The organism is Ruegeria sp. BE9, from assembly GCF_056538765.1.
This window is the reverse complement of record NZ_JBQFTS010000001.1, coordinates 394804-851206: the sequence shown is the minus strand read 5'-3', so window position 1 is coordinate 851206 and position 456403 is coordinate 394804. Positions and strand designations below refer to the sequence as shown.

Sequence of the window (456403 nt, the reverse complement as noted above, 5' to 3'; positions counted from 1 at the left end):
TTGGATTGGTGAGGAGCCATTCTCAACGACGAAACACGTATTCCAAAACCTGGGTGACGGCACGTACAACCATTCGGGCGTTCAGGCGATCCGCGCTGCGCTGTCGGCTGATACAAATATCACCTTCAAAATCTTGTTTAACGACGCTGTCGCTATGACCGGCGGCCAAGACAATGAAGGTGACCTCACAGCCGAACGGATCGTGGCCGAGATCAAGGCAATGGGTGTCCGGCATGTGGCCTTGGTTTACGATGAAAAAGAAGACGTGAACTTCAAAGCATTGCCGTCGAGCGTCGAAACCTTCGAACGTGCCGAGCTTATGCGGGTTCAGGAGCGTTTCCGTGAAATAGAAGGCGTTTCGGCCATCGTTTACGTTCAAACCTGTGCCGCCGAAAAACGGCGTCGTCGCAAACGGGGCGCATTCCCGGATCCGGACAAGCGGGTATTCATCAACACCGACATTTGCGAGGGATGCGGAGACTGCGGGGTCCAGTCGAACTGTGTTTCAATTGTTCCCAAGGAAACCGAGCTTGGGCGCAAGAGAGCCATCGATCAATCGAGCTGCAACAAGGACTTCTCTTGCCTAAACGGTTTTTGCCCGTCGTTCGTCACTTTGGAGGGCGCTAAAATCCGCAAGGAAGCGACAACCGAGATTGAGTTGCCGGATTTGCCGCAGCCAATTCTCCCTGAGATCAAAGGAACTCATAACGTCGTAATCACCGGTGTTGGAGGAACCGGGGTCGTAACTTTGGGCGCTGTTCTTGCGCAGGCAGCGCAAATTGACGGCAAAGGCGCCGGCATGATGGAGATGGCGGGCCTAGCCCAAAAAGGCGGTGCAGTGCATATCAATTGTCGACTGGCCAACCGTCCTGAGGATATTAGTGCTATTCGCGTTGCAACCGGCGAAGCGCATGCATTAATCGGCGGTGATTTGGTCGTATCTGCAGGCGCTAAAACGCTGGGCCTGACGCGAACAGGTCTAACTGGCGCCGTCGTTAACAGTCATGAGACAGTCACCGGTGATTTTACGCGCGACACCGAATTCCGCATTCCCGGTGACCGGTTGGAGCTTGCTCTTCAAGCGCGATTGAAAGAGGGGCTGTCACTTTTCGACGCCACTGAACTGGCGCGGGCCGTAATGGGCGACTCAATTTACTCGAACATGATGATCTTTGGTGCTGCATGGCAACGTGGATTGCTACCGGTAAGCCACGAAGCTCTTCTTAAGGCAATTGAGCTGAATGGAACCGCCGTCGAACGCAACAAGCGGGCTTTCGACATTGGCCGTTGGGCAGTTTTGCATCCGCAGGAAATCTCAGAGATTCTTGCACCCAACGTAGCCGAATTGCCGAAAACACTGGATCAAATGATCGATTTCCGCGCTCAACATCTTACGGCTTATCAAAACGGGCGACTCGCCAAAAGTTACCGGAAATTGGTCGATTCATTTGAAGATGAACACATCCGAGAGGCTGTGGCGAAAGGCTATCACAAGTTGCTGTCGTATAAGGATGAGTACGAAGTAGCCCGATTGATGCTGGAAAGTCGTGATAAGGCCGCGGCAGAGTTCGATGGTGACTTCAAAATGAAGTTTCATTTAGCACCTCCGATCTTAGGAGGCACCGGACCAAACGGACGACCTAAAAAACGCGAATTCGGCGAGTGGATGCTTGGGCCCCTGAAGGTCATGAGCAAGTTCAAGGTCCTCCGCGGTACTCCATTCGATATATTCAGCTATAGCGCCGAGCGTCGCATGGAGCGTGCACTGATCAAGCAATATGAGCGTGATATCAAAGAGGTAGCGCCCCTTGTTACGGCGCAAACGCACGATGCGGTTGTTGCTTTGGCCAGATTACCGTTGGATATTCGCGGATTTGGCCCTGTACTGCTGGCCAACGAGGCCAAGGCCGCGAAACGGCGAGAAGAGCTATTGGCGACCATTCGAAACGGGGGGCCTGAGCTGAGGGCAGCTGCCGAGTAAAGCCGTCATAGGAATGTCACGACATCTAGGCAAAACTGTCACCAAACCTATCTTGAAGGCAGTAAACCTCGGAGATTCGAATGCCCTCGCGTCGCCATGTAGCTCGTGACATTTCCTATTCTTACTCCGCCGAAACTAAAGGCGGGCGCATGATGATAAGGCTTATGGAGAATACCACTGGCCGCATACGCCTCATCAAACGCGCGGACGGTTATGAGAATGACGTCGCCAACGGGCGAGACTTTTGGTCCGTGATGGTTGAACGGTATGGGCTTTCGCTGGATGTGGTCGGCGGCGCGCTTACCAACATACCAAAGACCGGTCCCCTGATCCTCATTGCTAATCACCCGTACGGTATTCTTGACGGGATGATGATGGGGCACATCCTAGCGGAAACCCGAGGAGACTTCCGAATTCTCGCCCATCGCGTCTTCAGAAAGGCCGAAGACCTTAATCGGATCATCCTGCCGATTTCGTTTGATGAAACAAAAGACGCTATCAAGCAGAACCTTGAGACGCGGAAAACCGCATTGAACTATTTGGGAGATGGCGGAGCTATTGGCATTTTCCCAGGTGGTACCGTTAGCACGGGCGCAAAACCTTTTTCACATCCGATGGACCCGGGATGGAGAGGGTTTACGGCCAGAATGGTCGCGAAGTCTGACGCAACAGTTGTTCCAGTCTTTTTTGACGGTCACACCTCTCGTTTGTTTCAGATCGCCAGTCATTTGCACAGTACCTTGCGCATGGGTTTGCTGATCAAAGAGTTTAAGAAACGCGTCGACACTCCGGTCAAAGTAGTGATCGGAGAGCCAATAGGGCGCGATGTTTTGGACCCATTGGCAAAGGATACACGCAAGATGATGGATTTCTTGCGCAAAGCCACGTATGAGCTGTCCCCGAAGCCGTTAAAGTCGTATGACTACGGTTATGAATTCGAGGAACGGCATCGCGCCTAAAGGGGCAAATGGCAGTAGGCATATTTGATTCTGGATTGGGCGGTTTGACCGTCCTGGACGCCGCGCAGAAACGTCTGCCGGACGTGGATTTCCTGTATTTTGCAGACAGTGCGCACGCTCCGTATGGCGTGCGTGATGCGGAAAATATTTACGATCTGACACGTCGGGCCGTTTATGACCTGTGGAGCCGCGGCTGTGATCTGGTGATTCTGGCCTGTAATACCGCCAGCGCTGCAGCACTGCGTCGGATGCAGGAAGAGGGTGTTCCCGAAGGCAAGCGTGTTTTGGGCGTTTTTGTACCTTTGATCGAAGCCCTGACTGAGCGCCAATGGGGCGATAACAGTCCTCCACGCGAAGTATCCGTAAAACACGTTGCTTTATTTGCTACTCCGGCGACAGTCTCGAGCCGGGCGTTTCAGCGCGAGTTGGCTTTCCGAGCTATTGGCGTAGACGTAGAAGCACAGGCCTGCGGCGGTGTGGTTGATGCAATTGAAGACGGCGATCTCATTTTGGCCGAAGCGCTCGTGCGAAGCCATGTTGACGCGTTGAAGCGAAAGATGCCGGAACCACAGGCCGCAATTTTGGGCTGCACCCATTATCCCTTAATGGCAGAGACTTTTCAGGCTGCCCTAGGCACTGAAGTTCAGGTGTTTAGTCAGGGCACGCTGGTGGCTGAAAGCCTTGCGGACTACTTGCAGCGTCATCCGAATATGCAAGGCGAGGGTAAAGGCGGCTTCCTGACAACAGGCAAACCGAATTTCGTGAGTGACCGGGCGACACAATTCCTCCGACGACAAATCACGTTCGAGGCTGCCTGACTTAGGTCAAGGACGGCTTACCGCATCCTCCTTTATTCGAAGACCGTCACTTTGGCGGTCGTGATATGTGACACTATGGAACAAGAGGTCTGACATGACCCATAAAATCGCAATTCTAGGTGCTTCAGGCTATACTGGCGCAGAGTTGGTGCGGCTGATCGCCGAGCACCCGAACATGGAAATCGCCGCACTGGCTGCCGAGCGGAAAGCCGGAATGTCGATGGCGCAGGTTTTCCCGCATCTGCGCCACATGGATCTTCCTGACCTGTGCAAGATTACCGAGATTGATTTCTCACAGATCGACCTCTGTTTTTGTGCCTTGCCGCATAAAACAAGCCAAGAGGTTATTCGCGAGTTACCAAAAGACCTTAAAATCATAGACTTGTCCGCAGATTTTCGTCTGCGCGATGCAGAAGAATACGAAAAATGGTACGGTAACCCGCACGTCGCGTTAGAGCAGCAAGCAGAAGCTGTTTATGGTCTGACTGAGTTCTATCGCGATGAAATCCGTAACGCACGTCTGGTGGCCGGTACGGGCTGCAATGCGGCTACAGGTCAATATGTGCTTCGGCCACTAATTACTGCTGGTGTCATCGACTTGGATGACATTGTTTTGGATCTCAAATGTGCCGTTTCTGGGGCTGGCAGGTCGTTGAAGGAGAATCTGCTCCACGCAGAGCTCAGCGAAGGGTACAACGCCTACGCTGTAGGCGGAACCCATCGCCATCTCGGTGAGTTTGATCAGGAGTTTTCAGAACTCGCCGGTCGAACCGTCCATGTGCAGTTCACGCCGCATTTGATACCCGCTAACAGAGGTATCCTTGCTACTACCTACGTGAAGGGTGATCCGGCCAGCGTTTATGATGCGCTTGCAAAAGCCTATGAAAGCGAGCCGTTTATTCGGATGCTGCCATTCGGAGAAACGCCCTCAACCCACCATGTGAGGGGTTCGAATTTCTGCCATATCGGCGTGGTTGGCGATCGGATCGAGCGTCGGGCGATCGTGGTCGGGGCGCTGGATAACTTGACAAAAGGTAGCAGTGGCCAAGCCTTGCAGAACGCCAACCTGATGTTAGGTGAGGATGAAACCCGGGGCCTTATGATGGCTCCTCTATTTCCGTGAGGACGGTATGAAAACGCTCAAGAAACGTCGTAGAGTTCAAGTCATTCTGCTGGCTGTTGTGGCCTTGATCGTGGCTACGGGGTTGATTGGGTATGCGATGCGCGATGGCATCAACTTCTTCCGCTCTCCCAGCCAGGTGATCGCAGAGCCGCCATTGCCAACCGAGGTATTCCGTATTGGTGGCTTGGTCGAGGAAGGCTCGATCATACGCGGGCAGGGTGAGACGGTACATTTTGTCGTGACTGATGGGGGCGAGAGCGTGCCAGTGGCATTCACTGGCGTGCTGCCTGATCTTTTCGCCGAAAATCAGGGCATGGTGGGTACTGGATCTTACGTGAACGGCGTTTTCGAAGCCACTGAAATTCTTGCGAAACACGACGAGACCTACATGCCAAAAGAAGTTGTGGATGCGCTGAAAGAACAGGGTGTCTACAAAGAAGCAGGCGAAAGCTAATTTATCGCCAACCTTCCGATGAAACCAAAGGGCGTTGCGAAAACGGCGCCCTTTTTCCTTGTCAGGAATTAACCGATTTCCACCAACGTGTGTCCCACCAAATGCGGAGGGTGTCATGCAAACGGTACGAGAAATTGCGGCTAATATCGTGGAACGCGAGGGCGGCTACGTCAACGATCCGGACGATCCCGGCGGTGCGACCAAGTACGGCGTGACCATTCACACGATGCGTCGTCTAGGATTGGACCTTTCTGATGATGGCGTGATCACCAGCGCGGATGTCAAAATTCTCAGTAAAGCGCAGGCAGTCGACATCTTTGTCCAAAACTATTTTGAGTTACCTCGGTTATACACCTTGCCTCAGATCCTGCATGAAACTGTCTTTGATATGTACGTCAACGCCGGGGTGCAGGCGATAAAGATCCTTCAGCACTTGCTGTGTGACATGGGGTATGAGGTCGCCATCGATGGGATCGTTGGCCCCAAAACTGCTACGGCGTGCCGAAGCGCGTTAAAACCAGAGCCAATAGCACTCAAAGACGCCTACGGAATCGCCCGGCGCAATTATTACTTTCGTCTAGCTGATCGAAGGCCTTCTTCGCGGAAATTCGCGCGAACTCGGGCGGGCGGAAAAGGTGGGTGGATTCGACGGGCAGAGGAGTTTGTATCTCCGATCTATCATCTAAGCGAAACAGAGTTTCAAAGGAGAGTTGCAGGATGGGTTTGATCTCTGAGTTTTTTGGATTCCTTTTTGGCGGAGGGCGGAATGTCGTCCGTGAAACCGCGGAAATATTTAGGGAAAATGCTGAGAACAGTGGTCAGCGGGACCTCGTGCAAAGGCAGCAGGCAATTGCCCAATTCGGGTCTGAATTTCAGATTGCCAACAAGGGTGCATTTGATCGTTTTATAGACGGCTTGAATAGGTTGCCGCGCCCTGCAATGGCACTTGGTACTTTGGGACTGTTTGCAGCTGCCATGATAGACCCCTTGTGGTTTGCAGAGCGTATGCAGGGAATAGCTTTGGTTCCGGAGCCCCTTTGGTGGTTGTTGGGCGTAATCGTTTCCTTCTATTTTGGTGCTCGTCACCAAGCCAAAGTGCAAGATCTTCAGCGTGAAATATCTGCCTCGATGCAGCGTGTGCCTAAGGTTTTAGAGAACCTCAATCTCTTAAACGAAATCCGCAGCAATACCGTCCAATCTGCGGATCCGGGAACAGACGTCGGACTTGCTGAGGATGCCCGCACACCAGAGCACAATCCGGCCTTGGATGACTGGAGGCGCAATCGAACGAAGTAAACCGCGACACTATGCTCGCCCCAGAGGGGCGAATGTGATTGGTGCTTAGCTGACAACCGGATTATACCCGGCGCTATGATTACCGAACTTGGCCACTTTGCCCTGATACTCGCCTTTCTGGTTGCCATTGTGCAATCAGTTGTTCCCTTGATCGGCGCCGCCAAACGCTGGACCGGTTGGATGTCGTTTGCTGAACCTGCGGCCATTATCCAATTCGCTTTGGTCGGGTTTTCCTTTTGGGCGTTGTTGTGGGCATTTGTAACGTCGGACTTTTCGCTGAGGATCGTGGTTGAGAACAGCCACTCAGCCAAACCGATGCTCTATAAAATCAGCGGCACATGGGGGAACCACGAGGGCTCTATGCTCCTGTGGGTCCTGATCGTGTCGCTGTTCGGCGCAATGGCGGCTGTGTTCGGCGGGGGGCTTCCTCCGACTCTGAAAGCACGTGTACTTGCGGTGCAGGCTGCCATTGCAGTGGCCTTCTTCGCGTTCATTCTGTTCACTTCGAACCCGTTTGATCGGTTGATCGTCGCACCATTTGACGGCCGCGATTTAAACCCCTTGCTACAGGACCCGGGTTTGGCCTTCCATCCGCCTTTCCTTTACTTGGGGTATGTCGGCCTAAGCATGGCTTTCAGCTTTGCAGTCGCAGCCTTAATCGAAGGGCGCGTTGACGCAGCTTGGGGGCGGTGGGTTCGCCCCTGGACGCTGGCTGCTTGGGTGTTTCTGACCATCGGTATCGCTTTGGGGTCCTGGTGGGCTTACTACGAGTTGGGTTGGGGCGGCTTCTGGTTTTGGGATCCGGTTGAAAACGCCTCCTTTATGCCTTGGCTTTTGGCCGCAGCTCTTTTGCACTCGGCCATCGTGGTTGAAAAACGCGAAGCTTTGAAAAGTTGGACAATCCTGCTGGCGATTATCGCGTTCGGGTTCTCTTTGATCGGGACTTTCATCGTTCGCTCAGGGCTACTGACATCCGTGCACGCGTTTGCAAATGACCCAGAACGGGGCGTGTTTATTCTATTCATTCTGGTCATTTTTATCGGCGGCGCTCTCACACTGTTTGCCGCTCGGGCGCAGGTGATGGAGGCGAAAGGCGTGTTCGGCATGGTCAGCCGCGAAAGTGCGCTGGTGCTGAACAATATCCTGTTGGCCGTTAGCTGCTTTGTGGTTTTCGTCGGGACACTCTGGCCGATGGTCGCTGAGATGGCGTTTGATCGAAAACTCTCGGTTGGCGCACCGTTCTTCAATGCAGCCTTCACGCCCTTTATGGTAGCTTTAGGGATCGCCCTACCAGTAGGCGCGATGCTACCTTGGAAACGAGGAAAGCTGGGCAAGGCTGCTTACTCCCTCCGTTATGCATTCATATTGGCAGTTGCTCTCGCCTTGCTGGTCTGGGTGATGCAAACAGGTCGCAGCGCCTTGGGCCCGGTCGGACTATTCTTGGGCGCTTGGGTCACTTTTGGTGCAGCCATAGATCTGTGGAGCCGGACAGGACGAAAAGGAAGCCTTAAACGTTTGTTCCGTCTTCCTGGTGCGGATTGGGGAAAGGCCGTGGCTCATACTGGTCTGGGCGTCACCATGTTTGCCATTGCCGGGCTGACAGCCTGGGAAGTGGAAGATATTCGTGTCGCTCAACCCGGACAGCCTTTCGAAGTGGGCCAGTTCACTCTTACCCTGGAGGATGTTCGCCAAGTTGACGGGCCAAACTACTACTCCACAACAGCTGACGTTCTTGTTGAAAAGAACGGGCGGACGATAGGTACCCTCCACCCAGAGAAACGTAACTACCCAGTGGCGCGTATGCCCACGACGGAGGCGGCGATTGACTACCGATTCCTTCGTGACCTGTACGTCGTAATTGGCGATCAGCAGGCCGACGGCGGATGGGTTATGCGAACTTATATTAAACCTCTCGCAAACTGGATCTGGGGCGGTTGTATCCTGATGGCTCTGGGCGGTTTCCTGAGCTTGTCTGATCGCAGGTTCCGTGTTGCGGCCGGAGCGCGCAAAACTCCAACTGGTGGAGTGCCTGCAGAATGAAACATCTGGTTCTGATCTTCGCTTTGATTGCCTCCCCGCTTTTCGCCGTACAGCCGGACGAAATTTTGGATGACCCGGTGCTAGAGCAACGTGCACGCGACCTCAGCACTGGGTTGCGCTGCTTGGTGTGTAGGAACGAAAGTATTGATGAGAGCAATGCCGAACTGGCCCGCGACCTTCGTCTTTTGTTGCGTGAACGCCTGGTGGCTGGAGATACAGATGAAGAAGCGATTGATTTTATCGTGGATCGCTACGGCGAGTACGTCCTTCTGAAGCCCACCGTGACGGGTTCCAACCTGATGCTCTGGCTAGCCGGACCGATCATGCTGTTGATAGCCGCAGCAATGGGCTGGAGCTTTTTACGTAAACGATCGCAAGTTCAGGCCGTTGGTGAAAAAGATACACTCAGCGAGGCCGAAAAAGAGCGCCTTCGTCAAATTCTTGAAGACTGACCCAGGGTTCATCTTTCCCTTCCTCCCCTTATGGTTCAGGGTTCCAACAAGCTAAGACCCCGGGAGGAGTTCATGGAATACGAAACGGTCCTTTTAGACATCACGGACGACTTGGCGGTTGTCACGCTGAACCGGCCCGAAAAGATGAATGCGATGACGGTGCAAATGCGCGCCGAAGTCACGCATGCTATGAAGCACGCGGCCCGTCATGCACGCGCCATCGTTCTCACGGGTGCGGGCCAGTCATTCTGTTCTGGACAAGATCTTGGGGACGCTTCGAGCACGGGGAAGATCGATTTGGAGCGCACCTTGCGTGACGAATACGAGCCAATGTTGGAAACGATCCACGACTGTCCAGTTCCAACGATCGCTGCAGTCAACGGACCCGCTGCCGGGGCAGGGGCCAATCTTGCGCTTTGCGCCGATGTAGTGATTGCGACCGAGAGCGCCTATTTCTTACAGGCCTTCGCTCGAATTGGCCTGTTGCCTGATGCAGGAGGCACTTGGTTCATGCCGCGCCAGATGGGCTTCGCAAAAGCGATGGGCGCAGCCTTGTTTGCGGACAAAATTAGCGCGCGACAGGCTGATGAATGGGGCTTGATCTGGGAAGCCATTCCTGACGATCAATTTGAATCTCACTGGCGCAAGCGCGCCGATTACCTTGCCAAGGGCCCGACAGCGGGGTTCGGAGCAATCAAACAGGCAATTCGTGGAACTTACGAAAATACATTGCCCCAGCAGTTAGCCAAAGAGGCGCATTTGCAGGGGGATTGTGGACGCACCCGCGATTTTTCCGAAGGTGTTGTCGCCTTCATGCAAAAACGCCCCCCGAAATTCGAGGGGCGCTGAGCGTCTTAAGCACGGCGGCGCCGACGAGTGCGCCGCTCTGGTAACGCGTCATCACCGGTGCCGTCTGATGCCGAGGAAAACGGCCCCAAAGCATCGGTGATTTGATCTAAAGTAGGGCGCGAACTCCGCGGGCGGGTATCCAGTGCCTCGCGCATTTTACGCAAGTGAGCTGGCATGGTTCCGCAGCAGCCACCAACAATGCTGGCACCAGCATCACGCGCCATCGCCGCATAATCTCCCATCAACTCAGGAGTTCCATCGTAGTGAATGTGGCCATCCACGTATTTTGGAATACCCGCGTTGCCTTTTGAAATCACTGGTCGTTCGGTGCCTTGCGCGGCGAAACCCAGAACTGTGCGCAGAATATCGGACGCGCCGGTCCCGCAATTCGCTCCGAACGCGACCGGCGGGTTCGGTAAGGTCTCAACCATCTGAGCCAAGTCTGCTGAGGTGACACCCATCATGGTTCGCCCCGCAGTATCAAAGCTCATTGTTCCGCACCAAGGCATATCAGCCAGAGCAAATGCTTCTGCGGCCGCACGAAACTCTTCGGGGGCACTGATGGTTTCCAGCCAAAGAACATCCGCTCCACCTGCCTTGAGCGCGTCCGCCTGTTCATGAAACATTTCGACGGCTTCTGCATGGGACAGGCTGCCCACAGGCTCCATGATTTCGCCCGTTGGCCCCACGGAACCAGCAACAACAACTGGACGTCCGGCCTGATCTGCAACTTCGCGTCCAAGTTCGGCGCCAATACGGTTTAACTCGGCAACACGACCCTGAGCGTCGTGCAGCTTTAGACGCGCCGAGGTTCCTCCAAAGGTATTTGTAAGGAACAAATCGCTGCCTGCATCAACTGAACCTTTGTACAACGCTCGAATTTTGTCGGGCGCGTCCACATTCCAAAGCTCAGGCGCGTCACCGGATTGAAGCCCCATATTGAACAAATTGGTGCCAGTGGCCCCATCAGCAAGGATGGTTTCGTTGGTTTCCAACAGTTTGCTCAGTGCATTTGTCATTTGGATATTCCAGCAATAGGCCTATTGGGCCTGTAACGATAAGAGACGCCCCGTGTCTCATGACCGGGGCGTCAATTCAAATTCATAAATCTCATGAAGATCATGAGGAGGGCAGCTAAACCCTTAGTCGGTTTCGCTTAACACTTGCGCTTTGGCTTCGGGCAGAAGCTCGGCCATCTTGGCGCGAATTTCGTCTTCGGACGATTTAGAACCCAAATCACCGGCAACCTTACGCACGACGTCTTCGTGGCCGACTTCTTCCATGTCGGCGATCACAACGGTCTTGGCATATTCTTCTGCCTCAGAGCCGGACTTGCCCAGCTTTTCCGCGGCCCAAAGGCCCAAGAGTTTGTTGCAGCGGGCTTGAGCCTTGAACTGCATTTCTTCGTCGTGCGCAAACTTTGCTTCAAAGGCGTTTTCGCGTTCGTCAAAAGTGGTCATTGGTTGGGGACCTCATATCTTGAATCTTGTTAAACAGATAAAAAAACAACACTGGAATGTATAGCGAAAACAGTCATTGCGCGACCAAATGTACTGTGCAGCCAAATGTTGAGAGCAGGCCACTTGCTCACCGTTTAAGTAAAGTGTTTTGGAGAATTTGATGGCTCTTTTTTCGCGTTTGCGTGGGGGCAAGTCCCCTGAAACTTCGGTTGCCCGTGCAGTTTTGGCCCCAGCAGTGCTGACAATGGCTGCAGATGGTCGAATTGATGAAGCCGAGATTATTCAGCTAAACAATATGTTAGCCTTCAGTCCGATTTTCCTGCCGTTGGGCGGCAAGGCCACTGCAGAGTTGATTAAGACGGTTCTTAAAGACCTACAGAAAAGTGGCCCTGACAAGGTGATAACCGAAAGCTCTCAGGTACTGTCGCCGGCGTTGCGGGAAACTGCGTTTTGTTTCGCTATGCGAGTAGCAATGGCGGACGGAGTCCTCGAAGAGGCTGAAAAGAATGTTTTGGCAGGCACTGCCTCGCGCTTGCAACTGAGCTAGGAAGCATTCGAAAACATCATTCAGGTGGTCACGATGATGCAAAGATCGGCGGCTGCGTAAATGGCAGAGGACGCTAATCAAGAGGACCGCGCCAGCTTTAGTGCTTACATACTTCTGTCTGAACCTATCCAGTTCAATTCGTCAGAGATCGAACAAGCACTGCTGGATGATTACCCGTCGTTGGACTTGCAAGCAGACTCGGCAATTAGTTTAGCGCAGGACTGTAATACGGATGAGTTTATCACAACTCCCATTCTTTTCGGCGCAAAGGGGCGTGACAGCGCTATCGCGACGCTTATCCGCTTGCCGGGATATGGAACGTGGGATCCTGAGCTGTTAACACCTTGGCAGCGCTTATCCTTTCCCGAGGTTTCGCAGGCCTTGGCCTACAACAAGTCCTACATCTGCGTGACAGCCGGTGTAGAAGCGGGTGATGATACACAAGCATTTCGCGCCGCGCGGTTATGCACATGCCTTGCAGCTATTTTTGCGAAACTACCCATCGCCCTGGCGGTCTATTGGGAAAGCGCAGACCACTTTCTGCGTCCCTCCGATGTGGTTGCCATGGCGGACAAGGCGATTTCCGATGAGTTCCCGGTAGAACACTGGGTCGGACTCAGCCTTGGTGGGGTCAAAGAAAAGGACAAGCAGTACGTTTCCGGCGTGACGCGTGGGCTAAAGCCCTTGAAGGGGTTTGAAATTAGCCTTGCTGCCGCGCCGATGGACTTGGAAAGCGCGGCCGCAACACTCAGCACTACCTCTGCCATGGTGGCGTCTTACGGGCATACGTTCAAGGACGGCGACACTCTGGGTCACGAGGGTCAAACTCCCGAAGAGTCTCTGCGTATCAGGTTTGCCCCCCAAGGGACCAACGGTTCGTCTTGCGATGCGTGGGTGTTGATTCACCCGCAAAGCCCGTTTGATCACGAGGGTACGCTGGGGGAAATGACCAGCTCACCTCCGCCACCGGGACAAGGGGTTCAGGTCAGATCGCGTATGGGTTTCTTCAAAAGGCTGATGCGGGGCGGTCGGAGCGCCTGATAACTTGCGGGTTACTGCGCGCTGCACTATGAGAGCGGCAGCAGCGCGGTAATCGCGTTTTGCCGATATGGAAGGGGCCCCGATGGCGCGTCGCAAGAAAATCTATGAAGGTAAGGCCAAGATTCTGTATGAAGGCCCCGAACCGGGCACTATCGTTCAGTATTTCAAGGATGACGCCACCGCGTTCAACGCCGAAAAAAAGGACGTGATCGACGGAAAGGGCGTTTTGAACAACCGCCTGAGCGAGTTCTTCATGAACGGCCTGACACAGATTGGCGTGCCGACGCACTTTATTCGTCGTCTGAATATGCGCGAGCAGCTGGTCCGCAGCTGTGAGATCGTGCCTCTGGAAGTGATCGTGCGTAACTATGCCGCTGGCTCGATGTCTAAACGTCTGGGTATCGCGGAAGGTACACAGTTGCCGCGTCCGATCGTTGAATACTGCTATAAAGACGACGCACTGGGCGACCCTCTGGTCACAGAAGAGCATATTGCCGCGTTTGGCTGGGCAAGCCAACAAGACATGGACGATATTCTAAGCCTCGCGCTGCGCGTAAACGATTTTATGAGCGGCGTGATGTTGGCCGTTGGCATTCGACTGGTTGATTTCAAAATTGAAATCGGTCGGGTCTATGACGGTGACTATCAGCGACTGATCATTGCCGATGAGATTAGCCCCGACAGCTGCCGCCTGTGGGATATTGAAACAGGTCAAAAACTGGACAAAGACGTTTTCCGCCGCGACTTGGGCAACCTGACGGACGCCTATTCCGAAGTCGCGCGTCGTCTTGGTGTTCTGCCGAAAAGCAATGTGTCCAAGCCAACTTTGATCAACTGACCATTTGGTAACAGTTGAAAGAACGCAAAGCACAGCTTCTCTTGAGGCTGTGCTTTTTTCTTTGTATTTTAGCCGCTTGAATAGCGTTCCGGCCATCTAAGTCACGGCAAGCGCGATACATTGAAGGTGGCATTCGACATGGCCGAATTGTTCAATCACGAAGTGTTTCTGAAATTCCTCGCGGCATTGCTGGCGATCTTCAATCCGCTTTACGGAATCCCAATCTTCCTCGGTATGACCGAAGGTTACAGCGCGCCTGAGCGAAAGCGCGTGGCGCTGGTAGTCACCGGAACAATTGTTGTTGTCGCACTTTTGTCTGTCGTGCTGGGTGAAAAGATCTTGGCCGTATTCGGTATCGACATCCCATCCTTCCGAATAGCAGGCGGACTGATCATCCTTGGCGTAGGAATGTCGATGATGAACGCGTCGGACCGTCCGCAGGGCGATCAACAAGCTGCTGAACATGGGCACAAAAAGAAGGGTGACATTGCTGTTGTGCCGTTGGCGATCCCCTTGACCATCGGGCCGGGAACGATTGCAACGACCATTGTATTTGCCCACACACTTTCGGATGGCGCTGCGATTGTAACGCTCGGCTCGGCTGTTTTGATCGCCTGCACGGTTGTCGGACTTGGTCTTTTGTTCGCCGATCCAATTTCTCGTTTTTTGGGGCCGACGATGATCAACGTCATCACCCGCGTCATGGCGATCATTCTTGTGGCGGTCGCGGTCGAGATGGTGGTGACCGGCGTGTTTAACGCCATTGATGCTCATTATCCGGGGCTGTTATCCGGCAACGCCAGCTAAACACGCAAACAGGGTTGTCGAATGCCCTTTGGCACGCTATCCCCCGCGCAACGGAACGGGCCGGAAAGCTTGGCCCTCAGCTGGAGTTGCAGGAATGAAAGCACGGGTGCATGTGATGCTGAAGAACGGGGTCCTCGACCCGCAGGGTGAGGCCGTGCGTCACGCATTGGGCGCCATGGGCTTTGATCAGGTCGAAGGCGTGCGTCAGGGCAAAGTGATTGACCTTGAACTGGCTGAAGGCGCGACCGAAGCTGACATCACCGAGATGTGTGAAAAGCTGTTGGCCAACACCGTCATCGAGCGTTACGAGATCGAATTGGTCTGACCAGATGCGGGCTGCGCGTCTGATCACGTATCGTCAGCCCTTAGAGCTGATGACTGTTCCCGACCCTGAACCGGCCGAGGACGGCGTTGTCGTCCGGGTATTGGCTTGTGGTGTTTGCCGATCAGATTGGCATGCGTGGTCGGGCTCTGATCCCGATGTCGTTTTGCCCATAACACCCGGGCACGAATACTGTGGAGAGGTGGTCGCCGTCGGCGCACGGGTTTCCCGTTGGAAAGTTGGTGATCAGGTTATCGCTCCCTTTATCCTCGCTTGCGGTCATTGCCCGGACTGCTCTCAGGGCCATCAGACCATCTGCTCCGATCAAGTTGTACCCGGCTTCACATGCGATGGCGCGTTTGCGGAATACATCGCAGTAGCCCACGCTGATGCCAATTTGACTGCTTTGCCAGACACGCTTGCCCCTGAGATCGCTGCTGCTTTGGGTTGTCGGGTGACAACCGCGTGGCAGGCATTGGTCGGGAGAGCTCAGCTTCAGGGTGGTGAGTGGCTTGCCGTTTTTGGTGGTGGTGGAGTTGGAATTTCCACCTTGTTGCTGGGCAAGGCGCTGGGTGCGCGTGTCGTGGTGGTCGATATAGCCGACGACAAGTTGGCATATGCAAAAAGCCTTGGCGCCGACGCGGTCGTGAATGCCTCCACATGCAACGCACCGGAAGCTGTCAAAGAAGTCACCAGTGGCGGCGCGCATGTCGCTATCGAGGCCCTGGGAATTGAAGTCACAACCGTGGCTTCGTTGAGATCTCTGCGCAAATTGGGTCGAATGGTGCAGATTGGTATGCCTGCCGGTCAACACTCGAACATGTCTCTGCCGATGGATGTTCTGTACTCTGGCCAACTGGCTGTTTTCGGAACCCGCGGCATGCCAAGCTGGCGCTACCCGTCGCTTTTGTCACTGATTTCAGGCGGGAATGTCGATCTAAGCCCGCTTGTCACACGAAAAATAACACTGAACCAGGTAAGTGATGAGCTTGCCGCCTTTGATCACCCGACGCCTCCTGGTGTTGCTGTGGTCACTGATTTTGTCTCGTAGGAGGGTCCGCAATGCGCGCAGCCGTCATCGTTTTCCCAGGTTCCAACTGTGATCGGGATCTTGCAGTCGCCTTTGAACAGGCAGGATTTCAGGTCGATATGGTCTGGCACAAGGATGCCGCACTGCCTGAAGGCATTGATATTGTGGGCGTACCCGGTGGGTTTTCCTACGGTGACTATTTGCGCTGTGGCGCGATTGCAGCCCAATCTCCGATCTGCAAAGCAGTTGTCGATCATACCGAACGCGGCGGATATGCTGTTGGTATCTGCAACGGCTTCCAAATTCTGACGGAAACCGGGATTTTGCCAGGGGCCTTGTTGCGAAATGCTGGCCTGAAATACATCTGCAGAACGGTCGGTCTGAAAGTGGAAACGAGCGAAAGCGCGTTTACCCAAGGCTACAATGCGGGCGACGTTATCGGCATTCCGATTGCACACCATGACGGGAACTACTTTGCCGACGATGCAACACTGTCCGTTTTGCGGGATCAGGACCGGGTCGCATTCACCTATACCGAGAATCCGAATGGTTCGGTTGGGGACATTGCCGGAATTCTGTCGGAAAACCGCAGGGTTCTTGGAATGATGCCGCACCCAGAGCGCGCAGCTGATGATGGGCATGGGGGCACCGACGGAACGGCATTGTTTCGCGCATTGTCTGGCGTTCTCGCGCCTGCGTGACTTGAGGTTGCGCCAAAGCCCGCGTAATTTTCTCGGATGAATTCCGAAACTCGCTCAAGCTGGTCCAATTTAACAAAACCCTTTCGCGGTGCGCCACTCGGGTGGCGCCTGCGAATGGCTGTTCTGTTGTTGCTTGTCGCAACCGTAGCCACGGTTTGGATAACCAACCGCTTGTTAACGGATCGCTTTACAGAGTCCACACGCAACAGGGCAGAGGTGCGTCTTGCTCTGTATTCAGGGAATTTGCTCAGCGAGCTGCGTAGAAATGCCATCGTACCGCAGCTATTAGCACGTGATCCCACATTGATCTCGGCTCTTCAGTCTCGGGATTATTCCTTGTCGAGTCAGCGCCTTATCTCTTTCGTAGAGGAGATCGGCGCCGCATCCTTGGTGTTGCTGGATGGCGATGGCCTGACAAGGGCAGCAACAGACAGAAACCGTCTCGGAGAAGCACACCGAAACTCGCCGTATTACGTTGATGCCGTCCGCTCGAACGCGACGATCTTTACGGTCAACAAGAAGGATACAGGCGGATACAGCTTCGTTTATTCCCGTAGGATTGAGGCAAATGCCGAAATTCTGGGTGTTATTGTAGTCGAGGTTGACCTGCACAAATTTGAACGTACTTGGGCCGGGATTTCCGATGCTGTTATGGTAACGGACAGCACAGGAACGATCATTCTATCGACAGAGCCACAGTGGCGCGGTCTTGATGAGGGATCCGCAATGCTGCGTCAGCCACCTCAAGGCGCCATTCAACGAGCGATCCGAGCGACAACCGATTGGACGGCCCTGCCTCCAGACGCCTACCTTCAGGGTGAGGCTGTGATGCGTATGGAGACGCGTATCCCGTTCCGAGGTTGGCAAATGACGTCGTTCACAACCTACGCGTCGATCCGTGAAAAGGTGAACAGCGTTCTTGCCCTAGAAATCATGGGTTTTGCGATTCTGCTTGCCTTGGCCTTTTACGCACTCAGCCGCAGAGCCACGGTGCGAATGGCGTTGTTCCAGCGTGAGTCGGCAGAGCTTCGCGCATTGAACGCAAGGCTGCAGCGAGAAATCGCTGAGCGTGAAAGGGTTGAAAAAACACTGGAAGTTGCGGAGCAAACGCTGGCCCAAAGCTCGAAACTGGCGGCGCTCGGCGAGATGTCCGCAGCTGTTAGCCATGAACTAAATCAACCGCTGGCTGCAATGAAGACTTACCTTGCAGGAGCCCGTTTGCTGTTGCGCCGAAATTGCCCCGAAGAAGCCTTGGCAAGCTTTGGTCGCATCGACGGTTTGATCGAGCGTATGGGCGCGATTACCCGACAATTGAAGTCGTACGCACGTAAGGGCGCAGACGCGTTTTCCCCAGTAAACCTTGGTGAAGCGCTGGCATCGAGCCTCTCAATGATGGAGCCTCAGTTGAGGCAGCGCCATGTCAAGATTACTCAGATTTTGCCTGAGGAACCTGTCATGGTGATGGGGGACAGGATGCGGATTGAACAAGTGATGGTTAACCTCTTGCGTAATGCCTTGGACGCCACCAAGTCTGTATCAGAGCCGGATGTTGAAATCATTCTGGCTGCGGGCGACACGGCGGTGCTGACCGTGCGTGACAATGGTCATGGTATCGAAGACATCGAGAACCTGTTCGAGCCCTTTTACACTACCAAGCAGCCCGGGGATGGGGTCGGTTTGGGGCTTGCCATCTCTTCGGGTATCGTAAACGACCATGGTGGACGGCTAACTGCCCGCAACAGCCAGCACGGCGGTGCGGTGTTCGAAATGCAGCTACCAATACTGGGAAGCGACGGCCTTGAGGCCGCTGAATAACAAAGGAAGTACTATGGCACAGGCCATGAAAATCGCCATTGTGGATGACGAACAGGACATGCGCCAGTCGATCAGCCAATGGCTGGCGCTGTCGGGATATGACACTGAAACCTTCTCGAGCGCCGAAGACGCGCTAAAGGTTCTTGGGCCGGACTATCCAGGGATCGTCATTTCAGACATCAAAATGCCAGGGATGGACGGCATTCAGTTGCTGAAAAAGCTGATGGGGGCGGATAGCACTCTTCCTGTCATCATGATCACCGGCCACGGCGATGTTCCTATGGCGGTTGAGGCGATGCGTGTTGGTGCGTTCGACTTCCTAGAAAAACCGTTCAATCCAGATCGCATGTCCGAACTTGCAAAACGCGCAAGCAATGCACGGCGTTTGACACTGGACAACCGGGCGCTGCGGCGTGAGCTTTCCGGTGGCACTCAGATCATGAACAAGTTGATCGGTGCCAGCCCCGTTATGGAGCGTCTGCGCGAAGACATTCTGGACTTGGGGCAGGCGGACGGCCACGTCTTGATCGACGGCGAAACGGGAACCGGCAAAACTCTGGTGGCCCACGCATTGCATGCGGTTGGCAGCCGTGCCGGTAAGAAATTCGTCCTAGTGTCCTGCGCAGCACTTGAGGAAGAGGTGCTGTCCAAACGCTTGTTCGGCCCGATGATGCCAGAAGACGCCCAGTTGCCTGCAATCGAAGAAGCGCGCGGTGGGACGCTGGTTCTTGAGGACGTAGAAGCGCTGAGTGACACGCTTCAGGCACGCCTGCTGAGCGTTATGAATGATCAGGGCACGCCAGCCGAAACCCGGATCGTAGCGATTTCGAACTTGCAAGAAGCCGGCAAAACCAGTGAGGACGTGCTTCGGCCAGACCTATTCTATCGTTTGGCGGCACTTCGCATCACGATGCCACCGCTTCGTCAGCGCGGAGAGGATATTCTGACGCTGTTCACTCGTCTCAGTGAGCAATTCGCTGAAGAATACGGTTGTGACGCACCTCAAGTCAGCGCGCAGGAAGCCGCACAACTGCTGCAAGCCCCTTGGCCGGGCAACGTGCGTCAGCTGATCAATATTGCTGAACGCGCCGTACTGCAGTCGCGCCGTGGCTCGGGAACAATTGCATCTCTGCTTATGTCAGATCACGAGGAGATGCAGCCCGTGATGACGACGGAAGGCAAGCCGCTCAAGGAATACGTCGAAGCCTTTGAGCGGATGCTGATCGATAACACAATGCGTCGCCACAAAGGCTCGATTGCGTCTGTTATGGAAGAGCTTTGCCTGCCGCGGCGTACCTTGAACGAGAAAATGGCTAAATACGGCCTACAAAGATCTGACTATTTGTAAGCGTTGGCGAGGGGGGTAACCCCCTCGTTCGCTTTTGTTTCATTTATTCCAGAGAGTTTTTGGGCAAGATGAATGGCTCTTGAGCATTGTTCAGGAGCGCTGGTGCAGTTTGCCCATTGTCTTTTCCACAGGACTGCTTTTATTGTGTCCGAACGGGCTAGGCAGTTTTTCAGCCTATAAGTCCCGGATCTTTGAGTTTCGCTGCTCTGCCGCGGATGGTGATAATCCCACGAGGCAAAGCAGACCGATTGTGCCCCTAATTGGGGCAGATGAACGCCTGAACCCGTATACGGGTGAAAGGAATAAATGGGCAGACAGCGGCGAGCCGCGTCTGTCGGAGAAGAACCGCGATGACGCGCGCGCAACGATTGAGTGAACGGGCAGGGGGCCAAAGCGCCAGACCCTGCCGCGCGCCGTCCGATATCGCCCTGACAAGACACCACCCCAAAAGCGCCTGTCCCCCCGGACGGGCAAGGACTACGCGTTTGGCGCGGTGCACCAAGGACACATGGCTAAGAAAATGCTTATCGATGCCACCCACGCGGAGGAAACCCGCATTGTGGTGGTCGACGGAAACAAGGTCGAGGAGTTTGACTTTGAATCCGAAAACAAACGCCAGCTTGCTGGCAACATCTATCTCGCAAAAGTAACACGGGTCGAACCGTCGCTTCAGGCGGCTTTTGTAGATTATGGTGGGAACCGCCACGGCTTCCTCGCGTTCTCGGAAATCCATCCGGACTACTATCAAATCCCGGTCGCAGACCGCGAAGCGCTTATGGAAGAAGAGCGCGCCTATGCCGAGGCCATGAAGGCGCGGGATGAAGCCGAAGAGGCCAAGCCCAAAAAACGCCGGTCGCGGTCGCGGACCAAGGCAGCCGATGTGAAGTCCGACGATCCAGTCGAAACGATCGAAGTTTCGTCTGAGCCTACTGGTATGGAAACAATCGATCTGGATGAGAGTGAAGAGGGCGATGACGTTTCCATCCCCGAAGGCACTTCTCCTATGGATCATGTGGCTGAAACCCCGGTCGAAGAGCCTGAGGATGAAGTCGAAGCTTCTGAAGAGGTAGAAGCCGCTGCTTCAGAGACTGAGGAAACCTCAGAAGTCGATGAGGTTGCCGTTGAAGCATCAGAAGAAGAAACTTCTGATTTAGAAGAGACAGCAGAAGAAGCTGTTGAAGCGGAAGAAGTTTCTGCTGACGCAGAGGCCGAAGACGTAGACGCTGAAGCACCTGAAGGCGAACAAGCCGAAGAGGTCGCGTCGGCCGAGAGTGAATCTGAAGCTGACGACGAAGGCGAAGGCGAAGGCGAAGGCCAGCCCCGTTCCGATGCGACCTCAAAAGATGACAGCATCGAGTCGGTTGCTGACGAAGATGACAGCGAAGACATTCGCCCACCACGCAAGCCACGGCCGCGTCGTTACAAAATTCAGGAAGTAATTAAGGTCCGTCAGGTTCTGCTGGTTCAGGTTGTTAAGGAAGAGCGCGGCAACAAAGGCGCCGCTCTGACGACTTACCTGTCATTGGCCGGGCGCTATTGCGTTTTGATGCCGAACACCGCGCGTGGTGGTGGTATCAGCCGCAAAATCACAAACGCACCAGATCGCAAGAAACTGAAGGAAATCGCCGCGGAGATTGATGTTCCGACGGGTGCAGGCCTTATTATCCGAACTGCAGGTGCCAAGCGTACAAAGTCAGAGATAAAACGCGATTATGAATACCTCCAGCGTATGTGGGAGCAAATCCGCGAGCTGACGTTGAAGTCGATCGCACCCGCCAAGATCTACGAAGAAGGCGATCTGATCAAACGATCGATCCGCGATCTTTATAATCGTGACATCGACGAAGTTCTGGTCGAGGGCGAAGGCGGCTACCGTATCGCCAAGGACTTCATGAAGATGATCATGCCGTCCCATGCCAAGAACGTAAAACGTTATGAGGACGCGCTGCCGCTGTTTGCGCGCTACCAGGTCGAAAGTTACCTGACAGGGATGTTCAATCCGACGGTGCAGCTGAAATCTGGCGGTTACATTGTGATCGGCGTGACAGAAGCATTGGTTGCGATTGATGTGAACTCTGGCCGGGCTACTAAGGAAGGCTCTATCGAAGAAACCGCGCTCAAGACCAACCTTGAGGCAGCCGAAGAGGTTGCGCGTCAGCTGCGTTTGCGAGACCTGGCTGGCCTGATCGTTATCGACTTTATCGATATGGACGAGCGTAAAAACAACGCCGCCGTCGAAAAACGTCTGAAGGAACGGCTAAAGACAGATCGCGCACGCATTCAAGTCGGCCGGATTTCAGGCTTTGGCTTGATGGAGATGAGCCGTCAGCGTCTGCGCCCCGGCATGCTGGAAGCTACGACACAGCCGTGCCCGTCTTGTCACGGCACAGGTCTTATCCGCTCGGACGACAACATGGCGTTGACGATCCTGCGTCAGATCGAAGAGGAGGGCACCCGCCGCCGCTCGCGCGAGGTTCTGGTGCGCTGCCCGGTTAGCATCGCCAACTTCCTGATGAACCAGAAGCGCGAGCACATCGCCCAGATCGAAGCGCGCTATGGGTTGTCGGTTCGAATTGAAGGTGACGTTCATCTCGTCAGCCCAGATTTCTCGATGGAGAAATTCAAGACGGCCAGCCGGATTGTACCCGAAGCGAGCGCACCTGTTGTGTCAGTTGATGCCTCGCTGATGGATCTGGTGGACGCCGACGAAGAAGAAGCGGCATCGGAAGATACGGTTCAGGCCGATGAAGAAAACAAGCCCAAGCGCAAGCGTCGCCGCCGTCGTCGTAAGAAGAGCAATACTTCGAATGACACACCAGAGTCGGAAAGCGACGAGGCCGAAACAGCTACTGAAACCGGTGAGGAACCGGCTGGGGAGCCTGAAAGTGAAGAGGTGGCCGTCGTTGAGGCAAAAGAAGAAAAGCCAAAGCGTCGTCGCGCTCCTCGTCGGAAGAAGAAGGAAGCAGAGCCTTCAGAAGCTGTAGAAGAAGTTGCGGCTGCTGAAACCGTTTCGGAACCTACTGAAGAAGCGAGTGAAGAGGCAGAGGCCCCAGCTGAACCTCAGGACGCGGCCAGCGGAACCGTTGAAGAAGTCGCCGTTTCAGAACCCGCAGCAGAAGAAACTGTTGAGCCTGTTGCGGAAGAAGAAACTGTTGAGCCTGTTGCGGAAGAAGAGGCTGTGGAAGAAGCGACCGAAGCTGTAAGCGAAGTCGTTTCCGAGACCGTAACGGAAGTTGTCGAGGAAGTTGTAGAAGTGACAGCCGAAGAAACGGCTGAGCCCGTTCTCGAGGTTGTAGCCGAAGAGCCAGAACAACCCTCTGAACCACCAAAGCCCAAACGGCGTGGTTGGTGGTCTTTGGGCCAGTAAAGCAAAAAGGCGGGCCTCAAAGCCCGCCTTTTTCATTCGGCTGACCAAAGTTTCAGTCCGATTTTTGAATCACGTATATCTGATGCCCGTCCGCTTCCTCCTGAGACAAAAGCAAGTGACCGCTTTCGGTGCAGAAGTGAGGTACGTCGACGATAGCTGCTGGATCATCAGCTAGCACTTTTAGAACCGCGCCAGCCGGCATGGATTTCAAGCGCTTTCTGGCTTTTAGTACTGGCAAGGGACATAGCAGCCCAAGTGCATCAAGCGTTTCGACAGAATTTGACATGACGCTCAGATATTTCCACTTTTGTGTGGTGTCCAGTGTGCAACCACGAGGATGTGACCGTATGGCCCCGTGACGATGTGGGTTTGATACCATATGTGCTGATCTATGTTCGGAATAGATATCATAGACGCGGGCCTGCTGCCTGCCATGTTCATCGCAATGCTCGGCGGGTTGATTAGCTTTCTGTCTCCCTGCGTGTTGCCCATCGTACCGCCGTACCTTGCTTATATGAGCGGCGTAACGATCAATGAAATGCAGGACGAAGCGCAGGCACGCCGTAAAGCGACTCTATCGGCGTTGTTCTTTGTTTTAGGCTTGTCGACGGTATTCTTGCTGCTTGGGTTCACGGCTTCTGCTTTTGGGGCGTTTGTTCTTAAAAACCAGGTTCTTTTTGCAAAGCTGTCCGGTGCTGTTGTGATCGTCTTTGGCCTGCATTTTCTGAATGTGTTTCGGATACCGTTCCTTGACCGAGAAGCCCGAATTGACGCCGGCGAGTCCGGTGGGTCTGTGTTTGGCGCCTACATCCTTGGTCTTGCGTTCGCGTTTGGTTGGACGCCGTGTATTGGTCCACAATTGGGCGCGATTTTGTCTCTGGCTGCTTCGGAAGCTTCAGTTGCCCGCGGTACGTTGCTCTTGGGGGTTTACGCAGCAGGCTTAGGTATTCCGTTCCTGCTGGCAGCCATGTTCTTGAACCGGTCTATGTCTGTGATGAACCGTATCAAACCCCACATGGGAACAATTGAGAAAGTCATGGGCGGTCTGCTGTTGTTTGTCGGCATCATGCTGATCACCGGCTTGTTCACAGAGTTCAGCTGGTGGCTGCTTGAAACCTTCCCCGCGCTGGCCAATTTTGGTTGATACATCAATCTGACTTACCTTGACGTTCATGCTGCGCTAACCTGCGCTGCAGAAGGTAAGGCTATGAGCAGTCAAACAAATCAGCCTCAGGTTCGCAGGCGTCGGGTGTTCTACATTCCCGGCTATGACCCGATTCATCCTAGGCGCTATCGAGAGCTTTATCGCAAAGAAAGCCAGGAGCAGGCGTCGATTTCGGGATATGAGATTTCTATTTCGCCAAAGTCCAGCAAGGGCCCATATGGCTGGCACATTTTATCAAAGCAAGACGGTGTAAAAGTAGACGCGGATGTCGACGTTTTGGTCTGGTCCGACATTGTACGAGACAGCATGTCCAATTCGATCCTGGCGACCTACCTGCAACTGGTGCGAACTGCATGGGTTTACATCAGCACTGGAACGCTCTGGCGGTTGATGCGTTTACGTAAGGGGCCTGTGATCGCCGCTTTGTATCCGGTTGGCATGCTGTTGGCGCAGCTCTTAGCGGCCGTAGTAGCTGCTTGGGGTGTCTACGCGCTTTTGGCCCCATTGTTTGAAGCATTCGGGCTTATACCAGCTGGGGCAGCCGCATATGCGCTATTGCGCTGGTTTCGTAAGATCGACAACCGACTGTTCGCTTATTACTTAATGCATGACTACGCGTACTCATCAGCGCTTAAGGGCGCCGTGTCAGCAAGAATGCAAGCGCGTCTCGCCGAATTCCGAAACCAAATTGAAGGTGCGCTTGAAACTGAAGTCGATGAAGTTCTTGTCGTCGGCCACTCTTCAGGAGCCCATCTGGGCGTAACAGTATTGGCTGAATTGACGCGAACAGGCAAAGTCTCAGATTGTCAGCCGACGTTGTCGTTCCTGACACTAGGGCAGGTAGTTCCTATGGTTTCCTTTCTCCCCGAAGCAATTGATCTTCGAACGAACCTTCAATTTCTGTCTGAGCAGACCGAGCTAACATGGATAGACGTATCTGCCCCCGGGGATGGTTGCGCTTTTGCCTTGTGTGATCCTGTCTCCGTCTCCGGAGTTGCGACAGAAGACAAACGCGGGCCATTGGTTCTATCCGCGGCGTTCACAAAAACCCTTTCTCCAAGCCGATGGAAGGAACTTCGCTGGCGGTTCTTTCGCCTGCATTTCCAATATCTCTGCGCGTTTGATAACCCGGGTGCCTACGACTACTTCCGCATCACGGCAGGACCACAAACACTTGGTCAGCGTTTTGCAGGACGGGCACCGTCAAAGTCCCGCATCGAACGTCCTGTTTCCAAGTTTCAATCGGTGCGCGTGTGACACCTCCAAAGCCGAAATCACGTCCAGATAAGGTTTCGCTTTGGCGATACTTAAAGCTGTTTCGCCGGGATCTTCTTTCGGCACAGCCGCAACGGCTGTATCGCGCATGGATGGCGGAGTTCCAAACGCCATTCTTTAAGTCGTTTATGATAAATCAGCCCGAACTTATAGATTTAGTTCTGAAAAAACGTCCTGATGACTTCCCAAAGTCCGGCCGGATCAGTGAAGGTTTGCGCCCACTTCTAGGAAACTCTGTTTTTCTGACTAATGGAGATACATGGAAAAGACAGCGGCGGATTATTGATCCGGCGTTTGAAGGCGGTCGTTTGAAAGATGCCTTTCCAGCCATGGTCGATGCTGCAGAAGCATGTGTTGAACGCTTGCGAAGCAAATCCAATGCAGTGATCGAATGCGAAGAGCTTATAAGTCACGCTGCTGCAGATGTAATTTTCAGGACGTTGTTTTCGGTTCCGATAGAGCATGAGGTTGCCGCTCAGGTCTTTAACAAGTTCCGCGCTTATCAGCGCCAACAGCCTTTGCTGAACTTGGCAGCGTTTGTTCCTATTCCGCGTTGGGTACCGCGTTTTCACAGACGCCAAACCCGAAGAAATGCCCGGGAGATCAGAGATCTGATAATGCGCCTTACTACCGAGCGCGCGGCTCTGATTGAAAAAGGGCAAGCACCCGATGATTTAGCCACCAAGATCATGACCACGACCGACCCACAAACGGGCGAGCGGTTCGATACGCACGAAATGGTCGATCAAGTGGCGATTTTCTTTCTCGCGGGGCATGAAACCAGCGCGTCAGCGTTGGCTTGGACGCTTTACCTGATGGCTTTATATCCCGAATGGCAAGAAAGGTTGCACTCTGAGGCGCAAGTTCTAGGGCGCCCTGAGTTCGGCAAGGTGTCCAAGCTAAAGCTAAGCCGGGATGTCTTTCGAGAGGCGCTGCGCCTATATCCTCCGGTCCCAATGATGGTGCGCGAAGCGACATGCCCAGAGAGTTTTCGGGGCAGGGATGTCCCGAAGGGAGCGCAGGTCGTTATCAGCCCGTGGCATTTACACCGACAGGAGCGGCTTTGGGACCGCCCTGACGAGTTTGATCCAAATCGCTGGAACACAGAGAATGGCAAGGCGTGTCAACGCGAGGCCTTCATCCCTTTCTCTGCAGGGCCGCGTGTCTGTACTGGCGCTGGGTTTGCTATGATCGAAGGACCACTGCTGTTGTCCATGTTGTTGCGAAGCTTTCGTTTTGAGCTCGTTGAGGGGCACACGCCTGTACCGGTGGCGCATCTGACAGTCAGATCAAAGGACGGAATTTGGTTGAGGGTAGTTGAGCGCTAACAAACTACCATCACCGCGCGCCTTGCTGTATGCGATTGAAAAACGCGGAATCATTATTGAACGGGAAAGTCTTATGTCCAAAGCAGAACAGCGCGAGCAGATGTCCACCGGTGCAGGCTTCATTGCAGCACTGGATCAAAGCGGTGGCTCGACACCTAAGGCGCTGGCTCTCTACGGAGTTGATGCGGGTGAATACAGCTCGGACGAGGAGATGTTCGGCGAAATCCAGAAAATGCGTGCCCGGATCATTCTGGCAGACGATTTCACCAAGGACAAAGTGATCGGTGCTATCCTGTTCGAACGCACACTCGGCGAAGAAATCGACGGTCGTAAGGTCGCTGACTATCTTTGGTCGGTCAAAGGCATCGTACCGTTTCTTAAAATTGACAAAGGCCTGGAGGAACAGGCCAACGGCGTCCAAATCATGAAGCCTATCCCCGGTCTTGCGGACACTCTGGCAAAAGCCGAAGGCGTCTTTGGCACCAAAGAACGCTCAGTCATCCACGAAGCGAATGCAGAAGGCATCGCAGCCGTCGTCGCCCAGCAGTTTGACGTGGCGCGAGAAGTATGCGCCGCTGGCATGGTCCCAATTGTAGAGCCTGAGGTGAACATTAACTCGGCCACAAAAGCCGAAGCAGAGGATATTCTGAAGGCCGAAATCCTTAAAAACCTCGACCAATTGGCCGAAGGTCAGGACATCATGCTGAAGCTGACCATTCCCAACGCGGCTAACCTATATGATGAATTGGCAGACCACCCCCGCGTGGTTCGCGTTGTGGCGTTGTCGGGCGGCTATTCGACCGAGCAGGCCTGCGACCTGTTGAACCAGAACGGCAAGATGATTGCCTCTTTCTCACGCGCTCTGACTGAGGGCTTGTCAAAGAAGCAGTCAGATGCCGAATTCAATGCTGCTCTTGGTGGCAATATCGACAAAATCTTCCGCGCCTCGGTCTAATTCGGCGCTAAACTGGCTTTTTGAAATCGCGGCGCAACTGCGCCGCTTTTTCGCGCATAACGCACCCTTCAGCGTGATCGTTAACCAACCCCATGGCCTGCATAAAAGCAAATACCGTGGTTGGGCCTACGAACTTCCACCCACGTTTTTTCAGATCTTTTGACAACGCGACAGACTCCGGCGACGTAGACGCGGTTTGCGGCTCAGGCGGATTGTCTGCCTCGTAGCGCCAAACGTAAGCGGCCAATGAGCCCTCGGCTGCAATAAGCTCTTGCGCGCGTTTAGCATTGTTAATGACGGCCTCTATCTTTCCGCGGTGTCGAACGATGCCTTCGTCCTGCAGAAGACGTTCAATATCTGAATAATCAAACGCGGCTACTGCATTGAAATCGAATTGATTAAAAGCTTTGCGAAAGTTTTCTCGTTTAGCCAAAATGGTTCGCCAACTTAGGCCAGACTGAAAGCTTTCGAGGCACAATTTTTCAAACAGCCGCTGGTCATCCGCAACAGGGTATCCCCACTCTTGGTCGTGGTACTCAAAGAACTCAGGAGCAGCCTGGCACCAGTTACAACGTGGTTGGCCGTCAGGGCCCGGACTTGTGTTTCCCATAACATGTACCCCTTTTGTTCTCAGAAAACTTTAACGGGAAAGAGATGTGTAGGACAAGGAGTTAAATTTGGTCCTGATACCATTGTAGAATAAACACTCTGATAGCCGAGGCGAGGCCAACATCTGGATCTCGCTCGACATCAATCTCTGCAGCCAAGGCATTGATTGGCATATCTTTAGCTTGCGCAATTTCACGAAACGCGCGCCAAAACTCATCTTCCAGAGAGACCGAAGTACGGTGACCTTTAAGTGTAAGAGAGCGTTTGACCGGGCGACCGCTCATTCGTCCAACTCTCGATCGTCCAAATCACGATGAAACTTTTCCCGATCGAATGTTTCCTCAACCTTTTTGGCCTTGGATCGCCCGAATTTGATAGCGTTTTGATCCGCGCGGGCCTTTTTTTCGGCCCGCGCTTTCTCTTTTCTGTACCGGTTAAGGTTAACCGGCTTACCCATTAGTCTTTTGGACCGATCATGTGTTCCGGGCGGACAACGGCGTCAAAAGTCTCTTCGTCTACAAACCCGAGTGCGATGGCTTCTTCTTTGAGAGTCGTACCGTTCTTGTGCGCAGTTTTTGCTACGGTTGTAGCGTTGTCGTAACCGATGGTTGGCGCCAGCGCTGTAACCAGCATCAAGGATTCCTTCATCAGCTTATCGATGCGCGGCTCATTGGCCTTGATGCCCAACAACATACGCTCAGTGAAGCTGTCGGTGGCGTCGCCCAACAGCTGAATCGACTGCAGAAGATTGTAGGACATCATCGGATTGTAAACGTTGAGCTGGAAGTGGCCTTGCGAGCCGGCAAACTTCATCGCCGCATCGTTACCCATGACATGCGCAGCTACCTGTGTCAGCGCCTCAGCCTGCGTCGGGTTAACTTTGCCAGGCATAATTGAAGAACCCGGCTCATTCTCAGGGAGGATAAGCTCACCCAAACCTGAACGCGGACCGGAACCCAACAAACGGATATCATTGGCGATTTTGTAGCAAGAGCCCGCGATGGTCGCCAATGCGCCCGATAGGAACACCATGGCGTCATGGGCGGCAAGAGCCTCGAACTTATTGGGCGCGGTGACGAAGGGCAGGCCAGTGATGTCAGCCATGTTTTTCGCTACAGCTTCGTCCCAACCGTTGTGCGTATTCAGGCCGGTGCCGACAGCTGTGCCGCCTTGCGCCAGTTCATAGATGCCAGGCATCGACGCGTGGACACGGGCGATCCCTTGACGGATCTGGTGAGCATAGCCGCCAAACTCCTGTTCCAGGGTCAACGGAGTTGCATCTTGGGTGTGGGTACGACCGATCTTGATGATGCCTGCGAACTCTTTCGCTTTGGCTTCCAGTGCGGAGGCAAATTTCTCCAAACCCGGAAGAAGCACATCGCGAACGCTCATCGCGGTGGCAATATGCATGGCAGTAGGGAACGTATCGTTCGAAGACTGACCCATGTTGCAATGATCGTTCGGGTGAACCGGATCCTTAGAACCAATGACACCGCCCATAATCTCGATCGCACGGTTCGCGATGACTTCGTTCGAGTTCATGTTCGATTGAGTGCCAGATCCTGTCTGCCAAACAACCAGCGGGAAGTTGTCGTCGAATTTGCCTTCGACAACCTCACCTGCGGCCTGAATGATAGCATCCGCAATCTTCGCATCCAGTTTACCGATCGCCTTGTTTTCCATCGCGCAGGCTTTTTTGATCACGCCCAATGCGCGTACGATGGCGACAGGCTGCTTTTCCCAGCCGATCGGGAAGTTCATAATAGAACGCTGTGTCTGCGCGCCCCAATATTTGTCGGCAGGAACCTCGAGCGGGCCAAAGCTGTCGGATTCGGTGCGGGTCTGAGACATCTGTCACTCCGTCATGTATACAGTCGCATGCCGTTTACCCGTGACAGCGTCATCGCGCAATCGGCCAGTTGCGCGCACCTTAAACACTAGCCATTGAAAGGTATAGATTCGCGAGTGCGTCATTTTTCTTATGTCCGGCGGTAACAGTGTCATTGTGCCTGAGAAACGCTAGGTTACTATGTAAGTACAAATACGTTGGAGGTTGCGGTGGGTGCTATCAATCAGACCCGTTCCCTGAAAATTGTCATTTTCTCTCTGGGGATTCTGCTCTGGACTGCAATGGTGACTGCCCCGGTTCGCGCTGCAGAAATCGATCCGTTTGTAGGTGACTATGTGGGTTCCGCCAATATGGTTGACCAAGATGGAAGCGAGACGCCTCGTGATATGAGCGTGTCCATCCAAGAAACCAAAGAGGGTTTCAATGTCAGTTGGACAACGACAACATACAAGCTGGATGGCCGCGTAAAGGCTCAGCGGTTTTCGGTTGATTTCAAGGCTACAGAACGGCCCGACGTGTTTTCCGCTGCGATGAAGCGCAATGTTTTTGGACACGAAGTTCCGTTGGATCCTATGCAAGGTGAGCCGTTCGTTTGGGGCCGAATTGAGGGCGACACGCTTACAGTCTTTTCGTTGTTCATTGGACCAACTGGCGACTACGAGCTTCAGCAGTATGACCGCACTCTGGCCGAGGGCGGTCTAGATCTGTCGTTCTCCCGATTTCGAAACGGTATCAAGTCTCGCTCGGTCGAAACCTTCCTTAAGATGAAATAAGTCCCCAGGGCCTATTATTTCCGGAAGCTGTCCAGCGAAACCACTTCGGCGTCTTGCTGGGTCGGGTCTTCTTCAACCTCGATCGACTCTTCGACATAGGACTCCATCTCATCTTCGTCTTCAGGGCTTTCGAAGCGAAGACCAAATTCAACCGAAGGATCAACAAAAGTTTTGATCGAGGAGTAGGGGATATACAGCGGTTCAGGCGCGTCGCCGAAGTTCAGGGTAATACCGAAACCGTCATCGCCGACGTCCAGATTCTCGAACCAGTGCTGCATAACAATTGTCATTTCTTCCGGGTACCGCTCGCGCAGCCAATCCGCGATTTCGACACCGTCCTGACGGGTGTCGAAAGTGATAAAGAAATGATGCGTACCAGGTAGGCCGTTTTCAGAAACGCTGGTTAGAACGGTCTTGATGAGTCCCCGCATAGCGGTATGCATCAAGTTTCCATAATCGATGTCTTGCGACATGTGTAATCCTCAAAAGTGGTCACTATCAGCATAAGGGATTTCAGAGGAAACGAAAGACCACGGATGCAAGGATTGTTCAAACGTAGTGAAGACCAACTCCGATAGCAGCCACAATCGACAAGGTTGTCACCATTCCCAGTTTAAATCGGAAAATCAACGCACTAGCCGCCAAAGTCAACGCAAGCGCAGCAAAATCCAAAGTCGTCAGCTTTGGCCAAGGCAAAGTCATTGCCCCCCAGGATTTCTCAGGAACTTCTGCAAAAAGAACGTTAAGCCCGAACCAAACGGAAAGGTTAAGAATCACGCCCACAACGGCGGCTGTAATTCCGTGCAGCGCAGCGGACAGCCTTGGACGGGCCGCAAGTTGATCCAGATAGGGGGCCGCGAGGAAAATCCACAGAAAACACGGGACAAAAGTGGCCCAGAGTGCAACTGCGCCGGCTGCGATGGCCAATGAAGGACCGCCAGAAATTTGCCCCGTCAGCATGGCCACAAATTGCGTAACAAGAATCAAAGGGCCAGGGGTCGTTTCGGCCAATCCGAGCGCGTCGATCATTTGATCTGTGCTGATCCAGTTGTTTTTTTCCACGACGGTTTGTGTCATGTACGCAAGCACAGCATATGCGCCCCCAAACGTGACGACTGCGAGGCGTGCAAAGAACCAACCCAAATCACTCAATAGTTTTTGGCCGCTCAAACTGAGTGCGAACAGTGGTCCAAGCCATAACACAAGCCAAAATGCGGCAGTTTGCAAAGCTCCGGTGGCTTTGGGGGCAGGGGGCGTAGCGGCGGGCTGCACCTCTTCATCGAAACGCACATAACCCCAAACAGCAGCTGCAAGGATTATAAGTGGAAAAGGGAGGTTGAACGCGAAAATCGCAAGGAACGCCAGCCCGGCGACCATTCGGTGTTCGATATCTGTAAGAGCCTTACGCGACAAATTTCTAAGCGCTTGCAGCACGAAAACGATGACCGTCGCCTTAACCCCCAGAAACCCGGCTTGAACCAAAGGAAGATTACCGAATGCTGCATACAAGCCAACCAGTAGAGCGATTATGAAAGCACCTGGCAAAACAAAAAGGGCTCCGGCAACTAAGCCGCCTGCAACACCTCGCAATCGCCAACCCGCGTAGGTGGCCAGCTGCATCGCTTCGGGCCCGGGCAGAAGCATACAAAGCGACAGAGCGCGTAAATAGGTTTGCTCATCCAGCCATGGCCGTCTTTCTACCAATTCCTGATGCATCAATGAGATTTGGGCGGCAGGCCCGCCAAATGACAAAAGTCCAATGCGACCGAAAACTCGCACCATCTCGGCTATTGAGGGAGTCATTTTTTGCGGTCCGTTGGCCAGTCGTGTCGTTCATCGAAACCGTCTCGCGCCCAACGGTACAAGGCGTCGTAGAGGTTTAGGCCGGCTTCTAGATTCTGGTGGTCGTCTCGATATTGGCGCGACAACCCGACCGACACTGCCAATAGTCCCGCAGCTTCTGGTGCTAGCTCATGCTGATTGGTGTCGGCCGCGCGTATAACTGTCGCCAAACGGTAGAGAGCGGGTGTGTGTAAGTTGAATTCATCCAGCATCGTATCGAATGTGCAGCGGTCGTTTCGATGCGACCAGTAAGCTCCCTCGAGATCAAATGGCGTAGCTCCAAAGACTTGCGCAGCGCTTTCAACCTCAGACGGAGAAACAAAAAGAAAACGGGCATTGGGGTCCACAAATCGAAGGATCAGCCACGGGCAAGCGATCCGATCGATCTTGGGTCTGTGGCGTGTAACCCAAATGGAAGATCCATTATCAGAGTTTGGTATAGCCGCGGCAGGAACTCGAGGGGCGTCAGACATTTCCCGCCAGCCAAACATTCCGCCCTCAAGGAATTCAGCCTGACAACCCTCGCTTCTTAGCCATGAGACGATCCCCTGACTTAGCTTTTTACCTTTCTGACAGACGATAATAGCTTGGCGGCTCCCAATCAGATCAATCAAACCCGGAATATCGCGCGCGCTGTGGCGAACAGATGCTGGGATCAGGAAAGGGTCAGATTCGAAGTCAGCATCTAAACAAACGTCTATCACTAACGGGGCCTGAGGCGTTCCGATCAGTCGCAAGAGTTGTTTGGGTGTTATCGAGTTTGGCGCAGGCATAGCATGTCTCCTGATTTCAGCGGATACATGCGAAACTTGGGCTGACGCCTCACGGGGCGTTCGCAATCTTACCCCATACCCCCTGATTAGGGCCAGTTTCTTAAAGGGTCAAGATTGCGAGCTGCAGGTTACGCCCAGTCGAGCCTTTGACCGGTCATACATACGGGTAGGGTATCCTGCGGGAATTGGCCAAGCTGTTCGAACAAGGAGATAAAATCAAACTGATTATACGCTTCGACCATTCGCCCATCTTTAACCCGCGCAAATACGCTTCCTGTAGCTTGTAAAGGAGCTCCGTTGTCGGCACGCGAGGTCGTCAGGTGTATAATTGCGGAAACCCAATCACCGCCCTCCACAACTTTGGGAAGCTCAACCTTGATATCCCCGAGGATGTGCCGAAAGGCCGAGACAAGATCACGGAAATCATCTGCACCAACCTGCATCTCTGGGATTACACCCTCAGCCATAGTATCCGCAGCAAAGTACTGGTCGATTGCATCTGTGTTTCCGTTTTCCCAAACCTCCGAATACCACTCTCTGAGTACATCTGCGTGCGCCATCTCAGTTCTCCTTTTCCTGTTGGGGACAGCATCGAGGAAAAGGGTGAAAAAACTCTGAACGTTAACAAACTCAGAGCTAAACATCAGACATTTGAAGTGAAATGCAGGTTTCTGTTGCCAGGTACCTGCGAACCCCGCCTTACGCGGCTAGGCGCAAGGGCTTAAGTTTCGGTCTAGTTACTGCTTACGCAGCAACTGCAACCGGAGCACGATTGTCGTTTGCAATTGTACTAGTTTCGCCGATAACGGTGGCAGACAGCCGAGACAAAGCTAACCCCTTTAGACGTTCGTCGATCCTATTTCGGCCCCATGATCCTCAAACGAAGGATGTTGGTGGAGCCGCCGGGTACCGCCCCCTTATGACTCCCGAAAAGTTTACTGTTTGATTGATTGCCTTTAAAAATATGACAAAGAACTGCGGTAAAGAAGATGTTTTTTACCTAAAACTGGGAAAATTTCTTACCGAGAACACTTTAGGTAAATCTTGTTGCGAAGTTACTGATTTAGTCAACGCCGTCGATGAAGGTTTCCACGAACGCCTTGATCTTCTCGATCACGCGATCTGCCACGCTGCGACGTTCTCTTAGGCCAGGGCGCTTTTCCATAATCCCGATAACGTCGTCCCGCATTGGGGTCTTCTCGGTGAAGAGGTAGGTTCCAATAACCTTCTCAAGGCCTTCTTGCTTGAGGCCTTCGTCCTCGCTCAGGTTCGCGATAGCTTCCTGTTTTCTTGCCTGCCAGTAGCTATCGAATTCCTCCCCCACATCGGCGCTTGCCGGTATGTCAGGGAAATGCTGCGAGATGAAGCGTTCGATTAGCTCTTTCTTGCTGCGGAGTTGAGCCTCGGTGTCGAGCACATCCATGATGCTCTTGCGAGCCTTGGCCTGCTCTTCAGGCTTTTTGTTCTGCATATCGCGTAGCAGATTGATGATGTAGCTGACGTTGATTTTGTCGCGACTGATGAGCTCAACCTCGAAGTCCAGGTCATCAAGGATCGAAACCTTCTCTTTTTCTTTTTCACTCCGCACCTTGTCGTAGAGGTCAAGGTACTTGCTGCGGAAGTCAGCGAAAGTCTGTTCATCAAGGGGCAGGGTGGAGAAGTCGAACTGCGTAAAGCAATCCAGCACGTTCTTCACCCGGATCAACTCACGGAAGGCTTGCACGAAGGCAGCTTCATCCTCTTCGGTGAGGAGCTCATCCACACTCTCGACGGTCGGCGTGATGGCAAAGAGCATCGCGGTCGCTTCCTCGAACTTCTTCACATAGTCCTCGTAGGGAGCGAGGATGATTTCCTCCTGCGCGTTTTTGTTCGCGAAGAGCTCGATTGCCTTGTCAGTAGCGGGCTTGAGATTGCGAAAGACCACCACATTCCCCTGGGACTTCTTCGCACCCATTGTCCGGTTGGTGCGAGAATAGGCCTGCAAAAGCCCGTGGTACTTGAGGTTCTTATCGACGTAGATCGTGTTGAGCGGCTTGCTATCAAAGCCGGTGAGGAACATGTTCACAACGAGCAAGATATCAACCTGCCGCGCTTTCACGCGCTTTCCGACATCCTTGTAGTAGTTGTAGAAAAGCTTGCTGTCCTTGGTTGAATAGTTGGTCCCGTACATCGCATTGTAGTCGGCAATGTACTCGTCCAGCTTCTCCCGGCTGTGCTTGTTCACCGGGCGACTTTCGTCCGGCAGGTCATCTGCATCACCAAGGCCATCGGCGTCGGCATCTTCCTCGTTCGCTTGGTAAGAGAAGATGGTCGCAATCTTGAGGTTGTGCTCTCCAGCTTCCTTCTTGGTTTTGAAGAGCTCATAGTAGGCAATCAGGCTCTTCACGTTGGAGACGCACATGATGGCTGTAAAGCCGCGGCTATGTGTCTTCCTGTCGTGGTTAGCGATGATGTAGTCCACGATCTTCTCGAGACGGGCAGGGGCCTCCATGACCTCGGCTGTGTCGATGGCTTCGACCTCGATGTCTTCCACCTGGTCCTTGCGTTTAACGGTTCGGATGTACTCGACTGAGAACTTCAGGACGTTCTCATCTCGGATGGCATCGGTGATGACATAGCGATGCAGGCATTCTCCGAAGAGGTCTTTGGTCGTGCGTTTCCCAAGGGCATTCTTCGCGGCGTTGTCTGCGAAGATCGGCGTTCCGGTGAAACCGAACATCTGCACGTTATCGAAATAGTCTGTGATGCGCTTGTGGGTCTCTCCGAACTGGCTGCGGTGGCATTCATCGAAGATGAAGACCATGCGCTTGTCCTTAAGCTTCTCCATCACCTTCAGGTGCCGCTCTTTGCTGATGGCTGTATTGAGCTTCTGAAGCGTGGTCACGATGAGGGGAGTATCGTTCGAGAACTGGTCCACCAGCTTCTTGGTATTATTGGTCGCATCGACGCTTCCTTCTTGGAAGCTGTTGAACTCTTTGATGGTCTGGAAATCGAGGTCTTTGCGGTCTACGACAAAGACCACTTTATGCACCTTCGAGCTCTGCGTAAGTATCTGAGCGGCCTTGAAGGATGTCAGGGTCTTTCCTGAGCCGGTTGTGTGCCAGATGTAGCCGTTCTTCTGCGTGTTCGCGACACGCTCGACAATCGCTTCAACCGCATAGAATTGGTAGGGACGCAGCGCCATGAGCAGCTGGTCACTTTCATGCAGAACGATGTACTTCGTGATCATCTTTGAGAGCTGGCACTTTTCGAGGAAGGCCTCTGCAAACTCGCTGAGCTGCGAGATTTTCTTGTTCTCTTCGTCGGCCCAGAAGAAGGTCTGCTTGAAGTCCCGCCGGTTCACCGGGTTGTTTGCGTAATACTTGGTGTTGACCCCGTTGCTGATGACGAAGAGCTGAATGTAGCCAAAGAGCCCGTAGCCCGCAGAAAAGCTATGGCGGTGGTAGCGATTGGTCTGGTTGAAGGCCTCTTTCATCTCAAGGCCTCGGCGCTTGAGTTCGATTTGCACGAGGGGCAGGCCATTCACAAGCAAGGTCACGTCATAGCGGTTCGTGTACTTGCCGGTCATAGTGACCTGATGCGTCACCTGATACTGGTTCTTGCACCACTGAATCTGGTTGATGAGCTCGATATAGCCGGTCGTTCCATCGTCGCGGGTGTAGTCCACCTTGTCGCGGAGAATCTTGGCCTTCTCAAAGATGTTTCCGCGAGCGAGCTTATTGAGAACTTGCCGGAACTCGAGGTCAGAGAGGAGCAGCTTGTTATGCTTTTCCAGCTGACGCTTGAGGTTGACCAGAAGGTCATTCTCATCGGCAATCGTCACTTTATCCCAGCCCAGGTCTTCAAGCTGCGCGATAAGGGCGTTCTCTAGCTGTTGCTCTGTCTGTGTCATTCTTCTTCGGGGTCAAATTCTAATAGGAAATCGCCAAGCTCGATCTCATAGGTTTCAAATTCTTGGTCGAAGAGGGCTCGACTGTACCGGATTTTCCCAGGGAGCGGGTTTTGTTCGTCAAGGAAGTCGTTGAACTCCGGGTGGTCCTCATACTCCGTGACCTTGTCTGCCAACTGGTCCAAGCGGCGCAGCATGTAAGTGCATATATTGTCCGTGATCCCGACAATTAGGTCGGCAAACTCTGCGTCGTTGACTTGCTCTTTGAGCGAAGCGCGACCATGCCCGATATCGCAGTGCTCATTGCGGACCTCACCGATGTAGTGGACCACGCCAGAGAGGCGTTTGCACAAATCCGCATCTGAGAAGCCACGACCTTTTTGAAGCTCAGAAAGCGCTCGCTTCACCAGCGCCTGAAACTTTTCATCGTTGTGGCTATCGAGCGGCTCTTGGTTGAGAAGATGCAGCGAAAGCTTTGAGATACCCTCTATGAGAGCTTTGCAGGTCTCAATCGAGATATCAGGCTTTTCGTCAATGTATCCATCTACCAGGTCCAGATGGCTGTGGTAGTAGTCTAATCGGTGGCGCTTAATCCGTTGGATTTCGTGTTTGAGCTTTTCCATAGGGCAGGGCGCTTACACAAACATCTGTTGAAGCAGGCCCTGCTTGAAATTGCGGGCGTGGGCCAACTCTTGGCTGATGAGGTGGATCTTGCGGTCGAGAGCAGAGAGGAAGTCTGCGATTTTGCGCTGCTCGTCGGGGTGGGGGAGAAAAAACGTGAGCTTCTCAAGATTGCCTTTAGAAATTCCAAGAACGGAAATGCCTTGCGCAATACGCACGATCTGTCGGCGCATTGGCGCACTGCGCAAAAGATAGCCTGGAAAGCCAGTTTGAACCATCCCAGGTTTAGGTCTGGCGATATAGGTGTGTAGTCCTGCGACCAAGGGCGTCTCGCTCAGAGAGACGATTTCGATGGCTTTCCCAATATCTGCGTAATCTTCCGATGCGTCTGCGATCACGATATCACCGACCTTGCAAAACTGCTCCGGCTTGAAGTCAGCTGACGTCGCGTCTTTGACATATGGAACAGGTTCAGCTTCCTGATGGAAGTTTGCAGCGAACTTTGTGTGGATATCTCCGTAGTGAATGTTTTGGACGTTACCGCCATCGTAGGTCAGGCGCTCACGCGATAAGCTATTTGTGTTGATCCATGAAAATACTTCAACCAACCGCTTCTCCTCCCAGTCAGGGAAGCTGTTGCCAGCGTCGTCCGTAAACCGAGTTTTTTGGGAAAAGAACTGCTGCGTGCAGCCTTTCTTATAGTCCTCAAGGAGACGCTTTTTCTCGGCTAGCTGCGCGATCTTCGTATCCACTGCCCCAAGAAATCCCGCGATTTTCCGTTGTTCCGGGATGGAGGGAAGATAAAGCTTAATCGTCGCTAGGTCAGAGCCGTTATAGGATGGGAGCGCGCCGACCTGTGCAAACCTAGACAGGCGCAGAACCGAGAAGAGATGACTTAGATAGTCCTGTGCAACATCGTCACCAGGAATGAATGCCATCATGTTGTTGTCGAGTAGGAAGTCTTTGGCCTGACGTTTCCGCTCTAGGAAGATTGCGGCCCCTACCTTCGCAAAAATGACTGCGTGTGCTTCTATTGGTTTGAATCTCAGCCGTAACACTTGTTCGTCAGTGACGTAGTTGTTGGCGGTCGTCATCACGGCTTCATTGCCAGGCAGGTTCATGTCCGAAACCTTGTAGAACGGTACGCCACTCGTTCCGCCTTGCTCCGCTTCTGGGAAGCCCACACCTGACTTGAATGATCCCAATTCACCAAGCTTTCGTTTCTTCCAAGTATCCTTAAACCCTGAAAATCTTAGCGCTGGCATGTTCTGTTGTTCTGTTTGTGTCATGGGTATGGGCTTAGGAGGCAAACGGACTTGGAATACCAAGCTCTTGGGTAAATCCCGCAATGGTGGCATCAGTCTCAGCCATAGCTTCGTCCAATCCCTTAAGAGCAGCAGTTACTGCCAGTAGGTCGATTGGTTGGTCTTCTTCGAACGTATCTACGTAACGAGGGATATTCAGGTTGTAGTCGTTCTCGACGATTTCGGACATTGGCGCGACATACGCGTACTTCTCGATGGTTTCGCGTTTTTCGTACGTCTGAACGATTTTGTTTACGTGTTCGTCGGTAAGATAGTTTTGATTTCCGCGTTTCTCGTAGTGAGCGCTCGCATCGATAAATAGGATGTCTTCATCATGCACACGGCATTTTTTGAGAACTAAGATGCAAGCGGGGATGGATGTCCCGTAGAAAAGGTTCGGTGGAAGGCCGATAACCGCATCTAGGTAGTTGAGGTCTTTGATGATGTACTCGCGGATGATGCCTTCAGCCGCGCCGCGAAAAAGCACCCCGTGTGGCAGCACTACGGCTGCGGTTCCGTTGTCCGCAAGCTGGTGGATCATGTGCTGTACAAAAGCGTAGTCAGCCTTTGAGCTCGGCGCTAGGCGGCCGTACTGACTGTAGCGGTCATCCGTTTCATGAAGGGGATTGTCAGAGCTCTTCCATTTCGCTGAGAAGGGTGGGTTTGCCACTACCGCCTCAAAGCGCTCTTCTAGGTGTTGCGGCTCCTCAAGAGTGTCTTCTTGCCGGATGTCGAAGCGCGAGAAATGCACATCGTGAAGGATCATGTTCATCCGCGCTAGGTTGTAGGTTGTTCGGTTGAGTTCTTGTCCTGCGAATTCGCCAACGTCCGCTTCTTTCGCGATGCGAAGAAGCAAGGAACCTGAACCACATGCCGGATCATAGGCATTTTTGATCTGGGTCTTTCCAAGAGTCACGATCTTCGCGAGGACCCGTGAAACCTGTTGCGGAGTATAGAACTCCCCGGCTTTCTTCCCGGCTCCGGATGCGAATTGCCCGATAAGGTATTCATAGGCATCGCCAAGAACGTCTGAATCCACTTGTCCAAGCTGGAAGTCGATGGCGTCTAGGTGTGCCAGTACTTTCGCAATAAGCTTGTTGCGAGCGTTCGGAGTGCGTCCAAGCTTCGTGCTTGCCAGGTCGATATCTTCGAAGAGCTTGTTGAAGTCGTCTTCGCTCTCGTTGCCCATCGTGCTTTGCTCGATGGCATTGAGGATGCTTTGAAGGTCTTCAAGGATGAAGTTTCCGACTTCTTCCTCGTCATCCTCATCAACCTTGATGTTCCCCTTCTTCGTGATGGCACTGAAGAGCTCTTCGGGTTTAAGGAAGTACCCAAGCTTCTCGAGCGACTCCTCCTTGATGGCTTCAAGATCCTCCTCGTCGGTCAAATCGACGTAGTCAGTGACTTCCTCGGTCTCAAGAAGCTTGTTTGCAAAGAGGTGCTGCTTCTCTGAGAGGTACTTGTAGAAGATGAAACCCAGGATGTAGTCGCGGAACTCGTCGGCATCCATCTTGCCGCGCAGCTCGTTGGCGATGTTCCAGAGCTGGCGCTCAAGGCGTTGTTTTTGTGCTTCGGTCATTGTTGTTCTTGTTACATCTTAAAGGGGCGTCTCCGTTAAGGTATTGCTCAGCAAAGGAATTCAAAAAAGATGTTCTGAATCTGCCTCTCGAAGCTGCCCGGTTGGTCGTTGAGCTCGACACTAAACAAGAGCATTAACTATGGCCACATCATTCGAACAAATTCCGTTGGTCGGCCAATACAAAAAAAGGACCAGCTAGCGACGGTCAACACGAATTGCAGATGGAAGTGTAGGCTTCTGTTGCCAGGTGCCTACGAACCCCGCCAGGTCATGCTAGTGAACTGGACTTAGATTTCGGTGTTAGGCACTGCTTACGCAGCGACTGCTACCGGAGCACGATTGTCATTTGCAATTGTACTTTTTGGGCCGATACGGTGGCACCCCGCCGAAACAAAGCTAACTTCTTTAGACGTCCGTCGACCCTAATTCAGCCCCTCACGCCCTCCAAATGAAAGGGTTTTTGGTGGAGCTGGGGGGAATCGCACCCCCGTCCGGCCCGCTTATTACAAGCGCCTTTATGTCCATAGTCCCGAAGGACGCTACAGATATAGGCCGTACATACTGCCAGTTTCAAGTGCCTATCAGTCTTCGAGCACATTCTTGATCGCGGCAACGAAACCGGTGGCCTGAAGCGGGCGGCGTCCCTTGAAGATCTCCCCATCCCGAAGGTCGTAGCCTTCGTTGAAAAGTGTAAATTCTAGAAATTCTTGGATGGACGCTTTTTCCTCCTGTGTCAGACTAGGCTTCGTCTGATCTGCAATCTGAGTGCTGGCGACTTGAGGTTTACCCGTTGCAAAATCGGCCGCATTTAACTCCTTTAAGAAAGCGTCAAGTATGCGAATGTCTTCCTTCAGCTGCTGGTTCTCCAAGAACATATCTCGAATTATGGAGCGATGCTTAGGACTAGCGACGGCATCAAGCACTGTGTTCATTGATTGGCCAACCGTTGGTTTGCCTGACTTGTTTTTGTGCTTACCAGGCGACGCCTTGTGAGCTGCTCTCAGTTTTTTAACGAGCGGGTTTAGCCCTGAATTATTATTGTAGATTGTCTGTACTTTTGGCTCACCAAACTGGTCTTCGCATCGACTAGCTATTGCTGTAGCGGTGATCTTATTTCCTTGCTCAAGCATTTTGTTACCCACTGTCCAGACGTTCTCTAAGCATCTTTGACTTCGTGGGTCGGTAGTTTCTTTTTTTAGAGTCTGGTAATAAGCAAGTGCCGCTCTGTACTCATTTGTTTCAGTATTGAATTTGTCAGGCATTGAGACACCTCTCGATGTGGTAGTCCATTGCTGTTGCTCGCCTGTTTGCTGCTGTTTGACCTTCAACAGAAGATTTCAGTGCGCCGAAGTCGCCAACCAGAACAACCTGCTCAGATGCACGAGTTATTCCGGTGTAAACCATTGACCTGTCTACAAATTTACTGTTTCCGCGACCGAAAATGGGCATAATCACACGTCGCCACTGAGAGCCTTGAGATTTGTGGACTGTCAGGCAATAGGCGAGGTCTATATTATCTGAATCTGACCAAGTCAGCTCAACTTCGTTACCATCAAATTCGGCCAAATCAGGCTCCAATAGTCGGCCAAGAGAGCCATTGCGCAGTCCTCTTTCGAGGTCTGTTTTTAGGTAAACGACTGGATCTCCAACTCTGATATCCGATCTACCAAGCATAGTCCGGCGGTTGGGTTTCAGTCTTGAAAAATAGTTATTTAGCGCAATAACGCCGCCTGCATGCCTTTTGACCGGACAGATGATCTGAATATCGTCCCGCTCAGTTCCTGCCTGAACAAATTGACGCCCGATGCTCTTGATGATTTCTGCGGCTTTTTCTGGTGCTGCATCAAAAAAGCTGACGCCTTCACCCGCACCAGAAAAACCAAACAGGTTTGGGGTGATGCCTTCCCGCACACTTGCTGCAATAGATGGAATACCAGAATTTTCTGACTGTCTGTGAACACGATCCAGTGTTATTGAGCGGGTGTCGTCGTCTCGCATTAAGTCATTGAAAGGGGTGCCAAAACCGATAGGCGGCAATTGTGCGGGATCTCCTGTGAGGACTATCTGCGCATCTCCTGAAACTCGGATAACACGATACAAGTCCGGCAGGCTGACCATGCTGGCTTCATCTATGACAATCATATGCGAGGAACTCAGTTCGCTTCCCTGATGGTCTTTGATGAACTTATAGATGGTGGATGCTGGAAAACCTGTGGCTTCTGTAATCCTTTTTGCTGCTCTCCCTGCTAAAGCCATTAGGTGAACCGTTCGGCCATTCGCGACTGCCACGGTGCAGACACCTTTCAATACGCTTGTCTTGCCACTGCCGGCATATCCACCCAACTGGCAGAATGGATGGTTGATTGCGGTTTCGATTGCTCTTCGTTGCTGATGAGTGAAGGGGAAGCCCTGTTTTCGCTCTATTGGCTTGAGAATGCTGTCAATAGCGCTGGTATCAATCACGGTCCTAAAAAGGTCCCCCTGCGCTTGAGAATGCCTCAGAGCTCGTTCAGCGAGCATTCTTTCCATGACGCCAGCACCGATTGGCTGGTATCCCCCCGCAACCAGGATTGCCCCCATGTGTCTGACCGACGCATCTAGCGCCTCTGCGATAAGCTCATCAGAGCCAAGGAGCGCCCTCACACGCGCCTTCAGGGTGTTTTCTGGGGTCCAAGTGTGCCCGCGTTCTAGCCGGGTGTACAACACGGCTTCTACGGCCGCTACGAGCCTTCTAGCGTCATTGACATTGGCGCCCATTGCTAAGCCGAGTTCATCAACTTTTGACCAGCTAAGCCAGGAAACAAGTAGATATGGGTTTTTACTAAGTGCTTCAACGCCACGAGATCCCCAGGCGCGAACAATTAATCGACCAACCCATTTGTTAATGCCGAGTTGGTCTAGGAATAGTGCTAAACGGGCTTGTTCTATCTTCTGTGGGTAAATCGAACAGAGGGTGGCGGCAACTTCAAGCGGCAGTACTTCATTGATTCGCTTGTCTTTTCTGATAATCGCAGCGTGAAGGTCCTTTCCGAAAGCTTTGACCAGATTTCCAGCGCGAGCGTTACCAATTCCGACAAAATCCGGATCTTCACGAAGAAAGGTTACATAGTTCAGGTTCCTAATTTGCTCAGATGACGACCCTCCAAAACCAAAGCCACGCTTTTTTGCCGTTTCCGCATCCACACTCTCGCATTTAGACGTATCAGACACCGTTTTCGTATCAACAGGGCCGTGTCCTCGCTCCTTCGTCACTGCGGGCCGCACCAACCCTGTTGACACTCCCCCGGTGCCAGATAAGTCACTTGCTGCGAGGGTGGCGCGGCTCCGAAACCAAAGCTCGCGGGCTCTTCTCATAGCTGATCTCCAAGGGTGACTCGGCGACCACTCGGAATGATTTCATCCAGAATTGTGTTTCGAGACTTCAACTGCGCTTTGAGTTCAGCGTTTTCTGCGGCAAGCAAGGACACACGTTCTCTCAGCCGCTTGATTTCCTGATCTCTAGGGTCTGGACCAACAGACGCTTGTTTTTCTTGTTGATCACTAAACTCGTTCGAAACGGGTGCTGGTGAAAGAATGCCTTCCATGATCAAATTCTTCTCTGCTTCAGCTAAAGCAGATTTCAGTAGATCGTTGGTTGAGAAAGCCGACCTGGCAAACCCACATTCAGTTGAGATTTCACTTCGATTCAGCTGGCCTCTTCGGATGTATTCGTCCCAGTCCTTCTTGGCTTTTCGTTGTGCAACCCACCCATTGAATCGATCAACGCTTTCGTGTTTCATCCGCGCTGTACTCTTAGTCACTGCTAGCTGCCTCCAATAGACTCCTGGTTTTGTTCATGAGTAATGGCGTAGAGATCGCGTCACCGATTGCGACTTCAAAATCACCGACTAGTCCCAGTTCGAGGAGGGATTGCTCACCAGACATCAGGCTGTTTAAAGCTTCTCGTCCGACAGATTTGGTCAAAAGGTCGGTGAGCTTGTTGGCTGCTGCCTGGGCCTCGTCATCTGAGAGATGCAGGAAGAGAGGTTTCAACCCGTTCCGTTGAGCCATTTGTTCCAAAAGCAATTGTTTCCTGAAGCGAGCTGAAGACACTGGAATGTGTGGAAAGAACTCGAAGGACTGAGCCGCGAACTCTACCAACTCCCAAGACTTTGTTTCTTCAAGCACAATGTGTAGTTCGTCAGCACTCATTGAAGTCAGCATTGCGTGAGGAGTTTGTTCAGAACTAGCTCTGTTTTTGTTATCACTTTCAAGTTGTTTGGATGCGTAAAACCTTTCAAGGCGAATTCCGAGAGAAGTCACCTTGTCGGTCAGCTCATCTTCGATCTTCTTTAACTGTTCACCAAGAATTCTAGCTTTTCTTGTATTTCCTGAGTTGCGCTGTTTCTCGATCTTCTCGAATATTCTTTCGCGTTCAGCAGATCGTTCTCGAACTACATACAAAAGGTTGTTGAACATGGTCGCCTGGCCAACCAAAAAGTCTGGCCCCGTCAGCCAAAACCTACATTGAGAGCAGTTGAAACCATCAGGAATAATAGATCCGAAGATCGGCTTTCCATTTTCGGAATGCCCATTCAAACGACCCGAACTACAATTGGAGCGACCAACGGGACACACCCCATCAATATCAAAGCTCCAAAAACCAGGCTCTGACTCGAGTAGAGTTTTCTTTCCAGGCGAGCCCTCAGATTGGTTTTCGAGGAAACGATCTGACATCTCTTCGAGTTTATCGAAGAAGTCTTCCTCGGAAACAGCTTTCATATTTTCGTAGGCTAAGTCTAACTTGTCGCGAATGGCGGCTGGATTCAGCTTAGTGTAGTATAGCGTCATGATAAGCTGTGCGTGGCCAGAAACAAACTCCGAGACAACATGAATTGGGACACCATGCTCAATGAAGTTTGTGATTCCGGAGACTCTCAAGCTGTGTAGTGTATACAAAGGGTGGGGTTCCGCTGTGCTACCCTTTTCTATCCAGCGAACCAAGTGGACCGACTGACCCAGCTTTTTGAGGCGCTTTTGCACTTCTAGACTAACATGTCCCCAGAATGATGTTATTTTTGCGTTGGTTATAGGGAATAGCTTGTTCTTCGCACTTGTCGCATCACGGAACAAGAAGGTGTACTTGGGCTGGTTGGGAAGTGTTGAGTTAACCCTCTGGCTTTTGTCCTTGAGCTCAGATCTAGAGAGCATCATTGGCACGGGGTTATACCTAATTTGCCATTCACGAAGTCGATGAAGTTGCTTTATCAGGCGTTCTTCGTGCCAAGGAATTTCATATCCGGTTTCCAGCTCTGTAGACGAACTTACAGCTGTTTTGTTTGTGTTGATAAAGAACCCCACAAAGCTATCAGAACCCAGACGGCCTGGGAATGTTCGAAGGCAACCCACGTCACGACCCTTTTGGGTCAGTGGATGGTCATTTTTTGCGAGTTTGCCATTGCCATCAACAAGATATTCGTCGGCCTCACCGGAGTCGAGTAAGCATGCTTGCAGTGTTCGAATTGGAAGGGTCAATAACGTGAGAAGTGCAGTTGCAACCACCGGGCACCAGACTTCTTCTTGTTCGCCGCTACTTGTAAATCTGTTTTTTAGATACTGGTTCCTAAATGTCTTCGGAAAAGCGAAGTCTTCTTCGGTGATGACCTCGATTGCCATTTGGATGATTTCTGAGGGCAGGGGGTTTTTGTCACTCTTGCCACGGTTGGTGGAACTCGAAAAGAAACGCCGTGAGTCGGTCTCATGGACTGGGTTCAGAAAGGCAGCATCTGGTTCTTCGTATCTGTATTCCTTTTCCACGTAGGCAAAGAACTGGTACAGGGCGGTCATCGTTTTGTACGAGGGCTCTTTCGCGATATTTTCTTCTAGCCAGCTAATAAAATATGGCTCTTCCGAGAAATTAACTTCCGCGATATCTTCCCGCCGAACCTGGCGAGGGTTCAGTATCTCCTTGGAGTTTTCGCGGAGAAATCTGACAAAATGAGTGATCGCGTTGACTTTGCCATCGAGCTTTTTGTCAGTCGCATTGGTAAGCCATTGCGTTGCCATTTCCTGCCATGTCGCCCACTCTGAAGAACCACCTTTGGACGTGTCCGTCAGCCACCAAAAATCTGCGTCAGTCAGCTTCCTTACGGCAACATAACTTTCTCGGTTGAGAGGGGGGGCAAAGTAGTTTGGATCTTGCTCTCGAGCAACGCTGGCAATCGCTTCTAACGTTCTGTTGTACAATGACGTTCTATTTGACGGTAAGGCCTTCACAAACGAGGTGCGATAGTATGAATTGCAGAACTCTTCAGTCAGTTGAGACGCATGCTTCATTTCTGTGTAGTTAAAAAATGCAGCTGCAACGGATTGCGTCTTTCCATCAGTCCAACCTGACAGAATTTGTTCGACACTGTTTGCGAGTTCAGTATCCCGCTTTACTGTTGGATTATATGGATGCCAGCTCAGCTGTCCTCTGCGCGTCATTGGCAGTAATACCAGTGAATTATTTAGTGCGACTTCCAAAAACTTCCGAATGGATCGCTGCGCCCTATACCTAGCCGGCTTATTCGAAGCTTTTTCCTGTTCATCAACAAGTCCTTCGAAAAAAGCTTGAATCTCCAGGACTGACGATGCGTCACGCAGCTCCGAGATACGCTCCCGCTTCCAGCCTCCATGTAGATCATGATGCCTGGACTTAGCTTTAGAAGTGCCTTTGCGAATTTCTTTTCCCGCCCTAAGGTTGCTCGAGTATATCGACGCCTCTGCTCTTTCTTTTTCACCTTCCTTGAGCAATTTGCGGAATAGCGACCTCCAGCCACAGAGATCGTCCTTGACCCAAATTTGAGTTTCGGATGTGTTTATTTTCACTCCGCCGTAGTTTTCAATCTTCAGGGTAGAATACCGGAATTGTTCAGTCATTAAGGTGATCTTTCCCAAACCCTAACCGTTGCTCAGTGAATACACCGGATGGATCACTTTTATACTGGGCCATCAGCAGTTTACTTTCCATGCCACCCGCCTGATCGCCGTCTTCGAGGTTGGTTTTGGACATCATTGCGGCATGGGCTTGCCGCAACGCATCATTTATCTTTAGAGGGGTCGGGCGTGTATAGACCAATTGGGAGGTGATGCTGACGTGATGCATGCATTCCTGAATGACTACGGGTGATAGCTTCATGTCTACGAGGCTCTGGCCGTAGTAGTGGCGGCAACCGTGGGGGGTAGTTCCAAAGTCCAATCTGGGTTCTAAGCCTATGGTCTTCACAGATTCTGTGAATTGTTTTGACAGAGCTGCCGGTGTCCATGGTTGCCCGTAATTGTCACGATCAAGAGATATGAACAAGTAAGGGTGGTCGAGATCGTCTGGTAGAACGAAGCTTCGATACTCATTGAACAGCCTAAAAAACAGATCCTCCCACTTTGGAAGAAAGTAGCACTGGCTTCTTTCATTAGAAGCGTCGGTGATCAGTAAGTTCTTCCAGCCCACTTTTTGGTTGCCCTGCATCCTTCGGCGCGAAACTCGACCGAATTCCTTCATCAGATATTCCTGGCGCGTCAGATTAGGGCCTGAGTGCTGTCTGTGAACTCCCTCTTCAGGGTGGTATAAGTAAACCGTCTTTTTAGTCGGCCAAATATCCTCGACAAAAAGATGAAACAACTCTGACTTTCTGAGGCCTGCTCCCGCCATCAGTGCAATCGCCATCATAAGGTTGATGTTGTACTCGCTGGCCAGTGTTTGCCGACCGTCATGGCCATAAAACTCTGGCACTGACCTTTTCCTTTTGCAGCCGGTCCATATTAGCTCATTGAGCTGATCCTCGGGAAACTCAACTGCACGTTGTGACTTTCGTAGGATGCGCGAAGACCTTGACCGAGTCTTCTCAGAGGGCGCCACAACGTGATAGAGCAGCGAATGGCTTTGCCGCTGTTCAGTATTACGTGCTTGCCTTGCCGCGCTGTAAAAAGATGTCGCCTTAAGAGCGCTATCTGAGTGGAAATCTTCAAGCTTATCGACAAAGCATTTCAAGTATGTTCGTGACTGACTGTACACTTGCTTCGATACCGGTTTCCAATACAAGCCAAGAGGATCAGAGCCATCCTGTTGTATCGTTCCGTTGCTAAGTGAAGTTAAAAAGCCATTGATAAGCCGATTGGCTTGGGTTGAATCTGTGGGCGTCAGGTTTTGCTGAGCTTTGTAATAGTCAAAGAATTTTCCAATGGTTCGTGCAGCAGCACTCTTCCAAGACGAACTCTTTTCATCATACGGATACTCTGTGAGGAAGCGCCACGCATCTGCTAGCACCAACCCGTCCTCCGGAGGAATTAGGATTACCGGTGTCGGCCTTCCAGCCAGTCGTCGAGAAGGTATGTTCCTAATGACATGTAACCTGATCCCACCCAAAAAAACCGCACCTCCCACCTCTTAGGTAAAAAGTAAGTGGGTAGTAAATACGTGTCAAGAGCTTATGGCGAGCAACAGCGTTGCCCTGCTTTTTGCAAGAGAAAGCGATTATTTAGCCATTTTGGGTAAATTTTCCCGGGTAGTTATAAGCCCCCGGGTCCGATCCGCTTATTACGAGCGCGTTTATGTCCATAGCCCCGAAGGACAGTACTTATATAGGTGACCAAGGGACGGGATGCAAACCCGGAATTCCATGCGTCAATGATATTTAAAACAAACAGTTAAGCGGCCCTGTTGAAGTTCGCCAATACCAACCAAAGGGCAAGGGCCAATTCGATTCCTCCAAAGGTCAGCGCTTTGACAAGGGGTGGGTTGTCTATTGCCAAGGACACAAACCTTCCGAGCGCTGCCCCAGCATAAACCACGCCCAACATCACGTAAGCCATCGGATTGTTTAGCCATAACGCGACTGCACCGGTGATAACAAACAGTCCACCGACAGAAGCACGCATCTCACTTAGGCCCATGTTACTTGTCGTTGGAGCAAGGTCTAAAGAGTTCGCGGTCCAGGCGGGCGCAAGAAACCCGAACAAGCCAAAACCAATGGTCAAAAGGGCGGCAATCGCATTGATCACAGTGATCATCTAGTCCTCGCTAAGCTGGCTTTTGGCGTCGCTGCGCCACATCTTGTGCCAGTTTACGCGTGTAATTTTCAAGCTCAACCAAAGTCTTATCAACCCTTTGAGCGTTCTGAGCCTCTAGCGCATCGGCGATTTGGTTGTGAAGAGCAATGATCTCCTCTCGGGACCGGGCCGTAAAGGTGATCATATTCATAAGAGGCTGCATTGCTTCGACCGCGCCCGCAAGTTGGTACGACAATACTGGGTTGCCCGCGCCATCGACTAGTGCCCGATGAAAGGCCACGTCCGAGGCGCAAAATGCTTCGTCTGTCAGGCCGGGCTGCGACTGTCTGAATATCTCGGCCCGCATGGTGGCCAGGTGGTCTGCTGTCCTACGTTGCGCCGAAAGGGGGGCACACGCGCGTTCCAATGCATAGCGCGCCTCGCATGCCGTATCGAAACTGACCGCGTTCATAGAGAGCAACAGCGTTGATGTTGTGATTTGTTGAGAATACGCGTCTTCAAATCCCAATCGGTTCACAAAAGCCCCGCCAGTGGCACCACGTTGCGTACGGATCAACGATTGTGCAGCCAGGCGCTTTAACGCCTCGCGCACAGTGGGGCGAGATACCTTAAACTGCTCGGACAACTCGGTCTCAGATGGTAGTCTTTCGTCTACAATCAATTCGCCGGACACAATTGCATCTCGAATTGCCTGAGCGATTTGTGCTGACAAATCCGCAGGTTTAAGGGGGTCAATTTTCATATTCTGCGCGCCGTGAATGAAATTTGATTTGTCTGACATTTAAAAGTCTGACATTTGAAATGCAAGAACTGAGTCGGGAGGAATAAGTGAGTCGCACGATTCTCCGTAATGGATTGTGGCTGGGATTCTACGCCCTGATACTGTGGTCGTGGTGGCTGATGTATTCCATGAGCCGCAGCATGGATCTGGATTGGATTGGACGTCCCGGACCGATGGGTGAGGCCATGCGCGCCATGGATCCTCGCATGGACATGTACATGCCGATGGCCGAGTTTGGCCCTCTGTTCTGGATGTGGGCCATCATGATGGCGGCTATGATGCTGCCGACACTCGTCCCAACGCTTCGGAGCTATGAAGACCTGATCCGTAGTGCGAACGGCACGCGTATTGGATGGCTGGGGGTTCTGACTGGCTACTTTGTGGTCTGGGTGGGGTTCGCGGCATTAATCACCGGCGTACAGCTTGTTTTGCTGTTTGGTGGCGTCGTGGACATGTTGGGCATCGCTAAGTCCACTTACTTGTCCGGAGCCCTGCTGATCGCTGTAGGAGCGTTTCAGTTCACCCGCGTGAAAGAGGTTTGCCACGGCGTTTGTCATGCACCGATGACATACTTTCTAGGGCATTGGAAAACCGGGTTTTCTGGCGGGTTGCGCATGGGCTTGGGTCTAGGTGCATTCTGTGTCGGATGCTGTTGGGGTTTCATGGCGCTGGGATTTGTTGGCGGGGTCATGAGCCTCCTTTGGATGGGCTTGGCCACCTTCTTTATGGTTCTCGAAAAACTCCCTCAGATCGGACACGCGATTACGCGACCGCTGGGGTTTGCGTTAATTGCCGGCGGTTTGTTCTTGCTGGTCTACCCTTTAGCTTTCGGAGGATAAGCTTATGGCAAATATGGAAATTACGCCCAGAGACTGGGCCATCAAAGGCGAACTGATCCTGAACTGTTCGTGTGACGTGTTCTGCCCATGTGTTGTTTCGCTTGGCGCACACCCTCCGACCGAAGGTCACTGCCATGCTTGGATGGGCATCATCATCGATGAAGGCCACTACGAAGGCGAAGATATCTCTGGCATGAATGTGGGCCTGCTGGTCGACATCCCAGGACGAATGGGCGAAGGGCAATGGAAAGTTGCAGCCTATGTCGACGAGCGTGCAACGGATGCAGCCTATGACGGGTTGCTGCAGATCTTCAGTGGCCAAGCAGGGGGAACAACCAGCCTGTTCACTATGCTCGTCGGTGAAATCATCGGCGCGGAGCGTGCTCCTGTTCAAATTGAACGAGACGGCAGCAAGCGCCGCATCACAATCGGCCGAAAAATTCAGGGCGAAGTTGAAATGCTGGCTGGTGCCGACCCCGAGAACCCGGTCATGGTTTCGAACTCAAAATACTGGATGGGACCGGACATTATCGTAGCACGCGGCACGAAATCCAAGGTGCGCGATTATGGTCGAGTTTGGGACTTTGGCGGCAAGTCCGCTGAGATCTGCCCGATCGAATGGTCCGGACAAAAGTGATGATCACGGCCGCTTACGCGCAGGAAATGGCTCGATATAATCTCTGGCAAAACAGTCAGTTGAAAGAGTTTCTTTCCGCGCTGTCTTCGGAAGAGTTGACGAGTGAGCGCGGAGCGTTCTTCGGTTCAATCATGGGTACAGCCAATCATTTGCTTTGGGGTGATTGGATTTGGATGTCGCGCTTTGACAAAGGCCAAGGGCCGGGTGGCGGCATTCCGGAAAGCAAGACCTTGTGTGCGAACCTGTCAGAATGGTTGCCACTTCGTGACACGGTGGATCAGAGGATAATCGATTGGGCAACTAATCTGCCTGATGGACCTCTGACCGGACCCTTTACGTGGTTCTCAGCGGCCAAAAATGACAATTTCACAAAGCCTTACGCGCAATGTGTCATCCACTTCTTCAACCACCAGACCCATCACCGGGGGCAGTTGCATCAAATGTTGACCGAAACAGGGTCAGCCGCTCCTGTCAGTGACTTGGTCTTTTTGCCTGAGGAGGCCTAATTGGCTCAGATCTCTCTATCCCGTCGCTTGCGCCGCACACCTTTCTCAGAGGGTGTCGAAGCTGCTGGAGTGAAAGCATACACGGTTTACAACCGCATGTTGTTGCCAACTGTTTTTGAAAGCGTCGAGGCAGACTACCGGCACCTTAAATCGCATGTTCAGGTCTGGGATGTGTCTTGTGAACGGCAGGTTGAACTGCGCGGACCAGATGCAACGCGGTTGATGCAGATGCTCACACCGCGTGATTTGAGGGGCATGTTACCGGGTCAGTGCTTCTACGTACCCATCGTCGATGAAACGGGCGGGATGTTGAATGATCCTGTGGCCGTAAAGCTTTCAGATGACCGTTGGTGGATTTCGATTGCCGACAGTGACCTTTTGCTTTGGGTGAAAGGTATCGCCAACGGATACCGACTGGACGTTCTGGTTGACGAACCTGACGTGTCACCTCTGGCCGTGCAGGGACCAAAAGCAGACGAACTGATGTCGCGAATCTTTGGCGATCGCGTTCGCGATATCCGGTTCTTCAAGTTCGACATGTTTGAATTCGAGGGCCGCGATCTGGCCGTCGCTCGTTCGGGGTACTCAAAACAGGGTGGGTTTGAGATTTACGTCGAGGGTTCCGAAGTTGGTATGCCACTGTGGAACGCTTTGTTTGCGGCAGGTGAGGATCTGCAAGTGCGCGCGGGTTGTCCAAATCTGATCGAACGGATCGAAGGCGGGCTTCTGTCATATGGCAACGATATGACCGACGACAACACGCCTCATGAATGTGGGTTGGGCAAATTCTGCAACACTCATACCGCGATTGGTTGCATCGGGCGCGATGCGTTGTTGCGTGTGGCTAAAGAAGGCCCAGTTCAGCAGATCCGACCAGTGGACATTCAGGGCGATAAAGTACCCCCCTGCGACCGCCCTTGGGCTGTATATGCCGGCGGTAAACGCGTTGGGCAGGTGACTTCGGCGGCCTGGTCCCCGGATTTCCAAACAAACGTAGCGATCGGAATGCTGCGCCTGAGCCATTGGGACGCAGGAACAGAAGTCGAGGTTGAAACACCTGACGGGATGCGTCGCGCGACAGTCAGGGACAAATTCTGGATTTGAGGGCGAATGGGAGACAAACTCCATCGCTCTACTCCCCGATAGGACAACTCAAGCCGAGTTAAAAGCTCTGCTTGCATCATTGAAAACGAAAGGAAAATCATATGTTCAATGCATTGGTAATGGACAAAAACGAAGAAAGCGGTCTGGCCAGCGCTTCGGTCAAACAGCTGTCTCTGGATGACCTGCCTAAGGGCGAAGTTACCGTTGCTGTCGAGTATTCGACGGTGAACTACAAAGATGGCCTTTGCATGTCGCCTAAAGGTGGTGGACTTGTCCGTAATTACCCCCACGTACCTGGCATCGATTATGCCGGAACGGTCGAAGCATCCTCGGATGACAGGTATAAGCCCGGAGACAAGGTTGTTCTGACTGGCTGGCGCGTCGGAGAGGCACACTGGGGCGGTTACACACAGAAATCTAACGCCCGCGCTGATTGGCTGGTTCCTCTGCCAGAGGGACTGAGCACTCGTCAGGCCATGGCCGTGGGAACTGCTGGTTTCACCGCGATGCTGGCCGTTATGGCACTTGAAGATCACGGTTTGGAACCAGGCCATGGCCCGGTTTTGGTGACGGGCGCAGCTGGTGGTGTGGGATCCGTCGCTACTGCGATTCTTGCCAATCTTGGCTATGAAGTTGCTGCCGTTACTGGCCGTCCAGAGACTGCAGACTATCTGAAATCACTTGGTGCAACGACAATTGTTCCCCGTGATGAGTTAAATGAAACCACAAAGCGCCCATTGGAAAGCGAAACATGGTCCGGTTGTGTGGATGCGGTCGGTGGTGAGATGCTGGCGCGGGTCTTGGGACAGATGAAATACGGCGCCTCTGTTTCCGCCGTTGGTCTCGCAGGAGGCGCGGGCTTGCCAGCAACGGTCATTCCGTTCCTGCTGCGTGGTGTCAATTTGCTGGGTATCGACAGTGTGATGCAGCCCTATGACAATCGCGTTCGCGCCTGGCAGCGAGTGGCCACAGACTTGCCGATGGACAAGCTTGAAGCCATGGTCCACCCCGCGACGCTGAGCGATCTGCCACAATTGGGTGCCGATATTCTTAATGGTCAGGTCAAAGGACGTGTCGTAGTCGACGTAAACGCCTGATACGCAAGAACTCCGTCAGACTGGCCAGACCAAACGCTGGCCGGTCTTTTTGTGCGGCAAAGAACCAGAAAATGCCGGAAACACCTCTGGTCATTGCCGCAATTCCGCATCATCATTGCTATACATCCCATTTGTGATGGCTTATGAGCCATTCCAACAGCACCTGAAGACGGGGAGTGAGCAGAATGTCTGACGATTTCGAACTGGACACCGATGATCTGAAACGGCGCATGGAAGGCGCTATGGGCAACCTCAGGACCGAATTCGCCTCGCTGCGGACAGGGCGTGCCTCGGCCTCGATGCTAGAGCCTGTCATGGTGGACGCATACGGTTCGATGACGCCGATCAACCAGGTCGGCACCGTTAATGTGCCAGAGCCGCGCATGGTTACAGTCAACGTCTGGGACAAAGGTCTGGTTGGCAAAGTTGAGAAAGCGATCCGTGAAAGCGGACTGGGCATCAACCCGCAGCTGAACGGTACAATCATCATGCTGCCGATTCCCGAGCTGAACGAAGAGCGCCGCCGTGAACTGGGCAAAGTTGCTGGCCAATACGCCGAAAGCGCTCGGGTCTCGATCCGTAATGTGCGCCGTGACGGGATGGACCAGATCAAGAAGGCAAAATCTGACGGAATGTCAGAAGATGACCAGAAATTCTGGGAAAGTGAAGTTCAGGATCTCACCGACGAGATGATCAAATCCGTTGACGCCGCGCTTGAAACCAAGCAGGCCGAGATCATGCAGGTCTAAAACCGGACCATGCTCAAATCCTCAGATAACACGCCTGCGAATGGGCCGCGTCACATCGCCATTATCATGGATGGCAACGGACGCTGGGCGCAGGCGCGTGGCAGGCCAAGGCTTTTTGGACACCACGCAGGGGCGCGTCGCGTTCGTGAGGTGGTTGAGGCCTGTCCGGGGTTGGGCGTAAAGTATCTAACAGTTTTCGCGTTTTCCACAGAGAATTGGAAACGCACTCAGGCTGAAGTCGCTGGACTAATGAGCCTTTTTCGCAGGTATATCATCAAGGAAACCCGGACTCTTAAGGAAAACGGGATCCGAGTGCGCTTTATCGGAGACCGCGTAAGGCTGGATTCCAAGCTCACTGGTTTGATGGATACCTTGGAGGAAGAGACCAAGAATAACGATCTGGTGCACCTAACTATCGCGCTGAATTACGGTGGCCGGGACGAGGTTGCTCGCGCAACGAAACGGCTGGCGCGAGATGTGGCGGACGGGCATTTGCGCCCTGAAGATGTGGATGAGGAAACTCTCCCCAAGTATCTGGATACACACGTTCTTCCTGATCCCGATCTTGTTATTCGGACGAGTGGCGAGGCTCGCATATCCAACTTCCTTCTTTGGCAGTCAGCTTATTCGGAATACGAATTCATCGATACGCTTTGGCCCGACTTCACGGCAGCTGAACTTGAACGTTTGTGTCGAAACTTCGGCACTCGTGACCGCCGTTTCGGAGCCGTTCCGGCATGAGTGATGGCCGATGGTCTGATCTAACCGCAAGGGTTCTGTCGGCATTGGTGCTGATCGCCATCGGCTCAGTCGAGGTCTGGCTCGGCGGCTTGTGGTTTGAAACCTTCATTGCCATTGCGTGCGGATTGATGACCTGGGAACTGGTCCGTATGATCGACCCTGACAAAAAGGGCATGGCCGTTCAGCTTGGTATTCTGACCGGGGTGGCCGTCATACTTAGCTACCATCTGCCGCCGCTCTATAAACTGCCATTTCTTCTGGCACCTGCTTTGGTCGGAGCAGGGCAGATCAGCAAGTCCAAAGGCACATACGCGATGTTTGCCTTCTGGATTGCGGCGGCCGGGCTTGGGTTCATCTCAATCCGCGAAAACATGGGCTTTGGCTGGATGGTCTGGTTAATCATGGTGGTCGTCGCAACTGACGTTGCCGGGTATTTCGTGGGAAAGACCTTTGGAGGACCGAAATTTTGGCCAAAGATCAGCCCAAAGAAGACTTGGTCCGGAACCGCCGGAGGCTGGGCGGCTGCCGCGATAGTAGGAGCGATCTTCGCGTTCCACGCCGGGTTTGGTATTTTGTTTGTCATCATCTCAGTGCTTGCGTCCATGGCCAGCCAGGCCGGCGACATCGTTGAAAGCGCCACGAAACGGAAATTTGGCGTTAAGGACAGCTCGAACCTCATACCAGGACATGGCGGTTTTCTTGACCGGTTCGACGGAATGATGGGGGCGGCTTTGTTTGTTCTGATCGCGGGGCTTATCTACTCACCCGGAGCCATGTAATGCGTAGAGTCTCTATTTTTGGCTCAACCGGATCCATTGGGCAGAATACGATTGATCTGATCGACCGCGATCCGTCTGCTTATGATGTTGTGGCTCTGACCGGCGGAGCTAACATTGAAAAACTGGCCGAAGACGCTCGGCGCCTGAACGCGGATCTGGCCGTCACAGCCCACGAAGATAGGCTTGAAGATCTGCGAAACGCGCTGTCTGGCAGCGGTGTCGAAGTCGCTGCGGGGCAGGCGGCTCTGACCGAAGCGGCAGCACGACCCGCAGAATGGGTCATGTCCGCGATCGTAGGCGCCGCTGGCCTACAACCTGGCCTCGAAGCGCTAAAACAGGGCGCAACATTGGCTTTGGCGAACAAAGAGACATTGGTTTGCGCAGGTGCTTTAGTGTTGGAGACAGCCAAAGCACACAACGCGCGACTTCTGCCAGTGGACAGTGAGCACTCAGCAGTGTTTCAAGCACTTGTTGGTGAGGACATGGATGCGGTTGAGCGTATCATCATCACCGCCAGCGGTGGTGCCTTCCGCGATTGGCCAATAAGTGATCTAGCCAGCGCAACAGTTGAACAGGCATCTAGTCATCCTAACTGGAATATGGGACAACGGATCACGATAGACAGCGCCTCGATGTTCAACAAAGCTCTAGAGCTGATTGAAACAAAAGAGTTCTTTGGCATCTCGCCGGAGCGCATCGAGGTTCTTGTACACCCTGAGTCAATCGTTCACTCGCTAGTTGGGTTCAACGACGGCGCGGTTATGGCCCACATGGGAGCACCAGACATGCGTCATGCAATCGGGTATGCTTTACACTGGCCAGAACGCCGGGATCTGCCCGTCGAACGCCTCAATCTCGCAAAGCTGGGCCAGTTGCGTTTTCAAGAACCCGATGAGGCACGGTACCCGGCGCTTCGACTGGCACGACAGGTGATGGAGCGCGGAGGACTGTCTGGAGCGATTTTCAACGCCGCCAAAGAACGCGCCCTTGACCACTTTATCGCTCGACAAGTTGGCTTTCTCGAAATGGCCGAAATCGTTGAGCATGTTTTGGAAAGGTTCGAGGCTGCAGACGGATTAATTGATGCACCTTTGAACCTTGATAACGTACTGCAAACGGACCAATTGGCACGTAAGTGGGCCGACGACGCCGTGACGCAAAGAGCAGGATAGAAACTTGGACGTACTCTCTCTGATCCCTCAATTCGGCAACCTGCTTTACACGATTATCGCGTTTGTCATCGCGTTGTCCGTCATTGTCGCAGTGCATGAGTATGGTCACTACATTGTCGGTCGATGGTCTGGTATTCATGCCGAAGTATTTTCGATCGGATTTGGGCCCGTCCTTTGGAGCCGCGTAGACAAGCGTGGAACACGTTGGCAAATCGCTGCATTACCCTTTGGAGGATACGTAAAGTTTCTGGGCGACGCCAACGCGGTGTCCGGCAAAGACGACGAAGCCATGACCGAGATTGTCGAGCAGTCTCCAGAAGAATTGCGTCGAACAATGCACGGAGCACCGCTTTGGGCGCGAGCGGCGACCGTGGCGGCTGGTCCGGTCTTTAACTTCGTCATGTCTATTCTTGTTTTTGGACTGATCTTCTTTTCTCAGGGCGTTACAAAAGAGCCTCTGACGGTCGGAAAACTGTTCTCACTGCCTGGTACAGTTCAAGGTCTTCAAGACGGTGACGAAATCGTTGCTATTGCGGGGCAAGAGGTTCCTGACTTCGATCAAGAGGGGGCCTGGAGTGGCTTCACAGATTCTCTACCGTTGGTACCCGAGTTGAATTACACCGTCATCCGGGACGGTCAGACAATGGATGTATCCGGCCCGTGGCTCTATCCGCCGCTCATCCAACAAGTCGCCCCGCGAAGTGCTGCGATGGATATCGATCTAAAGCGTGGTGACGTCATCACGGCAATCAACGGCGATCCGGTGTTCGCCTTTGAACAACTTAAAGAGCACGTCGAAAGCTCAAACGGTAAGGTTCTGCTTCTGAATGTTTGGCGGGACGGGGCGGACCTGGAGTTTGCGTTAGCTCCTCGTCGAACAGACGAACCGCAACCCGACGGCGGATTTGTTACCCATTGGCGCATTGGCATCGTTGGAGGCATGGCGCTAGAGCCCGCGACCGAACCTGCCGGCGTATTGGACTCTCTGTCTGGGGGCGTTCAGCAAACCTTGCGTGTTGTTGAGGGATCGCTTTCCGGTATCTGGCATATGGTGACCGGCGCAATCAGCACCTGCAACATGTCTGGGCCGATCGGGATCGCGGAAACCTCGGGAGCGATGGCAAGTCAGGGCGCTCAGAACTTCATTTTCTTCATTGCAGTTCTGTCCACTGCCGTGGGTTTACTTAACCTGTTCCCCATCCCAGCGTTGGACGGTGGGCATCTGGTATTTTACGCCTATGAAGCAGTGGCTGGTAAACCGCCAAGTGATGGTGTTTTGCGTGTACTGATGGGGTTGGGCGTTTCGATCATACTTGGACTTATGATCTTTTCAGTATCGAACGATCTCTTCTGCTAATTGTGGCAACCTCAACTCAACAATGCCGCATTTCTGCCAGATTCGACGCCTAGCTTATTTTGCGAAATTTAAATCGTGTCAGAGGTTGTGATGACCAAAGTTCTGCAGAAATCCGTTCGAAGCTTTAGCTTCCTTTTCATGTTGAACTGGGACTCGATCTTGTTCTTCGGCGCCACTGCGCTGGCGATGGTAGGGTGGGCGTATCTGATCCTCCTGTGATTCTCAGTTTGATGAGAAAACAACAATAAGCGGCCCTCTGGGCCGTTTTGTATTTTGGTCTTTTGACAAGAATACTTAATCTCGCTACTCAGCATTAAAGTCCAAAAATATTGGGTAGTGAAAAATATGACATATAGGCGAGGCGCGGGCACATCCTGCGGGGGACAAAAGCCGCAAGACAAGATTTTGTGGCGTACACTAGCTTTATTTTTCCTTGTTGCTGTAGTGAGTTTAATGCCCGTTCCAAGGGCAGCATGGGCACAATCTTTCACAATCAATTCGTTTGAAGTTGAAGGAAACCGCCGCATCGAAACCTCTACGATTATCGCTAGAACAGGGATCGAGCCGGGCCAAACAGTTAGCGCCGGACAGCTAAATGACGCCTTTCAGCGTTTGCTTGACAGTGGTGTTTTTGAGACAGTCGAATTGACGCCGCGCGGAAGCACATTGGTGATCGAGGTCGAGGAATACCCAACGATCAACCAGATCAACGTGGAAGGTAACCGCCGAGTAAAGGACGATGTTCTTCTCGAGGCAATCTCTTCCCAACCGCGTCGTGTGTTTACCCCTGAGGTTGCAGAGGCTGATGCCGATCTGATCGCTGAGATCTATTCATCTCAGGGACGTGTTTCGGCGACCGTAATACCTCGCATCATCCGCCGCAGCGATAACCGCGTAGACTTGGTGTTCGAAGTCGCCGAAGGAACAACGATCGAAGTTGAACGTGTGAGCTTTGTCGGCAACCGTGCTTATTCTGACCGTCGTTTGCGTCGGGTTCTGGAAACCAAGCAAGCCAACGTTTTGCGGACATTCCTGCGCGGCGATACTTTCATCGCTGACCGCATTGAGTTCGACAAACAAGTCATCCGGGACTTCTATCTATCCCGCGGCTACGTCGACTTCCGCGTGAACAGCGCAAATGTGGAATTCACCCAAGAGCGCGATGCCTTTTTCCTGGTGATGAACATCACCGAAGGGCAAAAGTTCTCTTTCGGGAATATCACAACTGTCAGTGAGATCCCGGGGGTGAATCCTGCTGATTACCAGAACGCTCTGAAAATCAAGCCAGGCGTAATCTATTCGCCTTCGCTGGTCGAAAACTCGATCGCTCGGATGGAGCGTCTGGGCATCAAGCAAGGTGTTGATTTTCTTCGGGTCGAACCACGTGTTACTCGTAATCCGAGGGACCTGACTCTGGACGTTCAATTCGTACTGACCCGCGGACCACGCATTTTTGTTGAGCGGATCGACATCGAGGGCAACACAACAACCCTTGACCGCGTTATCCGTCGTCAGTTCGACACTGTCGAAGGTGACCCGTTCAACCCACGCGAAATCCGGCAGGCAGCAGAGCGTATCCGTGCCCTCGGTTTCTTTGCGGTGGCAGATGTAGAGCCTCGCGAAGGATCAACGCCCAGCCAAGTAATTGTCGACGTTGACGTCGAAGAGCAGCCAACTGGCTCACTTAGCCTTGGTGGTAGCTACTCGGTCTCTGATGGCTTTGGTATCGCGATCGGTCTTAGCGAATCCAACTTCCTTGGACGCGGTCAAACCGTTGGCCTGACTTTGTCGACTGCTCAAGACTCCGAGCAATACACGTTGAGCTTTTCAGAGCCGTACCTTTTGGGACGTAAACTGCGTTTCGATCTTGGCCTCGGTCTGTCTTCGACAAACTCAAGCTTCGCAAGCTACGACACTGAGACCCTGTTCTTCCGGCCACAACTGAGCTACGCGATCGGCGAATTGTCATCGCTCCGCTTGCGCTATGGCTGGGAACGCAGCGAAATGACTCAGCAAGACGACGAGATAAACGGTGCTGTTATCGCGTCGGAAATTGCTCAAGGCGAACGCACAACAAGTTCGCTGGGCCTGTCCTACGTGTATGACAGCCGACTTGGCGGACTGAATCCAAACGCGGGTGTGTTGTTTGAGGTTGGTGTCGACGCAGCCGGTTTGGGCGGTGACAACGAGTTCTACAAGTCCACAGCTCGCGGTATCGCCCAGACACGTGTTTGGAACGAAGAAGTGGTTCTTCGTGCGACCTTGGAGTTGGGCGCGCTGCATTGGCGTGGAAATGACTTCAGCCGTACTCTTGACCGTTTCGTTCTGGGCCCCAGCACTTTCCGCGGTTTCGAGCCAGCAGGTATCGGCCCTCGTGACTTGTCAAATGGTCAAGACGATGCGATCGGCGGTAACTACTACTGGGTTGCCCGTTTCGAGTCAGATTTCCCATTGGGCTTGCCTGAAGAGCTGGGACTGCGGGGCGGCGTGTTCTATGATGTCGGTAACCTCTACAACATCGATGATGTGAACACAGCTGGCGCTGATATCGTCGGTGCTGACGGTTCAATTCGTCACGTGATTGGGGTGTCGGTTCTTTGGGAAACTCCGTTTGGCCCACTGCGGTTCAACTTCTCACAAGCTTTGAAGAAAGAAGACTTCGACAAAGAGCAGAACTTTGACCTGACTGTTCAGGCACGGTTCTGATCCTGAATGTCTGGAAAAGCAAAAGCGAAACGACAGGGCCCCTTGAGGGCCCTGTGCGTTTTTTTATTCTTGCTGGGGGTGGTTCCAGCAGCTGCGCAACAACTCGGTGTCCCGCAAAGCGGTGTTTTGACGATTTCAAGTGAACGACTGTTTGCGGACTCTGAGTTTGGCCAACGTGTCCTCAGGGAAATTGAAACTGAAGGTACTCTCCTAGCCGAAGAAAACGAGCGGATCGTGGCTGATCTGAGTCAGGAAGAAAAAGACCTGACCGAAAAACGCGCAAGCATGAAAGCCGAGGAATTTCGACCTCTTGCAGAAGCGTTTGACCTAAAGGTTCAAACTCATCGCGAAAGCCAACGTGCAAAGCTTGACGCGTTGGCTCGCCGCAGCGAAGAAGCTCAACAATTGTTTTTTGAGCTCGCGCAACCGGTTCTCATTGACCTTCTCCGGGAGACAGGGGCTTCGGTTGTAATCGAACGTTCCAGCGTTTTCCTAAGTTCTGACAGAACCGATGTGACGGACACTGCGATAAGCCGTATCAACGCGGAAATTGGTGACGGTAAACAGCTGGAAGACGAGAGCAGCGAATAGGGTCGCTTGCCCTTGGGCCGCGGTATTGCTAACCACGCGGAAATCAGAAATCCAGAACGGGACGACTAAATCATGAGCACGGAAACCAAGAGCGCCGACATTCAGCTGATCCAGCGGATATTGCCGCATCGTTACCCGTTTCTGCTGGTGGATAAAGTGGTGGATATCTCTGGCTATCAGTCGGCGGTTGGCGTCAAAAACGTCACAATGAACGAGCCGCATTTCCAAGGCCATTTCCCTGGAACGCCCATTATGCCTGGCGTGACCATCGTCGAAGCGATGGCCCAAACTGCCGGTGTGATGTTGGGCGTTGGTATGGACGTGATCGACAGCGAGTTGCTGATCTATTTCATGAACATCGACAAATGTAAGTTCCGCCGCAAGGTGATCCCCGGTGATGTGCTTGAGATGCACGTTGAAACCGTGCGCGGCAAAAAGGGCGGTAAGATCTTTAAGTTCAGCGGTCGTGCGACCGTTGACGGTGAAGTCGCGGCCGAAGCAGAGTTCTCGGCCTATGTCGATTGGGACATGGAAAAAACAACATGAGCGGCATCCACCCAAGTGCAATAATCGAAGACGGTGCGCAGATCGGCGAGGGCTGTATCATCGGCCCGTTTTGCTATGTTGGTGAACAAGTAAAGCTCGGCGATCGTGTTGAACTTAAGTCGCATGTGGTTGTGACCGGTGATACGTCAGTTGGCGACGAAACTGTGATCTTCAACTTCTCGGTAATTGGTGAAATTCCACAGGATTTGAAATTCGGTGGAGAGAACACTCGGCTCGAGATCGGAAAACGCAATCGCATCCGCGAACATGTCACGATAAATACGGGCACCGAAGGTGGCGGTGGAGTCACACGCATCGGAGATGATTGTCTCTTTATGGCCGGGGTCCATGTGGCTCATGATGTCCAGATCGGCAATCGGGTGATCATGGTGAACCACGCCGGCGCCGCAGGTCACTGTATCATCGAAGATGACGTCATCGTGGGCGGGATCTCCGGATTGCATCAATGGGTTCGGGTTGGCCGTGGCGCCATTATCGGTGCGCTGACAATGGTACCGAATGACGTGATTCCATACGGATTGGTTCAGGCTCCGCGCGGCGAACTGGATGGCCTCAACCTGGTAGGTCTGAAACGCAAAGGCGTTTCCCGCGAAGACATCTCGGCCCTTCGCGCGGCGTTTCGCGAACTGTCCAGAGGTGACGGTACCTTTATGGAGCGTGCGCACCGCGTTGGCACCGACAACGAAAGCGAATACGTGCAGCGGATTGTCGATTTCGTAACCGGACATTCGGACCGTTCGTTCCTGACACCGGGGAAGTAACCCAATGCTGGCGCTTATTGCTGGAACCGGAGCCCTACCGGATGAAGTCGTGAACTGCCTCGCAGATCGCCCCTTGGTTTGCGCAATGGAGGGCTTTTCTCCGGACACCTTGACGCCCGACATCACCTTCCCATTGGAACAGCTTGGCAGTTTCATTGCTGACTTGAAAACTCGGGGTGTGACGGAAATCTGTATGGCAGGGGCGGTTCGACGCCCCGTAGTCGATCCATCTCGGATTGATGCGGCCACCATGCCCTTGGTTCCTGTGCTTCAAAAAGCTCTCACGTCGGGCGATGATTCTGCACTGCGGGCTGTAATTGGAATATTTGAAGAGGCCGGATTTTCAGTACGCGCTGCGCACGAAATTGCTCCGAATTTGTTGCCCAAAATTGGATGCCTAACTGAAACACGTCCCTCTGATAACGATATGGCAGATGCAGATCGGGCTTCTGGGATTCTGCGCGCTATGGGCGCAGCGGATATCGGGCAAGCTTGCGCAGTCTTGAAGCAACAAGTCCTGGCAGTCGAGAGCATCTTTGGCACCGACTGGATGTTGCAGTCCCTCACTCAAAGGCCGGATGCCGGTGGCGGGGTGCTTTTCAAGGCACCAAAACCGAACCAGGATCGCCGTGCTGATTTGCCAACGATCGGCCCGGGAACTGTTGCTGCCTCCGTGGCCGCCGGTTTGACCGGTATAGTCATTGAAAAAGGCGGAGTGATCGTGTTGGAGCAGGAGCGTGTTGTAGAAGAGTGCAACCGCTTGGGCTTGTTCCTTTACGTACGCGAGCGGGCCAGCTGATGCGCGTGTTTGTGGTCGCCGGAGAACCATCGGGCGACCGCTTAGGCGGGGCGCTGATGGAAGGCCTGAAAAGCCTTGTACCCGACATTCAGTTTGACGGGGTAGGTGGCCCATTAATGCAGGCCCAAGGCCTGCAAAGCCAATTTCCAATGGCAGAGCTTTCGGTCATGGGGTTGGTTGAGGTGCTCCCCAAGTTCTTCCATTTGAAACGTCGGATTTCCGAAACGGCACAAGCCGTTCTGGATAAACAACCAGACGTTTTGATTACTATCGACAGCCCGGACTTCTCATTGCGGGTGGCAAAGCTGGTTAAGGCGCAAAGCGAGATCAGAACCGTTCACTATGTGGCCCCTAGTGTTTGGGCATGGCGACCGGGCCGTGCCGATAAGATGGCTAAGGTGATTGACCACGTTCTAGCACTTCTTCCATTCGAGCCGCCGTATATGGAGCGCGCAGGTATGGAGTGCGATTTTGTCGGGCATCCTGTTGCCAGCGAGCCGGTCGCAACGGATCGGGATATCGCGGCGTTCCGTGAGAAACACGGTTTGGGGGACGCTCCGGCTATTCTGGCTCTTCCGGGATCGCGCGGCGGTGAAATCAATCGGCTTGCACCGGTTTTTGGCGACGCGTTGCGTCAGCACCTCCATGATCAGCCAGATACGCGCGTGGTAGTGCCTGCGGTGGCTCATATGGTGGATACTGTCACTGAGCACCTCCAAGCATGGCCGGGAAATCCCGTTGTTGTCGATCCTAGGAACATTCCTTCTGACGAGGCTGTTCGGCAAAAACGCGCAGCCTTTGGTGCAGCTGACTTGGCACTTGCGGCTTCTGGAACAGTTTCTTTGGAATTGGCAGCTCAGGCCACGCCAATGGTCATTGCCTATAAGCTAAGCTGGCTGACACAGCAAATGGCTGAGCGAATGGTTAAGTTGGACACCGTCACTCTGGTTAACTTGGTGTCTGAGACACGGACGGTACCAGAATGTCTGCTAGATGACTGCAAACCAGATCGAATTGCTGAAGCATTGAGAAGGGTAGCCGAAGAACCAAACGCTCAGCGTGATGCAATGGCGATCACGATGAAGAGGTTAGGGCGCGGAGGCGAGGCCCCTGGATTGCGCGCGGCCAAGGCCGTTTTGGCGCGGATGGATCGCTGATGTTAGACCTCATGATTTTTGGTCTGTCGGCCTTCATGGCTCAGATCATGACCAACCTGGACAATCTGGCAGCATTGCTGGCCCTAATGCTCGTCTCAGGTGCAAAGCGTTCCGTATTCGGTTTTCTGTTGGCCCAAACGATCATAATCAGCGCCGCTTTGTTCGTCGCGATGGGGGTGGACGATGTTGTGCCCCATTGGGCCGGATATCTTGGCGTTATACCTCTTGGACTGGGTACACTAGCGCTCATCCGGCGATACAGAGGAACTGACAAAAGTGCGGATCCACATTTGGAGACCGGCGCGTCCGTTGTTGTGGTCACGCTTTTGTTTATCAGCCTGTCGATGGATACGTTTGCTGTCCTTGCGCCTCTTTTAGCTGACTCTGCACCGGGCTTCCGCGCCGCAGGCGTTACTGGTGCAACTCTTGCAGCGCTTGGCCTGGCGGCACTGGCTATGTTCGGAAGCAAAGCTCCTTTTATGAGCGGAGCATTTGCTAGAAGGCTAGAGGCCCTTGTTCCTTATGTGATGATTTGTGCCGGGCTCTATATCCTCAGCAACTCTTGGACGGACGCCGTTTAATACCCGCGCCAAATCCAACCGCCGCCAAAGATCCGACTGCCTTCAGATGCATAGAACACACAGGCCTGGCCTGGTGACACGCCTTCCTCAGGAGTTAGCAACTCTACCTCGGCAGTCGTATCTGACAACGGACGTATAATCGCTTCGCGTGGGGGTCGGGTCGAACGAACTTTGACCAACACGTGCCATTCATCCCGAGACGTAAAGTCTTCATCACCCAGCCAGTTGATTTCACGAACAGGTATGGTTCGCGTAGCCAACAGCTCTTTGGGTCCAACAACAACCTGCTTTTTGTCAACGTCCAGTTTCACGACATACAATGGTTCGCTAAGGCCACCGATCCCCAGACCACGGCGTTGACCGATAGTGTAGTGAATGACACCGTTATGCTGCGCCAGTACCCGGCCATCTGCGTGCACGATCTCACCCGGTTCGGCTGCGCCAGGACGCAGTTTCTCAATGACGCTCGCGTAGTTGCCATTGGGCACGAAACAGATGTCCTGACTATCAGGCTTGTCGGCAACCGCAAGACCATACTGCGCCGCCATTTCGCGGGTAGCGTCCTTCGAGGGCAAGTGGCCCAGCGGAAAACGCAGGAAATCCAGTTGCTCAGGTGTGGTCGAGAACAGGAAGTAGGACTGGTCTCGGTTCGCATCCTCAGCACTGTGAAGTTCCGGACCGTTTGGACCCATTTTGCGCTGAATGTAATGACCGGTCGCCATACAATCGGCCTCAAGGTCTTTGGCGGTTTCCAATAGATCCTTGAACTTCACACGTTCGTTGCAGCGGATACAGGGGACAGGAGTCGCTCCCGCCAGATAGCTATCGGCGAACTCGTCGATGACCGCATCCTTGAAGATGTTTTCGTAGTCCAGAACGTAATGCGGGAAGCCGCGTTCCTCGGCCACGCGACGCGCATCGTGGATGTCGATCCCAGCACAGCAAGCACCTTTTTTAGCGAGCGCTGCGCCATGATCATATAACTGCAAGGTTACGCCAACGACGTCGTATCCTTGGTCGGCAAGATGTGCCGCTACAACGGAACTATCCACGCCACCGGACATGGCTACCACGACCCGTGTCTCAGACGGGGGTTTGGCAAAGCCAAGCGAGTTCAGCGGTGTCTCGGTATCGAGGGCCATAACGATTCCAGTGCGGGTTAAGAAAGACCGGCAGAATATAGGAAAATTCTACACACTCTCAAGAGGCGGTTTCACCCTGCATTAAGTACGTTGGTGTCAGCTTTGTCGCAGCACGAAGAGGACCGAAAGATGTATTTGCACAAAGTAGAGGGACCGAGGTCCGTAACCCTTCCAGATGGAACGGTTTTATCGAGAGCCGATTTGCCGCCCGAGGATACAACCAGGTGGGTTGCCTCAAGGAAAATAACCGTTGTTCGCGGCGTTTTGTACGGCCTGATTTCACTTTCAGACGCCAAGAAACGTTATGGGCTGAGTGACGAAGAGTTCAATTCCTGGGTTTCCGCTGTTGCAGAGCACGGAACTGACGCCTTGAAAGTCACCGCGCTAAAAAGATATCGACAACCTAAAGATGAAAGTGAATAAAAGATTCAACGGTAACGTCAGATTAACCATTTTTGATCAGGCTCAGATTCAATTGGTAAATTGACCCGAATTGGAGCATTTCATGCGTATACTTCTTGTCGAGGATGATCCGACAACGTCTAAAAGCATCGAGTTGATGCTGACGCACGCTAACCTCAATGTTTATGCGACAGACCTTGGTGAGGAAGGCATCGATCTTGCAAAGCTCTATGACTACGACTTGATTCTTCTGGATTTGAACCTGCCAGACATGAACGGGCATGAGGTTTTGCGTCAACTGCGTATAGCGCGTGTAGAAACGCCGATTCTGATCCTTTCCGGTGCGGATGATACAGAAAGTAAGATTAAGGGCTTCGGCTTTGGGGCCGATGATTACATGACCAAACCCTTCCATCGCGAAGAGTTGGTTGCCCGCATCCACGCAATTATTCGGCGTTCCAAAGGGCATTCGCAGTCCATTATTCACACAGGGCGTGTGGCTGTGAATCTGGATGCCAAAACTGTCGAAGTAGACGAAAAAACCGTCCACCTAACCGGCAAAGAGTACCAAATGCTCGAGCTTTTGAGCTTACGAAAAGGCACAACCCTGACAAAGGAAATGTTCCTGAACCACCTATATGGCGGCATGGACGAGCCCGAACTGAAAATCATCGACGTTTTTATCTGCAAGCTAAGGAAAAAGCTCAGCAATGCTACTGGCGGTGAAAACTACATTGAGACCGTCTGGGGCAGGGGTTACGTGCTGCGCGATCCCCAAAGCAACAGGATGGACGAAACCCGAATGGCTGTAGGTGCCTGAGAAGATAACAAACGGTCGCTGCTGGTCCGGGGCGACCCCCTCACTCACTGAACAGCACATCTGGACCTAGCCATGACCTCGCCCTATCACTGAGGTCCAAGAATACGTGACAGGGCGAGGCCATGAGCAAATTGATTCCGGTATCTGAGCTGACTGAAGAGGCCTCGAAAGCCGAGTTGGAACGCCTGGCGGAGCAAATTTCCCGCGCCAATACTCTGTACCACGGTCAGGACGCCCCTGAGATTTCTGACGCGGACTACGACGCACTCAAGCGTCGCAACGCCGAAATCGAAACCCGGTTCCCTCACCTCAAACGCAAAGACAGCCCATCAGAACAGGTGGGTGCACGTCCTGCAGACGGTTTTTCGAAAGTCGTCCATGCGGTTCGAATGATGTCGCTGGGAAATGCGTTTGAGAACGAAGACGTCCAGGATTTTGACCGCTCGATTCGAAAGTACCTCGGTCTGGAGGCTACAGCACCCTTAGCATTTACAGCAGAACCAAAGATTGACGGTCTGTCTTTGTCACTGCGATATGAAAGGGGCAAACTTATTCAGGCAGCAACCCGCGGGGATGGTGAGGTTGGCGAGAACGTCACCGCCAATGCGCTTACTATTTCAGACATACCCCAAATTCTCGAAGGTGCACCGGATGTTCTCGAGGTTCGCGGCGAAGTCTACATGTCACATGATGACTTTGAAAACCTGAATGCGCGACAGGCCGAAGCTGGTGACAAGCCCTTTGCGAACCCTCGCAATGCAGCGGCTGGTTCACTCAGACAGTTAGACTCTTCAATCACACGCGCGCGGCCACTCAGGTTTTTTGCATATGCTTGGGGTGAGCTTTCCGAACCTTTGGCCGATACGCAAATTGGTGCCATTAAGCGTCTGGCTAAGCTAGGTTTTTCAACCAACCCACTAACGCAGCTTTGCCAAACGACCGAGCAGTTGTTGGAACATTACCGTGACATCGAAGAACAACGCTCAACGCTGGGCTACGATATTGATGGGGTCGTGTACAAAGTCAACGACCTGTCCCTTCAATCACGTTTGGGTTTTCGTTCCACAACGCCTCGATGGGCAATAGCTCACAAGTTCCCAGCCGAGCTAGCTTGGACGCGATTAGAAGCAATCGACATTCAGGTGGGGCGGACAGGGGCGCTTAGCCCCGTCGCGCGCCTACACCCTGTAACCGTCGGAGGCGTCGTGGTTTCCAATGCAACTTTGCACAATGAGGACTATATCGCCGGCAAGGACGCAAAGGGAGGAACGATCCGCGATGGAAAGGACATTCGCGTCGGTGATTGGGTTCAAGTCTATCGTGCGGGTGACGTGATCCCAAAGATCGCCGATGTAGACATTTCAAAGCGTCCGGACGGTGCCGGACCGTTTTTGTACCCTACATCGTGCCCAGAATGCGGCAGCGACGCGGTACGAGAAGAGGGCGACGCCGTGCGTCGCTGCACGGGCGGCGTAATTTGCCCCGCACAGGCCATGGAAAAATTGAAACATTTTGTGTCTCGAAAAGCCTTTGATATCGAGGGGCTTGGAGCGAAGCAGATCGAAATGTTCTATGATGACCAAGACCTTCCCGTCAGAACGCCCGTGGACATTTTTACCCTTCAAGAGCGGGACGCAGCGAACTTAAGCAAGTTGGCCAAACGCAAAGGCTGGGGTCAGCAAAGCGCTAATAACCTTTGGGCTGCAATTGACGAAAAGCGCAGCATTCCATTTGGTCGCCTCCTGTTCGCGCTAGGTATCCGTCACATGGGCGAGGCTGCCTCGAACCTGATCGCCACTCACTACGGATCATGGCCGGAGTTTGAGAGATCCGTAACTGCAGCCGCTGGATTTGATGGGCCAGAATGGGAAGACCTTTTGAGCGTAGACGGTATCGGTGAAGTCATGGCCCGCGCGTTGGTGTCAGCTTTTGCGCAGGATGCAGAGCGCGACAGTATTGACGCACTTGTACAGCAGTTGAATGTCCAAGAAGCTAAGAGACCCGATACTTCGGGCAGTCCAGTTGCTGGCAAGACTGTGGTATTTACCGGCACTTTGGAAAAAATGACACGCGCCGAGGCCAAAGCCCGGGCCGAGGCTTTGGGTGCAAAAGTCTCTGGTTCAGTTAGTAAGAAAACAGACATTTTGGTGGCCGGTCCGGGCGCTGGATCAAAGGCTAAGAAAGCCGCAGAACTGGGAATTGAAACTCTGGACGAAGACGGTTGGATTCAGCTGATCGGAAACGCATGAGCGGCCGACCGGAAATTCTGTTCCCCCTTTTTGCCAGCCTCGAAACGTTGGATGGTATTGGGCCGAAGACTGCTCAGACCCTGATGCAGGCTGGGACGGACTCTCCGCGCGATGTTCTGTTCAGCTTGCCATATGCGGTCATAGACAGAAGGCGACGCGATACGATTCACGGTGTCGATTTGCCCGCGACCCTAACGGTTGAAGTAACCGTCGGCGCGCATCGGCCTGCGCGAAACAAAGGTGGCGCTTATCGTGTGCATGTCGAAGACAGCCAGGCAGACTTCCAGTTAGTTTTCTTTCACGCACGCGGCGACTATCTGAAGCGCGTGCTGCCTGAAGGTGGGCGAAGAGTAATATCGGGTAAACTGGAGTTGTTTGATGGGGTCGCACAGATGGTGCACCCGGATTACATTCTTCCGATTGAAGAGGCGCAGGGTATCCCGGAATTCGAACCGGTTTACCATCTGACACAAGGGATCACCCAAAAGACGGCCTATAAGGCAGCCCGAAGCGTTCTAGCCCGAACCCCGGATCTAGCCGAGTGGATAGACCCAGCTTTGGTGTCGCAAAAGAACTGGCCGAGTTGGGAATCTGCAACTTCAAAAGCCCATAATCCTCATGGCGCGGATGACGTGGCAACGTTCGCTCCACCACGGGAACGCTTGGCGTATGATGAACTGTTCGCGCATCAGATGACTTTGGCCCTTGCTCGACAAAGGGAGCGTAAAGCCAAAGGTGTTGTCAGCATTGGGACTGGTAAACTGCAATCAAGGGTCCTGAAAAGCCTGCCATATAAACCGACCGGAGCTCAGATGCGCGCGATCGGTGATATCTCCGGCGATATGGCGTCGGACGCGCGCATGAATCGACTGCTTCAAGGTGATGTGGGGGCCGGTAAAACGCTGGTTGCCTTTATGGCTTTGCTCATTGCCGTCGAAGCTGGGGGCCAGGGCGTGATGATGGCTCCAACCGAAATCTTGGCGAGGCAACATCTTGAAGGACTGCGCCCGCTTGCAGAAGAGGCCGGTGTGGTACTGGAGATCCTGACAGGACGGGACAAAAGCACAGAACGACGGGCAAAATTAGCGGCATTAGAAAACGGTGATATTCATATCCTTGTAGGTACCCATGCCGTTTTCCAAAGTGACGTCGTATTCAAGGCGCTGCGGCTGGCAATCGTAGATGAGCAACACCGTTTTGGCGTCCGTCAACGTATGGAATTGTCGGAAAAAGGGCAGGGGGCGGATGTCTTGGTTATGACCGCGACACCAATTCCTCGCAGCCTTGCTCTGGCACAATACGGCGACATGGACGTTTCCGTTCTGGACGAAAAACCGCCGGGCCGAAAACCTATTAAAACCGCAGTCGTTAGCACCGAAAGGATGGAGGAAGTCGTTGACCATCTACGTCGTGCAATCGATGAAGGCCGTCAGTGCTATTGGGTCTGCCCTCTGGTCGATGAATCCGAGGTATCTGACCTGACTGCGGCCGAGGAACGATTCAAACGTTTACGCGCGATCCTAGGCGATGGCACAGTGGGTCTGGTCCATGGTCAGATGCCATCTGCCGACAAAGACGCTGCCATGAAGGCTTTTCAAGAAGGACGAACCAAGGTTCTGGTTGCCACAACGGTAATCGAGGTCGGTGTCAATGTTCCCAACGCATCGATTATGGTTATCGAAAGGGCGGAAATTTTCGGGTTGGCACAGTTGCACCAACTTCGAGGACGTGTAGGCCGCGGTGAAGCGGAATCCACTTGCTTGCTGATGTACCAGCCACCGTTGAGTGAAGGCGGTCGCAAGCGCTTGGAAGTTCTCAGAGAAACCGAAGACGGGTTCAAGATTTCGGAAACGGATCTTCAGATGCGCGGAGCCGGTGATCTCATTGGGACAGCACAATCCGGGCTACCCAAATTCCGGATTGCAGACTTGGAACGGCAAGCCGGCTTGATGGCCATAGCCCAGACCGATGCCCGTGCGCTGCTGTCCGCGGACCCGAAACTGAGTACCCCCCGTGGGCAGGCGGCGCGTGTTCTCTTGTGGTTGATGAAACAGGATCAAGCAATCCGTTTGATTTCAGTGGGTTAACCAAAGTGTTCCCGTTAGTTCACAAATGTTCTCAAAAAGTTCTTTACCGACTCAGCAAAATATGAGAACAAAAGGTCAACAAAGGATTAAAACCCTGACCGGAGGTGAGACTATGCTGACGCAGATCAAAACCACGCTGAGCCGTTCGCAATCGACAATTTTGCAGGATGCAGTGGGCGCCGTTTCTTTGGTCGTCATGCTCATGGTCGCACTTCACCTTCCAGGAGCGTTCTAACCCTTTCTGCCTGCGATCTCGTGCCGTTAATGCCGCGCTGTCATCCCCATTTCAGTCAAGGGTGACCTGCCTGTCCCAATTCCCTTGAGGGGCCTGCCTCGGCCCCGTGCGACTATCCGGACCCCACACGAGAAACGCATTGCCTGCCGCCGCCCTTTCCGCCCGGAAGGAGCGGCGGTTTTTTTACAACTGACCAGTTTTCATAATTTCCAGAATTGCAGATAACACTGAGTTCACTGCAACTGAGGCAAGGATCATCCCCATGACACGGCTAATGATGGCCGCGCCGGAGTGGCCGATCAACCGGATAATTGGCTCAGCAAGCAGCATCAGGACAAAAGCAATCGCGACCACTGACAGCATAACAAGGGCTGTAATCACCTGATCAGCGGCACTGAACCTGTTGTTATCCGTAAGGATAACGATCGCCAGCATAGCCCCGGGCGACGCCAGTGAAGGAACAGCCAAAGGAAAAATCGCAGGGTTATGCTTGTGAAATTTGTCGTCCTGATCATCTTCGGCTTCGCGCTGTTCAATTTCCTGCTTACTTTCACCAAAAATCATCGTCAGGGCGAAGAGAAACAGGATGATGCCTCCAGCGACCTGGAACGAGTTGAGACCGATATCCAGAGCCTCAATAAGCAACTGGCCAAAAACGAGAAAGAACAGCAGAATTCCTGCGCTGATCATAGAAGCTAACAGAGCCAACTTTCGCCGCGCGGCGACTTCAATCCCAGCCGTAACTGCAATAAAAACAGGGATGGTCCCGATTGGGTCAATGACCACCCAAAGGGTTACAAAGTGCTCAAGTAAATTGTTCAAACCAATCACTCCCCCCAATTTTCGCTGAGGTTAGACGGGTTTGACTAAGAAAGCCATGTTTAGGCGCAGTTGGCCTGCTCGGCTTGCTCCATAGCTTCGGCGGACGCGTCCAACGCCAAAAGGATAGACGCATGACGGTTTTTGTAGTCCCGAGCTGGCATGAGAACCTCTAGGCCATCAAACGGGGCATCCGGAGCGGGGCCGTCTTTCTTGAGCATTGCCGCCAACTGATCTCGCGCGGTTTCAATCTCGGCTCGAGTGGCACCGACAATCGCGTTGCCGACAACTGAGGCTGAAGCTTGTCCCAAGGCGCAAGCTTTTACGTCCTGACCAAAATCCGAGACTTTACCGTCTTTGACTTTGACATCCACCGTCACAGTGGAGCCGCAAAGAGGGGAACGTTTTTTAACAGTGGCATCCGGATTCTCAAGCCGGTCCAGGTGCGGGATATCTGCGGCCAGCGCAAGAATGCGGCCGGAATAGAGCTTTATCAGATCGTTCTCGCCGGACATGGCTTTCCCTCGTTGTCTGTTCCCCATACATAGTGGGCATCCACTGGGATGCAAAAGGTTTTTCTCATGTCCGCCACTGTCACGTTTGATCCGTTGTCACTCAAGTTTAACGAAGCAGGCCTGATCCCAGCCATTGCGCAGGATGAGGCTTCTGGAGAGGTTCTTATGATGGCGTGGATGAATGTCCAGGCCATTGAAAAAACGATTGAAACTGGTCGGGTCACCTATTGGTCCCGGTCGCGTCAGTCCTTTTGGATCAAGGGTGAAACCTCAGGTCACGTGCAGGAACTCGTGGACTTTCGTTTCGACTGCGACCGCGACTGCTTGTTGGTGATGGTTCGTCAGACGGGTGCCGCGTGCCACACAAATCGCCGTACTTGTTTTTACACTGCCGTTCGTGACGGGGAAGAAGTCGAACTGATGGCGCCGATGGATTAAGCTAGTCACAGGCCAACCATTGCTCGAATATCTGCCGGCGACGCACCTTCGGCCCGATACTTCGATATCGCCCGTGCGTCATCGCGCTTTGCAAGACGCTTTCCCTTATCGTCTCGGATAAGTTTGTGATGTAGGTATTGCGGGGTCGGCAGGCCAAGCAGTGCCTGCAGCAACACGTGGATGCGCGTGGCTTCAAACAGATCCTGACCTCGCACAACGTGGGTGATACCTTGTGCGGCGTCATCTAATACTACGGATAGATGATAGGACGTCCCCATATCTCTCCGAGACAAAACGACATCACCGATGGTCGTTACAAGCTCCTCTGGCGTGAATCCTATAAGGCCCGTTTCACCGTTTGGACCATGACCAAGCTCTTGGAAACTAGCGACGTTGTTGTTTCTAACATTGGGCTGAAACAAATTATGTGCATGTCGGGACGCCTGTGCGATGTCGAGCCTTAGCGGTAGATCCTTAGGCCTTGGACCATCAACAGAAAAACCATTGCTCGGCATTCCACGGCAGGTGCCAGGGTAAATAATCCCATCCGGTCCATGTAATGGTACGCCTTCCTGGGGCGCACTTGCCGCGGCTGCGATGTCCCTTCGGTTACACGTGCAAGGGTATAGCAAACCCAGCGCCCAAAGATTATCCAGCGCCACCTCGTATGATTTCAGTCGCTCCGATTGCCGCATTACCGGTTCGGGCCACTTAAGGCCCATCCACTTCAGGTCATCGAAAATCTGCTCTTCCCATTGCGCTCTAGATCGAGAGCGGTCGATGTCCTCAATCCGCAACAGGAATTCTCCGCCTTTTTCAGCGGCAAGATCATGAGCAAAAATTGCCGAATAAGCATGCCCTAGATGCAACGGGCCAGTGGGCGACGGCGCAAATCGAGTTCTAAATATCACGCTTTTTCAACAATATATACGTCAGACTTCATATCCACCCCGGGCAGATGGGGGCCATATTCCCGAAACAACAACCTTGCGGCGCCCATATCAAGCCAATCATTCAGTCTCATGGTGTAGGACTTGTCGGCAAGGGTATGATCATTAAAGGAAAACGCCAAAAGACCGTCACGCGGCAAAGCCCACATCAATAGGTCAAAAACCTTGGGGGGCGCGGCACCGACACCAATGACTCCGATCGCAGCTATGGCCTTGTACGCTCCTTCTTCCAAAGGGGCCGGGTCTGTGATCTCAAAAGTTGAGAGCTTGCGATAAACGCCTTTGGCCTCGGCCTCCTTTAACATTTGGGGCGTTGGATCAATCCCATCAATCACCTCGAAACCAACTGAGTTAAGCGCTCTGCCTGACAGACCGGTACCACATCCATAGTCCAAAATAGGCGTTTGTGGTTCCGGCATTTTTGACCAAAGTGCCTCAGCCACACGACTTGGTGTTGCATAACCATGGGATCCGACCTCGGCATCATACGACGATGCCCACTTCTGGTAATGCGCGCGCGTGGCTTCGGGAGTGTCTAAAGCGTAGGTATCTTTTAGGTATTTGTCGCCCATACCCTGATGTTAAGCCGCCAGAGCGGGATGCGTCCAGTCAGCAATGCTCCAACCAATTTGACCACTCGGTTTTGGCCCGATCCGTATAGGCCTTATATCGATCCTTTCGACCGCGCCGCCCTCCCTTTAAGCCGTCAACGGGCCGGAACAGCCCAAAGTTAACATTCATCGGTTGAAACGTCTTAGCCTCAGCGCCCCCGGTAATGTGGTGGATCAACGCGCCCATAGCACTGTCCTGCGGCACCTCGGGCAAAGAGCGGCCGAGTATCTCAGCGGCCGCCAGACGGCCAGCCAAGAGCCCCATTGCTGCACTTTCGACATATCCTTCGACGCCTGTAATCTGGCCGGCAAAGCGGATATTGGTTTTTGATTTCAGACGCATTTGCGAATCCAGCAAAGTCGGCGAGTTGATAAACGTATTACGATGAATGCCACCCAGTCTGGCGAAGCTTGCGTTTTCCAAACCCGGGATCATACGAAACACGTCTGTCTGCGCACCGTATTTCATCTTGGTTTGAAACCCGACGATGTTGAACAGAGTGCCCAGGGCGTTGTCCCGGCGCAATTGCACAACCGCATGCGGCTTCACGTCCGGTTGATGCGGGTTGGTCAGACCAACCGGTTTCATCGGACCATGACGCAGAGTTTCCCGTCCGCGTTCCGACATGACCTCAATCGGCAAGCAGCCGTCAAAGTATCCCGCGGTTTCACCTTCGTGGAATTCAGTTTTATCTGCGGCCAGCAGGGCATCAATGAATGCCTCGTACTGCTCGCGGTCCATTGGACAGTTCAGGTACGCGGTGCGCTCTTCCTCAGTCTCACCTTTATCATAGCGCGACTGCATCCAAGCTTTGCTCATATCGATGCTGTCAGCATAGACGATCGGGGCAATCGCATCGAAGAACGCGAGCGACTGCGCGCCTGTTTCATTTCGGATAGCTTCGCCCAAAGTGGCAGAGGTCAACGGACCGGTAGCAAAAATCCAATTTCCATCATCGGGCAGGTTGGTTACTTCTTCACCAGTCACCTCAATGCGCGGATGGGCGTGCAGTTTCGCAGTGACTGTTTCCGCAAAAGGGTCTCGGTCAACAGCCAGCGCACCACCTGCAGGAAGACGGTGCTCATCAGCGGTCGACATGATTAACCCGTTAGCCGCGCGCATTTCCCAATGCAGCAGACCCACTGCGTTCTGTTCATCGTCGTCGGACCGAAACGAGTTTGAGCAAACCATCTCGGCCAAATTGCCGGTCTGATGCGCAAAGGTTTCAACTTTTGGGCGCATTTCATGAATCACAACGTCCACGCCCATTTCCGCCGCCTGCCAGGCGGCCTCGGACCCGGCCATGCCGCCGCCCACGATATGCAATTTCTGTGTCATGCGATGCCACATAGGGCAGAGCACCATGCAACGCAACACGACTAGGCGACTTCTGTTTTTAAGGAGATCTTGGGGTCGCCGCTGCGGGAATGTCTATGCTGGTGAGAGAAACCGGCTTGGAGGGACCTTCCGCCCACGGCGACCCAAAAGTGTATCTAAGGCCGTGGCCTTGTCTCAGCTTTGCCACAGTGTTGCCCTTTTGAAAAGTGCTAAAATGAAAACAGTTGCTAAAAATGTAAGTTACAATCGCCCTATTGATGCCAATTTGGCGGTCTTTTTTCGATAAATGCAGATATCCCTTCTTCGGTATCTCGGTGCAGCATATTCTGTGCCATTACCTCACCGGTATAGGCATACGCTTGCTCAATCGGCATCTCCAACTGGTTGTAAAAGGCCTGCTTTCCGATTTTCACAGCCGAACCCAGCTTTGATGAAAGCTGCTCAGCCAACGCTGTGGTTTCGTGTTCCAAAAGCATTTCCGGGGCAACGCGATTGATCAACCCAAGCTCTTCGGCCTTTTCCGCAGTGATGAAATCGCCCGTCGTCAGCATCTCAAAAGCCCGCTTGCGCGGAATATTCCTGCTCAGTGCCACCATTGGGGTTGAGCAAAACAGCCCGATATTCACGCCATTCACGCCAAATCGCGTACCCTCGGCTGCAATCGCCAGATCACATGTCGCGACGAGCTGACACCCAGCGGCAGTTGCGATCCCGTGGACCTGAGCGATCACGGGTTGGGGCAGGGACCGGATCGACAACATCATATTCGCACATCTGCTGAATAGATCCTCAAAGTACGCCTTACCGCCGTCTTCAGATTGTCGCCCAGCTGTCATTTGCTTGAGGTCATGACCTGCGCAAAAAGCTTTCCCTTCCCCAGAAAGGACAACAGCCCGGATAGATGAGTCGTCTTTTAACGCATCAAATTCAGATTGAAGGGCGGCCAGCATCTCATCACTCAACGCGTTAAGACGCTCGGGTGCGTTCATTTTGAGCCGCGCGATGGCGCCAGTGTCGTTACGTTCCAGAATTGCCATCTTGCCCTCCGAAGTGATGTCGGGCCAACTCTAGGTCGGTAAACCGAGGAGGGAAAGTATGTCGTTGGTCATGAACCGGGAAGAGTTGATGGATTATATGAAACATATCTTTCCCCAAGTGCACCGGGACTTTTCCGTCGAAGAGTTGAACGAAGAATCAATCGTTATGCGCTTGATCGTTGAAGACAGGCACCTTCGCCCCGGTGGAACAGTGTCAGGCCCGTCAATGTTTGGATTGGCCGATGTATGCGTCTACGCCTTGATCCTCGCCCGTAAAGGTCGCCAGTCCCTTGCCGTTACAACGGGCTGCTCAATGGATTTCATGCGAAAGCCCGACGGTGCCAAGGACATGATTGCCCACTGCAAGCTCTTGAAGCTGGGCAAAACTCTTGCGGTCGGGGATGTCCTGATTTTTTCCGAAGGCTCTGAAAAGCCTGTCGCGCGCGCGACTATGACCTATTCACTGCCCCCCGAGGGGTCTGCCGCCGCAGCTTTTGGATAAAAAGAGGCCGGGTAAAAACCCGGCCAAGGAAGAGGTCCCGAAATGGGACTGGGGATTAACTAGTCATGCCAAAACGGGCGATTGACTTCGCGGCTGGCCTGATACCGTGTCAGCCCAACATCCTTGAGCAATCTGTCATCCAATCTCGACAAATTAATGCGGCTGCGTCGTTGGCGTTCCCACTTTGTGACCGTCGCCGCAAACCGCACGGCCAGCGCGGCGATCAGCGGCAGTCGGGGACTGTCGTTAAGCAGCATGAGGGCGGGGTTGTGCATTGCGCGTGTCATGTGGGATATCCTTTCAAATTGTATTGACACAAAGCTAATATGTTCGGTACATGTGTTTGATACATTCGAGATTGTGTCAAAATCAAAGGAAGAATTGTAATGGATACAATTTGGCCGGAAGCCCTTCCAAAATCCAAGGGACCCAAATACACCCTGGTGGCGGACACGATCCGAAAAGCGATAGATAACAAACTTCTAGAGGTCGGAACAAAACTGCCCCCGGTTCGCGAACTTGCGTATAGGTTACAAATCACTCCAGGCACAGTCGCGCGCGCATACACAATCCTCACGGATGAAGGTTTGCTACAAGCCGAGGTCGGACGTGGTACATTTGTCGCCCCGCCAAAGTCGCCAATTTTGGATGACGTGTGGGCTCGGCAGCTCCACCTTAGGGATGACAAATACGACGCTAATGTCAGCTTGTTCAGCCCTCGCTTGGCTGATGTAGGGCAGGTGGCCCTGATCCGAGAATGCCTACAGAAAGTGGCGCAGTCCGATCCCGGATTGTTTCTGAATTACCCCACGCGTGATGCGTACAAACCGATGCGTCAGTCGGTCGTGGAATGGCTGTCCGACTTGCCGCTTGGTCCGCTGTCGCATGATGACATTGTATTGACACATGGCGGTCAGAACGGACTCTGCCTCGTGTTTCAAACCATCCTGAAGGGGCCAAAACCAGTAGTGCTGGTCGAAGATCTGTCTTACGCGGGATTTCGGCGTGCTGGCGAATTGATGAGGGCCGAAGTCGTCGGTGTCAAAATGGACAAGTGGGGAGTGGACCCAAAGGCTATGGAGCATGTGTTACGCCAAACACCCGCTCAGGCCGTTTGTGTTTCTCCCGAGGTGCAAAATCCAACGGGATCCCATACCCCGCTGGAAAGACGCAAAGAGATTGTCGCCGTCGCGCGTCGATTTGATGTCCAGATCATCGAGGACGATTGCTATCGAATGGGCGACGCTCGTGAACCAAGCTATCGCGCACTGGCCCCCGAAAGAGGATGGCACGTTTCATCCATCTCAAAAGTTCTTACACCGGCGTTGCGCGTGGGTTTTGCCATAGCCCCCAGGGAACGAAGTGTAGATTTGCGGCGATCTGCAGAATACGGCTATTTCGGTCTGGCACAGCCTCTGGCGGAACTAACACGCTTACTCTTGTCCGATCCGCGCACCCGTCAAATTGCTCATGATGTGCGCGTACGGATGGGGGAATACGTTCGCGTTGCCGTCAACGCACTAGGGGGGTTTGACCTGAACTGGGCACCGGATGTTCCCTTTGTTTGGCTCAGCCTGCCGTCCGGTTGGCGCGCCGGGTCCTTTAGCCGAGCGGCCGAACGAGAGGGAATACAGTTACGTTCTGCCGATGAATTTGCACTCCGCGATGGTCGCGCACCCAATGCGGTGCGGATTGCGATGAACGGACACGTATCTCTAGAGAGGTTCGAAGATGCGATGCACAAGCTTCGGAAGCTTCTGGATAATCCCCCTGAGCAGATCAGCGTCTAAAGCTTTAACCTAACGGCTCGGGGTCCCCAAAAAACCCTGCCAGATGTGCAATTTTTCCTGCTCCATCCAGGCGGACAAAGTCGTGACCGGACACAACGATACTGCCATCCGGCAGGGCCATGTGCCAGGTAAAGTGAACGACGTCATGGTGGTACGTGGGCTTGCTGGTCAGCGAAACGCGACCTCCTGAGCTTTGCAAAACCTCGCCGATGTGGTTGCTGAGGTTAGTTCGACCAGTCACATCGGCTGTTGGATCCACATAACGACCGCCCTCTGCGAAACACATCTTAAGTAGTTCCAGGCGCTTATCTGAATTGGTTTCCTGCCAAGCCGCCCCGTATGCCTCGATCGTTTGGCGCCAATCATCCATGTCATTCCTCATATATCTAAAATGAAAAAGTTTGCTGATATTGTAGCGTACAGACGGAAACACAGATATCGAACCAAAAATACATGGGGTAAATTAATACCTATTTGCTAAGCTGTTGTTTTACTTTCATTTAAAAGCGTCAATCGGTGTTGACCTGTGCATCACACACCTCTAAATACGCTCCATCGAATTCGGGCCGCTCTGTCTTGGGGCGGTCTTTCACATCAAACAGGACTATCCTGCCATGAAAACCTTTTCTGCAACACCTGCAGACATCGACAAGAAATGGATCCTGATCGACGCCGAGGGCGTTGTTCTGGGCCGTCTTGCCTCGATCGTCGCCATGCGCCTGCGTGGCAAGCACAAAGCGTCGTTCACCCCGAACATGGACATGGGCGACAACGTCATCGTTATCAACGCTGACAAAATCCAGATGACCGGCAAGAAGCGCGAAGAGAACTTCTACTGGCACACTGGCCACCCGGGCGGCATCAAGTCGCGCACCAAGCAGCAGATTCTCGAGGGTGCACACCCTGAGCGCGTTGTGACTCAAGCGGTCAAGCGCATGCTGCCGGGCAACCGCCTGTCGCGTCAGCAAATGACCAACCTGCGCGTTTATGCTGGTGCCGAGCACCCGCACGAAGCCCAGGCCCCCGAAGTTCTGGACGTTAAGTCCATGAACAAGAAAAACACCCGGAGCTAATGACCGATGGCTGATCAGATCAATACTCTCGAAGAGCTGAGCGCCGTCGCAGGCGTTGAAACCGTGGCCGAAGAAGTCATCGTGCGTGAACCCGTACGTGACGAGCTGGGCCGCTCCTATGCCACCGGCAAGCGTAAAGACGCTGTTGCACGCGTTTGGATCAAGCCGGGCTCCGGCAAGGTCACCGTGAACGGCAAAGACCAGGACAAGTACTTTGCTCGTCCCGTTCTGCAGCTGATCCTGCGCCAGCCGTTCCAGGTTGCTGGTGTTGAAGGCGAGTTTGACGTTGTTGCAACCGTCAAAGGCGGTGGCCTGACCGGTCAAGCCGGTGCGGTTAAGCACGGTATCTCGAAAGCCCTGCAGCTGTACGATCCCAGCCTGCGTGGCGCCCTGAAAGCCGCTGGCTTCCTGACCCGCGACAGCCGCGTTGTGGAACGTAAGAAATACGGTAAGCGCAAAGCGCGTCGTTCGTTCCAGTTCTCGAAGCGTTAATTTGCCTCGAAAAACGAATTACAAAGGGCTCGCTTTTGCGAGCCCTTTTTTGTCGCGTTGATTATTCCTCGTAGACTAATTTCCAGGCGCCGTTTTCAACCAAACTGACGAATACAGTATCCGCGCCTTGGTGATCATCCGGACCATAGGTAATGTGATTGCCGACTAGGTCGTCCATGTAATCCAGTGACTCCATCGCAGCGATAAAGCTCTCATGAGTTAAGGCTGGACCTGCGGCCTCAAGCGCTTTGACCATCATCTCAGCCGCCGAGTACCCCAACATCGAAAAGCCAACAGGATCTTCACCAGTTGCGGCCTTGTACTCCGCGATAAAGGCCGCCGGTGCTGGTTCTTCTGCACGTGCCCAGAGATCCTGCCAAGACGCTGCAGCATAGAATCCGTCGGTAACACCACCGGGGACCTGCGCAACAACCGTCAGAAAACTCGCGGAAGTACCGAGGAATTTAACATCCGTCAGGCCCATCTTTTTTGCCGTTCCAACCACGGTGATCACCTGACGTACACCCAACGCCATTGAGACGATGTCGCAGCCTTCTTCCTTGAGCTTACTAAGAGATCCGACGAAATCCGTTTCATCAGGTTTGTGGGTCGTTTCAGCGCCGAATTCGATGCCAGCTTCTTCCGCACCGGCCTTGCTCCCTTCAAGGATTTCTTCCCCGAAATCCGTCGGAAGGTACATCGTGCAGACTTTTTGCGAACCGAACTGTTCGGCCAGATATTTCACACCAACCCGACTTTGATCGAAGTAGGTAGAGAAGGATGTGAACTTATTCTTTATGGGTTCTTGCAGCATCTGGCTGGAGGCCGTCAATGGCGCGACGTTCGGAATTCCCTTTGGGTCCAACAACTTGAAGCCCGCAAGATTCATCGGAGTTCCCAGCGATTGCAGCATGGCAAACGCCTTGTCACGGTTCAGAAGCTTGTTGTAGCCCTGCATAGCACGAGGCATCTGATAACCGTTGTCCTCCACCACATAGCGGATCATACGCCCATGCACGCCGCCATTAGCATTTACGCGGTCGAACACAACATTGGCGCCTTTGGTGGCCGGAACACCGACGGCTGCAAAGATACCGCTTAGGTCGTTGACTGAACCTATAACAATCTCATCATCCGTGACGCCTTGCGTTTCTGCCACAGCCAGCGTTGCAGACGCCGTAACAGCGGAAGCCGTCGCCAGCCTTTTCAACACGTTCCTCATGAGTTCTCCTCCCTTTGGGGTATTACCCCGATTATTTGTACATCTCTTCGATGAGATGCCCGTGTTTCTTCTGAACAAAACTCCGTTTCAGTTTCATTGTTGCCGTCAGTTCGTCGTCATCTGCTGTCAGCAAGACGTCGATCAAGCGGAAATCCTTAATCTGTTCAACCCTGGCAAATTCATCGTTCACAGCGGCGACTTCGGCCCGGATCTGGTCATTGACCTCGGGCGCAGCGCAGAGTGAAGCAAAATTCGAAAAGGGGATTTTCTTGTGCTGCGCGAATTTCTCGACGTTCTCCTGATCGATCATGATCAACGCAGTCAGGTATTTACGTTGATCGCCGATTATAACCGCATCGGATATGAGGGGGCTGAACTTCAATCGGCTTTCGATCACTGCAGGAGCGATGTTCTTACCGCCCGCGGTGATGATAATGTCCTTCAGCCGTCCGGTAATTCTCACAAAACCCTCGGCATCAATTTCCCCCATATCTCCGGTTTTGAGCCAACCATCAGCGGTAAAGGTTTCGGCGGTTTTATTATTGTTGCGCCAATATCCCTGAAAGACGTTCAAGCCCTTCAGTTGGATCTCGCCGTCCTCAGAGATGCGGATATCGTTACTGGGAACAACTCTGCCAATCGTACCGATTTTGTTGGCATCCGTTGTATTCAATGTGGCAAGACCTGACGTTTCGGTCATCCCAAACCCTTCGATAAGGGGAACGCCGATGGCCCAATACCACTTTAGCAAGTCGGTCGAAATCGGTGCCGCGCCGCTTCCACCGCGACGCATTTTGTCCAGCCCCAGCATGCGCCGAACGTTGCGGAGTACCAAACGATCCCACATCCAAAACCTGGCGGCCACAGTTGCTGGGACTGATTTACCGGCCAGTATGTACTCGGCACGAGCCAAGCCAGCCTTCAAAGCCAGACCAAAAGCCGCCCGACCAACGGGGGTCGCGTCCTGCGTCATGATCTGAACATGCGAGTAAATCTTCTCCCAAACCCTCGGAACGGCGGTGAAGGTGGATGGAGAAACTTCCTGCAGATTGGCAAAAACCGTTTCGGGGCTTTCTGCGAAGTTCACCGTGCATTTTCCGGCCAAGGGGAAATAGATGGACACATCGCGCTCGAGTATGTGGCACAGCGGTAGGAAGCAAAGTTGCTCGTCTGTTTCCAGCGTAGGTAGAGCATGTGCGCCAGCTTCGATTGCGGCCAGAATATTCTCGTGACTCAACATTGCCCCTTTGGGCATGCCGGTTGTTCCGGAAGTATATACAAGCAGCGCCGTGTCCTGAGGCGAGGCCAATGCGACTTCGGCCTCAAATCGTGCAGGATCATGATCATCAGCTTGCCTTCCAAGATCATACAATTCATCGATCAACATGCAGCGCGGGTGCTTTAGGTCGTGTAGGCCTTCGTCTTCTAAAACGATAACATTGAGCAGACCCGGAACCTCTCTCTCAATCTCGAGGTATTTGTCCAAATGCTCTTCGTCTTCGACGACCAGAAATCTACTGTCACTATCGTTGATCATGTACTTTAATTGACTAGCGGAATCAGTGGTATAGACGCCCGAAGCAATCCCTCCGACGCACTGAATTCCCATGTCAAACCAAGCCCATTCCTTTCGATCTTCGGATAGGATCGACACAACGTCGCCGCGTTTCAAACCGAGTTCACGAAGTGCCAGACCGATCCATTTGGCGCGTTGCCAATACTCAGTCCAAGAATAGGGCTTCCAGATTCCCAAGTCTTTTTCACGGTGTGCGGTGCGACCGCCAAGCTCGGCACACCGTTTCTGAAAAAGCTGGCAAATGGTCATACACTCATCAACAAGAACAGGTCGTTGACCGGGGGTCGCGTTAAACTGAATGCCGTTGATCTTGGTTTGTGGGGGCAGGGTGCTGATATTCATGCTGTCACCGCCACGTCTTTTTGCGTTTCCAACGGCGGTTTTCCCGAACACCTTCCTCTTGCACTCCCAGATAGAAATTCTGGATGTCTTCGGACTGCATCAACTCTTCAGCCGCACCATCCATAACGATGCGCCCGACCTCCATCACATAGCCATGATCGGCTAATTCTAAGGCGGCATTGGCGTTCTGTTCGACTAACATCATGGTCATGTTCTGCTCGTCGTTCAGGCGCTTTAGAATGCCAAAGATTTCCTGAACGAGTATCGGCGACAGGCCAAGTGACGGTTCATCCAGTAACATGATCTTGGGGTTCGCCATCAAACCGCGCCCGATCGCCAGCATCTGCTGTTGACCGCCAGAGAGCGTACCTGCCTCCTGGTTTCGCCGCTCTTTGAGGATCGGAAAATATGAAAACACCAGTTCTCGGTCGTGATCGACCTGCGCGCGGTCCGACGATGTATAAGCCCCTAAGCTAAGATTTTCATCGACAGTCAACAAAGGAAACACCTCGCGTCCTTCGGGGACATGGACTATGCCTCTTTGGACAACCTTGTGCGGCTCTGATCCTTGGATCTCATTGCCATCAAAGGTGATCTTTCCTTTTTCCGGATCCATCACCCCTGAGACGGTTTTCATCAACGTTGTTTTTCCCGCGCCGTTAGCTCCTAGGATTGAGACGATTTGACCGTGATACACGTCGAGTGATACGCCGCGAATGGCCATGATGGGGCCATAAAAGCTCTCGACATTGCGGATGGTAAGAATTGGCTCAGTCATGAGGCCTTCCCCAGATAAGCCTCAACTACAGCAGGATGAGATTGTACTTGAGCCGGTGTACCCAGAGCCAACTTAGTACCGTCTGCCATCGCCAAAACCCGGTCGGAAACGCCCGAGACCAGCCCCATATCGTGCTCGACCATCAGGACCGTTATTCCCATCTGACGCCGGATATCGTCTATCCACCAACGCATATCAGAAGTCTCTTCGACAGAAAGGCCAGAGGCGGGTTCATCCAACAACAACAGCTTGGGGTCCGTAGCCAAAGCACGCGCGACCTCAACAACTTTGCGAATGCCATATGGCAGGCCTGATATAGTCTTGTCGCGATATGCCTGAAGGTCGAGGAAGTCGATGATTTCTTCGACTTTTTCCCGGTTTTCGATCTCTTGCCGACGAACTGAAGGCAGAAAAAGGATCTCCGAAAGCAAGCTAGTCTTACGATGGCGATGCCGCCCAACCAGCAGATTCTGCAAAACGGATGCGTGTTCAAACAGTTCAATGTTCTGAAATGTGCGGGCTACGCCGTAGGTGGCAACTCCTGATGGCTTTACCTGCAGCAGATCATGCCCATCAAACTGGATCGATCCAGCGTAAGGGTCATAAAACCGCGAAATCAAATTGAATACGGTGGATTTGCCAGCACCGTTAGGACCAACGATAGCGAATACTTCGCCTTCGTTAACTGAAAAGCTCAGGTCCTTAACAGCCGTCAGCCCACCAAACTTCAGAGTAACGTTCTCAAATTCAAGAAAGCTCATCTCAGACGCTCCGTCTTGAGATAGGACTTCTGTCGCTTGAACATGTCCTTTCGGTAGAAGGGGAACAGATCGAACCACGTACGAATTTTCAACCATCGTCCGTACATGCCCATCGGCTCGTACAGAATGAATACGATCAGGATCATCCCGAAGATACCAAATTCCAAACCTGGTATTGCGACTGTACTGCCACCAAAAAACGCACCTACATATTCTTTTGAAATCGATAGAAACTGCGGAAGAAACCCGATCACAATGGCGCCCAGAAACGCCCCATGGATCGACCCCAGTCCCCCGATGACGATCATCATCAGCAATTGGATCGAGATAAGAACACTAAAGGTCTCGTTGTTGAATGCGCCCGCATACATGCCCATCAGCGCTCCGGCCCAGCCCGTTACTGCGCAAGAGAGCGCAAAGGAGACCATCTTAGTTCGGGCAATGTCGACGCCCATAGCCTGCGCTGACACCTCGGAATCGCGAACGGCTATGAAACTGCGTCCAAGTGGGGAACGCAGCAAGTTGATGTAGCCCAGTGTGACAAGAACCGCGACGACAAGGACCAACCAAAAGAACTGAACTGGTGTACTCCAGCGATCAACCAGAAAGCCGAAAACCTCGACACCAGCTATGTATTTGCCGGCCACGCCACCGGTTAAAGGCTCGGCCAGAACAATGACGTCGTCCATCAGTATCGACAGAGCCATTGTGAAAATTGCCAAATAGATACCGTGCAGGCGCAGGGCAGGTATGGCAACGGTTACTCCGGCCAATCCAGTCAAAATACCTGCAAGAGGAAAGGCGACCAGAAACGGGACACCTGCCTCAATCAAAATGACGTTAGCATAGCATCCAAATGCCAGAAAAGCTGCGTGTCCGAGGCTGACTTGACCAGTGTGACCAGTCAATATCATCAGTCCCAACCCAGCGATCGCCCAGATCAGAACATTCGTAAGCTCACCCAAGTAAAAGTCATCCAACCACCATGGTGCGACTGCTACGATTGCTAATAAAATCAGGTAGAGGATGAGTTGGTAGGTATCCTTCCAAGGTCGGATGTCTTGCATGTAATCGGTTTTAAATACGACCCTCATGCACCTACACCTTCTTTAGCCGGACCTGACTGAACAACCCGTTTGGGCGAAAAATCAAAACCGCCAGTAAGAGAGCGTATGGAGCGATCTGACTGTATCCAGCAGCAATGTAACGGCTGGCAAATGGTTCGATGATACCGACGATCAGCCCTCCAGCCAAAGCACCGGGAAGGCTGCCAAAACCTCCGATTACGGCCGCGGCAAAGGCTTTGATCCCAAGCAGCCCGCTGGTCGGGTCAACGGACCCTTTGGCGGCAAACAGAATACCTGCAATCCCGGCCACCACGCCCGCTAAAGCCCAAATGAAACCCTGAACGCGTTTCACCGGAATACCCATGTAATAGGCGGCTAGCTGGTTCTGCGATGCGCCCTGCATTGCCAGTCCCAATTTCGTGCGACTAAAGAAGATATAAAGACCCCAGGTCAGCAGGATCGTGACGACAATTACGGCCACGTCCTCCATGCCAAGCACCAATCCGCCAAAGCGAACCTCTTTTCCAGCTAACGGATTTTGCAGCGTCTGGGGTTCATGCCCCCAAATCAAACCGGCAACGAACCGGATCACAAACCCCAGAGCAATTGTCAGGATCACCACCGCTGTCTGGCTTTCACCGAACAGACGCCGGATGATCAAACGATCGAGTAAATATCCTAACGCCGCCATAATCCCCAGAGAGATCGGCAATGCGATCCAGAACGGTAGGCCCATGTATTCTGTATTGGTCAGGCCAATTGTGACAAAGGCCCCCAGCATCATGAAATCGCCCTGAGCGAAGTTCACCGCTTCGGTCGCTTTGTAAATCAGCACAAATCCAAGAGCGATGAGGCCGTAGACACAGCCATTAGCCAGCCCGCTGATCAGCAGCTGCGCGTTGTCCAAATTCACCCTCCCATACCGGTTGGCCCGGGGCTTTGCTCTACTATGGCGTGATAATCACCTTTCCGTCATTCTTTTTCAGAGCGTCCGCCAAGTTTGACACCACATCTTTCAGTGCAAGTTTGGCAGAAACATCGGTTTTCCAACGACCGTCGGCAAAACGAGCCTGAACCTCAGCTATCACTCGCATCTGGTCTGCCGGCGGCGTCGAAGTCATCCACTGCGTAAGCCAAAAGCCTTCGATCCGCTTGCCCATAAATATGAGTTGCCCCATTTGGGTCAGCTCAGGCAGTTGCGGACTTAGCTTTCCATAGCACACCCAGCGCGCACCATTCGGCATAGCGCAAAAGACCTGCTCGGACATTTGGTCTGCGACAGCATCTAGGAATACACGAGGCTTGAGCTCTTTGCTCAGCGCTTCGAACTTGGCGACCACATCCGCTTCGCTTGTCACCAAAACTTCGTGAGCCCCCAAATCCTTGAGGCTATCGACCGCATCGGATCGACGCACAAGTGCTATGGGTTTGAGGCCTAGATCACGGCCCAGACTGCACATCAGTTTGCCTAGTTGGCTGGTCGCGGCAGAAACGACAAAGGCCTCACCGTCACTACGAGCGATATCCACCATAGCCATAGCGGTCATCGGATTCACAATTTGCGCAGCGCCATCCTCATCCGAAATATCAGGCCGCAGGGGAATGCACATCTGCGCTTGGGTAACGACATACTCGGCCCACGCACCTGCCGCCGCCCCAACAAAGGCTACCCTTGCACCCATCAGCGCATCGGCGCCGGAGCCGACCGCAACGACATCTCCGCAGCCTTCGAACCCAGCAGGGCTACCCTTAATCCGAGGTTGGCCGTATTCGCCCTTTATAAAATGGATATCAGATGGGTTAACGGATGATGCGCGCACGCGGATTAAAACCTGACCCGCTCCGGGTTCCGGCACTGGCAGCTGCGCCTCAGCCAGCCAATCGCCAGCGCTTTCCAGGACCGGACCGGTAGCAGTTCCGGAATAGCCTTCATGTGTTTGAACAACGGCGAACATAGTCGAGGGCAGGGCGGTCATATTGGAGTCCTTTTGCTGAACACGCTGATCGAAATAGAGACAAAACATACACTGCAGGTGCATAGACCTCAGCAGTGTGCGGGTCGCCTTAGTGATCCACAACCCAAACAAATGCCCTGCAGCGCGTCAATCGGACGGCGTCATGACGTTGCAGGAGGTTCTTAATACCCCTGCGTTCGGGGGCACCTGACTGCAGATACCCCCAAATGTTTTATTGGCCCGACAACAAGTTACGGAGCTCTTCCATTTTGGCGACAATGGTTTCCGGAGACGCCTTGATATCATCCAAGATTTTAATTGCCTGTGTTTTAATATCTTGGGCCAAAGTGCTTTCCTGAATCGAGGCGACCATTGTGTCGTAATCGAAGTTCTGCACCGTCAATGAACCATCTTCGATCCATGAGTTGATCAAGTCCTGTCCTTGGTTTGCCAAGGCGGCTACTTCGTCACCGGCCTGATTAGCCAGATCAGTTGCCGCATCACCGGCTTGCTCAGCGGCGTCTGCCGCTTGCTCACTGATCGAGGAAGCGGCTTGGTTTGCCTGTTCCGTCACAGCATCAGCAGCATCGTTGACCGCCTCTGCCGCATCTTGCGCCGCTGACTGTAATTTCTCGGCAGGTGTTGGTTCGGGCTGGTTCAAGAAATAATAAGCTCCAGCGCCCAAACCGGCTATGATTACTCCTAATAGAATAGTACGCGACATTGGTATCTCCTTTAGAATTTGTGTCGCTGAGATGTAGTCAGGGTAGCTGGATTCAAAGGGGAATTCCTGAAATTTCCCTTCAAAACCGGGGTTTGAGCCAGTCCACGCCCATCTGAATGCTAAGCTAAGGCAATAATATGCCGCATCGAGAAAACTGATAGCACTCTGGGGGCGCGCGAAAAGCCAGCACCGCCTGTTCCATTATTGCTCTGCTTGTGCCTTTTTGGTTTGTCGGCCAGATTTCGAGTACACTCTGTTTTCGCACTTCGCTTTTTCTTTAGTACGGGCCCAAAAGTCAGTTCACCATGAACAACACCACTCTTGAACACCAAAGCATAAGGGCAAAACTCTATTGGTGGTTGGAACGTCCTGACCGAAGCGCTACCGGACCGTGGCTACTCGAGATCGCCTTGATCCTTTTGATCTCGCTCAACGTCACAGCCGTTATTCTTGAGACCGTCCAGTCCATTTACACGCAATGGCATTTCGCACTCGACTTCTTTGAAAGCATCTCGTTGACTGTGTTTGTCGCAGAGTATGCCGCGAGGCTATGGGTGGCACCGGAAAGCCCAGACTATAAGTCCCGCTTGGCTTGGATGAGATCACCGTTGGCTGTGATTGACCTGTTGGCGATACTTCCAGCTTTGCTCTACCTGTTCTTCCCAATGGACCTCCGCATCCTGCGAACATTTCGAATGCTGCGGTTACTCAAACTCACCCGGTATTCTCCGGCATTGGGTATGCTGTTTGCCGTGTTCGAAGAAGAGGCCGGGTCGTTTTTTGCCGGGTTCTTCATTCTGATGGTCATGCTGATATTCGCAGCCAGCGGTGCGTGGATTGCCGAGCATGATGCTCAGCCCGAAGCCTTTGGCTCGATACCCGCTGCCATGTGGTGGGCCATGGCAACACTAACGACTGTTGGCTATGGAGATGTGACCCCAGTTACAGTGGCTGGCAAGGTTTTCGGCGCAGCAATAACCGTGATTGGCATTGGCATGGCCGCATTGCCCGCAGGGATCATTGCCAGCGGCCTAAACGATCAGCTTCACCGCCGAAGATCGCGACTGGAACGCCAGTTCCGCACAGCCCTGGAAGATGGCGACCTTTGTGAAGCCGATGAAAAAGACATTGAAAACCTTAGAAAGAATCTTGGCCTGTCGCACCGGGCAGCTAGCCACATCCGAGACCAAATTCACTCGGAAATGCGTACGGAATTCGGCCATTGCCAAGCATGCGGTCAGCCCTTGCCAGAACCAGAAAAGTCCAAGGGCTGACGAACATCGAAGCCGTTGCGTGAGAATGCTAAGGCAAACGGCAGAAATCAGTTCCCTTGAGGAAGTACCTGCTCATGGCTCTCATCTGCTGAGGACAACTTGGTTTGGATGACAAACCGCGTTACCGGATCAACGTCATCCATATCTAATATCGCGCTGAGTTGTTGATCCAGCCGCGTCTCATCCCAATCGCGCGCCGCAATCGCGATACTCAGAGCCAATGCTTTGTCATCATCTAGAATTCTGGAAAAAACATCGACAATCTGATCCCTAAGTTCCGACGAAGCTGAGCCGCCTTCAGCCAAGGCCCGGACGAGATCTTGCCTGTAATCCTGCCTTCGATCTTTCCTTCGAAGCGCGTGGTCGATGGCGCTTACGGCGGTTGGCCCGTCAACCTCTATCCCGGCCAGCGCCCATTCGTAAGGGTAGCCGCCACTGGCACCTAGGGCACGTGGATAACGGTCCCGAACAATCGCAAGGGCTTTGGCATCGTCTGTTTGCAAACCCATCAGACGAATAGAGACAGGAACAAAGCTGATGCGGTTTACGGATCGAAATTCTTGCAACAATGCGTCCGCAGGTATCCTTGGACGCAGGGACTTTACGATCAGGTAAGGTGCGCGATCCAATTCAATCAACGCGGTGTCACGCAATATGGGATCATCGTCGGTGACGTAGGTTAAAAAGAACGCAACACGCTCTTTAGAGCTCGTGCTACCGGGTGGCCAGTGTTCGGCTTCATTTCTTAGCTTTGTCAGAAACTGCGATCTTTCCGGTGTCAGAGTGAATATTCTCTTCCAGCTCCTTGAAAAGGTGCGCCCTGCAGCGTCTTTGTCTGTAGCACCGTAAGTGAACAAAATGCTCACTTCGGGATCATTACGAAACGACGCCCGGGTCGTGCTATCTACGAGAAATGGTATTGGAGGCAATCTTTCTAGGTTTTGATCAGTTCCCTTGATCAATTCATGGGGCACAAAGCGAAAAGGGTTATCCTGATCTGGTCGCGCAAGAACAATGACGTCCGCTTCATTCAAATGATCTGCCAGCGAAGCCTCTGGAAGAGTGACACAAACCGGGCAGGCATTGGCCGGCACAGATAGTGAAATGGTCGAGATCAGAGCGACCACTACCATCAGGGTTACTCTCAAGCCTTGAGAAAGGAGGCGTCGGAGGGCAGGGCGAAGACAGCGAGGCCGAGAATTCGCATGTTTGCAGTTAGACAATGAAACGACCTCCCTGGACAAATCGGTAATCGTGGTGGGCTCTTATTCGTATATCACACGCTGTAGGCCCTCTGGATCAACTAAAACGATGCGCCCGTATTCCAAACGTATTAGCCCCAGTTCCTCCATCGCCCGAAGATGGAGTGATGCATTGGAAAGTGCGATGTTTGACAGTTCCGCGATCTCTTGTTGGCTAGCACACACGACATCCGCTTGATGTGATCCCTGAAGAACGCCGCGCCGACCACTTAACCTCAACAGCGCAGCTGAAATCCTTTTTTGACTTGTCCGAAGAACAAGGTCGTTGGCCGCTGACATAGCCAACAACTGGTTCATAGAAGTGAGGCGTGCGAACGCTTCCCACAAGTCAGGTTGCCCGTATGCGAGTGTGCGGAAGCGTGAGTAGGGCACCTTTACAACAACAGTTTGCCCAACGGCTTTCATTTCGACCAACCCATCTACGCCCTGAAGTAATTCTGACTCCCCAAACCAAGCTCCCGGTTGGTGGATATGACCGAGCACTGGCTCCAATTCAGTTAGCGCGACACGAACCTGAACCTGCCCGGTGACCACCCCCCAAAGCGAGTTTTGAGGCCCACCAAGCGCATAGATTGTCTGTTTATCCTCGTATTTTGCCACCACTGAAAGCTGTTGTAGGCCCTTAAGACTTTGTTCTGAAACGCCTCCAAGCCAAGCAGAAGAGAAAACGTCGAAAGAGATTTGCTTGGGTTTCTTCATTTCAATTACCCTGTTCAGGAAAGTCTTGCAGCGGCAGCTCTGCTATTTTGACCAAATAGCGTTAGCAGAACAACGGCGCAAGCTTATGTTTTTAAACAATAAAAAATTACCCTCGACATCAAATCTGCGTTCTTCGAACCCGTTCAGACTGTTTGCTTCGAAAGCCGTCATGGCTGGATTTGTGGGCATCATAGCACATCCGACTTTGGCGCAGGACGCTCCTAATATTGCTCCAGATCGTTCGGAGTATTCACCTTACCCGGATCAGAGTTTTCCCAATCAGGTCTTCTTTGGAGATACGCATCTTCACACGTCTTATTCGTGGGATGCCGGCTTGGTATTCAACACACTGACACCCACCGATGCCTACAAATTCGCCAAAGGGGAAACGGTTGTCGCGTCCACAGGCATCCCCGCCAGATTGCAAAGACCGCTCGATTGGCTTGTGGTTTCCGATCATTCAGATGGCTTGGGCATAGCACCCTTGCTGACCCGCGCTGATCCGGCTTTGCTGGAGGATCCCCTAGGGGCAGAACTCTATGAACTGGTCAGCCAAAAGACGATAGAAAGCACGCAGGCGGCTTACAACCTCTGGCTCGGGCGCGCTTATGAAGGCACGAACCACTTGGCCGCAGATCAAAACGTTCCCAAAGTGCCGTGGGAAGAAATCATAGACGCCGCCGAGGAAGCCAACGTACCCGGCAGTTTTACTGCATTCATCGGATATGAATGGAGCTCTGCCCCAAACGGCAACAATCTGCATCGCGTCGTGGTTTACCGAGATGGCAAGGAACGGGCCAACACTCGCATTCCATTGTCCAACGAACTCAGCAATGACCCAGAAGCGCTGTGGGATTGGATGGATGAGTACCAAGAAGAAACCGGTGGGCAGCTACTAGCCATTCCTCACAACGGAAACTTGTCCAACGGATTAATGTTTGATGACAAAGAGTTCTCAGGAGAACCGCTTTCCGCCGAATACGCCGAACGGCGGCAGCGTTTGGAACCCCTATATGAGGTGACCCAAATGAAAGGGGATGGTGAGACGCATCCCGCACTTTCTCCTGAGGACGCGTTTGCTGATTTCGAAACTTGGGATAAGGGCAGTTTCGGAACCGAAATCAAAACCCCCGAAATGTTACCTCGGGAATATGCGCGGTCTGCTTACCGCCTGGGACTTCAGCATCAGAGCAATCTGGGTGCGAACCCATTTAAATTCGGAATGATCGGTTCGACCGACGCACACACATCTCTATCAACGTCTCGGGAAGAGAACTTTTTTGGCAAAATAACAGCTCTAGAACCATCGTCCCATGAAATGCGGTTCAATGAGGCAATTACCGGCCGGCTGGGCGAAGAAGCCAACCAGATCAAGGCATGGGAGACCTCAGCCTCTGGGTTGGCAGCTGTTTGGGCCCGCGAAAACACGCGTGAGGCAATTTTTGACGCGATGATGCGGCGCGAGGTGTTTGCAACAACCGGAACGCGTCTGCGGGTCAGGTTTTTTGCCGGCTACGACTTTCAGGAATCCGATCTTCCGCGTTCCGACTTTGACACATACGGGTATCAAAACGGGGTCCCGATGGGCGCCGATCTGAGTGCTGCAGATGATGGTCGCGCACCGCGTTTCATGGTTCGGGCTTTGCGTGATCCCGACGGGGCAAATCTGGACCGCATCCAGATTATCAAAGGTTGGATGAACGCAGACGGCTCTACTACTGAACGAGTTGTCGACATCGCTTGTGGCGGACGCGCGCTCGTCAACGGCGCCTGTGACGGCCCGGTAGGCGATACTGTGGATCAAGAGACAGCGACCTGGACCAACGACATCGGGCAGGCCATTCTCGCCGGTTTTTGGGAGGACCCGGAATTCAACCCATCTCAAGCCGCGTTCTACTACGTTCGAGTACTCGAGATTCCGTCACCGCGCTGGACGACCTTTGACGCCAAATTCTTCGGCACTGAATTGCCCGAGGGCGCACCGATTTCAATACAGGAGCGCGCCTACACATCCCCAATCTGGTACACGCCGTCCTGAGGATTTTGCCATGCATTTGAAAGCACTTACAGCATCAGCCATCGCAATTTGTTCCGCCGCAGTAGCTCAGGACGCTCCACCTTGGAATCCAAGCGACCGAGAGTATTCACCGTACCCTGAGCAAGACTTCCCTAATCAGGCTCTGTTCGGCGACACGCACCTTCACACGTCTTACTCAGTTGATGCCGGAATGATTGGTAATACGCTAGGCCCTGACCAAGCCTATCGCTATGCCAAGGGCGAGACAGTTACCTCATCGATGGGTGTGAAAACTCAGCTTATTCGACCGCTTGATTGGCTTGTCATTTCCGACCATGCCGAAGCATTGGGCGTAGCCCCGATGATCGCCCGATCCGATCCGTTGATCCTTGAAGATCCGTTGGGTCAAGAGTTGCACGCTTTGGTAATGCAAGGCACGGCAGACGCCGCTGGTGAGGCCTTTAACCTTTTCACCAAGACAAAGGCTGATGGTACAAACAGCCTCGCGTCGGACCCAGGTGTTCCAGTCGCACCTTGGGAGGAAATCATCGACGCAGCTGAGAACGCTAACGAGCCGGGCAGGTTCACGGCCTTGATCGGCTTCGAATGGACTTCGGCTCCTAACGGGAACAACCTTCATCGCGTGGTCGTCTACAAAGATGGCAAAGACGTAGCAAATAGTCGGATACCTTTGTCTTCTGACCTCAATTCAGACCCCGAAGCACTGTGGGATTGGATGGAAGAGGTTGAGACGAAAACAGGTGGTAGCCTGCTGGCCATCCCGCATAACGGAAACTTGTCGAATGGCCTGATGTTCAATGACAACCGATATGGAGCGGCCGAACCGATCAATGCTGAGTACGCCGAACGGCGCGCGCGTTGGGAGCCGATTTACGAAGTCACCCAGATGAAGGGGGACGGGGAGGCGCATCCAATGCTTTCGCCCGATGATCCGTTCGCTGACTTTGAAACCTGGGATACAACTTCACTGGGTGGGTTTGAGCCAAAGGAACCCGAAATGGTTTCGGGCGAATATGCACGCGAGGCTCTAAAGCGCGGGCTTGTCCATGAGGCCGAACTGGGTACCAACCCGTGGAAATTCGGAATGATCGGCTCAACCGATGCTCATACATCACTGGCATCGACGCGTGAGAACAACTTCTTTGGCAAGGTTGCACAGCTTGAACCAACGGCTGACCCGATCCGCTTTGAAGAGCCGGTCGCTGGACGTCTTGGACCGCAAGACACATGGCTGCGGGCTTGGCAAACAAGTGCCTCTGGCCTTGCGGCCGTTTGGGCCCGCGACAACACGCGGGAAGAGATCTTTGACGCGATGATGCGAAAAGAGGTGTTTGCCACTACCGGCACACGCATCCGAGTTCGCGTCTTTGCGGGCTATGAGTTTAAAGAATCTGACCTCCCTCGGTCAGATTTCGCGGCGCACGGATACGCCAATGGCGTGCCTATGGGGGGTGATTTGGGAAAGAGTGAAAACCGTGCGCCGCGATTCCTGGTTCGAGCACTGCGTGACCCTGATGGAGCTAATCTAGACCGCATTCAGATCATTAAAGGTTGGCTGAACGCAGATGGTACTACCAGCGAACGGGTTTATGACATTTCTTGCGGAGGCCGCGAGGTCGCCGATGGGCAATGCAGTGCGCCGGTCGGCAATACAGTGAATGCCGAAACTGCCACTTATACCAATGACATCGGACGGGCCATATTAGGAGGCTTTTGGGAAGACCGGGATTTCGACCCAGATCAAAGCGCGTTTTACTACGTGCGGGTTCTGGAAATTCCCACTCCGCGTTGGACCACTTACGACCGCACTTTCTTTGGCGTCGAACTGCCGGAAGGTGCTCCTGTCTCTATTCAGGACCGCGCCTACACATCGCCCATTTGGTACACGCCATGACCCTCAAATTTGACCAAAAACTCCCCGAACGAAAGGACAGCGCGGCAAACGCGTAACTTCATCTGAACGAGGTGACGAATGTATTTGTTTTCACGCGGCACGCGCCTTGCATTGGGCGGTGCGGCCCTAGCATCTTTGACTGTTTTACCAATCCAACCAGCCAATGCAGTGGAGGGTGGCATAGGGGCTTACTTCCTAGGAACACGAGACACCTTTGCTGGATTTGTTCCGGAACCCGGAACTTATACCGCGCTGACGTTTGACCATTTGGACGGCAGCGTCGATGGACTGTCGCTTGGCGGGTTACCGATCGCGGCAGATGCAGATCTTCAGCTCAACATTTGGCGTTTGAATGTCACGCAGGTTTTCGATGCCCAAATCTTTGGCGGTACGCCAGCCATCGACATTACGCTGCCATATGTCGACGGTGACTTGTCCTTCACGGCAATTCGGCCGCCGCTACAAGGTGCAAGCATATCCGATACCGCATCCGGACTTGCGGACATCACCGTTACGGGCCTTGTCGGCTGGCACCGGGGCAACCTTCATTACAGCAGCGGCTTGTCAGTGTTTGTTCCTACCGGAGACTATCAAACAGCGTCGATCAACATTGCGAACCGCTCGATCAGCGCCTTGTCGGTTGGAAAAAACGTCTGGTCCTTCCAACCGTATTTCGCGGCAACTTGGTTCATCCCTGAAGGAGGCTTTGAAGCGTCAGGCGCGGTCAGCTTTCTATTCAGCGAAAGGAATGACGACACGGATTACCAAACTGCACCAGCGATCCAATTGGAGGGTGCGGTGATACAGCGGTTTCGCACGGGATGGGGTGTCGGACTGGCCGGGTATACTTATCAACAACTGGACGACGATAGCGGTCGCGGCGCTGATGCATTGAAGATCGCAACTGGTGCGAGCAGCCTCAAAGCTCAGGTCAGCGGCATTGGTCCGATTGTAACCTATTCAGGCGGAACACTGCTTGGGGGGAAGGCATTTCTTAAGCTGAAGTACACGCACGAATTCTCGGCAAAGCGGCGATTGGAAAGCGATATCCTGACCGCTCAGCTTTCACTAGCATTCTGAATTGCGAAACGTGCTCATGTTGAAAAAGACAGTATTTTCGTTGGCGGTGAGCGCAGTCCTTTTGCCGTCTATCGCGCATGCTCAGGAGAAGTCTGAATCCCTTCAAACCGCAGCAAACGACCCAACGGCGTCGATCATGTCGTTTCAGGTCACGGGCTTCCATTCGTTCAATCTGCACAACTCGCCCGAAGACAGCAGCTTGTTACAGTTCCGCGCCGCAATTCCATTTACCCTCGGACAAACGAACCATATTGCCCGATTTACGCTGCCATATGTGGCAGATAGTGCGACCGGTCAGTCCGGGCTGAGCGATATCACTCTGTTTGACCTGATGACATTAGATCGGTCTTGGGGCCGGTTCGGTGTCGGCGCTGTAGCTTTGTTTCCGACCGGCGAAGATGGGCTTAGTGCGGAAAAATGGGCCGTGGGGCCAGCTGCTGGCTTTGCAAAACAGCAAAAATGGGGGCTTTGGGGTGTTTTCAACCAAAACCTGTTTACTTTCGCAGGTGACGATGAGCGGCCCGACGTCAACCTATCGACCCTGCAACCAGTATTTAATTACAATCTAGATAAGGGCTGGTCGATCGGCACATCCGAGATGGTTTTCATCTACGATTGGGAAGCCGGTGAATTCAACAGCCTGCCGTTGGGGATGAAAGTCTCCAAACTCAACCGAAGCGGAGGAGTGCCCTGGCAGTGGACGCTTTCTTATGAACACAACTTTTTCGATGACGCGGTTTCAGCGGCTGACACCGTTAGTTTCACATTGAAAGTGTTGGTGCCCAAAGGTGGTTAAGGTCAGGGATCGAGATTTGATGCAAGTGAACTGAGAAACAACAAATCCGCCTCGCGCGGGAGGGCGGCTTCAGGCTCAGAAAAACTTGATACGACAAGTCCTGACAGAGCCCTTTGTAGTCATTTCACTTCTGAGCACCCCATTTTTTGTATGGCTCAGGATGGTGAAACTCGAAGAATAAAGCACTGCCTCTGATCCGCGCGTTATCGTTTTGAAACAACGTTGTGTCGGTATGCTTGTAAGCCAGTTCCAGAACACTTGGCGTGGCCCTCCAAACACAGAAGAGTTAGGCAAACTCAAAGAGGACTGGTTAAAGAGAGAGCTGCTAGTTCTCAAGGCATTGGCGCTGGGGTTGGATGCCAAAGACGAGATCATCAGAAACCGTTTGGTGCAGAAGATGGGTTATCTATTGGCGTCGAAGGCGAGTGCGCAGCGCCCGAATAACCAAACACATCAAGCTACACTACTTGCCCCCGAATTTGGTTTGAGTTCATGGCAATCAATAGATGGAAATTTTGGGGCAGGTCTCTTCGATCAGCTAGAGCCTCTGCCGCTGGACCGGTGGGCCCGACCTATTCGATCTTCGTTCGGATTGCAGTTTATCCGTTTGGACAAAACGAGGGGTTCCGCACTGCCACCGTTGGACGATATTCGTGAAAGTGTTTTTTCTGCTTAGCAACAAGAGCAAGCGCAGCGCGTTACCCAAGCATATTTTGAGAACCTTCTATACACCTATTAGATACTGGAAACCAAAGAGTTAGAACCGCCTGCAGTTCAGTCATGACGGGTGTACATGCGGCTTTCTCATTTCTGTTGATGTTTCTCGCACTTGTTTTTGCTAGCGCACACACCTTGGAACCCGGCTACCTAGAAATCTCTCAGGAAACCGAAACTGACTTGTAAGTCTTGTGGCGAAGTTCAGACGGTCAGGGCACCGCAATGGACATCAAGTTTCTCTTCCTAACAACCGTACGACCACATTGTTCGAAGCACCGTCTTTTGTCGGTGGCGCGTGGACGAAAATCTGGCGGATATCATGCTCGGAAGTTCTGAGAGGCGGTACTATTCTGGTCGATGCCCTAGCGCCCCCAAGAACGGATGCAGTGCTACGTCTAGACTTTCTAGACACAGCGAAAATGGCGGGGATGCGCCAGCCATAGCCCTACCCAAACAGAAAGGGCGGCGTTAGACGCTTTGGCAAATGGCACCTTGGGCTACAAGCCCATTCAGGAAGGCTGTATCTTCTATTCGCCTGTGCTGTATTCGTCTTTATCCGCGATTTGCCAAAGTTGATCGGCGCGGTTACGGCCTTCACCTTTCGCGTTCCATAACACTGGGGTCGGCAACCGTTGGCTTATTCAACGTATTGGGGCCTCCGGTCGAAGGGATCAGTCCAGTACATCTGCATTCGAATTTCTCAGCGCGAACCTATACGGAATCAATGAACCTCACACTGTTGACTAAGCGAGATTCCTGATTTTGCAGTTCATATTGGCCATTGGCGCGAAACCGAAATCTGAACCAACCAAAATGAACGCGAATGCGCTCCAATAAGGAAAGAAAAAGATCGCCGTCAACGCAGCCGCAAACTCAACCAGCGCGAACAGCAAATATTCTGTCTGCTATTTGGGCTGAGGGCTCAATTACTCTTTTAGGGTTGAGCACTTCTTTCCAATTGAGGCTGGGTTCAATATTCTCGAGTGCCTCAGGCAGAGGTTCAGGTTGTGACATGGCGTGCGCAACTATGTTGGACGCTTCCTGACGTCCGACGTGTTTTGACAACGCAAAAACCGCTGCCTCGGCCATCACTTCAGGCGTGCTTTCGATCCGACGCTCCATAGCATTGGCATTCACCGTTAAGTTTTGCACCAACTCCAAACAACGAGAAAGGGCGCTGCCGCAAACAACAAAGAGATCAGGAAGCAGATGCCATTCAGCAGTCCAATTCGCGCCGTCTCGTTCTTCGGAGTGGATTCCATTTGTGACCAAACTGCCTCCATAAGCCACCGCGAGGTGCGAAAGGGACATTATGGCTTCCGCGGTTACTGGATTTGATTTGTGTGGCATGGTGGAAGAACCACCTTCAGCGCCTCCGAAAGCTTCTGAGATTTCGCTACGTGACAGGATCGCAGTGTCGTTTGCGATTTTGCCCAAAGCGTTGGTTACAGCAACCAGCCAGGCTGAGAGCTTATGAAGGCCAGATCTGTCCGTATGCCAAGGTTGGCTCGCCTTTAGGCCGAGCTCATCCGCTAGTTTATCGGCAATCCTGGGTCCATCTGGCGCTATGGCCGTCTGATTGCCGGATGCTCCGCCAAACTGGACACGCAGCGCATGTTTACGAACTTGGACAAGGTCTACTTCACAGGCTATCAGCGGCTGGGCCCACTGTGCGATCCTCAAACCGAAAGTCGTAGGCGTTGCCAACTGACCGCGTGTGCGTGCGGCCATTATAGTGCTGGAATAGGTTTGGCTCTGCAGGGCGAGGACGTCGATCAACGCTGCTAGTCGGGCCTCTATGTCTCCTAGTGCAGCGCGAAAGCATAGGGACATTGCGTTGTCGACAATATCCTGACTTGTTGCCCCCCAATGAACCCAATCCGCGTGTGGTTGCCCAACTTCTGCACGCAACGCCTTTACAAGCGCGGGAACGGGCACTCCACTGTTCGCAACACCTTCGGACAAGATTTTTGGAGGAATAACCAGGCTGTCCGCGGCCACCGATATAGTCTGTGCAGAGGTGGTGGGGATGATGTTCAAATTGGCCTGTGCACGGGCCAGCGCAGCCTCGACCTGCAGCATAGAACGGGACAAAGCCCGGCTATCGAACAAAGCCTCAATGGCGGGGTCGCCGAAAATAGGCTGAGTGAGAAAATTTCTGACCATATACTTGCCTTTAGTGGGCCATAAGGACCGGGACTTTCGAGTTGTGTATCACATCCGTTGTCACACCGCCGAACAAGTCGTGCGTGAACTTACTGTGCTCGAAAGCGCCCATAACCACCAGCCTTGCATCGTTTTTTTCCGCTTCGCGTAGGATAGTGTCCGCTATGCTGCCCATTTTACTGACGGTTCGGGCCGAGACATCTATTCCATGCCGATGCATGTTCTGTACTAATTGTTCGGTGTTTCGGGGCGTCGTGTTTACGCTCAGCAGCGTAACGCTGACTTTTCCCATCAAGGCTGTCAGCGCATCCCCTATTGCCCGCGCGGCTGAACGTTTTCCGTCCCAAGCGACCAGCGCGTGTGAAGCCAAACCTTCAGCGTCATAACCATCAGGAACAACTACCACGGGACGGCCGCTTTGCAGCGCCAGCATATCTGGGTTCGCAGAAAGATGCGCATCATCATCGGTTGAAATCGAGTGCGCCCCCGTCACGATCAGATCGAACGAGCGAGCGAACTCAGACATCGGTCCATGAATACTAGGGGACAGATCGACAAACTCAGACTGCTGAGATAGCCCCGCTTCGTCCGTTCTTTCTTTGAACCGCCGCGCCACTTCCTTGGTTCTAGCGTTGTCCGCGTCGTGCAGGGTTTGCAACAGGTGTTCAGGAATTTGCGCCGCAAATCTGCGCTCCAGCAGAGGGCGACCGTGCTTCATGACACCTGTGAGGTGTGCGTCATACAGTTTGGTCAATTTGATCGCATGTCTCAGCCCGCTGCCACGCGAGGCTTCGCCGCTGTAGGGGCACAGGATGGATTTGCAGGTCATTATAGTCTCCGAAACATCAGCCTGATCGCACGGCTCAGGCCGCAGTCGGCATCCCTAACTCGAGTATTTCTCGTGCCTGCTGCCAGGTTGCAACGGGGCGTTCATACTGTTCGCATAGAGCCGTAACACGCTTCACCAAAGCTGCGTTTGATGGGGCTAGCGTGTCCCGGTCCAAACGGACGTTGTCTTCCAACCCGGTGCGGCAATGGCCACCGGAAGAAACACACCATTCATTGAGCGTTAGTTGATGTTGTCCGATACCCGCCGCACACCATTCGGCCTCTGGCGCTAAACGCTTTACAGTTTTGATGTAGTAATCAAATACATCCCGATCGACTGGCATGGCATTTTTCACACCCATCACGAATTGGACGTACAACTTGCCCGGAATGCGACCATCTGCATTCATTTTGGCGGCCTGATGGATATGGCTCAGGTCAAAGGCTTCGATCTCGGGCTTTACACCATAGCTGCGCATCTCTGAGGCAAGCCAGTCCACCAAATCTGGAGCGTTTTCATAGACCCGCGTTGGAAAATTGTTTGACCCAACTGAGAGGGAGGCCATGTCTGGCGCCAGCCGCAACATACCGCCGCGTTCCCGACCTGCACCGGATCGACCACCGGTGGACAGCTGAACTATCATACCGGGGCAGTGTTTCCGCAGACCCTCCAATAGACGCGCGAATTTCTCAGGGTCAGACGAAGGCGTCTCGTCGTCGTTACGAACATGGCAATGAGCAATAGATGCTCCGGCCTCGAACGCTTCTTGCGTGCTTTCAATTTGCTCAGCGACCGTGATTGGAACCGCTGGGTTGTTGGCCTTGGTAGGCAACGATCCGGTGATCGCAACACAGATAATACAAGGTTTGGTCATTTGCCTTTCCCTGAAAGGGTGCCCAACCATCAGAGGTCGTCGGGTGAGTGTCAGATGTCGAAGAAAACGGTCTCGCTATCGCCCTGCAGCTTGATGTCGAACCGATAGACCGGAACACCATCACGCTCAGTGCGTTTAGCAATCAGCGTTTCGCGCCGGCGCTCCCACTCAATCAGATTGATCACGGGATCGGACGCATTGGCGTCAGCTTCGTCATCAAAGTACAGCCGCGTATTCAGACCAACGTTTATTCCACGCGCGACAATCCAAAGATTGATGTGGGGTGCCATCAATTGACCGTTACGCCCCATTACCGGGCCGGGTTTGACTGTTTCGAACGCCCACTCTCCGGTTTCGAAATCCGTGATAACGCGGCCCCATCCTCGAAAGCCGTCTTCGACGTCCCCGGGATGTTCGGGATGCGCGTAGATACCTGCAGAGTTGGCCTGCCATGCTTCCAGCAACACGTCTTTGACCGGGCTACCGATACCGTCAATGACAAGTCCTTCAATTCGAATACGCTCTCCAGCGGCATTTGGGCCCGCGATGTCGTTGCCAAGTTCCTGGCGGTATATGTCGAAACCAGCTGCGCCCGGAGCCAGTCCTATATGAACGTATGGCCCTGCAGTTTGAGAGGGTGACTCTTTCAGGTAGTTAAGATCCTGTGCCATCAGTTCCCCTCCAGTCTGTTTTCAAACAAAGTCGAACGCCGCCCTCGCAGCACGATGTCAAACTTGTAGGCGATAGTGTCGAGCGGAATGGACGCGTTCATATCCAGACGCGCTGTCAGTTGCTCGGCCGCAGCCTGATCAGGGATCGTGTTTACGATCGGACATTTCGCAATCAGCGGATCGCCTTCGAAATACAGCTGAGTGATCAGACGCTGAGCGAATGCGCTGCCAAAGACGGACATGTGAATATGTGCAGGCCGCCAGCTGTTTACCCAGTTACGCCACGGGTAAGCCCCCGGCTTCACAGTCCGAAAATAGTAATACCCGTTTTCATCTGTCAGCGTGCGACCGCAGCCACCGAAGTTTGGATCAATCGGAGCCAGATAGGTGTCCTTCTTGTGTCGGTACCGACCACCTGCGTTAGCCTGCCAAATCTCGACCAACGTATTTGGAACGGGTTGTCCATTTTCATCTAATACACGACCGTGAATGATAATCCGTTCGCCGATCGGCATTTCACCGGGTTTTGCGTAATTCAGGACAAGGTCGTTATCGATTGGGTCAATATCGTTTTGACCGAAAACTGGACCGGTGATTTCCGACGCCGTGTTTTCCAGACTGATCAACGAGTATTGCGGTGAACGAGCGACGGACGTTTTGTAGTCGCGCGACAGGGCAGGGGGATGCCATTCGCGGTCTCGTTGATAATATTCACCTGGCTTTGGCATAGTAGGCTCCTCTCGGGCATCGGTAACGAACGGGCGTTTCCGGCTCTCAGTCTTGGTCTTCCATTTCGGCATAAGTTTCTTTAGCCAGCTTTAGTGCGTGATTGGCGCGCGGAACACCTGCATAGATTGCCACATGCTGAAACGCTTCCAGTACATCCTGTTTGCTGGCCCCGGTGCGAGCCGTAGCTCGGATATGCATCGGTATTTCCTCGAAGTTCCCAGTCGCCGCTAACAACGCCAAAGTCAGCATCGAGCGTTCACGTAAACTGATGCCCTCACCAGCCCAGACCGTGCCCCAAGCACCCTCGGTAATTAAGGTTTGAAACTGCGCATCGAAGTCCGACTTTTGTGCTTCAGCGCGGTCAACATGTTCGTCCCCCAGAACGGTGCGACGAATACTCATGCCCTTTTCGTAACGGTCAGACATAATTCAGGTCCTCAAAAAACGCGGTCAGCAGGTTTGCAAATATTCGGGGATTTTCAACGCAAGGCAAATGCCCCACGCCGTCGATGACTTCGTAACGAGCCCCAGCGACCAAATCCGCAGTTGAACGTACAAGGTCTGGTGGGCTGGCCTGGTCCTCGGACCCTGCAATCACAAGGACAGGCTGGGTTAACCGAGCCGTGGTTTCACTCAGATCGGTTCCAGAAATGGCATGGCAGCAGCCAAGGTACCCTTCGACCGGAGTGCGGATAAGCATGTTTCTCCAAGCACTGAGGTTGGGGGATTTCCGGTACGCGTCACTGAACCAACGCTCCAAAATCGGGTCGGCGATGGCTTCTATACCGTTTGCTCGGATGGTGGCGATCCGATCAAGCCACATCTCTGCGACACCCATCTTCGCGGCCGTGTTCGACAACACAAGCCCGCGGATCAGTTTCGGTTGCCGCGCCGCCAATACTTGTCCAATCATCCCGCCGATCGACAACCCGACAAAGATACATTCTCGGATGCCCAGATCGCCCAACAGATCAGAGACATCGTCCGCCAGATCGTTCATGTCGTAAGGCCCCGACGCGGAGTCAGACAAACCATGACCACGCTTGTCGTAGCGAACATAACGCAGACCCGGAGGTAGCAAAGGGATCACTTCATCCCAAAGCCGAAGATCTGTGCCCAGCGAATTGGCAAAAACCACAGCCCGTCCCGAGGCGTCTCCGTCCTCGCGCCAATGCAATCCGATATGATTTGCGCGGGCGAACTGCATTAGTAAGGCAGCCCAACATAGTTTTGCGCCATCACCGCCTGAGCATCGCGGTTAGAACGCAGAAACTCGATTTCGGCGCGTTGCATCTTTAAGTCGAACTCAGTCTGATCCGGGAAACGGTGCAGCAGATTGGTCATCCACCAGCTGAAATGCTCGGCCTTCCAAATACGCGCCAGTGCTTTTTCACTATACCGATCAATGCCTTCGCTATCACCGGTTTCAAAAACCTGAACCAACGCGTTGTACAGATAGTGGATATCGCTTGCCGCCGTATTCAAACCCTTTGCGCCAGTCGGCGGAACGATGTGAGCCGCATCGCCACACAGAAACAGACGCCCCCAGCGCATCGGCTCTGTCACGAACGAGCGAAGTGGCGCGATGGATTTCTCAATCGAAGGGCCCGTGATGAGCTTCTCTGCCTCAGCTTCCGGAATGCGCCTTTTTAGTTCGGTCCAGAACGCTGCATCGGTCCAGTCCTCCGGGCTGTCAGAAAGTGAACACTGAATGTAGTACCGGCTGAGGTTTGCGTTTCGCATGGAACACAGGGCAAAGCCCCGGTCGGAACTGGCATAGATCAATTCATCGTTCACCGGGGGCGTTTCCGACAAGATTCCCAGCCAGCCAAACGGATAAACCTTTTCGTATTCGCGGCGAACGCTCAACGGAATGGTCTGGCGACTAACACCGTGGAACCCGTCACAGCCCGCAACATAGTCGCAGTCGATGCGGTGCTCGGTCTCCCCAATTGTGTAGGTCACGTACGGAGCCTCGGAATCCACATCGTGTATTACCACGTTCTCAGTGTTGAAGACGATCTTTCCACCCATTGCCTCGCGCGCATCGTACAAATCCCGAGTTACTTCGGTTTGCCCATAAACGATCACGCTGGTGCCGGTATGTTCTTTGAAATTAATGCCGAACTGTTCATCCCCATAGGAAATAATCGTTCCATCGTGGACGTAACTCTCTGCGTCCATTCGTTCTGAAACCCCAGCCTCGCGCATCAGCTCCACCATACCGGTTTCGAGAATGCCCGCGCGGATACGGCCAAGAACATAGTCGCGGGTTTTCCGTTCGAGCACGACTGTGTCGATACCTTTGCGGTGCAAGAGCTGGCTCAACAACAATCCCGATGGGCCACCACCGACAATAACGACTTGCGTGCGCATGGGTTTCCTCCGATTCAAGGTTAAATCCATACTGAATTTTATTTTGAGCTATGTAAAATGAGGTTTTTTGCGATATGGTTTCCGAAAAAGGAAACTAAATGATCGATCGCCGTATCAAGTTCCGGCACATCCAGTGTCTGGTGGAAATTTGTCGTCAAAAAAGCCTAAAACAGGCGGCCGAAAAGCTGTTTTTGACACAGCCAGCCATTTCCAAAACGCTCAAGGAATTGGAAGACATACTTGGAGCCGAGCTGTTGGTGCGCAACAGGGCAGGGGTTTCCTTAACGCGTGAGGGTGAGGTGTTTTTGCACTTTGCAGAAATGTCTTTGGCATCGCTGCAACAGGGTATGGCGGGGGTCGAAGAAATCGGCGCGCGAGGCAAGACCAAGCTCAAAGTCGGAGCGTTGCCCTCAGTTGCCGCCAGCATCATGCCCGAGGTCGCGCGCGAATTCGGCGACATCGCCCCAAATTCACAGCTCGAGATCGTGGCCGGTTCACACGGTAATCTAATCGACCAGTTGCGCGTCGGGTCATTGGATTTGGTAATCGGCCGTTTGGGGAGGCCGGACAGCATGCAGGGAATTTCTTTTACGCAGCTGTATGAGGAAAAGGTTGTGTTTGTGGTGCGCCCTGGCCATCCGCTTTTGGAAGAACCGGATCTAGCCCGTATCGGGGAATGGCAGGTGATTTATCCTCCGAAGGACGCGGCCATTCGACCGTTGGTCGAACGGTTCCTGATCGCTCATGGCGTCGGAGATTTGCCAAACCGTCTCGACACGGTGTCCGGAGCGTTTGCCCGTGTTTACGTGCGCAAATCCGATGCCGTTTGGATAATTTCGGCCGGTGTCGTCGCCAACGAACTTCAAGAAGGGCAATTGGTTGAGTTGCCATTCGACACCCATGTCACGCGCGGTCCAGTTGGATTGATGCGGCGACCACAAGACATTGCCAGTTCACAAGAGCAGTACTTTCAAATCGCTGTGGATCGTGTGACCAGGGCGCTAGAGCTAGCACCCGCCGCTCTTTGAAACAGCATTTCGGCGGCACCACACGAAAAGAGTGCACGCCGCCGAGCGCTATCAAGCGGCCTTCAAAGCCCCGATTTCGGCTAATTCCTTTTCAAGGTCCCGAATTGACTTGGCAAAAAGCGTCAGTAGTTCATCGGCTTCAGCCTGCGTGAGCGTAAGAGGCGGTGTGACCATAACCCATTCACCAAATTTCCCACCTGCGGTTTTTCTGGTGTAAAGCAGCAGTCCATTGTCGATACCAATTTCCAGTAAGCGATACACAGCGCGGTGTTCTGCCGGGATCATTTCTTTGGTTGTCTGATTGGCCACCAGTTCGACGGCCATCAGCATTCCTTTTCCTCGGACGTCACCAATAATGGTCGAGCTTTCGGCGATCTTCCGTAGACCGTCCATCAGATAGGCACCAACCTCTGTCGCGTTTTTCATAAGATCTTGGCGCAACATTTCGTCGACGACCGCGACTGCAACTGCGCAGGACAACGGGTTAGCCGAATAAGTGTGCCCATGCAGGAAGCCACCAGACGTAACGATTGGCTCCACGATGAAATTGGGTGCCAACACCGCGGCGAGCGGCGTGTAACCAGCAGCAACGCCCTTCGCCAAAGTGACCATGTCAGGCCGCGCGTCAGGCCAGTGTTCTGCGGACAGGAACGTTCCTGTTCGACCAGCCCCGCTCATGACTTCATCAAAGATCAGCAGGACACCGTGTTTGGTGCAAATTTCGCGGATAGCCTTGTAGTAGCTGTCCGGCGCAACCAACCCGCCAGTCGCAAGGCCTCCGACCGGTTCCATGATAAAGGCCAGCACATTTTGCGCTCCTGCATCAACGATCAATTCGTCCAAGCGGTTCGCGCACGAAAGTGCGTGATCCTCGACGCTTACGCCCTCGGGTAGGCGATAGGAAAACGGAGCGGGGACTTTCGGCATGATGCGCATGACCGGTTCGAACACAGCATCAGACTGAGGGTCTCCGGTTACGGCCGCAGCGCCCAGGGTAGCCCCGTGGTAACTTGGGTTTCGGGCCAGCACGATGGTGCGTTTTTCGTCGCCCTTAGCGACTGCGTATTGCCGTGCGAGCTTTATCGCTGACTCGGTGGCTTCGGAGCCGCTCCCCACAAGAAAAGCCTGATCAAAACCGGGCCCGGCTAGGCCGACCAACTTTTCTGCCAACTCGCGGTTTGGTTGGTTTTCGAACACAGCGCGACTTGCATAGCAGACCTTTGCGGCCTGCTCGGTCATTGTTTGCAGAACACGTTCGTTGCCATGACCGATATTCGTGATGACGGGTCCCGAAGATGCGTCGAGGTATTTCTTGCCTTCAGTGTCCCATAAGTACGCGCCCATAGCGTGATCAATCGTCGGCAAATGCCCCCGATTGCCCGAGTAAAACACCTGAATGGGAGAACCCGGCTTCAGATCGATCTCAGAATTGCTGCTCATGCGGCTTGTCCTTCCAATTCGCGCCACAGCGACGCATGCTTTAACAAAATACTTCGGAATTTCTCTGCGAACCGATCCAGTTCGGATTGGGTATGGCAGAGGTTTAACGCCACCAGCCCGCGTTTGGCGTAGTAGATTTCGTGGATCAGGAACTCGAAGAACAATAGATCTTTAAGGTCTCTATTTTCTTTTGAAACTTGCTCGGGCCGGGTGATCGGACCAGCTTGGGTGTGGATGTTCATTATGCTGCCGATACCTGTCACATGAACGGGCGCTTGGAACTCTGATGCGATTTCATTCAGGCGCCGTCGAAACGCATCACCCATTGCAGTCAAAAGCTCAGCAGCCTCGGGGGTGTACACTTCGGTCAGGCCAACAAGACCTGCACGCATAGTCATCACGTTGTTGTTGAACGTGCCAGCATGCGCCAACGCATTGGGATGGCGCGGGTCAAATCGCTCCATAATTTCAGAACGTCCGCCAAAAACGCCGATCGGCATACAGCCACCGATGAATTTGCCCATAGTTGTCAGGTCGGCATTGAGGCCCAAAACGGGTTGCACGCCGCCTGCATAGTGACGTGCAGTCTGGACCTCATCGACAATGAAAAGTGCGCCGTACTTTTTGCACCATGCCTGTAAGCCTTTCAAAAACTCCGGGTCACCTGGAATACACCCGCCAGCACCAAGAACCGGCTCGACCACGATGGCGGCGACGTTATTGGAGTACGGATCGATTTCAGCCAGCGTGGCATCCAGATCGTTGTAGCGCCCATACAGATAATCGAACGGAACGTTTGAGGTGCTTGGTCCACCAACAAAGGTCAGTGGACCACCGTGATAGCCCCCGTTGAACACAACGATCTTGTCGCGCCCAGTCACCGCGCGCGCGGTCACCATAGCCATGATGTTGGCCTCTGTGCCCGAGTTCGTGAGGCGTACCTTTTCGAAACACGCAAATCGATCGCAGATGGCCGCTGCGAGTTTGGCTTCGCCAGTAGTGTGAGAAGACAGGTTCAATCCGCCCGCCATCGCAGCCTGCATTTCCCGCACAATCCGAGGGTGTGAATGCCCAAAAATGCCCGAGGTGAATTCGCTCAAGAAGTTTAGGTACCGATGCCCATCGAGATCCCAAAGATACGTGCCTTCACCTCGAGCCATCGTCAGGGGGAAAGGGCCGTAGAACAGGCTAGTCCGTGTATTTCCGGCCGGAAGCGCCTGCTGTGCCGCAAGGAATTGAGCCTCACTTTTAGGGTTTGCACGACGGTACTGCTCTTCGGCTGTGCCGACAGCATCTAGCAGCTTTTCCGATGCGCGAGGTGGATTCGCGGACATTTCCTTCTCCGATGTCTACTGGACAGATTTAATTGTACAGTGTACATGAGGAGTGCATTTTGTCCAGCCGCATCTTGGTGCTGCGCGGATTCGGAGGAGTTAAGTTACACCATGAGCGAGATATTTTTGCCTCAGCGAACGATCATGCAAACCCATGCGAATGGGGTGGTTGAACTATCGTCACCTTATCCATTGCGGCCTGGCGTGGCGCGTTCGGGTGACTGGCTGGATCATTGGTCCGCACAGACACCAAATGCTGTTTTCCTTGGCGAACGCTCGGGCGCGGGGTGGAAGGAAACGACGTATGGCGAAGCGCACGCTCAGGTGCGCCAACTTGCGGCAGCTTTGTTGGGAATGGGTTTGAGGCCGAACAAACCCTTGATTCTGCTTTCCGGGAAAAGCACGGCACACGCGTTACTTGCTTTGGCAGCACAATACGTGGGCATCCCATCGGTCGCTGTGGCTGAGCAGTACTCTTTGATCCCAGCAGCACATGATAAACTGAGACACGCGCTCGACACCATCGATCCCGGCGCCGCTTTTGTAGAAGACAGCCAGAAATTCTCGGCTGCATTGAACTCGGGGGCGTTGGATGGGCTGCACGTGATTTCAGCTGACGGCAAACACGGGATACCTTTTAACCAACTTCTAAAAGGGGACCATGCCGACGTTGATGCTGCGAAAGCACTAGTCACACCAGATTCAGTCGCAAAACTGGTGTTCACTTCGGGTTCGACATCTTTGCCCAAGGCCGTTCGAACAACTCATCGTATGATGACCGCCAATCAAACCCAGATTGGTCAAGTCTGGCCGTTTTTGTCTCGCAGCCCTCAGCGCATAGTCGATTGGCTGCCGTGGAACCATACTTTCGGCGGCAGCCACAACTTTAACCTGATGTTGTCGAATGGCGGAGCGCTTTATCTGGATGATGGCAGCCCGACAGAAAAGGGAATTGCGCGGAGTATCGAAAACATCTCGATGATTGGTCAAACCGTCTCGTTCAATGTGCCGATGGGGTATTCCATGATGGCGCAGGCAATGCGCACCGATATGGATTTTCGCAAGTCGTTCTTTGGCGATCTGAACCTAGTTTTTTACGCGGCGGCTTCGATGCCTCAGGCCATCTGGGATGAACTGAAAGAACAGGCTATTGCCGAGACTGGCAGCGCTCCGGAAATGTCGGCAAGTTGGGGCATGACAGAAACCGCACCTGCGGCCATTATGGTACATGGGCCGATGAAGCGGGCAGGGGTTATCGGTGTGCCGTTGCCGGGGGTGAAAGCCAAACTTCTACCGCTTGCGGAAGGAGCATATGAGCTTCGTGTCAATGGTCCGAACGTGACAGATGGTTATCACAACGAACCTGAAAAAACGGCCGAAACCTTCGACGACGATGGATACCTAATCACTGGCGATGTTGTGCGGTTCGTTGACGAAGAACATCCTGAGGAAGGGTTGTTCTTTGATGGGCGGATTTCTGAAGACTTTAAACTGTCTACAGGCACCTGGGTGCAGGCTTCAAAAGTCAGAACCCGAGCCGCCAGTGTAATGAATGATCTTGTTTCAGACTTTGTCATTTGTGGTCATGGGCAAAACGAAATCGGGGCTTTGGCATTTGTGAAACCTTCCTACCTTGCTGGTTTGAATGAAGGTGAACAAACGGACGGCGACGGGGCATTGTCTCACCCCGAACTACTCGCGGCGTTGGCTGACGGGATGAAAGCTTTTGCGGCAGAAGGCGGCAGTTCATCCATGCGCATCGCACGCATCCTTGCTCTTGAAGAAGAGCCCTCGTTAGCCGCGGGAGAGATTACGCACAAAGGAAACCTGAACCAGAAACTCTTGCTAAAAACCCGTGAAAAGTGGGTTGAACGCCTATTTGATGACGCCGATCCGGCGGTCATCAGGCTGAGATAAGATTGAAGCACGCAGATCTCTCAACCGCATCTGTGCACAAAGCAAACACCATGACAGGGAAAACGTGAGCATGAAGAACAAAGCCTTTATTGTCGGCGCTTACGAACATCCGACCCGCGACGCGACCGGAATCCCTCTGGCGCAACTGCATGCCGAAGTTGCAGCGGGCGCGCTGGCAGATGCCGGCTTGTCGGTTTCTGATGTAGACGGCTTCTTCTGCGCGGGGGACGTAGCTGGGTGGGAGGCACCGGGTGTCGGCCCGTTTTCCATCGTCGAATATCTGGGCTTAAACCTACGTCATCTCGACACCACGGAAAGCTGGGGTTCGTCGTACATCAATCATGTTGCCCATGCTGTGCAGGCGATAGCCGACGGAAAGTGCCGCGTTGCTCTAATTACTCAGGCGGGTCGGCCGCGTGCAGAACGAAAAACGCCGGAAAGCGATCACCGAGAGCAACGTCAGACGGCTTTTGAAGCCCCCTTCGAGCTGCCTTACGGCGCGGTCGTTACCAACATGTACGGCATGGTTGCACAGCGACATATGTATGAACACGGCACAACGTCGGAACAGTTAGCCTGGATCAAAGTGGCAGCGTCACACCACGCGCAACATAATACGAACGCGAAATTGCGCGATGTTGTTACGGTCGAAGATGTTGTGAACTCACCAATTGTGTCGTCACCCCTGCATCGACTTGATTGTTGTATCATTAGTGATGGTGGCGGTGCATTGGTCGTCGTGCATCCAGATGTTGCGCGGTCGTTGAACCGCCCGATGATTACGCCGACAGGAGCAGGCTTCAACGTCAAACACCTGAACGGTGGGTACTTCGACATTCTTGCCTCGGGCGGCGTTAAGTCTGGTGCCGACGCTTTTGCTGAGGCAGGGATTACACCGCAGGACATTCAGTACGCGTCGATCTATGACAGCTTCACAATTACCGTTCTTGTCCAACTTGAGAACCTAGGGTTTTGTGAGCCCGGGCAGGGCGGGCGCTTTGTTGAAGACGGCAATCTAATTTCAGGCGTTGGCCGGCTGCCAGTCAACACAGACGGTGGTGGGCTTTGCAGCAATCATCCAGGCAACCGCGGCGGAATGACAAAAATGATTGAAGCGGTTCGGCAGCTGCGCGGTGAGGCCCACCCGGCTGTTCAGGTGCCAGATTGCAATCTGGCGCTGGCACATGGCACAGGCGGGCAGCTTGGAGCGCGCCATGGCAGTGCCACGCTAATTATGGAAAGGGTTTGATATGACTGAGCAATCACTCCCCACGTCACCCGAAATCACACCTGAAACTGAGGTGTATTGGGATGCCGCCAATAATGGACAGCTGCTGCTGAAACGTTGCATTGGAACCGACAAAGCATTTCACCCACCACGTACCTTTAGTCCATTTACTGGGACGGCAGAGACCGAGTGGTTCCAAGCCAGCGGCGCCGGGCAGGTTTATTCCTTTAGCGTCACAAAGCGGCACGGGGCAGAGCACTGCATCGCTTATATTGAGCTTGCTGAGGGACCGATCGTTCTAAGTGCTCTGACTGACTGCGACTTTGACAAAGTCAAGATTGGACAGACCGTCCGCGTCGTTTTTGCCCCCAGCACAAACGGCCAGCTGGTTCCCATGTTCGCACCCGACACAGGCAACTGATCAGACCGCTGAACTTGACCTCAGCCTAAACAGAAGGGAGGGCGGCACCTAACTTTTCAAGCCGGCCGCCAGCCCCAAAACTACGGAACGGATAAACATCTCGAAACCGTCATCAAGGGGCGAGAGCGTGCCGTTCTCCCATCGCATAATGAAGGATTGGTTTTCCAGGGAAGGCAGGTTGCGGGCTGTGGTTGGAAAGCGTTCCGAATCCACATCCCGAATTGCGGCTTTCATCGCATGGGACCAGCTGTCACTGGATTCAGAAGGTACAAGCGCAAATTCCTGCGTCGTAAAGCCGACCATCGCAGAGATCACTGTGTTGTAGGCAGCTCGTAGTGAATCTCCTTCAAAGCCAGCTTTTTCCAGAACGGTTAGAATGCGTTCAATCATTTGAAAATCGAGACTGGAGTTCGAAACCAGTTGAATTCCGATCAACGGCGCAATGTTCGGGTGCTTCTTAATCCGGCCTCTGTAGTTTCGGCACAGTTGCAGAATGCCTTCCTGCCAATCCTGTTCGAAATCGTCTGGCAGCAGATCGGATAGGACCCGCGCGATAACTTCTCCGATCAGGGCATTGCGGTTTTCAACATGCCAGTAGATTGCGGTCGGATAGACCTTTAGTTCGCTGGCGAGGTTGCGCATAGAAAAGGCTTCGGTTCCATCTCGATCAAGAATGCGGATCGCGGCGTCGATGATTTCCCCTTTGCTGAGGTTCGGTTCGCTCTTGCGTCGCCTGCCGGGTCTTCTGCGTGCTTCTGAAGTCAATACTGGCCTCAATTTTTTTAACTTTGTGAGCTGACCGCTTCTTGTGGTCCTGTACAAAGATCGCACGGCCAATGTGCTGTCGGCAAGCCTCTCGGTCATTAGAATTCGGATGGGCGAGCCAGTGCTATATAACAGCTCTTAACGCATCTTTGTCTTTCATTTAAGGTTATGTTCTGGTAGGGAAAATTCGCACTACCCAGGCTGGTCTACCAGTCGCTTTAAGGCCTAAGCCGCCAGTCAAAAGTGATCGATCTAAATGACGAAAGATCCGTCTATTTCCGAAGAAGTGAATCCAAGCCTTTCCTTTGGAATTCTTGGCTATGGGCAGTTTGGTCGTTTTCTTCACGCGTTGCTGAAACAGTACCTTCCTGACAATCCGGTTCATGTATTTGAACCGGAACCCACAGCTGAAGATATCCGTCTGTCGTCGCTGAAAGACGTCGCTGCATGCGATGTTGTGTTTCTGGCCGTACCAATTAGCACCTATTCAGAAGTACTAAAGTCACTGTTGCCACACGTAGCAACGGAAACAGTTTTGGTGGATGTCGCAACGGTCAAGGTTCACACCGGCCGTGTCTTGCGAGAATTAGACCTTCCGTGTCGATACATTTCAACCCACCCCATGTTCGGGCCGGAGAGCTTTAAGAAAGTTGGCAAAAAACTGGGCGGGTTTCGAATTGTCATCACTGAGCACAATTTAAAGCCTGAGACTTATGCGGCAGCTTGCAAAATCCTTGGCAACTTGGGGATCAGGATTGTCGAAACTACAGCCGATCAACATGATCGGGATCTAGCTGAAACTCTTTTTCTGACCCATTACGTGGGACAGGTCGTAGCGAATGCGGGATTCCTCAGAACCGAAATTGACACCGTTTCCTTCGGCTTTCTAATGGATGCCGTGGATGCGGTCAGAAATGACGGCGCTCTGTTCGAGCAGGTTGTGCGCTACAACCCATACTGCGCCAAGGTCATCGAACGCTTTGATCAAAGCGATCGGGAAATTCGACGAAAAATGTTGGAGCACTCCTCGGCGAACCGTAGCGATGGAATGTGGTATTCCTACTGATCCGCGCATTTAGTTTCTAAAACTAATAACTAACACATAGAAGTTTTCACTTTCGCTCGAAAAAAGCGAACTTAAGGTAGTGTCAGTTTCTGAGTCTCAGGAGAGCGGTGGGTTTGGTGTGTCGCGATGCAACACCAGTCACAACCTATACGCTGACGAAGCGAAACAAAAACGGGGAGGAAATTATGAAGGCAATTATTGCAAATCTCGCAGGCAGAACCTGTCGCTTAGCCACCACGGCCTTGGTTGGAAGCGTGTTAGCCACCGGTGCCTTTGCCGCCGATGTCACCTTGCGAATGCACCATTTCCTTCCAGCGCAGGCGAATGTGCCAAAGAATATTCTAGACGTCTGGGCCGACAAAGTTGAGGCTGACTCGGACGGGCGGATAGAAGTTCAAAGGTTCCCGGCCATGCAACTGGGCGGCAAACCGCCAGAGTTGGTCGATCAGGCGATGGACGGTGTCGCGGACATAATCTGGACGGTCTCTGGGTATACACCCGGGCGCTTCCCGCGCACCGAGGTTTTCGAATTACCGTTTACAATGACCAATGCCGAAGCAACCTCGCGCGCGTTTTGGCAATTGGCAGAAGAAACGATGTTGGATCAGGACTTTGGCCAACTCAAAGTGCTGGGTCTTTGGGTTCACGGTCCCGGTGTGATCCACTCCAGTGATCCTGTTGAGTCCATTGAAGACCTCAACGGCGTGAAACTACGTGCACCGACCCGTGTTACGAACATGATGTTCAGCTCGCTGGGCGCAACACCTGTCGGAATGCCGGTACCTGCGGTGCCAGAAGCGCTGTCAAAGGGTGTGATCGACGCGACTGTTATCCCTTGGGAAGTAACCGGGGCACTTAAAGTGCCGGAACTGGTCGGAAACCACACCATGTTCGGAGATGACACGCTTTATACGACGACCTTCATCTTTGCGATGAACAAAGAGAAGTACGATGCCTTGCCTGACGACTTGAAGGCTGTCATCGATGCGAATTCCGGGCTAGAGTTCTCGGCATTTGCCGGTGGTCAAATGCAAAAGGATGATGGACCCGCACTGGCGGCAGCCCAAGAGCGTGGAAACAACATCATAGAGCTTTCGCCTGACCAGGTCGCCGCGTGGAAAGATGCTGCGGCCCCGATTGTGGATGAATGGGTCGCTGAAATGGATGGTAAAGGTGTCGACGGCACCGGATTGCGTGCGCGTGCGTTGGAACTGATTGAGCAGAACACCCAGTGACTTCACCGCAAATCACCTGCACCGTAAACTCGGGAGGTTTCCTTGACGAGACTTGTTAAGGCGGCCTCCCAAGCCCTTGCTGTGCTTGGTGGACTGGTTCTTTTGGCTTTGATCGTTTTGACCTGCATCAGCGTCGCTGGCCGTGGTTTGAACAGCTTGGGCCACTCTGGTTTCGTGTCAGAAAACCTGACAGCTTTGTCCGGCTTGTTGACACGTCTGGGACCTATACAGGGTGACTTTGAACTGGTCGAAGCAGGTGTGGCATTTGCTATCTTTGCTTTTCTGCCCCTTTGCCAGTTGAACGGCGGGCACGCCGTTGTTGATGTATTCACCTCGCAGCTCCCTCCTAAGTTAAACGAAATACTGGCGACTTTTTGGGAAATCGTTTTGTCTGCGATCATCGTTTTGATCGCGTGGCGGTTGTTTGTCGGAATGCAATCCAAACTGGCGTATGGTGAAACGACGTTCCTTCTGCAATTCCCGGTTTGGTGGTCTTATGCAGCAAGCTTCTTTGCCGCTTTTGTAGCGGCGCTTGTTGCTGTCTACTGCGCCTGCGCTCGCGTTGCCCAGCTTCTGACAGGGCGGCAATATCTACCTTATTCCACAGGTGAATAGTAATGAGCGCGCTTGAAATCGGCTACGTTTCTTTTCCAGTCTTGCTGCTGCTCATCTTCCTGAGGGCTCCGATTGGTTTAGCCATGATGATATGCGGGTTGGGCGGCTTGTATCTGGTGACCGGCGGAACAAACGTCTTTTTGGCCAAACTGAAAAGCGAGACCTATTCGACCTTCTCAAGCTATTCGCTCACGATTATTCCAATGTTCCTGTTGATGGGGCAGTTCGCAACGCTTTCAGGAATGTCCGCGGCCCTATTCAAAGCATCGGAAAGTTGGCTTGGCCACCGTAAAGGCGGCGTTGCAATGGCTGCGGTCGGAGCGTGTGCCGGTTTCGGCGCGATTTGCGGGTCCTCTTTGGCGACTGCCGCCACAATGAGCCGAGTGGCGCTGCCTGAACTTCGGCGATACGGGTATTCGGGCGGTTTTTCGACTGCAACGCTAGCGGCCGGAGGCACGCTGGGAATTCTGATCCCTCCATCAGTTATACTGGTCATCTACGCCATCCTGACCGAACAGAATATCGCAAAGCTGTTTCTTGCTGCTTTCGTTCCCGGCATTTTAGCAGCAATAGGCTACATGCTGACGATCTCGATTTATGTCAGGGTCAATGAAGAAGCCGCAACTGAACGCGATCCCGTTCCATATGCAGATCGGCTAAAAGCGTTGTTAGAAGTATGGCCTGTGCTTCTGGTTTTTGGTGTTGTTGTTGGCGGCATCTATTTGGGCTGGTTTACCCCAACTGAGGGGGCAGCCGTTGGCGCCGCCGGTACCGGGTTGGTGGCCTGGGTTTCAGGCAATCTCAACTGGGCCGTCCTAAGAGACAGCATTCTTGCAACCGCTATGAGCACAGCGATGATCTTTTTCATCATTCTGGGCGCGGGGTTCTACAACGGGTTTCTAGCACTTAGCCAAGTGCCTCAGGAATTATCCGGTTGGGTGGTTGGGCAGGGGTTCAGCCCGTGGACCATCCTGACCGTCATCTTGATCTTTTATTTGGTCTTCGGCTGCCTGATGGACAGCCTGAGCATGATCCTGTTGACCATACCCATCTTCTTTCCAGTCATCAGCCAATTGGATTTTGGGATGAGCCCCGAACATCTTGCGATTTGGTTCGGTATCGTCGTCCTGATCGTGGTTGAGGTCGGCTTGATAACTCCGCCGGTCGGAATGAACCTCTTCATCATCAATGCGATGGACCCAAGTGTTCCGATGAAAGACACCTACAAGGCCGTTCTATGGTTCGTGGGCTCTGACATTGTCCGGGTTGTAATTCTGGTTCTATTTCCGGCCATTAGTCTGTTTTTGTTGCCGGGTTGAGGCGATGAATTCGAGGTTCCAATCAAGGTAGAAAGCAACAAAAATGTCCGAAGAGATTCTGAGCATTGAAACCGATGGGCCAGTTGTCATTCTCACCTTGAACCGGCCTGAGAAACGTAACGCGATGAGCGATGGGCTGTTGGCGGCCATCAATGCGTTTTTTTTAAACCCTCCGAAGGGAGCTAAAGCCGTTGTTCTGCGCGGTGAAGGTGGGCACTTTTGCGCCGGGCTGGATTTGAGCGAGCATGTTTTGCGGGATGCCGAAGGAACCGTTCACCACTCACGGGGCTGGCATCAGGTGATGGATCAAATTCAGTTTGGAGGTCTGCCAGTCGTGTCGGCTCTAACCGGTGCCGTCATCGGCGGCGGGCTGGAACTGGCCGCTGCCACCCACGTGCGCATCGCGGATTCGACCACAGTTTTTCAGTTACCAGAAGGCCGCCGTGGAATATTTGTCGGGGGTGGTGCAAGCGTCCGGGTCGGCCGTATTCTGGGTTCGGACAGAATGACTGAGATGATGCTGACTGGTCGAAAATATGGCGCTGAGGATGCGGTGCACCTCGGCCTTGCCCACTATCTTGTTGATAAAGGCGAGGCCACCAACAAGGCGATTGAGATTGCGCACGAGGTTGCCTCGAACGCACCTATGTCAAATTACTTCATGATTCAGGCTATTAGCCGGATCAACGACATGTCACGCAACGACGGGTTATTTACAGAAAGTCTGTGTGCGGCGCTGTCACAAACCTCTGAGGCTGCACAAGAAGGGCTGAACGCGTTTCTAGAAAAACGCGATCCGAAGTTCGACTAAGCGCAAAGACACCAGCACCTACTTCAAGCTTCATTCCATTGGTAATGGCCTCAATCCTCAATGCTGACCGGGCCTTCATCTCCTGTCCGGAGGTTAGCCTTCTTGGTGAAGAACCAGATCAAAAATGCAGCCGCCATGACAAGAAGGGCAACAGCGATGGGATAGCGATAGATTTGCGTCAAATCTCCGTTCAACAGGGACAGTGTTTGCGACAACGAAATCTCGAACCGAGGACCTAGGAAGAAAGCGATGATGAAGATGACGATGGAATAACCAAATGATGTCATCAGATAGCCCAGGACTGCAAAGACCAGCATAACCCCGACACCGAACAGACCGCTTGTAGACAGCGACACGCCGACAAAGCACAACAGGATCGCGGAGGCAAAGATGATCGATTCCGGCGCCGAGATCACTTTGACCCAAAGGCGCAGGCCGACCTGGCCAAGCCAAAGGTTTGTGAAATTGGCCATCAGCATTGCTCCGAACAATCCATAGATCAGCCGCCCCTGGTCTTGAAACAACAGCGGACCGGGTTGAATGCCATGGATCATGAAAGCGCTGATGATCAACGATGCCGCGACACTACCAGGGATGCCCAAGGTCAACAGCGGAATCAGGTTTGCACCAGCCACTGCAGAATTCGCCGACTCAGCTGCTGCAATCCCGTGTATGTTGCCTTTGCCAAAGCTGTCAGGGTCTTTTGAAGTAGTTTTTGTGGCCGCATAAGACATAAACGCCGCAGCCGTAGAGCCAATGCCGGGCAGGGCGCCCAGTATCGTTCCTATGACCGCGCCACGCAGGATGATGAACCTGCTCCCCCAATACTCTGTCCAAGTGACACGCTTGTCGTCAGGATTGCCAGTATCAATCAGTTCTACTGCCGGACGCATCTGACCACCAATTTCGGACAGCCTTCGAATGATCTCAGAAATCGCAAGCGTACCGATGGCCACTGAAACAAGAGGTAGTCCGTCGTAAAGATCGAACATCCCGAAAATCAGGCGAGGGGTGTAGTGCTCTGGATCACTTCCAACAGTCGCACACAAGAATCCGAGACCGGCAGCGATCAGCCCCTTGGCCACTGAGTTACCAATCAGCGCGGACAGCACGGCGAAGGCCATGATCATCAGGGCAAAGACTTCAACCGGTCCCATGCGCAGCGCCAAGATCGCCAAAGGAGCGGACACAGTTATCAGGACGATGTCACTAAACGTGTCGCCGGTCACCGATGAAAACAGTGCCATCTTGGCGGCCTTCAACGGTTTGCCTTGTTTAGCCAGAGGATAACCATCCAACGCAGTGGCCGCCGCATCGGGTGTACCGGGCGTATTTATCAGAACCGCAGGCAACGCGCCGCCGACCAGACCACCTTTGCTGACACCGACCAAAAACGAGATGCCAACAAGTGGAGACATGCTGAATGTGAAAGGAATTGCGATTGCCATTGCCATCACTGGACCGATACCCGGAACAGCACCCACGAATTGCCCTAGGGCCACGCCAAATATCACGAAGGCTAGGTTGATTAGAGTAAACGCGTCTCCGAACCCTGCCAGAATAGTTGCGAAATCGACCATCATGATCTCCTAAGGCAAGCCGCGCTCAAGCAGCACTTCGACGATTACCCAGATAATCGTCGGCATTACCGCCACGCCCGCGAACAGCCAGAGCGGTCGGCACTCTCCGATCAACAACATCAGGACCAACGCCAAAAACGGGGAAACGATGACATAGCCAAAAAAGGTCATCGCGTAGAGCGCTACACAAATCAGCCCAAAATATACGGACGACATCAACATATCGCGCGGATTGTGCAGCCTGTGTTTCGTGGGTTTTACGACAACGATGAGACCGCAAACTGCGATTAGAATGCTTAGCGCGTTTGGAAATGCATCAGGATGCAAAGAGCCGGAGCCGGCGCTCTCAACAAAAGTCGGGATCACGTAGAAATAGCTCAGAACTCCAGCAAAAAAGAAAAAAAGCCCCGAGGCTCTGTCTGCGGAAAATGCCATTAGGTTGATCCTGACAAGATAAGCTGGGTTGGCGGCCCCACCGCGTATGCGGCAGGACCAGCGGGGAGGAGGTATTAGCTCCCGGACAGGTTCTTGGCGTTAGCCAAACCGTCGACCATCATTTGCTTTGTGCCTTCAGGACCAAAGTTCACGGGATCGATCTTGGTTGTGTTTTTGACGATCTCGATCACGCGCGGGTCTTTCAGAGCCTCGTCCAGTGCGCCTTGCAGAGCTTCCAGCGCGGCCGGGTCCGTGCCTGCGGTCGTGGCGATGTACCAGACTGGTTCAACAAATGCGTTGTAGCCTGCCTCAATAAAAGTCGACGCGTCAGGCGAGTGGGACAGGCGGCCTTGACCGCCACTGGCCAGCACCTTCATGTCGCCCGAGTCCAGATAGCGCAGTTCTTCGCCAGTACCGAAGGCGACCTGCACCTGACCTCCAAGGATCATTTTGAGGGATTCAGCGGCACCACTGCTGGTGACATAGTTGAACTCAACACCTTCCTGGTTCGCAACAGTATCCATCAAGGACTTCATGCCTTCAGTTTCGATGGCAACCGCGACAGGTCCGTTGTCTTTGACATGCTGCACCAAGCTGGCAAGATCGCTGTAAGGCGCATCCGTGGCAGCAACAGCAGCCATCTGACCTTTTGCGACAGTTCCGATGTAGTCGAAGCTATCCAGATCAAACGCCATCTGATCACTGCGCTGAGCCAGGTTGATCAAAACTGGTTCGTTCACACCCAAACCGATGACCAAGCCCTTGGGCGGCATTTTCGAGATGCCGGTGAACATGGCAACACCGCCACCACCGGTCTTGTTCTCTGCGATGATATTCCAACCAGTGTTTTCTTTCATGGTCTGCGCCAGAACGCGGCCCATCGTATCGGTGCTACCACCTGCACCAAAGGCAATTTGAAGGCGGACGGTGCCAGCGGGCTCCCAGTCTGCGGCCATCGCAGATCCAACGGACATCACGGTTCCGATGAGCATTCCCACTGCATTGCGCATGAAGTTCATTGCGTTTCTCCCTGTTCTCGAAGCACCCAACCATTTGGGCAGAGCAACTTTCCTGTACGCCGTACAATAACAGGGGCAAAAAATGCGGCAAATCGATTTATTCTATCGAGATCAGTTTTAGTTATGTCGCGAGGAGTGGCAAAAGCTGGTGGCTATTCAGCAGCTTCCTTCAGAACCATTTCCTTAAAGGCAACGACAGCTGAAGTAGGTGGGTGAGCACTGGACGTGATTATCGCTATATCAACGGGATCAAGATCCAGAGAGAGAGGAATTTGAACAAGGTTCCAGTTCTCTTTTAGCTTTTCGAACAGGCTCTTTGGACAAGTGCAAACCATGTCGGAATTGGTCAATAAACCCATGACGCTCAAAACTGAATCAGAGCAGGTCATAGGAGTTTCCAGTTCTATACCAATTTTCCCAAGATAGCCTTGGATGATGGGTTCACGCTCTCTCGGCCCGAACATAAGCCACGGCGCTGAATTCAGATCAGTAACCGAAGTGACTTCAGCAAATTTTGACTCTCCGCCTGTTACGAACAGCAACGGATCAGAAAACAGGGGATCTACGGTCAGACCGCTTTCTTCGATCTGCGTTTTAGGGGCCGGAGCGATAACGATATCTGCATCTCCACGCTTCAGGGGCGCAAAGGCTGTGGGCGTCTGCCCGCTGTCGATATGGATGCTGACTTTGGGGTATTTACGCTTGAACGCTGTAACGGCCTGCGGAACTACCTTTACTGCAGCAAGGGGTGACACGATGAGGCGTACTGAACCAACCATCTCTCCCTGTATTTGGCGAACTTGCTCTTCGAGGCGCCTAAATTCATTAAGAATAGTGCGGGACCGAGCGATAATCTCATGGCCAATTTCCGTCGGAACCATTCCTGTTGGCTCGCGCAGAAAGATACGCGCGCCAAGACCTTCCTCAGCATTCTTCAAAATGCTCGAAATGGCAGGCTGAGATTTATGCAGGACGCGCGCTGCTCCACGTATCGTCCCCGCGTCGGCGATCGCCACAATGGTTTCAACTTGGCTTGGCTTCATCTGCTTTTTGCTTTGTTCAAAGCAACTTTCGGGGGTGTTTCGGTATTTTTCAACCCAACAAGCACTGACATGCCGCGAGAAGGGTGTTGTATCCATAGTTCCTAACGGCAGCATCACCAATAGGGGCAAAAAGGTTTGACCCGCTCTATATTCTCCAGACTCAAAAACGCGGTCGCAAATAATCATCGGGCGACTTTCCTTATCGCCCAATGATCTTGGTCGAAAGATCAGTCAGAACTTCCCATTTTCATGTGCCATTTCATCGGGAATTGGAGAAACAACATCCCAATGCTCGACGATTTTGCCATTCTCGACCCTCCAGAGATCAAAGAATGCCCAAGAGTCTCCTCCCATGATCGCGTCAGTTGCTACGAAGACGAAGTTCCCTTCGGCAACAGCAAACGCAGGCTCGAACTTGGTTATCACTTGGCCTTGCTCAGCAAACCTTTCGACAGCGGCCATTAATCCGTCCAGACCATCATCGATCATTGGATTGTGCTGCATATATACTTCAGGGTCCATGTACCGCGCGACGTTTTCCGGGGCTTCGCCAGCAAGTACGTCTCGGACAAACCCCAGTACGATCTCTTTATTGGTCTGGGTCTGATCAAGATCGGTAATTTCAGTAGCTCCGTCCGTCATCCCGCGACCAGATAGAGATGTCTCGGGAACTGGCTGCAAGTTGTCCCAGTGTTCGGCGACTTTACCTTCCTCAACGCGAAAAACGTCGAAGGCCGCTAGGGATGAGGCACCAAAGGCATCTGCATTGTTGTAGATGTTGTGCAGCACAACAAAGTCACCTTCGGAAATTACCCGATGTGTTGTAGCGGTCATGCCAGACTGCTCAACTAAAGGTATCAGCCCCATAAGCCCTTCAGCCCCGGTTGGGACTTGCGGGTTATGCTGTATGTAGCCGGGTGTCACCAGTTGTTGAGCGGCTTCTGGATCATGCTCAACAAAGGCAGCCGAGAACAATGCCAATACAAGTTCTTTAGGGGTCATAAGGTGCGTCCTTGTGATTCTTTCTATGGCGATATCTAGTATTGGAAATGCACCACATATCAATTACGCACCTTTTCGGCAATTGGTTGTGTCTAGGATACTGCGTGAGCGCAAGTTGCTTGAATTTGGCCACCTAAGTTCTAAAATCACTACTGGTATTCAAATTGCACCAGAGGTTGTCATGCTACCCGTAGGCGTTAACAACAAGGCCGAGGCATCAAACTGCTCCATTCGGTCTGTCTTATCCAACGTGACCGGCAAGTGGCGGATGATCATAATTCTGGCGTTAGAGGACGATCCCAAACGTTTTGGAGAGCTCAAGCGTTGCATCGGGGACATCACGCAAAGGGTACTGACCGAAAATCTCCGCGGTTTGCAACGTGATGGATATCTGACCAGGACAGTCGATCCAGGCCCACCTGTTGCGGTTTCATACGAATTGACGCCTTTGGGCCGAAGCTTACTCGCTCTTTTAAAACCCCTTGTGTTCTGGTCCCATGAGCAAATGGATGAGGTCAGGACAGCCCGAATGGAGTTTGATCGACAGTAGGCAAACTGAAAACCAAGGCAATCTGGTCACAACTAACCAGTTTTTGGCTGCTTTCGTATTAATAGACGCCGCCAAGGCGTTGTAACTTAACGCGTTTTTTTAGAGATCGACCTGACTCACAATGAACTTGGGATTACATGCCAGAGCAGCCACCTGCAAAACTGGTGTCAGCCTTCAATGCAAAGATCCGGAGTAAGCGCCACAAAGTTAAATAGGCGGCTCAGTCACAACTATTGGAAGTCAATAGCGGAGAGACAGGGATTCGAACCCTAGGTGGGCTTGCACCCACAACGGTTCTCGAGACCATTTTCGATTTCCAAACAGAAGTCTTCAGATCAATAAAACAAGGGCTTTTTGGCAGCAAAATAGACAGTTTCGATCCAGAAAGCGGGCAGGGGTGTCATAGGAAAGTGTCATAGTGGTTTGAGGTGAGTGAACTTCTTCAGCGGCTACCGAAAGCGCATTTTGAGGCTCCAAACGGGTGGGAAGCTGACTTTCTGTGCGGGAACAAATTGGAGGGTCTTTCTTTGCGGAGCCGTCAGTTGACTTCCCAGCAGTTCACAAAGTGAAACGTCTCTCAACCAATTGCTACGGATCACACCCATCGTAGGCAAATGGGGCGGATCGACCTGAGTCGGCCAAATACTCATTGCGTGGTATAGAATTGGTGAAAGAGTTCACCGACCACTGAAGTTTGCACGTGTCGGTGGCAGAGAACGGCCTTTAAACATAAGTTTCGATACTTCTTGAGCCATTCGGTTTTCATAGTATGCGGAGGCGCAAGGGGGAAGTTTTGACTAAAGTCTTGTTGGTGGAAGACAATGAAATGAACAGCGATATGCTGTCGCGACGGTTGGAACGCAAAGGGTTTCAAGTTGTCGTTGCGAGGGACGGGCTGGAAGGTGTGTCCATGGCTGGAGAGGAACGTCCTGACATCATTTTGATGGATATGAGCCTTCCTGAGATTGATGGATGGGAAGCTACACGGCGTATCAAGACAGCGCCCGAGACGGCCTCGATCCCGGTGGTGGCCCTGACCGCGCATGCGATGGCCAGTGATCGGGAAAAGGCGCTGGAAGCAGGTTGCGACGACTTCGATACCAAACCGGTTGAGCTGAGCCGTTTGCTGGAAAAGATGGGGAAACTTCTGCCTGCGACCTGAGGAAGAACCGCTCAATCCGCAGCTGTTTTGCGTTGGGTGACATAGTAGGTTCTAACCTGACCCTTGCCTTTCACCCTTGTTTCGACAGGTTCAGAGATATCAAAGCGATGTCCGACCTGTCTGGCGGTGACCTCGGAAACCTGCACCCGGCCCGGTGCACCCGTCGTTTCAAGGCGGCTTGCAAAGTTAACAGTGTCCCCCCAGACATCGTAAAGGAAACGGTGCGATCCGATGATTCCAGCAACCACCGGCCCGGTATGCACACCGACCCTGATATGCATCGGATGGTCTGTTTCAAGGTTCAGCGCCTCGACCTGATCGAGCATCCGAAGCGCCATCTCGACGATCACCTCGGCATGGTCTTCACGACCATCCGGCACTCCGGCAGCCACCATATACGCATCACCAATCGTCTTTATTTTTTCAACGCCGAGTTCCGTCGCCGTTTTGTCGAACCCCGAGAAAATCCTGTTCAGATAGGAAACCACCTGTGCCGGAGCCAGCCTGGCCGACATCTCGGTAAAGCCGACGATATCGGAAAATAGCACGGTGACGTCATTGTGGCGGTCGGCGATAGTAGCCTCTCCGTCGTTAAGGCGCGTCACGATCTGTCGCGGCAGAATACTGAGCAGAAGGTCTTTGTACTTTTGCTTTTCCGCTTCCATCATCTCGAGGTACTGGCGTTCGCGCTTTCGCCAGCGGTTTTTCTCCAGCGCGGCGCTGATCCGGGCTTGTAACAGGATCGGGTTGAACGGTTTGGGCAGGTAATCCTCGGCACCGGCTTCGATGCAGCGCGCAACGCTTTCGATCTCATCCAGGGCTGAAATCATAATGACGGGGATGTTATGAAAGGCGTCATCCTGCTTTAACCGGGCCAGAACGTCGAAGCCGTTGATATCCGGCATCATCAGATCGAGCAGGACCAGATCGAACGGCTGTCGGGACATTTTCTCCAGAGCGGAATAGCCGCCGTCGGCAGTCCAGACGCGATGCCCGTCCCGCTTTAACCGGCGGGCCAACAAGTCCCGGTTGGCTTCGGCGTCATCGACGACAAGGATGTCGCAGGTTGATCCGGATGTATCGGCAACTGCAGGCAGGGGCTGCATGCTCTGGACCAGATTGGCAAACATCGCGGCCGTCTCGCGCGGTGTGTCAGAGAGTTTGTGACCATCACCGGACAAACCCGTAAGCGTATCGATACGTTGCAGCAAGGTCTCGGCGTGGTCCAAAAGCCCCAGCAAGTCCGGCTCCAGATTTTCTGCGTTCAGGTCCTCCAGATCCTCCAGCATCATCTCGCTGTAGCCTTTGATCGCATTCATCGGGGTTCGCAGGTCGTGACGCAGCCGCTTCACGCCTTCATCCCCGCTGACCGTCAGCTTCATCGCCATCTCGGGATGCAGAAGCTGTTCTATCAAGGCACTAAGTTCAGTCGTTGCTTGGGAAATTCGGTCCAGATCCGAAGAGACTTCATCCAGTTTCAGTCGCTTGGATTCGCTTTGAAGTAACTCGCAAAAACCGGCGATGGCGCTGACCGGAGAGATGAGGTTCTGACGCAAATTGGCCAACCACACGGCCTGTTCGTTTTGTGCTTCATTTTCTGGGCCCCCATTCAAAACTTATGTTTCCTCTGTAGAGGCAGACCGGTGTTTGATCAGAATGTCGTTCAACTGGTTGAGGATGGTTTCAATTTCATCCCCGTCCTTGCCGATCAGCGTCTCGACCGAGCCGCTCAGTCGCGTGCGGTCATCGTTTGACAGAGTCTTCGCGGTAACAACGATGACGGGTATGTCTTTCCAATCCGGGTTCTTCCTCATCCGCGCCAGAAATTCAAACCCGTCCATCTCAGGCATCATGAGATCGAGCAAAATGACGTCGGGTACGATTGCAGAAAGACGCTGAAGAGCGTCCAGCCCGTTGACGGCCTGTTCGATCTGCCAGCCCTCCTTACCCAGTACGCGGCAGATCATTTCGCGGGTTGCAGCCTCGTCTTCCACAACAAGGGCGAGGGGTGCTGGACGGGGCGAACAATGCTCTTTCAGCGCGTTCAGCAGTGCGACGGTGTCGATGGGTTTGCCCAAGTATTCACTGGCACCCAGCGACAGCCCGCGCGTGCGGTCCTCTGCGAATGTCAGCATGATCACCGGGATGTCTGCCATGTTCGGATCGTCTTTCAGCTTTGACAACACCGCCCAACCGTCAATCTCGGGCATGAACACGTCCAGCGTAATGGCGTCAGGCCTGAATTTGCGCGCCAGTTCCAGTGCTTCGTCACCCTTGGTCGAGGCCAGAACACGGTATCCTTCCTTGCGCAGCCGCCTCCCCAAAAGGTCATGCACCGTCGGGTCGTCATCGACCAACAGAACCAGCGGCGCATTTGAATCGCTATGCAGATCATCCCCGGAATCCCCTTTTTCCCGCAGCGGGTCTGTAGACGAATCTTTGCACACGCTCGGAAGACGAATTGTGAAGGTTGACCCTTCGCCGGGAGTGCTGGTGCAGTGAATGGCGCCGCCCAGCTGTTCGCAGAAGACCTTGGTGATCGACAGCCCCAGGCCGGTACCCCCATAGTTGCGGGTAGTGGAGGAGTCCGCCTGAGTGAACGCCTCGAACACTTTGTCGACTTGTTCGGGCGACATGCCGATGCCTTGGTCGGCGACTGAAAATTCCAGCTGATCCTGTTCCTTCGATCGCAGGACGGATAGCGTGATTGTCGCGTTCTCGGTGAACTTGCAGGCGTTGGACAAAAGGTTGAGCAATGCTTGCCTCACCTTGGTCAGATCGCAAACCATTTCCCCAATGTTCTCGGCGCACACAATCTTAAGAGTATTGTTGTTTTTTTCGGCCAGCGGTCGCACCGTTGTTGCGGCATCTTTAATCATGAGAAAGACATCGAAGGCTTCCAGATTGAACTCCATCTTTCCGGCTTCGATTTTGGACAAATCCAGTATGTCGTTAATCAGGGCAAGCAGATGCTTCCCGGCAGATTGGATTTTCTGAAGATCGCTCAGGTTCGTCTCATCATTCTGGTCGATAGCTTCCTCAAGCATCAACTCACTGTATCCGATGATCGCGTTTAATGGCGTGCGGAGTTCGTGGCTCATATTGGCAAGGAAAGTGCTCTTTGTCTTATTGGCAGTTTCCGCATTGTCCTTTGCCACGCGCAGTTCGCTTTCGACCTGTTTCTGGGTGGTAATGTCCCGACCGTAGATATTCGCATAGCCCCCCTCCGGAACCGGCCATAGTAGCAGGGCATAGATCAGACCACCTGCTTCGTATTCGAAATCTTGCCGTTGATCGTCGTGCAAACCTTTGGTGACTCGTTTGCGCCAACCCGTTCCCACTCGGTCACCAACCTTTAACTGTAGCGCTTCAATCAGCGGGGTGCTTGCCTTGTTGGCGTAAATCAATTTGCCCTTATCAGTTATGCGCAAGACCGGGTTAGGGTTCTCTTCAGGAATGCGCGCCAGTTCTCGCATCCGCTTTTCTGCTTGCTTGAGCTGCGTAACGTCCCGCCCGTACAAATTGACATGTTTGGCATCCGGCACTGGCCAGAGAAGTAACGAATAGACCATGCCGCCAGCATGGCATTCAAAATCCTGCCGTTCGTTCTCTTCAAGCCCTTTCCTGACGCGTGCCAGCCATTCTTTTGTAACGGCTGCACCGACTTTCAGGTTCAACGCTTTCAACATCGAGGCGCTGGCTTTATTCGCAAAGAGCAGCTTTCCGTCGCTGCTGATGCACATAACCGGATTGGGATTTTCCTCAGGGATCTGAGCAAGCTCGGCATTGCGGGCTTCGACCTTCTTCAGTTCGGTCACATCGCTGTAGATCGCAACGGTTCCGCTATCACGGGTCTTCCGCTCGCTGATCTTGATCCAGCCCCCGGACATCCGGCTTTGCATCTGGGTGCCCTCCGGATGGTCGTGACGTTTCAGCCGTTGCGCCAACCATTCTTCTTCTCGTCCGATCGCATCTGCAATCACGTTGAGCGACAGTGCTTTGCGAACGACTTGTTCGAATGTCATCCCCGGTTTCACCAGATCTTCGTGCCCCGGATACAGCATCTTGCGATACGTCTCGTTTGCCAGAACCAAACGATCGTCGGAATCGTAGAGGGCAAAGCCTTCCGGGATTGTGTTTATGGCATCGACGATCCGGTCCAGCGCCTGGTCCGTTCCAACCGGTTTCGACACATGGTGATCGTCGGACTGGTTCATTTCGCGCTCTCCATCTGGTGAGACCGACACGTCGGTAAGTCACTGTTTTTAGTTGAAATGAAATACGGGATCAAAACAAGGCTGTTTCGACCCGTCTGTGTGTGCCTTTGGATTGATGTTGACAGAGCCGCTATTCTGCCTGGTCTCGTGGGACCAATGGTGCAGCTCTATGGCGCTGGGTGACCTGATCCGAAGCACCTTAACGTCTAAAAGAACACCCCACCGGTGAGGTCTCCGGTTCGGCTTTTTGTGCAATGATGTTTGGGCAGGCACGACCCAAAGCGGCCGTTTGCGTCAGACGCATCGGATGCTTGGTTCCGGCTCAGGAAGGGTTTTAACGTGCTCGCAAGCTATCATGCGCAGCGCTAAAGGCGTCCTTTGGCGGTCTAACCCATAACTAAATGCATTCCCCGCCATCGATAACCAAGGCTTGCCCTGTCATAAACGCGGATTCATCTGAAGCTAAATAGACGATCCCATGGCCTATTTCTTCAACCGTCGCCCATCGGCTCATAGGTATCGCCGTGCTGATGTAGCTTTCCAGTTTGGCGCGGCCACCCATCTGCTTCTCGAAGCCAGCATTGAAAGGGGTATCTACAAATCCCGGACAAAGGGCATTGAAACGGATTGCATGGACAGCGTAGTCGGCTGCCATCTGCCGAACCATCGCAACAGCTGCGTGTTTTGTGGTCGCATAGGCAATCATACCCCGGTCGTATTGAACCCCAGAATTGGAAGCAGTGACGATCACGCTGCCTCCACCTTTTGTTTTCATATGGGGGACAGCTGCACGCGCGGCAATGAAGTGAGCGCGGACGTTCAAAGCCCAGGAAGCATCCATTCCATCTGGTTCCACTTCCTCCAGAGTTCCTTCGATCTGCAACCCAGCATGAGAGTGCAACACGTCCAGCTGACCGAAGTTTTTAACTACTTCGTCTATGGTTTTGGTAAGGGCATCGTCATCGGTTACGTCAAGTTGTAAAGCTGATGCTTGATTTCCCTGCGCAACGATCTCGGCCATAGTGGCTTCTGCAAGTGTTGCATCGCGATCGGTTACCACAACATGCGCACCTTCCAGTGCCATTGCCATTGAACCTGCCCGACCAATTCCTGATCCCGCGCCCGTTACGAGCGCGACTTTACCTGCAAGCCGCATGTCACTTGGCTCCTTTATTTAACTATTCGGTTTTGAGGCGCCTCGGCGCAGAAGAAGTTGCGCTGTCACGAGCAACAAGAGCGACGCAGCCATAACCATAGTGCCTATGGCATTGATCTCGGGCGTCACGCCGCGCCGGATGGATGAGAAGATGTAGATCGGCAGTGTTGTTTCGGAGCCAGCTACGAAGAACGCGATGATGAAATCATCAAAGGAGAAAGTGAAGCTGAGCAGGAAGCCCGCCAAAATTGCCGGTGCTATCAACGGCAGTGTCACCTGTCGAAAGGTGCCCCAGGGCGTCGCAAAGAGGTCCGCCGAAGCTTCCATGAGCGCGCGGTCCATACCCGACAGCCTTGCACGTACTATGATTATGACCAGGGCCATTGTGAACATGGTGTGCGCAGCGACAAGCGTGGGCATCCCCATGGAAAGTTGCGGGGGATTTGCTCCATCGGGCCATAAGCTCGCAAGAAGCGGGTTTAGCCAGCCGAATACGGTGACCAGGGCAATGAGTGTCGCGATACCGATGACGATACCGGGTATCATAATCGCTACATAAATCATCGCGTCAAACACAGTTCGAAGCCATCCCTTAACCCCTTGTAGAGCGATGGCTGCCATGGTTCCGAGTGTGGATGCGAGGCAAGCTGTTATGAATGCTGCAAGCAGACTGGTCTCGAGCGCGTCCATAACAAATGGGTTGTTGAGCGCTTTGCCATACCATTGGGTCGAGAAACCCATGAACTGGCTTGCGTGTCGCCCGGCATTAAAGCTGAAAATCGCGATGATGCCGATCGGAATATAAAGAAAAAGGTAGACGCAAATCGCGTATAAGCGCATCGGACCCTCACATCAGCGAGACATCTTCGCGCTGGCCACCCAGGCGCGAGATGAATTTCATGTAAATTGAGACAGTAACAAGCATTACGACAACCAGAGTCATTGCGACCGCCGATCCGTACGCCCAGTTTCGAGACTGTAAGAACAGGTCCACCAGCGCATTTCCGACGAAAAAGACTTTTCCGCCACCCAAGATCGCTGGGATCAGAAATTCGCCCATGAGCAAGATGAAGACCAGCATGCAGCCAGTTGCGATACCCGGTACCGACAGAGGAAGAGTCACCTGACGGAACGTACGCCATGGGGTAGAGCCAAGGTCAGCCGAGGCTTCCAGAAGGCGTTTATCCAGTTTGTCCAAGCTTACAAAAATTGGGAAAACCATCAAAGGTAGATACCCATAGACAATCCCTACAAGCACAGCGAACGGCGTATTTATCAGGCGGACATCATCGATGCCGATCGACTCCAGTAGAGCGGGCAAGCCACGCCCCCCAAGGATGAAAATCCATGCGTATGATCGGATCAGAATCGATGTCCAGAACGGCACGATCACCAGGATCAACAGCGAAGTTCTCCACTTTGGTGAACAACGCACCGCAAGAAAGTAGGCGAGCGGGTAGGCTATTACCAACGCAGCGATCGTCCCCAAAGGTGCAAGGATCAGTGTGTTTCTGAATGCCGTCCATCGCGCAGGAAGGTTGGCATATTGCTCCAACGTGAGCGCTGGAACATAGCCTCCGGCAGCGCCCCGTTCGCCAAAGGAAAAGACGAAGACGACCAGCAGTGGAAGGGCAAGCATTACCAAAAGCCATATTCCTGCCGGTGCCAGCAACAGTGCTTTTCTGCCTCGTTCGGTCATATTGTCCTCGTCTTTTCTGATATTAGCAGCCTTGCCGCTTAGGCCGACTTGAAGCGGGCCAGCAACTCGGCGCGGTTTGGATCGGTTAACGTAGCCGCCGCGCCAAACTCGAGCGCATTCAGAAGTTCAGCTGCCGGATAGAGGATTGGATCTTCCAGCAATTCCTTCGGCAGCAACGCATTGGTGCGAGCATCAGCCGATGGATAGCCATGAGCGAGGACTTCTTTTGCATTAACTTCCGGGTTCAGCAGGAAGTCGATCAAGGCATAAGCGGCATCCATATGGGGTGCGCCCTTAGGAATAGCGTAGTAGTCGGACCAGAGTTCGCCGCCCTCGGCGCCCAGAACGTAGGCGATTTCAGGCATGTCGACATTCATCTGCTTGCCGTCACCCGTCCAGCACATGGTCATCCAGGCGTCACCGTTACGCATCGGTGGCTGATAATCCGACGAGATTGCAAACAGATGCGGTTTAGCATCCAGCAACAATTTCTCTGCATCCGCAAGTTCCTTCTCATCGACCGAGTTGAAGGAATAGCCAAAATACTTCAGGGCATTACCTATGGTGGTGAGTTGGTAATCATGCACCATTGTCCGGCCTGAGTAACCCGCCATAGTGAGGTCCCAGAACTCTTTCCATGTGGTTGGAGTCGGAGCGCCGTCAAGCTTGCTGGTATTGACCGCAAAGCCGGTCGTGCCCCAGTTTTTCGGCACCGCATAAAGCTGGCCATCGACAGAACCGGCATCGGAAAAGCGCTGTTCGAATGAACCTGCGTCGTAGTTTGGCAGTTTGGACGTATCGAGCGGGATGATCAGATCTTCGCCCACATACGTAGTGATCGTGTAATTGGTCGGTACGAAAACGTCCCAGCCAGAGCCTCCCGCCTGCAGCTTTGCCAACATCTCTTCGTTCGAGCCAAAAACATTGACCTGAACATGAGCGCCGGTGGCTTCCGTGAAGGCTTCGAAGTTCATCTCGTCATGGTAGTTCGGCCATGTGGCGAGAATCACTCGGTCACCAATGTCTCCGGCGGCAAATGCTGGGCGAGGGCGCAACCCAGGCATGGCTGTGCCCATAACGGCCGTTGCCATCCCAAGACCTGTCACGCCCAGAAAATGTCGCCGTGTGACCGAACCCTTTTGGTACCGGCGAAACTCTTCCATGAACTTTTGCTTGGAAATAGTCCCATTATCCTTGGTCATCGTGAACCTCTCTGTTGTTGGATTGCGGGATTTGTTATTTTTCCAGGATCAGCAGTGCGCCTTCGCCCCACGAGACAAAGGCTTGCTCTCCTGCATTGAACGTCCCCTCGTTCAATTCCGCTTGCCTTGGCACAAGTACGTGGAAATCACCCAGTGCTTCGTTGCGCGCAAGGTATTCTGTGTGCTCCCCAAGGAAGATCCGATTTTGAATTGTAACTGGCATACCAACTTCGGTTGCGGGGAGCGCGCGGGTCAGCGCGATCTGTTCAGGACGGATACTGACGCACACTTCCTGCCCTGCATCTATTGGAATCTCAGTGGTTCCGTGCACCTTTTGGCCACTTGCTAAACGCACAGTGATTTGGTCAGCTACTGCGTCAGTTACAGTTGCATCAAAGAAATTCGAGGTGCCTACAAATCCAGCCACATAGCGGCTGCGGGGCATGTCATACAGTTCGCGCGGGCTGCCTACCTGCACAATACGGCCACCTTCCATCACACAAATTCGGTCGGACATTGAAAGCGCCTCTTCCTGATCGTGCGTGACGAGGACAAAAGTAATTCCCAGTTGTCGCTGAAGATTCTGCAGTTCAAACTGCATTTCTTTTCGAAGCTTTCGATCCAGAGCAGCCATTGGTTCATCAAGCAGCAAAAGCTTGGGCTCGTTTACGATCGCACGCGCCAAAGCCACGCGCTGCTGCTGACCACCAGACATCTCCCAGATGCGACGTGGACCAAACCCGCCAAGACGGACTGTTTCCAGTGCCTGCTCAACCTTAGCTGCGATTGTTTTTTTGTCTACGCGTGGTCGTTGTTGGCGAAGGCCGTACGCGATGTTGTCGAACACGCTCAGGTGAGGGAAAAGAGCGTAGTGCTGAAACACCATGTTGACGGGGCGACGGTGCGCATCCAAGTCGTTGACAACTTCTCCATCGAGCAACACCTGACCTTCGGTCGGTTTCTCGAAACCTGCCAGCATTCTAAGTGCAGTGGTTTTACCGCAACCAGATGGGCCTAAGAACGACAGGAACTCTCCTTTGCCAATGGAAAGATTCAGGCCTTTGGCAGCGACCACATTCCCGAAGGTCTTGGTCACTCCCCGGAGTTCCGCAATCGTCTGCATGGTGACGCTCATGTCAAAGCTCATATACTGCCGCTTTCCTTTTGCTTGATTTTTTGGCATTTATTGGCATACCACTCAAACAGGGAAAAAATAACAATAACTCGGATTGGCTGTATATACCACAATTGAGGTATAGAGATGCTTTTCGAAAAATTGGAGCAACGTGTGTACGATTGGATGGAAGAGGCCGGCAGGGTCGTGGAGAAGATCGGAACCTCAGAATTTCCATGTGCTTTGGCAGATGGTTTGCGGCAGGTCGCACCATTCGATTTTACCGTGGTATTTGGCCATGTGGGAACCGAAGCACCAATAGACCTCTATGACGATTTCCCCAAAAGCAAACGACGCATTTTTGTTGAGGATTACCAAGCCGGGCCCTACGTGCTTGATCCATTTTTTTTGGCCGCGACGGAACCAATAACCCCGGGTTTGTACCGTATGCGCGAAATTGCACCGGATAGGTTCTATCAGGGAGAGTATTTTCGTAGCTACTACAAACGTACCGGGCTAGCTGAAGAGATCGGCTACTTCATTGACATTCAAAACACGGGTATGGTGGTTGTATCGCTCATGCGCGCAGAAAAGCCTTTTACAGTCAAAGAAATACGCCATCTACGCGCTCTATGGCCTCTCGTTCGAGCAGCCTGTCGCAAACACTGGGCCGATTTTCCAAAAACAACCCGTGGAACCACCGCGAACGGCGTTCGAGGGCGCGTCGATCTCGCATTTCAAGCCTTTGGCGAGGGTGTTCTGACACCGCGAGAACGCGAAGTCGTGGAGTTCACTTTGAAGGGTCATTCCGCGGAAGCAGTAGGCACAATTCTCGGCATCTCTCCAGGCACAGTCCGCATTCACAGACGCAACATTTACGCGAAGCTGAGGATCAATTCACAGGGAGAGCTTTTTTCAAAGTTCATTGAGAAAGCCCTTTAGAAGGTTCTTTGAGACCCCGCCTTGTCCCGCAATGGGGTCATTGGCACTAAGCGCAGCGAATGTCTGCTTTCCGCCGATAGGTACGGTGCGATTGACTGTTGTCGTCTCGAACCAACGTGTTGCTGGAGGATCAAACAGTTTCCAGAAAATCGTCCAGAAACACCTCCTTGCTACGAAAACCCATACCCAAGCCGGAGCGCAGACTTAATCCCTAACACCAATCAAACCAGAACTTTGGTTTCTGATGAAATGGCCAATTTCCTCGAAACGATGAAACCGAGGCTCAGGACGTCGGTGGTGCAAGGCTCAGCGGTTTATCTCGAAGAACAATCACCAAGCACGCGGCCAACGACAACATTCCCGGTGCCGCCGAACATGGCGGCACTTGGACGTTCGATCAGGACCTGGCCCTAAATGGATCGAAGAGGGCAATAAATGTCACCTAGAAGGTCCAAACCGAAAAACACCTTCAAACAACCAGGTAGCAAGTACCGGAGGCTCCAAGTCAATGGCGCAATCGGAATCTCAAATCTCGGCATAGTGGACCTAGTTTTAGGGATTTCAGGCAATTTGGCAGCTCCCACAAATGGCTGCGCAATCGCGAATATTATCTTCTTTTAGGGGATAGTGGCGGAGAGACAGGGATTCGAACCCTGGGTGGGCTTGCACCCACAACGGTTTTCGAGACCGCCCCGTTCGACCACTCCGGCACCTCTCCGCGGGGGTCTGTGAGGGGGGGATTTAGTGAGGAACGCGCGGGGGTGCAAGCAGAAAATTCCAGAAATTCACTACAACGGTATTTTCCATTGCCACACGGCTCAAAACGCCTAGGCTTCTATACATGACTTATCATCTTCGACGCTTAATTCTGCCTGCTAGCCTGGCGCTAGTGGCACTCTTCATGCAGGCGACATCATCTTACGCAGCAAACCGAGACCGGATCGAAGCTTTCCTTACAACGACGGGCTTCGACGTTGCGCTTGAGAGTATTGCGCTTGCTTCTGCTTCAGCACCGCAGATGCTGGGAATCGATCCGGGTGGCTTCGGTTCCGACTGGGCGCGCCTAACCGAAGAGGTCTTCGACACAGAGGACATGCACGAAACTGCTGTGTCCATTCTCGAACAGACACTTAGCGATGAAGCATTGTCTCATGCAGTTGAATTCTATGCTTCGGAGCTGGGACAACGCCTGGTCGAAGCCGAGAATGAATCTCATATGATAGAGAATGACGAGGCCAAACAGCTTGAGGGGCAAGAGATAGTATCCGACCTCATCAAAGAGGGTTCGTTACGGGTTGAACACCTAAAGCGTATGAACACCGCCATCGACGCAAGCGGAACTGCATTACGAGCCTTACAGGAAATTCAGGTGCGGTTTTTATTGGCAGCAAGTGCGTCTGGCGTCATCGACTTGCAACTGAGCGGGGACGAGCTGCGCGAGATGATGCGTTTAAACGAAACAAGTATGCGCCAATCCCTGCAACTTTCGGCTCTGGCCGGTGCTGCCTACACGTATCAAGATTTTACAGACGAAGATGTTGTGGCTTACGCCGAAGCTCTGGAGCAACCTCTGATGCAGGAAGTTTATGAGCTTTTGAATGCTATCCAATATGAGATCATGGCGATGAAATTCGAAGTGCTCGCAACCCGGATGGCCGACTTACACCCGGCCCAGGATATCTGATGCGGTTGTATTCTGCGTTTGCCGCGCTCGCTTTGTGGGCACTACCCGTTCAGGCGGACGAAAAAATAGATCGCCTGCTGCAGGCCATGCAGATGGAAGACGTTATCGAGATACTTCGAAATGAAGGCAAAACCGGCGGGCAGGAAATTCAAGAAACGTTTTTGAACAACACCGGCGGCCCAGTCTTTAACGATCAGATTGACCGAATTTACGACGGCACATGGATGCGCGCTCAAATCGCGGACGTGTTCCGACAAGAGCTGACCGATGGTCACATAGAGCACGCTATAGTGTTTTTCGAGAGCGACTTGGGGCAAACGATCGTGCGGCTCGAAAATACGGCCCGAGTTGCCTTTGCTGATGAAACGATCCAAGACATGGCGACCGAAGCCTATGAATCTGGCGATCAAAGTTCGGATATGTTTCGCCTGATAGGTGAATTCATCGAAGTAAACGATTTGATCGATTTGAACGTTCAGAATGCCATCAGCGCAGATTACAATTTTTTCCTAGGTATAAATAAAGGTCTTGGAATAGAAGACGCCGAAGTGCTGCCAGAACTACTGGCGCAGCGCGACAGCATAACCCGCGAAACTGAAACTTGGCTGTATTCCTTCCTTCTGATGGCTTATGCTCCGTTAAAAGAAGCGCAGATGCGGGAACACATTGCTTTTTCTCGAACCGAGGCCGGTCGGGCTGTAAACAGTGCTTTGTTCATTAGTTTTGATCAAATGTATGATCAGATCTACTTCAAAGTCGGGCAGGCGGTTTCACAGGTTCTAACTGGGTCGGATCTTTAAGTCTGCTTTTCGTGTTGACTTTCGCCAGCAATCTATGGATAAGCGCGCATCCCGGCCGGTTTTCCGCGCCGGGTCTCGTTATTATTGACCCATAGGGCACGCCCCAAGGGTCGTCACACAGCCCGAAAAGGGCGCGCTGTTCGAGGTGGCGAAAGCCAAAACACCCTGACGGGGACCACAGAACGCGGGTTAGAAAAGGAAAGACGCATGTTTGCGGTCCTCAAGACTGGCGGCAAGCAGTACAAGGTTCAGGCGGGCGATGTGCTCCGTGTTGAAAAACTGGCTGCCGACGCAGGTGAAAAAGTTCAATTCAACGATGTTCTGATGCTGGGCGGTGACGCTCCGGTTGTTGGCGCACCTTTCGTTGAAGGCGCAGGCGTACAGGCCGAAGTGATCGAACAAGTTAAAGGTGACAAGGTCATCAAGTTCGTCAAGCGTCGTCGTAAGCACAGCTCGAAGCGTACCGTTGGCCACCGTCAGAAACTGACTCTGGTCAAAATCACCGACATCCTGGCGTCGGGCGCTGACAAGTCGGGCATCAAAGCTGCAACCGGTTCGGCACCGGCTGGCGAAGCGGCACCTGCTGCAAAGCCTGCCAAGAAAGCTGAAGCCAAGGCAGAGGCACCCGTCGCTGCTGCCGCTGACGATCTGACCAAGCTGAACGGTGTTGGCCCCGCCGCTGCCAAAAAGCTGGTTGACGCCGGCATCGAGAGCTTTGCCGCTCTGGCTGCCTTGTCGGACGAGCAGATTGCTGCTATCGACACCATCAAAGTGAAGCCCGAATGGGTTGAGCAAGCCAAAGAGCTGGCTCAAGGCTAAGGAGAGAGAGAATGGCACATAAAAAAGCTGGCGGTTCCTCCCGTAACGGTCGCGACTCAGCTGGTCGCCGCCTTGGCGTGAAACTGTATGGTGGCCAAGCAGCCATCGCAGGCAACATCATCGTACGTCAGCGCGGCACCAAGTTCTGGCCGGGCGAAGGCGTAGGCATGGGCAAAGATCACACAATCTTTGCAACTGTTGATGGCGCTGTGAAGTTCCACAAGGGACTCAAAAACCGCACCTTTATTTCGGTCCTGCCAGTGGCGGAGGCCGCAGAGTAAGCCGAAACCCATAAGGTTTGAAAATTCATGGGGGACCGGCAGAAAATGCCGGTCCCCTTTCTCGTTTTAACGCAGTTTTGATGTATGGCCCTGATGACAAACGCAGCAAGCATAATCCCGCCCCTGATCCAGGGTCGAATTGCTCATACGGTTGAAGATCGCACGGGCCGAAAATATCTGATGGGGACGTTAATTGGTTTCACTGTAGCGTCCGTAATTTACGTGTTGTTCGGAGGAGGAACGACCTCATGAAACTTGAGACAATTATAAACCAGCCGGTCATAGAAACCGAGCGGTTCGACCTACGCCCGTTGCGTCGGTCGGATATGGGTCTCATTGAACACTATGCGGGTGATGAGCGTGTAGCGCGCATGACCACGACAATTCCGCACCCTTTGCCACCGGGCTCGATCGAGGCGTTTGTTACACGCGCGATGTCTGAAGAGCGTGACGAGGATGTCTGGGCAATGGATGCGACAAAGGACGGCGGCCCCGAGCTGATTGGCCTGATCTCGTTAACGCGATTGGATCGGAACCAATCCGAGGTTGGTTACTGGGTTGCGCCTGTTTATTGGAATACGGGTATAGCGTCTTTGGCCGTAGAGGCTCTGGTGGGTTCGAATCCACTGGAAAACGCGACGATGTTCGCCAGTGTATTCCAAGATAATCCGGCCTCGGCCCGGGTACTGACTCATTGCGGATTTGAATACCTCGGCGACGCCGAAAGCTATTCCGTGGCGCGCGATGCGAATGTGCCCACTTGGACATATACAAAGAAACTCTGACTTGTGGCCGATGGGGCCTTTGCAGTAGGGGACACACATGAAATTTCTCGATCTAGCAAAGGTCTACATCCGGTCCGGGGCCGGTGGTAGCGGCTGCGTCAGCTTCCGACGCGAAAAGTACATTGAATACGGCGGTCCCGATGGCGGCGACGGCGGTAAGGGCGGGTCCGTCTGGGCTGAGGTCGTTGATGGGCTGAACACCCTGATCGATTTCCGCTATCAGCAGCACTTCTTTGCCAAGAACGGCCAACCCGGCCGCGGCCAACAGCGGACTGGCAAGGATGGTGATGACATCATCCTACGCGTACCGGTTGGCACCGAGATTCTGGATGAAGACGAAGAAACGGTCATCTGCGACCTGACCGAGGTCGGCCAGCGCGTCTTGCTGGCTAAAGGCGGCAATGGCGGCTTTGGGAACCTTCACTTCAAATCTGCAACCAACCAAGCACCGCGACGCGCCAACCCGGGGCAGGCGGGGATCGACAGAACCATCTGGCTGAGGCTGAAGCTGATCGCCGATGTGGGCTTGTTAGGCATGCCTAATGCGGGCAAGTCTACCTTTCTGGCTGCGACGTCGAACGCGCGACCGAAAATCGCGGATTATCCCTTTACCACGCTGCATCCAAATTTGGGCGTTGTCGGCGTAGATAACGTTGAATTCGTGGTGGCCGACATCCCCGGCCTGATCGAAGGCGCGCATGAGGGGCGTGGAATCGGAGACCGTTTCCTAGGACACGTGGAGCGCTGTGCTGTTCTGCTGCACTTGGTCGATGGTACGTCTGAGACCGTAGCAGACGATTACCGTACGATTATCCATGAGCTTGAAGCGTATGGCGGCGAGTTGGCCGAAAAACCTCGGATTACCGTTCTGAACAAGGTCGATGCTTTGGACGACGAAGAACGAGAACTGGCGAAAGCAGAACTGGAAGAGGCTGTAGGTGGCCCTGTCATGACGATGTCTGGCGTTGCCCACCTTGGCGTGACCGAAGTGTTGCGTGCTCTGCGTGCTCAGATCGACGACAACCGGGTCCGTCAAAAGCCGACCGAGGAGGCTCAGCCTTGGCAACCCTGAGCGAGGCAAAGCGGCTTGTAGTCAAAATCGGGTCTGCCCTACTGGTAGATCGGGATACAGGCTTGTTGCGTTCAGACTGGTTGCATTCCCTCGCGCAAGACGTGGCCTGGTTAAAGGGGCAGGGGACGGATGTCATTTTGGTCTCCTCTGGCTCAATCGCGCTTGGGCGCGGCGTGTTAGACCTCCCGATGGAGGCTTTACCCCTTGAGCAATCCCAAGCAGCGGCTGCCGTCGGCCAAATCCGACTGGCTCGCGCGTATGAAGAGGCACTGACACCGCACAAGATTAAAACGGCGCAGGTTCTAGTAACCCTTGAAGACAGTGCTGACCGACGTCGCTATTTGAACTCGCGCGCAACACTGGAAACTCTACTAGGGTTGGGCGTTGTGCCGATTGTGAATGAAAACGATACCGTCGCCACTGATGAAATCCGCTATGGTGACAATGACCGATTGGCGGCTCAGATCGCAGTGACGGTAGGCGCCGACCAATTAATTCTGCTTTCGGATGTCGATGGGTTTTACACCGGCAACCCAAATGAAGACCCCAAAGCGGTTCGCTATGACGTCATCGAAGACATTACCCCTCAGATCGAGGAAATGGCAGGCGATGCTGGATCAGGTCTGTCCAAAGGCGGAATGAAGACCAAGCTGATGGCAGCCAAGATGGCGACAGCTGCAGGGTGTGACATGGCGATCACGGAAGGTTCCCCGCTGAACCCGTTGAAAACGCTTGAAAACGGGTCGAATTGCACCTGGTTCACCGCCGCTCTCGACCCCCATGCGGCCCGCAAGCGTTGGATTTCGGCTATGAAGCCACGCGGTGAGATTGTCGTAGACGACGGCGCTGTGAAGGCGCTTGGCAATGGGAAGAGCCTGCTTCCGGCTGGCATCGTCGAAGTGACCGGGGACTTTGGCCGTGGAGACCCTGTTGCCATTCTCGATCCGTCTTCTCGCCGGTTGGCTCAAGGATTAAGCCGCTATACCGCGCAAGAAGCTGATGCGATCAAGGGGCGAAAGTCATCAGAGATCGAAGCGACGCTAGGCTATCCGGGTCGCGCCGTTTTGATTCACCGGGACGATTTGGCGCTGTAAGCGCGCGATGTTAAAACACCAGAATACCGACCGAAAGGCACATGAGATGAAGGATTTCGACAGCATTCCCACCCTGATGGCCGATCTTGGAAAACGCGCCAAGGCAGCGGCGGCTGATCTGGCCTATGCCAGTGCGGAACGTAAGCACGCTGCTTTGATCGCCGCTGCTGACGCAGTATGGGCGAACCGAGCAGACATTATCGAAGCCAACAAAAAGGACCTTGAATTCGGACGAGAAAAGGGTCTCAGCCCGGCCATGATGGACCGCCTGATGCTGGATGAAACCCGCGTTCAAGGCATGGTCGATGGATTGCGGACTGTCGCTGATCAAGCCGACCCCGTCGGAGAAGTTCTGACAGAATGGGAAATGGCCTCTGGTTTGAACATCCAACGCGTGCGGACTCCTTTGGGGGTTATCGGCGTAATTTATGAAAGCCGCCCAAACGTGACTGCGGATGCGGGTGCGCTGTGTTTGAAATCAGGCAACGCCGTAATCCTGCGCGGTGGTTCAGAAAGTTTTCATTCCTCCAGCGCCATTCACGCCTGTTTGGTCGAAGGCCTAAAGGCTGCGAATTTACCTGAAGATGCCATTCAGTTGATCCCAACCCGGGACCGTGCAGCGGTGCAGGAACTGCTGACTATGACTGACTATGTGGATGTTATTGTTCCACGTGGTGGCAAAGGGCTAGTGGGTCTGGTGCAGCGTGAGGCCAGAGTGCCTGTATTTGCCCATCTCGAAGGCATCGTGCACATTTATATCGATAAGTCGGCCGACCCTCAAAAGACGCTGGATGTCGTGCTGAATGCCAAAACCCGCCGCACGGGTATTTGCGGCGCGGCCGAGTGCTTGTTGGTTCACCAGGATATCGCGGACACACTAGGTCGAGATGTAATTGCCGCTCTGCAAGCCGCTGGTGTCGAAGTTCATGCCGAAGGCACTCTGGCCGCAGAAGGTACGATTGCCGCCACATCTGAGGATTGGGGCAAGGAGTTTCTGGACAGTATCATCGCGGCAAAACCAGTCGCCGATATTGACGCCGCCATTTCGCATATCCGCCAATTTGGCTCGAACCATACCGATTGCATCTTGGCCGAGGATGCCGACGCAGCCGCTCATTTCTTCGAGCGGCTCGACAGCGCGATCTTAATGCACAATGCGTCGACCCAATTCGCCGATGGCGGTGAATTCGGTATGGGTGCCGAGATTGGCATTGCAACTGGCAAGATGCATGCGCGCGGTCCTGTCGGCGCCGCGCAACTGACCAGCTTCAAATATCTGGTGCGTGGGAACGGAACGGTCCGGTCTTAAAACCGGATCACAACTCGGGTTGAGGCTGTCTCTGCTGCAACCCGACGCCCCATTGCGGTTGCTGTTTCTGGCAGTAGCGCGAACTGTACATGCGCCGGAGATACTTTTTGAGAAAAGCGCCCTGTAGGCAGGCCTCGCCACAGGTCGCTGTCCAAATTGAGCTTGTCCGCTGATCCAGTGATCGTCCAGTCTGCCCCGGTATGATCAACCTTGACCTCACCGCCAAACGGCATCGCGCTTTCACAGCACATCAGTGCCAAGAAGGCTAGTTTGACCTGGTTCCGCGGTACAGGTTCGGTCACCTGCCAGTTGACGCGCACGCGTCCTGCTCGCTCAACGTCTTTCAAAAGCTCAGTGACCTCAGTTCGCCCCAATGGCTGATCGCTGGCCGAGCCAAACGCAACGCGGAAAAACCGAATCCTTGCACCGGCACTGCCGACACTGCCTGAGATCAACTCCATCTCTGGGCCCTCTACGGCGCCAACCATCTCAAGCAGTTCGAGGCCATTGGTTATCGCTCCAATCGGGCTAATCAGATCGTGACAGATCCGAGACCCAATCAGTTCGGCCAGGTTGACGTTGGTGTCGCTCATGCGTACCTCCTGCTGCATCTGCCGCCGGACCGGAGCCCAGACATGTCAGACCTCAATGCTATTCTTGCGCCGGGCATGTTTGTCCGCCATCCCGACTTCCCCGACTGGGGCGTTGGACAAGTGCAGTCCAACATAGGAGGTAAAATCACCGTAAACTTCCGCGAGCAGGGGAAAGTGGTGATTGACGGAACGCGCATCGCCCTGATGCCAGTCTTTGATCCGTGAAACTGGTTTAGGAAAGGTTAACAACCCTGCATCTCCGCTCTTGTTGCTATCCCCCCGGAAACTGCGGTATCAGCGCGCAAACAAGAACGGAACCTCAAATGCCGGATGCAGGCCCTTCCTTTACCGTTAAACTCGCCGAAACCGACGAAGAACTGCGCGCGGCTCAGCGATTGCGCTACGACGTGTTTGTTCGTGAGTTGGGCGGCGGCGGTGAGATGGTCGATCACGAGTTAGGGCTCGAGCGCGACAAATTTGATCCGTACTTTGACCACATGCTCGCAATTGACGATCAAACCAAAGAAGTTGTGGGCGTTTACAGGCTGTTACCAGGCGAACGTGCTGCGAAACTTGGGCAGTTTTATTCTGAAGATGAATATGACCTGACCGTCCTCAAGCAAAGTGGCCGCAAACTGTTAGAGCTCGGTCGGTCTTGCCTGCATCCCAACTATCGCGGTGGTACGGCGATGTATCATTTGTGGAATGGGTTGGCAGCATATGTCACCGAACGTGAGATCGAAGTGCTGTTCGGTGTAGCAAGCTTTCACGGCACTGATGTACAGGAATTGGCTCAGCCGTTGTCGATGCTGCATCACAACCATCTGGCACCGCCAGATCTTCGAGTGAGTGCGCAGCCAGACGTGTTTCAATCCATGAACCTCGTGGCACCAGAAGGCCTCGATCGGCGCGCCGCAATGGTTCAGGTACCTGCTCTGATAAAAGCTTATCTGCGACTTGGAGGGTTCGTGGGCGAGGGGGCCTTTATTGACCATGCCTTCAACACAACCGATGTGTGCCTGATCCTTGATACGGCTCGCATGAACGAGCGCCAAAGACGCATCTACGGTGGGGCATAGCCCGGTGAACGAACCTCTTTGGAACAGCGAAGACGCACCAGATCCTATTGAGTTAGGGCTAATCGGATGGGTTTTGGTAATCTTACGCGGTGTACCTTTGGCTGTGCTGGTATTTGGCGGCTTGATCGTTCTTTTGGCCGTTCGCATGATCGAGCTGCCTTTGTTCGGCGTTCGCCGTCCGATAACCCCCTTTATACCCCAGTTTGTTTGCCGAAACGCGTTTCGAATTCTTGGTATACGCTTTCGAACCTCTGGGGAACTGATGCAGCAACGCGGAGCCGTGGTCGCAAATCATACGTCCTGGCTGGATATCTTTGCGTTAAACGCGCGAAAGCGGGTCTACTTCGTTTCCAAGGCCGAGGTCGCGAAGTGGCCAGGCATCGGTTGGCTTGCTCGCGCAACTGGCACTGTTTTCATCGAAAGAGATCGCAAGAAGGCTAAAGAACAAACCAAAATCTTCGAAGCCCGCTTAAAAGCTGGACACAAGCTGTTGTTTTTCCCAGAAGGTACCTCAACCGACGGCCTGCGCGTTTTACCATTTAAAACAACACTTTTTGCCGCCTTCTTTGTGAACGAACTACGAGATTTTATGTATGTGCAACCAGTCTCAGTTATCTTTCACGCGCCCACCGGACAGCCAGATAGGTTCTATGGCTGGTGGGGCGACATGGAGTTCGGGCCGCATCTACTCAAGACACTTGGCGCGCGCAGGCAAGGATCTGTTGAGCTGATCTACCATGCTCCGGCAAAGGTCAGTGATTTTGAGAACCGCAAGGCACTGGCAGCGCATTGTGAAGAAGCCGTGCGTCATGCGCACAGCTTGGCGCGGCTTGAAAAATAAGGGCGATTGGCCCTTGCGCTGCATTCAAACCTGCCGTATACGCGCGCCATTCAAACCCGCAGGCGGGGTTTGGCCTTTTTGAGGGAGACATCCTCATAAAGACCGCCGGTTGGAGCATCCGCTTCTTTCACCCCCGCCAAGGCGTAAACCGGAAAAGGAAAATAGCATGGCTCTTCCCGAGTTCACCATGCGTCAGCTGCTGGAAGCTGGCGTTCACTTTGGTCACCAGACACAGCGTTGGAACCCCCGCATGGGCCCGTTCATCTACGGCTCGCGCAATGGCATCCACATCATGGACCTGACCCAGACTGTTCCTATGCTGGACCAGGCTCTGCAGGCTGTTCGTGACACCGTCGCAAAAGGTGGCCGCGTTCTGTTCGTTGGCACCAAGCGTCAAGCCGCTGGCCCGATCGCTGAAGCAGCAGAGAAGTCGGCTCAGTACTACATGAACCACCGCTGGCTGGGCGGCACTCTGACCAACTGGAAAACCGTTTCCCAGTCGATCAACCGTCTGAACCAGATCGACGAAGCAATGGAAGCCGGTGCAGAAGGCCTGACCAAGAAAGAGCGTCTGGGCATGGAGCGTGACCAGCAAAAGCTGCAGGCTTCGTTGGGTGGTATCCGTGAGATGGGCGGCGTTCCTGACCTGCTGTTCGTCATCGACGTCAAAAAAGAAGCACTGGCCATCGCAGAAGCGAACAAACTGGGTATCCCGGTTGTAGCTGTTGTCGACACCAACTGCTCGCCCGACGGCGTAGACTACATCATCCCCGGCAACGACGACGCAGCCCGCGCGATCTCGCTGTACTGTGACCTGGCCGCACGTGCCGCTCTGGACGGAATGACCGCTCAGTTGGGTGCAGCAGGCGTTGACCTGGGTGAGTTCGAAGAAGCTCCGGTTGAAGAAGCCGTTGCAGAAGAAGCCGCCGAAGCAGAAGCACCTGCTGAAGCGTAAGCTGCCCGTCACGTAAATGACATATGGGGCAGGGTATGACCTGCCCCAATTCCGTTTGAATTGAGGAGAGCCAAAAGATGGCAATCACAGCAGCAATGGTTAAAGAACTGCGCGACTCGACCGGCGCAGGCATGATGGACGCAAAAAAGGCGCTGACCGAAACCGGCGGCAACATGGACGAAGCCGTTGACTGGCTGCGTACCAAAGGCCTGGCCAAAGCGGCCAAAAAGTCCGGCCGTACCGCAGCAGAAGGTCTGGTTGCAGTTCACGTAAACGGTGGCAACGGTGTTGCTGTCGAAGTGAACTCTGAAACCGACTTTGTTGCGAAAAACGCTGAATTCCAGGAAATGGTTGGCAAGATCGCCTACGCTGCCGAAGGCGTCGACGACGTCGAAGCTCTGCTGGCTGCTGATCTGGGCGGCAAGAACGTTGCCGACACCCTGACCGACAAGATCGCCACCATTGGTGAAAACATGTCGGTTCGCCGCATGGCCAAACTGTCGGGCGACACCGTTGTTTCCTACGTACACAACGCGGCTACCAACGGCATGGGTAAAATCGGTGTTCTGGTTGCTCTGACCGGTGGCGACGAAGCGATCGGCAAGCAGGTTGCGATGCACATCGCAGCTGTAAACCCTGCCGCTCTGTCCGAAGCGGACATGGATCCAGCAGTTGTCGAGAAAGAAAAGCAGGTTCAGATGGACATCGCCCGTGAATCCGGCAAGCCGGAGCAGGTGATCGAAAAGATGATCGAAGGCCGCATGAAGAAATTCGTCGCGGAATCGACCCTGCTGAACCAGCAGTTCGTTGTGAACCCTGACCTGACCGTTGAAGCAGCGGCCAAAGAAGCAGGCGCAACGATCACTGGCTTTATTCGTCTGGAAGTCGGCGAAGGTATCGTTGTCGAAAAAGAAGACTTCGCAGCCGAAGTTGCCAAAGCCGCTCAGGGCTAAGGAATACACCCGGACCTCTAAAGGGGTCCGGAGTTTTTCCTATCAAACCGGTTACGCTCAGCGTGACCGGTTTTTTTTGTTCCAAGAATCAAAAAAGACGCCGAAGCGTCTTTTGTATTGGGATAGAATTGAGGGGCCCCGCATGATGGGGATGGTCGAGGCCCCCCAAAATTTCCGACAAAGGTACGTGGACGAATAGACGCCCCATTGTCAGAGCGATCGGAGAGCTCCGTTATTGCAAAGGTCCGACCAAATGTTCCCTGGCTAAAGCCACCACTCACGGAACAATATCACTTTGCAACTAGGCCCCGGATTCGGAAAGTCATGTTTTCCTTACCTAGAGTAAATTGACGCAATTTGGCGTCAATTTTGCCCCTTTAGACCTCCATGATGAACATCTGATTTTGCAAGGATGCCTTCAACACGGCTTGCGCTGTAGTCTCGACCGAAAGGGCTTCTCGTGCTAACCTGAGGTGCTTTTCAACTGTAGCCGCAGTTAGCCCCATCAAAAGCGCAATGTCCTGTGTCGTTTTTCCATCCCCAACCCATTGCAGGGCTTCCCTTTGACGCTTTGTCAACGCGCGGTTAGGCGCGTTATAGGGCAGGGTGAGGATCTTGAGGTGCGCAACATTGTTCATAAGCAGGATGTCATCACCGTGCTCAGCCCAAGTCGCGTCTACTTCTTCCTGACTCGCAGCATTTCCGGCCGACAGAGAAATAGCACCCTTGGACCGCATAGAAACCGATGTGAAACTGACTGTATACCCGTAGGTAACGCCGTGTGTTCTGTTAAACTCTAGGACCGCTTGTTCTTGTCGGGTTAGAACCCCGCCTGAGACCATTTCCTGGGCAATACTCCAACTGGCTGCGCCCTCGTTGTGCAGCGCCCATTTTAGCATTGGCGCATGGAAATATAGGCCGTCGCGGAGGAAACCATCCAAGTAAGGCTTTTCGTGATTTGTCAAAATCACAAAGTCTTCTGGGTCGCCGAGCGACGTTGCTGTGCGGTATTGCGTGTGGCCATAGATCAAACGGTCGAAACCAAAGCTCGCCATTTGACGGCAATGCGCATCCCAAAGCTCTTCTAATGTCTTGGTGTAGCTCAGAAAATGCAGGTATTCGACCAGCTTCATGCAGAGGCCTCTCTGCTTAAATGTGCTGACAATGCGTCCAGTGCAAACACATACCCTTGGGATCCAAAGCCGCAAATCTGTCCAACGGCAACTTTCGCGATATAAGAGACATGGCGGAAGGTTTCGCGCGCATGAATGTTCGAAAGGTGCACCTCAACGACTGGAAGTTCGACTGATGATATCGCATCCATGATGGCGATCGACGTATGCGTGAACGCCCCGGCATTCAGAACGATCCCGTCCTGCGTACCTTTGGCGGCATGGATTGCGTCAATCAACTCACCTTCGTGATTGGACTGAAAACAGGATACTTTCATGCCAATTGACTGCCCGTGCGTCTGACACAAGTCTTCAACCATTTTCAGAGTGGTACTGCCATAAACTTCGGGCTGGCGCGTGCCCAAAAGGTTTAGGTTCGGACCATTCAAAACCAGAATATTGTGCATTATTTCACTGTTCCCATGACAGGTTGATAAACGCGATTTAGTAGGGATGTCTACCTGCCAACGAACACGACATCACATTGGCTTTTGGCTCCCTAGGCCAAATCTTGTCCCAAACACCGCCTCACTTCACACTTCACCGACCGTTACCACGATCTTTCCTAACGCGGATCGGTCAGATAGCCGCAGTAGCGCCTCGGATGCCCGCTCCAGAGGATACCTTGAGCTTATCTGCGGTTTGACTTTACCTTCTTCATATAACCCAAACAATTCATTTATGTTTTCAAAATGACCTGAGGGTCCACGGAATACAGATGCGCCCCAAAACACACCAACAATTTGACAGCCTTTCAATAGAGGTAGGTTCAGAGGGATCTTTGGAATGCCCGCAGGGAAACCTACAACGAGATAGCGACCCTTCCATGCCATACTGCGCAGGGCGGGTTCAGCGTAATCGCCGCCTACAGCGTCGTAAACAACGTCCACACCTTCACCACGGGCTAGTGTTTTGATTTCCTTTGAGAAAGCCCTTTGTGCTTCTCTATCCATTTCGCGCGAATATAGCAGAGTTTCGTACGCTCCTATTCGGCGACAAAAATCCGCTTTATCCTGCGAAGAAACCGCCGCGATCACGCGTGCTCCCATTGCCTTTCCCAATTCAATGGCCGCGGAACCTACGCCTCCTGCGGCACCAAGAACCAACAGGGTTTCACCCGGCCTAATCGCAGCCCGGTCTTTTAGGGCATGATAAGATGTTCCGTATGTGAAAACGAAACAAGAGGCCTCATCAAAGGGCATTGTTTCCGGAAACTTGATCGCTGATTTGGCGTTTAGGATTAGATGAGTAGCAAACCCGCCGTGGCCACAAAGGGCAAGAACTCTGTCACCGGCCTCAAACCCGGTCACTCCTTCACCGACAGACTGAACCACCCCAGAGATTTCACCGCCGGGCGAAAATGGTCTGGGCGGTTTCATCTGGTATAAATCCTGGATGATCAGAGTGTCCGGAAAATTCACACCCGCCGCCTTGACCTTAACCAGCAATTCGCCCTTTCCGGGCACAGGGTCGGGCAGGGTGGTCAATTCCAAAGTGTCCGGCCCACCCGGGGCGACGCTGAGTAAAGCTTGCATGTTCTGCCTATTGTCCCTGTTATTCAATCAGGAGGAGCTTTGGCGCAGCGACGTGTGTTGTCAAGAAACCAAGCGGGTGCAAACCTGACAAGGATTTCTCGAGGGCATCGAACACTCAGCGCCAACAAGAATGACCGAGGACAACACATGACACCGGAAACACTTTTTTACTTGCAGGGCAAGACCGCTTTGGTGACCGGAGGTGCCACTGGCATCGGACGTATGGCCGCCGAAGCATTGGTACGCGCAGGAGCACGAGTTCTGATTGCATCGCGCAAGGGTGAAGCATGTGAAGCCGAAGCGGCGGAACTGAACGCCCTCGAGGCATCCGGAAGCGCTGAAGGGTTCGGCGGTGATGTTGGGTCGGAGGAGGGGATCGAGGCCCTTGTATCCGAAGTAAAGGGTCGCACGGAAAGACTCGAAATTCTTATGAATAACTCTGGAATCTCTTGGGGCGCGCCTATGGGGAAATTTCCGTACGATGCGTGGGAAAAAGTCATGTCGGTCAACGTTGCCGCTACGTTTGAACTGACGCAAAAACTATTACCGATGCTTCAGGCATCCGGGACTCCAGATGACCCGGCACGCATTGTTAATGTGGGGTCGGTCATGGGAGAAGTACCTATGGGAGACGGAGCCTATAGCTATTCGGCCTCGAAAGCGGCGGTGATACACCTAACCAAAATCATGGCCAAGGAGCTCGCTCCTCACCACATCACAGTCAACGCACTGGCACCCGGTCCGTTTGTTTCCAGGATGACTGCGTTCGCCACGGCGGACGTAGAAAAACGCGAAAAGGTTGGCAATTCTGTTCCTTTGGGCCGCGTTGGTCGGGACGATGACATAGCCGGCTGTGTGCTGTTTCTATGCGGGCGCGGTGGCAGCTATGTAACAGGCGGCGTGATCCCTGTTTCCGGTGGCATAAACGTGGCGGCCGGCGGTGATATATTTGCTGCGGCGCGATAAGGGTTAAGTCGAATGACAGACAGCACTGACCTGGATTTGACGGCCGTTGACGCATATCTCAGAGAACACCTCGACGGTTACTGTGGTCCCTTAGAGGCAACAAAGTTTGATGTCGGCCAATCAAATCCGACCTTTGAGCTACGAACACCCACAAAATCCTATGTACTGCGCCGCAAACCACCGGGCGTTTTGCTGAAGTCTGCCCATGCAGTTGACCGGGAGTTTCGGGTGCAGACAGCATTGGCGGACACCAAAGTTCCGGTCCCGCGAATGTATCACTTGTGCCAAGAAAGCTCTGTAATAGGGTCTGATTTCTACGTCATGGAGCGCCTCGACGGACGCACGTTTCTTGAGCCAACTATGGAAGGCGAAAGCAACGAAGTCCGCTCGGCTGTTCTGGACGAGATGAACCGTGTTCTGGCCGAGCTGCACTTGGTGGATATAGAGGCGGTTGGCCTGTCCGATTACGGCCCACCTGGGAACTACTTTGAACGTCAGATCGCGCGTTGGACAAAGCAATACCGCTCATCTGAAACTTCATCAATCGCAGAAATGGACAGGTTGATAACCGCGCTTGATCAATTGATCCCCGCAGATGATGGGCAACGTACGTTGGTCCACGGCGATTACCGCATTGATAACCTAATGTTCGAGAAAGACGGGACTGCTTGCATTGGTGTTTTGGATTGGGAGCTTTCGACCATCGGCCATCCGTACGCCGATCTGGCAGCGGTGATTATGCAGTGGCAGATGCCTCCCGGCACCGAGGGCCGCGGCCTGGCCGGTATAGATCGCGCCAGCTTGGGTTTGCCGTCTGATCAGGCCTTCATAGACAAGTACTGCCAACGCAGGGGATTAACCGGCATCGAGAACTTCGGGTTTTACTTGGCCTTTAACTTCTTTCGAATGGCTGCAATTCTACAAGGTGTCTACAAACGCGCGCTGGATGGAAACGCATCGGACCCAAAAAGGGCGCAAGTGTTCGGAACCTTTGTACCCGTCTTTGCGCAACATGGGCTGCTGGCTTTGGACCACTAAAACTATGCCGCCCGCGTCAATTCCAACTCAAGATTACCGAGACTGTTTTTTCCAAAGAACATCTCGTTCTTGACGAACATGCTGGGCACGCCGAACACGCCTCTTTTCACGGCGGCTTTAGTTTGATCCTTAAGGCGCTGTTTAATTTGTAGATCAGTCATCGCCTCGCGCATTTTGCGTGTTGGAAGGCCATTTTCTTGCAGGATTTCTGACAAAACCCCAATGTCATCAACGTTCTGACCGTGAACCCAAATCGCTTCAAATATCGCGTCCATATATTTGTTTTCCCACGGCTTTCCTGAAGCATAAAGCGCACCTCGCATGGCAAACTTTGTGTTGATCGGAAAGTGAGGGCTCATGTGAAAGCTAACGTTCCTTGCCCGTGCATATCGGTGCAGGTCATGAGTCAGGTAAGCCGACTTCTGCCGGTTCTCGGAAAACGCTTTAAAGGGGCTTTGGTTATTCGTCGCCTTGAAGACGGTCGCAAGCAAAACGGGAACATAGTTGACCTGCGCACCATGCGCTTTGGCAACATCTGGCAGTGTTTTGTATGCTAAGAACGCGTTCGGACTGCAGAAATCATAAACAAAATCAATATTCTGAGCCATGTTTCTCCTCCGGGAAATGTTCCACGAAAACCCACGCACTCGCAATATTCGAATCTTACACCATCCCAGTGTAACAGGGCCCGCCGTCAATACGTATTGTTTCGCGGGAAATGAGGCCACCGTCGGACGAATTCCCTGTTAATTCAGAGCACAAGCCAGCAAACTCCCGACCAACAACCAGAAGGGTCTCGGGCTATGAGCAATCAATCACAATTCGACGCAGAAAGGCTAAATCGAATTACGGCTTGGATGCAGGGTTACGTCGACCAAAGGAAATACGCCGGCAGTTCTTTGTTGATTAAGCACAAAGGAGCTGAGGTTTTTTTCAATTCGTGTGGCCGCCGCAATGTGGAACAATATCTTCCATATCAACGCGATACGATCACACGCATATACTCCATGACGAAACCCGTCACCACGGTTGCGCTCATGATGTTGGTAGAGCGCGGAATGCTGCACCTGGACGCTTCGTTATCAGAGTTTATTCCAGATTTTCAGAATATGCAGGCCCTTGTTCCGGGGGCAAAACGTCTGGATCAAACAGAAGCAGCGCCGTCGCCGTCGCTTCATCAACTCCTAACTCACACGAGTGGCCTAAGCTATCCTTTCAACCCCGGAATTCTTGCTGAAGCGATGGATGAAAGGGAGCTAATTTTTAAACCAAACCAAGGGCTTTTGGCTGACCGCGTGCGAGAGTTAGCAGAGCTTCCGCTGGCATTTCAACCTGGCACCCGATGGGAATACTCGGTGGGGATCGACGTCATCGGACGGGTAATCGAGGTGGTTTCAGGAAAACGCCTCGACCAGTTCCTTGCCGAGGAGATTTTCGAGCCGCTCGGAATGCACGAAACCGGGTTTTCGGTTCCTTCAGGGGCAGGGGACCGATTTGCCTCGTTGTATACGCCACTCGCTGGCGACGCTATGGCGCTAAACTCCGCAGACACTGGAGGGGATACTCTTCGCCTTGTCGACGAGCCCGGCACCTCGCCCTTTGAGAGCGCAGAAACTTTCTCAGGCGGTGGTGGTTTGGTCAGCACCATTGACGACTATGCTCGATTTGCTGAAATGCTGCGCCAACGGGGGCAGGGACTACTTGGCCCCAACACCATAGACTTTATGCTTCGCAACCACTTACCGGGCGATATTGCATCAATGGGCCCTCAGAGTTTTGCCGAACAGCCGATGGAAGGAACCGGTTTCGGGCTAGGTGGCGCTGTCATTCTTAACCCTGGCAGAACACGTGTGCCGGGCTCTGTCGGAGATTTCAGTTGGGGTGGCATGGCCTCGACATTCTTTTGGATCGATCGCGTCAACGATCTTACGGCTGTTTTCTTTACACAGTTATCGCCGTCGAGCTCATATCCTTCACGCGCTGAACTAAAAGCACTTGTCCTCGGGGCAATGATTGAATGACGACCTGAGCACTGATACCCAATCCAAACCACACCAACCGGAGCTCCGAACATGACCGAAGCAGAACGCGTACTTCTGGACCTTTTGAACATCGAAGGGCTTGAAGTGGATTTGTTTCGCGGCACTGGCTCTGGCGGGGAAACACCGATGCGTATATTCGGCGGACAGGTTATCGCCCAGGCGTTGGCGGCGGCGTACCGTACTGTAGAAGATCGTCTCTGTCATTCGCTACACGCGTATTTCATTCGGCCGGGTGATCCGTCTAAAACTGTTATTTATCAAGTAGATAGAGCGCGAGATGGAGGTTCGTTTACCACCCGGCGAGTTGTAGCAATTCAGAATGGTAAGCAGATTTTGAACATGTCCGCATCGTTCCATGTTCAGGATGACGGCTGGGACCATCACCACCCTATGCCTGAAATGGACGCACCAGAGCAGTACCCGTCGCGAGATGAACTAAGAAAGCAATACGTAGACCAGGTACCAGAGGTCCTGCGTGGAGAGCTTTTACGACAGCGCCCGATTGAGGTTCGTGAAGCCAGCCATCTAAATCCATTCACTCCGGAAAAAGCGGATGACCGCAATCAGATTTGGTTTCGCATGAATGCCGCAGCAGGCGCGGATCCCGTTACTCAACACCTCTTGTTGGCGTATGCCTCAGACATGTACCTGATGAGCTCGGGAATGCGGCCTCACGGCTTAAGCTGGTTCTCAAACGATGTAAGTGGAGCCAGCTTGGATCATGCCTTGTGGTTTCATGAGCCAGTTCATTTCGAGAACTGGCATCTTTACTCAATGGATTCTCCGTGGAGCGGGCGAGGGCGGAACTTTAACCGCGGATCCATCTATTCTCAGGACGGCACCTTGGTTGCTTCGGTAGCGCAAGAAGGCTTAATGCGAAAAGCGAAGAAACGACCTTAAAATCACTCGATAAACTGCTGATTTAACTTACGCATTCCGCCAAGCCAACGATCGTAATCTCCGGCTTTGTGACGAATATACTCTAGGACCTGAGGATGCGGCAGCACAAGAAACTGTTCTGTTTCAAGGGCTTCGACGCAAGCCTGTGCTACGTCCTCGGGCTCCAACATTCCATCTATTGAGGCCACCGATGTCTCGTGCCCACGCGTCATCGGAGATCGCACAGCTTGCGGACACAAAACCGAAACGCGCAGTCCTTTATGGCCATACGTCAACGACAGCCATTCAGCGAAGCCCACAGCTGCATGCTTGGTAACGCCGTATGGCGCAGCTCCAGGTTGGTTCAAAAGACCTGCCGCCGAAGCCGTCGTCATGATGTATCCGCCGCCGCGTTCAACCATTCGCGGAACCAGATGCCGCGCAGTCCAAACATGGGACATGACGTTGATTTTCCAAATTTTCTCCCAATCTTCATCGGGAACATCGAGGCCGCCTAGAGTCAAAATTCCAGCGTTTGCACAAAACAGATCAATGGGACCGATAGTGTCTTCGACAGTGTCAATCAGGTCTTTGACGTTTCTTTCTGAAGAGACATCGCAAGGCATAGAATAGCCACCGATACCGTCAGCAACGTTGTTGACGGCGTCCACGTCGATATCCGCGCACACGACACGAGCACCTTCGCGCGCGAAACGTTCAGCTAAACCTTTGCCGATTCCATGCGCAGCGCCGGTTACGACAACGGTTTTTCCTTGCAACTTCATGAGTGACTCCAAAGCTTACGATCAAAATGTGATCGTAAGCTATTGGTAGTAATAAGGAAGCGTATTCAGTGGTTTAGTTTTTTAACATAATACCGATTACACGCTATACCGATTAGCTCAATAGAACGCCTGCAAACCGGTCTGAGCCCGCCCCAGGATCAACGCGTGAACGTCATGCGTGCCTTCATAGGTGTTCACCGTCTCAAGGTTCACCATGTGGCGAATAACCTGAAACTCCAAGGAAATCCCATTTCCACCGTGCATGTCACGCGCCATACGAGCTACATCGAGTGCCTTACCGCAGTTGTTACGCTTTACGATCGAAATCATTTCCGGCGCAGCCTCGGCCTGATCCATCAGACGACCAACGCGCAAACTTCCCTGAAGCGCCAATGCAATTTCAGTCTGCATGTCCGCTAGCTTACGCTGAAACAGCTGGGTTTGTGCCAACGGCTTATCAAATTGTTTTCTATCCAGCCCGTACTGACGCGCACCATGCCAACAGCATTCGGCTGCCCCCATAACGCCCCAGCTGATGCCATAACGTGCACGGTTCAAACATCCAAACGGACCTTTCAAGCCTTGCACATGAGGTAACAGAGCGCCCTCGTCCACCTCGACACCGTCCAGAACGATTTCTCCGGTGATCGAAGCTCTGAGACTCATTTTGTTTTGAATCTTTGGAGCGCTGAGACCTTGTAGCCCTTTATCAAGAACAAAGCCCCGAATTTTGCCGTCATGCGCGTCGGATTTTGCCCAGACAACAAAAACGTCAGCGATCGGAGAATTCGATATCCACATTTTACTGCCGGTAAGCCTGTAACCACCGTCAATCTTCTCGGCGCGAGTTTTCATGCCGGCTGGGTCCGAACCAGCGTCGGCCTCGGTCAAACCAAAGCACCCAATCCATTCACCGCTGGCGAGCTTTGGCAGGTACTTGCGGCGCTGTTCTTCACTGCCGTAAGCATAAATGGGATACATCACCAACGAGCTTTGGACGGACATCATCGAGCGGTAACCCGAATCCACACGCTCAATCTCGCGCGCGACCAGACCGTAAGAAACGTAACCCGAACCTAAGCCACCGTATTCTTCGGGAATCGTAATCCCCAAAAGGCCCATTTCCCCCATTTCGCGAAAGATTTCAGGGTCAGTTTCTTCGTTTTGAAAGGCTTCGGTGACCCTTGGCTGCAGCTTTTCCTGCGCATACGCGTTAGCACTTGCTGCGATCATGCGCTCGTCTTCGGATAGCTGGTCAGCCAGGCGAAACGGGTCATCCCAAGTGAATCGACCCATGTCAGGCGCATCTTTTGCACGCAGTGTCGGCTTGGTGTCAGGGGCGTTCATAATGCATCTCCGCTAAGTCAGCTTTGCCGCAAACTAACCCGCGCAATCAGCAAAAAACAGTAAGAGTTTTGCATCTGACTATGAGCAAAACTCATAGCATGCTGACAACACCCCTGCCCGGTTCAACCCAACGCGTAACCAGCGCCTCGAACCGTCCTTACAGGATCTTCGCCACCGTGCTGCGTCAACGCTTTCCGCAACCTACCGATGTGCACATCGACGGTACGGGTATCCACATAGATGTCGCGCCCCCAAACCCGGTCGAGCAACTGTTCACGACTCCAAACACGGCCGGGCTTTTCCATGAAGGTACTCAACAGGCGAAACTCGGTTGGACCCAGTTTCAAAGGTTTGCTGTTTCGACTGACCTTGTGCGTTTCCGAATCCAGTACGATATCGTCAAATTCCAGCCGAATTCCCACAGTTGCAGGTCGAACGCGCCGCAGTTGGGTTCGCACCCGAGCCATCAACTCCACGACCGAATAAGGTTTGACCACGTAGTCATCAGCGCCTGTTTCCAGACCCCGAACCTTGTCCACTTCTTCTGAACGAGCTGACAGCATGATTATGGGAATTGACCGCGTATCAGGGCGCGTTTTCAACCGGCGGCAAACTTCGATGCCGCTGAGGTTGGGCATCATCCAATCCAAAACGATGATGTCCGGGCTTTCCTCGTCAACCAACAGCAACGCTTCGTCCCCGCTGGCCGCCTTGGCCACACGGAACCCCTCTGCTTCGAGGTTGTAAGCCAACACTTCGCGTTGCGCTAATTCATCCTCGACAACCAGAACCATGGGCTGATCAGCAGACATTATTCAGTTCCCTTATACGGATTGAGACGTGATATCAGCTTTAGGTCGGGCTTCGGTCGGGCGTTCACCCGTCACCAGGTAAACAACCTGCTCGGCAATCGCGGTCACATGGTCGCCCATACGCTCGATGTTCTTTGCGATGAAATGCAGGTGCATACAGGACGAAATGTTGCGCGGATCTTCAGCCATAAACGTCAGGAATTCACGGAAAAGACCGTTGTACATTTGGTCAACCTCCTCATCCCGATCAATCACGTCCGCAGCCAGTTCAGCATCACGCTGAATATAGGCATCCAGCGCGTCGCGAAGCATCCGCTCAACCTCACGCGCCATACGGCGCAGGGCTGCGGCACTTCCGTTAATTTCACCAGCATTGACCAAAACCGTTGTCCGTTTGGCAATGTTCTTCGAGTAGTCGCCAATACGCTCGAGGTTGGCTGAGACCTTCAGAACAGAGAGAACCAGACGCAGGTCTCCAGCTGTCGGTGATCGCAATGCGATCAAACGCGCCGTTTCTTCGTTGATCATGTCTTCAAGCGCATCAATGGCCTTGTCGCCCTGACGGACCTGCTGCGCCAACTCTTCGTCACGGGCCTCAAGTGACCGCGCGGAGCCCATGATGGCGGCTTCGACCAATCCGCCCATTTTCATGATGTGCGCCTGAATGGCTTCGAGGTCGCGATCGAAAGCAGATGCTATGTGTTGTTCGGTCATGTCTAGATACCTGTGCTCAGCCGATCCGGCCTGTAATGTAGCTTTCCGTGCGAGGATCTTCGGGGTTGGTAAAGATCTGCCCAGTCTCACCAAATTCAACCAGATTTCCGAGGTGGAAGAACGCTGTCTTCTGGCTGACGCGCGCGGCCTGTTGCATCGAATGGGTCACGATCACCACCGAATAGCGCGAACGCAGTTCATCGATCAGTTCTTCAACCTGCGCAGTAGCGATCGGATCAAGGGCCGAGCACGGTTCGTCCATCAGCAGAACTTCGGGCTCGGTCGCCACGGCGCGTGCGATGCACAAACGCTGTTGCTGTCCGCCGGACAGGCCGGTTCCCGGAGCGTCCAAACGGTCTTTGACCTCGTCCCAAATCGCGCCACGCCGCAGAGATTTCTCTACGATTTCATCCAGTTCAGCCTTATTCTTGGCAAGGCCATGGATACGCGGGCCATATGCGACGTTATCATAAATCGACTTTGGGAACGGGTTCGGCTTTTGGAACACCATTCCGACCTTTGCGCGCAACTGCACCGGGTCGACCCGCTTGTCATAGATGTCTTCGCCATCTAGCAGGATATCGCCTTTGACCCGGCAGATATCGATCGTGTCATTCATCCGGTTCAGGCAGCGTAAGAAAGTAGACTTGCCGCAACCAGACGGGCCAATGAAGGCAGTAACCGTTTTGTCTTCGATCTCAACATTCACGTCTTTGATCGCGTGAGTGTCACCGTAATACACCTGAACATCGTTCGCGGCGATCTTGATAGCTTTGGAGTCCACGGTTCTCTCCACTCGTGTCATATCGTTCATTATAAGCCCCTTTACCAGCGGCGTTCAAAGCGGCGGCGTAGGATGACCGCGATGGTGTTCATTGTCACGAGGAAGATCAACAGGATGATGATGCCTCCCCATGCGCGTTCATAGAAAGCCGGGTCAGCACGCTTGGACCATTCGTAGATCTGCGCCGGCATGGCTGAGTTGGGTGACAGGAAGCCAGCGACGATGCCATCCGGCGGGTTCGAAGCGATAAAGCCAACCATCCCGATCAACAGCAGCGGTGCAGTTTCCCCCAGCGCCTGCGCTAGGCCAATGATGGTGCCGGTCAGGATACCGGGTGCAGCCAGCGGCAGAACATGGTGGAATACCGCCTGCATTTTCGAGGCCCCTACCCCAAGCGCCGCGTCACGGATCGACGGCGGAACCGCCTTCAGCGACGCGCGGGTCGAGATGATAATCGTTGGCAAAGTCATCAGCGTCAGCACCAAACCACCGACAAGCGGCGCCGAGGTCGGCAGGTGCATGTAGTTGATGAACACAGCCAGACCCAGAATACCGAACACGATGGAAGGAACCGCGGCCAGATTTGAGATGTTAACCTCGATGATGTCTGTTAGGCGGTTCTGCGGCGCGAATTCCTCAAGATAGATCGAGGCCGCAACACCAATCGGCAAGGCCAGCGCCAGCACCACGAACATCATGAACAGCGACCCCAACATGGAGACACCGATCCCCGCAGCCTCGGGCCGCTGGTCAGAGGCGTCCGCGCCGAAGATGAAGTCCGGGTTGAAGGCCTTGTACAACACGCCCGCATCGCGCAGTTGGTCTACAAAATCCAGTTGCGCGACCGAGATGCTCTTGTCGTTGGCAATGGACTCGCGGGTTACGCGGCCTTTCATATAGCCATCGACACGGCTGTTGACCAAAAAGCGGAAGCTGACCGTTTGACCGATCTTATCGGGGTTGGCGATAACATAATTCCGCAGCTCAGCTTGTGCGGCCTTAGACAGGATTTTGCCCATCTCCTTGGGCGACAGATCCGTCTGGATACCCAGCTCAGCGACCTCTGCCTCCAGTGCCGACGCAATCAGCGGCGCATAGCCAAACGTCGAGACTTTCTTGATGTCCTCAATATTGCGGTTGCCCTTCTTGTCCAGCTTGTCTTCCTTCAGCTCGACATTCAGCTCAAGAAAGCTCTGCTGAAATGCACCGGTGCCGGCGGTCACAATGTTGGTGACCAGAACGATAAGCATCAGTAGGCCAACACCAATGGCGGCGATGCCGTACAGCTTGAAGCGGCCTTCGGCGGCGTTGCGGCGTTTGGTGCGCGTGTCCTGTTCGAACAGCGAGCCACCTTTGGGCTTCGCAGCAGGAGCAGCGGCAGGGGTTTGGGAAATATCGGTCATTCGTACTGCTCCCGGTATTTGCGTACGATGTAGAGGGCGAAGATGTTCAGTCCCAGCGTAATGACAAACAGTGTCAGACCCAAGGCAAAGGCCACTAGGGTTTCGGGGCTGGCAAAGTCGGTATCGCCTGTCAGCTGACTAACAATCCGCGTAGTGATCGTGGTCATTGCTTCAAACGGGTTACCCGAGAACTTGGCAATCGCACCGGCGGCCATAACTACGATCATGGTTTCTCCGATGGCCCGGCTTGCGGCCAGCAGGATCGCACCCACGATACCCGGCAGCGCCGCGGGCAGAACCACCTGGCGAACGGTTTCGGATTTCGTTGCACCCAGCCCCAGCGAGCCGTCCCGCATTGATTGCGGAACCGCGTTGATGATGTCGTCCGACAGCGACGAAACAAACGGGATCAGCATGATGCCCATAACCAGACCAGCCGTCAGAACCGCGTTGGAACTGGCCATCCAGCCCACTCCCAACATGCCTCCATCACCGAACATCGACACCAAAGCGGGGCCAACTGTCAGCAGGGCAAACAGACCATAAACGATGGTTGGAATACCGGCTAGAATCTCAAGCAGCGGCTTCGCGACTGCTCGGGTGGCCCCTGATGCATATTCCGACAGGTAAATTGCGGCAAACAAACCAATCGGCACTGCCACCAGCAGTGCAATCACTGAAATATAGAGTGTGCCCCATAGCAGCGGCAAGATCGACAGTTCGCTTCCGCCTCTGAAGTTCGGTGCCCACGTGCTTCCAAAGAAGAAGTCCTTCCAAGAATGCAGTTGAAAAAAGTTCATCGTTTCAAACAGCATCGATAGGACGATTCCGACCGTTGTCAGAATCGCAATCGAGGCCGCCAAAAGCAGCAGGGCCAAGATCCCTTGCTCGACCACATTACGTGCCCGAAAGTCTTTGTGCGTCCGGACGTATGCAAAGGCTGCACCCAACAATGCCAGCGCCAGCACTATAACCTGCATAGCAACCGAACCGATCGACGTCATGCTGCGATACTTCTGGGCCGCTACCAAGATCGGCTGGGTGATATCCTGTGTCAGAACTTGGCCGGCATTTTTCAGCGTTTTGGTCAGATCGTCGATATCCGCGTCGGCATTCTGCGCCAGTGCTTCCGACATCGCGCCTGATTCAACTGCGCCATCCAAACCATAAGCAACACGACGAACCTCGCTCATGATCAAACCACGATCGGAACCTTCGGGTATCGACTGATCGGGAATGAGACCGGACACGGTACTGTTCACGATCATCGGTTGAACCAGAAGCCAGACAATCAGAACGCCCAGAGCAGGAACCAAAGCCGTCAGAGCGACGTTATAGCCATAGTAAGACGGTAGAGAGTGCAACTCGCGGGCGTCACCCCCCGCACTTGCCAATGCACGGGACCGACCCGTGAAATATCCGATCACTGCCAGCGCAAGCAGGATAAACAACAGCCAGGATAACGCCATAAGAACTCCGTGGGGATGGCAGAGATGGAGTCAAAAAGAACCGGGGCGCGCTTAAGACGCCCCGGTTCCGTTCGCAAGGGTGATTAGGAACCGCCGCCCAGAACGGTTTCGTTTGCAACAGCTTCCTGAACTTTTACCAGTTCCGGATCCGAGACCAGGCCGTATTCGGCCAGCGGGCCGTCGGGGCCAGCAATCTCGTCTGCAACGAAGAACTCAGCATATTCTTTAAGGCCGGGGATAACGCCGATGTGTGCTTTCTTCACGTAGAAGAACAGCGGACGGGATACCGGGTACTCACCTGTCGCGATCGATTCAGTCGACGGAACAATGCCCGACATGGTCGCAACTTGCAGTTTGTCGGTGTTGTTTTCGTAGAACGCCAGACCAAAGACGCCGATGCCGTCTTTGTTGCTGTCGATGCGAGCCAGAGTTTCGGTGTAGTCGCCGTCGATGTCGACCGAAACGCCGTCGGTGCGCAGAGCGATACAAGCTTTTTCAGCCGCTTTCTTCTTGGCTTTGTCGCTGTCGCCTTCTGCGGCGGCCAGGTAAGCGTCAAAGTCACCCAGGTGCTCACAGCCTGCCAGGATCACTTTGTCTTCGAACACTTCACGGGTGCCGTGCTTGGTGCCCGGGATGAAGGCTGCGATCGGCTGCGCCGGGAACGCAGGGTTCACGTCGGCCCAGGTTTTGTTCGGATTGTCGACCAGTTGGCCGTCAACAACAACCTGAGCGGACAGCGCTTTGTACCAATCTTCCGGCGTAAACTCGAACGAGTTGCCGTTGATGTCGGATGCGAAAACGATGCCGTCATAACCGATCTGAACTTCGATGATGTCGGTTACGCCGTTATCGGCACAGGCTTTAATTTCTTTCTCGCGGATTTGGCGCGATGCGTTTGCAACGTCGATGGTGTTTTCACCAACGCCTTCGCAGAAACGCTTCAGGCCAGCCGAGGAACCGCCCGATTCAACAACAGGTGTCGGGAAGTCAAAGTTTTCACCGAAGGCTTCAGCCACGATCGAAGCGTAAGGTAGCACGGTAGAGGAACCAGCAACCTGCACTTGATCACGAGCGGCGGCCGTAGTGGCCGATACAGCAGCGATGGCAAGAGCCGAAGCCGACAGTTTTACAAAGGACATTTCAGTCTCCTTGAGAAATGTAAGTTCTGATCACCCCCATGATGATCTTGCGCGAACCTCTACGGGTCGTGCGTAAGCCTTTTGTGACAGGTATGTAACAGCTTTATGACAGGTGCCTAGAAAATGCGTTTTAAGTGCGCAAAGCTGCCATGCGGCGTTTACATACCGGCTCGAACATCGCTTGGCAGATCTAGTAACGGCGGCGGTTAACGCGGCAGAATCACAGTGAAAACCGCGCCCTTGCCAAGCTCACTTTCAACCCTCAGCCGTCCGCGGTGACGGTTGATAATATGTTTTACAATAGCAAGCCCTAGTCCTGTTCCGCCCAGTTGTCGGGATCTGTGGCTGTCTGCTCGATAGAACCGCTCAGTCAATCTCGGCAAGTGAATCGCATCGATTCCTGGTCCCTTGTCGATAATCTGAACCCTGACAGCGGGCCCGCGCATTGCGGTGTCTCGTTCAGATGAAACCAGTCGCACTTCCACGCTGCCGCCACTGCCACCGTATTTGATTCCGTTTTCGATCAAATTCGTAAAAACTTGGCGCAACTGATCGCTGTCTCCGATCAGAGAAACGGGATCCTCAGGTGCATCGAGTGTCAGCACTACATTCGCATCTTCGGCAAGAGGCCGCAAATTGTTCAACGTAGATTGCAAAAGACCAGTCAATTCCAACTGTTCCTTGGGGCGCACCCTCTCTTCACTTTCAACACGGTTCAGAGACAGCAAGTCCCCAACCAAACGGTTCATTCGGTTGGCTTCGTCCGTCATGATCTGAAGGAAACGTTCACGCGCGGCCGCGTCATCGCGCGCTGGGCCCCGCAGAGTTTCTATGAATCCCATCAACGCAGTTAGAGGGGTGCGCAATTCATGACTGACGTTTGCCACGAAATCCCGCCGCATCTGGCTGGCTTGCTCCAAGTGGGTGACATCCTGAAACACAGTCAGAACCGCGCCGCCGTCGACCGCCCCTACCCCATTCATATATCGGCATTCGACCTCGAACGTGGTGTCCTGTGCACCGTCATTCGAAAGATGTTTGGTTTTGGCCGGGCCTTTCGTGCGAAGGCTCTGCTCCATCGCATCGATAACCTGCGGCTGCCGTAGGATCGTCGCAAAATGCCTGTTGACGATATTCTGCCCCAACAGCGTTCTTGCGTCAGTGTTGGCCGCTATTATCCGCTCGGTCTGATCAACCACAAGAGCAGGCATGGGAACGGCCGAAACGAGTTCGGCAAGCAGATCGGTTGACATGAATTCGGTCTCTTTTGCGTTGCTTGAGCCGCCTTACGACACGGGCTTTAAGCTTTTGCGAAACTTGCGCATGTTTTCCTGATAGTGCAGCGCGCTGAACGTTATGCGTTGGGCGGCCGCGTCGTCCAATTGCCGTACGACCTTACCCGGCGATCCCATGACCAAGGAATTGTCCGGTATTTCCTTGCCTTCGGTGATCAAAGCTCCTGCACCGATCAGGCAGTTTTTGCCGATCTTTGCGCCGTTCAGCACAATTGCGCCCATCCCGATCAGAGTGTTTTCCCCAATCGTGCATCCGTGCAGCATAACTTTGTGCCCAATTGTACAGTTTTTGCCAATTGTCAGAGGGTATCCAGCGTCAATGTGCATGACGCAGTTTTCCTGAACATTGCTACCTTCACAAACCCGAATCTCTTCGTGGTCAGCTCGAATGGTGCAGCCGAACCAAACCGAGGCTCCTTGCTCTAGCACCACTTTGCCGATCAGGTTCGCATCCGGTGCCACCCAAGTATCTTCGTGGACAACCGGCGCGTGCTCACCAAGCGCATAGAGTGTCATGACAGCCCCTCGAATTCACTTTGCAGCGTGCGAACATGCTCTTGCAGCTTGGGTTGCTGGATACGGCGCATGCGTTCCGCACTCACAATGGTCTTTAGCTTTTCTTCGGTCGCATCCAGATCATCGTTGACCAAGACGTAGTCGTAATAGCCCCAGTGACTGATCTCGTCCCAGCTTTTCAGCATACGCTTTGCGATAACCTCATAGCTGTCCTGCCCACGGCTTTCTAGCCGGCGACGCAGTTCTGGGATCGACGGTGGAAGGATAAAGATAGACAGGGCGTGTTTGCCAAGGTCCGAGTTCCTGATTTGAACCTCACCCTGCCAATCGACGTCAAACAAAACGTCTTTGCCGGAATTTATGGACTCGCGTACTGGCCCGGCTGGGGATCCATAAAAATTACCAAACACGTGCGCGTGCTCAAGCATCTGACCTTCGGAGACCTGTTGTCTAAAGGCATCCTCGCTAAGGAAATAATATTCACGCCCATGCTCTTCACCCGGACGAGGTGCCCGCGTCGTAGCCGAGACAGAAAACTCCAGGCCCGTGTCCCACTGCATCAGCCGCTTGGCTAAAGTTGATTTACCAGCCCCCGAAGGCGAGGACAAAATGATTAAAAGGCCGCGTCGATCCGCCATTAGGGGAGCTCCCGTCGTTATTCGATGTTCTGCACTTGCTCGCGCATCTGGTCTATTACGGCTTTCAACTCAAGCCCTACCGAAGTCAGCTCGGCACTTTGCGCCTTTGAACACAGTGTATTGGCCTCGCGGTTGAATTCTTGCATGAGAAAATCCAGCTTGCGACCAACTGCGGCGTCCTGTGACAGCAAATCACGCGCTGCAACCACGTGGGCTTTCAGACGATCAATCTCTTCGGTGATATCAGCCTTGACCGCGATAAGGGCCAATTCCTGCGCTACACGGTCTGGGTCTGCGCCCTGCGAGTTATCCAACACCCGTGCGAGATTATCGCGCAGCGCCTCAGCCATCTTTTCCTTGCGCTGTTCTGCCAGTTCCGCAGCGCTGTCTGTTAGATCGGTCACTTGGTTGAGCTGTCCGTCTATAATTTCTGACAACGCCTGGCCTTCGGACTCGCGCATTTCGATAAATGCTGCCAGCAAGTCGGCAAATTCCGTTGTCAGTTGAGCCACTAACGGGGCTGGGTCGTCAACTTCACTGCCCGCATCCAACATCCCCTTCAGCGCGACGAGATCAGCCGCCGTTGATTGGGCCAGCGTGACTCCGCTGGCTGTTGCCATCTCCTGAGTTCGAGCCAAAGCCGTCAGAACCGCATCCATTGCGGCTTCGTTCAGGACAAGGTCAGGCGCAGTTTCATCTCTGCTCAGCCTCAACGACAGCGTAACATTTCCGCGGCTCAGGGTTTTCGACATCTTTCCCCTAAGCGCTGTTTCCAAACCCGTTAGCCAATCGGGCACGCGAATGCGCATGTCCAGCCCTTTGCCGTTGACGCTTCGCAATTCCCAGGCCCAGCTATGAGGCCCAAAAGTCCCTTTGCCCGAAGCAAAACCGGTCATGGATCTGATCATGCCTGCCCTTTCCTTCTCTACCCATCTCCGCGTGACTGTCGCACCTAAAGCCATCGGACCACCCAGAGCAAGTGTTTGCTGAGTCTTGCCGCGTTGGGGAGAAGTTAACCATTCGTTAAAGATTTGCTCCAAAATTGACTCAACCTCGGTCAATCTGACTTCAGCAGGTGCTGGTCAGTCTTGAAAGGCCCCGATATCTGGCATTTTAAGAAAATGACGGTCGATTGACGCTAGGGTGATGAAAATGAAATCTTTTTTCGGGACCGGTTTCGGGTCAAAATTTGGAAAGATCGTCGCAATGGATCGCTTTGACAATGGGCGCAGCCTTTCGCCCATCCGACAGGCAGAGGCATATTGGACTGCCCTACTGACCGGTGACGGAGTTCCGATGCGGTCGCAAATTGACCCGCGCGGCCTTGAGAATGTCCTTCAGTACGCGTTCATTCTGGAACGCATAGCGCCGGGATTGGCACGGTTTCGTCTGGCCGGCAGCCATTTGAACGATTTGGCGGGTATGGAGGTTCGGGGCATGCCACTCACCGCGTTCGTCGAAGCCGGCAGCCGGGACGAAGTCAAGCACTTGATGGAAAACGTGTTCTCTCAACCCGGGATCGCAGAGCTGGAACTTGTTTCGACAGGTCAATTGGGCCGTACGCGAATGCAAGCGCGGATGATCTTGTTGCCGCTGAAAAGCGATTTGGGAGATGTCAGCCGTATCTTGGGCGTCATGATCTCAGATGGAGCGATTGGCGCCACACCAAGACGGTTCACATTATCCGATAGCCATTTTCGTCCAGTGGCCGATGTTCAAGCTCCACCGCAGCCAAAGGAAAGCGCGCACGCGTTCGCCGAGGACAAGGCAGAGTTCAAGCGGCCGGGATCTCACCTTAGGTTGGTAGCGTCACGTGAGGAATGAAAAAAGGCGGACTTTGCAGTCCGCCTTTCTGATTGGTTGATTTGACGCTTAGCTGACGGCGCGTTTGCTGCCATTTCTGCGCAAGTTTGTCAGCTCTTCTGCCACCAAGAAGGCCAGCTCCAACGACTGCGTCGCATTCAGACGCGGGTCACACGCAGTGTGGTAACGATCCGACAGATCCTCTTCGGTTACGGCACGCACACCGCCGGTGCACTCGGTTACGTCCAGACCGGTCATCTCGAAATGTACACCGCCGGGGATAGTTCCCTCTGCCTGATGTACACCAAAGAAGTCGCGTACTTCGCGCAGCACCGAGTCGAACGGACGAGTTTTATATCCGGTCGCCGATTTGATCGTGTTGCCGTGCATCGGGTCACATACCCAAGTTACCTTGGCGCCTTCTTCCTTAACGGCCTGAATCAGGCGCGGAAGATGTTCACCAGCTTTACCAGCACCGAAACGCGCAATCAGGGTCAAGCGACCCTCTTCGTTTTCGGGGTTCAACTTGGCCATAAGAACCTTGAGGTCTTCGGCAGTTGTAGTCGGACCGCACTTAAGACCAATCGGGTTCAACACGCCGCGGCAGAACTCAACATGCGCACCATCCGGTTGACGTGTCCGGTCGCCAATCCAGATCATGTGACCCGAACCAGCCAGCCAATTGCCCGAGGTCGAATCAAGACGCGTTAGCGCCTCTTCATACTCAAGCAGCAAGCTTTCATGGCTTGTGTAGAACTCTACGGTCGAGAACTCGTGCGTGGTGTCGGCAGTGATCCCAGCAGCACCCATAAAGTCGATAGTGTCTTGGATGCGATCTGCGATCTCAGAATATTTCTGAACATCCTGCGCGTCGGTGAAGCCCAGTGTCCACGAATGCACCATGCTCATATCGGCGAAACCACCAGTCGAGAACGCACGCAACAGGTTCAAAGTTGCGGCGGCCTGAGTGTAGGCTTGAAGCATCTTGCTCGGATTCGGAATCCGCGCCTCGGGGGTGAAGGCCAGCTCATTGATGATGTCACCGCGGTAGCTGGGCAACTCAATGCCATCCACAACCTCGGTCGGTGCGCTGCGCGGTTTAGCAAATTGGCCGGCCATACGACCCACTTTAACCACAGGCACCTTAGCACCATAGGTCAGAACCATCGCCATTTGCAGCATCACCTTAAAGGTGTCACGGATTGCATCCGCGCTGAACTGTTCAAAGCTTTCTGCGCAATCCCCACCCTGCAACAGGAAGGCCTCGCCGCGACCGGCGGCACCAAGATGTTGCTTGAGGCGCCGCGCCTCACCGGCAAAGACCAGCGGGGGATACTGCGAAAGCTGGGCCTCGACCTTGGCCAACGCGGCCTCGTCGGTATAGTCTGGCATCTGAACCCGGGGCTTGTTGCGCCAGTTCGTTTTTTGCCATTCGGTCATAGCTTTGATCTCCGCTGAAGTAGTCAGGTCGCCTCTATACAAAATGCATTGAAGACTGACCATATGCGATTTGGGCCTCTTGACGCGGGAAACAAGCTTTGATCATGGTGGCTGTCAAATCTGTCGCTGGACGTCACGTCATAAAGCGCCGAATCAAGGACACCTCGCCATGCAAGAGCAACGCCAAGTTGTCACGGTGGAAGACACTGCGGCCAACCCTCGCAACTTTGTATTTGTCCTGCTGGACAAATTCTCACTTCTGTCGTTTGCATCGGCTCTGGACAGTCTCAGAATTGCCAACCGAATGTCGGACAAGCAATTGTACACTTGGACGCTTGTCGGTGAAGGTGGCGAAACCGTTAGCTGCTCGGCGGGGACAACGTTTAATCTGGATTCGGACTTGAACGAATTGCAGCGCGACGAAGTCGTTCTTATCTGCGGTGGTGTCGATGTTCAGGCTGCTACCACCAAAAAGGTGCTGAACTGGCTGCGCCGCGAAGCGCGTCGCGGTTTGCGCATTGGGGGACTTTGTACAGCAGCCTATACTCTGGCCAAAGCAGGGCTGCTGGATGGAAAACGCGCGACCATTCACTGGGAAAACTCCGACAGTTTCACCGAAGAGTTTGATGAAGTTGAGCTGACCAAGTCTGTTTTTCAGATTGACGGCAATCGGATGACCACTGCTGGGGGTACATCCTCCATCGACCTAATGCTCAAGATCATTGCTGACGACTACGGCGAAGACCTGGCGAATGCAGTTGCGGATCAGATGATCTATTCCTCGATCCGCACCGATCAGGATACTCAGCGCCTTTCGACCCCAACACGGATTGGTGTGCGCCACCCCAAGCTGAGCCAAGTCATCCTGATGATGGAAAAGAACATCGAAGAGCCAATCTCGCCTTCGATTCTTGCCAAGGACGTGGGTATGTCGACCCGACAGCTCGAGCGATTGTTCCGCCGATATCTCAGCCGCTCACCCAAGCGATACTATATGGAACTTAGACTGCACAAAGCACGCAACCTGCTAATGCAGACCGATATGAGTGTCATAAACGTTGCTCTGGCCTGCGGATTTGCCAGCCCGTCACATTTCTCGAAATGCTACCGGGCGCATTACAACACAACGCCCTATCGCGAGCGTGGTGCTCAGGGTGGTAAATTGTCGGTCTGATCGTCGGTCAGTTGCTTGGGGTCATTCGATAGACAGCACCCTGCCCGACTGAGATGAACCAGATCGATCCGTCAGGCGCTTCGACTATGTCCCGAACACGTTCAGTTTCGGCGCCCTTGATCTGTTCGACCTCGCGGAGCGGGGTGCCTTCCAAGCGCGCGATATAGTCGAACTTGAGCGACCCAACAAAGATGTCGCCCTTCCATTGCGGCCAAAGCTTACCTGAATAGGCCATCAACCCAGAAGGGGCGATCGACGGATCCCAATAGTGTTGAGGCTGTTCCATTCCTGGTTTTGAAGTGCCCTCGCCGATTTTCTGACCCGAGTAATGAACGCCGTAGGAAATGATCGGCCAACCATAATTTAGACCAGGTTGAACCAAATTTACCTCGTCTCCACCCTTGGCTCCATGTTCCGACACCCACAGTCGACCTTGCGAATCCAGCCCTGCGCCTTGAGGGTTACGATGACCATAAGACCAAATTTCTGGCCTTACATTGGCCTCACCCACAAAGGGATTGCCGGCCGGGACCGAGCCGTCGCGATTAACTCGGACAACCGTTCCCTTATGGTTTGACCTGTCTTGAGCAGAAGGCCGGTCCCCTCGATCACCGATCGTAACAAACAGATTCCCGTCCTCAGACTCAACAACACGCGAGCCAAAATGCCGTCCCCCTGACCCACCGGGTTCGGCCTCGAATACAATTCGCACATTGTTCAGGCGCTTCCCATTTTCCGATAACCGCGCGACGGCCAAAGCTGTACCTGCCCCACCTCTTTGGGGTTTTGAAAAGGTCAAAAAAATCTCGCGGGTTTGCTGGAAATCACGGGCGATGGTTACGTCAAGCAATCCGCCCTGCCCGTTTGTCGCCACTTTGGGCACGCCCCGGACACGGTTTTGATTGCCATCAGCAACATACAGAAGCTCACCATCGCGCTCCGTCACCAGAAACCCGCCCCCTGGAAGAATGCCTACTGCCCACGGTGTATCCAACCCTTCGAGCATCGCTGTGACCTGCACAGTACCGGCGGAAGTCTCCAAGGTATCGGCTTGAGCCCAACCGGCACCCATGGCCAAAACCAGAATCGCTGCGGACCTCAACATGTTCGCTCTCCCTTTTGGGCCGTCTTAGAAGGATGATTTCTGCAACCCTATAAAATCAAATAGGATTGTCGGCCGCAAAAACACAATTTTGTTAGGACTTTTCTTTTCCAGACAGCTTGCCTAGGGTCATGCCCAGAACGAACAAACGTTCCAATATGGGAGTAACCTAATGAAAAAGCTGCTTACTGCAACTGCAGCAACCGCTCTGCTGGCGGGCACCGCAATGGCTGATGATGTCAAACTGGGCATCCTGCTTGGCTTCACCGGACCGATTGAATCCCTCGCACCGTCGATGGGATCAGGTGCTGAACTGGCGATCGCCGAAGTTTCCGAATCCGGCAAACTGTTGGACGGCTCGACTGTCACCGGCATGCGTGCGGACACTGGTTGTATCGACAACGGCCTGTCCACCTCGAACGGTGAACGCATGATTGCGGACGGTGTTGCAGGTATCATCGGCGGCGACTGCTCGGGCGTAACTGGCGCGATTCTTCAGAACGTCGCGATCCCGAACGGCATGGTCATGATCTCGCCGTCGGCAACCTCGCCTGGTCTGTCGACTATGGAAGACAACGGCCTGTTCTTCCGCACCGCTCCGTCGGATGCGCGTGAAGGCCAGGTGATGGCAGATATTCTGCAAGATCGCGGTATCAGCTCGATCGCCTTGACCTACACCAACAACGACTATGGCAAAGGTCTGGCAGACGCGATCCAATCCTCGTTTGAGGCAGCCGGTGGCGAAGTGACCATCGTGGCTGCACATGAGGACGGCAAAGCCGATTACTCAGCTGAAGTTGGCGCCTTGGCCTCGGCCGGTGGCGACATTCTGGTGGTCGCAGGCTACCTGGACCAAGGTGGCCTTGGTATCATCCAATCTTCGCTGGACAGCGGCGCGTTTGACACATTCGGTCTGCCGGGTGGCATGATCGGTGACTCCCTGCCTTCCAACGTTGGTCCTGATCTGAACGGCTCGTTCGGTCAAATCGCAGGTTCGGGCGGTGAAGGTGCTGAGAAGTACTTTGCCATGGCTGAAGCCGCTGGTTTCGACGGAACTTCGCCTTACTCGCCTGAATCCTATGACGCCGCTGCTCTGTTCATGCTGGCAATGCAGGCCGCAGGTTCGACCAACCCTGCAGAATATGGCGCGAAAGTCATGGACGTCGCCAACGCACCCGGTGAAAAAATCTATCCGGGCGAACTGGCCAAGGGTCTGGAACTGCTGGCTGCAGGCCAGGACATCGATTATGTAGGCGCCTCGGGTGTAGAATTGATCGGCCCCGGTGAAAGTGCCGGTTCCTACCGCGAGATCGAAGTCACTGACGGCGAGAACAAAACAGTCAACTTCCGTTGATCCTGCGTTAACCGTCATAAGAACAAACAGCCCGGGCCTTGTGTCCGGGCTGTTTCAATGAAAAAAGACCGCACCTCATTTTTGAGGAAGAAGGCAAACGAGAACGCCGACAACGGCGGCTAGGGGAAAAAATGATCGTCGTCGAAGACGTGCACAAGCATTTCGGCGGATTTCACGCGGTGGATGGGGCCTCGCTGGAAATCCAAAAAGGATCGATCACCGGCCTGATCGGGCCAAACGGGGCAGGAAAAACCACCCTGTTTAACGTGATCGCAGGCGTTCTGCCTCCGATCAGCGGAAAGGTTGTCATGGATGGTGAGGATATCACCGGCCTGCCCCCGCACGAGCTGTTTCACAAAGGTCTGCTGCGTACCTTCCAAATCGCGCATGAGTTTTCGTCGATGACCTGTCGCGAGAACCTGATGATGGTGCCCGGAGCACAATCAGGAGAGGCGCTATGGAACACGTGGTTTGGACGTAAACGTATAGCCGACGAAGAACGCGCGCTGCGGGCCAAAGCAGACGAGGTTCTAGAGTTCCTGACCATTGAACACTTGGCTGATCACAAGGCTGGTCAGGTTTCGGGCGGCCAGAAAAAGCTCCTGGAACTTGGCAGAACCATGATGGTGGACGCCAAGATCGTGTTCTTGGACGAAGTTGGAGCCGGCGTGAACCGGACCCTTCTGATGACCATTGCCGACACTATCCTGCGCCTGAACAAAGAACGCGGCTATACTTTCGTGGTCATCGAGCATGACATGGATTTCATCGGCAAGATTTGCGACCCGGTCATCTGTATGGCCGAAGGAAAGGTCCTTGCCGAGGGCACTCTGGAAGAGATCAAAGCCAACGAGCATGTGATCGAGGCATATCTGGGCACCGGCCTGAAGAACAAAGACAAGCTGGAGGCCGGGGCATGAGCGACAACCCCTATCAGGACGACAAAGGTAACAAGGACGCCTCTATTACCAATACCCATGGCGTTGGCACCATGACCCCTGCACACCAGAAAAGCGGAAAAACGCACTATGTCGGCGGCGGGCCATTTCTAATCGGTGACACGATGACCGGTGGCTATGGCAAAGGGCCAGACATCCTGCACGACTGCACAATCGCCGTGGATAAGGGCGAGATTGCTGTCATCGTGGGCCCTAACGGCGCAGGCAAATCCACCGCGATGAAGGCCGTATTCGGCATGCTGGATGTGCGCTCGGGCTCTGTACGTTTGGACGGAGAAGACATCACCAACCTGTCGCCACAAGATCGCGTGATGAAGGGCATGGGGTTTGTGCCTCAGACGCAGAACATTTTTACCTCCATGACGGTCGAGGAAAACCTCGAGATGGGCGCGTTCATCCGCCGCGACGACATCAGCCAGACGATGGAGCAGGTCTATGACCTTTTTCCCATTCTGCGCGATAAACGGAACCAAGCCGCCGGAGAGCTTTCAGGCGGTCAGCGCCAACAGGTTGCCGTTGGTCGTGCCCTGATGACGCAGCCCAAAGTTCTTATGCTGGACGAGCCTACCGCCGGTGTTTCACCCATTGTGATGGACGAACTGTTTGACCGTATCATTGAGGTCTCTCGTACTGGCCTTCCGATCCTCATGGTCGAACAAAACGCGCGACAGGCGCTGGAGATTGCTGATAAGGGATATGTTCTGGTGCAAGGCCGGAACGCCTATACTGGCACCGGCAAAGAACTTCTGGCTGACCCCGAAGTTAGAAAGAGCTTCCTAGGGGGATAAGAGTTGAGAGCTTTGGCGGTATTGCCCATGCTGACCATTTGCACTGCTGCCTCGGCTGGGACATGCGTGCTGAATGAGGACTGCAACAGCAATGACCAATGCCAAGGGGATCAGCTATCTATCGAATTCGTCGGCGATCCACCCGAACGGTTGCAAAGTAACTTTGGAGATTTTGCAATCGAAACCACGTCGAGAGCTGGCGAAGCCTCTTCGACCCTAGTGGACGCAAACGGAACAGAGTGGATAATCAAGTCTGAGAACGACCTGCTGATTGCCTCGCACATCACTGACGGCGAGCGAGCATTCCTATACCTCACTCGGGTTTCTCCCCACGAGGTTACTGCAACTCTTATTTCCGCTCCTCAAAGATACGTGGATTACAATTCCGCCAGTTCTGCTCGCCGCGTGTTTACCGGTCGTTGCGAGCAGAAGTTCCTGTGAAGGCCCTACCCGCCGCTTCAGTAGTTGAGTGCTGACGCCCTGAGCGACCACTAGAACTGGCAAATGGTCGACGAAATCGCGAATAGCTCAGGCTGAAAACTAGATTTGATAGCCAACGTAATGGGCGTTCGAGTGCGCCGATTTCAACTTCATTTCAACCTCAAGCTAAAACAAGCATCTCAGCCTCAACTTTAACACGTATCAGCTGCAATCCGGTCACAATCCGCGGGTAACGCCGCATCGCAGAAGGATCGAAATCTTAGAGCTCTAATGGGCTGCTGCTGAGAAACCGGCGGACCTTCGCAAAAAACAAAACACTATTCAGGACCATCAAATGAAAAAATGGATGTGCGCGGCTTTTGCAGCCCTGTCTGCCACTGCCGCAATCGCTGAGGAACGTAACTTTGTCTGCGTGTCCGACGTAAGTGGCGAAGAAACCCGCGTAAGCCGTGCTGCTGGTGGTAGCAAAGGGCAAATTACAACGGCTCAGGTCACAGGCGAGACAACCGTCCTCAAGGGGCTCGACAACATCACATTTCTGTACATCGAAGGACAGAACGTTTTGACCTTTGTGGTTGACCTAAAAGACATGACTTACGACCTATCCATCCAAGGCGCAAATGCCGGAAATGATCGGGGCACTTGCAAAGAGATCGAAGCCTGATCTGTCGCTCTGCCTGCAGCACAATCCTTCGGGCAGAGCCTACCGTTTGTGGCCACTAAAATTACCGGTCCATACGGCCCATTTTCCGCCGAAATATCACTTTGATTTTTCTGTTTAGCCTACCCGGTGCCATCACTCGCGGCGATTGACGCCGCGTCAGCCACCAACAACCAGAAAAACGACCCTTTTAAGCAGCAAAACAGTGAAAAACAGGCTGGTTCGTGTTGTGTCTTGCAAGTGCGTTATGCGATATATCCGCACTGGGACAGTGGGAAGAATTCATGGACTTACTCAACGCGCTTGTTGCGCTTGCGAACTTTGTGATCGTGCCAGCGGTCGCCTATGGCAGCCAGTTGGCTCTAGGTGCGCTGGGCGTGACTCTGATCTACGGCATACTGCGGTTTTCTAACTTTGCGCATGGCGACACGATGGCCTTCGGGGCAATGCTGGCTGTGTTGGTCACTTGGGGGCTTCAAGCCGCCGGTGTCAGCTTTGGCCCTTTGCCAACCGCACTGCTGGCTCTGCCCTTTGCGATACTGGGGTGTATCGTTCTGGTGCTAATCACAGACCGGCTGGTTTATCGTTTCTATCGCGAGCAAAAGGCAAAGCCAGTAATATTAGTTATCGTTTCGATGGGCGTGATGTTCATCATGAACGGCCTGGTGCGGTTCATCATTGGACCAGACGACCAGAGGTTCTCTGACGGAGCTCGTTTTCTGATTTCCGCAAGAGATTTCAAGACGATGACGGGTTTGCGCGAGGGGCTAGCCATCAAAACCTCTCAGGGCATCACAGTTGTTGTTGCCGTTGTTGCCGTGGTGTTGCTGTTCTGGTTTTTGAACAAAACACGCACCGGAAAATCGATGCGCGCGTATTCGGATAACGAAGATCTGGCCTTGCTGTCGGGCATCAACCCCGAACGAGTGGTAATGATCACATGGATCATTGTTGCCGCCTTGGCGACCACCGCAGGCGTCCTTTACGGTCTGGACAAGAGCTTTAAGCCGTTCGTCTACTTTCAGCTTTTGCTACCCATTTTTGCTTCGGCAATTGTGGGGGGATTGGGCAATCCTTTGGGTGCCATCGCCGGAGGGTTTATCATCGCTTTCTCGGAAGTGACGATCACATACGCCTGGAAAAAGGTTCTGACCTACATCGCACCGGAAAGTCTCGCGCCGTCAGGGTTGGTTCAATTCCTGTCGACTGATTACAAATTCGCCGTCAGTTTTGTCATCTTGCTGATCGTGCTTCTGTTTAAGCCCACAGGCCTGTTCAAGGGGAAAGCGGTATGAGCGAGCCCGTCAAAAACACACTGCTTTTCGTGATAGTGGGCTGTCTGATCCTTTTGACAGGGTTCACTCAAAGCTGGAATGCCGCGATCCTGATCCTGAACATGGGATTGATTTCGGCTATCATGGCCATCGGAGTAAACCTGCAATGGGGCTTCGCCGGGCTGTTTAACGTCGGTGTCATGGGCTTTGTTGCGCTTGGAGGGCTGGCCGTGGTGTTGGTCTCGACACCTCCGACACCCGGGGCCTGGTCGGCTGGCGGATATGGCATCGTCTTGTCTTTGCTACTGGGGGCTGCGACCGTTGTGGCGGCCGTACTAGTGGCAAAAAAGATGCCAAAAGGTCGGCTTCAGGCCGTAGCTATCATAGCTATCCTGATCGTAGGCTTTTTCGTCTATCGGGCGATCTTTGACCCCAACGCCGCCGCTGTCGAAGCTATCAACCCTGCGGTTGAAGGCAATATTGGGGGGCTGAATCTACCCGTGCTTCTGGCCTGGCCCGCAGGCGGATTGCTTGCTGCAGGGGCGGCTTGGCTGATCGGAAAAACTGCTCTGGGGCTGCGTTCTGACTACCTCGCGATCGCCACTCTCGGTATTGCTGAGATCATCATTGCAATAATGAAAAACGAAGACTGGCTGGCCCGAGGCGTTAAAAACGTCTACGGCATTCCGCGTCCGTCGCCCGTGGTTGGTTATGAGGTTGAGCTTCAGAAAGACCCGTCTTTCATTGCGCGCGCTGAATGGTTTGGATTGGACCCTGTGACGGCGTCGACCCTGTCGGTCAAATTGGGTTACTCGTTGCTGTTCATGATCGTGCTATTGGTGCTGTTGTGGATGGCTCAGATGGCGCTGAAAAGCCCTTGGGGCCGCATGATGCGAGCTATCCGAGACAACGAAGTCGCCGCCGAAGCGATGGGCAAAGATGTCACGCGTCGTCACCTACAGATCTTCGTACTGGGCTCTGCGATTTGTGGCATTGCCGGCGCTATGATGACTACTCTGGACGGGCAGCTAACTCCAAGTGCGTACCAACCGCTGCGGTTTACTTTCCTAGTCTGGGTGATGGTGATCGTTGGCGGATCGGGTAACAACTTTGGTGCCGTACTGGGGGCGTTCCTGATCTGGTTCTTGTGGGTTCAAGTGGAACCCATCGGCCTGTGGCTGATGAACCTGATTACCGCGGGCATGCCCGACGGCAGTGCGCTGAAGGACCATCTGATCGAAAGCGCAGCACATATGCGACTATTCACTATGGGGCTCATATTGCTGATTGTTCTCAGATTCAGTCCAAGAGGCCTCATTCCCGAGAAATAGTTCTTGGATTGGACAAGTTATGAAACCGCACCGAAAACTCGGTGCGGTTTCTTGATTTTAAAGCATTTCCTGATTAGACGAGCGCATCGCTCATTTGTTAAATGGCAATTGTCGGCGCCCACTCACTTCAAAAGCCGATCTTTACAGATCATCAACGTTACCGAACCAGAAAAGAACACCGGATATGAAATCAACAGCAGTAAAACTGACCTTGGCTCTGCCCCTTCTGGCAGCTCTGACCGCTTGTATTCCTTCGCCCGAAGATCTGGAAACAACGCCTGTAAAAGTACAGACTGAAAAGGGTGAAGTGACTTGTCAGCTTTACCGTCAAAACCGCGTAATCTGGGATCGCGCTATTAACTTCCCAGCAGACAAAATGACTGTGCCCGAAGCGGACGCCTATTGCCGCGAAGAAGGTAAACGTCGCCTCAAATAAACAGTTGGCGCCGAACTCATTCTTACGTTCGGCGCCAGATGCTCATCTGTTTTTGAACAGCCCACCAAGGATGCCACGAACAATGCGGCGACCGGTGGTACCTTTTAGTTCCTTGATAACAGCTTCGCTCATTGCAGACGCAAATGTATCAGTCTGCCGAGTAATCCGAGACGAAGATCGGCCAACCCTACTGCCTGAATACCGTCTCGCCGTTGCGAACTCACGCTCGGCAACAGATTGAGTTTCTTCTTGCTCTTCCGCTATCGCAGCCTCTTTAGCGGCGGCATCTGCACGAGATTGAAGGATTTCAAAGGCAGATTTCCGATCTGTCAGCGTCCCGTATTTGGCCTGCATCTGCGACGCCGCATTTACCGCCTGGCGTTCGGACGCTGAGATTGGTCCAAGTTGAGATCCGGGAGGACGTATTAGGGTCCGCTCAACAACACCTGGGACACCTTTCTTTTGCAACATCGAGGTGACGGCCTCTCCAACACCAACCTCGCGAATAGCGGCTTCCGTATCGAAAGAAGGGTTTTCACGATACGTCTCAGCGGCCATACGAAGGTTCTTTCGATCCCGCGCGGTGAACGCCCGGAGAGCATGCTGAACCCGATTTCCCAATTGCCCCAGAATATCCTCGGGTATGTCGGCCGGGTTCTGCGAGATGAAATAAACGCCTACCCCTTTGGAGCGTATCAGGCGTGCAACTTGCTCGACCTTGTCGACCAGAACTTTGGGAGCGTCCTCGAACAGGAGGTGAGCTTCGTCAAAGAAGAAGACCAATTTGGGTTTATCCGAGTCACCAACCTCGGGCAGTTCTTCAAACAGTTCACTCAGCAGCCACAGCAGGAACGTCGCATATAATCGCGGTGATCCCATTAGCTTATCCGACGCCAGAATATTCACCATTCCATGCCCGTTCGCATCTGTCCGCATCAGATCGGAAAGCTCCAACGCCGGTTCCCCAAAAAGGTTGGTTGCGCCTTGGTTTTCCAACACCAAAAGTCGCCGCTGTATAGCTCCGATTGAAGCGGTTGAGACGTTCCCATAGCGCAACGACAACTGCGCCCGGTTCTCACCAATCCAGACCAACAGAGCTTGCAGATCTTTCAGGTCCAGAAGAGGCATCCCTTGCTCGTCTGCCACGCGGAAGGCGATGTTCAAGATGCCCTCCTGCGCCTCGGTCAGATCCATAAGGCGTGACAAAAGCAACGGACCCATCTCTGTTACAGTGGTGCGAACTGGATGTCCTTGCTGACCGAAAAGATCCCAAAAGGTTACAGGGCAAGCTCGATATGAAAACTCATGAAATCCGATGCGTTCAGCACGATCCTGAAAGGCCTGATGCAGCTTATGGGTTTCACTGCCCGGGTTTGCCAATCCGGATAGATCCCCTTTTACGTCAGACAGAAAGACTGGAACCCCGGCCTGAGAAAAACCTTCGGCCAAAATTTGCAAAGTTACCGTTTTTCCCGTTCCTGTCGCGCCGGCAATCAACCCGTGCCTGTTGGCATACTTCAAAGTCAGGAATTGAGGTTGGCTATAGTCTTCGCCCGCACCGCCCAAAAAGATGTTATTTTCCATGTATGTAAGGCCTTAATTTCACCGGTCTGACCCTAGCATACAAAGTTAACCTTTGACTGCGATAGTCAAATCGCCGCCTTTGTGCCTAACGGTGCAAGACGGCAAATTTCCTCCCTGTCGACTGACCGCGCCCTTGGGCGCGGTTTTTTTTAGCGGAAACCTTGATCTTTCATTAAAAGTGCAGGTTTGCAGTTGACCCCTGCTCTCCCCTTTCGTAACGTCTGCTCATAACTAAGTCGGCCAGTCCGACGGGGAGAAAATTTTTGGAAGGGAGCCGCTCCACCGGCTCCCTTTTTCGTTGAGTCTCATGTGCGTATTCTCGCCCATAAAACGGAAATCCAATCTTGGTCGGTAAATTGGTCTGCTTAGTGACTGACACCGAGAACCAAGGGTGATAGACCGGAAAAAAAGTTCAACCAGACTGCCGAGGCATTCATGTTTAAGAAAACCCTATCTCTCAGCATTGTTTCTGCTGCGCTGTTTTGCGGTGCCGCTTTTGCACAGGAAACCACTCAAGAAGAACAAAGTCAGGAAGCCGCGCCGCAGACTGAGACGGGATCGAACCTTGACTTGGGTGAAAGTGGTCCACGTATCGGCGAACAGTATATTGCCGAGGAGATTGGAAGCTGGACCCTGACTTGCATCAAAACAGAAACAGACGACGATCCGTGCGCGATCAGACAGGTTCTACTAGGCCCCCAAAATCAACCCGTCGCCGAAGTTACCATTGAGAAGCTTCCAGAAAGCGCAACTGCTCGTGCTGGTGCGACTGTGATCGTGCCGCTTGAGGTTCTGCTACAGGCACAACTGGCAATGTCGATCGATGGCGCACCGGGCAAGCGTTACAACTACCACACTTGTAATCCTGTTGGGTGTGTTGCGCAGCTGGGTTTTACCGAGGGTGACATCGACGCGATGAAAGCCGGAAACAAAGCCAACCTTTCGATGGTATCAGTTTTGGCACCTAACCAGCTGATTCAAATGGAAATGTCACTGGCTGGATTCACCTCGGCATTTGACAAGCTGAAGGTCAACCAAAACTAAAGACCCTAAAACTAAAAACGCCGCCAGAGCTTTTGGCGGCGTTTTTTTGTTTGATTGTTTCGGACCTACACGCGTTTCAGGGCGAGAACTGCATTCAGGCCACCAAACGCAAAAGCGTTACTAAGAGCCACATCCACTTTCGCATCACGCGCATCGTTCGGCACAACATCCAACGCACATTCCGGATCAGGTTCTTCGTAACCGATCGTGGGTGCAACCACCCCATCGCGCAGAGCCATGATACAAGCCAGGAGTTCAACGGCTCCAGTGCCGCCAATCAAATGACCGTGCATAGATTTGGTTGACGAAATCATCAGGTCGTCAGCGTGCGGACCAAAAACATCAGCTACCGCCGCGCATTCCGTTTTGTCATTGGCTGCTGTTCCGGTGCCATGAGCGTTGATGTAGCCCACCTGGTCTGCATTCAGACGAGCGTCCGACAACGCTCCGGCCATTGCTCTGGCAGCGCCTTGTTTACTGGGCATTACGATGTCCGAAGCATCCGAGGACATTGCAAACCCTACGACCTCACACAAGATGTCAGCGCCGCGTGCTTTCGCGTTCTCATATTCTTCAAACACGAATACACCCGCCCCTTCACCCTGAACCATTCCATTACGGTTGGCACTAAATGGGCGGCACGCATCTTTGGACATTACCCGAAGACCTTCCCAGGCCTTCACCCCACCAAAGCACAGCATGGATTCCGAACCGCCGGTAATCATGGCGGGGGCTGCACCGCTGCGGACCATTTGAAACGCCTGAGCCATTGCATGGTTGGAAGAGGCACAAGCTGTTGAAACAGTGAAACTTGGACCTTTGAGGTTGTGTTCCATCGAAACATGGCTTGCGGCAGCATTGTTCATCAGCTTAGGAACGACAAACGGGTGGACGCGGTTCTTGCCGTCCTCGTAGACCGAGCGATAGTTGTCGTCCCAAGTCGATACGCCACCACCTGCAGTCCCCAAAACAACGCCCGAACGTGCAGCGAGCTCGCCGTGAAACTCGATTCCAGACTGCTCTATAGCTTCTTTGGCAGCTGTTAAGGTGAACTGAGTAAACCGGTCATACAGAGTCATCTGTTGGCGATTAAAACGTCCCTCTGCCTCAAAACCGCGAACCTGGCCGCCGATCTTGATCGCAAGACGATCTACATCCCGAAACTCAAGCTCTGAGATACCACACCGGCCCTCGCGCATGGCTTCAAGCGTATCGGGTACGGAATGGCCCAGCGAATTGATCGTCCCGGCACCAGTAATGACAACGCGTTTCATAGTCTTATGTCAGACCTTTTCCGACACAAGTTTTTCGATGCCCGCGATGATGGCCGCAACATTCGAAATATCGAAGTCGCTAGCCGTTGGCTCGTTCGCGTTAAACGGCACCGAGATATCGAACTCTTCTTCGATGGCAAAAATGCTCTCGACAAGGCCAAGGCTGTCGATCCCAAGATCCTCGAGCGTACTTTCGGGCGTCACATCCGAAGGCTCCAACACGGCCTGCTCGGCGATGATGGCGATGACGCGGTCGGTGATGCTCATGTCGATCCTCTGATTATCACGTTGAGGATGATTTAATCACTCAGAGGCTATTTGAAAACAGCCTTTTTCAGCGCCTCTACGTCACGAGCCATACGGGGCAACCGGCGTTGGGCTTTATAAATATCCGTGTTGGTTTCCATCTTGACGGCTGGATAGCCCATAATCACACGCCCGGCAGGCACATTTGACAAGATCTTAGTGCCGCCACCCGCGATTACGCCGTCACCAATAAAAATATTGTCGGCCACACCGGTTTGGCCACCCAATACAACATTGTTACCGATTTCCACTGAGCCGGAAACACCAGTTTGGCCACATAGCAAACAGTCTTGTCCAACGCGGGTGTTGTGCCCAACATGAACAAGATTATCCAGTTTCGAACCATTCCCGATACGCGTATTGCGAATAGTGCCATTGTCGATCGTGCAGTTAGCGCCGACCTCTACATCATCTCCAATTTCGACAGCACCGAGAGAATGAATACGCAGCCAACTCTGCGCACGTGCATCCCCCTGGTCTCCCATGGTTTTTCGTGCGTTTTCCGCGCCTGAAACCTCGGGGGTAACAAAGCTAAAACCATCGGCACCAATACGGGCACCTGGTTGTGCGATGAAACGGTCGCCAATTTGAGCGCGTGCACCGATGCTGACCATCTCGCGCAACGTGGCATTCTCACCCAGCACAGCATCAACACCGATCACACAATGCGGGCCGATAATCGCTCCTTTGCCGATACGCACACGCGCGCCGATCACCGTCAATGGCCCGATGGAAGCGTCATCGGCCACTTCTGCAGTTGGATCAATCACAGCAGAAGGATGAATGCCCGGTACAACGCCCTGCCCGCGGTCCAGCATGGCCGTGATTCCAGCCATTGCCATTCGTGGTCTGGGAACAAAAATAGCAGCTTGCAAACCTAGCGACTGCCAATCAGCGCCTTCCCAGAGAACAGCGGCCCGCGCCGCGCCTGCACTCAGCGCCTCAGCGTATTTCGGAGACATCGCCATCGCCAAATCGGACGCACCGGCATCAGCAGGTTCTGCTGCGCGCTCGATGATCAAATCCTTGTCGCCAGAGCTCTCGGCCCCGAGTGCTTCGGCGATTTGCTGAATGGTGTACTGCATGGCGGGCTTCCCGGATTGACGACCTGCCCCGGTGATTACCCCTGAACGTCCGGCAGGGCTACCCCTGCTTTTTGCAGAGCTTCCCAGATCTTGCGATCACGATCATAAACATCCCGGCGGTACTGAACCTCACCTTTCGGACCAATATAGGCAGTGCGATAGATCAGGTGCACCGGCACTTTTTGGTCCAGCTTCACCGTTGTCTCTTTGCCTGTGTTCAGAACGCGGTGGAAGAACGCCTTAGGGTCTTCCTCCTGCTTGGCCAACAGAGCATAGGCAAATTCAAATGGCTGCGCCAAGCGGATACATCCATGCGAGAATGCACGCACCTCTCGGGCGAACAGAGATTTCTGAGGCGTATCATGGAGATAGATGTTGTGCTTGTTCGGGAACATGAACTTCACCAAGCCCAAGGCGTTGCTCTTGCTTGGTGGCTGACGCATCGCAAATGGGAAGTTGCGAGCGTTGAATTTGGAGAAGTCCACTGCTCCACGATTAACCTGCCGACCGCTACGATCAGTGATCTGAATGTGGCCAACCGCATTGGGGTTGGATTGCAGTTTCGGAAGATACTCTTTGGTGATGATCGAGCGAGGTACATACCAACTCGGGTTGATGACCATATGCTCCATCTCGTCCGAGAATTCTGGGCTGCGCCGGTCGTGAGTGTTCTTGCCGATCACTGCCCGAGTTTCGAACGTTACTAGACCGTCGTCGACAATCTTGGCTGAGAAGTCCGCTTGATTGACCAGAATATGACGCTCGCCCCGCTCACGTGGCAACCAACGTTCACGCTCTAACGCAACATAGACAGATTTAAGCCGGTCTGACGCACTCCGGTTCAGCTCTGCTATCGTACCTTGACCAGCCACTCCGTCTGCGGCCAGACCATGATCTGTCTGAAATTCTTGAACCGCTGCCAATACCGCGTCGTCGAAGTCAGGATTAGCTGTGGGTTGAAGGTAACCTAATGAAACCAATCTGTTGCGAAGCTTAATTACACTTGGACCGCTGTCACCATATTCCAGTTTTGAAACGGGAACGGTCGCGCCCCAGCCACCCTGGCTTACCAAATGCTCCAGCGCGATTTTTTGCTTCATCAACGCTTTGTACTGGATCGTTTGCGGAGCCAACTGATCAATGTATGCACCGTCTTCAGATGTAAAAAGCCCTTGCAGGTGAGCATTGGCGGATTTGCGTTCCACGTTTCGCACCAGGCCATCATCAATATCTGAAGGGCGCAACGCACCAGAGTTCAGGTTTCGGGCGTATTCGACAAAAGCGCGAGTCAGCTTGATTTCAATTTCACCAAGATCGCGGATCGTCCGCGCGTTTTGCATTTGCTCTATCAAGCCCTGAACGTTGAACGAACCGCCAGGCAAACCATGCATATGCGCAGACGAAAGCGCCTTGATCAGCTTGGTGCGCCGCTGTGCATGCTCAGGAGTTTCCCCAACCCAAACAGGCACGAATCCATTGTTTCTGTAGAACTCGGCAATTCCTGAACCTGAGGGAGCAAACTCCGCCACAGCCATTTGAAACGCCGTCGGAGCTTGGGATTCGGGGCCAGCTAGGGCTGCCGAGGCCAAGAAGCAGGCGGTAACAATGGTACTGGTACGCGTTCGAAGAACAGATAGCATGGGATGGCCTTGAATATTCAAAAACTTACGTCGCAAGGATTGCGTCGATAACTATGAGATTGCACCACGCAGTATGTCTATTCACAAATGTATCAGTGCCGCGCTTCTATCACCGCGTGATGCTTGTTTGCATCGGCCAAATCGGGCCGAACCTTAATTGCCTCACAATTATACATATTTACATCACCTGCGCAAAAATCTGCCGAAAATTCCCCCTTGAAAACATGAATCCGAAAGACTTCTTGGCTGGCTTTTGCACCTGTGTCATAAAAACCGCATCTGGGATGGGAAAAAAATTAAGAACGCGCGCGTAACATCGTGCGCAGGCAGGAACAGTACGGGACGAAACTAAAATGACCAAGAGCACCACATCGGGCTTGACCCGGCGTGCCCTATTGGGCGCATTCGCAGCAACGGCCGTCGTAGCAGCTCCGACTTATTCCAATGCAGCAGGATTTCTTCGCGGTGGCGGAGACATTCGTCGCATCCGTATGTACTCCGGTCGTACGGGTGAGCGAATAGACATGATCTATTGGGTCGACGGTAAGTACATCAAGGACGCGGTCAAAGAAGTGAACCACTTCATGCGTGACTGGCGTACAGACCAAGTCAAAACCATGGACCTGCGCACCATCGACATCATGGCGGCCTCTCATAACCTGCTGGACGTCAATGAACCGTACATGCTGCTGTCTGGATACCGTTCGCCACAAACAAACGCGATGCTGCGTTCACGGTCGCGCCGAGTTGCAAAGAACTCGCTTCACATGAAAGGCCAGGCGGCGGATCTACGACTGTCTTCGAGGTCCGTGTCCCAGATGGCCAAAGCGGCGATATCCTGTCGCGCTGGCGGAGTAGGAAAATACTCCCGTTCAAACTTCGTCCACATGGATTGCGGTGAAGTTCGTTCATGGGGCGGATAATCCCCCGCAGAATGTAAGCAAACAACGGGCGCCTTTGGGCGCTCTTTGTTTTTTGAGCTGATTTGGAATTCGCCCCAAAACCATTGAGGAACAAAGGCCAATCAGTTTCGGTAAATTGTAAAGAAATATGGCGCACCTGAGAGGATTCGAACCTCTGGCCTCTGCCTTCGGAGGGCAGCGCTCTATCCAGCTGAGCTACAGGTGCCTTGGCCGTTAGCTATCCTTGATCTGATCCGGGCGCAACTGGAAATCTACCCGGATCACTCAGGTTTCACGCAAACAAATCATGCGCCAGTTCCAGCGCATCGATTAGCGTGTCGACCTCTTCCTTGGTGTTATAGAGACCAAAGCTGGCGCGGCAGGTTGCCGTAACGCCGTAGAAATCCATGAGCGGCCCTGCACAATGATGCCCCGCACGTACAGCAACACCTTTTTTGTCCAGAATCGTCGAAACATCGTGCGCATGACCAGCGCCGTCCAGCGTGAAGCTGAAAATTGCGGCCTTGTCTTTTTGTGTGCCCTGAACCTGCAGCCAATTCAAACCGGTCAAGCGCTGCATCGCATAGTCTCGGATGCCGGCCTCGTGGGCTGCGATATTCTCCATGCCTAAATCCATCATGTAGTCCAGCGCGACCCCAAGGCCGATGGTCTGAACAATACCGGGGGTTCCAGCTTCGAACTTCATAGGCGGATCATTGTAGGTCACGTTATCCTTGCTGACCTCCTTGATCATGTCTCCGCCGCCAATAAAGGGGCGCATCTCGGCCATACGTTCGGATTTAATATAGATCGCGCCCGACCCAGACGGGCCATAAAGCTTGTGTCCGGTGATCGCGTAGAAATCACAACCGATTTCCTGAACGTTTACCGGCATGTGCACAGCGCCCTGACTGCCATCAACCAACACAGGAACACCTTTTGCGTGAGCACCTTCGGTGATCGTCTTCACATCGACCACTGTACCCAGAACATTCGAACACTGTGTAACCGCGACCAATTTGGTCTTTGGTCCGATGGCGTCAATCACAGCCTGAGGGTCCAGCCCACCATCTGCGTCCACATCGACCCACTTAAGAACAACTCCCTGACGCTCGCGCAGGAAATGCCAGGGCACGATGTTTGCGTGATGCTCCATCACACTAAGCACTATTTCATCGCCCGCTTGAAGGCGGGGCATTGCCCAGCCGTAGGCGACAAGGTTGATGCCTTCGGTCGTACCCGAGTTCAGAACAATCTCATCTTCATTCGCCGCACCAAGAAAACGGGCAATTGTTCCGCGCACGGCCTCATATTTCTCGGTCGCCAAGTTGGACAAGTAGTGCAGTCCACGATGCACGTTTGAATACTCTTCGGCGTAGGCGCGAGTCACTGCATCGATAACGACCTGGGGCTTCTGCGCAGAAGCTCCGTTATCGAGATAAGTCAGCGGTTTTCCGTTAACCTCTCGCGAAAGGATCGGGAAATCCGAGCGGATTTTTTGCACATCATACATAGTCTTCTTTTCCCTATACGGGGCCAACCGGCGCCAACATGAGGACAAATGGCATTGCGACAATCCCGGACAACAGGATGACCCCAAATGACCGCCAGAGCGACCCGAACTTGTGCGCTTCTTTTAGGAAATGGAGCGTGACGTAAAGGCTCAAAACAATTGTAGCCATCATGAAGACAGCCCAAAGAAACGGAAGCACGAGCATTACGATCAATGTCAGTGCAAAGATCGTAATCTGAAGGTACTGAAGCCATATTGTAAGGATCATTATGCCTTCAAACGTGCCAACCCCTCCCAAAAAGCGGCCAACGAACAGGAACGCTAAAACCGTCAGAAACATAAGTGCTGTCGAACGGATCAGGTTCAGAAAAATTGGATCGGGCAAAGGCGGAGTTGCGCCATCCGGAACTGGAACAAGGTTGTCGATTCCAACCTGAACCAAAGAATTCAGGACCACCGCAAGGAAGAAAGCTAACCAAAGGGCTTCGCGCCCCGGCCGAATTGACAGCAATTGACGTGCCGCATTCGTCGGATGGGTTAAGGTAAGCACCGCCAGGTTGGCAACAGTCACAAAATTCATTCGACCTGCCTCTGCGCTTGAACGAGGCCAGTCAGCCAGAACCAAAGAAAGATAATCAGCCACAAAGCCCCAACCCCGGTCAGAACGGGACCCGGACCAATAAAGCCAGCAACGAGACCATTCAGCAAAAGTAACGGGGTCGATGACAATAGCGCCCAGAACAACGCAATTCGTGCTCCATACGCCGAACCACGTCCGCCGAACAGGCGTGCAATTCCGTAGGAGAGGAACGCCAAGACGTAGAACAACAATGGAAGGATGATGACGGTGCCCAGCAGAGCACCGCCCATCAACATATTAAGCTCCAGTCCCTCCAAGTGGGCCTGCCGCGAAAGGCCAGGTAGTCGCGCGATAAACGCCACCACGCAAAAACCCATCACGAAGATAAGAGCCCGATCTTCTCGTTGCCCCATATCAAGAAGCCGGCGCACGACGCGACCCGGCCCTCGATATGTGGCCACGATATCCGAGGTAACAGGCATCAGCTGTGCCGCGAAAGCCAGCCTTCGAGGCGGGCCACCATTGCTTCGGCCAGTGCCTCATCCTCGATTTCATCAACGGCCTCAGCCAAGAAAGCCAGCGTCAGCATGTTGGTGGCGTCCTTGACTGGAACTCCGCGCGAGCGAAGGTAGAACAAAGCCGTCTCGTCGATCGCCCCTGAAGTCGAACCATGTGAACATGCCACATCGTCGGCATAAATCTCGAGTTCGGGTTTGGCGAGGAACTGGCTGTCATCGTCCAGAAGCAGCGATTGGCTGATCTGATAACCGTCAGTTTTCTGCGCGCCCTCCTTCACAAGAATCTTGCCTTGGAAAACGCCGGTGGCTCCATTGCGCAGAACCTTTTTGAACACCTGGCGGCTTTCGCAGTTCACAGCATCATGAGTAATGAACACAGTGTCATCGTGGTGAAAATCACCATCGCCGACGCATGCACCCGCTACGTGCGCAACCGCGTCATCTCCGGTCAGCTCAACCACCTGCTCGTTGCGGGTCAGCACGCCGTTCACAGTTAGTGTAAACGACTTATAGACAGATTCCTGGCCCAGACGCGTGAACATGTGTGTTGCAGCACGGCGCTCGTGATCCCTGCCCTGAGCGCGTACGTGATGCAAAGCACCGCCATCAGCGATGTCGATCTCCATACACTTATTAAAGCGTGATGCTGCCGGGCCGTTTTCCAGAATGGTGACCTCGGCGCCGCTTTCAACACGTACGATGTGGTGAAGCATCGCGTCTGAAGTTTCTGACTCGTGGCGATAGATCAGGCTGATCGGCTTGGATGGTTTGCCAGTCACGTGAATCGCGACACCGTCAGCTGCAAAGGCCGTGTTCAGCGCAGCCAGAGGTCGTGGTACAGGCGATTGGCCCCGAGCTTCAAGAACACCGTAGAGCTCTTTCGCCCAGTGGATATCCTTGCAGCAAATATCTTCAATCCGGTCGATGCTTACGCCTTCCAACGCCAGATCGTCGGATTCTTCGGGGCTGAACACACCATCGATAAACACGATTTTCAGACGGTCCAAATCGTTGAACAGCAAAGGTTCATCCGATTTGAACACTGCAGCGGCCGGAGCTTCGGGAGAAATCAGAGTTTCGGGACGTGTGTATTTCCAATACTCGTCGCGCCGCCCCGGCAGACCCATCTCTTGCACACGGGCCAGCGCGTCTTCACGTGCCGCACGAGTGCAGCCGGCGTCTGGCATGACCAAATTGGACAGCCGTGCCTCGGTTGCGGTTTGTTTCAACTCAGGCAAAGCCATTAGTTCACCTCGGCCAGAATGTCAGCATAACCGTTATGTTCAACTTCCAGAGCCAACTCAGGGCCGCCAGATTTAACGATACGGCCATTCGCCATGATGTGGACGACATCGGGTTTGATGTGGTCCAGCAGGCGCTGATAGTGGGTGATAACCAAGAAGCCCCGGCCCTCGTCCCGCAGCGCATTTACGCCTTCGGAAACCAGTTTCATCGCATCTACATCGAGGCCCGAGTCTGTTTCGTCCAAGATGCACATCTTGGGTTCCAGCATCGCCATCTGCAGGATTTCGTTACGCTTCTTCTCACCGCCCGAGAACCCAACGTTTACGGGACGCTTTAGCATGTCGGCGTCGATCTTCAGCGACTTGGCTTTTTCGCGCACGACCTTCAGGAATTCGGCTGCAGACAATTCTTCTTGTCCGCGCGCTTTGCGCTGTGCGTTTACTGCAGTGCGTAGGAAGGTCATGTTGCCAACGCCCGGGATTTCCACCGGGTATTGGAAAGCCAGAAAGACACCAGCCGCAGCACGCTCTTCCGGCTCCATCTCCAGCAGATCTTCACCATCCAGCGTGGCCGAGCCTTCGGTCACTTCATATCCGTCACGTCCAGACAGGACGTAGCTGAGCGTCGACTTACCAGAACCGTTTGGCCCCATGATCGCATGCACCTTGCCAGCCTCAACCGTCAGGTCCACACCCTTCAGGATCTGCTTATCTTCTTCTTCAAGTTGCACGTGCAGGTTCTTGATTTCCAGCATGTTTTGTCCTTTTGCGTATCGCAAGGGGCGTCTGGCCCCGATAATTTTATCCCAGAATTTTGCGGATCAGGCGCGCGGCAATCCAACCAAGGATTGCCCCAATGCCAACCGCCCAGACCGGGTTGATGAATGACATATGGTTGATGTTGACGTAAGCGACGCCAAGCAGGCCGCCCAGAACCGGCAACGCATACCCAAGCCAGGTAAGCACATCACCCTTTTGGATGCGATTCCGGGGTGTTCGAGCCATCAACCGACAGAGCCTTCCAGTGAGATGGCCACGAGTTGCTGAGCTTCCATGGCGAATTCCATTGGCAACGCCTGCAGCACGTCCTTACAGAACCCATTGACGACCAACGCCACCGCCTCTTCCTCGTCCATGCCGCGCTGACGGCAGTAAAACAGCTGATCGTCGTCTACCTTGGAGGTCGTCGCTTCGTGTTCCACGCGAGAAGAGTTGTTTTTGACTTCGATGTACGGAACCGTATGCGCGCCGCATTTGTCACCAATAAGCAAGCTATCGCACTGTGTGTAGTTCCGGCTTTCCTTGGCTTTCGGGTGCATTGAGACCAGACCACGATATGTGTTCTGCGCCTTACCCGCACTGATGCCTTTAGAAACGATGCGCGACTTGGTGTTTTTGCCCAAGTGAACCATCTTGGTGCCGGTGTCGGCCTGCTGATAGTTGTTGGCAATGGCGATCGAGTAGAACTCACCCTGGCTTTCATCACCGCGCAGGATGCAGGACGGATATTTCCAAGTCACAGCCGACCCGGTTTCAACCTGTGTCCACATCACTTTAGAACGGTCGCCGCGACAGTCCGCGCGTTTGGTCACAAAGTTGTAGATACCGCCCTTGCCGTTCTCATCCCCGGGGAACCAGTTCTGAACGGTCGAGTATTTCACCTCGGCATCTTCCTCGACAATGATCTCAACCACAGCCGCGTGCAGCTGCGCGGTGTCACGCTGAGGTGCCGTACAGCCTTCGAGATACGATACGTAAGATCCCTTGTCAGCAATGATCAACGTACGTTCGAACTGGCCGGTGTTTTCCGCGTTAATACGGAAATATGTGCTCAGTTCCATTGGGCAGCGAACGCCCGGCGGAATGTAAACGAACGACCCATCAGAGAACACGGCCGAGTTCAGCGTGGCGTAGAAATTGTCAGATACTGGAACCACGGTTCCTAGATATTTCTTAACCAGCTCAGGGTGGTCTTTGATTGCCTCAGAAATGGAGCAGAAGATGACACCGTGTTTCGCCAACTCATCCTTAAATGTTGTACCCACGGACACCGAGTCAAAAACCGCGTCCACCGCGACCTTGCGGCCTTCCACTGGCATATCTTCCGCACCCTCAACACCAGCCAAGATCATCTGTTCTTTCAAAGGGATGCCGAGCTTTTCGTAAGTAGCCAAAAGCTTGGGATCAACCTCATCCAGAGACTTAGGTTTCTCTTCCATCGACTTGGGGCGGGCGTAGTAATACTGATCCTGAAAGTCGATCGGCGGGTAATGCACCATCGCCCATTTCGGCTCTTCCATCTTGGTCCAACGCTCGAATGCTGACAGACGCCATTCGGTCATCCACTCGGGCTCTTCGTTTTTCTCAGAGATCAGCCGGACAATATCCGGGTTCACACCCTTGGGTGCGTACTCCATTTCGATATCGGTGTCCCAGCCGTATTTGTAGGTACCAACCTCGCGCACCGCATCCACGGTTTCCTGATCGACGCCTTCTTTAACTTGGGTCTGGTCCAAAGCGGCCATTTCCTTCACTCCGTCAGATCACGCGGCGCGCGCGCGATGTTTTCTTTCTTTTGCAAGCCACGTTTCGGCGAAACGAAGCACATCTTCTTCAGTTGTAAGAGGTCCCAATGACACGCGGATTGCGCTTGCAGCAGTTACCTCATCAAATCCCATCGCAGTCAAAACCGCGCTGGCACGAACTTTACCGCTGGAGCAGGCAGAACCCGCACTGACAGCAAAGCCCGCCAAATCCATCTGCATGACCTGTGTTTCCCCTTTCCAACCGGGGGTGGCGAAACACAGAGTGTTAGGCAAACGTTCCTGATCTTTCCCGACAAAAATAGTAGATTTAGAACCGGCCTCAAGGGCCTTTTCTAGAATATTTCTAAATTCTTTAATTTGCTCCCAAACGCCGTTGGCCAAGTCACGCGCTGCCGCTTCTGCTGCGGCTCCGAACCCCGCGATTCCAATGACATTTTCCGTACCTGAGCGACGACCCATTTCCTGACCACCACCCTTGATCTGCGCCGGCAAATCTGTGCCGCGTTTCATCACAACCGCGCCAACGCCTTTGGGGCCGCCCAGTTTGTGTGCGGAAACCAGAGCCATTTCCACGTCCATCCAGTTAAACGCAACAGGCAGTTTGCCGAACGCCTGTGTCGCATCGGTTACCGCAAGACCCTGAGGCAGAGCCTGCACGACACCGGTTTCGGAATTAGCCAGTTGCAGGGTTGAACTCTCTGGATTCGGGACCTCAACCGCACCTGACGTAACCGCCGTCAAATCCTCAGTAATCCAAGATCTTACAGCATCATGTTCAATCGCCGATCCATGCAGATCTCGGCCCGCAAGCGCCAGAGCAGCACCCTCGGTTGAACCGGACGTGAAGACGATATCAGCACCATCCGCCCCAAAAGCGGCAGCGATTTGCGCACGGGCACGCTCGACCAAAGCCTTTGCTGCACGCCCTTCTGCATGAACAGAGGATGGGTTTCCGCAAACATCCATTGCCGCGATCATTGCTTCCCGCGCCTCTGGCCTCAAAGGCGTTGTGGCATTGTGATCCAGGTAAACACGAGTCATGGATTCACCTTTTGCTCGACACTTAAGCCCTTATGGATGCAAATTTCCAAAGGCATTTGATCATTCATCCACAACGGAAAAGAGGCTTGGAACCGCAGGGCAAGGCGCAAGATCATTCTTTATCACGTCCGACAGACGTGTCTGGTGCAAAAAGACGTAGACATGAGCACTCAGGCTTTCCCACAGCCGGTTGGTTAAAGATTGCGCCCGGCTACCTGATGATGCTCCTGAAGCACCAGCCCCCTTTTGCAAGGCGTCCACTGTCTCGTCCACGGCTGCGAGAATCTCGACCACGCGGATCTCGGACGCTGGACGTGCAAGACGGTAACCACCACCTGGCCCTCTTACTGAGCTGACAAGTTCTGCGCGCCGCAACTTAACGAAAAGCTGCTCAAGGTAAGGCAACGAGATATCCTGGCGTTCAGAAATATCACTAAGCGTTACCAAGTTATCTGTTGGCTGAAGGGCGATGTCGGCCAATGCTACCATCGCGTAACGACCTTTGGTCGACAACTTCATTTTTGGCCCCTTATTTGCAGGTTTAGCGCGAAAACATTGACGCCGCCGCCGCCAGTGCGTATCTCCGACAGGCAGCAACTTGCTCAAAGCAACACAATTAGAACCGTTCTAAGGTGCCCGACGATAACCGTCAAGTATATCCCGGCACCCGGAAGAAAAAGACAGGACCAAAGCACACATGCCCGAGGTGATTTTTCCCGGACCAGAAGGCCGCCTGGAAGGCCGTTACCACCCGCAAAAGGAAAAAGACGCACCGATCGCCATCGTGCTGCACCCGCACCCACAGTTTGGCGGGACCATGAACAACAAGGTCGTCTATAACCTGCACTATGCGTTCTACAACATGGGCTTTACCGTGTTGCGCTTTAACTTCCGCGGCGTGGGCCGCAGTCAGGGCGAATACGACCAAGGTGTAGGTGAGCTGAGCGATGCGGCTTCGGCGTTGGACTACCTTCAGTCAATGAACAACAACTCGAAACACTGCTGGGTCGCAGGTTTCTCGTTTGGTGCTTGGATTGGCATGCAGCTTTTGATGCGCCGCCCCGAGATCACTGGGTTCATCAGCGTATCCCCGCCAGCGAACATGTATGACTTCTCGTTCCTGGCGCCCTGCCCGTCTTCAGGCCTGATCATTAACGGTTCGGCAGACCGCGTGGCGCCTCCGGCAGATACCACTTCGCTAGTGAACAAGCTGCACGAGCAAAAAGGCATCACCATCACCCATAACGAGGTGGAAGGCGCCGATCACTTCTTCCAGGATCGTCACATGGACACGCTGATCACCGACGTCAGTGACTATGTGAAACGCCGCCTGACAGAGAATACGCGCTAATGTCCGATACCATCACAACCCTTGCCTCCAAACTGGCTGAGGACACGATGAAAGTGATGGACGAAACCGGAGACGACCGCTTCTTTGTTGAAGTAGGCGAACTTCTGGGGGCGTCCTCACAGACGCTGGAAGAAGCATTTCTGACTGAAATCCGTGTGCGCCTGTCGGAACGCAAGGCACGTCAGTTTGTGATTAAAAGACTATCTGAGCACCGCTCAAAAACGAAAGCGATAGAGAAGAAATGACCGAAAGACTGTCCGCGCAAATCGAATTCCTGAAACGCGCGGACAGGCTGAAGTCAGTCGATCGCGCAAATTTCTTACTTGATCAATCTCGGCCCGAAAATGCTGCTGAACACAGCTGGCAACTGGCGCTTTGGGCCCTGACAATGGAACCATTGGCCGGTGACAGCGTTTGCATTGATCGTGTCATTCAAATGCTGTTGCTCCATGATCTGGTTGAAATCGTTGTTGGCGATCACCCCATCCACCTGGATACTGATTGGCAAGCTCTGGAGCAGGCTGAACAAGCGGCTGCAGCCGAGTTGTTCGGACTTTTGCCCGCAGACCAGTCTGTTAGCTTTCTAGAGCTGTGGAGGGAATTCGAAGCCGACGAAACTGCTGACGCTAAATTCGCAAAATACCTCGACCGCTGTCAGCCTATGTTTCAGGTTTTGTGCGCGAATGATCCAAACCCGGAACATCGCGCCATCGTTCAGAACAACATGGATGGCGGGCGTGCGGCCTATTTGAAAACTGAATTCCCTGAGGCTTTTGCGGCTGCCCAGAGCTTGCTGGTCGGTGAGGATCCTGCGGACACTCCATTCTCACTAAGATTGGCGTTTCTGGCCGAAACGGACCAACTAAAATCTGTGTACCGCGCCTCTCGCCTTCTTTCGGGCGAACGGTTCGAAAACTCGGCGGAGCATTCATGGCACATCATGCTGTTCGCCTGGGTTCTCTCAGAATACGCAGGCCCGGACGTTTCCATTGGCAAAGTTCTAAAGATGCTGCTGCTACACGACATCGTCGAGATAGATGCCGGAGATCACCCGATCCACGGGCAAGTCGACCACGCAGCCCAAGAAGCCAAAGAACAAGAGGCGGCGGCCAGGCTTTTTGGGATGTTGCCTGAGGCTCAGAACTCCTACTTCACTACTTTGTGGCAAGAGTTTGAGGCGGCAGAAAGCTCCGATGCCCGATTTGCGAAAGCTATTGATCGCTTTCAAACGCCCATCGGCAATCTGGAAACTGGCGGTGGATCCTGGGTGGACTTTGACGTCACTTTTACTCAGATCGAACAGCGTGTTGGCACGCCGATCCTGCGTGGAGCGCCCGAATTGTGGGATTGGCTAAAGCCCCAACTCACCGCGTACTTCGCAACTGAAATCAGCGCGTAACTCAAAAAAAGAAAAGAGGCGCTAAGGCCTCTTTCCCCCCGTGCTTCGGCTGGCGTCTAAACCTGATTACTTTTTAACCGTTCAACAATTCTGGCTTCGTCATTGTCGACGGACCCCCCCGTCTGAAAGCCACCCCAACGCCACAATCATTGCCGAAACAAAGATGACGGATAGTGAAAACCTCGTCACTTTTTAACTCACAAACAAATATCTATAAAAAACAATAACTTTGTAGCACGAAACATATGCGCAAAATAGTAAGGTTATCCTGACCTTAGTTACCCCTGAGTTTCTGGAGCTAAGGCGCACAAAATGGGTCTGTCCCTCACGATTTTTCTTGCCGAAAAAGAGCATTTTGTGCTCAACCACTCAAAACTCTCAACGAGATACAACACATGCCCAAAGCCTATTTGATTTTACTGTTGGCCGTGGTCGCAGAGACCATTGGGACGACTGCACTGCAAGCCAGTCAGCAGTTCAGCCGTTTTTGGCCGTCTGTTCTCGTGGTGGTGAGCTATGGGATCGCATTCTATCTACTGGGCCTGACGTTGCGGTTTATGCCCGTCGGAATTGTTTACGCGATCTGGTCGGGGCTCGGTATCTTTCTAATCGCAATCATCGGCTATATTGTTTTTGGACAAAGACTGGACTGGCCCGCAGTCATCGGCCTTACCATGATTTTGGCCGGAATCTTGATCATTCACCTGTTTTCCAAGACCGCTGGCCACTGAGCGCGCGGTTAGGGCTGGTATATTCTGCCGTGTCGCGTTATGCGCGCGGCAACTTCCCGTTCAAAGGCTGACCTCTCATGGACCTGCGCAACATCGCAATCATCGCTCACGTGGACCACGGCAAAACGACCCTGGTGGATGAGCTGCTCAAACAATCCGGCGCGTTCCGGGAAAATCAGGCCGTCGCTGAGCGTGCGATGGACAGCAACGATCTCGAGCGCGAGCGCGGGATCACCATCCTTGCCAAGGCCACCAGTGTTGAGTGGAAAGGCACGCGCATCAACATCGTCGATACGCCCGGCCACGCCGATTTCGGTGGCGAGGTCGAACGCATTCTGTCGATGGTCGACGGCGTTGTCCTGCTGGTTGATGCCGCTGAAGGTCCGATGCCGCAGACCAAGTTCGTGACCTCCAAAGCGCTGGCTTTGGGCCTGCGCCCGATCGTAGTGTTGAACAAAGTCGACAAACCGGATGCCGAGCCTGACCGCGCACTGGACGAATGCTTCGACCTGTTCGCCAACCTCGGCGCAGACGATGATCAGCTGGACTTCCCGGCAATGTATGCGTCGGGCCGTTCGGGCTGGGCAGATATGGAACTGGACGGCCCCCGCAAGGATCTGACCGCCCTATTCGATCTAATCGTCGATCACGTCCCTGCCCCCAAACAGGCCGACAAGAAAGACGAGCCGTTCCGCATGCTGGCTACCACACTAGGCAGCGATCCGTTCATCGGCCGTATCCTTACCGGACGGGTGGAAAGCGGCACGCTAAAAGCAGGCGACAGCCTCAAGGCGCTCAGCCGTGACGGCACGTTGATCGAAAACTTTCGTGCCTCGAAAATCCTGGCCTTCCGCGGTCTGGCTCAGCAACCCATCGACGTTGCCGAAGCCGGTGACATTGTCACCATCGCAGGGATGAGCAAAGCCACTGTGGCCGACTCTCTGGTCGCACCGCAGGTTGACGAAGCCCTGCCCGCTCAGCCAATCGACCCGCCAACCATCACCGTTACTTTCGGCATCAACGATTCGCCTTTGGCTGGTCGTGACGGCAAAAAGGTACAGTCGCGCGTGATCCGCGATCGCCTGATGAAAGAAGCGGAATCCAATGTCGCCATCCGTATCAGCGACACCCCCGGTGGTGAGGCCTTTGAGGTTGCTGGTCGCGGTGAATTGCAGATGGGCGTTCTGATCGAAAACATGCGTCGAGAAGGCTTTGAACTCAGCATCTCGCGTCCGCAGGTTTTGTTCCGTGAGGAAGATGGCCAACGCCTTGAACCCATTGAAGAAGTCACCATCGATGTGGATGATGAATTCTCGGGCGCTGTGATCGAAAAAGTTACGGGCGCACGCAAAGGTGAATTGGCCGAAATGCGCCCGGCTGGTGTAGGCAAAACCCGGATCATCGCGCACGTACCTTCCCGTGGCCTGATCGGCTATCACGGTGAGTTCTTGACCGATACGCGCGGCACCGGGGTTCTGAACCGCGTTTTCCACGGCTGGGCTCCTCATAAGGGTCCGATTCCCGGTCGTCGTGCTGGTGTTCTGATTTCGATGGAAAACGGCCAGGCAGTTGCCTATGCCCTGTGGAATCTGGAAGAGCGTGGCCGCATGTTTGTTGGTCCGCAGGCTGACGTTTACCAAGGCATGGTAATTGGCGAGCATTCCCGCGACAACGACCTGGAAGTGAACCCACTAAAAGGCAAAAAACTCACCAACGTTCGCGCCAGTGGATCCGACGATGCAGTCCGTTTGACCCCTCATGTTCAGTTTTCGCTGGAAGAGGCCATCGCTTACATTGACGACGACGAATTGGTTGAAGTGACCCCAAATGCCGTTCGGTTGCGTAAGCGGTATCTCGACCCTCACGAACGGAAACGTATGGCAAAATCTACCTAACGATTTCTGTGGCACAGTTCACATAATGGAAACAATGTTGCGGGCGTGGCAATTTTGCATCCCACGCCCGGACATTCCCTGTAAACAAGCCCGCCACTTCGGCGGGCTTGCCTTTTGTTTTTAAGCGTTTTTTTGAGCTGGAAGCGCTCTCTCACGCCTCATCACAGACAATCACCACTTGTAAATGTGACCCAAAACGGGTGTAATTGTGGTTGAAGTGTGGCACTATTGTTGTACCTAAAACGTGTGGCACAACAGGTATGTGCAAAGTGTGTGTAATGAGTTTCGAAGGAGTGGCGCCATGCGCGTGAAATCCAGTTTATTATCTTATGTATTTATATCAGCAACATTACCATTGATCACTGCAGGTGCAGCTCAAGCTGAAAGATGTAACATCAAAACGGCCAAGCAATCTGTCTCAACCGAGACTTTGTGTGATTGTACGGTCGTGGACACCAGAATGTTACGCTACATCCAGCGCCGCGCAGATTTTGAGGATATTTTGGCACGAACGGCAGAAAGCTGTCCCGCTTTTGCAGCAGTGCTAACGGACCTTCCAACTGCATCAACGGCTGCAAACCAACGCGATGGTGAAGGCCGGGATTCCGGGTCTGGAGCCAGCAATGGAGGCAATAATAACGGCGGCAGTAACAACAACGGCGGCAGTAACAACAACGGCGGCAGTAACAACAACGGCGGCGGTAACAACAACGGCGGCGGCGGTAATGATAACGACGGCGGCGGTAATGATAACGGCGGTGGTGGTAATGGCGACGGTCGTGGCAACGACAACGACGGTGGCGGAAACGGCGGCGGCGGAAATAACGGCGGCGGCAACACCGGTGACGGCAATGGCGGCAACAACGGTGGCGGCGGCAACACTGGCGACGGCAATGGCGGCAACAACGGTGGCGGCGGCAACACCGGTGACGGCAATGGCGGCAACAACGGTGGCGGCGGCAACACCGGTAACGGCAATGGCGGCAACAACGGCGGCGGCGGTAACACCGGTAACGGCAATGGCGGCAACAACGGCGGCGGCGGTAACACCGGTAACGGCAACGGCGGCAACAACGGCGGCCCCGGCAATGGTAACGGAAATGCCGGAAACGCTGGCAACGGTGGCGGCAATAACAACGGCTCTGGACCTGGAACCGGAAACGGCGGCAGCAACAACGGACAGAGCGGAAACTCTGGAAACGGTGGCGGCGGTACCGGCAACGGTGGCAACAATGGCGGCCCCGGAAATGGTAACGGAAATGCTGGAAACGCCGGTAACGGTGGTGGCAACAACAACGGCTCTGGACCGGGAACCGGAAACGGCGGTAGCAACAACGGACAGAGCGGCGTCTCTGGAATCTGGGGCGGCTCCGGAAACGGGGGCAGTAACGGAAACGGTGCCACCGGTGGAAATGCTGGCGGCGCAGGTAACGGCGGTGGTCGCGGCGGCGGCAACGCTAACGGCCCCGGTGTCGGCGGCATATTTTAACTAGACTAATAACTCAGCCAAACAGGTGTTTCTGTCTGTTCTGAGCTACGCAGATAAAGCAAAAGGGCGAAGTAGACTTCGCCCTTTTCTAATTAGTAGCCGTCGCTTCATACCGACAAAAACTGCATTTGTATTTAGCTCTTTCCGTACACCCCAACCCAGCCACTCGGCTTCCTCGGGTTTTGCATTCTAAGAAACAAATATTCAGTCGCCGACCACGGTTTGATCTGATTGGTTAGGTTGTCCAGCACGAGATCTCCGCTAGCAGATCGGTAAACCAAAACGGCATGGGCATTCCGTTTGGAGTCAAGAACCGTAGCTATAAGAAGCTTGCTAGGATTTACACCCGCTCTGATCAGATCTCTTTTCTTGAGAAGAGCAAAGTCCTCACAGTCACCGCCTTGGGATGTTGGCAATGCCCACCTTTCACTGGTCCGATACTGCGACTGATCGGTTACCGATCGAATTGATGAGTTTACGCGACGGTTGATGCGCTTGATCAATTGCATTTCTTGTCGGCCAGAAAGAGAGGCCGATACTTTGCTTGAACATGCCCAGTTATATTGCCGACATAGTTGACGAGCTCCTGCCGGAGGCGGTGAAACCGCGACACTGGGAATGAACTTACCTTCGCTCGCAGAAGCGCCAGGGCCGATCATGATAGGCGCCAAAGCCACGGCGCACGCCCCGATCAAACGGCCAGAAGCGGCAGAAAGCCGTTTCATAACTACTCTGAGTTCAATGCTCAAAGATTTCATGCCTGTTCCTCGATCTCTTGTTCGTCCGAGCGATTGCGGACAAACCGGGACCGTATTTCGATTAAGTTAAATATCGATAGACGGCGCCGTTTCTGCAATCGAGACCAAATTTGCAAGCGAAAAAAGGCGGAAATTCGTTCCTCAATTTGACCATTTCACGCAAAAAATATGAGCTTTCAGACACAATCTTAGCGTGGAATCGTACAAAGTCACTTTCGAATTCGTTAGTAAATCACTGAAAAACAACGCAACAGGTCAAAAATGTGAAAACCAGGCAACGAGGAATGTTGCCTGGTTTGGAGATAAGCTAAAATCCGCGCAGTGGGCCGGTGATCAATCACGAACCACCAAACACCGCCTATTCGGTGATCTCAACAACCACCAATTCACGCTCACTCGCGCCGCGCGCGTGGTCTAATGCTTGCTGGTATTCAGGAGAGTTGTAGCACTCGACTGCGGCTTCGACCGAAGGGAAACGAGCAACAACATTGCGCGGCCGCTCTTTACCCTCAAGCTGTACATATCGCGCAGCACGCGCAATGAATTCGCCGCCGTGTTTTGCGATTGCCGGCCCGGCTAGCTCTGCATACTTTCCGTATGCCTCTGTATCGGTCACTGTTACGTGTGCAATCCAAAGTGCAGCCATCTTATCCTCCCAGAACTTGCTCTGCGGCTTTGATTGCCGCTTCGGAATTCGACGCATCGCGACCACCGCCCTGAGCCATGTCAGGGCGTCCGCCGCCGCCTTTGCCGCCCAACTCGACTACGGCAGCGCGCACAAGGTCGACAGCCGAGACCTTGTCGGTCAGGTCAGATGTTACGCCCGCTGCGACAGCGGCTTTTCCGCCTGCATCCGCGATCAGCAATACAGCACCAGACCCCATGCGGCTTTTGTGTTCATCGATTAATGCGGGAAGGTCTTTGCCGGAAACGCCCGTCAGCGCCTGAGCGAAGAAAGGAACGCCATTCACCTCACGGGCCTCAGTTCCGCCCTGCCCTGCGCCACCTGCCATAGCCAGATCGCGGCGTAGTTGGGCCACTTCATTTTGCAGCGATTTACGCTCGTCCAACAGCGACTTAACGCGGCTGACCACGTCATCTGGCTGAGCCTTCAATTCGGCTGCAATTTGACTGAGGCGTTGATCTTGCGCCGACAAATGACGGAACGCTTCGTTGCCTGTCAGGGCTTCGATCCGGCGCACACCCGCGCTACTGGCGCTATCTCCCAGCACAACAAACGTTCCGATATCGCCGGTTTGACGCACGTGGGTGCCACCACAGAGCTCAATCGACCACGTCTCACCATCATGGCCCTTGCCAGTTGGCGCCTTGCCCATGGATACGACACGAACTTCATCACCGTATTTCTCACCAAACAAGGCCTGAGCACCAAGTTCCCGAGCATCGTCCGGTGTCATAATCCGCGTTTCAACGGATGAGTTCTGCCGGATGAATTCATTCACCTCTTGCTCGACTTTTTGGATCTCGTCGGCGCTAAGAGCCTTGGAGTGGCTAAAGTCAAATCGCAACCGGTCCGACGCATTCAACGAACCTCGCTGAGCGACGTGATCACCGAGTGTTTCTCGCAGTGCCTCGTGCAGCAAGTGCGTCGCCGAATGGTTTGCACGGATCGCGGTACGGCGGGCATGGTCGACTTCAAGCTCAACAGCATCACCTTTGGTCAAGGCACCCTGTTCAACGGTGACCTTGTGCGCATAGACCTTTCCGTCGGCGAATTTCTTGGTGTCTTCAACACGAGACAGATCTTCGCGCTGTTCCAAACGGCGAATTTCACCCGTGTCCCCAACCTGACCACCGGCCTCGCCGTAGAATGGTGTCTGATTGACAACGACCCAGCCGCTCTGACCCTTTTCGATCTTGTCGACCTGGGCGCCATCTACGATCAACGCAGCGACCTGACCTTCGGCTTTTTCAGTATCGTAGCCGAGGAAATCGGTGGCTCCGGCGGTATCAAGTACATCGAACCAAACGGCCTGATCAGCAGCTTCACCAGAACCCGCCCACGCGGCCCGCGCCTTGGCCTTTTGTTCTGCCATCGCGGCATCAAAGCCATCAGTGTCTACAGTCAGACCTTTTTCCCGCAAAGCATCCTGGGTCAGGTCCAGCGGGAAACCATAAGTGTCGTAAAGCTTGAACGCCGCATCACCCGGCAGGGCTGCGCCGTCGTTCAGGCCCGCCACCTCATCGTCAAGCAGCTTCAGACCACGATCCAGAGTCTGCTTAAAGCGGGTTTCTTCCAGCAACAGCGTTTCTTCGATCAACGGCTGCGCTTGCCCCAACTCAGAGTATTGCGCGCCCATCAACTGAACCAGGGTCGGCACCAAGCGATGCATCACCGGATCTTTCGCCCCCAACAAGTGAGCATGACGCATAGCCCGGCGCATAATACGACGTAGAACATAGCCCCGCCCATCATTCGAGGGCATTACGCCATCTGCAATAAGGAAAGAAGTCGACCGAAGGTGATCTGCAATTACACGGTGATGCACGTTCTGATCCCCATAAGGATCAACACCGGTGACGTCGGCCGATGCCTCTATCAGCGTTTTGAACAGGTCGGTGTCATAGTTGTCATGGCTACCTTGCAGCAGCGCGCCAATCCTCTCCAGCCCCATGCCGGTATCAATCGACTGCATGTCGAGCTCCACCATGGAGCCGTCCTCGAACTGTTCGTTCTGCATGAAAACGATGTTCCAGATTTCGATGAAACGATCGCCGTCCTCATCCGCCGAACCCGGAGGGCCGCCCCAGATGTGATCCCCATGATCATAGAAAATCTCGGTACACGGGCCGCATGGGCCGGTTGGCCCCATTTGCCAGAAGTTGTCATTGGTTGCGATACGGATGATCCGGTCTTCGGGCACACCAACCTTTTTCCAGATCTCAAAAGCTTCGTCATCAGTGTGATAGACGGTAGCCAGCAGTCGGCTTTTGTCGATGCCGAACTCTTTGGTGATCAGCTCCCAAGCGAACGGGATAGCCTCACTCTTAAAGTAGTTCCCGAATGAGAAGTTCCCAAGCATTTCAAAGAACGTATGGTGCCGCGCGGTGTAGCCAACATTGTCTAGATCGTTGTGCTTGCCCCCTGCGCGAACACATTTCTGCGCAGTGGTTGCCCGCTGATAATCCCGAGTTTCCACACCGGTAAACAGGTTCTTGAACTGCACCATACCCGAGTTCACGAACATCAGAGTCGGGTCATTCCGCGGAACCAGAGGGCTGGATGCCACCACCTCATGCCCCTGTTTGGCAAAGTAGTTCAGAAAGGTCGATCGGATATCGTTAAGCGTTGGCATAAGGCTCTCTCAGCGCGCAATCATATTTTGTCGAAACGGGTTTATCCCCGTCCCTAAGGATAGTCCACAGCATTGGAGACGTTGAACGAAACAAGGCGGCCCGATGGACCGCCCTGCTGGTGAAGTTCATTTAGCCAATTAGGCTTCGAGGATATCGTCATCCTCAGCTGCACCGGGCGGCATATCAAAGTCCAAACCGTGTGCAGCGCGGATTTTGTCTTCTATCTGAAGCGCGGCTCGGCTGTTATCCCGCAGGTACTGCTTCGCATTTTCGCGCCCCTGCCCGATGCGTTCATCTCCGTAGCTGAACCATGAACCCGATTTTTCGACCACGCCCGCTTTGACGCCAAGATCCAGGAGCTCACCCATCTTCGAGATACCTTCGCCATACATGATGTCGAATTCTACCTGTTTGAACGGAGGAGCTACTTTGTTCTTGACCACCTTGACGCGCGTTTGGTTTCCGACCACCTCATCCCGGTCTTTGATCGCGCCGATGCGGCGGATATCCAAACGAACCGAGCTGTAGAATTTCAGCGCGTTACCACCGGTGGTGGTTTCCGGGCTGCCGAACATCACGCCAATCTTCATCCGAATCTGGTTAATGAAGATCACCATGCAGTTCGAGCGGCTGATCGAACCGGTCAGCTTGCGCATCGCCTGGCTCATCAAACGGGCTTGCACGCCGACATTGCTGTCGCCCATGTCGCCTTCGAGTTCGGATTTCGGCGTCAACGCGGCCACAGAGTCGACCACAACCATGTTCACCGCACCTGAGCGCACCAGAGTATCTGTAATCTCGAGCGCCTGCTCACCAGTATCGGGCTGCGAGATAAGCAGCTCATCCAGATCTACACCCAACTTTCGGGCATATTGCGGGTCTAGCGCATGCTCAGCGTCAACGAACGCGCAAACTCCACCCCGCTTTTGTTGCTCAGCAATACAATGCAGGGTCAGCGTGGTCTTACCCGAACTTTCCGGGCCGTAAATCTCGACGATCCGCCCCATCGGCAAACCGCCGATACCCAGCGCAATATCCAAGCCCAATGAGCCGGTCGAACTTGCCTCGATGTCTTGCTTGGAATCTTCACCCAGCTTCATGATCGAGCCCTTGCCGAACTGACGCTCAATCTGGGCCAGCGCGCTATCGAGCGCCTTTTGCTTGTCTGCGTTTTTCTTGTCGCTCATTGTCAGAAGATCCGCCATTGTCCTGTCGCCTTCCTTTTTGTCACACCCTTGATCGGGCGGCAATCACTGCTTTGTTCGCCTCTTGTTCCTTATGGGACCAAAAAGAGAACATTTCAACTAAAACTTACGATACTTACTGTTGGGCAATTGTATTAAAGAGTCGTTTACGCCAATCTGCCACGATAAGAAATATTCCCATGGAAGCCTTAAATGCTTGTTTTCTATAAGGAACGCCTTGCATTCCTAGCGGTACCCAAAACAGGCAGCACCGCTTATCACTCGGCGCTTGGCAACCGGGCGGACTTGGTCGTAAATGGTCCGCCTGACCTGAAACACGCGCCGGTTCGACGATATGATCGTTTTTTTCAGAACATCTTTCGTAAAATGCACGGCACCGAGATGGAAATCATGGCTGTGGTGCGAGAACCTCTAGACTGGTTGGGGAGTTGGTACCGATTCCGAGGTCGGGAAGACAGGATCGGGCATCCGCACTCCACGCGCGAAATGAGCTTTGACGATTTCGTACAGGCGTACATGAAGAACCCGCGACCAGATTTCGCCGATGTCGGAAGCCAAGACCAGTTTTTTCGCACTAGAAGCAATGGTTTTGGGGCCAGTCATGTTTTCAAATACGAAAACCAGGACAAAATATTAGACTTCCTGCAAGATCGGCTGAACACGAAAATCGATCTCAAGAAAGAAAACGTTTCACCCGCGCGTGACATGACACTGAGCCACGAAACCGAACAGCAATTTCGCAAACTGCACGCAGCGGAGTTTATCCGCCATGCCTCCGCACTCTAGGGTCTTCAATTTAACTGTTGAAAAACCGCTTCGGTTAGCTGATTCAATGAGAACGGCTTTGGCAGGAACGATGAGTTTTCGACCTCGGGCCCGGAGTCTCCAAAGGCCCCTTCGGTGTAGCCGGACATAAAGATTACCCTTACCTCTGGTCGCGTTTCCATCGCCTTGCGCACCCAGGTCGGGCCATCCATCCCCGGCATGACTACATCCGTGACAAAAACGTCCACGTTCAGCGAACCATCCTCAAGCAACAGCAGTGCTTGTTCGGCCGATTCAGCTTCGAGCACTGTGTACCCCTTCATCCGCAATGCGCGGGTCGCAAAAGCTCGTACCGGAGCCTCATCTTCAACCAACAGAACGACACCCTCACCCTGCTGAGAAATTGGCGCGTCTGAGACACTGACCTCGATTGGCGCTGCTTTCTCAGGTGCGGTTGAAACAGGAAGGTGAACTGTGAACTCTGTCCCATGGCCGGGCAGACTATCTACAAAAATGAAGCCACCTGTCTGCTTGACGATACCGTAGACGGTAGACAAGCCCAGACCCGTACCTTCACCCGTTCTCTTGGTGGTGTAAAACGGTTCAAACACCTTCTGCAGCTTATCTGCAGGGATCCCGACGCCGCTATCGATTACTTTGACGGTTACATATTCGCCCGGCTGCACGGTGGCCCGGTCTTTTGTGAAGGACTGCGTCAAGACCACGACTTCGGTCTCAATCCGAATTTCCCCTCCGTCTGGCATAGCATCACGCGCGTTAACGACGAGGTTCATTAGCACCTGCTCTAGTTGTCGCTTATCCGCGCGAACAGGTTTGAGTACCGGGTCGTGACTTAGTATCAACCGAACCTTTTCTCCAACCAGCCTATTCAACAGATGTATGAGATCGGAAATCGTATCGCGCAGATCAAGAACTTCTGGCTGCAGCGTTTGTTTGCGCGAGAACGCCAACAACTGGCTTACCAGTGCAGCTGCCCTGTTGGCGTTTTGGTTGATCTGAACAAGGTCTCCGTAATTTGGGTCGTTCTGGTCGTGCCGTAACAACAACAAATCACAATGCCCGGAAATCGCCGTTAGCAGGTTATTAAAGTCATGAGCGACGCCACCAGCGAGTTGCCCTACGGCCTGCATTTTCTGTCCCTGTACGAACTGAGCCTCAAGGGTCTTCAACTCGGTCGCATCATTCAAAACAGCAATCAGGTTCACTTGTCCGTTGTTCACAACACGGTTCAATGTGACCTGCACAAAGACTTCTTTGTCCTGACGCGCCAGACGTAGAAACTCAGACCGCATGGCAGGTTGCTGCGCAGCGGTCCGTTGGAGCCACTCCAGAATTGGATAGCCCTGACAACGCATTATCTGTTCGACGTTAGTTTCACCAAGCTGCACGTCCCCAATGAGTTTAACAGCAAGGCGATTTGCTTCGAGGATAGTGCCATCCGTCGAAAGACACATGATTGGAACAGGCAAGTCGGCAAACGACGCACCATTTGAACCGGGTTCGTGGTTGCTCAAAGGTAGCAGAAGTAAATCGCGCACCGTTCCCGAACGATTGAGCTCACATACCACGGCGGACGTTGATCCAGATACCGTTTGCACCTGAATAATTTCGCCCTCATCTCCAATAGTCGTTTGTAACACCTCCTTAATCGCTTCAGGTTTGCGCCCCAATAGGTGTTCAGCGGCAGTATTTACCCGCAGCACAGTTCCATTTCGCCCTTCGGTCAGAACAGGAAGGGAAATGTCGTCCCATTGTCCGGGCGTGCCCATGTGAAACCGCCAGCAAAAAAGGCCGTCACCGACGCGAAACACTGACATGGGAATGGTAGACCCGACAGTTACGATGTCCTCGCGAAATTTGCCGTAGATTTCGGCCATGGATTGCAACCGCAGGAGAATAGCCGGCGGATTCGCAAACAAGGTCTGTAAGCTTCGTTCTAAACGAATTCCGGGCCGCGCATGAAACTGCCCGCGTGCCTGCGAGTTGCACGTCAGGATATCCCCCTGAGCATTGGCGATTAGACAAGGAAACGCATCCTGTTCTGCAAACACCGCCATGGATTTTATGGCTTGCCGCGCGGAATAGTCTGCCACCTGCCCTCTGACCACGACCAAAAACGCGGTAGCTAACAACGAGACGCCTACGACCAGAAAATTCGTATTCCAAGTCTGGGGTATAGCTCCGACAACGGGCGCAAGGTTTACGATTACACCTAAAACAACAAGTGATGTTAGTCGCAATCCTGATGGAGCACTTTGACGGGTCGGGTCGGTGTAGATTTCCGCGGTATCAGGCATAAACAACTCAATTCGAGGGCGTTCGATAAAGGAGCCCAAATAAGGTTAATGCCAAGTTAAGATCAAACCGACACTCTCCTTTTGGTTGTTATTTTTTTAACAACTACCGCGTCAAGTGTGCCGTAAAGAAACCGTCAGCGCCGTGTGACACCAGCCACGTTTTCTGAAACTCACATCGCCAATCTGGACTGGAGCGTAAGAAGCTTTCGACAACGGCGCTGTTTTCACCGTTCAGCATAGAACAAGTGGCGTAAGCCAGCACTCCGTCTGAACGAACAAACGAAGAGACCTGCTTCAGGATGTCGAGTTGAATCTGCTTCAATTCTGCCAAACGTGTCTCAGTCAGCGCCCATTTTCCCGCAGGCGCTCTCCTCCATGAACCACTGCCGGAACATGGAGCATCCGCCAAAACCACGTCAAACGGCGCATGGCGAGCAATTTCATCAGTCGATAGAAGTGTGACACGTACCCCTGCCCGCTTCGCTCGTGCGGGAAGGTCTCGCATTCGGCCTTCGTTTACATCATAGGCGAACACTTCGACGCCCTGATGCGCCGCAAGCGCGAGAGATTTGCCGCCTCCACCCGCGCAATAGTCCAGAACTCGCATACCCGGTCGAAGATCCAGCGCCGCAATGACTGCTTGGCTGGCGGCATCCTGCAACTCAACCAGACCGTCGGCAAAAGCCCTACTATTGGCAATTTTCCGGGCGCCTTCGACAACTTCCAGCGCGGTTTCACACACAGGTAGCGTAGTGACTTGAATACCCTCAGCTTCAAGCGCTGCGACTGCTCGGGCCACATCGGTTTTGGCCAGATTCACACGCAAATGAACGGGTGCCCGGTGTTGAAGGGCCTGAACCACAGGGATCAGGTCGTCTTTTAATGAAGCTTCAAACAATGGCCATAGCCACTCGGGGATGTCATACCGTTCCGCTTCGCTTGCAAAGTCTCGACCTGCTTCGCTGTCCTGAACAAAATCCGGAGCATGCCGGGCACCAGTAAACAAAGAACCGATATCTTCGCCTTCAGCACGAATAGCCCCGATCATCAAACCACGACCGGTTTCTGAACCTCCGAGCGCAGCAAAAGACCGTTTGCAACGCAGCGCTGAAAACACATGGTCACGCACCGCAGCACGGTCTTTGGACCCTGCAAAACGGCTTCGACGCGCCCATCCGGTCAATGCCTTTTCAACCGGAACACCAGCCAAAATATCATCGAGGATTTCTATCGAAGACTGAATGCGCGCGGCCGGTATCATTACTGTGTCCAGTACTAATTCAAAGGATCGTCAGAAAACGCAAAACGGCGCCCGCGTCGGGGCGCCGTATTCTTCCACTGCAATAGTTACATTACCCGGTAGTTCGGGCTTTCGCGGGTGATTTGAACATCATGCACATGGCTTTCTTTCAGTCCGGCACCAGTAATTTTCACAAAGTTGCAGTTCTTGCGCATCTCTTCCACGGTCGCACAACCGGTATAACCCATAGCTGCACGCAAACCTCCGACCAATTGGTGAACAACAGCGCTGGCTGATCCCTTGTAGGGCACTTGCCCCTCGATCCCTTCCGGGACCAACTTGTCGTTGGCTGCATCCTTCTGGAAATAACGATCCGCCGAACCACGCGCCATGGCACCAAGACTACCCATCCCGCGATAGGACTTAAACGAACGTCCCTGATACAGGATCACTTCACCCGGGCTTTCATCTGTACCCGCGATCATCGACCCGACCATGGCACAGGAAGCTCCGGCAGCGATTGCCTTGGCGAAATCGCCCGAGAACTTGATGCCACCGTCGGCAATGATCGGAACATCGCCCGAGGCTGAGGCACAATCCATAATCGCCGTCAGCTGAGGCACACCGACCCCCGCAACCATCCGCGTAGTACAGATCGAGCCCGGCCCAATGCCGACTTTGATTGCATCCGCACCCGCATCGATCAACGCTTTGGTCGCATCACCAGTCGCCACATTGCCCGCGATGATTTGAACCTCGTTCGACAGGGTTTTGACGCGTCTTACGGCGTCAAGAACACCCTGAGAGTGACCGTGGGCAGTATCAACAACGATAATATCTACACCGGAATCCACCAGTTGCTCAGATCTTTCGAAACCGGCGTCACCGACAGAGGTCGCAGCCGCAACACGCAGGCGTCCCAGGCGGTCCTTACAGGCAGTTGGGTTTAGAACGGCTTGTTCGGTGTCCTTCAGAGTCAACAGACCGGTCAGCTTACCAGCGCCATCCACGACCAGCAGCTTTTCGATCCGCCGCGCCTTCATCAGGCTCTTGGCCTCTTCAAGATCGGCAGGTTCCTGAAGCATCGCAAGGTTATCTACGGTCATCATAGCCTTGATAGGCTGTTCGTCAGAAGTAGCGAACCGCATGTCGCGATTGGTTACGATCCCCACAACGCGGCCAGCTTCGTCAACAACCGGGAAACCGGTGAAGTTGTAACGCTCGACCAAAGCCTTGGCGTCAGCGAGGGTTTGGTCCGCTCTCAGGGTGACCGGGTTGTAGACAATACCCGACTCAAATCGCTTGACCCGCCGCACTTCACGGGCCTGTTCTTCTACTGACAAGTTCTTGTGAACGACGCCAATGCCACCAGCCTGCGCCATGGCAATCGCCATCCGCGCCTCGGTCACCGTGTCCATCGCCGAGCTGAGCAAGGGAATGTTCATGGTGATTTCTCGCGTCACGCGCGTAGTTGTATCCGCCGTCGCCGGCAGGACCGACGAGGCCGCCGGAACCAAGAGAACATCGTCAAAGGTGAGTGCCTCACGAATCTGCATCTGATAACCCCATGCAAAAGCCCGTTTGACGGTGACCCTATTACATGGATTCAAGCTAAGGAAAAGCCCCTGACCTAAACTTGTTTTCGTCTGTAAGGCGATGACGTGAGAAAAAACGACGCAACGCGCACAAAACGTGCCGCTGAATGGCCTTTCCCTTTGCTCACAAACTCATATCTTGCCCGGCATACGCGCGAATACAAAAAAGGTATGTCTCTTATGACCACCGATCCTCTTGTCGTTTTTACTCCTTCCGGGAAACGCGGGCATTTCCCTGTAGGTACTCCGGTCCTGACAGCCGCCCGGCAACTGGGTGTAGATCTGGATTCGGTCTGCGGCGGACGCGGAATCTGTTCAAAATGCCAAATCACGCCCAGCTACGGCGAATTTCCCAAACACGGCGTAAGCGTTTCCGAGGACGCGCTGAGTGAATGGAACGCTGTCGAACAACGCTACGACGATAAGCGCGGCCTAAAGCCGGGCCGCCGTCTGGGGTGCCAGGCAACGGTTCAGGGCGACATCGTGATCGACGTACCACCGGAAAGCCAAGTTCACCGCCAAGTCGTCCGAAAGGCCGCCGCTGCGCGCGCCATCACTATGGATCCGGCGACACGGCTTTTCTTTGTGGTAGTGGAAGAACCGGACATGCACTCGCCCACCGGGGATTTGGAGCGTCTTGAAAAAGCACTGCGTGAGCAATGGTCGATTGAAGCTATTACCGCTGATTTGTCCTTGATGTCCAAGCTGCAGCCAGTTCTGCGCAAAGGCAAATGGGAAGTCACAGTCGCTGTTCATAAAGACCACAAGGACGAAGTGGCTCGTATCATAGAAATCTGGCCTGGTTTGCACGAAAGCGGCTTGTATGGACTAGCCATTGACCTCGGCTCGACCACGATTGCAGCTCACCTTACCGACCTGGAGACGGGTGAAGTCAAAGCGTCCTCTGGCCTGATGAACCCCCAAATCCGCTTTGGCGAAGACCTCATGAGCCGGGTATCGTACGCCATGATGAACCCCGGCGGTGATCAAGAGATGACAAAAGCCGTGCGCGAAGCGATCAACGACCTGACCACTTCAATCGCGGAAGAAGCCGGAATTGATGCTGACCTGATTGTCGAAACGGTGTTCGTGTGCAATCCCGTCATGCACCATCTGCTGCTTGGTCTGGATCCAGTGGAATTGGGCCAAGCACCATTTGCATTGGCCACTTCCGAAAGCATGTCACTGCCTGCGCGTGAGATGGACCTGACCAAGATGAACCCGCGCGCGCAGGTCTATATTCTGCCGTGTATCGCTGGTCACGTGGGCGCAGACTGTGCCGCCGTTGCCTTGTCCGAAGAACCAGGCAAGTCAGAAGACCTCGTGCTGATTGTTGACGTCGGTACAAACGCCGAGATTCTACTGGGCAATACCAACCGTGTTTTGGCCTGTTCTTCGCCTACCGGCCCTGCGTTTGAGGGTGCTCAGATCAGCTCCGGCCAACGTGCCGCACCCGGTGCGATCGAGCGCATCGAAATCGATCCTGAGACCAAGGAACCTCGCTTCCGTGTTATCGGGTCGGACAAATGGTCGAATGAGGAAGGCTTTGATCGGGACATTGCAACCACTGGCATCACAGGCATTTGTGGCTCCGGCATCATTGAAGCCGTTGCTGAAATGCGCATCGCTGGCCTGTTGGACGAGAGCGGTCTGATCGGATCGGCCGAGCAAACCGGTACCGTTCGTAGTGTTCCCGAAGGCCGCACAAACGCTTACCTAATCCATGATGCGAGCGCAGAAGGCGGTCCGCGTATCACCGTGACCCAAGGTGACATCCGCGCAATTCAGCTTGCCAAGTCCGCCCTCTATGCCGGTGCACGCCTGCTGATGGATGTTATGGAGGTCGACAAGGTCGATCGTGTGGTCTTGGCCGGTGCGTTTGGTGCCCATATATCGACCAAGCACGCGATGGTGTTGGGTATGATCCCTGACGCTCCGTTGGACAAGGTCTCAAGCGCGGGTAACGCCGCTGGTACCGGTGCACGGATCGCGTTGTGTAACATCGGCGCAAGGACAGAGATTGAATGTGTTGTTCGCGAGATCACAAAGGTTGAAACGGCTATCGAACCAAAATTCCAGGATCACTTCGTGGCCGCAAACGCAATCCCGCACAAAACCGATCCCTTCCCAGAACTCGCGCAAGTAGTCACCCTGCCCGCGCCTTCGTTCAACACGGGTGGCGATGACGAAAAAGGTGGCCGCCGTCGGCGCAGGAGGTCATAGTCACCTCATAAATCGGAGGCAGGCATGACCACGGCGAATGAAGAGCAAGCAGAATACTGGGGCGCATCCGAAAACGGTACCAAATGGTTGACCTACGAAGACCAATTGGACCAAGCATTTGCCCCGGTTCTAGAATTAGTTCTTAGTCGAGCAAACCTGTCTCCGGGTTTGAAGGTTCTGGACATCGGCTGTGGCACCGGCGTCAGCACGCTTGCCGCAGCCAGCGCCGTCGACCCCAAGGGTCATGTCATGGCCGCCGACATCTCGCAACCATTTCTCGATCGAGCCGCCGACAGAGCATCTGATAGCGGTTTAGAAAACCTGTCGTTTCAGTATGCGGACGCGCAGACATTTTCATTTCCAAGCGAACAGTTCGACGCTGCAATCTCTCGTTTTGGCGTCATGTTCTTCAGTGATACAGTCGCCGCATTTTCAAACATCGCAAAAGCCTTGAAACCAGGTGGGCAAATGACTTTTGCAGCATGGGGACCTCTCGGAGATAACCCGTGGTTTCGGATTCCGCACGTTGCCGCCGTCAAACAGCTGGGACAACCGCCACGCGTTGATCGCTATGCGCCCGGCCCGTTGGCTTTTCACGATATTGATCACGTCACCGGTATGATGAGCCAGGCCGGATTGACCGACATCAGGGGCGAAGCGGTAAACGTTGGACTGACGAGTGTTGGCGGTCCGCAAGGTACAGCGGTCCTTTGTACACGAGTTGGCCCAGCCGCTCGTGTAATTGCACATTTCGAAGGATCAAAGCAGGATATTCAGGCCATTCAGGAAGATGTAACCGCAGAATTCCAGCAATTCCAAACTGGCGAAGACTTCTCGGTCCCGGCGGTCATCAACATGTACCAAGCAAGGCGTTCTGCTTGATTGGAGCGGGTAGCCCGCACCATGTTGCTGTTGCAACATGGTGCAAATGAACTCAACCCCTTTGCCAGTGTTGCATTTTGCGAATTACAACAGTCCGAGGCCAGTCCTTTGTTCCAACGGTTGCCCAACAGGCAATTGATGAGCCATATGCCCGACTAAACTCGTTCCTGTTGGTTCTAAGACGCAAGGATAAGCTTATGATCGGCCCAGATATCTTGGTAAATTCGGCGAACGTCGTTTATCTCTTTTCGTACTCCGTGCGGGACATTCTTCAATTAAGAATCCTCACGGTTATTGGGGGCGGACTTCTGCTGCCCTATTTCTACCTTCAGACTTCAACACTCTGGGTTCCAATTGGCTGGAATATTTTCTTTATCTTAATCAATCTGTACTGGATCGCGAAGCTCTTAGCTGAACGGAGGCCCGTCCGATTCACCGAGGAGGAGCGCCGCCTTTACACGAAGGCACTACAAAACCTCTCAGAAAAAGATGCATTTAAGCTGTTTCGAATGGCGGAACGTAGATCAGTCGACGCTGGAACTGACCTCATAACGCAAGGCGATACTGTCGCGGAGTTGTCGTTAATTGTCGAAGGAAAGGTCGTTGTTGAAGAGAGCGGAACTCGTGTTGATACCCTCAGTGAAGGTAGTTTCCTCGGTGCTATAGCATTCCTGAAACAAGACAGTGAATTCAACACGCCGGTCACAGTCCGCTCTCTGGAATCTACTAAGCTCATGACGTGGAAGTTCTCGGAGCTTAACGCCGAGTTCACTCGCAGTTCAGACTTGCAGATCTCAGTGCAAGCTCGCTTAGGTATCGAAATCTCTAAGTGGCTCCAGACGACTCGTCAGGCGCTCCTTAGCGCCTAAATTCAATAGTAATTGGAAGTCCGTTCTGTGCTCAGAGCGGTTATCTGACGACCTCCATCAAGCACAAGGCGGCTGAGCCGTTAGGGGCGTCCTGTGTGCGGACAAAGTCGGAATTGCCCGAATGTCCGCTCATAGGCTGATTGGACGGCGACTACAATCTAGCCGCCATCCATCTGCTTCAAAGTCGATTAGAAGGAAAGCTGGTAGTAGGCTGACAGCATCACCGCGATAATCACAAGTTCAACGAACAACGGGGGAAGAACAGCCTTGTCAAACCCATCCGCCAGAATTCCGACAATACGTCCGGCAGCAACAACCGCCATCAGGATCGCAACAGCGAGATAGCCCTGTGTCTGCCCGGTGGTCAGACCGATCACTAGCAAAGCCATTGAGGCCAGAAATAACCCGCCAATCACCGAACGGATCGTGCTGAGCCCGGCGGTGCCGACCGGCTCGATGGCAAAGTTGGCGACCATACGCCGGGGGGCGAACATTGACATGAAGCCAAGACCAAACAGCATAAGAGTTGCAAGGATGACGAAGATGTTCAGCATTGTTTCCATTTCATTTCTCCATTGTTTCAGGCGTACTGACGCAATGCTTGCTGCGCGTTTTCCTGAGTGGTTATGTCTGACAGAGCCCTGTCGATGCCGGCTTGATCCACGACAGGTCCGGTGGGATAGCCCGTTTGACTGGCATAGAAGTGGCCGGTTTTGAATTCCGGATTTAGCAACCCGTCCAGATACCGTTTTGCCCCGGTCTCAACGCTGTGCATCATGCCGAACAGGGGCATCAACACACCGCCCACATGTTTGAAGACAATGCGTTTCATAAGTGGCAGGTCGTCAAAGCCAGCAGTTCCTGCGGTGCCTCCGGGGCTCATGGTGACAAAGCGAATATGGGGATGTTGACGGGCCATCGCTCCCATCCAGAGGGTCGCTGTCAACTTGGCGTAGCCATAGGTCTGCATCGGATCGCCCTCGGGGCCAAACTTGCTACCATCCGCGATTGACCGGAACTCGTCCACGGTTCCTTCGGACAGTTCGGGCCGATGCATCCCCATTTTGGGAATACCGCGAGCAGCTTCAGACCCGGCGTAGAGTATTGTGGACGTTACCAACTGCCGCTCCAACAATTCGTCCACCAACACCACATGGCCCAGAACGTTTGTTGCGAAAATGTTGGTCACGCCATCGCTGGTGAGGCTGTTTGGGTTCTGCCCGCCCGTGCCACCCGCATTCAGGATTACAGCGTCAATCGGGGTGGAGAGTTCGGCCACAGCGGCGCGAACCGAAGCTGGATCGGTCACGTCCATCAAGACAATTTCAAAAATGTTGCGTCCGGTTTCATGTTCCAGCGATGATTTCGCTGCCTTGGCTTTGGTTGGGTTGCGGCAGGCCAGATAGACCTTGGATATGCCTTTCTGAAGCGCAAGTTGCCGGGCCGCTTCTCGGCCCAACCCGGCATTTGCGCCGGTGATCAATACAGACTGTATCTGGTTCATCGGGTAGGATCCTTGGGTTTAAGTTCGACAGGCCCAAGGTAAGATGGTCAATATATGATCTGTAGATCGGTAATTGTGGACACGATGCTTCAATTATGAAACACAAGTTTCATGTCGATCAGGGAAAGCCACTCTCTCAACTGGGATGATCTCAAGTACTTTCTTGCTGTTGCACGAACTGGAACATTGCGGGGCGGCGCGGATAGCATTCAGGTCAACCACACGACATTGACCCGGAGACTTTCAATTATGGAGGAACGTGTCGGAAGTCGCCTCTTTGATCGCTCCAAGCTAGGTTTGGTTTTGACACAGCTTGGCGAAGACCTGATGCCGTATGCAGAGCGTGTTGAAGCTGAAATGACCGCTGCTTCTCGGGTGATCGTTGGTCGGGACGCGCAGCCAGCGGGCACGGTTTATGTTACGTTGCCTCATGGTCTGGCGATGACCTCGCTGATGGATGATTTCGCCGCCTTCGCTGACCTCTACCCAGACATTACCCTAAACATGAACTTCACCAACGACATCCGCGATCTGACGCGACGCGAAGCCGATGTCTCGCTGCGCATTGCTAATGAGGTGACTGATGACGTGGTCGGCAGAAAACTGGTTCAAATGTCCCAAGCCGCTTATTGCACTAGAGAATACGCCGAGAAGGTCAGCGACAACGGCGGAGAAGGACTTCATTTTATCGGCTGGCATGAGCCGGAAGAGGCAATTACGGCCAAATGGCTCAAAGACAGCTACTACCCAAAAGCTCAGCTCAGGCACCGTGTTTCAGAACTTGTGCCCTTGATCACATTGGCGGCGTCCGGTCTCGGCATGGCCTATCTTGCGTGCAATCTTGGCGACCGCCATCCTGATCTGATCCGCGCGCCCTTCCAAAAGCCGACTCCGTACCGGAGCATCTGGCTGTTGCTGCATCGCGATCTTCGGAACACCGCACGGGTCCGGCTATTTGTTGATTTTCTAGCTGAACAAGTAAAATCAAGGCGTAACGAGTTCTGGGTCTCTGGAACAGTGCGCTCAGATACCGGTCATTCGCTGCGTCTCAACAAATGAGCAGGTTGGGCTCAAGGTGGTCGTTCGCTACACTGGCTATGAACTACTACTAAGCGGACAATCAGGACGCAGGATATGGCAGGCATTGAAACATTGATTCTCGTTTCGTGTTTGAATTGATCAGGAACGAGGCACCAAAAGTGTTTCTGTTTGCAATTTTGCTTTTTTTGACGAGCATAATCTTGTTTTTCCGATGCGGGACTTAACGCTACTGCCGAACCCGATAGCCGGAAGCAATGATCTGGTTTATCAGAGCAGCCGCGGCCTGGTGCATTACCTTTTCATCACTGTTGCCGACCGCTGCTTCGTGGGCAGCGGCTGCGTCACGCAGAACTCCCACAATCTCATGTTCGGGCAGGAGCTCACGATCTTTAATTGCAAGCAAAAGCGCTTCACAGATTGAGAGTGCGGCCATTCCTGAGTGGTCTTGCCGGTCGGCCATGGTTGACGTCCTTTTGTAACAGGCGTCCAAGCAAGGAAGCGCCACGATGAATTGCATCATTCTGGCATAGATTGCTGTATACTTAACTGATCGAAAGCAGTCTTGGCGTCGGATAGTTTCGCGGGCTGCTCATCGATGAAGGAAGAAATTTGCCCGCTATCAAGAACAGTCCGCTCACCCGAAAACTCTCAAACTTCGTCGCTCTGACTGAGGTTGAACTTGCGGTGTTAGCACGCTTGCACAAACGCCGCAGAACCTTTGAAGCCGGACGTGACCTTGTGCATCAAGGGCAATCAGAGCAGGCTGCCTACATTCTGGCCTCGGGCTGGGTTTGTTCCTACAAAACCCAGACTGACGGGTCGCGTCAGATCGTCGATTTCCAAATACCGGGTGACTTTCTGGGTTTGCGAAGCGTTCTGCTGCACACCTCGGATCACAGCATAGAACCAATCATGGAAATCCAAGCTATTGAGGTAGTAGTGGATGATCTCCTGGAAGCATTTGCGCAAACGCCCCGGCTGGCGACAGCAATTCTTTGGGCGGTATCTCGAGATGAAGCGATGGTGGTTGAGCACCTGGTCAACATAGGACGGCGAGATGCGGGTGAGCGCATGGCGCATTTTCTTTTGGAACTTGGTGTGAGGCTGACTCAGGTCGGGATGGCAAACAAGACGGGATACACTTGCCCCCTGACACAATACCACCTTGCCGATGCGCTGGGACTGAGTGCCGTGCATGTTAATCGTGTCCTACGGCAACTGCGGGAGAAGGGGTTGGTTACTTTTCAATCCGGGCAAGTGGCATTTGATGATTATGACGGACTGGTGACGTTGGCCGGTTTTGACCCCACTTATCTGGATCAGGCCGGGCCACTGTTGAAGCAATAGGTTCACCCCTCGGGCGATGCCGGGGTTTTGATGATGGTTGCCTGGTTAGAGACGCCATTCTCTTCGGCAGATTTGGGATTTCACTGAAAAAGAAGCGCAAGATAAATACAGTCCGATTGCGGTACTGGATTTCCTGCGCTTCTCAATTACTCGTTAAGAACACGCCAGCAAATATCCCGCCAACACAAATCAGGTTGCCGGAAACCAAACATCGTTGCACTGACTCAGGTTAGTCAATTTTCTGGCAGTATCTGATCCTCAGATGCCAAATGCATTTGAGATTCCAATAGAATCTCAAGTCATTGGCCGCCGACTAACATCGATCAGCGCACGTCTGCCATTTGCACATTATTCTAATTTACAACGCCAGTACTTCCGCGGCGCTTAAGAGCGTGTTCAGCGGCAGACTGTGCGGGGAAGATCCAACAAACTATTTGGAGGGCTAAGGTGAGCACGAGATCGTCCAGTTCTTTGGTGACGTTTTCAAATCCGTTCTCTTTGTGCGGCTACCCGGATGAACTTCCTGCAGGCGAGTATGAAGTAATTGTTGAAGAAGAACTATTACAGGGCCTGAGTTTCGAAGCATATCGAAGAACCGGAACCTACCTGACGGTTCAGAGCAAAGGCAGCAAGCCAGGCCGCACAGAAATGCGCCCCATCGACCCAAAAGATCTCGAACTGGCACTTAAGCACGACCAGACCTTGGCCACATCTAACAATGACAGCGATGCGGCGCTTTCCCCGCAGGAGGAATAGATTATGAACACGCCCGAATGGCTTAAACCCGGAATCTACGGCGCCCTGATCGGAGGGGTTTTCGTCGGCGTCGTTGGATTTTCTTGGGGTGGATGGATGACCGGCAGTAACGCGGACAAGATGGCCAACGCCATGTCCCGCGACAATGTAATCGCTGCGTTGGTTCCGATCTGCATCGACATGGCTAGAACTGACGCCCAACGCGCCGAAAAAATAACGACGATCAAAGAAGCTTCTTCTTTCAAGCGAAAGGATGCCGTTATGGCAGCCGGCTGGGCAACGGTACCGGGATCCCAAACCCCCAACAAAGATCTGGCACAGGCCTGCATTGAGGGGCTGAACCTGGATGGATCGTAACTCAATCACTCAACATTCGGACAACGCCGTTTGCACCAGGACAGTTCGAAAAAATCAGTACTGGTTTTACTCTCACTTCATGACGGCGCTGTTTGTTGGCGTTTTCAGCTGCTTGACGGGCTCCTTTATCTCATCAAGTCCCGCATCGGCCGAAACAAACTCTATCCCGGACAACGCGCATCCCAAAAAGTATGGCGACGGTTGGGAATGCGATTTGTCCTATCGGTTGGAAGGCGAAGAATGCGTGGCCATTGCCGTCCCAGAAAATGCCTACCCGACAAACAGAACCTATGGTTCGGGCTGGGCATGTACACATGGCTTTGTTGAAGTTGGTGGCACCTCATGCGTTGAAGTAATTGTGCCTGAGGGCGGATATCTCGATCCATCAGGTGAGAGGTGGCGGTGCCTGCGTGGGTACACAAGGGTAGACGATAGCTGCCAAAAAATCGTGGTGCCGGACAACGCCTACCTGACGAACAGTACCTACGGATCTGTATGGCTTTGCAATCGTGGCTACGAGACAGATGGTGAAGCGTGCGTTGCAATAGCAGTGCCGGATAATGCCTTCCTGAACGCATCAACCCACGGGCGTCCCTGGACATGCGAGCGCGGATATTTTGAGCGAGACGGAAGGTGCGATGCAGTCATCGTGCCTGAAAACGCTTTCTACGATGACGCGATCCACGGAGTTGGATGGAAATGCGAACGTGGCTACGAGGCGTCCGGTGATCACTGCGATGCAATCGATCTACCCGCAAATGCCCATATCGACCGATCCGGCAATGGGTGGCAATGCCACAGAAATTTTCATCGGTCGGAAGGGCTGTGTGTTCTGAACGAATGAGGTTTCAGTCAGAGAGCCCACTTTTCCAAACTTCACATTTTGTGCCCGTTCTTACCTAGGACGGCGTGTTTCACACTCCAAAAAGGAACAGATATGAAACCCGTACCCATTGCGTCGGATGCCAAGCAGTTCATTGCCAGCGATGCGCAAGAGCTGCCGCCTGAACAAGCCGTTTTTCCGGAGCTTCACCGCAAGACACTTGTGACAGACATACCGACTGCAATTGTGTATTGCGAAGGAAACTTCGCAAAGATCGATGGCAAGACGGCTAATGGTCTCGTTCGACATTCACAGGCCTATCGCGTTCTTTCGGTGATCGACAGCACGTTTGCCGGCTGTGACAGTGGCAAAGTGCTTGATGATGTCGCCAATCAGGTTCCCATCTTCGATGATCTTGATGCCGCCGTCGCTAATGAAGCTACGATCCCCGACACGTTTATTTACGGAATGGCGCCGGCCAGCGGCAGAATGTCCCTTGAGGATCGCGAAGTTGTTGTGGATGCGATTACGCTCGGAATGAACATCGTCAGTGGGCTGCATGAATTTCTTAGCGATGACAAAGAGCTCGTCGGATTTGCCAAAATTCACGATGTCACGATACGCGACATTCGCAAGCCGCGGCCCAATCCCGACCTGCGCCTGTTAGATGGCAGTATTGGAGACGTCCAGGCGATCCGCATCGCGGTGTTCGGCACCGATTGTGCAATTGGAAAGCGTACAACCGCGACAATCCTGACAGGCGCACTTAACGCGCATGGGATCAAAACAGTTTTGGTCGGCACCGGCCAGACAGGTTTGATGCAGGGCGCCAAGTATGGCGTTGCGATGGATTCGGTGCCGCCGCAATTTTGTTGTGGCGAACTTGAGCGTGCTGTTGTTGCAGCATCTGAAGGTGAGCGCCCCGATGTCATAGTGATCGAGGGCCAGGGCGCGCTCAGCCATCCGGCCTTTTGTACATCAGCCTTTATTCTGCGAGGCAGTCAGCCACATGCAGTTATTCTTCAACACGCGCCTAAACGAAAACGTCGATGTGATTTCCCCAACATGACTATGCCCGACCCTTGCGATGAAATCACCCTGATCGAGGCTTTTGCGAACACAGAGGTAATTGGCATTACGATCAACCATGAAGGAATGAATGATGTTGAGATTTCAAAGGCCATCACAGACTACAACTGCAAATTGTATCTCCCGGTCACTGACGCATTGAACCGCCCTCCAAAAAACTTGGTGAATATGGTTCTATCTGCCTTTCCGCGCTTGCAACCCGTACGTGCTACGACGATTGAATGAGCAAGCTGCGTATCGACGTTGATCTGGACAAAATTCGGTACAACACACGGTTCCTGGTCGACCACCTTAGACCCCGCGGAATTACAGTGACAGGCGTGACCAAAGCCGTGTGCGGTCATCCGTCGATTGCGAATGCTATGATTGAAGGTGGCGCGACAGGGCTGGCGGACGCCCGGATCAGCAATGTCATGCGTATGCGCAATGCTGGAATCTCGTGTCCCATATCCTTGATCCGAACGCCCATGTTGAGCCAGGTCGAGCAAGTCGTTGATAACTGCGATGTCAGCTACAACACAGAGATGGACATTATCGCCTGCCTGGCCATCAATGCGCTGGGAAAGAACATTACTCACAACATTATCCTGATGGTGGAAATGGGGGATATGCGGGAAGGCATCTTGCCTGAACACCTTGAAAGCACTGTGTCTCAAATTCTAAGAATGGAAGGGATTTCTCTGAAGGGGATTGGCGCAAATTTTGCCTGTCTTGGTCATGTGGCACCCTCTGCAGAAGCAATGGCATTGCTTTCATCGCTTGCCATCGACACCGAGCGCGCGTTTGGACCCGCTCTTGAAACAGTGTCAGGCGGCGGCTCTGCCAGTTTGCCATGGGCGCTTGGCAAGGGTGCGACCGGAAAGATCAGCAACCTGCGTCTGGGTGAGGCTATCCTGTTGGGTACCGATCCTGTATCCGGGCACGCGATCGGCGGGCTTTATACAGATGCTTTCACTCTTTGGGCGGAAGTGATCGAAACAAAAGCCAAATCAAACCCAAATCCCGTGCGAATGAATTACCCTATACCTTCAATGCAGTGTGTGACTTTAGACGGTCCTTCGAATACTCGGTCGATCCTTGCGATCGGACTCCAGGACACCGATGCGGCGGGTCTTGTATTCCCTGCGGGCGTCACGTTCGTCGGAGCCACCAGCGATCATATCATTGTTGAAACCACTGATTGTCCGGCTCGCGCTGGTGGCGAGATGAAGCTAAGAATGAAGTATAGCGCGCTTTCGCGAAGCATGGCAGCACCTGATGTTGCAAAGGTCTTCCGTGGTGCTAGCGCATTGGCAGAAATCATCGCTGCAAACAATGATCGTCCATATTCGAAGTGAAGGTTGCGCACAAAGATCGTCGCCGATCAATCTCAGACCTCAGTCTACCGTCTTATTCTACAGCTTTACATAGTAAATTGGGCCACCAATACCTATATTGGTGGTATCCGCATTCACTTTTCACTCCCCATCTGGGCTCGTGGGTGGTGCGGACAATCAAAGGATCAAAATGATGTCTTTCAAGGACCTGACGACCAGAGCGGCCGCCGCACTGAAAAAAAACGATGCGGACGCGCCAAAAAAAGAAGCGACGTCTAAAAGACCTGACGTCGTCCCCGAAAAACCAAAGGCCAAGCCTCAAGGTTAATAATACCCTGCCGGGATCGGGTGGCTTGTTCTTGGTTACAGCTCCGAACGGGCGGTATCTGCAAAGGAGAACTACCCTAATGGACCAGATAGTCAGCAAGTCAATCGCAGTCTTTTCCAAGCCGTTTGCTTTCCCTGGGTTTGACGAATTACTCCCGGCGGGCGAATACGAAATAGAAACAGAGCTTTCCGCACCGCCGGACTATTTGAACCCGGAAGCCTGGAAAGCATCGGTGCTAATCTGCCTGCATCCAAGGGAATCTCACCCCGGTCTGGCGCGAACGCTGACAGTTTCTCTTGCTGATTTGGACAGAGCACGTGCAAAGGACAAGTTGTCTTCAAAGGAGTTGTCGCAGTTCCTGCTCGACCAACTATTGGCCGATCCCATGGTGCAATTGATTATGAGGGCAGATGGCGTTTCAGAGGCACAACTTCGACACCTCTACTCGGACTCGCTCATTTCTGAGGCAGACGACAGATCATCAGATCAACGTGCCCTACGGCGAGGATGCGGAAGCGGCGCTCAGTATGCCTTCGCGGTCCAAGCTGCCGAGAATGAAGGAATGCCGGTTCGTCCTTTAATTACCCCTCGGACTGCAGGCCGCCCCATAGGACAGTCTGAACCAGGCAGTTCCTTCAACCCCAAGGCATAGTGCTCGGAACTTTCTTTTCCAACCGCGGAGTAAACCAAAACAGAAATCGAGGCTAAGAACTGATGGAAGACTTGGACGACGAAACAGATGCAATCATGGCTCGCGCTCAAAATGACGTGCCGCAAGAACGCCCGTGCCTACGTTGCAGAACTCCATTCTGGAGCGAGGGGTTCGGAGAGCGGATTTGTCGACGCTGCAAGGGGTTGAGCGCCTGGCGAAATGGCGTACCGGTAAGCCCCGGGCTAGCTCGGCGTCGCTGATAAACTGACGACAGTCTTACCAGCTTTTCTGATCATATCTCATTTTATCTTATTGGTGCTGACCCAGCCCGCTGATCCGGGCCTTTTAACGTGGAACCCGATCGGTAATCGGGGCTGAAGACGAAGCGTACGCGCAGTTTGGATTCGAACCGTTCTTCTGCGTAGCGATATGGGCTCAAGCCGCCAAATGCACACGCTGAGACCATGCCACTATTCATAATCGGGCAGCAGGCATTCACGCCGCTTGTACTATTTGATTGTCAGCGCGGTGCTGTCGCTTGGGTGCGGGGGGGTGGAACGGAGTGCATGATATGCCAAGAGTCCAACTACCCGCAGTCACCCCAAAACCCAGAGCTTGGAACAAGGGGCGGATCATCGGTCAGAAACGACCGCTACTCCCAAAACAGGTCTGGGCGATCCGTGCACGGCTCGAACTTGCTGGAAATCTTCGTGATCTCACAATTTTCAACGTCGCGATTGATAGCAAGCTACGCGGCTGCGATCTGGTCAAACTCGCTGTGACCGATCTTGTCAAAGACGATCGCGTCCGTGAACGTGTTTCGGTGATCCAGAGCAAAACCAAGCGACCTGTTCAATTCGAACTGACGGAAAACACGCGAGAAACTGTATTGGTATGGGTAAAATCACCGGAAATGTTTGCTAGCCGGTTCATGTTTCCAAGCCGATTCCATGATCGACCACACATCTCGACGCGCCAGTATGGCAGGCTGGTTCGAGACTGGGTGACCGCAATCGGATTGGAACCGAGCGGATATGGCACGCATTCGCTTCGCCGAACCAAAGTAGCTGAGATCTACCGCAAGACAGGAAATCTCCGCGCGGTCCAACTTCTGCTTGGGCACACAAAGGTCGATAGCACCGTGCGATACCTGGGCGTTGAATTGGAAGACGCGCTAAGCATTGCAGAGCGCATAGACATCTGAGACAGTTTGGCGAGCGGCGCTGTCGGTCGCCAATCCATAGTGGTTCTAGTTCTTTTACGCAGGGGGGGGACGTAGCGTGCCCTGAGCGGAAGTGTCAAAATCTTGTTGCGTGCGCTCGCAGCACAGTTTTCTCGGCTCAGGCGCAATTTACAGGGTGCGGGACCGAGCGGCCATTTGATCACGCCGCGAGTACTTGTGCAGAAGCGGCGCGAAAATCGCTGCGTTGCAGCCAATGTTATCAGGCCAGTCATTCATAGTCACGGGGAAGCCTTGATCACATACTCCTCTTTCGCCGCACTCAGGCCAGACAATTTCTTTCGGTAGTTCACCAAGGATCTTGGTCACCGGCAGTTTCAAAAACAACCTGCCCTGGCGGTACTTGCATTGCGACAAGGGAAACTTCCTTGACTCTATTCTGGCTAAGGACCACAAAAGTGCATTGGTGAAAGTTACTCGTCGCCGCGATGCTGCCGGCTTCGATGATCCAATGGCCTTCAGAATAACTGTAGCATGTGCCCCAGCATAGGAACGGGTTTCGCTGGGGTCTTCGCTATGAGCTCGTTCCTCGCAAGCATTCGCAACTGTCACCTGACATGCCCCTGTCACCGCGTGACCTAGGAAAGAAGGCGCCGTATGAACAACACATGGCTAATAATTAGCGTGCTTGATGCCCGATAGATCAGGCCCCAGGCTTCGCCTCAATCTGTCATTCATCGTGTTTTCGAACCGCGTTCTGTGTTTGATCCCGACACTCTTGTTGTTGCTCACAGGGACGCAGCTTCCTGCCCAAGTCACAGGCAATGCCGACGGAATGGTTTGTGAGGAAGGTTTCGAAAACAAAAACGGATCCTGCCAAAAAACAGACTTACCAGAAAACGCATATTTGACGGGTAGCTCCTATGGCAGTGGCTGGGAATGCAAACATGGTTTCCAGCATGTCGGGGAGTTTTGCGAGGAAATCAATGTTCCTGAGAATGCCTACCTTGCATCGACTGGAGATCGATGGGTGTGCAATCGGCTCTTCCGGCAAGTCGGAGAAAAATGCGAAGAAATGACTGCGCCGCAAAATGGGTACGTTGAAACCCGGTTTGGCGCACAGGAAATACACTGCAACTGGGGATTTCGTAAGGAAAGCCAGGATTGTGTTGCGATTAGTGTCCCAAGCAACGGCCGTCTGACTGACAAAAACAGCGCGGATGGTTGGGTATGCCTCAGAGGTTACAGGGCAGCGGAGAGCGGCTGTGAGCCTGTGGCCGTTCCACTGCATGCATACCTTGCGCCTGAAACCTACTCTGGATGGAAATGCGAACGTGGCTTTCGCGCAAACCAGGACAGGTGCGTTGCGATCCTTGTCCCTTCAAACGCTCATTTGAATCGGAGAGGTGATGGTTGGGAATGTAATCGGCCGTTCACAAGACAGAACGATAAGTGCACCGAAAATATGCCGCGAAAATAGGTTGGGGAAATCAATATCGCCTGACATATCCGGAAGGACCAAGCCGTGAACCATAACTCGATTGACGAAAACCTGGGCAAAATGCTCAAAGCCGAAAGGGCGCATCGCTGGTCCTACAGAGTGAAGATGTTTATCGCGTTAGCGGTGTTTGTTGCGGCCATAATTGTGGTCGTGTTTCTCTGATGCGCAAAAATGCCCCTCAAGTAACCCTTCACGGTTCAAAGATATCAGTTCGTGGTCTGGAACAAAGAGCATTTCAGGACCGCAGTGTTCGTAAGTCGCGGAACGCCGACGTATCAGGCGTGATTGAAGAAGAGTTCGGAAAGTACTTGATTAAGGCTGGTATTCTGAGCGGCAACAGCGTTGCGCGCGCATTCCCCAAGCCACCAGCTCAAACGCAGGCAATGATTGCCGATGCAGTTGGCGAAACACCGGCATTGGCCATTGAAGCCTTAAAAGAAATTCTCAAAGCACGAGACAGGAAGCGTAGCGGTCAACGCCGATTGGAGGGAAACTCCGGTACCCTTGTTCCCAGCGAAAGAGAATATGCCGAGGCATTGCGCCAGATCAGGCTGACCCCTGCACAGGTTACAATGCTCAAAAAACTTACAATCGCAGGCAAGGAGGGTCTGACCATTGGTCACTTGTCTCAGGCGGCTGGTTACAAATCGCGCGAAGCGTCCGTCAAGGTCTTCAAGAAAATCGGGCTATTGATCGCAGAATATCTGGAACTCGAGCTTCCCGAAGCCGGATCGGCACAGAATGATGGCGCCGCACAGGTTCTGGCATTTTCTCACATCAAAAGTGACGATGAACCAGCGACTTGGATCATGCATCAGGAACTGCGCGATGCTGTTCGTTCGGTTCTATGACGCACGTTCCAGCCCCAGCTTTTGCAACGAACTCTGAACCGGAACAATTGCACGAAAGGTTGCTCACGTAGCTTATGTTGGAGAAAAGACCATATCCGCTCGACCTGATCTATGTACCTGTGAAACGGGCGAAAACGCTTGATCAACAAAAAGTTCTGACGCTGGCCGAAGATATCCTGAAGAACGGCCAGAAGACCCCGATCCAGATACGCGCGGACAACAAGAGGTTCGTGCTGATCGAAGGCCTTCACCGACTGGAGGCCATTCGCGCCCTAGGCGGTGACACTGTCGAGGCATATCTGGTGCGCGCCAGACTACACTGAGTTGTTATTGGTGTTCGACAAAGCCTCGGAAAATGTCAGCAAGCGCTGACTTTTTTCGTCCCAAAGGTGCAATCGCGCACAATGAAAGCTCTCATATAAAGTAATACGCTGGCAATCTTCCAACTCGGAATGGTCACGCAAAACCTCGTTTAACCGATAAAACGGTATGCGGCTGGCAAGGTGGTGAACATGGTGCACACCAATATTGGCAGAGAACCAACGCAGGATGCCTGGTAGGGCATAGTGAGAACTTCCAAAGAAAGCGGCGTTCTGAAGATTCCACCCCTCTTCCCGTTCCCAGGTCGTGTGTTCAAACTGGTGCTGAATATAGAAAAGCCAAATACCAATCGACGCGGCGACGATCATGGTTGGCAGGAATACATAAACCAATACATCCAGGCCTCCGATCCAAAAAATCAGAGCCAGGACCACCGCAATCGCGGCGTTTGTTCCCATTGCACTTGCCCAATACAGCCAGCCTGACCGCATGAACCCAAAAGGCAAGCGATTTTGAAGAAAGAACGTGTAGACCGGTACGATACAGAACAGGAAGAAGGGGTTCCGGATTAACCTGTAAGCGGCACGACTGGCCCACTTGCGCTTCAGGTATTCCTCTACAGTCAACGTAGGGATATCGCCCATCCCGCGCCGATCAAGGTTGCCGGTTGAGGCGTGGTGAATCGCATGGCTTTGCCGCCAGACGTCATAAGGTGTGAGGGCGAGAACACCCAGGACCCGGCCTGTCCAATTGCAAACGGTACGGTTTCTAAAGAATGATCCGTGACCACAATCATGCATGATGATGAAGATACGCACCAGAAATGCGGCGTTCAGGATGGCCAGTAGAACAGCGACCCAGATACTAAGGGATAGTGCAAACCACGCTGCGCCCCATAGCGCGAAAAAGGGGATGACAGTGATTGTCAGTTCAAAAACGCTACGCTTCGTATCGGGCACACGGTATTGCGCGAGCGCCCGGGTCAATTCCTGCTGTTGCAACTGACTTGTTCTCCAACGGCTCTTAGGAGCCCTCTGAGCAAACGGGCACCCCAGAAGGGTGCCCCTAGCAGGCTATGCAAGTGCCAGGTTGGCGGCGCTGTCGCGTCCGTCACGGCCAGCCTCGACGTCGAAGGTAACCTTCTGGCCGTCCTTCAATTCGCTAATGCCGGAACGTTCGAGTGCTGAAATATGCACGAACACGTCGCGCTTGCCATCTTCAGGTTCGATAAAGCCAAAACCTTTGGTCGAGTTGAACCATTTTACTGTGCCATTTGCCATGGTCGAAGTCTCCTAATACTTGCCGCCCGCATTATTGCGGCGACTCGGCGTGGTCGGTCTGAATCGAAAGACTGAGCGCCGAATTTGGGAGACAGCAGGTCGAAAAAGAAAAACGTTAGCCTTGTGTATATGGACTTCGAGTACGCACGATACAAGCCTTGATACAATAGAAAGCAACAGAAGATCTGAGTCTGCCTAGCCCAATTTAGGACAAGGATAAGCAGAACCATTGCTCTGCGATTCGGAAATCAGAGGTCGGCTTCATGATAAAAACCTGCCGAGTGCGTATGCAGCAAATTGATTGCTCAGGCACGGTAGGTAGGGCTCACTGTCCGAAATCGCAGTGTGCTTCAAGAACACCGCGGCGAGGCAAAAATGTTCATTGATTGATGGAAACATTGCTAAATCAACGAGTTGACTTCTCTAACGAACGGTAGATTCTGCGCGGCCCGAATCTTGGGTCATGCTGCGTTGGCATAGGGCGACTGCGAGCCTCAAAGTGCCATTAGTAGGTCCGTAACTGCGCAAGCATCGGGCAAAAAACGTTCCCGATGTTACAGTTGGCCGTAAGTTCATTCAGGGCGGCCTCCAATCGCTTAAGTTCGATTATCTTCATACGCACATTGGAGATATGAAGCTCGGCCAGTTCCTTAACGGATTGGCAATCCTCGCTATCGCCTTCGGACAGGTTGAGAAGCACCTTTGCATCGGCAAGCGAAAAACCCAAGTCTCGGCACTTCCTTAGAAAACGAAGCCGTCCAACATCGTGCGCGGAGTACATGCGTCGATTATTCGATGCCCTTTCTGGTTTCGGCACGATCCCTTCGCGTTCGTAATAGCGGATAGTTTCAATTCCGACTCCGCTCTGCCGGGATGCTTCCCCAATCGCAAACATGTGAGATTTCCTGCCTTGATCCTGAAGTGGCTACAGACGTTATACGAGAAGTTGCTGTCTCTACAACTCCGCGCGTCATGGCTCATGAGGGAAACAGAATGCAGAAATACCTTAGCCTCAACTATTTGGGATCGCTATCAGCGCTTGGCGTCGCGACTTGCTGCGTTTTGCCCATGACAATGATGTTACTGGGGCTGGGCGGCAGTTGGTTGGCAATCTTTGGGAAGGTTGCGGCAGCGAGTTACTATGTGCTGACGATTTCAACGGCGCTCGTCGCGATATCGTGGCTGGTATCTTATCGGCGCGGTTCCTTACCGACGTTGAAATGGCGGCTTGCAGGAACGACTCTAATCAACGGCGTGGCTTGGGTCGTTGTGTTTAACGAGGCACGGATTAACGATTACCTGATCATGCAGATGTGAGACTATGACAAAACAAACTGTAGTCCTAGAAAGCACCCTGACTTGCCCGAAGTGTGGCCACAGCGAAACCGAGCAAATGCCAACGGATGCTTGCCAGTGGTTCTATGAATGCAAGTCGTGCAAAACAATTTTGAAGCCGTTGGAAGGCGACTGTTGTGTTTACTGTTCATATGCCACGGTCCCGTGTCCACCAATTCAGCTAGGCGATAGCTGTTGCGGATGAAGTGAAGGACGGCTTTGTCGGGCGAACTGTGAGCTGCCGCCGCGAGCATCGCTGCAATTTGCATGAGTGACCGGTTTTTCCGCTGCTTGGCGGCACTAGATATTCGGCAATCGCAGCGTTTTGCTGCTGCAAGCGCATGCAGCAATAAAACCCAGGGTACAGATTGGGCTCAGAGCGGCCATTCACCGCGCGTTGCAACAACGGCAGCAATGCGGACGAAAACGGCCGTTCGCTGCGGTGGCTCCCAAGTCCGCTCTGCTCCCAAGTCAGCCTTAAGCAATTCTGGCCAGCAGTTTCTGTTCGTCACTCCATTGCCTCGGCGATTGTCCATACATTCGCTTGAACTCGCGACTGAATTGGGACGTGCTGGCATAGCCAACGTCCATTGCTGCTTCGTTCACAGGCATCCCGCCCGCGATCTTCATGGCGGCGTTGTTGAGGCGCATCGACTTAACGAATTGGATTGGTGCCATCGTCGTAACCTGCTTGAATTTGCGATGGAAGACGGCCCGGCTCATGCCCGCTCGGCTTGCCATTTCGTCAATCGAGATCGGCGCATCCAAGTGTGACGACACATGCGCAATGGAACGTGCGATGGCGTTGCCAGCACCAAATGCCTGCCGTGCGAAGGTGCCAGCTTCTCCCTTCAAGATTGAATAGAGCACCTCACGCAATCGCGCCTCGCCGAGAACCGCTGTATCCGTCTCGCTGTCTCCGAGCTGCAGCAGCCGTAGCAGCGCTTCCGTAAACCCATCGTCCCATCGCGCGAGCCTAATTCCCGGCTCCCGGAGTTCTCCTTTGACCGAAGGCAGAACGCCCCCGGCATTTTCCATCTCCATCGCCAGCTCGGCCATGACACGTTGTTCCAGTGAGATCATAACCCCGTAGAGAGGGTTGTCATGCGAGGCCAATGGTGTTCCCGCCTTGACCGGCATCGACATTGGGCAGCAGAGATATTGACTGTTGTCGTATGCGTATCTTCGGCCATCCAGAACGGCTTCCTTCACCCCACTCACGATGGCCACGATGCAGGGCTCGTAAACGGCTGGAACACAGGGGATTGAACGCGTGGCGCGAAAAAGCCGCACACCCTTGATGCCCGTCTCGGTCAGGCCGTCCGTTTCGGTTCGGTCTGCGATGATTTGCTTGATCTGATCCTTGCTCATAAGAGCGATGTAAAGGCTCCAGATCGATGCTGACAACTATCTTGATATAATCGGGCAAGTATTTGCGATAAACTCGCCTATTTTTGCGTTCTGATGAGAGCTATCTGCATTTCCATTCTTAAACAAAGTTCGCTTGGCCCATTCGCCAACGCGGATAGGAGACAAAAGATGCCAGATACCACATTTGGACCCAATGGCTGGATGCCTGAGCGCCTCGGCGACCTCTCCGGCAAGACCTACCTCATCACGGGTGCCAACGCCGGTGCCGGGTTCCAGGCCGCGCGGACGCTCCTTAAAAAGAACGCTAAGGTTGTGATGTTAAACCGCTCGGTTGCGAAGTCCCAGGCTGCTGCTGCGGACCTGAAGAGTGAGTTCGGTAGTGAAGCGGAAGTGAGCTTCATTCGCATGGATCTGACATCGCTCGCAAGCGTACGCGAAGCTGCGGACGAGGTTCTGAGTTCCGTTCCCCGGATTGATGCGCTGATCTGCAATGCTGCCATCGCGCAGGTGCCAACCCGCAAGCTGACAGAGGATGGGTTCGAGAGCCAGCTCGGCACCAACCACTACGGTCACTTCTTACTCTGTGGTCTTCTGTTTGAGCGGATCGAAGCCTCAAAAGGTCGGATCGTTGTTGTCGCCAGTCTCGGTTACAACATGGGTCTGAAGACGATCAAGTTCGACGACATGAACTGGGAAGAGGGTTACGGGCCGAATACCGCCTACTCACAAAGCAAGCTGGCGCAAATGATGTTCGCCTATGAATTACAGGACAGGCTTGCCGCCGCAGGGCGCACCGAGGTCGAGGTCTATGTCTGCCATCCCGGCTCGTCGGCAACGTCACTGATCAGTACAAGTGGCAGCCGGACGATGCGGTTTATCTGGTGGCTCATGACCATGACGCCGATGGTTCAAACGGCCGAACAAGGGTCCTATCCCGAAGTCATGTGCGCCACCGAAGAGAATCTTATCGAACAACGCGCGCTCTACGGACCAACAGGCCGCTTTGAAGCCATTGGCCCGGTCGGTAAAGGTACATTGAACCCACACGCGTATGACAAATCAGTCATGACAAGGCTTTGGGACGTGACTGAACAAGAAACAGGCTTCAAGTGGGATTTTTGATCCAACGGGTCCAGTTCGGCTGGTTATGCTTCACCCACCAGCGAACAATCGTGCAGCGTTCGGTAGAATAAGCTCTCTGCCGTCATAAGACCGTTTCTATCGAATGACGAGTTTCCATGCGGAGCGGCCATTACTCGGTCGATTCCGTCAACTGCGCTATCGTGATTCAAGGGCGACAGAAGGATCATCCATATCGCATCTGTTCTGGCTCGACCAAAAGCGTATCAACCGCACTAAGAACATTTTCCCGAAACAACGCGGCGTTGCTGGTCTCTACGACCGCAAGGTTCTCAGCGGTACCATCCATTTCACCAGCAATGGTCTGCGATGGAGGGCGCACCAGCCAAGTAGTCGCTTTCGTTGCAGAATTGACGGGCACTGCGTTACCTGCGCCCATCATGTGCTGAACAAGGCGGCCCAGCGGGCTGGCCTCTTCCGAATCGACCTTGCCCGCGAACATGCCCAGATGCTTGGCGATGTTCTCTAGAGCCTTGGTGCCGTCCTGCGTCTTGATCTCGATGCCCTGCTTGGTTTCCTTCACGCCATCGTAGAGAAGGCGCGCAGCGGGGCTGAGATTGCGTGTGTCGGCCATGCGGATGACTTCAATCCCAAAGCCAGAGCATTCCGGGCAGTCAGGATTAGGCGGGTCTGTAAGTCTGTAGCCGTAGGCGTCTGCATTGTCAGGGATACGAGGATCCCACGATTGCGCCAGACATAGCAACGTCGCGCTCTGTTTCGTCGTGGAACATTGAGAAGATCACTTATGCCTTGCGCTCAGTGAACTCTCGTTCTGTCTTCCACTGGTACTGATGGTCGATGCCACGGCAGTAGCGGCAGGGCGCGTGGATGTGCTGGGACAGCTCGCTTGGGTCTGCCAGTGCGATCTGTGTCCATAGGTTCACAATGCCCTCTGCATCCAGTATTGCCTTGCTCTCGACCTGTTTCCGGCCCTCAGCGATTGCGGCGGCGACCTTAGCATTACTTAGCAGCCGCGATGCTGTGACCTCTGCTGATCCTTCCGCATACCCGGATTTGATTGTGGCCTGTTTCCCGTTCGGATCGGCCAAGTATGCAAGCACAAAGTCACGCTGGCGCGCATTCAGGTCGAATGCGTCTAACCAGGTAGTATCTGCCAAAGCTGGATTGTCTTTTGTGCTGCTCATTCCGGGGCGGTGCCTTTTACGCCTCAAGATGACCGCAGACTTTGCGACAACTTCGCTGTAAGCAACAATTTGCAACGCTTTCGCGCGCGTATCATCACCAATGTTCTTGTTTATTTGTTACTTTAGTGACTTCCGGCTGACCGCCAACCTGACTTTATCCTGACCTCCGGTTCAGCTTTTATTGTTTAAAAACAAATCTTTTTCTGACATCAATCTTGACCTCAATCTTGACCTCAAAACTGACCTTTCCCCCATGTAGAGAGATTTGTGACATGTTCACTTTTGCTGTTTCAAGCTGCCACATTGTTACTAACTAGATGAGACCGAGGAGAACTCGCACATGGAAGAGGTCATTGGTCGAGAAAGTGTCTAGCCCTGAGCTCGCGATCCACAAATGCAGAAAAAGAATGGAATTGGCACTCATCAAATGGATCAACCCCCAACAGAGTTCTTCGAACTCTGCAGTTCTTAACCGATAATACGCGACCACCCACAAAGCCCAATTGACAGGCTCCAAGGCAGATGCGGTTCACCGCACAGCAAACCCGATAGAAACCGCCAAGGCGGGCTCTACAATGGCTGTAAAGATCGGTCATGAAAATACGCATTAAAGAAATCCGGAAAGCCAAAGGGCTTACTCAGGACGAACTTGCAGTGAAGGTTGATTTATCTCGTTCTTATTTGGCGCAGTTAGAAAAAGGGGACACGTCCACTCACCACCAAGAAACAGGCTATTATTGCCGCAGCCCTTGATGTGGAGCCAACTGAGCTTGTTGATTTCAGCGCACCTGACAAAGACGACGAGGCGCTTCTTCTCGAGGCGTTCCGTGCCCTTTCCCCGAACAGCGAAAAGCGTGGCTCGAATGGGTAAAAGTAGCTAAGGGGTCCGCCCTGGGTAAAGAGTGAATGCTCTATACACAATGCCAATCGGATCGACCTATCTTGCGCTCCGAGAAAAACGGCAAATTTAAGGCTCACTGGGACACAGGCGTCAATCTGGTGAAAGTCGCTGAACTCGAGAACCCGATCGAAGGAAAAGCCGCCTAGCAGAATCAAAAAGGGGGGCTGCTTAGTCGGCCCCTTTTTTACTGTCTATTTTACATTGAGTTAGGCAATATTTTTGGAGCGGGTAGCGGGAATCGAACCCGCGCGTTCAGCTTGGGAAGCTGACAGGCTACCATTACATCATACCCGCCGCTTCGCGGTGGATAGCACCGCCAGTTTATCCACTGCAAGCGCGTTTCGGCAGAGTGTCGAGATTACTCAGTCCGGGCACGCAAACTGTCGATTAGTGACTTATCCACGTCCAAGGCTTCACAAGCCGCGTCCAGGGTCTGCCTATCCAAGTGCTGTGGACTAAGATCAATATCCTTGGAAAACGCATCCACGATCGCACTCATCGCGCTGATTCTGGCGTATTTCTTGTTGTTGGCTGGAATGACATGCCAAGGCGCAGTTTCAGTCGAAGTTCGTGCCAGCATTTCGTCTACTGCAACTTCTGCCTCAGCCCATCGCTCACGATTACGGAAATCTTCATAGGTCAGTTTCCAGCGCTTCATAGGATTATGCAGCCGCTCTGTAAAACGAGCCATCTGTTCATCTGGAGATATGTGAAAAAACAGCTTCACTATGCGTGTCCCGTCATCGACGAGCATTCGCTCAAAATCGTTAATTTCTCGGTAAGCAGCGCGCCAGCGTTTCTCGGGCGTGAATTTTTCAAGGCGCTCTACAAGAACCCGACCATACCAACTGCGATCAAAAGCCGAGATCGCTCCTTCGGGTGGCAGTCTTTCCCAAAAGCGCAGCAGATAGTGGCGATTTAGATAGTAGTTGCGCGGTGCTCCAATCGGCCAAACCTTAAAACTGCGCGGATCAAGTGCTTGGCTAATCCGCCGTATTGTTCCGCCCTTGCCCGCCGCGTCCCAACCTTCAAAGACAAGCACACCTTTGACGCCATGAAACAAAAAGGCTTGCTGGATCAAGGACAGCTGCGCCTGAAGGTCAACCAACTTCTCGAAATATTCCTTTTTCCCCAGACGTTTACCGAGGTCAGCATCCGATAGCTTTGGTGGGTAATGTTTGCTCATCAATACACCTGATATCTAATTCGGGATTTCAGCATTGTCGCAGGCCGGACAATACCCAGCATTGATCAGGGTCAAAACAAAAAAGGCCGGGCACTGGGCCCGGCCTTAATTCAGAATGGCGAACAGATCAGGCGCGACGACGACGGCCACCACCGCGACGACCGCCTGCACCACCGGCCGCAGCCGCTTCTTCAGGCGATTTGTTGAACTTGATCCACGCCCCGCCATGCGGGTCGTTGTTGGTCAGCAGGTTAGCGGCGCGGATGGCCTCCATTTCCTTGCCTGCGCGCGGCAGGGTCGAACCCAGGCCGAACATCTGAACAAATGCTTCGTCGTCCATACCTTCGGGCAGGATGATGCCAGCGGCCGCCACTGCTTCTTTCTTCTCGGCAATCTTCTTCTGCGTCACCGGTAGAGCAACCGGGTTCATGATCGCCGAAGTCATGCCAGCGCCCATTGCCATCGGCAGGAAGGCGTTGTTGATGCCGTGGCGGTTCGGCAGGCCGAAGGAGATGTTGGACGCACCGCAGGTGGTGTTCACGCCCAGCTCTTCGCGCAGACGACGGACCAGAGCAAAAACCTGCTGGCCAGCAGTTGCCATCGCACCAATCGGCATAACCAGCGGGTCAACGACGATGTCATGCGCCGGGATACCGAAATCGGCAGCGCGCTCAACGATCTTTTTGGCAACATCGAAACGCACATCGGGATCTTCTGAGATGCCGGTGTCGTCGTTCGAGATCGCAACAACAGGAACGTTGTACTTCTTGACCAGCGGCAGAACCATTTCCAGACGCTCTTCTTCGCCTGTGACCGAGTTCAACAGAGGACGGCCTTCGGCCGCCGCCAGGCCAGCTTCTAGAGCACCCGGAACTGACGAGTCGATGCAAAGCGGCACATCAACCAGACCCTGAACCAGCTCGACGATCTTGGTCATCAGCGGCGGCTCGGTCTCGTTCGGGTTCGGGTTGGAGTTGTAGACAACGCCCGCATTGATATCCAGAACGGTCGCGCCTGCAGCAACCTGAGCGATGGCGTCTTTCTCAACGGTCGAGAAGTCGCCTGCTTCTAGCTCGGCGGCCAGTTTCTTACGACCGGTCGGGTTGATCCGCTCACCGATCACGCAGAACGGCTCGTCAAAGCCAAGGACGGCTGTTTTTGTTTTTGATTCTACGACTGTACGGGTCATGTCCGTTCCTTAGGAGTTTACAGGCTTTGCCGAAGCGCCGCCGTTGTTGATTGCCCAGTTGGCGTTGGTCTTGATGCCACCAAGCGGGAAGAAGTGTACGTTGGTGATGTTGAAATCCGGGTTAGCCGCTTTGTGGTTGGCCAGTTCGGTAAGAACATCGGTCGGCTCATAAGGCAGCAGCAGCTTGGACACGTCCATCGCGCGTTTCTGCAGAACCTTCAGCGACGGACCAACGCCGCAGGCAATGGCGAATTTGATCAGGGTCTGCAATTTGGCCGGACCCGCGATACCGATGTGGATCGGCAGATCGATACCCGCCTCTTTCAGACCGTCCGCCCATGCGATGATCGGCTTGGCGTCAAACGCGAACTGGGTTGCCAGCGCCATTTCAGCATCGGTGGTTTCCGAGAATTTCTGTTTCCAGCGCAGCGCGTCGTCAACGTTCTTGGTCGAACCATCGGGATCGATGTCCTTGTTGCCTTCGGGGTGACCGGCAACGTGCAGACGCTTGAAGCCTGCCTTGTCGAACAGACCGCTTTCCAGCAACTGCATCGAGCTGTCAAAATCACCGTGGGGCTTGGCAACACCACCGGCCAGCAGCAGCGCTTGGTCAACGCCCGCTTCGCCTTGGTACATCGAGATCCAGTTTTCCAGGGTTGCTGCATCCTTGATGATACGCGCCGGGAAGTGCGGCATGACCGGGTAACCTTCGGCGGCAATGCGCTTGGCGGTTTTCACCATATCTTCGATCGGAGTGCCCTCAATGTGGGCAATGTAAACACGGGTACCTTCAGGCAGCAACGCGCGGAAGTCTTCGACTTTCTCGGCGGTGCGCGGCATCACCTCGATCGAGTAGCCCTGCAAAAAGGCTTCGACGGTCGGGTTCACAGGGCCATTTTCGGCCGCATCACGTTTCTTGAAGTTCAGCAAAGCCATTGCGGCCTCCCATATAGATTTGGGGCTCATGCCCAACCGTCATTTGCGATCAGCGCCTTGATGCGGTCCTGATCGTATTCTGCTTCCAAACGCGTGGCTTCAGCTTCGGCGATCTCGGACGGATCGCCCTCAACCGCAAAAGGTTCGGCCTTGCGCCATTCGGCTAGGTAGGCATCACTATCCTTGGCATTCACCTTCATAGCTGCACGGTCGATGGCTTGTTCAAACCGCTCTTCCAATTGCCGCTTGGCGCCTCGGCGACCTTTGCCGACGATGACTTGGGCGGGAATGTCGCGCCAGTAAACGATGGTGACGTCAGGCATTGCTTTTGATTCCTCCTAACCAGATGGGCAGTTTCTAAACTTCTATAGGCAAGAAGGTCGGTCGAATTTCGACACAAGGCGTATTTCAAGCGACGTTTTTGCCTACGACGGGATACCGGACTTGTACCCCATTGGCTAACGAATGGGTTATCAAAATGCTCATCACTTTAATGAGCGTCTTGCACGAAGAAGACACGCGACCTATGGTCGGGGTAACTCGAAAATCGGAGGGCGTTTAAGATGGCGCCCAAGCGTCCCAAAGGTGCGGGCGCGTTCCCTAAGGCGGTCGAAAGCCCCGCGCCAGCAAGGCCCGATCCAGATGCGTTGTATGCGGCGCTGGATTTGGGAACAAATAGCTGCCGCATGTTGATAGCCCAGCCCAAGGGTAGCGGGTTCCATGTGGTAGACAGCTTTTCCAAGTCCGTGCAATTGGGCGCGGGTTTGGAACGGACCGGACGGTTGTCTCGGTCCTCCATGGCGCGTACCATTCAGGCGCTTCGGATCTGCCAGCAAAAGCTAAAACGCAACAAAGTCAAAAGAATGCGACTTGTTGCGACCGAAGCATGTCGTCGCGCCAAGAACTCTCGTGACTTCATCAGACAAGTCAAACGCGAAACCGGTCTCACGCTGGAAATCATCCAACCGGAAGAAGAGGCGCGCCTCGCAGTGATCTCTTGCGCACCTTTGGTGTCGACCAAGACCGAACAGTTGTTGGTTGTGGATATCGGTGGCGGTTCAACAGAACTAGTGTGGATCGATATCTCATCCGTTCCGCGCCGTGACCGGCCCGCAGCGATCATGCGTCTCCACAATGGGTTTCATACGGCCGACAGCCCCTTTCCTGCGGCCAAGGTTGTTGATTGGATCAGCGTTCCGCTGGGCGTCGCCACGTTGCGCGATCAATTTCACGATGTTGAGGACGACTCGGCCCGTTTTGCACTAATGAGCTGGTTTTTCGAAGAGAACCTTGCCGATTTTGCCCCCTATAAGGACGAACAAGCCCGCGCAGGATTTCAGATCGTTGGCACCAGTGGAACGGTTACGACCGTAGCTGCATCTCACCTTGGGCTAAAACGCTATGACCGGACCAAAGTGGACGGTTTGCGTATGACCAGCGATCAGATTGACAAAGTCATCCGCGGGTATTTGGAACTTGGCCCATTGGGACGACGGCGAGATCCGCGGATCGGTGATGACCGGCAGGCCCTCATCATGTCCGGTTCGGCCATTTTGCAAGCGTTGTTGAGATGCTGGCCGACTGACCGACTTTCTGTGGCAGACCGGGGACTGCGCGAAGGTTTGCTCTATGCGCAGATGAGTGCGGACGGTGTTTTGGAAGACGGACCGTTCTGACCTTAACGCCTTTACCATGCGGCTTTCATTTCGTACGAAATTGCCCTCACTTCGCGATAGACATAGGTCGGATTCCCGTCGCAATCCCCAAGACGCAATCGCCGGAAGCCCAGCTTTTTCAGCAAGGTATGTCTGACCGTCCCCCTTTCGCGAAAATGCGTTGAATGGGATCGGTCGGTCGTTGCGTGGTGTTTCCACTCCGTTACTGGATTTGCTATTGAAAGATCCGCCGATATCATTCGCTTGATACCCGCTCGGCTAACAGATAGACGCCGTGCAGTCTTCAGGAGACCCCAACTATGGCCAAAACACCAAGTGGCAAAAACACCTCGGGCCGTGGGCAGCGCGATCTGAAGGTGAAAGTTAAAACCGCTCGCGGGCGCAAGCTTAGTTCGACTCGTTGGCTCGAACGGCAATTGAATGACCCGTATGTCAAACGCGCTCAGGCCGAGGGTTATCGTGGGCGTGCGGCATTCAAGATACTGGAACTGGATGAGAAATTCCGCTTCCTCGTGCCCGGCGCACGTGTGGTTGATCTGGGGTGTGCTCCGGGTGGTTGGCTGCAGGTAGCAGTCAAACGCGTCAACGCATTAGGTGAAAAAAGCGGCAAGCGGATCGGAACCGTTCTGGGTGTTGACCTTCAAGAGGTCGAACCGGTTGCAGGCGCGACCGCACATGTGCTGGATTTCATGGACGAGGACGCCGATCAAAAAGTCAAAGACTGGCTGGGTGGTAAAGCTGACGTAGTGATGTCCGATATGGCCGCGGCTTCTTCCGGGCATAAGCAGACCGATCACTTGCGCATTATGGCCCTATGCGAAACCGCTGCCTATTTCGCTTTTGACGTGCTGGAAGAAGGCGGAACTTTTGTCGCGAAGGTTTTGGCGGGTGGAGCCGAAGGTGATCTGCAAAAGCTGTTGAAGCAGAAGTTCACCAAAGTATCCAATGTGAAACCACCGGCTTCCCGGTCGGATAGCTCTGAGAAGTTCGTGGTCGCGACCGGCTTCCGCGGTTGATCTTAATCGTCCAGCGAAATTCGATCGCCGGTTAGAAACTGCTCGCGAAGCGAAGCGGACGCCGTCCGTTGCAGTAAAAGCGCTTGACCATGATTGATGTATTCCGGTTTGCGGGCTTGCAAATCCGCAATCCGCTGGCTCAGCGGGACTTGGCGCTTAAGCTGCGATGTATGCACCGGGTTATCCGACATAACTCACCTGTAGGCCTGGGTTTTCTACCTTGCCCTGACGCTATTTCGTAAATTTGCCGGAAAAGTGGCCTGAACCAGACAATGCAAAGCCCTTTTAGGGGCTGAGTTGCTGCCTCAGTTGCAAGAGCGCGGGATCGTCTGGCAGCAATTCCAAGCCCTGTTTCAAGACTTGCTTTGCCGCATCAGGCCCCCGATTAATCTGCGCCAATTGCACCAACATCGGCCAAGCTTCAGCGCGCTGCGGATCCAGAGTGACAACTTCGCGAAAGGCGCGCTCAGCCGCGGGTGCGTTGCGGAATGTCAGGGCCATCCCCCCCAAAACCAAATGCGTCTCAGGAAAATCCAGACGGTTGCCGATGGCGGCCTGCCACTCTTCCATTCCACGACCGACTAGAACTTGCTGCTCAGGCTCCAGTGCCTGACTGGGAATGGAGAGGAACTCTTTGGCAGCCGAAATGCGTACATTGCGTAACGGGTCCGAAAGCAAAGGCTCAAGGCGTTTTACCCGGTCAGGCAAGTTTGCCATGCGTTGCAAAGGCACAGAGTATGCCCGCACCATAGGATCGGCATCGGTCAGCAAAGAGGCCGTCTTTTCCGCTATTTCGAGTGATGCAACAGGTTGTAAAAGATACGCGGCTGTGGCCCGCACAATACCTGCGGCCTCCGTATCAGTCGCTATTCCAATTAGATCGGAGGGCTCGTTTATCCCGCCTGTTGATGCCTTCTCAAAGACCGTCCCAAAGTGCGGACCTCTGTGCGAAGACGTCGGGAACCATTCTTCAATCCGCTGCGCAGCCCATGCTTGGGTTTGATCGTCATGGCAATCGGTGCACGCGTCCTCACCTAGCTCAAGATCGGGGCGCGGAACACGGAAACTGTGGTCGCGTCTGCCGTCGACCCCCATGTAAACGCGCTCGATCATATGACACGAAACGCACTGTGCCCCGGCGCTATCTTCAGCATGATGATGGTGACTTGGCGCGTCATATTCCTTGGCTGTCAGAGTTGGGAATTGAGTGTTTGCAGCTGGGGAGTGGCACTGCGTGCAAACGCCGTTTCCTTCCGCACGCAGCTCTGCGCTATGAGGTTCATGGCAGTTCATGCACCCAACGCCCTGCGCGTACATCTTGGACTGCAGAAATGAACCATAGACATAAACTTCGTCCAGAATCTGACCATCGGGATGATAAACCCCAGGGCGCAGCGGGGCGAGATTGTAGGCGTCGTGATAAGCTGTGCCGGAGATCGGATTGCCGTCGCCATGCGCTTCGCGTCGCGAATGACAGCCTGCGCATTGCTGAATCTCAGCCTCAGTGCGGCCCCTACCCCAGCTCATGGTGAAACCGAACTCACTTAGGTCTTCGGCAACGCTCTGACCTTTGGTCCAATCTATATGCGCGGACCCGGGGCCGTGGCAGGCTTCGCATCCAACCCCTATCTCTGCCTGTGACGAGCTATAGCTGCGCGTCTGCACATCGTAGTTCTTTTCAAACCCAGTTGCATGACACTCCGCACACCGTGCATTCCAGTTTTTATAGGGACCGGTCCAATGCAATCCGTCGTCCGGCGGCAGATCCTGATCTGGATAAAGGTGGTACCATTGCTGCTCTTCAGTGTCCCAGACGACATCAAAACTCTGCAGCCGTCCCGGTTCGGTTTCGAAGAGATATTGCTGAAGCGGCTCGATCCCCACGACAGAGTGCACGCCGTATCGGGTGACTACCCCATCCTTTTCTGTCACTTGAGCTTCAAGTGCGCCGTCTGAATTGCTAAATTCGACAGTCATTCCATCATGATCGAAACGCGTGCCATCGAAATCCGCAACCACATGTCCCGATTCAACGTCAGTCCAAGCCAATGCGTGATGAGACGTGGACCAAGCCTCTGCCTCTTCAGTGTGACACTCCACACATGTGTCTGAGCCAACATACACGGGGGTTTCAGCAAGAGCGACGCATGACCACAGACACCCAAGAACAACAATTGCCGACCTGATCATACTGGGTGCTCCGACTCGTTCTGAAGGTCCATCAACGCACCGTTATACTCAGCGCCCAGTATCAGAATTGCCGCGCACAGGTACAAAAAGATCAACGCGGCCATGGCCCCTGCCAGACCAGCGTAGGTGGCGCTGTAACTGGCAAACTGCGCAATGTAGATCGAAAACCCCCAACCTCCGGCGGCCCACAACGCCAACGTCAGAAGTACACCGGGCAAAATCTGCCGCAACTTATGGCGCCGCGTTGGCAGAAGGAGATGAGCAAGAACCACGGTGCCCGCAGGAACCGCCACCGTAAACGTCCAGCGCAAGCGATCCACGGACAGCCAATTGGACACGTTTACATCGGTCCGTTCGGTTACAAGACGGGTATAAACGGGTAAAACGACCTCAACGGCGGCAATGGCAAGAATGGTAGCCCCTCCGACGATGACCAAGCCCAAACACAACAGCCTTGTTTTCCAGAACGGCCAGCTGTCGTGATCATGATAAGCTTGGTTCATTGCCGCGCGTACGGCCACCACCCCGTTGGAGGCAAAAAAGATCGCCAGCAAACCACCCAACGTAATAACGCCGGAACCAGACTCTGACAGAACCGAGCGCAGCTCGGCAACAATGGGATCAGCGACATCCTTTGGCCAAGCGCCAAAAATCAGTTCGATCAGTTCATTTGTCACGTAATCCTGCGACAACGATCCGGCCAGAGCTACGGTAAAAAGTACGAAGGGAAACAAAGCCATCATCAGCGACATCGCCACGTGGCTGCTCATCACGAACCCGTTCTTAGCGCCAAAGCGAACGATGGCGACCCAAAGCGCCTGAATCGGTCGGCCGAAAGAAGGAATCACACGCGCGCTCATGCCTAGACACTACCCCGGCTACTCTCGGCACAGAACCTGCAAATCGCAACCGGACACAAATAACCTCGGACAAATGCCTGTACGCATTGCATAATCCAACCCCGCTGTGCAGGATCAACGTAAGCGCTGCGTGCAGCTATTGGGATGAGCCGACCTATGACACCGGACAACAAAGATATCGTGACGTCGTCGAAGCTGAAACTGTCCGTCGTTCGGGACGTATCCATAGTAGCGACGCTTGTTGTGCTGGGGTTATATGCGGGATCCGCTTTCTTGATCCCTTTGACCATGGCTTTGCTGGTAAATGTGCTGATCATCGCACTGAGCGACAGGATCATCGCTTTGACCAAGATGCCGGTTTGGTTGGCCAACGTCGCAGGTGTCACAGTCGTCCTCGCGGGCTTGTTCGTCATAATGTACATCTTGGGCAGTCAGGCCACCCAATTTGCCAGAACGATCGGCACATATGAAAATCAGTTCGACGAAACGGTAAGCCGCGTTACGGGCTGGGTAGGCAATGACGTAACAAAGTTCATCCGCGACAACCTCATTAACATCGACATGTCGTATGTCGCTCGCATCCTGCTTGGCAGCGCCACATCGCTGTTGAACCAATTCTTTCTCATTAGCCTTTACGTCGCATTTTTAATGGCCGAGCGCTTGGCATTTCGCAAAAAGATACGGTTGGCCGCTGGCGACCCAAAAACGGGAGCCGAGTTTTCCGCCATTCTAGACGCGATCACGTTCAGCCTACAGCGCTATGTCGGAGTGAAGACTTTCATCAGTCTGATTACGGCTGGGATCAGCTATTCGGTGTTTAAAGTGCTGGGATTGGAATTCGCCGAGACCTGGGCAGTACTAACCTTCGCGCTGAACTTCATCCCGTCTATTGGTTCCATAATCGCCGTCATCTTCCCATCGCTCATCGCGCTGGTGCAATTCGATAGCATTGGTCCGTTTCTAATCATCGTGCTCGGTTGTGGCACCATTCAATTCCTGATCGGTAATTTTCTGGATCCAGCGCTGCTGGGACGATCACTCAATATGTCTACATTTTTGGTCATTCTGGCCCTTATGTTCTGGACCACAATCTGGGGCCTGATTGGAGCCTTCCTTAGCGTACCCCTGACTGTTTGCATTCTGATCGTTTTCAGCCACATCCCGGCGCTGCGCCCTGTTGCAATCCTAATGTCTTTGGACGGGCGACTGGGCGAAGAAAAACGCCCTCGTGCGTCCGACTAAACTATGCAGAGCCCATTGTTCATAGGATCGGAAATTTACCGCAATTCCACCTATGGCTCAAAACACCCGCTGGCCATCCCCCGAGTATCAACGGTGATTGACCTATGCAGGGCCCAAGGATGGCTGTCACCCTCCAACTATCGTGTAAGCCCTTGTGCGAAACCAGCCGCACTTGAAGCGTTCCACACCCCCGATTACATCGCTGCGCTGCAACAGGCGGAAAGAGATCAAGCTGTTTCGGAAGAAACGCGGCAGACCTATGCGCTGGGCACTTTATCGAACCCTGTTTTCCCGGAAATGTACCGGCGACCTGCTACTGCAGCTGGAGGCTCGATGCTGGCGGCCGAGCTGATCCGCAATGGTGGCATCGTCTATAGCCCCGCCGGGGGAACCCATCATGGGCTTGCTGATCGAGCAAACGGGTTTTGCTACCTGAACGATCCTGTATTGGCCATTCTTACGCTGCTAAAGGCCGGTTTAGATCGCATCGTTTATGTCGACATCGACGCACACCATTGCGACGGGGTCGAAGCAGCTTTTCGGGGGTCGACAAGGGTTCGTATGATCTCCGTTCATGAAACACGAAGATGGCCTTTCAGCGGTACTATTGACGATGATGCGGGTGGGGCCGCGTATAATCTGCCAGTCCCTCGCAACCTCAACGATGATGAGTTCTATGCCATCCTCGATCAACTGATCCTTCCCGCGACCGAAGCATTCCGGCCTCAGGCCATCGTGTTGCAATGTGGCGCGGATGCTGTGGCTGAAGACCCTCTGTCGCGCCTTACATTATCCAACAACGCTCATTGGCGTGCCGTTGCAAGCCTTCGAGACGTTGCGCCCCGCCTGCTGGTTTTGGGTGGTGGTGGTTACAATCCGTGGTCCGTTGGACGGCTTTGGGCCGGGGTTTGGGCGACCTTAAACGACATACGTGTGCCCGAACTCCTAAACCCCAAAGCACAGAAAATTCTCGGCGATTTGACGTGGAACCGAGCGGCTGGAAAGCAGCCACCCAAACACTGGTTCGAAACCATACGCGACGTTCCAAATCACGGGGAAATTCGCCCGGAAATCCGAGCTGACCTGCAACATATTGCAGATCGGATTTCATAGTAGATCGAACGCATTAAGGCTGCTAACGTTCGATCATCACTGCACATTCTGGAAGACCTCGCCTCGGCGAACATATTCTTGCGATTTCTTGACGTCTGCCCACGATTGGACGAACCAAATGAATGCACTTAATCAGATAAATGATCTTAAAGCTCGAATGGGCCAGGCGATCATCGGACAGACTGAGGTTATCGACCGGCTGCTCATAGGTTTGCTGGCGAACGGGAACTTGTTGATCGAAGGCCTGCCCGGGCTCGCAAAGACGCGCGCAGTCAAAGCTATGGCTCGCAATCTGGACGCAAGTTTCAGTCGTATCCAATTCACACCAGACCTTCTTCCCTCAGACGTGACGGGAACCGAGGTTTACCAGCAAACCGAAGATGGCAGCACGTTCAGGTTCGACCCTGGACCGATCTTTGCCAACATCGTTCTAGCTGACGAGATCAACCGCGCACCAGCGAAAGTACAGGCAGCCCTGCTTGAAGCGATGGAGGAACGGCAAGTAACGGTCTCTGGAACAACACATAAAATGGAACCGCTTTTTATTGTGATGGCCACCCAAAACCCGATCGAACAAGAGGGAACCTACCCGCTACCCGAAGCTCAAATGGACCGCTTCCTGATGCACGTGCAGATCACATACCCACCGGTGGAAGACGAGGTCGAAGTCATCCGGTTGGTGCGAAGTGAAGACATCGCAAGCGGGTCCGGTGCGACCAGCGAACCTCCTGCGCCAATTGCACAGGACGCTGTTTTTCAGGCCCGGTCTGAGATCGGGCAGATTCACGTTTCCGACGCGATGGATCGATACATGGCTGATCTCGTTCAGGCGACCAGAACACCCGAAAAATACAGCGATGAACTTGCCAGCTCGATCGAAATTGGTGCCAGTCCCCGCGCGTCACTCGCGTTGGACAAATGTGGGCGCACACATGCCTGGATGAACGAGCGTGATTACGTAGATCCAGCCGACATACGCGCCATTGCTCATGATGTTTTTCGCCACCGCATTTCACTTAGCTTTGAGGCGCAAGGTAATGCCAAATCAGCGGACGACGTGATTGCGGAAGTCCTGCGTCTCGTTGCGCTACCCTGATTGAATTGAAAGTGAGGCCCGTGGCCCAGACCGCCACATATCATGACGACCCTCGCATACACGTAGATGCGGATCACCTGTTGCGACTTGGCGCAAAGTCGCGGGCGATCAGCCTTTTGCCCAAGCAACCAGCGCGTTCAATCCTTAACGGTCGCCACGCCTCTCGGCTGCGTGGGCGTGGGCTGAACTTTGAGGAACTGCGAAACTATTTGCCAGGCGATGACATTCGGACAATCGACTGGAAAGTCACGGCCCGCACCGGAAGTCCCCACGTTAGGGTCTATACCGAGGAGCGGGATCGCCCTGCCCTATTGCTGGTAGATCAGCGCGTTTCAATGTTCTTTGGAACGGCCGTTTATATGAAGTCGGTTATTGCGGCAGAAGCCGCAGCAATTGCGGCTCATCGAGTTCTGGGTCAAGGCGATCGTGTTGGCGGAATCGTCTTTGGAGACACGGATCTTGCCGAACATCACCCCCAACGCCGACCTGCCGCGCTAACGCGGTTTTTGTCTTCTGTTGCTGCACTGAACTGCAGCTTGAATGCTACACTGTCTCCAGAACCAACCGTTGCTTTGAACGACGTGCTCAAACAGACGACCCGCATCGCTCATACCAATGCACTGATTTGCGTGTTTTCGGATTTTGACGGTTTAGACCAATCATCGGAAAGCCTTTTCCGCAGGTTGGCGCAATCAAACGATCTGATATTGTTCAATGTCGCAGACCCGAGCTCTAGGCAGTTGGTGTCGGGGATGAAGATGACGGTTTCAGACGGAACTGAGCAAATCGAAATCGACAGTTCGGAACCAGATTTGTCGCGACGCATCCGAAATGAGCTGGAAAACAGGCTTGCACAACTTCAGCAATGGTCCCGCCGCTATGGCTTTCCAATCGTACCACTAACCACGGTTGAGCCAGCGTTAGATCAATTGCTACGGCTCTTTGGGCATATCGGAGCGAGAAGATGAGCACCGATGTAGAAGGCAAGTCACTGGTCGAATTGCTGAACATGCTCGAACCCGCCCCTGTACCTTCCCTGATCGCAATGACGCCGCAAACTTGGGGCTGGGTTGCCTTGGCTGTTCTGTTGGTCGCCGCGATAGTCTTGGGAGTTCTTATATATCAAAAGCACCGAAATCTTAACGCATATCGGCGCGCCGCGCTGGCAGAACTACAGGATGCTGGAGACAACGCCGCCAAGATTGCAGAAGTTCTAAGGCGAACCGCACTGGCCGCGTTTCCGCGTGTTGATGTTGCCGGCCTTTACGGCTCGGATTGGATAAACTTCCTGCGGCAATCCTCAGATAAGACGTTGTTTTCTGAAACCGAAGCTCAGGCGCTCATCACTGCCCCCTATAAGGTCGGTGCGCCGAACCCGAGCTTGGCGCAGACTGCCAAGGAGTGGATCAAGACCCACCGGGTGGAAAGGAATGCGCGATGATTTCGTTCGCTGTAATTTGGGCCTTCCTGCTCTTGCCTTTGCCGTTGCTGGTGTACTGGCTGGCGCCACCTCATCAAGAAAAGACCAGCTCGATCCGTATTCCCTTTTTCCGGCACGTCGCAAGGGCTGCTGGCGTTGAGCCAAAATCAGGCTCGGTGGTTACACGTCGACCGCTCTTACAATCCATCGTGGTCGTTCTGATCTGGATATTACTGGTGACAGCGTTGGCCCGTCCCGAAAGGTTGGCAGATCCGATCGTCATCGAAAAATCCGCCCGAGATGTGGTTTTTGCTCTCGATATTTCGGGATCAATGGATCAACGCGATTTCCAATCCACGGACGGAACGCCAAAACAAAGGCTAGCCGCAGTAAAGGACGTAATGAGAGCGTTTATAGCCGAGCGCCAAGGCGACCGAATGGCGCTGATCATCTTTGGAACTCGGGCATTTGTTCAAGCACCTTTCACCGAAGATCTCAATAGTTTGAATGGCTTCCTTGACCAAACTGAAGTTGGCATGGCTGGCCCGAACACCGCTCTGGGGGACGCAATCGGGCTTGGCATACGTACCTTCGATTCAAGCCAAGTGGACCAGCGCCTGATGATCGTTCTGAGCGATGGGGCGGACACGTCCAGCCGAATGCCCCCTACCAACGCAGCGGCAATCGCTGCGGACAAGGGCGTAGTCATCTACACAATCGGAGTCGGCGATCCCAATGCATCAGGCGAAGACCGTGTAGACTTGGACGCTTTGAAGGCCATCGCTGATCGCACTGGCGGTCAGTATTTCTTTGCCAACGACGAGACAGCGCTTGCGGAAACGTATCAGCGCATTGACGAGCAGAACCCCAGAATTGTCGAAACCCAAAGCTATCGGCCGCGTGAAAGTCTTGCTCATTATCCGCTGTTGGCCGCTTTGTTGCTTATGTTGTTCACCTCAGCCGGCTTCCACATTTTGCAGCGTCGCAGGAGCGCCCCATGATCGACGCTGCTTCTGATTTTCATTTCATTCGAGCATCTTACCTGCTGTTCCTAATTCCTATAGCCGGACTATGGTGGATGATCAGGCCCAAGCAGTCAGGACCACCTGACTTGCCGTCAGGGATAGCCCCGCATCTGGCCGCGGCCTTGCTTTTGGGAGCTGAAACCAAGCGACGTGTCCATCCAATTGACATCGCAATGTTGGCCACTGCGCTGATCGCTGTTGCCGTCGCTGGACCAACGTGGTCGAGGGCTCCAAATCCTCTGGTTGCCGACACAGCGCCTCTGGTTATTGCGCTGAAGGTTACTGAGAGCATGGAGGGCACCGACTTACTCCCATCGCGGCTAGAGCGGGCGAAACTCAAAATTTCGGATCTGATAACCGCCCGTGCTGGCGCTCGTACGGCGTTGGTCGCTTATGCTGGCACGCCGCACCGCGTGGCACCGTTGACGGAAGACGCGAATATTCTGCGTCCCCTGCTTGAAGGGCTGACCCCTGCTGTAATGCCCAAAAAGGGTGATGCAGCGGGTGACGCGCTAAAGCTGGCGCAGAGCATACTGGATGAAAGCGATACCCCCGGTGCAGTACTTTTTGTTCTGGACGACATCGACCCTTCGCAACTGGCGGAGCTAGAAAGTGCTAAAGAACAGGTGTTCTTCCTGACAATGCTTCCCGACGGCGGTGAGATTGTTCAATTGAATAACCTGAAAAACGCTGTAGTCGTGCCGTTTTCGAATGATGATCGCGATGTCACGCGGCTTACAAGGCAAATCCAATCCTCCTATGTCGAAGCTCTTGACGACGACGATCGTGTGGAATGGCAAGATCAAGGTTGGCTACTTGCATGGCCTGCAGCTCTCTTGTCACTTCTCTGGTTTCGGCGAGGCTGGGTCATTCAGTGGGCACTATTGGGTTTGTTCATTATGCAACCTTCGGGCCCGGCATATGCTGAAGGTTGGCGGGATTGGTTCTTAACTCCGGATCAACAAGGCCAAATAGCAATGAATCAAAAGCGGTTCGCAGATGCCGCAGATCTTTTCCAGGACCCATATCATGAAGGCTACGCACGTTTGAAAGCGGGCCAATACCCGGAAGCAGCCGCGATTTTCACAGAACTCAACACCCCCGAAGCCGCCTTTGCGGAAGGAATGGCGCGCATCCGCAACCGAGAATACCGGCCGGCCATAGATGCCTTTCAAACCGCCTTGGAACGCCGCCCGGACTGGCCAGAAGCACAACACAATCTCGAGGTTGCGACTGCGATATTGGATTACGTGGAAACCTCGCGGGAACAATCTGATACGGGAGAAGAAGCAGGCATCGGGGCGGATGATACAGTTTTTGACAATGAGTCCGGCCGAGGTCAAAACACGACTGTTCAGGCTCAAACCGAAGGGGCGAAACCACTTTCTGCGGATCAGTGGATCAGTGCGATAGACACCGACATGCAGGACTTCTTGAGAAATCGGTTCCTGTTAGAAAATCAGGAGCAAGAACAATGAGGTATACGATACTTCTTATTCTCGCTTTACTTCCCGGCGCGGCCTTTACTCAAAGCTCCAGCGCAATCCACCCAAAGGTCACCTTGGAAAGTCCCGGTGAGGACGTGATTGTCGGGCAACCGGCCATCCTGCGCATAAAAGTATTGGTTCCGACTTTCATGCCATCTCCTCCTGTTTTTCCATCCTTGGAACAGGAAAACCTGTTGGTTCGCCTGCCCGAACGCGCGTCTGGTCCCATTAGTGAATCCGTAGACGGTGAAACGTGGTCTGGAGTTCAAAGGAGCTATCGTCTGTATCCCTTGGTTTCGGGCCCGATTGACCTTGGAACTCAGAGTATGACTGTTACATTTGCGGACCCCGAAACGAGCGAGCCGATACAGGTTTCCGTTCCACTGCCACCAAGTCAGATCAACGCTGTAATTCCAGATGGGGCACGTGGTCTGGACCCGTTGATCATCGCTACAGAATTTGAATTGAGCCAAGAAATCGAAGGATCGACAGATCTGCAAGCTGGGGATGCTGTCACCCGACGGCTGACCGGGCGCATCTCGGGGACAAGTTCGATAATGATCCCGCCGTTAATTCAAGAAAATCAAGATCCTCTACTCCGATCTTACCCAAAAGAACCGCGCTTCACCGAGTCTGAGGACCGTGGGGTTTTGTCAGGGCAGCGAATTGACGAAGTTGTCTACCTTGCGCAGGACGGGGGCCAAACGCAGCTCCCGCCGGTTTCGCTGCAGTGGTTCAATTTGACAACCAACACGGTCGAAACAGCAGATGTCGAGGCAGTAGATCTGCAGCTTGCCAAACCGAAGTCCGAACCTCTCTCAGCAGATGCTTTTATTAAGTACGTTACCTGGACCATTATCGCTGCGCTCTGTTTTTGGGCTTTGTGGCGCTGGCTGAAACCACGTGTTCAAACATGGATGGAGGAGCGGCAAACCAGATATCGTGCCTCTGCTGAGTTCGCGCTGGCTGATCTCAAGCGCGCACTTCATGACCACGACCTTTCGGCCGCATACTCTGCACTTGAAACATGGAAACAACGCTGTTCAGCTCCGCAAGGATACAGCAATTTAGAAACCCAGCTGGCTCAGATCGGCTCTGCCCGATATGCGTCTGACTCTAAAGGGAAAGCACCGGATTGGTCAGGCGCGATTTCAGCTTTGGATTCGCTCTCTAAATCCGCACAAACGCAGGCAAACCCCCTTCCGAAGTTGAACCCCTGATCTTTAAGTTTGGCAACTTGCGATCAGCGCTTGGCGGTCTTTCAACCGCACTCTGCCGTAGCCGACTTCAATAAGATCGAGGTCGGCAAGACGATGCAGACTACGGTGTAAAGTGGGCTGAGACACGGCGATCATCTCAGCCAGTTCATCCTGGGACACGACGATCCAACCGTCGGACTTGGACGTGCCTTCATCCAGATGAAGCAATCGAAGAACTAGCCTCTTTTCACTTCCGGTAACCGCTAGGTTCGCCATTATTCTGAGTGCTGTCTGCATGTTCTCCTGCGTCAACGCATAGAAATCACGGACATAATCCGGGTTCTTCTGAATCAGTTTTACGATGCGTGCATTTGGGAAGAACAGCGCCTGTGTCTCTTGTGTGGTAACCACACTGACAAGTCTCGGAGCACCGGCAAAAAGAGCCAAGTCACCAATCCAAAACCCGGCTCCCTCACGGTGCAATACAAACTCCTGCCCATCGTCCGCAGGCGCCGTAATTTGAACGCCTCCTTTGAGGACAGCGAATATACCGTTTGCCGGGTCACCGTGGTGATACAGCGTTTCCCAGGCTTCAAACGACTTTCCAACGCCGTGTTCAAGCAAATCACTTCGAAACCCTTCAGAGCGTTTGCTGAACCACCCGCTCTCTCGCAAGAGCTTCATATTGTTCGCTTTGTCAAACATTAGTATTATTCAATATCATCATATGATGAGTTTTCAATCCCGCTGATAGCCTAAGCTGACCTGGTACGAATCCCGGAAAGGTGAAGCTTCGCCGTTCAGAATTCTACAGTTTTTAGGAAGCTTATTGGCTGATTGGCCAGCCACTAAACAAATACCAACTTCCGGGTTTTTGAGACCCTTTTCAATTCAGGAGCAAATCATGTCACCACCTCGTTCGATTGCAGACAGTTGGCGAACCACGTTGCGCCGTGTTGCCGTGGCTACCGTAGCTGTAGCGATGGCAATTCCCGCTTGGGCGCAGGACCAGAAGCCCAACATCCTGGTCATTTGGGGTGATGATATCGGACAGTCCAATATCTCGGCCTACACAATGGGATTAATGGGCTACCAAACCCCGAACATCGACCGTGTCGCCAAGGAAGGCATGATTTTCACCGATTATTATGGTGAGCAATCCTGTACTGCTGGCCGCTCCTCTTACATCATGGGACAGTCGGTATTCCGTACAGGCCTTTCCAAGGTCGGTCTGCCCGGTGCAGATCTGGGCATGCAGGTAGAGGATCCAACTATTGCTGGCCTGCTGAAAGACCACGGGTATGTAACGGGTCAATTCGGCAAAAACCACCTAGGCGACAAGGATGAGCATCTTCCTACAAACCACGGTTTTGACGAGTTTTTTGGAAACCTCTATCACCTGAACGCCGAAGAAGAGCCGGAGAACGAAGACTACCCCGGTGATGTAGTTCTGGCTGACGGTCGCACCTTCCGCGAAGCGTATGGCCCCCGTGGTGTAATCAAATCCAAAGCCGACGGTACGATCGAAGATACCGGCCCGCTGACCAAGAAGCGTATGGAAACTGTTGACGATGAAACAGTTGCTGCAGCGATTGACTTCATCCAACGCGCTCACGAGCAAGGCCAACCGTTCTACGTTTGGTGGAATGGCACGCGGATGCACTTCCGCACGCATGTCAAAGACGAGATGCGGGCCAAAGCAAACGAATTGTCCGGACGTGTCGCTGATGAATACACAGCAGGTATGATTGAACATGACATGCACGTTGGTCAGTTGCTTGACCTGCTGGACGAGCTTGGCATCGCCGACAACACAATCGTGCATTATTCGACCGACAACGGACCACATATGAATACGTGGCCGGATGCAGCGGCAACACCGTTCTGGGGTGAGAAGAACACCAACTGGGAAGGCGGATGGCGCGTTCCATCGATGGTGCGTTGGCCGGGTCAGATTGAGGCCGGATCGGTCACGAACGAAATCGTGCACCATATGGATTGGCTCCCGACTTATCTGGCGGTCGCCGGTGATCCCGACATCAAAGAAAAGCTGAAGGCTGGTTATAGCTCTTCGGGTATGGGTCGCGACTACAAGGTGCACTTGGACGGATACAACATCCTTCCCCTGTTGACCGGTGAAGCCACTGAAAGTCCGCGTAAAGAGATCTTCTATTTCTCAGACGACGGTGACCTGACCGCGTTGCGCTTTGAAGATTGGAAACTGATTTTCCTTGAGCAGAAAGCCTGGGCGACCCTGCGCGCATGGATCGAACCCTGGACCGAACTGCGTATCCCGCTGATCGTGAATCTGCGTCGCGATCCGTATGAGCGTGCCTATCGGACCTCCAACACTTATTATGACTGGCTGCTGGATCGGGCCTATTTCCTCGTGCCCGCACAGCAATACGTTGGCAACTTCCTAGAAACTTTCCAGGAATTCCCGCCACGCCAAAAGGCTGCCAGCTTCAACCTGGATCAGGTGATGGAGAAACTGGCCTCGCCAACCAACAACTAAGTCCTTCAAAACAAAGGGTCGCCACATAAGCGGCGGCCCTTTACAAATTGAATACAAAAGGAAATCCCTATGAGGATCGCAGTATTTTCCGCCATTTTTTCAATAGCTCCGGCCATATTGCTGGCTGATCCGTTACCCAGTTGGGGAACATCCGAATCCAAAGATCGAATTATTGAATTTGTCGAGGCTGTTACCGATCCCGGCGGCGCGGAGTATGTAACCCCAGCTGAACGGATCGCCGTTTTTGACAACGATGGTACGCTATGGGCCGAACAGCCCGTATATTTCCAACTGACTTTCGCCATGGAACGCCTTTCAGAACTGGCCGAAGCTGATCCATCTATTCTGACAAGTCCGACTCTTGAAGCTGCGGCCAAAGGTGACCTGCAGGCCATCGCAGAAGGCGGACACGATGCACTGATCGAAGTGTTGAATGCGTCACATTCCGGTCTCAGCGTTGACGAGTTCCAAGCCTCTGTGGCCGATTGGCTAGAGACTGCGCGCCACCCGGATACTGGGTTGCCCTACAACGAGATGACGTATCAGCCCATGGTCGAACTTTTGCGCTATCTGCGGGACGAAGGGTTCCGCACCTACATCGTTTCGGGGGGCGGCTTGCATTTCATGCGAGTGTTCGCCGAGGAAGCCTATGGCATTCCGCCTGAGCAAGTCTTGGGAACCTATACCGCGACAACTTACGAAACTACCGATGGCGCTCCTACCATTACCAAAGCTCCCGGTATTGCCTTTATCGACGATAAAGAAGGCAAACCAATCAATATCGAACGCACGATTGGCAGACGTCCAATTCTAGCCGGGGGTAATTCGGACGGCGATTTCGCGATGCTCGAATGGACAACAGCCGGCGAAGGTCCGCGTTTGGGTGTTCTTGTCCATCATACAGATGCCGAACGGGAATGGGCATATGACCGTGAAAGCCCGGTCGGCAAGCTCGTGGACGGTTTGGATAAAGGCCCGGAAATGGGATGGATCATTGTTGATATGGCGAATGACTGGAATCGCATCTACACTGGGTCAAACTAAGACACTCAGAGACCGATAAACCCATGTGGACACTACTTGTTTCCGCGTTCGTCTTTGTCCTGTATGTGACGGCCGTGGTTTTTTCGATAAGGGCAGCGCAAACTGCCCGAACGCCACAGGGTGCGGTCGGATGGGTGGTCCTCCTGCTGTCGGCTCCGTTCCTTGGGGTGCCCTTGTATCTGTTTTTGGGGCACCACCGTTTCCGAGGTTACCGCATTGCACGCAAACAGAGTGAACGCGTCGTAGAAGGGATCAAGAGCTTTGCCGATTTCTCAAAGCCTGACCCAGCCTCTATGCCCATCAATTCGCGCCCGTTCGAAGCGCTGTCACATCTGCCGGTATCACGCGGAAATGGAGCCAAGCTCCTGATCGACGGCCAGGATACATTCGATGCGATCTTTGACGCGATTGACGAAGCCAAATCCTACATCCTCATCCAGTTTTATATCGTTCGGGATGATGCGCTGGGAAAACAGCTGAAGGAAAAGCTGATCGCGGCAGCGAAACGAGGAGTCTCTGTCAGGTTCATGACAGACTCGGTGGGCAGCTATGGCCTACCGACGGCCTATCTGGAAGACCTGCGCACCGCAGGAGTGGAGATCGCTAACCCGCGCGACCGCAGAGGCCCTCAATACCGGTTTCAATTGAATTACCGTAACCACCGAAAAACCGTCATCATCGACGGCGAGACGGGCTTTATCGGTGGGCATAATGTTGGCGTGGAATATCTGGGCCAAGACGCGCATTTCGGTCATTGGCGCGACACACACGTTGTCATGACGGGCCACATCGTGCGGCAATTGCAGCTGATCTTTACCGAAGACTGGCACTGGGCGCACGAAGAAGACCTGATTGATGAGCTTGATTGGGCGGGAACAGAATCCGAGCAGGACATGAATGCTCTGATCGTTGCTACAGGTCCGGGCGACGATACAGAAACCGGTGCGATGATGTTCTTTGCCGCGATCACGGAGGCGAAGAAAAGGCTTTGGATTGCATCACCCTACTTCGTCCCGGACATAGATATCATGACCGCCCTGCAACACGCCGCGCTACGTGGTGTAGACGTTCGTATTTTGGTGCCCGACGTAATAGATCATCGCCTGCCTTGGCTGGCCGCTTTTGCCTATTTCGATGAGGTCCAAGACTGTGGCGCTCGAGTGTTCCGGTATACCGATGGCTTCATGCACCAAAAGGTCTTTGTAGTTGATGACACGCTGGCTGCGGTAGGCACGACCAACTTGGACAACCGCTCATTTCGTCTGAACTTTGAGGCGATGGCACTGTTCTTTGATGCCCGCGCCGCACAAGCCGTCGAGAAGATGCTGCTTGCTGACTTCGAAAAAAGCTATGAATTGAGCAAGAAGTTGCCGGACCAACCTGCTTACATCCGGTTTGGATCACCGCTCGCAAGACTGTTCGCGCCGATCCTCTAGGTCATCAATTCTTCTTTGAATACTTGCGTCATCAACGCCACCATAAAGGCTGTCGACAAACCAAAGGCCAGCAAGCCCGTTACGGAAGCAAACGCACCAAAGATGCGCAATTGCTCGCCCAGAACGATGTCTCCGTAGCCTAAAGTCGTGAACGTCACCAAAGAGAAATACAGCGCCGAATTCCAATCCGGAAGAACGTCCCCCAACACCCAAACTATCGCCCAGAGCCATACCTGAAACGTGTGAATAGTGACGATGAAAACAAGAGCGATGCAGATTGGCGCAGCGATCGAAAAGAAACGTTTGCTGTTTTCCAACCGCAGGGCCATGACACGTACAACCTGCGTGCACCACGTCAGAAGTATAATCTCGATCAAAAAGCAGATGCCTAGATAGATGCTGCCCCAAAGGATCTGCTGCGTCAGAGTCATCAATTCACTTATCATGTTTGGGTCCGAAGAAGTCCTCTCACAATGGCGACTTAACCGGAAAAGGACAAGGCTGCGACGAATGGAAACGAATGCCGCTCTGCGCTGGACTCTGCCGTTTAGCGGCGCACATTGTTGCAAGCACAGTCCGAGGCTTTTTGCATGTTGCTGACTATCGAAAAGGTCCAGAAATCCTATCCGGGGGGACGCCCTGTGTTACGGGATGTGTCACTGACTCTCGATCAGGGACAAACGCTAGCACTGACTGGTGAAAGCGGAAGCGGAAAAAGCACGCTGTTGAACCTTGCTGCCGCGCTGGACAGTTTCGACGCCGGCGAGATTACCTTGGATGGGACGGCGATGTCATCGCTGGATGATCGTGGCCGAGCAGCGCTGCGCTTGCAAAGCGTGTCGCTGGTGTTTCAACAGTTCAACCTGATCCCATCGCTTTCAGTCGAGCAAAACCTGTCGTTTCACGCCAGACTTTCACAGCGTGAGGATGTTGATTGGACCAGACACTTGGCAGAAAGGCTTGGCTTATCCGATCTTTTGGCGCGTTACCCAGAGAACTTGTCTGGTGGACAGCAGCAACGTGTCGCCATCGGCCGCGCGATGGCAGCGCGGCCAAAGCTGTTGCTGGCCGACGAACCGACGGGGAACCTGGACGAAACAGCCAGCAAGAATGTTCTGGACCTAATGCTTGCGCTGGTGGCCGACACTGGTGCCGCGCTTTTGCTGGTTACGCACTCTCAGGAAATCGCAGCGAGACTGGACAGGCATGCGCATCTGTCCGGTGGTCTCATCCAATGACACGGACGATCATACTGGCGCTATTCTCCCACTGGCGGCGACACCGCCTGCAACTGGCGACTCTGTTAATTGGTATCGCGTTGGCAACCGGTCTTTGGTCTGCCGTTCAGGCCATCAATGCCGAGGCGCGCGCCAGTTACCAGCGTGCGAGCGATCAACTCGCACTGGGCCAATTTGACGAGCTACGCAATCCTGCTGGACCTATACCGATCTCGCAATATGTCGCCCTGCGGCGCGCTGGTTGGCAGGTCGCCGCCGTTCTTGAAGGTTCATCTCGCATCGATGGCCGCAGGGTTCAGGTCTTGGGCGTCGATATGGTCACCTACCCTGCTCTGCCTGCGGTCACTCAACTCGAGCAAAACGAAACGCCCCCCGATCCTGCCGATATGCTGACCGCTCCGGGGCGGCTGATTGCTGCTCCAGAGCTTGCATCATTTCTGTCTGCGCAAAACGACCTACCTCCGGTGTTTTCTTCTGACGCGTTGCCGTCAGATCTGATCCTGACCGATATCGGGGCCGCGGAAAGTTTGTTGAACCAACGCGGGGTGATTTCTCGCATGTTGGTGTTGCCATCCCAACCACGCGACATTCTACCATTGCCCGAGATTGCGCCCGAATTGGAACGGATCAAGGCTTCTTCACGACTGGATACTGCTCAACTCACAGACAGCTTTCATCTGAATCTGACTGCTTTTGGCCTGCTATCGTTTGCTGTTGGTCTGTTCATCGTGCACGGAACGGTCGGCCTTGCCTTTGCCCAACGGCGCGGAATGATACGCACATTGCGAGCCTTGGGTGTATCAATGCGCCGCTTGGTCTGGTTGATCACAGCAGAGTTAAGCGTGCTTGCTTTGATCGGAGGCACTCTAGGTCTGATACTGGGCTTCTTTCTGGCCGGTGCGCTGCTACCTGATGTGGCCGCGACCTTGCGTGGTCTGTACGGTGCGCCTGTCGACGGTCAGATGAGATTACAGCCCCAGTGGGCTTTGGCAGGGCTAGCTATGGCTTTGGCAGGGACACTGTTAGCCAGTAGTCACGCTTTGTTTCGATTGTCTCGCATGCCCCTGCTTTCGGGAGCTGGGTTGCAGTCGTGGCATCAAGCGGCCTCAGGCAATCGCATGTCGTTTATCGTGGGGCTAGCGCTTATCGCAGGTGGCTTCGCTTTGGTCTACCTTTTCGACGGGCTAGTCGCAGGGTTTGCGATGGTCGCTGGCATACTGACCGGAGCAGCTTTGATACTGCCATTTCTGTTGTCCCATGCATTGTCGATCTTTCAGCGCAACGCAAAGGGGCCGATTTCCCAATGGGTTTGGTCGGACATGCGAGCACAACTTCCTGGGCTATCTTTGGCCTTGATGGCCCTGCTGCTGGCGCTGGCAGCAAACGTCGGCGTTGGCACCATGGTCTCCAGCTTTCGGTTGACCTTTACCGGATGGTTGGATCAGCGCCTAACGTCAGAGCTCTACGTAACTGCGATAGACGACGAACAAGGGCACGAAATCGCGCAGTGGCTTGAACCCCAAGTAGACGCAGTTCTCCCGATCCGGAGTATCGAGATCACGCATGAAATCGGCCCACTGTTTCTCTACGGAATTGTAGACGATCAGACTTACCGTCAACACTGGCCCCTGATCGCATCCGGTGAAAACGTTTGGGACCGGGTTTTGAATGGTGAGGCCGTCTTAATAAACGAACAGCTAGCCCGCAGATCCAACCTATGGCCGGGTGATGCTCTGACGTTGAAGCAAGACCACACCTTGACCATCGCTGGCGTCTATTCAGATTACGGAAACCCAACTGGACAAGCTATCGTATCCATGGCCCAACTGGACAATATTGCACCAGGAGCGGACACGCGTCGTTTTGGTGTTCGTTTGTCCGCCGATAAGGCCTCTGATATGTCACAGGCCCTGCGCGAAAGGTTCGATCTGCCCCGACAAGCAGTTGTCCAACAAGCTGCAATGAAGGCGCAATCAATGGCGATATTCGACAAAACCTTTGTCGTCACATCCGCCCTCAATGTCCTGACGCTGGGGGTCGCCGGATTCGCCATTCTCACCAGTCTGTTGACCCTTTGGACCCAACGCTTACCGCAAATAGCACCGGTTTGGGCGCTTGGGCTTACTAGGTCCCAACTGGCGCAGCTGGAGCTACTACGCAGTGTCCTGCTAGCGGCCTTAACGGCGGTTCTAGCCCTTCCGCTTGGGCTTGTACTCGCGTGGGCATTGCTGGCGGTTATCAACGTACAAGCATTCGGATGGCGTTTGCCAATGTACTTCTTTCCTGCGGACTGGGCCTACCTATTGGCGCTGACTTTATTGGCGGCCTTCATCGCAGCCGCCCTTCCCGCGTTACGGTTGTTGCGACTGCCTCCGGCGGAATTGTTGAGGGTGTTTGCCAATGAACGTTAAGACTTGGCTATTGGTGCTTCTCCTGTTTCTGCCCTCGGTGCTGAGGGCACAGGGCTATGCCGGGCTTGGAGGCTCGGCCGAAGGGTTCGATATCCCCCAGCCCGGATTTGAATTCCAGTTTCCCCGCGATCACGGCCCTCATCCAAGCTTCCGGATTGAATGGTGGTATCTCACCGCCAACCTCGCGGCAGTGGATGGAAGGGACTTTGGCATTCAATGGACCCTGTTCCGCTCGGCGCTGAAACCCACAGAGAGTGAGGGGTGGCAAAGCCCGCAGCTCTGGATGGGGCATGCAGCCGTTACAACACCGGAAACGCATTTTTTTGCCGAGCGTCTTTCGCGCGGCGGAATAGGTCAGGCCGGTGTAACGGCAGAACCATTCGAAGCCTGGATTGACGAGTGGTATATGCGCGGTCCTGACCCGAACTCCATTTCCTTGGCAGCAAGCGGAACCGAATTCAGTTATGACTTAACCCTCACCTCAAAAGGTCCTTTTGTTTTTCACGGTGACGGTGGGTTTTCCGTCAAATCTGCTGATGGACAGGCGAGTTATTACTATTCTCAACCCTTCTACTCTGTGGAAGGAGTGTTGCGCCTGCCGGACGGCGACGTTGAGGTTACAGGTCAAGGATGGCTGGATCGGGAATGGTCGTCGCAACCTTTGGCAGAGGATCAAAGTGGTTGGGATTGGTTTTCTCTTAGCTTTGATAGCGACGAAAAGCTGATGGCCTTTCGGCTGCGCGGTGGACGCGGAGATTTCACAGCGGCCACGTGGATTTCAGCAGACGGAACTGCGACGCCGCTATCAAATGGATCGGTCTCCTTTGAACCTCTGAATACCGAGCGTGTGGCCGGACGGGACGTGCCCGTTGAATGGCGGGTAACGCTTCCAGACCGAGACCTAGAAGTCGATGTATCCGCTGTGACACCCGACGCCTGGATGGCTACTCGATTTGAGTACTGGGAGGGGCCAGTCAGGGTTTCAGGCACCCACACAGGCCGGGGTTATCTTGAAATGACAGGCTACTGACCAGCCCTATTGCTCAGTTGTCATACGTCCCGTCTAACTCTGTTATGACCAAGGAAGGGCGATAAATGGCAAAGTTGAAAGTTGGCGCGGCCCTCATGGTCGCCGATTTGGAGGCACATAAGGACTGGCTGATCGACGGACAGCGAGACCTGGAAATCCAGGATTTTTATCACTGGGGTAATTTGGGTGACGCGGCGCACGATCTGATTGTCGCCGCAAAAAGCTGTTTAAAGGGCCACAAAGGACGCGTGGGGATACACGGGCCTTTCTACGACCTTCCCCTAGATTGCCATGATCCCGACGTTCGGGCGATTGTCCAAACACGGCTGTCACAGGGGCTGGACACAGCCGCGGCACTCGGCGCAACCCACATGGTAGTACATTCCCCGTATACAACGTGGGACTACAACAACCTCGATATGCAACAAGCTAGCCGTCAGGACAAAATCGCACGAGTCCACCAGACACTGTCCCCGGTTGTAGCCCGTGCCAGTACTCATGGTGTCATGCTGGTGATCGAAAACATCGAAGACAAAGACCCTATGGACCGGGTGACCTTGGCTGAAAGCTTTGCCTCAGAGTACGTTTGCGTATCGGTAGATACGGGTCACGCTCATTATGCCCATACGTCCACTGGGGCGCCCCCGGTCGACTACTACATTCGCGCAGCAGCAGGCAAACTGGCACACGTTCACCTTCAAGACGCCGACGGTTTTGCCGACCGCCACTGGCGCCCCGGGTTGGGAACCGTGAACTGGCACGCTGTTTTTGATGCGCTGGTAGAAAGCGCGCCCGATGCCCGGCTCATACTGGAAATGCGCCACAGTCGGGACGTATTGCCTGGGTTCGAGTACCTAAGCGCGCTTGGTCTTACTGAGTAACCCTAGCGGACGACATAAACTGAAACGTCGGAATGGCGCACGACCCGAGCGGCATTGGGTCCTAATAGGTAGTCCTTTAGGTCCGGCTTATGAGCACCAATAACGATCAAATCGCTACCAGCGCTTTCCGCCGTTTTTAGGATTTCCTGATACGCTGTACCGGTCGCTACAACGTGTCTGATCTTGTCATTCCAGTCCGCACCCAATGTCGAAGCACACAGCTCTGATAGTTTGCTGTGTGCCTCTTCCAGAGCCTTTTCGTGGAAGTCGGGCTGAAAAAAGCCCGAGACCCAACTTTCTCCGAAATCAGGAAGGACGGTTACAACATCTAGCTGCGCGCCATCTTGGCCGGCCAACGCCGCCGCCGTTTTCAGAACATGAACGTCCAAATCGCCGTTACTGATATCGACAGCGCAAAGAACAGATTTTGTCATGCGGGCACCTCTTGTCTGGCAGCACGGCCACGTTGCAGGAAGGCGATCAGACCCAGCAAGAGCATCGCTGGGATATAGATCAACTGTTTCGGAGGTTGGCTGGACGGCAGACTGACCGAAGACAGACGCACTGCTTCGTCGCCGTAGTAGTCGAACATGTCCAGCTCATCCGCGACGGGCGTGCCGAACAACGGCTCTTCGAGTTTGACCAGACCATCTTCTTCCAGCAGCAGCAGACCCATCGCATCGACGCGCGCCTCACCGCCCTCTTCATCGCCAACGGTAACGACAACTGTGGTGTCGGTCATCTCGAGCGTATCGAAGTCAGGACCACTCACGACCATCCTAACTTCCGTGCCCGGTGGTGTCTCACCAATGGTTTCCACAAACGCAGCAGGCTCGACCGAAGTATATGGCGGCGAGATGCGGTCCATGAAGAAATCGGGCCGGAACAAAGCAAATGCGACCGCGATCAGAGCGACGCTTTCATAGATACGGCTGTGAGTAACAAAGTAACCCATTGTCCCCGCAGTAAAGACAAGGATCGCTATTGTTGCGAAAATGGCAACTGTTATCCCCTCAACCCACGTCACATCAATCAACAGCAAGTCCGTGTTGAAGATGAACACAAACGGCAGAGCGACGGTCCGCAGGCTGTAGAAGAAGGCCGTGAAACCCGTGCGGATCGCGTCACCGCCAGACACCGCCGCAGCAGCAAAGCTTGCCAATCCGACCGGAGGTGTCACGTCCGCCATGATCCCGAAGTAGAACACGAACAGGTGCACAGCGATCAGCGGAACGATCAGCCCGCTTTGCGCGCCAAGTTCCACAACCACACCTGCCATCAGTGAGCTGACAACGATGTAGTTCGCAGTGGTCGGCAGGCCCATTCCAAGGATCAGGCTGAGCAGCCCAACCATCACCAGCATAAGGATCAGGTTACCGCCGGACAGGAACTCGACCAGATCGGCCATCACCTGACCAACACCAGTAAGGGTCACGGTACCAACAATCACACCTGCAGTGGCCGTCGCCAGTGCGATGCCGATCATGTTTCGGGCGCCGTCGATCAAGCCCTGCCACAGATCGGCGATGCCGTCGATAAACGTATCCTTCAGATTGCTTTGACCCCGGAACAACGCCTTGAGTGGCTTTTGCGTCAGCAAGATCACGAACAACAACGCGGTTGCCCAGAACGCCGACAGACCAGGCGACTTCTGTTCGATCATCAGGAAGTAAACCAGGACGATGATCGGCAGCAGGTAATGCAGACCGGCTTTGTAGATGTCTGCAATAACCGGCAGCTCAACTTCTTTGGCATTAGGATCGTCCGGCTCCAGATCAGGCACCTGTGCGGCCAGATACAGAAGGGCAACGTAGACGGCACAGACGATCAAGCTGAGGATCAAGCCTGCAGAGGAAGGTGCAAAGCTTGTGACCGCTTCGACCGGGAACTGCGACCCATAGCATAGGCCAGCAAAAACGAGGAAGAAGGACAGCATCCCAACAACCGTGCGCGCAAGATGCACTTCACGGTTGCCCAGCGTGGGCATGTTACGCTTCACCGCTTCGAGGTGCACGATGTATACCAGCGCGATATAGGAAATTGCGGCAGGAAGGAAGGCGTGGGTAATCACCTCGACATAGGAGATGCCCACATATTCCACCATCAGGAAGGCCGCAGCACCCATAACAGGCGGCATGATCTGACCGTTCACGGACGAAGCAACTTCGACCGAGCCAGCCTGTTCGCTACTGAAACCCACACGCTTCATTAGCGGAATGGTAAAGGTCCCGGTGGTCACAACGTTGGCGATGGACGAGCCCGAGATCAGGCCGGTTGCGGCAGAACCAACAACCGCCGCCTTGGCCGGACCACCGCGCAGGTGGCCGAGGGCGCCAAAGGCCATCTTGATGAAATAGTTCCCTGCCCCGGCCTTATCCAGCAACGCTCCAAACAGTACGAACAGGAAGACGAATTTAGTCGATACACCCAAGGCGATGCCGAATACGCCCTCGGACGTGATCCACATATGGCTCATCGCCTTTTTCAGACTTGCGCCTTTCCAACGAATGACTTCGGGCACCCATTCCGAGGAACCGAAGAACACATAAGCGAGGAAGATCGTAGCGATAATCGCCATTGCTGGGCCAAGCGCGCGACGCGCGGCCTCAAACAGCAATAGCAAACCACCCAGAGCGACCCATTTGTCCGTGTCGTCCGCAAGTCCGCCTGCGTTCACAATCTTGTCGTAGAAGAAATAACCATACAGCGCCACAAAGGCACCGAGGGCGCCCATAATCCAATCCTGTACCGGAATGTAATTTCTTGGGCTTGAGCTGAGGGCTGGATAGGCTGCAAAGGCCAGGAACATCGCAAAGGCCAGATGGATCTGACGAGAGTTGTTCACCACACTACCAGGCAGAACAACGTTGGACACCGGCGAAGCCAGGACCACTTGAAACACCGACCAGAGCGCCGCAACGATAGCCAGGAAAATCCCGACATTACCAACTGGGTTACGCCCGCCCGCATCAGATGAGGCTACAAGTTCCTGTAGCTCTTCTTCGGATAGCGGTCGGTTGGATTGTGTGTCGGAACTCATAAAGATGTCTCCCCGTCATGCGGCCTTTTTGGCCTTATTCACCGCCCGTTCGAACCGGGCTTGGGTGGCAGGGCGCCCAAAGGCGCCCTGCATCAGGTCTGGCTTACTGAATCCAGCCTTTTTCTTTGTAGTACTTTTCAGCCCCCGGATGCAGCGGAGCCGACAGGCCGTCTGCGATCATTTCTTCGGGCTTCAGGTTGGCAAATGCAGGGTGCAGCTTTTTGAAGTCGTCGAAGTTTTCGAAGACCGAGCTTACGACTGCATAGACGGCGTCATCCGAAACGTCTGCCGAGGTTACGAAGGTTGCGCCAACACCGAAGGTGGTGGTGTCGCCATCAGAGCCACGGTACATGCCACCTGGGATGGTCGCGGTACGGTAGTACGAGTTGCCGTCGATCAGGCCGTCGATTGCGTCACCGGTTACGTTCACCAGAACCGAGTCACACGCGGTGGTGGCTTCTTGGATCGAACCGGAAGGGTGACCGACAGTGTAGATCATCGCATCGATCTGGTTGTCGCACAGGGCTGCCGACTGCTCGGCCGCTTTCAGCTCGGACGCCAGTTCGAAATCGTCCAGAGTCCAGCCCATCGCTTCCAGAACAACGTCCATGGTGCCGCGCTGACCGGAACCGGGGTTACCGATGTTTACGCGCTTACCTTTGAGGTCCTCAAAGCTGCTGATGCCGGAATCGGCACGTGCAACAACTGTGAAGGGCTCGGGGTGTACAGAGAATACCGCACGCAGGTTTTCAAACGGGCCAGCCTCTTCAAACTTCGAAGTGCCGTTGAACGCGTGGTACTGCCAGTCAGACTGAGCAACACCGAACTCCAGCTCGCCTTCGCGAATAGTGTTGATGTTGTAAACCGAACCACCTGTCGACTCGACCGAGCAACGAACGCCGTGCTCTTTACGGCCTTTGTTGACCAGACGGCAGATCGCGCCACCGGTCGGATAGTAAACACCGGTCACACCGCCGGTGCCGATGGTGATGAATTCTTCTGCATAAGCGGCCGGAGCCATAAAGGCTGCGGTTACGACCGCGCCGAGGCTTAGCTTGCTGCTGTTTTTCATTTTTGAGAACTCCCAATTCTTATGGTGGATGGGAAACCGCCCAGCGGCCCCCTCCAAGGACCCCGCCGGTTAAGGCAAGCGCACGCGTGTTGCAACGGGTACAAGCGCCTGAATTTTCAAAATCTCCCAACATCTTCGACGTTTCATTCAGCCACTGCACTTGTCAAGCCCCGCACGCGAATCCAAACCGCAAAGCAGCACATCTGAGGAAATCTTCGAAAGTTTCCCCCTTGGATCCATAGCAGGCCGTACCCAGCCGAGCGTTGGATCAACATAAATTCTACCGCTCAAGACATCAGGATTTTCGGGTTGGGATTTCAATAATTCCAAACAAGAATGCTGCGAATGCGGTCTGAATTGAAATCGCCATCAAACTGAAACCAGCTGCAGTTAGTCTTGTTGTCAAAGGGTCGTTCAAATCGCCGAACCCCTTCCCGGCCCATTGCGCGAAAGCGACACAAAACAAAAGCAATCCAAACAACAGCATCCAAAAGGCGAACAACGCAATATTGTCGGTCGTCGCCCAATGGCTCAAGGTTCTGCTTGGCCCACCTACAGGAACTAAGCCGTTCCGCGTTGCAATCATCCGAGCCAGTGCGCCAAAGGTCAGGATCTGGGTGCCTACTATAGTCGTCAGACAAGCAGCCAGAAACGTATTGGTCCCCAGTCTGACTGTTTCAGTAAGCTGAATGGGGCCAAACATCAGCACCAAGGCGACAAACGCGCCAATCAAAGTAAATGCCAGCCCCGGATACAGAAACAGCCACCGCGGACTATGCATCAAAAGGAACTTAAGGTGCCGCCAACCGTCTCTCCAGGTCCTCAGATGCGGCGGTCTGCTTCTTCCATCGGGGCTAAGTGTTGTCGGAACCTCGGCAATCTTTAGCGATCCCATTGACGACCGGACCACCATCTCAGACGCATATTCCATACCTGAGGTATGAAGCTGCAGACCAATCACCGCATCTCGGCGGAATCCCCTAAGGCCGCAGTGAAAATCCCCCGTCTTGATATTGAACAGCAAGCGTCCGATGAAACTCAGGACGGGATTCCCAAGGTATCGGTGCAAAAAGGGCATCGCTCCTTCAGAGATTCCACCAAGAAACCTATTCCCCATAACTAGGTCATTGCCCGCACGTAACTCTTTGACGAACAACTCGAGTCGCGAGAAATCATAGCTGTCGTCGGCATCCCCCATGATCACATAGGTTCCGCGAGCGTCCTCAATTCCGCCGGACAATGCAGCGCCATAGCCCTTTTCCGCTACGTGCACGACGCGAGCGCCAAGTTTTTCAGCAATTTCTATTGAACCGTCGGTGCTACCATTGTCGGCGATCAAAACCTCGCCCTGGACTTTTTCGCGTTCAAGAAAATCAAATGCCTTACGAATGCACGTTTCAATCGTTTCCGCCTCGTTGAGGCACGGCATCAAAATCGTTAACTCCAACGCATTTGCGTCCTCTTCACCCACAACAAAAATACCACTCAAAAAAATAACACGAACGTCTTCAACACTTGCAGACAAGGTCAACAAGTCAACAATTGACTAATCAGGTACAAGATTTCGGGCGAATTCCGCATGACGACGGACGAAATTAGCACACTGTTCGCGTTTTGGAAACAAGAGGCACTTAATTTCGAAACATCATAGCGATGTAGAAACAGGCATAGTCCTTACCTGTATATTGTGGTGCCCAAGGAGAGACTCGAACTCTCACGCCCGTGAAGGCGGGGGATTTTGAATCCCCTGCGTCTACCATTCCGCCACTTGGGCCACGAACACTGGATTAGCGCTCATGAACGGGAAGGTCCAGAGGCAAAAAACACCTCAAATCCAGTTTGTTTCGTGGCGGCGGTTGACGACCCGTCAAGCCCATGGTTTGGCTTGCCCGGCATTAAAAGGGATTTTAGCAACTTATGCTGCGTTCATTGTATGACTGGACCATCCGTCTGGCCGAGCACCCTCATGCCCTGTGGGCGTTGGCCGTAGTGGCCTTTATCGAAAGTTCCTTTTTCCCAATCCCACCTGACGTTCTGATGATTCCTATGATCATTGCTCGCCCATCTCGCGCTTGGTTAATCGCTTCGGTCGCTTTGGTGGCTTCGGTCCTCGGAGGCTTGTTAGGATACGCGATCGGGGCGTTCTTTTATGAGAGCATTGGACAACCCATTCTCGAATCCATGGGTAAGGCGCATGCGATGGAGGAGTTCAATACTCGGTTCAACGATTTCGGGTTCTGGGCAGTCCTGGCAGCTGGGGTCACTCCGTTCCCTTATAAGGTCATAACCATCATGTCGGGTTGGACCGGCATGCCGTTGGGAACCTTTATTGCGACATCGATTCTGGCACGCGCGTTGCGGTTCTTTATTGTTGCAGGCCTGTTGTGGGGGTTCGGTGAACCAATCCGGGCCTTCATTGAAAAGAGACTGGGCCTTATGTTCACCTTGTTCATTGTCCTGCTCTTTGGCGGTTTTCTTGTGGTGAAGTACTTATGACTCGAAGAAGCGCACTGATTTTAATCGCTGCAGCCGGCTCTGCTGCACTTCTGATCGGAGCCTTCGGGTTTCAGCACATAGGTGGGCTGGCGCCGTGCAAAATGTGCATATGGCAACGCTACCCGCATGCTGTGGCCATCGCAGTCGGTGCGCTGGCACTGGCTCTACCCCGTTTGACAGTGCTGCCTCTACTGGGCGCCTTAGCCGCCCTTTCCACCGCCGCGATTGGTGTATTTCACGCAGGTGTCGAACGGAAACTGTGGGAAGGCCCTTCGAGTTGCACCTCCGGTGATATCTCGGGCCTTTCAACAACAGACCTTATGGACCAGATCATGTCTGCTCCACTGGTTCGTTGCGATGACATTCCGTGGGAAATGCTCGGTATCTCAATGGCTGGATGGAACGCTATTCTTTCCGGCGTTCTTGTTCTGGTGTGGCTCGCCGCGTGGCGTGCTCGGTAATAGTCAGAACTCGTCCAGTTCCGCATCCCAGTAAAGAAAATCAATCCAGCTGTCATGCAGATGGTTTGGTGGGAATTTGCGCCCGATATTCTGCAAAACTTCGGCATCCGGCTGGCGTGGTGGTTTGCGCAGTGTCATCCTTGCCTGCCTCAACGACTTTGAGCCTTTGCGCAAGTTACAGGGGCTACATGCGGCCACAACATTTTGCCAACTCGTAACACCTCCCGCTGCGCGTGGCACAACATGGTCAAAGGTCAAATCTCCGCGGCTGCCGCAGTACTGGCAGCGGAATTCGTCCCTCAAAAATAAATTAAAGCGCGTGAAGGCCACGCGCTTTCTGGGTTTTACATAATCTTTGAGGACAACGACCGACGGTATTCGTATTTCGGTACTCGGGCTTCGGACGACTTCGTCGTATTCAGCCACAATGTCCACCCTGTCCAGCCAGGCCGCCTTTATGGCCTCTTGCCACGGCCACAAGGACAGTGGGTAATAGGACAATGGGCGATAATCGGCGTTCAAAACCAATGCCGGATGATGCTTGAGCGCACCGGGTTCCCTGACAAATTCGGTCCTGAAGTCTCCATCCATAGTAGAATCGCTCCTCGCTCTGCTCTGCCCGTTTTTGACATCAGAGCGGGGAACACCCGCCCCGGCCTTAACTTAACTATATATCGTGTTAAAACTCTGACAAGCCCTGAGTTTCCACAATATCTCGGGGATTGGTTATGCCGAATCCGTAACAACATCGTGACAGTTATCCACAGGTTGCACCGATGTGGCCTGAAAGCTATGGCGTTGGACATGTCCTGGTTCATTCGATTCAACAAACCCTTCGACGTGCTGCCGCAGTTTACTGACCGCGCTAACGCCGACTCGCCGCGCAGCACTCTGTCGGATTACATCGATTTACCCGGTGTCTACCCGGCCGGACGGCTGGATCGAGACAGCGAGGGGCTGATGCTCCTTACCGACAATGGGCGGCTTCAGGCTCAAATCTCTGACCCCAAGCACAAGATGTCTAAAACATACTGGGTTCAGGTCGAGGGCTTGCCTGATGCATCTGCCCTCAAAGCCCTGCGAGATGGTGTCGAGTTAAAGGACGGCGTGACCAAACCTGCAAAGGCACGACTGATAGACGAGCCAGAAGATCTGTGGTCACGCATTCCACCAATCCGGGTTCGTCAAACAGTGCCGGACTGCTGGATCGAGTTGACGATACGCGAGGGACGCAACCGCCAAGTGCGCCGCATGACGGCAGCCGTTGGCCATCCTACTCTCCGCTTAATCCGAGCTCGGATCGGCGACTGGTCATTAGAGGGGCTGGATCCCGGTCAATGGGACAGCCTGCCCACACCAAGCCTAAGCAACACGCCGCAGCGAAAAAGGGATCGCCGTCCGCGCCGGTGACAAAAACCGCGTATTGTGATACACTTACAGAATGAAAGTCACGCCTGACATACCTGCCCCCGCCGGTATACTCGAAGCTGCGCTTTACGTTGATGATCTGGACGCGGCAGAGCGATTCTATGGCGAGGTTCTTGCGCTGGACAAGATTCAACGAGTGGCTGATCGACATGTGTTCTTTAGGGTCGGAAGCTCAGTCTTGCTTTTGTTCAATGCGGACGAAACCGAAAAGCCCCCCGGCAACCCTGACCTTCCTGTTCCACCGCACGGCGCACGTGGCCCCGGTCACGTGTGTCTAATACTGACGCGCGTGCAGATCGACGTCATGCGTAAACACCTGCTGGATTGGAACATCCCTGTGGACGCCGAATTCGATTGGCCCAGCGGGGCACGCTCGCTTTATGTTCGTGATCCGTCAGGCAATTCGATCGAATTCGCCGAAGGGCATCTGTGGGCTTGATACCTTAGCGCAAGGGCTGCTTTTCGCCGCCGACAACGCGGTATATGTCGCTTGAGACGACACCAACCTCGGCTAAAACAGCCTGAAAGTCGGCCATGTGAGGCGCGTTAAAATGCGCTTCAAGAGCGGCCTGATCTTGCCACTCTTCGTAAACGCGAAAACGGGTTGAATGGCCCAAAATCTGACTGAATTCATATACCAGACACCCAGATTCTTTCACCGTCTGTGCGACCATCTCTTGCGCAGCATCGGACGCTTTGCCGACGCCTTCTGCCGCAACCTCAACTGTACCTGTTACGATCAGCATTCAGCCCCCTTTTTTAACTCATAGCGTTTCGAAATTCGGTCAACAGGCGTTCCGTCCCGCAGCTGCACTCCGTAAGATACTGCGTAGTCCTGAAAACCCATCTTGTCGTAGTAACTCAAGCCCTGTCTGTTATCGGCGCGAATGGTCGCGTTGATCGCAGTTAGCCCAAGTCCGGCGGCAAATTTGGACGTTTCCTCAAACAACGCCCGACCCACGCCTTTTAGAGGGGGCGCTCTACGTGAAAAGGCGGCGATGTCGGCGCAGTTTTCCGGCAAGGCATCATGTACACCCAACCATTGAAAGCCCGCGACTTCACCTTGTCCATCAAGGGCGACATGGCAGCAAATCTTGTCCGCCCCCTCCAGATAGCTTTGCGTAAACAGCGCCTCGGAGAATGGGATTTCAAATGCGGTCGTACCCCCGATCGCGATGATCTCAATGAGGATGCGGCACGCTGGTACCACGTCCTCTATCATCATGGGGCGAACCGCAATCACACCTAAAGGCTCAGTTTGTCGCGCATGAAGGCAAGAGCAACACTCAGTCCATCTGGCGCGATTCCGTGACCAGTTCCCTTCATCACATGGGCGTAGATTTCCTTAAACCCAGCCTCTTGCAACGCTTCGGCTGCGGCGGGCAGAGATTGGGGCGGAACCACATCGTCTGAATCCCCGTGCACAAGAAGGATCGGCATTCGGCTGACCGTTTCATCCGGCAGCAAATCCGGCTCGAGCAATCGACCTGAAAAAGCTACGATACCTGCCACCGGGTCTTCGCGGCGTGGGGCGACATGCAGGCTCATCATCGTGCCTTGTGAAAACCCAAATAGAACAACCTGTTCAGGCAAAACGTCCTCATCCACCATCAGCGCATCGAGGAAAGCGTTGAAATCATCGGCGGCCATTTCCATACCGCGCCGCGACTCTTCTTCGGAAGAGCCGTCAATCCACGGGATTGGGAACCACTGAAACCCATTGGGCATCCCGGGAATCTGTTCGGGCGCATCGGGGGCGACAAACAGCGTGTCCGGCAGATGCTCACCTAACGGGTCGGCCAGCCCCAGCAAATCTGCGCCATTGGCACCGTAGCCATGCACAAACACCACGACCGAGCGTGTATCGCCCGAAACCGGCTCTTTTCGGAGCGCATTCAAAACCCGTGTCATCTGATCCCTTCTCGTTCTTTGGCCACCCGGTAATAGGCCCACAATACCCGCGCCGCAACCGACCGCCACGGCGACCACGCCTCAGCCATTGTCCGCAACTCCTTGTCGGTGGGTCGTTTCGGCAGGTCGTACAGAACGCGCGCGGCTTCTTGTAAAGCCAAATCTCCAGGCGCGATGACATCGGCGCGTCCAAGAGAAAACATGGCGTAAATCTCGGCAGTCCAAACACCGATCCCCGGAACCTCGGTCAAAATAGCGACAACATCTGCGTCAGGAACATCGCGCAATGCTTTGTAATCAATGCGTGCTTCGGCTAGCGCTCGGGCATAACGGATTTTCTGTCGACTTAACCCCACAGCCCGCAAATCATCATCAGTCGCCCACATGATTTTGCGCGGTCCGGTTAGCTTTGCATCCTGCAATCGCTTCCAGATCGCGTTTGCCGAGGCCACGCTGACCTGTTGGCTAACGATGGCACTAAGCAGTTGCGCGAATCCGTCAGGTCGACGTCGGAGAGGCAACGGCCCGGTTTGCTCCATTGCCCACGCCATACGCGGACAGGCCTCTGCCAGCCAAGCAGCCCCTTCTGCGACACAGTCGGGTGTCTCGATAATACGTCCGACAGACATGGGCGCTCCGGGAAGTTGGTGATGCGCTCACGTTAGGTTGCTTTGTCGCAGATGCAACCCGCTTGTACGACTGACATTTCAGAGTTACGCATGGGGCCATGACATTGAGCAGTGCTATCCCAGACGATCGTCAGGCAAGACGCAACGTCACCGTTTTGGTGGCGGCACAGGCTGTGCTGGGTGCGCAAATGCCGATGATCTTTATTGTCGGCGGTCTGGCTGGCCAATCTCTGGCTACGAATGCCTGCCTGGCAACACTGCCCATTTCACTGATCGTTCTGGGATCAATGCTGGCCGCTACGCCCATTTCCGCAATAATGCAGCGTTGGGGCAGACGCGCGGGCTTTCTGGTTGGGGCGACTGCAGGCGCGTGCGGTGGATTGATCGGCGCTTACGGGCTGTTCTTAGGTTCGTTTCCCGTCTTCCTACTGGGTAGCCTTCTGACAGGCATCTATATGAGCGCCCATGGGTTTTACCGGTTTGCAGCAGCAGATACAGCCTCCGACAGCTTTCGACCCAAAGCGATTTCATATGTGATGGCCGGAGGATTGGCGGCGGCGATTATTGGTCCTCAGATCGTTAAACTTACGGCACAAGCCTACGTTATTCCTTTTCTCGGAACGTATCTGGCCGTGATCGCTGTGAACATCCTCGGCTCGGCCTTGTTCTTCTTTCTCGACATTCCAACGCCAGAAAAGCCGGCAGAAGACGCCCCCAAGGGCCGGTCTCGAATGGAAATGCTAAAGACCCCCAAGATTGCGGTCGCGATCATCTGCGCGATGGTCTCTTACGCGTTGATGAACCTTGTGATGACGTCGACACCTCTGGCGGTTGTCGGCTGTGGCTTTACGGCCAACGATGCGGCCGACGTCGTTACAAGCCATGTTCTTGCGATGTACATCCCCAGCTTTTTCACAGGCCAACTGATTGCACGATTTGGCGTCGAAAGGATCGTAGCCCTTGGTTTGGCCATTCTGGCCGGAGCGGGCGTTGTAGCCCTTCAAGGTGTCGAGCTTGGCAATTTCTTTGTTGCCTTAATCCTGTTGGGGATCGGCTGGAACTTTGGCTTCATCGGCGCGACGACAATGTTGGCCGAGTCTCACAACGTGAACGAGCGCGGCCGGATGCAGGGCCTTAATGACCTCCTGGTATTTGGTGGCGTAACACTCGCCTCGCTGTCGTCGGGCGGGTTGATGAACTGCTCTGGCGGCTCTCCGGTCGAAGGCTGGACTGCCGTGAACCTTGCCATGATCCCGCTACTCACTTTGGCCGGCGGCGCCCTTCTTTGGCTGGTACTGAAACCGTCAGAACCCGAAACCGTCTGAGAGTCACCAGCGCCCGCTGGCAGCGGTCCACATCAACGAAAGTCTACGTCGAACTTCCCCTTGCGCTAATGCGCCCGACGCTACGCGTTCTGGCTGCTTTGCTGCTTGACGAAGTATCCACTCGGCTTGCCAGCCCGCAAAAAGCGCTGGTCGCGCTTCTTTTGAAATTGCCGCTTGGTTGGACCGAGAACGTTTTAACCTGTCCAATGCCGTCTGCGCCAAGGCCTGAACACCTTCTGGAGTTCCGTCGAGCAGTGGAATTCTGCCCCGCGTCTCAAGACTTGGGATTGCTCGCAACCAGTTCGCTATTCCGACGGCATATCCGAAATCACGCAGAACAGCCTCATCCGCGACGCCCAATGCCTGAGCAGAGGCCACGATCAGAGACGCAGAACTGTGATCGATGTATGACGCGAAATGGGCTTCGTCTTCAAATGGGTCGTGGTAAATGTCCCAACGCCGCACGGCCACATATTCATCTAACAAGCCTGCAAGGTGCGGTGAAATCACGCGTGACAGCGGCGTAACGACCTCGTGCCTGCGTATAGTTTGACTTTCTGCTATCTCTTGCAGGGCATCACGCCACCATTGGAGACGCATCTCGGCGATCATTGGCTCTTGTGTGACCCAAGGGGCTCGGGCAACCTCAACGTTTAGGGCGTAAATCGGGAACAAGACAGCACGCGCAGCAATCGGAGCCGCCATAGCTGCCATGAAACGATCCGGGTCCGCGCGATGCACTAACGCTGCGCAGGCCTTAACGTCATCGTCAAATTGAACCGTCACTCAGCCACCGCTGTCTGAGGCCCACAATCGCGGACCAGCTTCCATTGGATCGCATCCAGCAATGCTTCGAACGAGGCATCCACTATGTTCGCACTCACCCCCACAGTGGACCAACGGCGCCCCTGCCCGTCTTCGCTGTCAATAATGACCCGCGTTACCGCCTCGGTCCCGCCTTGAGTGATCCGCACCTTGAAATCGACCAAGTGCATGTCATCCAACACTCGGGAATATTGCCCGAGATCCTTGGACAGCGCCTTGGCCAATGCGTTTACGGGCCCTCGGTCACTCCCATGTTCATCATGGGATTCACTGACCGATAACTTCTTCTCGCCATCGACTTTGACAACAACAACCGCCTCGGACAGGCTAACCATCTTGTTGTACTTGTTCTTACGCCGCTCAACCGTAACCTTGTAGCGCTTGACCTCGAAGAACTGGGGCAATTGACCCAACTCGTCCCGTGCCAAAAGCTCAAAGCTGGCTTGCGCGGTGTCATAGGAATATCCCTTGGCCTCACGCTGTTTGATCTTGTCCAGTATACGTCCAAGCGCCGGATCGCCTGCCTCAACGCTGAGCCCGGCTTCGGTTAATCTTTTGCGCAAATTCGACTGGCCAGCTTGGTTCGACATCGGAATGATACGCGCGTTTCCCACTGAACCCGGATCAACATGTTCATAGGTCGTCGGATCCTTGAGGATCGCACTGGCATGAAGCCCCGCCTTATGCGCAAACGCCGACGCGCCCACATAGGCCGATTGCTTACTGGGCACTCGGTTAAGGATATCATCCAACATCCGACTGACGCGCGTAAGGCCGGCTAACGCTTCTGCAGTCACTCCGATGTCAAACTGCGATGCATAAGGTTCCTTGAGTAGCAAAGTCGGGATCAAAGCGGTTAGGTTCGCGTTACCACACCGCTCACCCAACCCATTCAAAGTTCCTTGAATCTGTCGCGCACCAGCATCAACGGCGGCCAAAGAACAGGCCACTGCGTTTTCAGTATCGTTGTGCGTGTGAATCCCCAGTCGATCACCAGGCAACCCAGCTGCGATAACCTCAGCAACAATCCGCGACACTTCTGCAGGAAGAGCTCCGCCATTGGTATCACACAGAACAATCCAACGCGCGCCCGCACCCAAAGCAGCGCGGCAAACCTCAATCGCGAAGCCGGGATTGTCCTTGTAGCCGTCAAAGAAATGCTCAGCATCGAACAACGCCTCGCGCCCTTGCGCCACGATATGCGCGACCGAGGCGCGTACGTTCTCGACATTCTCTTCCAGCGAAATTCCCAGTGCATGGGTGACGTGGTAATCATGCGATTTTCCAACCAGACAAACCGCCTGCGTCCCTGCGTTCATCACAGCGGCTAGAACATCATCATTCTCGGCAGACCGCCCAGACCGCTTGGTCATACCAAACGCGGTCAGACGAGCCGAAGTCTTAGGCGCAGCCTCGAAAAACGCGCTGTCCGTCGGGTTCGCCCCCGGCCAGCCGCCTTCGATATAGTCCACGCCCAATTCATCCAGAGCCTGAGCGATCTGCACTTTCTCAGCGGTCGAGAACTGGACGCCCTGCGTCTGCTGCCCGTCCCGAAGGGTGGTGTCGTAGAGGTAGAGGCGCTCCTTTGACATTACACCGCCTCCAGCTTGGCTGCGTCGAAACCAGCCCCAGGAACCAATTCGACCCCGTCTTTGCTCATGCGAACCTCCAGACCTGCGGCCAGATAAGCCGCTTTCAAACGGTCCACCTCCGAGAAGTCCTTGCTCTGCATCGCAACCGCACGCGCATCCGCCAGCCGGTTCGCATGTGCAGACAGATCAACCGATGCCGTATCCGCCCAAGCACCCATCTCGGGTGTCAACAGGCCCAACAATTGCGCACCGGCCAACAACCCAGCTGCATCCCCGTCTGAGGCTAAGCGATAGAGTTCAGTCAAAGCGCCCGCAGTATTCAGGTCGTCACTAAGTGCAGCAACTACCGAGGGCGCAGCGCTGGCGGCGGGCTCGATGCCCGCTGTCAGCGCCCGCCACTTGCGCAGCGTAGTTTCGGCCTCGCGGGCTTTCTTTTCGGTCCAATCCATCGGCTTACGGTAATGGGTTTGCATGAAAACAAACCGGATCACTTCACCCGGCACTCCTTGCTCCAGCAGGTCATGTACGGTGAAGAAGTTGCCCAGAGACTTGGACATCTTCTTGCCTTCGACTTGAAGCATTTCATTGTGCAACCAAACCCGCGCGAACTCACCCTCGGGATGCGCGCAGCAACTCTGCGCGATTTCGTTCTCATGGTGCGGGAACATGAGATCATTACCGCCGCCGTGAATGTCAAAACTGTCGCCCAACAACTCATAACTCATGGCCGAGCATTCGATATGCCAGCCTGGACGCCCCCGACCCCAAGGCGATTCCCATCCGGGCAGCTCATCAGTCGACGGCTTCCACAACACGAAATCCATTGGGTTCTTTTTATAAGGCGCGACCTCTACCCGAGCACCAGCGATCATGTCGTCAACGGATCGACCGGACAAAGCACCGTACTTTTCTTTCCAGCTGTCTACAGCGAACAGAACATGCCCCTCAGCCGCATAGGCGTGTCCTTTGGCGATCAGATCCTCGATCATTGCGATCATCTGTTCGATGTACTGCGTCGCCCGCGGCATCTCATTGGGTTCGAGCGCCCCGAGGGCACCCATGTCATGCAGATACCAACCGATCGTTTCATCCGAACGTTCCTGAACCAACCGTTCCAACGTCCCTTTGGCGCCAGCCTTCTGTCGGGCTAGTGCGGTCGCATTGATCTTATCATCCACGTCTGTGAAATTTCGAACATAAGTCACGTGGTCAGCGCCATAGACATGCCGCAACAAACGATAAAGCACATCGAAAACCACAACCGGTCGTGCATTCCCTAGGTGTGCCCGATCATAGACAGTAGGCCCACAGACATACATCCGCACATTGTCGGCGCTAATCGGTACGAAATCCTCTTTCGTCCGCGTCCGTGTGTTGTGCAGTTTGATTGTCGTCATCGGTCGGCTCCTAAAGACAAAGTGGCTTCTCGCGTTGACGCGGGCTTAGCAACTTGTCTCAGGGATGAAAACGAAAGAAACCGGCCCGCGTGAAAGATCAGCAGGTAATGCAGCAGATAATGATGCAGGTCATCCGGTTCATAAGTGGGTGGTTATCATGTTAGCCTTACTGCGCCAAGCCCTGAGTTCCCCCTTACCCGATTGACAATCGAATACTGCTCTGGCCCATTCTGCGCCCATGACCAGACCAGAGGGTGCAATGAAACTGTCGCAACGTATCTCGCAACTAACTGAAGGTGGCAGTGACGGATGGGACGTCTTCTATCGTGCCCGTCGGATGATGAACGAAGGTTTTGCCGTTACAGAGTTGACCATTGGTGAACACGACATCCGAACAGACCCATCAATTCTCGAAGCTATGAACTTGTCTGCAATACAGGGCCACACTGGATACGCGATGGTGCCAGGTACTGACCTGCTGCGCGACACCGTAGCCGCCCGCGTGCAAGCTCGTACTGGTATCCCGACCACGCGCAATAATGTCCTGATCACTCCCGGCGGCCAGTCCGCTTTGTTCGCCGCGCATGTCGCAGTGTGTGATCCCGGAGACGTCGGACTGTACCTCGACCCTTTCTACGCCACTTACCCCGGTACGATCAGAGGTGCCGGCGCTACTGCACGTTCTATCAAAACCTCAGCCAAAGACGCATTTCAGCCACGTGCCCAACAGATTGAAGCCGCTTCGGATGGCGCGGTGTCTTTGCTGATCAACACACCAAATAACCCAACCGGCGTCGTCTATTCGCGCGAAACGCTTGGGGGCATCGCATCTGTTTGTCAGGCGCGAAATCTGTGGCTTATTTCGGATGAAGTTTATGACACACAGGTCTGGGAAGGCAGACATATTTCCCCTCGAACCCTGCCCGGCATGGATGAGCGCACTTTGGTTGTTGGTTCCATGTCCAAGTCCCACGCCATGACTGGATCGCGATGCGGTTGGGTGGTTGGACCAGAGGAAGTAATCAGCCATCTGATCAACCTTGCCACACACACTACCTATGGCGTACCCGGGTTTATTCAGGATGCAGCTAGTTTTGCACTAAATGCTGGTAGCGACCTTGAGGATGAAATCGCCGCCCCCTTCCGCAGACGCCGCGAAATCGCGATCGACATTCTGCAAAGCCAAACCAAAATCAAATTGGTTCCGGCGCAAGGCGCGATGTACTTGATGTTGGATATCCGAGAAACCAGCCTCGGCGGAGAAGCTTTCGCAAACGCTTTGTTGGACGCTCATTCGATTGCAGTCATGCCGGGTGAAAGCTTCGGCTCTGCTGCCGCGGGGCACATACGTGTTGCCATGACAATCGATGACGAAAGATTCGCTGCGGCTCTCAACACGATTTGTGATTTTGCCAAAGGATTGGCAGAACGTCACGCCGCGGAATAGTCGGCCTTAAAACCGGAAAGTTGTACGCAGGTTGAAGACGTTGGTGTCCAAACCACCGTCGGATGTCGTTACATCGTCGAAATTCTGCCTCAACGCTTCGCCGCTGATGACGAAATTCTCACCGATCGGATACGCCAGACCGATTCCATACACCGCTGCAGTGTCGCTATCGACAGAGGTCTCAACCCGGGCGGCACCAACAACGACATAGCCAAGGGCAGACCCGAAATCATAGCCACCGCGAAGTTTAAGGCGGGTCATACTGTCCAGGCTGCCTTCGCCGTTGCCCAAATCAAGTGACAGTCGATCATACTCGAACTCACCACCCAAGACGAAAGATCCGAAATCACGATCGTATCCGATATGGGGTCCGAAATTTACGTCGTTCCCACTGGATCCGTTCGGTCCATCGGCATCTGTGTATCCAAAGGTGAATCCTGCGTAGGCCCCTGTCCAATCTTCGGCAAATGCCGGAGCGGCGAAGGTCATCATCGTAACGATAATGAGGGCCTTATGGGCTTTCATAAACCTCTCCAAATTACATTGGGTCGAAGTTTCAATGCACTCTGAACGACTTCACATTAAACTGGTAAGCAACCTCTGAAATTCAACCGAAATCACAAACCACTCTTAAATAAGTGAAGGAAGTATAACAGACTTTCCCCGTTTCGGGAGAAAATCTGGCGACCAAAAAATCACTGTGACAGAATTGTCGTGGACTTCGCTTTTAGACATGTGAGTCGTAAACAGAACAGAATGTGACTGGCCGGGCTGTACCATGCTCGATCACAAGCAGAGGACTTGCATGCAAAACGACTATTGGAAGATCCGCCTGATCAGCCGCACCATTGGTGCCGATCGCGGACGTGCGGCGCGCGGACGGCCGTCTTTGGCCTGAAATCAGCCACCTCAGAAACGTCTAAAACCGGATTCCAATCTATGAACGATCAAACCCGCAATTCTTCACGCAGTGGCGGCCGCGCTGCGCGTCGTGCCGCCCGCGCCTCAGCCCTACCAGAGCACCTGCGCCCTGTGCGCCCAGGAATGGAAAGCACTACTCTAAACGTCCTGACCCAAGCTCAGGTCGAACGCATTCACGAAGCTGCGCTGACCGCGTTAGAAACAATTGGTCTGGCAGATGCTCCACAAAGCGGTATCGACTACCTGGTGGGTGCAGGTTGTATTCTCGGTGACGACGGGCGGATTCGGTTCCCTCGTGCGTTGGTAGAAGACACACTCGCCAAAGCAAACAGATCGGTCACACTGTACAGCCGCGACGGGAAAACCGACCTGGACCTGTCCGGTTCGCGAGTTCACTACGGCACTGCGGGTGCAGCAGTAAGCGTGGTCGATGTTCACGGTCGTGAGTATCGCGATTCTACCGTTCAAGACCTGCACGACGCCTCTCGCATCTGCGAACAGCTTGACAACATTCACTTTGTTCAGCGTCCAATGGTATGTCGCGATATCCCCGACAACCTCGAAATGGACCTGAACACGATCTACGCAAGCTGCTCAGGCACATTTAAGCACATCGGTACATCGTTTACGGAGCCGCACCACGTGGCTCCTGCGATGGAGATGATCTACATGATCGCGGGCGGTGAAGACAAATATCGGGAACGCCCATTCGTGTCGAATTCGAACTGCTTTGTCGTGCCACCGATGAAGTTCGCAACCGAAAGCTGCGAAGTGATGGAGTTGTGCATCAAGGCCGGAATGCCTGTACTTCTCCTGTCTGCCGGGATGGCAGGTGCAACAGCGCCCTCGACAATTGCCGGTGCGATCACTCAAGCCACGGCCGAATGCCTTGCCGGTTTGGTTTATGTTAACGCCGTAAGCCCCGGAGCTCCCGCGATTTTTGGCACTTGGCCCTTTGGCCTGGACCTTCGCACTGGCGCTATGTCTATCGGCTCTGGCGAACAAGCCTTGCTGACCGCCGGCTGCGCTCAGATGCACCGGTTCTACGACCTGCCGGGCGGTGCGGCTGCTGGTGCTTCGGATTCAAAACTTCCTGATATGCAGGCTGGCTGGGAGCAAATGTGCTCAAACGTCATGGCCGGACTTTCCGGCCTGAACATGGTTTACGAGTCAGCGGGCATGCACGCGTCATTGTTGGGCTTCTGCCTAGAGAGCCTCATCCTCAGCGACGACCTGATCGGTCAAGCGCAACGCTGTGTACGGGGGATTGAAGTCACAGATGAAACCTTGGCCCTGGATCAGATCGCCGAGGTTTGTATGGGCGGACCCGGTCATTACCTTGGTACCGACGCAACGCTCAGCCGGATGCAGGCGGATTACGTCTATCCTACATTTGGGGATCGAACCTCGCCCAAGGAATGGGTGGAACTTGGCAAACCGGACTTGATCGAAAAAGCAATCAAACGCAAAGAAGAGATCCTTGCTGCTCCATCTCCAGCAAGATTTGATCCACTATTGGATGCAGAAATCCGCGATAAATTTAACATTTACCTTGGATCATAACCGACTGGAAAAGCGGCCAGATTTAAATCTGGCCGCTTGATTTGTGCTGGGTCTACCCGTTTGTTGCCGGTAGCAACCTTGCCTCTTGAGCCACAGCGATCTCACCTTCGTCGAGTGCACCGTCCCCGTTAGCATCCATTGCCGAGAAAGTTTCTGTGTCGATCTCGGGCACGACGGCTTGAACCTCTTCGATAGTCAAAACACCATCTCCGTTTGCATCTGCCGAAGACTGGCCAACAGCCAAAGTGGGCAGACCAAATAAAAGTGCAGAAATAAAGGTCAGAGTTTGCGGTTTCATTGTGATGCCTCCTGATTGAGTTATTGAGTTTTGCGTCCGGACAGGCATCAGAAACACCTCAACACAGCAGGCTGTCACCCGCATTGCGAGATTCACTGCAATTCGCGCCAATCTCCGCGTGTTTTTCCGAGTCGCATCCGCGGCGAGTCGCTGGGCAAAATTCCCCCATTGAGCCTCGGCGGCTCTTGCCCGATGAAAGGCGCTTGGTCTGGCAAAGCTCTGCTCAAAACACGTGTTTTTGGACGGCGAAGAAAAAAGGGGGCCGAAGCCCCCTTGTTAGTTTCGCCTTCCAGGCTCATGTCGTTGACCGCCCGGTGTTTTTTTGCCTGCGGCCTGGACTGCGCATGGGACGAGCGCACCCGCCCCGTGAAAGAGTGGGAAGGAGCAAATATTCCGCCCCACCCTGTTCCCGACCGACACGGGCATGTCGGCCGAGTGGACCAAGGCATCGATGGTAAGTCTCAGCGCCTTGCTCCGTGTTCGTCGGGGCCGGTACCTAGGGCAGCGTCCGACCCCTGCGCCCCGGGTTGCCGGGGCGGTTGGCTTAGCTACACCCGCTGGTCGCCCCACAGGTGTTGCATTTCATGCAGGTGCCATTTCGCACCAGCGTGTAGTTTCCGCATTCACCGCATGGATCCCCTTCGTAACCCTGCATCTTGGCCTTCGTCCGAGCGTCCATGCCCGTAGCCACTGCGGTTTCTGCAGCAGGAGCCTCGAACTGGGCTGTCGGTTCAGCCATGCCGTTGACTTCAGCCTGGCCACCGTTGAACACCACCAAGTCCTGCGGCAGGCGTTTGCGGAGATATCCGGTGGAACTGATTTGTTTCAGCACTTCCAGCGACTTAGTCGCCGCGCTGTCGCTGATCTCGGACACATTGGACAAGCCATCTTCCTCACCCCGACCTAGATCGTCAAAAGTTGCACCTTCCGGCTTCACATGAGCCAAATCGGTGCGATCCAGATAAGACACGGCCAATTCACGGAAGATGTAATCGAGGATTGATGTGGCGTTCTTGATTGAGTCGTTGCCCTGCACCATCCCCGCCGGTTCGAACTTGGTGAAGGTGAATGCGTCGACAAACTCTTCCAACGGCACACCGTATTGAAGGCCGACCGAGACCGCGATGGCGAAGTTGTTCATCATCGCACGGAAGCCAGCACCTTCCTTGTGCATATCGATGAAGATCTCACCCAGCTTGCCGTCTTCAAACTCACCTGTACGCAAGTACACCTTGTGACCACCAACGATCGCCTTTTGGGTATAACCTTTGCGGCGATGCGGAAGTTTCTCACGATGGCTGCGGATGATTTCCTTAACCACAACCTTCTCGATCACCTTCTCGGCCAGTACGACAGCTTTCTCTTGCGCCGAACCGCTTTCCAAGGTTTCCGCTGCTTCGTCATCGTCCTCGACCAGAGCTGCGGCCAGAGGCTGCGACAGTTTGGATCCATCGCGATAAAGTGCATTGGCCTTCACACCCAGCGACCAGCTGAGTTCATAGGCTTTCTGGCAATCCTCAATGGTCGCGTCGTTGGGCATGTTGATGGTTTTGGAGATCGCGCCCGAGATAAAGCTCTGCGCTGCCGCCATCATGGTGATGTGGCTATCAACCCCAAGGAAACGCTTGCCTTTTTTGCCGCACGGGTTGGCGCAGTCGAAGATCGAATAGTGCTCTTCTTTCAGGTGCGGAGCACCTTCCAAGGTCATTGTCCCGCAAACATGGTCGTTCGCCGCGTCGATGTCCGCCTTGGTAAAGCCCAGGTGACGCAGCAGGTCAAAGGTCGGGTCATTCAGCTTGGTCGCCGGGATGCCCAGAACACCGGTGCAGAAGTCCTCACCAAGAGTCCACTGGTTGAAGACGAACCGGATGTCGAACGCACTTTCCAGCGCGGCGTCTACCTTGGCCAACTCATTCGGACCAAAGCCATGACCCGTCAGCGACGTGTGGTTGATTCCCGGCGCATTGCCGATGGTGCCGTGACCAACCGCATACCCCACGATCTCTTCGATCTGAGATGAAGAGTAACCCAGCTTTTCCAGTGCCGAAGGAACCGAGCGGTTGATGATCTTAAAATATCCGCCTCCGGCCAGTTTTTTGAACTTCACCAGAGCAAAGTCAGGCTCGATACCGGTCGTGTCACAATCCATCACCAGACCGATTGTACCGGTCGGCGCGATCACGGTGGCCTGCGCATTGCGGTAACCGTTCTTCTCGCCGAGGCTAAGCGCCTCATCCCATGCCGACATTGCCAGATCAATCAGACGCTTGTCCGGGCAGCTGTCGTGATCCAGGGGCACCGGCTTCACGGCCAGTTTCTCGTAGCCCTCAGTCACACCCTGCGACGCACGACGGTGGTTACGGATGACGCGCAGCATGTGGTCTGCGTTGCGCTCATAGCCTTTAAACGGCCCAAGCTCACCAGCAATTTCAGCCGAGGTTGCATAGGCTACACCGGTCATGATCGCGGTCAGAGCGCCACAGATCGCCCGGCCCTCGTCCGAATCGTAGCTGTACCCCATGTTCATCAGCAAGCCGCCGATGTTTGCGTAGCCCAGACCCAAAGTACGGAAGTCATAAGACAGCTGCGCGATTTCCTTGGACGGGAACTGCGCCATCGTTACCGAGATTTCCAGCGTCAGAGTCCACAGACGAGATGCGTGCATATAGTCTGCCGCTTGGAACTCATCATCCTTCAGGAAGGTCAGCAGGTTCATCGACGCTAGGTTACAAGCCGTGTCGTCTAGGAACATGTATTCCGAGCACGGGTTCGAACCGCGGATTTGGCCGTCTTCTGGGCATGTATGCCACTCGTTGACCGTGTCATGGAACTGGATGCCAGGATCGGCACAGGCCCATGCCGCGTGGCCGACCTTCTCCCACAAATCCCGAGCCTTTACGGTCTTGGCGACCTTGCCATCGGTGCGGTTGATCAGTTCCCAATCTGCGTCTTTTTCAACGGCCGTCAGGAACGCGTTGGTCACGCGGATCGAGTTGTTCGAGTTCTGACCCGAAACCGAGCTATACGCTTCTGAATCCCAGTCTGTATCGTAAGTCGGGAATTCAATGCTGTCGTGACCCTGCCGCGCATAATCCAGTACGCGTTTAATGTAAGTCTCCGGGATCGCGACCTTTTTGGCCTCGCGAACCGCTTTCTTCAAGCTGTCATTCTTGTTGGGATCATACGCGTCGTCCTGCGCACCGTCCCATGAGCGGATGGCCTCGAAAATGCCGTTCAGCATCTTTTCGTGCATCTTCGATCCGGCAACGATCGAGGCCACCTTCTGCTCTTCGATCACCTTCCATTCGATGAATTGCTCGATGTCAGGATGATCAGCATCGACGATTACCATCTTTGCTGCTCGACGGGTTGTTCCGCCTGATTTGATCGCGCCAGCGGCGCGGTCGCCGATCTTGAGAAAGCCCATGAGGCCCGAGGACTTGCCGCCACCCGACAGCGCTTCGCCTTCAGCACGCAGATGACTGAAGTTGGTCCCGGTTCCGGAGCCGTATTTGAACAGGCGCGCCTCGCGCACCCACAAATCCATAATGCCGCCTTCGTTCACCAGATCGTCATCGACAGACTGGATGAAGCACGCGTGCGGCTGCGGGTGTTCGTAAGCTGATTTAGATTTGGTCAGCTTGCCGGTCTTATAGTCGACATAGTGGTGCCCCTGCGCAGGACCGTCGATGCCGTAAGCCCAATGCAAACCAGTGTTGAACCACTGCGGCGAGTTGGGCGCTGCGCGCTGGGTCGCCAGCATGTAGCGCATCTCATCAAAGTAAGAGCGCGCGTCTTCCTCGGTTGAGAAATAACCACCCTTCCAGCCCCAATATGCCCACGCACCGGCCAAACGATCGAAGACCTGCTTAGATGACGTTTCTCCATCAAACTCGGCGCCTTCGGCAGGAACCGAGCGCCAAAGGAATTCGGGAACGTCCTTTTCCTTGACCTTCTTCAGCTTCGTGGGAACTCCGGCCTTGCGGAAGTATTTCTGCGCGATCACGTCGCTTGCGACCTGGCTCCAGCTTGAGGGAACTTCGATGTTGTCCAGACGGAAAACGATGGTGCCATCCGGGTTCCGGATCTCTGAGGTCGCAGAGATAAAGTCCAGATCTGCGTAAGCGTCCTGCCCCGATTTGGTAAATTTCCTATCAATCTTCATTTCCGCCGCCCTAGATTCAATCAACTTGTCCGTTGGCCTGGGGTCGAATTCCTAGACCCTCTGCCGTGCCAGAAAATTGGGTGCAAGAGACCAGACGCTGTGCTGAACAGCGCAGAACCGCTGACACGGCTGCACGTTACAATGATGTGCTTTCCGACCCTCGCCCTGTGCCCTACTCTGATTTTCATACCAGATTTTGTGGCATCACTTTCGGCCCATACAACTTGGCGTATTCACCCATACAACGTCAACGGCCTTTTTAAGCCATTTTTGAAATCTTTTTTGTTGACCGAATGATGGAGAATGCGCCCCCGACCTCTGAAACCGATTCCTCCACAGCTTCATCCACGGCTTCGCGTAATCAACGAGTGACATCTTCAACTCAATTAACTGAGTTACCCGGCATAGTTACCCGAATTTGGTAAACCTGATCTAAGATGGGGCTGTAGTGAAAGAATCGGCGTTTTGAGAATCTGATGACCGTCAGCGGTCATTAACATCGACGCGAAGACTCGAGGGTACCAGGATTTATGTTGTCGTTACGTCTACTACCTTTGCTGGCCCTAATCGTGGCCTGCACACCACAAGATGTACCCCTGCCAACGCGCAGCGCTCAGTTTGAGTCATATCCAAAACGACTGCTCGAAACTTTTGAAATCGAATGCGATGGCCCAGGAGAACACTTTGAGAGATCAGGAAATCGTGTGTTCCAGTGCTCTGAATTGCTTCCACCACAAACGACTGCGTTTTTGATTCTGAACTATGACGGTTATCCGCAGGACCTGCCCAAAAGCGTCACAAGAATGACGACCACAAAAAATGATTCGGGATATCGCGTCGACGCTGAGCTGTTTTTCAACATTCCGCAGAAGTCAGGAAAAGAGCTGAGAGTTCCTGTGGAAAGTGAATCGTTGGACAAGGCTCTGGGAGCACTTTTCCAAGCGATGGGTGGTTCACCAACGTAAGTGAAAGAAGTGGTCGGGGCGGCAGGATTCGAACCTACGACCCCCTGTACCCAAAACAGGTGCGCTACCAGACTGCGCCACGCCCCGGACCGTGCGCCTTCCTAACGAGGCCTTTCTGATTTGAAAAGCCCTAACAGGGCCAAATTGCAGGACCTTGCGAAAAAATTTCGTGTCGCACCTGTGTACCTGGGGTGATCAGGTACTTCTTTGACAGTCCCGCATTGATTTCCAACACCGCAAAGACCGATTCGCCCCCCTCGATCGGGGTGAGATCGCCGGGAATCGCGTTTTCATGGACCCGAGTCACCACGCCGGTTCTGTCCAAGAAAATGATATCCAGGGGAATCAGTGTGTTTTTCATCCAGAAGACCACTGGTTGTGGCGGATCAAAAACAAAGAGCATACCTGATCGTTGCGGCAACGACTCGCGAAACATCAGCCCGCGCGCCCTCTCCTGCGGTGACACGGCAAGTTCAATATCGAAACTGATCTGAGTTTTTTCGTTCTTCAGCCCGACTCGGTTTTTTTGACAAGCGGCCAGACCCTCTCCGGTCCAAAGCACTGATAAAACTGCAAGAACCGAAAAAAACCTGATCATTGGGAATCAGTCGTCCAAAGCGGCTTCCCAGGCCATGACCTGAGCTGCCATGCGCCCGCGTTTTCCGTCTATTACACGCATTGCCAAGGCCTCACCCGGCTGCAGGTCGGCAAGGCCGGACCGGCGCAACACTTCTATATGTAGGAAAACATCTTCACCGCGTCCGAATACGTTGGCAAAGCCAAAACCCTTGCCTTTGTCGAACCACTTAACGCGCGCAGCCTCTAGCGGCGCCTCGGCAATAACAACCGGATCAAGCTCAGCGAAATCGGCCAACATCATTGAGTCGGTCCGAGCCGGCGGGTCGACACTAATGACTTCGACCGCCTGAACACCGCGATCCGTACGATGCGTCATAATCTCGATTCCAGCTCCGTCAGCAACAGAGCTTTGACCAAAATTACGCAGCACGTTCACATGCAACAGAATATCCGGGCCACCTTCATCCGACACAACGAATCCATACCCTTTTGCAGGGTCGAACCATTTCACGTGTCCACTGACGCGGTACATGTTGTTCAGATCTTCTGGCACGGCTTTCCCATCACGAAAATTACCAAGTCATTAAGGGTCCGATGTGTATGGGAATGACACGCAAATTCAAGCTGAAAAAACCCAGTGTTTTCTTTGTGTTGCATTTCACGACACGTGAACGTCATGGATTCAGCCTTTGCACTTGCCACTCGCCCTCTTGTTGATCCCGCCTCCATCTGAATCGGTCATGAAGCCTAAAGGCTCCATCGGCCCAAAATTCGATTTCGGTGGGCTCCAACCTGTACCCACCCCAAAAAGGTGGGCGCGGAGGATTCGGCCCTAGCTTTGCCGTCACTTTTGCAACTTCTGCCATCAGGGCAGCACGGCTGCTAAGAGGCTGAGACTGTTTTGATGCCCATGCCCCTAAACGGCTCTTAAGCGATCGGGACGCATAATATTCATCTGCTTGCGGCCCGTTTTCACGGGTGATTGTACCACGAACTCGGATTTGGCGCCGCAAAGATTTCCAATGCATTACAAAAGCAGCTTTTCCGGCGCTATCGAGCTCGGCAGCCTTTGCGCTTTCGTAGTTGGTATAAAATACAAAAGCATCAGGTTCGATTTCCTTTAAAAGGACCATTCGAACATTCGGCATACCGTCCGAATCCACGGTTGCCAAAGCAATTGCGTTGGGATCATTCGGTTCTTTGTCCATGGCTTCAGCCAGCCACCGCCGCGCTATTTCAAACGGATCGGGGCCGGCAAAAATACCGTCGCGTTCACTCATTCCCATCCCCTGGAAACTTTTGTTGACCACCCTAGGGCGAGAACCCGCCACGGGCAAGGGTTGACGGCCTTGATGCAACTCATCCAATGGCATAAACCAACTCAACATGACGCGAAGACAGGCGGAGAACCGAACATGTCAAATCAGTTGATGGCCGGAAAACGCGGCCTCATCATGGGACTGGCCAATGATAAATCGATCGCATGGGGTATTGCCCGCGCTTTATCCGAAGCTGGAGCCGAGCTTGCCTTTTCCTATCAGGGCGATGCGCTAAAGAAGCGGGTGGACCCACTCGCTGCACAACTAGGCAGCGAGGTAGTCCTGCCCTGTGATGTAAGTGACGAAGCATCGATCGATGCTCTGTTCTCTTCGCTGGAAGAAAAATGGGGAAAGCTGGACTTCATCGTTCACGCGATTGGCTTCTCCGACAAGAATGAATTGCGTGGTCGCTATGTCGATACCAGCCGCGCAAACTTCAAGCTGACCATGGATGTTTCGGTTTATTCCTTCACTGCCGTTATGCAACGTGCCGAGAAGATGATGTCCGAAGGCGGAAGCGCAGTTACCCTGACGTACTACGGTGCTGAGCAGGTTATGCCGCACTATAATGTAATGGGCGTTGCCAAGGCCGCGCTGGAAGCGTCGGTTAAATACCTTGCCGAAGATCTGGGCAAAGACGGCATCCGCGTCAACTCGATCTCTGCCGGTCCGATCAAAACACTGGCAGCCAGTGGGATTGGCGACTTCCGTTACATTATGAAGTGGAACGAATATAACTCGCCCTTACGCCGCAACGTGACTATCGACGATGTTGGCAAGTCGGCGCTTTATCTTCTGTCTGACCTTAGCAGCGGCGTTACAGGTGAGAATCTGCACGTAGATTCGGGTTATCACATCGTCGGCATGAAAGCCGTCGACGCCCCAGACGTAGAGAAGGGTTAAGTCATGAGCGCCAAAGACCGTCTGCCCCACGAAAAAGGGTTTCACATCAGCTGGGATCAAATTCACCGCGACTCACGCGCTTTGGCGTGGCGGTTGGACGGTCAAGGCCCGGACGACGGCGCTTGGCGTGCCGTTGTCGCGATCACTCGTGGCGGTATGGCGCCCGCAATGATCGTCAGCCGTGAACTGGATATTCGCACCGTCGATACGATCAGTGTCCGCTCCTACCACCACCAAGCACAAGGCGAAGCTGAGGTTCTGAAGGCCCCAGACGCAGGTCTGATGGGCGATGGTGAGGGCGTGCTGATCATTGATGACCTTGTCGACAGTGGCAAAACGCTGGAACTGGTACGCGCAATGTATCCCAAAGCGCATTTCGCAACGGTTTACGCCAAACCTAAAGGTCGGCCGATGGTGAATACATTCATCACAGAAGTCAGCCAAGACACTTGGATCTTCTTCCCGTGGGACATGGCATTGCAATATGTCGAGCCTTACCGCGGCACCGACTGACACACTTCTTTACAAAGCCAGAGACCACGCATGACTCAGACACGCACTGCCGCCACCTTCGCCCCTCCGGTGATGGAGGCGCGGCGCTGGCTAGAGGGCGTGGTCTTTCCAGAAGACCGCCCGCTAATCAATGTCAGCCAAGCAGCCCCGGTTGATCCACCGCCCTTAGCATTGCGGCAAGCCATAGCGGACTTTGCTGTAAACAAGGACGAGGCTCATTTATACGGGCCGGTGCTTGGCAATAGTGACCTGCGGACTGAACTTGCGCACCAGATTGGTCAGCACTACGACGCGCAAGTTTCTGCGGAGCAAGTCGCGATTACATCGGGCTGCAATCAAGCTTTTGCCGCAACGATTTCGGCAATCACTGATGAAGGTGACGAGGTCATCCTGCCAACTCCTTGGTATTTCAATCATAAAATGTGGTTGGACATGAGCGGAGTTAGAGCTGTTGACCTGAAAACCGGCGATGACCTGTTGCCTGACCCTGAGGCCGCTCGAGCCCTTGTTACCGATAAAACCCGCGCTATTGCTTTGGTCACTCCGAACAATCCGGGAGGCGTTGAATACCCAGCCGATCTGGTGCGCGCCTTCTACGAGCTGGCACTAGAGAACGGTATCAAGCTGTTGGTGGACGAAACCTACCGGGACTTTGATAGCCGCAGCGGCCCTCCTCACGACCTGTTCAGCCAAACGGGCTGGGAGGGAACACTCGTTCACCTCTATTCCTTTTCGAAGGCTTATCGGTTGACCGGCCATCGCGTTGGTGCGATCGCAACCGGAGTTGATCTCTTGGCCGAGATCGAAAAGTTCCTGGACACGGTAGCAATCTGTCCCGGGCAGATCGGCCAACACGCTGCTCTTTGGGGTATGCAGAATCTGTCGCAATGGGTGGCGTGCGAACGAGACGAAATCCTCGACCGCCGCGCCGCGATTGAAGAACAGTTACCAAAGCTGACAAGCAAGGGGTGGCGCCTGTTAGGGCTGGGCGCGTATTTCGCCTATTTCGAACATCCGTTCGATTTCCCATCGGACGAATTGGCCCGCCGATTGGTGCGAGAAGCCGGAGTTCTTCTACTGCCAGGCACCATGTTCATGCCCGAAAACGACCCGGCCGGAAAACGCCAGGTTCGAGTTGCATTCGCCAATCTTGACCGCGCGGGAATTGAACAATTGTTCGAACGGCTACAGGGTTTGTCCTTCTGAGCTTGCCCCTCGGCGGTGCGCGTCGTATTCAGGGCCGCAACCGACAGGGCAGTTAATTGCCAAAGAATAAGAGGGCACCATGGCCGCAGGCATGAAAAACCTTTCGAAGACCTTTGTCTGGATTCTCATGGGCCTATTGATGCTGGGCCTAGCCGGGTTCGGCGCAACCAGCCTAACGGGTACAGTGCGTACCGTCGCTCAGGTCGGAAACGAAGATGTTTCGATCGATGAATATGTCCGCGAGTTGCAACGTGAAATCCGCGCCGTAGAAAGCCAGACAGGTCAGCCCTTGCAAATGTCGCAAGCCCACGAATTTGGCTTGGACCGTCTCGCCTTGTCGCGCCTTACAGCTTTGGCAGCGCTAGATAATGAGGTCGGTGAACTGGGTATCTCGATCGGGGATGAAAACCTGCAAAAGGAAATCGTGGCTATTCCGGCATTTCAAGGCGTTAACGGCACTTTCGACCGCGAGGCCTATCAGTTTCAGCTAGATCAGGCTGGGATGACTGACACTCAGTTCGAATCGGATCTGCGCAAAGAATCCTCACGCACAATTGTGCAGGACGCTGTGGTCAGCGGCGTCGAGATGCCTTCGATCCTAACGCAGGTTTTGACTGATTACGTGGGCGCGCGCCGCAGCTTTACCGTCGCGACAGTTACTTCTGAAGCTCTGCCCACACCTGTTCCTGCTCCGACGGATGAACAAGTACAGGCCTATTACGAAGAAAACGCCGACCAGTTCACCCTGCCCCGCACCAAGCGACTGACTTACGCAATCCTTTCGCCCGAGATGTTGTTGGAAAGCGTTGAGGTTGATGAAGATTCTGTCCGTCGCCTTTTCGATCAGCGCGCAGAAGAATTCCAGCAGCCCGAACGCCGCTTGATCGAGCGTCTGACTTACCCCAGCCAAGAAGCCGCCCAAAGCGCAAAGGCGCAGCTTGAGGTTGGCGGAACATCTTTCGAGCAACTGGTAAGAGACCGTCAGCTTGAGTTGAGTGATATCGATCTTGGAGATGTCACCCGAGAAGACTTGGGTGAAGCAGCCGATGCCGTTTTTGCTGCGGATCTCGACACTGTCGTTGGCCCGCTGCCCTCTACTTTTGGCCCGGCCTTGTTCCGCATCAATGGCTCGTTGGCCGAAAACAACACTCCGTTCGAAGACGCGGCCCCTGCCCTGCGCGAGGAACTGGCCGCTGAACGGGCGCGCCGCCAAATCGAAGCACAGGCCGAAGACATCAACGACCTGCTCGCCGGTGGTGCCACTCTGGAAGAACTGACCGATGAAACCGAAATGGAGTTGGGTCAGATCGATTGGACCAACCAGAACCAAGATGGTGTGGCCGCGTATGAAGGGTTCCGCACCGCAGCCCAAGCTGTAAACGAAGGTGACTTCCCCGAAGTCGCATTCCTAGAAGACGGCTCAATCTTCGCTCTCCGCCTTGAGGAAACACTACCGCGTCGCCCCGAGCCTCTGGAAACTGCGCGCGACCGCGTCGTTGCTGCGTGGACATTGGCTGAAACCAACAAAGCCTTAGAAGAACACGCAAATACGGTGTCGGAGCAATTGAATGCCGAAGGTGACTTTACCGCCACTGAACTACCCTTCCGTGTCGAGAACGCCCTGACCCGTACCGCTTTCTTAGACGACGTACCGACGGACTTCATGAACCAGGTCTTTGAAATGGACCTTGGTGATCTGCGCGTTGTCCCGGGTGCTGGCGCGGCGTTTATTGTACGGCTGGATGAAATGCTGCCGCCCGCCGAAACAGACGAGTTGCGTCAGGCACAAGAGGCTCTTGAGGCGCAGCTGGATCAGGCGCTCGCACAGAACATTTTTGACGCTTACGTGCGCGACGCTCAAACCCGCGCGCGCCCCGTCATTGATCAACGCGCGCTGAACGCCGTGCAGTCAAACTATTAAAAGAGACCGAAAATGGCCCTGACTCCCGAGTTTGACAGTTTCGCCCGCGCGTACGACGCGGGCGAAAATCAGGTCGTCTACACCCGCTTGGCCGCTGACCTGGATACGCCTGTATCCCTGATGCTAAAGCTGACTGGCGCACAAAAAGACGCGTTCATGTTGGAATCGGTGACCGGTGGCGAAATTCGCGGTCGGTATTCGATAATCGGGATGAAACCGGACCTCATCTGGCGCTGCCGCAGCGAGACTTCCGAGATTAACCGTTCCGCACGGTTCGACGCCGAGGCGTTTTCCGCGCAGGACGGCAACCCGATGGATAACCTGCGCGCATTGCTAGCCGAAAGCCGGATCGAGCTACCCGACGATCTGCCACAGGCGGCTGCGGGGCTGTTTGGGTATCTGGGTTATGACATGGTTAGGTTGGTTGAATACTTGCCCGACGTAAACCTTGATCCACTGGGGCTGCCCGATGCGATCATGCTACGCCCGTCCGTTATCGCAGTTCTGGACGGCGTGAAGGGAGAGGTGACCGTAGTGTCCCCTGCCTGGGTTTCTGAAGGCCAATCAGCCAAGGCTGCCTACGCTCAGGCGGCAGAGCGCGTCATGGACGCTGTGCGCGATCTGGAACGGGCTATGCCAGCTGAATCCCGTGATCTGGGCGACGCATCTGAGGTTGCTCCCCCGGTTTCGAATTTTACCAAGTCCGGCTATATGGAAGCGGTCGAGAAGGCCAAAGAATACATCCGCGCTGGTGATATCTTTCAGGTCGTCCCGGCACAGCGCTGGACGCAAGACTTTCCGTTGCCCCCGTTCGCGCTGTATCGATCGCTTCGACGCACCAACCCTTCACCATTCATGTTCTATTTCAACTTTGGTGGCTTTCAGGTTGTCGGAGCAAGCCCCGAGATCCTCGTGCGTGTCTTTGGTAATGAAGTCACGATCCGCCCAATCGCAGGTACCCGTCCGCGCGGCGCAACGCCCGAAGAGGACAAGGCCAACGAAGTCGATTTGCTGGCCGACAAGAAAGAGTTAGCCGAGCATCTGATGCTGCTGGATCTTGGGCGCAACGATACCGGCCGTGTGTCAAAGATCGGCACTGTGCGCCCGACCGAAGAGTTCATTATCGAACGCTACAGCCATGTGATGCATATCGTTTCAAACGTGGTGGGTGAACTCGCCGAAGACAAAGACTCGTTGGACGCCTTCTTTGCCGGGATGCCTGCAGGCACCGTTTCGGGCGCACCCAAGGTCCGAGCCATGGAAATCATCGACGAGCTCGAACCCGAAAAAAGGGGGGTGTACGGCGGTGGCGTTGGTTACTTCAGCGCAGGCGGAGACATGGATATGTGCATTGCGCTTCGTACAGCCATTGTGAAAGACCACAAACTATACATCCAGGCTGGTGGGGGCGTCGTTTACGACAGCGATCCAGAAGCCGAATACATGGAAACCGTCCACAAATCGAACGCTATTCGGCGTGCCGCCGCAGATGCGGCTCGGTTCACGGGTTCAGGGAATTCGTAAGGATATCGGCTGGCCTTTTAGGCCAGCCTTTTTTGGTTCAGCGTTCACTGAACCTCTTTCATCATCACAGCTGAAATCGGCGCCATGGCCACACGGCCACCCCGATCCTCTAATCCCCACAACAGTAGAGCTGAGATTGTATCTGGGCGTAGCCGTCCCAGCATCACCACTGTGCCTTCCTGACCAGCTCTGAATGCAGCTTGATCCAGGAACCTCCGCATGATCTTGGGATCCTGGCGCGCACCATCGATATCCCGGAAAATCACTCCCGACGGCACACCGTTCCGCGCTGCCAGCTTTTGCACCGTGTTCAGACCATTATCCTGAGTAACCAGTCCGCGCCCCGTCCCAGCGGCAATTGCTGCGACTTGGTCGGCAAGCTTGCGATTGCCCTGAATTCCTGAACCTACCCCTTCGAGGATTCCGACAGTTTCCGGGAGGGTATCCAGCCAAACGGCCAAAGACACCTCAGCATCCTGAGCGCTCGCGGCCTCAGGCAGATCTGCCAATGCCAGTACTTCAAAACCAGCCTTGCGATGACGGATCATTTTCTCTGCAGCCTGAGGATCAGATGGGCTAACCGCAAACGTCAAAGGGTATGGAAAATCCTGAAGGGCCTCAGCCCCGTATGCGCCTTCATCGTCGATCAAGATAATCGACATTAGAGGTTTGGATTCGGGGTTCTCAAACTTGGCTGCGTAAGCCTCGATTGGTTTACCTGGTACAACGTTGGTTGCTACCGTCTGCACTTGAGTTGAATCACGTTCGGTCAGTGGGACCACCCGCGTTCCGACGGTTAGCTCTTCGCTTGCTTCCGCTTCACCGCCAATCTGCGGAACGGACGCGATTCGAGGCAAATTGCGCGGAGCGGTGTCCTCGTCTCCTTCGACTGCGATTGGGCTGTCTACGAAAGGATTCACCTCTGAATCCGTCCTATCGATATCTTGCTGAGGCTCAGCTTCGGCAACGTCCTGCACCGATGGCTCAGGCTCAACCTCTACCTCAGAAGTCGTCGGTTCGGCAGGTGGTTCAGTCAGGGTCAAGGTTTCTTGAGACGCCGACTCAGACTGCGTGCTGATCTCTGCGGTTGTCGGCTGAAGTTCTTCCGCCGTGGGTTCAGGAACAGACAAAGACACCTCTGGCAATGCTTCGCCTTCAGGAGCAGCTTGTCCTGATGGCGGCGCTTGCGGAGCGATTGGGGCTTCGGTCGAGACAACTACCTCGGTCGAGCCATCGACATCCGGAGCTTGCTCCTGACCAGTTGGCTCAGCGATCTGAGGTTGCGCACCGGCGTTGGTTTCTACATCCGAAAGGTCATCCAGTGTATCCGTGTCACCGCCCGAAGTTTCAGGCGCACGCGGAGCCAGTTCAACCAAATCCGCCTCTGGGCCGGACTCTGTTGCGGTTGCAGTCTGTTCCGGCGCCTCTAACGGTGCCGGCTCGGGAGCCAAGACTGTCAAATCCGGCTTTTTGGTCAGCGGTGTGTTCATGGACAGCACCGCGCCCAACACAACTACCACGATCGTTCCCACGATCACTCCACCGAGAAATCCGCCCATTACTTTTGCCTCTCGTCTGAGCCCTGTATCTATCGCCTGTGTACCGTCTGCTGCGGCATTCACTTACGACGGCGCCAAGAACGGGATGTCCCCTTGACGCTGCCGCACAAGCCTGAGCATGTATGTCCCGACATTATATCGTGGCTAGGGGCTGTATCGCCAGTCCGAAATGCCCAATCCGAGACAAGTGCCCAAATGCTGCTGCTGATCGACAACTACGACTCGTTTACCTACAACCTGGTACACTACTTAGGCGAGCTTGGCGCCGAAATGGTCATTCGGCGAAATGATGCGCTGGATGTTCAGGAAGCCATGGCAATGAACCCTGAGGGTATCCTGCTTAGCCCCGGCCCCTGCGATCCGGATCAGGCCGGCATATGCCTGGCCCTGACCCAAGCGGCCGCCGAAACCAAAACACCCTTATTGGGTGTTTGTCTTGGGCATCAGACCATCGGACAAGCGTTTGGTGGAGACGTCATTCGTTGCCATGAGATCGTTCATGGCAAAATGGGGACAATGCACCACACCGGCAAAGGTGTGTTTGCCGGGCTGCCCTCACCGTTTGAGGCGACCCGCTATCATTCACTGGTGGTCGATCCCAAAACATTGCCTGACTGCCTTGAAATAACGGCAGAGCTAGAAGACGGCACAATCATGGGCCTGCAACACAAAGAGCTGCCAATTCACGGCGTTCAGTTCCATCCGGAATCTATCGCTTCTGAGCACGGCCATGCCCTGCTCAAGAATTTCCTGTCCGAAATGAAAGTTCCTGCATGAGCGATGCTCTGAAACCGTTGATCGGGGCCGCAGCCGATCGACCGCTGAGTCGGGCCGAGGCTGAGCAGGCCTTTGGCATTCTATTTGAAGGCGAAGCCACACCCAGCCAGATCGGCGGGCTTTTGATGGCGCTGCGCACCAGAGGAGAAACTGTCGATGAATACGCGGCCGCGGCCGCTGTCATGCGCGCAAAGTGCAACCCCGTCAAAGCTCCGGCTGGCGCGATGGACATCGTGGGGACTGGCGGAGACGGCAAGAACACGCTGAATATCTCGACTGCGACGGCCTTTGTCGTCGCCGGCGCGGGTGTCACCGTCGCCAAACATGGGAATCGCAACTTAAGTTCGAAATCCGGTACTGCTGATCTGCAATCCCAGATGGGTATTGATGTAATGGTTGGACCTGCGGTTGTAGAACGTGCGCTAAATGAAGCCGGGATCGGCTTTATGATGGCGCCGATGCACCACCCGGCAACCGCGCATGTCATGCCAACACGATCAGAGCTGGGCACTCGCACTATCTTTAACATCCTCGGCCCGCTGACAAACCCGGCAGGCGTCAAGCGCCAATTGACAGGAGCGTTCAGCCGAGACCTGATCAGGCCGATGGCAGAAACACTAGGCATTTTGGGTTCCGAGCATGCTTGGTTGGTGCATGGTTCCGATGGCACCGATGAGCTGACGATCACAGGCATCAGCTGGGTGGCATCTTTGGAAGACGGCGTGGTTAAAGAGGTTGAGCTCCACCCCGAAGATGCCGGGCTTCCTGTGCATCCATTCGAAGATATTGTCGGGGGCACACCAGAAGAGAACGCCGTCGCGTTCCGGGCGCTGCTGAATGGCGAATCTTCCGCTTACCGAGATGCCGTTCTGCTAAACTCTGCAGCTGCGTTGGTTGTTGCCGATGCCGCCAGTGACCTGAAGGATGGTGTAGCCCAAGCTGTAGAGAGCATCGACAGCGGAAGAGCCAAAGAAAAAATCGCGGCATTGGCCCGAATTACGCAGGAGGCCGCATGACAGAGACGGTACTAGACAAGATCAAAGCCTACAAACTTGAAGAAGTTGCCGCTGATAAGGCGCAAAAGTCTCTGGATCTCTTGGAAAACGACGCGAGAAACGCCCCTGAGGTGCGCGGATTTGCCGAAGCTCTGCAAAAAGCTGCACGTAGGGGATACGGTCTGATCGCCGAAGTCAAAAAGGCCAGCCCTTCCAAAGGGCTGATCCGTCCCGACTTTGATCCACCGATTCTGGCCCAGGCCTATGAAGAAGGAGGCGCCGCCTGTCTTTCCGTGCTGACAGACACACCCAGCTTTCAGGGCGCCAAGGAATACCTGACCGCAGCCCGCGCCGCTACCTCTTTACCCGCCTTGCGCAAGGATTTCATGTACGACCCATATCAGGTCATCGAAGCACGCGCTTTGGGAGCGGACTGTATTTTGATCATCATGGCCTCGGTCAGTGACGATCAGGCCGCCGAACTCGAGCAAACAGCGTTCGACTGGGGTATGGACGTTCTGATCGAAGTACATGATGAGGCCGAGTTGGAACGCGCAACACATCTGAAAAGCCCTCTGATCGGGATAAACAACCGTAATCTCAAGACTTTCGAGACTACGCTTGATACTACTCGGCGGCTTTCGAAACTGGTGCCCGGTGACAGAACTATTGTTTGTGAAAGCGGACTAAGCGCGCCCGCAGATTTGGCTGACATTGCCCGATACGGAGCACGCTGCTTCCTGATCGGTGAAAGCTTGATGCGCCAGGATGACGTTGCCAGGGCAACTCGCCATCTTTTGGCCAACCCGTTGATCCCCGGAGGGATGTAATGCCGCTTACCCATTTTGATGCTCAGGGACAGGCGCATATGGTCGATGTCTCGGACAAGGCTGTTACCGACCGGGTCGCAGTGGCCGCAGGCCATATTAAGATGGCGCAAGAAACATTCGACCTGATTTCAGAAGGGCGCGCCAAAAAAGGCGACGTTCTGGGTGTGGCCCGTTTGGCGGGCATCATGGGGGCCAAGAAAACACCTGACCTTATCCCGCTGTGCCACCCCTTGCCGGTCACGAAAGTTGCAGTGGAATTGACTTTGGACCCCGACCTTCCGGGCGTTCAGATTGAGGCGACTGTAAAAACCTCCGGGCAGACTGGTGTTGAAATGGAAGCTTTGACCGCTGCCTCAACTGCTGCGCTGACCGTCTATGACATGACCAAAGCCGTGGACAAGGCGATGGAGATTGGCGGAATACGCGTTTTGCTGAAAGATGGCGGTAAATCAGGACGTTACGAAGCGAAATGATTACGGTCGAAGACGCCCGGGCGCTGCTGTTTGATCTTGTATCCACACTTGATACCGAGACCGTTCCACTGATTGAAGCGGCCGGGCGAGTGTTGGCACAGGAAGTTAGTGCCACCCGCAATCAACCGCCTTTTGCTGCGTCTTCAATGGATGGCTATGCATTGAAGGCGACCGAAGTCGAACTGCACGCAATGTTCAAGGTGATCGGTGAGTCCGCTGCCGGTCGTCGCTTTGTTGGAAGTGTTGGACCCGGTCAAGCCGTGCGTATTTTCACCGGAGCACCTGTGCCGGATGGCGCTGACTTTGTTGTCATTCAAGAAGACACTGAACGACGCGGAGATCTGATAGCGATTTCTGACGAACCCGGCCCTAAGACTAACATTCGCCCTGCTGGGATCGACTTTAAGTCCGGCACCACAATCTCTGCACCACGTATTTTACGCCCGGAAGACGTCGCCTTGATGGCCGCGATGAACATTGCCAACGTACCCGTGACACGTAAACCGGTTGTCGCTTTGATCTCGACCGGAGACGAATTGGTCATGCCGGGAGAAACTCCGGGCCCGGATCAGATCATCGCGTCGAATACCTTTGGCCTAAAAGCAATGCTTGAAAACGCAGGGGCTCACGTTCGCATTTTGCCAATAGCACGCGATACAGTTGCTTCGTTGGAAACGGCATTCGAATTGGCCAAGGGTGCCGATCTGGTTGTGACCATCGGCGGTGCATCTGTTGGTGAATATGATTTGGTCGCAGATGTCTCGCAAAGCCTGGGGATGGAGCGTTCTTTTTACAAGATCCGAATGCGTCCAGGTAAACCTTTGATGGCCGGACGTCTGGGTGACGCGGCAATGGTCGGATTGCCGGGAAATCCCGTAAGCGCAATGGTTTGCGGCTACCTCTTCTTGCTGCCCATGCTGCGCAAAATGCTGGGCACTGAACAAGTTTTGACACCCTTTCAAAGTGCTCGGCTAGCCGCCCCGATCGGCAAAAACGGTCCGCGCGAGCACTATATGCGTGCAATCATTGACGCTGACGGAATTCGCGCCTGCGCAGATCAGGACAGCTCGCTATTGAGTGTTCTAGCTCAGGCGAACGCCCTTTTGGTGCGTGAACCGCATGATCCCGAACGCTCCACCGGCGATCTGGTGTTCTTCTTGCCGATCTAGACAGCCCTCAAACCCGTTGACACAAAACGTGAACAAGCGTAGAACAAAAGAAAACGCATGACCGACGAGGTGTGAGCAATGCTGACCAAGAAACAGTTGGATTTGTTGGAATTCATCCACAAACGCGTTCAGGCGGACGGCGTTCCGCCTAGTTTCGACGAAATGAAAGCCGCGCTGGATCTAAGATCAAAATCCGGCATCCACCGCCTAATCACAGCGCTAGAAGAACGAGGCTTTATCCGTCGCCTTGCCCATCGCGCCCGTGCGATAGAAATTGTGAAACTCCCCGAGAGTTTGGGAGGAGAACCTACTGCCGCGTTCAAACCTCGCGTAATCGAGGGCGACAAACCTGAGGGTCAGCGCCCGGCGAACTTTGAGCCGGTTACAGTCGACGCACTAGAACTGCCGGTTATGGGCCGCATCGCCGCGGGTGTTCCGATAGAAGCGATAAGTCATGTCTCTCACCGCGTCGCGGTTCCGGGCAGTATGGTTTCAGGCAAAGGTGAGCATTACGCGTTGGAAGTGCGCGGTGACTCAATGATCGATGCTGGCATCAATGACGGTGACGTTGTTGTCATTCGGGAGACCAAAGTTGCAGACAATGGTGATATCGTAGTTGCGCTGGTCGAAGATCAAGAAGCAACTCTGAAGCGCTTTTTCCGCCGGGGAAACGCCATCGCTCTTGAGGCTGCAAACCCAGTGTACGAAACCCGTGTTCTTCCTGAGGACAAAGTTAAAATACAAGGGCGGCTGGTTGGCTTGATCCGCAGCTACTGATCTTCTTTGAAAGCGTGGTTCGCGTTGGATATCGGGGACCACAATCTACTTCCAATGAAATCCCTGCTGGTTGTAACGCGACCGTCCGTTAGCGACAGACTGCCTGTTTCGGTTAGGCGTTCAGGATCATAAACGCCGCAGTCTCCACTCAGTTCCAAAGCAACCGAAGACACAATGATCTGATCCGCGACGCATTCGTTGAAGTCTTGCGCCACGCGCGTTCCGGTTATGTGGACCAATTCTGTACCGTGCCAGACAAAACGTGGGATGGAATCCTGTCCCTTTGGCCATCGATACGCCGCTTTAGCTTGGTCTACACCGTCGCCGTCGTTTTCCAGCCAGACGGTCGCGACAAACCCACTGCCCTTCTTCTTGCTGAGTGCCCGCCCGTGCTCTGTCATAACTCCGACAAGACCGCCAGATTCAGCGATCAGCACGTCAGGACGGTGCCCTTGCCCCCACAACAAAAAAGCCGCAACGACTGGCAAACACCCCATCCATTTCATTCTACCTCGCCAAAGTGCCACCCATAAGGCACCAAGGGCGAACATCGGCAAAACAAAATGTGGCGGGCTGACGACATAACCCTGCGCTCCGACTAGGCCAGAAACCCATTCGGAAACGGTCATAATCCACCTTAACCCAAGACCCATGACCTTAAGAGCCAGTTCTTCTAAACCGAACGGGGCCAAGAGCGCCGCGACCACCGCAGACGGTACGACAATTGTGCCCATTACCGGCACAGAAAGCATGTTTGCCAGCAACCCGTAATGGGACATCGTATTGAAATGAGCCGCTCCGATCGGCGCCGTGGCGAGCCCTGCTATGGCGGAGGAAAGCAACAGGCCTAATACCGGCTTTAACCATTTTGGCCCCGGCATCGGGCCGAAGTCTCTTAGTGCCCCAAAGACCGCAACAAGAGCAGTAGTCGCGGCAAAAGACATTTGGAAACCCGGGCTCAACAGGGTCTCAGGGCGAAGCACCAGAACAACCAATGCCGCAACTGCCACAGCTCGCAGAGATATTGCGCGGCGATCGATTAAAATGGCCCCGAACATCACACTGACCATCACAAATGCTCGTTCCGTGGCCACGTTCCCGCCAGACAGCAACAGATAGATTACGGCAGCTGTAAGCGCGCAGAGCGCTGCAAGCTTTCGTACAGGCAAACGCAATGCCACAGCAGGAATGGCCGACAAAGCTAATCTGAAGACCAGATAGACAAACCCGGTCAACAGCCCCATGTGCAAACCAGAAATCGCAAGCAAGTGAGCAAGGTTCGATGCCCTGAGGGACTTTAATGTAGCCTGCCCCATCCCGCTGCGATCACCAGTCGTGACCGCTGCGGCGAAGCCGCCAACCTCTCCGGACAGGATTGCCCGAACTCTTTCAGAGATCGCCATCCGCCACGCAGTAACCCGAACGCCTTCGACGCCGTGATCAGCGGAGGCAATCGTCATAACGGGAACGCGCGTATAGCCTACTGCACCCAAGCGCTGAAACCACGCGTGACGGCGAAAATCGAAACCGCCAGGCTCGACCGGCCCCTGCGGGGGCGAAAGATGTCCAGTTGTCATAATCCGTTGCCCTGGTGCCAACGAAGCACCTCCGCCATGCAACGAGAGGCGCACGCGTTGCGGTCGGCGTTCTGCGGGAACATCTCCCATTCGCACCTGATCCAACGTGATCCGTAAAGCGTCAGAAGCGGAGCGATCCATCGCAACAATGCGCCCTTCGACAGGACCGTAATAGCGCCAAGAAAGCACTGGCTCAGCCATGGAGTGGGCTCGCGCGCCCGCCAACACGAACCCGACAGCGACCAGAGCCACCCCCGCTGCTAACGAAGCCCAACCCGATGAAAGAAATCGCCCTAGGAGCGAAGCTATCAAAGTTAAGGCAACAAGCCCCACATAGATCCGCCAATCTGGTTCAAAACGTAGGCTAAAGTACAATCCTATGCCTATCGCCATACATACCGGAGCCCATTGAAACAAATATCCGGTCTGGTTCAGCAATGCCGCCTCGACCCGTGCCAGAACACGCATGGTTGCCCCCGTCCTTCCGGCTCGTTAGACAGGCGCCAAACTAAGCCAGTCACGGTTACCAAAAGGTTAATCCTCACAATGTCCGATCAGGTCGTCACCCGCTTTGCACCCTCGCCCACCGGTTTCTTGCACATTGGCGGCGCGCGTACTGCGCTGTTCAATTGGCTCTACGCTCGTGGGCGCGGCGGTAAGTTCCTTCTGCGGATTGAAGACACCGATCGGGAACGGTCTACGCCCGAGGCAACTGCAGCCATCCTGCAGGGCATGGAATGGTTGGGGCTGGACCACGACGGTGACGTCATCAGCCAATTCGAAGGGGCGACCCGCCACGCCGAGGTCGCACATCAGTTGCTGGCAGAAGGCAAGGCCTACAAGTGTTTTTCCACACAGGAAGAGATCGCTGCATTCCGTGAACAGGCCCGCGCGGAAGGCAAATCAACTCTGTTCCGTAGCCCATGGCGTGATGCTGATCCGGCAACCCATCCTGACGCACCTTATGTGATCCGCATCAAGGCGCCGCAGGACGGAGCCACGGTAATCCGTGATCAGGTTCAGGGCGACGTAACCATCCGCAACGACCAACTGGACGATATGATCTTGCTGCGCTCGGATGGAACTCCGGTCTACATGCTGGCTGTCGTGGTCGATGACCACGATATGGGTGTGACACACGTCATTCGTGGCGATGATCACCTGAACAATGCCGCGCGTCAGATGATGATCTACGAAGCGATGGGGTGGGACGTCCCTGTTTGGGCTCATATTCCCCTGATTCACGGACCGGATGGCAAAAAACTGTCCAAGCGCCACGGTGCGTTGGGTGCGCAGGAATATCAGGCAATGGGTTATCCCGCTGCTGGAATGCGCAACTATTTGGCGAGGTTGGGCTGGAGCCACGGCGATGACGAGTTCTTTACGGACGAGCAAGCCAAAGAGTGGTTCGACCTGGACGGAATCGGCAAAAGCCCGGCACGTTTCGACTTGAAAAAACTGGAAAATCTTTGTGGTCAGCACATTGCCATTTCCGACGATGCTGCATTGCGGCAAGAGATCGAGGCTTATCTGGTAGCAGCCGATCTGCCGGTACTAACCGACACACAATCCAGTGATCTGGAACGTGCGATGTATTGCCTCAAGGATCGGGCCCGCACCTTCCCGGAACTTCTTGAAAAAGCACATTTTGTTTTGACTTCTCGCCCAATCGAGCCCGATGAGAAAGCCGCTAAAGCGCTTAGCTCAGTATCCGATGGTATACTGAAAGAATTGACGCCGCACGTGCAAAATGTTAGCTGGACACGAAATGAACTGGAGGAGGCCCTGAATTCGTTCGCTGAAACGAACGGGGTTAAGTTTGGCAAGTTGGCTGGCCCCTTGCGGGCGGTATTGGCAGGTCGGGCAGTAACACCTTCGGTTTTTGATATGATGCTTGTGCTTGGGAAGGAAGAAACCCTAGCACGGCTTTCTGACGCAGCGACCTGAGCCAAAGCTTCACATTTGGGTAACGCTGCTCCGTTAACACCTGGACTGCGCGTCACGCGCGCAGCCGTTGCCCGCGGCGTCGGACAGCGATCCGACACGCGCAAGATTGAGGAAGGGACACTATGACCGACAGCAAGAAATCAGCCACTCTGACAGTCCATGGCGAAACCTACGAGTTGCCGGTTCACTCGCCGACTGCAGGACCTGATGTCATCGATATCCGTAAGCTGTATGGCCAGGCGGGCGTGTTCACCTATGATCCCGGTTTTACGTCCACAGCAAGCTGCGACAGCACCATCACTTACATCGACGGTGAAAAGGGTGAGCTGCTGCACCGTGGGTACCCGATCGACCAGTTGGCCAGCAAATCGCACTTCTTAGAAGTCTGCTACCTGCTGCTTTACGGAGAGCTTCCGACGGCGGCCGTTCTGGAAAAGTTTGAAACGACCATCACGCGTCACACAATGCTGCACGAACAGATGCAGTATTTCTATCGTGGCTTCCGTCGTGATGCGCACCCGATGGCGATCATGGTTGGTGTTGTTGGCGCAATGTCGGCCTTCTACCATGACTCGACCGATATCTCGGATCCGCATCAGCGCGAGGTTGCCTCGCACCGCCTTATCGCCAAGATGCCGACCATCGCAGCTTGGGCGTATAAGTATCACATTGGTCAGCCCTTCGTGTATCCGCGCAATGACTTGGACTATGCTTCCAACTTCTTGCGTATGTGCTTTGCCGTTCCGGCAGAAGACTATGAGGTGAACCCGATCCTCAGCCGCGCGATGGACCGTATCTTTACCCTGCATGCGGACCATGAACAGAATGCCTCGACCTCAACAGTACGTCTGGCTTCGTCTTCTGGCGCCAACCCATTCGCCTGTATTGCGGCCGGTATCGCCTGCCTTTGGGGTCCTGCACACGGTGGTGCAAACCAAGCTTGCCTTGAGATGCTGGAAGAAATCGGAAGTGTTGATCGCATTCCGGAGTACATCGCTCGCGCCAAAGACAAGAATGATCCGTTCCGCCTGATGGGCTTTGGCCACCGCGTTTACAAAAACTTTGACCCTCGGGCCAAGGTGATGAAGCAATCTGCAGACGAAGTACTGGATCTGCTGGGCGTGGAAGATAACCCGAAACTGCAGGTCGCCAAGGAACTGGAGCGCGAAGCGCTGGAGGATCCGTATTTCGCTGAGAAAAAGCTGTTCCCGAACGTAGACTTCTACTCGGGTATCATTCTCGAAGCGATGGGTTTCCCGACTTCTATGTTCACCCCGATCTTTGCGCTGTCGCGCACCGTTGGCTGGGTCAGCCAGTGGAAAGAGATGATCGCCGATCCTCAGAACAAAATCGGCCGCCCGCGCCAGTTGTATCTGGGCGAAACCATGCGCGATTATGTGGACATCGAAAACCGCTGATCGCCTCAAATGAACGACAAAGTCCCGGACCTTGCTCCGGGGCTTTTTTACTATAGCAGGCTCAATTGATCACCGATTTGAGCCGGCTTTCGAAATAGATCGCACCGTAAGGGTTGAGTGCGAGTTTGCAGCCCCAAACGCTTCACCGCTAGTGCGAAACGTTTGGCGATCAGACTGGCATATTCGCCTTCACCACGCATACGGTGCCCCCAACGTGGGTCGTAGTCCCTGCCCCCGTGCATTTCGCGCAGCTTGGACATGATTTTTTCAGCCCGCGCAGGTTCGTGATCCTGCAACCAGTCTTGCCAAAGGCTCGACACTTCCCGCGGTAGTCGCAACATGATCCAGCTTGCCGAGACCGCCCCAGCATCCCTGCCCGCTTCCAAGAGATTTTCCAACTCGTGGTCCGTCAGACCGGGAACCACCGGGGACGTCATGACACGAACCGGAACGCCAGCATCTGTCAGCCGTCGAATAGTCGTCAAGCGTCTGGCAGGCGATGGCGCACGAGGCTCCATCGTGCGGGAAAGATTCGCATCGAGCGTTGTCAAAGAGATACCGACCTGGGCCAATCCTTCTTTCGCCATAGGAGCAAGAATATCCAAGTCTCGCTCGATCATTGCCCCCTTGGTCACAACCGCGACAGGGTGTTTAAACTCTTGAAGTACCGACAAACACGATCTTGTAATCGCTTCATTTTTCTCAATCGGTTGATAGGGGTCAGTGTTCGTTCCCAGAGCAATAGTCGCCACCTTGTACGCTTTGGAAGACAGCTCTTTTCTTAAAATGTCGGCCGCGTTTGGGCGAGCGAGCAACCGGGTTTCAAAATCCAATCCCGCGGACAGCCCAAGGTAAGCATGCGTTGGTCGAGCAAAACAATAGACGCACCCATGCTCACACCCCCGATAGGGATTGATTGAGCGGTCGAATGGAAGGTCTGGAGACCGGTTATAGGTGATCAAACTACGGGCTACTTCTTCTCGGACTTCCGTTCGAAGGGGCGGGATATCTTCCTCCAACTCCCAACCATCGTCGAAAGGGACTGTTCCAAATTGCTCAAACCGTCCGGCGTCATTTGTTGACACGCCGCGCCCGCGCGTGTTGGGCAAAACCATCTTTTGTTCCTCTATTGTTCTCATTTATTCATACAGAATCCCACCTCGGAAACAAGCCAACTGTCACGATTGGAGCCGCCCGCGGAATCGGCGTCGTTATATGCCTGCAGGCTAGCCTCAGAAGCCTTTCCAACTACAAACAACCGCAAGATCATCATGTAAAATATTCCGTCGTGTACCGCGAAAATCTGTCATATAAGTCGGTCCCGCAACCGCCGACGTCGCAATCGTCACAGTAAAGCTGCGGCGTTTTGGCCAAAAGGAAAAAAATGCCACCTCGGGCCTCGGGTCCGCACAGCACAGGGAATTGCCCCATGTCCGATGAAGAAGACATCATCCTGTCCGAACTCAACGACGAGGAACTTGTCGAACAGATGTTCGACGATCTTTATGACGGCCTGAAAGAAGAAATCGAAGAAGGCACGAACATCCTGCTGGAGCGCGGATGGACTCCTTACGACATTTTGACCAAAGCTCTGGTCGGTGGCATGACCGTTGTTGGTCACGACTTCCGCGACGGCATCCTGTTCGTACCCGAAGTTCTGCTTGCCGCAAACGCGATGAAGGGCGGTATGTCCATCCTCAAGCCGCTGCTGGCTGAAACCGGTGCACCTCGCGTGGGTAAGATGGTTATCGGCACCGTTAAGGGCGACATCCACGACATCGGCAAGAACCTTGTTTCGATGATGATGGAAGGCGCAGGATTTGAAGTTGTCGACATCGGCATCAACAACCCGGTCGAAAACTACCTGGAAGCGCTGGAAACTGAAAAGCCCGACATTCTGGGCATGTCGGCCCTGCTGACCACCACCATGCCTTACATGAAGGTTGTCATCGACACGATGGTCGAACAAGGCCTGCGTGAAGAATACATCGTTCTGGTTGGCGGCGCGCCACTGAACGAAGAGTTTGGCAAAGCAATCGGTGCTGACGGCTACTGCCGTGACGCAGCCGTGGCCGTGGAAATGGCCAAGGATTTTGTGTCGCGCAAGCACAACCAACTGGCCGGCTAATCGGACACACGAGAATGTTTGAGGGCCGTCCGTCTTACGGGCGGCCCTTTTTGTTCACTGACATTGCAGGTCATCAGCGGACACCCCATTTCTGTCGCATCCAATCCGAGGGGCACCTATGCAGCAGGACGAACTACCTGACGACGCCAGCCTGACGACGTCTGGCTACGTTTCCGACGAAAAAGGCCGCATTCTCTTGTTGGCCTGTGGCGCCTTGGCGCGCGAGATCCTTGACCTTAAACGTCGAAACGGCTGGGATCACATGGCATTAACTTGCCTGCCCGCTATCCTTCACATTCATCCTGAGAAAATAACACAGGCCGTCCAGGATGCGGTAGCCAAACACCAGGATGACTATGATCAGATCTTCGTTGTTTACGCAGACTGCGGAACTGGGGGCCTACTGCAAAACGCCTGTGAGGAGCTGGGTGTCGAAATGGTCAAAGGCCCGCACTGCTATTCATTTTTCGAAGGAAATGAACAGTTTGATGCTCGCGGAGAAGATGAGACCACAGCGTTCTATCTAACCGATTTCTTGGCCCGGCAGTTCGACGCTTTTATCTGGAAACCTCTGGGTCTAGATCGTCACCCCGAACTCCGCGACATGTACTTTGGCAACTACACAAAGTTGATCTATCAGGCCCAGACAGACGATCCCAAATTGACAGAACGCGCGCGTGACTGCGCCGAACGGATGGGCCTAGAGTTCGAGCGTAGGTTTACTGGGTATGGTGACCTTGAAACGACGCTGCAAGGTTGGGCTAAACAAACACCGCCTGCGTGATCCGCAACCGGATCACGCGTTTTCTTGTGCAACTTCGCGGATTCGATCAATCATCGCGCGCAGCCCATTTGATCGCTGGGCCGACAAATGGTCATTCAACCCGAGCCGAGCCAACTCTCCCCCCGCGTCCACTTTGGGCACTTCGCCGACAGGCAGGTCATTATACAGTGACCGCAAAACAGCGATTAAGCCTCGGACAATCAACGCATCGCTGTCGCCGTCAAAACGAAACACGCCATTCTCGATGATCGGGTGCAACCAAACCTGACTTGCACATCCGTGAACCTTGGTCGCCGGCACTTTCAGCGCCTCGTCCAGCGGTTCCATCGCCTTGCCTTGGTCGATCACGTGGCGATAGCGGTCTTCCCAGTCGTCCAGAAACTCGAAATCCTCGACGATTTCTTCAAAGGCAGGCGTTGCCATTTTGAGGCGTTCCTTTCGTTGCGATCACATTTGTGACCTATGCCGCCGAACTGTGCCTGTCCACCCCCCTCCGTGGCTTTTCAAACAGAGGAATTTGGGATAACCCATTGCTGGAATTACTGCTCTGGACGTTGGGACCATGAAAAAAACTCTCATTGCACTTGTGGTCGCCCCGCTGGCCCTTTCTGCCTGCAACAGCTGGAGTGACTCGCGCGCCAACCCATCCAATTGGTTCGGGTCCAGCACACCTGCCCCAACTGAGACGTCGGTATACGACTCCAACGCTTTGGTGCCTCAGGAACGAGAGGGCACAGGTCTTTTTAGCCGGCCTGACATTAACGACTCCAGCGTTCCAATTGCCAAGATCGATGAGCTTCGTGTTGACCCAACGCCTTCTGGCGCGATCGTTTACGTTAACGGCGTGGCGTCACGGCAAGGGGCGTACAACGCCAAACTGGTTCGTGTGAATAGCGAAGAGAATCAAAAGAACGGTGTTCTGGAGTTTGTTTTCCGTGTTAATTATCCGGCCCGTAATACAAACCAAGGCACCGAGCGGTCTCGCATGGTCTCAGACGCGATCAACGTCAGCAAAGACGACTTGCAGACTATTCGGTTAGTGCGGGTTGTAGGTGAGCAGAACGCTTTGGAATCCCGGCGCCGTTAAGGCAATGGTCTCGAGTTAGAGGGAAACCACCTTGACGGTTTGACCCTTTGCAGCCAAGGCGATCTTACCATCGCATAGCTTTAGAGCATCCTCACCAAAGACCTCAAACCTCCAACCTGACATCGCAGGAAGCTTCCGTTCACCCGCGGCGATCTGGTCCAGTTCCGAACTTGTGGCGATCAGCTTTGCAGCGACACCGGAACTTTCAGTTTTTGACTTTAGCAGAACACGCAGCAAATCCGCCAAGGCTGGATTGACCTTTAGCTTGTCGCGACTGTTGTCGACACTCGGCAGTTCGTCAGGTGGGCAATTCACCCCTCTCTTCACCGCAGCCAGAATACCCTCTGCGATCGCCCCCTTGCGGGCCTCGCGCAGCAAGAGACGAGACCCCCCCAGGTCTGAGGGAGACTTGGGTTTGGTCGAGGCCAACTCGATCAGTGCGTCATCCTTGAACACCCGGCTGCGCGGGACGTTGTTTTCCTGCGCGTATGCTTCTCGAAACTGTGCCAGCTCGCGCACAACAGCCAGAAACTTGGCCGAATTGGTGCGCGTCTTTACACGTTTCCAAGCATCCTCGGGTCGAATGTCGTAGGTTTCCGGCAGAGTCAGCGTACGCAATTCCTCGGCAACCCAATGGCTGCGCTGCGATTTTTTCAGCTGCGCCGCCAGGTATTCGTAAATCTGACGCAAGTGGGTAACGTCTGCTAAAGCATAGGTCTTTTGAGCTTCAGACAGAGGACGGCGAGACCAATCTGTAAACCGGGATGTCTTATCGACACCCTGCTTACAGATTTTGCGCACCAGTGTTTCATAGCCCACCTGCTCGCCAAAACCGCAGACCATTGCTGCGACCTGCGTGTCGAACAACGGCTTCGGAAAGACACCTGCCTCCACCCAGAAAATCTCAAGATCCTGACGGGCGGCGTGGAACACTTTGACCACGTTTTCATTTCTGAACAGCTCGTACAAAGGATCCAGCGATAGACCGTTTGCCAGCGGGTCGACAAGAACCGCACTATTTTCGTCCTCGGATGGAACCGCCAACTGGACCAAGCAGAGTTTGGAATAGTAAGTCCGTTCGCGCAGAAATTCTGTATCTACGGTGACATAGTCATATTCCGCCGCGGCCTTACAGAAATCGGCCAGCTCTTGCGTCGTTGTCAGGGTTTTCATGCGCGGTGCTGTTCTTGCTCTTGTTCTCTGCGGCTGACTGTTCTTACCGTACCCAGCCGTAATGCGGACCATAGGCCGATTATGATGCGTGTGTAAATCTTCGTGCGCCGTTCAAGGCAGCAACACCGGAGTCCGGTCTCCACTGGCGTAACGGCGCAACACTGCTGGATATAGCTTGTGTTCCCAAACCAGCACACGGCTAGCCAATTGTTCGGGCGTATCACCGTCATGAATGCGAACGCGTGCCTGCCCCAAGATCGGGCCGTCATCCAAAGCTGCCGTTACTTCGTGAACTGAGCATCCATGTTCAGCATCCCGGGCCTCAATAGCCCGAGCGTGGGTATTCAAGCCCTTGTATTTCGGGAGCAGAGAGGGGTGGATATTTAACATACGGCCCTGAAATCGCGACACAAAATCACCCGTCAGAACCCGCATAAAACCGGCCAGACACACGATATCTGGTTGCGCTTGTTCCAACGGCTTCAGCAACTCTGCTTCGAAAGCGGCCCGGTCGCCCTTGAATGGGCGGTGGTCCACCGAAGCCGTCGGGATGCCGCGCTCAGCCGCTTTCTTCAGACCACCGGCTTCGGCGTCATTTGAGAGGATCAAGCAAGGGCGCGCCGGGTGGTCTCCGACCATGCTGTCGACCAGCGACACCATGTTGGATCCACCGCCTGAAATCAGGATAGCGACGCGTTTATGACTCACAGCAATGAGCCCGAATAAGCCATTCCCGGCGTATCAGTTACCATGCCAAGGCGCGCAACGTTTTCGCCGGCCTCGGTCAGCAGCCCGGTCAGTTCGTCGGCGCGTTCTTCGGCGCAGACAACGATCATGCCGATGCCGCAGTTAAAGGTCTTGAGCATCTCGGCCTCGACGATTCCACCAGTTTCAGCCATCCAACGGAATACGGGCGGCAGATCCCATGCGTTCAGGTCAATCTCAGCGCCCAGCCCATCAGGCAACACGCGAGGCAGGTTTTCGGTCAAGCCGCCACCGGTGATGTGGGCCAAGGCATGTACACCTCCTGCCCGGATCGCTTGCAGCGCGGGTTTTACATACAGTCGAGTCGGGGTCAGCAATGCCTCACCCAGCGAACCGTCACTAAATGGCGAGGCAGCATCCCATCCAAGCCCAGATATCTCAACCAACTTTCGCACAAGCGAATAGCCGTTGGAGTGCACCCCGTTCGATGCCAGACCAATCAGCACATCGCCCTTTTGCACGTCGGCAGGCAAGTGCGCTCCGCGCTCCATCGCGCCAACTGAGAAACCGGCGAGATCGAAATCTCCATCCGGATACATGCCAGGCATCTCGGCCGTCTCACCACCAATCAGGGCACAACCTGACTGCACGCAACCCTCGGCAATCCCTTCGATGATCCGAGCAGCCGTGTCGGTATCCAGTTTGCCCGTCGCAAAATAGTCCAGGAAGAACAGCGGCTCAGCACCCTGACAGATCAGATCGTTGACGCACATCGCTACAAGGTCGATGCCAACACCGTCGACCACGCCAGTGTCGATTGCGATCCGCAACTTGGTGCCAACACCATCAGTCGCGCCCACAAGAATCGGATCTTCGTATCCGGCAGCCTTCAGATCGAACAGAGCGCCAAATCCGCCCAGACCGCTCATCACGCCCGAGCGGTTGGTGCGTTTGGCGGCGGGCTTGATCCGGTCGACCAGAGCGTTCCCCGCATCAATATCAACGCCTGCATCGGCATAGGTGATTCCGTTCTTGCCCGTCGTCATGGCCAACCCCTTATGAATGGTTCCCGCGCGGGTTATTCGATTGTGCGACTTGTTGCAACGGTCAGGCTTGACGCGGAGGTTCACCGTGATAATCAAAGCGCTCAGGCGGGCCTGTAGCTCAATTGGTTAGAGCAGAGCGCTCATAACGCTTTGGTTGCGGGTTCAAGTCCTGCCGGGCCTACCAAATCTCCGCCTTACCCAGTGCTTTCCAGTTTTAATGGGAAGATTCGCAAGAGCTTGCTTATCGCGCCGATTGGCTCTCCTATTACATTCACCAAGGTGGATAAGGTCAGGGCATAATGGTCGAAAACGTGCGCGAAGAAACCCGACTAACAATCTTCGTCGCCCCCAGCTTTAATATGTCCGCAACGATGGCATTCGTCGATCCGTTTCGGGCGGCGAACTACTTGGATGGCAGATCGTACTTCAATTGGCAGTTTGTGTCCGAAAACGGCGGGTTGTGCATTTCGAGTAACGGGGCAGCTATTGAAACCGTACCGCTGGATGATCTCGGTTCGACAAAGCCAGACATCGTGATTGTGTCGACCAGTTGGACTCCAGAAAAACACATGACCGAAAAGCTAGCCGGGGCGCTGCGTCAATGGGCGCGATCCGGTGCAACACTGGGTGCGTTGGACACGGGCGCATTCCTGCTAGCACAGGCCGGTTTACTGAAAGGGCGGCGCGCGACAGTTCACTATGAACATATCGACGCTTTTCAAGAACTTTACCCGGATATCGAAGTTGTAGAAAACCTCTACGCCATTGATGGAAACCGCATCACATGTTGCGGCGGAGAGGCTTCGGCCGACTTTGCGTTGCAAGTCCTCCAAGGCATCCACGGCAGCGCGCTGGCAAACGCGTCTGCCCGGTATCTTTTTCACGACCGGCTACGCGGACCAGCGGCCATGCAACAACCCGAGGGCAGCGAGCCACTAGGGGCCATCGTTCCGGCCACGCTAAAAACTGCGATTCAGGTAATGGAGGCGCATTTGGAAGACCCCCTGCCTATCCCTGATATCTGTGAGCTATCCGGGATCTCTCATCGCCAGCTTGATCGATTGTTTGCAACCTACATCAAGAAAACCCCTGCCCTGTACTATCGGGACATAAGACTGGACCGGGCACGCGGATTGGTGACACAAACAGATCTGCCTATTGCGCAAGTTGCAATGGCTTCGGGGTTCGCGAGCCAAGTTCATTTCAGCCGATCGTACAAAGAAAGGTTTGGCCTTGCGCCGACACAGGATCGCATCGAGGGACGCGTTCCATTTGAATATCGCGCGTGGCCCATGCATCGAAAGCCAAAGGCTTGATCTTCCCGAGCGGCTTAAAAAATCAAATCTACGGCGAAAAAAGTTATGCCAAATTCCTGATTTGCTAGCACCATGTTCTAACCAAGCCAGCACCCGGAATCGATCCGGGACAGTTATGTGGAGCCCCAAATGAGCGCGCTGCCGTCCAAAGAGCAATTCGATCGTATTTCCGATGGTTTCAGCACCGACCCGTTCAACACTCAGTCCCTAAAAGCCGAAGCATATGTTGATCCGGCGTGGCATCAGGTCGACCTGAACGGCATTCTCGCCAAGACTTGGCAATGGGTGTGTCACGTCGAAAAACTCCGGGCTCCGGGGTCTTATGTGACAGTAGAAATTGCAAACCGCCCCATCGCGGTCGTTCGGGACCGTGAGGGCGCGCTGCGCGCGTTCTACAATGTTTGTAAGCACCGCGCTCATCACCTGTTGTCTGGTGAGGGCGAGACAACTCGCATCATGTGCCCCTATCACGCCTGGGTCTATAAACTCGACGGACAGTTGGTGCGCGCACCCGAAACTGAGAGCCTGACCGACTTCAACACCAAAGATATCTGTCTGGATCAGGTGCAGGTCGAAGAGTTCGCTGGCTTTATCTATGTTAATCTTGACCCAGAGGCGCGACCTCTTCGCGAACTTTCCGGCGACCTTGAGACCGAAATCCGCCATTGGGCCCCTGATATTGAAAGTCTGACCTTTGGCCACCGGCTGACCTATGACATCAAGTCGAACTGGAAAAACGTCGTCGACAATTTTCTGGAATGCTACCACTGCCCGACCGCGCACAAAGATTTCTGCGATCTGGTGGATATGGACACATACAAGGTGACCACCTACGGCATTTACTCAAGCCACATGGCCGAGGCTGGCAAGGGCGCGAATACCGCGTATGACGTCTCGAACGCCACCGTGCGTACCCACGCCGTGTGGTGGCTTTGGCCTACAACCTGTCTGATGCGCTATCCAGGCCGGTCTTCGATGATCGTGTTGAACATCATTCCGATTGGGCCGGACCGAACGCTGGAGACCTACGACTTTTTTCTGGAAACACCTGAACCGGACGCCGCAGAGTTGGAAGCTATTCGGTATCTGGACGAAGTTCTGCAACGCGAAGATATCGACATTGTCGAAAGTGTACAGCGTGGCATGAGCACACCAGCGTTTACCCAAGGCCGCATCGTGCACGATCCGAATGGCTCGGGTAAGTCGGAACACGCCGTGCATCACTTCCACGGGCTGGTGCTGGACGCCTACGCGCAGGCCGCTCCGTGACACGCCCAAACATCGTTGTCGTCATGGCCGACCAGTTGGCGCCGCATTTCTGCGGCGCTTACGGGCATCCGACAGTGAAAACACCAAACATAGATGCAATAGCCGCGCGTGGGATGAGGTTCGATGCAGCGTACTGCAACTCACCGCTCTGTGCGCCGTCGCGATTTGCCTTCATGTCGGGGCAATTGATCAGCCGGATCGCTGCTTACGATAACGCCAGCGAATTTCGCGCATCGGTCCCGACTTTCGCGCACTATCTACTGGCACTGGGTTATCGCACTTGCCTGTCAGGCAAAATGCACTTTGTCGGCCCAGACCAAAAGCACGGGTTTCAGGACCGAGTGACCACCGACATCTACCCGTCCGACTTTGCCTGGACCCCGGATTGGGAGGCACCGGACGAACGCATCGAAAAGTGGTATCACAACATGCAGACGGTCAAAGAAAGTGGTGAGGCTGTAGCCACCTTCCAGACCGACTACGATGATGAGGTAGAGTTTGCCGCGCGCCGTTGGCTGATCGACCGAGGCCGTGACCGGGCCACCGGGGATACTACACCGTTCTGCATGGTCGCCAGCTTCATTCACCCACATGATCCGTACGTGGCGAAACCTGAGTGGTGGAACCTCTACACGGACGCGGAAGTACCGATGCCGGAGTTCACCCTGACGCCCGAAGAACAAGACCCGTTCTCTCGCCGCGTGATGGATGGAATTGAAGCCAGCTATGTCCCGCTGACCCAAGAGGAAGTGCATCGCGCGCGACGCGCCTACCTGGCAAATGTCAGCTATTTCGACAGCAAAGTCGGTGCGATTGTGAAAGCGCTCGAAGACATAGGCGAACTGGACAACACAATCGTAATCATCACGGCTGACCATGGCGATATGCTGGGCGAACGCGGGCTTTGGTACAAGATGAACTTCTTTGAACACTCCGCGCGCGTACCTTTGATTATGGCTGGCCCCAATGTGGCACAGGGCTCTGTCGCGAACGCATGCTCGCTGATCGATTTGCTTCCAACCTTCGTCGAAGTTGCGGGAGGCAGCGAGGCGATGTTCGGAGAGCCCATTGACGGCCGCTCTTTGATGCCATTGGCACGTGGTGAGACTGATCCCAAAAACGAAGCTATAGGCGAGTATTGTGCTGAAATGACCCCCTACCCGGTCTTCATGATCCGCCGCGGGTCATTGAAATACATCCACTGTGATCCGGACCCGCCTCAACTCTATGATCTGGCGGTTGATCCGTTGGAAAAGGTCAACCGGGCCAAGGATCCTGCTTATGCGGAACGGGCGCTGGAATTTGCGTCCGAGGTTGAGCGGCGATGGGACAGCGAACAACTGCGCGCAGACGTGATCGCCACGCAGAAGTCTCGTCGGGCGCTGCATGCCGCAATGGAGGCCGGAGGTAGCGAAGCGTGGGACTATAATCCGCCGCGCGACGCCACACAGGAATACGTGCGCAATCACATGGACTGGACGGTTGCCGCGACACGCTATCGCTATCCGCCTTTGAAGGAGAAAAACGAATGATGCTTGAAGGCAAAACCGCCCTTGTCACAGGCGGACGCGGTGGGATCGGCCGCGCCATCGTGGCCCGGTTCCTGCGCGAAGGTGCGCGTGTCTATGCCGCCGACCTGACTCCCCACGGGTCTCTGTCCGCACATGACGACGACGGCAGCATCTTTGTTAAATTGGACGTAACGCAAGAAACGGACGCTATTGCTGCGATGGATCAGGTCGCTGATGACACTGGTCAGTTGGACATTCTCGTCAACGCAGCGGGAATCGAGATCGAAAAGACAATCGAAGAGACAACACTGGAAGAATGGAACTTGTCCTTTGCGGTCAACGTCACCGGCACTTTCCTGACCTCGAAGCACGCTCTACCGCTAATGCGCAAGGCCGCAGCGTCGGGCACATCAGCTTCAATTATCAACTTTGGGAGCTATGACGGATTTATCGCTGATCCCGGCCTTGCGGCCTATTGCGCGACCAAAGGCGCGGTGCATGCGCTGACCAAGGCGATGGCTTGCGACCACGGACCGGAAGGTATCCGGGTCAATGCCATTTGTCCCGGCTATGTCGATACTCCGATGTTGCAGAGCTTTTTCACCGGGGACGGCTCGGGCGGCGGAGGCAAGACTATCGACCAACTACAGCAAGCCGTGCGTGATGTGCATCCGATGCGCACTTACGGCACGCCAGACGACATCGCCAACCTGGTCAACTGGCTGGCCTCGGACGAGGCACGCTATGCCAGCGGACAGCTTTGGGTACTGGACGGAGGGCTGAGTGCGCAGGTTCAGCAGATGAAGCTATGAGAATTCCGGGCTGATGGGGAAAGACATGCAAACAAAGATGTTGATCAACGGAAAGTTGGTCGAAGGCGGCGGCGAGACCCTCCCTGTATTGGACCCAGCCACAGGCGAAACCATCGCCCAGGTTGCCGAAGCCACACCGGAACAAATCGAAGCGGCGACCTGCGCCGCGCACGAGGCGTTTGAAACCTACCGCCTCGTCACTCCCGCCGAACGTTCAGGATATCTCAACACGATTGCGGACGTGATCGAGAGAAACATCGAAGAATTGTCCGAACTAGAAACGCTCGACGTTGGCAAACCCTGGCCAATGGCCAGAGATGAGGAGATGCCTCTAACAATCGACACGTTTCGCTTCATGGCAGGAGCCGCGCGGACGATGAGCGGGTCAGTGGCCGGGGAGTACGCAGCGGGCCATACTTCTATGATCCGCAAGGACCCGATTGGTCCGGTGGCCTCTATTGCGCCGTGGAACTATCCTCTGATGATGGCCGCGTGGAAGATCGCAGCCCCGCTGGCCGCGGGCTGTACAATTGTAATGAAACCGTCCGAAATCACCCCTCTGGCCACGTTGCGATTGGCTGAGCTTCTGGCCGACGTACTGCCCAAAGGCGTACTGAACGTGGTGCACGGCCGAGGTGCTTCGGTTGGCGATAATCTGATCAATGACCCAAGAATTGAAGGGATTTCAATTACGGGTTCACCCGCCACAGGTATGGCGGCGATGCGGGCAGCATCAAACCAGATACGGCACGTGCATCTGGAGCTTGGCGGCAAGGCCCCGGTCATAGTGTTCGATGATGCCGATATCGACGCACTGGCGGAAACGATCCGCTATGGCTCGTTCTTCAATGCAGGTCAGGACTGTGCTCAACCCTGTCGTGTGATGGTGCAAGACGGGATCTATGATAAACTCGTTGCTGCCGTTTCGGATCAGGTCAGCCAAATCAAGATCGGCCCCCCTAAGGGGGAAGGCACCGAGATGGGGCCCATCGTTTCTGCCACTCAAAGGGATCGTGTGGCAGGGTTCGTAGACCGCGCACGCAGCAGTTGCGAAATCGCAGTAGGCGGACAGGTCGCTGATAGTCCCGGCTTTTTCTACCAGCCGACCGTCGTGGCAAATGTAGATAATGATGCCGAGATCGCGTGCAGCGAAGTGTTCGGTCCGGTTGTCACACTTTCACGTTTCTCCGAGGCCGAGGATGCACTGCGGATCGCCAATGCCGGGCGCTATGGTCTTGCGTCATCGGTCTGGACCAAGGATGTCTCGACGGCGATGCGGATGACCGCTCAGCTCCGATATGGCATGACTTGGGTAAACACGCACGGCATGCCAGCAGCAGAAATGCCTTGGGCCGCAATGAAGGGGTCAGGCACAGGCTGTGACATGTCGGTCTATGCGTTGGATGCCTACACTTCTGTAAGACATGTAATGGTGGCGCACTGATGAGACTGAATGGAAAAAGAGCTCTTGTAACCGGCGGCCGCCAAGGTATCGGTCGCGGAATTGTCGAAGCCTTTTTGCACGAAGGAGCGACCGTTACGACCTGCGGACGCGGACCAAGGCCCGAAGGGCTGGCAGACAGCGTGGTCTGGTTTCCACTTGATGTCACCGACGCTACTGCCGTCGAACAACTGGCCATTCAGACAGATGGCACGGACATTCTGGTCAATAACGCGGGTGTTCAGGTTGAAAAGACAGTGGCCGACAGCTCGGACGCCGATTGGGACGCCGTGATCGGCACCAATTGCCGGGGTGTATTCAACATGTGCCGCGCCTACATCCCGCGCATGCCCAAAGGCGGTTCGATCATCAATATCGGCTCGATCGCAGGGAATGTCGCAGATCCATCGATGGCGCTCTACAACGCATCCAAGGCGTTTGTGCATGGGTTGACCCGGTCGATTGCCGTGGATCATGGCCCCAACATACGTTGCAACGCGATCTGCCCCGGCTGGATCGAAACGGGAATGCTGGACGCCGGCTTCGATCTGGCATCCGACTCTGAGGCCGCGCGGCAGGATGCTTTGACCCGTCACGCCATGCGCAGGTTCGGCAAGCCAGAGGATATCGCCAGCATGGCAGTCTGGCTTGCTTCGGACGAAGCGAGTTTTGCCACGGGCCAGTTGTTTACAGTGGACGGCGGCATGACGGCAGCATCTCCCCTCAATCCAGGACTATTCTGATGGAGTTCCAACACACGGCCTGCCTTGGCGGCGGGGTGATCGGCGCCAGTTGGGCGGCGCTGTTCCTGGCCTCTGGCCGCTCAGTTGCAATGTACGATCCCAATCCCGATGTTGAGCGAAGCGTGCGTGACTACATCGAAAAGGCTTGGCCAACTATGGCAGAGCTCGGGTTGACCGAGAACGGTGACCCAGAGGCGATCTCATTCCATACCAGCGCGGTAAGCGCCGTCGAGGGGGCCATGTTCGTGCAAGAGAACGTGCCCGAACGCCTACCTATCAAACACGCAACGTTTGCCGAAATTGAGCCAGCCTTAACCCCAGAAGCTGTCGTGGCAAGCTCCGCTTCTGGTTTGACCCTTAGCCAGATGCAACCGGGCTGGGAAAACCCTTCGCGGTTTGTTTTGGGGCATCCGTTTAACCCACCGCATTTGATCCCGCTTGTAGAAGTTCTGGGGAATGAACGCACCGACGATGACGCCGTTGAAGCAGCACAGCGGTTTTACAAGGCCGTCGGGAAAACCACCATTCGCGTGCGCAAAGAAGTTCCCGGCCATGTCGCAAATCGCCTCCAGGCCGCGATCTGGCGTGAGGCGATCAGCCTGGTGATGTCGGGCGTCGCTTCGGTCGAAGATGTCGACAAAGCGGTCTGGGCTGGTCCCGGTCTACGCTGGGCCGCAATGGGGCCGACCATGTTGTTTAACCTCGGCGCAGGTGAAGGCGGACTACAAGCTTTCTGCGACCATTTCACCGATACATTTAACGGATGGTGGGACGATCTCGGGCAAGTGCACCTGACCGAAGACGTCACGCAGACCTTGGTCCAAGGCGTTATGGAAGAGGCATCTGGCAAGTCCACCGCCCAGCTTGCGGAAACACGCGATGCCCTGATTGTTGCTATGCAAAAGTCTATGGCAGGCTTGCGCTGACGCTGCGATCACAGAATGGAACCACGCTTGGCCCCACCAAGCCGTTCCTCACCCTATCGGCCCAGAATAATGTCGGCACACAGGCCGCCCAACCGTTCGCTCTTAGCCAATCGCAATACTCCGCCATGCGCACGGGCGATATCTGACACAATTGCCAGCCCTAATCCAACTCCGCTGCCTTGGTTCTGGTTTCGTGCCGGATCGAGTCGAGAAAACGGCTTTACTGCTTCGGTGCGCTGTTCTGGGGGAATGCCGGGGCCGTCATCTTCTACTCTGATACGGACAGTCTTTGGCGTTATGAACAAGCTCACATCCGCACGCGCGCCATATCGCACCGCGTTTCCGATCAGGTTTTCAACAGCGCGCCTAACTGCGGTGGGTCGCAACGTTGCATTTCCTTCGCCTTCGATCGAAACGAGGTCTGCGTTGTGCCCTGCCCGCTTTGCATCTTTGACGATCTGTTCCAACAAAACTTTGGGGTCGACAGTCTCCGGTGCTCCCTCGGCTGCACCCCTTGAGAAATCCAGAAATGCGTCCAGCAACAACTGCATCTCATCCACATCCTGCTGTAACGGTGCGGCCTCATCCTCGGGCAGCATCGAAAGACCCAGCTTTAGGCGAGTCAAAGGCGTACGCAGGTCGTGACTAACCCCAGACAGCATCATCGTACGCTGTTCCATCTGCCGTTCGATACGGGCGCGCATATCCAAAAAAGCGCTTCCAGCAGCGCGGACTTCGATGGCCCCGCCGGGGGAATACGGGACAACACGCCCGCGACCAAAGGCTTGTGCAGCCTCGGCCAGCCGCGTGATCGGCCGTAGCTGATTGCGCATGTATAAAAACGAAATCGTCGTCATAATAACGGCGAAAAACACCATTGTGACGATCAATTGGTGAGGTGCTGTTGGCGACAAACGGCGACGGTCAAACGTCAGCTGCAGAGTCCCCAAGTCTGTTTCAAGGTAAAGCCGCGCCTCTTGCCCGCTGGGTAACGAAACAGAAATCAGGTTTGGTAGAAATGTGCGCAGATCGGCTTCAACCTGCGGTGCAATAAAGTCATACCACCTACGAGCTTCGATAACCGGCAGCTCACTGACACCAAGGAACCGAGCCTTCATGTCCAAAGCACTAAGGTCCGGACGCACTGAGGCGAGCGCTTGCTGTTGCGTTTCCGCCTTTTCGATCATGTCGACAACCAGCATCACCTCCCGAGAGGCTGACTGTGTCATCTGCGTGGTAACGTCCTCAAGGTGCTTTTGCAGGAATGCGACACCCACCACCAAAAGCAGTACGATTACCGGCAATACCAGTATAAGCGCAGCACGGGCATAAAGACTGCGCGGCATATAGGGTTTGAGCCACTGTGCGGACATGCGCTAAACCTAACGGGCTGTTACGACAAGAGAAAGAGTACAGAATGCAGGCGCCCGACGATTTCAACCCCATTCCCGGGCAGGCAATAGAATTGCAGCCGGGTTTGCGGCGTATTCTGGCCCCAAACCCGTCTCCGATGACATATCGCGGCACAAATACGTACTTGTTGGGCACCAGCGAAATCGCCGTTATCGATCCCGGCCCCCTTAGCAACGCGCACTTGCAGGCGATTCTGGATGCCGTGCAGCCAGGACAACGCGTTAGTCATATTCTAGTGACCCATACCCATCTGGACCACTCGCCTCTTGCAGCACCGCTGTCCGAACGGACTGGCGCTCCGATTCTGGCCTATGGCGGCCCCGAGTCAGGACGCAGCGCCATCATGCAGGACTTGGCCGAGCAAGGCCTCGCAGGTGGTGGTGAAGGCATTGATGGGCAATTCCGGCCTGACGTCGAAGTTGGCGACGGCGAAACGATCTTTGGGGATGGCTGGCAACTAGAAGTCATCCACACACCGGGGCATTTGGGCAACCACGTAGCATTGGGGTGGAACGATGTCTGCTTTACTGCAGATCACGTCATGGGTTGGGCCAGTTCTCTTGTTTCGCCACCTGATGGGGACTTAACTGACTTTATGGCCGCCTGCCGACGACTGAGAGCACGAGACTGGTCCGTTTTTCACGCGGGGCACGGAGCACCGATTACGGATCCAGCCGGGCGTTTGGATTGGCTGATCAATCACCGTCTCACCAGAGAGGCTCAGATTCTTGACGCACTTGAAGATCTTCCTGGAACGGCTGCAGATCTAGCGAAGCGAATTTACACTGACACTCCTCCGGCATTGCTACCGGCGGCGGAAAGAAATGTTTTTGCCCATCTCGTTGATCTGGCAGGTAAATCACTGGTTAAACCGGAGGAAAAGATGTCCGCTAACGCTCGTTTTTCCAGACTTCCGTAAGCGGCCAAAACTTTTTTGCAAAAACGTTGCATTCCCCTCTGGACGGCGAAAATGCGGGTTGTTATACGCCCCTCAGTTCCGGCGTAGCTCAGCGGTAGAGCAGTTGACTGTTAATCAATTGGTCGTAGGTTCGATCCCTACCGCCGGAGCCAATCTTCCCCCAAAAAAACCTAAACAGATTGGCAAATTTTCCTGCCTGTAAGCCGGAAAAATTTTTCGTCGAAAAATCGCATCACCCCTCTGGACGCCATAGAGACAGGTTGCTATACGGCGCGAACCGTTCCGGCGTAGCTCAGCGGTAGAGCAGTTGACTGTTAATCAATTGGTCGTAGGTTCGATCCCTACCGCCGGAGCCATATCCCCTCAGACTGGCATTTGAGCGTTCTTGACGCACACTAAAAACGGTAACTGACCCTAGTCGGATCAGTTGATTGGCACAGCGCCTTTGTCGCTTTCTGACAGGTTCAGAAAATCAAACAGACCGCGTTCTTCACCCGCCCAGCGGATCAGCTTAAGGCTGCCGTACTCGGACAAGTGGTATTGGTGGTCACGATACAGCGCGGTTTCGGTCTCGGGGTCGACATAGCCGCATTGCTCAGAAGTACACAGCAGTTCCATTGGCAAAATAACCAGGACATCCTCAGTCCCTTCGTACCTCGAGAAAACCGCGTCGGTATAAGCCGCACGTTGCTGCATTTCTTCGGTTGTCATTCTGTAACAACGACCTCTGGGCAAGGATGTATCAGAACCGGGGAAAAGCCCCTGACATTGCGCAAGATCCGCCCCCAGCGCAGGGGCCTGCGAGAAAAGAACAACTCTCTTGCCTGCGGCTAGTAGCTTGGAGACTGTTTCATCCAGAGAGCTTTCGAACAAGTCGCGCGTTTCTTCAAGGCTGGGAGCCTCTTCGCGCAAATGTGTCGTTAGTCGGTCACGCACGAACCGGGGGCGCGGTGTTTCCAACATGGAATACCAGCGCGCCGATAGAACAACGACGTCATATTCAGGTTGAAGCGCCAGAGCTTCCTTAACGGGGATATTGTTAAGACACTGCTTTTCGCGCTCTTTTCGAATTTCTTTACCAACATAGTGGCGCGAAACCCCGAACAACGGCGGGCAAGCTGACAGCCAAGCCAGATCGACAACCGCTCCTCGACTGGCGATTTCCTCAATGAAACCAGTTTGTAAGTGATGCGCATGACTGTCACCCAGCAGAAGAATTCGTTGGGTGGCGGGCCGATCTGTCGGCTCGTACCGGGTGATTTTACGGTTTGGCTCTCCGGGGTACGGCAGCCACTCAATCTTTACGTTCGTAACGCGACTGTCGTCGGGCAAAAGTGCACTGGGCGGCGTTGCAACAAACAGGACATACGCTGAGACGCCAATCACGGCCGCGACGCCTGCGGTCGATGCCATAAATGGTGAATTGCCAAAACGTTTTCCTTCCGGTGCAGGTTGGCGGAAACGTTCTTCAACAAGGTAATAGCTGATCGCCGCCAATGTGATTGCGATCGGAAAGAACGACAGACGCACCCAGATAGACGGCTCAAGCGGCAGGCGATAGGCAAAGTAAACCTGAACCGGCCAGTGAAACAGGTACAGGGAATAACTGATCAATCCGATCCATACCACAGGCGGCAAGCTCAGTAGCTTTCCAATTATCCCGTTGGCCCCAAACGCAATGAGCAAAACTGTGCCCAATACAGGCACAAGGGTCAAAAGCCCCGGATGGCGTGATTCCTCATTCATAAGCGCGAAAGACAGCACCACCATCGCCATCCCGACCAGAGCCAAACCGCCCTTAGCCTTTTCAGATAAAGAGCTCGTCCGCACATACGGAGACAAAGGCGCCAGAAATGCCGCCAGCAAAGCTCCGGCCAACAATTCGAACGCACGTGACGGCAAGAGGTAGTAAGCTGCGCTTGGGTTTTTGTTGTACGTCACCTGAGCCACTAGGACGCCGACAACCAGTAGCGTTACAAGGATACCAGTTCCAAAACGTCGTATCCAAAGAATGCCCAACAGTACAGTTGGCCAAATCAAGTAGAACTGCTCTTCAACGCTCAGTGACCACATGTGCAGCAGCGGCTTGAACTCGGCCGCCGTGTCGAAATAGCCAACTTCGCGGTAGAAGCCGATGTTCGCCAGGGACAGGATCGACAGCGGAATCGACTTTAAAAAGCTGTTGAGATCAGCCGATCCCAGCACCGGGTAGAACAGGATGAAACACAGTGCGATCAAGAACAGCGCTGCGGGCAACAGCCTGCGAATCCTACGAACGTAGAATCGGCGATAGCTGAACGTGCCAGTGTTTCCCTTTTCCTGAATGATCAAACGGGTAATTAGGTAGCCGCTGATAACGAAAAAGACATCAACGCCCAAAAATCCGCCGGGAATACCCGGAATACCGTAGTGAGCAAGCAAAACGCCCATAACCGCGACTGCGCGCAAGCCATCGATATGCTTGAAATACTGACCTTGGCCTTTCACGAGAACCCCTGCTTCTTAAACGTTTTTTGCAGCAACCAGCCCAAAGGCCTCTGCCTGTCATCCGCGTCCCGTCCCCCCCCAAAACAGCCCGCAACAAATTGGTGGCTGAACTACGCGAGCCGCAACCGTAGCACAAGGGTTACGTCTCGATTTCAGTTTGTTGTTGAGGAGTTATTAAGGTTCCTTCACCCCGACAAAACGTCCTCATACTCAGCCCGAAGCTTACGTTTTAGAACTTTGCCGGTCGCATTCAGGGGCAAGGCGTCGACAAACACCACTTTGTCTGGCACCTGCCAATCAGCAATTTTTTCGTCAAAGAATGCCAGCAGTTCCTCTTCGCTCGGATCTTCGTCTGTAGCCTTAACCGCAATCAGGATGGGACGCTCATTCCACTTGGGATGAGGCACACCAACCACGGCCGCCGTTGCCAACTTGGGATGGGCAACCGCGATGTTCTCAAGTTCAACCGAACTGATCCACTCACCGCCTGACTTGATGATGTCTTTCGACCGATCCCGGATCGTCATGTAGCCATCTGGATCGATTGTCACTACATCTCCCGTCGGAAACCAACCATCCTGCAGCAAACCCTGATCCTGCATCTGGAAATAGCTATCCAAAACCCAAAACCCTCGAACTAGAAGATCACCTTGTGTCTTTCCGTCATGCGGCAATGCCTTGCCATCATCATCCACGATCTTCAATTCGACCCCGTAACAAGGGCGTCCCTGGCTTTCTCGCAGCTTATGCTGCTCTTCGATGGGCAGCTCCTTATGTTTGGCAAGCGGATGGTTCGCGGTGCCCAGCGGACTCATTTCGGTCATGCCCCAGGCGTGAATTGTCTCCACATCATACCGATCGCGGAAGGTTTCAATCATCGACGGAGGGCACGCCGCGCCACCGATAACGGTGCGCTCCAAGCTATCGAGCTTGCTTTCAGACGCTTCAGCGCTAGCCAGCAAACCCTGCCAAATCGTGGGAACACCCATGGACAAGGTTACGCCATAAGTTTCAATCAGATTGACCAAAGCGTCACCATGAAGGTCTGGACCGGGCAGCACCATAGATGACCCCGACATCGCGCAAGCATACGGCGACCCCCAGGCGTTGACGTGGAACATCGGAACCACAGGCAGCACCACATCTTTTGCAGAAAACCCGATGGTGTCCGGTAAATTTGCCCCGAAGCTGTGCAATACAGTCGATCGATGGGAATAAAGCACGCCCTTTGGATTACCCGTCGTTCCGGACGTGTAGCAAAGACTGGAAGCCGTATTTTCATCGAAGCTTGGCCATTGAAACGCTTCATCTCCGGCTTCGATCAACTCATCATAGAATTGAACCCCCGAAATTTGTGAAACGGCATCTTCGTTTCGAGGCCCCATCAAAACGAAATGCTCAACCTCTGTAAGGTCTTTCTTCAAAGCGGCGACCAAAGGAATAAAGGTCGCGTCAAAGAACAGAACACGATCTTGCGCATGATTGATGATGTAGGTCAGCTGCTCAGGAAAGAGGCGCGGGTTGACCGTATGGCAGACAAAACCTGCGCCAGATGCAGCAAAATACACCTCAAGATGGCGTCGGTTGTTCCACGCCAAGGTTCCAATCCGGGTCTGCGGATCCAGCCCAAGTCTGGTCAGAGCCGAAGCCATTTTCCGTGAATTATTTGCGAGTTGAGACCAATTGGTCTTTGTGACGGATCCATCGGTTTCGACCGAGATGATCCGGGTCTGACCATGATACCGATCCGCGTGCTCTATCAGCGACGAGATCAGCAATGGCTGCATCATCATCTGTCCCAGCATGACGGTCCTCCCTATGGTGGCACTACCTAAAAAACTACAGCGCCCTGTGCTGGCCCAGAATTCTGCACCTGGCGTCCAGCCGACGACAGGTTCCGGGCGTTTCCTTAGGAAGAACCCTGCCAATCCTTCGCAATTATAACAATAAAGGAATTCGAGTGAGTTTCGGCAGGTTACGACACCGGGATCCTACTCCCGGTGCTTCATAGCAAAGGCAACTAGTGCCGCGGTCGAAGCATCCTTGCCCTCTGTGCTCACTTCTCCATCCACAACCGGGCCGAGTGAAGTCGCAAGCTCTTTGCCTAGTTCTACCCCCCATTGATCGAACGAATTGATCCCCAACAAAACACCCTCAACAAACACGCGGTGCTCGTACAAAGCGATAATCTGGCCCAAAACAAAGGGGGTAAGCTTGGGGTAAATCAACGTCGACGAAGGCCGGTTACCCGGAAATACGCGATGGCGAGCTTGGCGCTCCAACTCATCACCTGTCAGGCCCTTGTCCGCCATACGCTGACGGGCTTCGTCCAACGAACGGCCACGCATAAGCGCCTCGGACTGGGCCAAGCAATTGGCAAGCAACAAGCGGTGGTGATGGGTGAGCTCAGGCTCATGCCCTTCAGCGGCGACCATAAACTCGCATGGGACCACATCAGTGCCCTGATGGATCAGTTGGTAGAACGCGTGTTGACCGTTGGTGCCAGGCTCACCCCAAACCACGGGACCCGCCGGCACCGCCAAAGAACTGCCATCCATCGCAACAGACTTACCGTTAGACTCCATCTCCAACTGTTGGAAATAAGCCGGAAGGCGCAGTAAACGCTGGTCGTAGGGTAAAACCGCCCGGCTGGCATAACCCAGAACTTGTCGGTGCCAAACTCCAACCAGAGCCAACAAAACCGGCACATTCTCGGCCCAGTCGGCAGAGCGGAAATGAACATCCATTGCTTGCCCGCCCCGCAAAAACGCGTCGAAAGCGTTCGACCCGACGGCGATCATTACCGACAAGCCTACTGGCCCCCAAACCGAATAGCGCCCTCCGACCCAATCAGCGAAACCGAAGACACGGTCCTGGGGAATCCCAAATGCTTCTGTCTGGTCCAACGCACTGGAAACCGCAGCAAATTGCCTGGCTGGGTCACCGCCACCGTCCATCATCCATGCGCGGGCAGTGCGAGCGTTGGTCATGGTTTCAATGGTTGTAAAAGTCTTGGATGCCACGACTACCAAGGTCCGCGTCGGATCCAGCGGTCGCAGTGTATCTGCGATATGCGCCCCATCTACATTGGACACATAATGCAACTTTGGTCCGTCATGGTATGGAGCGAGCGCGTGTGTCGCCATAACTGGTCCAAGATCCGAGCCGCCGATGCCGATATTTACAACATCGGTAAAGCTGCCCCCTGCCCCGGCAATCGCGCCGCCGCGCACTTCTTCGGCAAACACCCGCATCCTTTGCAGGGTATCTAACACCTCGGGCATCACATCCTGCCCATCGACCTTGACGGGGCCACCATCCAAATTCCGCAAAGCCGTGTGAAGAACCGCGCGCCCTTCGGTTTCATTGATCTTAGCACCAGAAAACATCGCCTCGCGCCGCTCGGCCAATCCAGCTTCTTCACACAAACGGATCAAGGCATCGCGAACGCTCTCGTCGATCTGAGTTTTGGAGTAGTCAAAAAGAAGATCGCCGGTCGATGCCGAAAAATGCTGCGCCCGTTTCTCATTACGGTCGAACAAATCCGAAATAGATTGGTTCTCGCGATCAGCGGCTAGCTTCAGGAGGTTGCTCAGTTCCATGTTACCTACTCCGCCCAGTGTACGGTCATTCCGCTTAGAACTGCCGAGATGGGGGCGTCCTCAGGCGGCAAAGTCATGGCGCGCTCAAGCGAATCCCGCTTGGCCTCGCCAAAGATAATCAGGTGCTTGGACAGCGCCCCATCCAATACCGGTGCGGTCAAAGTAATGCGCGGTTCCGGCTGTACATCTGTTCGAGCAACGGCCAATGGCGAGGCATGGCTGTCCAGGGCAGCTTCCAAGCCATCCATCCCGGGAAACAACGAAGCCGTGTGCATATCTTCGCCCATCCCCAATACCAACACTGACAATGGTCGGATCGGAGTGATCAGGCTTTCGATTTCTGGCAGAACGTCTTCGGGTTCATAGCCCGTTAGATACAACGGAATGTACTGCGCAACCGAAGCGCGGTTGGTTAGCAGCCTTTCGCGGATCAAACGTTCGTTCGACCGGTCGCTGTCGCCTGGAACACAACGTTCATCTGTCGGCAGAACCCGTACGCGGTCCCACTCCAGATCCGCGGCGCATAACACGTCAAAAATCGGACCAGGCGTCGTTCCTCCCGGCACAGCGAACGAAACAACTTCGTGATGAAGCAAGGCAGATTCAAGTTCGCCAGCCAGTACGTTTGCAACGTCAATCGCCAGCATGTCTCGGTCAGCGTATTCCTGAATATTCATGGGTTTATCCCTTGCCAGCGGCGACCATCTCGTTTCATCAGCAGCTCGGCGTCGCCCGGACCGGTACTGCCACTTTCGTAGGGTTTAGGTACATCTCCGCGCGCCTGCCAACCGGCTATAATCGGGTCAGTCCATGCCCAGGCCGCTTCGACTTCGTCTCCGCGCATAAACAAGGTCTGGTTGCCACGAATAACGTCCATCACAAGCCGCTCATACGCGTCCGGCGGGTCTTGGTTTTCAGGTCCCAAAGCCTCGGCAAAACTCATATCCAGGGGCACATCTACCAGACGCATCCCCCCGGGACCGGGCTCTTTGATTGTCACCTTAAGCGTGATGCCCTCGTTTGGCTGCAATCGAATGGAAAGTACATTAGCATGCCGCCCCGCATCCTCGCCAAAAATGGAATGTGGCGCGTCCTTGAACATCACGTTGATAACAGACGAACGCGCAACCAACCGTTTCCCCGTACGCAGATAGAACGGCGTGCCAGCCCATCTCCAGTTGCTGACATGAGCCCGCAAGGCCACGTAGCTTTCTGTTGTCGAACGCAAGTTGCCAACGGTTTCGCGATACCCGGGACCGCCTGCACCACCCTCGAACTGTCCTCGTACAATGTGGTGCGGTTCAACCGGATCAAGCGCTCGGATAACCTTGAGTTTTTCGTCCCGCACGGCGTCGGGATCGAACTTTGCAGGCGGCTCCATCGCTATCAGGCACAAAAGCTGCATCAGGTGGTTTTGCATCATGTCACGCATTGCACCCGCGCGGTCATAATACTCTTCACGTCCTTTGATACCGACAGACTCGGCAACCGTAATCTGGATGTGATCCACGTATTGGCTATTCCAGAGCGGCTCGAAGAGCATGTTCCCGAACCGGACGGCCATCAGGTTCTGTACCGTTTCCTTGCCCAAATAGTGGTCGATCCGGTAAATCTGCCCTTCAGAAAAATGCCGAGCCAGAGTCTCGTTCAGGGCTTTGGCGCTTTCCAGATCGTGACCAAACGGCTTTTCGACCACGATGCGCGTCTGTTCCGTAGCCAATTTATGAGATTTTATGCTCTCAGCCAGCGGACCAAAGAGGCGCGGCCCAACAGAAAAGTAAAACGCCCTAACGCGATCTTCGGTCAATTTTCCGGCAAGCTGATCCCAGCCTTCGTCGGACAAAGCATCGATCGCGACGTAATCCACACGCTCCAAGAATGCGTTTAACGCGTCAGTGTTCTGGCACTGCTTGGCCGCATGGGCATGCAACGATTCGGTGACTAGATTGAGAAAACCGTCACGATCATAAGCTGTTCGAGCAGCGCCAATGATCTGAACGTCCTGCGGCCATTGCCCTGCGCAATAACGTCTAAACAGCGCCGGAAGGATCTTGCGCTGAGCAAGATCGCCGGTGCCGCCAAAGATGATCAGATCAAACGGATCAACGGGGATGACGCGAGAAACCATTCGTTTTCCTTACCTTGCCCCGATCAGCATGTCCAACGTTAGCGCAATCATTTTTCCCGCCATCAAAACTCTGTCAGATTCGCCGCGTCACCCTTACCAAGGCTGCTCTAACGGACTAAGTCGATAGGAACAGACCAAAAGAACCGGACACGGGTATGAAAGACAACGTCCCTCAGAGCGCCAATAGCGGCAAGTTTCAAAACAAATTGGTGACAGCGGATGGGCAAAAACGCGCCTCGGTTGCGCTTACTAACCCAGAGACGCTCTGGTTTAACACCGGAACCTTGTGCAACATCGAATGCATAAATTGCTATATCGAAAGCAGCCCAACCAATGACGCGTTGGTGTATATAACCGCAGACGAAGTGCGGGAGTATCTGGATCAGATTGAAACCCGCAACTGGCCAGTTCGCGAGGTTGGTTTTACCGGCGGCGAACCTTTTATGAACCCCGAAATGATCGACATCTCTCGTACAGCGCTTGAGCGCGGTTATGAGGTACTGATCCTGACAAACGCTATGCTACCAATGATGCGCCGTAAAATGCGCGAGGGTTTGTTGGAGTTACAGCAGGAGTTTGGAAACAAGCTAACACTAAGGATTTCAGTCGATCACTACCGCTCTGAATTGCACGACGAAGAGCGAGGCAAAGGCAGTTTCGGTAAGACGATTGAGGGTATGGAATGGCTGCGCGATAACGGCTTCAACATGGCCGTCGCTGGACGCACACTCTGGGGTGACAACGATGCAGACAGCCGCGCGGGATATGCTGATTTCTACCAACAGCACGGCTTCGATATTGACGCGCAAAACCCGGGCCAGACCGTCCTGTTCCCTGAAATGGACGAAACAGTAGAAGTTCCGGAAATCACGACAGCCTGCTGGGGCATTCTGAACAAATCTCCAGACGCTGTTATGTGTTCCAGCGCCCGGATGGTTGTTAAACGCAAAGGCGCCGAACGGCCTACTGTTCTGGCCTGCACGTTGCTGCCTTACGCACCTGAGTTCGAGATGGGGCAAACCCTGGCCGAGGCTGAGGCTGACGTTCATCTGAACCACCCGCACTGCGCCAAGTTTTGCGTATTGGGCGGTGCCAGCTGTTCGGGCTGATCAGTTTAACTCGGGGGACTTCCAGAACTTGGTTCCCATAGCCCCCGCCGAGACACGCCAACCCTTTTTCGACAGGACAAAGAACGACCGACCGTCGGTGAAGCGCACGGTTTCATCTGTACGTTCATCACCATACATCGCACCTGTTTCGGCTGTCGCGTCATAGCCGTAGTCAATGAACTTCTGCAGGTCGTCCGGCGTCTCAAACAGGATCACGAATTTGTTTTCAAACCCACCGATTCCAACAGCGGCACCTACACCGCCAGTCCCCATATTCATGTAGGTGTGCTGGCCTGTGTCCTTTGATACGGCGACACCGCGCCCGTAGCCAGCTGAAACCGGAAACACAGTCACTCTGCGCGAGTCAAAGACTGCGTAGCCGGCAGATACATCGTACAGTTCTTTTGCGTCGGGATTTTCAGCCAACAACTGGTCCAAAATCTCAGAGGCCATCACGTCCAGCTTAGCTCGGGTTTCCTCGGGCGTGGCTTCGTTGCTCAAAAGCTCGGTCGTCGACTCAATCGTGTCGTCGACAGCGTTTGTACCCTTTTCAATGGTTTGCCCCACAGTCTCCGCTCCGCGCCCAATCGCGTCGGCCGTGTTTTCAGCACCTTTTTTGATTTTATCCAGAACGCCTTCTGCAAAGGCGGGACCGCTCAGGCAAAGGGCGGCAGAGAGGAGAAGAGTTTTGTGCATAAGGCTGTTCCGTGTTTGACCAATCACTTGGTCGACACCTTAGCCTACGCTTCCCCAAAAACTACACATCTCAATCGTTAAGAGCCAAAAATACTCAGCCGAACACTTAGTTCACCCGGAACTCACCCACCATATTGCGCCATTCCCCGGGGGCGATCATCTTGCGGTGCGTGAACCGTACCGAATGCAGCGGGCCCTCGATCTCGCGCTGCCAAAACTCGACAAATTCAAAGAGCTTCGGATGGTCTGGCGCCAAATCATAATCTTGCCAGATGAACGTATTCAAAACGTGGATGTAGTCGGGCATATGGTAGAAGAATTCCGCCGTTGTCAGCCCGTACCCCTTGAGCATTAATTCTGTTTCGCTTTGCTCCATGCAGACCTCCAATTTTCTTGCAAGGTCTCTTTAGGGTAACACGGAAATACCCTAATCCTTAGTTAACAATATGTTACTCTGGTGTTACGGGTGTTTTTTGCCCGAAATGCGCTGCTTGCTTGCACCTTATGTGCCGGGTCTGATAAGGTACATCCACAAGATATAGACCCAGAACAATACACGGGCAGTTTACGTGAGCGATACGCCAGAAACCCCAGAAAATATGGATGAAACCCCGCCCGAGCGCCCCGTATATGACGGCCCGACGGTGTCCATCGAATCCGAGATGCGCACGTCCTATCTGGACTATGCCATGTCGGTCATCGTCTCGCGCGCGATCCCCGATCTGCGCGACGGATTGAAACCGGTTCACCGTCGTATCCTTTATGCGATGCACGAAACCGGGAACACACATGACAAGGCCTACCGCAAGTCGGCCCGTCCGGTCGGCGACGTGATGGGTAAATACCACCCGCACGGTGACAGTGCGATCTATGACGCGCTGGTGCGGATGGCGCAGGATTTCTCAATGTCGCTGCCGCTGCTCGACGGTCAGGGCAACTTTGGTTCGATGGACGGCGATAACCCAGCGGCCATGCGTTACACCGAAGTTCGGATGGACAAGCCCGCTGCGTCCCTGCTGGCCGACATCGAGAAAGAAACGGTCGATTTTCAGGACAACTACGACGGCAAAGACAAAGAGCCGACAGTTCTGCCTGCGCGTTTCCCGAACATGCTGGTCAATGGTGCTGGCGGTATTGCCGTTGGTATGGCGACCAACATCCCACCGCACAATCTGGGTGAAGTTGTCGATGCCACGCTGGCGTTGATCGACGACCCGGATTTGACATCCGAGCAGCTGATTGAATACGTCCCCGGCCCCGACTTCCCCACGGGCGGTGTTATGCTGGGCCGATCCGGTGCACGTAAAGCCTATCTAGAAGGCCGCGGCAGCGTCATCATCCGCGCCAAGACGCGCGTCGAGGAAATCCGCAAAGACCGGTACGCCATTGTCGTCGACGAGATCCCCTATCAGGTGAACAAAGCTTCGATGATCGAAAAGATCGCCGAAGCAGTACGCGAAAAGCGGATCGAAGGCGTTAGCCACGTGCAGGACGAATCCGACCGTAATGGCGTGCGTGTCGTGGTCGAACTGAAGCGTGACGCGACTCCTGAAGTGGTGCTGAACCAGCTTTATCGTTTCTCGCCGATGCAAACGTCATTCGGCTGCAACATGCTGGCCCTGAATGGTGGTCGGCCCGAACAACTGACCCTGCGCCGGTTCCTGACCTCGTTCATCGACTTCCGCGAAGATGTTGTTGCACGTCGTACCGCATATGACCTGCGTAAGGCACGTGAGCGCAGCCACATCTTGTGTGGTCTTGCCGTGGCCGTTTCGAACGTAGACGAAGTTGTTGCCACGATACGTTCATCGGCAGACGCGGCCGAAGCGCGCGAAAAGCTGATGACGCGGCGCTGGCCTGCGGCCGACATCGAGGGCTACTTGCGTCTAATCGACGATCCTCTGTCCAAGATGAACGACGATGGCACCTACAACTTGACCGAAGTTCAGGCACGCGCGATTCTGGAACTGCGCCTGCAGCGCCTGACCCAACTGGGCGTCAAAGAAGTCACGGACGAGCTGGAAGAGCTGGCAGCTAAGATCAAGGAATACCTCGACATTCTGTCCTCGCGCGAACGCATCATGTCGATTATCGGCGACGAGCTGCGCGCAGTGCGCGAGCAATTCGCCGTTCCGCGCCGCACCGAAATCGTCGATTGGTCCGGCGACATGGAAGACGAGGACCTGATCGAACGTGAAGACATGGTCGTGACCGTCACTTCGGGCGGTTACATCAAACGTACCCCGCTGGCAGACTTCCGCGCTCAGAAGCGCGGCGGTAAGGGCCTGTCGGGCATGCAGACCAAAGAAGAGGATGTCGTCACCAACCTGTTCGTGGCGAATACCCATACTCAACTGCTGTTCTTTACGACTGACGGGATGGTCTACAAGCTCAAGACCTGGCGCCTGCCACAGTCCGGTCGGACCGGCAAAGGCAAGGCAATCGTCAACATTCTGCCGATTCCGACGGGTGTTTCGATCGCCGCGATCATGCCTGTGGATGTGCCGGACGATGAGTGGGAGAACCTGCAAATCGTGTTTGCCACCAGCGCCGGTGACGTTCGCCGCAATGCGCTGAGTGATTTCACGAACGTGAAGCGCAACGGCAAAATCGCCATGGACCTGCCCGAAGATGTTGAACTGGTCAACGCTCGCATCTGTTCAGAAGACGATGATGTGATGCTGGTCACTAACTCTGGCCGTGCAATCCGCTTCCAAACCACCGATGTACGCGTCTTCAAAGGCCGTAAATCGACCGGTGTACGTGGTATCAGGCTCACCAATGGTGACCGGGTGGTCTCGATGTCAGTCATCCGCCACTTTGAGGCCACCTCGGACGAGCGCGCCGCTTACCTCAAGATGCGTCGCCTGATGGCCGGCGTCACGGATGAGACCGAGACGGATGAAGACGAAGGCAATGCCGACAGCGTCCTGCCGCAAGAGCGCTATGCCGAGATGTCGGCTGCCGAAAACCTAATCCTCACCATTACTGCAGGGGGCTCAGGCAAGCTTAGCTCTAGCCACGACTACCCCGTCCGCGGACGCGGCGGTATGGGCGTCGCAGCTATGGATAAGGCAATGCGCGGCGGCGAGCTGGTGGCTTCGTTCCCAGTCGAAATCGACGACCAAATCATGTTGGCCACGTCCAAGGGCCAATCGATCCGCGTGCCGGTTGATGGCATCTCATTCCGATCCCGCAGTGCTGGCGGCGTTCGCGTCTTTAACACCGGTAAAGGTGAGGTTGTTGTCAGTGTCGCCTGGATCGCTGATCAGGGCGATGAGGAAGAAGAAACTCAACCTTCTGAATAAATCCCAAAAGGCGCTGCAACAAAATGCAGCGCCTTTTTCTTAAGTTCAGTTCCGCCTCAAGGTGTCAACGATTACCCACAAGCGGTCCTGCCCCCAGATGCTTTGCCCATTGACGCGAAAGCTGGGAACTCCCCAAAGGTCAATCTGTTGTAGGCGGTTTTGGTTGATTTCAACGCGATGGCGCCAAGTGCTAGAAGCCAATTCATCTTTGGCTTTTTCCCAATCCAAACCTGCCGCACGTGTGATTTCGGCCAGCCCTGCATCTGTCGCGGCGTCTATTCCCTGAGACCAAACCGAAGACATAAAGGCCGAGCAATACTCGGCCAAACGTCCCTGTGACTCAGCATAATCCAACAGACTATAGCCGCGCCCGACCCCTGCCCCCAAAGGGTCGGAAATACACCCAAAGGGAATTCCCAGACGCCGCGCTTCGCGTGTGCAATCATGTAAGATGTACGAGGATTTTGCGGAAGGTACCGGCAACCCTCTCATGAGCATCGGCAATACGGGCTTCAGGATAAGATTGGCCTGGCTTTTGCGGGCAAAGTCCCGAACACGATCGAAGGCCAAGTAGGAATAAGGGCTACGGAAAGAGAAAAAGAACTCTATCTCTGAGCCTCGTGCCGTCGGCGGTTCTGATACTATCTCGGGAACGATCGGCGCTGCCTTTTCCCCCAACCCCATACTTTGCAAACGTGTTTCCAGATAGTGAAGCCGGTCGAGCCCCCAGTAAGTTTCTCCTGCATATGTAAAACTGCCGCCTTGATAACCCCCGACCAAGGATATGGTTTGATCACCCAGCCTAATCGCAGATGCCGGATCAGTCTCTGGCCCATCCGGGATTTGTTCGCCCCTCCAAAGAGCAGCGGTCACCGCCAGAGCAGACAATGCAAAATCATCTGTGCCCAAGGCCCCGGTCAACCTCTTTTTCGCCGTAACAATGGCTTGCGGATCGGGGTCCGTGAGCTTTGGTGGAACTAGACCAAGTTGATTAGCCACACGCACCACATCGCAAAATGCGTTGCGACGGAATGCATCCGGCGCAGGAACCATTTCCGCAGGGGGACCGGATATCAAATATGGCCTTAACTCGATCCGGTATCTACTTTGAAAGGCCTGCAGAACCTGAACTGTCAGAAAGCTATAAGGATCTGACACATCGTGGAAATAACTCACCACGTGCGGCTTCTTGGTCAGTCTTCTTTTGATCTCATACTTATAGCGACGCGACGCTTGGAACGCGTTGCTGGTCACAACCATCGCAGCGCGGGTTTTAAGTTTGCGACTGATCGCCAAGGGCCCCTCCGACACCGTTTAAGGGGCACTGTAACGGCTGCGGCAGGAAATCCCATGCCGCAATACAGTAACGTGACGGCTATAGGTTGTAGAGCGTGCCGAACTTATCCTCGAGATAGCTAAGCAACGGTTCGGGTCCCGGTTCTACCCCACTGGCCTGAAGAATGGTTTCGCGCGGTGTGTACAGCCCTCCGAAACGCTGTAAGTTGTCCCGTAGCCACCCAGTTGCGCCCGATGTGTCCCCTTGCGCCAATTGGGCGTCCAAATTGGGCACCGCCTCGCGGAGTGACTTGTAGAGACATCCAGCATAGACGTTCCCCAACGAATAGGTTGGGAAATAACCGAACAGCCCGACCGACCAGTGAACATCCTGCAGACATCCGTTCGATGGTTTATCAACCGCATATCCGAAATCAGCTTTGAAACGGTCGTTCCACGCAGCCTCCAGATCACCCACCTGAAGATCACCGCTCATGAGGGCGCGCTCTAAGTCAAATCGCAGCATGATGTGCAGATTGTATTGCACCTCGTCGGCCTCGGTCCGGATATAGCCGTTATGGACACCGTTAACCGTTGCGTAGAAGGCGTCGGCATCCGCGATCCCGAAGTCACCAAAAACCTCTAACATTTGCCCGTAGAGCCAACCGGTGAAGGCACGTGAGCGACCCAGCTGGTTTTCATAAATTCTGCTCTGGCTTTCATGTACGCCCATCGACACGCCTTGCCCGAGCGGCGTTAGAATGTAGGTCGGATCGATGCCTTGCTCATAAGCTGCGTGGCCTACCTCATGAATTGTCGAATAAAAGCAGTTAAACGGATCGACTTCGCTGGTACGGGTCGTAATGCGAACATCCAGCCCGCTGCCCGAGCTGAAAGGATGCACCGCCTTGTCTACACGGCCGGTGTTCAGATCATAGCCAAAGGTCGTCGCTAGTTTCTGAGACAATCGCATCTGGGCCAGTTCATCGAACTTACCATTCAAAGTTTGCGGAGCGGATTGGGCCAAAACGGCCGCGCGCAAGGCCACCAATCGCGGGCGCATCTGGTCAAAAATCTCGGCAATTTGCGAACCAGTTGTGTAGGGTTCATAGTCTTCGACCATCGCATCGTAGACATCCCCGCCCTGAGCCAAGGCCGCGCCCTCTTCGCGTTTCAGGTCAACGACCTCTTGCAACACAGGGAGAAATGCAGCCACGTCTTCGTCAGCACGCGCCTGTGCCCAAGTACCCTGAGCTGCAGATGTCACGCGTGCTATGGCCTTCGCCAAATCCGCGGGCACCTTGACCGTTCGCTCATAAGACCGGCGGATTTCTCGAATTTGAGCCCTTCCGACCTCGTCCACCGGATCGGCTTTCTCCAGCCATTCGACCACCCGCGGGTCGGAACGACGAGCATGCAAAACCGCCTCAATCGCCGCCATCTCTTCGGCCCGTTGAGGAGCAGCACCACGCGGCATCACTGTTTCCTGGTCCCACCCAAGCCGCCCAGCGATCTGCCCAAGGGCCGAGGTTTCACGTTGAAAGGCCATCAGGTCATCGTAGGCAGTCATCTGGGTTAGGCTCCGCGGATTGAAGTGGCGATTGGATATGCAGTCAGGAAGCGCGCACGTAGGATCAGTGTCCAGACGACGACCGCCATGAACTGGTGGAAGATAGCAATCTGCCACGGGGCCGCGTAGACGACGGTCAAAATGCCGATAACCACTTGCAGCGACAGCGCTGCGAAGGCTGCATTGAAGGCAAACTTGGTCTGCGGGTGCGCACTGGTGCCGCCGCGCCGCCACACGATGAACCCAAAGATGAGCAGCAAGTAGCCCGCGCATCGGTGGATGAACTGCACGAGACCGGGGCTTTCAAAAAAGTTGCGCCACATTGGTTCAAGCATCGCCGCGTCTGGCGGCAAAAGCTGCCCACCGATCAATGGCCAATCGGTATAAGACCGTCCGGCGTCGATCCCGGCAACCAGAGCGCCGATCAGGATTTGCAGAAAGGCGAAATGCATCAAGCCGGTAGAAAGCGAGAAAAGCTTGGCTTCTTTCGCGCGGCGCGCCTGCATCAGGTCGCGTTCTTCGCGGCCGAGCTCTAAGATATACCAAGCAAGGAACCCTAGGATCACAAAAGCCAGCCCGAGATGCACCGCCAAGCGATAGCTGGCGACGGCCGTCATACCCTCGCCCTGCGTCACGCCCGAGGCAACCATCCACCAGCCGACAGCCCCTTGAACGCCACCCAAAGCGCCCGGTATCAGCAGCTTGCCGGTCCAACCTGTCGGGATCTTCCGAGCGATTAGGAAGCCAAAGAAACCGATCGCCCAAACCAGACCGATCACACGGCCCAGTTGGCGGTGGCCCCATTCCCACCAATAGATGAATTTGAAATCATCCAGCTCCATCCATTGGTTCTGAATGCGCCATTGGTCGATTTGTTTGTATTTGTCGAACTCGGCCTGCCAGTCGGTGTCGCTGAGCGGCGGAATGGCCCCAGTAACGGGGCGCCACTCGGTGATCGACAAGCCGCTGTCGGTCAGGCGGGTCAGGCCACCAACAGCGATCATTACGACGACCAAGGCGAACAGGACCATCAACCACAGACGGATCGCCTTGCGTGCACCGCCCCTGCCCCGATCGATCATACCGGGTTGAACGGCTTGTTGTTTTTCCGTGTCTGAGACGTCTTCGAAGATGCTGCGCTTACCGCTCATGCTGTCCTCATGTCCTGGATTTTGTCGCAAGCTAGGGTGAAGCAGAACATAGGTCCAGCCTCAGCCCTTGTCTTTCCACCGGACCATCTGACGCATGATCCCGTGCAGCATCTGAACATCGGCGCGCGTCATCCGCATCCGAGACCACAGATTACGCAGATTGGTCTTCATCCCTTCGGCCTTTTCGGGCGGGTAGAAGAAACCCGCCTCTCCCAACCGGTCCTCATAATGTTCGACCAGCTTTTCGACCTCAATCCCGGTGGCCCAATCGCCTTTGCCCAGATCAGTAGCCTCATGAACCACGTCTCCGGTTTGACGCATCCATTCATACGCAGTCAGAAGGACACATTGGCCAAGGTTCAGCGACGCGTATTCAGGGTTTACTGGCACCGAGATGATGGCGTTGGCTTTGGCGATATCTTCATTCTCCAGTCCCGCGCGCTCGGGGCCGAACAGAACCGAGACCTTCTCGCCTGACGCGACTTTTTCGGCCGCAATCTGCATAGCGCGTTCCGGGCTATATACCGGCTTGGTCAGGCCACGTTGACGTGCAGTTGTTGCAAAGACGAAAGTGCTGTCTGCCAACGCGCCAGCCAGATCGTCGAACAATTGCGCTTCGTCCAACAAGCGTCCAGCCCCACTGGACATCGCCACAGCTTTGGGGTTCGGCCATCCGTCCCGAGGCGCCACGATCCGCATTCGGTCCAGCCCGAAATTCCACATCGCCCGCGCGGCAGCGCCGATGTTTTCACCCATCTGAGGGCGCACGAGCACAAAAGAAGGCTGAGATTTATCGCTGGGCATGGTTGTCTCCGGAAAACTTGGCCTGCTGTAATCGGCGCGATGGCGCAGGGCAAGGCATCCAAGCGGTCAATTGCCCCATAAACCGGCATAAAAGTTTGCTTCCCCGTCGCAATCCGCTAAACCGCGCAAAAGACTGAAAGCGAAGGACGCGCCCATGGACACCCCCGAGCAGCCGCAGATTTACCTGATTACGCCCCCGACCATCGAGTTGAGCACCTTCACCAACAAGTTGGCAACCGTCCTAGACGGTGCTGATATCGCCTGCATTCGCCTCGCACTGGCAGGCAGTGACGAAGATACTATCGCACGTGCAGCAGACGCCTGCCGCGAAGTAGCGCATCAACGGGATGTCGCCATCGTAATCTCGAACCACGTGCTTTTGGCGCAACGTCTGGGTCTAGACGGGGTTCATCTGGACGACGGCGCGCGTTCGGTTCGGGCGGCCCGCAAGGAATTGGGTGCAGATGCTATTGTCGGCAGCTTTTGCGGTGCGTCCAGCCACGACGGCATGACCGCAGGCGAGGCAGGCTCGGACTATGTCGCTTTTGGTCCGGTTGGCAACGCGACACTCGGTGATGGAACCACAGCAGAGCGTGATCTGTTCCAATGGTGGTCTGAGATGATCGAAGTCCCCGTAGTGGCCGAAGGTGGACTCACTCCTGAGCTGGTCCGCGACCTTGCCCCGCACACTGATTTCTTCGGCATCGGGGACGAAATCTGGGCGCAGGAAGATCCTCTGGCCGCCTTGACAACACTGACCGACGCGATGTGAGCGTTAACCCTTGCACCCACGTCAGGGCTGCGGCATGAGTTGGTCATGACTCAGAACAGCGAAATTCTATGCATCGGCTCGGTCCTTTGGGACGTCATCGGGCGGTCGGCCAGTGCAATGCGGCAGGGTTCAGACGTGCCGGGGCGTATCACACGCCTACCCGGTGGTGTGGCGATGAACATCGCCATGACACTGGTTCGGTTCGGTATGACCCCGACCCTGTTGACAGCCATCGGCCGTGATCCCGAGGGGGACGAGCTGACCAACGCGTGCGCACGCCTTGGTATGGTAACAGACCACATCTACCGTTCGCAGGATTTGCCAACCGATCGATACATGGCAGTAGAGGGTGCCAATGGCCTGATCGCTGCCATCGCAGACGCACACTCATTAGAAGCTGCCGGAGCCAAAATTCTGCGTCCATTGATGCACGGACCGTTGGGCAATGAGAATGCACCGTTCGATGGTCCCATCGCGTTGGATGGGAACCTAACGCTGTCCCTACTGGAAGAGATTGCGCAAAGCCCGGCATTTGCACGCGCTGACCTGCGTGTGGCTCCGGCCTCGCCCGGGAAGGCAGAACGCTTGCTACCGTTTCTCAAACACGCGCGCGCAACGCTATATGTGAACCTCGAAGAGGCCGGTCTTTTGTGTCAGCGCGAGTTCACAGATTCCGAAAGTGCAGCCAGGGGACTGCTGGATCGTGGCGCGCTGCGAGTGCTGGTCACGGACGGGGGCAATTCCGCCACCGTAGGCAGCGCGGATGAAATCCTGACCCAAAAACCACCCTCAGTACTAGTCACTCGTGTGACCGGTGCCGGGGACACCTTTATGGCGGCCCACATCGCCTCAGAATCCGGCGGAGCATCCAGCGACGAGGCCCTGACCCGCGCTCTGCACGCCGCAGCAACTTACGTTTCCGGAGAAACCCCACTGTGATCGACATTCAATATTCTGCCGAGGTCCGCGCCGCCAAAGACGCTGGCCAGCCCATCGTTGCGCTGGAAAGCACCATCATCACCCACGGGATGCCTTACCCTCAGAACATCGAGGTCGCGGCTCAGGTCGAGCAAGACATCCGCGACGCCGGTGCGGTGCCGGCAACAATGGCTGTGATCGACGGCAAACTGCACGTAGGTCTGGAAGCAGACGAACTGAAGTCGCTAGGTCAGGCACAGGGCGTCGCCAAACTGTCTCGGGCGGATATGGCCGCTTGCATGGCCACCGGCGGCACTGGTGCCACAACCGTCGCCGCAACAATGATCGCAGCACACTACGCAGGGATCGAGGTCTTTGCTACGGGCGGCATCGGGGGCGTTCACCAGGGGGCCGAGACTTCGTTCGATATCTCAGCCGACTTGCATGAGCTGGCACAAACACCTGTGACCGTTGTTGCAGCTGGCGCCAAGGCGATCCTCGACCTTGCCAAGACACTGGAGGTACTGGAAACTTTGGGTGTGCCGGTTATCGCCTACGGGCAGGATGAGTTTCCTGCGTTTTGGTCCGCAAAGTCACCGTTCGCTGCCCCACTTCGGATGGACAGCGCGGGTGAAATCGCAAAGGCCCACGCGACGCGCCGTGCGCTCGGCCTGCCAGGCGGCCAATTGATCGCCAACCCGATCCCGACAGAAGATCAAATTCCCGCGGAAGAGCTGGCCCCCATCATAGCTTCGGCTCAGGCGGATGCCGACACGCACCGCATCAGCGGCAAAGGCGTGACCCCCTATCTGCTGCAACGGATCTATGAGCAGACCGAAGGCCGATCATTGACCGCCAATATTGCGCTGGTACGTAACAATGCGCGACTGGCGGCGGGCATCGCTAAGGCCCTCACAGAACGTTCAGATTGACATAAGCCTATTGTACCAAGGCACGGGACTGCTTAACTAATTCGGCGAACCACTCAGGACTGCAATGAACACGCCCTTTGACGAAGAACCACACCGCCGCCCGGGCCTGTTTTCCCGACTGCGCGCGTCTTTCCTGACGGGTATCGTCGTCATTGCACCTGTGTGGCTGACCATTTGGCTTATTTGGTCGGTCGTCGGTTGGGTCGACAGTGCGGTGCTGCCGCTTATCCCCCAGCAGTTCCAACCTGAAAACTATGTTGGTGTGAACCTGCGTGGCGTCGGTGTCGTGATCTTCTTGATCTTCACCGTCCTCGTGGGTTGGATCGCCAAGGGCATTCTGGGTCGATCTCTTATTCATTTCGCCGAAAGACTTGTAGACCGTATGCCTGTTGTGCGTTCGGTCTATTCCGGGATCAAACAGATTTCGGAGACTGTCTTTGCGCAAACCGAACGCTCGTTTGAAAAAGCCTGTCTCATTCAGTATCCCCGCCGGGGTATTTGGGCGATCGGTTTCGTATCAACCACGGCCAGAGGTGAGGTCAGCGACCGCGCAGAAACCGGAGGTGAGTTGCTGAGTGTCTTCGTCCCGACGACACCAAACCCGACATCTGGTTTCCTACTGTTCTTCCCGGCAGAGGACGTCATCATTCTGGACATGAGTATTGAAGAAGCCGCCAAACTGGTGATTTCGGCTGGCCTAGTCTACCCAAATGAAAAAGACCCGACGCAACCGCCTGAGTGATCATCCAAACATATTAGGAAGATCCACGGTGCTACGTTCACCTAAATCGCCTTTGTGATCCTTCAGGAATTGATGTGCCGCTGCCTGCCCCGCCTGTTTTAGCCGATGCAGTATTACCGGGTTTGGAACGGTCTTCGTCGCAGCAGACAGATCGTTCATCAACTCATCATCAGCGATCATATGAACCAGAACGCGGCTCATCTCGCCCGCCTTCAACTTTCCTTCAGCTAGCAAACGCTGCACGAAACTAATCGCTCGCAGCTCTCTAAACAGCGAGGAGTTAAAGCTGATCTCGTTGATCCGGTTCTGAATTTGCTGGGGCGTCTTGGGTACTTCATCCCGTTCCAGCGGATTGATGTTCACGATTACGACGTCGTCTGGCAGTTCAACATTGAACAATGGATAAAGCGCTGGATTGCCTGTGTAGCCACCATCCCAATAGGCTTCGGTCCGATCTGCTTTAGGATCATAAATCTCAACGGCCTGAAACAGGTTCGGCAAACAAGCTGAGGCGAGGATCGCATCTGTCGAAACCTCGTGCCCCGTGAACACCCGAATTTTACCGCTTCGCACACATGTCGCGCAGACAAACAACTGCGGGCCTTCGTCCGCGCAAATCTCATCGAAGTTGAACCGATCCACCACCGGCTCCAGCGGGTTGCGGTAAAACGGACCGTATGCGTAAGGCGACACCATTCGAGACCATGCGTCACCGATAGAAAACGGCAGTGAGTACTCGATGGCGTGAGCTATATGGGCAGGCTCAATCGCCTGCATCCAATTGGCCAGACGCATATCCCCCACGGCGCCCATACGCTCCCAAAGCCCATCAAGACAGGCACGCGCTCCTTCGCGCCCATCTCTAACCATGCCAGACTTAAAAGCAGCTCCGTTCAGCGCCCCTGCCGAAGTTCCGGTTATCGCCGCAACCTCGACATCCTTTTCGTCGAGCAGCCGATCTAAGACACCCCAGGTAAAGGCCCCATGTGCGCCACCGCCTTGAAGCGCCAGATTGATCCGTTTCACGTCGGGCCTCCTAACTCAAAGTGCCGTCCAGCCCCCGTCGACAGAAATCGTAGTTCCCGTGATCTGCGCAGCCGCGTCTGAGCATAGGAACACCGTTGTACCGCCCAGTTGTTCGACCGTTGCGAATTCTTTGGAAGGTTGGCGTTCGAGCATGACGTTCTTAATCACGTCCTCGCGGCTCATGTCGTATTCCTTCATCGTATCTGGAATCTGAGCTTCGACCAACGGAGTCAGCACGTATCCCGGACAGATAGCATTGCAGGTTATAGGTTCCTGTGCAGTTTCCAGCGCCACGGTCTTGGTCATCCCGACCACGCCGTGTTTTGCCGCAATGTAAGCCGCCTTATATGGCGATGCCGTCAAACCGTGAGCCGACGCAATATTTACGACCCGCCCCCAACCGGCCGCACGCATCATCGGTAACGCCGCCGCCATCGTGTGAAAGGCCGAGTTCATATTGATTGCGATGATGGCATCCCATTTATCGACCGGAAACTGATCGATCGGTGCAACGTGCTGAATGCCCGCATTGTTCACCAGAATGTCACAAGCGCCAGCCTTTTCAACCAGCGCGCGGCACTCACCACCGATGGACATGTCCGCCTTGATGTACCGAGCCTCGGTTCCAGTCGACTGTGAAATCTCCGCTGCTAAGGCGTGGTCCTCGTCCCGGTCAGTGAAAGAGTTCAACACTACGTTTGCCCCGGCCTTGGCCAGTTCCCAAGCGACTCCCAAACCGATTCCTGAATTCGACCCCGTGATGATCGCAGTTTTTCCCGACAGGCTCATAGGTTTTCTCCCTCAACTTCCGTTTCAAGCGCACAGTGCCATGCTGCACCTGCAAAGAAAACGGGGAAACATCCGAGCGTAGTATCCGGGGTGAGGCGCGCCAAAAAAAACGCCCGCACGAAGCGGGCGTTAAGTTATTGAGGCAGGTTTCATACAGGCAAGAAACCTATCGAGCAGTGCATCCTTTATAAGCAATTCCTTGCATCCGTCCAAGCTAAAAGTTTGAAAATAAGAAAAATCATCGGTACGGTGAATCCCAACAAAATAAGGCCAGAGCAGGATTGTTTCCAAAATGCGCCCCGATTTTCTACGCCCCGTTCGTCCAATGATCGCGGGAATCGCCACCATTTTTGCCGCAACAATCGCCCATGCAGAATCGGCTCATGGCATAGCTATGTACGGTGAACCCGCCTTACCACCGGATTTTGTGTCCTTACCCTATGCCAACGCAAATGCCCCAAAGGGCGGCAAGGTCGTGTTTGGAAACACCGGTGGCTTCAACAGTTTGAACCCGTTCGTTCAAAAAGGAACTTCGCCTTGGCAACTCAGATTTTGGACGCACGAGAGCCTCATGGGGCGATCTTGGGACGAACCTTTCACTCTTTACGGGTTGTTAGCCGAATCAATTGAGACAGCGCCCGACCGCTCTTGGGTCGAATTCACGCTGAGAGAGGACGCCCGATTCTCTGACGGAACCCCCGTCACGGTGGATGACATTATCTGGTCCTATGAGACGTTGGGCACCGAAGGGCACCTTCGCTACCGCGGACTCTGGGGCAAGATCGATCAGATCGAACAGACCGGTCCTCGATCGGTTCGCATTACCTTTAATGAGGCCGACCGGGAATTGGCGCTAATCGCAGGTCTCCGCCCGATCCTGCAAAAGGCTCAGTGGGAAGGGAAGGATTTCGCTAATGCTCCTCTTAACGACATTCCGATCGGAAGCGGACCTTATGTCATCGAAGATTTTGAAGCTGGCCGCTATGTGAACTTGCGCCGAAACCCAGAGTATTGGGGCAATGACATTCCTTTTCGGCGTGGCACGATGAACCTGGATGAAATTCGGATTGAGTTCTACGGGGATGGCACGGTCCTGTTCGAGGCTTTCAAAGCCGGTGAACTTACAGCCGTTCGCGAGTTCAATGCTGACAAATGGGAAACCCAATACAACTTTCCAGCAGTTCAGCGCGGGGACGTGATCAAAACCGAAATACCGCACGGCAAACCTTCGGGGATGACCGGATTTGTGATGAACACGCGCAAGGCACCCTTTGACGATTGGCGTGTGCGGGAGGCGCTGCTGCTGGCCTTCAACTTCGAGTTCATCAACGACACCATTACCGGAGGCACCCAATCCCGGATCACCTCGTATTTTTCAGGTTCAGACCTCGCCATGCAGCCTGGGCCAGCCTCGGGTCGCGTCGCAGAGTTTTTGCAGAACTATGCCGATGACCTGCCACCGGGTGCATTGGATGGCTACTCCTTGCCCGAAGGCGATGGTACAGCGCGCAACCGGTCCAATATACGTAAGGCCGCCAAACTATTGAACGAGGCGGGCTGGACCATCCAAGATGGAATGCTGCGCAATCAGAACGGCGAGCCATTCACGATCAATGTGCTTCTTCAACAGGGCGACACCGAAAACCAGACCGCAATCGAAATGTTCACTCGCGCGCTTGAGCGCCTTGGGATTCAGGTCAATACCGAACGGGTCGACAGCGCTCAATTTGCTGGTCGCACCACAGAGCTGGATTTTGATATGACTGTCTTTCGCCGAGCAATGTCGTTGTCTCCAGGTAACGAACAGCGCCTGTACTGGGGCAGCGAAAACGCAGAAACCCCGGGAACACGCAATTTGATGGGAGTCGCGTCTCCTGCCGTAGATGGCTTGATCGACACCATGCTGTCCTCGGAAAGCCGTGAGGACTTTGTCGCCGCCACCCGCGCGCTGGATCGAGTGCTCACTGCGGGGCGTTATGTCATTCCGATATGGAACTTTGATGTTGGGCGCATCGCGCATGCCAAGGAGCTGAGACAACCCGAAACCCTGCCAATTTACGGCGACGGGCCTGAGTACATGCCGCAAGTCTGGTGGTATGAAGAATAGTGGCCAATCGTTTTGCAGGGCGCGAAGCCCAATTTCTGGTCAGAGTTGTAAAAGTCAGAGGCAATGCCGCTCATGGAAGCTAGACGGCTTCTAATATAGGCGGAATTCGGCACACCCACACCGCGACACCATATGTTGCGCAAAGGAGACCCCGCCTTCGCTATATTTCGATTTCGCAACTAATTTCAGCAAAAGCTCTGATTTTGACCACAAGGGACTTTACGTAAAGCACCCGCGCGATGTAGCCTGCACCTAACTTTAGACGGCGCAACGGCGAATTAATCCAGAAAATTGCGCGTGATAGCGTAAACAATAGCGCCTAAAAAACAAGTTTCACGGACCGGCCTCCACTCACTCCAACCTCAGGTCCGTCAGCCCGCTGCGGACCTATCGCAGCGGGCTTATTTGACCCAAGGTAATGCAGATTAGGGTGCGACATTTTGTCATGCACTTACACCAACACTGCATTCGTACCCTTAAAAATACGGCCGAGCAGCAGTGAAACCTGAGATATGGAAAGCCACCACATGTTGAATTGGACTGATCTAACGCAAGACTGGGACGCAATGTACTCACGCGCAAAACGGCGTTTCCCAAACTTACGTGACCAGGACAAAACCCGTCTGAGCAAAGACCGACAGGGGTTCGAAGCCTATCTGGCAGAACGCCACCACTTGACCGTGAACGAAGCCCACGAGGAACTAGAAGACTTTTTGTTCACCGAAGGGCTGAACCGAGAGTTCAGCCGATCGTTAAGCAAGTGACGTGACCCACAGGATCGTTGCGTCCTCGTCGCTGACTGAAATTACATTGTGCCCCATGCTGCCGTCATAATATGCGCTGTCCCCCCGCCGCATTTCGACGGGCTCATAGAACTCGGTGTAAAGCCTTACGACGCCAGTCAGCACATACAGAAACTCTTCGCCATCATGACGCACCCACCCGTCAAACTCTTGCATTGATCGGGCACGCACACGAGCGCGATAGGGCAGCATCTGCTTTTTGGTCAGCGTTTCAGCCAACAGTTCATGTTCATAAGTTACCGTCGGATGGGCGGCACCCTGCCCCATGCGGGTCACGGCCATGCGCCCAATCACCTGATCGCGCTGCGGAGGTGTAAAGAGCTGCGGCACCGAAATCTCAAGCCCGATGGCCAGTTTTTTTAGCGCGTCATACGTCGGAGACATCTGACCGTTCTCAATCTTACTGAGGGTCGAGCGTGCCAGACCGGCCTGCGAGGCCGCCTGCTCTAACGTCCAGTTCCGCGCCTTGCGCAACTGGCGCACACGGGCCCCCAGGTCGAGCGGCTCTAGCTCGGTGTGGTCACCCGAGTCACGGGCTATGCGGATCAGAGATGGCTGGTCGTTTGTGCTCATGCGCCAATCTATAGGGCCAGCCCGTCCTGCTTGCAACGCGCCAAGCAGCGCGATAGCCAGTTGCCATGCTTTCTGTATTCGATCAGGGGCCACCCCCGGCCTGCCCCGCGCCAATCAATCTTGCCGCGCATGTACTGCGCCGAGCGGATGCCGTTCCGGACAAAACGGCGCTTTCTGTCCTGCGCCCTGATGGGTCCGAGGATTGGACCTATCAAGCTCTAAAATCGGCCATTCTGGGCACAGCAACCGGATTGCTGAATGCAGGATTGAAATCGGGCGACATTGCTTTGATGCGACTGGGGAATACAGTCGACTTTCCGATTGCCTATCTCGGTGCGATTGCGGCGGGGATCGTGCCTGTTCCAACATCGTCGCAACTCACCGACCCCGAAACGGAGCGCATGATCGCGGAATTGAACCCCACAGCAGTTCTGAGGGATCCGTCAGTCGCCTGCGCGCCTCATGCATTTCAAATCGGTTTGTCAGAGCTTGCCAAAATGCGCACTCTTTCTCCTGCCGAGTTTGAGATGGGCGACCCTGAGCGACAGGCTTACGTTGTTTACACTTCTGGCACTTCAGGCAAACCGCGCGCTGTCTCGCATGCTCACCGTGCCATCTGGGCCCGTCAAATGATGGTCGATGGGTGGTATGGACTACGGGACACGGACCGTCTTTGTCATGCCGGGGCGTTCAACTGGACCTATACACTTGGCACTGGGTTAATGGATCCGTGGACCATCGGAGCGACGGCATTGATCCCTCAGCCCGGCACCAATCCCGATGCCCTTCCAGCGTTGTTGCGTCAGAACCGAGCTACGATCTTTGCGGCTGCCCCGGGTGTGTTTCGCAAGATGTTGAGCACGAAACAGCCCCTCAACCTTCCGGATCTACGCCACGGACTGTGCGCTGGAGAAAAGTTGTCGCGGCATCTTCACGCCCAATGGGCCGAAGCATCAGGCACCGAGCTATACGAAGCCTATGGTATGTCCGAATGCTCGACCTTTATTTCCTCGAGCCCTGCCCACCCCGCGCGCGGCGAGTCCCTTGGACAACCGCAGCCCGGACGAAAAGTGGCGATCCTTGGCCCGGAGGGTCCTGTTCCACAGGGTCAGGAAGGCACGATTGCCATTCACCGATCCGACCCAGGCTTGATGCTAACCTATCTAAACGCGCCTGATGAGGCCGAGGCCCGAATGCAGGGCGATTGGTTCCTGACCGGGGATCAGGGAGCCATGGCAGTAGATGGGCAGATCACCTACCTGGGCCGAGACGATGACATGATGAATGCTGGCGGATACCGTGTATCACCAGTTGAAGTCGAGGCTACCCTGTCCAAATACCCTGGCATTACGCAGGTCGGAGCAGCCGCTGTCGAAGTCAAACAAGACACATTCGTGATAGCGGCGTTTTATACTGGGCCGGAAAAGCTGGACGATGGCGCTCTGCGCACCTATGTCGAGGCAAACTTGGCGCGGTACAAACAGCCGCGCGCGTTCATCCATCTGCCCGAGCTACCAACCGGCGGTAACGGCAAACTCCTGCGCCGGGCGCTGCCGGCCTATTTCAAGGCGACCAATCAATGACCCAGACCGTCAAGCTCGACATCATGTCCGACCCGATTTGCCCGTGGTGCTATATCGGCAAGACCCATCTGGACAAAGCACTTGCCGCTATTCCGGACCACCCCTTTGTCATTGAATGGCACCCTTTCCAGCTGAACCCCGACATGCCTGATGCAGGAATGGATCGCCGCGAATACCTTGAGCGTAAATTCGGCGGTAAAGAAGGCGCGGTTAAAGCTTATGCCCCCGTCGTGGAACATGCCGAAAACGCCGGGCTGAAAATTGACTTCGAGGGCATGAAGCGCACCCCGAACACTTTGGACGCGCATCGACTAATCCACTGGGCAGGGATCGAAGGTAAACAAAACGCGGTCGTGGACGCCCTGTTCGATGCCTATTTTGTGCAGGCCCGCGACATCGGCGATCATGAGGTCTTAGCCGACATTGCAGACAGTGTCGGAATGGATGCTGCAGTGGTGCTGAAATTGCTGAATTCCGACTCTGATCGAGAGGACATCAGCAACCGCGACGCGCATTCTCGTCAGATGGGTGTAAGTTCGGTTCCAACATTTATTGTGGCCAACCAGCACGCCGTTCCAGGGGCGCAACCCCCTGAAATGTGGGAACGAGTGATTGGCGAGATCATGTCTCAACTTGAGGCTTCTCCTGCAAATTAGCACAGAGCCCTGTGCGTTTTGCTCCCTAGCGCCGCCCAGCCTGCCGTGATAGCGCGACTAGGTTAGGAGAACGTAATGGCCAATCGCATGTCTCGGGGTGAATTCGTTGCACTTGTCGCGATGATGTTTGCGACAATTGCGTTTTCGATCGACTCGATGCTTCCGGCGCTGCCGAAAATTGGCGCTCAGCTGAGCCCTGATGACCTGAACAAAGCCCAGTTGATCCTGACTTCCTTTGTTTTGGGGTTGGGCCTTGGCACCTTTTTCACAGGCCCGCTCTCCGATGCCTTCGGTCGCAAGCCTGTCATATACGTCGGATCGACACTTTACATCGTGGCGGCGGCAATGGCCTGGGCAAGCTCCTCGCTTGAGATGCTGCTGATTGCCCGCATCCTCCAAGGGGTTGGTTGCGCTGCTCCACGTGTTGTCGCAATGGCAATTATTCGAGACCTTTATTCAGGCCGCGAAATGGCGCGCATTGTCTCAATTGCCATGATGATCTTTACCCTTGTTCCGGCAATTGCACCGATGTTGGGGGCCGGGGTTATCGCCCTGACCGGATGGCGCGGCATATTTGTATCTTTCATGTTGTTCTCGCTGATCACGATTGTCTGGATGGGGTTGCGTTTGCCCGAATCCCTCGCCACTGAAAATCGCCGACCGCTGCGCCTACCACTGATGCTGGATGCCGCTCGCGAGATGGTCACTCACCCGACAGTGCGGATTTCGATAATGGTGCAAACACTGTGCCTTGGGATGCTGTTCACCATGCTTACAATGGTACAGCCGATCTATGACATCATCCATGACAGCGCCGAGAGCTTTCCCTTCTGGTTTGGCTTTGTGGCTTTGATGTCAGGCTCTGCCAGTCTGCTCAACGCAGCGCTGGTTGTTCGCCTAGGAATGAGACGGATCGTTACCTGGGTTCTTGGCGCGCAGATCGTTTTCACAACTGCTGTCATCGCATTGAACACAATAAACTTGTCGCCGACCCTATCCTTTGCACTTTTTGTCAGCTGGCAAACCGCTGTGTTCTTTATGGCCGGCATGACTATGGGCAATTTGAATGCGATCGCGATGGAGCCTATGGGCCATATTGCAGGTATGGCAGCCTCGGTCATTGGTGCAATCTCGACAGTTTTGGCCGCTGCGATCGCAGCCCCCATTGGGCAACTGTTCGATGGATCAATCATGCCGCTGGCAGTTGGCATTCTCACCATGTGCACACTAGGCTTTGGCTTAATGCTGCACATGGGGCGGATCGAAGACAGAGTGCCCGCCTGATCTGTGCAGGGTGAATGAATCGCGCTAATCTTGCTTCAGGCTAAAGAGGCGAAGATGGCAAAGCAGTTTCAGCATCTTAATCCAAGGTCGCGCAAACCGAACGAGTACCGGGGCACGTGGAAAGGGCGCAATTATCGCCGCGGTGTCATGCGATCGCTCGGCGTGAACTTTTTGGTGTTTAGCGTGATATTGGGATTAGCTTTGTATTCTGTTTACCTCCGTGAAGAAGCAAAGAATAACCCGAGAGTATGGACTTTGAATTCGCGATAAGGGGGTGGCGATGAGTTACGATTATGATCTGGGCACCCATTCCTGTACTGTCACCACATCTTCGGCCGAGGCACAGTTGTGGTTCGATCGGGGGTTGGTTTGGACATATGGATATAACCATGATGAGGCCGTGGTCTGCTTTCAGCGTGCAGCGGAACACGACCCTGATTGCGCTATGGCCTTTTGGGGCGTCGCGTATGCGGCCGGTCCCAACTACAACCTTCCTTGGGACTTACGAGACGATCGCGGACAAAAGAAAGCGTTGGCGCAAGCTTTTGACGCCACCCAACAGGCCCTGGCTTTGGTTGACAAATGTACGCCAGAAGAACAAGCCCTGATCCGCGCGTTACCTTCCCGCTATCCTCAGCGAGACCCGATTGAGGGCATGCAAGCCTGGGATCACGATTTTGCCGACGCCATGCGCGCTGCCTTTGCCGAGCAGCCAGATCATCTGGATCTGCGGACCATTTACGTTGAGTCCCTTCTGAACCTGACACCCTGGCAAATGTGGGATCTCAAGACAGGCCAGCCAGCAGAAGGTGCAGCGACGCTTGAAGCCCAGAAGGCACTGGAAGGTGCAATGGCGCAGGACCCAGCGGCCATGTCACATCCCGGTCTTTTGCACCTTTACGTGCATCTGATGGAGATGTCGCCTACTCCGGAAAAAGCGTTAAAGGCCGGGGATGTCTTGCGCACTCTCGTCCCAGATGCGGGTCACTTGGTGCACATGCCAACCCATATCGACGTGTTGTGTGGCCACTATCACAATGTGGTCTATTGGAATGAAAAGGCGATTGAAGCCGACCTGAAATATTTTGAGCGTGAAGGTGCGTTCAACATCTACACAGGTTATCGCCAGCACGATTACCACTTCGTCATCTATGGCGCGCTGTTTCTGGGTCAGATGGAGCCGGCCTTGCGTGCCAATCAGGGCCTATGGGACACAACACCCGAAGACATGTTGCGCGTCGAAAGCCCGCCGATGGCCGACTACTTTGAAAGCTACATGTCGATGGGGCCACACATCCTGATCCGTTTTGGACGCTGGGAAGAGGCTAAAGCGCTAGAGTTACCCAGCGATCCGGACCTTTATCGCACCCTGACAGCTACGACCCACTATGCCCGTGCTATTGCGCACGCAGCAACTGATCAGGTGGCTGAGGCTGAAGCCGAAGAACAACTCTTTCTTTCCGCGAAAGCCTGCGTTCCCGAAACACGCCTGATGCACAACAATCGAGTGGTCGATCTGCTTGAAATCGCCCGTGAGATGCTGCGTGGAGAGATCGAATACCGAAAGGGCAATTACGAAATCGCTTACGCCCATCTGCGCCGATCCGTCGAGCTGGACGACACCTTACCCTACGATGAACCGTGGGGCTGGATGCAGCCCACTCGCCACGCACTGGGGGCATTGTTGTACGAGCAGGGCCATGTGGCCGACGCCGAAGCGGTATACCGCGAAGATCTAGGGTTAGGCGGCGATCTTAGCCGCGCTTCAATCCACCCAGACAACGTCTGGAGCCTCAAAGGTCTGCATGATTGTTTGAAGTCCCGTGGTGAGACCGTGGAAGTTATTCAGATCAAACAACGACTTGACCTTGCATTGGCACGCGCCGACCGAGCCGTCGGAGCATCATGTTTCTGCGCACAGGCAGCGATGAGGGCCGCTGAATGAGGATCGCACTATTATTGGCTGCGTTGCTATGCGGCCCGGCTCTTGCAGAACGTCAGTCCTTTCCGCCAGTTGATCAGGCTGCTCAAGACCCGTCATTGGTCACGTTTCGCAATGCCCTACTGGCCGATGTGGCTGCACGGAACATCGATGCAGTAGTGGCATCGGCTTGCCCGGACATTCACCTGAGTCACGGAGGCAACGGCGGACCCGAAGAACTGCGCACCAATCTGATCCTCGACCCTGATACGCTGTCGGAAGAGTATCGCGAAGACGCCGACGCGCTTCGTGAGGCTTATTGGAGCGATCTGGAAAGCACTCTTTCTCAACCGGGGTACTTTGACGAAGAAGGTGAATTCTGGATGCCGCATCAATGGCAGATCACCCTACCCGCGTCATTGGATCCGACGACGGCCTACTATGTCACTGGTTCAGATGTGGCTTTGCGCCAGGCTGCAGATCGCAGCGCTTCTGTACTCGACTCGGTGAGCTATGAGATAGCAATTGTCCGCGACTTTCAGGACGACGCCGAGTATCAGCGCGTGTTGTTGACAGATGGAACACAGGGTTTCATTCACCGCGATTTCTTGTGGTCAATGGTCGGGTTTCGCGCCGCGTTCGCAAAATCGGACACTGGCGAATGGCAACTGTGCACATTTGTCAGCGGCGACTAGTCCAAACTGTAGATGTGGGGGCTGCCATTGGGCGGCCCGTCAAAAAAGACAACGAACCTTGTAGCGTCCAACGGCAAGAGGCCTTCAGCTTTCCAATCTGGATCGGGGGGAACGATGTCCATCACATGCTCCGCATTTGCGCTACCCGGTTGCCACCGATGCACCGAAAAAACCCCTGTGAGGTGTGGGCTTGGCTGATCACAGTCCGGCTTGGTACCGGCACCTACTCCTGCATCCCCCAAGAGAAGGAACACACTATCGCCCGACCGCTCCATCCCCCTGATCCCACGCCCCAATTCGGCTGAGACGGAAACCTCGTGCAGAGAGGCATCGGAAAAGTCACCGTTTTCCAATGCATGAAGCGGGAACTCTGCAATCAAGACCCGCGCAGGCTCATCTTTGGGATAGGGCCCACGAAACCCGATCAGTACAGTTTCATCCAAAGCCGCGAGTGCCTCTATGTTCAGCCCATTTTTCTGCAAGGGAACGTCAAAGCTATCTCTCAATTTATCGAACTGCTCGAACAACGGCTCCAGCGAAACCTCCTTTTGCGTCAAAGGGCTTCGGGTGCCTATCAATCGGGAGTCACCTTTCCCCAAAAAATCCGCGTGCTGCGTTTCGGAGATTTGCAGCTTTTACGGCCGCGAGAATGCGAACCCACTACAATCAGGTTATCACCTGCGACCGTCACCCCTTCGAGGTCAAAATCCTTTAACTCCGATTTCTTCTTATTCTTGGTTTCAGCCATGTATAACCGCTGTCCGACGAACACAGCCTCGTCCTTCAGCTTGAATGCTTGAACAAAGCGTCCTTCATCTGCAGCGGCAAAACACAGCCCATTGGCCATACAGGCCGCACCGCTCACATTAACTGAAGCACCGAGTTCGATCGCATCGCCATGCTCTTCGAACTCTTCAAAGGTTCCGATTACCTCCAGTTTCTGCGGCGGGGCCGCTGAAACCGGCAAGGCAAGAAAGAGGTAAACCAAAAAGGGTTTGTGCATTCTAAAATCCAATACCGCTCAGGAAATACAGCACCAGATTGGCACAAATTTTGGATCGAACCTAAGTCTGAGCCTTTTTCTTCTTCTCAGCCATCACCTTCTCGGCGAGATCGCGGGCGATAGCGAAAGCTCCCTTGATCTTGTCGCTGTCCTTTTTCCAATCGCGGCGTACAACGATTTTGTTGTCCTTCACCTTGGCCAACCCGCGTTGGTTCTGGATGAACTCGACCAAGCCTTGTGGAGAGGCGAACTTGTCGTTGTGGAATTGAATTGTCGCGCCCTTTGGACCTCCGTCCAGCTTGGCAATGCCTGCCCGTTTGCACATCGCCTTGATGCGCACGACCAACATTAGGGTGTTCACCTCTTTTGGCAGCGTTCCGAACCGATCGATCAACTCAGCGGCAAAGCCTTCCAACTCAACCTTGGTCGAAAGCGACGACAAGCGACGGTACAGACCCAACCGCACATCCAGATCAGGCACGTAATCCTCGGGGATCAGAACCGGAACGCCAAGGTTTATCTGCGGCGCCCATTGGTCGTCAGCATCGCTGAGCCCTTCCATCTCACCCGCTTTGATCTTGGCAATCGCCTCTTCCAGCATCGACTGGTAGAGTTCATACCCCACATCTCGCATCTGGCCCGACTGTTCCTCTCCAAGCAGATTACCTGCGCCGCGGATGTCGAGGTCCTGGCTGGCTAGCGTAAATCCAGCCCCAAGAGTATCCAACGAACCAAGAACACGCAGACGCTTTTCAGCCGTCGCAGTCAGCTTTTGACGCGGCTTGGTCGTAAGGTATGCATAGGCACGCGTCTTAGATCGCCCTACTCGACCCCGAATTTGATAGAGCTGAGCCAAGCCGAACATGTCCGCTCGGTGTACGACCATCGTGTTGGCTGTGGGAATATCCAGCCCGCTTTCCACAATCGTTGTCGCCAGCAGCACATCATACTTGCCGTCGTAGAAGGCATTCATCCGGTCATCGAGTTCGCCTGCAGCCATCTGTCCGTGAGCTACAACATAGGTTAGCTCGGGCAGTTGCTCTTTCAGGAATTCTTCGATCTCGGGGAGATCCGAGATGCGCGGGACTACGTAAAAGCTCTGGCCACCACGATAATGTTCCCGCAGCAGTGCTTCGCGGATCGTGACCGCGTCAAATTCGCTGACGTAAGTACGGATCGCTAGACGGTCTATGGGCGGCGTGCCGATGATCGACAAATCGCGAACTCCGGTCAGCGACAATTGAAGTGTCCGCGGGATCGGCGTCGCAGTCAGAGTCAACACGTGGATGTCACTACGCAGCTGTTTCAGGCGCTCTTTGTGGCCAACACCAAAGTGCTGCTCTTCGTCGATAATCAGCAAACCCAGATTGTTAAATCGGATCCCTTTTGCCAACAGCGCGTGAGTACCGATTACAATGTCGATCGTCCCGCGCGAAAGCCCATCGCGGGTTTGCTGCGCTTCTTTAGCCGAAACAAAGCGCGACAGCTGTCGAACCTCTAGCGGAAAGCCGCGGAAACGTTCCTTAAACGACGCCGCATGCTGGCGGGCCAACAGCGTGGTCGGCGCAATCACGGCCACCTGAACGCCTGACATAGCCGCAACAAAGGCAGCGCGCATTGCCACTTCGGTTTTGCCGAACCCAACATCGCCGCAGATCAGACGATCCATCGGAGCACCGGAATGCATGTCCTCCATGACTTCCGAGATGGCGCGCAACTGGTCGTCGGTTTCCTGATACGGGAAACGGGCGCTGAACTCCTCCCACGCGTGGGGCGGAGGATCCATGACCGGCGCCTTGCGCAGAGCACGTTCCGCAGCGATGCGGATCAGCTTGTCCGCCATCTCGCGGATGCGCTCTTTGAGCTTGGCCTTCTTGGCCTGCCATGCACCGCCACCCAAACGATCCAGCAGGCCCTCGTCATGGCCGTATTTCGATAGCAGCTCGATATTCTCAACCGGCAGGTACAGCTTGGCCTGCTCGGCGTATTCTAACAGCAGACATTCATGGGCAGCACCAGCGGCGGTGACGACCTCCATGCCCATATAGCGTCCGATACCGTGGTCCACATGCACCACCAGATCCCCGGGGCTTAGAGACTGGGTTTCGGTCAAAAAGTTCTCGGCCTTACGGCGCTTCTTGGGTTGCCGTATCAGACGGTCACCCAGAACGTCCTGTTCGGCAATCACGGTTAGATCTGGCGTCTCAAACCCGTGCTCCAAGGCCCAAACAGCCAGATGAAGACCCCGCTTACCCACACGGGTACCGTTGGTGATTGGGATGGCCTCGGCCAGCCCCTCGTCTTCGATCAGTCCTGTCAGACGTTCCCGGGCCCCCTCAGAATAGGACGCAATCAGCACAGGGCCCTTGGCAAGTTTGTCAGTGATGTGGCTGGCCAGAGCGCCAAACAGACTGATGCTTTCCTGCTGCCGCTCAGGCGCAAAGTTTCGACCGATACGTCCTCCTGCATCAATCACGCCGGGGCCGCTGGCCTGGGGCAATGGGCTGAACTGCATTACCCGCCGATCACCAATAACCTGATCCCACGCAGCATCGTCCAAATACAGCAGACCAGGCGGCGTGGGTTTATACACCGTGTCCATCCGGGAACGGTTCTCCAACGCCAGTCGACGAGTTTCGTATTGGTCGGCAATCGTATCCCAGCGCGCAAGTCGTGCCGGTGTCACCTGATCATCTACCGTAACTGTTGCGTTCGGCAGATAGTCAAACAGCGTCTCTAACTTTTCATGGAAGAACGGCAGCCAGTGTTCGATACCTTGGTGTTTTCGACCGGCGCTTACGGCCTCGTAAAGCGGGTCGTCGGTTCCCGCTGCACCAAACTCGATGCGATAGTTCTGCCTGAACCGAGTAATCGCGGCATCGTCCAGAATAACCTCAGAGACGGGGGCCAGCTCTACAACGTCCAACTTTTCAGTCGTGCGCTGCGACACCGGATCAAACCGCCGAGCGCCGTCCAAAACATCCCCGAACAGGTCCAACCGCACCGGACCGGATTCACCAGGAGGAAAGATGTCGATAATACCACCGCGGATCGCATAGTCACCGGGCTCCATCACCGTTGGGCTTTGAGTGAAACCCATTCGAACCAGAAAATTCCGTAACGCGGTTTCATCCACACGGTGATCAACTCGCGCAGTAAAGGCAGCTTCTCGCAATACCTCGCGCGCTGGCACCCTTTGGGTCGCCGCATTGAGTGTAGTCAACAGAACGAACTGGTCGGGCATCTGATGCACCAGCGCAGCCAACGTTGCCACCCGGGCCGCCGCTATGTCAGGATTTGGGGAAACCCGATCGTAAGGCAAACAATCCCATCCAGGGAAAACAAACACCGGCATGTCGGGAGCAAAGAACGCAAGCGCGGCCCGCATCGCCTCCATTCGCTTGTCATCCCTAGCGACATGGCAGACCGGCCCACCCGAACGTGCGATCTCATTCAGAACAAGCTGCGCGTCAAACCCTTCGGGGGCACCGCCAACCGTTACATGGTTCGGAGCCTTCATCGCCTTGCCTTTCTGATTTTACCAACCTGGAACGCTGATCGAGAAGTTCTGATACATCCCCCAAAGACACGTTATCAAGATCGAAATCATGCCAACGACCTGAGTATAAATCCTGCATCTCATAAGGACTTTGGTCACCCCTTCTATGCCGGGTTCAGTACGGCGCAACTTGCGTGCAGCAGAAAGGTTGATCAGGAAAACAAAGCTAAGGGGAAACAGCAGTAGGAAAACGGCCTGAGCGAACTCGACACCATACACGAACCCAAGCATTGCAAGCCCCGTGAAGATAAAGCAGCTAAGCCCCAGAATAGCCAAACCGGAAACCTCTACGATGTAGAGCAGCCGGTTTCCGTTTATTCGAACGATATCTAACAAGTCTTGCTCAGCCGGCCCTCCGACCCGCTGCGCACGCGAAACAAGATCGTAAGGGACTCCCATCGCCCAATGACTTGCCGAAGACCACAAAACGGCCAGTCCGATCCAGTACCACAGATTCGAAAAGCTGCGCATGTCGATGATTTCGAAAATCGAAGAGTATAAGTCCAAGCGTCAGCCCTTTGTTCCGTGTCTTGATGGGCTTTTCGCTGGGGTGCGATCATCCTAACCCTTGAGACTACGAAGAATTCATGCCACCCAATGCGGGAATATTCAAGGAGAGCGCGACATGAAACCGACCATCGCCCCCTATCCTCTGACCCGTTTTCGCCGGGCGCGCCAATCAGAGGCAGTACGCGGACTTGTAAGGGAAAACACGCTTACCACCGACGATCTGATCTGGCCGGTTTTCGTGCGCGATGGTGAAGGTATCGAAGAGCCCGTACCCTCCATGCCGGGTGTAGTGCGCCGTTCGGTTGACCTGATTGCCAAAGCCGCAGTTGAGGCACAGGCGCTTGGAATTCCGGCGATTTGTATTTTTCCGTACACCGATCCCAGCCTGAAAACCGAAGACTGCGCCGAGGCTTGGAATCCTGACAACCTGTCAAACCGCGCCATCCGTGCAATAAAAGAGGCCGCTCCTGAAATCGCGGTCATGACTGACGTTGCACTGGACCCTTACAACATCAATGGCCATGACGGGTATGTCGTGGATGGCGAAATCGTGAACGACCAGACGGTCGAGGCGTTGGTCAAAATGACGCTCGCTCAGGCCGAGGCCGGAGCGGACATCATTGGCCCATCTGACATGATGGACGGTCGGATCGGCGAAATGCGCCGCGCTTTGGAGTCGGCAGGGCATCAGAACGTGATGATCCTGAGCTATGCCGCTAAATACGCGAGTGCTTTCTATGGCCCCTTCCGAGATGCGGTGGGCGCATCGGGTGCTCTGACCGGGGACAAAAAGACCTACCAGATGGACCCGGCCAATTCGAACGAAGCCCTTCGCCTGATTGAACGCGATCTAACCGAAGGTGCAGATATGGTCATGATCAAGCCGGGGATGCCATACTTGGACATCTGCCGCCGTGTCAAAGACGCCTTTGGCGCACCAACTTATGCCTATCAGGTGTCAGGTGAATACGCGATGGTTCAGGCTGCTGCACAGAACGGATGGATCGACGGCGAAAAGGTAATGTTGGAAAGTTTGCTGGCCTTCAAGCGCGCAGGATGCGACGGCATTCTGACCTACTTCGCGCCCGAGGTCGCCCGCATCGTTCAGAGCTAAAACCCCAAATTATCGCAATTTTTCGCCGATTGCGTCCTGCGGTCACTCAGCTTTCCCGTGACACGCAGCGTCAATCGGCGTATTCTTGCACACAAGATCGGGATCACCCGACAAATCAGGCAGTAATACAGAGAAAAAATTATGAGCAGTTCCAACGCACCCCGACTGAGCCGTCGTGGCTTTGCTTTTGGCATGGCCGGCCTGACGCTGACCGCAGCTTGCGGTAATGGTGTCGGCAATTCAAACGCCGCAACGATCGACGCTCGCGTCGATGCAACACTAACCGAAATGTATGCGCGCTATCCCAACACAGTTGAGATTGCGAACAAGTCCAACGGAATGTTGGTCATGCCCCTGATCACCGAAGCCGGCTTTGTTTTCGGCGGCGGTTACGGCCGAGGCGCCCTGCGTATCAATGGCGCGACAGTCGATTACTACTCCGCTGTAAAAGGCACCGCCGGACTACAGATCGGTGCTCAGCAATATGCCCATGTCCTGTTCTTTATGACGCAAGATGCGTTGAACGACTTCCGCCGTTCCAGCGGTTGGACTGCAGGTGCTGATATTGGTTACGTCGTCAGCGATCAGGGCGACTCGCTGTCTACCGACACAACGACGTTGCGTTCTCCAGTTTTGGCCGCTGTATTCGGCCAAGCCGGGCTGCAAATTGGCGCAACCGTCGAAGGTACGAAATACACACGCATTATTCCGTAACGTCGGATTACCACGACCACTCTTGCAACCCCGCCACCAGCCTGAACTGTGGCGGGGTTTCTTGTTTATAGTGCTGTAAAGACGAATATTCCGGGGCTGTTCCTCTTTCGGTCAGCACGGCCATCCACTAGTCTTGCCGCAATCGGAAATTGATCAGGATTGTGGGTCACAGATGGGATTCGTGTTTCGCTGGCTTGTGCGTATTACCTCTGGTCTGATCCTGCTGGCTTTGGCTGCAATTGGGTTGGTGTATTTTTTGGCCAGCCAGTCTCTGCCGGACTACGATCAGACGGTTGAAGTCAGGGGGCTGAGCGCTCCTGTCGAGATCATCCGCGATACGGCCAACGTCCCGCATATCCTTGCCGAAAACGACCCTGATGTGTTTTTTGGTCTGGGTTACGCCCATGCGCAAGATCGCCTTTGGCAGATGACAATCATGCGTCGTACAGCACAGGGACGCCTCTCCGAGGTCTTTGGTAAGCGAACGGTCCCAATCGACAAGCTGCTGCGCCGATTGGATCTTTACAGCCTGGCGCATCGTTCGGTCGACGTTCAGGACGACTACACCAAAGCAGCGCTGCGCGCCTATGCCGCCGGTGTGAACGCACGGCTGGACGAGATCAACGAAGCCGCTCTGGGCCGCGGTGCCCCGGAAATGTTCCTGTTTAACGCTCCGGTGTCTCCGTGGCAGCCAGGTGACAGCATCGCTGTGATCAAATTGATGGGGCTGCAACTGTCAGGGCATCTGCAGGATGAGGTGCTGCGCGCACGTACTTCTCTGATGCTGAACGACCCTACAAGGCTGGCAGATATCCTGCCGAATGTGCCCGGAGAAGGCATTGCGGCTTTGCCCGAATACGCCGCACTATTTCCCAACCTGCCTCGCTATGCCCGTGGCACACCTATGCCCGAAACCCCGCTGTCGCCATTCCCGAAACGCGGACTGGCGGGGGCATCCAATGCATGGACTGCGGCACCTTCACGCTCGGCCAGCGGCGGCACCTTGTTGGCGAACGACCCACATCTGGGCTTTACGGCCCCCGGGGTCTGGTATCTTGCTCGGTTGGAACTGGCGAAAGGTGGCGTGATCGGCGCGACGATACCCGGCGTTCCAGCTGTCATGACAGGACGAAGTGATCGGTTGGGCTGGGGTCTTACATCGTCGTACTTGGACGATCAGGACGTTCACATAGAACAACTAAACCCGGACAACCCGGAAGAATACCTGACGCCGGATGGCTTCAAAAAGTTCCGCACGCGCCCATCTATCCTCGAAATCAAGGACGAAGCCCCTATTACGCTGACCTTGCGCTGGACGGAAAACGGACCTGTCTTGCCCGGCAGCCACTATGATCTGGAGACGATAACCCCTGCCGGTCATGTGGCTTCTTTATCGTGGACGGCCCTTAGTCCACGGGACACGTCGATGACGGCTTCGATGGCCTTGATGAACGCCGAAACCGTTCGGCAAGCGATTGAGGCCGGAGAGAAGTTTATCGCTCCTTCGCAAAACCTTTCGCTGGTCGACAAGGACACGATCGGCTTGAAACTGATTGGTGCAATGCCAAAACGTGACCTGCGAAACCAAAGCCGGGGTCGCATCCCTACCCCCGGCTGGCTGGCCGAAAATCTTTGGCAAGGTCGCTTGCCCTATGTCGACAATCCTGAATTCGTCGCCCCGGCGGGCGGAATTCTCGGGAACACGAACAATAAGATCATCGACCGCCCCTTCCCGGAACATGTGTCCTATGAATGGGGAGACACCCAACGAGTTCACCGTTGGGAACGGCTGATGCAATCTCGTGAAGTCCACACCCGTGACAGCTTTATCGAGGCGCAGCTGGATACCGTCAGCTTTACAGCTCGATCATTACTGCCACTTATTGGCGCGGATCTGTGGTTCACCGGGGCTTCTGCGCCCGAAGGCACACCAGAACGCCAGCGTCAGATCGCTCTGTCTTTGCTGGCCGAATGGAACGGCGAGATGAACGAGCATTTACCTGAGCCGCTGATCTATGCCGCGTGGTTGCGGGCACTGCAAATTCGCCTGATCTCTGACGAATTGGGTCCTCTGGCGGCCGAATACAAACATGTGGAACCGCTGTTCATCGAACGTGTTTACCGAGACATCGATGGGGCGTCCGTATGGTGTGACGTTCGCCAAAGCGCTCCAACCGAGACATGCACCGACATGGCGCGACTGGCCTTAGACGACGCGATTATTTGGATCTCCGAGAATTATGGAACCGCTCTGGAATCACTGCGGTGGGGGGATGCGCATCAGGCCACTCATGATCATCCGGTTCTGGGGTCAGTCCCGGTGTTGCGTTTCTTTGTTAATATCCGCCAATCGACCAGCGGAGGAGATAACACGCTTCTGCGCGGCCGAACCTCGGGTGAAGGCAAAGATCCATTCCAGAATGTGCACGGCGCCGGGTATCGCGGTGTTTACGATTTTGCCGATCCCGACAGTTCCGTCTTTATCACTGCTACGGGTCAGTCCGGCCATTTCCTTTCGCGCTACTATGACGATCAGGCGCAGTTGTGGCGTCGAGGCGAATATATCCCCATGTCATTGGATATCGACCTAGCGCGGGCTGCCGCAGTCGGCGTCACAAACCTGATCCCGCGCTAATTTTTGCTGCCTCGGCAAGACCTTGCCCCTCACATTTTGCCACCGTGGACGCCGACCCGCCTTTTCGCCTACGATCTTAGGGCCGAGGAGTTGGGACCGGGGGGCACAAATGGCTAGTATTCGGGATAGACTAAATAATCTTGCACGGGACTATGCGATCGCCTGGAGCTCTGGTGACGCAAACGCTGTGGCCGAGTTTTTCGCCGCTGATGGGCAGATTTCGATCAACCGAGGAGACCCGATTGTCGGGCGCGCAGCGGTGGCCGAGATGGCGCGCGGATTTCATTCAGACTTCCCCGACCTTGAAGTCCGATGCGACATGCTCAGATGGGCCGGTCAGCACGCGATCTTTGTCTGGACTTTAGAAGGTCACCACGCGCAAACGGGCAACCTTGTCGTCACCCGCGGCTGGGAAGAGTGGGAACTAACCAATGATCACAAAATTCAGTCATCGTTGGGTTGGTTTGATGCCGAAGACTATCAACGCCAAATTGACGGGCAATAAAGATTAAAGCGCCGAAAACTGTGCGGCTTGTTTGTCCGTCCACAATACGGTGATTTCAAACCCATCTTCGGTCTGTTTTTCTGAACGAACCACATCCTGCCTGAACAACCACGCACGTTTGTCACCTTGAGCAAACGTCAGCGTCAGAGTGAGCTCGTGCCGAACACCCTGTAACTTGGTTGCGATCTCAGCCAACAACGGCTCGATCCCCTCACCCGTCACCGCCGAGATTGCAAAGATCGATTGGTCCCGTTCTGCCCGCGCTAAAGCCGCCTCGCGCTCTTCGGCACTTAGCAGGTCGATCTTGTTCCAAACTTCAAGCCGAGGGCGTTCATCATCCACACCCAGTGAGGTCAGAATAGCCTCAACATCCTGCGCTTGCGCTTCGGTTTCCTCGTGGCTGATGTCACGAACATGAACGACGATATCTGCGCCCAAAACCTCTTCGAGCGTTGCACGGAAGGCTGCGACCAGTTCGGTGGGCAAATCCGAAATAAAGCCCACCGTGTCCGAAAGGATAACTTCGGGGCCGTCGGGTAGTTGGACTCGTCGCATCGTCGGGTCAAGAGTGGCGAACAGCATGTCCTTGGCCATCACCTCGGCACCCGTCAGGCGATTGAACAACGTTGATTTGCCAGCGTTCGTATACCCGACCAGCGCAACAATCGGATAAGGCACCTTAGCCCGCGCCGCCCTGTGCAAAGTTCGAGTTTTGACCACCTTTTGCAGCTGGCGTCGCAGACGCACCAGTTGTTCATCGATTGCGCGGCGGTCAGCCTCAATCTGAGTTTCGCCGGGACCACCGACGAATCCCAAACCACCACGTTGCCGTTCCAAGTGGGTCCAGGCCCGAACGAGTCGCGTGCGTTGATAGCTAAGCGCCGCCATCTCAACCTGTAGCACACCCTCGCGGGTTCGCGCGCGGTCACTGAAAATTTCGAGAATTAGCCCTGTGCGGTCGAGGATTTTGACTTTCCACGCCTTCTCAAGGTTCCGTTGCTGAACGGGCGAAACCGGGCCGTCGATCAGCACCAGTTCGATTTCACTGTCGTGCAGACGCTCGGCCAGTTCTTCAATTTTGCCGCTACCAAAAAGTAATCCCGGCTGTGCGCGTTGCAGGCGCACGACCTCGGACCCGATCACATCAAGATCGGGTAAAGCGGCAGCCAATGCCACCGCCTCTTCCAGCGCTGGTTCGGGGACACGGCGCTGTTCATCTGATTTGATTTCCGGATGCAGCACCCAAGCCCGGGTGCGCGTCCTATCATGTTCCATCAAGAGGCGTCTTCGCCCTCATACAGGCTGATCGGCTGTGACGGCATGATCGTCGAAATCGCATGTTTATATACCAGCTGCGACTGTCCGTCGCGGCGAAGTAACACGCAAAAATTGTCGAACCAGGTGATCACACCCTGCAATTTCACACCGTTGATCAGGAAAATTGTGACCGGTACTTTTGCTTTCCGTACATTATTCAGGAACGCGTCCTGAAGATTCTGTCTGTCCGAAGCCATATTTTATTATCTCGCCATTGTTCTTGCTACGCGCTGCGGACCAACGCGCTCCCTCTGGCAGAGTATGGAGAGTCATTAACCGAGTTTCCAGACGAAAAATCAGTCAATTCGTTCCTGATGTATCTTAATCTCGCCAAAGGCTTGGCGTAATTAGCGCAATGATCGCCAGTGTTTCCAGTCGCCCAATCACCATGGCGGCACACATTGTCAGCTTAGCTCCAGCTGAAAGGTCCACCAAACGGATCGGAACGTCCGTGGCCAGTTCGATCAGTGGCCCCGTCGTACTCAGGGCAGCGATACTCAAAACCATGGCCTGTTCGAACCCTGCGCCCATGACCGCGAGAAGCAGGTTAAAAACGGCCGCAGTAAGCGCGAACATCATTAAAAAGATCCAGGCGATGAAGGCTCCATCGCTTTGGATACGACGGTTGCCGCCGCCCACTCCACTTACGGAGGACGGGTAAATCAGGCGGTCAATTTCGCGTGCACCGTTTAAGTACAGGGCAAAAACGCGAAGCAGTTTCACCCCGCCCGCCGTCGTCGCCACGCCACCGCCGATCAGGGCCAGCCCCATCAGGATCAACCCCGGCGTCCCTAGCCCAGAAAGCTGCTGAGCATCGTTCCAGTTCGCACTCTCGAAACCGGCTGTGGTTAGAAAAGAAAGAACCGTGAAAACCATCCCCCAAGCCACACTCAGCGCCTGAAACGGCTCCATCTGGCCGCCGATTTCGTGGACACCAGCCAGAACACGAAAGAATAACAGCGCGGCGACGCCGACCACAATCATCAGGCCGATCCGAAACTCCGGATCTTTGTCCAACCGCGAGTATCCGGTTGTGGCGGTATCTGTCGAAAAAGTGAGCCTAGACAGAGCGAAGAACAAGAACAGAAACAGTATGGCTTCGCCCGTGATACCAGCCTGCGCGCCCTCCAAACCTCCGACCGGAGAGATACCGGATGTGGCCATCGTTGACATTGCGTGACAGATCGCTGTCAGGCCGTTTTCACCTGCGATCAACAGCAGAAGCCAAATTACGGCCGTCAGGCCTGCATAGACGGGCGTCAATGTTCGGGTCACCCGGATCAGGCGCCCTCTGGGGTCGACCTTTTCACTTTGCGCCACACCCGAAACAGGACGCCCGGGTTGCCCGCGCGCGGTCACCTCAAACCCACCCAGCGATAGCGGAGCCAAAATAGCAGCGGCTGAAACCCACATGATCAGCCCGCCCATCCAACCAACAAGCGCACGCCAAAGGTGTAGAGGAGCAGTAAGCCGGTCTGGATCCGGGAAAATATCCGCCCCTGTAGTTGTGAGCGCACTAACCATGTCGAAATACGCGTTCAAAAACGTTGTGGTTCCAAGAGCATCGTGCAGAGGAATTGCCAGAAACAACGGCAATACGGTGAAACACCCCAACAACACTGCCAACTGTCCCAAAGTTCCACGACGCGGCACGCGGTTTGACGAAGCCACCGCTATCGTCGCAACCACGAACAGGCCGAGCAAACCGGAATAGAAGAACGAGCGCGACGTGTCGTGGTTATCCAATGCCAGCGCATAGATGGCAGGCACCCACATCGACAGAGCAAACACACCCCAAATCAGCAGGAACAGCGGCAGGCGCCGCACCAGACCAATCCGTTGTGCCCTAACCCTCGCCATCAGAAGAAATCGATCGAAACCTGCATAAGCCGCTCAACCTCGGGTACGTCCTTGGCCATTGCAAAGATCGCCACCACGTCTTTTTCCTCGATCCGCAGGCTTCCAGTAGGACGTAGCAGTTCGTCCCCTTTGAGAACAGCTCCGACCAGCACGCCTTCTGGGAAATCAATGTCCCGCAGTTTCTGCCCCGCCATTGGAGAAGTCGAAAGTACCTCAGCCTCAATCACCTCGGCTTCGGCGTCGCCGATAGAGTATACTTGCCGAACGCGGCCGTGACGGATGTGACGTAGGATCGAGCTCACGGTCGTTGCCCGCGGGTTGATGTAGGCATCAATCCCCAGTGGCCCCATGAGCGCTACCATGCTGGGGTCGTTGATCAAGGCGATCGCCAAGGCACAGCCTTCGGCCTTGGCTCTTACAGCCGCCAGCATATTGGCTCGATCATCGTCAGTAACGGCCAACATCGCGTCGGCGCGTTCGATGCCTGCTTCGCGTAGCAGAGCGGCATCCAAACCGTCACCGTTCAGAACGATTGTCCTCTCTAGTGTCTCGGCTGCCAGTTCTGCACATCGGCGATCACGTTCGATGATTTTGGCACGTACCCGGCTTTCGCGCTCCTCAAGGGTCCGCGCAACTTCAAGGCCGACGTTGCCGCCACCGACGATAACTACGCGATCCTGTTTCTTTTGCGCCTTGCCGAAGACCTCCATCGTTCGATCGACATCTTTGACATTCGTAAAGACGTAACACTCGTCACCCACAAACAGCTGGTCTTCGGATTCCGGAGCGAACAGAGTACCGTCGCGCCGTACCCCCACAACAATTGAGCTGAGTGTCGAAAACAGATCCGTCAACTGGCGCAGCGGTGTGTTCACGATGGGGCAGTCTTCGTCGATACGTATGCCCAGCAGTTGCGCCTTGCCGTCCATGAACATTTCTGTGTCAAAGGCCGACGGCGCAGAAAGGCGCTGCATGGCCGCAGCGGCCACTTCGCGTTCGGGGCTGATCACCACATCAATCGGCAGGTGGTCGCGTCGGAACAAGTCCGAGTGGATGGCCTGAAGATAAGATTTCGACCGCAGGCGCGCGATCTTGCGCTGGATCGAAAAGACCGAGTGCGCCATTTGGCAGGTGACCATGTTCACCTCGTCCGAATGGGTCGCGGCAATGATCATGTCGGCGTCGCGGGCACCTGCCCTATCCAGCACATCCGGATAACTGGCAAACCCGGCGATCCCTTGAACGTCCAAAGTTTCGGTCGCGCGGCGCACCAGATCGGGATTGTTATCGACAACTGTTACGTCGTTAAGTTCGCCCGATAAGTGCCGAGCAATCTGCCAGCCCACCTGACCAGCGCCGCAAATGATGACCTTCATGGTATTGGCCTTTCTGCCTGAAATCTTTGAATGACAGATGCCCCCAAAGCGGTCAATTGAATTGTCATAGACGCGAAGCTAGGGCAAGATAACCCTATGAAAACAGTACTTCGTTTACTCATTCCTTTAATAGTCCTTACGTCCTGCGGCCCGCTTTCGCTGTATTACCGCGAGGGTGAAAGCGTATCGCGTATGCAGGAAGAAACGACGCAGTGCCAAGTTCAGGCACTCAAGGATGCCCCAGTCGCCAATCAGTTGCGGCAAAACCCGCCGGTCTATTGGCCCGGGCGCACCTATTGCGACAGTAGGGGTCGATGCCACCGCACCCCAGGTTGGTGGCAACCCGGCCAAGTTTACACCGTGGACGTGAACAAAGGTCTTCGCAACAACGTCGAGGCGCAGTGCATGGCTCAAAAGGGATACCGCCCCGTTAGCCTGCCGCCATGCCGCCAAAACGTTAAGTCAAAGGTGCCCGCGGTTCGCACGACACAACTGCCGCCGCTCAGCACCTCTTCGTGTTTTGTCAAATTTGACGACGGATCGCTCCAGATCATTACACCCGGTCAGCCCGGATAAACGACCGGCGGATCACTCCGCCGGTTCTGGTTCATCTAGCTGAGCCACACGAGCGCCAGCTTTGTTCGAGGTCACAACCCCCAAAGACTTTAGCTTACGGTGCAGCGCGCTGCGTTCCATGCCTACAAAGCTGGCAGTACGGCTGATGTTACCACCAAAACGATTGATCTGGGTCAGCAGATACTCACGCTCGAACGCCTCTCTGGCCTCACGCAGCGGCAAAGTCGCCAGTGCGCCTGACAGGACAACACGGCGCGAGTCGTCGGTCTTCTCTTCTTCCGCAGGAAGCTCCTTTGCTTCGATGGGGCCAGTTCCCTCACCCAAGATCAGAACACGCTCAATGAGGTTCTTGAGCTGCCGCACGTTTCCGGGCCAGGTCATCGTCTGCAATAACGCGACCGCCTCTTCCGATATTTCGCGCTGTGTCAGGCCCTGAGTTTCATTGCACATTTCAATGAAATGCTGAGCCAGCACAGGAATGTCTTCGCGGCGCTCTTCCAGAGAAGGCACGGCAATCGGCACAACGTTCAGGCGGTGATAAAGCTCCTCTCGGAACCGGTCGGCGGCGATTTCATCGTCTAGATCTCGGTTGGTCGACGAAATAACCCGCAGATCGACCCGCACCTTGTCAGAACCGCCTACCCGCTGGAACTGTTGGTCAACCAACACACGCAGAATTTTTGACTGCGTACCCATAGGCATGTCAGCGACCTCATCGAAATAGATTACGCCGCCATGCGCTTCTTCCAACAGACCGATTTCAACGCCCCGTTCTGACGACTCCCGTCCGAACAGAACCTCTTCGACGCGCTCAGGCTCGATACCGGCACAGTTCACTGTGACGAAAGGAGCGTTGGCACGGTTTGAATGGGCGTGGATGTACCGAGCCGCGATTTCCTTGCCAGAACCTGCAGGGCCACTCAGCATGACACGCCCGTTGGATTTGGTGACTTTGTCCAGCTGGTTTTGCATTGCACGGAAGGCTGCAGACTTGCCGATCATATCCGAGCTGGTGACTTCTTTGCGCTTGAGCGACGCATTCTCGCGACGCAGGCGAGACGTCTCCATGGCGCGACGGATCACCACCATCAGCTGGTCGATGTTAAAGGGCTTTTCGATAAAGTCGTACGCGCCCTGTTTGATTGCAGCCACTGCAATTTCGATGTTGCCGTGGCCGGAAATGATCACCACCGGAACATCCGGATTATCTCGTTTGACTGCCTTCAGGATGTCGATCCCATCCATGCGGCTGTCTTTCAACCAGATATCCAAAATCAGCAACCCGGGCGGCTCGTTGTTGATCGCTGCCATGCACTCATCCGAGTTGCCTGCCAGCCGGGTTGAATAGCCTTCGTCCTCCAGAATATCGGACACCAGCTCGCGAATATCGCGCTCGTCATCTACGATCAGAATGTCACTCATCTTTGGCCTGCTTTCAGTTTGTTAGTATGAATTGCCTGCTTTTGAGGCGCAGCGGTCGGGGATAAATTGCCCCCCGGTAATCGGATCACGGCCATCGCGCCAAAATGGTCCTGTCCGTCAAAGACTGGGGCGTCCTCAAGGGTGAGTGCGCCACCATGTTCTTCGATAATCTTTTTGACGATGGGCAAGCCTAATCCGGTCCCCTCGTCTCGTGTGGTCACATACGGCTCGAACAGCCGTGCCCGGTCTTCCGGTAGGCCAATGCCGTTATCTGCAATAGTGATCACCGTACCCGCATCATCAGTAGAAACATCTACACGGATTTGCGGTGCCAGATTCTCAGGCGGGTCTTTTTTCTTGAGGCTTTCGATTGCCTCGCCCGCATTTTTAATCAGGTTGGTCAGTGCCTGACTCACCATCGTTGCATCAACGTCTGCCAAAATTGGCTGGTCCGGTAGCGAGGCATTAATCTCAACATCAGGCTGCCCGGCTTGTTGCAACAACACTGCTTCGCGAACCAATCCAACGATGTCTTCCTCACGCCGATCTGGTTCGGGCATGCGAGCGAACTTCGAAAACTCATCAACGATCCGTCGTAAGTCGTTGGTTTGGCGCACGATAACGTCCGTCATCGATACGAGGCTATCGCAGTCCTCTTCATCCAATTTGCGGGAGAATTTTCGTTTGATACGTTCAGCACTCAGTTGGATTGGGGTCAAAGGGTTCTTGATTTCGTGCGCAATTCGGCGCGCCACATCGCCCCAGGCAGCCATTCTTTGCGCACTGACCAAGTCAGTTACATCGTCAAAGGCAACCACGTAACCTTCCAAGCCGCCATCTTCACCCCGGCGAGTCGCCATGCGGACAAGCAAGTTCTCTAATTGACCTTTTCGCGTGACCTTCACTTCACCCTGAACTGCTTCTTGACCACTTTCCTTGAGGCTTTCGAACAGAGGCAGAAACTCAGGAACAGCGATTCCGATGGCAAGTTGTTCGTCGACACGCGACCAATCCAAAAGACGCTCGGCCGACCTGTTGACGAAAGTCACGCATCCATCTGGGTCAACTCCGACCACGCCCGAAGTCACAGAGCTAAGAACCGAATCGAAAAGACGACGACGGCGTTCAATCTGGCGCGTGTTCTCTAGTAGAGTGTCGCGCTGACCTTTAAGTTGTCGCGTCATCTGGTTGAAATAACGGCCTAACATAGCAATTTCATCGTCGCTGGCTTCTTCGATGACCTGAACGCTCAAGTCGCCTGCACCGACACGCTGAGCCGCCGTGGTAAGCCGCCCCACTGGACGCGAAAGGCGCTCAGCGAACCACATGCCCAATGACATTGCCGCCAGAATAAGAATGACCGCAAAGCCCAGATACAAAAGCCCGAACTCAAAAAGCACCCGGCCGCGTTCGCTTTCAAGCTGCTGATAGAACTGCACCGTTTCCTTGGTGTCGTCGAGCAATGTCAGCAATTGGCCATCGACTTCGCGGCTGACATAAAGATACCGGTCCAGATAGGCTTGCAGCGGAACCAGCGCACGGAATTCGCTGTTCTGCCAATCCGCAATGATCAATAGCCCATCGTCAGCGGCTTCGATCATTTGCTCTGGTGTCGGGGCCTCGTAATTGAACAGGTAAGAACGATCACCGCGCGAGCGAATTTCGCCACTTCCATCAATTACATATGCCTCACGTAGACCCCGTTGGATCTGCGCTTGTCCTTGCGCAAGAACTTCGCGCAGTTCTGCATCTGAGATGTAGAAATCCCGAGACCTAGCGTTGTCCAGGAACCGAGCCAAGACAACCGCGTCTTGCGTCAGACCTTCCCTGTGTTCCTGCTCATACGCTTCTGCCGCTGAAAGGGATGAACCGACCACCTGCCGAACACGATCCGAGAACCACCCTTCAAGGCCGATATTCACTGTCAGGCCTGCAAAGATCGCAACAGTCACAGTTGGAACCAGCGCCAACAGCGTAAATGCGCCGATCAGCCTCAAGTGAAGTCGAGATCCTGCGGATTTCGCACGGCGGGCGGCGATGAGTGTGCCGACCTGCCCCAGAACCAACCCGGCAACGACCAGCACATAAACCAGGTCTGCAAGGAGGATTAGTCGCAGCGTCGGAGCGGTTGCACCCAGATCGAATGGACCAATGACCAGATAGGTGGCAAGCGCCAAAGCTGGGCCTAGAAGAACCAAGCCCAAGGTGCCGAAATTGCGCAGTTTTCGGGATTTCCGCCACCGATTAATCGCTGGAATCGGCCCGCTCTGTGCCCGGGTTGCCACCGTCTGCCCTCATTCTGATGTGCCGCTTGCGCGGCTTACCGCCATATATCGTGGTCTTTGTCGGGCTCGAACCCGAATGCCACGGTTTGTGTGGCGATATTACATCAGTTTGCGTCGACGTGTCACCTGAATATCGAGGTCTGTAATCTTTTTCCGCAGCGTATTTCGATTGATCCCCAGAAGATCAGCACATTTCGCCTGATTTCCGCCAGTTGCGTCCAGCGCCAGTTCGATCAGAGGTGCCTCAACCTCGCGCAAGATGCGCTGATACAGGCCAGGCGGCGGCAACAAATTGCCATGCAGATCGAAGTAACGACGCAAATGGCGAGCTACAGACGCCGATAGTTTTTCCCGCTCACCATCACCCAAAACTGGCTCCGCTTCGGGCTGACTGCCCAGAACCATTTCAACTTCGGCTTTCGAAATCTCGTCTGCACGGCTGGTCAGACTTAGACGACGAATGGCGTTTTCCAATTGCCTCACGTTGCCGGGCCATGAATACCGCCGCACTAACTCTACCGCATCGGGGCTAAGCCAGCGTTTGGTGCCGTGCTCACGCTCTTCTCGCGCAAGGAAGTGATCCGCCAACAAGGTGATATCATCCACGCGCTCACGCAGGGCGGGCACGTGAACCGTCGCGCCGCAAAGACGGTAGTATAGGTCCTGGCGTACTCGACCACTCTCCATAGCTTCGGTGAGGTCCGATTGGCTGGTCGCCATGAAACGGGGTACGTGGTCGCCGGGCGTGTCCATCATGCGCACGATGCGCGCCTGCAATTCATCTTCGATATCAGCGATCTCATCAATCAGCAGTGTGCCGCCCCGTACGCGCGCCATTACACGCGCAGGCCCTTCCAGATCACGCAGATCGGCGGCGGTGGCCGTTACGAACGGCAATGTGCGCCGATCCGAAAAATCGTGAATAGCACGCGCGATCAAAGACTTGCCGGTACCACTTTCACCAGAAATCATAACCGACAGATCCGTGTTCATCACCCGCGCCACAAGCCGGTACAAGGCCTGCATAACCGGGGTGCGCCCAACCAGCGGTAGCTCTTCAGGGCGGTCATCAACGGCTTCGACCACTTCGGTCTGTACGCGCTGTTTCTGCTCCAAAGCACGCGCGGTTCGCTTCATCAGGTCAGGCAGGTCAAACGGCTTGGGCAGGTAGTCATAAGCATCCGCTTCGGCCGCCTGAATCGCCGTCATGATCGTGTTTTGTGCCGAAATCACAATGACCGGCAAACCGGGCCGGTCCTGAGCTATCTTGGGCAGCATCTCAAGGCCGTTGCCATCCGGCATGACCACGTCCGAGATCACCACATCGCCCTTACCCTCACCGACCCAGCGCATCAGCGTTGTCAGCGACGAGGTCGCATGGACCTTGCACCCTGCCCTCGTCAGGGCCTGAGTCAGAACGGTGCGGATCGTGCGGTCGTCATCTGCGACCAGTACTGTGCCATCCATCGGGTGCTCTCCTTATTCTTGCTCTTTTCGGCGTTTGCTTTGTTATACTGCGTCGCGCGGTGCCCGCCTGAGGGAAAGGCGAAACACCGTGCGACCCGGAACCGAGTCAGCTGAAATCCAGCCGTTGTGGTCCGATATGATTTTACTGACCAGCGCCAGCCCAAGTCCGGTGCCGTTTTCTTTGCCCGACACGAACGGGTCAAAAATGTCGCTACGTATTTTTTCTGGCAGCCCCGGCCCGTCATCGATGACCTCGATCTGCAAAGGCAGTGAATGCCCAGATCCATCACTGCGCCGCAATCGGAACGAATGCTCGAAGTATGTTCTTAAGCGGATCGTTCCGCCTTTGGGATCAGCGGCTTCCGAAGCATTTTTGAGCAGGTTCAGGATCACCTGCAGGAACTGATCCGGATCTCCATAAGCCAAAGGAAGCGAAGGATCATAATCTTCGATGATCCGCATATGCGCCCCAAACCCAAGAAGAGCTGAACGTCGCGCTCGGTCCAGAACGTCGTGAATGTTCACTGGTTTGAAGTCCGGCAAAGACAGGTTGCCAAACTGCTCTACTTGCTCCAGCAGCTTCACGATGCGGCGACTCTCAGCCACAATTAAATCTGTCAGTTCAAGATCTTGTTGTGAAATATTCATGCTAAGTAGCTGCGCGGCGCCCGTAATACCGGCCAACGGATTCTTGATCTCGTGCGCAAGCATCTCAGCCATTCCAATGGCCGATTGTGCCGCGGACTTCACGGTATTGCCTCGGGTCATTCGCCCAGCCAACTCGCGGGGTGAGATGATCATTATCATCGACCCCGGGTGCCCAACCAAAGGTGCGATCTGCAGTGCGCATTGTAATGGCGCCCTGCTTCCGGAGCCGACGTCCACATCGTTAACGAAAAGCGGTGTACCATGCTCGCGTGCTCGCAAGAATGATTCCTCAAGCGGCGCGTCGACCGCAATCTGATCCCAGACGGGATGCCCCAGAACAGACTTGCGCGAAGCATTTAGAAAGCCCTCGCCCGCAGAGTTCACATCCGAAATCCGATCATCGGCATCAATAATGAACGCAGGAACTGGCAGCGACGTCCAAATGCTCTGATCCGAGGTCATGCTGCCGCCTCCGCATCGCTGACAAGTGCGTCACCCAGCAATCGCAGCACCTCATTCGTATCGCGCGATGTAAGGACGGCGCGACGCAGGGCAGCCGGTGTTCCGGCCTCATCCATGTACCAACCCAAGTGTTTGCGCGCGACGCGTAAACCCAGATCAACACCATAGAAAGTCAGCATCGATTGGTAATGCGCCCGCACCATGTCAATCAGATCGTCGCCTGCAGGAATGTCAGGAGCTTGGGCCCCGTATAAGTCGTGGCAAACTTGGGCCAACAGCCAAGGCTTGCCTTGTGCGCCGCGCCCAATCATTACGCCATCAGCGCCAGATTGATCCAACGCGACCAGCGCCGCCGGAGTATCGACAATGTCTCCGTTGGCGATGACCGGAATCGAGACCGCCTCTTTAACCGCTCGGATCGCAGCCCAGTCCGCATTGCCCTTATAAAACTGACACCGCGTTCGCCCATGAATCGTGACCATACAGATTCCAGCGTCTTGAGCCCGTCGCGCCACTTCCGGAGCATTCAAGAGCTTATCATCCCAGCCCAAACGCGTCTTCAGCGTCACCGGCACGTCCACGGCTGCAACAACTGCTTCTATCAGTGTCAGCGCATGATCTGGTGTTTTTAGTAGGGCCGATCCTGAATACCCGTTGGTCACTTTCTTGGCCGGGCACCCCATGTTGATATCAATGACACGCGCACCGCGATCCGCGACCTGACGTGCGGCTTCTGCCATCCAGTGCGCCTCGCGCCCGGCCAGTTGAACGGCGGTGTTTTCGACATCCGCAGACAGTTCGGCCCGTTCTCGCACCCCCGGTTTGGCCTGAACCATTTCCTGGCTTGCGACCATTTCACTGACAACCATGCCCGCACCAAAGCGCATCACCAGATCACGAAAAGGTCGGTCGGTGATTCCGGCCATCGGAGCCAGCATAACCGGCGGGTTCAGGTCTTTGTCGGCGAGTTGAAGAGTCAACGTGCTTAATCCTTGGGCAGTTGTGGCTTTGATATCGAATTGAGCGCATATGAACAACAAATCGGCGGCCATCAAGCCTGCAAAATCACCACATGCTTAATTTTTAGGCACTATTACGCGGGTGATTGCCTCCGCATTCACCGCGTCCTAAACATTGCCCCCGAACCACCGGAGAAAACGCCCCAATGACCACCGCCGCCATCATTGTCGCTGCAGGACGCGGGTTGCGCGCCGGCGGAGGTCTTCCCAAGCAATGGCGCCCATTGGCCGGGCGCCGTGTTGCGGATTGGACTATCGACCGCTTTCGTGGCCACGTGGACCATATCGTTCTCGTGCTTTCTGAAGATGACGAAGCCGCGTGGGCAGAATTCGAAAACACAGACCTGATTCTTGTCAGAGGCGGCAGTGACAGAGCGGGCTCCGTGCGCAACGGGCTTTCCGCGCTCACGTCTTATGGGGTGAAACATGTGCTCATTCATGATGTCGCTCGACCCTGTGTTGGACTGCAGACCATTCAAAGCGTTTTAGATGCCCTGTTAGAATCCTCTGCGGCCGCGCCGGGGCTCGCTGTAACGGATGCTCTCTGGACCGGTGATGGAACAATCGTAACAGGTACGCAGGATCGCACGGGCCTTTTCGCGGCTCAAACTCCGCAGGGCTTTCACTATGACTCTATCGTCGCCGCTCACAACTCCCACCCAGGTGGTGCGGCGGACGACGTTGAAGTAGCCCGCGCGTCCGGGGTGGACGTGACAATCGTGCCAGGCGATGCGGACAACATCAAAATCACGCGGCCCGAGGATTTCGCTCGGGCGGAACGAATATTAGGAACGGACATGGATGTAAGGCTGGGCAACGGATACGACGTGCATCGATTTGGAGACGGGGATCACGTAATCCTGTGCGGCGTGAAAGTACCACATGACCGCAGCCTTCAGGGCCATTCTGACGCCGATGTAGGAATGCACGCCGTGACCGACGCGATTTACGGCGCGCTGGCGCAGGGCGATATCGGCCAGCATTTCCCACCATCCGATCCGCAGTGGAAAGGCGCAGCCAGCGAGATTTTCCTGCGCCACTCGGTCGAACTGGCACAAGAGATGGGTTACCGAATTTCCAATGTCGATTGCACGCTCGTCTGCGAATACCCAAAGGTAGGCCCTCACGCGTCCGCCATGCGCGAGGAAATGGCGCGGATCATGGGTTTGCGTGCAGATCAGGTGTCGGTCAAGGCAACCACGTCAGAGCGGCTGGGCTTCACTGGGCGAAGTGAGGGCATTGCCTCGCTGGCTACTGCCTGTCTGGTGAAATCATGAGAGCTGCGCGTCTAATCGGAACTGTCTGTGGAGTTGGCTACCTGCGCCCTGCCCCAGGAACATGGGGATCATTGGCCGCCCTTCCTCTTGCCTGGGTATTGCACTCGCTCGGCGGATTTCCATTGCTCGTACTCGCAACAGTTGCTGCATTCATCGGCGGCCTCTGGGCGACACGCGTGATGACTCAGGGCCAGGAAAATCACGATCCGTCCGAGATCGTCATTGATGAAGTGGCTGGCCAGTTCATAGCCCTGTGGGCGATTTCCTACCCATCCTGGGCGCATGGAATTGATATCACTGCCCTCTGGCCCGGTTGGGTAGCTGGGTTTTTGCTGTTCCGCTTATTCGACATTACCAAGCCCGGTCCAGTCGGCTGGGCAGACCGGCGCAATGACCCGATGGGTGTAATGTTAGATGACGTCATCGCCGGTATCCTTGCCGGGATCGGCGTATTGATCCTCGCGGGTATCACTCATGGAGTTCTGGGGCTGTGACCGTTGCCGAGATTCTCGACCGCGCAAGGGAACAAGGCGTGATGATCGCTACAGCAGAAAGCTGCACCGGCGGCATGGTTGCAGTTGCGTTGACGGATATCCCCGGAAGCTCTGATGTGGTCGAGCGCGGTTTTGTTACCTACACCAATACTGCCAAACAGCAGATGCTGGGCGTTGAAGCCAAAACACTAGAGGCCCATGGCGCGGTGTCTGAAGAAGTTGCTTGTGAAATGGCCGAGGGCGCGCTCAAGAACTCAGAAGCCCAGTTGAGCGTTTCAATCACCGGCATCGCTGGCCCCGGCGGGTCGGAATTTAAACCTGAGGGCCGGGTGTGTTTTGGGCTTGCGATAGAAGATGAACCAACCCGCACACAGACGTTGGAATTCGGTGCAATCGGGCGCGACAACGTGCGTTGCGCAGCGAGGGATCACGCGTTGGACCTGCTCTCACAAGGGCTTTCCGCTATCGCACAAAAATAAGGCAAAGCACTTCAATTGATGCCCGATTAGTCACCGGTTAACAAAAAGCCGTCAAAATAGGCGATAAAATCCGCGTCTGCCTCTTTTTTCCACGCCAACTCTCAGCTTCAAGCCCCGCCACGCAAGCTGAAGAGGAGACCGGCCGATGAATGGAGCCGACACCGCCTGGATCATAGTGGCAACCGCACTGGTCCTATTCATGACATTGCCGGGTCTGTCCCTGTTTTACGGCGGCCTCGTGCGTGCACGGAACGTACTAAGCGTTTTCATGCACTGCTTTAGTATAGCCTGTCTGATGAGCGTCCTGTGGCTGGTCGCGGGTTACTCTATCGCCTTTGGTGACGGTGGCTCGGGTCTATGGGGTGGTTTGGGCAAAGCGTTCCTGAACGGTGTGGATGCTGACAGCCTGTCAGGCACCCTGCCCGAGATTCTCTTCTTTGCCTTCCAGATGACCTTTGCGATCATTACGCCAGCACTGATCGTTGGCGCCTATGTTGAACGCGTCGGGTTTGGCTTTGTCCTCACCTTTTCGGCCCTTTGGATGCTTTTGTGCTATGCGCCGGTTGTTCATTGGATCTGGGGTGGTGGCATTCTGACCGATGGCGGCATTCTAGGTGAGATCGGCGTCCGCGACTTTGCAGGTGGCATTGTGGTGCACGAAACAGCTGGTCTGGCCGCGCTCATCATTGCCGTAGTCCTTGGACCCCGCCGTAATCGCACGACGCCACCGCACAACCCCGGCTATGTGATGATTGGTGCCGCGATGCTGTGGGTCGGTTGGTTTGGTTTCAACGGAGGCTCTCAGTTGGCTGCCGATGGTGGCGCCGCCATGGCGATGACCGTGACGCATATCTCTGCCGCAACGGCATCGCTGACATGGGCCCTGTACGAGCGCATCAAATACGGCAAAGCGTCCATGGTTGGTCTGGTCACCGGCACAATCGCAGGATTGGCCTCGATAACTCCGGCTTCGGGTTACGTTGATCCGGTACAAGCGCTGATAATCGGCGCAGTTGCGGGCGTCCTGTGCCAAGAAGCGGTGAACGTTATCCGCAACGTCCTGAAAATCGACGATACGCTGGATGTTTTCGCAGTTCACGGTGTCGGCGGAATTTTTGGCACCATCATGATTGCCGCTTTCGGCCTGGGTACTTGGACTGCGCAGCTGGGTGGGCTGGTTATCGTGGGTGTCTTTACGTCAGTTGTCACATTTGTGTTGATCAAGGCGGTTGCACTTGTGACCCCGCTTCGCGTAGACGCCGATACCGAAACAAACGGGCTCGATCTGTCGGTACACGGCGAGCGCGCCTATGATATGAGCAGCTAAGCCCACCTTGGCTGCTATGCGCCCGCAAGGGCCAAAGCGGACCCTACTACGGGGTCCGCTTTTCTTTTCGCGCTAACCTCTCGACTCTGGGTCAAGGGTCGGGCTATCAGCCCGCAACGTCATTTCAGCCCAGAGGTACCGTCATGATCCCCAGTTCATTCCCCGACAGCACAGAAATCGCCCGCCTGACTGCGCGGATGCTGCTGGAGATCAAAGCCGTCCACTTTAACGCGCGTGAGCCGTTCACTCTGGCCAGTGGTTTGCCTAGCCCAACCTATATCGACTGCCGCAAGCTGATCTCTTATCCGCGCATCCGCTCAACGTTGATGGATTTCCTGACGGTCACTGTAATGCGTGATGCGGGTTTTGAGGCGTTTGACAACATCGCAGGTGGCGAGACTGCTGGTATCCCTTTTGCAGCTATGGTCGCTGAGCGCATGGCGCTGCCGATGACATATGTGCGCAAGAAACCCAAGGGCTATGGTCGCAACGCTCGCATCGAAGGCGCAATGACAGAAGGTGAGCGCGTTTTGCTGGTCGAGGATCTGACCACAGATGGCGGATCGAAACTTTCGTTTGTGGATGCGATCCGCGAAACGGGTGCGACCTGTGGGCACACTGCCGTGATTTTCTACTACGGCATCTTCCCCGAAACCGAGAAAACGCTGGGCGACCACGGCGTGCAGCTACATCACCTTTGCACGTGGTGGGATGTACTGGCCGAAGCCAAATCGCAGAAAGCTTTTGATCAGGAAACACTGGATGGCGTGGAGGCGTTTTTGAACGATCCGCGCGGTTGGCAGGCAGCTCGCAAGAACTGACGTCACGAAACTGTTTCCCAATCAGAAACACTGAGCGCCTGCGAGACACTTCTCGCACAATATGTTGACGCCTTGCACCATTGTACTTCAATATAGTGGGTGGGCGAGATATGCACAGAATATCCCCAGAAACATACAATTTGCCCCGACTCGACGGGCTAAGTTATGGACTATTCCCACGGGGATGGTGAGAGCAGCAATGAACGAGATAAGCAGTATCGAGCAGGCAGCGGCACAGATTCAGAATGCCGAAACCATGCCCCATTCTATTGAGGCCGAGCAGCAGCTTTTGGGCGCGATTCTGACGAACAACGATTTGTATGACAGGGTCGCCTCAATCATCGGAGCCGAGCATTTCTATGACCCGGTCCATGCACGTATCTACGAGGTTGCAGCCAATCGCATCGCTAAGAATGCGTTGGCTTCGCCCGTTACACTGAAATCCTTTATGGCCGAAGACGAGGGCCTGAAGGAACTGGGTGGCCCCGCTTACCTGGTTAAACTTGCAGGCGCTTCTATCAGTGCTTTCGCGGTGCATGACTACGCCCAGATGATCTATGACCTCGCGATCCGGAGAGAGTTGATCCGACTAGGTCGGGACATCTCGGACAAGGCTGCCCGGGTCGATGTCAGCAGTGAACCAAAAGAACAAATCGTCGAGGCCGAGCAACAACTCTACCAGCTTTCCGAGCAGGGCCAGACCGAACAGGGATTTCAATCCTTCCTCAAGGCGGTCACAGAAGCCGTCAACGTCACCAACGAAGCGTACCAGCGCGGTGGTGGCATGGCGGGAATTTCCACCGGTCTGGCCGACCTCGATAAGCAACTTGGGGGCTTGCACCCTTCCGACCTTATCATTCTCGCCGGTCGTCCCTCGATGGGCAAAACCTCATTGGCGACCAACGTGGCGTTCAACGTGGCCAAAGCCTACAAGCGCGGGGTCAAATCTGATGGCAGCGAAGGCGCGGTTGACGGTGGTGTCGTAGGGTTCTTCTCGCTGGAGATGAGCGCCGAGCAGCTTGCCGGTCGTGTTCTGGCTGAGGCATCTGAGATTTCCAGCCACAAGATCCGCCAAGGCGATATGACTGAGGCCGAGTTCCGTCGTTTTGTGGACGCCGCGAAAGAGCTTGAGGCTTGCCCCCTGTTCATTGACGACACCCCGGCCCTGCCAATCTCGCAACTTGCTGCCCGCGCGCGGCGGCTGAAGCGGACACATGGTTTGGACCTGTTGGTCATCGACTACCTTCAGCTCTGCCGCGGCATGTCCGACAACCGAGTCAACGAGATTGCTGAGATTTCGATGGGCATGAAGGCAATCGCCAAAGAACTGAACATCCCGGTAATCGCCCTCTCACAGCTGAGCCGTCAGGTCGAAAGCCGAGACGACAAACGCCCACAGCTGTCTGACCTTCGGGAATCAGGCTCGATCGAACAGGATGCCGACGTCGTGATGTTCGTTTTCCGCGAGGAATACTACAAAGAGCGCGAAAAGCCCGGTGATCACGAACTGGAAAAGATGGAAGAGTGGAAGCAAGCCATGGAACGCTTGCACGCTAAGGCCGAAGTCATCGTCGGCAAACAGCGTCACGGCCCCATCGGCACAGTTGAATTGTCGTTCGAGGCCCAATTCACACGCTTTGGAAACCTGGTCAAACCCTGGCAGCAGGACGGTCAGATCGAAGGCTACTGACCCTCACCAGAGTTCGGGTCTATTAAATGCACTGACACAGTGCGACGGACCCGAAATCGGTGAACCAGCATCATTCAGGAACTGCCCCAACCACCCATGTGGCATACTCAACGGTAGTGGTGGCTGGGCAATGTCTTCTGTGATGGGGGCAAAGCCAGACTTACCGTAATAGGCCGGATCACCGTATGTAACAGTGAAATCCACACCTTGCTCGCGTAACTCTCCCAACCCAAATGCAATGAGTTTTTGGCCAATGCCTGATCTTTGACGGTTTGTCCGCACAGCTACTGGTGACATAAGAAAAACTTGGCGCGGATCCTGATCATATCGAAGACGCGAGTAGAGAATACACCCGGCCACGACGTCATTGTCTAAAGCCAAAACGCCCTTCAAATCACCCTGCTCCGTCGTATCCAACAGGTCACTTACCAATGAACCGATGGCCTTACCTTCGTCCTCGCCCTCGGACGCAGCAAACACTTCACGAAAAAATCGGGGAAGTTCGGGTGCCCGCGCACTAAAGTCAGCAGTCATTTCTAACATCTCAGGCCCTCATCATCATGCCGTGAACGGCTCGTTTTCACGCTGGATCATCTCCAATTGATCACAGGACAAACACAAAGACGAGACTTCCTCAGACACGGAGAAGCGCTTTTTCCTCCAATACGTTGTCTCACCGGCCATAAGCCGCGCAAGATCGACGCGATCTGCACAAGAATTGGCGTGTACCCCCTTGACCTGCCGCGATCCAATGTCATGAACAGCACCATGAGTACCGCACGTTTGACGATCAATCTTCAGGCGCTGGCCAGCAATTGGCGGGCGCTCAATGCGAAAACGGATGTCGAGACCGGCGCCGTGGTCAAAGCAGACGCCTACGGCCTTGGGGCTGGTCCGGTTTCTGCGGCCCTGGCCGAGGAAGGCGTTCGCAAGTTTTTTGTTGCCGCTGCCGAAGAAGGCATCGCCGTGCGAGCGGCCATCGGGCCCGGTCCGATGATCTGTGTTTTCTCGGGCCACATGGAAAGCGATACCGAGTTACTGCGCGACCACGATCTAACGCCTTTGATCAACTCGCCCCAACAATTCGCGCGCCATCTACAGGCACTGCCTGATCGGCCCTTTGGAATTCAGTTGGACAGCGGAATGAACCGGCTGGGGCTTGAACCCGCCGATTGGGCCGAGTTGCGTCCAAAGGCCGAAGCGTTGAACCCCGTCGTAGTGATGTCGCATCTGGCATGCGCAGATGAACCAGATCACCCGATGAATCGCCAACAGCTGAATACATTCCGCGAGATTACAGACGGTGTTTCAGCCCCTCGATCTCTGGCCGCAACCGGCGGAACACTCCTTGGGCCCGAGTTCCACTTCGATTTCTGCCGCCCCGGAGTCGGCTTATATGGCGGAATGCCGTTTGCAGGCGCAAAACCGGTAGTAACCGTTGACCTGCCCGTCATTCAGGTTCGCCCGGTCGAGGTTGGAGAAACCGTCGGCTACGGCAATAGTTGGGTCGCACGTCGCCCTTCGCGGATCGCGACTGTAGCCGCCGGTTACGCCGACGGTCTGCACCGCGCAATCGGCGGAGGGATCGATACCTTTTCCGGGGACCAACCCTGCCCGGTCGTTGGCCGTATCTCTATGGACCTGATCACTGTCGACGTAACAGACCTGCCGGAAGACCCCGAGCGCCTGCGAATACTGAACGGTCACCAGACAGTTGATGATCTGGCCGAAGCAGCTGGCACAATAGGCTATGAAATCCTGACTTCGCTGGGCAGTCGCTATTCCCGAGGCTACGTGGAATGAACCCTTTGAACCTGTTGGGAGGACTAGGTCGCGCGGTACTGTCGCTACTTGCCACTTTTGGCAAGGTAGCAATGTTTGCGCTGGACGCGATCTCACACATTTTTCGCCCGCCCTTTTATCCGCGTGAGTTTATCGTTGCGTTGATGAATATCGGTTGGCTGTCCCTTCCGGTTGTCGGCCTGACCGCCATTTTCACTGGCGGTGCCTTGGCCCTTCAAATCTACGCTGGCGGCGCCCGCTTCAACGCCGAAGCGGTTGTGCCTCAGATCGTAGCAATCGGTATGGTCCGAGAACTTGGACCTGTTCTTGTCGGCCTGATGATCGCCGCGCGCGTGACCTCGTCCATTGCGGCCGAGATCGCCACGATGAAAGTCACTGAGCAGATCGATGCCTTGGTCACTCTTTCGACCCATCCTATGAAATACCTAACCGCCCCACGCGTTTTGGCTGCCTTGATCACCGTTCCTCTGCTGGTTGGGATAGGCGACATCATCGGTATTGCAGGCGGCTATGTCGTCGCGACTCAGAACCTAGGCTTCAACCCGGCGACCTACTTGCAGAACACGGTCAACTTCCTTGAGACGCGGGACATCGTTTCCTCTCTGATCAAAGGTGCTGCATTTGGCCTGATCGCAGCGATTATGGGTTGCTACTACGGCATGGACTCAGGCCGTGGCGCACAGGGTGTCGGGCGCGCAACCAAATCATCGGTCGAATCTGCCGCCATCATGATTCTGGCCGCCAACTTCATTCTGACAGGGGTGTTCTTCTCGCTATGATCCGGATGGAGAACGTACATAAAACCTTTGGCGACAATCAGGTTCTGAAAGGCATGAGCCTTGAGATCCCCAAAGGCACTTCGATGGTTATCATTGGCGGCTCGGGTACCGGGAAGTCAGTGGCTCTGAAATGTATTCTTGGCCTGATCAAACCCGATAGCGGTATGATCTATGTGGACGGCAAAGACGCAACCAAAGGCGACCGTGACAAGTTTCTGGCCCGCTTCGGGATGTTGTTTCAGGGTGCGGCTTTGTTTGACTCCCTACCCGTCTGGCAAAATGTTTCCTTCCGCCTTTTGCGCGGCCCGCTGAAACGCCCGGCCGAATACGCGCGTGAGATCGCAATCGAGAAGTTGCGTCGTGTGGGCCTGAAATCCGACGTGGCCGACCGGTTTCCGTCCGAGCTTTCGGGCGGGATGCAGAAACGCGTGGGCCTTGCCCGCGCCATCGCCGCCGAGCCCGAAATCATCTTCTTTGACGAACCCACGACCGGCCTCGATCCGATCATGTCCGGCGTCATCAACGACCTGATCCGCGAGATCGTGACCGAGATGGGCGCCACCGCGATGACCATCACCCACGACATGAGTTCCGTCCGCGCGATTGCCGACAATGTGGCGATGCTGCACGGGGGCGTGATCCAGTGGACTGGTCCGGTGAGCCAGATGGATGCCTCGGGTGATCCCTATGTCGAGCAATTCATCAGCGGAAGTGCGGAAGGACCTATTGAGGCGGTACGTTAAACTTCCTCACTCACCAGCCAGTTTTTCGCGCTTGCGACGACCTCATCTGGAAGCAATTCGGCCTTTCGAGTTTCGAGATTTAACAAAACGCATTTGAACACGGTTGAGAAAACAATTTTCCTGTCGGGAGAGCGCAGCAAACTGTGTCGGAAGGTGATAGACTTCCCACCTATTTCTAGTACCTCACTCTCCATCTGAATAGCCTCCCCCGCACGAAGTTCGGCAAGGAAGTTACTCTCTGCGTTTACTACCACAAATGATACTTTTCGCCCAGAACGCATGTCTTCAGCGGTCAAGCCCATCTCTGATTGAAGGGCAAACACCGAATCTGAGCAAGCCGAAAAGTAATGCGAGACATTCATATGCCCCAAGAAATCACAGTCCGAAGGATCAACAATTGACTTGAAAGCCACAAAAGCTGGCATCCGACCTCTCCCCACTGACAAAAAAGAGTTTGAATTCTTGAACTAAGCTAACACATTACTGAAACGCGTCGCCCGACCGGCGGCAAACACCCAAAAAAGTTCAAATGACCCTTCGCCTCGCCACCCTCTCCCTCTTGATCCTTTACCCCATCGCGTGGTTCGCCCCACTGATGCGTGCGGGGCTGCTGCCGATTTTCGGCCTCAGCGAAATCAGTGTTATCACCGGCCTGCAGTCGCTATGGAAATCCGACGTCTTCCTGGCGCTGATTGTTACCGTCTTTGCTCTCTTTGCGCCCTATATAAAAACAATTGGCACCGCCTTGATCCAATGGGACCTGCTGGATGAGCGTGTTCAACCCGCGCTGAACGTCCTCGGCAAACTCGCCATGGCTGACATATTTCTGATCGCGCTTTATATCACACTGGCCAAGGGCATCTCTTACGCGACCATTGAAACAGCGTGGGGTCTGTACCTGTTTACAGCCTGTATTCTAGCCTCGATTGCACTGGGCCTCGTTACGGAAATGACACGCCGCTCACGAAATCCTCAGAATTGATTGATTGAAAACATTTATCTGAGTATCATCTTCATATTTCGAGCAGTCACAATTTGTAGTTTTCGGATCCGTAGCGGATCTTATCGTGTGTTTGATTGTCCTCCGCTTGGGTCCGGTGTGTTCCGGTTTCAAAAGGAGTTCGTCGATCATGACAGCCCTCCACAACATGACATTGCAATTTCAGAATGTCTTTCTACGGCTGACTTTTTTTCTCATATGCGGAGCCGCATTATTCTCCGTCACAGCAACCCTCTTATCGGCCCTTGGGGTATTACCGTGGCTATCAATGCAAGCTGGATTCGGCGACGGCCCGGTGACAGATGCAGGAATGTTTATTCAAATCGGTTTGACTGTGCTGATTCTTATGCTGGCGTTTTATCTGCCTGCTAATGCCCGAATGATGGCGCTTGAGAACAACCATCGAAAGTTCGCGCTGAACATGCACGATATCTCTGCCGCCTATCAGACGGCCCATGCTGCGGATCGCGGCGGGCTGTTCATGATGTCATCCGAGTTCGACGCGGTAAAAGAGCGGATGGCCTTTTTGCGCCAGCATCCCGGTTTGCAATCGCTGGAACCCGAAATCTTGGAACTGGCTGCACAGATGAGCCAAATCAGCCACGAACTGGCCGAGACGTATGGGGATGCCAAGGTTTCTCGTGCGCGGATGTTCCTGCAACAGCGTCAGGAAGAAATCGAACAATTCCAAAAGAGGATCGAAGACGCTCAAACTATTCAGCATGAGTTACGGCAATGGACCCAAGATATTGAGATGGAGGAATCCATCGCCAAATCTCAATTGAGCCGCCTTCGCGACGAACTGTTCGAACTCTTGCCCGAATTGTCGGCCCAACTGCAGCCCCCAACGGATGAGCGCAAGTCTAAGCCATCCCGTGTCGTTGCGATGTCGCCGCCCCGCGCTGCGGAATAGGTGCACCAGCACCCGCCGTGGACGACGGCCCACTAGGCCCGAGGACACGGCCCATCGTCGTAAGAGATGAAAGCCCAGCAAGGGCTTGAAGAGACGCCCATCCTCGGGCACCAAGGCTGCATGGCAAAGACGACTTTCTCCTGCTCGGCCTGTGGCGCGTCGCATTCGCGCTGGTCCGGGCGATGTGACGCATGCGGTGAATGGAACACAATCACGCAGGACGTCCCTCTTTCAGCTGGTCCCGCGAAAAAATCCCTCGGTGGAAAACGCGGCCAGTCCATCGCACTCACGGACCTCTCCACCGAGGAAACTCCTCCACCCCGCACGCTCTGCGGAGTTGAGGAGCTTGATCGCGTGCTGGGCGGCGGCCTTGTCCCCGCCTCGGCCCTGCTGGTGGGCGGAGACCCGGGCATTGGTAAATCAACGCTGCTATTACAGGCGGCGGCTCGGTTTTCGCGAGCCGGAGTCAAAACCATTTACGTTTCAGGCGAAGAAGCCAGCGCTCAGGTTCGTATGCGTGCAAGGCGTCTGGGCCTGGAAGATGCACCAGTTCAACTGGCAGCCGAAACCAACCTGCGCAATATTCTGACGACACTTGAGGCCGAAAAACCGGGCCTTGCGATCATCGACTCGATCCAAACCATGTGGGCCGACAATGTGGACAGCGCCCCAGGGTCCGTGTCACAAGTCCGTGCCGCTGCGCATGAATTGACAACGTTTGCGAAACGACACGGTGTTTCGATTGTTATGGTCGGGCATGTCACTAAAGAAGGCCAAATAGCTGGCCCTCGTGTGGTCGAGCATATGGTCGACACCGTGCTCTATTTCGAGGGCGAACGCGGCCATCAGTTCCGCATTCTGCGTGCTGTGAAAAACCGCTTTGGCCCAGCGGATGAGATCGGCGTGTTCGAAATGACCGGTAAAGGGTTGGCACAGGTTACTAATCCATCGGCACTGTTTCTGTCCGAACGTGGCACTCCCAGCCCGGGTTCTGCGGTGTTCGCCGGTATCGAGGGCACCCGTCCTGTGCTGGTAGAATTGCAGGCACTGGTTGCCCCATCACCTCATTCACAGCCTCGCCGAACAGTTGTCGGGTGGGATAGCGGACGGCTAGCGATGATCCTCGCCGTGCTAGAAGCGCGCTGCGGAATCCCTTTTGCGGGCCTCGACGTCTATCTGAACGTCGCCGGAGGCCTGAAGGTCAGCGAACCCGCAGCTGACCTTGCGGTAGCTGCTGCCCTGCTTAGTGCCCGAGAAGACACAGCCCTGCCTGCAGATACCGTTGTTTTCGGAGAAATCTCGTTATCAGGGGCACTTAGACCTGCTCCTCAAACCGAAAATAGGTTGAAAGAAGCCCAAAAACTTGGTTTCACATCGGCAATCGCTCCGGCGGGCGGTAAAACCGGCACTGTGGCAGGTCTGACACTCACCCGACCCTCTGATTTAGTTGGGTTTGTTGGCGAAACCTTCGGAGCAGGTTAAGATAACGCCTTGAGGGGCAGAAAAAATTACGGGCGAGGGCCATGGAAGGTTTTACAATAATTGACGGGGTCGTTGCCCTGATCATCGTCGTGTCAGGTCTGCTGGCCTATTCTCGCGGCTTTTTACGAGAGGTTCTGGCAATTGCAGGCTGGGTCGCAGCCGCTGTTCTTGCCTTTATCTTTGCACCGCAGGCCGTGCCGCTGGTGAAAGAAATCCCAGTCGTCGGTGATTTCCTGCGCGACAGTTGTGAACTGTCAGTCATCACCGGCTTTGCTGCGGTCTTTGCAATTGCACTGATCGTAGTCAGCATATTCACGCCACTGTTCTCATCACTTGTTCAGCGTTCAGCGTTGGGCGGTTTGGACCAAGCCTTGGGTTTCTTCTTTGGTATTGCCCGTGGCATCCTGTTGGTCGCAATCGCCTTCTTCGTCTATGACACGGTAATGACCGGCCAGTCTTATACAATCGTCGACGAAAGTCGTTCGGCCAAAGTATTCGAACAATTCAGCGACCGGATCGAAGAGCAAAACCCTGAACAAGCTCTTGGCTGGGTTACTCAGCAATACGAGGAACTTGTTGGAAGCTGTGCAGCCGGAACTGAACCGACCACCGAAGAGCCGGCAACAGAAGCCACAACAGAATAAAGAAAAATGCCCGGCTCAGACCGGGCATTTTTTTAAGATCTTGCGCTGATCTCTCAGATCAGATCCAACCTTCGCCTGCACATACTGTGCACCGAAGGCTTTTCAAGCCAACACAGCCATCACAACGACTGAAGATAGGCTTTCCAAAAATATCGCGGCTTTTGATGACTTCGCCGGCCCCGTTGCAAATCTGGCAAGGCGCACGCCCCATTCCCCGACAGCGGTGACACCGACGCTTTGCTGGTTCTTCCTTTTTAATTCCCTGCTTGTGTTGCCACATGGCTGCCTTCCAATCGAAACGTCGACATTAAAATCTAATTGGCAGACATGACAGCACAAGCCCGGGACTGTGTCACGTTTTGATGCAGTCAGAGCCCTATTTCCACGACACACGAACAGGAATTGTGATCCTTTGATGACACAAGCATCGTTAGGCATTATGTGAGTGCCGAACTGACATGGAATCGGAGCTGCCGATCTTGCTGTATCTGTTTTCTATCGCGCGTGTCTCAGAGGCAATTGCGCGTCCGTGCCGCCGATGTGCTGGCCGTGAACCCGCACAGATACAGCTTAGCAGTACTTCCATGCCGAAACGCTTATCAACGTAAGAACGTCATAGAAATTGGAGCCCGTACATGTGTGGGATTTTGGGGATCGCAAGCAGGACGCATGATGTCTTTGCGGAAATCTATGACGGGCTGCTGATGCTGCAGCACCGGGGCCAGGATGCCTCGGGTATCGTCACCTATAACGGCGAGTTTTTCCGCGAGAAAAAAGCCAACGGCCTGGTAAAGGACGTTTTCAACGCACAAGACGCGGAAACCTTGTTGGGTAAGGTTGGCATGGGCCATGTCCGCTATCCGACGGCTGGGTCTCTCAGCGCCTCCGAAGCCCAGCCGTTTTTTGTAAACGCGCCTTACGGCATTTACCTCGTCCATAATGGCAACATCACAAACACCGCCGAACAACGCGAAAAGGTGACTGCCAAGTACAGCCGCCACCTGCGCACTACATCGGATTCAGAAATCCTGCTGAACGTACTGGCCGACAAAGTCGCCGATGCAATTAAGGTGAACGGAAATGGTGAACCCATCCGCAACCTCTTTGCAGGCGTGAAAATGACGATGGAGCGTGTTCAGGGCGCTTACTCAGTGATCTGCTTGGTCGCTGGGGTTGGGATGCTGGCCTTCCGCGATCCTTATGGGATTCGCCCCCTTTCTGTCGCCAAACGTGAGGTGGATGGTGAAGGCGACGACTACGCCTTTGCTTCAGAAGACGTGGCCTTTGGCATCAACGGGTTTGAAAAACTGCGCGACGTCAAACCAGGCGAAGCGATCTTGATTGATCTGGATGGTAACATGCACACCTTCCAGGCCGTCGAAGGCCAGTTGACACCGTGCATCTTTGAATACGTCTACTTGGCACGCCCGGATTCATTGCTGGATGGCGTATCGGTCTACAAAACCCAGATGCGCATGGGGCAGACACTCGCCCGCCAGATCGAAGCCGCTGGCCTTGAAATTGACCGCATCATCCCGGTTCCCGACAGTGCCCGCCCGGTCGCGCTTGAAGTCGCAAAGGCCACCGGCATCCCATACCGCGAAGGCCTCGTTAAAAACCGCTATGTTGGCCGCACTTTCATTATGCCGGGTCAGGAAGAACGACAGAAATCCGTGCGCCGCAAACTGAATGCCGTTCCGCTGGAGTTCAAGGATCAGAACGTTCTGCTGATCGATGACTCGATCGTACGCGGCAACACGATCAAGAAGATCGTCCAGATGTGTCGTGAAGCCGGTGCTAAGAAAGTCTACATCGCCAGTGCCTCTCCTCCGGTGAAGTTTCCCAACGTCTATGGCATCGACATGCCGACCAAGCACGAACTGGTCGCCAATGGCAAAGAGATCGAAGAGATCAGGCAGGAGCTGGGCGCGGATGCCCTCTTCTACCAAAACCTCGAAGATCTCATCTGGGCTGCCCAGGAAGGCAACCCTGAAATCAAGGCCTTTGATTGCTCCTGCTTTGACGGCAACTACATCACTGGCAGCGTCAGCGATGACTATCTGGACAGCTTGGAAAACAGCAGCCGTGTCAGCAAAAAGCGTGCCGACATGCAGGTTCCTGGCGGCTCTTGGAACGGCGCGAAATTGGCTTCGGGATAAGCCGTCAGCCGAATCAACTATGTTTTAGGCCCGCTTCACTTTGGTGATGCGGGCCTTTTTCTGAGCGACTTTCTGACCTGATGGGTGGAAATTCGCGCACAACCTTTCGATGAAGAAAACGTAATCGCAAGGGCTTCTGCGAAGGTGATCAAATCGCTGCTTTAGCCTTTAAATACTGGGGTTTTACTCTCCCCTTCGCTTTGTTAGGCCACCGGCTGCTTACCACTCTTTACAAGGGGTCTGGCTGCGGTCGGACCAGATTTCATGTCAAACACAACCGTCAAAAGCGCGGCCACACAAAAGGGCGCGCTGAAAAAAAGCTCTTTGTCTGTGCTGGGTGTTTTCGGACCGAAATCAGATATGCGCGCATTGATGCGTATGTCTTCCGGTCGTGTGAAAGAGGTGAAACTCGGGAGCCGGATATCATCCGGCACTGTGGTTGCAATTGATGCCGAAGGTATAATGCTGCGACAAAGCGGCCAGACCAAGCGGATCACCATACCCGGCAGCTAAACTGTCTTGACGCCCTGCGTGCAGGGGTTCAAACCCCTTTCATGACCGATCAGACCAAAATTGCACTTATCACTGGCGCCTCTCGCGGACTGGGCGCGGCGCTTGCCGAAGCACTTGCGCCCGAATATCACATTGTAGCCGTAGCGCGCACCACCGGCGGGCTAGAAGAGCTGGATGACCGCATTCAGGCTAAGGGCGGCGCGGCAACACTTGCCCCGATGGACATCGCCGATCCTAACGCAATGGCAACGCTGTGCCGGGGTATTCATGACCGTTGGGGCAAGGTGGATTTATGGCTGCACACGGCCGTTCATACGTCTGCTCTGACGCCCACGTATTTCATCGACCCTAAAGAATGGACCAAAGCCGTAAACACCAATGCCACGGCTACTTCGGTGCTGATCCCTTATGTTGCACCTCTTTTGGGCGAAAGCGGCCACGCAGTGTTCTTCGACGATCCCAAAGCCGGTGAGAAGTTCTATGGCATCTACGGCGCGACCAAAGCGGCGCAGATGGCCCTTGCCCGCAGCTGGGCGCTGGAAACTCAACGCACTGGCCCGCGAGTATCAATCGTCGAGCCAGCGCCAATGCCGACGGCCGTACGTGCTCGGTTCCACCCGGGTGAGGATCGGGACGCGTTAACTAGCACAGCGGACGAGGCAGCCCGGATACTGGCTCTGTTGTAGGATTGGCCCAGTTGGGCCACCCCTCTCCAATAGCATTTTAACCCAACGATACGGGTAGCTTACGCGATATGAACGCCGTTTCGTCCGGCGAGATCCACAAAGAACTGCCACGCGACGCGTCCCGAACGGGCACCACGGGTGGCTTGCCATTCGATTGCTTCCGCACGCAGAGTTTCAGGCTCAACCTCCACTCCGTAAGCACCGCAGTAGCGGTCGATCATGGCTAAGTACTCATCTTGATCGCAGGGATGGAAACCCAGCCACAGGCCAAAACGGTCTGACAGTGAGACCTTTTCCTCAACCGCCTCGGATGGATTGATGGCGCTCGAACGCTCGTTTTCAATCATGTCGCGCGGCATGAGATGGCGACGGTTCGAAGTCGCGTAGAAAACAACGTTTTCAGGACGGCCTTCGATACCACCATCCAGAACTGCTTTGAGGGACTTGTAGTGCTGATCGTCGTGGCTAAACGACAGATCATCGCAGAACAGGATGAAACGGTGCGGCGCAGCTCGCAAGTGGTTTAGAAGCCGTGCCACCGAGCCCATGTCTTCGCGCTGCAATTCAACCAGCTTCAGGTCCGGGAAGTCATTTTGCAGTGTACCGTGGACTGCTTTGACGAGGCTGGATTTTCCCATCCCCCGTGCACCCCAAAGCAGTGCGTTGTTGGCCTTGTACCCGGCTGCAAAACGGCGCGTATTGTCCAGCAACGTATCGCGGGACCGGTTGATGCCCACCAAAAGATCCAGATCAACCCGGTTGACCTGAGTGACCGGCTCCAGCCGGTCGGGTTCTACATGCCAGACAAAGGCCGGCGCAGAGGCAAAATCAGGTGCGGCCAAAGGAGCTGGCGCCATACGCTCCAGCGCGTCGGCAATACGGTTCAGGGCTTGGTCGTCCATTATGGCCTCCGGTCGTGTCTTGCAGGTTTCAAACCATGTTCCGTCCGGCGCAACAAGTGTTCCAAAAGAAAAAGGCGCGCCAGCTTTGGGCGCGCCTGATCTTTAGTGCCTGAAGATTTTACTTTCCGTCCTCTTCCAGCACAATTTCTTCGTCGGCTTCTTCTTCGTCATCATAGTAGCCGTCAGCCCGCAGTTGCTCTTCGCGCTTTTTCTCAACGCGACCTACGAGGAAAATCGACACTTCGTAGAGGCCATAGACCACGACAAACAGGATGATCTGAGTGATTACGTCCGGCGGGGTTACAAGCGCGGCCAGCACCAGAATACCGACCATCGCGTATTTGCGAACACTACCCAGCCCTTCCGCACTGACCAGCCCAGCCTTACCCATCAGCGTGAGCAAAACAGGAAGCTGGAAGCAAAGACCAAATGCGAGGATGAACTTGAGCGTGATGTCCAACGACTCATTCACCTTACCGAAAAAGGTAATCTTCACGCCTTCGGTGGTTTCGGGAACAACAACAACCTCGTCCGGTACTTCCCCTGTCGTCGCCGATAGCAGATTTGCGAAAATCGAACTTACGTCCGCGAACCCAAGGAAGAACTGCATTGCCAGCGGTGTTACCACAAACTGTGCAAATGCTGCCCCCAGTAGGAACATAAAGGGCGAAGCAATTAGGAAAGGAAGGAATGCGCCCTTCTCAGACTTGTAAAGCCCCGGAGCCACAAAGCGCCACAGCTGATAGGAGATTACTGGGAATGCCAGCGCAAACCCAAAGACCATAGATATCCGGAACAGTGTGAACAGATACTCTTGTGGCGAGGTGTATTGAAGCGTCGGGGACGGGTCACCCAGTTCCCGCAATGTCGCTTCAATCGGTTGAACCAAGAACTGCAGAATGGGTTCTGCAACCGTGAACGCCACCACAATGCCCACGATGAACGCGATCACAGAGCGGATCAACCGCGTGCGCAGTTCCGCAAGATGCTCGATCAATGGGGCCGAGCTGTCCTCGATCTCGTCGGTGTTGGTCATGACTTGCTTTCGGTTTTCAGCGCCGCTTCGGCCTCTTCGGCTTTGGCCAGCGCTTCGGCAGCTTCTTTGGCCTTGCGTTCAGCAGCGGCGCGCGCAGTCGAAGCCTGGATCTTCTTTGCCTGCTCGGCTCGCTCTGCTGCCAACTTGCCGGTTTCGCTGTCGGGGTCGAACTTGGTCGGGTCGATGCTTTTCGCCAAATCCTGTGCGGCTTCTTTCACGCCATCCATAGCGCTGCCAACAGGATTGGTTGCTGCGTTGAGACCTTTCTTGATCTCATTCACACCCGCCTGATCCGCGGCTTCGTTCATGGCGCTGCTGAACTCTCGCGCCATGCCCCGGGCCTTACCGACAAAACGGCCGACATTGCGGAACAGCACCGGCAGATCCTTCGGCCCCACAACAATCAGGGCAACGACGCCGATGACCAGAAGCTCGGTCCAGCCCAGATCAAACATCTGGTCTTAGACCTTGTCTTTGTCGGTCTCGGGCGTGACGTCCTTGGCCACTTCGGCTGCGTCCTGCTCCAGCTCGTCCGCGCCTTCTTTGACGCCCTTCTTGAACGAGGTGATGCCCTTGCCCACTTCGCCCATCAACGAGCTGATTTTACCGCGGCCAAACAGCACCAGCACCACAACGGCGATCAGCAGAAGACCGGGAAGGCCGATATTGTTAAGCATGTTTCTTCTCCTATTACGTCGGCGCACCCGCACCGGGAATGTTGTCTGACACTGTGTCTACGCCTCCAAGGCCGGTGGCAAAAGTGACACATGTCAATTCCACGCCGAAATGTGATCGCATCTTGCGTTTTTTGCAGACTCGCAATTTCCAACTGACAGGTTTATGTCAGTTGTAGATCGCTAAGTACGTGGCATCGAAACTTGGTCAACGGAGATTCAAATGACCCATGTTGCAGAAATCGTCACGTTCACACTCGCCAACGGCACCACGCCCGAAGAGTTCGTCAAACTCAGCCAAGCCTCAGAGGCGTTTGTCAGGTCGTCACCTGGATTTGCTCATCGTCAACTGAGTCAGGGCGAAGATGGCCGTTGGACCGACTACGTGATCTGGACGGATATGAAGGCCGCAAAAGATGCCGCCGCCCAATTCCCGCAACAGGAGTTTTGCGCAGGATTGCTGGCGGCGATAGACCCGGAAAGCATCCAGATGCGCCACGAGAATGTTCTATGGAATATGACCGCATAAAATTGGTCAGGATGGCGTGTAATGCGCCGCACTGACCGCTTATTCGATATCATCCAGATCCTGCGCGACGGAAAACTGCACCGCGCGCGGGACATTGCGGACCGGCTTGAGGTGTCGGTCCGCACGATCTACCGCGACATGGATACACTTGTTGCATCGGGTGTCCCGGTCGAAGGTGAGCGCGGCGTTGGCTACATGGTCCGCGAGCAGATCACCCTGCCCCCGCTTAACCTGACCCCGGCCGAACTTGAGGCGTTGAATCTGGGGATGGCCATTGTGGCTGAGGCTGCAGACCCGGACTTGAAAGCTGCAGCGGAATCTCTGGCGGAAAAGATCGACGCCGTGCTGCCCACTCAGGTCGTGGCCGAGGCAGATACATGGAAATTCGCCGTCTATCCCTTTGCCGACGCAGCACGCGGACTTGCGCACATGGCACCCATCAGGGCAGCTATTAAATCCCGACAGAAACTACGACTGTCGTACCGTCGTATCGACGGTGTTCTGACGGAACGCACCATACGGCCCTTACATATGGAGTACTGGGGGCGTGTCTGGACCCTGACCTCGTGGTGCGAATTGCGCCAAGGTTTCCGCGTGTTTCGGATCGACCTGATCGAGGCGCTCTCCCCCCTTCCCGAGGTATTTGCAGACGAACCCGGCAAACGTCTGAGTGACTACGATCCACACGCCTGACAGGTTCGATCTGTTCTAAATCTTTGTGTGACGGCCTGAAACAGGCCGCCTGCCTCATTTCAAATAGGGTTCCGGATCAACCGACTCGAACCCCTTACGGACCTCGAAATGAACATAGGAATTGTCTCCGCCGCGCACGGATGCAATCTTTTGCCCCCTGCGGACGCGATCATCTTTCTTTACCGTGACCTTATCGACATTGGCGTAGACCGTCAGAAGGTCATTGTTGTGTTTTACAACGATGATCGGCACTTGATCCGCATCCGCGGTAATCGCGGCAACTGTCCCGGCTTCAGCAGCGCTCACCGCACTACCCGGAGCACCCGCGATGTCGATCCCTTCATTCTTACCCTTTTTATAGGTTCGGATAATCGTACCGGTCACAGGTAGACCAAGGGCTGAATTGCTCTGACGAGTCGGGGCTTCGGCGGTTACGTCCGGTGCGGGCGGAGGCGCGAGAACCTCTTCGGGCAAAGGTTGCACAGCGCTTGGCGGTGTCGGCGTTGGCGATCCCTGCCCCGGTTGCGTCACGTTGGTCGCAGGAACTGCTGCCTGCTGGGGTGCAGGTTGGTTCTTAATCGGAATTAGCAGGAACTGGCCTTCACGCACGGTGAAGTCCGAACCAAGTCCGTTCCATTCAGCAAGTGAGTTGATCGGAACGTCATAGAGACGCGAAATCGTATACGCGGTCTCGCCCCGTTGCACTTTGTGCCGGACTGGTTCCGGCCCGGCCGGCACAGGCGCCGGCGTTGGAGCTGCGGCAGGTTTCGCGGGCTCCAACGTTGAAGTTCTTACAGAACCGTCCGTTGGCGCTTCGTCAATCGCGGTGCCGGCGATACTGGCAATATCGACATTGCTCGCCGCGGCAACCGTCCGCGGTAGCGCAATGACCTCTCCATCGCGCAACGTATCGGTCGGCTTCAGCCCGTTGAACACTGCCAGTTCACCTTCTGGCAACCCAACCCGGGCCGCTACGTCGCTAACCTTGTCACCTCGGCGGGCGATCGCCACCTGATAGTTCGGATAGGTGATAACTCCGCGGGAGTCTGGCACAGGTCGATTGCTGGTCGCGGTTTGCGCCGCCTCGGTGGTCGAGAAACCACCGACCTGTCCGCGCAAGTCATAATCCAGCGGGCCGTTGCACCCAGCCAGAATCGTTAGAACCGCTACCCCTGTCGCACAGCGGAGCATCGCTGATTTTGAAACTGCTCTCATCTTACTGTCCTCAACACCTGCCCCTGTTCTCCGGGGTTCCGGCGCATATTGCAGAATAAACCTTTACGCTCCGTCCTTACCGAGCCCCTCTAACAGGGGCACAAAACGAACGGGCAACAATTCGTCATAGTCCAGGCCGTTTTCTGTGCGTTTAACTCGGATCAGAGTCTGAACCGCATCCGACTGTCCCACCGGCAATACCATGATACCGCCGATTTTCAGCTGCGCCAAGAGCGGCCCTGGAGGGTCTTCTGCCGCAGCCGTCACAATAATTCGATCAAACGGTGCCTGTTCCGGCAAACCAAAGGATCCATCGGTTAGCATGGCCGTTATGTTGGTCAGCCCCATGTCACGGAAAAGCTGACCGGTTTCACGCACCAAACGCTTGTGCCGTTCCACTGTGTAGACACGTCGTGCGAGCTTTGACAGGATCGCGGCCTGATAGCCCGAGCCGGTCCCTATTTCGAGAACCGTATCCCGTGGACTAACTTCCAAAGCCTGCGTCATCAGCCCCACGACAGAAGGTTGGCTTATTGTTTGACCACAAGCAATTGGTAGCGGCGTGTCTTCATATGCGCGATCCGCGAACAGGCCTTTGACAAAGCGTCCCCTGTCGATCTGCTCCATCGCGGCCAGAACACGAGCATCCGTCACTCCGCGAGAACGCAGAGCAAACAGGAATTGCATAGTTGTTTCGGGGTCTAGTCCGCTCATTCGATTGTCTTCAGTGCCTCAAGCGCGTCATGCGCTGTCAGGTCTGCCCGCATGGGTGTGACCGAAATATAACCCGCCAAGTTTACAGCAGCATCAGTCCCCGGAGCCGTCGGATTATGCTGATATCCGCCTTTAATCCACAAAAAGCGACGACCCGAGGGCGAGCTGTGCGGTTCAACCGAGAAATGCGTGTCTCGGCGATAGCCTTGGGGCGCCACACGCGTTCCCAAAACTTCGTCTGCGGGAACGGGCGGAAAGTTTACGTTGTAAAACAGGCGGTAGTCACCCTGTTCCGATGGGTTAGCATCAAGAATTTTCCGTACCAGCTCTGCGCCAAATCGAGTTGCCGCTTCGAACGGATCTTCCAAGCCAAGGTTACGCGGACCGAAATATTGCGACAACGCAATCGCCGGGATGCCCTGCAAAGCCGCCTCCATCGCACCGCCGATCGTACCAGAGTACAGAGTGTTTTCGGCAGAGTTATTCCCCCGGTTCACTCCGGACAGCACTAAATCCGGCGGGCTATCCTTCATGACGTCGTGCAAACCAGCCAATACGCAATCTGCTGGCGAGCCCTCGGCCGCGAACCGGCGCTCGCCGAGTTTAGCAACCATCATCGGGTGGGTGTAGCTGATGCAATGGCCAACGCCCGACTGTTCGAACGCGGGTGCTACCACCCAGACCTCACCATCTGGTCCTGCGATTTCGGCAGCAATCGCCTCCAAAGCAATCAAACCCGGCGCGTTGATGCCGTCATCGTTGGTCAGCAGAATACGCATATGCCCCATCCATCCCTGCGTTTTGACCTTGATAGACCTGCCCCCGCGTGGCGGCAAGCAAAGCACGCGCGCAATCTGAGGCTTTCGCGCACCACTTGGCCTTAAACTGTGGCTTTAAACCCTATAGGGGGAAAACAAAGCATCGGTCCCTGCGAATGGTCAACCACATGACCCGCCCCGCGTTGGGTACAAACACATTCGGCACAGTGGCTTTTAGGAGCGAGCCGTCGTGATCCATCCGAAACTCCACCAAGCTTTCGTTGCCCAAAAACCGCGCACGCTCTACGACACCACGGGCGGCCACGCCATCGGTTGGTGTGGGTAAAGGACCTTTACCATTACGGTCGAAATCCAGCCGCACGTGTTGAGGTCGGAAAACAATCTCGACATCCGTGCCATCTGGGACGCCAGGTGCCAGAAACTGTCCGAAAGGCGTTTCGGCTAAAGCACCATTAACTTGCGCCCGCAAAACGTTGACATCACTAAAGAAAGCCACCGCAGCCTTGTCAGCTGGCCGCGTGTAAACATTATACGGAGCACCCTGCTGAACAATTTTTCCGCGCCGCATTAGCGCGATCTCGTCAGCCATTCGCATTGCTTCTTCGGGTTCATGTGTCACCAGGACAACGGCGGCATCTTCCTCTTTTAGGATCGCGAGCGTTTCATCACGGATACCGTCGCGCAAGCGGTTGTCGAGGCCCGAGAATGGCTCGTCCATCAGCATGATCCGCGGACGTGGGGCGAGTGCGCGGGCAAGCGCCACGCGCTGTTGTTCACCGCCGGACAAATGATGAGGGTAGTTGTCGATGAAACGGATAAGATCAACCTTGCGCAACAGTTCGTCCACACGCGCACGTTTTTCGTCTTTGCTACCCTTCAGACCAAAGGCAACGTTGTCGGCAACGCTCAAATGCGGAAACAGGGCAAAGTCCTGAAACATCAGGCCAATCTCCCGGCGCTCCGGAGGAACGCGGAAAACTGTATCGCAGATCAGCTTGCCGTCGACATAGATTTCGCCGGTTTCCTGCATCTCGACCCCTGCGATCATACGCAAGGTAGTCGACTTACCACAGCCGGACGGCCCCAAAAGACAGGTCACTTGCCCGGCCTGCACCGTCAACGAGACGTTATCCACAACGACCCGCCCTTCATATCGGGCGATCAGATTGCGGATTTCCAAACGAGGAGGAGTTGCGTCTACTGTCACCGATGGACCCCATTGCCTTTCCCGATCAAAATCATCGGGCTTGGCCGGGGATAGCAACCCCGCCCCTCAGGCGCAAGAGATCAGCAGCACCCGCCTGACGCATCCTCTCCGATGGCTTCAAACGGGCTCTCACCACCGCAGCCTTCGAATATGCCATAGTGGGTCGAAAAATCACCGATGAAGTCGAAGTGTCGGGCAAATCGAGTGTTTTTAAGCATCATCCATGTGTTACCGCAGACAGGGAACACCTTACCGGCCTCGATCGCGTGATGATCATCCAATTCGAACAAGTGAGGCGCGTTGGGAATGGTACCTTTATAGATTACCGCTTGCCCATAATCCTCGCAGGCCGACTCCAGTTCCGGCAGCTTGAACAACCGATAGGTGGCCGAGAGGAATTTCAATGGAGCGACACGCTCTTCCAGCACTGGGTTTTCGATGGTCAGTGGACGATGAGTAACCCTGCGCGGATCACTGAATCCGGCCTTGCGCGAAATCGTAAGGAAGTCGTTCCAGTAGAGCGCACCAGACAAGCACTCACCGTAGAGCACTTCATCCTCGGCCATTGCCTGCGGAATGCGGCGATCAGCGTAGACATCCGAGAAGTACATCTCGCCACCGTCTTTCAAAAGGCGATGCGCCCCGCGCAGAACTGCTTCTTTGTCCGTGGCAAGGTTGATGACGCAGTTTGAAACGATGATGTCGAAAGACCCGGGTTCGAGATCCAGCTCATCCAACTTTTCGATGTATCCGTGATGGAATTCCACGTTGCTGGCGGCATAACCAAAAGCTTCTGCGTGGTAGTCCTGATGGGCGCGCGCGACGTTCAGTTGCTCGGGCGTCATGTCGACACCCACAACGCGCCCCTTTTCGCCAACCATTGCAGACAGCGCATACACATCGCGTCCTGCACCACATCCCAGATCAAGAATGCTCATACCTTCTAGATCCAGCGGCGCAATCAAACCGCACCCATAGTATCGGGTCAGCACCTCGTCATGAATTTTAGAGAGGATCTTTTTGACGTGATCCGGCATGTCGTCAGGTGTGCAGCACGCGTTGGTTTGCAAATCCTCGCTGCCCTGCAGGACCTCGCCATAATAGTTCTGCACTGACTCATGCTTCATTGTGGCTTTCCTTCTCCGTGTGGCTGATTAGCAGCTAATGCAGCGCTGCTTTGTGTGCAATCCACACCCTTTCGTTTTGACGAAAGCGTGAGAACCAGCCTTAGGCCAAAAGCTCAAAGTCGACGCTCGCACGCACACGGCCATTTACCTGAATCTCCAGACGGTGCGGCCCGGGCACCAGTTTGAACGTGGTCGCATTACCCTTGAGCTTGTGCTTCTTGCTCAGATCCAGCGATCCACCCCGCAACACGGTCTGTTTCAGCTTGTGGACTTTAGGTGAAGTTTTTCCACCAGGTCTCTGAAAGTGAACGATATAGTCAACCAAAACAGGTTGCTCACCAACTCCAGTCAAAGCGACATTGAACTCTAGCGCATTACCAATCCGGGCCTCGCCGATTACATCAACACGAGCGGTGACATCTGCATCCGGGTCATATCCCAGCATCTTCATCGCGTTCGGATGACCGGACTTCACCAGCCCCCTCAGGGTGTGCGAAGTCATCCAGCGCAATTCATTCTGATCTTGCCTCTTTGCCGACGCCCATTTCTGCAACCGGCCCAAAACCAGATCTGGGTCTTTCTTGGTGATGTCGTTCAAGTGGTTCGCGACCGACCGCGTGACATAACGAGTGGGATCAGAGTGCAGCCGATCTAGCAATGGAAGCGGGTCGTCCAAGGCCAGCCCAACCGCCTGCCCCCATGGTAACCGCGGCCGCGTGCCTTCGCTAACCAAACGGCGCACGTGATAGCTATCGTGGTCGCACCAACGTTCCATCTTAGCCAATACCCGATCTGGGTCTTGGTTGAGGAACGGCCGAATGGACCACTCCATCGAAAACCTTTGTGTTAACTCCTCAATGACATCCAGAGCCAGATCAGGGTGTTCCAGCCCGACATTCACGACCCATTCGCCAAGTGGAGCGAAGATAAAGTCGCCGAAATCATCGTCAGTCTTGTTTGGGTCCAGAGGTGGTGGCAAAGCCCGCAACAGGATGGGCGCAATGTCCGGCAGATCTCCGGGCACGGACTGCTGCAAGCATTCCGCAATCCATGCCATGCGCTCTTTCAACTCAAGGTCCAGAAGGCGAGACATGACCTGCGCCTCAAAGGCATCGGCATCAAAGGATGGATCAGCATTGGCAAAAAGTCCCGCCAGATAGCGGGTCTTTTCGACATTAAAAAGCTGATCTTTCAAAGAAAAGTTCTCGGCCATCGCTACATTGTAAGATTGGTCGCACCGCCATCCAGCAGGATGTTCTGCCCCACGATGAAACCGGCGTGTTGTGAACACAAAAAGGCGCAGGTGGCACCAAACTCATCCCTGGTCCCATAACGGCGCGCCGGGATTGTTGCTGCGCGTTGGGCGCGAGCCTCGTCAATAGAAATCCCTTGCTGAGACGCCACGCCCCCATCCAGAGAAACCGCGCGATCGGTGGCATGAATACCGGGCAACAGGTTGTTGATCGTCACCCCATGCGGGGCAACCTGCCGCGCTGTGCCAGCCACATAACCGGTCAAACCAGTTCGCGCCGCATTCGAAAGGCCCAGAACCGCAATCGGAGCACGCACGGATTGCGAGGTGATATTCACCACCCGCCCCCAGCCTTTGTCCATCATCCCCGGTAACAGTGCCTTCATAAACGCAATCGGCGTCAGCATGTTCGCGTCTAGCGCCTTGATGAAATCTTCGCGCTCCCAATCCGACCACATACCCGGGGGTGGGCCACCGGCATTAGTAACCAATATATCAACGCCTTGCGCAGCTTCGAGCACCTGCGACTGCCCCTCGGACGTCGTCACATCGCAAGCTACGGCCTGCACGTCTACTTGGTATTCGGAACGCAGGCGTGCCGCCTCGGCTTCCAGGGCCTCTGCGCCGCGCGCGTTCATCACGAGGTCGACACCAGCAGCGGCCAAAGCTTCAGCACAGCCCAACCCCAGCCCCTTGCTGCTGGCACTAACCAAAGCTCGTTTTCCGCGAATTCCCAGATCCATGTGGTTCTCCCCATCTGTTGTTATCCGCATGTCTAACACCGGCCAGACGGGGAAAACCAGATTTCTGCTTGGTTCAATAAAAGAACTCTTCGCGAACAATCTTTCCGTTAGCCACGTGATAAACGCCGACTTCTCGCATATCGAAGGCTTCGCCGGTTTCTTTAACCTTGCCCTGCACCTCAAAAATCACAGCAAAACGGTCATCACCGTGCGGGAACGGGTCACTGACCGACGCACCAGACACTTCGTGAGCACCTTCCCACCATTCGTGCTTACCCCGAATGGCATCGCGACCATGTGTTTCTCGGCCCATGTCCATAAAATCCTGCGCTTCGACCGAAACGGCGTCTGGCGCATAAAGTTTGTCCAAATTCTCTTTGGCGCGGTCTTCACGGCACCCGGCAACCAGCTCGTCTGCAATCTCTTTCAAATTCATTGGTCCACTCCATTATTTGTTCACTATATGTTCTTATTGCCATAGCCACTCGATTCGAACCAGACCCTTTGTCTTGCCTCGGCAGGATTCCCCGCCTATACGCGCGCTTATGCTTGATACCGCCTCGAACCAACCCGTATTGCCACCCGAGATCGCCCGACGCCGGACGTTCGCTATCATCTCGCACCCGGATGCGGGCAAGACGACGCTGACCGAAAAGTTCCTGTTGTACGGGGGCGCGATTCAGATGGCCGGTCAGGTCCGTGCCAAAGGTGAAGCACGCCGGACTCGTTCGGACTTCATGCAGATGGAGAAGGATCGGGGTATTTCGGTCTCTGCTTCGGCAATGTCCTTCGACTACGGGAATTTCCGGTTCAACCTGGTGGACACGCCCGGCCACTCGGACTTCTCGGAGGATACCTATAGAACTCTGACCGCCGTGGACGCGGCCGTGATGGTGATCGACGGCGCAAAGGGTGTGGAAAGCCAGACGCAGAAGCTGTTCGAGGTTTGCCGCCTGCGTGATCTGCCCATCCTGACCTTCTGTAACAAGATGGACCGCGAAAGCCGCGATACGTTCGAGATCATCGACGAAATTCAAGAGATGCTGGCCATCGACGTCACGCCCGCCGCGTGGCCCATCGGTGTGGGTCGCGATTTCATCGGCTGCTATGACATGCTACGCGACCGGCTGGAATTGATGGACCGCGCTGACCGCAACAAGGTGGCTGAAAGCATCGAAATCAACGGTCTGGACGACCCGAAGCTTGCCGAGCACGTCCCCGAGCACTTGCTGGAAAAGCTGCTCGAAGAGGTCGAGATGGCGCGCGAACTGTTGCCCGCACTGGACCCGCAAGCGGTGCTTGAGGGGCATATGACTCCAATTTGGTTCGGCTCAGCCATCAACTCGTTTGGCGTGAAAGAGCTGATGGAAGGCATCGGCGACTACGGACCACAGCCGCAGGTACAATCGGCAGAGCCGCGTCAGATTTCTCCGACCGAAAAGAAAGTTGCCGGTTTCGTTTTCAAGGTGCAGGCCAACATGGACCCCAAACACCGCGACCGTGTGGCGTTTGTCCGTATGGCAAGCGGCCATTTCAAACGCGGTATGAAGCTGACCCATGTAAGATCGAAAAAGCCCATGGCGATTTCGAACCCTGTACTGTTCCTGGCCTCTGACCGTGAACTGGCCGAGGAAGCTTGGGCCGGTGACATCATTGGTATCCCGAACCATGGGCAACTGCGCATCGGTGACACGCTTACCGAAGGCGAGGCGCTGAGGGTAACCGGTATTCCATCGTTCGCGCCGGAATTGTTGCAGACAGTTCGCGCGGCAGATCCGTTGAAAGCCAAGCATCTGGAAAAAGCCCTTATGCAATTCGCCGAAGAAGGCGCGGCCAAAGTGTTTAAACCCTCGATTGGGTCAGGCTTTATAGTCGGCGTAGTTGGTGCGTTGCAGTTCGAAGTACTCGCTAGTCGGATCGAAATGGAATACGGCCTGCCAGTGCGTTTCGAAGCATCTCAGTTCACCTCGGCCCGTTGGGTCAGCGGTGACAAGGCCGAGGTGGACAAGTTCGTCAACGCCAACAAACAGCACATCGCCCATGACCATGACGGTGACATTGTCTACCTGACGCGCCTGCAGTGGGACATCGATCGCGTTGTACGGGATTACCCGGCACTGAACCTCACGGCTACAAAGGAAATGATGACGTGAGCCGCGCAAAGGCTGCATATGGTCGGTAACCCGACTTGGGGAATTGTCTCCACGGTCCGGGGCCCTGCCCCGGATATTTTACGCTTTGTGGCCTATCACCTCGAACTTGCGGCCGAACGTATCTATCTTTTCCTTGACGAGCCCAACCCCGAAGCTCTCAACACGTTGAAGGAGAACCCGAAGGTAGAGGTTCACAACTGCGACGACGGGTTTTGGGCGAACCGCAAGCGCGTGCGACCGGACAAGCATCAGACACGCCAGACCGCAAACGCATCGTTTACATATCGAAAGACCGATCTTGACTGGTTGGCCCACATTGATCTGGACGAATTCTTGTGGGCTGACCAACCGATCCCCCAGCTTCTCGCCGATGTTGAAGACGACATCCCTGGAGTACGTGTTCGACCGATTGAGGCGATGGCCGACTGCGAGAACCTGTATAAGGCTTATATCCCCAAGGGACAGAATCGCGACGCCATCGTCCAGTCAGTCTATCCGAACTACGGTGCCTTTGTTCAGGGCGGATTCTTTAGCCACGTGCAGGGCAAACTGTTTGCGCGCACCGGCCTTCCCAAGATCAACTTCCGTATTCACAACCTTTTTCAGGATGGTGAATCATTGCCCTGCAAGTTCGAAATGCCCGGTGTAGACCTGTGTCATCGGCATGCGCCCAATTGGGAGCATTGGTTCGCTCACTATCGATTCCGACTGGAACGTGGATCATATCAGCCCGGCATGTCCCCAAATGTCCCCCGCGAGCACGGCGGGATGAATATGAACGATCTGCTGAGCTGGATCGAGGCCGAGGACGGGATTGAAGGGCTACGCGCCTTTTTTGACGAGATAAGCGGTGCCAATCCGGACGTGCGATCTCGACTTGAACGGCAGTCTCTGATCCGCCACCGGCCCTTACATCTGGATGAAAAACTAAGAAAACATTTCCCCGGAAGTATCTGAATTGTTGCGGAAAACCCGCAAACACAGGCCACCCGCCATCCTAAAGTTGTCTTCATTTGACCCCGACCAACGATTTTGTTATGTCCCCTTTCAAGCCGAATATACGCAATGAAGCGTAGGCCATCCGGGCCCGGCAAACCTCTGACGCGCGGGCCAGGTCTAGTGTCCGCAAAAACCGGACATACATGACAAAGTTTAACGAACTGAACCTGAACCCGAAGGTCCTCAAAGCCATTGAGGAAGCCGGATACGAAACCCCTACTCCGATCCAGGCCGGTGCGATTCCGCCTGCGCTTGAAGGCAAGGATGTTTTGGGGATTGCGCAAACTGGCACCGGCAAAACCGCCAGCTTTACGCTTCCGATGATCACACTGCTTGCACGTGGTCGCGCACGCGCTCGGATGCCGCGCTCGCTGGTTCTTTGCCCAACGCGGGAATTGGCTGCTCAGGTGGCTGAAAACTTCGACACGTACACCAAGCACCTGAAACTGACCAAAGCGCTGTTGATCGGCGGTGTCAGCTTCAAGGAACAAGAGGCCCTCATTGACCGTGGCGTGGACGTTCTGATCGCCACACCGGGCCGCCTTCTGGATCATTTTGAGCGCGGAAAGCTCTTGCTAACCGGTGTTCAAATTATGGTTGTGGACGAAGCCGACCGGATGCTGGACATGGGTTTCATCCCCGACATCGAGCGCATCTTCTCGCTGACGCCATTTACCCGCCAGACCCTGTTCTTCTCGGCCACCATGGCGTCCGAGATTGAGCGCATCACCGACACCTTCCTGTCCGCCCCGGCCCGGATCGAGGTTGCCCGTCAGGCCACCGCGTCCGAGACCATCGAACAGGGTGTAGTCATGTTCAAGGGCGGTCGACGCGACCGTGAGGCCAGCGCCAAGCGTAAAGTCCTGCGCTCGCTGATCGATGCCGAAGGCGACAAGTGCACCAACGCTATCATCTTCTGTAACCGCAAGACGGACGTTGATATCTGTGCGAAGTCGCTGAAGAAGTACGGCTACAACGCCGCCGCGATCCACGGTGATCTGGATCAGTCGCAACGGATGAAAACTCTGGACGGATTCCGCGATGGGTCTCTCCGCCTGTTGGTGGCGTCCGATGTAGCGGCACGCGGATTGGACATTCCGTCCGTCAGCCACGTGTTCAACTTCGACGTTCCTAGCCATGCCGAAGATTACGTCCACCGCATCGGTCGTACTGGCCGTGCTGGACGCGAAGGCAAGGCTGTAACGATATGCTCGGGCCGTGACGAAAAGGCTCTAGATGCGATCGAAAAGCTGATCCAGAAGGAAATTCCGCGACTGGAGAACCCCGTCAAGGAAGAACCAAAGGCCGAAGCACCGAAGCCCGAGAAAAAGTCCAAACCTTCGGAAACAAAGAAGACTGAAGGCAAAAAAGACGACCGCAAAAAGGGCAAAGAGACCAAAGGCCGTGGCCGTCGTGACGACAATGGACCTGCAGTTGTGGGTATGGGCGATCACCTGCCGAGCTTTATTGCCCTCAGCTTTGATGAGCGCCGAGCCGGCTAAATCGCCAGCACCAGCGCCAGAATAGATACACCAAGTAACGTCATCCCGGCGATCTCACGCCGGGTGATCGTCTCGCGAAAGAACAGAAGCGAGGCGAATAGGCTAAGCAACAGCTCGACCTGCCCCAATGCTTTGACATAGGCGGCGTTTTGAAGAGTGAATGCAAAGAACCAGCAGAACGAACCGCACAAGCTGGTCAGGCCAACAAACACACCGGTTTGGCGTGTTTGCCAAACAGCAAGTAGTTCAGCTCGGTCACGCCACAGCAGCCAAATTCCCATGCTCAGGAACTGGAACGTTACCACCACGGCCAACGTAACCAGCGCGCGGAACCAAGCATCGATGTCACCCAATTCTAGCGAAGCACCCCGATAGCTAACCGAGGAAAAGGCGAATAGGACCCCTGACCCCAGCCCTAGCCGCGAGGCTCGGTTGGTCAGATTCTTCCACCCGGCTCCGTCTCCTCCGGGCGATTTCGATAGAAGCAGAACCGCGAGAAGCCCTAAGAAAATCGCACCCAAAGCCCCGACCGAAACTTTATCGCCCAGCACCAGAAAACCGACTATGGCGGTTTGAATCACTTCGGTCTTTTTGAAGGTAATTCCGACCGCAAAGTTGCGTTGTTTGAACAATGCCACAACGCAGATTGTCGCCAGGATTTGCGCGGTCCCACCAATGACGGCGAAAACCCAAAACCAACCAGTGAGTGGCGGTAACCTAAAGCCGGTGACTTTCATCGCCAAAACAAGCCCAAGCACCGCTAGCGGCATTGAATAAGCGAACCGGGCGAAGGTCGCGCCAGCTGCGGTCAGCTTTACCGTGCTCAGAGACTTTTGCAGCATAAACCGCACCGTTTGAAACGATGCGGCTGCTATGGTGACGGGAATCCACAAACTCATGGCTTCCCTTGTGTCCTCAAATCAGTCCTTTGGCCAGAGAGGATGCGCCACCGGATCCTTGGATCGCAGGAAATACGACCGGAATACCTTCCCATAGGAACTATAGATGTAGGATTCGTTCCTGCTCTGATAGCTCTCTTTTCCATCCTGATACAGGGCCGGCAATCGATACCATGGCGCTCCGGGATTCATGTGATGAACAACGTGTAGATTGTTGTTTAGGAACAAAAAAGCCAGAGGTCCGCGATCTTCGACTATCACCGTTCGAGCTCCGGCGCTTTCGTGCGCGCGATGTTCCAGAAAAGTTCGGATCTTGACGACACCCAACCCGATGTAGGCTGATAAGACATAGGCCCACACTGGCGTAGGAGACTGCGCGACTATCCACAGAACGGCAAATACACCGACCAGATGCAGCGCCCAGGCCCTAGGGATACTTTGCTCACCATGAAGCGCACCGCGAACCTCGTCGCGCATGAACACGATCTGGCCGATGGCTGGCCCGAACACAATTCGCCCCAAGAGAGTGTTGTTCAAGACTAGCAACCGTTTTTGCCATGGGGGCAAATTACTCCAGACTTGCGGGTCCAGATAATTGGATTCCGGATCGTCATAAGGGTCAGTCAACGTCTCATCACGGTGGTGAGCCAGATGTAGGTCGCGAAACCTTTGATACGGGATGAACAGGGTTAACGGCAAAGCCATCAGCGCCTCGTTCAGCCATTTCGCGCGGAAGGGATGGCCGTGCAGGGCCTCATGCGTCAGCGAGGAATGCAACGCGGCGACTAGCCCCATTGCTGGGATTGCCAACCAAAGCGGCAGCAAAAAAATTACCGCTAACCAGGCTCCGTAACAACCTAGAATCAAGGCCAACGTGCCCCATTCGGGTGTCGAGGGCCTAGACATTTCGACCCCACGAGATACCGGCCCAGATGCGTTCGTAAATCACGTACATAGTCAGGCCGATGGCCGTATTTACAATCGCCAACGTTCCGCCAATCGCCGCTGACCCCGTAGCCACCAGACCAACCAGCGTCATTACGAGCAGGCCCATCACATTCCACAATACCGCTTTCACGACTGATCTGCGTCGTGTTTCCATTCCGTCACCCATATTATTGTTATGTCTTTAAAATTACGGGCGACTGCATCAGTTGAGAATTCTGAATATGATTAACAAAATTCATCAGATATAATATTTATCACCATATGAAGGATAAAATCGACAAACGTGTTCGCGCCGCTCAGTTTCGCCTCCGCCTCGCTCGCGCGATGGAGGAGCGCCACGTCAGCCAAAGCGCGCTCGCGCGCCACATCGGTGTGGATCGTTCGACCGTATCGCAACTGTTGACCGATGAGGGCGCGCGCCTGCCGAATGCACATGTGGTAGGCGGTTGCGCTTCAGCGCTGGGTGTTTCGGCAGACTGGCTCCTAAGCCTGTCGGATCGGCCAGAAAGTGCTGCGGAGCTACTTGCCAGCTCACTGACCATGACTGAGGCCCCCCGCGCGCTTGTGGACGAGCGGATTTTCGAATGGCACCAAGAGGCCGCAGGTTACAAAATCCGTTATGTTCCAGCAACTTTGCCCGATATGTTAAAGACCCGAGCTGTATTGGAATGGGAGTACGCCCCCCATTTAGGTCGAACCGCTGACCAAGCGATTGGCGCGTCGGCTGATCGGCTAACTTGGATGCGCAGCGCGCAATCGGACTATGAAATTGCCATGCCGCTGTATGAGATCGACAGTTTTGCCTCGGCCTCTGGCTATTACGAAGGTCTGTGCCCCAAGATACGGCTTGAACAGATTGACCACCTTCTTGAGATTTGCGAACAGCTTTACCCCCGTTTGCGTATCTACTTGTTTGACGCAAAACGGCTGTACTCGGCACCCGTGACGATTTTCGGCCCTCTTCTGTGCGTTTTTTACGCTGGCAGCCACTACATGGCGTTTCGCGACCGTGATCGGATCGAAACATTCACGCGCCATTTTGACCGCTTGGTTCGCGAGGCAGATTTGACTGCACGCGACTTCCCAGAACACCTCAGAAAGCTGCGAACGGCAATTTCAAACAGCTAAGGATGCAAGGCAGACATTCTTGTGCTATCGTCATTCGGCGCGAACCTTCGGGTATTCCGATCAAAGACGGGAGGACGACAGGAATGGACGCAATACAAACTGCTCAATATGCAAGAGCACTGTATTCAGCTCATGGCGACCAGGCCGAGGCTGAGGCCGCCAAGAAAATGCGTGAATGCGAAGCCGCCGGCAATAGACAGCAGGCCCAGGATTGGCAGGCGGTCCGCCAGACCATCCGCCAAATCCGAGGACCAAACCAAGGCTAATCAAAGCGTTTCGGGAAGTGTACGTCGCTTCTAGGACCTTCAAAGATCCACGAGCGTCAGGCCCTGTAACAGCAATGGCAGTTTAGGCTCTTCCCGAAACGATCTGACTTAGATTTTTGGGTCAGGGTTCACTGTATGGCCGTCTACGGCAATCACCTGACCAGATACCAACCGCGCAGCATCCGAGGCGAGGAACACGGCCATATTGGCTATGTCTTGCCCCTCAACGAACTTTCCTAGTGAGGTACCAGCTGCGTAGCCGTCGTAGACCTGATCGCGCGTCATTCCCTTTGCAGCGGCTTCTCTGGCTAGAACACCCTCCATTCGGGGTCCTTCAACAGCGCCCGGACAAATGGTGTTACACCGCACCCCGAAGGATCCAAGCTCCATTGCGAGAGTTTTACCGAGGCCGATTACGCCCCATTTGGCAGCTGCATAAGGCGCGCGGTTAGGATAGCCATATTGCCCGGCTGTGGACGACGTAATAACCACTGCACCCTTTCCCTGTCGCTTAAGGATCGGAGCAGCATATTTTGCGCACAGGAAGGCACCCTCGAGATTTACCGCAAGGCAGGATCGCCAATCGTCTAGCGCCACATCTTCGACTAGAGCTGTAGGTCCCGCAACGCCTGCATTCGCGCAGAGGGTATCCAATCCGCCCCACTGGGCCTCAATCTCAGCGAATAACGAAGCGACAGCAGCCTCGTCAGCAACATTCACGACAGAACGGTTCCAGTTGGCAGGGCATCCGTCCAGTGCAGCCGTATCGACATCAGCCACCCAAACTTGCGCACCAGCTGCATCGAATGCCTCTGCCATTGCGCGTCCGACGCCCGAAGCGCCGGCAGTGATCAAAACACGTCCGCTCATGCTGGTTTCCGGATCGCAGCGCCGGCTCCCTCTGGATATGGCAAATTAGCCTGGGCTTCGGTGATACGGGCCATCGCAGCCTCAATCTCGGGCGACGGCGCACTGGGGCGCCGGGTTTCCAGACTTACGTGTAGCAAAAAGCTTTCGCCGGTGGCCAATAGCTTTTCCCCTTCGTACATGCTGTGGAACACATGCAGTTTCTTGCCCTGCCCTAACAGCAATTGAGTACGGATTTCGATCTTTGCACCTGCGTGAACTTCATCGATGTAACGGATGTGGTTTTCGGCGGTGAAGTAGCTGCCACCCGAAGAGATATATTCAGCGTCACACCCCATGATCTCCATGAAGCGGTCAGTCGCGTCGGCGAAGGCCTCGAGATACCGTGCCTCGTTCATGTGTCCGTTGTAATCGGTCCAATCCAACGGTACCGCACGCGACACGGTAAGGATCGGTTGGCTCAGGTCCGCTTGCTCCATAGTTGGCAGCGCACCGGGTTTAAGCACGGCGTCATGTTGATTCAGCACTGCACCAGCGCCCCAGTTCTGAGCCTTGAGTGCACGCATCATGCCGACAAGGTTGTTGTCACGGATACGCTCCAATTCGCGGATCGAGTGCATACCAGATTGCGCGTCCGACTGATCGGCGATCATGTCCACCAGTTCATCGGTGAATTCCGGTACATCCATCAGCTTTGTCCAAGGCCATTTCAAAGCAGGCCCGAACTGCGCCATGAAATGCCGCATCCCGGCCTCGCCGCCTGCAACACGGTAAGTTTCGAACAGGCCCATTTGTGCCCAGCGGATGCCAAAGCCCATGCGGATGGCCTCGTCGATCTCTTCCGTGGTGGCGACGCCGTCCTTGACCAGCCAAAGCGCCTCGCGCCACACGGCTTCAAGGAAACGGTCGGCAATATGCGCGTCGATTTCTTTTTTGACGTGAAGCGGAAAAAAGCCCACAGATTTCAGCAATTCCTGTGCTGTTTCAACCATTTCTGGCGTATTCTTGTCGGTTGGCACAAGCTCAATCAATGGTAGCAGGTAAACCGGGTTGAACGGGTGTGTCACCACGATTTGTTCCGGACGCAGGGCGCCCTCTTGTAGTTCCGAAGGTTTGAAACCACTGGTCGAGGAACCAATGATCGCCTGTGCCTCACAAGCCTCTTGCAGTCCTTTGTAGACCTTAAGTTTCAGATCCAAACGCTCTGGTACGCTTTCTTGAATCCATGTGGCGCCCTGTACGGCCTCGGCCATTTCATCATGGAAGGTCAACGCACCCTCAGGAGGAAGTGGCACGTTGCTAAGCCCTGGCAACGAGCGCCGTGCGTTGTCCAAAACTTCTCCGATTTTGCGTTCGGCTTCAGGGTCCGGGTCAAACACCCGTACGTCCCACCCATTGAGCAGAAACCGTGCGGCCCATCCGCCGCCGATCACGCCACCACCGATGATAGCTGCGATTTTTTTCATTTTAGAAACTCCTGAACCCTGCATTGCCTGAGGCAGGGAATTATTTCGGGTCTTCGACTTGTAGGACGTAAACCAGTTGTCCTGTGTCATAGCCGTTTTTCTTGAGGACAGATTCCGCCCAGTCTTGGTCCGCTTGGGAAAGGTCTGGCGTTCTTGCCAAAATCCACCCGGTGGATCCTTTGGGCGCACCAACAACCGCAACCGAATAATCCGGCTTTAGTCCGAGAACCCAATAGTCCCCTCGTGCGAACGGAAGCCACGGCACAAAGGTGACGGACAGTTGCCCTGGCCCCTCAACCCTTGCTTTCCCTACGGCTTGTCGAACTGGTCCATCGAGTGTTTCTTCGCGGCAGGTGTTGGTGACGGAAATCTTACCGCCGTCCAACAATCCATATTCCGCAGTGACACCGACGCAACCTTTCTCGAACCTGTTGGGAAAGCGTGCGATTTCGTACCACAAGCCCAAATACCGTTCGACATCCAGGTTCTGTACCGTTGACATTGGAACGCTGCGATCACGATACCCCTTGGCTGCGACTGGCGCAGCCAAGGTTAGACAGATCAGCGCAACAAGCCCCTTTCGGATCATGCAGCCACCGGCGCCCGTTTCACCAGACCCAACTTTTCACGTACTTCCTGCGGCCCTATCACCCGGGCACCCATGTTCGATACGACAGTGTTGGCGCGCTCGACCAGCTGCCAGTTCTCAGCCAGCACGCCCTTGTCCAGCCACAGGTTGTCCTCGAGACCGACACGCACGTTACCCCCGGCCAGAACGGCGGCTGCTGCAAAGGCCATCTGGTTGCGACCCAAAGCAAAGGCGCTGAAGGTCCAATCATCAGGCACGTTGTTCACCATGGCCATGAAAGTGTTCAGATCGTCCGGTGCACCCCATGGAACACCCATGCAAAGCTGGACCAGAGCATTAGGTTCCAGAATCCCCTCTTTTACCAGTTGCTTGGCAAACCATAGATGGCCTGTGTCAAAGGCTTCGATCTCGGGTTTAACACCCATGTCGGTCATCATTTGCCCCATCGCGCGCAGCGCACCAGGGGTGTTGGTCATCACGTAATCTGCCTCGGCAAAGTTCATGGTGCCACAGTCCAGAGTGCAGATCTCGGGCAGACATTCGGCGATGTGCGCCACCCGTTCGGATGCACCGATCATGTCGGTCGCCGCCTCGTTCACAGGGAATGGGCTCTCGACACCGCCAAACACGATGTCACCACCCATCCCCGCGGTCAGGTTCAAGACGACGTCCACATCAGCGTCGCGAATACGATCCGTCACCTCGCGATACAGGTCCAAACGGCGGCTGGGTGCGCCGGTTTCAGGGTCGCGCACATGGCAATGAACCACGGCGGCCCCCGCCTTGGCCGCAGCGATCGCACTGTCGGCAATTTGCTGCGGTGAGCGCGGCACGTGCGGGCTGCGATCCTGCGTTCCACCCGACCCCGTTACAGCGCACGTGATAAAGACTTCACGGTTCATTTCCAAAGGCATGATGTTCTCCCCAAGTTATACCCGCTTTTGCCAGAGTTTTCCCCAGGCTTCTCCACGGATTCCGATTTGCGTTCTGACCTGAGTCTGACGCAGCCTTGGGAAAACACTTGCCAGAATGCGAATCGAACTTGATGAAATCCGCAAAAAACATACTTCAGCCCGAACATACCGCCCTGAAAACGGCGGTGTTGGTTTTGGACGAGTGTAATACGCTCAGCTTTGCGTCGGCTGTTGATCCCATGCGTGCGACCAACCGCCTGGCAGACCGTCCCGCATTCGACTGGGACTATGTGACCGCCACAGAGACGCCCGCGATGCTGACCAGTGCACTGTCCGTACCCGGCATCCCACTTGCCCGCTTGCAAAGCTGTGACCTGATGATCGTGGTTGCTGGTTTCCAATTGGTGCGCCACGCGACGCCCAGCCTATTGGCCGGACTGCGCCGCATCGCTGGCACTGGCGCAACGATGGCCGGCATCGACGGAGGCCCTTGGTTGTTGGCAGAGGCTGGCCTTTTGGACGGCCACTCGGCCACAACTCACTGGGAAGACAAGGATAACTTTGCCGCCCGTTTCCCCGAAGTCGATGTGCGACCTGACCGGTTTACTGTGTCCGGGAATCGTCTGACCTCGGGCGGCGCGATGCCGGCAATTGAAATGATGCTGCACATCATCGCGGCGCGCCACGGCGCAAGGTTTGCCGCCCGCGTTTCCGGCCTGTTCCTATACGATGACGCTCCAGAACCAACGAAACCTCAAAGCAGAACCGGGATCCCCCATCGCCATACGGCACTGACGGCCAAGGCGAACACTTTGATGGAATCGTCTCTGGATGATCCACTGCCTCTGGCACAAATTGCCGAAACTCTTGGAACCAGTTCCCGCACATTGCAGCAGCAGTTCCGCTTGCGCCTGAACACCACGCCTCAGGATCATTACTTGCAACTGCGATTGGCGGAGGCACGCCGTCTCGTGTCAGACACGGACATGCCTCTTATGGACGTTGCTATGGCGACCGGGTTCGCGTCTCAATCCAGCTTTGCGCGGGCATTTCGCACTGCACACGGACTTTCCGCCCGCGACCTGAGGCACGAACGGTCCTACCCGACCCATCACTAAAGGCATCCCGTATTGAGCTGAAAGAACCCCTCTGGGGTGAGCGGATTTCGGCGGTATGCCCTTTAGAACGGCATTGGATGCGCGCGGTGTGCGTTGCCGATTTCGGCCACGACGTCGTCTGACAACCGCAAGTCCTTTCCGGCCAGTATGCGCTCTAGTTGCTCAACAGTGGTCGCGCCGAAAATCGCTGACAGCATGAATGGCCTCGTCCGGCACCATGCAAGCGCCATGTGAACCGGGTCCAAGCCATGACGTTCCGCAACCTCCAGATAAGCCGCGACAGCGGCAAATGTGCGATCTCCGGTGCGGCCACTCATCTCAAGGTTATGAGACATACGCGATCCTTCGGGAACAGCAGCATTCTGGTATTTGCCGGTCAGGAACCCTGCCCCCAGAGGTGAAAAGGCCATCAGCCCTACATCCTCATGAACGCTCAGTTCGGCCATGTCCGTATCGAAGTGGCGACAGAGCAACGAATACTCATTCTGGACCGATGCCACTCTTGGCGCGCCCATCTGCTCGGCAATCCGCAGCCATTGCGCGGTGCCCCATGCGCTTTCGTTCGACAGACCGAAGGCACGGATATTGCCCTTGTCGACCTGCGCCTGCAGCGCCTCGAGGCACTCTTGCATGTTGTTCAGGACTTCGTTCGTGTTGTGACCGGACGGTGAGTAATTCCAGTTCTGTCGGAACATGTAACTGCCCCGGTTCGGCCAATGAAATTGGTAGAGGTCAATACAATCCGTCTGCAAGCGCCGCAGCGAGCCCTCAATCGCTTCGGGAATCGTTTCTCCCGAAATCCATGCGCCGTCCCGGGCATGCGCAAATCCCGCACCCGAGTGTTTAGTCGCCAGAACATATTCGCCGCGCCGAGACGCGTTTGCAGCGTTCCAATTCCCCAGAATTTCTTCGGTACGGCCGACAGTCTCCTTCGAGATCGGGTTGACCGGATACATCTCGGCGGTATCGACAAAATTGATCCCGGCCTCGAGGGCCATGTCCATCTGAGTATGGCCATCCGCCTCGGAGGTTTGCGTGCCAAAAGTCATCGTACCAAGGCAAAGATCGGTCACCATGATACCTGTACGGCCCAAAGGCTTCATTTCCATCTGTCACTCTCCTGAGAATTATTTTGAAGCCAAAGACTTAAGCCTCGGCCTTTTTCTCCCACCGACCCGACTCTTCGGACCAATACTGCGCAGAACATCCCGCACCTGTCAGAGCTTTCCACTGACCACGCGCATGCTGGACCGCTTCTCCGTCATTTCCGTCGAAAAGGATACAGACCCGTTCTAATGCAGCAACCTCTTCAGGGTCGACGGGCGCTCCATCAACGGCCATGACACAGGTTGGTTCGTTGGCAGCCTCTGGTCCTGTAGTCAGCAGGATCGGTTGGGCCGCGTCATGTGGGCCGCCAGCGCGGCCATGCGGCAGGAACCCTTCCTCGGGTCCCAGCCACAATTTTTCATCCAGCCAGTCCATCCGCGCGGGATCGGTGCCCCGAACGGCAATCTTCCAACCGGCCTGACGCGCTTTGTCCAGCAACACCGGCAAGGTGTGCTCTAACGGTTGGCGAGTCAGGTGGTAGAAGTAGACGGCGCCCATGTACTTACTCAAAATTGTCCTGCACAAGACGGTTCAGTGCGCGAACGCCCCAACCTGTGGCCCCTTTGGGGGCGTAGGAGGTTTCCGAAGCAACTGAGGCTACACCCGCGATATCCAAATGGATCCAAGGCGTTTCCTCTTTTACGAACCGTTGCAGGAATTGCGCTGCCGTGATCGAACCAGCTGGACGGCCACCCACGTTCTTCATGTCTGCAATGCGTGACTTCAACTGCTTGTCATAGGCTTCACCCAACGGCATCCGCCATGCGCCCTCATCCTCGGCCTTGGCCGACTTCAAAAAGGCGTCGCAGAACGTGTCATTGTTGGAAAACACGCCTGCGTTCTCGTGCCCAAGACCAATGATGATCGCACCGGTGAGCGTCGCCAAATCGATCATGCCCACAGGCTGGAACCGCTCCTGCGCGTACCACATCACATCGCACAGAACCAGTCGACCTTCGGCGTCAGTGTTGATGATCTCAACCGTATCGCCCTTCATCGACTTAACCACGTCACCCGGACGGGTAGCATTGCCCGAAGGCATGTTCTCAACCAGACCCACAAGCCCAACGACGTTGGCTTTGGCTTTACGCTTGGCCAGTGCGCGCATGGTGCCCGAAACGACACCTGCTCCGCCCATATCCATGGTCATATCTTCCATGCCGCCAGCTGGCTTTAGCGAGATACCACCGGTGTCGAACACAACGCCTTTGCCGACCAGAGCCAGCGGCGCGTCATCCTTGTCTCCGCCATTCCACTGCATCACCACGACTTTCGACGGGCTGACAGAGCCCTGCCCGACGCTAAGCAATGTGCGCATTCCCAATTCGGCAAGCTTGTCTTCTTCCAGTACTTCGACTTCGAGCCCCAGTTCCTTCATCTCGACCAAGCGGTCAGCGAATTCAGTGGTGGTCAGAACGTTTGCTGGTTCGTTAGTCAGGTCGCGGGTCATCCGCACGCCATCAGCAACAGCGTATTGGGGCGCAAATGCAGCTTCTACCTCGTCCGCCTTCTGGTGGCTGACTGTGACAGTACCGGCCTCGTCCGATTCCTTCGTCTTGTGCGCATCAAAGTCATAGCTGCGCAGGGCAATACCCATGGCTAAATCTTCGGTGCGAACCTGATTGCCCGCCATGACCAGCATAGCCTTGCCGCCCGCCAGCTTCGCAAGCGCTGCACCCGCTTTACGGGCCTCGTCGGAGTCAGGGCGGCGCGGCAAGACCAGTATGTCCAAGGCCTCAGCTGCCATTCCACCAGGCCATGCCAACGAGATCACGTCGCCCGTTTTGACCTTTTCAAATCGCGCGCTCTCAACCAAGCGCGCTACCGCTCCACGTGTCAGGCGGTTGGCGCGACGTGCAGCCGGGCTCATCTTGCCATCAGACGGAATGATGATAACCACACGGCCTTCGGCTTGCGCCATTGCGTCCAAGTCAAAGGCTTGAAAACCGATCGGTACAAGACTGCTCATTGCAAACTCCTCAAAATCTGTTCCCCAAGACCTAGCTCGCGCGGAACGACTTGACCAGATAGCAGTTTTCCCCGCCCACCAATTGCATTACAGTCTCCCAAAAATTCCGGCAGGATCGGGGGAGAGCAAATTGGCGAGACAGGGCAGGCATAAGCCGTCGCGCATCCGCGCAGGCCGTGGTGATTCTGACCTGATGATCACGCTTAATCAGCCCGCTAACGCCATGGCGGAGGCTCAAACGTGATCCTTGACCGCTATTTCGCGCGCCGATTCATCCAGAGTTTTCTGGTCATTGGCGGGATTTTCCTGACCCTGCTGATTCTAATCGACCTGATCGAGCAGGCACGCCGCTTTGACTCGGTCGGTTTGTCCTTTGGCCGCATATTACACCTGACGCTGCTCAATACGCCCGCAGCCATCAGCGAAATGCTGCCTCTGCTCGTTATTCTGTCTACCATCGCGCTGTTTGTGGGACTCGCACGTAGTTCTGAACTTGTGGTGACACGGGCAATCGGTCGATCGGGCATACGGGCCCTTTTGGCCCCTGTTCTGTTAGCCCTGCTAATTGGAACGTTGGCAGTGGCGCTGCTGAACCCAATCGCAGCGGCGACATCCGAAGAATACAAACGCCTTTCTGACAACTACAAAAACGACGGTGGCTCGACCCTGTCCATTACCAGCGAAGGTTTGTGGCTGCGGCAAGGGTCCAGCAACGGACAATCGGTTATTCATGCACGCGGGACGACGAATGACGAAAGATTGCAACTGTTTGCCGTGACGATCATCACATTCTCATCCGACGGCAAACCGTCTGAACAGATTTACGCCGACCGAGCGGACTTGGTCGATGGAAACTGGATTTTGTACAATGCGAAAACCTGGACCTTGAATGACGACATAAACCCGGAAACCAATGCCAAGGCCTATAGTCAGCTGGAAATTCCCACGTCTCTGACACGGCAACGCATTCTGGACACACTGGGCCAACAAGACTCGGTCTCTGTATACGATCTGCCCCAGCTGATACGCGACCTGCGCGAGGCGGGGTTTTCTACCAAACAGTATGAGGTTTGGCTGCAAGTACAACTTGCCCGGCCGTTCTTTTTGGTATCGATGGTGATGATCGGCGCCGCCTTTACCATGCGCCACGTGCGCTTTGGAGGCACAGGCATTGCGGTTCTGTCAGCCGTACTGCTGGGCTTTTCGATCTATTTCGTGCGCAACTTTGCCCAAATTCTAGGGGAAAACGGTCAATTGCCTATCTTCGTCGCGGCCTGGGCTCCACCCTTTGCGGCCATTCTATTGTCTCTCGGCCTCTTGCTGCATGCGGAGGACGGGTGATGCGCGTTCTAACCACTATATTGCTTTCCGGTGCTGTCGCCCTGACCTTGCCGTCGGCGACATTTGCCCAGTCTCAGTCCCAAGCACCTGCTGCCCAGAATGCCGATCAGGAAGACCAACCTGCCCTTTTGGTTGCTGACGAAGTGTTCATCACCCCAGAAAGGCTTCTGGTTGCCGAAGGCAATGTCGAAGCTTTTCAGGGCGACATCAAAATCACTGCTAGTCGCATAACCTATGATCAGGACACCGGGGCGCTGACTCTGGAAGGTCCGATCCGCATAGATGAGGGCGGCGAAACTACGATTTTGGCCGACTCAGCTGAGTTGGATGATGGCATTCAGAACGGCCTTTTGATCGGCGCGCGCATGGTCTTTGACCAACAGGTTCAAATCGGATCAGTCCAAGCAACCCGCGCGGCGGGGCGTTTCACCCAGTTCAGCAAGGTGTCGGCAACCTCGTGCCACGTGTGTGCAAACGGCAAGCCCCCCATCTGGCAAATTCGGGCCCGCAAGGTGACGCACGATCAGCTTGAGCGCCAACTGTACTTTGAAGGTGCGCAGTTCCGCTTGCTGGACGTGCCGGTCTTTTACTTTCCCTACCTGAGGCTGCCTGATCCAACGCTGGAGCGGGCGACCGGCTTCTTGGTGCCGTCTGTACGGACGACTTCGCAACTTGGGACCGGCATCAAGGTGCCTTACTTCTTCAAGTTAGGGGATCACAAAGACCTTACTCTGACGCCATATGTCTCGCCGAAAACGAGATCACTGGGGTATCGGTATCGTCAAGCCTTTAAACGGGGTCGTATCCGCCTTGAAGGCGCATATACACGCGATGATCTGCAATCGGGTGAGGATCGCGGTTACTTCTTCGCCGATGGTTGGTTCAACCTGCAGGACGGTTATCGTTTTACATTCGACATCAAAACGACTTCAGACGATTCGTATCTCACAGACTACGGCTTGCCTGACTACGACCGACTTCGCAGTGAGGTCGCCTTAGAGAGAATCCGGCGGGACACGGCCTTCCGCACCAGCTTTATTCACTACAAAACACTGCGGGACAGCGAAGATCAGGATGAAATCCCGTCCAGGATTTTCGACCTGTACTATGAGAAACGCCTGTTTCCCACGTCGCTGGGTGGTGAAGTTCGCTTGGGATTCGTGGGGCATGCTCATGAACGCACCAGCGACGAAGACGTCGTAGGGCGCGACATTGCCCGTGCGACTTTTGACGCAGAGTGGCTGCGCAGTTGGACATTTGCTTCTGGACTACGTGCGGACGCGAGCCTGGGCGCGTCGATTGACACTTTCAACATTCGACACGACAGCGCGTTCCCCAGCCAAGTCACCCGGTCGACTCCGCGGGCAGCACTGACGCTGCGCTACCCTATGCGTAAACTGGAAGCATCAGGTGCGAGGCAAGTATTGGAGCCGATTGCGCAGGTCGGCTGGACGCACGTCTCTGACACCGACGTGCCGAATGATGAGAGCACCTTCCAGGAATTCGATCAGGGCAACTTGCTGTCTCTGTCCCGCTTTCCGGCCCCGGACCGCCGTGAAGACGGCCTTACCGGCGTGGTCGGAGTAAACTGGTCGCGCTATGGTCCAAGAGGCTGGAAGGCACTTGCCACGATCGGTCAGGTGTTCCGCGCAGACGCCGACCCCAACTTCAATTTGACCTCTGGTTTGCAGGGTACGTCATCGGACTTACTGATTGCGGGTCAGCTTAGAACTGCAAACGGTTGGTCTCTGGCCGGGCGCGGTATTGTGAATGGCGACTTCAGCTTCGCCAAAGCCGAAGTTCGTGCGGCATGGCGCAAGCGGACTATGGGTGTTTCGGGTAGCTATATCTGGCAAGAACCCGACCCCGCCGAAAACGTTGATGACGAGATCTCGGAATTCCTTTTGACGGGACGTTACGACGTTGATCAAAACTGGCTAACCAGGGCCTCGGCACGCTATGATCTAAGTGAAGCCGAACCAATCAGATATGGCTTGGGTGTTACGTACCAAAATGAATGTGTACAGGTTAACATGACCGTCAGCAGGCGATTTACCTCATCATCCACTATTGAGCCTTCGACGGAATTCGGCTTTACCGTAGCCCTAACGGGATACTCCGTTGAAGGTGGCGGCCAACAGTTCAAGAGAAGATGCAGTTGATTCCAGGTTTCTCAAGTTTCATTCGGTCCGGTTGGCTGAAACCGGTTGCCCCGGTGTTGGTCGCAGCAATTGTTGCTCTGCCTTCGTCGCAGGCCCTGTCGCAAAGCCTGTTTTCCCCGGCGATCAAGGTCAACCAGGACATCGTAACCTGGTATGAACTGGATCAGAGACAGCAATTCCTGACCGTTCTGGGCGCGCCCGGCGCGACCGAAGAGGAAGTACGTAAAGCCCTGATTGACGAACGTCTGCGTAAACAGGCCATGCGCGAAGCTGGCATCGAAGTTGCCCCCGAAGATATTCAGGTCGGCATCGACGAGTTCGCCGCTCGGGGCCAGCTGTCAACGGATCAGTTCCTCCAACTGCTGGCCGAATCCGGCGTTGATCGTGAAACTGTTCGGGACTTTGTTGCCGATCAGCTGTCATGGCGGGATTACATCAGCGCCCGCTTCCTCTCTCAGGCTCGTCCGTCAGAAGAAGAAGTCAACCGCGCACTCGGACAAGCTGGCCGTGGTGGCCTACAAGTTTTGATGTCGGAAATTATCATCCCGGTGAACCAACAAACCGCTGCTCAGGCAGAGGCATTGGCTCAGGAAATCTCGCAAATTGAGGGTGTTGATACATTCTCGAGCGCCGCAACCCAGTATTCGGCTGCAGCGACGCGCAATAACGGTGGCCGTTTGGATTGGTTGAACCTTTCCGATTTGCCGCCTGCGCTACAGCCTGTGATCCTGGGCCTTAAGAATGGTGACATCACGCAACCGATTTCGCTACCCAATGCTATCGCGCTGTTCCAAATGCGCGGTCTGCGTGAAGTTGCGACTGGTACTCCGCGCTATTCAAAGATCAATTATGCAGCCTACTACCTGCCGGGTGGTCGCAGTGCCGACACATTGGCCAAGGCCGCAAAACTGAAAGAAGAGATCGACACCTGCGACGATCTTTATGGCATCGCCAAAAATCAATCTCCCGAAGTACTGGAACGCATCGACGCCAGCCCTTCGGAAATTCCGCGCGATGTCGCGCTGGAACTGGCCAAGCTTGATCTGAACGAAGTTTCTACGGCGCTGACGCGCAACAATGGCCAGACACTGATGTTCCTGATGCTATGCACCCGCACCGTTGACCGAGGCGAGGATACTTCACGCGTGGATGTCGCCAACGCCCTGACACAACAGCGTTTGCAGGCCTTTGCAGACAGCCTGATCGAACAGCTTCGGGCCGACGCGACCATCGTAGAAAAATGATGTCGCCTATCGCGCTCAGCTGTGGAGATCCGGCCGGTATCGGCCCGGAGATTGCAGCCAAAGCGTGGTCGACCCTGCGCGGTACCTGTCCGTTTTTCTATATCGGCGACGCAACACACCTGCCATCAGACACTCCGGTCGCGCGCATCTCTGAGCCGAGTGAGGCGATTGAAATCAGCAAAACGGCCCTGCCGGTACTGCACTTTGACTTTCCCGCCCCCAACGTGCCGGGGCATCCAGACCCAGCCAATGCACCCTCGGTCATATCCGCAATTGAAAAGGGCGTCGCCCTGACACAAACCGGCGCGGCTTCGGCAATCTGTACTGCTCCGATCCACAAGAAGGCGCTGATTGACGGCGCTGGGTTCGCCTATCCGGGTCACACCGAATTTCTCGCCGCTTTGGCTGGGCGGGAACGCGTTGTCATGATGCTGGCGAGCGAACAGTTGCGCGTCGTACCTGCTACGATCCACATTGCTCTTTCCGAAGTTCCAGCCGCGCTGACCCCTGATCTACTGCGCGATACAATCGATATTACGGCTAAGGGGCTGCGCACTCAGTTTGGGATCTCACATCCGCGTATAGCCATCGCAGGGCTCAACCCCCATGCCGGCGAGGGCGGCAAAATGGGGCGTGAAGAACTGGACTGGATCGCCGATCTAATCAACGGACTGCCGACTGATACTTTCACGGCGACCGGACCTCATCCTGCCGATACAATGTTCCACGCCGCCGCCCGCTCTCGCTATGATGCGGCGATTGCGATGTACCACGACCAGGCCCTAATCCCGATCAAGACGCTGGACTTTGACCGCGGCGTCAACGTGACACTTGGTTTGCCCTTCATACGTACTTCGCCCGATCATGGCACCGCGTTGGACATCGCGGGGCAAGGTATCGCCACCCCCACCAGCTTGATCGAAGCCCTTAAACTTGCCCAACGAATGGTACAAAGCGCTTGATCCTTCACCCGGCGCAAAATATCCCGGCCCAAAGTAAGAAATCACTGGCGCACAGCTACAAAACCGCGCCACGGTAGACGGATCATGAGCGCAATCGACACCCTGCCCCCCTTACGCGAAGTTATCGCGACGCATCAGCTTTCGGCGCGAAAGTCGCTGGGGCAGAACTTTTTGCTCGATCTGAACCTGACAGCCAAAATCGCACGTCAGGCCGGAGACTTGACGAACTGCGACGTTCTGGAAATTGGCCCCGGCCCTGGAGGCTTGACCCGAGGACTGCTTTCAGAAGGCGCGCGGAAGGTCGTAGCGGTCGAAAAAGACACGCGCTGCATCGCCGCCCTAAACGACATTGCATCGGCCTATCCCGGGCGTCTTGAGGTGATCAACGGCGATGCGCTGGAAATCGACCCGCAGGAGCACCTAACACCGCCGATCCGTATCGCGGCCAACTTGCCTTACAACGTTGGCACAGAACTATTGGTGCGCTGGCTAACCCCTCCTGAATGGCCACCCTTTTGGCAAAGCCTGACACTAATGTTTCAGCGAGAGGTTGCCGAACGAATTGTCGCCCAACCCGGCAGCAAGGCTTATGGTCGTCTGGCTATCCTTGCCCAATGGCGGTCCGAGGCTCGTATTGCGATGTCTCTTCCACCCGGCGCATTCACTCCGCCACCCAAGGTTTCCAGCGCGGTGGTCCACCTGACTGCCCTGCCCGAGCCCCGGTATCCCGCTGATGCTGCAATCCTCTCACGCGTTGTGGCTGCTGCCTTCAACCAACGTCGAAAGATGCTGCGCGCCTCGTTGAAAGGTATCACCCCGGATATCGAAGATCGCTTGCTAGCGTCCGGCATCCAGCCGACAGAACGCGCGGAACAAGTCCCGCTTGAGGCGTTTTGCGCGTTGGCGCGCTCTATCGCTGGTTAGAAACGGCTTTTTGCATTCTGAAACAGGCAATTTTTTTAGTAAATACCGTTAAAAATTATTCCTTAGCCCATCACCACTTTCATTCTTGGTAAGGCGGCACCTGCACTTGCGTCAGGCCAGGAACACAGCTGCAACTTTGTGCCTGGCAATCTAAAATCATTGATGAAAAACTGGCTTCACTTTCGACATCGGCTTTGAATACGTTGTTATTTCAAACGAAATTATACTCGCGCACGCAACGGCCTCATACGGGTCAAGATTATACTGCGGCGCAACGGAGACTATCAGGCGCTGTGGCAGTTAGACTTGCCGATAACCATCAGCGGTGAAGTTCAACAAGACGATTTGAAAACAAAGTACAGGCGTTATTTAAGACGCCAAAACTTCTTCCAACTTTCGCAGAGAAAAAATGGACGCCAGCCTAAGAAGATGTCCGAAGTAGAGGCGAGTTCCGACCCAACAATTAGCCAACCACAGACGCCTCGTTTGCGTGGGGCCTGAGCGAGGGTCTATTAAAGAAAAAAGCTCCGGCGAACTCGCCAGAGCTTTTCGTAAGTCATTTCTGCCGTAACTATTCGGCTGCTTCCGGTGCGTCGCCGTCTGTCTTTGGCGCATCCTCGGTAGGAGCAGCCTTAGGCTTTCGCGCACGCGGCCGACGAGCAGGTTTCTCTTTCTTTTCCGGTGCCTCTGCCGCCGGTGCTGCATCTTTGCTTTCCGGAGTTTCAACCAGACCGGATTCAGGCGTCGAAGCCTCGGCCCCAAAGTCCATTACGTCGGGCTGAGGTGCCTCAGCCGGATCGGCCTGACGCGCAGCTTCGCGTTCCTGACGCTCGGCGCGCTCTCGGTCACGCTCGGCCTGTCGTTCGCGGTTTTGGCGCTCTTGCTCTTCGCGACGCGCTTCGATCTCGCGTTGCGCTTCGCTCAGCAAACGCAGGTAGTGCTCCGCGTGCTGCTGAAAGTTTTCGGCGGCCACGCGATCGTTCGACAACTGAGCGTCGCGCGCCAGCTGGTTATATTTATCTATGATCTGCTGGGGCGTACCACGCACCTTGCCTTCAGGTCCCGAGCTATCAAAAACCCGATTTACAACGTTGCCGCCTGAAGGACGATTGCGGTTATTCTTGGCCCGTGAGCGGGATTTGGAAGATCTCATCTTACTTTACGTCAGCCTTGTCATTCGATGCCGATCATCCCGCGTCCTGCACTGCTCAGAGGCATTAGCCGTGACGCGATGTCGACTTTTTTGGGCTTGGCGTCAGGGGCCCGCTGAAGCAGCGTCAACCTCTCCGACTAATCCTGAGTAAACATGTCCTGCGCCTACAGACAAGAGGTTTGTCCATTATTTCGCAGCTTTTTTACATCAATCGGCGCTTTTCGGCCTCAGAACCCCCGTATTTCTACGGCATTCTGGCAAAAACGACACGATCCCGACCATCGAGGTCCTGAATAACGCGCGTTTTGGCCAAGCCTGCTGCCTGAAATAGGGCTGCTACGCTTGCTCCTTGTGTCGGGCCAATTTCAACCAGCAACCGCCCTCCGGGCATGAGGAAATCAGGCACCCCTGCCGCGATTCGACGATAGGCACCCAGCCCGTCACCTTCGTCGGTCAAAGCCATACGGGGCTCGTGCTCGCGTACTTCTGGAGAAAGTTCCGCTAACTCTGCTAGAGAAATATAGGGCGGATTGGAAACAATGAGATCAAATTGACCATCAATGTCGTCAAACCAGTTGGATTTTATGATTTCCGCCCTATCCTCAACTTTATGCTGAATGGCGTTGGCGCTGGCTTGCAAACAGGCGGCTTCGCTTAAGTCAGCGCCAATTCCAGCGGCGCTGGCGCGCTCGGCCAACAAAGTGATCAGTATGCAACCAGAGCCCACACCCAGATCCAACACATGATCGAAGGGCTCACTTAGTGCAGCCTCAATCAGTGTTTCGGTCTCAGGACGCGGGTCCAGAACGTCTCGGCTTACACGAAAACGGCGGCCGTAAAACTCACGCTCGCCTAAGAGGTGCGACACTGGCACCCGAATGGCCCGCAGGGAAATTAGCTGGTCATAGCGCTCTGCTATTTCTGGCGAAAGTTCCTCGGGCGCAATTAGCGTTACCCGGCTCGCTTCAATACGCGCCGCGTGCGCCAACAGCACCCGCGCGTCTCGCGCAGGGTCCGCAACACCAGCAGCCCGCAGACGCGCTGTTGCGGCGACCATTGCTTGCGCAGCTGTCAAAGCACCGATCATTGCGCCATCTCAGCCAACAAACGAGCCTGATCATCTGCTGTCAGCGCGTCGATCACTTCATCCAGGTCACCCTGCATCACCTGATCCAGCTTGTAGAGCGTCAGGTTAATGCGGTGATCAGTCATGCGTCCCTGTGGGAAATTGTAAGTGCGAATACGTTCGGAACGATCGCCAGACCCTACTTGGCTGGCACGATCAGCTGAACGTTCACTGTCAATCCGCTGGCGTTCAAGATCGTAAAGACGTGTCTTGAGAACCTGCATGGCGATTTCGCGGTTGCGGTGCTGAGATTTCTCAGAGCTTGTGACAACCAACCCAGTCGGAAGGTGCGTAATCCGCACAGCCGAGTCAGTGGTGTTCACGTGCTGTCCACCGGCACCAGAGCTGCGCATCGTATCGATGCGGATATCATTCGCGTCGATTTGTATGTCCACATCTTCGGCCTCGGGCAGGACCGCTACAGTCGCGGCAGACGTGTGGATGCGACCGCCACTTTCGGTTTCGGGAACGCGCTGAACACGGTGCACACCCGACTCATATTTCATACGGGCAAAAACGTTGTCGCCTTTGATGTGGGCCACGACCTCTTTGATGCCACCTAAGTCTGATGCCTGCTCTTCGATAATCTCAAATTGCCATCCGCGCCCTTCGGCATAGCGCTGGTACATCCGTAGAAGATCACCCGCGAACAGCGCAGCCTCATCTCCTCCGGTGCCGGGTCGAATTTCCAGCATGGCAGGTCGTGCGTCGGCCTCATCACGGGGCAATAGAGCCAGTTGCAGCGCATGCTCAGCTTCGGGGATGCGTGACTGCAGTTCAGGAATTTCCTCTTCTGCCAACTCCTTCATATCCGGGTCGGCCAACATCAACTCGGCTTCTGCCAAATCCGAAACCAATTGGCGCCACGCCATGATTTGGTCCACCACAGGCTTGAGATCCGAATATTCTTTGGCAAGCACAGCTATGTCCCCGCCCGACGCGCCATCAGCCATGGCAGCTTCGAGGTATTGGAATCGCTGGGTGATCTGTTCTAGGCGTTCTTCGGGGATCATCCGCGCGGTGTCTATCAATCCGCGGCTTTGGTCAAGGGCTGACCCTGTGCTAAGCTTGCGCTTATGAAACGATTGGCACTTGCTTTAATGCTATGTACTGCCCCTGCCCTGGCTGACGTGGTCGGCCCCGGAGGCAAGGTTCAGGACTGCTATTGCACCGACAAATCCGGGTCGCGAATAGAACTGGGTGAGATGATCTGCCTACAGGTCGATGGACGAATGTTTACAGCCCAATGTCAGATGTCACTGAATGTACCAATGTGGCGTGAAGTGCAGGAAGGGTGTCTTTCCTCAGGGCTGCAGGGCAGCCAGCCACCCATCAACACGGTTTCTGTTTACCCCAAAATCTGATCTCCCAAACCGCAAACGGCCATGCACCAGCAGGACATCACCATCTTGTTGCGCAGTGGTGTAATCGGGAAATCCAATTACTTTGGTTCGGGTAACATAGGTAACCATTCCCTCACCAACACTCCCGGTCAGAACCCGGGTGCGAGGTGTTGCACGGGCAACTGCATCCAGCCTCGCAAGACCATCTGACCCAGTTTTGACGACCCGCACAACACCACCTTGCATGTCCAGATCGGTTTCTCCTACTGGTGCCACATGCCATACGTCAGGATCAGATGGTGCAATACGGATATAGACACCCAGCGCCACAATCAGACCGCCGATTAGCCAAAGCACCATTTTCTTCATCCCGAAACCATTCTTTTCAGGAACTTTATTCGGATCATCACGTCCAGCAAGACGCCAATCCCCCTACCGTGACGTCACTCCGGGTAGAATGCACAGAAGTTCGAACAACAAGTTCGCAGCCGTCAGCGCCGTGTTGCCCGATGTGTCATAGGGCGGAGATACTTCGACCAAATCGCAACCCACTACCTTCAATCCACCTAGCGCGTGAATCAGCTGCAGAGCTTGCGGGGTCGTCAGACCTCCGATTTCTGGCGTACCAGTCCCAGGCGCAAAGGAAGGGTCAAGGCTGTCGATATCGTATGTGATGTAGGTGGGGTGCTCTCCTACCGTTTTCCGAATTTGCGACCCAATCTCTGTCAGGTTCTGCTGCCACAATTCCCACGCCGGGAACTGCCGGAACCCCCAATCCTTGGCCTCGGTGAAATCCGACGATGCATAACCTGATCCACGAATGCCGATCTGGAATGTTTTGTCGGGAACGATCAAACCCTCTTCGTAGGCGCGGCGGAAGACAGTGCCGTGGGTTTCACGCTCGCCAAACATCTCATCATTCACGTCAGCATGGGCATCCACATGGACCAAAGCCACGGGGCCGTGCTTAGCCGCAATCGCCCGCAGAATTGGCAGGGTGATTGAGTGATCACCGCCCATCGCAACGGGCGTCACCCTCTGCGCCAGAATGGCATCATAGCTTTCTTTGATGATCCTCAGGCTGTCGGCAAGCGAGAATGTATTGATCGCCAGATCGCCGATGTCCGCAATTTGAAGGCTATCAAAAGGTGCCGCAAAAGTAGCCATGTTATACGGCCGGATCATCGCACTTTCACTGCGAATTTGCTTTGGCCCAAAGCGAGTTCCCGAGCGCCACGATGTCCCGATATCCATCGGAATGCCTAATACGGCGACATCCAGCCCGGCTAGGGAGTCCGCCTGCGGTAGCCGCATGAATGTGTTTGGCCCCGAAAAACGAGCCAGATCATTGCCGCTGATCGGTTGATTGAAGTCCGTCATGACTGCTCCCCATCTATGTTCTTTGACAAGCAGATACCGAAGATATGCCTAACCAAAGGTTAAGCCGGTACAAGCTTATTCCATCCAAGCAGACAGATGATCTGAGTGGCCACATGGGCACCAGCAATCGCCGTTGCTCCGGATGTGTCATAAGGAGGTGAAACCTCGACCACATCTCCGCCCTTTATGTTGATACCGGCGATATCCCGCAGGATGATCTGTGCTTGTATCGACGTCAGCCCACCCCAAACTGGGGTTCCGGTGCCGGGGGCAAAGGCCGGATCCAGACCATCGATGTCGAAGCTCAAATAGACCGGGTTATCACCCAATATCCCTTTGATCTTTTGCGCCACGGCTGCGGGGCCGCTTTCGTAGACCTCGCGAGCATCGATGATGTTAACGCCCAGAGTGTCTTCGTTCGTTGTGCGGATGCCAACCTGAACAGACCGCTTCGGGTCCACGATTCCCGATTTCACTGCCTTGTAAAACATCGTGCCGTGATCAACGCGATCCAAATTGTCGTCTGCCCATGTGTCAGTGTGTGCATCAAATTGCAGCAGGGACATTGGACCGTACTTCTCAGCGTAGGCTTTCAAGATTGGAAAGCTAACGTAGTGATCCCCACCCAACGCAACCGAGGCTACGTCTTCCGCAAGGATGGTGCGTATATGGTCGGTCAGCGTATCCGGAAAGGCTGGGATATTGGCATAGTCAAAGGCCAGGTCGCCATAATCAATAATGGCAAGCTCGGACAACGCTTTGAAAGGCCATCCGTAAGGCTCATCCGGAGATTGCAGCGTGCTGGCTTCGCGAATGGCCCGCGGCCCCAGACGAGTGCCCGGCCGGTTTGTGACGGCCTGATCGAACGGGATACCTGTTACTGCAATATCCACCCCGCTCAGGTCCTTGGTGTACAAACGGCGAAGAAATGAAACCGCGCCTCCGAACGTATTTTCGTACGAAACCCCCTTTAGTTCCGGGGTGGTAAACGCCTCATCGACGTACTTACTTGAGTCTTCCAGTGACATCCCTGCGGTCCTCGTCTCTGTGTCTTTCTAAGATTTACACCAATCACACCTGTCAGGTTACTGGCAGCGCCTTTTCCACAACTCTCGCAAAAAAGGACGCACCCACTGGCGCGATCTCATCGTTGAAGTTGTATTTCGGATGATGAAGGCCAGGCCCCTCGCCCTGCCCCAAGAACAAATAAGCACCCGGGCGTGCCTGCAGCATGTAGGAAAAGTCCTCTGCTCCCATGTCGCGCCCCATGTCGGCTACAACACGTTCGGCACCGGACACCTCGCGAGCTACCTCTGCAGCAAAAGCGCACTTATCCTTGTCATTAACAGTCGCAGGATAGCCGACCTCGTAATCCAGTTCAGCCTCCACTCCGTACGATGCGGCTTGCCCTTTTACGATCTGCTCCATCCGCTCAATCACCATCTGCTGCACTTTGGGATCAAACGTCCGGATGGTGCCGTTGAGGTAAGCCGTTTCTGGGATCACATTGTTAACCGTGCCAGTATGGATCTGCGTTACAGATACGACCAAGTCTTCGACCGCATAGTGATTGCGGCTGACAATGGTCTGAATAGCCTGTGCGATACCGCAGGCGGCCATTACAGGATCGCGAGTTTGGTGCGGCATAGCTCCATGCCCCCCGACACCCTTCACATGAATATGGAACGTATCCACGGCCGCCATGATTGGCCCCGGTGTGGTGTAAAACGCGCCGACCGGGTTGCCCGGGTCATTGTGCAACGCATAGACCTGAGAGATATCGAACCGCTCCATTATGCCTTCTTCGACCATCACGCTTGCCCCGCCGCCTTCTTCCTCTGCAGGCTGAAAGATCAGTGCGACGCGCCCCCGGAAATTCCGAGTTTCAGACAGGTATCGGGCTGCACCCAACAGCATCGTTGTATGCCCATCATGTCCGCAGGCATGCATCTTGCCCGGATTTTTTGAAGCATAGTCGAGGCCAGTTTCCTCGGGGATCGGCAATGCATCCATGTCCGCACGCAATCCGATCGTCGGCCCTTCGCCCTGTCCGTTGATGATGGCCACGATCCCGGTCTTTGCGATTCCCTCGTGCAATTCATCAACCCCGAACTCTCGTAGACGCTCGGCAACAAACGCCGAAGTCTCGAAGCATTCGAACTCAAGTTCTGGAATAGTATGCAGATGCTGACGCCACGCGGCCATATCGGCAGAGAAATCAGCAATTCGGTTGACGACGGGCATAGGGGGTGGACTCCTGAACGTGGCTGCGGAATGGATGCATCTGACACCGGAACGAAAGGGTTCGCAATGGCCGAAAATCCTCTGATCCACGACAGCGACGCGGGAATCGAGCGTTTACTGGAAATCATGCGCCGCTTACGCGACCCCAAGACAGGCTGCCCGTGGGACATTGAACAGGATTTCGCCACCATAGCCCCTTACACAATCGAAGAGGCTTACGAAGTCGCCGATGCGATTGAACGTGAGGCTTATGATGAGTTGAAGGGCGAACTGGGCGACCTTCTTTTTCAGTCGGTTTTTCACGCCCAGATGGCCGAAGAAGCCGGACATTTTTCCTTTCAAGACGTAGTGCGCACGATGTCAGACAAGATGGTTGCGCGCCATCCGCACGTGTTTGGTGAAGAATCCCGAGAGAAATCGGCCGAGCAACAAACCGTGGATTGGGAAACCATCAAAGCCGCAGAACGCGCAGGCAAAGAGCAAAAAGGTGCACTGGACGGTGTCGCGGCCAACCTGCCCGCTCTTTTACGTGCTCACAAACTGCAAAAGCGTGCTGCGCGCGTGGGGTTTGACTGGCCTGATGCCAGCCACGTTCTTGCAAAGATCACCGAAGAGGCGGCCGAACTTGAAGAAGCGCGCAACAGCATGGACGCTGACGCGTTAGAAGACGAATTCGGCGACCTATTGTTCGTGATGGTAAACCTTGGACGTCATCTTGGGATTGAGCCCGAAGCCGCCTTGCGCCGCACCAATGCCAAGTTCACTCGCCGTTTTGAACAAGTCGAAGCACGCCTCGCAAACCGTGGGAAAACGCCTTCTGAAAGCACTTTGGAAGAGATGGATACGCTTTGGGACGAGGTCAAAATTGAAGAACACCGTGCCAATGGCAAACTCCCGCCGGTGAGCGTAGTCGCAGACTCGTAAAACGGGTGGACAAGTGCGGCCGCAGTTGCGAGTGTCCGACCTTCACTACCCCCCGGAGACGACCATGCCCCCCCGCAAAGTAATCATCGATACCGATCCCGGACAGGACGACGCCGTTGCTATCCTGCTCGCATTCGCCAGCCCCGAAGAGATCGAAGTGCTAGGGATCACCGCGGTTGCGGGCAATGTTCCGCTTGAACTGACCGCAAAGAACGCACGCATCGTCTGCGAACTTGCGGACCATACCAACATTCCTGTCTACGCCGGGTGCGATCGTCCATTGAAACGGCCGTTGGTTACTGCGGAACACGTGCATGGCAAAACCGGGCTGGATGGTCCGGTCCTTCCGGATCCCGAAATGCCTCTGGCCGAAGGGCACGCTGTAGATTTCATCATCGATACGCTACGCGCGCACGAGCCGGGCACCGTTACCTTGTGCCCTTTGGGGCCGTTGACCAACATTGCCTCGGCCTTTTTGAAAGCACCGGATATTATCGACCGGGTACAGGAAATCGTCCTGATGGGCGGTGCGTATTTTGAAGTTGGGAACATAACACCAGCGGCGGAATTCAACATTTATGTCGACCCTGAAGCTGCTGAAATTGTGTTTAAATCTGGCGTTCATATTGTCGTAATGCCCTTGGATGTCACACATGATGCGCTAGTCACAAAACATCGCAACGATGCCTTCCGCGCTTTGAACTCCAAAGTCGGTCACGCAGTGGCTGAAATGACTGATTTCTTCGAACGGTTTGACAAGGAGAAATACGGCTCTGAAGGGGCGCCCCTGCACGATCCTTGCGTCACCGCGTACCTGATCCGACCAGAGCTATTCTCGGGTCGGCACATCAACGTCCAGATCGAAACTGGGTCCGAGCTGACCATGGGCATGACCGTGGCGGACTGGTGGCGCGTCACGGATCATCCGCCAAACGCAACGTTCATGGGCGAAGTAGATGCCGATGGCTTTTTTGACCTTCTTACAGAACGACTGGCCCGACTATGAGCGCTGCACTTAGACTAGCCCGCCCCGAAGATCTGGACCGACTAATGGGTCTCGTCACCGCCTTCCACGCCGAAGCCGGAATTACCCAGGATGCGGATCAAACCCGCAATGCTCTGGCCCCGCTGTTAGAGGGTATTCCCCACGGCTGCATCTACCTGATTGGACCTGGACGCGCGCCGCTGGGCTACATCGTCCTGACATTCGGCTGGTCAGTCGAGTTCGGTGGCATGGACGGTTTCGTAGACGAGATTTACATCCGCCCCGCCGTTCGCGGCCGTGGCATTGCAACCGAAGTCTTACTGGACCTCCCCAAAGCCCTTGCCGGAGCCGGATTGACCGCCCTGCATTTAGAAGTCGATCGAACGAATGAAGCCACGCAGAAGCTGTATCTGCGCACAGGTTTCAGGCCCCGCGACCGCTATATGCTGATGAGCAAACCGCTCTGACATAAGGTTCGGTCACGGGCGCATAAGCCTGTGACCCTTCCAGGTTTGCTTAGCGAACTTCTCCGCGGAAGACGTAGCCGGGCATATCCATGTCATGAACCGGATCGCTCGCCGAGACAGTATCTCCGGTAATCGGATAAGTACCCGGCCCTGCGCAGGCCGCCAGAAATACAGTGCTGATAACTGATGCTACGAGAAGGAATTTCGAACCAGTCATGGTATTCTCCTTTTCTGTAATGCACTCAGAATACAAAACCGTCAGCATCACCGAATAGGAAAAAGTTCACACATAATGCCAATTATGGTAGAAAAATACAAAATTTTTTAAAAATAAGCGCGTTTTTAAGGGGTTATACGGTCACCTTTTTTGCACTAAATCCGTTTCAGCCAAGCCGCCGAGCTAAATCCACAAAGTCCTTGGCCACAATATCCCAGCTTCCTTCAGCCCGCAGATCATGTGTTTGGGCAGGGCCATGCTCGGTTGGCCGAGCTATAAAAGCGGTCTTCAACCCCGCCTGCCGTGCCGCGTAAAGGTCATCATTGTGCGCCGCGACCATCATAACCTGATCGGGATCCAGCCGTAGCGCAGCACAACTGGCCAGATATACCTGAGGCTTGGGCTTATAGTCCCGCGCAATCTCGGCTCCGAGGATGCAGTCCCACGGTAAATCACCATATCGGGCCAATCGGGTCATTAAGCCAATTGAACCATTCGAACATGGCGCGATGATCCTTTTACGCTTCAGCTCCAACAATCCCCTGACGACATCGGGCCAAGGGTCAAGCCGTTCCCAAGCCGCGGTTAAACCCGCGGGATCCGGCACTTTGACTCCGAACCGCGTTGCAACAACCTCAAGGTTCTCGCGATGCAGGTCATCTAACGCAATGTAGCCACGGCCGCCTTCTCGAATGGCGGCCATCGACGGATCATATTCACTTCGCCAGGCATCCGCGAATTCCAAGGCGTCCAGATCAGGAAGAACAGCGGCCACTTCGCGCGCGACAGAGCTGCGCCAATCAACGCAGGTGCCAAAAACGTCAAAGATCAAAGCCTCAACCACGGTTCAAATCCCATCCGGAATTAGCCCTGCCCGACTGCAGACAGGGCTGTTCGGGCAGAATTACCGCTTCAGGATAGACCGCCCGGCGTATTCCGCAACCTCGCCCAGCGATTCCTCGATTCGGATCAGTTGGTTGTATTTGGCCAACCGGTCCGACCGTGCCAACGAGCCGGTTTTGATCTGCCCGCAATTGGTTGCAACGGCCAGATCAGCAATGGTCGCGTCTTCGGTTTCACCAGAGCGGTGCGACATGACATTGGTGTAACGCGCGCGGTGGGCCATATCTACGGCGCGCAGTGTCTCGGTCAAAGAACCGATCTGGTTCACCTTGACCAGCATCGAGTTGGCACAGCCACGCTCGATCCCTTCGGCCAGACGTTCGGGGTTAGTCACGAACAGATCGTCACCGACCAGCTGAACGCGGTCACCCAGCATATCTGTAAGTGCTTTCCAACCGTCCCAGTCGTCTTCGGACATGCCGTCTTCGATCGAGATAATCGGATAGTCATTTACCAGAGCTTCGAGGTACGCCGCGTTTTCTTCCGAGGTCAGGCTCTGGCCTTCGCCCGACAATACGTATTTGCCGTCCTTGAAGTACTCTGTGGCGGCACAATCCAACGCCAGATGGATTTCTTCACCAGGCTTGTAGCCAGCTTTTTCGATGGATTTCAGAATGAAGTCCAAAGCTTCACGAGTGCTTGCGATATTCGGAGCAAAACCGCCCTCGTCGCCAACTCCGGTGGCCAGACCTGCGGCCGACAGCTCTTTTTTCAGAGTGTGGAACACCTCGGACCCCATACGCACGGCTTCGCGGATATTCGCGGCCGAAGTCGGCATAATCATGAATTCCTGAATGTCGATCGGGTTGTCCGCGTGCTCGCCACCGTTGATGATGTTCATCATGGGCACTGGAAGAACACGAGCCGAGGTTCCCCCAACGTAGCGGAACAAAGGCTGCGTAGTGAAATCAGCTGCGGCTTTTGCCGTTGCCAGCGAGACACCCAGAATGGCATTCGCGCCTAGGCGGCCCTTGTTCTCGGTTCCGTCCAATTCAATCATTGCCTGATCGATGGCGACCTGCTCGGTCGCGTCGAAACCCACCAGTTCTTCGGCGATTTCACCGTTTACCGCAGCAACGGCTTCCAGAACGCCTTTGCCCATGTAACGCGCCTTGTCGCCATCGCGCTTTTCTACCGCTTCATATGCACCGGTCGATGCGCCCGAGGGTACGGCAGCACGGCCCATGGTGCCGTCTTCCAGGATCACGTCCACTTCGACGGTCGGGTTGCCCCGGCTGTCCAGAATTTCACGTGCATGGATGTCGATAATGGTGCTCATGAGGCCATTCCCTGTGGCTGAAATCTGTTGCAAGCCTCATAACATCACCGGGTCAAATGTAAACCGTTTATGTTACCGCTAACACGTCTATTCCCGAGCCTTTAGGGCTAACAGCTTACTGTTTGCGCCAACGTGCGACGATCCGTCAGGCTGCGAGCGCCATCTCCCGGGCAAGCTTGCGCTCACGAATGAACGAATACATGCCCGACCCCATAATCAAGGCGGCCCCGGCTAGTGTCATGAAGTCCGGGCGCTCGCCGAACATCAGCATACCGGCCATAATCGAAAAGATTAGTCGCGTGTATCTGAACGGAGTCAGCGCAGACGCCTCGCCAATTCGCATGGCGGTGACAATGCCGTAGTAGCCCAAAACGCCGAAAGCAACTGCGCCAAGATAGGGACCGAATTGCGCGGATTGCAGCGGAACAATGGACTGTGACGTGAACACCATCAATGCCGCCCCTGACAATGCCACCGCAAAATAGGCCTGCAGCGCGACTACGGAAGAGGCAACCCGGACGTCCAGTCGCCGAGTGATCAGATCCCGTGCAGCAATGGCAATAACGGTCGCCACGACAAACAAGGACTCCGGCTGGAACCCCTCGAGACCGGGGCGAATGATCATCAGGACTCCGATAAAGCCCAGGCCAATCGCACTCCAACGACGCCATCCGACCTTTTCGCCCAGAAACAGGGCCGCGCCCATGGTTACAGCCAAAGGCATCGCCTGAAACACAGCGGCAACGGTGGACAGCTCGACCAGTGACAACGCAGTGACGAAAGTCAGCGCGCCAAACATCTCGGTCGCGGCACGGACCAGAGGCAGAGGCTGCCAAGCCACCGGGTCAAAGATGCGCTTTCGGGTGGCCAGAGACATCACCGCAAAGGCGAGGCCGCAAACCACACCTAACACGACCATGATCTGGCCGGTCGGTACAGTCACCGACAAAAGCTTGATAAACATGTCCTCAAGCGCAAAAGCAGCCATCGCGCCGACGACCAGCAAAATGCCGTTTACGTTGTTCATAGTCGTGTCCGTAGAGATACGCGGTTCAAACCAACCGCCCTTAGCTCCACCAAAAACCGAAGAAACGCGATCTGGCAAGAAATATTACCGCGGAAAACATGATTTCCCGTGGGGCTACCGTTCGCGTTTTGTGATGTGTCAGTCTTGCTCCAGCGGTACGCCGTATAGTTCCAGCCGGTGACCCTTGAGCCTATACCCAAGTTTGGCGGCGATTTTTTCCTGCAGCGCTTCGATCTCAGGATCCACGAATTCAATCACTTCACCAGACTGCATGTCGATCAGGTGATCATGGTGGTCCCGCTCGGCATCTTCGTAACGCGCACGGCCGTCGCCGAATTCAAGACGCTCAAGAATCCCCGCCTCTTCGAATAGCTTTACGGTGCGATAAACCGTGGCGATGGAAATGCCCGAATCCACCTCTGAGGCGCGCGCATAGAGCTCTTCTACATCCGGGTGATCTTCGCTTTGCTGCAAAACCTGAGCGATTGTGCGGCGTTGACCCGTCATGCGCAGACCTTTGGCTTCGCAGCGGGCGATGATCGTATCGGACATGAGTGACCCTCAGAGTAGTTCGGGTCTCTGTCTTAAACCGTCTGAGCGGTTGGCGCCACAGGGGAATTGCCTGTTAAGCAACACGACGCAAATCTGCCCAGATCGGCAAGTGATCCGACGCAATATGCGCTGGCCGTGTATCATGAACCCCGTGCAAGACGGCCTCCAATCCCGCGCCCAGCGCGATCCGGTCCAGCGCGCCCAGTGGCTGAGCAGCAGGAAAGCTGGGAACCGGAGGCAAAAACCGCATGTCAGGCGCAAGGTGATCCAAAACGGGTTGGCGTGACCATTCGTTGAAATCCCCAGCCCAGACAGTCGGCATCTGCTCAAGGTCATCGTCGCATCGTCGAATGTGTGTGATCTGCTGACGGCGAGAGGCTGGCAGAAGTCCGAGATGCATTCCCATCACACGCAATGGTCCAATTGGTGTATCGAAATCCACCCGCACTGCGCCGCGAGGTTCAAGGCCCGGCAATTCGTGATGCCCCTTGCGGCGCTCACGGATCGAATCCCCGCGCCAGATTACTGCGTTGCCATGCCACCCCAGACTGCCAGCGCCCCCGAGATCCACAATCTTCCACCCAGCCTCATCAAGCATGAAGTGCGGCAAAGCAGCAGGACGCGGAGGTAAGCGCTTGTCAGCCTCTTGCAGCACCACGATATCGGCTTGCATGCTGTCGATGACCTGCATGATCCGTTGAGGCTGCCGCCGAAAGTCGAGACCGACGCATTTCTGAATGTTGTAACTTGCAATGCGCAGGGTTGAGGGTTTGGTCATAGACTTCCTGTGATTGGCATAAACGGCGTTCGGTAGCCCGGCTTCTATCAAAACTGCGTAACCATGAGGTTTGCGGGTTCGTCACCTTCGGCAGACGAGGAATGCCCAGTTCCGGTCGTATCCTCGGCCCAGAACAAATCGCCCGCGGTAAAGTCACGGATTTCACCTGACCCGGCCTGAACCCGGAAAGTCCCGGACAGAACTGTGGCAAGTTGGCGTTTCGGAGAGCGGTGCTGAACCCCCTTCCATCCCGCAGGCAATGTCAGGAATACAAAGCGCGAGGCATCATACTCTTTGGACACCAGAAATGCATCGGCCGGAGGCGCAAAGGTTTTGAGTTCGACATCTACATCCCGATCTTCAAAATACGAAACACCGTTCGCGTCTTCCAGCAATAAGGAGTAGCGCATTATGAGCCCCCTGAAACAAATCCGAGTATTTCCGCTTTAGGTCCCTGTTACGCCTATTATGCAATATTGTTCCTGTCAGGTAACCCGCAAGGCGTTGTCGTCGGTCAGATTTCCTAATGGCTGCCTAAATACACCTCGTGATGCAGAACTTCTGACAATCAAGTTCCACAAAACGTCGCGTGCACCACTTCGTTGTCGGCTGGAGGGCGCGTAAGGTCAACTGCGTCCGGCTGATCCTGATACGGCTTTGCTAAAACCGTGTTCAGGCGATGGAACGGAGCATAGTCCCCCTGTACGGCGGCTTGTATCATCTGCTCGACCCGGTGGTTGCGTGGGATGAAAGCAGGGTTGGCCGCTGTCATTACTTCAGTTGGGTTTTCTTCACGCTCCATACGCGCCTGCCACCCTTCAGCCCATTGATCCAACGCCTGAGGGTCGGTGAATTGATCCCGCGCGGCGTTACTACCCAGCGCACGGAAGGTGTTGGTGAAATCGGCCTGATTATGCGCCATCCGGGTCAATAGGTCCGTGATCAACGCTAGATCGCCTTCCTCGTCCGTCACTAAGCCGATCTTGGACTGAAACCGGCTCAACCAGTTCTGTTGCAGGAGGTCAGGCATGGCATGAACAATCTCTGTGGCCTCTTCGACGGCAGCTTCTTTATCCTCCATTTGCTGGATGAGCGACGTGGCAAGCTGCGCCAAGTTCCACACAGCGATATCTGGTTGGTTGGAATAGGCGTAACGGCCCATTCTATCGATCGAGCTGTAGACCGTGTTCGGATGGTAGCTGTCCATAAACGCGCAAGGACCGTAGTCTATGGTCTCACCAGCGATCGAGCAATTATCCGTATTCATCACCCCGTGAATGAAACCGACGCTCATCCACCCTGCAATCAATTTAGACTGCGCATCAACTACCGCACGCAGCAAACCCATCGGGCCTTCTGCTTCCGGGTAGTGGCGCTCAATAGCGTAGTCGGTCAGGCGGCGCAGACTGTCCAGTTGCCCGCGCGACGCAAAAACCTGAAACGTTCCGACGCGCAGATGGCTCTGAGCAACACGGGTCAACACAGCACCGGGCATTGGGCCCTCGCGTAAAACAATCTCTCCGGTTTCCACAGCTGCCAAGGCCCGTGTGGTTGGTATGCCCAGCGCGTGCATTGCTTCGGACACTACGTACTCGCGCAGAACCGGACCCAGCCATGCGCGGCCGTCCCCTCTCCGCGAGAACGGTGTCGGGCCTGAACCCTTTAATTGAATGTCCCGCCGCACCCCATCTATACCTACGGTTTCACCCAAGAGCACCGCACGACCGTCACCGAGTTGAGGGTTGTAACTACCGAATTGATGCCCCGAATACAGCTGTGCAATCGGCTCGGCGCCTTCCGGCAACGAGTTACCAGCAAAAGCTTCGGCCATTTCCTGAACATCGCCGGGAGTAACCCTGAGAATCTGCGCCAAATTATTATTGAATGCGATCATTTGTGGTGATCGCACAGGGACCGGAGCCTGCCGCGCATAAAAGCTGTTAGGAAGGCGGGCATAGCTGTTGTCGAATGGGATAGTCAGGGTCATGGGCCAAACATATTCCTCAAATTCGCGAATACCATAGCGGATCGCGAACCCGCGTGCATAATCGCCTCAAACCACGAGGGCGCAATATGACCGCACAAGAGATCATCAATCACCTAAACCTGCAAAGCCACCCCGAAGGAGGCTGGTTCCGCGAGACATGGCGCGCAGACAACCAAGGCCGCGCGACTGGAACCTGTATCTACTTTCTGCTGCAGGCCGGTGAGAGCAGCCACTGGCACCGCGTCGATGCGACTGAAATCTGGCTGTACCATAGTGGTGCTCCCCTCGTACTGTCTCTCAGCGAAACCAACGAAGGCCCTGCCGTGGATCGCGTGCTTTCACCCGACCTGTCCCAAGGCGCACCCCAGTTAATCGTTCCAAAGGGGCACTGGCAATCGGCCCGCACTACCGGAGATTACACTCTGGTCAGTTGCACCGTTTCGCCGGGGTTCGAGTTCGAAGGGTTCGAACTAGCCACTCCCGGGTTTGATATTCCGCGTGAATGAAATGGGGTTCATCAGAACGAGCTGGCTGTACCAAATTAAACGCTACTTAGGCTGTTAGGGCTCCACTAAGCCTTTGCCCATATCCTCCGAAAAAATGAAAACGCTAAAAAAACTGGTTCCTAAATAAACCAAAAGGTCATCTTTTTCGCTGTGCCCAATAGTGTCGGACGCCAGTCGAAACTGAACTATAGCTGACCAATCGCATTTTCGTTTACAGAACGCCGGTCCACGTGAGTTAACTCTGAGATGTCAACCGAAGGGGTATTCAGAAATGCGTCGAACGAGCTGTGGAAACTGATTGATGCGTTTTCGACCCCTGGCGGTTTTGCTCGATTGCGCCCGCTCTTCGGATTACAACCGGCTTTCTGTTTAGGTCCGTTTAAAAAAATGGGTGCAAGTCAAACGACGCTAACTGCAAGTCATGAGCGAACTCGACAGCGGCTGGTGACGCCGGTTCTTCACATGAAAACCGGTTGCGTTGAGGTGGTAAAATCAACGTTCCCTCACCCCGCGCCACCCTAAACTCAGCCCAAAGGGTTTCGGGCTGCGCTAGGGCAACAGATACCCAAAGCGCGCCTATAAGGGGCAATAAAATTTTGGTTTTCATGAAAACCTAATCTGAGTGCTCCTAAAAACCTGAAGTCAACTCAATACGGAACTCACAACCCCACCTCCGACCAGGGCTTTTACTCCCGTTGTCCCCGGGCACGATGTTGGCAACCCTCGCGCAACGCGAACAGCCAAGTAGGCAAAAGCCTGAGCTTCCAGCATGTCACCGTTAAGACCCACGGCCTCGACAGGCTCGACCGCGCAATCAAGCGCAACACGCAACATCTCCATCAACACCGGATTGTGTCGCCCGCCTCCGGTGACCAGCAAACGAGAGGGTGGTTTGGGGCAATGCTCCATTCCCTGTACGACACCGGCTGCACACATACCGGTTAGTGTTGCCACTGCATCCGCGTCGGACAGCTCCTGCACCAATCCGATCATCTCGGAAAAATCGTTTCTATCTAGAGATTTTGGCGGCATTCGCGAAAAGAACGGCTCGGCCAGAAATAGCTCGAGCGCTCCGACTTCGACGGTACCGCCCCGCGCGACCGCTCCATCGCGATCCATTGGCAAACCAAGGCGTTCCTGCATCAAGTCATCGACTGGCGCGTTTGCCGGACCGGTATCAAAGGCCAGCAAAGCACCCGGCGCTTCTGGTCCGTCAAAGCTGGGGTCAACATAGGTCAGGTTACCGACCCCTCCGAGGTTCAGAAAACACAACGGCTCTGATGCCCCAATCCACTTGGCACAGGCAAAATGGAAGAACGGTGCCAAAGGCGCGCCCTCTCCTCCCATTGCCACATCATCGCTACGGAAATCCCAGACGACCGGTACGCCCAGCGCTTGCGCAAGTCCTTTGCCGTCGCCAACCTGCAAGGTTCCACGTCCTTGTGGTTCATGGGCAAGTGTCTGCCCGTGAAAGCCGATCAGATCGACCTCTTCAAACTCGGCCATTACGTCCGCATGAGCGAAAGTTACCAATTCAGCAGCCTTATCCACCGCCTCGCCATGCCAATGCCCCAAGGCGCTTCGCAATTGGGTACGCTCTGCTTCAGTGTATGCGCGATAAGCGCTTGGGCCGAAGCCAATGATGTTGTTTCCGTCTGTCTCGACAACAGCGGCGTCCACGCCGTCCAACGACGTGCCCGACATCGCTCCCAAAGCCCTGATCGCTCCGGTTTTTCTGATGGCCCGGTTCACGCTTACCTCTTATTTTTTTGTTTTATTCGCGCTGCAGTTGAAGAACGCGGCGCAATCAACCTGCCTTTTTCCGCACCCTCATAGCAAGTCACATCCGGCGTTTTGTAAGTGTATGCGCGTCTGAAACGACAGAAACATGCCGGACAGTTGCACGAAATCCCCGCCTGAGTAACCATTGGGCCAAGTCAACCCCAAGCGGACAGCCATGGACGACAAACAGACACCAAAGCAGCCCTCGGAAGGCAGAAACTACCAGTTGATATTCTGGTCCGGGTCACTGGCCACAATCGGTGGGCAGTTGGTGAACCCCAATCTGGTCCTGCCCTTTCTGTATCTGGCTCTTGGCGCGCCCACTTTCTTTGCCGGGCTATTACTGCCCTTCGTCACTGGCTCTCGACTGATTGCCGAGATCTTCGTGTCCCCCTTTGTAAACCGGGTGACCCGAGCAAAGCTGGCTGTGTATGTTCCCAACATATTAACTGCAGCCATCCTGTCCGTGGTCGCCCTGTTCGCGACAGGCTTACCCAATGTTCTTATTGTACTTCTGTTTTTGACCACGGCGGTCGTAATGGGGTTGTGTCAGGGTATCGCCAGCTTGGGCACGAGCCAGATTTACGGCATTTCCGTTCCCAACGAAAAACGTAACCGCATGGTTTTCGCCCAGGCCACAATCTCAGGAATTTTGGCAATTCTTGTAGTTTGGGTGACGCGCGATCTGCTGGCCTCGGATCAGCCAATGCAGCGCC

At 54.5% G+C, this 456403-nt stretch carries 441 protein-coding genes, 8 tRNA genes and 2 other RNA genes (2 of these 451 running past the window's edge); 229 read left to right on the top strand and 222 right to left on the bottom strand.

Translation table 11 applies throughout. The annotated features are described in order from the left end of the window. From ACR0EO_RS04155 to ACR0EO_RS04110, 10 genes are all read left to right on the top strand, one after another. Positions 1-1981, top strand: the 3' portion of a protein-coding gene (locus ACR0EO_RS04155; RefSeq protein ID WP_480687290.1) for an indolepyruvate ferredoxin oxidoreductase family protein. Its footprint begins 1439 nt before the window's first position; 1981 of the gene's 3420 nt are visible here — the last part of the coding sequence; the start codon falls outside the window, past its left edge; the stop codon is at positions 1979-1981. 80 nt (positions 1982-2061) lie between these two features. Continuing rightward, positions 2062-2940: a lysophospholipid acyltransferase family protein gene (locus ACR0EO_RS04150; RefSeq protein ID WP_480687288.1), complete on the top strand. Its 879-nt coding sequence runs from the start codon at positions 2062-2064 to the stop codon at positions 2938-2940. A gap of 8 nt (positions 2941-2948) precedes the next feature. Then, positions 2949-3758 carry a glutamate racemase gene (locus ACR0EO_RS04145; RefSeq protein ID WP_480687286.1) on the top strand — a complete coding sequence of 270 codons (810 nt, stop codon included), beginning with the start codon at positions 2949-2951 and terminating at the stop codon, positions 3756-3758. A 94-nt stretch (positions 3759-3852) separates the two neighbouring features. Then, positions 3853-4881 (top strand): N-acetyl-gamma-glutamyl-phosphate reductase, encoded by a 1029-nt coding sequence (argC, locus tag ACR0EO_RS04140; RefSeq protein ID WP_480687284.1) that lies wholly within the window; start codon positions 3853-3855, stop codon positions 4879-4881. A 7-nt stretch (positions 4882-4888) separates the two neighbouring features. Continuing rightward, positions 4889-5335: a cytochrome c maturation protein CcmE gene (ccmE, locus tag ACR0EO_RS04135; RefSeq protein ID WP_480687282.1), complete on the top strand. Its 447-nt coding sequence runs from the start codon at positions 4889-4891 to the stop codon at positions 5333-5335. Between the two features lie 115 nt (positions 5336-5450). Further along, on the top strand, positions 5451-6062 hold the full coding sequence (locus tag ACR0EO_RS04130) for a holin-associated N-acetylmuramidase (RefSeq protein ID WP_480687280.1): 612 nt from the start codon (positions 5451-5453) through the stop codon (positions 6060-6062). Next, a complete protein-coding gene (locus tag ACR0EO_RS04125; RefSeq protein ID WP_480687278.1) occupies positions 6053-6631 on the top strand; it encodes a holin family protein in 579 nt (192 codons plus the stop codon). Before ACR0EO_RS04130 ends, ACR0EO_RS04125 begins: the two co-directional genes overlap by 10 nt. A 75-nt stretch (positions 6632-6706) precedes the next feature. Next, positions 6707-8671 (top strand): heme lyase CcmF/NrfE family subunit, encoded by a 1965-nt coding sequence (locus ACR0EO_RS04120; protein ID WP_480687276.1) that lies wholly within the window; start codon positions 6707-6709, stop codon positions 8669-8671. Next, complete coding sequence (locus tag ACR0EO_RS04115) at positions 8668-9123, top strand: cytochrome c-type biogenesis protein (protein ID WP_480687274.1); 456 nt, start codon at positions 8668-8670, stop codon at positions 9121-9123. The genes ACR0EO_RS04120 and ACR0EO_RS04115 overlap by 4 nt, the downstream gene beginning before the upstream one ends. Before the next feature lie 72 nt (positions 9124-9195). Next, complete coding sequence (locus tag ACR0EO_RS04110; RefSeq protein WP_480687272.1) at positions 9196-9972, top strand: enoyl-CoA hydratase-related protein; 777 nt, start codon at positions 9196-9198, stop codon at positions 9970-9972. 5 nt (positions 9973-9977) lie between these two features. Here the strand turns inward: ACR0EO_RS04110 and bmt are convergent, their stop codons facing one another. Together bmt and ACR0EO_RS04100 are read right to left on the bottom strand one after the other, a co-directional pair. Then, positions 9978-10991, bottom strand: a complete 1014-nt coding sequence (bmt, locus tag ACR0EO_RS04105; RefSeq protein ID WP_480687270.1) for a betaine--homocysteine S-methyltransferase — start codon at positions 10989-10991, stop codon at positions 9978-9980. 123 nt (positions 10992-11114) lie between these two features. Next, entirely contained in the window at positions 11115-11432 is a 318-nt protein-coding gene (locus ACR0EO_RS04100; protein ID WP_480687268.1) for a DUF1476 domain-containing protein, read from the bottom strand. A 160-nt stretch (positions 11433-11592) separates the two neighbouring features. Between ACR0EO_RS04100 and ACR0EO_RS04095 the strand changes: the two genes are divergently transcribed. The 10 genes from ACR0EO_RS04095 to ACR0EO_RS04050 all read left to right on the top strand — a co-directional run bounded on the left by ACR0EO_RS04095 (position 11593) and on the right by ACR0EO_RS04050 (position 23248). After that, positions 11593-11979 (top strand): tellurite resistance TerB family protein, encoded by a 387-nt coding sequence (locus ACR0EO_RS04095; protein ID WP_480687266.1) that lies wholly within the window; start codon positions 11593-11595, stop codon positions 11977-11979. Positions 11980-12039: 60 nt separating this feature from the next. Then, entirely contained in the window at positions 12040-13020 is a 981-nt protein-coding gene (locus ACR0EO_RS04090; RefSeq protein ID WP_480687264.1) for a hypothetical protein, read from the top strand. An 82-nt stretch (positions 13021-13102) separates the two neighbouring features. Next, on the top strand, positions 13103-13858 hold the full coding sequence (purC, locus tag ACR0EO_RS04085; RefSeq protein ID WP_170487506.1) for a phosphoribosylaminoimidazolesuccinocarboxamide synthase: 756 nt from the start codon (positions 13103-13105) through the stop codon (positions 13856-13858). Positions 13859-13996: 138 nt separating this feature from the next. Next, positions 13997-14665, top strand: a complete 669-nt coding sequence (locus ACR0EO_RS04080; RefSeq protein ID WP_480687261.1) for a MarC family protein — start codon at positions 13997-13999, stop codon at positions 14663-14665. Between the two features lie 94 nt (positions 14666-14759). Further along, positions 14760-14990 (top strand): phosphoribosylformylglycinamidine synthase subunit PurS, encoded by a 231-nt coding sequence (gene purS, locus ACR0EO_RS04075; protein WP_109311572.1) that lies wholly within the window; start codon positions 14760-14762, stop codon positions 14988-14990. A gap of 4 nt (positions 14991-14994) precedes the next feature. Then, the gene (locus ACR0EO_RS04070; protein ID WP_480687260.1) at positions 14995-16038 is read left to right on the top strand and encodes a zinc-dependent alcohol dehydrogenase family protein; all 1044 of its coding nucleotides are present in this window, start codon (positions 14995-14997) and stop codon (positions 16036-16038) included. Positions 16039-16049: 11 nt separating this feature from the next. Beyond that, positions 16050-16718, top strand: a complete 669-nt coding sequence (gene purQ, locus ACR0EO_RS04065; protein ID WP_480687258.1) for a phosphoribosylformylglycinamidine synthase subunit PurQ — start codon at positions 16050-16052, stop codon at positions 16716-16718. 114 nt (positions 16719-16832) lie between these two features. Then, the gene (locus ACR0EO_RS04060) at positions 16833-18533 is read left to right on the top strand and encodes a sensor histidine kinase (RefSeq protein WP_480687256.1); all 1701 of its coding nucleotides are present in this window, start codon (positions 16833-16835) and stop codon (positions 18531-18533) included. Between the two features lie 13 nt (positions 18534-18546). Beyond that, positions 18547-19881 carry a sigma-54-dependent transcriptional regulator gene (locus tag ACR0EO_RS04055; RefSeq protein ID WP_480687254.1) on the top strand — a complete coding sequence of 445 codons (1335 nt, stop codon included), beginning with the start codon at positions 18547-18549 and terminating at the stop codon, positions 19879-19881. Between the two features lie 508 nt (positions 19882-20389). Beyond that, entirely contained in the window at positions 20390-23248 is a 2859-nt protein-coding gene (locus ACR0EO_RS04050; protein ID WP_480687252.1) for an Rne/Rng family ribonuclease, read from the top strand. Positions 23249-23300: 52 nt separating this feature from the next. On the opposite strand, the gene ACR0EO_RS04045 is transcribed toward ACR0EO_RS04050, so the two are convergent. Next, positions 23301-23534: a sulfurtransferase TusA family protein gene (locus ACR0EO_RS04045; protein WP_480687250.1), complete on the bottom strand. Its 234-nt coding sequence runs from the start codon at positions 23532-23534 to the stop codon at positions 23301-23303. A 105-nt stretch (positions 23535-23639) separates the two neighbouring features. Here ACR0EO_RS04045 and ACR0EO_RS04040 point away from each other — a divergent pair, with 105 nt between their 5' ends. From ACR0EO_RS04040 to ACR0EO_RS04025, 4 genes are all read left to right on the top strand, one after another. Next, positions 23640-24392: a cytochrome c biogenesis CcdA family protein gene (locus tag ACR0EO_RS04040; protein WP_480687248.1), complete on the top strand. Its 753-nt coding sequence runs from the start codon at positions 23640-23642 to the stop codon at positions 24390-24392. Between the two features lie 63 nt (positions 24393-24455). Further along, entirely contained in the window at positions 24456-25670 is a 1215-nt protein-coding gene (locus ACR0EO_RS04035; protein ID WP_480687246.1) for a hypothetical protein, read from the top strand. Next, the gene (locus ACR0EO_RS04030; RefSeq protein WP_480687244.1) at positions 25667-27016 is read left to right on the top strand and encodes a cytochrome P450; all 1350 of its coding nucleotides are present in this window, start codon (positions 25667-25669) and stop codon (positions 27014-27016) included. The genes ACR0EO_RS04035 and ACR0EO_RS04030 overlap by 4 nt, the downstream gene beginning before the upstream one ends. Before the next feature lie 73 nt (positions 27017-27089). Continuing rightward, a complete protein-coding gene (locus ACR0EO_RS04025; RefSeq protein WP_480687242.1) occupies positions 27090-27971 on the top strand; it encodes a fructose bisphosphate aldolase in 882 nt (293 codons plus the stop codon). 7 nt (positions 27972-27978) lie between these two features. Here ACR0EO_RS04025 and ACR0EO_RS04020 read toward each other — a convergent pair whose 3' ends face one another. The 4 genes from ACR0EO_RS04020 to fumC form a co-directional block, all read right to left on the bottom strand. Continuing rightward, positions 27979-28581, bottom strand: coding sequence for a DNA-3-methyladenine glycosylase I (locus tag ACR0EO_RS04020; protein WP_480687241.1), 603 nt, complete (start codon positions 28579-28581; stop codon positions 27979-27981). 61 nt (positions 28582-28642) lie between these two features. Next, on the bottom strand, positions 28643-28864 hold the full coding sequence (locus ACR0EO_RS04015; RefSeq protein ID WP_480687239.1) for a ribbon-helix-helix domain-containing protein: 222 nt from the start codon (positions 28862-28864) through the stop codon (positions 28643-28645). Then, positions 28861-29037: a DUF4169 family protein gene (locus ACR0EO_RS04010; RefSeq protein ID WP_480687237.1), complete on the bottom strand. Its 177-nt coding sequence runs from the start codon at positions 29035-29037 to the stop codon at positions 28861-28863. Before ACR0EO_RS04010 ends, ACR0EO_RS04015 begins: the two co-directional genes overlap by 4 nt. Then, complete coding sequence (gene fumC / locus ACR0EO_RS04005) at positions 29037-30431, bottom strand: class II fumarate hydratase (RefSeq protein WP_480687235.1); 1395 nt, start codon at positions 30429-30431, stop codon at positions 29037-29039. Before fumC ends, ACR0EO_RS04010 begins: the two co-directional genes overlap by 1 nt. A gap of 207 nt (positions 30432-30638) precedes the next feature. Here fumC and ACR0EO_RS04000 point away from each other — a divergent pair, with 207 nt between their 5' ends. Further along, the gene (locus tag ACR0EO_RS04000) at positions 30639-31202 is read left to right on the top strand and encodes a hypothetical protein (RefSeq protein ID WP_480687233.1); all 564 of its coding nucleotides are present in this window, start codon (positions 30639-30641) and stop codon (positions 31200-31202) included. 14 nt (positions 31203-31216) lie between these two features. Here ACR0EO_RS04000 and ACR0EO_RS03995 read toward each other — a convergent pair whose 3' ends face one another. From ACR0EO_RS03995 to ACR0EO_RS03915, 17 genes are all read right to left on the bottom strand, one after another. Further along, positions 31217-31675, bottom strand: a complete 459-nt coding sequence (locus ACR0EO_RS03995; RefSeq protein ID WP_480687231.1) for an SspB family protein — start codon at positions 31673-31675, stop codon at positions 31217-31219. Between the two features lie 76 nt (positions 31676-31751). Continuing rightward, positions 31752-33005 (bottom strand): chromate efflux transporter, encoded by a 1254-nt coding sequence (gene chrA / locus ACR0EO_RS03990; protein WP_480687229.1) that lies wholly within the window; start codon positions 33003-33005, stop codon positions 31752-31754. Then, complete coding sequence (locus ACR0EO_RS03985; protein WP_480687227.1) at positions 33002-33817, bottom strand: chromate resistance protein ChrB domain-containing protein; 816 nt, start codon at positions 33815-33817, stop codon at positions 33002-33004. The genes chrA and ACR0EO_RS03985 overlap by 4 nt, the downstream gene beginning before the upstream one ends. A gap of 128 nt (positions 33818-33945) precedes the next feature. Further along, positions 33946-34377 (bottom strand): ester cyclase, encoded by a 432-nt coding sequence (locus ACR0EO_RS03980; RefSeq protein WP_480687225.1) that lies wholly within the window; start codon positions 34375-34377, stop codon positions 33946-33948. 100 nt (positions 34378-34477) lie between these two features. Beyond that, positions 34478-34836: a transfer-messenger RNA gene (gene ssrA / locus ACR0EO_RS03975) on the bottom strand. A 44-nt stretch (positions 34837-34880) separates the two neighbouring features. Beyond that, positions 34881-37709: a type I restriction endonuclease subunit R gene (locus ACR0EO_RS03970; protein ID WP_480687223.1), complete on the bottom strand. Its 2829-nt coding sequence runs from the start codon at positions 37707-37709 to the stop codon at positions 34881-34883. Then, on the bottom strand, positions 37706-38329 hold the full coding sequence (locus ACR0EO_RS03965; protein WP_480687221.1) for an abortive infection family protein: 624 nt from the start codon (positions 38327-38329) through the stop codon (positions 37706-37708). Before ACR0EO_RS03965 ends, ACR0EO_RS03970 begins: the two co-directional genes overlap by 4 nt. Before the next feature lie 12 nt (positions 38330-38341). Further along, positions 38342-39685 (bottom strand): restriction endonuclease subunit S, encoded by a 1344-nt coding sequence (locus tag ACR0EO_RS03960; protein WP_480687219.1) that lies wholly within the window; start codon positions 39683-39685, stop codon positions 38342-38344. Beyond that, positions 39627-41210 carry a type I restriction-modification system subunit M gene (locus ACR0EO_RS03955; RefSeq protein WP_480687217.1) on the bottom strand — a complete coding sequence of 528 codons (1584 nt, stop codon included), beginning with the start codon at positions 41208-41210 and terminating at the stop codon, positions 39627-39629. The genes ACR0EO_RS03960 and ACR0EO_RS03955 overlap by 59 nt, the downstream gene beginning before the upstream one ends. Before the next feature lie 226 nt (positions 41211-41436). Further along, positions 41437-41788, bottom strand: a transfer-messenger RNA (tmRNA) gene (gene ssrA / locus ACR0EO_RS03950). A 3-nt stretch (positions 41789-41791) separates the two neighbouring features. Next, positions 41792-42472 carry a gamma-mobile-trio protein GmtX gene (gmtX, locus tag ACR0EO_RS03945; RefSeq protein WP_480687215.1) on the bottom strand — a complete coding sequence of 227 codons (681 nt, stop codon included), beginning with the start codon at positions 42470-42472 and terminating at the stop codon, positions 41792-41794. Then, positions 42465-44462, bottom strand: a complete 1998-nt coding sequence (locus ACR0EO_RS03940) for an AAA family ATPase (protein WP_480687213.1) — start codon at positions 44460-44462, stop codon at positions 42465-42467. Before ACR0EO_RS03940 ends, gmtX begins: the two co-directional genes overlap by 8 nt. A gap of 98 nt (positions 44463-44560) precedes the next feature. Beyond that, positions 44561-44989 (bottom strand): hypothetical protein, encoded by a 429-nt coding sequence (locus tag ACR0EO_RS03935; RefSeq protein ID WP_480687211.1) that lies wholly within the window; start codon positions 44987-44989, stop codon positions 44561-44563. Between the two features lie 13 nt (positions 44990-45002). Beyond that, positions 45003-48110, bottom strand: a complete 3108-nt coding sequence (locus ACR0EO_RS03930; RefSeq protein ID WP_480687209.1) for a VPA1269 family protein — start codon at positions 48108-48110, stop codon at positions 45003-45005. Further along, positions 48103-49494: a tyrosine-type recombinase/integrase gene (locus ACR0EO_RS03925; RefSeq protein ID WP_480687208.1), complete on the bottom strand. Its 1392-nt coding sequence runs from the start codon at positions 49492-49494 to the stop codon at positions 48103-48105. The genes ACR0EO_RS03930 and ACR0EO_RS03925 overlap by 8 nt, the downstream gene beginning before the upstream one ends. A gap of 380 nt (positions 49495-49874) precedes the next feature. Next, positions 49875-50237, bottom strand: a complete 363-nt coding sequence (locus ACR0EO_RS03920) for a DUF4345 family protein (protein WP_480687206.1) — start codon at positions 50235-50237, stop codon at positions 49875-49877. Positions 50238-50247: 10 nt separating this feature from the next. Next, complete coding sequence (locus ACR0EO_RS03915) at positions 50248-50979, bottom strand: FadR/GntR family transcriptional regulator (RefSeq protein ID WP_480687204.1); 732 nt, start codon at positions 50977-50979, stop codon at positions 50248-50250. 158 nt (positions 50980-51137) lie between these two features. Here ACR0EO_RS03915 and ACR0EO_RS03910 point away from each other — a divergent pair, with 158 nt between their 5' ends. The 18 genes from ACR0EO_RS03910 (at position 51138) to ACR0EO_RS03825 (ending at position 67161) form a co-directional block, all read left to right on the top strand. Then, positions 51138-51857, top strand: coding sequence for a DUF2182 domain-containing protein (locus ACR0EO_RS03910; RefSeq protein WP_480688221.1), 720 nt, complete (start codon positions 51138-51140; stop codon positions 51855-51857). 4 nt (positions 51858-51861) lie between these two features. Then, positions 51862-52494 carry a DUF1326 domain-containing protein gene (locus ACR0EO_RS03905; RefSeq protein WP_480687202.1) on the top strand — a complete coding sequence of 211 codons (633 nt, stop codon included), beginning with the start codon at positions 51862-51864 and terminating at the stop codon, positions 52492-52494. Then, the gene (locus tag ACR0EO_RS03900; protein ID WP_480687200.1) at positions 52494-53000 is read left to right on the top strand and encodes a DinB family protein; all 507 of its coding nucleotides are present in this window, start codon (positions 52494-52496) and stop codon (positions 52998-53000) included. Before ACR0EO_RS03905 ends, ACR0EO_RS03900 begins: the two co-directional genes overlap by 1 nt. Continuing rightward, positions 53001-54104 (top strand): dimethylsulfoniopropionate demethylase, encoded by a 1104-nt coding sequence (locus ACR0EO_RS03895; RefSeq protein ID WP_480687198.1) that lies wholly within the window; start codon positions 53001-53003, stop codon positions 54102-54104. 101 nt (positions 54105-54205) lie between these two features. Next, entirely contained in the window at positions 54206-55201 is a 996-nt protein-coding gene (gene acuI, locus ACR0EO_RS03890) for an acryloyl-CoA reductase (RefSeq protein ID WP_480687196.1), read from the top strand. Between the two features lie 185 nt (positions 55202-55386). Next, on the top strand, positions 55387-55950 hold the full coding sequence (gene frr, locus ACR0EO_RS03885) for a ribosome recycling factor (protein WP_480687194.1): 564 nt from the start codon (positions 55387-55389) through the stop codon (positions 55948-55950). 9 nt (positions 55951-55959) lie between these two features. Then, positions 55960-56691, top strand: a complete 732-nt coding sequence (locus ACR0EO_RS03880) for an isoprenyl transferase (protein ID WP_480687193.1) — start codon at positions 55960-55962, stop codon at positions 56689-56691. Beyond that, a complete protein-coding gene (locus tag ACR0EO_RS03875; RefSeq protein ID WP_480687191.1) occupies positions 56688-57470 on the top strand; it encodes a phosphatidate cytidylyltransferase in 783 nt (260 codons plus the stop codon). Before ACR0EO_RS03880 ends, ACR0EO_RS03875 begins: the two co-directional genes overlap by 4 nt. After that, positions 57470-58642 (top strand): 1-deoxy-D-xylulose-5-phosphate reductoisomerase, encoded by a 1173-nt coding sequence (gene dxr / locus ACR0EO_RS03870; protein WP_480687189.1) that lies wholly within the window; start codon positions 57470-57472, stop codon positions 58640-58642. Before ACR0EO_RS03875 ends, dxr begins: the two co-directional genes overlap by 1 nt. A 4-nt stretch (positions 58643-58646) precedes the next feature. Continuing rightward, positions 58647-59999, top strand: a complete 1353-nt coding sequence (gene rseP, locus ACR0EO_RS03865; RefSeq protein ID WP_480687187.1) for an RIP metalloprotease RseP — start codon at positions 58647-58649, stop codon at positions 59997-59999. Between the two features lie 90 nt (positions 60000-60089). After that, the gene (locus ACR0EO_RS03860) at positions 60090-60218 is read left to right on the top strand and encodes a hypothetical protein (RefSeq protein ID WP_480687185.1); all 129 of its coding nucleotides are present in this window, start codon (positions 60090-60092) and stop codon (positions 60216-60218) included. A 126-nt stretch (positions 60219-60344) separates the two neighbouring features. After that, positions 60345-62705 (top strand): outer membrane protein assembly factor BamA, encoded by a 2361-nt coding sequence (gene bamA / locus ACR0EO_RS03855; RefSeq protein WP_480687183.1) that lies wholly within the window; start codon positions 60345-60347, stop codon positions 62703-62705. 6 nt (positions 62706-62711) lie between these two features. Next, positions 62712-63296, top strand: coding sequence for an OmpH family outer membrane protein (locus ACR0EO_RS03850; protein ID WP_480687181.1), 585 nt, complete (start codon positions 62712-62714; stop codon positions 63294-63296). 72 nt (positions 63297-63368) lie between these two features. Then, positions 63369-63842 carry a 3-hydroxyacyl-ACP dehydratase FabZ gene (gene fabZ, locus ACR0EO_RS03845; protein WP_480687179.1) on the top strand — a complete coding sequence of 158 codons (474 nt, stop codon included), beginning with the start codon at positions 63369-63371 and terminating at the stop codon, positions 63840-63842. Further along, complete coding sequence (gene lpxA, locus ACR0EO_RS03840) at positions 63839-64624, top strand: acyl-ACP--UDP-N-acetylglucosamine O-acyltransferase (protein WP_480687177.1); 786 nt, start codon at positions 63839-63841, stop codon at positions 64622-64624. Before fabZ ends, lpxA begins: the two co-directional genes overlap by 4 nt. 4 nt (positions 64625-64628) lie before the next feature. Beyond that, on the top strand, positions 64629-65423 hold the full coding sequence (locus ACR0EO_RS03835; RefSeq protein ID WP_480687175.1) for an LpxI family protein: 795 nt from the start codon (positions 64629-64631) through the stop codon (positions 65421-65423). Further along, positions 65423-66580, top strand: a complete 1158-nt coding sequence (gene lpxB / locus ACR0EO_RS03830) for a lipid-A-disaccharide synthase (protein WP_480687173.1) — start codon at positions 65423-65425, stop codon at positions 66578-66580. Before ACR0EO_RS03835 ends, lpxB begins: the two co-directional genes overlap by 1 nt. Further along, on the top strand, positions 66580-67161 hold the full coding sequence (locus tag ACR0EO_RS03825; RefSeq protein ID WP_480687171.1) for a cadmium resistance transporter: 582 nt from the start codon (positions 66580-66582) through the stop codon (positions 67159-67161). The genes lpxB and ACR0EO_RS03825 overlap by 1 nt, the downstream gene beginning before the upstream one ends. On the opposite strand, the gene mnmA is transcribed toward ACR0EO_RS03825, so the two are convergent. Continuing rightward, a complete protein-coding gene (gene mnmA / locus ACR0EO_RS03820; RefSeq protein ID WP_480687169.1) occupies positions 67158-68303 on the bottom strand; it encodes a tRNA 2-thiouridine(34) synthase MnmA in 1146 nt (381 codons plus the stop codon). The genes ACR0EO_RS03825 and mnmA overlap by 4 nt on opposite strands. 129 nt (positions 68304-68432) lie before the next feature. On the opposite strand from mnmA, the gene sciP reads away from it, so the two are divergent. From sciP to ACR0EO_RS03795, 5 genes are all read left to right on the top strand, one after another. Beyond that, positions 68433-68726, top strand: a complete 294-nt coding sequence (sciP, locus tag ACR0EO_RS03815) for a CtrA inhibitor SciP (RefSeq protein WP_480687167.1) — start codon at positions 68433-68435, stop codon at positions 68724-68726. 82 nt (positions 68727-68808) lie between these two features. Further along, positions 68809-69525: a response regulator transcription factor CtrA gene (gene ctrA, locus ACR0EO_RS03810; protein ID WP_480687165.1), complete on the top strand. Its 717-nt coding sequence runs from the start codon at positions 68809-68811 to the stop codon at positions 69523-69525. Between the two features lie 122 nt (positions 69526-69647). Next, positions 69648-71774 (top strand): NAD-dependent DNA ligase LigA, encoded by a 2127-nt coding sequence (gene ligA, locus ACR0EO_RS03805; RefSeq protein ID WP_480687162.1) that lies wholly within the window; start codon positions 69648-69650, stop codon positions 71772-71774. Beyond that, complete coding sequence (gene recG, locus ACR0EO_RS03800; RefSeq protein ID WP_480687160.1) at positions 71771-73861, top strand: ATP-dependent DNA helicase RecG; 2091 nt, start codon at positions 71771-71773, stop codon at positions 73859-73861. The genes ligA and recG overlap by 4 nt, the downstream gene beginning before the upstream one ends. A gap of 112 nt (positions 73862-73973) precedes the next feature. After that, positions 73974-74096 (top strand): hypothetical protein, encoded by a 123-nt coding sequence (locus tag ACR0EO_RS03795; protein WP_480687159.1) that lies wholly within the window; start codon positions 73974-73976, stop codon positions 74094-74096. A 183-nt stretch (positions 74097-74279) separates the two neighbouring features. Here ACR0EO_RS03795 and ACR0EO_RS03790 read toward each other — a convergent pair whose 3' ends face one another. Together ACR0EO_RS03790 and ACR0EO_RS03785 are read right to left on the bottom strand one after the other, a co-directional pair. After that, positions 74280-74918 (bottom strand): MarC family protein, encoded by a 639-nt coding sequence (locus tag ACR0EO_RS03790; protein ID WP_480687157.1) that lies wholly within the window; start codon positions 74916-74918, stop codon positions 74280-74282. 59 nt (positions 74919-74977) lie between these two features. Then, on the bottom strand, positions 74978-75430 hold the full coding sequence (locus ACR0EO_RS03785) for an iron-sulfur cluster assembly scaffold protein (RefSeq protein ID WP_480687155.1): 453 nt from the start codon (positions 75428-75430) through the stop codon (positions 74978-74980). A 48-nt stretch (positions 75431-75478) separates the two neighbouring features. Between ACR0EO_RS03785 and hisI the strand changes: the two genes are divergently transcribed. Then, positions 75479-75868, top strand: coding sequence for a phosphoribosyl-AMP cyclohydrolase (gene hisI, locus ACR0EO_RS03780; RefSeq protein ID WP_480687153.1), 390 nt, complete (start codon positions 75479-75481; stop codon positions 75866-75868). A gap of 5 nt (positions 75869-75873) precedes the next feature. On the opposite strand, the gene gluQRS is transcribed toward hisI, so the two are convergent. The 4 genes from gluQRS to ACR0EO_RS03760 form a co-directional block, all read right to left on the bottom strand. Then, entirely contained in the window at positions 75874-76779 is a 906-nt protein-coding gene (gene gluQRS / locus ACR0EO_RS03775; RefSeq protein WP_480687151.1) for a tRNA glutamyl-Q(34) synthetase GluQRS, read from the bottom strand. Further along, positions 76776-77390 (bottom strand): class I SAM-dependent DNA methyltransferase, encoded by a 615-nt coding sequence (locus ACR0EO_RS03770; protein WP_480687149.1) that lies wholly within the window; start codon positions 77388-77390, stop codon positions 76776-76778. The genes gluQRS and ACR0EO_RS03770 overlap by 4 nt, the downstream gene beginning before the upstream one ends. A 37-nt stretch (positions 77391-77427) precedes the next feature. Continuing rightward, on the bottom strand, positions 77428-78768 hold the full coding sequence (gene trmFO, locus ACR0EO_RS03765; protein WP_480687147.1) for a methylenetetrahydrofolate--tRNA-(uracil(54)-C(5))-methyltransferase (FADH(2)-oxidizing) TrmFO: 1341 nt from the start codon (positions 78766-78768) through the stop codon (positions 77428-77430). 251 nt (positions 78769-79019) lie between these two features. Then, positions 79020-79805, bottom strand: a complete 786-nt coding sequence (locus ACR0EO_RS03760; RefSeq protein ID WP_480687145.1) for an enoyl-CoA hydratase — start codon at positions 79803-79805, stop codon at positions 79020-79022. A 58-nt stretch (positions 79806-79863) separates the two neighbouring features. Between ACR0EO_RS03760 and ACR0EO_RS03755 the strand changes: the two genes are divergently transcribed. Then, positions 79864-80307, top strand: coding sequence for a PaaI family thioesterase (locus ACR0EO_RS03755; RefSeq protein ID WP_480687143.1), 444 nt, complete (start codon positions 79864-79866; stop codon positions 80305-80307). A 59-nt stretch (positions 80308-80366) separates the two neighbouring features. On the opposite strand, the gene ACR0EO_RS03750 is transcribed toward ACR0EO_RS03755, so the two are convergent. Next, positions 80367-80594, bottom strand: coding sequence for a DUF1127 domain-containing protein (locus tag ACR0EO_RS03750; protein ID WP_480687141.1), 228 nt, complete (start codon positions 80592-80594; stop codon positions 80367-80369). A 99-nt stretch (positions 80595-80693) separates the two neighbouring features. Here ACR0EO_RS03750 and ACR0EO_RS03745 point away from each other — a divergent pair, with 99 nt between their 5' ends. Continuing rightward, on the top strand, positions 80694-82097 hold the full coding sequence (locus ACR0EO_RS03745) for an aminotransferase-like domain-containing protein (protein WP_480687139.1): 1404 nt from the start codon (positions 80694-80696) through the stop codon (positions 82095-82097). 4 nt (positions 82098-82101) lie between these two features. On the opposite strand, the gene ACR0EO_RS03740 is transcribed toward ACR0EO_RS03745, so the two are convergent. Beyond that, positions 82102-82467: a nuclear transport factor 2 family protein gene (locus ACR0EO_RS03740; protein ID WP_480687137.1), complete on the bottom strand. Its 366-nt coding sequence runs from the start codon at positions 82465-82467 to the stop codon at positions 82102-82104. A gap of 244 nt (positions 82468-82711) precedes the next feature. Here ACR0EO_RS03740 and rplM point away from each other — a divergent pair, with 244 nt between their 5' ends. Both rplM and rpsI read left to right on the top strand, forming a co-directional pair. Further along, positions 82712-83170 (top strand): 50S ribosomal protein L13, encoded by a 459-nt coding sequence (rplM, locus tag ACR0EO_RS03735; RefSeq protein ID WP_170324880.1) that lies wholly within the window; start codon positions 82712-82714, stop codon positions 83168-83170. Between the two features lie 6 nt (positions 83171-83176). Then, positions 83177-83662, top strand: a complete 486-nt coding sequence (gene rpsI / locus ACR0EO_RS03730; RefSeq protein ID WP_039535473.1) for a 30S ribosomal protein S9 — start codon at positions 83177-83179, stop codon at positions 83660-83662. A gap of 61 nt (positions 83663-83723) precedes the next feature. Here rpsI and ACR0EO_RS03725 read toward each other — a convergent pair whose 3' ends face one another. The 8 genes from ACR0EO_RS03725 to ACR0EO_RS03690 all read right to left on the bottom strand — a co-directional run bounded on the left by ACR0EO_RS03725 (position 83724) and on the right by ACR0EO_RS03690 (position 92087). Further along, positions 83724-84884: an ABC transporter substrate-binding protein gene (locus ACR0EO_RS03725; RefSeq protein ID WP_480687135.1), complete on the bottom strand. Its 1161-nt coding sequence runs from the start codon at positions 84882-84884 to the stop codon at positions 83724-83726. Between the two features lie 31 nt (positions 84885-84915). Continuing rightward, positions 84916-86802, bottom strand: coding sequence for an AMP-dependent synthetase/ligase (locus ACR0EO_RS03720; protein WP_480687133.1), 1887 nt, complete (start codon positions 86800-86802; stop codon positions 84916-84918). Between the two features lie 4 nt (positions 86803-86806). Beyond that, a complete protein-coding gene (locus ACR0EO_RS03715) occupies positions 86807-87580 on the bottom strand; it encodes an ABC transporter ATP-binding protein (protein ID WP_480687131.1) in 774 nt (257 codons plus the stop codon). Further along, positions 87577-88341, bottom strand: coding sequence for an ABC transporter ATP-binding protein (locus ACR0EO_RS03710; protein WP_480687129.1), 765 nt, complete (start codon positions 88339-88341; stop codon positions 87577-87579). The genes ACR0EO_RS03715 and ACR0EO_RS03710 overlap by 4 nt, the downstream gene beginning before the upstream one ends. After that, positions 88338-89435 carry a branched-chain amino acid ABC transporter permease gene (locus ACR0EO_RS03705; protein ID WP_480687127.1) on the bottom strand — a complete coding sequence of 366 codons (1098 nt, stop codon included), beginning with the start codon at positions 89433-89435 and terminating at the stop codon, positions 88338-88340. The genes ACR0EO_RS03710 and ACR0EO_RS03705 overlap by 4 nt, the downstream gene beginning before the upstream one ends. 4 nt (positions 89436-89439) lie before the next feature. Next, complete coding sequence (locus ACR0EO_RS03700; RefSeq protein WP_480687125.1) at positions 89440-90315, bottom strand: branched-chain amino acid ABC transporter permease; 876 nt, start codon at positions 90313-90315, stop codon at positions 89440-89442. 40 nt (positions 90316-90355) lie between these two features. Beyond that, positions 90356-91384: an alcohol dehydrogenase catalytic domain-containing protein gene (locus tag ACR0EO_RS03695; protein ID WP_480687124.1), complete on the bottom strand. Its 1029-nt coding sequence runs from the start codon at positions 91382-91384 to the stop codon at positions 90356-90358. Between the two features lie 211 nt (positions 91385-91595). Further along, positions 91596-92087, bottom strand: a complete 492-nt coding sequence (locus ACR0EO_RS03690) for a hypothetical protein (RefSeq protein ID WP_480687122.1) — start codon at positions 92085-92087, stop codon at positions 91596-91598. Positions 92088-92392: 305 nt separating this feature from the next. Here ACR0EO_RS03690 and ACR0EO_RS03685 point away from each other — a divergent pair, with 305 nt between their 5' ends. After that, complete coding sequence (locus ACR0EO_RS03685; RefSeq protein ID WP_480687120.1) at positions 92393-93361, top strand: ion transporter; 969 nt, start codon at positions 92393-92395, stop codon at positions 93359-93361. Positions 93362-93408: 47 nt separating this feature from the next. Here ACR0EO_RS03685 and ACR0EO_RS03680 read toward each other — a convergent pair whose 3' ends face one another. Both ACR0EO_RS03680 and ACR0EO_RS03675 read right to left on the bottom strand, forming a co-directional pair. Beyond that, positions 93409-94494, bottom strand: a complete 1086-nt coding sequence (locus tag ACR0EO_RS03680) for a hypothetical protein (RefSeq protein ID WP_480687118.1) — start codon at positions 94492-94494, stop codon at positions 93409-93411. A gap of 132 nt (positions 94495-94626) precedes the next feature. Next, positions 94627-95322: a Crp/Fnr family transcriptional regulator gene (locus tag ACR0EO_RS03675; protein ID WP_480687116.1), complete on the bottom strand. Its 696-nt coding sequence runs from the start codon at positions 95320-95322 to the stop codon at positions 94627-94629. A 169-nt stretch (positions 95323-95491) separates the two neighbouring features. On the opposite strand from ACR0EO_RS03675, the gene ACR0EO_RS03670 reads away from it, so the two are divergent. The 4 genes from ACR0EO_RS03670 to ACR0EO_RS03655 all read left to right on the top strand — a co-directional run bounded on the left by ACR0EO_RS03670 (position 95492) and on the right by ACR0EO_RS03655 (position 101130). After that, a complete protein-coding gene (locus tag ACR0EO_RS03670) occupies positions 95492-97360 on the top strand; it encodes a DUF3604 domain-containing protein (RefSeq protein WP_480687114.1) in 1869 nt (622 codons plus the stop codon). Positions 97361-97370: 10 nt separating this feature from the next. Then, positions 97371-99254, top strand: coding sequence for a DUF3604 domain-containing protein (locus ACR0EO_RS03665; RefSeq protein ID WP_480687112.1), 1884 nt, complete (start codon positions 97371-97373; stop codon positions 99252-99254). Positions 99255-99332: 78 nt separating this feature from the next. Beyond that, positions 99333-100334 (top strand): SphA family protein, encoded by a 1002-nt coding sequence (locus tag ACR0EO_RS03660; protein ID WP_480687110.1) that lies wholly within the window; start codon positions 99333-99335, stop codon positions 100332-100334. 16 nt (positions 100335-100350) lie between these two features. Further along, entirely contained in the window at positions 100351-101130 is a 780-nt protein-coding gene (locus ACR0EO_RS03655; RefSeq protein WP_480687109.1) for a hypothetical protein, read from the top strand. Between the two features lie 1590 nt (positions 101131-102720). Here ACR0EO_RS03655 and ACR0EO_RS03650 read toward each other — a convergent pair. Genes ACR0EO_RS03650 through pobA form a run of 8 tightly spaced genes read right to left on the bottom strand, consistent with a single transcriptional unit; the run spans position 102721 to position 109492 of the window. Continuing rightward, positions 102721-104013, bottom strand: a complete 1293-nt coding sequence (locus ACR0EO_RS03650; RefSeq protein ID WP_480687107.1) for a lyase family protein — start codon at positions 104011-104013, stop codon at positions 102721-102723. Between the two features lie 10 nt (positions 104014-104023). Then, positions 104024-104842 (bottom strand): universal stress protein, encoded by an 819-nt coding sequence (locus ACR0EO_RS03645; protein WP_480687106.1) that lies wholly within the window; start codon positions 104840-104842, stop codon positions 104024-104026. A gap of 34 nt (positions 104843-104876) precedes the next feature. Then, the gene (locus tag ACR0EO_RS03640; protein ID WP_480687104.1) at positions 104877-105716 is read right to left on the bottom strand and encodes a 3-oxoadipate:acetyl-CoA acetyltransferase; all 840 of its coding nucleotides are present in this window, start codon (positions 105714-105716) and stop codon (positions 104877-104879) included. Between the two features lie 50 nt (positions 105717-105766). After that, a complete protein-coding gene (gene pcaG, locus ACR0EO_RS03635; protein WP_480687102.1) occupies positions 105767-106387 on the bottom strand; it encodes a protocatechuate 3,4-dioxygenase subunit alpha in 621 nt (206 codons plus the stop codon). Then, positions 106387-107115: a protocatechuate 3,4-dioxygenase subunit beta gene (gene pcaH, locus ACR0EO_RS03630; protein ID WP_480687101.1), complete on the bottom strand. Its 729-nt coding sequence runs from the start codon at positions 107113-107115 to the stop codon at positions 106387-106389. The genes pcaG and pcaH overlap by 1 nt, the downstream gene beginning before the upstream one ends. A 46-nt stretch (positions 107116-107161) precedes the next feature. Next, positions 107162-107542, bottom strand: a complete 381-nt coding sequence (gene pcaC / locus ACR0EO_RS03625; RefSeq protein ID WP_480687099.1) for a 4-carboxymuconolactone decarboxylase — start codon at positions 107540-107542, stop codon at positions 107162-107164. Continuing rightward, positions 107535-108323 carry a 3-oxoadipate enol-lactonase gene (pcaD, locus tag ACR0EO_RS03620; RefSeq protein ID WP_480687097.1) on the bottom strand — a complete coding sequence of 263 codons (789 nt, stop codon included), beginning with the start codon at positions 108321-108323 and terminating at the stop codon, positions 107535-107537. The genes pcaC and pcaD overlap by 8 nt, the downstream gene beginning before the upstream one ends. Continuing rightward, a complete protein-coding gene (pobA, locus tag ACR0EO_RS03615; RefSeq protein ID WP_480687095.1) occupies positions 108323-109492 on the bottom strand; it encodes a 4-hydroxybenzoate 3-monooxygenase in 1170 nt (389 codons plus the stop codon). The genes pcaD and pobA overlap by 1 nt, the downstream gene beginning before the upstream one ends. 98 nt (positions 109493-109590) lie before the next feature. On the opposite strand from pobA, the gene pcaQ reads away from it, so the two are divergent. Next, positions 109591-110520, top strand: a complete 930-nt coding sequence (gene pcaQ / locus ACR0EO_RS03610; RefSeq protein ID WP_480687093.1) for a pca operon transcription factor PcaQ — start codon at positions 109591-109593, stop codon at positions 110518-110520. A 51-nt stretch (positions 110521-110571) separates the two neighbouring features. On the opposite strand, the gene ACR0EO_RS03605 is transcribed toward pcaQ, so the two are convergent. Together ACR0EO_RS03605 and ACR0EO_RS03600 are read right to left on the bottom strand one after the other, a co-directional pair. Further along, positions 110572-111960 (bottom strand): aminotransferase family protein, encoded by a 1389-nt coding sequence (locus tag ACR0EO_RS03605; RefSeq protein ID WP_480687091.1) that lies wholly within the window; start codon positions 111958-111960, stop codon positions 110572-110574. Then, on the bottom strand, positions 111957-113294 hold the full coding sequence (locus ACR0EO_RS03600; protein WP_480687089.1) for an aspartate aminotransferase family protein: 1338 nt from the start codon (positions 113292-113294) through the stop codon (positions 111957-111959). The genes ACR0EO_RS03605 and ACR0EO_RS03600 overlap by 4 nt, the downstream gene beginning before the upstream one ends. A 111-nt stretch (positions 113295-113405) precedes the next feature. Between ACR0EO_RS03600 and ACR0EO_RS03595 the strand changes: the two genes are divergently transcribed. The 3 genes from ACR0EO_RS03595 to ACR0EO_RS03585 all read left to right on the top strand — a co-directional run bounded on the left by ACR0EO_RS03595 (position 113406) and on the right by ACR0EO_RS03585 (position 116860). Then, complete coding sequence (locus ACR0EO_RS03595; RefSeq protein WP_480687087.1) at positions 113406-115211, top strand: AMP-binding protein; 1806 nt, start codon at positions 113406-113408, stop codon at positions 115209-115211. A 70-nt stretch (positions 115212-115281) separates the two neighbouring features. Beyond that, complete coding sequence (locus ACR0EO_RS03590) at positions 115282-116460, top strand: thiolase domain-containing protein (protein WP_480687085.1); 1179 nt, start codon at positions 115282-115284, stop codon at positions 116458-116460. A gap of 1 nt (position 116461) precedes the next feature. Then, positions 116462-116860 (top strand): Zn-ribbon domain-containing OB-fold protein, encoded by a 399-nt coding sequence (locus ACR0EO_RS03585; RefSeq protein ID WP_480687083.1) that lies wholly within the window; start codon positions 116462-116464, stop codon positions 116858-116860. Positions 116861-116908: 48 nt separating this feature from the next. Here ACR0EO_RS03585 and ACR0EO_RS03580 read toward each other — a convergent pair whose 3' ends face one another. After that, complete coding sequence (locus tag ACR0EO_RS03580; protein ID WP_480687081.1) at positions 116909-117625, bottom strand: TetR/AcrR family transcriptional regulator; 717 nt, start codon at positions 117623-117625, stop codon at positions 116909-116911. A gap of 256 nt (positions 117626-117881) precedes the next feature. On the opposite strand from ACR0EO_RS03580, the gene ACR0EO_RS03575 reads away from it, so the two are divergent. The 5 genes from ACR0EO_RS03575 (at position 117882) to ACR0EO_RS03555 (ending at position 122671) form a co-directional block, all read left to right on the top strand. Then, positions 117882-118691, top strand: a complete 810-nt coding sequence (locus tag ACR0EO_RS03575) for a prephenate dehydrogenase/arogenate dehydrogenase family protein (protein ID WP_480687079.1) — start codon at positions 117882-117884, stop codon at positions 118689-118691. Between the two features lie 185 nt (positions 118692-118876). After that, entirely contained in the window at positions 118877-119926 is a 1050-nt protein-coding gene (locus ACR0EO_RS03570; protein ID WP_480687077.1) for a TRAP transporter substrate-binding protein, read from the top strand. 42 nt (positions 119927-119968) lie between these two features. Beyond that, positions 119969-120541 carry a TRAP transporter small permease gene (locus ACR0EO_RS03565; RefSeq protein ID WP_480687075.1) on the top strand — a complete coding sequence of 191 codons (573 nt, stop codon included), beginning with the start codon at positions 119969-119971 and terminating at the stop codon, positions 120539-120541. Positions 120542-120543: 2 nt separating this feature from the next. After that, positions 120544-121860 carry a TRAP transporter large permease gene (locus ACR0EO_RS03560; protein ID WP_480687073.1) on the top strand — a complete coding sequence of 439 codons (1317 nt, stop codon included), beginning with the start codon at positions 120544-120546 and terminating at the stop codon, positions 121858-121860. Positions 121861-121903: 43 nt separating this feature from the next. Then, positions 121904-122671, top strand: a complete 768-nt coding sequence (locus tag ACR0EO_RS03555; RefSeq protein WP_480687071.1) for a crotonase/enoyl-CoA hydratase family protein — start codon at positions 121904-121906, stop codon at positions 122669-122671. Between the two features lie 50 nt (positions 122672-122721). Here the strand turns inward: ACR0EO_RS03555 and ACR0EO_RS03550 are convergent, their stop codons facing one another. From ACR0EO_RS03550 to ACR0EO_RS03530, 5 genes are all read right to left on the bottom strand, one after another. Then, positions 122722-124251, bottom strand: a complete 1530-nt coding sequence (locus ACR0EO_RS03550; RefSeq protein WP_480687070.1) for a tripartite tricarboxylate transporter permease — start codon at positions 124249-124251, stop codon at positions 122722-122724. Between the two features lie 9 nt (positions 124252-124260). Then, complete coding sequence (locus tag ACR0EO_RS03545) at positions 124261-124686, bottom strand: tripartite tricarboxylate transporter TctB family protein (RefSeq protein WP_480687068.1); 426 nt, start codon at positions 124684-124686, stop codon at positions 124261-124263. Positions 124687-124760: 74 nt separating this feature from the next. After that, the gene (locus tag ACR0EO_RS03540; RefSeq protein ID WP_480687066.1) at positions 124761-125705 is read right to left on the bottom strand and encodes a tripartite tricarboxylate transporter substrate binding protein; all 945 of its coding nucleotides are present in this window, start codon (positions 125703-125705) and stop codon (positions 124761-124763) included. A 152-nt stretch (positions 125706-125857) separates the two neighbouring features. Beyond that, entirely contained in the window at positions 125858-126934 is a 1077-nt protein-coding gene (locus tag ACR0EO_RS03535) for a LysR family transcriptional regulator (protein WP_480687064.1), read from the bottom strand. 45 nt (positions 126935-126979) lie between these two features. Continuing rightward, positions 126980-127750: a nuclear transport factor 2 family protein gene (locus ACR0EO_RS03530; RefSeq protein WP_480687062.1), complete on the bottom strand. Its 771-nt coding sequence runs from the start codon at positions 127748-127750 to the stop codon at positions 126980-126982. 88 nt (positions 127751-127838) lie between these two features. On the opposite strand from ACR0EO_RS03530, the gene ACR0EO_RS03525 reads away from it, so the two are divergent. Next, positions 127839-128300, top strand: a complete 462-nt coding sequence (locus tag ACR0EO_RS03525; protein WP_480687060.1) for a winged helix-turn-helix transcriptional regulator — start codon at positions 127839-127841, stop codon at positions 128298-128300. Positions 128301-129093: 793 nt separating this feature from the next. Continuing rightward, positions 129094-129462: a response regulator gene (locus ACR0EO_RS03520; protein ID WP_480687058.1), complete on the top strand. Its 369-nt coding sequence runs from the start codon at positions 129094-129096 to the stop codon at positions 129460-129462. 11 nt (positions 129463-129473) lie between these two features. Here the strand turns inward: ACR0EO_RS03520 and ACR0EO_RS03515 are convergent, their stop codons facing one another. From ACR0EO_RS03515 to ACR0EO_RS03485, 7 genes are all read right to left on the bottom strand, one after another. Then, positions 129474-131027 carry an adenylate/guanylate cyclase domain-containing protein gene (locus ACR0EO_RS03515; RefSeq protein ID WP_480687056.1) on the bottom strand — a complete coding sequence of 518 codons (1554 nt, stop codon included), beginning with the start codon at positions 131025-131027 and terminating at the stop codon, positions 129474-129476. A 51-nt stretch (positions 131028-131078) separates the two neighbouring features. Next, positions 131079-133679 carry a response regulator gene (locus ACR0EO_RS03510; protein WP_480687055.1) on the bottom strand — a complete coding sequence of 867 codons (2601 nt, stop codon included), beginning with the start codon at positions 133677-133679 and terminating at the stop codon, positions 131079-131081. 397 nt (positions 133680-134076) lie between these two features. Next, the gene (locus tag ACR0EO_RS03505) at positions 134077-134835 is read right to left on the bottom strand and encodes an SDR family NAD(P)-dependent oxidoreductase (protein ID WP_480687054.1); all 759 of its coding nucleotides are present in this window, start codon (positions 134833-134835) and stop codon (positions 134077-134079) included. A gap of 18 nt (positions 134836-134853) precedes the next feature. Then, the gene (locus ACR0EO_RS03500) at positions 134854-135675 is read right to left on the bottom strand and encodes an ABC transporter permease (protein ID WP_480687052.1); all 822 of its coding nucleotides are present in this window, start codon (positions 135673-135675) and stop codon (positions 134854-134856) included. Positions 135676-135682: 7 nt separating this feature from the next. Then, a complete protein-coding gene (locus ACR0EO_RS03495; RefSeq protein WP_480687050.1) occupies positions 135683-136534 on the bottom strand; it encodes an ABC transporter permease in 852 nt (283 codons plus the stop codon). A gap of 38 nt (positions 136535-136572) precedes the next feature. Beyond that, the gene (locus tag ACR0EO_RS03490) at positions 136573-137736 is read right to left on the bottom strand and encodes a polyamine ABC transporter substrate-binding protein (RefSeq protein ID WP_170723132.1); all 1164 of its coding nucleotides are present in this window, start codon (positions 137734-137736) and stop codon (positions 136573-136575) included. Positions 137737-137770: 34 nt separating this feature from the next. Continuing rightward, positions 137771-138871 (bottom strand): ABC transporter ATP-binding protein, encoded by a 1101-nt coding sequence (locus tag ACR0EO_RS03485; protein WP_480687047.1) that lies wholly within the window; start codon positions 138869-138871, stop codon positions 137771-137773. A 126-nt stretch (positions 138872-138997) separates the two neighbouring features. On the opposite strand from ACR0EO_RS03485, the gene ACR0EO_RS03480 reads away from it, so the two are divergent. Then, positions 138998-139792, top strand: coding sequence for a helix-turn-helix transcriptional regulator (locus ACR0EO_RS03480; protein WP_480687045.1), 795 nt, complete (start codon positions 138998-139000; stop codon positions 139790-139792). 628 nt (positions 139793-140420) lie between these two features. Here the strand turns inward: ACR0EO_RS03480 and ACR0EO_RS03475 are convergent. Beyond that, positions 140421-140510 (bottom strand) — tRNA-Ser (locus ACR0EO_RS03475). 123 nt (positions 140511-140633) lie between these two features. Between ACR0EO_RS03475 and ACR0EO_RS03470 the strand changes: the two genes are divergently transcribed. The 8 genes from ACR0EO_RS03470 (at position 140634) to ACR0EO_RS03435 (ending at position 147636) form a co-directional block, all read left to right on the top strand. Beyond that, positions 140634-141476, top strand: coding sequence for a DUF2059 domain-containing protein (locus tag ACR0EO_RS03470; protein WP_480687043.1), 843 nt, complete (start codon positions 140634-140636; stop codon positions 141474-141476). Beyond that, entirely contained in the window at positions 141476-142276 is an 801-nt protein-coding gene (locus ACR0EO_RS03465) for a DUF2059 domain-containing protein (protein ID WP_480687041.1), read from the top strand. The genes ACR0EO_RS03470 and ACR0EO_RS03465 overlap by 1 nt, the downstream gene beginning before the upstream one ends. Before the next feature lie 207 nt (positions 142277-142483). Beyond that, on the top strand, positions 142484-143095 hold the full coding sequence (locus tag ACR0EO_RS03460) for a 50S ribosomal protein L21 (RefSeq protein ID WP_480687039.1): 612 nt from the start codon (positions 142484-142486) through the stop codon (positions 143093-143095). 11 nt (positions 143096-143106) lie between these two features. Further along, a complete protein-coding gene (gene rpmA, locus ACR0EO_RS03455) occupies positions 143107-143376 on the top strand; it encodes a 50S ribosomal protein L27 (RefSeq protein ID WP_010440093.1) in 270 nt (89 codons plus the stop codon). 248 nt (positions 143377-143624) lie between these two features. After that, positions 143625-144161 (top strand): GNAT family N-acetyltransferase, encoded by a 537-nt coding sequence (locus tag ACR0EO_RS03450; RefSeq protein WP_480687037.1) that lies wholly within the window; start codon positions 143625-143627, stop codon positions 144159-144161. 37 nt (positions 144162-144198) lie between these two features. Continuing rightward, positions 144199-145233, top strand: coding sequence for a GTPase ObgE (gene obgE, locus ACR0EO_RS03445; RefSeq protein ID WP_480687035.1), 1035 nt, complete (start codon positions 144199-144201; stop codon positions 145231-145233). Next, complete coding sequence (proB, locus tag ACR0EO_RS03440; protein ID WP_480687033.1) at positions 145221-146327, top strand: glutamate 5-kinase; 1107 nt, start codon at positions 145221-145223, stop codon at positions 146325-146327. Before obgE ends, proB begins: the two co-directional genes overlap by 13 nt. Before the next feature lie 46 nt (positions 146328-146373). Next, positions 146374-147636 (top strand): glutamate-5-semialdehyde dehydrogenase, encoded by a 1263-nt coding sequence (locus ACR0EO_RS03435; RefSeq protein WP_480687031.1) that lies wholly within the window; start codon positions 146374-146376, stop codon positions 147634-147636. Here the strand turns inward: ACR0EO_RS03435 and ACR0EO_RS03430 are convergent. Then, positions 147633-148229: a histidine phosphotransferase family protein gene (locus ACR0EO_RS03430; protein WP_480687029.1), complete on the bottom strand. Its 597-nt coding sequence runs from the start codon at positions 148227-148229 to the stop codon at positions 147633-147635. The genes ACR0EO_RS03435 and ACR0EO_RS03430 overlap by 4 nt on opposite strands. A 42-nt stretch (positions 148230-148271) precedes the next feature. Between ACR0EO_RS03430 and ACR0EO_RS03425 the strand changes: the two genes are divergently transcribed. The 5 genes from ACR0EO_RS03425 (at position 148272) to tsf (ending at position 152057) form a co-directional block, all read left to right on the top strand. Continuing rightward, a complete protein-coding gene (locus tag ACR0EO_RS03425) occupies positions 148272-148454 on the top strand; it encodes a DUF3553 domain-containing protein (RefSeq protein WP_480687027.1) in 183 nt (60 codons plus the stop codon). Positions 148455-148552: 98 nt separating this feature from the next. Continuing rightward, positions 148553-149308 (top strand): L-ornithine N(alpha)-acyltransferase, encoded by a 756-nt coding sequence (gene olsB, locus ACR0EO_RS03420; protein WP_480687025.1) that lies wholly within the window; start codon positions 148553-148555, stop codon positions 149306-149308. Positions 149309-149312: 4 nt separating this feature from the next. Next, positions 149313-150149, top strand: coding sequence for a lyso-ornithine lipid O-acyltransferase (gene olsA / locus ACR0EO_RS03415; RefSeq protein WP_480687023.1), 837 nt, complete (start codon positions 149313-149315; stop codon positions 150147-150149). Positions 150150-150315: 166 nt separating this feature from the next. Beyond that, on the top strand, positions 150316-151104 hold the full coding sequence (rpsB, locus tag ACR0EO_RS03410; RefSeq protein ID WP_480687021.1) for a 30S ribosomal protein S2: 789 nt from the start codon (positions 150316-150318) through the stop codon (positions 151102-151104). A gap of 77 nt (positions 151105-151181) precedes the next feature. Then, on the top strand, positions 151182-152057 hold the full coding sequence (tsf, locus tag ACR0EO_RS03405) for a translation elongation factor Ts (RefSeq protein ID WP_480687019.1): 876 nt from the start codon (positions 151182-151184) through the stop codon (positions 152055-152057). A 377-nt stretch (positions 152058-152434) separates the two neighbouring features. Here tsf and ACR0EO_RS03400 read toward each other — a convergent pair whose 3' ends face one another. From ACR0EO_RS03400 to ACR0EO_RS03390, 3 genes are all read right to left on the bottom strand, one after another. Next, a complete protein-coding gene (locus tag ACR0EO_RS03400) occupies positions 152435-153190 on the bottom strand; it encodes a helix-turn-helix transcriptional regulator (RefSeq protein WP_480687017.1) in 756 nt (251 codons plus the stop codon). After that, positions 153187-153636, bottom strand: coding sequence for a type II 3-dehydroquinate dehydratase (gene aroQ / locus ACR0EO_RS03395; protein ID WP_480687015.1), 450 nt, complete (start codon positions 153634-153636; stop codon positions 153187-153189). The genes ACR0EO_RS03400 and aroQ overlap by 4 nt, the downstream gene beginning before the upstream one ends. Before the next feature lie 126 nt (positions 153637-153762). Further along, entirely contained in the window at positions 153763-154764 is a 1002-nt protein-coding gene (locus ACR0EO_RS03390) for an NADPH:quinone oxidoreductase family protein (RefSeq protein WP_480687013.1), read from the bottom strand. A gap of 147 nt (positions 154765-154911) precedes the next feature. Between ACR0EO_RS03390 and ACR0EO_RS03385 the strand changes: the two genes are divergently transcribed. Continuing rightward, positions 154912-155730 (top strand): SDR family NAD(P)-dependent oxidoreductase, encoded by an 819-nt coding sequence (locus ACR0EO_RS03385; RefSeq protein ID WP_480687011.1) that lies wholly within the window; start codon positions 154912-154914, stop codon positions 155728-155730. 12 nt (positions 155731-155742) lie between these two features. Beyond that, positions 155743-156768, top strand: a complete 1026-nt coding sequence (locus ACR0EO_RS03380; RefSeq protein ID WP_480687009.1) for a phosphotransferase family protein — start codon at positions 155743-155745, stop codon at positions 156766-156768. Between the two features lie 2 nt (positions 156769-156770). Here ACR0EO_RS03380 and ACR0EO_RS03375 read toward each other — a convergent pair whose 3' ends face one another. Beyond that, entirely contained in the window at positions 156771-157376 is a 606-nt protein-coding gene (locus ACR0EO_RS03375; RefSeq protein WP_480687007.1) for a DsbA family protein, read from the bottom strand. Between the two features lie 195 nt (positions 157377-157571). On the opposite strand from ACR0EO_RS03375, the gene ACR0EO_RS03370 reads away from it, so the two are divergent. Beyond that, a complete protein-coding gene (locus ACR0EO_RS03370) occupies positions 157572-158789 on the top strand; it encodes a serine hydrolase domain-containing protein (RefSeq protein ID WP_480687005.1) in 1218 nt (405 codons plus the stop codon). Positions 158790-158840: 51 nt separating this feature from the next. Then, positions 158841-159710 (top strand): acyl-CoA thioesterase, encoded by an 870-nt coding sequence (locus ACR0EO_RS03365; RefSeq protein ID WP_480687003.1) that lies wholly within the window; start codon positions 158841-158843, stop codon positions 159708-159710. A gap of 2 nt (positions 159711-159712) precedes the next feature. Here ACR0EO_RS03365 and ACR0EO_RS03360 read toward each other — a convergent pair whose 3' ends face one another. The 12 genes from ACR0EO_RS03360 to ACR0EO_RS03305 all read right to left on the bottom strand — a co-directional run bounded on the left by ACR0EO_RS03360 (position 159713) and on the right by ACR0EO_RS03305 (position 171499). After that, positions 159713-160474 carry an SDR family oxidoreductase gene (locus tag ACR0EO_RS03360; protein WP_480687001.1) on the bottom strand — a complete coding sequence of 254 codons (762 nt, stop codon included), beginning with the start codon at positions 160472-160474 and terminating at the stop codon, positions 159713-159715. Positions 160475-160591: 117 nt separating this feature from the next. Beyond that, positions 160592-161821 carry an acyl-CoA dehydrogenase gene (locus ACR0EO_RS03355; RefSeq protein WP_480686999.1) on the bottom strand — a complete coding sequence of 410 codons (1230 nt, stop codon included), beginning with the start codon at positions 161819-161821 and terminating at the stop codon, positions 160592-160594. 122 nt (positions 161822-161943) lie between these two features. Beyond that, a complete protein-coding gene (gene phoB / locus ACR0EO_RS03350; RefSeq protein ID WP_480686997.1) occupies positions 161944-162633 on the bottom strand; it encodes a phosphate regulon transcriptional regulator PhoB in 690 nt (229 codons plus the stop codon). Positions 162634-162645: 12 nt separating this feature from the next. Next, a complete protein-coding gene (phoU, locus tag ACR0EO_RS03345; RefSeq protein ID WP_480686995.1) occupies positions 162646-163347 on the bottom strand; it encodes a phosphate signaling complex protein PhoU in 702 nt (233 codons plus the stop codon). A 16-nt stretch (positions 163348-163363) separates the two neighbouring features. Continuing rightward, positions 163364-164161, bottom strand: a complete 798-nt coding sequence (pstB, locus tag ACR0EO_RS03340; RefSeq protein ID WP_480686993.1) for a phosphate ABC transporter ATP-binding protein PstB — start codon at positions 164159-164161, stop codon at positions 163364-163366. A gap of 11 nt (positions 164162-164172) precedes the next feature. Continuing rightward, positions 164173-165534, bottom strand: a complete 1362-nt coding sequence (gene pstA, locus ACR0EO_RS03335) for a phosphate ABC transporter permease PstA (RefSeq protein WP_480686991.1) — start codon at positions 165532-165534, stop codon at positions 164173-164175. Further along, a complete protein-coding gene (gene pstC, locus ACR0EO_RS03330; protein WP_480686990.1) occupies positions 165531-167003 on the bottom strand; it encodes a phosphate ABC transporter permease subunit PstC in 1473 nt (490 codons plus the stop codon). Before pstC ends, pstA begins: the two co-directional genes overlap by 4 nt. Before the next feature lie 83 nt (positions 167004-167086). Beyond that, a complete protein-coding gene (locus tag ACR0EO_RS03325; protein ID WP_480686989.1) occupies positions 167087-168142 on the bottom strand; it encodes a substrate-binding domain-containing protein in 1056 nt (351 codons plus the stop codon). 206 nt (positions 168143-168348) lie between these two features. Continuing rightward, the gene (locus ACR0EO_RS03320) at positions 168349-169395 is read right to left on the bottom strand and encodes a sensor histidine kinase (RefSeq protein ID WP_480686988.1); all 1047 of its coding nucleotides are present in this window, start codon (positions 169393-169395) and stop codon (positions 168349-168351) included. A 33-nt stretch (positions 169396-169428) separates the two neighbouring features. Then, positions 169429-169953 carry a gamma carbonic anhydrase family protein gene (locus tag ACR0EO_RS03315; RefSeq protein ID WP_480686987.1) on the bottom strand — a complete coding sequence of 175 codons (525 nt, stop codon included), beginning with the start codon at positions 169951-169953 and terminating at the stop codon, positions 169429-169431. Continuing rightward, positions 169950-170591, bottom strand: coding sequence for a guanylate kinase (gene gmk / locus ACR0EO_RS03310; protein ID WP_480686986.1), 642 nt, complete (start codon positions 170589-170591; stop codon positions 169950-169952). Before gmk ends, ACR0EO_RS03315 begins: the two co-directional genes overlap by 4 nt. Before the next feature lie 17 nt (positions 170592-170608). Then, positions 170609-171499 (bottom strand): YicC/YloC family endoribonuclease, encoded by an 891-nt coding sequence (locus ACR0EO_RS03305; protein ID WP_480686985.1) that lies wholly within the window; start codon positions 171497-171499, stop codon positions 170609-170611. Between the two features lie 244 nt (positions 171500-171743). Between ACR0EO_RS03305 and ACR0EO_RS03300 the strand changes: the two genes are divergently transcribed. Then, positions 171744-172415 carry a PAS domain-containing protein gene (locus tag ACR0EO_RS03300; RefSeq protein ID WP_480686984.1) on the top strand — a complete coding sequence of 224 codons (672 nt, stop codon included), beginning with the start codon at positions 171744-171746 and terminating at the stop codon, positions 172413-172415. Positions 172416-172463: 48 nt separating this feature from the next. Here ACR0EO_RS03300 and ACR0EO_RS03295 read toward each other — a convergent pair whose 3' ends face one another. Further along, on the bottom strand, positions 172464-173834 hold the full coding sequence (locus ACR0EO_RS03295) for a class II 3-deoxy-7-phosphoheptulonate synthase (RefSeq protein WP_480686983.1): 1371 nt from the start codon (positions 173832-173834) through the stop codon (positions 172464-172466). Positions 173835-174003: 169 nt separating this feature from the next. Between ACR0EO_RS03295 and ACR0EO_RS03290 the strand changes: the two genes are divergently transcribed. After that, complete coding sequence (locus tag ACR0EO_RS03290) at positions 174004-175008, top strand: GlxA family transcriptional regulator (protein WP_480686982.1); 1005 nt, start codon at positions 174004-174006, stop codon at positions 175006-175008. Between the two features lie 7 nt (positions 175009-175015). On the opposite strand, the gene ACR0EO_RS03285 is transcribed toward ACR0EO_RS03290, so the two are convergent. Next, positions 175016-176113 (bottom strand): PQQ-dependent sugar dehydrogenase, encoded by a 1098-nt coding sequence (locus tag ACR0EO_RS03285; RefSeq protein ID WP_480686981.1) that lies wholly within the window; start codon positions 176111-176113, stop codon positions 175016-175018. 169 nt (positions 176114-176282) lie between these two features. Between ACR0EO_RS03285 and ACR0EO_RS03280 the strand changes: the two genes are divergently transcribed. The 8 genes from ACR0EO_RS03280 to ACR0EO_RS03245 all read left to right on the top strand — a co-directional run bounded on the left by ACR0EO_RS03280 (position 176283) and on the right by ACR0EO_RS03245 (position 183354). Further along, complete coding sequence (locus ACR0EO_RS03280; RefSeq protein WP_480686980.1) at positions 176283-177464, top strand: ABC transporter substrate-binding protein; 1182 nt, start codon at positions 176283-176285, stop codon at positions 177462-177464. Positions 177465-177595: 131 nt separating this feature from the next. Then, positions 177596-178384: an ABC transporter ATP-binding protein gene (locus tag ACR0EO_RS03275; RefSeq protein ID WP_480686979.1), complete on the top strand. Its 789-nt coding sequence runs from the start codon at positions 177596-177598 to the stop codon at positions 178382-178384. Then, positions 178381-179211, top strand: a complete 831-nt coding sequence (locus ACR0EO_RS03270) for an ABC transporter ATP-binding protein (protein ID WP_480686978.1) — start codon at positions 178381-178383, stop codon at positions 179209-179211. The genes ACR0EO_RS03275 and ACR0EO_RS03270 overlap by 4 nt, the downstream gene beginning before the upstream one ends. Before the next feature lie 27 nt (positions 179212-179238). Next, positions 179239-179652, top strand: a complete 414-nt coding sequence (locus ACR0EO_RS03265) for a hypothetical protein (protein ID WP_480686977.1) — start codon at positions 179239-179241, stop codon at positions 179650-179652. A 334-nt stretch (positions 179653-179986) separates the two neighbouring features. Then, positions 179987-180316 carry a hypothetical protein gene (locus ACR0EO_RS03260; RefSeq protein WP_480686976.1) on the top strand — a complete coding sequence of 110 codons (330 nt, stop codon included), beginning with the start codon at positions 179987-179989 and terminating at the stop codon, positions 180314-180316. 281 nt (positions 180317-180597) lie between these two features. Then, positions 180598-181608 (top strand): branched-chain amino acid ABC transporter permease, encoded by a 1011-nt coding sequence (locus tag ACR0EO_RS03255; RefSeq protein ID WP_480686975.1) that lies wholly within the window; start codon positions 180598-180600, stop codon positions 181606-181608. Beyond that, complete coding sequence (locus tag ACR0EO_RS03250; protein ID WP_480686974.1) at positions 181605-182918, top strand: branched-chain amino acid ABC transporter permease; 1314 nt, start codon at positions 181605-181607, stop codon at positions 182916-182918. Before ACR0EO_RS03255 ends, ACR0EO_RS03250 begins: the two co-directional genes overlap by 4 nt. A 184-nt stretch (positions 182919-183102) precedes the next feature. Then, positions 183103-183354 carry a hypothetical protein gene (locus ACR0EO_RS03245; protein WP_480686973.1) on the top strand — a complete coding sequence of 84 codons (252 nt, stop codon included), beginning with the start codon at positions 183103-183105 and terminating at the stop codon, positions 183352-183354. A 42-nt stretch (positions 183355-183396) separates the two neighbouring features. Here ACR0EO_RS03245 and ACR0EO_RS03240 read toward each other — a convergent pair whose 3' ends face one another. Then, positions 183397-184938 (bottom strand): helicase HerA-like domain-containing protein, encoded by a 1542-nt coding sequence (locus ACR0EO_RS03240; RefSeq protein ID WP_480686972.1) that lies wholly within the window; start codon positions 184936-184938, stop codon positions 183397-183399. Between the two features lie 435 nt (positions 184939-185373). Here ACR0EO_RS03240 and ACR0EO_RS03235 point away from each other — a divergent pair, with 435 nt between their 5' ends. Then, on the top strand, positions 185374-185982 hold the full coding sequence (locus tag ACR0EO_RS03235; protein WP_480686971.1) for an invasion associated locus B family protein: 609 nt from the start codon (positions 185374-185376) through the stop codon (positions 185980-185982). Positions 185983-186047: 65 nt separating this feature from the next. On the opposite strand, the gene ACR0EO_RS03230 is transcribed toward ACR0EO_RS03235, so the two are convergent. Genes ACR0EO_RS03230 through ACR0EO_RS03215 form a run of 4 tightly spaced genes read right to left on the bottom strand, consistent with a single transcriptional unit; the run spans position 186048 to position 190287 of the window. Then, a complete protein-coding gene (locus ACR0EO_RS03230; RefSeq protein ID WP_480686970.1) occupies positions 186048-187256 on the bottom strand; it encodes a beta-ketoacyl-[acyl-carrier-protein] synthase family protein in 1209 nt (402 codons plus the stop codon). A gap of 9 nt (positions 187257-187265) precedes the next feature. Beyond that, positions 187266-187523 (bottom strand): acyl carrier protein, encoded by a 258-nt coding sequence (locus ACR0EO_RS03225; RefSeq protein WP_170760709.1) that lies wholly within the window; start codon positions 187521-187523, stop codon positions 187266-187268. Positions 187524-187570: 47 nt separating this feature from the next. Next, positions 187571-188647 carry a UDP-3-O-(3-hydroxymyristoyl)glucosamine N-acyltransferase gene (gene lpxD, locus ACR0EO_RS03220; RefSeq protein WP_480686969.1) on the bottom strand — a complete coding sequence of 359 codons (1077 nt, stop codon included), beginning with the start codon at positions 188645-188647 and terminating at the stop codon, positions 187571-187573. A 35-nt stretch (positions 188648-188682) separates the two neighbouring features. After that, positions 188683-190287: a L,D-transpeptidase family protein gene (locus ACR0EO_RS03215; RefSeq protein ID WP_480686968.1), complete on the bottom strand. Its 1605-nt coding sequence runs from the start codon at positions 190285-190287 to the stop codon at positions 188683-188685. Positions 190288-190640: 353 nt separating this feature from the next. Between ACR0EO_RS03215 and mepK the strand changes: the two genes are divergently transcribed. Beyond that, positions 190641-191210: a peptidoglycan L,D-endopeptidase MepK gene (mepK, locus tag ACR0EO_RS03210; protein WP_480686967.1), complete on the top strand. Its 570-nt coding sequence runs from the start codon at positions 190641-190643 to the stop codon at positions 191208-191210. Between the two features lie 128 nt (positions 191211-191338). Here mepK and ACR0EO_RS03205 read toward each other — a convergent pair. From ACR0EO_RS03205 to iscR, 10 genes are all read right to left on the bottom strand, one after another. Next, a tRNA-Arg gene (locus tag ACR0EO_RS03205) sits at positions 191339-191415 on the bottom strand. A gap of 66 nt (positions 191416-191481) precedes the next feature. Continuing rightward, positions 191482-192702, bottom strand: coding sequence for a cysteine desulfurase (locus ACR0EO_RS03200; protein ID WP_480686966.1), 1221 nt, complete (start codon positions 192700-192702; stop codon positions 191482-191484). Between the two features lie 13 nt (positions 192703-192715). Beyond that, complete coding sequence (locus ACR0EO_RS03195) at positions 192716-193282, bottom strand: YIP1 family protein (protein ID WP_480686965.1); 567 nt, start codon at positions 193280-193282, stop codon at positions 192716-192718. Next, entirely contained in the window at positions 193279-193764 is a 486-nt protein-coding gene (locus tag ACR0EO_RS03190; RefSeq protein WP_480686964.1) for a YIP1 family protein, read from the bottom strand. Before ACR0EO_RS03190 ends, ACR0EO_RS03195 begins: the two co-directional genes overlap by 4 nt. Then, a complete protein-coding gene (sufD, locus tag ACR0EO_RS03185; RefSeq protein WP_480686963.1) occupies positions 193764-195044 on the bottom strand; it encodes a Fe-S cluster assembly protein SufD in 1281 nt (426 codons plus the stop codon). Before sufD ends, ACR0EO_RS03190 begins: the two co-directional genes overlap by 1 nt. Further along, a complete protein-coding gene (gene sufC, locus ACR0EO_RS03180; protein ID WP_480686962.1) occupies positions 195044-195799 on the bottom strand; it encodes a Fe-S cluster assembly ATPase SufC in 756 nt (251 codons plus the stop codon). Before sufC ends, sufD begins: the two co-directional genes overlap by 1 nt. Positions 195800-195845: 46 nt before the next feature. Further along, on the bottom strand, positions 195846-196049 hold the full coding sequence (locus ACR0EO_RS03175) for a hypothetical protein (protein ID WP_480686961.1): 204 nt from the start codon (positions 196047-196049) through the stop codon (positions 195846-195848). Beyond that, positions 196049-197569, bottom strand: a complete 1521-nt coding sequence (sufB, locus tag ACR0EO_RS03170) for a Fe-S cluster assembly protein SufB (protein ID WP_480686960.1) — start codon at positions 197567-197569, stop codon at positions 196049-196051. The genes ACR0EO_RS03175 and sufB overlap by 1 nt, the downstream gene beginning before the upstream one ends. An 18-nt stretch (positions 197570-197587) precedes the next feature. Then, positions 197588-198631: a cysteine desulfurase family protein gene (locus ACR0EO_RS03165; RefSeq protein ID WP_480686959.1), complete on the bottom strand. Its 1044-nt coding sequence runs from the start codon at positions 198629-198631 to the stop codon at positions 197588-197590. Between the two features lie 60 nt (positions 198632-198691). Then, positions 198692-199150: a Fe-S cluster assembly transcriptional regulator IscR gene (iscR, locus tag ACR0EO_RS03160; protein WP_480686958.1), complete on the bottom strand. Its 459-nt coding sequence runs from the start codon at positions 199148-199150 to the stop codon at positions 198692-198694. A 178-nt stretch (positions 199151-199328) separates the two neighbouring features. Between iscR and ACR0EO_RS03155 the strand changes: the two genes are divergently transcribed. From ACR0EO_RS03155 to ACR0EO_RS03130, 6 genes are all read left to right on the top strand, one after another. Then, complete coding sequence (locus tag ACR0EO_RS03155) at positions 199329-199982, top strand: alpha/beta hydrolase (protein ID WP_170324952.1); 654 nt, start codon at positions 199329-199331, stop codon at positions 199980-199982. Beyond that, complete coding sequence (locus ACR0EO_RS03150) at positions 199982-200227, top strand: hypothetical protein (RefSeq protein ID WP_480686957.1); 246 nt, start codon at positions 199982-199984, stop codon at positions 200225-200227. The genes ACR0EO_RS03155 and ACR0EO_RS03150 overlap by 1 nt, the downstream gene beginning before the upstream one ends. Further along, positions 200224-201381 carry an HD domain-containing protein gene (locus ACR0EO_RS03145; RefSeq protein WP_480686956.1) on the top strand — a complete coding sequence of 386 codons (1158 nt, stop codon included), beginning with the start codon at positions 200224-200226 and terminating at the stop codon, positions 201379-201381. The genes ACR0EO_RS03150 and ACR0EO_RS03145 overlap by 4 nt, the downstream gene beginning before the upstream one ends. Before the next feature lie 395 nt (positions 201382-201776). Next, positions 201777-202112, top strand: coding sequence for a DMT family transporter (locus ACR0EO_RS03140; RefSeq protein WP_480686955.1), 336 nt, complete (start codon positions 201777-201779; stop codon positions 202110-202112). 77 nt (positions 202113-202189) lie between these two features. Next, a complete protein-coding gene (gene typA, locus ACR0EO_RS03135; protein WP_480686954.1) occupies positions 202190-204007 on the top strand; it encodes a translational GTPase TypA in 1818 nt (605 codons plus the stop codon). A gap of 460 nt (positions 204008-204467) precedes the next feature. Continuing rightward, entirely contained in the window at positions 204468-205496 is a 1029-nt protein-coding gene (locus ACR0EO_RS03130) for a hypothetical protein (RefSeq protein ID WP_480686953.1), read from the top strand. 134 nt (positions 205497-205630) lie between these two features. Here the strand turns inward: ACR0EO_RS03130 and ACR0EO_RS03125 are convergent, their stop codons facing one another. From ACR0EO_RS03125 to recA, 4 genes are all read right to left on the bottom strand, one after another. Continuing rightward, positions 205631-206254, bottom strand: coding sequence for a transglutaminase-like cysteine peptidase (locus ACR0EO_RS03125; RefSeq protein WP_480686952.1), 624 nt, complete (start codon positions 206252-206254; stop codon positions 205631-205633). 358 nt (positions 206255-206612) lie between these two features. Further along, complete coding sequence (locus tag ACR0EO_RS03120; protein ID WP_480686951.1) at positions 206613-206900, bottom strand: DUF1330 domain-containing protein; 288 nt, start codon at positions 206898-206900, stop codon at positions 206613-206615. A 1-nt stretch (position 206901) separates the two neighbouring features. Continuing rightward, positions 206902-209571, bottom strand: a complete 2670-nt coding sequence (gene alaS, locus ACR0EO_RS03115; RefSeq protein ID WP_480686950.1) for an alanine--tRNA ligase — start codon at positions 209569-209571, stop codon at positions 206902-206904. Positions 209572-209709: 138 nt separating this feature from the next. Further along, complete coding sequence (gene recA, locus ACR0EO_RS03110; RefSeq protein ID WP_480686949.1) at positions 209710-210777, bottom strand: recombinase RecA; 1068 nt, start codon at positions 210775-210777, stop codon at positions 209710-209712. A gap of 192 nt (positions 210778-210969) precedes the next feature. Here recA and ACR0EO_RS03105 point away from each other — a divergent pair, with 192 nt between their 5' ends. Further along, a complete protein-coding gene (locus ACR0EO_RS03105) occupies positions 210970-211563 on the top strand; it encodes a gamma-glutamyl kinase (RefSeq protein WP_480686948.1) in 594 nt (197 codons plus the stop codon). A 5-nt stretch (positions 211564-211568) separates the two neighbouring features. Here ACR0EO_RS03105 and ACR0EO_RS03100 read toward each other — a convergent pair whose 3' ends face one another. From ACR0EO_RS03100 to guaB, 3 genes are all read right to left on the bottom strand, one after another. After that, the gene (locus ACR0EO_RS03100; protein WP_480686947.1) at positions 211569-213860 is read right to left on the bottom strand and encodes a hybrid sensor histidine kinase/response regulator; all 2292 of its coding nucleotides are present in this window, start codon (positions 213858-213860) and stop codon (positions 211569-211571) included. A 103-nt stretch (positions 213861-213963) separates the two neighbouring features. Next, complete coding sequence (locus tag ACR0EO_RS03095) at positions 213964-215121, bottom strand: RsmB/NOP family class I SAM-dependent RNA methyltransferase (protein WP_480686946.1); 1158 nt, start codon at positions 215119-215121, stop codon at positions 213964-213966. Positions 215122-215207: 86 nt separating this feature from the next. Beyond that, the gene (gene guaB, locus ACR0EO_RS03090; RefSeq protein WP_480686945.1) at positions 215208-216656 is read right to left on the bottom strand and encodes an IMP dehydrogenase; all 1449 of its coding nucleotides are present in this window, start codon (positions 216654-216656) and stop codon (positions 215208-215210) included. Between the two features lie 219 nt (positions 216657-216875). Between guaB and ACR0EO_RS03085 the strand changes: the two genes are divergently transcribed. The 3 genes from ACR0EO_RS03085 to ACR0EO_RS03075 all read left to right on the top strand — a co-directional run bounded on the left by ACR0EO_RS03085 (position 216876) and on the right by ACR0EO_RS03075 (position 220669). Continuing rightward, the gene (locus ACR0EO_RS03085; RefSeq protein ID WP_480686944.1) at positions 216876-218918 is read left to right on the top strand and encodes an ASKHA domain-containing protein; all 2043 of its coding nucleotides are present in this window, start codon (positions 216876-216878) and stop codon (positions 218916-218918) included. Between the two features lie 24 nt (positions 218919-218942). Continuing rightward, positions 218943-219800, top strand: coding sequence for a class I SAM-dependent methyltransferase (locus tag ACR0EO_RS03080; RefSeq protein ID WP_480686943.1), 858 nt, complete (start codon positions 218943-218945; stop codon positions 219798-219800). Between the two features lie 197 nt (positions 219801-219997). Further along, positions 219998-220669, top strand: coding sequence for a cyclic nucleotide-binding domain-containing protein (locus ACR0EO_RS03075; protein ID WP_480686942.1), 672 nt, complete (start codon positions 219998-220000; stop codon positions 220667-220669). A gap of 188 nt (positions 220670-220857) precedes the next feature. Here ACR0EO_RS03075 and ACR0EO_RS03070 read toward each other — a convergent pair whose 3' ends face one another. Beyond that, positions 220858-221232, bottom strand: a complete 375-nt coding sequence (locus tag ACR0EO_RS03070) for a DUF4345 family protein (protein WP_480686941.1) — start codon at positions 221230-221232, stop codon at positions 220858-220860. Positions 221233-221249: 17 nt separating this feature from the next. Continuing rightward, on the bottom strand, positions 221250-222173 hold the full coding sequence (locus ACR0EO_RS03065; protein ID WP_480686940.1) for an SDR family NAD(P)-dependent oxidoreductase: 924 nt from the start codon (positions 222171-222173) through the stop codon (positions 221250-221252). Positions 222174-222284: 111 nt separating this feature from the next. Here ACR0EO_RS03065 and ACR0EO_RS03060 point away from each other — a divergent pair, with 111 nt between their 5' ends. Next, a complete protein-coding gene (locus ACR0EO_RS03060; RefSeq protein ID WP_480686939.1) occupies positions 222285-223232 on the top strand; it encodes a LysR family transcriptional regulator in 948 nt (315 codons plus the stop codon). 208 nt (positions 223233-223440) lie between these two features. Here the strand turns inward: ACR0EO_RS03060 and ACR0EO_RS03055 are convergent, their stop codons facing one another. Beyond that, positions 223441-223674, bottom strand: a complete 234-nt coding sequence (locus ACR0EO_RS03055) for a hypothetical protein (protein WP_171722474.1) — start codon at positions 223672-223674, stop codon at positions 223441-223443. A 149-nt stretch (positions 223675-223823) separates the two neighbouring features. Between ACR0EO_RS03055 and ACR0EO_RS03050 the strand changes: the two genes are divergently transcribed. From ACR0EO_RS03050 to ACR0EO_RS03005, 10 genes are all read left to right on the top strand, one after another. Next, on the top strand, positions 223824-224561 hold the full coding sequence (locus tag ACR0EO_RS03050; protein ID WP_171722473.1) for a Crp/Fnr family transcriptional regulator: 738 nt from the start codon (positions 223824-223826) through the stop codon (positions 224559-224561). Positions 224562-225008: 447 nt separating this feature from the next. After that, entirely contained in the window at positions 225009-225317 is a 309-nt protein-coding gene (locus ACR0EO_RS03045; protein ID WP_171722472.1) for a hypothetical protein, read from the top strand. A 3-nt stretch (positions 225318-225320) separates the two neighbouring features. Continuing rightward, on the top strand, positions 225321-225674 hold the full coding sequence (locus ACR0EO_RS03040; RefSeq protein WP_171722471.1) for a hypothetical protein: 354 nt from the start codon (positions 225321-225323) through the stop codon (positions 225672-225674). Continuing rightward, positions 225664-226518, top strand: coding sequence for a hypothetical protein (locus ACR0EO_RS03035; RefSeq protein WP_480627490.1), 855 nt, complete (start codon positions 225664-225666; stop codon positions 226516-226518). Before ACR0EO_RS03040 ends, ACR0EO_RS03035 begins: the two co-directional genes overlap by 11 nt. A 93-nt stretch (positions 226519-226611) precedes the next feature. Continuing rightward, on the top strand, positions 226612-227811 hold the full coding sequence (locus tag ACR0EO_RS03030; RefSeq protein WP_480686938.1) for an N-acetyltransferase DgcN family protein: 1200 nt from the start codon (positions 226612-226614) through the stop codon (positions 227809-227811). Then, positions 227808-228923: an alanine/ornithine racemase family PLP-dependent enzyme gene (locus ACR0EO_RS03025; protein ID WP_480686937.1), complete on the top strand. Its 1116-nt coding sequence runs from the start codon at positions 227808-227810 to the stop codon at positions 228921-228923. Before ACR0EO_RS03030 ends, ACR0EO_RS03025 begins: the two co-directional genes overlap by 4 nt. Before the next feature lie 386 nt (positions 228924-229309). Next, a complete protein-coding gene (locus tag ACR0EO_RS03020) occupies positions 229310-229882 on the top strand; it encodes a hypothetical protein (protein ID WP_480686936.1) in 573 nt (190 codons plus the stop codon). Positions 229883-230453: 571 nt separating this feature from the next. After that, entirely contained in the window at positions 230454-231086 is a 633-nt protein-coding gene (locus ACR0EO_RS03015; protein WP_480577249.1) for a tyrosine-type recombinase/integrase, read from the top strand. 1638 nt (positions 231087-232724) lie between these two features. Beyond that, entirely contained in the window at positions 232725-233414 is a 690-nt protein-coding gene (locus ACR0EO_RS03010; RefSeq protein ID WP_480686935.1) for a hypothetical protein, read from the top strand. Between the two features lie 74 nt (positions 233415-233488). Then, entirely contained in the window at positions 233489-233737 is a 249-nt protein-coding gene (locus ACR0EO_RS03005) for a ParB N-terminal domain-containing protein (RefSeq protein WP_170357377.1), read from the top strand. Here the strand turns inward: ACR0EO_RS03005 and ACR0EO_RS03000 are convergent. The 3 genes from ACR0EO_RS03000 to ACR0EO_RS02990 all read right to left on the bottom strand — a co-directional run bounded on the left by ACR0EO_RS03000 (position 233729) and on the right by ACR0EO_RS02990 (position 235910). Continuing rightward, a complete protein-coding gene (locus tag ACR0EO_RS03000; protein ID WP_171238903.1) occupies positions 233729-234736 on the bottom strand; it encodes a fatty acid desaturase in 1008 nt (335 codons plus the stop codon). The genes ACR0EO_RS03005 and ACR0EO_RS03000 overlap by 9 nt on opposite strands. A 72-nt stretch (positions 234737-234808) precedes the next feature. Further along, positions 234809-235015 (bottom strand): cold-shock protein, encoded by a 207-nt coding sequence (locus tag ACR0EO_RS02995; RefSeq protein ID WP_170430361.1) that lies wholly within the window; start codon positions 235013-235015, stop codon positions 234809-234811. A gap of 505 nt (positions 235016-235520) precedes the next feature. Continuing rightward, the gene (locus ACR0EO_RS02990; protein ID WP_480686934.1) at positions 235521-235910 is read right to left on the bottom strand and encodes a MerR family transcriptional regulator; all 390 of its coding nucleotides are present in this window, start codon (positions 235908-235910) and stop codon (positions 235521-235523) included. A gap of 98 nt (positions 235911-236008) precedes the next feature. Between ACR0EO_RS02990 and ACR0EO_RS02985 the strand changes: the two genes are divergently transcribed. Both ACR0EO_RS02985 and ACR0EO_RS02980 read left to right on the top strand, forming a co-directional pair. Then, complete coding sequence (locus ACR0EO_RS02985; RefSeq protein WP_171238901.1) at positions 236009-236332, top strand: hypothetical protein; 324 nt, start codon at positions 236009-236011, stop codon at positions 236330-236332. Between the two features lie 4 nt (positions 236333-236336). Further along, entirely contained in the window at positions 236337-236555 is a 219-nt protein-coding gene (locus ACR0EO_RS02980; protein ID WP_253284533.1) for a GDCCVxC domain-containing (seleno)protein, read from the top strand. A gap of 272 nt (positions 236556-236827) precedes the next feature. Here the strand turns inward: ACR0EO_RS02980 and ACR0EO_RS02975 are convergent, their stop codons facing one another. Next, complete coding sequence (locus tag ACR0EO_RS02975; RefSeq protein WP_480686933.1) at positions 236828-237721, bottom strand: AraC family transcriptional regulator; 894 nt, start codon at positions 237719-237721, stop codon at positions 236828-236830. A 168-nt stretch (positions 237722-237889) separates the two neighbouring features. Between ACR0EO_RS02975 and ACR0EO_RS02970 the strand changes: the two genes are divergently transcribed. Continuing rightward, positions 237890-238843 (top strand): SDR family oxidoreductase, encoded by a 954-nt coding sequence (locus tag ACR0EO_RS02970; protein ID WP_480686932.1) that lies wholly within the window; start codon positions 237890-237892, stop codon positions 238841-238843. A 184-nt stretch (positions 238844-239027) separates the two neighbouring features. Here ACR0EO_RS02970 and ACR0EO_RS02965 read toward each other — a convergent pair whose 3' ends face one another. Both ACR0EO_RS02965 and ACR0EO_RS02960 read right to left on the bottom strand, forming a co-directional pair. Continuing rightward, positions 239028-239435: a hypothetical protein gene (locus ACR0EO_RS02965; RefSeq protein WP_480686931.1), complete on the bottom strand. Its 408-nt coding sequence runs from the start codon at positions 239433-239435 to the stop codon at positions 239028-239030. Positions 239436-239604: 169 nt separating this feature from the next. Further along, a complete protein-coding gene (locus tag ACR0EO_RS02960) occupies positions 239605-240006 on the bottom strand; it encodes a terminase small subunit (RefSeq protein ID WP_480686930.1) in 402 nt (133 codons plus the stop codon). Positions 240007-240600: 594 nt separating this feature from the next. Here ACR0EO_RS02960 and ACR0EO_RS02955 point away from each other — a divergent pair. Next, positions 240601-240759: a helix-turn-helix domain-containing protein gene (locus ACR0EO_RS02955; RefSeq protein WP_480686929.1), complete on the top strand. Its 159-nt coding sequence runs from the start codon at positions 240601-240603 to the stop codon at positions 240757-240759. Between the two features lie 368 nt (positions 240760-241127). On the opposite strand, the gene ACR0EO_RS02950 is transcribed toward ACR0EO_RS02955, so the two are convergent. The 5 genes from ACR0EO_RS02950 to ACR0EO_RS02930 form a co-directional block, all read right to left on the bottom strand. Next, positions 241128-241201, bottom strand: a tRNA-Gly gene (locus tag ACR0EO_RS02950). A 64-nt stretch (positions 241202-241265) separates the two neighbouring features. Continuing rightward, the gene (locus tag ACR0EO_RS02945) at positions 241266-242093 is read right to left on the bottom strand and encodes a polyphosphate kinase 2 family protein (RefSeq protein WP_480686928.1); all 828 of its coding nucleotides are present in this window, start codon (positions 242091-242093) and stop codon (positions 241266-241268) included. Between the two features lie 127 nt (positions 242094-242220). Next, complete coding sequence (locus ACR0EO_RS02940; protein WP_480686927.1) at positions 242221-243282, bottom strand: methyltetrahydrofolate cobalamin methyltransferase; 1062 nt, start codon at positions 243280-243282, stop codon at positions 242221-242223. 9 nt (positions 243283-243291) lie between these two features. After that, positions 243292-244218: a methylenetetrahydrofolate reductase gene (locus tag ACR0EO_RS02935; protein ID WP_480686926.1), complete on the bottom strand. Its 927-nt coding sequence runs from the start codon at positions 244216-244218 to the stop codon at positions 243292-243294. 26 nt (positions 244219-244244) lie between these two features. Next, on the bottom strand, positions 244245-244541 hold the full coding sequence (locus tag ACR0EO_RS02930) for a virulence factor (RefSeq protein ID WP_480686925.1): 297 nt from the start codon (positions 244539-244541) through the stop codon (positions 244245-244247). Positions 244542-244781: 240 nt separating this feature from the next. Here ACR0EO_RS02930 and ACR0EO_RS02925 point away from each other — a divergent pair, with 240 nt between their 5' ends. Beyond that, positions 244782-245894, top strand: coding sequence for a Ppx/GppA phosphatase family protein (locus ACR0EO_RS02925; RefSeq protein ID WP_480686924.1), 1113 nt, complete (start codon positions 244782-244784; stop codon positions 245892-245894). Between the two features lie 299 nt (positions 245895-246193). After that, complete coding sequence (locus tag ACR0EO_RS02920; protein ID WP_480686923.1) at positions 246194-246910, top strand: RlmE family RNA methyltransferase; 717 nt, start codon at positions 246194-246196, stop codon at positions 246908-246910. Between the two features lie 2 nt (positions 246911-246912). On the opposite strand, the gene ACR0EO_RS02915 is transcribed toward ACR0EO_RS02920, so the two are convergent. The 3 genes from ACR0EO_RS02915 to ACR0EO_RS02905 form a co-directional block, all read right to left on the bottom strand. Then, a complete protein-coding gene (locus tag ACR0EO_RS02915) occupies positions 246913-247101 on the bottom strand; it encodes a hypothetical protein (protein ID WP_480686922.1) in 189 nt (62 codons plus the stop codon). Between the two features lie 94 nt (positions 247102-247195). Continuing rightward, positions 247196-249100 (bottom strand): tetratricopeptide repeat protein, encoded by a 1905-nt coding sequence (locus ACR0EO_RS02910; protein ID WP_480686921.1) that lies wholly within the window; start codon positions 249098-249100, stop codon positions 247196-247198. Next, entirely contained in the window at positions 249097-249960 is an 864-nt protein-coding gene (locus tag ACR0EO_RS02905) for a YihY/virulence factor BrkB family protein (RefSeq protein WP_480686920.1), read from the bottom strand. Before ACR0EO_RS02905 ends, ACR0EO_RS02910 begins: the two co-directional genes overlap by 4 nt. A 156-nt stretch (positions 249961-250116) precedes the next feature. On the opposite strand from ACR0EO_RS02905, the gene ACR0EO_RS02900 reads away from it, so the two are divergent. From ACR0EO_RS02900 to ACR0EO_RS02865, 8 genes are all read left to right on the top strand, one after another. Next, entirely contained in the window at positions 250117-251202 is a 1086-nt protein-coding gene (locus ACR0EO_RS02900) for an AI-2E family transporter (RefSeq protein WP_480686919.1), read from the top strand. A 3-nt stretch (positions 251203-251205) separates the two neighbouring features. Next, a complete protein-coding gene (locus ACR0EO_RS02895) occupies positions 251206-252315 on the top strand; it encodes an acetoin utilization protein AcuC (protein ID WP_480686918.1) in 1110 nt (369 codons plus the stop codon). Positions 252316-252433: 118 nt separating this feature from the next. Next, positions 252434-253411: an AAA family ATPase gene (locus ACR0EO_RS02890; protein ID WP_480686917.1), complete on the top strand. Its 978-nt coding sequence runs from the start codon at positions 252434-252436 to the stop codon at positions 253409-253411. A gap of 20 nt (positions 253412-253431) precedes the next feature. After that, on the top strand, positions 253432-254379 hold the full coding sequence (locus tag ACR0EO_RS02885) for a DUF58 domain-containing protein (RefSeq protein WP_480686916.1): 948 nt from the start codon (positions 253432-253434) through the stop codon (positions 254377-254379). Then, complete coding sequence (locus tag ACR0EO_RS02880) at positions 254376-254852, top strand: DUF4381 domain-containing protein (RefSeq protein WP_480686915.1); 477 nt, start codon at positions 254376-254378, stop codon at positions 254850-254852. Before ACR0EO_RS02885 ends, ACR0EO_RS02880 begins: the two co-directional genes overlap by 4 nt. After that, positions 254849-255832, top strand: coding sequence for a VWA domain-containing protein (locus ACR0EO_RS02875; protein ID WP_480686914.1), 984 nt, complete (start codon positions 254849-254851; stop codon positions 255830-255832). Before ACR0EO_RS02880 ends, ACR0EO_RS02875 begins: the two co-directional genes overlap by 4 nt. Beyond that, the gene (locus tag ACR0EO_RS02870; RefSeq protein WP_480686913.1) at positions 255829-257334 is read left to right on the top strand and encodes a VWA domain-containing protein; all 1506 of its coding nucleotides are present in this window, start codon (positions 255829-255831) and stop codon (positions 257332-257334) included. Before ACR0EO_RS02875 ends, ACR0EO_RS02870 begins: the two co-directional genes overlap by 4 nt. Further along, positions 257331-258563, top strand: a complete 1233-nt coding sequence (locus ACR0EO_RS02865) for a hypothetical protein (protein WP_480686912.1) — start codon at positions 257331-257333, stop codon at positions 258561-258563. Before ACR0EO_RS02870 ends, ACR0EO_RS02865 begins: the two co-directional genes overlap by 4 nt. A gap of 3 nt (positions 258564-258566) precedes the next feature. On the opposite strand, the gene ACR0EO_RS02860 is transcribed toward ACR0EO_RS02865, so the two are convergent. Further along, the gene (locus ACR0EO_RS02860; RefSeq protein ID WP_480686911.1) at positions 258567-259247 is read right to left on the bottom strand and encodes a Crp/Fnr family transcriptional regulator; all 681 of its coding nucleotides are present in this window, start codon (positions 259245-259247) and stop codon (positions 258567-258569) included. Positions 259248-259446: 199 nt separating this feature from the next. Here ACR0EO_RS02860 and ACR0EO_RS02855 point away from each other — a divergent pair, with 199 nt between their 5' ends. The 3 genes from ACR0EO_RS02855 (at position 259447) to cls (ending at position 263537) form a co-directional block, all read left to right on the top strand. Further along, a complete protein-coding gene (locus ACR0EO_RS02855) occupies positions 259447-261057 on the top strand; it encodes an arylsulfatase (protein WP_480686910.1) in 1611 nt (536 codons plus the stop codon). Between the two features lie 69 nt (positions 261058-261126). After that, a complete protein-coding gene (locus ACR0EO_RS02850) occupies positions 261127-262101 on the top strand; it encodes an HAD family hydrolase (RefSeq protein WP_480686909.1) in 975 nt (324 codons plus the stop codon). 23 nt (positions 262102-262124) lie between these two features. Then, the gene (cls, locus tag ACR0EO_RS02845; protein ID WP_480686908.1) at positions 262125-263537 is read left to right on the top strand and encodes a cardiolipin synthase; all 1413 of its coding nucleotides are present in this window, start codon (positions 262125-262127) and stop codon (positions 263535-263537) included. On the opposite strand, the gene ACR0EO_RS02840 is transcribed toward cls, so the two are convergent. After that, entirely contained in the window at positions 263534-263983 is a 450-nt protein-coding gene (locus ACR0EO_RS02840) for an ion channel (protein ID WP_480686907.1), read from the bottom strand. The genes cls and ACR0EO_RS02840 overlap by 4 nt on opposite strands. 144 nt (positions 263984-264127) lie before the next feature. Here ACR0EO_RS02840 and ACR0EO_RS02835 point away from each other — a divergent pair, with 144 nt between their 5' ends. From ACR0EO_RS02835 to ACR0EO_RS02820, 4 genes are all read left to right on the top strand, one after another. Next, on the top strand, positions 264128-264775 hold the full coding sequence (locus ACR0EO_RS02835) for an ABC transporter ATP-binding protein (RefSeq protein ID WP_480686906.1): 648 nt from the start codon (positions 264128-264130) through the stop codon (positions 264773-264775). Beyond that, positions 264772-267186 carry an FtsX-like permease family protein gene (locus tag ACR0EO_RS02830; protein ID WP_480686905.1) on the top strand — a complete coding sequence of 805 codons (2415 nt, stop codon included), beginning with the start codon at positions 264772-264774 and terminating at the stop codon, positions 267184-267186. The genes ACR0EO_RS02835 and ACR0EO_RS02830 overlap by 4 nt, the downstream gene beginning before the upstream one ends. Continuing rightward, on the top strand, positions 267176-268216 hold the full coding sequence (locus ACR0EO_RS02825; RefSeq protein WP_480686904.1) for a lipocalin-like domain-containing protein: 1041 nt from the start codon (positions 267176-267178) through the stop codon (positions 268214-268216). Before ACR0EO_RS02830 ends, ACR0EO_RS02825 begins: the two co-directional genes overlap by 11 nt. 65 nt (positions 268217-268281) lie before the next feature. Continuing rightward, a complete protein-coding gene (locus ACR0EO_RS02820; protein WP_480686903.1) occupies positions 268282-269097 on the top strand; it encodes a sugar phosphate isomerase/epimerase family protein in 816 nt (271 codons plus the stop codon). 2 nt (positions 269098-269099) lie between these two features. On the opposite strand, the gene ACR0EO_RS02815 is transcribed toward ACR0EO_RS02820, so the two are convergent. The 5 genes from ACR0EO_RS02815 to ACR0EO_RS02795 all read right to left on the bottom strand — a co-directional run bounded on the left by ACR0EO_RS02815 (position 269100) and on the right by ACR0EO_RS02795 (position 274983). Beyond that, positions 269100-269531 (bottom strand): universal stress protein, encoded by a 432-nt coding sequence (locus tag ACR0EO_RS02815; protein ID WP_480686902.1) that lies wholly within the window; start codon positions 269529-269531, stop codon positions 269100-269102. After that, positions 269528-272137, bottom strand: coding sequence for a TRAP transporter permease (locus tag ACR0EO_RS02810; RefSeq protein WP_480686901.1), 2610 nt, complete (start codon positions 272135-272137; stop codon positions 269528-269530). Before ACR0EO_RS02810 ends, ACR0EO_RS02815 begins: the two co-directional genes overlap by 4 nt. 103 nt (positions 272138-272240) lie before the next feature. Then, complete coding sequence (locus ACR0EO_RS02805; protein WP_480686900.1) at positions 272241-273209, bottom strand: TAXI family TRAP transporter solute-binding subunit; 969 nt, start codon at positions 273207-273209, stop codon at positions 272241-272243. Positions 273210-273504: 295 nt separating this feature from the next. Next, entirely contained in the window at positions 273505-274698 is a 1194-nt protein-coding gene (locus ACR0EO_RS02800) for a glycosyltransferase family 2 protein (protein WP_480686899.1), read from the bottom strand. Between the two features lie 199 nt (positions 274699-274897). Further along, positions 274898-274983, bottom strand: a tRNA-Leu gene (locus tag ACR0EO_RS02795). A 143-nt stretch (positions 274984-275126) separates the two neighbouring features. Between ACR0EO_RS02795 and ACR0EO_RS02790 the strand changes: the two genes are divergently transcribed. Next, positions 275127-275705 (top strand): YqaA family protein, encoded by a 579-nt coding sequence (locus ACR0EO_RS02790; RefSeq protein ID WP_480686898.1) that lies wholly within the window; start codon positions 275127-275129, stop codon positions 275703-275705. Then, a complete protein-coding gene (locus tag ACR0EO_RS02785; RefSeq protein ID WP_480686897.1) occupies positions 275702-276166 on the top strand; it encodes a disulfide bond formation protein B in 465 nt (154 codons plus the stop codon). Before ACR0EO_RS02790 ends, ACR0EO_RS02785 begins: the two co-directional genes overlap by 4 nt. Positions 276167-276169: 3 nt before the next feature. Here the strand turns inward: ACR0EO_RS02785 and ACR0EO_RS02780 are convergent, their stop codons facing one another. Beyond that, positions 276170-276757: an HNH endonuclease gene (locus ACR0EO_RS02780; protein WP_480686896.1), complete on the bottom strand. Its 588-nt coding sequence runs from the start codon at positions 276755-276757 to the stop codon at positions 276170-276172. A 213-nt stretch (positions 276758-276970) separates the two neighbouring features. Between ACR0EO_RS02780 and ACR0EO_RS02775 the strand changes: the two genes are divergently transcribed. Together ACR0EO_RS02775 and ACR0EO_RS02770 are read left to right on the top strand one after the other, a co-directional pair. Further along, positions 276971-277576, top strand: coding sequence for a pseudouridine synthase (locus tag ACR0EO_RS02775; RefSeq protein ID WP_480686895.1), 606 nt, complete (start codon positions 276971-276973; stop codon positions 277574-277576). A 31-nt stretch (positions 277577-277607) separates the two neighbouring features. Continuing rightward, on the top strand, positions 277608-278033 hold the full coding sequence (locus tag ACR0EO_RS02770; RefSeq protein WP_480686894.1) for a VOC family protein: 426 nt from the start codon (positions 277608-277610) through the stop codon (positions 278031-278033). A gap of 4 nt (positions 278034-278037) precedes the next feature. Here the strand turns inward: ACR0EO_RS02770 and ACR0EO_RS02765 are convergent, their stop codons facing one another. From ACR0EO_RS02765 to ACR0EO_RS02750, 4 genes are read right to left on the bottom strand one after another with little or no spacing between them, the layout of a single operon-like run. Further along, positions 278038-278340, bottom strand: a complete 303-nt coding sequence (locus ACR0EO_RS02765; RefSeq protein WP_480686893.1) for a putative quinol monooxygenase — start codon at positions 278338-278340, stop codon at positions 278038-278040. Continuing rightward, positions 278334-278819 (bottom strand): N-acetyltransferase family protein, encoded by a 486-nt coding sequence (locus ACR0EO_RS02760; RefSeq protein ID WP_480686892.1) that lies wholly within the window; start codon positions 278817-278819, stop codon positions 278334-278336. The genes ACR0EO_RS02765 and ACR0EO_RS02760 overlap by 7 nt, the downstream gene beginning before the upstream one ends. 20 nt (positions 278820-278839) lie before the next feature. Next, complete coding sequence (locus ACR0EO_RS02755; RefSeq protein ID WP_480686891.1) at positions 278840-279505, bottom strand: alpha/beta hydrolase; 666 nt, start codon at positions 279503-279505, stop codon at positions 278840-278842. Beyond that, on the bottom strand, positions 279502-280134 hold the full coding sequence (locus ACR0EO_RS02750) for a DNA-3-methyladenine glycosylase family protein (RefSeq protein WP_480686890.1): 633 nt from the start codon (positions 280132-280134) through the stop codon (positions 279502-279504). Before ACR0EO_RS02750 ends, ACR0EO_RS02755 begins: the two co-directional genes overlap by 4 nt. A 98-nt stretch (positions 280135-280232) precedes the next feature. Here ACR0EO_RS02750 and ACR0EO_RS02745 point away from each other — a divergent pair, with 98 nt between their 5' ends. Next, on the top strand, positions 280233-281459 hold the full coding sequence (locus tag ACR0EO_RS02745) for an MFS transporter (protein WP_480686889.1): 1227 nt from the start codon (positions 280233-280235) through the stop codon (positions 281457-281459). 3 nt (positions 281460-281462) lie between these two features. Here the strand turns inward: ACR0EO_RS02745 and ACR0EO_RS02740 are convergent, their stop codons facing one another. Genes ACR0EO_RS02740 through cysS form a run of 3 tightly spaced genes read right to left on the bottom strand, consistent with a single transcriptional unit; the run spans position 281463 to position 285273 of the window. Beyond that, the gene (locus ACR0EO_RS02740; protein WP_480686888.1) at positions 281463-282245 is read right to left on the bottom strand and encodes a squalene/phytoene synthase family protein; all 783 of its coding nucleotides are present in this window, start codon (positions 282243-282245) and stop codon (positions 281463-281465) included. Further along, complete coding sequence (cimA, locus tag ACR0EO_RS02735; protein ID WP_480686887.1) at positions 282242-283876, bottom strand: citramalate synthase; 1635 nt, start codon at positions 283874-283876, stop codon at positions 282242-282244. Before cimA ends, ACR0EO_RS02740 begins: the two co-directional genes overlap by 4 nt. After that, positions 283876-285273 carry a cysteine--tRNA ligase gene (cysS, locus tag ACR0EO_RS02730; RefSeq protein ID WP_480686886.1) on the bottom strand — a complete coding sequence of 466 codons (1398 nt, stop codon included), beginning with the start codon at positions 285271-285273 and terminating at the stop codon, positions 283876-283878. Before cysS ends, cimA begins: the two co-directional genes overlap by 1 nt. Before the next feature lie 259 nt (positions 285274-285532). Between cysS and ACR0EO_RS02725 the strand changes: the two genes are divergently transcribed. Beyond that, positions 285533-286720, top strand: coding sequence for a pyridoxal phosphate-dependent aminotransferase (locus ACR0EO_RS02725; RefSeq protein ID WP_480686885.1), 1188 nt, complete (start codon positions 285533-285535; stop codon positions 286718-286720). 6 nt (positions 286721-286726) lie between these two features. On the opposite strand, the gene ACR0EO_RS02720 is transcribed toward ACR0EO_RS02725, so the two are convergent. Next, positions 286727-287245: an outer membrane protein gene (locus tag ACR0EO_RS02720; protein WP_480686884.1), complete on the bottom strand. Its 519-nt coding sequence runs from the start codon at positions 287243-287245 to the stop codon at positions 286727-286729. Positions 287246-287659: 414 nt separating this feature from the next. Here ACR0EO_RS02720 and ACR0EO_RS02715 point away from each other — a divergent pair, with 414 nt between their 5' ends. Beyond that, entirely contained in the window at positions 287660-289204 is a 1545-nt protein-coding gene (locus tag ACR0EO_RS02715; protein ID WP_480686883.1) for a trimethylamine methyltransferase family protein, read from the top strand. 52 nt (positions 289205-289256) lie between these two features. Here the strand turns inward: ACR0EO_RS02715 and ACR0EO_RS02710 are convergent, their stop codons facing one another. Continuing rightward, positions 289257-289502, bottom strand: a complete 246-nt coding sequence (locus ACR0EO_RS02710; protein WP_480686882.1) for an EF-hand domain-containing protein — start codon at positions 289500-289502, stop codon at positions 289257-289259. 544 nt (positions 289503-290046) lie between these two features. Continuing rightward, positions 290047-293667 (bottom strand): vitamin B12-dependent ribonucleotide reductase, encoded by a 3621-nt coding sequence (locus ACR0EO_RS02705; protein WP_480686881.1) that lies wholly within the window; start codon positions 293665-293667, stop codon positions 290047-290049. Between the two features lie 533 nt (positions 293668-294200). Between ACR0EO_RS02705 and ACR0EO_RS02700 the strand changes: the two genes are divergently transcribed. Next, on the top strand, positions 294201-294632 hold the full coding sequence (locus ACR0EO_RS02700; protein ID WP_480686880.1) for a hypothetical protein: 432 nt from the start codon (positions 294201-294203) through the stop codon (positions 294630-294632). Between the two features lie 10 nt (positions 294633-294642). Here ACR0EO_RS02700 and ACR0EO_RS02695 read toward each other — a convergent pair. From ACR0EO_RS02695 to pdxH, 4 genes are all read right to left on the bottom strand, one after another. Continuing rightward, a tRNA-Pro gene (locus tag ACR0EO_RS02695) sits at positions 294643-294719 on the bottom strand. A gap of 43 nt (positions 294720-294762) precedes the next feature. Beyond that, entirely contained in the window at positions 294763-295230 is a 468-nt protein-coding gene (locus ACR0EO_RS02690) for a DUF192 domain-containing protein (protein WP_480686879.1), read from the bottom strand. A gap of 6 nt (positions 295231-295236) precedes the next feature. After that, positions 295237-295743 carry a cold-shock protein gene (locus ACR0EO_RS02685; protein WP_480688219.1) on the bottom strand — a complete coding sequence of 169 codons (507 nt, stop codon included), beginning with the start codon at positions 295741-295743 and terminating at the stop codon, positions 295237-295239. Between the two features lie 142 nt (positions 295744-295885). Then, positions 295886-296491, bottom strand: a complete 606-nt coding sequence (gene pdxH / locus ACR0EO_RS02680) for a pyridoxamine 5'-phosphate oxidase (protein WP_480686878.1) — start codon at positions 296489-296491, stop codon at positions 295886-295888. Positions 296492-296626: 135 nt separating this feature from the next. Between pdxH and fabI the strand changes: the two genes are divergently transcribed. The 5 genes from fabI (at position 296627) to trpE (ending at position 302597) form a co-directional block, all read left to right on the top strand. Continuing rightward, positions 296627-297433 carry an enoyl-ACP reductase FabI gene (fabI, locus tag ACR0EO_RS02675; protein ID WP_480686877.1) on the top strand — a complete coding sequence of 269 codons (807 nt, stop codon included), beginning with the start codon at positions 296627-296629 and terminating at the stop codon, positions 297431-297433. Positions 297434-297436: 3 nt separating this feature from the next. Next, positions 297437-297946, top strand: coding sequence for a xanthine phosphoribosyltransferase (gene gpt / locus ACR0EO_RS02670; protein ID WP_480686876.1), 510 nt, complete (start codon positions 297437-297439; stop codon positions 297944-297946). A 30-nt stretch (positions 297947-297976) separates the two neighbouring features. Beyond that, positions 297977-299152 (top strand): aminotransferase, encoded by a 1176-nt coding sequence (locus ACR0EO_RS02665; protein ID WP_480686875.1) that lies wholly within the window; start codon positions 297977-297979, stop codon positions 299150-299152. 79 nt (positions 299153-299231) lie between these two features. After that, a complete protein-coding gene (locus tag ACR0EO_RS02660; RefSeq protein WP_480686874.1) occupies positions 299232-301073 on the top strand; it encodes a peptidyl-prolyl cis-trans isomerase in 1842 nt (613 codons plus the stop codon). Positions 301074-301085: 12 nt separating this feature from the next. Beyond that, positions 301086-302597, top strand: coding sequence for an anthranilate synthase component I (trpE, locus tag ACR0EO_RS02655; protein WP_480686873.1), 1512 nt, complete (start codon positions 301086-301088; stop codon positions 302595-302597). Between the two features lie 44 nt (positions 302598-302641). On the opposite strand, the gene ACR0EO_RS02650 is transcribed toward trpE, so the two are convergent. Continuing rightward, on the bottom strand, positions 302642-304156 hold the full coding sequence (locus ACR0EO_RS02650; RefSeq protein ID WP_480686872.1) for a divergent polysaccharide deacetylase family protein: 1515 nt from the start codon (positions 304154-304156) through the stop codon (positions 302642-302644). A gap of 195 nt (positions 304157-304351) precedes the next feature. On the opposite strand from ACR0EO_RS02650, the gene ACR0EO_RS02645 reads away from it, so the two are divergent. The 6 genes from ACR0EO_RS02645 (at position 304352) to lexA (ending at position 309177) form a co-directional block, all read left to right on the top strand. Further along, positions 304352-304933, top strand: coding sequence for an anthranilate synthase component II (locus ACR0EO_RS02645; RefSeq protein ID WP_480688217.1), 582 nt, complete (start codon positions 304352-304354; stop codon positions 304931-304933). After that, the gene (gene trpD / locus ACR0EO_RS02640; RefSeq protein ID WP_480686871.1) at positions 304930-305949 is read left to right on the top strand and encodes an anthranilate phosphoribosyltransferase; all 1020 of its coding nucleotides are present in this window, start codon (positions 304930-304932) and stop codon (positions 305947-305949) included. The genes ACR0EO_RS02645 and trpD overlap by 4 nt, the downstream gene beginning before the upstream one ends. Next, positions 305946-306758 carry an indole-3-glycerol phosphate synthase TrpC gene (gene trpC / locus ACR0EO_RS02635; RefSeq protein ID WP_480686870.1) on the top strand — a complete coding sequence of 271 codons (813 nt, stop codon included), beginning with the start codon at positions 305946-305948 and terminating at the stop codon, positions 306756-306758. The genes trpD and trpC overlap by 4 nt, the downstream gene beginning before the upstream one ends. After that, a complete protein-coding gene (moaC, locus tag ACR0EO_RS02630; RefSeq protein ID WP_480686869.1) occupies positions 306758-307231 on the top strand; it encodes a cyclic pyranopterin monophosphate synthase MoaC in 474 nt (157 codons plus the stop codon). Before trpC ends, moaC begins: the two co-directional genes overlap by 1 nt. Further along, positions 307228-308400 (top strand): molybdopterin molybdotransferase MoeA, encoded by a 1173-nt coding sequence (locus ACR0EO_RS02625; RefSeq protein WP_480686868.1) that lies wholly within the window; start codon positions 307228-307230, stop codon positions 308398-308400. Before moaC ends, ACR0EO_RS02625 begins: the two co-directional genes overlap by 4 nt. A 78-nt stretch (positions 308401-308478) precedes the next feature. Beyond that, positions 308479-309177 carry a transcriptional repressor LexA gene (gene lexA, locus ACR0EO_RS02620; protein WP_480686867.1) on the top strand — a complete coding sequence of 233 codons (699 nt, stop codon included), beginning with the start codon at positions 308479-308481 and terminating at the stop codon, positions 309175-309177. Here the strand turns inward: lexA and ACR0EO_RS02615 are convergent. Then, positions 309171-311222: a ComEC/Rec2 family competence protein gene (locus tag ACR0EO_RS02615; RefSeq protein WP_480686866.1), complete on the bottom strand. Its 2052-nt coding sequence runs from the start codon at positions 311220-311222 to the stop codon at positions 309171-309173. The two genes, lexA and ACR0EO_RS02615, sit on opposite strands and share 7 nt — an antisense overlap. Positions 311223-311300: 78 nt before the next feature. On the opposite strand from ACR0EO_RS02615, the gene gltX reads away from it, so the two are divergent. Further along, a complete protein-coding gene (gene gltX / locus ACR0EO_RS02610; RefSeq protein WP_480686865.1) occupies positions 311301-312701 on the top strand; it encodes a glutamate--tRNA ligase in 1401 nt (466 codons plus the stop codon). A gap of 122 nt (positions 312702-312823) precedes the next feature. Continuing rightward, entirely contained in the window at positions 312824-314119 is a 1296-nt protein-coding gene (gene gltA, locus ACR0EO_RS02605) for a citrate synthase (protein WP_480686864.1), read from the top strand. A gap of 50 nt (positions 314120-314169) precedes the next feature. Here the strand turns inward: gltA and ACR0EO_RS02600 are convergent, their stop codons facing one another. Then, entirely contained in the window at positions 314170-315234 is a 1065-nt protein-coding gene (locus ACR0EO_RS02600; RefSeq protein WP_480686863.1) for a PA0069 family radical SAM protein, read from the bottom strand. Between the two features lie 314 nt (positions 315235-315548). Between ACR0EO_RS02600 and ACR0EO_RS02595 the strand changes: the two genes are divergently transcribed. Both ACR0EO_RS02595 and ACR0EO_RS02590 read left to right on the top strand, forming a co-directional pair. Further along, positions 315549-316247 carry a corrinoid protein gene (locus tag ACR0EO_RS02595; RefSeq protein WP_480686862.1) on the top strand — a complete coding sequence of 233 codons (699 nt, stop codon included), beginning with the start codon at positions 315549-315551 and terminating at the stop codon, positions 316245-316247. A gap of 118 nt (positions 316248-316365) precedes the next feature. Continuing rightward, positions 316366-317031 carry a DUF1638 domain-containing protein gene (locus ACR0EO_RS02590; protein WP_480686861.1) on the top strand — a complete coding sequence of 222 codons (666 nt, stop codon included), beginning with the start codon at positions 316366-316368 and terminating at the stop codon, positions 317029-317031. Positions 317032-317043: 12 nt separating this feature from the next. Here the strand turns inward: ACR0EO_RS02590 and ACR0EO_RS02585 are convergent, their stop codons facing one another. Further along, positions 317044-317454, bottom strand: coding sequence for a SufE family protein (locus ACR0EO_RS02585; RefSeq protein WP_480686860.1), 411 nt, complete (start codon positions 317452-317454; stop codon positions 317044-317046). A gap of 139 nt (positions 317455-317593) precedes the next feature. Here ACR0EO_RS02585 and ACR0EO_RS02580 point away from each other — a divergent pair, with 139 nt between their 5' ends. Then, on the top strand, positions 317594-318118 hold the full coding sequence (locus ACR0EO_RS02580; protein WP_480686859.1) for a hypothetical protein: 525 nt from the start codon (positions 317594-317596) through the stop codon (positions 318116-318118). 15 nt (positions 318119-318133) lie between these two features. Here ACR0EO_RS02580 and rnd read toward each other — a convergent pair whose 3' ends face one another. From rnd to purM, 3 genes are all read right to left on the bottom strand, one after another. Then, a complete protein-coding gene (gene rnd, locus ACR0EO_RS02575) occupies positions 318134-319291 on the bottom strand; it encodes a ribonuclease D (RefSeq protein ID WP_480686858.1) in 1158 nt (385 codons plus the stop codon). Positions 319292-319402: 111 nt separating this feature from the next. Then, positions 319403-319999, bottom strand: coding sequence for a phosphoribosylglycinamide formyltransferase (purN, locus tag ACR0EO_RS02570; RefSeq protein ID WP_480686857.1), 597 nt, complete (start codon positions 319997-319999; stop codon positions 319403-319405). Next, positions 319996-321042, bottom strand: a complete 1047-nt coding sequence (gene purM / locus ACR0EO_RS02565; protein WP_480686856.1) for a phosphoribosylformylglycinamidine cyclo-ligase — start codon at positions 321040-321042, stop codon at positions 319996-319998. Before purM ends, purN begins: the two co-directional genes overlap by 4 nt. A gap of 107 nt (positions 321043-321149) precedes the next feature. On the opposite strand from purM, the gene ACR0EO_RS02560 reads away from it, so the two are divergent. The 8 genes from ACR0EO_RS02560 (at position 321150) to ACR0EO_RS02525 (ending at position 329060) form a co-directional block, all read left to right on the top strand. After that, positions 321150-321226 (top strand) — tRNA-Ile (locus ACR0EO_RS02560). Positions 321227-321341: 115 nt separating this feature from the next. Beyond that, positions 321342-322358, top strand: coding sequence for a GlxA family transcriptional regulator (locus tag ACR0EO_RS02555; protein WP_480686855.1), 1017 nt, complete (start codon positions 321342-321344; stop codon positions 322356-322358). Positions 322359-322487: 129 nt separating this feature from the next. Beyond that, positions 322488-323627 (top strand): aromatic ring-hydroxylating oxygenase subunit alpha, encoded by a 1140-nt coding sequence (locus ACR0EO_RS02550; protein WP_480686854.1) that lies wholly within the window; start codon positions 322488-322490, stop codon positions 323625-323627. Continuing rightward, a complete protein-coding gene (gene betC / locus ACR0EO_RS02545) occupies positions 323624-325159 on the top strand; it encodes a choline-sulfatase (protein WP_480686853.1) in 1536 nt (511 codons plus the stop codon). Before ACR0EO_RS02550 ends, betC begins: the two co-directional genes overlap by 4 nt. Continuing rightward, positions 325156-325950: an SDR family NAD(P)-dependent oxidoreductase gene (locus tag ACR0EO_RS02540; RefSeq protein ID WP_480686852.1), complete on the top strand. Its 795-nt coding sequence runs from the start codon at positions 325156-325158 to the stop codon at positions 325948-325950. Before betC ends, ACR0EO_RS02540 begins: the two co-directional genes overlap by 4 nt. A gap of 25 nt (positions 325951-325975) precedes the next feature. Then, positions 325976-327394 carry a gamma-aminobutyraldehyde dehydrogenase gene (locus ACR0EO_RS02535; RefSeq protein WP_480686851.1) on the top strand — a complete coding sequence of 473 codons (1419 nt, stop codon included), beginning with the start codon at positions 325976-325978 and terminating at the stop codon, positions 327392-327394. Further along, the gene (locus tag ACR0EO_RS02530; protein WP_480686850.1) at positions 327394-328134 is read left to right on the top strand and encodes an SDR family NAD(P)-dependent oxidoreductase; all 741 of its coding nucleotides are present in this window, start codon (positions 327394-327396) and stop codon (positions 328132-328134) included. Before ACR0EO_RS02535 ends, ACR0EO_RS02530 begins: the two co-directional genes overlap by 1 nt. Further along, positions 328134-329060, top strand: coding sequence for a 3-hydroxyacyl-CoA dehydrogenase NAD-binding domain-containing protein (locus ACR0EO_RS02525; RefSeq protein WP_480686849.1), 927 nt, complete (start codon positions 328134-328136; stop codon positions 329058-329060). The genes ACR0EO_RS02530 and ACR0EO_RS02525 overlap by 1 nt, the downstream gene beginning before the upstream one ends. A 53-nt stretch (positions 329061-329113) precedes the next feature. On the opposite strand, the gene ACR0EO_RS02520 is transcribed toward ACR0EO_RS02525, so the two are convergent. Further along, entirely contained in the window at positions 329114-330433 is a 1320-nt protein-coding gene (locus ACR0EO_RS02520) for an ATP-binding protein (protein WP_480686848.1), read from the bottom strand. A gap of 44 nt (positions 330434-330477) precedes the next feature. Here ACR0EO_RS02520 and ACR0EO_RS02515 point away from each other — a divergent pair, with 44 nt between their 5' ends. The 3 genes from ACR0EO_RS02515 to ACR0EO_RS02505 all read left to right on the top strand — a co-directional run bounded on the left by ACR0EO_RS02515 (position 330478) and on the right by ACR0EO_RS02505 (position 331748). Next, entirely contained in the window at positions 330478-331392 is a 915-nt protein-coding gene (locus ACR0EO_RS02515; protein WP_480686847.1) for an MBL fold metallo-hydrolase, read from the top strand. Between the two features lie 77 nt (positions 331393-331469). Further along, positions 331470-331544, top strand: a tRNA-Asn gene (locus tag ACR0EO_RS02510). A gap of 129 nt (positions 331545-331673) precedes the next feature. Beyond that, positions 331674-331748, top strand: a tRNA-Asn gene (locus ACR0EO_RS02505). Positions 331749-331815: 67 nt separating this feature from the next. Here ACR0EO_RS02505 and ACR0EO_RS02500 read toward each other — a convergent pair. From ACR0EO_RS02500 to zwf, 5 genes are all read right to left on the bottom strand, one after another. After that, complete coding sequence (locus ACR0EO_RS02500; protein ID WP_480686846.1) at positions 331816-333879, bottom strand: acyltransferase family protein; 2064 nt, start codon at positions 333877-333879, stop codon at positions 331816-331818. Positions 333880-334064: 185 nt separating this feature from the next. Next, entirely contained in the window at positions 334065-335684 is a 1620-nt protein-coding gene (locus tag ACR0EO_RS02495) for a long-chain-fatty-acid--CoA ligase (protein ID WP_480686845.1), read from the bottom strand. Between the two features lie 186 nt (positions 335685-335870). Then, complete coding sequence (pgi, locus tag ACR0EO_RS02490; protein ID WP_480686844.1) at positions 335871-337481, bottom strand: glucose-6-phosphate isomerase; 1611 nt, start codon at positions 337479-337481, stop codon at positions 335871-335873. Between the two features lie 5 nt (positions 337482-337486). Continuing rightward, positions 337487-338158 (bottom strand): 6-phosphogluconolactonase, encoded by a 672-nt coding sequence (pgl, locus tag ACR0EO_RS02485; protein ID WP_480686843.1) that lies wholly within the window; start codon positions 338156-338158, stop codon positions 337487-337489. Further along, on the bottom strand, positions 338155-339609 hold the full coding sequence (gene zwf / locus ACR0EO_RS02480; RefSeq protein ID WP_480686842.1) for a glucose-6-phosphate dehydrogenase: 1455 nt from the start codon (positions 339607-339609) through the stop codon (positions 338155-338157). The genes pgl and zwf overlap by 4 nt, the downstream gene beginning before the upstream one ends. A gap of 155 nt (positions 339610-339764) precedes the next feature. Between zwf and ACR0EO_RS02475 the strand changes: the two genes are divergently transcribed. Beyond that, positions 339765-340718, top strand: coding sequence for a radical SAM protein (locus ACR0EO_RS02475; protein ID WP_480686841.1), 954 nt, complete (start codon positions 339765-339767; stop codon positions 340716-340718). On the opposite strand, the gene ACR0EO_RS02470 is transcribed toward ACR0EO_RS02475, so the two are convergent. Together ACR0EO_RS02470 and ACR0EO_RS02465 are read right to left on the bottom strand one after the other, a co-directional pair. Further along, positions 340719-341414: a lipid-binding SYLF domain-containing protein gene (locus tag ACR0EO_RS02470; RefSeq protein ID WP_480686840.1), complete on the bottom strand. Its 696-nt coding sequence runs from the start codon at positions 341412-341414 to the stop codon at positions 340719-340721. A 106-nt stretch (positions 341415-341520) separates the two neighbouring features. Beyond that, entirely contained in the window at positions 341521-341790 is a 270-nt protein-coding gene (locus ACR0EO_RS02465; RefSeq protein ID WP_424833538.1) for an usg protein, read from the bottom strand. A gap of 193 nt (positions 341791-341983) precedes the next feature. On the opposite strand from ACR0EO_RS02465, the gene gyrA reads away from it, so the two are divergent. Beyond that, positions 341984-344722: a DNA gyrase subunit A gene (gene gyrA, locus ACR0EO_RS02460; RefSeq protein ID WP_480686839.1), complete on the top strand. Its 2739-nt coding sequence runs from the start codon at positions 341984-341986 to the stop codon at positions 344720-344722. A 45-nt stretch (positions 344723-344767) separates the two neighbouring features. On the opposite strand, the gene ACR0EO_RS02455 is transcribed toward gyrA, so the two are convergent. The 4 genes from ACR0EO_RS02455 to ACR0EO_RS02440 form a co-directional block, all read right to left on the bottom strand. Beyond that, positions 344768-346018 (bottom strand): DsbA family protein, encoded by a 1251-nt coding sequence (locus ACR0EO_RS02455; RefSeq protein WP_480686838.1) that lies wholly within the window; start codon positions 346016-346018, stop codon positions 344768-344770. Between the two features lie 79 nt (positions 346019-346097). After that, positions 346098-347567, bottom strand: a complete 1470-nt coding sequence (locus ACR0EO_RS02450) for a carboxypeptidase M32 (RefSeq protein ID WP_480686837.1) — start codon at positions 347565-347567, stop codon at positions 346098-346100. 5 nt (positions 347568-347572) lie between these two features. Continuing rightward, positions 347573-348718, bottom strand: coding sequence for a heme A synthase (ctaA, locus tag ACR0EO_RS02445; protein ID WP_480686836.1), 1146 nt, complete (start codon positions 348716-348718; stop codon positions 347573-347575). Between the two features lie 60 nt (positions 348719-348778). Next, the gene (locus ACR0EO_RS02440) at positions 348779-349522 is read right to left on the bottom strand and encodes an RNA methyltransferase (protein ID WP_480686835.1); all 744 of its coding nucleotides are present in this window, start codon (positions 349520-349522) and stop codon (positions 348779-348781) included. Between the two features lie 154 nt (positions 349523-349676). Between ACR0EO_RS02440 and ACR0EO_RS02435 the strand changes: the two genes are divergently transcribed. The 4 genes from ACR0EO_RS02435 to ACR0EO_RS02420 all read left to right on the top strand — a co-directional run bounded on the left by ACR0EO_RS02435 (position 349677) and on the right by ACR0EO_RS02420 (position 352886). Next, on the top strand, positions 349677-350294 hold the full coding sequence (locus tag ACR0EO_RS02435; protein WP_480686834.1) for a thiamine phosphate synthase: 618 nt from the start codon (positions 349677-349679) through the stop codon (positions 350292-350294). Positions 350295-350339: 45 nt separating this feature from the next. Continuing rightward, complete coding sequence (locus tag ACR0EO_RS02430; protein WP_480686833.1) at positions 350340-351233, top strand: PfkB family carbohydrate kinase; 894 nt, start codon at positions 350340-350342, stop codon at positions 351231-351233. Further along, positions 351230-352144: a pseudouridine-5'-phosphate glycosidase gene (locus tag ACR0EO_RS02425; protein ID WP_480686832.1), complete on the top strand. Its 915-nt coding sequence runs from the start codon at positions 351230-351232 to the stop codon at positions 352142-352144. Before ACR0EO_RS02430 ends, ACR0EO_RS02425 begins: the two co-directional genes overlap by 4 nt. 64 nt (positions 352145-352208) lie before the next feature. Then, the gene (locus tag ACR0EO_RS02420) at positions 352209-352886 is read left to right on the top strand and encodes a DUF502 domain-containing protein (protein ID WP_480686831.1); all 678 of its coding nucleotides are present in this window, start codon (positions 352209-352211) and stop codon (positions 352884-352886) included. Here the strand turns inward: ACR0EO_RS02420 and ACR0EO_RS02415 are convergent, their stop codons facing one another. Together ACR0EO_RS02415 and ACR0EO_RS02410 are read right to left on the bottom strand one after the other, a co-directional pair. Then, positions 352887-353912, bottom strand: a complete 1026-nt coding sequence (locus tag ACR0EO_RS02415; protein WP_480686830.1) for a patatin-like phospholipase family protein — start codon at positions 353910-353912, stop codon at positions 352887-352889. Between the two features lie 15 nt (positions 353913-353927). After that, positions 353928-354701, bottom strand: a complete 774-nt coding sequence (locus ACR0EO_RS02410) for a 3-hydroxybutyrate dehydrogenase (RefSeq protein WP_480686829.1) — start codon at positions 354699-354701, stop codon at positions 353928-353930. A 292-nt stretch (positions 354702-354993) separates the two neighbouring features. Between ACR0EO_RS02410 and ACR0EO_RS02405 the strand changes: the two genes are divergently transcribed. Continuing rightward, positions 354994-356808 carry an extracellular solute-binding protein gene (locus ACR0EO_RS02405; RefSeq protein WP_480686828.1) on the top strand — a complete coding sequence of 605 codons (1815 nt, stop codon included), beginning with the start codon at positions 354994-354996 and terminating at the stop codon, positions 356806-356808. Positions 356809-357335: 527 nt separating this feature from the next. Continuing rightward, positions 357336-357572, top strand: coding sequence for a hypothetical protein (locus tag ACR0EO_RS02400; RefSeq protein WP_480686827.1), 237 nt, complete (start codon positions 357336-357338; stop codon positions 357570-357572). Here ACR0EO_RS02400 and ACR0EO_RS02395 read toward each other — a convergent pair. Next, positions 357561-358184 carry a helix-turn-helix domain-containing protein gene (locus tag ACR0EO_RS02395; protein WP_480686826.1) on the bottom strand — a complete coding sequence of 208 codons (624 nt, stop codon included), beginning with the start codon at positions 358182-358184 and terminating at the stop codon, positions 357561-357563. The two genes, ACR0EO_RS02400 and ACR0EO_RS02395, sit on opposite strands and share 12 nt — an antisense overlap. A 65-nt stretch (positions 358185-358249) precedes the next feature. On the opposite strand from ACR0EO_RS02395, the gene ACR0EO_RS02390 reads away from it, so the two are divergent. The 5 genes from ACR0EO_RS02390 to ACR0EO_RS02370 all read left to right on the top strand — a co-directional run bounded on the left by ACR0EO_RS02390 (position 358250) and on the right by ACR0EO_RS02370 (position 364323). Beyond that, positions 358250-359767, top strand: coding sequence for a class I adenylate-forming enzyme family protein (locus tag ACR0EO_RS02390; RefSeq protein WP_480686825.1), 1518 nt, complete (start codon positions 358250-358252; stop codon positions 359765-359767). Further along, positions 359764-360423 carry a DsbA family oxidoreductase gene (locus ACR0EO_RS02385; RefSeq protein ID WP_480686824.1) on the top strand — a complete coding sequence of 220 codons (660 nt, stop codon included), beginning with the start codon at positions 359764-359766 and terminating at the stop codon, positions 360421-360423. Before ACR0EO_RS02390 ends, ACR0EO_RS02385 begins: the two co-directional genes overlap by 4 nt. Positions 360424-360498: 75 nt before the next feature. Then, positions 360499-361707, top strand: coding sequence for a multidrug effflux MFS transporter (locus ACR0EO_RS02380; protein ID WP_480686823.1), 1209 nt, complete (start codon positions 360499-360501; stop codon positions 361705-361707). Between the two features lie 280 nt (positions 361708-361987). Then, positions 361988-363652 (top strand): hypothetical protein, encoded by a 1665-nt coding sequence (locus tag ACR0EO_RS02375; RefSeq protein WP_480686822.1) that lies wholly within the window; start codon positions 361988-361990, stop codon positions 363650-363652. Continuing rightward, positions 363649-364323: an SH3 domain-containing protein gene (locus ACR0EO_RS02370; protein WP_480686821.1), complete on the top strand. Its 675-nt coding sequence runs from the start codon at positions 363649-363651 to the stop codon at positions 364321-364323. Before ACR0EO_RS02375 ends, ACR0EO_RS02370 begins: the two co-directional genes overlap by 4 nt. On the opposite strand, the gene ACR0EO_RS02365 is transcribed toward ACR0EO_RS02370, so the two are convergent. The 4 genes from ACR0EO_RS02365 to ACR0EO_RS02350 all read right to left on the bottom strand — a co-directional run bounded on the left by ACR0EO_RS02365 (position 364320) and on the right by ACR0EO_RS02350 (position 369392). After that, positions 364320-364901 carry a DUF3616 domain-containing protein gene (locus tag ACR0EO_RS02365; RefSeq protein ID WP_480686820.1) on the bottom strand — a complete coding sequence of 194 codons (582 nt, stop codon included), beginning with the start codon at positions 364899-364901 and terminating at the stop codon, positions 364320-364322. The two genes, ACR0EO_RS02370 and ACR0EO_RS02365, sit on opposite strands and share 4 nt — an antisense overlap. Beyond that, the gene (locus ACR0EO_RS02360; protein ID WP_480686819.1) at positions 364898-365326 is read right to left on the bottom strand and encodes a DUF3616 domain-containing protein; all 429 of its coding nucleotides are present in this window, start codon (positions 365324-365326) and stop codon (positions 364898-364900) included. Before ACR0EO_RS02360 ends, ACR0EO_RS02365 begins: the two co-directional genes overlap by 4 nt. A 61-nt stretch (positions 365327-365387) precedes the next feature. Beyond that, entirely contained in the window at positions 365388-368846 is a 3459-nt protein-coding gene (gene mfd / locus ACR0EO_RS02355; protein WP_480686818.1) for a transcription-repair coupling factor, read from the bottom strand. Between the two features lie 18 nt (positions 368847-368864). Beyond that, positions 368865-369392, bottom strand: a complete 528-nt coding sequence (locus tag ACR0EO_RS02350; protein ID WP_480686817.1) for a component of SufBCD complex — start codon at positions 369390-369392, stop codon at positions 368865-368867. Between the two features lie 118 nt (positions 369393-369510). Here ACR0EO_RS02350 and hemB point away from each other — a divergent pair, with 118 nt between their 5' ends. The 4 genes from hemB to ACR0EO_RS02330 all read left to right on the top strand — a co-directional run bounded on the left by hemB (position 369511) and on the right by ACR0EO_RS02330 (position 374363). Continuing rightward, positions 369511-370509 carry a porphobilinogen synthase gene (gene hemB / locus ACR0EO_RS02345; protein WP_480686816.1) on the top strand — a complete coding sequence of 333 codons (999 nt, stop codon included), beginning with the start codon at positions 369511-369513 and terminating at the stop codon, positions 370507-370509. A 141-nt stretch (positions 370510-370650) separates the two neighbouring features. After that, a complete protein-coding gene (locus ACR0EO_RS02340; RefSeq protein WP_480686815.1) occupies positions 370651-371223 on the top strand; it encodes a lipid-binding SYLF domain-containing protein in 573 nt (190 codons plus the stop codon). Positions 371224-371395: 172 nt separating this feature from the next. Continuing rightward, positions 371396-373858 (top strand): penicillin acylase family protein, encoded by a 2463-nt coding sequence (locus ACR0EO_RS02335; RefSeq protein ID WP_480686814.1) that lies wholly within the window; start codon positions 371396-371398, stop codon positions 373856-373858. Positions 373859-373967: 109 nt separating this feature from the next. Further along, the gene (locus ACR0EO_RS02330; protein WP_480686813.1) at positions 373968-374363 is read left to right on the top strand and encodes a nuclear transport factor 2 family protein; all 396 of its coding nucleotides are present in this window, start codon (positions 373968-373970) and stop codon (positions 374361-374363) included. A gap of 3 nt (positions 374364-374366) precedes the next feature. On the opposite strand, the gene hflX is transcribed toward ACR0EO_RS02330, so the two are convergent. From hflX to trkA, 4 genes are all read right to left on the bottom strand, one after another. Continuing rightward, a complete protein-coding gene (gene hflX / locus ACR0EO_RS02325; RefSeq protein ID WP_480686812.1) occupies positions 374367-375638 on the bottom strand; it encodes a GTPase HflX in 1272 nt (423 codons plus the stop codon). Beyond that, positions 375638-375877 (bottom strand): RNA chaperone Hfq, encoded by a 240-nt coding sequence (hfq, locus tag ACR0EO_RS02320; protein ID WP_010440340.1) that lies wholly within the window; start codon positions 375875-375877, stop codon positions 375638-375640. The genes hflX and hfq overlap by 1 nt, the downstream gene beginning before the upstream one ends. 124 nt (positions 375878-376001) lie before the next feature. Beyond that, positions 376002-377540, bottom strand: a complete 1539-nt coding sequence (locus ACR0EO_RS02315; RefSeq protein WP_480686811.1) for a TrkH family potassium uptake protein — start codon at positions 377538-377540, stop codon at positions 376002-376004. Further along, entirely contained in the window at positions 377540-378916 is a 1377-nt protein-coding gene (gene trkA / locus ACR0EO_RS02310) for a Trk system potassium transporter TrkA (RefSeq protein WP_480686810.1), read from the bottom strand. The genes ACR0EO_RS02315 and trkA overlap by 1 nt, the downstream gene beginning before the upstream one ends. A gap of 96 nt (positions 378917-379012) precedes the next feature. On the opposite strand from trkA, the gene ACR0EO_RS02305 reads away from it, so the two are divergent. After that, positions 379013-379492: a hypothetical protein gene (locus ACR0EO_RS02305; RefSeq protein WP_480686809.1), complete on the top strand. Its 480-nt coding sequence runs from the start codon at positions 379013-379015 to the stop codon at positions 379490-379492. A 12-nt stretch (positions 379493-379504) separates the two neighbouring features. Here the strand turns inward: ACR0EO_RS02305 and ntrX are convergent, their stop codons facing one another. From ntrX to dusB, 5 genes are all read right to left on the bottom strand, one after another. Beyond that, positions 379505-380914, bottom strand: a complete 1410-nt coding sequence (gene ntrX / locus ACR0EO_RS02300; RefSeq protein WP_480686808.1) for a nitrogen assimilation response regulator NtrX — start codon at positions 380912-380914, stop codon at positions 379505-379507. Next, positions 380911-383199 carry a sensor histidine kinase NtrY-like gene (locus tag ACR0EO_RS02295; RefSeq protein ID WP_480686807.1) on the bottom strand — a complete coding sequence of 763 codons (2289 nt, stop codon included), beginning with the start codon at positions 383197-383199 and terminating at the stop codon, positions 380911-380913. The genes ntrX and ACR0EO_RS02295 overlap by 4 nt, the downstream gene beginning before the upstream one ends. Before the next feature lie 99 nt (positions 383200-383298). Next, positions 383299-384666 (bottom strand): response regulator, encoded by a 1368-nt coding sequence (locus ACR0EO_RS02290; protein WP_480686806.1) that lies wholly within the window; start codon positions 384664-384666, stop codon positions 383299-383301. A gap of 42 nt (positions 384667-384708) precedes the next feature. Beyond that, positions 384709-385776 carry a two-component system sensor histidine kinase NtrB gene (locus ACR0EO_RS02285; protein WP_480686805.1) on the bottom strand — a complete coding sequence of 356 codons (1068 nt, stop codon included), beginning with the start codon at positions 385774-385776 and terminating at the stop codon, positions 384709-384711. Beyond that, positions 385773-386756 carry a tRNA dihydrouridine synthase DusB gene (gene dusB, locus ACR0EO_RS02280; RefSeq protein ID WP_480686804.1) on the bottom strand — a complete coding sequence of 328 codons (984 nt, stop codon included), beginning with the start codon at positions 386754-386756 and terminating at the stop codon, positions 385773-385775. The genes ACR0EO_RS02285 and dusB overlap by 4 nt, the downstream gene beginning before the upstream one ends. A gap of 185 nt (positions 386757-386941) precedes the next feature. On the opposite strand from dusB, the gene ACR0EO_RS02275 reads away from it, so the two are divergent. From ACR0EO_RS02275 to ACR0EO_RS02250, 6 genes are all read left to right on the top strand, one after another. Continuing rightward, on the top strand, positions 386942-388072 hold the full coding sequence (locus ACR0EO_RS02275) for a bifunctional 2-C-methyl-D-erythritol 4-phosphate cytidylyltransferase/2-C-methyl-D-erythritol 2,4-cyclodiphosphate synthase (protein WP_480686803.1): 1131 nt from the start codon (positions 386942-386944) through the stop codon (positions 388070-388072). Beyond that, the gene (locus ACR0EO_RS02270) at positions 388069-388566 is read left to right on the top strand and encodes a phosphatidylglycerophosphatase A family protein (RefSeq protein ID WP_480686802.1); all 498 of its coding nucleotides are present in this window, start codon (positions 388069-388071) and stop codon (positions 388564-388566) included. Before ACR0EO_RS02275 ends, ACR0EO_RS02270 begins: the two co-directional genes overlap by 4 nt. Beyond that, positions 388563-389045, top strand: a complete 483-nt coding sequence (locus ACR0EO_RS02265; protein ID WP_480686801.1) for a CinA family protein — start codon at positions 388563-388565, stop codon at positions 389043-389045. The genes ACR0EO_RS02270 and ACR0EO_RS02265 overlap by 4 nt, the downstream gene beginning before the upstream one ends. A gap of 145 nt (positions 389046-389190) precedes the next feature. After that, positions 389191-390372 (top strand): ammonium transporter, encoded by a 1182-nt coding sequence (locus ACR0EO_RS02260; RefSeq protein ID WP_480686800.1) that lies wholly within the window; start codon positions 389191-389193, stop codon positions 390370-390372. A gap of 143 nt (positions 390373-390515) precedes the next feature. After that, complete coding sequence (locus ACR0EO_RS02255) at positions 390516-391193, top strand: orotate phosphoribosyltransferase (protein ID WP_480686799.1); 678 nt, start codon at positions 390516-390518, stop codon at positions 391191-391193. A gap of 199 nt (positions 391194-391392) precedes the next feature. Continuing rightward, positions 391393-392883 carry a replicative DNA helicase gene (locus tag ACR0EO_RS02250; RefSeq protein ID WP_480686798.1) on the top strand — a complete coding sequence of 497 codons (1491 nt, stop codon included), beginning with the start codon at positions 391393-391395 and terminating at the stop codon, positions 392881-392883. A 3-nt stretch (positions 392884-392886) separates the two neighbouring features. Here ACR0EO_RS02250 and ACR0EO_RS02245 read toward each other — a convergent pair whose 3' ends face one another. Next, a complete protein-coding gene (locus ACR0EO_RS02245; protein ID WP_480686797.1) occupies positions 392887-393426 on the bottom strand; it encodes a GNAT family N-acetyltransferase in 540 nt (179 codons plus the stop codon). A gap of 225 nt (positions 393427-393651) precedes the next feature. Between ACR0EO_RS02245 and alr the strand changes: the two genes are divergently transcribed. The 3 genes from alr to ACR0EO_RS02230 are packed head-to-tail and all read left to right on the top strand — an operon-like array spanning position 393652 to position 396208. Further along, positions 393652-394686 (top strand): alanine racemase, encoded by a 1035-nt coding sequence (alr, locus tag ACR0EO_RS02240; protein ID WP_480686796.1) that lies wholly within the window; start codon positions 393652-393654, stop codon positions 394684-394686. Beyond that, positions 394683-395465, top strand: a complete 783-nt coding sequence (locus ACR0EO_RS02235) for an MlaE family ABC transporter permease (protein ID WP_480686795.1) — start codon at positions 394683-394685, stop codon at positions 395463-395465. Before alr ends, ACR0EO_RS02235 begins: the two co-directional genes overlap by 4 nt. Then, positions 395462-396208: an ABC transporter ATP-binding protein gene (locus ACR0EO_RS02230; RefSeq protein WP_480686794.1), complete on the top strand. Its 747-nt coding sequence runs from the start codon at positions 395462-395464 to the stop codon at positions 396206-396208. Before ACR0EO_RS02235 ends, ACR0EO_RS02230 begins: the two co-directional genes overlap by 4 nt. Here the strand turns inward: ACR0EO_RS02230 and ACR0EO_RS02225 are convergent. Next, positions 396205-396633, bottom strand: coding sequence for an acyl-CoA thioesterase (locus tag ACR0EO_RS02225; protein WP_480686793.1), 429 nt, complete (start codon positions 396631-396633; stop codon positions 396205-396207). The genes ACR0EO_RS02230 and ACR0EO_RS02225 overlap by 4 nt on opposite strands. 104 nt (positions 396634-396737) lie before the next feature. Here ACR0EO_RS02225 and ACR0EO_RS02220 point away from each other — a divergent pair, with 104 nt between their 5' ends. The 7 genes from ACR0EO_RS02220 to ACR0EO_RS02190 all read left to right on the top strand — a co-directional run bounded on the left by ACR0EO_RS02220 (position 396738) and on the right by ACR0EO_RS02190 (position 403605). Then, positions 396738-397190, top strand: coding sequence for a paraquat-inducible protein A (locus tag ACR0EO_RS02220; protein ID WP_480686792.1), 453 nt, complete (start codon positions 396738-396740; stop codon positions 397188-397190). A 328-nt stretch (positions 397191-397518) separates the two neighbouring features. Next, positions 397519-398121, top strand: a complete 603-nt coding sequence (locus ACR0EO_RS02215) for a DNA repair protein (RefSeq protein WP_480686791.1) — start codon at positions 397519-397521, stop codon at positions 398119-398121. A 120-nt stretch (positions 398122-398241) separates the two neighbouring features. Further along, complete coding sequence (radA, locus tag ACR0EO_RS02210; RefSeq protein ID WP_420586932.1) at positions 398242-399603, top strand: DNA repair protein RadA; 1362 nt, start codon at positions 398242-398244, stop codon at positions 399601-399603. A 41-nt stretch (positions 399604-399644) separates the two neighbouring features. Beyond that, positions 399645-400247 carry a CvpA family protein gene (locus tag ACR0EO_RS02205; protein ID WP_480686790.1) on the top strand — a complete coding sequence of 201 codons (603 nt, stop codon included), beginning with the start codon at positions 399645-399647 and terminating at the stop codon, positions 400245-400247. 635 nt (positions 400248-400882) lie between these two features. Next, on the top strand, positions 400883-402406 hold the full coding sequence (purF, locus tag ACR0EO_RS02200) for an amidophosphoribosyltransferase (protein ID WP_480686789.1): 1524 nt from the start codon (positions 400883-400885) through the stop codon (positions 402404-402406). Between the two features lie 264 nt (positions 402407-402670). Further along, positions 402671-402919 carry a hypothetical protein gene (locus tag ACR0EO_RS02195; protein WP_480686788.1) on the top strand — a complete coding sequence of 83 codons (249 nt, stop codon included), beginning with the start codon at positions 402671-402673 and terminating at the stop codon, positions 402917-402919. A gap of 41 nt (positions 402920-402960) precedes the next feature. Then, positions 402961-403605: an SDR family NAD(P)-dependent oxidoreductase gene (locus ACR0EO_RS02190; protein WP_480686787.1), complete on the top strand. Its 645-nt coding sequence runs from the start codon at positions 402961-402963 to the stop codon at positions 403603-403605. Between the two features lie 59 nt (positions 403606-403664). Here ACR0EO_RS02190 and ACR0EO_RS02185 read toward each other — a convergent pair whose 3' ends face one another. From ACR0EO_RS02185 to ACR0EO_RS02170, 4 genes are all read right to left on the bottom strand, one after another. After that, on the bottom strand, positions 403665-404507 hold the full coding sequence (locus tag ACR0EO_RS02185; RefSeq protein ID WP_480686786.1) for an ATP-binding protein: 843 nt from the start codon (positions 404505-404507) through the stop codon (positions 403665-403667). Positions 404508-404625: 118 nt separating this feature from the next. Next, entirely contained in the window at positions 404626-405543 is a 918-nt protein-coding gene (gene tatC / locus ACR0EO_RS02180; protein ID WP_480686785.1) for a twin-arginine translocase subunit TatC, read from the bottom strand. After that, positions 405540-405998 carry a Sec-independent protein translocase protein TatB gene (tatB, locus tag ACR0EO_RS02175; RefSeq protein WP_480686784.1) on the bottom strand — a complete coding sequence of 153 codons (459 nt, stop codon included), beginning with the start codon at positions 405996-405998 and terminating at the stop codon, positions 405540-405542. Before tatB ends, tatC begins: the two co-directional genes overlap by 4 nt. A 6-nt stretch (positions 405999-406004) precedes the next feature. Beyond that, positions 406005-406220 carry a twin-arginine translocase TatA/TatE family subunit gene (locus ACR0EO_RS02170; RefSeq protein WP_298382271.1) on the bottom strand — a complete coding sequence of 72 codons (216 nt, stop codon included), beginning with the start codon at positions 406218-406220 and terminating at the stop codon, positions 406005-406007. A gap of 220 nt (positions 406221-406440) precedes the next feature. Between ACR0EO_RS02170 and ACR0EO_RS02165 the strand changes: the two genes are divergently transcribed. Then, entirely contained in the window at positions 406441-406746 is a 306-nt protein-coding gene (locus tag ACR0EO_RS02165; RefSeq protein WP_480686783.1) for a hypothetical protein, read from the top strand. A 21-nt stretch (positions 406747-406767) separates the two neighbouring features. Beyond that, positions 406768-407439, top strand: a complete 672-nt coding sequence (locus tag ACR0EO_RS02160) for a helix-turn-helix transcriptional regulator (RefSeq protein ID WP_480686782.1) — start codon at positions 406768-406770, stop codon at positions 407437-407439. A gap of 54 nt (positions 407440-407493) precedes the next feature. Here the strand turns inward: ACR0EO_RS02160 and ACR0EO_RS02155 are convergent, their stop codons facing one another. The 8 genes from ACR0EO_RS02155 to ACR0EO_RS02120 all read right to left on the bottom strand — a co-directional run bounded on the left by ACR0EO_RS02155 (position 407494) and on the right by ACR0EO_RS02120 (position 414912). Next, positions 407494-408654, bottom strand: coding sequence for a peptidoglycan DD-metalloendopeptidase family protein (locus tag ACR0EO_RS02155; RefSeq protein ID WP_480686781.1), 1161 nt, complete (start codon positions 408652-408654; stop codon positions 407494-407496). A gap of 63 nt (positions 408655-408717) precedes the next feature. Continuing rightward, positions 408718-409368, bottom strand: coding sequence for a protein-L-isoaspartate(D-aspartate) O-methyltransferase (locus ACR0EO_RS02150; RefSeq protein ID WP_480686780.1), 651 nt, complete (start codon positions 409366-409368; stop codon positions 408718-408720). Next, positions 409365-410147, bottom strand: a complete 783-nt coding sequence (surE, locus tag ACR0EO_RS02145; protein WP_480686779.1) for a 5'/3'-nucleotidase SurE — start codon at positions 410145-410147, stop codon at positions 409365-409367. Before surE ends, ACR0EO_RS02150 begins: the two co-directional genes overlap by 4 nt. 121 nt (positions 410148-410268) lie before the next feature. Then, on the bottom strand, positions 410269-411354 hold the full coding sequence (locus ACR0EO_RS02140) for an ABC transporter ATP-binding protein (protein ID WP_480686778.1): 1086 nt from the start codon (positions 411352-411354) through the stop codon (positions 410269-410271). 80 nt (positions 411355-411434) lie between these two features. Beyond that, entirely contained in the window at positions 411435-412481 is a 1047-nt protein-coding gene (locus ACR0EO_RS02135) for a methyltransferase domain-containing protein (protein WP_480686777.1), read from the bottom strand. 100 nt (positions 412482-412581) lie between these two features. Continuing rightward, complete coding sequence (locus ACR0EO_RS02130) at positions 412582-413694, bottom strand: hypothetical protein (protein WP_480686776.1); 1113 nt, start codon at positions 413692-413694, stop codon at positions 412582-412584. A 2-nt stretch (positions 413695-413696) separates the two neighbouring features. Beyond that, positions 413697-414476, bottom strand: a complete 780-nt coding sequence (locus tag ACR0EO_RS02125; protein ID WP_480686775.1) for an SDR family oxidoreductase — start codon at positions 414474-414476, stop codon at positions 413697-413699. 73 nt (positions 414477-414549) lie between these two features. Further along, positions 414550-414912 (bottom strand): SnoaL-like domain-containing protein, encoded by a 363-nt coding sequence (locus ACR0EO_RS02120; protein ID WP_480686774.1) that lies wholly within the window; start codon positions 414910-414912, stop codon positions 414550-414552. Positions 414913-415021: 109 nt separating this feature from the next. Here ACR0EO_RS02120 and ACR0EO_RS02115 point away from each other — a divergent pair, with 109 nt between their 5' ends. The 3 genes from ACR0EO_RS02115 to ACR0EO_RS02105 all read left to right on the top strand — a co-directional run bounded on the left by ACR0EO_RS02115 (position 415022) and on the right by ACR0EO_RS02105 (position 419130). Beyond that, on the top strand, positions 415022-416629 hold the full coding sequence (locus ACR0EO_RS02115; protein WP_480686773.1) for a peptide chain release factor 3: 1608 nt from the start codon (positions 415022-415024) through the stop codon (positions 416627-416629). Between the two features lie 18 nt (positions 416630-416647). Next, a complete protein-coding gene (locus ACR0EO_RS02110; RefSeq protein WP_480686772.1) occupies positions 416648-417586 on the top strand; it encodes a glycosyltransferase family 2 protein in 939 nt (312 codons plus the stop codon). Positions 417587-417771: 185 nt separating this feature from the next. Further along, the gene (locus tag ACR0EO_RS02105; RefSeq protein ID WP_480686771.1) at positions 417772-419130 is read left to right on the top strand and encodes a DEAD/DEAH box helicase; all 1359 of its coding nucleotides are present in this window, start codon (positions 417772-417774) and stop codon (positions 419128-419130) included. Here the strand turns inward: ACR0EO_RS02105 and ACR0EO_RS02100 are convergent. The 3 genes from ACR0EO_RS02100 to ACR0EO_RS02090 are packed head-to-tail and all read right to left on the bottom strand — an operon-like array spanning position 419127 to position 421131. Further along, positions 419127-420029 carry an EamA family transporter gene (locus ACR0EO_RS02100; protein ID WP_480686770.1) on the bottom strand — a complete coding sequence of 301 codons (903 nt, stop codon included), beginning with the start codon at positions 420027-420029 and terminating at the stop codon, positions 419127-419129. The two genes, ACR0EO_RS02105 and ACR0EO_RS02100, sit on opposite strands and share 4 nt — an antisense overlap. A gap of 21 nt (positions 420030-420050) precedes the next feature. Beyond that, a complete protein-coding gene (locus ACR0EO_RS02095; protein WP_480686769.1) occupies positions 420051-420935 on the bottom strand; it encodes a fatty acid desaturase in 885 nt (294 codons plus the stop codon). Then, a complete protein-coding gene (locus ACR0EO_RS02090) occupies positions 420928-421131 on the bottom strand; it encodes a DUF2061 domain-containing protein (RefSeq protein WP_480686768.1) in 204 nt (67 codons plus the stop codon). Before ACR0EO_RS02090 ends, ACR0EO_RS02095 begins: the two co-directional genes overlap by 8 nt. A 107-nt stretch (positions 421132-421238) precedes the next feature. On the opposite strand from ACR0EO_RS02090, the gene ACR0EO_RS02085 reads away from it, so the two are divergent. Then, complete coding sequence (locus ACR0EO_RS02085; protein ID WP_480686767.1) at positions 421239-422105, top strand: helix-turn-helix domain-containing protein; 867 nt, start codon at positions 421239-421241, stop codon at positions 422103-422105. 83 nt (positions 422106-422188) lie between these two features. Further along, positions 422189-422371: a hypothetical protein gene (locus tag ACR0EO_RS02080; protein WP_480686766.1), complete on the top strand. Its 183-nt coding sequence runs from the start codon at positions 422189-422191 to the stop codon at positions 422369-422371. A 108-nt stretch (positions 422372-422479) separates the two neighbouring features. On the opposite strand, the gene ACR0EO_RS02075 is transcribed toward ACR0EO_RS02080, so the two are convergent. The 4 genes from ACR0EO_RS02075 to bcoG are packed head-to-tail and all read right to left on the bottom strand — an operon-like array spanning position 422480 to position 426207. After that, the gene (locus ACR0EO_RS02075) at positions 422480-423241 is read right to left on the bottom strand and encodes an SDR family oxidoreductase (protein ID WP_480686765.1); all 762 of its coding nucleotides are present in this window, start codon (positions 423239-423241) and stop codon (positions 422480-422482) included. Further along, positions 423238-424704 carry a carnitine 3-dehydrogenase gene (locus tag ACR0EO_RS02070; protein WP_480686764.1) on the bottom strand — a complete coding sequence of 489 codons (1467 nt, stop codon included), beginning with the start codon at positions 424702-424704 and terminating at the stop codon, positions 423238-423240. The genes ACR0EO_RS02075 and ACR0EO_RS02070 overlap by 4 nt, the downstream gene beginning before the upstream one ends. Before the next feature lie 40 nt (positions 424705-424744). Next, positions 424745-425293 carry a lipocalin family protein gene (locus tag ACR0EO_RS02065; RefSeq protein ID WP_480686763.1) on the bottom strand — a complete coding sequence of 183 codons (549 nt, stop codon included), beginning with the start codon at positions 425291-425293 and terminating at the stop codon, positions 424745-424747. Beyond that, complete coding sequence (gene bcoG, locus ACR0EO_RS02060) at positions 425290-426207, bottom strand: 3-dehydrocarnitine:acetyl-CoA trimethylamine transferase BcoG (protein WP_480686762.1); 918 nt, start codon at positions 426205-426207, stop codon at positions 425290-425292. Before bcoG ends, ACR0EO_RS02065 begins: the two co-directional genes overlap by 4 nt. Before the next feature lie 131 nt (positions 426208-426338). Here bcoG and ACR0EO_RS02055 point away from each other — a divergent pair, with 131 nt between their 5' ends. Further along, complete coding sequence (locus ACR0EO_RS02055; protein ID WP_480686761.1) at positions 426339-427325, top strand: GlxA family transcriptional regulator; 987 nt, start codon at positions 426339-426341, stop codon at positions 427323-427325. A 62-nt stretch (positions 427326-427387) separates the two neighbouring features. Here the strand turns inward: ACR0EO_RS02055 and ACR0EO_RS02050 are convergent, their stop codons facing one another. Genes ACR0EO_RS02050 through ACR0EO_RS02040 form a run of 3 tightly spaced genes read right to left on the bottom strand, consistent with a single transcriptional unit; the run spans position 427388 to position 430401 of the window. Then, on the bottom strand, positions 427388-428434 hold the full coding sequence (locus ACR0EO_RS02050; RefSeq protein WP_480686760.1) for an aldo/keto reductase: 1047 nt from the start codon (positions 428432-428434) through the stop codon (positions 427388-427390). A 37-nt stretch (positions 428435-428471) separates the two neighbouring features. Then, entirely contained in the window at positions 428472-428930 is a 459-nt protein-coding gene (locus tag ACR0EO_RS02045; RefSeq protein ID WP_480686759.1) for a DNA polymerase III subunit chi, read from the bottom strand. 4 nt (positions 428931-428934) lie between these two features. Continuing rightward, positions 428935-430401, bottom strand: coding sequence for a leucyl aminopeptidase (locus ACR0EO_RS02040; RefSeq protein WP_480686758.1), 1467 nt, complete (start codon positions 430399-430401; stop codon positions 428935-428937). A 240-nt stretch (positions 430402-430641) separates the two neighbouring features. Here ACR0EO_RS02040 and lptG point away from each other — a divergent pair, with 240 nt between their 5' ends. From lptG to rsmA, 5 genes are all read left to right on the top strand, one after another. Then, a complete protein-coding gene (gene lptG, locus ACR0EO_RS02035) occupies positions 430642-431742 on the top strand; it encodes an LPS export ABC transporter permease LptG (RefSeq protein WP_480686757.1) in 1101 nt (366 codons plus the stop codon). Next, positions 431742-433904 (top strand): LPS-assembly protein LptD, encoded by a 2163-nt coding sequence (locus ACR0EO_RS02030; RefSeq protein ID WP_480686756.1) that lies wholly within the window; start codon positions 431742-431744, stop codon positions 433902-433904. The genes lptG and ACR0EO_RS02030 overlap by 1 nt, the downstream gene beginning before the upstream one ends. After that, entirely contained in the window at positions 433895-435148 is a 1254-nt protein-coding gene (locus tag ACR0EO_RS02025; RefSeq protein ID WP_480686755.1) for a peptidylprolyl isomerase, read from the top strand. The genes ACR0EO_RS02030 and ACR0EO_RS02025 overlap by 10 nt, the downstream gene beginning before the upstream one ends. Next, on the top strand, positions 435145-436110 hold the full coding sequence (gene pdxA / locus ACR0EO_RS02020; RefSeq protein WP_480686754.1) for a 4-hydroxythreonine-4-phosphate dehydrogenase PdxA: 966 nt from the start codon (positions 435145-435147) through the stop codon (positions 436108-436110). The genes ACR0EO_RS02025 and pdxA overlap by 4 nt, the downstream gene beginning before the upstream one ends. 84 nt (positions 436111-436194) lie before the next feature. Next, a complete protein-coding gene (rsmA, locus tag ACR0EO_RS02015) occupies positions 436195-437034 on the top strand; it encodes a 16S rRNA (adenine(1518)-N(6)/adenine(1519)-N(6))-dimethyltransferase RsmA (RefSeq protein WP_480686753.1) in 840 nt (279 codons plus the stop codon). A 571-nt stretch (positions 437035-437605) separates the two neighbouring features. On the opposite strand, the gene ACR0EO_RS02010 is transcribed toward rsmA, so the two are convergent. The 3 genes from ACR0EO_RS02010 to prfA form a co-directional block, all read right to left on the bottom strand. After that, positions 437606-438187 carry a DUF4167 domain-containing protein gene (locus tag ACR0EO_RS02010; protein ID WP_480686752.1) on the bottom strand — a complete coding sequence of 194 codons (582 nt, stop codon included), beginning with the start codon at positions 438185-438187 and terminating at the stop codon, positions 437606-437608. Positions 438188-438431: 244 nt separating this feature from the next. Next, positions 438432-439274, bottom strand: coding sequence for a peptide chain release factor N(5)-glutamine methyltransferase (gene prmC, locus ACR0EO_RS02005; RefSeq protein WP_480686751.1), 843 nt, complete (start codon positions 439272-439274; stop codon positions 438432-438434). Further along, positions 439271-440326, bottom strand: a complete 1056-nt coding sequence (gene prfA, locus ACR0EO_RS02000; RefSeq protein ID WP_480688215.1) for a peptide chain release factor 1 — start codon at positions 440324-440326, stop codon at positions 439271-439273. Before prfA ends, prmC begins: the two co-directional genes overlap by 4 nt. 63 nt (positions 440327-440389) lie before the next feature. On the opposite strand from prfA, the gene ACR0EO_RS01995 reads away from it, so the two are divergent. Then, positions 440390-440677 carry a hypothetical protein gene (locus ACR0EO_RS01995; protein ID WP_480686750.1) on the top strand — a complete coding sequence of 96 codons (288 nt, stop codon included), beginning with the start codon at positions 440390-440392 and terminating at the stop codon, positions 440675-440677. On the opposite strand, the gene ACR0EO_RS01990 is transcribed toward ACR0EO_RS01995, so the two are convergent. The 4 genes from ACR0EO_RS01990 to ACR0EO_RS01975 form a co-directional block, all read right to left on the bottom strand. Continuing rightward, on the bottom strand, positions 440618-441025 hold the full coding sequence (locus ACR0EO_RS01990; protein ID WP_480686749.1) for a DUF1499 domain-containing protein: 408 nt from the start codon (positions 441023-441025) through the stop codon (positions 440618-440620). The genes ACR0EO_RS01995 and ACR0EO_RS01990 overlap by 60 nt on opposite strands. A 63-nt stretch (positions 441026-441088) precedes the next feature. Next, the gene (speB, locus tag ACR0EO_RS01985) at positions 441089-442036 is read right to left on the bottom strand and encodes an agmatinase (RefSeq protein ID WP_480686748.1); all 948 of its coding nucleotides are present in this window, start codon (positions 442034-442036) and stop codon (positions 441089-441091) included. A 59-nt stretch (positions 442037-442095) separates the two neighbouring features. Further along, complete coding sequence (speB, locus tag ACR0EO_RS01980) at positions 442096-443064, bottom strand: agmatinase (protein ID WP_480686747.1); 969 nt, start codon at positions 443062-443064, stop codon at positions 442096-442098. A 52-nt stretch (positions 443065-443116) separates the two neighbouring features. Further along, entirely contained in the window at positions 443117-444280 is a 1164-nt protein-coding gene (locus ACR0EO_RS01975) for a M20 aminoacylase family protein (RefSeq protein ID WP_480686746.1), read from the bottom strand. A 66-nt stretch (positions 444281-444346) separates the two neighbouring features. On the opposite strand from ACR0EO_RS01975, the gene mazG reads away from it, so the two are divergent. The 3 genes from mazG to ACR0EO_RS01960 all read left to right on the top strand — a co-directional run bounded on the left by mazG (position 444347) and on the right by ACR0EO_RS01960 (position 446656). Next, positions 444347-445204, top strand: coding sequence for a nucleoside triphosphate pyrophosphohydrolase (mazG, locus tag ACR0EO_RS01970; RefSeq protein ID WP_480688213.1), 858 nt, complete (start codon positions 444347-444349; stop codon positions 445202-445204). A gap of 64 nt (positions 445205-445268) precedes the next feature. Further along, a complete protein-coding gene (locus ACR0EO_RS01965) occupies positions 445269-446210 on the top strand; it encodes a nucleoside hydrolase (protein ID WP_480686745.1) in 942 nt (313 codons plus the stop codon). Beyond that, positions 446207-446656: a GNAT family N-acetyltransferase gene (locus ACR0EO_RS01960; protein ID WP_480686744.1), complete on the top strand. Its 450-nt coding sequence runs from the start codon at positions 446207-446209 to the stop codon at positions 446654-446656. The genes ACR0EO_RS01965 and ACR0EO_RS01960 overlap by 4 nt, the downstream gene beginning before the upstream one ends. Before the next feature lie 49 nt (positions 446657-446705). On the opposite strand, the gene ACR0EO_RS01955 is transcribed toward ACR0EO_RS01960, so the two are convergent. The 8 genes from ACR0EO_RS01955 to ACR0EO_RS01920 form a co-directional block, all read right to left on the bottom strand. Then, the gene (locus ACR0EO_RS01955; protein WP_480686743.1) at positions 446706-446873 is read right to left on the bottom strand and encodes a hypothetical protein; all 168 of its coding nucleotides are present in this window, start codon (positions 446871-446873) and stop codon (positions 446706-446708) included. Between the two features lie 166 nt (positions 446874-447039). Next, on the bottom strand, positions 447040-447717 hold the full coding sequence (locus ACR0EO_RS01950; RefSeq protein ID WP_480686742.1) for a haloacid dehalogenase type II: 678 nt from the start codon (positions 447715-447717) through the stop codon (positions 447040-447042). 60 nt (positions 447718-447777) lie between these two features. Further along, entirely contained in the window at positions 447778-449055 is a 1278-nt protein-coding gene (gene eno, locus ACR0EO_RS01945; protein ID WP_480686741.1) for a phosphopyruvate hydratase, read from the bottom strand. Between the two features lie 145 nt (positions 449056-449200). Further along, positions 449201-450082: a DMT family transporter gene (locus ACR0EO_RS01940; RefSeq protein ID WP_480686740.1), complete on the bottom strand. Its 882-nt coding sequence runs from the start codon at positions 450080-450082 to the stop codon at positions 449201-449203. Positions 450083-450220: 138 nt separating this feature from the next. Continuing rightward, positions 450221-450634 carry a Fur family transcriptional regulator gene (locus ACR0EO_RS01935; RefSeq protein WP_480686739.1) on the bottom strand — a complete coding sequence of 138 codons (414 nt, stop codon included), beginning with the start codon at positions 450632-450634 and terminating at the stop codon, positions 450221-450223. 73 nt (positions 450635-450707) lie between these two features. Continuing rightward, a complete protein-coding gene (locus ACR0EO_RS01930; RefSeq protein ID WP_480686738.1) occupies positions 450708-451412 on the bottom strand; it encodes an endonuclease/exonuclease/phosphatase family protein in 705 nt (234 codons plus the stop codon). Between the two features lie 47 nt (positions 451413-451459). After that, complete coding sequence (locus tag ACR0EO_RS01925; protein ID WP_480686736.1) at positions 451460-451822, bottom strand: cupin domain-containing protein; 363 nt, start codon at positions 451820-451822, stop codon at positions 451460-451462. Positions 451823-451980: 158 nt separating this feature from the next. Continuing rightward, a complete protein-coding gene (locus tag ACR0EO_RS01920) occupies positions 451981-453399 on the bottom strand; it encodes a protein adenylyltransferase SelO (protein WP_480686734.1) in 1419 nt (472 codons plus the stop codon). Positions 453400-453485: 86 nt separating this feature from the next. On the opposite strand from ACR0EO_RS01920, the gene ACR0EO_RS01915 reads away from it, so the two are divergent. After that, entirely contained in the window at positions 453486-453905 is a 420-nt protein-coding gene (locus ACR0EO_RS01915) for a cupin domain-containing protein (protein ID WP_480686732.1), read from the top strand. A gap of 642 nt (positions 453906-454547) precedes the next feature. On the opposite strand, the gene ACR0EO_RS01910 is transcribed toward ACR0EO_RS01915, so the two are convergent. Beyond that, positions 454548-455657, bottom strand: coding sequence for an anhydro-N-acetylmuramic acid kinase (locus ACR0EO_RS01910; RefSeq protein ID WP_480686730.1), 1110 nt, complete (start codon positions 455655-455657; stop codon positions 454548-454550). A 205-nt stretch (positions 455658-455862) separates the two neighbouring features. Here ACR0EO_RS01910 and ACR0EO_RS01905 point away from each other — a divergent pair, with 205 nt between their 5' ends. Then, positions 455863-456403 carry the 5' end (the start) of an MFS transporter gene (locus ACR0EO_RS01905; protein ID WP_480686729.1) on the top strand. Its footprint extends 725 nt past the window's final position, so 541 of the gene's 1266 nt are visible here — the first part of the coding sequence; the start codon lies at positions 455863-455865; its stop codon lies beyond the right edge, outside the window.

Bases quoted from the DNA above. Each gene is read 5' to 3' on its own strand.
- ACR0EO_RS03165 (WP_480686959.1), bottom strand. From the start codon at position 198,631: ATGACTCGTGTTTACCTGGATCACAATGCCACAACGCCTTTGAGGCCA.
- ACR0EO_RS04130 (WP_480687280.1), top strand. From the start codon at position 5,451: ATGCAAACGGTACGAGAAATTGCGGCTAATATCGTGGAACGCGAGGGC.
- ACR0EO_RS04095 (WP_480687266.1), top strand. From the start codon at position 11,593: ATGGCTCTTTTTTCGCGTTTGCGTGGGGGCAAGTCCCCTGAAACTTCG.
- ACR0EO_RS02765 (WP_480686893.1), bottom strand. From the start codon at position 278,340: ATGCTGATCGTAACAGGTACAGTTGAGGTTGCGGCAGAAGGCGTCGGC.
- ACR0EO_RS03020 (WP_480686936.1), top strand. From the start codon at position 229,310: ATGGACCAGATAGTCAGCAAGTCAATCGCAGTCTTTTCCAAGCCGTTT.
- rsmA (WP_480686753.1), top strand. From the start codon at position 436,195: ATGAGCGCAATCGACACCCTGCCCCCCTTACGCGAAGTTATCGCGACG.
- ACR0EO_RS03645 (WP_480687106.1), bottom strand. From the start codon at position 104,842: ATGACCTGCAAATCCATCCTGTGCCCCTACAGCGGCGAAGCCTCGCGT.
- ACR0EO_RS01940 (WP_480686740.1), bottom strand. From the start codon at position 450,082: ATGAACAACGTAAACGGCATTTTGCTGGTCGTCGGCGCGATGGCTGCT.
- bcoG (WP_480686762.1), bottom strand. From the start codon at position 426,207: ATGCCTTTGGAAATGAACCGTGAAGTCTTTATCACGTGCGCTGTAACG.
- ACR0EO_RS04120 (WP_480687276.1), top strand. From the start codon at position 6,707: ATGATTACCGAACTTGGCCACTTTGCCCTGATACTCGCCTTTCTGGTT.
- ACR0EO_RS03265 (WP_480686977.1), top strand. From the start codon at position 179,239: ATGCTGACCATTTGCACTGCTGCCTCGGCTGGGACATGCGTGCTGAAT.
- gmk (WP_480686986.1), bottom strand. From the start codon at position 170,591: ATGGCGGATCGACGCGGCCTTTTAATCATTTTGTCCTCGCCTTCGGGG.
- ACR0EO_RS02665 (WP_480686875.1), top strand. From the start codon at position 297,977: ATGACTCAGACACGCACTGCCGCCACCTTCGCCCCTCCGGTGATGGAG.
- ACR0EO_RS04010 (WP_480687237.1), bottom strand. From the start codon at position 29,037: ATGGGTAAGCCGGTTAACCTTAACCGGTACAGAAAAGAGAAAGCGCGG.
- ACR0EO_RS03470 (WP_480687043.1), top strand. From the start codon at position 140,634: ATGACTTATCATCTTCGACGCTTAATTCTGCCTGCTAGCCTGGCGCTA.
- ACR0EO_RS03825 (WP_480687171.1), top strand. From the start codon at position 66,580: ATGTTAGACCTCATGATTTTTGGTCTGTCGGCCTTCATGGCTCAGATC.
- ACR0EO_RS03785 (WP_480687155.1), bottom strand. From the start codon at position 75,430: ATGTCCGGCGAGAACGATCTGATAAAGCTCTATTCCGGCCGCATTCTT.
- ACR0EO_RS02090 (WP_480686768.1), bottom strand. From the start codon at position 421,131: ATGGAAACACGACGCAGATCAGTCGTGAAAGCGGTATTGTGGAATGTG.
- ACR0EO_RS02785 (WP_480686897.1), top strand. From the start codon at position 275,702: ATGACTCGAAGAAGCGCACTGATTTTAATCGCTGCAGCCGGCTCTGCT.
- ACR0EO_RS02760 (WP_480686892.1), bottom strand. From the start codon at position 278,819: ATGATGATAGAGGACGTGGTACCAGCGTGCCGCATCCTCATTGAGATC.
- speB (WP_480686747.1), bottom strand. From the start codon at position 443,064: ATGTCACTGGAAGACTCAAGTAAGTACGTCGATGAGGCGTTTACCACC.
- ACR0EO_RS04100 (WP_480687268.1), bottom strand. From the start codon at position 11,432: ATGACCACTTTTGACGAACGCGAAAACGCCTTTGAAGCAAAGTTTGCG.
- rpmA (WP_010440093.1), top strand. From the start codon at position 143,107: ATGGCACATAAAAAAGCTGGCGGTTCCTCCCGTAACGGTCGCGACTCA.
- obgE (WP_480687035.1), top strand. From the start codon at position 144,199: ATGAAATTTCTCGATCTAGCAAAGGTCTACATCCGGTCCGGGGCCGGT.
- aroQ (WP_480687015.1), bottom strand. From the start codon at position 153,636: ATGCACAATATTCTGGTTTTGAATGGTCCGAACCTAAACCTTTTGGGC.
- ACR0EO_RS02405 (WP_480686828.1), top strand. From the start codon at position 354,994: ATGCGCCCCGATTTTCTACGCCCCGTTCGTCCAATGATCGCGGGAATC.
- ACR0EO_RS02055 (WP_480686761.1), top strand. From the start codon at position 426,339: ATGAAATCCGCAAAAAACATACTTCAGCCCGAACATACCGCCCTGAAA.
- ACR0EO_RS03035 (WP_480627490.1), top strand. From the start codon at position 225,664: ATGGATCGTAACTCAATCACTCAACATTCGGACAACGCCGTTTGCACC.
- ACR0EO_RS03675 (WP_480687116.1), bottom strand. From the start codon at position 95,322: ATGAAGAAACCCAAGCAAATCTCTTTCGACGTTTTCTCTTCTGCTTGG.
- ACR0EO_RS02205 (WP_480686790.1), top strand. From the start codon at position 399,645: ATGGAAGGTTTTACAATAATTGACGGGGTCGTTGCCCTGATCATCGTC.
- ACR0EO_RS02125 (WP_480686775.1), bottom strand. From the start codon at position 414,476: ATGGATCTGGGAATTCGCGGAAAACGAGCTTTGGTTAGTGCCAGCAGC.
- gmtX (WP_480687215.1), bottom strand. From the start codon at position 42,472: ATGCCTGACAAATTCAATACTGAAACAAATGAGTACAGAGCGGCACTT.
- cimA (WP_480686887.1), bottom strand. From the start codon at position 283,876: ATGTCAAAGGAGCGCCTCTACCTCTACGACACCACCCTTCGGGACGGG.
- ACR0EO_RS02590 (WP_480686861.1), top strand. From the start codon at position 316,366: ATGCAGCAGGACGAACTACCTGACGACGCCAGCCTGACGACGTCTGGC.
- fabZ (WP_480687179.1), top strand. From the start codon at position 63,369: ATGAGCACGGAAACCAAGAGCGCCGACATTCAGCTGATCCAGCGGATA.
- ACR0EO_RS04045 (WP_480687250.1), bottom strand. From the start codon at position 23,534: ATGTCAAATTCTGTCGAAACGCTTGATGCACTTGGGCTGCTATGTCCC.
- hflX (WP_480686812.1), bottom strand. From the start codon at position 375,638: ATGGAACATGATAGGACGCGCACCCGGGCTTGGGTGCTGCATCCGGAA.
- ACR0EO_RS03225 (WP_170760709.1), bottom strand. From the start codon at position 187,523: ATGAGCATCACCGACCGCGTCATCGCCATCATCGCCGAGCAGGCCGTG.
- gpt (WP_480686876.1), top strand. From the start codon at position 297,437: ATGAGCGCCAAAGACCGTCTGCCCCACGAAAAAGGGTTTCACATCAGC.
- tatC (WP_480686785.1), bottom strand. From the start codon at position 405,543: ATGACCAACACCGACGAGATCGAGGACAGCTCGGCCCCATTGATCGAG.
- ACR0EO_RS03860 (WP_480687185.1), top strand. From the start codon at position 60,090: ATGACCAAAGTTCTGCAGAAATCCGTTCGAAGCTTTAGCTTCCTTTTC.
- ACR0EO_RS02380 (WP_480686823.1), top strand. From the start codon at position 360,499: ATGGCCAATCGCATGTCTCGGGGTGAATTCGTTGCACTTGTCGCGATG.
- ACR0EO_RS03965 (WP_480687221.1), bottom strand. From the start codon at position 38,329: ATGGAAAAGCTCAAACACGAAATCCAACGGATTAAGCGCCACCGATTA.
- ACR0EO_RS03745 (WP_480687139.1), top strand. From the start codon at position 80,694: ATGGATACAATTTGGCCGGAAGCCCTTCCAAAATCCAAGGGACCCAAA.
- prfA (WP_480688215.1), bottom strand. From the start codon at position 440,326: ATGATCCCCGAAGAACGCCTAGAACAGATCACCCAGCGATTCCAATAC.
- alr (WP_480686796.1), top strand. From the start codon at position 393,652: ATGAGTACCGCACGTTTGACGATCAATCTTCAGGCGCTGGCCAGCAAT.
- gltA (WP_480686864.1), top strand. From the start codon at position 312,824: ATGACCGACAGCAAGAAATCAGCCACTCTGACAGTCCATGGCGAAACC.
- ACR0EO_RS04015 (WP_480687239.1), bottom strand. From the start codon at position 28,864: ATGAGCGGTCGCCCGGTCAAACGCTCTCTTACACTTAAAGGTCACCGT.
- trpC (WP_480686870.1), top strand. From the start codon at position 305,946: ATGACAGAGACGGTACTAGACAAGATCAAAGCCTACAAACTTGAAGAA.
- recA (WP_480686949.1), bottom strand. From the start codon at position 210,777: ATGGCGGATCTTCTGACAATGAGCGACAAGAAAAACGCAGACAAGCAA.
- ACR0EO_RS03190 (WP_480686964.1), bottom strand. From the start codon at position 193,764: ATGCCTGTTACCTCGGATATCGTGGCCACATATCGAGGGCCGGGTCGC.
- ACR0EO_RS03665 (WP_480687112.1), top strand. From the start codon at position 97,371: ATGCATTTGAAAGCACTTACAGCATCAGCCATCGCAATTTGTTCCGCC.
- ACR0EO_RS03195 (WP_480686965.1), bottom strand. From the start codon at position 193,282: ATGAATTTTGTGACTGTTGCCAACCTGGCGGTGCTTACCTTAACCCAT.
- rnd (WP_480686858.1), bottom strand. From the start codon at position 319,291: ATGAAAACCCTGACAACGACGCAAGAGCTGGCCGATTTCTGTAAGGCC.
- ACR0EO_RS02290 (WP_480686806.1), bottom strand. From the start codon at position 384,666: ATGGATGGCACAGTACTGGTCGCAGATGACGACCGCACGATCCGCACC.
- ACR0EO_RS02600 (WP_480686863.1), bottom strand. From the start codon at position 315,234: ATGGTTTTGCCCAACACGCGCGGGCGCGGCGTGTCAACAAATGACGCC.
- prmC (WP_480686751.1), bottom strand. From the start codon at position 439,274: ATGATCGGTGCTTTGACAGCTGCGCAAGCAATGGTCGCCGCAACAGCG.
- trpE (WP_480686873.1), top strand. From the start codon at position 301,086: ATGGCCCTGACTCCCGAGTTTGACAGTTTCGCCCGCGCGTACGACGCG.
- ACR0EO_RS03290 (WP_480686982.1), top strand. From the start codon at position 174,004: ATGCAAGAGCAACGCCAAGTTGTCACGGTGGAAGACACTGCGGCCAAC.
- frr (WP_480687194.1), top strand. From the start codon at position 55,387: ATGTCTGACGATTTCGAACTGGACACCGATGATCTGAAACGGCGCATG.
- ACR0EO_RS03390 (WP_480687013.1), bottom strand. From the start codon at position 154,764: ATGCAAGCTTTACTCAGCGTCGCCCCGGGTGGGCCGGACACTTTGGAA.
- ACR0EO_RS02995 (WP_170430361.1), bottom strand. From the start codon at position 235,015: ATGGCAAATGGCACAGTAAAATGGTTCAACTCGACCAAAGGTTTTGGC.
- ACR0EO_RS02835 (WP_480686906.1), top strand. From the start codon at position 264,128: ATGTTGCTGACTATCGAAAAGGTCCAGAAATCCTATCCGGGGGGACGC.
- ACR0EO_RS02690 (WP_480686879.1), bottom strand. From the start codon at position 295,230: ATGATCAGGTTTTTTTCGGTTCTTGCAGTTTTATCAGTGCTTTGGACC.
- ACR0EO_RS03260 (WP_480686976.1), top strand. From the start codon at position 179,987: ATGAAAAAATGGATGTGCGCGGCTTTTGCAGCCCTGTCTGCCACTGCC.
- ACR0EO_RS02245 (WP_480686797.1), bottom strand. From the start codon at position 393,426: ATGTTAGAAATGACTGCTGACTTTAGTGCGCGGGCACCCGAACTTCCC.
- ACR0EO_RS03680 (WP_480687118.1), bottom strand. From the start codon at position 94,494: ATGGTAGTGGTCGCTCTGATCTCGACCATTTCACTATCTGTGCCGGCC.
- ACR0EO_RS03380 (WP_480687009.1), top strand. From the start codon at position 155,743: ATGACAGACAGCACTGACCTGGATTTGACGGCCGTTGACGCATATCTC.
- ACR0EO_RS03600 (WP_480687089.1), bottom strand. From the start codon at position 113,294: ATGTCCGCGAATCCACCTCGCGCATCGGAAAAGCTGCTAGATGCTGTC.
- ACR0EO_RS04145 (WP_480687286.1), top strand. From the start codon at position 2,949: ATGGCAGTAGGCATATTTGATTCTGGATTGGGCGGTTTGACCGTCCTG.
- pcaG (WP_480687102.1), bottom strand. From the start codon at position 106,387: ATGGCACAGGATCTTAACTACCTGAAAGAGTCACCCTCTCAAACTGCA.
- ACR0EO_RS02975 (WP_480686933.1), bottom strand. From the start codon at position 237,721: ATGAGCAAGGATCAGATCAAGCAAATCATCGCAGACCGAACCGAAACG.
- ACR0EO_RS02260 (WP_480686800.1), top strand. From the start codon at position 389,191: ATGAATGGAGCCGACACCGCCTGGATCATAGTGGCAACCGCACTGGTC.
- ACR0EO_RS03795 (WP_480687159.1), top strand. From the start codon at position 73,974: ATGCTGACGCAGATCAAAACCACGCTGAGCCGTTCGCAATCGACAATT.
- ACR0EO_RS04025 (WP_480687242.1), top strand. From the start codon at position 27,090: ATGTCCAAAGCAGAACAGCGCGAGCAGATGTCCACCGGTGCAGGCTTC.
- pcaC (WP_480687099.1), bottom strand. From the start codon at position 107,542: ATGTCTGACCGTTACGAAAAGGGCATGAGTATTCGTCGCACCGTTCTG.
- ACR0EO_RS01965 (WP_480686745.1), top strand. From the start codon at position 445,269: ATGCCCCCCCGCAAAGTAATCATCGATACCGATCCCGGACAGGACGAC.
- sciP (WP_480687167.1), top strand. From the start codon at position 68,433: ATGTATTTGCACAAAGTAGAGGGACCGAGGTCCGTAACCCTTCCAGAT.
- ACR0EO_RS03120 (WP_480686951.1), bottom strand. From the start codon at position 206,900: ATGGCTGCACTTTGGATTGCACACGTAACAGTGACCGATACAGAGGCA.
- ACR0EO_RS03500 (WP_480687052.1), bottom strand. From the start codon at position 135,675: ATGCGCTTATACGCGATTTGCGTCTACCTTTTTCTTTATATTCCGATC.
- purS (WP_109311572.1), top strand. From the start codon at position 14,760: ATGAAAGCACGGGTGCATGTGATGCTGAAGAACGGGGTCCTCGACCCG.
- ACR0EO_RS02940 (WP_480686927.1), bottom strand. From the start codon at position 243,282: ATGACCCGTACAGTCGTAGAATCAAAAACAAAAACAGCCGTCCTTGGC.
- ACR0EO_RS02645 (WP_480688217.1), top strand. From the start codon at position 304,352: ATGCTGCTGCTGATCGACAACTACGACTCGTTTACCTACAACCTGGTA.
- ACR0EO_RS03080 (WP_480686943.1), top strand. From the start codon at position 218,943: ATGACCACGGCGAATGAAGAGCAAGCAGAATACTGGGGCGCATCCGAA.
- ACR0EO_RS03070 (WP_480686941.1), bottom strand. From the start codon at position 221,232: ATGGAAACAATGCTGAACATCTTCGTCATCCTTGCAACTCTTATGCTG.
- ACR0EO_RS02195 (WP_480686788.1), top strand. From the start codon at position 402,671: ATGTCAAACACAACCGTCAAAAGCGCGGCCACACAAAAGGGCGCGCTG.
- ACR0EO_RS02115 (WP_480686773.1), top strand. From the start codon at position 415,022: ATGCTTGATACCGCCTCGAACCAACCCGTATTGCCACCCGAGATCGCC.
- ACR0EO_RS03985 (WP_480687227.1), bottom strand. From the start codon at position 33,817: ATGCCTGCGCCAAACTCGATAACACCCAAACAACTCTTGCGACTGATC.
- ACR0EO_RS04080 (WP_480687261.1), top strand. From the start codon at position 13,997: ATGGCCGAATTGTTCAATCACGAAGTGTTTCTGAAATTCCTCGCGGCA.
- ACR0EO_RS02120 (WP_480686774.1), bottom strand. From the start codon at position 414,912: ATGAATTTGAAAGAGATTGCAGACGAGCTGGTTGCCGGGTGCCGTGAA.
- ACR0EO_RS02900 (WP_480686919.1), top strand. From the start codon at position 250,117: ATGACACCGGACAACAAAGATATCGTGACGTCGTCGAAGCTGAAACTG.
- ACR0EO_RS01960 (WP_480686744.1), top strand. From the start codon at position 446,207: ATGAGCGCTGCACTTAGACTAGCCCGCCCCGAAGATCTGGACCGACTA.
- phoU (WP_480686995.1), bottom strand. From the start codon at position 163,347: ATGACCGAACAACACATAGCATCTGCTTTCGATCGCGACCTCGAAGCC.
- ACR0EO_RS03930 (WP_480687209.1), bottom strand. From the start codon at position 48,110: ATGACTGAACAATTCCGGTATTCTACCCTGAAGATTGAAAACTACGGC.
- ACR0EO_RS02285 (WP_480686805.1), bottom strand. From the start codon at position 385,776: ATGACCTCGGATCAGAGCATTTGGACGTCGCTGCCAGTTCCTGCGTTC.
- ACR0EO_RS04040 (WP_480687248.1), top strand. From the start codon at position 23,640: ATGTTCGGAATAGATATCATAGACGCGGGCCTGCTGCCTGCCATGTTC.
- ACR0EO_RS02220 (WP_480686792.1), top strand. From the start codon at position 396,738: ATGACCCTTCGCCTCGCCACCCTCTCCCTCTTGATCCTTTACCCCATC.
- ACR0EO_RS03255 (WP_480686975.1), top strand. From the start codon at position 180,598: ATGGACTTACTCAACGCGCTTGTTGCGCTTGCGAACTTTGTGATCGTG.
- ACR0EO_RS03105 (WP_480686948.1), top strand. From the start codon at position 210,970: ATGCTTGTTTTCTATAAGGAACGCCTTGCATTCCTAGCGGTACCCAAA.
- ACR0EO_RS02450 (WP_480686837.1), bottom strand. From the start codon at position 347,567: ATGACTGCCTACGATGACCTGATGGCCTTTCAACGTGAAACCTCGGCC.
- ACR0EO_RS03200 (WP_480686966.1), bottom strand. From the start codon at position 192,702: ATGTATGATGTGCAAAAAATCCGCTCGGATTTCCCGATCCTTTCGCGA.
- ACR0EO_RS02745 (WP_480686889.1), top strand. From the start codon at position 280,233: ATGACATTGAGCAGTGCTATCCCAGACGATCGTCAGGCAAGACGCAAC.
- ACR0EO_RS02825 (WP_480686904.1), top strand. From the start codon at position 267,176: ATGAACGTTAAGACTTGGCTATTGGTGCTTCTCCTGTTTCTGCCCTCG.
- ACR0EO_RS03905 (WP_480687202.1), top strand. From the start codon at position 51,862: ATGGCAAATATGGAAATTACGCCCAGAGACTGGGCCATCAAAGGCGAA.
- ACR0EO_RS02040 (WP_480686758.1), bottom strand. From the start codon at position 430,401: ATGAGCAGTCTTGTACCGATCGGTTTTCAAGCCTTTGACTTGGACGCA.
- ACR0EO_RS02230 (WP_480686794.1), top strand. From the start codon at position 395,462: ATGATCCGGATGGAGAACGTACATAAAACCTTTGGCGACAATCAGGTT.
- ACR0EO_RS03095 (WP_480686946.1), bottom strand. From the start codon at position 215,121: ATGATACCGGCCGCGCGCATTCAGTCTTCGATAGAAATCCTCGATGAT.
- ACR0EO_RS03720 (WP_480687133.1), bottom strand. From the start codon at position 86,802: ATGAATATCAGCACCCTGCCCCCACAAACCAAGATCAACGGCATTCAG.
- ACR0EO_RS03770 (WP_480687149.1), bottom strand. From the start codon at position 77,390: ATGGGCGACAAATACCTAAAAGATACCTACGCTTTAGACACTCCCGAA.
- ligA (WP_480687162.1), top strand. From the start codon at position 69,648: ATGAGCAAATTGATTCCGGTATCTGAGCTGACTGAAGAGGCCTCGAAA.
- olsB (WP_480687025.1), top strand. From the start codon at position 148,553: ATGCCGGATGCAGGCCCTTCCTTTACCGTTAAACTCGCCGAAACCGAC.
- ACR0EO_RS03835 (WP_480687175.1), top strand. From the start codon at position 64,629: ATGCTGGCGCTTATTGCTGGAACCGGAGCCCTACCGGATGAAGTCGTG.
- ACR0EO_RS02170 (WP_298382271.1), bottom strand. From the start codon at position 406,220: ATGCTTAACAATATCGGCCTTCCCGGTCTTCTGCTGATCGCCGTTGTG.
- ACR0EO_RS02930 (WP_480686925.1), bottom strand. From the start codon at position 244,541: ATGCCTGACGTCACCATCGTTTACTGGCGCGACATTCCCGCCCAAGTC.
- fumC (WP_480687235.1), bottom strand. From the start codon at position 30,431: ATGTCTCAGACCCGCACCGAATCCGACAGCTTTGGCCCGCTCGAGGTT.
- iscR (WP_480686958.1), bottom strand. From the start codon at position 199,150: ATGAAGTTGTCGACCAAAGGTCGTTACGCGATGGTAGCATTGGCCGAC.
- ACR0EO_RS02525 (WP_480686849.1), top strand. From the start codon at position 328,134: ATGGAGTTCCAACACACGGCCTGCCTTGGCGGCGGGGTGATCGGCGCC.
- ACR0EO_RS02625 (WP_480686868.1), top strand. From the start codon at position 307,228: ATGATTACGGTCGAAGACGCCCGGGCGCTGCTGTTTGATCTTGTATCC.
- mepK (WP_480686967.1), top strand. From the start codon at position 190,641: ATGACCAAGAGCACCACATCGGGCTTGACCCGGCGTGCCCTATTGGGC.
- rpsI (WP_039535473.1), top strand. From the start codon at position 83,177: ATGGCTGATCAGATCAATACTCTCGAAGAGCTGAGCGCCGTCGCAGGC.
- ACR0EO_RS03575 (WP_480687079.1), top strand. From the start codon at position 117,882: ATGACGAAAGATCCGTCTATTTCCGAAGAAGTGAATCCAAGCCTTTCC.
- trpD (WP_480686871.1), top strand. From the start codon at position 304,930: ATGAGCGATGCTCTGAAACCGTTGATCGGGGCCGCAGCCGATCGACCG.
- ACR0EO_RS02875 (WP_480686914.1), top strand. From the start codon at position 254,849: ATGATTTCGTTCGCTGTAATTTGGGCCTTCCTGCTCTTGCCTTTGCCG.
- ACR0EO_RS01925 (WP_480686736.1), bottom strand. From the start codon at position 451,822: ATGCGCTACTCCTTATTGCTGGAAGACGCGAACGGTGTTTCGTATTTT.
- trmFO (WP_480687147.1), bottom strand. From the start codon at position 78,768: ATGACACAGAAATTGCATATCGTGGGCGGCGGCATGGCCGGGTCCGAG.
- ACR0EO_RS03230 (WP_480686970.1), bottom strand. From the start codon at position 187,256: ATGAAACGCGTTGTCATTACTGGTGCCGGGACGATCAATTCGCTGGGC.
- hemB (WP_480686816.1), top strand. From the start codon at position 369,511: ATGAAACCGACCATCGCCCCCTATCCTCTGACCCGTTTTCGCCGGGCG.
- ACR0EO_RS02810 (WP_480686901.1), bottom strand. From the start codon at position 272,137: ATGAGTTCCGACACACAATCCAACCGACCGCTATCCGAAGAAGAGCTA.
- ACR0EO_RS03060 (WP_480686939.1), top strand. From the start codon at position 222,285: ATGTCGATCAGGGAAAGCCACTCTCTCAACTGGGATGATCTCAAGTAC.
- ACR0EO_RS02235 (WP_480686795.1), top strand. From the start codon at position 394,683: ATGAACCCTTTGAACCTGTTGGGAGGACTAGGTCGCGCGGTACTGTCG.
- ACR0EO_RS03740 (WP_480687137.1), bottom strand. From the start codon at position 82,467: ATGGATGATTGGCGCCAAACGATCGAGGCATACGGGGCGGCTTGGCAG.
- mazG (WP_480688213.1), top strand. From the start codon at position 444,347: ATGGCCGAAAATCCTCTGATCCACGACAGCGACGCGGGAATCGAGCGT.
- ACR0EO_RS02470 (WP_480686840.1), bottom strand. From the start codon at position 341,414: ATGCACAAAACTCTTCTCCTCTCTGCCGCCCTTTGCCTGAGCGGTCCC.
- ACR0EO_RS01995 (WP_480686750.1), top strand. From the start codon at position 440,390: ATGAAACGATTGGCACTTGCTTTAATGCTATGTACTGCCCCTGCCCTG.
- ACR0EO_RS02980 (WP_253284533.1), top strand. From the start codon at position 236,337: ATGACAAAACAAACTGTAGTCCTAGAAAGCACCCTGACTTGCCCGAAG.
- guaB (WP_480686945.1), bottom strand. From the start codon at position 216,656: ATGCAGATTCGTGAGGCACTCACCTTTGACGATGTTCTCTTGGTTCCG.
- ACR0EO_RS02305 (WP_480686809.1), top strand. From the start codon at position 379,013: ATGAAAACAGTACTTCGTTTACTCATTCCTTTAATAGTCCTTACGTCC.
- ACR0EO_RS02705 (WP_480686881.1), bottom strand. From the start codon at position 293,667: ATGAAGATTGATAGGAAATTTACCAAATCGGGGCAGGACGCTTACGCA.
- ACR0EO_RS03955 (WP_480687217.1), bottom strand. From the start codon at position 41,210: ATGACCGAAGCACAAAAACAACGCCTTGAGCGCCAGCTCTGGAACATC.
- ACR0EO_RS03130 (WP_480686953.1), top strand. From the start codon at position 204,468: ATGTTACGCTACATCCAGCGCCGCGCAGATTTTGAGGATATTTTGGCA.
- ACR0EO_RS02865 (WP_480686912.1), top strand. From the start codon at position 257,331: ATGAGGTATACGATACTTCTTATTCTCGCTTTACTTCCCGGCGCGGCC.
- ACR0EO_RS03015 (WP_480577249.1), top strand. From the start codon at position 230,454: ATGCCAAGAGTCCAACTACCCGCAGTCACCCCAAAACCCAGAGCTTGG.
- ACR0EO_RS02805 (WP_480686900.1), bottom strand. From the start codon at position 273,209: ATGAAAAACAGCAGCAAGCTAAGCCTCGGCGCGGTCGTAACCGCAGCC.
- ACR0EO_RS02770 (WP_480686894.1), top strand. From the start codon at position 277,608: ATGAAAGTCACGCCTGACATACCTGCCCCCGCCGGTATACTCGAAGCT.
- ACR0EO_RS02030 (WP_480686756.1), top strand. From the start codon at position 431,742: ATGCGCGTTCTAACCACTATATTGCTTTCCGGTGCTGTCGCCCTGACC.
- ACR0EO_RS03465 (WP_480687041.1), top strand. From the start codon at position 141,476: ATGCGGTTGTATTCTGCGTTTGCCGCGCTCGCTTTGTGGGCACTACCC.
- ACR0EO_RS02990 (WP_480686934.1), bottom strand. From the start codon at position 235,910: ATGTTTGCGATTGGGGAAGCATCCCGGCAGAGCGGAGTCGGAATTGAA.
- ACR0EO_RS03085 (WP_480686944.1), top strand. From the start codon at position 216,876: ATGACCACCGATCCTCTTGTCGTTTTTACTCCTTCCGGGAAACGCGGG.
- mfd (WP_480686818.1), bottom strand. From the start codon at position 368,846: ATGAAGGCTCCGAACCATGTAACGGTTGGCGGTGCCCCCGAAGGGTTT.
- sufB (WP_480686960.1), bottom strand. From the start codon at position 197,569: ATGGCCGCTTTGGACCAGACCCAAGTTAAAGAAGGCGTCGATCAGGAA.
- ACR0EO_RS02515 (WP_480686847.1), top strand. From the start codon at position 330,478: ATGCAGGCGCCCGACGATTTCAACCCCATTCCCGGGCAGGCAATAGAA.
- ACR0EO_RS03430 (WP_480687029.1), bottom strand. From the start codon at position 148,229: ATGAGCGACACCAACGTCAACCTGGCCGAACTGATTGGGTCTCGGATC.
- ACR0EO_RS03920 (WP_480687206.1), bottom strand. From the start codon at position 50,237: ATGATCACTGTGATCAATGCGATTGCCGCCCTTTTGACCATTGGTTTT.
- ACR0EO_RS03935 (WP_480687211.1), bottom strand. From the start codon at position 44,989: ATGAAACACGAAAGCGTTGATCGATTCAATGGGTGGGTTGCACAACGA.
- phoB (WP_480686997.1), bottom strand. From the start codon at position 162,633: ATGTCTGCTGATCAGCCCATGGTTCTGGTTGTCGAGGATGAATTAGCG.
- ACR0EO_RS03690 (WP_480687122.1), bottom strand. From the start codon at position 92,087: ATGTCGCGTACTATTCTATTAGGAGTAATCATAGCCGGTTTGGGCGCT.
- pcaQ (WP_480687093.1), top strand. From the start codon at position 109,591: ATGATCGATCGCCGTATCAAGTTCCGGCACATCCAGTGTCTGGTGGAA.
- ACR0EO_RS03540 (WP_480687066.1), bottom strand. From the start codon at position 125,705: ATGAACTTCATGCGCAATGCAGTGGGAATGCTCATCGGAACCGTGATG.
- ACR0EO_RS03450 (WP_480687037.1), top strand. From the start codon at position 143,625: ATGAAACTTGAGACAATTATAAACCAGCCGGTCATAGAAACCGAGCGG.
- ACR0EO_RS02185 (WP_480686786.1), bottom strand. From the start codon at position 404,507: ATGGACGACCAAGCCCTGAACCGTATTGCCGACGCGCTGGAGCGTATG.
- ACR0EO_RS02315 (WP_480686811.1), bottom strand. From the start codon at position 377,540: ATGGCGAGGGTTAGGGCACAACGGATTGGTCTGGTGCGGCGCCTGCCG.
- ACR0EO_RS03055 (WP_171722474.1), bottom strand. From the start codon at position 223,674: ATGGCCGACCGGCAAGACCACTCAGGAATGGCCGCACTCTCAATCTGT.
- ACR0EO_RS02520 (WP_480686848.1), bottom strand. From the start codon at position 330,433: ATGTCCGCACAGTGGCTCAAACCCTATATGCCGCGCAGTCTTTATGCC.
- ACR0EO_RS02860 (WP_480686911.1), bottom strand. From the start codon at position 259,247: ATGTTTGACAAAGCGAACAATATGAAGCTCTTGCGAGAGAGCGGGTGG.
- pgi (WP_480686844.1), bottom strand. From the start codon at position 337,481: ATGGAACTGAGCAACCTCCTGAAGCTAGCCGCTGATCGCGAGAACCAA.
- ACR0EO_RS02970 (WP_480686932.1), top strand. From the start codon at position 237,890: ATGCCAGATACCACATTTGGACCCAATGGCTGGATGCCTGAGCGCCTC.
- ACR0EO_RS03915 (WP_480687204.1), bottom strand. From the start codon at position 50,979: ATGAAAATTGACCCCCTTAAACCTGCGGATTTGTCAGCACAAATCGCT.
- ACR0EO_RS03655 (WP_480687109.1), top strand. From the start codon at position 100,351: ATGTTGAAAAAGACAGTATTTTCGTTGGCGGTGAGCGCAGTCCTTTTG.
- ACR0EO_RS02025 (WP_480686755.1), top strand. From the start codon at position 433,895: ATGCAGTTGATTCCAGGTTTCTCAAGTTTCATTCGGTCCGGTTGGCTG.
- recG (WP_480687160.1), top strand. From the start codon at position 71,771: ATGAGCGGCCGACCGGAAATTCTGTTCCCCCTTTTTGCCAGCCTCGAA.
- ACR0EO_RS02255 (WP_480686799.1), top strand. From the start codon at position 390,516: ATGATCCCCAGTTCATTCCCCGACAGCACAGAAATCGCCCGCCTGACT.
- zwf (WP_480686842.1), bottom strand. From the start codon at position 339,609: ATGGTTTCTCGCGTCATCCCCGTTGATCCGTTTGATCTGATCATCTTT.
- ACR0EO_RS03760 (WP_480687145.1), bottom strand. From the start codon at position 79,805: ATGGCAATTCTGGAACGTAACGACACTGGCGCCATCGCGCGGCTCAAA.
- tsf (WP_480687019.1), top strand. From the start codon at position 151,182: ATGGCAATCACAGCAGCAATGGTTAAAGAACTGCGCGACTCGACCGGC.
- ACR0EO_RS02540 (WP_480686852.1), top strand. From the start codon at position 325,156: ATGATGCTTGAAGGCAAAACCGCCCTTGTCACAGGCGGACGCGGTGGG.
- ACR0EO_RS02850 (WP_480686909.1), top strand. From the start codon at position 261,127: ATGAGGATCGCAGTATTTTCCGCCATTTTTTCAATAGCTCCGGCCATA.
- ACR0EO_RS02925 (WP_480686924.1), top strand. From the start codon at position 244,782: ATGGCGCCCAAGCGTCCCAAAGGTGCGGGCGCGTTCCCTAAGGCGGTC.
- ACR0EO_RS02160 (WP_480686782.1), top strand. From the start codon at position 406,768: ATGCGCCGCACTGACCGCTTATTCGATATCATCCAGATCCTGCGCGAC.
- ACR0EO_RS02595 (WP_480686862.1), top strand. From the start codon at position 315,549: ATGTCCGATGAAGAAGACATCATCCTGTCCGAACTCAACGACGAGGAA.
- ACR0EO_RS02250 (WP_480686798.1), top strand. From the start codon at position 391,393: ATGAACGAGATAAGCAGTATCGAGCAGGCAGCGGCACAGATTCAGAAT.
- ctaA (WP_480686836.1), bottom strand. From the start codon at position 348,718: ATGAGCGGTAAGCGCAGCATCTTCGAAGACGTCTCAGACACGGAAAAA.
- rplM (WP_170324880.1), top strand. From the start codon at position 82,712: ATGAAAACCTTTTCTGCAACACCTGCAGACATCGACAAGAAATGGATC.
- ACR0EO_RS01920 (WP_480686734.1), bottom strand. From the start codon at position 453,399: ATGACCCTGACTATCCCATTCGACAACAGCTATGCCCGCCTTCCTAAC.
- ACR0EO_RS02960 (WP_480686930.1), bottom strand. From the start codon at position 240,006: ATGAGCAGCACAAAAGACAATCCAGCTTTGGCAGATACTACCTGGTTA.
- ACR0EO_RS04055 (WP_480687254.1), top strand. From the start codon at position 18,547: ATGGCACAGGCCATGAAAATCGCCATTGTGGATGACGAACAGGACATG.
- ACR0EO_RS02580 (WP_480686859.1), top strand. From the start codon at position 317,594: ATGAAAAAAACTCTCATTGCACTTGTGGTCGCCCCGCTGGCCCTTTCT.
- ACR0EO_RS02895 (WP_480686918.1), top strand. From the start codon at position 251,206: ATGCAGAGCCCATTGTTCATAGGATCGGAAATTTACCGCAATTCCACC.
- ACR0EO_RS02155 (WP_480686781.1), bottom strand. From the start codon at position 408,654: ATGAGAGCAGTTTCAAAATCAGCGATGCTCCGCTGTGCGACAGGGGTA.
- ACR0EO_RS03710 (WP_480687129.1), bottom strand. From the start codon at position 88,341: ATGAGCTTTCTTGAATTTGAGAACGTTACTCTGAAGTTTGGTGGGCTG.
- ACR0EO_RS01975 (WP_480686746.1), bottom strand. From the start codon at position 444,280: ATGCCCGTCGTCAACCGAATTGCTGATTTCTCTGCCGATATGGCCGCG.
- ACR0EO_RS02855 (WP_480686910.1), top strand. From the start codon at position 259,447: ATGTCACCACCTCGTTCGATTGCAGACAGTTGGCGAACCACGTTGCGC.
- ACR0EO_RS02400 (WP_480686827.1), top strand. From the start codon at position 357,336: ATGTTGAATTGGACTGATCTAACGCAAGACTGGGACGCAATGTACTCA.
- ACR0EO_RS02215 (WP_480686791.1), top strand. From the start codon at position 397,519: ATGTTTATTCAAATCGGTTTGACTGTGCTGATTCTTATGCTGGCGTTT.
- ACR0EO_RS04115 (WP_480687274.1), top strand. From the start codon at position 8,668: ATGAAACATCTGGTTCTGATCTTCGCTTTGATTGCCTCCCCGCTTTTC.
- rpsB (WP_480687021.1), top strand. From the start codon at position 150,316: ATGGCTCTTCCCGAGTTCACCATGCGTCAGCTGCTGGAAGCTGGCGTT.
- pcaD (WP_480687097.1), bottom strand. From the start codon at position 108,323: ATGCAGTTCGCCCGCGCAAATCATATCGGATTGCATTGGCGCGAGGAC.
- pcaH (WP_480687101.1), bottom strand. From the start codon at position 107,115: ATGCCAAAGCCAGGTGAATATTATCAACGAGACCGCGAATGGCATCCC.
- ACR0EO_RS03175 (WP_480686961.1), bottom strand. From the start codon at position 196,049: ATGGCTCGAACACCCCGGAATCGCATCCAAAAGGGTGATGTGCTTACC.
- ACR0EO_RS02650 (WP_480686872.1), bottom strand. From the start codon at position 304,156: ATGGGCGGATTTCTCGGTGGAGTGATCGTGGGAACGATCGTGGTAGTT.
- ACR0EO_RS02905 (WP_480686920.1), bottom strand. From the start codon at position 249,960: ATGAGCGCGCGTGTGATTCCTTCTTTCGGCCGACCGATTCAGGCGCTT.
- radA (WP_420586932.1), top strand. From the start codon at position 398,242: ATGGCAAAGACGACTTTCTCCTGCTCGGCCTGTGGCGCGTCGCATTCG.
- ACR0EO_RS03900 (WP_480687200.1), top strand. From the start codon at position 52,494: ATGATCACGGCCGCTTACGCGCAGGAAATGGCTCGATATAATCTCTGG.
- ACR0EO_RS03285 (WP_480686981.1), bottom strand. From the start codon at position 176,113: ATGTTGAGGTCCGCAGCGATTCTGGTTTTGGCCATGGGTGCCGGTTGG.
- ACR0EO_RS02150 (WP_480686780.1), bottom strand. From the start codon at position 409,368: ATGAGCGGACTAGACCCCGAAACAACTATGCAATTCCTGTTTGCTCTG.
- moaC (WP_480686869.1), top strand. From the start codon at position 306,758: ATGCCGCTTACCCATTTTGATGCTCAGGGACAGGCGCATATGGTCGAT.
- ACR0EO_RS03505 (WP_480687054.1), bottom strand. From the start codon at position 134,835: ATGCGGCTTGCAGGTAAAGTCGCGCTCGTAACGGGCGCGGGATCAGGA.
- mnmA (WP_480687169.1), bottom strand. From the start codon at position 68,303: ATGGCCCTCGATACCGAGACACCGCTGAACTCGCTTGGCTTTGCCAAA.
- ACR0EO_RS02050 (WP_480686760.1), bottom strand. From the start codon at position 428,434: ATGGAAATGAAGCCTTTGGGCCGTACAGGTATCATGGTGACCGATCTT.
- hfq (WP_010440340.1), bottom strand. From the start codon at position 375,877: ATGGCTTCGGACAGACAGAATCTTCAGGACGCGTTCCTGAATAATGTA.
- ACR0EO_RS03240 (WP_480686972.1), bottom strand. From the start codon at position 184,938: ATGGAAAATAACATCTTTTTGGGCGGTGCGGGCGAAGACTATAGCCAA.
- ACR0EO_RS02275 (WP_480686803.1), top strand. From the start codon at position 386,942: ATGACCACCGCCGCCATCATTGTCGCTGCAGGACGCGGGTTGCGCGCC.
- ACR0EO_RS03295 (WP_480686983.1), bottom strand. From the start codon at position 173,834: ATGACCGAATGGCAAAAAACGAACTGGCGCAACAAGCCCCGGGTTCAG.
- ACR0EO_RS02410 (WP_480686829.1), bottom strand. From the start codon at position 354,701: ATGAGCCTGTCGGGAAAAACTGCGATCATCACGGGGTCGAATTCAGGA.
- ACR0EO_RS03370 (WP_480687005.1), top strand. From the start codon at position 157,572: ATGAGCAATCAATCACAATTCGACGCAGAAAGGCTAAATCGAATTACG.
- cls (WP_480686908.1), top strand. From the start codon at position 262,125: ATGTGGACACTACTTGTTTCCGCGTTCGTCTTTGTCCTGTATGTGACG.
- ACR0EO_RS04050 (WP_480687252.1), top strand. From the start codon at position 20,390: ATGGCTAAGAAAATGCTTATCGATGCCACCCACGCGGAGGAAACCCGC.
- ACR0EO_RS03605 (WP_480687091.1), bottom strand. From the start codon at position 111,960: ATGAGCAGCAATTCTGAGATCGATCTGAAGCCGGGTTCTCCCATTCAG.
- ACR0EO_RS02615 (WP_480686866.1), bottom strand. From the start codon at position 311,222: ATGCGTGTTCTGGCACGGGTCGAGGCGGCATTGCTGAACCAGACCGGA.
- pstB (WP_480686993.1), bottom strand. From the start codon at position 164,161: ATGAACGATATGACACGAGTGGAGAGAACCGTGGACTCCAAAGCTATC.
- ACR0EO_RS02065 (WP_480686763.1), bottom strand. From the start codon at position 425,293: ATGATCCGAAAGGGGCTTGTTGCGCTGATCTGTCTAACCTTGGCTGCG.
- fabI (WP_480686877.1), top strand. From the start codon at position 296,627: ATGTCAAATCAGTTGATGGCCGGAAAACGCGGCCTCATCATGGGACTG.
- ACR0EO_RS03570 (WP_480687077.1), top strand. From the start codon at position 118,877: ATGAAGGCAATTATTGCAAATCTCGCAGGCAGAACCTGTCGCTTAGCC.
- ACR0EO_RS02395 (WP_480686826.1), bottom strand. From the start codon at position 358,184: ATGAGCACAAACGACCAGCCATCTCTGATCCGCATAGCCCGTGACTCG.
- ACR0EO_RS02535 (WP_480686851.1), top strand. From the start codon at position 325,976: ATGCAAACAAAGATGTTGATCAACGGAAAGTTGGTCGAAGGCGGCGGC.
- ACR0EO_RS02920 (WP_480686923.1), top strand. From the start codon at position 246,194: ATGGCCAAAACACCAAGTGGCAAAAACACCTCGGGCCGTGGGCAGCGC.
- acuI (WP_480687196.1), top strand. From the start codon at position 54,206: ATGTTCAATGCATTGGTAATGGACAAAAACGAAGAAAGCGGTCTGGCC.
- ACR0EO_RS02555 (WP_480686855.1), top strand. From the start codon at position 321,342: ATGGTCGAAAACGTGCGCGAAGAAACCCGACTAACAATCTTCGTCGCC.
- ACR0EO_RS04090 (WP_480687264.1), top strand. From the start codon at position 12,040: ATGGCAGAGGACGCTAATCAAGAGGACCGCGCCAGCTTTAGTGCTTAC.
- ACR0EO_RS02225 (WP_480686793.1), bottom strand. From the start codon at position 396,633: ATGCCAGCTTTTGTGGCTTTCAAGTCAATTGTTGATCCTTCGGACTGT.
- ACR0EO_RS02750 (WP_480686890.1), bottom strand. From the start codon at position 280,134: ATGTCTGTCGGACGTATTATCGAGACACCCGACTGTGTCGCAGAAGGG.
- ACR0EO_RS03435 (WP_480687031.1), top strand. From the start codon at position 146,374: ATGAAGGATTTCGACAGCATTCCCACCCTGATGGCCGATCTTGGAAAA.
- ACR0EO_RS02070 (WP_480686764.1), bottom strand. From the start codon at position 424,704: ATGAAAAAAATCGCAGCTATCATCGGTGGTGGCGTGATCGGCGGCGGA.
- ACR0EO_RS02430 (WP_480686833.1), top strand. From the start codon at position 350,340: ATGACTCAGAACAGCGAAATTCTATGCATCGGCTCGGTCCTTTGGGAC.
- ACR0EO_RS02105 (WP_480686771.1), top strand. From the start codon at position 417,772: ATGACAAAGTTTAACGAACTGAACCTGAACCCGAAGGTCCTCAAAGCC.
- ACR0EO_RS03030 (WP_480686938.1), top strand. From the start codon at position 226,612: ATGAAACCCGTACCCATTGCGTCGGATGCCAAGCAGTTCATTGCCAGC.
- ACR0EO_RS03910 (WP_480688221.1), top strand. From the start codon at position 51,138: ATGTATTCCATGAGCCGCAGCATGGATCTGGATTGGATTGGACGTCCC.
- ACR0EO_RS02840 (WP_480686907.1), bottom strand. From the start codon at position 263,983: ATGATAAGTGAATTGATGACTCTGACGCAGCAGATCCTTTGGGGCAGC.
- ACR0EO_RS03510 (WP_480687055.1), bottom strand. From the start codon at position 133,679: ATGAACCAGTCCGACGATCACCATGTGTCGAAACCGGTTGGAACGGAC.
- ACR0EO_RS02130 (WP_480686776.1), bottom strand. From the start codon at position 413,694: ATGGCCGAGAACTTTTCTTTGAAAGATCAGCTTTTTAATGTCGAAAAG.
- ACR0EO_RS03960 (WP_480687219.1), bottom strand. From the start codon at position 39,685: ATGCCACCATTGCGGGATTTACCCAAGAGCTTGGTATTCCAAGTCCGT.
- ACR0EO_RS03685 (WP_480687120.1), top strand. From the start codon at position 92,393: ATGAACAACACCACTCTTGAACACCAAAGCATAAGGGCAAAACTCTAT.
- chrA (WP_480687229.1), bottom strand. From the start codon at position 33,005: ATGACTCCCTCAATAGCCGAGATGGTGCGAGTTTTCGGTCGCATTGGA.
- ACR0EO_RS03480 (WP_480687045.1), top strand. From the start codon at position 138,998: ATGCTTTTCGAAAAATTGGAGCAACGTGTGTACGATTGGATGGAAGAG.
- ACR0EO_RS03275 (WP_480686979.1), top strand. From the start codon at position 177,596: ATGATCGTCGTCGAAGACGTGCACAAGCATTTCGGCGGATTTCACGCG.
- ACR0EO_RS03750 (WP_480687141.1), bottom strand. From the start codon at position 80,594: ATGACACGCGCAATGCACAACCCCGCCCTCATGCTGCTTAACGACAGT.
- ACR0EO_RS02660 (WP_480686874.1), top strand. From the start codon at position 299,232: ATGGCCGCAGGCATGAAAAACCTTTCGAAGACCTTTGTCTGGATTCTC.
- ACR0EO_RS02880 (WP_480686915.1), top strand. From the start codon at position 254,376: ATGAGCACCGATGTAGAAGGCAAGTCACTGGTCGAATTGCTGAACATG.
- ACR0EO_RS02820 (WP_480686903.1), top strand. From the start codon at position 268,282: ATGGCAAAGTTGAAAGTTGGCGCGGCCCTCATGGTCGCCGATTTGGAG.
- ACR0EO_RS03325 (WP_480686989.1), bottom strand. From the start codon at position 168,142: ATGTCCTTTGTAAAACTGTCGGCTTCGGCTCTTGCCATCGCTGCTGTA.
- pstA (WP_480686991.1), bottom strand. From the start codon at position 165,534: ATGACCGATATTTCCCAAACCCCTGCCGCTGCTCCTGCTGCGAAGCCC.
- ACR0EO_RS03725 (WP_480687135.1), bottom strand. From the start codon at position 84,884: ATGAGGAACGTGTTGAAAAGGCTGGCGACGGCTTCCGCTGTTACGGCG.
- ACR0EO_RS03755 (WP_480687143.1), top strand. From the start codon at position 79,864: ATGTCGTTGGTCATGAACCGGGAAGAGTTGATGGATTATATGAAACAT.
- ACR0EO_RS02495 (WP_480686845.1), bottom strand. From the start codon at position 335,684: ATGCTGGGACAGATGATGATGCAGCCATTGCTGATCTCGTCGCTGATA.
- ACR0EO_RS03235 (WP_480686971.1), top strand. From the start codon at position 185,374: ATGTTTAAGAAAACCCTATCTCTCAGCATTGTTTCTGCTGCGCTGTTT.
- ACR0EO_RS03875 (WP_480687191.1), top strand. From the start codon at position 56,688: ATGAGTGATGGCCGATGGTCTGATCTAACCGCAAGGGTTCTGTCGGCA.
- ACR0EO_RS02965 (WP_480686931.1), bottom strand. From the start codon at position 239,435: ATGGCCGACACACGCAATCTCAGCCCCGCTGCGCGCCTTCTCTACGAT.
- ACR0EO_RS02775 (WP_480686895.1), top strand. From the start codon at position 276,971: ATGTCCTGGTTCATTCGATTCAACAAACCCTTCGACGTGCTGCCGCAG.
- ACR0EO_RS03280 (WP_480686980.1), top strand. From the start codon at position 176,283: ATGAAAAAGCTGCTTACTGCAACTGCAGCAACCGCTCTGCTGGCGGGC.
- ACR0EO_RS01915 (WP_480686732.1), top strand. From the start codon at position 453,486: ATGACCGCACAAGAGATCATCAATCACCTAAACCTGCAAAGCCACCCC.
- ACR0EO_RS03560 (WP_480687073.1), top strand. From the start codon at position 120,544: ATGAGCGCGCTTGAAATCGGCTACGTTTCTTTTCCAGTCTTGCTGCTG.
- ACR0EO_RS03425 (WP_480687027.1), top strand. From the start codon at position 148,272: ATGTCAGACCTCAATGCTATTCTTGCGCCGGGCATGTTTGTCCGCCAT.
- ACR0EO_RS04070 (WP_480687260.1), top strand. From the start codon at position 14,995: ATGCGGGCTGCGCGTCTGATCACGTATCGTCAGCCCTTAGAGCTGATG.
- ACR0EO_RS03490 (WP_170723132.1), bottom strand. From the start codon at position 137,736: ATGACCAAGGATAATGGGACTATTTCCAAGCAAAAGTTCATGGAAGAG.
- ACR0EO_RS03850 (WP_480687181.1), top strand. From the start codon at position 62,712: ATGTCTGGAAAAGCAAAAGCGAAACGACAGGGCCCCTTGAGGGCCCTG.
- ACR0EO_RS03970 (WP_480687223.1), bottom strand. From the start codon at position 37,709: ATGACACAGACAGAGCAACAGCTAGAGAACGCCCTTATCGCGCAGCTT.
- purC (WP_170487506.1), top strand. From the start codon at position 13,103: ATGGCGCGTCGCAAGAAAATCTATGAAGGTAAGGCCAAGATTCTGTAT.
- ACR0EO_RS02585 (WP_480686860.1), bottom strand. From the start codon at position 317,454: ATGGCAACGCCTGCCTTTGAAGAAATCGTCGAGGATTTCGAGTTTCTG.
- ACR0EO_RS02755 (WP_480686891.1), bottom strand. From the start codon at position 279,505: ATGACACGGGTTTTGAATGCGCTCCGAAAAGAGCCGGTTTCGGGCGAT.
- ACR0EO_RS03025 (WP_480686937.1), top strand. From the start codon at position 227,808: ATGAGCAAGCTGCGTATCGACGTTGATCTGGACAAAATTCGGTACAAC.
- ACR0EO_RS02440 (WP_480686835.1), bottom strand. From the start codon at position 349,522: ATGCCCAGCGATAAATCTCAGCCTTCTTTTGTGCTCGTGCGCCCTCAG.
- typA (WP_480686954.1), top strand. From the start codon at position 202,190: ATGGACCTGCGCAACATCGCAATCATCGCTCACGTGGACCACGGCAAA.
- ACR0EO_RS02100 (WP_480686770.1), bottom strand. From the start codon at position 420,029: ATGAGTTTGTGGATTCCCGTCACCATAGCAGCCGCATCGTTTCAAACG.
- lpxB (WP_480687173.1), top strand. From the start codon at position 65,423: ATGCGCGTGTTTGTGGTCGCCGGAGAACCATCGGGCGACCGCTTAGGC.
- ACR0EO_RS02075 (WP_480686765.1), bottom strand. From the start codon at position 423,241: ATGAGCGGACGTGTTTTGATCACTGCCGGCGCTTCGGGCGTCGGACGC.
- ACR0EO_RS03155 (WP_170324952.1), top strand. From the start codon at position 199,329: ATGCCCGAGGTGATTTTTCCCGGACCAGAAGGCCGCCTGGAAGGCCGT.
- ACR0EO_RS03590 (WP_480687085.1), top strand. From the start codon at position 115,282: ATGAAGAACAAAGCCTTTATTGTCGGCGCTTACGAACATCCGACCCGC.
- ACR0EO_RS03485 (WP_480687047.1), bottom strand. From the start codon at position 138,871: ATGAGCGTCACCATGCAGACGATTGCGGAACTCCGGGGAGTGACCAAG.
- ACR0EO_RS01955 (WP_480686743.1), bottom strand. From the start codon at position 446,873: ATGACTGGTTCGAAATTCCTTCTCGTAGCATCAGTTATCAGCACTGTA.
- ACR0EO_RS03125 (WP_480686952.1), bottom strand. From the start codon at position 206,254: ATGAAATCTTTGAGCATTGAACTCAGAGTAGTTATGAAACGGCTTTCT.
- ACR0EO_RS01930 (WP_480686738.1), bottom strand. From the start codon at position 451,412: ATGACCAAACCCTCAACCCTGCGCATTGCAAGTTACAACATTCAGAAA.
- ACR0EO_RS02385 (WP_480686824.1), top strand. From the start codon at position 359,764: ATGACCCAGACCGTCAAGCTCGACATCATGTCCGACCCGATTTGCCCG.
- eno (WP_480686741.1), bottom strand. From the start codon at position 449,055: ATGAGCACCATTATCGACATCCATGCACGTGAAATTCTGGACAGCCGG.
- cysS (WP_480686886.1), bottom strand. From the start codon at position 285,273: ATGACGACAATCAAACTGCACAACACACGGACGCGGACGAAAGAGGAT.
- ACR0EO_RS03140 (WP_480686955.1), top strand. From the start codon at position 201,777: ATGCCCAAAGCCTATTTGATTTTACTGTTGGCCGTGGTCGCAGAGACC.
- alaS (WP_480686950.1), bottom strand. From the start codon at position 209,571: ATGCCAACGCTTAACGATATCCGATCGACCTTTCTGAACTACTTTGCC.
- ACR0EO_RS03360 (WP_480687001.1), bottom strand. From the start codon at position 160,474: ATGAAGTTGCAAGGAAAAACCGTTGTCGTAACCGGCGCTGCGCATGGA.
- ACR0EO_RS03880 (WP_480687193.1), top strand. From the start codon at position 55,960: ATGCTCAAATCCTCAGATAACACGCCTGCGAATGGGCCGCGTCACATC.
- ACR0EO_RS03670 (WP_480687114.1), top strand. From the start codon at position 95,492: ATGGCTGGATTTGTGGGCATCATAGCACATCCGACTTTGGCGCAGGAC.
- ACR0EO_RS02890 (WP_480686917.1), top strand. From the start codon at position 252,434: ATGAATGCACTTAATCAGATAAATGATCTTAAAGCTCGAATGGGCCAG.
- ACR0EO_RS02045 (WP_480686759.1), bottom strand. From the start codon at position 428,930: ATGGGCGCCGTCTACTTCTACCACCTGACTCGCCAACCGTTAGAGCAC.
- ACR0EO_RS04150 (WP_480687288.1), top strand. From the start codon at position 2,062: ATGCCCTCGCGTCGCCATGTAGCTCGTGACATTTCCTATTCTTACTCC.
- ACR0EO_RS03535 (WP_480687064.1), bottom strand. From the start codon at position 126,934: ATGATTATTTGCGACCGCGTTTTTGAGTCTGGAGAATATAGAGCGGGT.
- sufD (WP_480686963.1), bottom strand. From the start codon at position 195,044: ATGGCTTTGCCTGAGTTGAAACAAACCGCAACCGAGGCACGGCTGTCC.
- ACR0EO_RS02435 (WP_480686834.1), top strand. From the start codon at position 349,677: ATGGACACCCCCGAGCAGCCGCAGATTTACCTGATTACGCCCCCGACC.
- ACR0EO_RS03365 (WP_480687003.1), top strand. From the start codon at position 158,841: ATGACCGAAGCAGAACGCGTACTTCTGGACCTTTTGAACATCGAAGGG.
- pgl (WP_480686843.1), bottom strand. From the start codon at position 338,158: ATGAATATTCAGGAATACGCTGACCGAGACATGCTGGCGATTGACGTT.
- ACR0EO_RS02710 (WP_480686882.1), bottom strand. From the start codon at position 289,502: ATGAAACCGCAAACTCTGACCTTTATTTCTGCACTTTTATTTGGTCTG.
- ACR0EO_RS02910 (WP_480686921.1), bottom strand. From the start codon at position 249,100: ATGATCAGGTCGGCAATTGTTGTTCTTGGGTGTCTGTGGTCATGCGTC.
- ACR0EO_RS01935 (WP_480686739.1), bottom strand. From the start codon at position 450,634: ATGTCCGATACGATCATCGCCCGCTGCGAAGCCAAAGGTCTGCGCATG.
- ACR0EO_RS04035 (WP_480687246.1), top strand. From the start codon at position 24,456: ATGAGCAGTCAAACAAATCAGCCTCAGGTTCGCAGGCGTCGGGTGTTC.
- ACR0EO_RS02550 (WP_480686854.1), top strand. From the start codon at position 322,488: ATGAGCGCGCTGCCGTCCAAAGAGCAATTCGATCGTATTTCCGATGGT.
- ACR0EO_RS02870 (WP_480686913.1), top strand. From the start codon at position 255,829: ATGATCGACGCTGCTTCTGATTTTCATTTCATTCGAGCATCTTACCTG.
- ACR0EO_RS02475 (WP_480686841.1), top strand. From the start codon at position 339,765: ATGAAAGACAACGTCCCTCAGAGCGCCAATAGCGGCAAGTTTCAAAAC.
- ACR0EO_RS03010 (WP_480686935.1), top strand. From the start codon at position 232,725: ATGCGCAAAAATGCCCCTCAAGTAACCCTTCACGGTTCAAAGATATCA.
- ACR0EO_RS03715 (WP_480687131.1), bottom strand. From the start codon at position 87,580: ATGACTGAGCCAATTCTTACCATCCGCAATGTCGAGAGCTTTTATGGC.
- ACR0EO_RS04060 (WP_480687256.1), top strand. From the start codon at position 16,833: ATGGCTGTTCTGTTGTTGCTTGTCGCAACCGTAGCCACGGTTTGGATA.
- lexA (WP_480686867.1), top strand. From the start codon at position 308,479: ATGCTGACCAAGAAACAGTTGGATTTGTTGGAATTCATCCACAAACGC.
- lpxA (WP_480687177.1), top strand. From the start codon at position 63,839: ATGAGCGGCATCCACCCAAGTGCAATAATCGAAGACGGTGCGCAGATC.
- ACR0EO_RS03300 (WP_480686984.1), top strand. From the start codon at position 171,744: ATGAAATCTTTTTTCGGGACCGGTTTCGGGTCAAAATTTGGAAAGATC.
- lpxD (WP_480686969.1), bottom strand. From the start codon at position 188,647: ATGCAGTACACCATTCAGCAAATCGCCGAAGCACTCGGGGCCGAGAGC.
- ACR0EO_RS03100 (WP_480686947.1), bottom strand. From the start codon at position 213,860: ATGCCTGATACCGCGGAAATCTACACCGACCCGACCCGTCAAAGTGCT.
- ACR0EO_RS03320 (WP_480686988.1), bottom strand. From the start codon at position 169,395: ATGTCAACCGATCTGCTTGCCGAACTCGTTTCGGCCGTTCCCATGCCT.
- ACR0EO_RS03150 (WP_480686957.1), top strand. From the start codon at position 199,982: ATGTCCGATACCATCACAACCCTTGCCTCCAAACTGGCTGAGGACACG.
- ACR0EO_RS03040 (WP_171722471.1), top strand. From the start codon at position 225,321: ATGAACACGCCCGAATGGCTTAAACCCGGAATCTACGGCGCCCTGATC.
- ACR0EO_RS02110 (WP_480686772.1), top strand. From the start codon at position 416,648: ATGGTCGGTAACCCGACTTGGGGAATTGTCTCCACGGTCCGGGGCCCT.
- ACR0EO_RS03385 (WP_480687011.1), top strand. From the start codon at position 154,912: ATGACACCGGAAACACTTTTTTACTTGCAGGGCAAGACCGCTTTGGTG.
- purF (WP_480686789.1), top strand. From the start codon at position 400,883: ATGTGTGGGATTTTGGGGATCGCAAGCAGGACGCATGATGTCTTTGCG.
- ACR0EO_RS04020 (WP_480687241.1), bottom strand. From the start codon at position 28,581: ATGGGAAACACAAGTCCGGGCCCTGACGGCCAACCACGTTGTAACTGG.
- ACR0EO_RS03400 (WP_480687017.1), bottom strand. From the start codon at position 153,190: ATGAAGCTGGTCGAATACCTGCATTTTCTGAGCTACACCAAGACATTA.
- ACR0EO_RS03215 (WP_480686968.1), bottom strand. From the start codon at position 190,287: ATGCTATCTGTTCTTCGAACGCGTACCAGTACCATTGTTACCGCCTGC.
- bamA (WP_480687183.1), top strand. From the start codon at position 60,345: ATGACATATAGGCGAGGCGCGGGCACATCCTGCGGGGGACAAAAGCCG.
- ACR0EO_RS02780 (WP_480686896.1), bottom strand. From the start codon at position 276,757: ATGGATGGAGACTTCAGGACCGAATTTGTCAGGGAACCCGGTGCGCTC.
- ntrX (WP_480686808.1), bottom strand. From the start codon at position 380,914: ATGAGTGACATTCTGATCGTAGATGACGAGCGCGATATTCGCGAGCTG.
- ACR0EO_RS03270 (WP_480686978.1), top strand. From the start codon at position 178,381: ATGAGCGACAACCCCTATCAGGACGACAAAGGTAACAAGGACGCCTCT.
- ACR0EO_RS03640 (WP_480687104.1), bottom strand. From the start codon at position 105,716: ATGACCAAACCTTGTATTATCTGTGTTGCGATCACCGGATCGTTGCCT.
- ACR0EO_RS03315 (WP_480686987.1), bottom strand. From the start codon at position 169,953: ATGACACTCTATGCGCTTGGTGAGCACGCGCCGGTTGTCCACGAAGAT.
- ACR0EO_RS02165 (WP_480686783.1), top strand. From the start codon at position 406,441: ATGACCCATGTTGCAGAAATCGTCACGTTCACACTCGCCAACGGCACC.
- purM (WP_480686856.1), bottom strand. From the start codon at position 321,042: ATGACGACGGGCAAGAACGGAATCACCTATGCCGATGCAGGCGTTGAT.
- bmt (WP_480687270.1), bottom strand. From the start codon at position 10,991: ATGACAAATGCACTGAGCAAACTGTTGGAAACCAACGAAACCATCCTT.
- ACR0EO_RS02685 (WP_480688219.1), bottom strand. From the start codon at position 295,743: ATGTACCGCGTCAGTGGACACGTGAAATGGTTCGACCCTGCAAAAGGG.
- ACR0EO_RS02955 (WP_480686929.1), top strand. From the start codon at position 240,601: ATGAAAATACGCATTAAAGAAATCCGGAAAGCCAAAGGGCTTACTCAG.
- ACR0EO_RS02340 (WP_480686815.1), top strand. From the start codon at position 370,651: ATGAGCAGTTCCAACGCACCCCGACTGAGCCGTCGTGGCTTTGCTTTT.
- ACR0EO_RS03075 (WP_480686942.1), top strand. From the start codon at position 219,998: ATGATCGGCCCAGATATCTTGGTAAATTCGGCGAACGTCGTTTATCTC.
- ccmE (WP_480687282.1), top strand. From the start codon at position 4,889: ATGAAAACGCTCAAGAAACGTCGTAGAGTTCAAGTCATTCTGCTGGCT.
- ACR0EO_RS03065 (WP_480686940.1), bottom strand. From the start codon at position 222,173: ATGAACCAGATACAGTCTGTATTGATCACCGGCGCAAATGCCGGGTTG.
- ctrA (WP_480687165.1), top strand. From the start codon at position 68,809: ATGCGTATACTTCTTGTCGAGGATGATCCGACAACGTCTAAAAGCATC.
- ACR0EO_RS02135 (WP_480686777.1), bottom strand. From the start codon at position 412,481: ATGAAGCATGAGTCAGTGCAGAACTATTATGGCGAGGTCCTGCAGGGC.
- ACR0EO_RS02360 (WP_480686819.1), bottom strand. From the start codon at position 365,326: ATGCACAAACCCTTTTTGGTTTACCTCTTTCTTGCCTTGCCGGTTTCA.
- ACR0EO_RS03005 (WP_170357377.1), top strand. From the start codon at position 233,489: ATGTTGGAGAAAAGACCATATCCGCTCGACCTGATCTATGTACCTGTG.
- ACR0EO_RS02725 (WP_480686885.1), top strand. From the start codon at position 285,533: ATGAAACTGTCGCAACGTATCTCGCAACTAACTGAAGGTGGCAGTGAC.
- ACR0EO_RS04110 (WP_480687272.1), top strand. From the start codon at position 9,196: ATGGAATACGAAACGGTCCTTTTAGACATCACGGACGACTTGGCGGTT.
- ACR0EO_RS03585 (WP_480687083.1), top strand. From the start codon at position 116,462: ATGACTGAGCAATCACTCCCCACGTCACCCGAAATCACACCTGAAACT.
- ACR0EO_RS02720 (WP_480686884.1), bottom strand. From the start codon at position 287,245: ATGAAAGCCCATAAGGCCCTCATTATCGTTACGATGATGACCTTCGCC.
- ACR0EO_RS03595 (WP_480687087.1), top strand. From the start codon at position 113,406: ATGAGCGAGATATTTTTGCCTCAGCGAACGATCATGCAAACCCATGCG.
- ACR0EO_RS02790 (WP_480686898.1), top strand. From the start codon at position 275,127: ATGCTGCGTTCATTGTATGACTGGACCATCCGTCTGGCCGAGCACCCT.
- hisI (WP_480687153.1), top strand. From the start codon at position 75,479: ATGCAAAAGGTTTTTCTCATGTCCGCCACTGTCACGTTTGATCCGTTG.
- ACR0EO_RS02375 (WP_480686822.1), top strand. From the start codon at position 361,988: ATGAGTTACGATTATGATCTGGGCACCCATTCCTGTACTGTCACCACA.
- ACR0EO_RS03245 (WP_480686973.1), top strand. From the start codon at position 183,103: ATGAAATCAACAGCAGTAAAACTGACCTTGGCTCTGCCCCTTCTGGCA.
- ACR0EO_RS03695 (WP_480687124.1), bottom strand. From the start codon at position 91,384: ATGACCGCCCTGCCCTCGACTATGTTCGCCGTTGTTCAAACACATGAA.
- ACR0EO_RS03550 (WP_480687070.1), bottom strand. From the start codon at position 124,251: ATGGTCGATTTCGCAACTATTCTGGCAGGGTTCGGAGACGCGTTTACT.
- ACR0EO_RS02330 (WP_480686813.1), top strand. From the start codon at position 373,968: ATGGCTAGTATTCGGGATAGACTAAATAATCTTGCACGGGACTATGCG.
- ACR0EO_RS02270 (WP_480686802.1), top strand. From the start codon at position 388,069: ATGAGAGCTGCGCGTCTAATCGGAACTGTCTGTGGAGTTGGCTACCTG.
- pdxA (WP_480686754.1), top strand. From the start codon at position 435,145: ATGATGTCGCCTATCGCGCTCAGCTGTGGAGATCCGGCCGGTATCGGC.
- ACR0EO_RS03495 (WP_480687050.1), bottom strand. From the start codon at position 136,534: ATGACCGAACGAGGCAGAAAAGCACTGTTGCTGGCACCGGCAGGAATA.
- ACR0EO_RS02530 (WP_480686850.1), top strand. From the start codon at position 327,394: ATGAGACTGAATGGAAAAAGAGCTCTTGTAACCGGCGGCCGCCAAGGT.
- ACR0EO_RS03995 (WP_480687231.1), bottom strand. From the start codon at position 31,675: ATGTCGCAAGACATCGATTATGGAAACTTGATGCATACCGCTATGCGG.
- ACR0EO_RS02815 (WP_480686902.1), bottom strand. From the start codon at position 269,531: ATGACAAAATCTGTTCTTTGCGCTGTCGATATCAGTAACGGCGATTTG.
- ACR0EO_RS03650 (WP_480687107.1), bottom strand. From the start codon at position 104,013: ATGGTCAGAAATTTTCTCACTCAGCCTATTTTCGGCGACCCCGCCATT.
- pdxH (WP_480686878.1), bottom strand. From the start codon at position 296,491: ATGAGTGAACGCGACGGTATTTTTGCCGGCCCCGATCCGTTTGAAATA.
- ACR0EO_RS02420 (WP_480686831.1), top strand. From the start codon at position 352,209: ATGAACACGCCCTTTGACGAAGAACCACACCGCCGCCCGGGCCTGTTT.
- ACR0EO_RS03355 (WP_480686999.1), bottom strand. From the start codon at position 161,821: ATGAACGCCCCTGACACCAAGCCGACACTGCGTGCAAAAGATGCGCCT.
- ACR0EO_RS03555 (WP_480687071.1), top strand. From the start codon at position 121,904: ATGTCCGAAGAGATTCTGAGCATTGAAACCGATGGGCCAGTTGTCATT.
- ACR0EO_RS02935 (WP_480686926.1), bottom strand. From the start codon at position 244,218: ATGGCTTTGCTGAACTTCAAGAAACGTGATGCGGCCGAAAATGGCCCT.
- ACR0EO_RS03545 (WP_480687068.1), bottom strand. From the start codon at position 124,686: ATGGCATTTTCCGCAGACAGAGCCTCGGGGCTTTTTTTCTTTTTTGCT.
- pobA (WP_480687095.1), bottom strand. From the start codon at position 109,492: ATGCGCACGCAAGTCGTTATTGTCGGTGGTGGCCCATCGGGATTGTTG.
- ACR0EO_RS02985 (WP_171238901.1), top strand. From the start codon at position 236,009: ATGCAGAAATACCTTAGCCTCAACTATTTGGGATCGCTATCAGCGCTT.
- ACR0EO_RS03530 (WP_480687062.1), bottom strand. From the start codon at position 127,750: ATGACCCCTAAAGAACTTGTATTGGCATTGTTCTCGGCTGCCTTTGTT.
- trkA (WP_480686810.1), bottom strand. From the start codon at position 378,916: ATGAAGGTCATCATTTGCGGCGCTGGTCAGGTGGGCTGGCAGATTGCT.
- ACR0EO_RS03145 (WP_480686956.1), top strand. From the start codon at position 200,224: ATGACCGAAAGACTGTCCGCGCAAATCGAATTCCTGAAACGCGCGGAC.
- argC (WP_480687284.1), top strand. From the start codon at position 3,853: ATGACCCATAAAATCGCAATTCTAGGTGCTTCAGGCTATACTGGCGCA.
- ACR0EO_RS02830 (WP_480686905.1), top strand. From the start codon at position 264,772: ATGACACGGACGATCATACTGGCGCTATTCTCCCACTGGCGGCGACAC.
- pstC (WP_480686990.1), bottom strand. From the start codon at position 167,003: ATGGCGTTATCCTGGCTGTTGTTTATCCTGCTTGCGCTGGCAGTGATC.
- ACR0EO_RS02095 (WP_480686769.1), bottom strand. From the start codon at position 420,935: ATGTCTAGGCCCTCGACACCCGAATGGGGCACGTTGGCCTTGATTCTA.
- speB (WP_480686748.1), bottom strand. From the start codon at position 442,036: ATGACGGACTTCAATCAACCGATCAGCGGCAATGATCTGGCTCGTTTT.
- ACR0EO_RS02390 (WP_480686825.1), top strand. From the start codon at position 358,250: ATGCTTTCTGTATTCGATCAGGGGCCACCCCCGGCCTGCCCCGCGCCA.
- ACR0EO_RS03375 (WP_480687007.1), bottom strand. From the start codon at position 157,376: ATGGCTCAGAATATTGATTTTGTTTATGATTTCTGCAGTCCGAACGCG.
- gltX (WP_480686865.1), top strand. From the start codon at position 311,301: ATGTCCGATCAGGTCGTCACCCGCTTTGCACCCTCGCCCACCGGTTTC.
- ACR0EO_RS01990 (WP_480686749.1), bottom strand. From the start codon at position 441,025: ATGAAGAAAATGGTGCTTTGGCTAATCGGCGGTCTGATTGTGGCGCTG.
- tatB (WP_480686784.1), bottom strand. From the start codon at position 405,998: ATGTTTGATCTGGGCTGGACCGAGCTTCTGGTCATCGGCGTCGTTGCC.
- ACR0EO_RS03460 (WP_480687039.1), top strand. From the start codon at position 142,484: ATGTTTGCGGTCCTCAAGACTGGCGGCAAGCAGTACAAGGTTCAGGCG.
- ACR0EO_RS02915 (WP_480686922.1), bottom strand. From the start codon at position 247,101: ATGTCGGATAACCCGGTGCATACATCGCAGCTTAAGCGCCAAGTCCCG.
- ACR0EO_RS02465 (WP_424833538.1), bottom strand. From the start codon at position 341,790: ATGGAGCAAAGCGAAACAGAATTAATGCTCAAGGGGTACGGGCTGACA.
- ACR0EO_RS02715 (WP_480686883.1), top strand. From the start codon at position 287,660: ATGAACGATCAAACCCGCAATTCTTCACGCAGTGGCGGCCGCGCTGCG.
- ACR0EO_RS04125 (WP_480687278.1), top strand. From the start codon at position 6,053: ATGGGTTTGATCTCTGAGTTTTTTGGATTCCTTTTTGGCGGAGGGCGG.
- sufC (WP_480686962.1), bottom strand. From the start codon at position 195,799: ATGCTGGAAATCAAGAACCTGCACGTGCAACTTGAAGAAGAAGATAAG.
- ACR0EO_RS03660 (WP_480687110.1), top strand. From the start codon at position 99,333: ATGTATTTGTTTTCACGCGGCACGCGCCTTGCATTGGGCGGTGCGGCC.
- ACR0EO_RS03705 (WP_480687127.1), bottom strand. From the start codon at position 89,435: ATGAGGGTCGTATTTAAAACCGATTACATGCAAGACATCCGACCTTGG.
- surE (WP_480686779.1), bottom strand. From the start codon at position 410,147: ATGCGTATTCTGCTGACCAACGATGACGGCATCAACGCGCCGGGTTTG.
- ACR0EO_RS03980 (WP_480687225.1), bottom strand. From the start codon at position 34,377: ATGGCGCACGCAGATGTACTCAGAGAGTGGTATTCGGAGGTTTGGGAA.
- ACR0EO_RS03305 (WP_480686985.1), bottom strand. From the start codon at position 171,499: ATGATCAGATCCATGACCGGTTTTGCTTCGGGCAAAGGGACTTTTGGG.
- purQ (WP_480687258.1), top strand. From the start codon at position 16,050: ATGCGCGCAGCCGTCATCGTTTTCCCAGGTTCCAACTGTGATCGGGAT.
- ACR0EO_RS02085 (WP_480686767.1), top strand. From the start codon at position 421,239: ATGAAGGATAAAATCGACAAACGTGTTCGCGCCGCTCAGTTTCGCCTC.
- dxr (WP_480687189.1), top strand. From the start codon at position 57,470: ATGCGTAGAGTCTCTATTTTTGGCTCAACCGGATCCATTGGGCAGAAT.
- ACR0EO_RS02370 (WP_480686821.1), top strand. From the start codon at position 363,649: ATGAGGATCGCACTATTATTGGCTGCGTTGCTATGCGGCCCGGCTCTT.
- ACR0EO_RS03250 (WP_480686974.1), top strand. From the start codon at position 181,605: ATGAGCGAGCCCGTCAAAAACACACTGCTTTTCGTGATAGTGGGCTGT.
- ACR0EO_RS02190 (WP_480686787.1), top strand. From the start codon at position 402,961: ATGACCGATCAGACCAAAATTGCACTTATCACTGGCGCCTCTCGCGGA.
- ACR0EO_RS02945 (WP_480686928.1), bottom strand. From the start codon at position 242,093: ATGAGCAAACATTACCCACCAAAGCTATCGGATGCTGACCTCGGTAAA.
- ACR0EO_RS02010 (WP_480686752.1), bottom strand. From the start codon at position 438,187: ATGAGATCTTCCAAATCCCGCTCACGGGCCAAGAATAACCGCAATCGT.
- ACR0EO_RS02335 (WP_480686814.1), top strand. From the start codon at position 371,396: ATGGGATTCGTGTTTCGCTGGCTTGTGCGTATTACCTCTGGTCTGATC.
- ACR0EO_RS02080 (WP_480686766.1), top strand. From the start codon at position 422,189: ATGGACGCAATACAAACTGCTCAATATGCAAGAGCACTGTATTCAGCT.